General features: G+C 70.1%; 396 protein-coding genes, 16 tRNA genes and 17 pseudogenes (2 of these 429 cut by a window edge). 197 read left to right on the top strand and 232 right to left on the bottom strand.

Translation table 11 applies throughout. From position 1 onward, the window contains the following. A protein-coding gene (locus JHW41_RS09715) for a hypothetical protein (RefSeq protein WP_250449759.1) crosses the window boundary here: on the bottom strand, positions 1–112 show its 5' end (the start). 413 nt of this gene lie to the left of the window's left edge; 112 of the gene's 525 nt are visible here — the first part of the coding sequence; the start codon lies at positions 110–112; the stop codon falls past the left edge of the window. Between the two features lie 19 nt (positions 113–131). Further along, a complete protein-coding gene (gene dapA / locus JHW41_RS09710; protein ID WP_057948105.1) occupies positions 132–1037 on the bottom strand; it encodes a 4-hydroxy-tetrahydrodipicolinate synthase in 906 nt (301 codons plus the stop codon). Between the two features lie 212 nt (positions 1038–1249). On the opposite strand from dapA, the gene JHW41_RS09705 reads away from it, so the two are divergent. The 14 genes from JHW41_RS09705 to JHW41_RS09640 all read left to right on the top strand — a co-directional run bounded on the left by JHW41_RS09705 (position 1250) and on the right by JHW41_RS09640 (position 16144). Further along, the gene (locus JHW41_RS09705) at positions 1250–1891 is read left to right on the top strand and encodes a glycine cleavage system protein R (protein WP_138885121.1); all 642 of its coding nucleotides are present in this window, start codon (positions 1250–1252) and stop codon (positions 1889–1891) included. 16 nt (positions 1892–1907) lie between these two features. Continuing rightward, entirely contained in the window at positions 1908–2393 is a 486-nt protein-coding gene (locus tag JHW41_RS09700; protein WP_250449758.1) for a peroxiredoxin, read from the top strand. A gap of 153 nt (positions 2394–2546) precedes the next feature. Beyond that, positions 2547–3944, top strand: a complete 1398-nt coding sequence (locus JHW41_RS09695) for a PhoH family protein (RefSeq protein ID WP_057948108.1) — start codon at positions 2547–2549, stop codon at positions 3942–3944. 3 nt (positions 3945–3947) lie between these two features. Further along, positions 3948–4628 carry a DUF5625 family protein gene (locus JHW41_RS09690; RefSeq protein WP_250449757.1) on the top strand — a complete coding sequence of 227 codons (681 nt, stop codon included), beginning with the start codon at positions 3948–3950 and terminating at the stop codon, positions 4626–4628. A gap of 84 nt (positions 4629–4712) precedes the next feature. Beyond that, positions 4713–5537, top strand: coding sequence for a bifunctional hydroxymethylpyrimidine kinase/phosphomethylpyrimidine kinase (thiD, locus tag JHW41_RS09685; RefSeq protein ID WP_250449756.1), 825 nt, complete (start codon positions 4713–4715; stop codon positions 5535–5537). After that, positions 5530–6387 (top strand): alpha/beta hydrolase family protein, encoded by an 858-nt coding sequence (locus JHW41_RS09680; RefSeq protein ID WP_250449755.1) that lies wholly within the window; start codon positions 5530–5532, stop codon positions 6385–6387. The genes thiD and JHW41_RS09680 overlap by 8 nt, the downstream gene beginning before the upstream one ends. Before the next feature lie 238 nt (positions 6388–6625). Further along, positions 6626–7372, top strand: coding sequence for a TorF family putative porin (locus JHW41_RS09675; RefSeq protein ID WP_250449754.1), 747 nt, complete (start codon positions 6626–6628; stop codon positions 7370–7372). A 14-nt stretch (positions 7373–7386) separates the two neighbouring features. Further along, a complete protein-coding gene (locus tag JHW41_RS09670) occupies positions 7387–7479 on the top strand; it encodes a potassium-transporting ATPase subunit F (RefSeq protein WP_057948112.1) in 93 nt (30 codons plus the stop codon). A gap of 129 nt (positions 7480–7608) precedes the next feature. Next, positions 7609–9327, top strand: coding sequence for a potassium-transporting ATPase subunit KdpA (gene kdpA / locus JHW41_RS09665; RefSeq protein ID WP_250450928.1), 1719 nt, complete (start codon positions 7609–7611; stop codon positions 9325–9327). Between the two features lie 11 nt (positions 9328–9338). Continuing rightward, positions 9339–11402, top strand: coding sequence for a potassium-transporting ATPase subunit KdpB (gene kdpB, locus JHW41_RS09660; RefSeq protein ID WP_250449753.1), 2064 nt, complete (start codon positions 9339–9341; stop codon positions 11400–11402). Between the two features lie 77 nt (positions 11403–11479). Then, positions 11480–12079, top strand: a complete 600-nt coding sequence (kdpC, locus tag JHW41_RS09655; protein ID WP_250449752.1) for a potassium-transporting ATPase subunit KdpC — start codon at positions 11480–11482, stop codon at positions 12077–12079. 192 nt (positions 12080–12271) lie between these two features. Further along, positions 12272–12499 (top strand): hypothetical protein, encoded by a 228-nt coding sequence (locus JHW41_RS09650; RefSeq protein WP_250449751.1) that lies wholly within the window; start codon positions 12272–12274, stop codon positions 12497–12499. Positions 12500–12695: 196 nt separating this feature from the next. Further along, on the top strand, positions 12696–15416 hold the full coding sequence (locus JHW41_RS09645) for a sensor histidine kinase (RefSeq protein WP_250449750.1): 2721 nt from the start codon (positions 12696–12698) through the stop codon (positions 15414–15416). Further along, positions 15413–16144, top strand: a complete 732-nt coding sequence (locus JHW41_RS09640; RefSeq protein WP_057948117.1) for a response regulator — start codon at positions 15413–15415, stop codon at positions 16142–16144. The genes JHW41_RS09645 and JHW41_RS09640 overlap by 4 nt, the downstream gene beginning before the upstream one ends. Positions 16145–16408: 264 nt before the next feature. Here the strand turns inward: JHW41_RS09640 and JHW41_RS09635 are convergent. The 10 genes from JHW41_RS09635 to lexA all read right to left on the bottom strand — a co-directional run bounded on the left by JHW41_RS09635 (position 16409) and on the right by lexA (position 23452). Beyond that, a tRNA-Arg gene (locus JHW41_RS09635) sits at positions 16409–16485 on the bottom strand. Between the two features lie 10 nt (positions 16486–16495). Then, positions 16496–16735: a DUF6053 domain-containing protein gene (locus tag JHW41_RS26770; protein WP_428995528.1), complete on the bottom strand. Its 240-nt coding sequence runs from the start codon at positions 16733–16735 to the stop codon at positions 16496–16498. Between the two features lie 227 nt (positions 16736–16962). Further along, positions 16963–17039, bottom strand: a tRNA-Arg gene (locus JHW41_RS09630). Positions 17040–17168: 129 nt separating this feature from the next. Next, a tRNA-Ser gene (locus JHW41_RS09625) sits at positions 17169–17261 on the bottom strand. A 100-nt stretch (positions 17262–17361) separates the two neighbouring features. After that, entirely contained in the window at positions 17362–17565 is a 204-nt protein-coding gene (csrA, locus tag JHW41_RS09620; protein WP_057948118.1) for a carbon storage regulator CsrA, read from the bottom strand. Between the two features lie 144 nt (positions 17566–17709). Beyond that, a complete protein-coding gene (gene alaS / locus JHW41_RS09615; RefSeq protein WP_428995490.1) occupies positions 17710–20394 on the bottom strand; it encodes an alanine--tRNA ligase in 2685 nt (894 codons plus the stop codon). Positions 20395–20508: 114 nt separating this feature from the next. Beyond that, complete coding sequence (gene recX / locus JHW41_RS09610; protein WP_057950167.1) at positions 20509–21009, bottom strand: recombination regulator RecX; 501 nt, start codon at positions 21007–21009, stop codon at positions 20509–20511. Between the two features lie 485 nt (positions 21010–21494). After that, positions 21495–22520, bottom strand: a complete 1026-nt coding sequence (gene recA / locus JHW41_RS09605) for a recombinase RecA (protein ID WP_057948120.1) — start codon at positions 22518–22520, stop codon at positions 21495–21497. Between the two features lie 36 nt (positions 22521–22556). Then, the gene (locus JHW41_RS09600; RefSeq protein ID WP_057948121.1) at positions 22557–22793 is read right to left on the bottom strand and encodes a hypothetical protein; all 237 of its coding nucleotides are present in this window, start codon (positions 22791–22793) and stop codon (positions 22557–22559) included. After that, entirely contained in the window at positions 22790–23452 is a 663-nt protein-coding gene (lexA, locus tag JHW41_RS09595) for a transcriptional repressor LexA (RefSeq protein WP_057948122.1), read from the bottom strand. Before lexA ends, JHW41_RS09600 begins: the two co-directional genes overlap by 4 nt. Positions 23453–23572: 120 nt before the next feature. Here lexA and JHW41_RS09590 point away from each other — a divergent pair, with 120 nt between their 5' ends. Next, complete coding sequence (locus JHW41_RS09590; protein WP_250449748.1) at positions 23573–24514, top strand: bifunctional helix-turn-helix transcriptional regulator/GNAT family N-acetyltransferase; 942 nt, start codon at positions 23573–23575, stop codon at positions 24512–24514. A gap of 296 nt (positions 24515–24810) precedes the next feature. On the opposite strand, the gene JHW41_RS09585 is transcribed toward JHW41_RS09590, so the two are convergent. Next, positions 24811–25335 (bottom strand): CinA family protein, encoded by a 525-nt coding sequence (locus tag JHW41_RS09585; protein ID WP_057948124.1) that lies wholly within the window; start codon positions 25333–25335, stop codon positions 24811–24813. A gap of 312 nt (positions 25336–25647) precedes the next feature. Next, complete coding sequence (locus tag JHW41_RS09580) at positions 25648–28170, bottom strand: TonB-dependent receptor (protein ID WP_057948125.1); 2523 nt, start codon at positions 28168–28170, stop codon at positions 25648–25650. A 64-nt stretch (positions 28171–28234) separates the two neighbouring features. On the opposite strand from JHW41_RS09580, the pseudogene JHW41_RS26765 reads away from it, so the two are divergent. Beyond that, positions 28235–28537: pseudogene (locus JHW41_RS26765) on the top strand (hypothetical protein); the annotation flags it as partial. Between the two features lie 183 nt (positions 28538–28720). On the opposite strand, the pseudogene JHW41_RS26760 reads toward JHW41_RS26765, so the two are convergent. From JHW41_RS26760 to JHW41_RS09570, 3 genes and pseudogenes are all read right to left on the bottom strand, one after another. Beyond that, positions 28721–28777: pseudogene (locus JHW41_RS26760) on the bottom strand (DUF6053 domain-containing protein); the annotation flags it as partial. A 229-nt stretch (positions 28778–29006) separates the two neighbouring features. Then, the gene (gene rocF / locus JHW41_RS09575; protein WP_078996736.1) at positions 29007–29948 is read right to left on the bottom strand and encodes an arginase; all 942 of its coding nucleotides are present in this window, start codon (positions 29946–29948) and stop codon (positions 29007–29009) included. A 220-nt stretch (positions 29949–30168) separates the two neighbouring features. Further along, positions 30169–30942 (bottom strand): ferredoxin--NADP reductase, encoded by a 774-nt coding sequence (locus JHW41_RS09570; RefSeq protein WP_250449747.1) that lies wholly within the window; start codon positions 30940–30942, stop codon positions 30169–30171. A gap of 539 nt (positions 30943–31481) precedes the next feature. On the opposite strand from JHW41_RS09570, the gene JHW41_RS09565 reads away from it, so the two are divergent. From JHW41_RS09565 to JHW41_RS09525, 9 genes are all read left to right on the top strand, one after another. Then, complete coding sequence (locus JHW41_RS09565; RefSeq protein ID WP_250449746.1) at positions 31482–32543, top strand: sterol desaturase family protein; 1062 nt, start codon at positions 31482–31484, stop codon at positions 32541–32543. Positions 32544–32714: 171 nt separating this feature from the next. Next, positions 32715–42200: an HSAF biosynthetic non-ribosomal peptide synthetase/polyketide synthase gene (locus JHW41_RS09560; protein WP_250449745.1), complete on the top strand. Its 9486-nt coding sequence runs from the start codon at positions 32715–32717 to the stop codon at positions 42198–42200. Then, positions 42190–43944 carry a phytoene desaturase family protein gene (locus JHW41_RS09555; RefSeq protein ID WP_250449744.1) on the top strand — a complete coding sequence of 585 codons (1755 nt, stop codon included), beginning with the start codon at positions 42190–42192 and terminating at the stop codon, positions 43942–43944. The genes JHW41_RS09560 and JHW41_RS09555 overlap by 11 nt, the downstream gene beginning before the upstream one ends. Before the next feature lie 80 nt (positions 43945–44024). Next, a complete protein-coding gene (locus JHW41_RS09550; protein ID WP_250449743.1) occupies positions 44025–45761 on the top strand; it encodes a phytoene desaturase family protein in 1737 nt (578 codons plus the stop codon). A 13-nt stretch (positions 45762–45774) separates the two neighbouring features. After that, complete coding sequence (locus JHW41_RS09545) at positions 45775–47502, top strand: phytoene desaturase family protein (protein WP_057948131.1); 1728 nt, start codon at positions 45775–45777, stop codon at positions 47500–47502. Further along, the gene (locus tag JHW41_RS09540) at positions 47499–48554 is read left to right on the top strand and encodes an MDR family NADP-dependent oxidoreductase (RefSeq protein ID WP_250449742.1); all 1056 of its coding nucleotides are present in this window, start codon (positions 47499–47501) and stop codon (positions 48552–48554) included. The genes JHW41_RS09545 and JHW41_RS09540 overlap by 4 nt, the downstream gene beginning before the upstream one ends. Before the next feature lie 532 nt (positions 48555–49086). Continuing rightward, positions 49087–50577 carry an MFS transporter gene (locus tag JHW41_RS09535; RefSeq protein ID WP_250449741.1) on the top strand — a complete coding sequence of 497 codons (1491 nt, stop codon included), beginning with the start codon at positions 49087–49089 and terminating at the stop codon, positions 50575–50577. A gap of 237 nt (positions 50578–50814) precedes the next feature. Beyond that, the gene (locus JHW41_RS09530; protein ID WP_250449740.1) at positions 50815–51831 is read left to right on the top strand and encodes a M15 family metallopeptidase; all 1017 of its coding nucleotides are present in this window, start codon (positions 50815–50817) and stop codon (positions 51829–51831) included. Positions 51832–52151: 320 nt separating this feature from the next. After that, complete coding sequence (locus tag JHW41_RS09525; protein WP_250449739.1) at positions 52152–52433, top strand: hypothetical protein; 282 nt, start codon at positions 52152–52154, stop codon at positions 52431–52433. Between the two features lie 131 nt (positions 52434–52564). Here the strand turns inward: JHW41_RS09525 and JHW41_RS09520 are convergent, their stop codons facing one another. The 5 genes from JHW41_RS09520 to JHW41_RS09500 form a co-directional block, all read right to left on the bottom strand. Then, complete coding sequence (locus JHW41_RS09520) at positions 52565–53980, bottom strand: amino acid permease (protein WP_250449738.1); 1416 nt, start codon at positions 53978–53980, stop codon at positions 52565–52567. 258 nt (positions 53981–54238) lie between these two features. After that, on the bottom strand, positions 54239–56653 hold the full coding sequence (gene lnt, locus JHW41_RS09515) for an apolipoprotein N-acyltransferase (protein ID WP_250449737.1): 2415 nt from the start codon (positions 56651–56653) through the stop codon (positions 54239–54241). 71 nt (positions 56654–56724) lie between these two features. Beyond that, a complete protein-coding gene (locus JHW41_RS09510; RefSeq protein ID WP_250449736.1) occupies positions 56725–57390 on the bottom strand; it encodes a hypothetical protein in 666 nt (221 codons plus the stop codon). Positions 57391–57418: 28 nt separating this feature from the next. Next, the gene (locus JHW41_RS09505) at positions 57419–58507 is read right to left on the bottom strand and encodes a hypothetical protein (RefSeq protein WP_250449735.1); all 1089 of its coding nucleotides are present in this window, start codon (positions 58505–58507) and stop codon (positions 57419–57421) included. Positions 58508–58828: 321 nt separating this feature from the next. Then, a complete protein-coding gene (locus JHW41_RS09500) occupies positions 58829–59197 on the bottom strand; it encodes a hypothetical protein (protein WP_250449734.1) in 369 nt (122 codons plus the stop codon). On the opposite strand from JHW41_RS09500, the gene JHW41_RS09495 reads away from it, so the two are divergent. From JHW41_RS09495 to JHW41_RS09480, 4 genes are all read left to right on the top strand, one after another. Further along, entirely contained in the window at positions 59181–59948 is a 768-nt protein-coding gene (locus JHW41_RS09495) for a TSUP family transporter (RefSeq protein WP_197414733.1), read from the top strand. The two genes, JHW41_RS09500 and JHW41_RS09495, sit on opposite strands and share 17 nt — an antisense overlap. Positions 59949–60050: 102 nt before the next feature. Beyond that, positions 60051–60812: a DJ-1/PfpI family protein gene (locus tag JHW41_RS09490; RefSeq protein ID WP_250449733.1), complete on the top strand. Its 762-nt coding sequence runs from the start codon at positions 60051–60053 to the stop codon at positions 60810–60812. A gap of 199 nt (positions 60813–61011) precedes the next feature. Continuing rightward, positions 61012–61494, top strand: coding sequence for a hypothetical protein (locus JHW41_RS09485; protein WP_078996724.1), 483 nt, complete (start codon positions 61012–61014; stop codon positions 61492–61494). Between the two features lie 120 nt (positions 61495–61614). Continuing rightward, positions 61615–62034 (top strand): hypothetical protein, encoded by a 420-nt coding sequence (locus JHW41_RS09480; RefSeq protein ID WP_250449732.1) that lies wholly within the window; start codon positions 61615–61617, stop codon positions 62032–62034. Positions 62035–62058: 24 nt separating this feature from the next. On the opposite strand, the gene JHW41_RS09475 is transcribed toward JHW41_RS09480, so the two are convergent. Both JHW41_RS09475 and JHW41_RS09470 read right to left on the bottom strand, forming a co-directional pair. Beyond that, complete coding sequence (locus tag JHW41_RS09475) at positions 62059–65139, bottom strand: efflux RND transporter permease subunit (protein ID WP_250449731.1); 3081 nt, start codon at positions 65137–65139, stop codon at positions 62059–62061. Next, on the bottom strand, positions 65136–66233 hold the full coding sequence (locus JHW41_RS09470) for an efflux RND transporter periplasmic adaptor subunit (RefSeq protein WP_250449730.1): 1098 nt from the start codon (positions 66231–66233) through the stop codon (positions 65136–65138). The genes JHW41_RS09475 and JHW41_RS09470 overlap by 4 nt, the downstream gene beginning before the upstream one ends. Before the next feature lie 312 nt (positions 66234–66545). On the opposite strand from JHW41_RS09470, the gene mutS reads away from it, so the two are divergent. Then, the gene (gene mutS, locus JHW41_RS09465; RefSeq protein WP_250449729.1) at positions 66546–69164 is read left to right on the top strand and encodes a DNA mismatch repair protein MutS; all 2619 of its coding nucleotides are present in this window, start codon (positions 66546–66548) and stop codon (positions 69162–69164) included. Here mutS and JHW41_RS26755 read toward each other — a convergent pair. After that, complete coding sequence (locus tag JHW41_RS26755; RefSeq protein ID WP_428995489.1) at positions 69148–69285, bottom strand: DUF6053 domain-containing protein; 138 nt, start codon at positions 69283–69285, stop codon at positions 69148–69150. The genes mutS and JHW41_RS26755 overlap by 17 nt on opposite strands. Between JHW41_RS26755 and JHW41_RS26750 the strand changes: the two genes are divergently transcribed. From JHW41_RS26750 to JHW41_RS09455, 3 genes are all read left to right on the top strand, one after another. After that, positions 69245–69427, top strand: a complete 183-nt coding sequence (locus JHW41_RS26750) for a DUF6053 domain-containing protein (RefSeq protein ID WP_428995488.1) — start codon at positions 69245–69247, stop codon at positions 69425–69427. The genes JHW41_RS26755 and JHW41_RS26750 overlap by 41 nt on opposite strands. Positions 69428–69458: 31 nt before the next feature. Next, the gene (locus tag JHW41_RS09460; RefSeq protein WP_250449728.1) at positions 69459–72851 is read left to right on the top strand and encodes an AAA family ATPase; all 3393 of its coding nucleotides are present in this window, start codon (positions 69459–69461) and stop codon (positions 72849–72851) included. Positions 72852–73136: 285 nt separating this feature from the next. Beyond that, positions 73137–74600 carry a catalase gene (locus JHW41_RS09455; RefSeq protein ID WP_250449727.1) on the top strand — a complete coding sequence of 488 codons (1464 nt, stop codon included), beginning with the start codon at positions 73137–73139 and terminating at the stop codon, positions 74598–74600. A gap of 104 nt (positions 74601–74704) precedes the next feature. Here the strand turns inward: JHW41_RS09455 and JHW41_RS09450 are convergent, their stop codons facing one another. Continuing rightward, positions 74705–74914, bottom strand: coding sequence for a hypothetical protein (locus JHW41_RS09450; protein ID WP_078996718.1), 210 nt, complete (start codon positions 74912–74914; stop codon positions 74705–74707). Between the two features lie 528 nt (positions 74915–75442). Between JHW41_RS09450 and katG the strand changes: the two genes are divergently transcribed. Together katG and JHW41_RS09440 are read left to right on the top strand one after the other, a co-directional pair. Then, positions 75443–77623, top strand: coding sequence for a catalase/peroxidase HPI (gene katG, locus JHW41_RS09445; protein ID WP_250449726.1), 2181 nt, complete (start codon positions 75443–75445; stop codon positions 77621–77623). 785 nt (positions 77624–78408) lie between these two features. Continuing rightward, on the top strand, positions 78409–79044 hold the full coding sequence (locus JHW41_RS09440; RefSeq protein ID WP_250449725.1) for a DUF937 domain-containing protein: 636 nt from the start codon (positions 78409–78411) through the stop codon (positions 79042–79044). A gap of 351 nt (positions 79045–79395) precedes the next feature. Here the strand turns inward: JHW41_RS09440 and JHW41_RS09435 are convergent, their stop codons facing one another. Continuing rightward, positions 79396–79818, bottom strand: a complete 423-nt coding sequence (locus JHW41_RS09435) for an RNA-binding S4 domain-containing protein (protein WP_250449724.1) — start codon at positions 79816–79818, stop codon at positions 79396–79398. A gap of 242 nt (positions 79819–80060) precedes the next feature. Between JHW41_RS09435 and JHW41_RS09430 the strand changes: the two genes are divergently transcribed. Then, positions 80061–81584: an MATE family efflux transporter gene (locus tag JHW41_RS09430; protein WP_078999874.1), complete on the top strand. Its 1524-nt coding sequence runs from the start codon at positions 80061–80063 to the stop codon at positions 81582–81584. Positions 81585–81613: 29 nt separating this feature from the next. Here the strand turns inward: JHW41_RS09430 and JHW41_RS26745 are convergent. After that, positions 81614–81685, bottom strand: a pseudogene (locus JHW41_RS26745) (DUF6053 domain-containing protein); the annotation flags it as partial. Here JHW41_RS26745 and JHW41_RS26740 point away from each other — a divergent pair. Next, positions 81651–81797: a DUF6053 domain-containing protein gene (locus JHW41_RS26740; RefSeq protein WP_428995527.1), complete on the top strand. Its 147-nt coding sequence runs from the start codon at positions 81651–81653 to the stop codon at positions 81795–81797. The pseudogene JHW41_RS26745 and the gene JHW41_RS26740 overlap by 35 nt on opposite strands. Here the strand turns inward: JHW41_RS26740 and JHW41_RS09425 are convergent. The 7 genes from JHW41_RS09425 to ffh form a co-directional block, all read right to left on the bottom strand. Continuing rightward, positions 81725–82090, bottom strand: coding sequence for a hypothetical protein (locus JHW41_RS09425; RefSeq protein WP_057948152.1), 366 nt, complete (start codon positions 82088–82090; stop codon positions 81725–81727). The genes JHW41_RS26740 and JHW41_RS09425 overlap by 73 nt on opposite strands. 475 nt (positions 82091–82565) lie before the next feature. Continuing rightward, positions 82566–82964, bottom strand: coding sequence for a 50S ribosomal protein L19 (gene rplS, locus JHW41_RS09420; RefSeq protein WP_057948153.1), 399 nt, complete (start codon positions 82962–82964; stop codon positions 82566–82568). Between the two features lie 111 nt (positions 82965–83075). Continuing rightward, positions 83076–83915 carry a tRNA (guanosine(37)-N1)-methyltransferase TrmD gene (gene trmD, locus JHW41_RS09415; RefSeq protein WP_250449723.1) on the bottom strand — a complete coding sequence of 280 codons (840 nt, stop codon included), beginning with the start codon at positions 83913–83915 and terminating at the stop codon, positions 83076–83078. A 96-nt stretch (positions 83916–84011) separates the two neighbouring features. Further along, the gene (rimM, locus tag JHW41_RS09410) at positions 84012–84527 is read right to left on the bottom strand and encodes a ribosome maturation factor RimM (protein ID WP_057948154.1); all 516 of its coding nucleotides are present in this window, start codon (positions 84525–84527) and stop codon (positions 84012–84014) included. Positions 84528–84568: 41 nt separating this feature from the next. Next, positions 84569–84826, bottom strand: a complete 258-nt coding sequence (gene rpsP, locus JHW41_RS09405; RefSeq protein WP_057948155.1) for a 30S ribosomal protein S16 — start codon at positions 84824–84826, stop codon at positions 84569–84571. A 311-nt stretch (positions 84827–85137) separates the two neighbouring features. After that, positions 85138–86040 carry a hypothetical protein gene (locus JHW41_RS09400; protein WP_138885132.1) on the bottom strand — a complete coding sequence of 301 codons (903 nt, stop codon included), beginning with the start codon at positions 86038–86040 and terminating at the stop codon, positions 85138–85140. 548 nt (positions 86041–86588) lie between these two features. Further along, positions 86589–87962 (bottom strand): signal recognition particle protein, encoded by a 1374-nt coding sequence (gene ffh, locus JHW41_RS09395; RefSeq protein WP_057948157.1) that lies wholly within the window; start codon positions 87960–87962, stop codon positions 86589–86591. Between the two features lie 143 nt (positions 87963–88105). Here ffh and JHW41_RS09390 point away from each other — a divergent pair, with 143 nt between their 5' ends. The 6 genes from JHW41_RS09390 to JHW41_RS09365 all read left to right on the top strand — a co-directional run bounded on the left by JHW41_RS09390 (position 88106) and on the right by JHW41_RS09365 (position 95391). After that, entirely contained in the window at positions 88106–88897 is a 792-nt protein-coding gene (locus JHW41_RS09390) for a cytochrome C assembly family protein (RefSeq protein WP_250449722.1), read from the top strand. A gap of 53 nt (positions 88898–88950) precedes the next feature. Then, positions 88951–89613, top strand: a complete 663-nt coding sequence (locus tag JHW41_RS09385; RefSeq protein WP_250449721.1) for a CPBP family intramembrane glutamic endopeptidase — start codon at positions 88951–88953, stop codon at positions 89611–89613. Positions 89614–89941: 328 nt separating this feature from the next. Beyond that, positions 89942–90400 carry a MarR family winged helix-turn-helix transcriptional regulator gene (locus JHW41_RS09380; RefSeq protein WP_057948160.1) on the top strand — a complete coding sequence of 153 codons (459 nt, stop codon included), beginning with the start codon at positions 89942–89944 and terminating at the stop codon, positions 90398–90400. Between the two features lie 3 nt (positions 90401–90403). Further along, the gene (locus tag JHW41_RS09375; protein WP_250449720.1) at positions 90404–91924 is read left to right on the top strand and encodes an efflux transporter outer membrane subunit; all 1521 of its coding nucleotides are present in this window, start codon (positions 90404–90406) and stop codon (positions 91922–91924) included. Further along, the gene (locus JHW41_RS09370) at positions 91921–93117 is read left to right on the top strand and encodes an efflux RND transporter periplasmic adaptor subunit (protein WP_250449719.1); all 1197 of its coding nucleotides are present in this window, start codon (positions 91921–91923) and stop codon (positions 93115–93117) included. The genes JHW41_RS09375 and JHW41_RS09370 overlap by 4 nt, the downstream gene beginning before the upstream one ends. A gap of 684 nt (positions 93118–93801) precedes the next feature. Beyond that, complete coding sequence (locus JHW41_RS09365; RefSeq protein WP_057948163.1) at positions 93802–95391, top strand: DHA2 family efflux MFS transporter permease subunit; 1590 nt, start codon at positions 93802–93804, stop codon at positions 95389–95391. A 138-nt stretch (positions 95392–95529) separates the two neighbouring features. Here JHW41_RS09365 and JHW41_RS09360 read toward each other — a convergent pair whose 3' ends face one another. Then, a complete protein-coding gene (locus JHW41_RS09360; protein ID WP_250449718.1) occupies positions 95530–97254 on the bottom strand; it encodes a hydrogenase maturation protein in 1725 nt (574 codons plus the stop codon). A gap of 285 nt (positions 97255–97539) precedes the next feature. Here JHW41_RS09360 and JHW41_RS09355 point away from each other — a divergent pair, with 285 nt between their 5' ends. From JHW41_RS09355 to JHW41_RS09330, 6 genes are all read left to right on the top strand, one after another. After that, complete coding sequence (locus JHW41_RS09355) at positions 97540–97749, top strand: hypothetical protein (protein ID WP_057948164.1); 210 nt, start codon at positions 97540–97542, stop codon at positions 97747–97749. Positions 97750–97806: 57 nt separating this feature from the next. Continuing rightward, positions 97807–98007: a hypothetical protein gene (locus tag JHW41_RS09350; RefSeq protein ID WP_057948165.1), complete on the top strand. Its 201-nt coding sequence runs from the start codon at positions 97807–97809 to the stop codon at positions 98005–98007. 304 nt (positions 98008–98311) lie between these two features. Next, the gene (locus JHW41_RS09345) at positions 98312–98536 is read left to right on the top strand and encodes a hypothetical protein (RefSeq protein ID WP_057948166.1); all 225 of its coding nucleotides are present in this window, start codon (positions 98312–98314) and stop codon (positions 98534–98536) included. A gap of 104 nt (positions 98537–98640) precedes the next feature. Then, complete coding sequence (locus JHW41_RS09340; RefSeq protein ID WP_250449717.1) at positions 98641–98853, top strand: hypothetical protein; 213 nt, start codon at positions 98641–98643, stop codon at positions 98851–98853. Between the two features lie 247 nt (positions 98854–99100). Next, positions 99101–99337 carry a hypothetical protein gene (locus JHW41_RS09335; protein WP_250449716.1) on the top strand — a complete coding sequence of 79 codons (237 nt, stop codon included), beginning with the start codon at positions 99101–99103 and terminating at the stop codon, positions 99335–99337. A gap of 94 nt (positions 99338–99431) precedes the next feature. Further along, the gene (locus JHW41_RS09330; RefSeq protein WP_057948169.1) at positions 99432–99839 is read left to right on the top strand and encodes a glutaredoxin family protein; all 408 of its coding nucleotides are present in this window, start codon (positions 99432–99434) and stop codon (positions 99837–99839) included. A 163-nt stretch (positions 99840–100002) separates the two neighbouring features. Here JHW41_RS09330 and radA read toward each other — a convergent pair whose 3' ends face one another. Both radA and JHW41_RS09320 read right to left on the bottom strand, forming a co-directional pair. Further along, positions 100003–101415: a DNA repair protein RadA gene (gene radA, locus JHW41_RS09325; RefSeq protein ID WP_057948170.1), complete on the bottom strand. Its 1413-nt coding sequence runs from the start codon at positions 101413–101415 to the stop codon at positions 100003–100005. Positions 101416–101732: 317 nt separating this feature from the next. Further along, entirely contained in the window at positions 101733–102020 is a 288-nt protein-coding gene (locus tag JHW41_RS09320; protein WP_139382056.1) for a hypothetical protein, read from the bottom strand. 583 nt (positions 102021–102603) lie between these two features. Between JHW41_RS09320 and JHW41_RS09315 the strand changes: the two genes are divergently transcribed. Together JHW41_RS09315 and JHW41_RS09310 are read left to right on the top strand one after the other, a co-directional pair. Beyond that, on the top strand, positions 102604–107067 hold the full coding sequence (locus JHW41_RS09315) for an Ig-like domain-containing protein (RefSeq protein ID WP_250449715.1): 4464 nt from the start codon (positions 102604–102606) through the stop codon (positions 107065–107067). A gap of 142 nt (positions 107068–107209) precedes the next feature. Further along, positions 107210–107701 (top strand): hypothetical protein, encoded by a 492-nt coding sequence (locus tag JHW41_RS09310; protein WP_250449714.1) that lies wholly within the window; start codon positions 107210–107212, stop codon positions 107699–107701. Here JHW41_RS09310 and JHW41_RS26735 read toward each other — a convergent pair. After that, positions 107631–107807 (bottom strand): DUF6053 domain-containing protein, encoded by a 177-nt coding sequence (locus JHW41_RS26735; RefSeq protein ID WP_428995487.1) that lies wholly within the window; start codon positions 107805–107807, stop codon positions 107631–107633. The genes JHW41_RS09310 and JHW41_RS26735 overlap by 71 nt on opposite strands. On the opposite strand from JHW41_RS26735, the gene JHW41_RS26730 reads away from it, so the two are divergent. The 6 genes from JHW41_RS26730 to JHW41_RS09285 all read left to right on the top strand — a co-directional run bounded on the left by JHW41_RS26730 (position 107749) and on the right by JHW41_RS09285 (position 114171). Continuing rightward, positions 107749–107934: a DUF6053 domain-containing protein gene (locus JHW41_RS26730; protein WP_428995486.1), complete on the top strand. Its 186-nt coding sequence runs from the start codon at positions 107749–107751 to the stop codon at positions 107932–107934. The two genes, JHW41_RS26735 and JHW41_RS26730, sit on opposite strands and share 59 nt — an antisense overlap. Before the next feature lie 89 nt (positions 107935–108023). Then, positions 108024–109031 (top strand): glycoside hydrolase family 16 protein, encoded by a 1008-nt coding sequence (locus tag JHW41_RS09305; RefSeq protein WP_250449713.1) that lies wholly within the window; start codon positions 108024–108026, stop codon positions 109029–109031. A gap of 230 nt (positions 109032–109261) precedes the next feature. After that, a complete protein-coding gene (locus JHW41_RS09300) occupies positions 109262–109924 on the top strand; it encodes a hypothetical protein (protein WP_250449712.1) in 663 nt (220 codons plus the stop codon). 164 nt (positions 109925–110088) lie between these two features. After that, a tRNA-Thr gene (locus JHW41_RS09295) sits at positions 110089–110164 on the top strand. A 456-nt stretch (positions 110165–110620) separates the two neighbouring features. After that, positions 110621–112216 (top strand): hypothetical protein, encoded by a 1596-nt coding sequence (locus tag JHW41_RS09290; protein WP_250449711.1) that lies wholly within the window; start codon positions 110621–110623, stop codon positions 112214–112216. Positions 112217–112545: 329 nt separating this feature from the next. Beyond that, positions 112546–114171 (top strand): delta-60 repeat domain-containing protein, encoded by a 1626-nt coding sequence (locus tag JHW41_RS09285; protein WP_250449710.1) that lies wholly within the window; start codon positions 112546–112548, stop codon positions 114169–114171. A 92-nt stretch (positions 114172–114263) separates the two neighbouring features. On the opposite strand, the gene ispH is transcribed toward JHW41_RS09285, so the two are convergent. From ispH to murJ, 5 genes are all read right to left on the bottom strand, one after another. After that, positions 114264–115214: a 4-hydroxy-3-methylbut-2-enyl diphosphate reductase gene (gene ispH / locus JHW41_RS09280; RefSeq protein WP_057948178.1), complete on the bottom strand. Its 951-nt coding sequence runs from the start codon at positions 115212–115214 to the stop codon at positions 114264–114266. Positions 115215–115322: 108 nt separating this feature from the next. Then, complete coding sequence (gene lspA, locus JHW41_RS09275) at positions 115323–115817, bottom strand: signal peptidase II (protein WP_057948179.1); 495 nt, start codon at positions 115815–115817, stop codon at positions 115323–115325. 73 nt (positions 115818–115890) lie between these two features. Continuing rightward, the gene (ileS, locus tag JHW41_RS09270) at positions 115891–118749 is read right to left on the bottom strand and encodes an isoleucine--tRNA ligase (protein ID WP_250450919.1); all 2859 of its coding nucleotides are present in this window, start codon (positions 118747–118749) and stop codon (positions 115891–115893) included. Positions 118750–118886: 137 nt separating this feature from the next. Then, entirely contained in the window at positions 118887–119900 is a 1014-nt protein-coding gene (locus tag JHW41_RS09265; RefSeq protein WP_250449709.1) for a bifunctional riboflavin kinase/FAD synthetase, read from the bottom strand. A 250-nt stretch (positions 119901–120150) separates the two neighbouring features. Continuing rightward, positions 120151–121779 carry a murein biosynthesis integral membrane protein MurJ gene (gene murJ, locus JHW41_RS09260; protein ID WP_078998826.1) on the bottom strand — a complete coding sequence of 543 codons (1629 nt, stop codon included), beginning with the start codon at positions 121777–121779 and terminating at the stop codon, positions 120151–120153. A 191-nt stretch (positions 121780–121970) separates the two neighbouring features. Here murJ and rpsT point away from each other — a divergent pair, with 191 nt between their 5' ends. Next, positions 121971–122243: a 30S ribosomal protein S20 gene (gene rpsT, locus JHW41_RS09255; protein ID WP_057948182.1), complete on the top strand. Its 273-nt coding sequence runs from the start codon at positions 121971–121973 to the stop codon at positions 122241–122243. Positions 122244–122526: 283 nt separating this feature from the next. Here rpsT and cgtA read toward each other — a convergent pair whose 3' ends face one another. The 4 genes from cgtA to JHW41_RS09235 form a co-directional block, all read right to left on the bottom strand. Further along, positions 122527–123594 (bottom strand): Obg family GTPase CgtA, encoded by a 1068-nt coding sequence (gene cgtA / locus JHW41_RS09250; RefSeq protein WP_250449708.1) that lies wholly within the window; start codon positions 123592–123594, stop codon positions 122527–122529. A 220-nt stretch (positions 123595–123814) separates the two neighbouring features. Beyond that, positions 123815–124075, bottom strand: a complete 261-nt coding sequence (rpmA, locus tag JHW41_RS09245; RefSeq protein ID WP_078998824.1) for a 50S ribosomal protein L27 — start codon at positions 124073–124075, stop codon at positions 123815–123817. A 12-nt stretch (positions 124076–124087) separates the two neighbouring features. Continuing rightward, a complete protein-coding gene (gene rplU, locus JHW41_RS09240) occupies positions 124088–124408 on the bottom strand; it encodes a 50S ribosomal protein L21 (protein WP_057948185.1) in 321 nt (106 codons plus the stop codon). 528 nt (positions 124409–124936) lie between these two features. Next, entirely contained in the window at positions 124937–125074 is a 138-nt protein-coding gene (locus JHW41_RS09235; RefSeq protein WP_250449707.1) for a hypothetical protein, read from the bottom strand. Between the two features lie 516 nt (positions 125075–125590). Between JHW41_RS09235 and JHW41_RS09230 the strand changes: the two genes are divergently transcribed. From JHW41_RS09230 to JHW41_RS09215, 4 genes are all read left to right on the top strand, one after another. Next, a complete protein-coding gene (locus tag JHW41_RS09230) occupies positions 125591–127663 on the top strand; it encodes a S8 family peptidase (protein WP_250449706.1) in 2073 nt (690 codons plus the stop codon). 481 nt (positions 127664–128144) lie between these two features. Continuing rightward, positions 128145–129089 carry an OmpA family protein gene (locus JHW41_RS09225; protein WP_250449705.1) on the top strand — a complete coding sequence of 315 codons (945 nt, stop codon included), beginning with the start codon at positions 128145–128147 and terminating at the stop codon, positions 129087–129089. Between the two features lie 401 nt (positions 129090–129490). Continuing rightward, positions 129491–132469, top strand: a complete 2979-nt coding sequence (gene uvrA, locus JHW41_RS09220; protein ID WP_057948188.1) for an excinuclease ABC subunit UvrA — start codon at positions 129491–129493, stop codon at positions 132467–132469. A gap of 350 nt (positions 132470–132819) precedes the next feature. Further along, positions 132820–133212 carry an acyl-CoA thioesterase gene (locus JHW41_RS09215; RefSeq protein WP_241833795.1) on the top strand — a complete coding sequence of 131 codons (393 nt, stop codon included), beginning with the start codon at positions 132820–132822 and terminating at the stop codon, positions 133210–133212. 204 nt (positions 133213–133416) lie between these two features. Here JHW41_RS09215 and JHW41_RS09210 read toward each other — a convergent pair whose 3' ends face one another. Beyond that, positions 133417–133944 carry a copper chaperone PCu(A)C gene (locus tag JHW41_RS09210; protein ID WP_250449704.1) on the bottom strand — a complete coding sequence of 176 codons (528 nt, stop codon included), beginning with the start codon at positions 133942–133944 and terminating at the stop codon, positions 133417–133419. A 13-nt stretch (positions 133945–133957) separates the two neighbouring features. On the opposite strand from JHW41_RS09210, the gene JHW41_RS09205 reads away from it, so the two are divergent. Both JHW41_RS09205 and JHW41_RS09200 read left to right on the top strand, forming a co-directional pair. After that, a complete protein-coding gene (locus JHW41_RS09205) occupies positions 133958–135574 on the top strand; it encodes a DUF4139 domain-containing protein (RefSeq protein WP_250449703.1) in 1617 nt (538 codons plus the stop codon). Further along, positions 135571–136329 (top strand): enoyl-CoA hydratase/isomerase family protein, encoded by a 759-nt coding sequence (locus tag JHW41_RS09200; protein WP_078998655.1) that lies wholly within the window; start codon positions 135571–135573, stop codon positions 136327–136329. Before JHW41_RS09205 ends, JHW41_RS09200 begins: the two co-directional genes overlap by 4 nt. A gap of 79 nt (positions 136330–136408) precedes the next feature. Here the strand turns inward: JHW41_RS09200 and JHW41_RS09195 are convergent, their stop codons facing one another. From JHW41_RS09195 to JHW41_RS09175, 6 genes are all read right to left on the bottom strand, one after another. Further along, positions 136409–137749 (bottom strand): substrate-binding domain-containing protein, encoded by a 1341-nt coding sequence (locus tag JHW41_RS09195; protein WP_250449702.1) that lies wholly within the window; start codon positions 137747–137749, stop codon positions 136409–136411. 131 nt (positions 137750–137880) lie between these two features. After that, positions 137881–138018 (bottom strand): DUF6053 domain-containing protein, encoded by a 138-nt coding sequence (locus JHW41_RS26725; protein ID WP_428995485.1) that lies wholly within the window; start codon positions 138016–138018, stop codon positions 137881–137883. 112 nt (positions 138019–138130) lie between these two features. Next, positions 138131–138982 carry a sulfurtransferase gene (locus JHW41_RS09190; RefSeq protein WP_250449701.1) on the bottom strand — a complete coding sequence of 284 codons (852 nt, stop codon included), beginning with the start codon at positions 138980–138982 and terminating at the stop codon, positions 138131–138133. Next, positions 138979–139815: an NUDIX hydrolase gene (locus tag JHW41_RS09185; protein WP_250449700.1), complete on the bottom strand. Its 837-nt coding sequence runs from the start codon at positions 139813–139815 to the stop codon at positions 138979–138981. The genes JHW41_RS09190 and JHW41_RS09185 overlap by 4 nt, the downstream gene beginning before the upstream one ends. Then, complete coding sequence (locus JHW41_RS09180; protein ID WP_057950174.1) at positions 139812–139994, bottom strand: DUF1289 domain-containing protein; 183 nt, start codon at positions 139992–139994, stop codon at positions 139812–139814. The genes JHW41_RS09185 and JHW41_RS09180 overlap by 4 nt, the downstream gene beginning before the upstream one ends. 208 nt (positions 139995–140202) lie before the next feature. Continuing rightward, complete coding sequence (locus JHW41_RS09175; protein WP_057948195.1) at positions 140203–140889, bottom strand: FKBP-type peptidyl-prolyl cis-trans isomerase N-terminal domain-containing protein; 687 nt, start codon at positions 140887–140889, stop codon at positions 140203–140205. A gap of 233 nt (positions 140890–141122) precedes the next feature. On the opposite strand from JHW41_RS09175, the gene JHW41_RS09170 reads away from it, so the two are divergent. The 6 genes and pseudogenes from JHW41_RS09170 to JHW41_RS26720 all read left to right on the top strand — a co-directional run. Beyond that, positions 141123–141905 (top strand): enoyl-CoA hydratase/isomerase family protein, encoded by a 783-nt coding sequence (locus JHW41_RS09170; RefSeq protein WP_250449699.1) that lies wholly within the window; start codon positions 141123–141125, stop codon positions 141903–141905. Positions 141906–141981: 76 nt separating this feature from the next. After that, complete coding sequence (locus JHW41_RS09165) at positions 141982–142395, top strand: hypothetical protein (RefSeq protein ID WP_250450907.1); 414 nt, start codon at positions 141982–141984, stop codon at positions 142393–142395. A gap of 345 nt (positions 142396–142740) precedes the next feature. Continuing rightward, the gene (gene nth, locus JHW41_RS09160; protein WP_057950175.1) at positions 142741–143397 is read left to right on the top strand and encodes an endonuclease III; all 657 of its coding nucleotides are present in this window, start codon (positions 142741–142743) and stop codon (positions 143395–143397) included. A 146-nt stretch (positions 143398–143543) separates the two neighbouring features. After that, on the top strand, positions 143544–144836 hold the full coding sequence (locus JHW41_RS09155) for an OprO/OprP family phosphate-selective porin (RefSeq protein WP_057948198.1): 1293 nt from the start codon (positions 143544–143546) through the stop codon (positions 144834–144836). Positions 144837–145075: 239 nt separating this feature from the next. After that, on the top strand, positions 145076–146095 hold the full coding sequence (pstS, locus tag JHW41_RS09150) for a phosphate ABC transporter substrate-binding protein PstS (RefSeq protein ID WP_057948199.1): 1020 nt from the start codon (positions 145076–145078) through the stop codon (positions 146093–146095). Positions 146096–146251: 156 nt separating this feature from the next. Beyond that, positions 146252–146299, top strand: a pseudogene (locus JHW41_RS26720) (DUF6053 domain-containing protein); the annotation flags it as partial. On the opposite strand, the pseudogene JHW41_RS26715 reads toward JHW41_RS26720, so the two are convergent. After that, positions 146281–146334 (bottom strand): annotated as a pseudogene (locus JHW41_RS26715) (DUF6053 domain-containing protein); the annotation flags it as partial. The pseudogenes JHW41_RS26720 and JHW41_RS26715 sit on opposite strands and share 19 nt — an antisense overlap. 257 nt (positions 146335–146591) lie before the next feature. Between JHW41_RS26715 and pstS (JHW41_RS09145) the strand changes: the two are divergent. From pstS (JHW41_RS09145) to JHW41_RS09090, 12 genes are all read left to right on the top strand, one after another. Further along, positions 146592–147683, top strand: a complete 1092-nt coding sequence (gene pstS / locus JHW41_RS09145) for a phosphate ABC transporter substrate-binding protein PstS (protein ID WP_250449698.1) — start codon at positions 146592–146594, stop codon at positions 147681–147683. 320 nt (positions 147684–148003) lie between these two features. Further along, complete coding sequence (pstC, locus tag JHW41_RS09140) at positions 148004–148978, top strand: phosphate ABC transporter permease subunit PstC (protein WP_078998670.1); 975 nt, start codon at positions 148004–148006, stop codon at positions 148976–148978. Continuing rightward, positions 148978–149883: a phosphate ABC transporter permease PstA gene (pstA, locus tag JHW41_RS09135; protein ID WP_057948202.1), complete on the top strand. Its 906-nt coding sequence runs from the start codon at positions 148978–148980 to the stop codon at positions 149881–149883. Before pstC ends, pstA begins: the two co-directional genes overlap by 1 nt. After that, a complete protein-coding gene (gene pstB, locus JHW41_RS09130; RefSeq protein WP_428995484.1) occupies positions 149876–150742 on the top strand; it encodes a phosphate ABC transporter ATP-binding protein PstB in 867 nt (288 codons plus the stop codon). The genes pstA and pstB overlap by 8 nt, the downstream gene beginning before the upstream one ends. A gap of 154 nt (positions 150743–150896) precedes the next feature. Next, entirely contained in the window at positions 150897–151607 is a 711-nt protein-coding gene (gene phoU / locus JHW41_RS09125) for a phosphate signaling complex protein PhoU (RefSeq protein WP_057948204.1), read from the top strand. Positions 151608–151973: 366 nt separating this feature from the next. Continuing rightward, the gene (locus JHW41_RS09120) at positions 151974–152489 is read left to right on the top strand and encodes an RNA polymerase sigma factor (RefSeq protein ID WP_250449697.1); all 516 of its coding nucleotides are present in this window, start codon (positions 151974–151976) and stop codon (positions 152487–152489) included. A gap of 216 nt (positions 152490–152705) precedes the next feature. Beyond that, positions 152706–153080 carry a hypothetical protein gene (locus JHW41_RS09115; protein ID WP_250449696.1) on the top strand — a complete coding sequence of 125 codons (375 nt, stop codon included), beginning with the start codon at positions 152706–152708 and terminating at the stop codon, positions 153078–153080. A gap of 7 nt (positions 153081–153087) precedes the next feature. Beyond that, complete coding sequence (locus JHW41_RS09110; RefSeq protein WP_250449695.1) at positions 153088–153978, top strand: HvfB family MNIO-type RiPP peptide maturase; 891 nt, start codon at positions 153088–153090, stop codon at positions 153976–153978. Between the two features lie 4 nt (positions 153979–153982). Beyond that, complete coding sequence (locus JHW41_RS09105) at positions 153983–154750, top strand: HvfC family RiPP maturation protein (protein WP_250449694.1); 768 nt, start codon at positions 153983–153985, stop codon at positions 154748–154750. A gap of 185 nt (positions 154751–154935) precedes the next feature. Continuing rightward, positions 154936–155586 (top strand): ribonuclease T, encoded by a 651-nt coding sequence (gene rnt, locus JHW41_RS09100; RefSeq protein ID WP_250449693.1) that lies wholly within the window; start codon positions 154936–154938, stop codon positions 155584–155586. Positions 155587–155605: 19 nt separating this feature from the next. After that, complete coding sequence (locus JHW41_RS09095; RefSeq protein ID WP_250449692.1) at positions 155606–156586, top strand: hypothetical protein; 981 nt, start codon at positions 155606–155608, stop codon at positions 156584–156586. A gap of 151 nt (positions 156587–156737) precedes the next feature. Next, complete coding sequence (locus JHW41_RS09090; RefSeq protein WP_057948210.1) at positions 156738–157349, top strand: glycoside hydrolase family 19 protein; 612 nt, start codon at positions 156738–156740, stop codon at positions 157347–157349. A gap of 87 nt (positions 157350–157436) precedes the next feature. On the opposite strand, the gene JHW41_RS09085 is transcribed toward JHW41_RS09090, so the two are convergent. From JHW41_RS09085 to rnr, 5 genes are all read right to left on the bottom strand, one after another. Beyond that, positions 157437–157883, bottom strand: a complete 447-nt coding sequence (locus JHW41_RS09085) for an acetyltransferase (protein ID WP_250449691.1) — start codon at positions 157881–157883, stop codon at positions 157437–157439. A 153-nt stretch (positions 157884–158036) separates the two neighbouring features. Further along, complete coding sequence (gene sugE, locus JHW41_RS09080) at positions 158037–158348, bottom strand: quaternary ammonium compound efflux SMR transporter SugE (protein WP_057948212.1); 312 nt, start codon at positions 158346–158348, stop codon at positions 158037–158039. A gap of 150 nt (positions 158349–158498) precedes the next feature. After that, complete coding sequence (locus tag JHW41_RS26710) at positions 158499–158678, bottom strand: hypothetical protein (protein WP_428995526.1); 180 nt, start codon at positions 158676–158678, stop codon at positions 158499–158501. Positions 158679–158691: 13 nt separating this feature from the next. After that, positions 158692–159447, bottom strand: a complete 756-nt coding sequence (rlmB, locus tag JHW41_RS09075; protein WP_250449690.1) for a 23S rRNA (guanosine(2251)-2'-O)-methyltransferase RlmB — start codon at positions 159445–159447, stop codon at positions 158692–158694. Positions 159448–159649: 202 nt separating this feature from the next. After that, on the bottom strand, positions 159650–162157 hold the full coding sequence (gene rnr / locus JHW41_RS09070) for a ribonuclease R (protein ID WP_250449689.1): 2508 nt from the start codon (positions 162155–162157) through the stop codon (positions 159650–159652). A gap of 729 nt (positions 162158–162886) precedes the next feature. Here rnr and JHW41_RS09065 point away from each other — a divergent pair. From JHW41_RS09065 to JHW41_RS09055, 3 genes are all read left to right on the top strand, one after another. After that, on the top strand, positions 162887–164272 hold the full coding sequence (locus JHW41_RS09065) for a trypsin-like serine peptidase (RefSeq protein ID WP_250449688.1): 1386 nt from the start codon (positions 162887–162889) through the stop codon (positions 164270–164272). A gap of 254 nt (positions 164273–164526) precedes the next feature. Then, positions 164527–165144, top strand: a complete 618-nt coding sequence (locus tag JHW41_RS09060) for a CGNR zinc finger domain-containing protein (RefSeq protein WP_250449687.1) — start codon at positions 164527–164529, stop codon at positions 165142–165144. 57 nt (positions 165145–165201) lie between these two features. Then, positions 165202–166164 carry a TolB family protein gene (locus JHW41_RS09055; protein WP_250449686.1) on the top strand — a complete coding sequence of 321 codons (963 nt, stop codon included), beginning with the start codon at positions 165202–165204 and terminating at the stop codon, positions 166162–166164. 24 nt (positions 166165–166188) lie between these two features. Here the strand turns inward: JHW41_RS09055 and JHW41_RS09050 are convergent, their stop codons facing one another. Then, on the bottom strand, positions 166189–166707 hold the full coding sequence (locus JHW41_RS09050) for a hypothetical protein (RefSeq protein WP_250449685.1): 519 nt from the start codon (positions 166705–166707) through the stop codon (positions 166189–166191). 25 nt (positions 166708–166732) lie between these two features. After that, complete coding sequence (locus tag JHW41_RS09045; RefSeq protein WP_057948228.1) at positions 166733–168562, bottom strand: monovalent cation:proton antiporter-2 (CPA2) family protein; 1830 nt, start codon at positions 168560–168562, stop codon at positions 166733–166735. 295 nt (positions 168563–168857) lie between these two features. Here JHW41_RS09045 and JHW41_RS09040 point away from each other — a divergent pair, with 295 nt between their 5' ends. The 3 genes from JHW41_RS09040 to JHW41_RS09030 all read left to right on the top strand — a co-directional run bounded on the left by JHW41_RS09040 (position 168858) and on the right by JHW41_RS09030 (position 172169). Then, positions 168858–170183 carry a YfaP family protein gene (locus JHW41_RS09040; protein ID WP_250449684.1) on the top strand — a complete coding sequence of 442 codons (1326 nt, stop codon included), beginning with the start codon at positions 168858–168860 and terminating at the stop codon, positions 170181–170183. A 92-nt stretch (positions 170184–170275) separates the two neighbouring features. Then, a complete protein-coding gene (locus JHW41_RS09035; protein ID WP_250449683.1) occupies positions 170276–171466 on the top strand; it encodes a polysaccharide deacetylase family protein in 1191 nt (396 codons plus the stop codon). Between the two features lie 232 nt (positions 171467–171698). Next, positions 171699–172169 (top strand): hypothetical protein, encoded by a 471-nt coding sequence (locus JHW41_RS09030; protein ID WP_250449682.1) that lies wholly within the window; start codon positions 171699–171701, stop codon positions 172167–172169. 216 nt (positions 172170–172385) lie between these two features. Here JHW41_RS09030 and asnB read toward each other — a convergent pair whose 3' ends face one another. After that, entirely contained in the window at positions 172386–174071 is a 1686-nt protein-coding gene (asnB, locus tag JHW41_RS09025; RefSeq protein ID WP_250449681.1) for an asparagine synthase B, read from the bottom strand. Positions 174072–174568: 497 nt separating this feature from the next. On the opposite strand from asnB, the gene JHW41_RS09020 reads away from it, so the two are divergent. Beyond that, positions 174569–176986: a penicillin acylase family protein gene (locus tag JHW41_RS09020; protein ID WP_250449680.1), complete on the top strand. Its 2418-nt coding sequence runs from the start codon at positions 174569–174571 to the stop codon at positions 176984–176986. Between the two features lie 146 nt (positions 176987–177132). On the opposite strand, the gene dapE is transcribed toward JHW41_RS09020, so the two are convergent. The 7 genes from dapE to JHW41_RS26705 form a co-directional block, all read right to left on the bottom strand. Then, the gene (gene dapE, locus JHW41_RS09015) at positions 177133–178281 is read right to left on the bottom strand and encodes a succinyl-diaminopimelate desuccinylase (protein WP_250449679.1); all 1149 of its coding nucleotides are present in this window, start codon (positions 178279–178281) and stop codon (positions 177133–177135) included. Beyond that, entirely contained in the window at positions 178278–178637 is a 360-nt protein-coding gene (locus JHW41_RS09010; protein ID WP_250449678.1) for a Spx/MgsR family RNA polymerase-binding regulatory protein, read from the bottom strand. Before JHW41_RS09010 ends, dapE begins: the two co-directional genes overlap by 4 nt. Positions 178638–178691: 54 nt before the next feature. Further along, entirely contained in the window at positions 178692–179123 is a 432-nt protein-coding gene (locus JHW41_RS09005; protein WP_250449677.1) for a hypothetical protein, read from the bottom strand. Between the two features lie 41 nt (positions 179124–179164). Then, positions 179165–180100 carry a 2,3,4,5-tetrahydropyridine-2,6-dicarboxylate N-succinyltransferase gene (gene dapD / locus JHW41_RS09000; protein ID WP_231784048.1) on the bottom strand — a complete coding sequence of 312 codons (936 nt, stop codon included), beginning with the start codon at positions 180098–180100 and terminating at the stop codon, positions 179165–179167. After that, a complete protein-coding gene (gene glnD / locus JHW41_RS08995; protein WP_428995483.1) occupies positions 180076–182898 on the bottom strand; it encodes a [protein-PII] uridylyltransferase in 2823 nt (940 codons plus the stop codon). Before glnD ends, dapD begins: the two co-directional genes overlap by 25 nt. Beyond that, positions 182820–183596, bottom strand: a complete 777-nt coding sequence (gene map, locus JHW41_RS08990) for a type I methionyl aminopeptidase (RefSeq protein WP_091794707.1) — start codon at positions 183594–183596, stop codon at positions 182820–182822. The genes glnD and map overlap by 79 nt, the downstream gene beginning before the upstream one ends. 83 nt (positions 183597–183679) lie before the next feature. After that, positions 183680–183793, bottom strand: a complete 114-nt coding sequence (locus JHW41_RS26705; RefSeq protein WP_428995482.1) for a DUF6053 domain-containing protein — start codon at positions 183791–183793, stop codon at positions 183680–183682. A 346-nt stretch (positions 183794–184139) separates the two neighbouring features. On the opposite strand from JHW41_RS26705, the gene rpsB reads away from it, so the two are divergent. Both rpsB and tsf read left to right on the top strand, forming a co-directional pair. Continuing rightward, positions 184140–184982, top strand: coding sequence for a 30S ribosomal protein S2 (gene rpsB / locus JHW41_RS08985; protein WP_250449676.1), 843 nt, complete (start codon positions 184140–184142; stop codon positions 184980–184982). Positions 184983–185253: 271 nt separating this feature from the next. Beyond that, the gene (gene tsf / locus JHW41_RS08980) at positions 185254–186135 is read left to right on the top strand and encodes a translation elongation factor Ts (RefSeq protein ID WP_057948239.1); all 882 of its coding nucleotides are present in this window, start codon (positions 185254–185256) and stop codon (positions 186133–186135) included. Positions 186136–186232: 97 nt separating this feature from the next. On the opposite strand, the gene JHW41_RS08975 is transcribed toward tsf, so the two are convergent. The 5 genes from JHW41_RS08975 to JHW41_RS08955 form a co-directional block, all read right to left on the bottom strand. Then, the gene (locus JHW41_RS08975; RefSeq protein ID WP_057948240.1) at positions 186233–186466 is read right to left on the bottom strand and encodes a hypothetical protein; all 234 of its coding nucleotides are present in this window, start codon (positions 186464–186466) and stop codon (positions 186233–186235) included. A 133-nt stretch (positions 186467–186599) separates the two neighbouring features. After that, on the bottom strand, positions 186600–187010 hold the full coding sequence (locus JHW41_RS08970; RefSeq protein WP_250449675.1) for a hypothetical protein: 411 nt from the start codon (positions 187008–187010) through the stop codon (positions 186600–186602). 20 nt (positions 187011–187030) lie between these two features. Continuing rightward, on the bottom strand, positions 187031–187456 hold the full coding sequence (locus JHW41_RS08965) for a hypothetical protein (protein WP_250449674.1): 426 nt from the start codon (positions 187454–187456) through the stop codon (positions 187031–187033). Between the two features lie 55 nt (positions 187457–187511). Next, positions 187512–187904 (bottom strand): integron, encoded by a 393-nt coding sequence (locus tag JHW41_RS08960; RefSeq protein WP_139382010.1) that lies wholly within the window; start codon positions 187902–187904, stop codon positions 187512–187514. 100 nt (positions 187905–188004) lie between these two features. Continuing rightward, positions 188005–188697, bottom strand: a complete 693-nt coding sequence (locus JHW41_RS08955; RefSeq protein WP_057948244.1) for an AIM24 family protein — start codon at positions 188695–188697, stop codon at positions 188005–188007. Between the two features lie 219 nt (positions 188698–188916). Here JHW41_RS08955 and pyrH point away from each other — a divergent pair, with 219 nt between their 5' ends. Further along, a complete protein-coding gene (pyrH, locus tag JHW41_RS08950; RefSeq protein WP_057948245.1) occupies positions 188917–189639 on the top strand; it encodes a UMP kinase in 723 nt (240 codons plus the stop codon). 336 nt (positions 189640–189975) lie between these two features. Here pyrH and JHW41_RS08945 read toward each other — a convergent pair whose 3' ends face one another. Together JHW41_RS08945 and JHW41_RS08940 are read right to left on the bottom strand one after the other, a co-directional pair. Next, positions 189976–192339 (bottom strand): M56 family metallopeptidase, encoded by a 2364-nt coding sequence (locus tag JHW41_RS08945; RefSeq protein WP_250449673.1) that lies wholly within the window; start codon positions 192337–192339, stop codon positions 189976–189978. A gap of 1 nt (position 192340) precedes the next feature. Then, positions 192341–192727, bottom strand: a complete 387-nt coding sequence (locus JHW41_RS08940; RefSeq protein WP_078998049.1) for a BlaI/MecI/CopY family transcriptional regulator — start codon at positions 192725–192727, stop codon at positions 192341–192343. A 229-nt stretch (positions 192728–192956) separates the two neighbouring features. On the opposite strand from JHW41_RS08940, the gene JHW41_RS08935 reads away from it, so the two are divergent. From JHW41_RS08935 to JHW41_RS08850, 19 genes are all read left to right on the top strand, one after another. Beyond that, positions 192957–194150, top strand: a complete 1194-nt coding sequence (locus tag JHW41_RS08935; protein WP_250449672.1) for a cation diffusion facilitator family transporter — start codon at positions 192957–192959, stop codon at positions 194148–194150. A gap of 307 nt (positions 194151–194457) precedes the next feature. Continuing rightward, positions 194458–195015: a ribosome recycling factor gene (gene frr, locus JHW41_RS08930; RefSeq protein WP_057948248.1), complete on the top strand. Its 558-nt coding sequence runs from the start codon at positions 194458–194460 to the stop codon at positions 195013–195015. A 157-nt stretch (positions 195016–195172) separates the two neighbouring features. Continuing rightward, positions 195173–195940 (top strand): polyprenyl diphosphate synthase, encoded by a 768-nt coding sequence (uppS, locus tag JHW41_RS08925; RefSeq protein WP_057948249.1) that lies wholly within the window; start codon positions 195173–195175, stop codon positions 195938–195940. Then, entirely contained in the window at positions 195937–196791 is an 855-nt protein-coding gene (locus tag JHW41_RS08920; protein ID WP_078998050.1) for a phosphatidate cytidylyltransferase, read from the top strand. Before uppS ends, JHW41_RS08920 begins: the two co-directional genes overlap by 4 nt. 4 nt (positions 196792–196795) lie before the next feature. Then, positions 196796–197989 (top strand): 1-deoxy-D-xylulose-5-phosphate reductoisomerase, encoded by a 1194-nt coding sequence (locus tag JHW41_RS08915; protein WP_123647536.1) that lies wholly within the window; start codon positions 196796–196798, stop codon positions 197987–197989. A 7-nt stretch (positions 197990–197996) separates the two neighbouring features. Continuing rightward, complete coding sequence (gene rseP / locus JHW41_RS08910) at positions 197997–199358, top strand: RIP metalloprotease RseP (RefSeq protein WP_250449671.1); 1362 nt, start codon at positions 197997–197999, stop codon at positions 199356–199358. 106 nt (positions 199359–199464) lie between these two features. Further along, positions 199465–201930, top strand: coding sequence for an outer membrane protein assembly factor BamA (gene bamA, locus JHW41_RS08905; RefSeq protein WP_250449670.1), 2466 nt, complete (start codon positions 199465–199467; stop codon positions 201928–201930). A 26-nt stretch (positions 201931–201956) separates the two neighbouring features. Next, entirely contained in the window at positions 201957–202991 is a 1035-nt protein-coding gene (gene lpxD / locus JHW41_RS08900) for a UDP-3-O-(3-hydroxymyristoyl)glucosamine N-acyltransferase (protein ID WP_250449669.1), read from the top strand. A 160-nt stretch (positions 202992–203151) separates the two neighbouring features. Further along, positions 203152–203607, top strand: a complete 456-nt coding sequence (gene fabZ / locus JHW41_RS08895; RefSeq protein ID WP_057948254.1) for a 3-hydroxyacyl-ACP dehydratase FabZ — start codon at positions 203152–203154, stop codon at positions 203605–203607. A 4-nt stretch (positions 203608–203611) separates the two neighbouring features. Further along, positions 203612–204394: an acyl-ACP--UDP-N-acetylglucosamine O-acyltransferase gene (gene lpxA / locus JHW41_RS08890; RefSeq protein ID WP_057948255.1), complete on the top strand. Its 783-nt coding sequence runs from the start codon at positions 203612–203614 to the stop codon at positions 204392–204394. Positions 204395–204401: 7 nt separating this feature from the next. Beyond that, positions 204402–204908, top strand: a complete 507-nt coding sequence (locus JHW41_RS08885; protein ID WP_250449668.1) for a hypothetical protein — start codon at positions 204402–204404, stop codon at positions 204906–204908. Positions 204909–204940: 32 nt separating this feature from the next. Continuing rightward, on the top strand, positions 204941–206182 hold the full coding sequence (gene lpxB, locus JHW41_RS08880; protein WP_250449667.1) for a lipid-A-disaccharide synthase: 1242 nt from the start codon (positions 204941–204943) through the stop codon (positions 206180–206182). A gap of 146 nt (positions 206183–206328) precedes the next feature. Further along, complete coding sequence (gene rnhB / locus JHW41_RS08875) at positions 206329–206937, top strand: ribonuclease HII (RefSeq protein ID WP_250449666.1); 609 nt, start codon at positions 206329–206331, stop codon at positions 206935–206937. A 62-nt stretch (positions 206938–206999) separates the two neighbouring features. Continuing rightward, on the top strand, positions 207000–207074 hold the full coding sequence (locus JHW41_RS26700) for a DUF6053 domain-containing protein (RefSeq protein WP_428995525.1): 75 nt from the start codon (positions 207000–207002) through the stop codon (positions 207072–207074). Between the two features lie 160 nt (positions 207075–207234). After that, positions 207235–207864: a hypothetical protein gene (locus tag JHW41_RS08870; RefSeq protein ID WP_250449665.1), complete on the top strand. Its 630-nt coding sequence runs from the start codon at positions 207235–207237 to the stop codon at positions 207862–207864. Between the two features lie 454 nt (positions 207865–208318). Further along, positions 208319–211945, top strand: a complete 3627-nt coding sequence (gene dnaE, locus JHW41_RS08865) for a DNA polymerase III subunit alpha (RefSeq protein WP_250449664.1) — start codon at positions 208319–208321, stop codon at positions 211943–211945. 261 nt (positions 211946–212206) lie between these two features. Beyond that, positions 212207–213166, top strand: a complete 960-nt coding sequence (locus JHW41_RS08860; RefSeq protein WP_078998059.1) for an acetyl-CoA carboxylase carboxyltransferase subunit alpha — start codon at positions 212207–212209, stop codon at positions 213164–213166. Between the two features lie 63 nt (positions 213167–213229). After that, positions 213230–214015, top strand: a complete 786-nt coding sequence (locus JHW41_RS08855; RefSeq protein WP_250449663.1) for a hypothetical protein — start codon at positions 213230–213232, stop codon at positions 214013–214015. Then, a complete protein-coding gene (locus JHW41_RS08850; protein ID WP_250449662.1) occupies positions 214012–214755 on the top strand; it encodes a transglycosylase domain-containing protein in 744 nt (247 codons plus the stop codon). Before JHW41_RS08855 ends, JHW41_RS08850 begins: the two co-directional genes overlap by 4 nt. A 114-nt stretch (positions 214756–214869) precedes the next feature. Here the strand turns inward: JHW41_RS08850 and JHW41_RS08845 are convergent, their stop codons facing one another. Next, positions 214870–215937, bottom strand: coding sequence for an NADH:flavin oxidoreductase/NADH oxidase (locus JHW41_RS08845; protein WP_250449661.1), 1068 nt, complete (start codon positions 215935–215937; stop codon positions 214870–214872). A gap of 106 nt (positions 215938–216043) precedes the next feature. On the opposite strand from JHW41_RS08845, the gene tilS reads away from it, so the two are divergent. The 4 genes from tilS to JHW41_RS08825 all read left to right on the top strand — a co-directional run bounded on the left by tilS (position 216044) and on the right by JHW41_RS08825 (position 221541). After that, a complete protein-coding gene (gene tilS / locus JHW41_RS08840) occupies positions 216044–217345 on the top strand; it encodes a tRNA lysidine(34) synthetase TilS (protein WP_250449660.1) in 1302 nt (433 codons plus the stop codon). Positions 217346–217811: 466 nt separating this feature from the next. Next, the gene (locus tag JHW41_RS08835; RefSeq protein WP_057948264.1) at positions 217812–218087 is read left to right on the top strand and encodes an exodeoxyribonuclease VII small subunit; all 276 of its coding nucleotides are present in this window, start codon (positions 217812–217814) and stop codon (positions 218085–218087) included. Further along, positions 218080–219081, top strand: coding sequence for a (2E,6E)-farnesyl diphosphate synthase (gene ispA / locus JHW41_RS08830; RefSeq protein ID WP_250449659.1), 1002 nt, complete (start codon positions 218080–218082; stop codon positions 219079–219081). The genes JHW41_RS08835 and ispA overlap by 8 nt, the downstream gene beginning before the upstream one ends. Positions 219082–219330: 249 nt before the next feature. Next, a complete protein-coding gene (locus JHW41_RS08825) occupies positions 219331–221541 on the top strand; it encodes a tripartite tricarboxylate transporter substrate-binding protein (protein WP_250449658.1) in 2211 nt (736 codons plus the stop codon). A 146-nt stretch (positions 221542–221687) separates the two neighbouring features. Here JHW41_RS08825 and JHW41_RS08820 read toward each other — a convergent pair whose 3' ends face one another. The 3 genes from JHW41_RS08820 to JHW41_RS08810 form a co-directional block, all read right to left on the bottom strand. Then, positions 221688–222035, bottom strand: coding sequence for a DUF4870 domain-containing protein (locus JHW41_RS08820; protein ID WP_078998065.1), 348 nt, complete (start codon positions 222033–222035; stop codon positions 221688–221690). Between the two features lie 246 nt (positions 222036–222281). Then, positions 222282–223427 carry a DUF1501 domain-containing protein gene (locus tag JHW41_RS08815; RefSeq protein WP_250449657.1) on the bottom strand — a complete coding sequence of 382 codons (1146 nt, stop codon included), beginning with the start codon at positions 223425–223427 and terminating at the stop codon, positions 222282–222284. 19 nt (positions 223428–223446) lie between these two features. Then, positions 223447–225003 carry a DUF1800 domain-containing protein gene (locus JHW41_RS08810; protein WP_250449656.1) on the bottom strand — a complete coding sequence of 519 codons (1557 nt, stop codon included), beginning with the start codon at positions 225001–225003 and terminating at the stop codon, positions 223447–223449. On the opposite strand from JHW41_RS08810, the pseudogene JHW41_RS26695 reads away from it, so the two are divergent. Next, positions 224984–225166, top strand: a pseudogene (locus JHW41_RS26695) (hypothetical protein); the annotation flags it as partial. The gene JHW41_RS08810 and the pseudogene JHW41_RS26695 sit on opposite strands and share 20 nt — an antisense overlap. Positions 225167–225258: 92 nt before the next feature. On the opposite strand, the gene pmbA reads toward JHW41_RS26695, so the two are convergent. Beyond that, complete coding sequence (pmbA, locus tag JHW41_RS08805; RefSeq protein WP_250450875.1) at positions 225259–226572, bottom strand: metalloprotease PmbA; 1314 nt, start codon at positions 226570–226572, stop codon at positions 225259–225261. A 137-nt stretch (positions 226573–226709) separates the two neighbouring features. Between pmbA and yjgA the strand changes: the two genes are divergently transcribed. Then, positions 226710–227282 (top strand): ribosome biogenesis factor YjgA, encoded by a 573-nt coding sequence (gene yjgA / locus JHW41_RS08800; RefSeq protein WP_250449655.1) that lies wholly within the window; start codon positions 226710–226712, stop codon positions 227280–227282. Between the two features lie 21 nt (positions 227283–227303). Further along, entirely contained in the window at positions 227304–227537 is a 234-nt protein-coding gene (locus JHW41_RS08795) for a DUF615 domain-containing protein (RefSeq protein WP_250449654.1), read from the top strand. A gap of 12 nt (positions 227538–227549) precedes the next feature. Here the strand turns inward: JHW41_RS08795 and tldD are convergent, their stop codons facing one another. Both tldD and JHW41_RS26690 read right to left on the bottom strand, forming a co-directional pair. After that, positions 227550–228992: a metalloprotease TldD gene (tldD, locus tag JHW41_RS08790; protein WP_057948271.1), complete on the bottom strand. Its 1443-nt coding sequence runs from the start codon at positions 228990–228992 to the stop codon at positions 227550–227552. A 110-nt stretch (positions 228993–229102) separates the two neighbouring features. After that, positions 229103–229189: a DUF6053 domain-containing protein gene (locus JHW41_RS26690; RefSeq protein WP_425606384.1), complete on the bottom strand. Its 87-nt coding sequence runs from the start codon at positions 229187–229189 to the stop codon at positions 229103–229105. Here JHW41_RS26690 and JHW41_RS26685 point away from each other — a divergent pair. Then, entirely contained in the window at positions 229152–229241 is a 90-nt protein-coding gene (locus tag JHW41_RS26685) for a hypothetical protein (RefSeq protein ID WP_428995524.1), read from the top strand. The two genes, JHW41_RS26690 and JHW41_RS26685, sit on opposite strands and share 38 nt — an antisense overlap. A 118-nt stretch (positions 229242–229359) precedes the next feature. Further along, positions 229360–229449: pseudogene (locus tag JHW41_RS26680) on the top strand (DUF6053 domain-containing protein); the annotation flags it as partial. Positions 229450–229452: 3 nt separating this feature from the next. Here the strand turns inward: JHW41_RS26680 and JHW41_RS08785 are convergent. From JHW41_RS08785 to JHW41_RS08775, 3 genes are all read right to left on the bottom strand, one after another. Next, a complete protein-coding gene (locus JHW41_RS08785) occupies positions 229453–233637 on the bottom strand; it encodes a YhdP family protein (RefSeq protein ID WP_250449653.1) in 4185 nt (1394 codons plus the stop codon). Positions 233638–233790: 153 nt separating this feature from the next. Continuing rightward, a complete protein-coding gene (gene rng / locus JHW41_RS08780) occupies positions 233791–235278 on the bottom strand; it encodes a ribonuclease G (RefSeq protein ID WP_078998072.1) in 1488 nt (495 codons plus the stop codon). Positions 235279–235488: 210 nt separating this feature from the next. Beyond that, entirely contained in the window at positions 235489–236058 is a 570-nt protein-coding gene (locus JHW41_RS08775; protein ID WP_057948274.1) for a Maf family protein, read from the bottom strand. Positions 236059–236182: 124 nt separating this feature from the next. Here JHW41_RS08775 and JHW41_RS08770 point away from each other — a divergent pair, with 124 nt between their 5' ends. The 4 genes and pseudogenes from JHW41_RS08770 to JHW41_RS26675 all read left to right on the top strand — a co-directional run. Beyond that, positions 236183–236983, top strand: coding sequence for an SIMPL domain-containing protein (locus tag JHW41_RS08770; protein WP_078998074.1), 801 nt, complete (start codon positions 236183–236185; stop codon positions 236981–236983). Position 236984: 1 nt separating this feature from the next. Next, the gene (locus JHW41_RS08765; RefSeq protein ID WP_250449652.1) at positions 236985–237161 is read left to right on the top strand and encodes a hypothetical protein; all 177 of its coding nucleotides are present in this window, start codon (positions 236985–236987) and stop codon (positions 237159–237161) included. A 471-nt stretch (positions 237162–237632) separates the two neighbouring features. After that, a complete protein-coding gene (locus JHW41_RS08760) occupies positions 237633–238307 on the top strand; it encodes an energy transducer TonB (RefSeq protein WP_250449651.1) in 675 nt (224 codons plus the stop codon). Between the two features lie 108 nt (positions 238308–238415). Continuing rightward, positions 238416–238517 (top strand): annotated as a pseudogene (locus JHW41_RS26675) (DUF6053 domain-containing protein); the annotation flags it as partial. A gap of 78 nt (positions 238518–238595) precedes the next feature. On the opposite strand, the gene rlmH reads toward JHW41_RS26675, so the two are convergent. The 7 genes from rlmH to lon all read right to left on the bottom strand — a co-directional run bounded on the left by rlmH (position 238596) and on the right by lon (position 245125). Continuing rightward, positions 238596–239066, bottom strand: a complete 471-nt coding sequence (gene rlmH, locus JHW41_RS08755; protein WP_057948276.1) for a 23S rRNA (pseudouridine(1915)-N(3))-methyltransferase RlmH — start codon at positions 239064–239066, stop codon at positions 238596–238598. A 292-nt stretch (positions 239067–239358) separates the two neighbouring features. Beyond that, positions 239359–241350, bottom strand: coding sequence for a peptidyl-prolyl cis-trans isomerase (locus tag JHW41_RS08750; protein WP_078998077.1), 1992 nt, complete (start codon positions 241348–241350; stop codon positions 239359–239361). A 308-nt stretch (positions 241351–241658) separates the two neighbouring features. Further along, positions 241659–241735, bottom strand: a tRNA-Asp gene (locus JHW41_RS08745). Between the two features lie 105 nt (positions 241736–241840). Beyond that, positions 241841–241917, bottom strand: a tRNA-Asp gene (locus tag JHW41_RS08740). A 116-nt stretch (positions 241918–242033) separates the two neighbouring features. Further along, positions 242034–242108, bottom strand: a tRNA-Val gene (locus tag JHW41_RS08735). 62 nt (positions 242109–242170) lie between these two features. Further along, complete coding sequence (locus JHW41_RS08730) at positions 242171–242443, bottom strand: HU family DNA-binding protein (protein ID WP_057948278.1); 273 nt, start codon at positions 242441–242443, stop codon at positions 242171–242173. Positions 242444–242680: 237 nt separating this feature from the next. Further along, positions 242681–245125 (bottom strand): endopeptidase La, encoded by a 2445-nt coding sequence (gene lon / locus JHW41_RS08725; protein WP_057948279.1) that lies wholly within the window; start codon positions 245123–245125, stop codon positions 242681–242683. A 199-nt stretch (positions 245126–245324) separates the two neighbouring features. Here lon and JHW41_RS08720 point away from each other — a divergent pair, with 199 nt between their 5' ends. Next, positions 245325–245984 carry a hypothetical protein gene (locus JHW41_RS08720; RefSeq protein WP_250449650.1) on the top strand — a complete coding sequence of 220 codons (660 nt, stop codon included), beginning with the start codon at positions 245325–245327 and terminating at the stop codon, positions 245982–245984. 228 nt (positions 245985–246212) lie between these two features. Here the strand turns inward: JHW41_RS08720 and JHW41_RS26670 are convergent. Continuing rightward, a pseudogene (locus tag JHW41_RS26670) lies at positions 246213–246284 on the bottom strand (hypothetical protein); the annotation flags it as partial. Here JHW41_RS26670 and JHW41_RS26665 point away from each other — a divergent pair. Continuing rightward, entirely contained in the window at positions 246256–246450 is a 195-nt protein-coding gene (locus JHW41_RS26665; protein WP_428995481.1) for a DUF6053 domain-containing protein, read from the top strand. The pseudogene JHW41_RS26670 and the gene JHW41_RS26665 overlap by 29 nt on opposite strands. Here JHW41_RS26665 and clpX read toward each other — a convergent pair. The 4 genes from clpX to JHW41_RS08700 all read right to left on the bottom strand — a co-directional run bounded on the left by clpX (position 246399) and on the right by JHW41_RS08700 (position 250677). Further along, a complete protein-coding gene (gene clpX, locus JHW41_RS08715) occupies positions 246399–247694 on the bottom strand; it encodes an ATP-dependent Clp protease ATP-binding subunit ClpX (RefSeq protein WP_057948281.1) in 1296 nt (431 codons plus the stop codon). The genes JHW41_RS26665 and clpX overlap by 52 nt on opposite strands. Before the next feature lie 203 nt (positions 247695–247897). Continuing rightward, entirely contained in the window at positions 247898–248524 is a 627-nt protein-coding gene (clpP, locus tag JHW41_RS08710) for an ATP-dependent Clp endopeptidase proteolytic subunit ClpP (protein ID WP_057948282.1), read from the bottom strand. A gap of 314 nt (positions 248525–248838) precedes the next feature. Beyond that, positions 248839–250140 carry a trigger factor gene (gene tig / locus JHW41_RS08705; protein WP_057948283.1) on the bottom strand — a complete coding sequence of 434 codons (1302 nt, stop codon included), beginning with the start codon at positions 250138–250140 and terminating at the stop codon, positions 248839–248841. Between the two features lie 452 nt (positions 250141–250592). Continuing rightward, a tRNA-Leu gene (locus JHW41_RS08700) sits at positions 250593–250677 on the bottom strand. A 271-nt stretch (positions 250678–250948) separates the two neighbouring features. Between JHW41_RS08700 and pip the strand changes: the two genes are divergently transcribed. Next, positions 250949–251914, top strand: a complete 966-nt coding sequence (gene pip, locus JHW41_RS08695; protein ID WP_250449649.1) for a prolyl aminopeptidase — start codon at positions 250949–250951, stop codon at positions 251912–251914. Here the strand turns inward: pip and JHW41_RS08690 are convergent. From JHW41_RS08690 to JHW41_RS08660, 7 genes are all read right to left on the bottom strand, one after another. Next, on the bottom strand, positions 251911–252645 hold the full coding sequence (locus JHW41_RS08690) for a hypothetical protein (protein ID WP_250449648.1): 735 nt from the start codon (positions 252643–252645) through the stop codon (positions 251911–251913). The two genes, pip and JHW41_RS08690, sit on opposite strands and share 4 nt — an antisense overlap. Positions 252646–252905: 260 nt before the next feature. Beyond that, positions 252906–253127 carry a hypothetical protein gene (locus tag JHW41_RS08685; RefSeq protein ID WP_057948286.1) on the bottom strand — a complete coding sequence of 74 codons (222 nt, stop codon included), beginning with the start codon at positions 253125–253127 and terminating at the stop codon, positions 252906–252908. A 443-nt stretch (positions 253128–253570) separates the two neighbouring features. Then, on the bottom strand, positions 253571–253801 hold the full coding sequence (locus JHW41_RS08680) for a hypothetical protein (RefSeq protein WP_250449647.1): 231 nt from the start codon (positions 253799–253801) through the stop codon (positions 253571–253573). Between the two features lie 634 nt (positions 253802–254435). Then, positions 254436–254511: transfer RNA gene (locus JHW41_RS08675), tRNA-Lys, on the bottom strand. A gap of 87 nt (positions 254512–254598) precedes the next feature. After that, a tRNA-His gene (locus JHW41_RS08670) sits at positions 254599–254675 on the bottom strand. Positions 254676–254725: 50 nt separating this feature from the next. Beyond that, a tRNA-Arg gene (locus JHW41_RS08665) sits at positions 254726–254802 on the bottom strand. Between the two features lie 43 nt (positions 254803–254845). Then, positions 254846–254922: transfer RNA gene (locus JHW41_RS08660), tRNA-Pro, on the bottom strand. Between the two features lie 245 nt (positions 254923–255167). Between JHW41_RS08660 and JHW41_RS08655 the strand changes: the two genes are divergently transcribed. After that, the gene (locus tag JHW41_RS08655; RefSeq protein WP_091794726.1) at positions 255168–255929 is read left to right on the top strand and encodes a Bax inhibitor-1/YccA family protein; all 762 of its coding nucleotides are present in this window, start codon (positions 255168–255170) and stop codon (positions 255927–255929) included. Positions 255930–256016: 87 nt separating this feature from the next. On the opposite strand, the gene JHW41_RS08650 is transcribed toward JHW41_RS08655, so the two are convergent. Then, positions 256017–256475: an Lrp/AsnC family transcriptional regulator gene (locus JHW41_RS08650; RefSeq protein WP_250449646.1), complete on the bottom strand. Its 459-nt coding sequence runs from the start codon at positions 256473–256475 to the stop codon at positions 256017–256019. A gap of 112 nt (positions 256476–256587) precedes the next feature. Between JHW41_RS08650 and JHW41_RS08645 the strand changes: the two genes are divergently transcribed. Beyond that, positions 256588–257217 carry a LysE family translocator gene (locus JHW41_RS08645; RefSeq protein ID WP_250449645.1) on the top strand — a complete coding sequence of 210 codons (630 nt, stop codon included), beginning with the start codon at positions 256588–256590 and terminating at the stop codon, positions 257215–257217. Between the two features lie 190 nt (positions 257218–257407). Here the strand turns inward: JHW41_RS08645 and rsfS are convergent, their stop codons facing one another. The 5 genes from rsfS to leuS form a co-directional block, all read right to left on the bottom strand. Then, positions 257408–257845 (bottom strand): ribosome silencing factor, encoded by a 438-nt coding sequence (rsfS, locus tag JHW41_RS08640; protein ID WP_057948290.1) that lies wholly within the window; start codon positions 257843–257845, stop codon positions 257408–257410. A gap of 85 nt (positions 257846–257930) precedes the next feature. Then, a complete protein-coding gene (gene nadD / locus JHW41_RS08635; RefSeq protein WP_250449644.1) occupies positions 257931–258590 on the bottom strand; it encodes a nicotinate-nucleotide adenylyltransferase in 660 nt (219 codons plus the stop codon). A gap of 16 nt (positions 258591–258606) precedes the next feature. Beyond that, entirely contained in the window at positions 258607–259653 is a 1047-nt protein-coding gene (gene holA / locus JHW41_RS08630; RefSeq protein WP_250449643.1) for a DNA polymerase III subunit delta, read from the bottom strand. Positions 259654–259693: 40 nt separating this feature from the next. After that, positions 259694–260176, bottom strand: coding sequence for an LPS assembly lipoprotein LptE (gene lptE / locus JHW41_RS08625; RefSeq protein WP_231736133.1), 483 nt, complete (start codon positions 260174–260176; stop codon positions 259694–259696). A gap of 169 nt (positions 260177–260345) precedes the next feature. Continuing rightward, positions 260346–263144 (bottom strand): leucine--tRNA ligase, encoded by a 2799-nt coding sequence (gene leuS, locus JHW41_RS08620; RefSeq protein ID WP_250449642.1) that lies wholly within the window; start codon positions 263142–263144, stop codon positions 260346–260348. Positions 263145–263336: 192 nt separating this feature from the next. Here leuS and JHW41_RS08615 point away from each other — a divergent pair, with 192 nt between their 5' ends. After that, positions 263337–265106, top strand: a complete 1770-nt coding sequence (locus JHW41_RS08615; RefSeq protein WP_250449641.1) for a sensor domain-containing diguanylate cyclase — start codon at positions 263337–263339, stop codon at positions 265104–265106. A gap of 162 nt (positions 265107–265268) precedes the next feature. Here the strand turns inward: JHW41_RS08615 and JHW41_RS08610 are convergent, their stop codons facing one another. Both JHW41_RS08610 and JHW41_RS08605 read right to left on the bottom strand, forming a co-directional pair. Further along, entirely contained in the window at positions 265269–265439 is a 171-nt protein-coding gene (locus tag JHW41_RS08610) for a hypothetical protein (protein ID WP_157490406.1), read from the bottom strand. 241 nt (positions 265440–265680) lie between these two features. Beyond that, positions 265681–265908 (bottom strand): hypothetical protein, encoded by a 228-nt coding sequence (locus JHW41_RS08605; RefSeq protein WP_057948296.1) that lies wholly within the window; start codon positions 265906–265908, stop codon positions 265681–265683. A gap of 359 nt (positions 265909–266267) precedes the next feature. On the opposite strand from JHW41_RS08605, the gene JHW41_RS08600 reads away from it, so the two are divergent. Further along, positions 266268–267584, top strand: a complete 1317-nt coding sequence (locus tag JHW41_RS08600) for a metal-dependent hydrolase family protein (RefSeq protein ID WP_057948297.1) — start codon at positions 266268–266270, stop codon at positions 267582–267584. Positions 267585–267633: 49 nt separating this feature from the next. Here the strand turns inward: JHW41_RS08600 and JHW41_RS26660 are convergent. Together JHW41_RS26660 and JHW41_RS26655 are read right to left on the bottom strand one after the other, a co-directional pair. After that, a pseudogene (locus JHW41_RS26660) lies at positions 267634–267681 on the bottom strand (hypothetical protein); the annotation flags it as partial. Between the two features lie 30 nt (positions 267682–267711). Further along, positions 267712–267885 (bottom strand): annotated as a pseudogene (locus JHW41_RS26655) (hypothetical protein); the annotation flags it as partial. 470 nt (positions 267886–268355) lie between these two features. Between JHW41_RS26655 and JHW41_RS08595 the strand changes: the two are divergent. Further along, positions 268356–268583, top strand: a complete 228-nt coding sequence (locus JHW41_RS08595; RefSeq protein WP_250449640.1) for a hypothetical protein — start codon at positions 268356–268358, stop codon at positions 268581–268583. Between the two features lie 10 nt (positions 268584–268593). On the opposite strand, the gene JHW41_RS08590 is transcribed toward JHW41_RS08595, so the two are convergent. Then, complete coding sequence (locus JHW41_RS08590; RefSeq protein WP_250449639.1) at positions 268594–269349, bottom strand: DUF998 domain-containing protein; 756 nt, start codon at positions 269347–269349, stop codon at positions 268594–268596. 100 nt (positions 269350–269449) lie between these two features. On the opposite strand from JHW41_RS08590, the gene JHW41_RS08585 reads away from it, so the two are divergent. The 6 genes from JHW41_RS08585 (at position 269450) to JHW41_RS08560 (ending at position 276400) form a co-directional block, all read left to right on the top strand. Further along, complete coding sequence (locus JHW41_RS08585) at positions 269450–270316, top strand: tetratricopeptide repeat protein (protein WP_250449638.1); 867 nt, start codon at positions 269450–269452, stop codon at positions 270314–270316. Positions 270317–270792: 476 nt separating this feature from the next. Beyond that, the gene (locus JHW41_RS08580) at positions 270793–271242 is read left to right on the top strand and encodes a DUF4442 domain-containing protein (protein WP_057948301.1); all 450 of its coding nucleotides are present in this window, start codon (positions 270793–270795) and stop codon (positions 271240–271242) included. Between the two features lie 197 nt (positions 271243–271439). Continuing rightward, positions 271440–273461 (top strand): bifunctional serine/threonine-protein kinase/formylglycine-generating enzyme family protein, encoded by a 2022-nt coding sequence (locus JHW41_RS08575; protein ID WP_250449637.1) that lies wholly within the window; start codon positions 271440–271442, stop codon positions 273459–273461. Between the two features lie 265 nt (positions 273462–273726). After that, positions 273727–274416, top strand: a complete 690-nt coding sequence (locus tag JHW41_RS08570) for a DUF502 domain-containing protein (protein WP_057948303.1) — start codon at positions 273727–273729, stop codon at positions 274414–274416. After that, positions 274413–275591: a PQQ-dependent sugar dehydrogenase gene (locus tag JHW41_RS08565; protein ID WP_250449636.1), complete on the top strand. Its 1179-nt coding sequence runs from the start codon at positions 274413–274415 to the stop codon at positions 275589–275591. Before JHW41_RS08570 ends, JHW41_RS08565 begins: the two co-directional genes overlap by 4 nt. Next, positions 275588–276400, top strand: coding sequence for a queuosine precursor transporter (locus JHW41_RS08560; protein ID WP_250449635.1), 813 nt, complete (start codon positions 275588–275590; stop codon positions 276398–276400). Before JHW41_RS08565 ends, JHW41_RS08560 begins: the two co-directional genes overlap by 4 nt. Positions 276401–276525: 125 nt before the next feature. Here the strand turns inward: JHW41_RS08560 and JHW41_RS08555 are convergent, their stop codons facing one another. Further along, entirely contained in the window at positions 276526–277734 is a 1209-nt protein-coding gene (locus tag JHW41_RS08555; protein WP_250449634.1) for a hypothetical protein, read from the bottom strand. A 286-nt stretch (positions 277735–278020) separates the two neighbouring features. Here JHW41_RS08555 and JHW41_RS08550 point away from each other — a divergent pair, with 286 nt between their 5' ends. The 3 genes from JHW41_RS08550 (at position 278021) to JHW41_RS08540 (ending at position 283779) form a co-directional block, all read left to right on the top strand. Beyond that, a complete protein-coding gene (locus JHW41_RS08550) occupies positions 278021–279871 on the top strand; it encodes a DUF885 domain-containing protein (protein ID WP_250449633.1) in 1851 nt (616 codons plus the stop codon). Between the two features lie 506 nt (positions 279872–280377). Then, complete coding sequence (locus JHW41_RS08545) at positions 280378–282081, top strand: FecR family protein (protein ID WP_250449632.1); 1704 nt, start codon at positions 280378–280380, stop codon at positions 282079–282081. A 27-nt stretch (positions 282082–282108) separates the two neighbouring features. Then, a complete protein-coding gene (locus JHW41_RS08540; RefSeq protein ID WP_250449631.1) occupies positions 282109–283779 on the top strand; it encodes a CHASE2 domain-containing protein in 1671 nt (556 codons plus the stop codon). Between the two features lie 149 nt (positions 283780–283928). Here JHW41_RS08540 and JHW41_RS08535 read toward each other — a convergent pair whose 3' ends face one another. From JHW41_RS08535 to JHW41_RS08485, 12 genes are all read right to left on the bottom strand, one after another. Beyond that, entirely contained in the window at positions 283929–284222 is a 294-nt protein-coding gene (locus JHW41_RS08535) for a hypothetical protein (protein ID WP_250449630.1), read from the bottom strand. Between the two features lie 95 nt (positions 284223–284317). Then, complete coding sequence (locus JHW41_RS08530) at positions 284318–284647, bottom strand: hypothetical protein (RefSeq protein ID WP_250449629.1); 330 nt, start codon at positions 284645–284647, stop codon at positions 284318–284320. A 182-nt stretch (positions 284648–284829) separates the two neighbouring features. Beyond that, positions 284830–285147, bottom strand: a complete 318-nt coding sequence (locus JHW41_RS08525; RefSeq protein WP_250449628.1) for a hypothetical protein — start codon at positions 285145–285147, stop codon at positions 284830–284832. Positions 285148–285161: 14 nt separating this feature from the next. Further along, positions 285162–285560, bottom strand: coding sequence for a hypothetical protein (locus JHW41_RS08520; RefSeq protein WP_250449627.1), 399 nt, complete (start codon positions 285558–285560; stop codon positions 285162–285164). A 245-nt stretch (positions 285561–285805) separates the two neighbouring features. Then, on the bottom strand, positions 285806–286375 hold the full coding sequence (locus tag JHW41_RS08515; RefSeq protein WP_250449626.1) for a hypothetical protein: 570 nt from the start codon (positions 286373–286375) through the stop codon (positions 285806–285808). Between the two features lie 123 nt (positions 286376–286498). After that, positions 286499–286858 (bottom strand): DUF6678 family protein, encoded by a 360-nt coding sequence (locus tag JHW41_RS26650; protein ID WP_428995523.1) that lies wholly within the window; start codon positions 286856–286858, stop codon positions 286499–286501. Then, on the bottom strand, positions 286851–290231 hold the full coding sequence (locus tag JHW41_RS08510) for an RHS repeat domain-containing protein (protein WP_250449625.1): 3381 nt from the start codon (positions 290229–290231) through the stop codon (positions 286851–286853). Before JHW41_RS08510 ends, JHW41_RS26650 begins: the two co-directional genes overlap by 8 nt. Next, positions 290228–293164 (bottom strand): RHS repeat domain-containing protein, encoded by a 2937-nt coding sequence (locus JHW41_RS08505; protein WP_250449624.1) that lies wholly within the window; start codon positions 293162–293164, stop codon positions 290228–290230. The genes JHW41_RS08510 and JHW41_RS08505 overlap by 4 nt, the downstream gene beginning before the upstream one ends. 371 nt (positions 293165–293535) lie before the next feature. Next, on the bottom strand, positions 293536–294879 hold the full coding sequence (locus JHW41_RS08500) for a DEAD/DEAH box helicase (protein ID WP_078998103.1): 1344 nt from the start codon (positions 294877–294879) through the stop codon (positions 293536–293538). 436 nt (positions 294880–295315) lie between these two features. Beyond that, positions 295316–298891, bottom strand: a complete 3576-nt coding sequence (locus tag JHW41_RS08495) for an ABC transporter permease/M1 family aminopeptidase (RefSeq protein ID WP_250449623.1) — start codon at positions 298889–298891, stop codon at positions 295316–295318. Positions 298892–298901: 10 nt separating this feature from the next. Beyond that, on the bottom strand, positions 298902–299795 hold the full coding sequence (locus JHW41_RS08490; RefSeq protein ID WP_250449622.1) for an ABC transporter ATP-binding protein: 894 nt from the start codon (positions 299793–299795) through the stop codon (positions 298902–298904). Positions 299796–300397: 602 nt separating this feature from the next. Further along, the gene (locus JHW41_RS08485) at positions 300398–301348 is read right to left on the bottom strand and encodes an AraC family transcriptional regulator (RefSeq protein ID WP_250449621.1); all 951 of its coding nucleotides are present in this window, start codon (positions 301346–301348) and stop codon (positions 300398–300400) included. Positions 301349–301557: 209 nt separating this feature from the next. Here JHW41_RS08485 and JHW41_RS08480 point away from each other — a divergent pair, with 209 nt between their 5' ends. The 3 genes from JHW41_RS08480 (at position 301558) to JHW41_RS08470 (ending at position 303226) form a co-directional block, all read left to right on the top strand. Further along, the gene (locus tag JHW41_RS08480) at positions 301558–301887 is read left to right on the top strand and encodes a nuclear transport factor 2 family protein (protein ID WP_250449620.1); all 330 of its coding nucleotides are present in this window, start codon (positions 301558–301560) and stop codon (positions 301885–301887) included. 35 nt (positions 301888–301922) lie between these two features. Continuing rightward, positions 301923–302696 carry an SDR family oxidoreductase gene (locus tag JHW41_RS08475; protein WP_250449619.1) on the top strand — a complete coding sequence of 258 codons (774 nt, stop codon included), beginning with the start codon at positions 301923–301925 and terminating at the stop codon, positions 302694–302696. Positions 302697–302851: 155 nt separating this feature from the next. After that, a complete protein-coding gene (locus JHW41_RS08470; protein ID WP_428995480.1) occupies positions 302852–303226 on the top strand; it encodes a hypothetical protein in 375 nt (124 codons plus the stop codon). Here JHW41_RS08470 and JHW41_RS26645 read toward each other — a convergent pair. Further along, on the bottom strand, positions 303130–303336 hold the full coding sequence (locus tag JHW41_RS26645) for a DUF6053 domain-containing protein (protein ID WP_428995479.1): 207 nt from the start codon (positions 303334–303336) through the stop codon (positions 303130–303132). The genes JHW41_RS08470 and JHW41_RS26645 overlap by 97 nt on opposite strands. On the opposite strand from JHW41_RS26645, the gene JHW41_RS26640 reads away from it, so the two are divergent. From JHW41_RS26640 to JHW41_RS08460, 3 genes are all read left to right on the top strand, one after another. Continuing rightward, on the top strand, positions 303263–303442 hold the full coding sequence (locus tag JHW41_RS26640; protein ID WP_428995478.1) for a DUF6053 domain-containing protein: 180 nt from the start codon (positions 303263–303265) through the stop codon (positions 303440–303442). The genes JHW41_RS26645 and JHW41_RS26640 overlap by 74 nt on opposite strands. 33 nt (positions 303443–303475) lie before the next feature. After that, complete coding sequence (locus JHW41_RS08465; protein ID WP_250449617.1) at positions 303476–304666, top strand: low temperature requirement protein A; 1191 nt, start codon at positions 303476–303478, stop codon at positions 304664–304666. A 446-nt stretch (positions 304667–305112) separates the two neighbouring features. Further along, entirely contained in the window at positions 305113–306717 is a 1605-nt protein-coding gene (locus JHW41_RS08460; protein ID WP_250449616.1) for a BCCT family transporter, read from the top strand. Positions 306718–306802: 85 nt separating this feature from the next. On the opposite strand, the gene JHW41_RS08455 is transcribed toward JHW41_RS08460, so the two are convergent. From JHW41_RS08455 to JHW41_RS26635, 6 genes and pseudogenes are all read right to left on the bottom strand, one after another. Next, entirely contained in the window at positions 306803–309052 is a 2250-nt protein-coding gene (locus tag JHW41_RS08455) for a S8 family serine peptidase (RefSeq protein WP_250449615.1), read from the bottom strand. Between the two features lie 299 nt (positions 309053–309351). Further along, positions 309352–309771 (bottom strand): type II 3-dehydroquinate dehydratase, encoded by a 420-nt coding sequence (locus JHW41_RS08450; protein WP_250449614.1) that lies wholly within the window; start codon positions 309769–309771, stop codon positions 309352–309354. 123 nt (positions 309772–309894) lie between these two features. Beyond that, positions 309895–310461 carry a type II secretion system protein GspG gene (locus tag JHW41_RS08445; RefSeq protein WP_250449613.1) on the bottom strand — a complete coding sequence of 189 codons (567 nt, stop codon included), beginning with the start codon at positions 310459–310461 and terminating at the stop codon, positions 309895–309897. 53 nt (positions 310462–310514) lie between these two features. Beyond that, positions 310515–311207, bottom strand: a complete 693-nt coding sequence (locus JHW41_RS08440) for a M24 family metallopeptidase (RefSeq protein ID WP_250449612.1) — start codon at positions 311205–311207, stop codon at positions 310515–310517. Between the two features lie 20 nt (positions 311208–311227). Then, positions 311228–312607, bottom strand: coding sequence for an MBL fold metallo-hydrolase (locus JHW41_RS08435; RefSeq protein ID WP_250449611.1), 1380 nt, complete (start codon positions 312605–312607; stop codon positions 311228–311230). A gap of 87 nt (positions 312608–312694) precedes the next feature. Beyond that, positions 312695–312769: pseudogene (locus tag JHW41_RS26635) on the bottom strand (DUF6053 domain-containing protein); the annotation flags it as partial. On the opposite strand from JHW41_RS26635, the gene JHW41_RS26630 reads away from it, so the two are divergent. The 4 genes from JHW41_RS26630 to JHW41_RS08420 all read left to right on the top strand — a co-directional run bounded on the left by JHW41_RS26630 (position 312735) and on the right by JHW41_RS08420 (position 319694). Further along, positions 312735–312833 carry a hypothetical protein gene (locus JHW41_RS26630; protein WP_428995522.1) on the top strand — a complete coding sequence of 33 codons (99 nt, stop codon included), beginning with the start codon at positions 312735–312737 and terminating at the stop codon, positions 312831–312833. The pseudogene JHW41_RS26635 and the gene JHW41_RS26630 sit on opposite strands and share 35 nt — an antisense overlap. Positions 312834–312923: 90 nt before the next feature. Continuing rightward, a complete protein-coding gene (locus JHW41_RS08430) occupies positions 312924–315029 on the top strand; it encodes a M13 family metallopeptidase (RefSeq protein ID WP_428995477.1) in 2106 nt (701 codons plus the stop codon). 260 nt (positions 315030–315289) lie between these two features. Next, the gene (locus JHW41_RS08425; RefSeq protein WP_428995476.1) at positions 315290–317410 is read left to right on the top strand and encodes a M13 family metallopeptidase; all 2121 of its coding nucleotides are present in this window, start codon (positions 315290–315292) and stop codon (positions 317408–317410) included. A gap of 268 nt (positions 317411–317678) precedes the next feature. Then, the gene (locus JHW41_RS08420; protein WP_250449610.1) at positions 317679–319694 is read left to right on the top strand and encodes a M13 family metallopeptidase; all 2016 of its coding nucleotides are present in this window, start codon (positions 317679–317681) and stop codon (positions 319692–319694) included. 196 nt (positions 319695–319890) lie between these two features. Here the strand turns inward: JHW41_RS08420 and JHW41_RS08415 are convergent, their stop codons facing one another. Genes JHW41_RS08415 through JHW41_RS08400 form a run of 4 tightly spaced genes read right to left on the bottom strand, consistent with a single transcriptional unit; the run spans position 319891 to position 326143 of the window. Beyond that, complete coding sequence (locus JHW41_RS08415) at positions 319891–322713, bottom strand: bpX6 domain-containing protein (RefSeq protein ID WP_250449609.1); 2823 nt, start codon at positions 322711–322713, stop codon at positions 319891–319893. Continuing rightward, entirely contained in the window at positions 322706–324580 is a 1875-nt protein-coding gene (locus JHW41_RS08410) for a hypothetical protein (protein ID WP_250449608.1), read from the bottom strand. Before JHW41_RS08410 ends, JHW41_RS08415 begins: the two co-directional genes overlap by 8 nt. A 4-nt stretch (positions 324581–324584) precedes the next feature. After that, positions 324585–325004, bottom strand: a complete 420-nt coding sequence (locus tag JHW41_RS08405) for a hypothetical protein (protein WP_250449607.1) — start codon at positions 325002–325004, stop codon at positions 324585–324587. Further along, positions 325001–326143 (bottom strand): AAA family ATPase, encoded by a 1143-nt coding sequence (locus tag JHW41_RS08400; RefSeq protein WP_078998953.1) that lies wholly within the window; start codon positions 326141–326143, stop codon positions 325001–325003. Before JHW41_RS08400 ends, JHW41_RS08405 begins: the two co-directional genes overlap by 4 nt. 342 nt (positions 326144–326485) lie before the next feature. Between JHW41_RS08400 and JHW41_RS08395 the strand changes: the two genes are divergently transcribed. From JHW41_RS08395 to JHW41_RS08385, 3 genes are read left to right on the top strand one after another with little or no spacing between them, the layout of a single operon-like run. Continuing rightward, complete coding sequence (locus JHW41_RS08395; protein ID WP_250449606.1) at positions 326486–327856, top strand: ATP-binding protein; 1371 nt, start codon at positions 326486–326488, stop codon at positions 327854–327856. Beyond that, positions 327856–328335 (top strand): hypothetical protein, encoded by a 480-nt coding sequence (locus JHW41_RS08390; RefSeq protein ID WP_250449605.1) that lies wholly within the window; start codon positions 327856–327858, stop codon positions 328333–328335. The genes JHW41_RS08395 and JHW41_RS08390 overlap by 1 nt, the downstream gene beginning before the upstream one ends. After that, on the top strand, positions 328332–329264 hold the full coding sequence (locus JHW41_RS08385; protein ID WP_057948333.1) for a tetratricopeptide repeat protein: 933 nt from the start codon (positions 328332–328334) through the stop codon (positions 329262–329264). The genes JHW41_RS08390 and JHW41_RS08385 overlap by 4 nt, the downstream gene beginning before the upstream one ends. 127 nt (positions 329265–329391) lie before the next feature. Here JHW41_RS08385 and JHW41_RS08380 read toward each other — a convergent pair whose 3' ends face one another. From JHW41_RS08380 to JHW41_RS08360, 3 genes are all read right to left on the bottom strand, one after another. Continuing rightward, positions 329392–330120: a rhomboid family intramembrane serine protease gene (locus JHW41_RS08380; RefSeq protein WP_057948334.1), complete on the bottom strand. Its 729-nt coding sequence runs from the start codon at positions 330118–330120 to the stop codon at positions 329392–329394. A 219-nt stretch (positions 330121–330339) separates the two neighbouring features. Next, positions 330340–332148: a S8 family serine peptidase gene (locus JHW41_RS25950; RefSeq protein ID WP_284499537.1), complete on the bottom strand. Its 1809-nt coding sequence runs from the start codon at positions 332146–332148 to the stop codon at positions 330340–330342. Positions 332149–332694: 546 nt separating this feature from the next. Further along, on the bottom strand, positions 332695–333072 hold the full coding sequence (locus tag JHW41_RS08360; protein WP_428995475.1) for an MGMT family protein: 378 nt from the start codon (positions 333070–333072) through the stop codon (positions 332695–332697). On the opposite strand from JHW41_RS08360, the gene JHW41_RS08355 reads away from it, so the two are divergent. Then, positions 333071–333475 (top strand): hypothetical protein, encoded by a 405-nt coding sequence (locus tag JHW41_RS08355; RefSeq protein ID WP_078998955.1) that lies wholly within the window; start codon positions 333071–333073, stop codon positions 333473–333475. The two genes, JHW41_RS08360 and JHW41_RS08355, sit on opposite strands and share 2 nt — an antisense overlap. 67 nt (positions 333476–333542) lie before the next feature. On the opposite strand, the pseudogene JHW41_RS26625 reads toward JHW41_RS08355, so the two are convergent. The 3 genes and pseudogenes from JHW41_RS26625 to JHW41_RS08345 all read right to left on the bottom strand — a co-directional run. Next, positions 333543–333617, bottom strand: a pseudogene (locus tag JHW41_RS26625) (hypothetical protein); the annotation flags it as partial. 13 nt (positions 333618–333630) lie between these two features. Then, positions 333631–334758 (bottom strand): inorganic phosphate transporter, encoded by a 1128-nt coding sequence (locus JHW41_RS08350; RefSeq protein ID WP_057948337.1) that lies wholly within the window; start codon positions 334756–334758, stop codon positions 333631–333633. A gap of 10 nt (positions 334759–334768) precedes the next feature. Further along, positions 334769–335395, bottom strand: a complete 627-nt coding sequence (locus JHW41_RS08345; RefSeq protein WP_057948338.1) for a DUF47 domain-containing protein — start codon at positions 335393–335395, stop codon at positions 334769–334771. A 444-nt stretch (positions 335396–335839) separates the two neighbouring features. On the opposite strand from JHW41_RS08345, the gene JHW41_RS08340 reads away from it, so the two are divergent. Together JHW41_RS08340 and JHW41_RS08335 are read left to right on the top strand one after the other, a co-directional pair. After that, the gene (locus JHW41_RS08340) at positions 335840–337171 is read left to right on the top strand and encodes a hemolysin family protein (RefSeq protein WP_057948339.1); all 1332 of its coding nucleotides are present in this window, start codon (positions 335840–335842) and stop codon (positions 337169–337171) included. Beyond that, positions 337152–337850: an exopolysaccharide biosynthesis protein gene (locus JHW41_RS08335; RefSeq protein ID WP_250449603.1), complete on the top strand. Its 699-nt coding sequence runs from the start codon at positions 337152–337154 to the stop codon at positions 337848–337850. Before JHW41_RS08340 ends, JHW41_RS08335 begins: the two co-directional genes overlap by 20 nt. A gap of 91 nt (positions 337851–337941) precedes the next feature. On the opposite strand, the gene JHW41_RS08330 is transcribed toward JHW41_RS08335, so the two are convergent. From JHW41_RS08330 to JHW41_RS08320, 3 genes are all read right to left on the bottom strand, one after another. Beyond that, positions 337942–340086 (bottom strand): putative bifunctional diguanylate cyclase/phosphodiesterase, encoded by a 2145-nt coding sequence (locus JHW41_RS08330; RefSeq protein WP_250449602.1) that lies wholly within the window; start codon positions 340084–340086, stop codon positions 337942–337944. Then, positions 340083–341054 (bottom strand): phosphate/phosphite/phosphonate ABC transporter substrate-binding protein, encoded by a 972-nt coding sequence (locus JHW41_RS08325; protein WP_078998974.1) that lies wholly within the window; start codon positions 341052–341054, stop codon positions 340083–340085. The genes JHW41_RS08330 and JHW41_RS08325 overlap by 4 nt, the downstream gene beginning before the upstream one ends. A gap of 133 nt (positions 341055–341187) precedes the next feature. Next, the gene (locus JHW41_RS08320; protein ID WP_250450851.1) at positions 341188–341970 is read right to left on the bottom strand and encodes an RNA methyltransferase; all 783 of its coding nucleotides are present in this window, start codon (positions 341968–341970) and stop codon (positions 341188–341190) included. A 250-nt stretch (positions 341971–342220) separates the two neighbouring features. Here JHW41_RS08320 and JHW41_RS08315 point away from each other — a divergent pair, with 250 nt between their 5' ends. After that, positions 342221–343039, top strand: coding sequence for an inositol monophosphatase family protein (locus JHW41_RS08315; protein ID WP_057948341.1), 819 nt, complete (start codon positions 342221–342223; stop codon positions 343037–343039). 144 nt (positions 343040–343183) lie between these two features. On the opposite strand, the gene JHW41_RS08310 is transcribed toward JHW41_RS08315, so the two are convergent. The 11 genes from JHW41_RS08310 to JHW41_RS08260 all read right to left on the bottom strand — a co-directional run bounded on the left by JHW41_RS08310 (position 343184) and on the right by JHW41_RS08260 (position 354076). Further along, the gene (locus tag JHW41_RS08310; protein WP_250449600.1) at positions 343184–344059 is read right to left on the bottom strand and encodes a class I SAM-dependent methyltransferase; all 876 of its coding nucleotides are present in this window, start codon (positions 344057–344059) and stop codon (positions 343184–343186) included. Positions 344060–344077: 18 nt separating this feature from the next. Next, positions 344078–344539: a hypothetical protein gene (locus JHW41_RS08305; protein WP_250449599.1), complete on the bottom strand. Its 462-nt coding sequence runs from the start codon at positions 344537–344539 to the stop codon at positions 344078–344080. Positions 344540–344734: 195 nt separating this feature from the next. Further along, complete coding sequence (locus JHW41_RS08300) at positions 344735–345136, bottom strand: GFA family protein (protein ID WP_250449598.1); 402 nt, start codon at positions 345134–345136, stop codon at positions 344735–344737. Positions 345137–345336: 200 nt separating this feature from the next. Further along, entirely contained in the window at positions 345337–346302 is a 966-nt protein-coding gene (gene secF, locus JHW41_RS08295; protein ID WP_250449597.1) for a protein translocase subunit SecF, read from the bottom strand. A gap of 15 nt (positions 346303–346317) precedes the next feature. After that, positions 346318–348177: a protein translocase subunit SecD gene (gene secD / locus JHW41_RS08290; RefSeq protein ID WP_250449596.1), complete on the bottom strand. Its 1860-nt coding sequence runs from the start codon at positions 348175–348177 to the stop codon at positions 346318–346320. Positions 348178–348235: 58 nt separating this feature from the next. Beyond that, positions 348236–348586, bottom strand: a complete 351-nt coding sequence (yajC, locus tag JHW41_RS08285; protein ID WP_057948347.1) for a preprotein translocase subunit YajC — start codon at positions 348584–348586, stop codon at positions 348236–348238. 258 nt (positions 348587–348844) lie between these two features. After that, the gene (tgt, locus tag JHW41_RS08280) at positions 348845–349951 is read right to left on the bottom strand and encodes a tRNA guanosine(34) transglycosylase Tgt (protein WP_250449595.1); all 1107 of its coding nucleotides are present in this window, start codon (positions 349949–349951) and stop codon (positions 348845–348847) included. A 279-nt stretch (positions 349952–350230) separates the two neighbouring features. Further along, a complete protein-coding gene (queA, locus tag JHW41_RS08275) occupies positions 350231–351271 on the bottom strand; it encodes a tRNA preQ1(34) S-adenosylmethionine ribosyltransferase-isomerase QueA (protein ID WP_250449594.1) in 1041 nt (346 codons plus the stop codon). A 450-nt stretch (positions 351272–351721) separates the two neighbouring features. Next, positions 351722–352324, bottom strand: a complete 603-nt coding sequence (locus JHW41_RS08270; RefSeq protein ID WP_057948350.1) for a response regulator transcription factor — start codon at positions 352322–352324, stop codon at positions 351722–351724. Then, a complete protein-coding gene (locus JHW41_RS08265; protein WP_057948351.1) occupies positions 352321–353505 on the bottom strand; it encodes a sensor histidine kinase in 1185 nt (394 codons plus the stop codon). Before JHW41_RS08265 ends, JHW41_RS08270 begins: the two co-directional genes overlap by 4 nt. A gap of 286 nt (positions 353506–353791) precedes the next feature. Next, on the bottom strand, positions 353792–354076 hold the full coding sequence (locus tag JHW41_RS08260; RefSeq protein WP_250449593.1) for a hypothetical protein: 285 nt from the start codon (positions 354074–354076) through the stop codon (positions 353792–353794). Between the two features lie 376 nt (positions 354077–354452). Between JHW41_RS08260 and JHW41_RS08255 the strand changes: the two genes are divergently transcribed. The 4 genes from JHW41_RS08255 to upp all read left to right on the top strand — a co-directional run bounded on the left by JHW41_RS08255 (position 354453) and on the right by upp (position 357583). Further along, positions 354453–355952 carry an aminotransferase class III-fold pyridoxal phosphate-dependent enzyme gene (locus tag JHW41_RS08255; RefSeq protein ID WP_057948352.1) on the top strand — a complete coding sequence of 500 codons (1500 nt, stop codon included), beginning with the start codon at positions 354453–354455 and terminating at the stop codon, positions 355950–355952. A gap of 112 nt (positions 355953–356064) precedes the next feature. Then, entirely contained in the window at positions 356065–356307 is a 243-nt protein-coding gene (locus tag JHW41_RS08250; RefSeq protein WP_057948353.1) for a hypothetical protein, read from the top strand. A 75-nt stretch (positions 356308–356382) separates the two neighbouring features. Continuing rightward, positions 356383–356694, top strand: a complete 312-nt coding sequence (locus JHW41_RS08245) for a hypothetical protein (RefSeq protein WP_250449592.1) — start codon at positions 356383–356385, stop codon at positions 356692–356694. A gap of 253 nt (positions 356695–356947) precedes the next feature. Then, on the top strand, positions 356948–357583 hold the full coding sequence (upp, locus tag JHW41_RS08240) for a uracil phosphoribosyltransferase (protein WP_057948355.1): 636 nt from the start codon (positions 356948–356950) through the stop codon (positions 357581–357583). 298 nt (positions 357584–357881) lie between these two features. On the opposite strand, the gene JHW41_RS08235 is transcribed toward upp, so the two are convergent. The 8 genes from JHW41_RS08235 to rsmD all read right to left on the bottom strand — a co-directional run bounded on the left by JHW41_RS08235 (position 357882) and on the right by rsmD (position 364588). Continuing rightward, positions 357882–358655, bottom strand: a complete 774-nt coding sequence (locus JHW41_RS08235) for a TMEM43 family protein (protein ID WP_250449591.1) — start codon at positions 358653–358655, stop codon at positions 357882–357884. Continuing rightward, entirely contained in the window at positions 358652–359542 is an 891-nt protein-coding gene (locus tag JHW41_RS08230; protein WP_078996672.1) for an MBL fold metallo-hydrolase, read from the bottom strand. The genes JHW41_RS08235 and JHW41_RS08230 overlap by 4 nt, the downstream gene beginning before the upstream one ends. A gap of 143 nt (positions 359543–359685) precedes the next feature. Next, entirely contained in the window at positions 359686–360273 is a 588-nt protein-coding gene (locus JHW41_RS08225) for a hypothetical protein (protein ID WP_250449590.1), read from the bottom strand. Positions 360274–360419: 146 nt separating this feature from the next. After that, a complete protein-coding gene (ggt, locus tag JHW41_RS08220; RefSeq protein ID WP_343226598.1) occupies positions 360420–362141 on the bottom strand; it encodes a gamma-glutamyltransferase in 1722 nt (573 codons plus the stop codon). A 38-nt stretch (positions 362142–362179) separates the two neighbouring features. Continuing rightward, positions 362180–362428 carry a YfhL family 4Fe-4S dicluster ferredoxin gene (locus JHW41_RS08215; protein ID WP_057948359.1) on the bottom strand — a complete coding sequence of 83 codons (249 nt, stop codon included), beginning with the start codon at positions 362426–362428 and terminating at the stop codon, positions 362180–362182. A gap of 257 nt (positions 362429–362685) precedes the next feature. After that, complete coding sequence (locus JHW41_RS08210; protein WP_057948360.1) at positions 362686–363180, bottom strand: hypothetical protein; 495 nt, start codon at positions 363178–363180, stop codon at positions 362686–362688. 64 nt (positions 363181–363244) lie between these two features. Beyond that, positions 363245–363748 (bottom strand): pantetheine-phosphate adenylyltransferase, encoded by a 504-nt coding sequence (coaD, locus tag JHW41_RS08205; protein WP_057948361.1) that lies wholly within the window; start codon positions 363746–363748, stop codon positions 363245–363247. 174 nt (positions 363749–363922) lie between these two features. After that, positions 363923–364588, bottom strand: a complete 666-nt coding sequence (rsmD, locus tag JHW41_RS08200; RefSeq protein ID WP_250449589.1) for a 16S rRNA (guanine(966)-N(2))-methyltransferase RsmD — start codon at positions 364586–364588, stop codon at positions 363923–363925. Positions 364589–364676: 88 nt separating this feature from the next. Between rsmD and ftsY the strand changes: the two genes are divergently transcribed. The 5 genes from ftsY to JHW41_RS08175 all read left to right on the top strand — a co-directional run bounded on the left by ftsY (position 364677) and on the right by JHW41_RS08175 (position 369472). After that, positions 364677–366203, top strand: a complete 1527-nt coding sequence (ftsY, locus tag JHW41_RS08195) for a signal recognition particle-docking protein FtsY (protein ID WP_250449588.1) — start codon at positions 364677–364679, stop codon at positions 366201–366203. Positions 366204–366213: 10 nt separating this feature from the next. Further along, positions 366214–367518 carry a hypothetical protein gene (locus JHW41_RS08190; RefSeq protein ID WP_250449587.1) on the top strand — a complete coding sequence of 435 codons (1305 nt, stop codon included), beginning with the start codon at positions 366214–366216 and terminating at the stop codon, positions 367516–367518. A 13-nt stretch (positions 367519–367531) separates the two neighbouring features. Next, positions 367532–368656, top strand: a complete 1125-nt coding sequence (gene mutY / locus JHW41_RS08185) for an A/G-specific adenine glycosylase (RefSeq protein WP_250449586.1) — start codon at positions 367532–367534, stop codon at positions 368654–368656. 113 nt (positions 368657–368769) lie between these two features. After that, a complete protein-coding gene (locus JHW41_RS08180) occupies positions 368770–369039 on the top strand; it encodes an oxidative damage protection protein (protein WP_057948364.1) in 270 nt (89 codons plus the stop codon). Between the two features lie 187 nt (positions 369040–369226). After that, complete coding sequence (locus JHW41_RS08175; protein ID WP_250449585.1) at positions 369227–369472, top strand: DUF6289 family protein; 246 nt, start codon at positions 369227–369229, stop codon at positions 369470–369472. A 75-nt stretch (positions 369473–369547) separates the two neighbouring features. Here JHW41_RS08175 and JHW41_RS08170 read toward each other — a convergent pair whose 3' ends face one another. Both JHW41_RS08170 and JHW41_RS08165 read right to left on the bottom strand, forming a co-directional pair. Continuing rightward, a complete protein-coding gene (locus JHW41_RS08170; protein WP_250449584.1) occupies positions 369548–370054 on the bottom strand; it encodes a GNAT family N-acetyltransferase in 507 nt (168 codons plus the stop codon). Positions 370055–370125: 71 nt separating this feature from the next. Then, positions 370126–370386, bottom strand: a complete 261-nt coding sequence (locus JHW41_RS08165; RefSeq protein ID WP_078996679.1) for a YjhX family toxin — start codon at positions 370384–370386, stop codon at positions 370126–370128. A gap of 489 nt (positions 370387–370875) precedes the next feature. Between JHW41_RS08165 and JHW41_RS08160 the strand changes: the two genes are divergently transcribed. Beyond that, complete coding sequence (locus tag JHW41_RS08160; RefSeq protein ID WP_250449583.1) at positions 370876–371100, top strand: hypothetical protein; 225 nt, start codon at positions 370876–370878, stop codon at positions 371098–371100. Positions 371101–371152: 52 nt separating this feature from the next. Here JHW41_RS08160 and JHW41_RS08155 read toward each other — a convergent pair whose 3' ends face one another. Together JHW41_RS08155 and JHW41_RS26620 are read right to left on the bottom strand one after the other, a co-directional pair. Continuing rightward, positions 371153–372274 carry an acyltransferase family protein gene (locus JHW41_RS08155; RefSeq protein ID WP_250449582.1) on the bottom strand — a complete coding sequence of 374 codons (1122 nt, stop codon included), beginning with the start codon at positions 372272–372274 and terminating at the stop codon, positions 371153–371155. Between the two features lie 319 nt (positions 372275–372593). Continuing rightward, positions 372594–372920: a helix-turn-helix domain-containing protein gene (locus tag JHW41_RS26620; RefSeq protein WP_428995521.1), complete on the bottom strand. Its 327-nt coding sequence runs from the start codon at positions 372918–372920 to the stop codon at positions 372594–372596. A gap of 837 nt (positions 372921–373757) precedes the next feature. Here JHW41_RS26620 and JHW41_RS08150 point away from each other — a divergent pair. Beyond that, positions 373758–374123: a hypothetical protein gene (locus tag JHW41_RS08150; RefSeq protein ID WP_250449581.1), complete on the top strand. Its 366-nt coding sequence runs from the start codon at positions 373758–373760 to the stop codon at positions 374121–374123. Between the two features lie 76 nt (positions 374124–374199). Here the strand turns inward: JHW41_RS08150 and JHW41_RS08145 are convergent, their stop codons facing one another. The 3 genes from JHW41_RS08145 to JHW41_RS08135 all read right to left on the bottom strand — a co-directional run bounded on the left by JHW41_RS08145 (position 374200) and on the right by JHW41_RS08135 (position 376617). Beyond that, positions 374200–374541, bottom strand: a complete 342-nt coding sequence (locus JHW41_RS08145) for a DUF3024 domain-containing protein (RefSeq protein ID WP_250449580.1) — start codon at positions 374539–374541, stop codon at positions 374200–374202. Positions 374542–375530: 989 nt separating this feature from the next. Beyond that, a complete protein-coding gene (locus JHW41_RS08140) occupies positions 375531–375866 on the bottom strand; it encodes a hypothetical protein (protein ID WP_250449579.1) in 336 nt (111 codons plus the stop codon). Then, complete coding sequence (locus JHW41_RS08135) at positions 375859–376617, bottom strand: TIGR04255 family protein (protein WP_250449578.1); 759 nt, start codon at positions 376615–376617, stop codon at positions 375859–375861. Before JHW41_RS08135 ends, JHW41_RS08140 begins: the two co-directional genes overlap by 8 nt. A gap of 418 nt (positions 376618–377035) precedes the next feature. Between JHW41_RS08135 and JHW41_RS08130 the strand changes: the two genes are divergently transcribed. Further along, entirely contained in the window at positions 377036–377329 is a 294-nt protein-coding gene (locus JHW41_RS08130; RefSeq protein WP_250449577.1) for a hypothetical protein, read from the top strand. Between the two features lie 167 nt (positions 377330–377496). Here the strand turns inward: JHW41_RS08130 and JHW41_RS08125 are convergent, their stop codons facing one another. The 4 genes from JHW41_RS08125 to JHW41_RS08110 all read right to left on the bottom strand — a co-directional run bounded on the left by JHW41_RS08125 (position 377497) and on the right by JHW41_RS08110 (position 380121). Beyond that, positions 377497–378639, bottom strand: coding sequence for a hypothetical protein (locus JHW41_RS08125; protein ID WP_250449576.1), 1143 nt, complete (start codon positions 378637–378639; stop codon positions 377497–377499). 162 nt (positions 378640–378801) lie between these two features. Beyond that, positions 378802–379482, bottom strand: a complete 681-nt coding sequence (locus JHW41_RS08120) for a hypothetical protein (protein ID WP_250449575.1) — start codon at positions 379480–379482, stop codon at positions 378802–378804. A 129-nt stretch (positions 379483–379611) separates the two neighbouring features. Next, complete coding sequence (locus JHW41_RS08115; RefSeq protein WP_250449574.1) at positions 379612–379923, bottom strand: hypothetical protein; 312 nt, start codon at positions 379921–379923, stop codon at positions 379612–379614. 60 nt (positions 379924–379983) lie between these two features. Beyond that, positions 379984–380121 (bottom strand): hypothetical protein, encoded by a 138-nt coding sequence (locus JHW41_RS08110; protein ID WP_250449573.1) that lies wholly within the window; start codon positions 380119–380121, stop codon positions 379984–379986. Positions 380122–380647: 526 nt separating this feature from the next. Between JHW41_RS08110 and JHW41_RS08105 the strand changes: the two genes are divergently transcribed. Next, positions 380648–381526: a hypothetical protein gene (locus tag JHW41_RS08105; RefSeq protein WP_250449572.1), complete on the top strand. Its 879-nt coding sequence runs from the start codon at positions 380648–380650 to the stop codon at positions 381524–381526. 429 nt (positions 381527–381955) lie between these two features. Here the strand turns inward: JHW41_RS08105 and JHW41_RS08100 are convergent. Next, positions 381956–382031: transfer RNA gene (locus JHW41_RS08100), tRNA-Phe, on the bottom strand. Positions 382032–382199: 168 nt separating this feature from the next. Here JHW41_RS08100 and JHW41_RS08095 point away from each other — a divergent pair. Both JHW41_RS08095 and JHW41_RS08090 read left to right on the top strand, forming a co-directional pair. Further along, positions 382200–382682, top strand: a complete 483-nt coding sequence (locus JHW41_RS08095) for a DUF6491 family protein (protein WP_078996701.1) — start codon at positions 382200–382202, stop codon at positions 382680–382682. Positions 382683–383111: 429 nt separating this feature from the next. Continuing rightward, positions 383112–383462 (top strand): hypothetical protein, encoded by a 351-nt coding sequence (locus tag JHW41_RS08090; protein WP_250449571.1) that lies wholly within the window; start codon positions 383112–383114, stop codon positions 383460–383462. Positions 383463–384066: 604 nt separating this feature from the next. On the opposite strand, the gene JHW41_RS08085 is transcribed toward JHW41_RS08090, so the two are convergent. Then, positions 384067–385458 carry a S8 family serine peptidase gene (locus tag JHW41_RS08085; protein WP_250449570.1) on the bottom strand — a complete coding sequence of 464 codons (1392 nt, stop codon included), beginning with the start codon at positions 385456–385458 and terminating at the stop codon, positions 384067–384069. Positions 385459–385739: 281 nt separating this feature from the next. Here JHW41_RS08085 and JHW41_RS08080 point away from each other — a divergent pair, with 281 nt between their 5' ends. The 11 genes from JHW41_RS08080 to dxs all read left to right on the top strand — a co-directional run bounded on the left by JHW41_RS08080 (position 385740) and on the right by dxs (position 400235). Continuing rightward, positions 385740–386777, top strand: coding sequence for a DUF6689 family protein (locus JHW41_RS08080; protein ID WP_250449569.1), 1038 nt, complete (start codon positions 385740–385742; stop codon positions 386775–386777). A 67-nt stretch (positions 386778–386844) separates the two neighbouring features. After that, on the top strand, positions 386845–387777 hold the full coding sequence (locus JHW41_RS08075) for an FHA domain-containing protein (RefSeq protein WP_250449568.1): 933 nt from the start codon (positions 386845–386847) through the stop codon (positions 387775–387777). Then, entirely contained in the window at positions 387774–391202 is a 3429-nt protein-coding gene (locus tag JHW41_RS08070) for a serine/threonine-protein kinase (protein WP_250449567.1), read from the top strand. Before JHW41_RS08075 ends, JHW41_RS08070 begins: the two co-directional genes overlap by 4 nt. Beyond that, entirely contained in the window at positions 391199–391915 is a 717-nt protein-coding gene (locus tag JHW41_RS08065; RefSeq protein ID WP_250449566.1) for a sensor histidine kinase, read from the top strand. The genes JHW41_RS08070 and JHW41_RS08065 overlap by 4 nt, the downstream gene beginning before the upstream one ends. Before the next feature lie 160 nt (positions 391916–392075). Next, entirely contained in the window at positions 392076–392723 is a 648-nt protein-coding gene (locus JHW41_RS08060; RefSeq protein ID WP_250449565.1) for a response regulator, read from the top strand. Positions 392724–393003: 280 nt separating this feature from the next. Further along, positions 393004–393486: an LEA type 2 family protein gene (locus JHW41_RS08055; protein WP_057948375.1), complete on the top strand. Its 483-nt coding sequence runs from the start codon at positions 393004–393006 to the stop codon at positions 393484–393486. Between the two features lie 112 nt (positions 393487–393598). Beyond that, a complete protein-coding gene (locus JHW41_RS08050) occupies positions 393599–395389 on the top strand; it encodes an acyl-CoA dehydrogenase C-terminal domain-containing protein (protein WP_250449564.1) in 1791 nt (596 codons plus the stop codon). Beyond that, positions 395386–395826: a hypothetical protein gene (locus JHW41_RS08045; protein WP_250449563.1), complete on the top strand. Its 441-nt coding sequence runs from the start codon at positions 395386–395388 to the stop codon at positions 395824–395826. The genes JHW41_RS08050 and JHW41_RS08045 overlap by 4 nt, the downstream gene beginning before the upstream one ends. A 349-nt stretch (positions 395827–396175) precedes the next feature. Next, positions 396176–396688 carry an HNH endonuclease gene (locus JHW41_RS08040; RefSeq protein ID WP_394541352.1) on the top strand — a complete coding sequence of 171 codons (513 nt, stop codon included), beginning with the start codon at positions 396176–396178 and terminating at the stop codon, positions 396686–396688. Between the two features lie 142 nt (positions 396689–396830). Continuing rightward, complete coding sequence (locus JHW41_RS08035; RefSeq protein ID WP_250449562.1) at positions 396831–398093, top strand: hypothetical protein; 1263 nt, start codon at positions 396831–396833, stop codon at positions 398091–398093. Between the two features lie 228 nt (positions 398094–398321). Then, positions 398322–400235 (top strand): 1-deoxy-D-xylulose-5-phosphate synthase, encoded by a 1914-nt coding sequence (gene dxs / locus JHW41_RS08030; RefSeq protein WP_078996708.1) that lies wholly within the window; start codon positions 398322–398324, stop codon positions 400233–400235. On the opposite strand, the pseudogene JHW41_RS26615 reads toward dxs, so the two are convergent. The 4 genes and pseudogenes from JHW41_RS26615 to JHW41_RS08015 form a co-directional block, all read right to left on the bottom strand. After that, positions 400180–400317: pseudogene (locus JHW41_RS26615) on the bottom strand (hypothetical protein); the annotation flags it as partial. The gene dxs and the pseudogene JHW41_RS26615 sit on opposite strands and share 56 nt — an antisense overlap. Before the next feature lie 93 nt (positions 400318–400410). Then, positions 400411–400743 (bottom strand): DUF3325 domain-containing protein, encoded by a 333-nt coding sequence (locus JHW41_RS08025; RefSeq protein WP_250449561.1) that lies wholly within the window; start codon positions 400741–400743, stop codon positions 400411–400413. Positions 400744–400756: 13 nt separating this feature from the next. Continuing rightward, positions 400757–402340: a PepSY-associated TM helix domain-containing protein gene (locus JHW41_RS08020; RefSeq protein ID WP_250449560.1), complete on the bottom strand. Its 1584-nt coding sequence runs from the start codon at positions 402338–402340 to the stop codon at positions 400757–400759. A 12-nt stretch (positions 402341–402352) separates the two neighbouring features. Continuing rightward, positions 402353–402751 carry a hypothetical protein gene (locus tag JHW41_RS08015; protein WP_197414742.1) on the bottom strand — a complete coding sequence of 133 codons (399 nt, stop codon included), beginning with the start codon at positions 402749–402751 and terminating at the stop codon, positions 402353–402355. Between the two features lie 285 nt (positions 402752–403036). Between JHW41_RS08015 and JHW41_RS08010 the strand changes: the two genes are divergently transcribed. Together JHW41_RS08010 and JHW41_RS26610 are read left to right on the top strand one after the other, a co-directional pair. Then, entirely contained in the window at positions 403037–404035 is a 999-nt protein-coding gene (locus tag JHW41_RS08010; RefSeq protein WP_057948382.1) for a TraB/GumN family protein, read from the top strand. Then, positions 404007–404069: pseudogene (locus JHW41_RS26610) on the top strand (hypothetical protein); the annotation flags it as partial. The gene JHW41_RS08010 and the pseudogene JHW41_RS26610, both read left to right, overlap by 29 nt. Before the next feature lie 81 nt (positions 404070–404150). Here JHW41_RS26610 and JHW41_RS08005 read toward each other — a convergent pair. From JHW41_RS08005 to thrS, 11 genes are all read right to left on the bottom strand, one after another. Further along, complete coding sequence (locus tag JHW41_RS08005) at positions 404151–404336, bottom strand: hypothetical protein (protein ID WP_250449559.1); 186 nt, start codon at positions 404334–404336, stop codon at positions 404151–404153. A gap of 265 nt (positions 404337–404601) precedes the next feature. Beyond that, positions 404602–404678, bottom strand: a tRNA-Pro gene (locus tag JHW41_RS08000). A 118-nt stretch (positions 404679–404796) separates the two neighbouring features. Further along, a complete protein-coding gene (locus tag JHW41_RS07995; protein ID WP_057948383.1) occupies positions 404797–405153 on the bottom strand; it encodes a MerR family transcriptional regulator in 357 nt (118 codons plus the stop codon). Further along, positions 405134–405448 carry an integration host factor subunit alpha gene (locus JHW41_RS07990; protein ID WP_036101930.1) on the bottom strand — a complete coding sequence of 105 codons (315 nt, stop codon included), beginning with the start codon at positions 405446–405448 and terminating at the stop codon, positions 405134–405136. The genes JHW41_RS07995 and JHW41_RS07990 overlap by 20 nt, the downstream gene beginning before the upstream one ends. A 45-nt stretch (positions 405449–405493) precedes the next feature. After that, positions 405494–407887, bottom strand: a complete 2394-nt coding sequence (gene pheT, locus JHW41_RS07985; RefSeq protein WP_250449558.1) for a phenylalanine--tRNA ligase subunit beta — start codon at positions 407885–407887, stop codon at positions 405494–405496. 134 nt (positions 407888–408021) lie between these two features. Next, positions 408022–409047: a phenylalanine--tRNA ligase subunit alpha gene (gene pheS / locus JHW41_RS07980; RefSeq protein WP_250449557.1), complete on the bottom strand. Its 1026-nt coding sequence runs from the start codon at positions 409045–409047 to the stop codon at positions 408022–408024. Positions 409048–409063: 16 nt separating this feature from the next. Beyond that, a complete protein-coding gene (locus JHW41_RS07975; protein ID WP_250449556.1) occupies positions 409064–409492 on the bottom strand; it encodes a hypothetical protein in 429 nt (142 codons plus the stop codon). Positions 409493–409637: 145 nt separating this feature from the next. Then, positions 409638–409997: a 50S ribosomal protein L20 gene (gene rplT, locus JHW41_RS07970; RefSeq protein ID WP_057948387.1), complete on the bottom strand. Its 360-nt coding sequence runs from the start codon at positions 409995–409997 to the stop codon at positions 409638–409640. A gap of 12 nt (positions 409998–410009) precedes the next feature. Continuing rightward, a complete protein-coding gene (rpmI, locus tag JHW41_RS07965) occupies positions 410010–410207 on the bottom strand; it encodes a 50S ribosomal protein L35 (RefSeq protein WP_027083463.1) in 198 nt (65 codons plus the stop codon). A 292-nt stretch (positions 410208–410499) separates the two neighbouring features. Then, positions 410500–411033 carry a translation initiation factor IF-3 gene (gene infC, locus JHW41_RS07960; protein ID WP_394541351.1) on the bottom strand — a complete coding sequence of 178 codons (534 nt, stop codon included), beginning with the start codon at positions 411031–411033 and terminating at the stop codon, positions 410500–410502. Positions 411034–411126: 93 nt separating this feature from the next. Further along, positions 411127–413025 (bottom strand): threonine--tRNA ligase, encoded by a 1899-nt coding sequence (gene thrS, locus JHW41_RS07955; RefSeq protein ID WP_250449554.1) that lies wholly within the window; start codon positions 413023–413025, stop codon positions 411127–411129. A 661-nt stretch (positions 413026–413686) separates the two neighbouring features. Between thrS and JHW41_RS07950 the strand changes: the two genes are divergently transcribed. Continuing rightward, complete coding sequence (locus tag JHW41_RS07950) at positions 413687–415549, top strand: ABCB family ABC transporter ATP-binding protein/permease (RefSeq protein ID WP_250449553.1); 1863 nt, start codon at positions 413687–413689, stop codon at positions 415547–415549. Between the two features lie 11 nt (positions 415550–415560). Then, positions 415561–416688, top strand: coding sequence for an MvdC/MvdD family ATP grasp protein (locus JHW41_RS07945; RefSeq protein ID WP_250449552.1), 1128 nt, complete (start codon positions 415561–415563; stop codon positions 416686–416688). 120 nt (positions 416689–416808) lie between these two features. Here the strand turns inward: JHW41_RS07945 and JHW41_RS07940 are convergent, their stop codons facing one another. The 9 genes from JHW41_RS07940 to JHW41_RS07900 all read right to left on the bottom strand — a co-directional run bounded on the left by JHW41_RS07940 (position 416809) and on the right by JHW41_RS07900 (position 427706). Then, on the bottom strand, positions 416809–416970 hold the full coding sequence (locus tag JHW41_RS07940) for a hypothetical protein (protein WP_157490410.1): 162 nt from the start codon (positions 416968–416970) through the stop codon (positions 416809–416811). A gap of 454 nt (positions 416971–417424) precedes the next feature. Then, positions 417425–417499: transfer RNA gene (locus tag JHW41_RS07935), tRNA-Val, on the bottom strand. Between the two features lie 158 nt (positions 417500–417657). After that, positions 417658–419688 (bottom strand): excinuclease ABC subunit UvrB, encoded by a 2031-nt coding sequence (uvrB, locus tag JHW41_RS07930; RefSeq protein ID WP_078997903.1) that lies wholly within the window; start codon positions 419686–419688, stop codon positions 417658–417660. 166 nt (positions 419689–419854) lie between these two features. Beyond that, positions 419855–420319 carry a type IV pilin protein gene (locus tag JHW41_RS07925; RefSeq protein WP_078997904.1) on the bottom strand — a complete coding sequence of 155 codons (465 nt, stop codon included), beginning with the start codon at positions 420317–420319 and terminating at the stop codon, positions 419855–419857. Between the two features lie 20 nt (positions 420320–420339). Then, a complete protein-coding gene (locus JHW41_RS07920; RefSeq protein ID WP_250449551.1) occupies positions 420340–424929 on the bottom strand; it encodes a pilus assembly protein in 4590 nt (1529 codons plus the stop codon). Between the two features lie 33 nt (positions 424930–424962). Beyond that, on the bottom strand, positions 424963–425460 hold the full coding sequence (locus JHW41_RS07915) for a pilus assembly PilX family protein (protein WP_231736142.1): 498 nt from the start codon (positions 425458–425460) through the stop codon (positions 424963–424965). Between the two features lie 13 nt (positions 425461–425473). Beyond that, the gene (locus JHW41_RS07910; RefSeq protein ID WP_250449550.1) at positions 425474–426673 is read right to left on the bottom strand and encodes a PilW family protein; all 1200 of its coding nucleotides are present in this window, start codon (positions 426671–426673) and stop codon (positions 425474–425476) included. Continuing rightward, complete coding sequence (gene pilV / locus JHW41_RS07905) at positions 426670–427179, bottom strand: type IV pilus modification protein PilV (protein ID WP_078997905.1); 510 nt, start codon at positions 427177–427179, stop codon at positions 426670–426672. The genes JHW41_RS07910 and pilV overlap by 4 nt, the downstream gene beginning before the upstream one ends. After that, positions 427176–427706 (bottom strand): GspH/FimT family pseudopilin, encoded by a 531-nt coding sequence (locus JHW41_RS07900; protein ID WP_158229892.1) that lies wholly within the window; start codon positions 427704–427706, stop codon positions 427176–427178. The genes pilV and JHW41_RS07900 overlap by 4 nt, the downstream gene beginning before the upstream one ends. 242 nt (positions 427707–427948) lie before the next feature. Between JHW41_RS07900 and JHW41_RS07895 the strand changes: the two genes are divergently transcribed. Continuing rightward, the gene (locus tag JHW41_RS07895) at positions 427949–428485 is read left to right on the top strand and encodes a GspH/FimT family protein (protein WP_250449549.1); all 537 of its coding nucleotides are present in this window, start codon (positions 427949–427951) and stop codon (positions 428483–428485) included. A gap of 135 nt (positions 428486–428620) precedes the next feature. Here the strand turns inward: JHW41_RS07895 and JHW41_RS07890 are convergent. From JHW41_RS07890 to grxD, 7 genes are all read right to left on the bottom strand, one after another. Then, positions 428621–428697: transfer RNA gene (locus tag JHW41_RS07890), tRNA-Asn, on the bottom strand. A 91-nt stretch (positions 428698–428788) separates the two neighbouring features. Then, the gene (ppnN, locus tag JHW41_RS07885) at positions 428789–430171 is read right to left on the bottom strand and encodes a nucleotide 5'-monophosphate nucleosidase PpnN (RefSeq protein WP_250449548.1); all 1383 of its coding nucleotides are present in this window, start codon (positions 430169–430171) and stop codon (positions 428789–428791) included. A 209-nt stretch (positions 430172–430380) separates the two neighbouring features. Beyond that, positions 430381–431130 carry a sulfotransferase family protein gene (locus JHW41_RS07880; protein WP_206744972.1) on the bottom strand — a complete coding sequence of 250 codons (750 nt, stop codon included), beginning with the start codon at positions 431128–431130 and terminating at the stop codon, positions 430381–430383. 340 nt (positions 431131–431470) lie between these two features. Continuing rightward, complete coding sequence (locus tag JHW41_RS07875; protein WP_241833769.1) at positions 431471–434707, bottom strand: TonB-dependent receptor; 3237 nt, start codon at positions 434705–434707, stop codon at positions 431471–431473. A gap of 540 nt (positions 434708–435247) precedes the next feature. Continuing rightward, a complete protein-coding gene (locus JHW41_RS07870) occupies positions 435248–435841 on the bottom strand; it encodes a YhgN family NAAT transporter (protein WP_057948396.1) in 594 nt (197 codons plus the stop codon). Positions 435842–435851: 10 nt separating this feature from the next. After that, positions 435852–436610, bottom strand: coding sequence for an SDR family NAD(P)-dependent oxidoreductase (locus JHW41_RS07865; RefSeq protein ID WP_057948397.1), 759 nt, complete (start codon positions 436608–436610; stop codon positions 435852–435854). Next, complete coding sequence (gene grxD / locus JHW41_RS07860; RefSeq protein ID WP_057948398.1) at positions 436607–436930, bottom strand: Grx4 family monothiol glutaredoxin; 324 nt, start codon at positions 436928–436930, stop codon at positions 436607–436609. Before grxD ends, JHW41_RS07865 begins: the two co-directional genes overlap by 4 nt. A gap of 207 nt (positions 436931–437137) precedes the next feature. Here grxD and JHW41_RS07855 point away from each other — a divergent pair, with 207 nt between their 5' ends. Both JHW41_RS07855 and JHW41_RS07850 read left to right on the top strand, forming a co-directional pair. Continuing rightward, the gene (locus JHW41_RS07855; RefSeq protein ID WP_057948399.1) at positions 437138–437716 is read left to right on the top strand and encodes a superoxide dismutase; all 579 of its coding nucleotides are present in this window, start codon (positions 437138–437140) and stop codon (positions 437714–437716) included. Positions 437717–437954: 238 nt separating this feature from the next. Further along, complete coding sequence (locus JHW41_RS07850) at positions 437955–438467, top strand: hypothetical protein (RefSeq protein WP_250449547.1); 513 nt, start codon at positions 437955–437957, stop codon at positions 438465–438467. 103 nt (positions 438468–438570) lie between these two features. Here JHW41_RS07850 and JHW41_RS07845 read toward each other — a convergent pair whose 3' ends face one another. Genes JHW41_RS07845 through purE form a run of 3 tightly spaced genes read right to left on the bottom strand, consistent with a single transcriptional unit; the run spans position 438571 to position 440839 of the window. Next, positions 438571–439119, bottom strand: a complete 549-nt coding sequence (locus JHW41_RS07845; protein ID WP_250449546.1) for a hypothetical protein — start codon at positions 439117–439119, stop codon at positions 438571–438573. A 47-nt stretch (positions 439120–439166) separates the two neighbouring features. Then, the gene (locus JHW41_RS07840; protein ID WP_078997912.1) at positions 439167–440306 is read right to left on the bottom strand and encodes a 5-(carboxyamino)imidazole ribonucleotide synthase; all 1140 of its coding nucleotides are present in this window, start codon (positions 440304–440306) and stop codon (positions 439167–439169) included. Next, positions 440303–440839 carry a 5-(carboxyamino)imidazole ribonucleotide mutase gene (purE, locus tag JHW41_RS07835; RefSeq protein WP_250449545.1) on the bottom strand — a complete coding sequence of 179 codons (537 nt, stop codon included), beginning with the start codon at positions 440837–440839 and terminating at the stop codon, positions 440303–440305. The genes JHW41_RS07840 and purE overlap by 4 nt, the downstream gene beginning before the upstream one ends. 64 nt (positions 440840–440903) lie before the next feature. Here purE and JHW41_RS07830 point away from each other — a divergent pair, with 64 nt between their 5' ends. The 3 genes from JHW41_RS07830 (at position 440904) to JHW41_RS07820 (ending at position 442433) form a co-directional block, all read left to right on the top strand. Next, on the top strand, positions 440904–441173 hold the full coding sequence (locus JHW41_RS07830; protein ID WP_057948404.1) for a Trm112 family protein: 270 nt from the start codon (positions 440904–440906) through the stop codon (positions 441171–441173). Then, a complete protein-coding gene (gene nadC / locus JHW41_RS07825) occupies positions 441170–442048 on the top strand; it encodes a carboxylating nicotinate-nucleotide diphosphorylase (RefSeq protein WP_250449544.1) in 879 nt (292 codons plus the stop codon). Before JHW41_RS07830 ends, nadC begins: the two co-directional genes overlap by 4 nt. 61 nt (positions 442049–442109) lie before the next feature. Further along, positions 442110–442433 carry a DUF3301 domain-containing protein gene (locus tag JHW41_RS07820; protein ID WP_057948406.1) on the top strand — a complete coding sequence of 108 codons (324 nt, stop codon included), beginning with the start codon at positions 442110–442112 and terminating at the stop codon, positions 442431–442433. A 391-nt stretch (positions 442434–442824) separates the two neighbouring features. Here the strand turns inward: JHW41_RS07820 and JHW41_RS07815 are convergent, their stop codons facing one another. The 6 genes from JHW41_RS07815 to JHW41_RS07790 all read right to left on the bottom strand — a co-directional run bounded on the left by JHW41_RS07815 (position 442825) and on the right by JHW41_RS07790 (position 448404). Next, a complete protein-coding gene (locus JHW41_RS07815) occupies positions 442825–443319 on the bottom strand; it encodes a ClpXP protease specificity-enhancing factor (protein ID WP_078997916.1) in 495 nt (164 codons plus the stop codon). Between the two features lie 196 nt (positions 443320–443515). Next, the gene (locus tag JHW41_RS07810; protein ID WP_057950207.1) at positions 443516–444151 is read right to left on the bottom strand and encodes a glutathione S-transferase N-terminal domain-containing protein; all 636 of its coding nucleotides are present in this window, start codon (positions 444149–444151) and stop codon (positions 443516–443518) included. A gap of 177 nt (positions 444152–444328) precedes the next feature. Next, positions 444329–445102 (bottom strand): cytochrome c1, encoded by a 774-nt coding sequence (locus JHW41_RS07805; RefSeq protein WP_057948407.1) that lies wholly within the window; start codon positions 445100–445102, stop codon positions 444329–444331. Then, positions 445095–446354 carry a cytochrome b gene (locus tag JHW41_RS07800; protein WP_057948408.1) on the bottom strand — a complete coding sequence of 420 codons (1260 nt, stop codon included), beginning with the start codon at positions 446352–446354 and terminating at the stop codon, positions 445095–445097. The genes JHW41_RS07805 and JHW41_RS07800 overlap by 8 nt, the downstream gene beginning before the upstream one ends. Positions 446355–446357: 3 nt before the next feature. After that, positions 446358–446978, bottom strand: a complete 621-nt coding sequence (gene petA / locus JHW41_RS07795; RefSeq protein ID WP_057948409.1) for a ubiquinol-cytochrome c reductase iron-sulfur subunit — start codon at positions 446976–446978, stop codon at positions 446358–446360. 415 nt (positions 446979–447393) lie between these two features. Further along, positions 447394–448404, bottom strand: a complete 1011-nt coding sequence (locus tag JHW41_RS07790; RefSeq protein WP_250449543.1) for a lytic transglycosylase domain-containing protein — start codon at positions 448402–448404, stop codon at positions 447394–447396. A 225-nt stretch (positions 448405–448629) separates the two neighbouring features. Here JHW41_RS07790 and miaB point away from each other — a divergent pair, with 225 nt between their 5' ends. Further along, positions 448630–450054, top strand: a complete 1425-nt coding sequence (miaB, locus tag JHW41_RS07785; protein WP_284499536.1) for a tRNA (N6-isopentenyl adenosine(37)-C2)-methylthiotransferase MiaB — start codon at positions 448630–448632, stop codon at positions 450052–450054. Positions 450055–450072: 18 nt separating this feature from the next. After that, a complete protein-coding gene (locus JHW41_RS07780; RefSeq protein ID WP_250449542.1) occupies positions 450073–450567 on the top strand; it encodes a GNAT family N-acetyltransferase in 495 nt (164 codons plus the stop codon). A 409-nt stretch (positions 450568–450976) separates the two neighbouring features. Here the strand turns inward: JHW41_RS07780 and JHW41_RS07775 are convergent, their stop codons facing one another. From JHW41_RS07775 to JHW41_RS07745, 7 genes and pseudogenes are all read right to left on the bottom strand, one after another. Then, positions 450977–452671 carry an amidohydrolase gene (locus JHW41_RS07775; RefSeq protein ID WP_250449541.1) on the bottom strand — a complete coding sequence of 565 codons (1695 nt, stop codon included), beginning with the start codon at positions 452669–452671 and terminating at the stop codon, positions 450977–450979. 233 nt (positions 452672–452904) lie between these two features. Beyond that, positions 452905–454004 (bottom strand): annotated as a pseudogene (locus tag JHW41_RS07770) (ABC transporter permease). Next, the gene (locus JHW41_RS07765) at positions 454001–454942 is read right to left on the bottom strand and encodes an ABC transporter ATP-binding protein (protein ID WP_057950208.1); all 942 of its coding nucleotides are present in this window, start codon (positions 454940–454942) and stop codon (positions 454001–454003) included. Before JHW41_RS07765 ends, JHW41_RS07770 begins: the two are co-directional and overlap by 4 nt. A gap of 56 nt (positions 454943–454998) precedes the next feature. Further along, positions 454999–456144 (bottom strand): HlyD family secretion protein, encoded by a 1146-nt coding sequence (locus tag JHW41_RS07760; RefSeq protein WP_250449540.1) that lies wholly within the window; start codon positions 456142–456144, stop codon positions 454999–455001. Further along, complete coding sequence (locus tag JHW41_RS07755) at positions 456141–456824, bottom strand: TetR/AcrR family transcriptional regulator (RefSeq protein ID WP_250449539.1); 684 nt, start codon at positions 456822–456824, stop codon at positions 456141–456143. The genes JHW41_RS07760 and JHW41_RS07755 overlap by 4 nt, the downstream gene beginning before the upstream one ends. 373 nt (positions 456825–457197) lie before the next feature. Further along, positions 457198–458070, bottom strand: a complete 873-nt coding sequence (locus JHW41_RS07750) for an MBL fold metallo-hydrolase (protein ID WP_250449538.1) — start codon at positions 458068–458070, stop codon at positions 457198–457200. Beyond that, complete coding sequence (locus JHW41_RS07745) at positions 458067–459086, bottom strand: NAD-dependent epimerase/dehydratase family protein (RefSeq protein ID WP_250449537.1); 1020 nt, start codon at positions 459084–459086, stop codon at positions 458067–458069. The genes JHW41_RS07750 and JHW41_RS07745 overlap by 4 nt, the downstream gene beginning before the upstream one ends. Before the next feature lie 51 nt (positions 459087–459137). Here JHW41_RS07745 and JHW41_RS26605 point away from each other — a divergent pair, with 51 nt between their 5' ends. After that, positions 459138–459299 carry a DUF6053 domain-containing protein gene (locus tag JHW41_RS26605; RefSeq protein ID WP_428995474.1) on the top strand — a complete coding sequence of 54 codons (162 nt, stop codon included), beginning with the start codon at positions 459138–459140 and terminating at the stop codon, positions 459297–459299. Here the strand turns inward: JHW41_RS26605 and JHW41_RS26600 are convergent. Beyond that, positions 459242–459781 (bottom strand): annotated as a pseudogene (locus JHW41_RS26600) (DUF6053 domain-containing protein); the annotation flags it as partial. The gene JHW41_RS26605 and the pseudogene JHW41_RS26600 overlap by 58 nt on opposite strands. 44 nt (positions 459782–459825) lie before the next feature. After that, positions 459826–460079, bottom strand: the final stretch of a protein-coding gene (locus JHW41_RS07740; RefSeq protein WP_250449536.1) for a 3-oxoacyl-[acyl-carrier-protein] synthase III C-terminal domain-containing protein. The gene runs 832 nt beyond the window's last position; only the last 254 of its 1086 coding nucleotides appear in the window; its start codon lies beyond the right edge, outside the window; it ends in the stop codon at positions 459826–459828.

The raw sequence follows: 460079 nt of genomic DNA, 5'->3' as shown, positions 1-460079 counted from the left end.
CTTCGGCGTAGAGCTTGTTGCCCTTGCGGAACCAGCTGCAGCCCGAAGTGGCGACCACGGCCAGCAACAGACCGGCGACGACCGCGCGGGACAGGGAAACGTTGGAACGCATGGGTATCTCCTGCAAGGGTTCAGGCCGCGAGGTTGGCGCGGCTCAGGTGTTCGAGTTCGGCGGCCAGGGCGCTGGCCTGGCGGGCGGCATCGGCGTGCGCCGGCGACAGCGTCTGCAACGGCAGGCGCAGGCCGTGGCCGATGCCTTGCGCGGCCAGCAGCGCCTTGACCGGGATCGGGTTCGGCTCGACGCCGAGGAAATCGTAGGCCGGACGCAGGCGCGCGTCCCAGGCTTCGGCGTCGCCGCGCTTGCCGGCGCGGGCCAGGTCGGCGAGACGACGGAACGCGGCCGGCATGGCGTTGGAGCCGACCGAGACGATGCCGTCGGCGCCGGCCAGCATCGCCCGGCACGCGGTCGGATCGTCGCCGCTGAGCACGGCGAAGGCGTCGGACTTCAGCGCCAGCAATTCGTGCATGCGCTGCGGGTCGGACACCGCTTCCTTGATGCCGACGATGCGCGGATGCGCGGCCAGTTCGGCCACGGTCGCCGGCAGCAGGTCGCAGCCGGTGCGGCCGGGCACGTTGTAAAGCACCACCGGCAGCGCGCCGTCGTCGGCGATCGCGCGGTAATGGGCCAGCAGCCCGGCCTGGGTCGGGCGCACGTACGGCGGCGCGACCACCAGCGCCGCGTCGGCGCCTAGCGCGGCCACGCGCCGGTTCAGTTCGATGGTCTTGGCGGTGTTGGACAGGCCGGTGCCGGCCAGCACCGGGATGCGCCCGGCGACGAATTCCACCGCGCTGCGCAGCAGGGTGTCGTACTCCGCGTCGAACAGCGCCGCCGCCTCGCCGGTGGAGCCGGCCACGACCACCGCCTGGGTGCCGCCCTCCAGCTGTTTCGCCAGCAGCGTGCGCCAGGCGTCCAGGTCGAGTTCGGCGGACGCGGTGAACGGCGTCGCCAGCGCGGTGATGCTGCCGGTAAGTCGCAAGTTGGAACCTGTTTGAGCGTTGGGGAGCGGCCGCGGGGCGGTCGCCGGGGACGGGCGGGACGGTCCGGGCGCCACCGCCGCGGGCCGCGGCGGCGGTCGGCCGAGCGGGCGCGGCCGCAAGCGACCGGAACCGGGCCTGCGGACACGAAACCATGCCCACGGACGGCCATACACCGGGCGATGTTACTTGCGGCGCGAAAGCGCGGGCAAGTATGCTGACCTGCAGTCGCGGCCCGCGCCCGGGCCGCCGTTCATTCTCCGAGCCGACATCCGCTCCCCTTGCAGGCGCCGCCTTGACCGATTCCGCTTCCCGGCCGTCGCCGAACGATAACCACCTCCTGATCAACGCCTATACGACGCATCCGGAGTCGCCGCTGCTGTCGGTGACCCGCCGCATCGCCGACTCGGGCTGCAATCTCGTCGACGCGCGCCTGGCCACGGTCGGCCGCGACGTGTCGGTGACCGCGCTGGCCCAGGGCTCGTGGGATTCGGTCGCCAAGCTCGAAGCCATGATGGCCCGGCTGGAGCGCGAGGAAGGCCTCAAGCTGGTGTGGTACCGCACCGGCGCCAAGCAGGTGCAGTCCAACCTGCTGCCCTACATCGTCGAAGTCGTCGCCGCGGACAAGCCCGGCATCCTGTTCCAGCTGGCCGACTTCTTCGACCGCCAGGGCATCACCATCGAAAGCCTGCACTGCTCGCGGTACCGCGCGATGCAGACCGGGGCGGACATGTTCTCGGCCCAGATCACGATCGGCGTGCCTTCGAGCATGCACATCGCCGCGCTGCGCGACGATTTCCTCGAGTTCTGCGACCACTTGAACCTGGACGCCATCATGGATCCGATGAAGTTCTGACGGGTAGTCTCCAATCATGCTCGACACCGGCGATCGCGCCTACGGCGGCAAAGCCCCCCACTACGACCTGGCCCTGTCCAGCGGCGAAACGGTCAAGCTCAAGGACTACGCCGGCGGCTGGCTGGTGCTGTACTTCTACCCGAAGGACAGCACGCCCGGCTGCACCACCGAGGGGCTCGACTTCAACGCCCACCTGGCCAAGTTCAAGAAACTCGGCGCCACCGTGCTGGGCGTGTCGCGCGACTCGGTCAAGTCGCACCAGAACTTCTGCGCCAAGCAGGGCTTCAAGTTCGACCTGATCAGCGACAAGGACGAAACCTTGTGCAACGCTTTCGGCGTGATCAAGGAAAAATCGCTGTACGGCCGCAAGTACATGGGCGTGGAGCGCAGCACCTTCCTGATCGACCCGAAAGGCGTCATCGTGCAGTCATGGCGTCCGGTGAAAGTCGCCGGGCATGCCGAAGCCGTACTCGCCGCGCTCAAGGACCACGCCGCCCAGTGAGGCCGCCCCTTTCCCCGACGCGCCGCCGTCCCGCCCCGCGGGCCATGGCGGCGCTGCCGTGCCCGCGTGCCCGCGCGCCCGCGCGCCGGCCCGCAGTCTTCCGAGTTCCTGTCCCCCGGCGTGCCGCCACGCCACTCTCCCGCGGAGTTGTCGATGACACGAAGCAAGCGCATCTACGTGCTGGATACCAACGTGCTGATGCACGATCCCACCGCGCTGTTCAAATTCGAGGAGCACGACGTCTACCTGCCGATGCAGGTCATCGAAGAGCTCGACAACGGCAAGAAAGGCACCTCCGAAGCCAGCCGCAACGCGCGCCAGGTCAGCCGTTTCCTCAACGAGCTGATCGAGGCCGAGGGCACCGACAAGATTTCCAGCGGCATCTCGCTGGTGCGCCCGCAGGGCCTGCAGCTGCGCGGCGCGCAGAGCATCGGCAAGCTGCGTTTCCAGACCGATTCTTTCGATGCCGGCAAGCGCTTCGGCACGGTGATCCCGGACAACCACATCCTCGGCGCGGTGCTCGCGCTCAAGGAGAGCGACCCCGGCGCGCCGGTGGTGCTGGTGTCCAAGGACATCAACCTGCGGATCAAGGCGTCGATCGCCGGGATCGTGTCGGAAGACTACGAGAACGACCGCGCGCTCGACGATTTCAGCCTGCTCTACACCGGCGCCACCGCGCTGCCGGAGGATTTCTGGCAGCGCCACGGCAAGGACCTCAAGTCCTGGACCGAGAAAGGCCGCACCTTCTACGAGATCGGCCGCACCGACAACGACGACTGGTATCCCAACCAGTTCCTGTACCTGCCCGGCGACGACGAGTCCGAGCTCAAGGTGACCAAGGTCGGCGAAGAGCGCGTGACCCTGCAGATCGTCGACGACTTCCGCCATCACCAGCATTCGGTGTGGGGCATCGCCGCGCGCAACCGCGAGCAGAACTTCGCGCTCAACGCGCTGATGGACCCGGAGATCGACTTCGTCACCCTGCTCGGCACCGCCGGCACCGGCAAGACCCTGCTGGCGCTGGCCGCGGGCCTGGCGCAGACGATGGACCAGCAGCGCTACCGCGAGATCATCATGACCCGCGCCACGGTCAGCGTCGGCGAGGACATCGGCTTCCTGCCCGGCACCGAGGAAGAAAAGATGACCCCGTGGATGGGCGCGCTGACCGACAACCTGGAAGTGCTGACCCACAACCAGGACGGCGGCGCCTGGGGCCGCGCGGCGACCAACGACCTGCTCGCCTCAAGGATCAAGATCCGCTCGATGAACTTCATGCGCGGGCGCACCTTCCTCAGCCGCTGGCTGATCCTCGACGAGGCGCAGAACCTGACCCCGAAGCAGATGAAGACGCTGATCACCCGCGCCGGCCCGGGCACCAAGATCGTCTGCCTCGGCAACGTCGAGCAGATCGATACGCCGTATCTGACCGAGACCACCTCGGGCCTGACCTACGCGGTCGACCGCTTCAAGGGCTGGGCGCACAGCGCGCACGTGACCCTGCGCCGCGGCGAGCGCTCGCGCCTGGCCGATTACGCCTCGGAAGTGCTGTAGCCGATGGGGTCGACAAGGACGTTGTCGCGCGGGCTGCGCATCGCCCTGGCGGTATTCGCGCTCGCCCTGCTGGCGCGGATCGGCTTCGAGTTGTGGGCCGACGAGGTGCAGGGCGAGCCGCTGGACGACGCGCCGATCGCCGTCGCCAGCGGCGGCGCGCTGGATGCGCGCATCCGCCTGCGCGTGCGCGACTCCTACCGCATGCAGCTGGTGTTCCTGATCCCGCCCGACGGCCGCGAGCGACTGCGCGACCTGCTCGCCGAACCGGTGCCTCGCGGCGGCCCGCCGGTCTCCGAAGGCGTGGTGGTGCCGCTGCGCTGGTCGCTCAGCGAGGCCGACAGCGGCCGTGTCGTCGCTCAGGGCGAACCGCGGACCGAGGGCCTGGATGCCTGGAACAGCGACATGTTCTGGCGCGAAGCCGCCAGCTTCGCCGCCAAGCCGGGCTGGTACCGGCTGCGGGTCCAGGCGACCCGGCCGGTGCCGGAACTGGCCGGCGTGACGACCCTGATCAACGTCGGCCTGCGGCCCAAGGCCAGCAGCAGTTGGCAGACCGAGTGGGCCTGGTTCGGCCGCCTGCTGTGTCTGCTGCTGGACCCGCTGTTGCTGCTCGCGGGGTTGCTGTTGGCGTGGTTCGTCGGCCGCCGCCTGTGGTTCGCTCGACGCGCGATCGCCGCGCCGGCCTGACCCGGATTCGACACGGGGCCGCCGCGCCGCGATGACGCCCGGATCGGCGCTGCCGCGCCGGGCGCTTTTCGCTACGCTTGCGCCATGAGCGCTACTCCCCGCACCGCCGCCATCGTTTCCGCCCTGACCATCGCCGGCTCCGACTCCGGCGGCGGCGCCGGCATCCAGGCCGACCTCAAGACCTTCGCCGCGCACCGCGTGCACGGCCTCAGCGCGCTGGCGGCGCTGACCGCGCAGCACACCCGCGGGGTGACCGCGGTGCACGTGCCCGACGTCGGTTTCCTGCGCGCACAGATCGACGCCTGCTTCGACGACTTCGAGGTGCGCGCGGTCAAGCTCGGCATGCTCGCCACCGCCGACGTCATCCACGCCGTGGCCGACACGCTGGAACAGCACAAGCCGCGCTGGCTGGTGCTCGATCCGGTGATGGTCGCCACCTCCGGCGCGCGCCTGCTCGAACCCTCGGCGCTGGACGCGCTGCGCACGCGGCTGCTGCCGCTGGCCAGCGTGGTCACGCCGAACCTGCCCGAAGCCGAACTGCTGATCGGCGCGCCGATCGCCGACCGCGACGCCATGCGCGCCGCGCTCGACGGCCTGTTCGCGCTCGGCGCGCGCGCGGTCCTGCTCAAGGGCGGCCACCTGCCCGGCGACGGCGACGTGGTCGACCTGTTCGCCGTGCCCGGCGCCCCACCGCGCGAGATCGCCCATCCGCGCCTGCAAGTCGACGCGCACGGCACCGGCTGCACGCTGGCCTCGGCGGTCGCCGCGAATCTGTGCCTGGGCCGTTCGCTCGAAGACGCCAGCATCGCCGCGGCCGACTACGTCCACCTCGCGCTGCGCCAGGGCTACAAACCCGGCCGCGGCGAAGTGCTGGTGCTCGATCATTTCGGCGCCGCGCCGCGTGGCTGAGCCGGCGCGGATCGAGCCGCGCGCGCTGACCGGCGCCGACGGCCATCGCTGGTCGCTGCTGTGCGCGCTGCCGGCGCGGCCCAGCGCCAGCCTGCTGTGGCTGCCGGCGCTGGGCGTGGCCGCGCGCCACTACCAGCCCTTCGCGCACGCGCTGGCCGCGCGCGGCGTGGCGGTGTTCGTGCACGAGTGGCGCGGCAACGGCGGCAGCAGCCTGCGCGCCAGCCGCGCCTGCGATTGGGGCTACCGCGAACTGTTGCTCGACGACCTGCCGCTCAGCGACGCCGAAGCCGCCGCCGCGCTGCCGGGCGTGCCCCGCATCGTCGGCGGCCACAGCCTCGGCGGGCAGATGGCGTGCATGCGCCTGGGCCTGGCCGCGCTGGCCGGCGACCCTCTGATGCCCACATCGCTGTGGCTGGCCGCCAGCGGCGCGCCGTATTGGCCGACCTGGCCGCTGCCGAGCCGCCTGGCGATGCCGCTGATCTACCGCTTCCTGCCGTGGCTGGCGCAGGTCAACGGCACCCTGCCCGGCCGCCGCATCGGCTTCGGCGGCACCGAGGCGCGCAGCCTGATCCGCGACTGGGGCCGCACCGCGCTGAGCGGCACGTACGCGGCGCGCGGGATCGAAGCCGACATCGAAGCCGGCATGGCGCAGGTGCGCGTGGACGCGCGCGCGGTGCGCATGGTCGAGGATTGGCTGGTGCCGCGGGCGTCGCAGGATTTCCTGCTCGGCAAGTTGCCGCTGGCGCGGGTCGAAGCCGTCGAACTGGGTGCGCGCGAGCTCGGCGTTCGCGCCGATCATTTCGCCTGGATGAAGCAACCGGATGCGGTAGTCGCCGCATTGCTGCGCTAGCCCCCTGTAGGAGCGGCGCGCGCCGCGACCGCGAAACCGCACATACGACGCAACCGGCCGCCCCGCGGTCGCGGCTCGCGCCGCTCTTACGGGGGCGCCCGCATTTACGCCGCCAGCGCGATCTTTTACGCCGAATTTACGCGGCGACGCCGATCGCGAAATAGCGGCTTTACGCCCGCCCTTCCGAGAATGAACACGTGGCCGAACCGGCCTCGTTCGCTTCTTTCCGGATACTTCCATGTCGTCGTCGCATCACCTGTTCCGCCGCCGCGAAGCCGCCGCGCCGTTGCTGCTGGCCGCCTGCGCCGGCCTCGGCCTGCTCGCGCTGGGCGCGGATGCGCGGGCCGAGCAGGCGCCCGCCTTCACCCTCAGCGGCTCGGCCGCGCTCACCAGCGACTACGTCTGGCGCGGCAGCTCGCAGACCCAGGGCGACCCGACCGCGCAGGTCGGGGTCAAGGCCGCCCATCGCAGCGGCTTCTACGCCTCGGCCTGGGGCTCGGGCGTCGAGTTCGCGCCGGACACCCACGCCAGCAGCGAACTCGACTTCACCGTCGGCTGGGCCGGCAAGATCGCGCCGGACTGGGCGCTGGACCTCAACGTCCTGCATTACCGCTATCCGTCCACCACGGTCGATCTGAACTGGACCGAGCTCAACGGCACGGTCACTTACCGCGACAACTACTGGCTGTCGCTGGCGTATTCCAACGAAGCGCTCGGCAGCCAGGACCGCGGAATCTACTCGCAAGTCGGCGCGCGCTTCCCGGTCAGCGACGCGCTGCGCTTCGAAGCCGCGGTCGGCCATTACTTTCTCGACGACGTCTACGGCCGCAGCTACAGCCACGGCCAGCTCAGCGCGATCTGGGCGTTCCAGTCGCCGTTCGAGCTGCGCCTGACCGCGCACGGCACCGACCGCGACGCCGAGCGGATCTTCGGCGATTCCCTGGCCGGCTCGCGCATCGAAGCGGCCCTCCAGGCGTCCTTCTGACAGGAGATACGACCATGCCCGGCTGGCTCTCGATGCTGTGCGCGATCTCGGTCCTGGTGGCCGCCGCGTACCTGCTCTACGTCGTGCTGCGCCCCGAGGATTTCTGAGGCGCGCCCGCGGCACGGGACGCGCCGCGGTTCCACTTTCCTGCGCGCGGCGGCGACTGAGCCGTCGCGCGCGAGGCCGTCGCCGCGCCGGATGCGCGGATGCGGCCCCACCACCGTCCGGTGTTCGTCATGATCGAAATCTTCCTCGTCTTCGCGCTCGCCATCGGCCTGGGCTGGCCGCTGGGCCACTACCTGGCCCGGGTCATGCGCGGCGACCGCTCGCGCCTGGACCCGCTGTTTCTGCCGCTGGAACGCGCGATCTATCGCGCGCTCGGCACCGATCCGTCGCGCGGCATGAGCTGGCGCGGTTATGCGCTGGCGTTCGCGCTCAGCAACGCCGTACTCGCGGTCTTGGTCTGGGTGTTGTTCATGACCCAAGCCTGGTTGCCGCTGAACCCCGACGCCGCGCCCAACATGCGCTGGGACACCGCGCTGCACACCATGGTGTCGTTCCTCACCAACACCAACCAGCAGCACTACTCCGGGCAAGCGCAGCTGAGCTATCTCTCGCAGATGGTCGGCATCGTCGGCCTGCAGGTGGCGACGCCGATGATGGGCCTGGGCATCGTCGTGGCGACCCTGCGCGGCCTGTTCGGCGGCCGCCAGGCGATGGCCAACCCCGGCGCCGCGGCGCGCGAAGGCGAAACCCGCGACCTCGGCAACTACTGGGTCGACGTCACCCGCGCCACGCTGCGCTTCATGCTGCCGCTGTGCCTGCTGTGGGCGGCGTTGCTGACCTGGCAGGGCGTGCCGTCGACGCTGCAAAGCGGCGCGACCGTTGCGCCGCTCGACCAAAGCGCCGAGCTGAAACAGCAGAAGATTCCGGTCGGGCCTGTCGCCGCCATGGTCGCCGCCAAACAGCTCGGCACCAACGGCGGCGGCTGGTACGGCCCCAACAGCACGGTGGCGCTGGAGAACCCGACCCCGTTGTCGAACCTGCTGGAAACCCTGGCGCTGATCCTGATCCCGGTCGCGGTGACCTTCATGGTCGGCCCGTTCACCGGCCGGCGCAAACTCACCGCGCTGGTGTTCGGCAGCATGCTGCTGATGTCCACCGTCTCCACCGGCGTGTCGGTGTGGTCGGAAGCGCATTCGGCCACGACCGCCGACGCCGCGCTGATGGAAGGCAAGGAAACCCGCTTCGGCGCCAGCGACTCGGCGCTGTGGTCGGCGCTGACCACGCAGAGCAGCAACGGCTCGGTCAACGCCATGCACGACTCGCTGGCGCCGCTGACCGGCGGCATGGCGATGGTCAACATGCTGATCAACGCGATCTGGGGCGGCATCGGCTGCGGCCTGCAGCAGTTCCTGGTGTATCTGCTGCTGTCGGTGTTCCTCGCCGGGCTGATGACCGGACGCACGCCGGAACTGTTCGGCCGCAAGATCGAAGCGCCCGAGGTGCGCCTGCTGGCCCTGCTGATCCTGCTGCAACCGCTGGTGGTGCTGGGCTTCAGCGCGATCACCCTGGCCCTGCCCTCGATCACCGGCAACTCGAATCCGGGCTTCCACGGCATCGGCCAGGTGTTCTACGAGTACGCCTCGGCGTTCGCCAACAACGGTTCGGGCTTCGAAGGACTCGGCGACGCGACCTACTGGTGGAACCTGAGCTGCGCCGCGGTGCTGGCGCTGGGCCGCTATCCCGCGCTGATCGTGCCGCTGGCCGTCGCCGGCCTGCTCGCGCGCAAGCGGGTGGCGCCGGAAAGCGGCGGCACCCTGCACGCGGAAACCCCGACCTTCGCGCTCACGCTGATCGCGGTGATCGCGATCCTGACCGTCCTGCAATTCATGCCCGCGTTGGTGCTCGGCCCGATCGCCGACCACCTGACGCTCGCGACCAAGGCGCTGTGAGGTAAAGCCTTATGAACAACAACCAAGCACATCCGGGCGCCCAGCGCCGCAGCGGCGCCGTCGCCGGACTCGACGCCGCCGGCCTGCGCGCGGCGATCCGCGAATCCTTCGTCAAGCTCGCTCCGCACCACGCGATCCGCAGCCCGATCATGGCCGTGGTCCTGCTCGGCACCGCGCTGTCGGCGCTGATCACGATCTTCGTCCCCGGCAACGTGGCCTTCGGCGCCGCGGTCACCGCGATCTTGTTCGTGACCGTGCTGTTCGCCAACTTCGCCGAAGCCGTGGCGGAAGCGCGCGGCCGCGGCCAGGCGGCGTCGCTGCGCGCGGCGCGCCGCGATCTGGTGGCGCGCAAGCTCGACACGCTCGGCCGCAACGAAACCCGCGTCGCCGCGTCCACGCTCCAGCCCGGCGACCGGGTCGTCGTCTCCGCCGGCGAACTGGTGCCGGCCGACGGCGAAATCGTCAAGGGCCTGGCCACGATCAACGAATCGGCGGTCACCGGCGAATCCGCGCCGGTGCTGCGCGAGGCCGGCACCGACCGTTCCGGCGTGATCGGCGGCACCAAGGTGCTGTCCGACGAGATCGTGGTCGAAGTCAGCGCCGAGCCCGGCCAGAGCTTCCTCGACCGCATGATCGCGCTGGTGGAAGGCGCCAACCGGCAGAAGACCCCGAACGAGATCGCGCTGACCATGCTGCTGGCGGCGATGACGCTGACGTTCTTGATCGTGGTCGCGACCCTGCCGTTCTTCGCCGGTTTCGTCGGCGCCAAGCTCGACCCGCTGCTGCTGATCGCGCTGCTGGTCTGCCTGATCCCGACCACCATCGGCGGCCTGCTGCCGGCGATCGGCATCGCCGGCATGAACCGCGCGCTGTCGGCCAACGTGCTGGCGAAATCCGGCAAGGCGGTGGAAGTGGCCGGCGACGTCGACGTGTTGTTGCTCGACAAGACCGGCACCATCACCCACGGCGACCGCCAGGCCACCGCGTTCCATCCGCTCGCCGGCATCGACCGTTCGCAGCTGCGCGACGCCGCCCTGCTCGCCTCGCTCGCCGACCCGACCCCGGAAGGCAAGTCGATCGTGCGCCTGGCGCGCGAGCAGCACAGCGCCGTGGCCGAACCCGAGCGCGCCGACTACCTGCAGTTCACCGCGCAGACGCGCATGTCCGGCGTCGATCTGCCCGACGACCACGAAGGCGGCGCGCGTTCGATCCGCAAGGGCGCGGGCGACGCCATCGGCAACCACGTGCGCTCGCTCGGCGGCGACGTGCCCGCGGAATTGGCCGCGCGCATCGAGCAGGTCGCGCGCGGCGGCGCCACGCCGCTGGTGGTGGCCGAAGGCCGTTACGTGCTGGGCGTGGTCGAGCTGTCGGACGTGGTCAAGCACGGGGTCAAGGAACGCTTCGCGCGGCTGCGGGCGATGGGCGTGCGCACGGTCATGATCACCGGCGACAACCCGCTGACCGCCGCCGCCATCGCCGCCGAAGCCGGCGTGGACGACTACATCGCCGAAGCCCGGCCCGAGGACAAGCTCGCGCGCATCCGCGCCGAGCAGGCCGGCGGCCGGCTGGTGGCGATGGTCGGCGACGGCACCAACGACGCCCCGGCGCTGGCCCAGGCCGACGTCGGCCTGGCGATGAACTCCGGCACGCAAGCCGCCAAGGAAGCCGGCAACATGGTCGACCTGGATTCGGATCCGGCCAAGCTGCTGGCGGTGGTCGAAGTCGGCAAGCAACAGTTGATCACTCGCGGCGCGCTGACCACGTTCTCGCTGGCCAACGACGTGTCGAAGTACTTCGCGATCCTGCCGGCGCTGTTCGCCGCCGCGATCCCGCAGATGGCCGCGCTCAACGTCATGCACCTGTCGAGCCCGACCAACGCGGTGCTGGCGGCGCTGATCTTCAACGCGATCATCATCCCCGCGCTGATCCCGCTGGCCCTGGCCGGCGTGCGCTTCAAGCCGGCCACCGCGGTCGCGCTGCTGCGCCGGAACATGCTGGTCTACGGCCTCGGCGGCGTGCTGCTGCCGTTCGCCGCGATCAAGCTGATCGACCTGGCGCTGTCGGCGATCTTCTGACTCCGAAAGCCCCTCTTCCGCCTGCGGGAGAGGGGTTGCGGCGAGGGCCCGGCCCTCGCGAACAAAGGAACCTCCCAATGAACACCCAACCCACTTGCGCCGCCAGCATCGACGACCGCCAATCCCTGCGCGCGCCTTCGCTCTACGCCGCCGTCTGCCTGCTCGGCTTCGGCCTGGCCTACTCGCTGGCCGGCACCGCGATCGGCCGGGTCGCGTTTCCGGCGCAGGCGACCGGTTCTATCCTCGAACGCGACGGCCGCGCCGTCGGCTCGGAACTGGTCGCCCAGCCGTTCGCCGACGCCCGCTATTTCCAGCCGCGCCCGTCGGCGGCCAAGTACGATCCGATGGCCGCGTCCGGAAGCAACCAGGCGCGCAGCAATCCCGACCTGCGCAAGCGCCTGGCCGAGGAAACCGCGGCCATCGCCCAGCGCGAAGGCATCGCCGAAAGCGAGGTGCCGGCCGAACTGGCGACCCAGTCCGGCGGCGGCCTCGACCCGCACATCTCGCCGCGCTCGGCGCAGGTGCAGGCCGCGCGCGTGGCCCAGGCGCGCGGGCTCGACGCCGCCCGGGTCGAGGCGCTGATCGCGAGCAACACCGAAGCGCCGCAGTTCGGCGCGCTCGGCGAGCCGCGCGTCAACGTGCTCAAGCTCAATCTCGCCCTGGATGCGGCGCGCTGAGCGTGCGCGCGCAGCGCAGCGCCGATCCGCGCGCAGCGGCGATGCGGACGCGTGCCCCACGCCGCGCGCGAAAACAACTGTCAGAATCGCGAATGTTGCGATCCGTAGAACTGCGAACGCGATTCGCTCCCTGCGACCGCGACCTCCTAGGCTCGAATCGCCAGAACGATCTGGCGCCAAGGAGAGAAGCACATGAAGCGCTTGTTCGAAGGAAAGAAGAAGATGCTGCTGGCGTTGGCCGGCGTCGCCACCTTCGCCGCCGGTTTCGCCTATGCCGCCGCGCATCCGTGCGTGGAATGCGGGATCGAACGCGACCGCTGCCTGGCCTCCGGCACCAATCCCACCCTGTGCCAGGCGATGTACAAGACCTGCTGGCAGGAAAACGGCTGCAACCCGACCAATCCGGGCAACCCGCGGTAACGCCCGCGCCCGCGCGGCCGGATCCGGGCCTCGTCCCGATCCGCGCCGCGCCGGCTTGCGCGCCGCAGCGGCGAGCACCATGCTGCGCGCGAGCCCCGCGCCGATGCGATCTGCGCATCGGCGCGACCGCGGCGGCCGCCGGCCCTTACCCGCCCGGCCCCCACCCGCCCGGCGCCGCCGAGCAGGACCCCGACCGATGAGCGACCCGCGCAGCGCCCAAGCCGATGCCCTGATGGGCGAACTGCAACGCCAGGGCGCCGGCCGCCTCACCATCTTCCTCGGCGCCGCGCCCGGCGTCGGCAAGACCTACACCATGCTCGGCCGCGCGCGCGAACTGCAGCGCCGCGGGATCGACGTGGTGGTCGGCATCGTCGAGACCCACGGCCGCGCCGAGACCTCGGCCCTGGTCGACGGCCTCGACCTGCTGCCGCGCAAGCGCAGCGACTACCAGGGCCGCACGCTCGACGAGATGGACCTCGACGCCCTGCTGGCGCGCAAGCCCCAGGTCGCCCTGGTCGACGAACTCGCCCACCGCAACGCCCCCGGCAGCCGCCACGAGCGGCGCTGGCAGGACGTGCTGGAACTGCTCGACGCCGGCATCGACGTCTACACGACGGTCAACATCCAGCACCTGGAAAGCCTCAACGACGTCGTCCACCGCATCACCGGCGTGCGCGTCAGCGAGACCGTGCCCGACGCGCTGTTCGACCGCCTGCGCGACATCGTCCTGGTCGACCTGCCGCCGCGCGAGCTGATCGAGCGCCTGCAGCAGGGCAAGGTCTACGTGCCCGAACAGGCCGCGCACGCGCTGCAGGCGTTCTTCTCGCCGTCCAACCTGACCGCGCTGCGCGAACTGGCGATGCAGACCGCCGCCGACCGCGTCGACAGCGACCTGCGCGAGGCGCAGACCGCGCGCGGCCTGCCCGGGGTGCCGTTGCGGCGCGCGGTGATGGTCGCGATCGACGGGCTCGGCCAGTCCGAATACCTGGTGCGCGTGGCCCGGCGCCTGGCCGAACGCCGCGACGCGCCGTGGCTGGTGGTCACCGTGCAGACCGGCGGCGCGCCCGACGCGCAGCGCCAGGGCGAACTCGACCGCGCTTTCGCCCTGGCCCGCCGGCTCGGCGGCGAGGCGGTGGTGCTGCACGGCAACAGCATCGTCGACGCCCTGCTCGACCATGGCGAACGCGCCGGCGTGTCGACCATCGTGCTCGGCCGCACCCGCGAGCGGCCGCTCGCGCGCATGGTCAACCGCACCCTCACCCAGCAACTGATCCAGCGCGGCGCGCATTACGAACTGACCATCGTCAGCACCCCCGAGGCGCGCGCCCGCGCGCGCCGCAGCCTGCGCGAGAGCGGCGGCCGCCTGCGCGGCCTGCTCAGCCGCAGCGACGCGGCGCTGGCGGTGTTCGCGGTGGCGATGGCGGTGGTGCTGGCCGGGTTCGCCGAACGCTGGATCGGCCTGGACGACCTGTCGCTGGTGTTCATCGTCGCGGTGGTCGTGGTCGCCGCGCGCACCCGCATGACCGCGGCGGTGCTGGCCTCCGCGCTGTGCTTCCTGGCCTACAACTTCTTCTTCATCGAACCGCGCTACACCCTGTTGATCGGCGCGCGCCAGGGCGTGACCACGGTGACCTTGTTCCTGGTCGCGGCGCTGGTCGCCGGACGGCTGGCGTCGAAGCTGCGCATGCAGGTGGTGGCGTTGCGCGCGGCCAACGCCCACGCCACCGAGCTGCAGACGCTGGGCCGCGAGCTGGCCACCGCCGCCGACGCCGGCCAGGTGGTGCGCGCCGGCAAGCGCGCGCTCAAGCGCTCGCTCGGCGCGGAGGTGTTCGTCTACGTCGGCGGCGCGCCGCTGGCCGGGCCGAACCTGCCCGAACTCAGCGACAAGGACCGCGCCGCCGCCGACTGGGCGCTCAAGCACCGCCAGCCGGCCGGGCGCTACACCGACACGCTCGCCGGTTCGGATTGGTGGCTGCTGCCGCTGAGCGGCGACGCCGGCGACAAACCCGCGGCCGGGCTGGTCGGCCTGCGCCTGCCGCCGTCGCTGACCCGGCTCGGGCCGGAACAGCGCCGTCTGGCCGAGGCGATGACCGACGACATCGCCCAGGCGGTGCTGCGCACGCGCCTGGTCGCCGACCTGGAAGACTCGCGCGTCGGCGGCGAGACCGAGCGCCTGCGCTCGGCGCTGCTGTCCTCGGTCTCGCACGACCTGCGCTCGCCGCTGGCCTCGATCATCGGCGCGGCCAGCAGCCTGGACAACTACGCCGAGGCGATGCCGCGCGAGGACCGCCACGCCCTGCTCGAAACCATCCGCATCGAGGGCGAGCGGCTCGACCGCTACATCCAGAACCTGCTCGACATGACCCGGCTCGGCCACGGCGGCCTCGCCCTCAACCGCGACTGGATCGGCGTCGACGAGCTGATCGGCTCGGCGGTGACGCGGCTGCAGCGCTACGAGCCGGCGGCGCGCTTCGAGGTCCGCCTGCAACCGGGCCTGGGGCCGATCTGGGTGCATCCGGCGCTGATCGAGCAGGCGCTGTTCAACGTGCTCGAGAACGCGGTGAAGTTCTCCCCGCCCGACGCGGCGGTGACGATCGACGCGCGCCGCGTCGATGGCGAGCCCGGCGGCCCCGATCATCTGTTGCGCATCGACGTCAGCGACCGCGGCCCCGGCATTCCCGAGGACGAACGCGCGCGCATCTTCGACATGTTCTACAGCGTCGAGCGTGGCGACCGCGGCCGCCAGGGCACCGGCCTGGGCCTGGCGATCTGCCAGGGCATGATCGGCGCCCACGGCGGCAGCGTGGTCGCCCTGCCCGGCCAGCCCGACGACCAGGGTCGCCGCGGCACCACGATCCGCATTACCCTGCCGCCCATCGAACCCGAACCCAGGCCCGACGCCGCCCGCGCGCCATGACCCACGACCACGCCCCGCATGCCGCCTCGCCGCAGGCCGCGCCGCCCGCGCGCGTGCTGGTGGTCGACGACGAACCGCAGATCCGCAAGTTCCTCGACATCGCCCTGCGCGCGCAGGGCTACGCGGTCGAACTGGCCGACACCGGCAACGCCGGGCTGGAGAGCCTGGCCACGCGCGGCGCCGACCTGGTCGTGCTCGACCTCGGCCTGCCCGACCGCGACGGCTTCGACGTCCTGCGCGAACTGCGGCAATGGTCGGGCGTGCCGGTGATCCTGCTGACCGTGCGTTCCAGCGAGGCCGAGAAAGTCGCCGCGCTCGACGGCGGCGCCAACGACTACGTGACCAAGCCCTTCGGCGTGCAGGAACTGATGGCGCGCGTGCGCGCCCTGCTGCGCGCGCACGGCCCGCAGGGCGAGACCCTGCCGGTGTTCGACGACGGCCGCCTGCGCATCGACCTGGCCCGGCGCGAGGTCGCGCTCGACGGCGAACCCGTGACGCTCGCGCGCAAGGAGTACGCGCTGCTGGCCCTGCTGTTCCAGCACGCCGGCCGGGTGGTGACCCAACCGCAGTTGCTGCGCGAGCTGTGGGGCCCGACCCATCAGGAAGACACCCACTACCTGCGCATCCTGGTCGGCAAACTGCGCCACAAACTCGGCGACGACGCCGCCGCGCCGCGCTACATCGCCACCGAACCGGGCGTGGGCCTGCGCTTCATCGACAAGCGCTGAGATCGCATGCCGACCCGGATGCTGCGTATCCGTCTGCAGCAGCGACGCAAGTCGCGACCGCGCCGCCACGACAACCGCGCAGGCCGCGAAATCGCGCGGCCGGAGCGATGACGGCCCCACCACCGGACCGCCGCGCTACCGGACATTCGTCGCGACGTCGCGTTCGCGGTCGCGGCTTGCGCCGCTGCTACCGTCAGGCCATGCAAGGACGCGATCGTGCGCAAAGAAAAAGCCGGCAATCTCGCGATTGCCGGCTTTCCGATTTGGCGCGCCCGGAAGGATTCGAACCTCCGACCCCCAAGTTCGTAGCCTGGTGCTCTATCCAGCTGAGCTACGGGCGCCTGAGTGCAATTATGACGTGTTATTCGCGCGACGGGAAGCGTCATCGCGATGTCGCAGCGATATCGCGACACATCGGGAAAACACCGCGTCGGCGCAGGCATTGACTGACGACCAGGCTTGGTTGCGCATGCGCTTGCGGCGCTGCATTTCGGCGACGGCGATCTGATCGCAGAGCGTCGGGCCTGAAGGCCCTCCCACGTCGTCGCGCCGCTTCGGTCGCGAGCACGCAGCGAAGCTGCCGCAATGCATGGCGAGGCTCGAGCGCTTCGATGCCACGGGGCTTCGTCGCTTCGCAAATTCGTTGGTTCGTTACTCGATGCCTCAACGGCTCAACGGCTCAACGGCTCGCCACACGAAACCACGAACTCCGCCCGCGCGCGCCGACCTGCAAAACCGGATGCGATTCGCGGCGGTGCCGAGCAAAAACCCGGGCAAAAGAAAAAGCCGGCAATCTCGCGATTGCCGGCTTTCCAATATGGCGCGCCCGGAAGGATTCGAACCTCCGACCCCCAAGTTCGTAGCCTGGTGCTCTATCCAGCTGAGCTACGGGCGCTTAGTCGGAAAAGTATGACGGACAAACGACTTTCCGTCAACATTTCCGGTGAAACCCCTTCGTCGTACCGGCCGTGTCGCAGGGCCGGTGCGGCGAAAGAAAAGCCGCCGAAGGCGGCTTCGGTACAACTGGCGGAGAGTGAGGGATTCGAACCCTCGATAGAGTTTTTGACCCTATACTCCCTTAGCAGGGGAGCCCCTTCGGCCACTCGGGCAACTCTCCGCATCTATCAAGCGATGCGGGCGGCAATCATAACGGCTCGCCCGATTTACAGCAACATCCGCCGCAACATTCGCGGCGATGTTCTCAGGCGACCTGTTCCTCAGCCGCCCGTGTGTTTGCCCGAATCGTCCGACGCATCCTCGCCGCGCTGAATGCGCTGGTAAATCTCCTCGCGATGTACCGCGACATCTTTCGGTGCGGTAATACCGATACGCACCTGGTTGCCCTTGACGCCGAGCACGGTGACCGTCACCGAGTCGCCGATCATCAGGGTTTCGCCGACGCGACGCGTCAGGATCAGCATTGAAAACCTCCTCGAGCCGGCACCCGGGGCACCGGCGTTGGCATTCTTTCCATGTGGAAGAATGCTTCAATTTGTACACAAACGTGAACCATCTTAGCGACCGGTCAAACCCGGTCGCAAGCGATAGCAGTCACTGTTCGCCATTCAGACAAGCTTACTCTCAACCCATCGCGCGACGCCCGCAAGAGCCTGGGTCAGGGCCGGGCCGTCGTCGCCGCCGCCCTGAGCCATGTCCGGTCGGCCGCCGCCTTTACCGTTGATCTGACCGGCCACGTGCGAGAGAAGTTCTCCCGCCTTGACCTTGCCAGCCGCGCTTCCGTTCACTCCGGCGACCAAGGCCGCCTTACCGTCGCTGGCGCCCGCCAGCACGATCACCGCATCGCCAAGCTGTTGCTTGAGGCGGTCGACCGCCTCGCGCAGCGCCTTGGCGTCGAAACCTTCCAGCCGGGTGGCCACGACCTTGACCGGACCGATCTGCGCCGCCGAGGCGGCCAGGTCGGCCGCGGCGCCGGAGGCGGCCTTGGCCTTGATCGATTCGAGCTCGCGCTCGAGCTTCTTCTGCCGGTCCAGCAACGCGCGCAGTTTGTCGGCGACGTCGGCCGGGTTGCCGCCGAGCAGGCGCGCGGCCTGCTCCAGGCGCGCTTCCTCTTCGGCCACGTAGTCCAGCGCGCCCTGCCCGGTCACCGCCTCGATCCGGCGCACGCCGGCCTGGACGCCGCCTTCGGCGACGATCTTGAACAGGCCGATGTCGCCGGTGCGCGACACGTGGGTGCCGCCGCACAGCTCGGTCGAGGCCTCGCCCATGCGCAGCACGCGCACGCGGTCGCCGTACTTCTCGCCGAACAGCGCCATGGCGCCGAAGTCCAGGGCTTCCTGCATGCCCATCTGGCGGACTTCGGCCTCGTAGTTGCCGCGCACATCGCGGTTGACCTGGCGCTCGAGCTCGGCGAGTTCGGCGTCGGTCAGCGGGTTGAAGTGCGAGAAATCGAAACGCAGGCGATCCGGCGCGACCAGCGAGCCCTTCTGGGTGACGTGGTCGCCGAGCAGGCGGCGCAGGGCCGCGTGCAGCAGGTGGGTCGCCGAGTGGTTGAGCACGGTCGCGGCGCGGCGGCCGGCGTCGACGGCGCCGCTGACGCGGTCGCCGACCTTGAGGCTGCCGTCGGTCAGCACGCCGACGTGGCCGTGGAACTGGCCGGCGAACTTCAGGGTGTCGGCGACCTGGAACGATGCGCCGGACGCTTGCAGCGTGCCGGTATCGCCGACCTGGCCGCCGCTTTCGGCGTAGAACGGGGTGCGGTCGAGGATCACCGCGCCTTCGTCGCCGATGCGCAGCTCGTCGACCGCGACGCCGTCGCGCAGCAGCGCGACGACTTGCAGCTCGCCTTCGACCAGACGGTCGTAGCCGAGGAATTCGGTCGGCGCCAGGCGCGCGGCGACTTCGGCCGGCATCGCGGTCTTGTTGCCGAACTTGCCGGACTGGCGCGCGATCTCGCGCTGCTTTTCCATCTCGGCTTCGAACCCGGCCATGTCCACCGACAGCCCGCGCTCGCGCGCGATGTCGCCGGTGAGGTCGGCCGGGAAGCCGTAGGTGTCGTAGAGCTTGAACGCGTCGGCGCCGGCGATGACGCCGCTCGAGCGCGCCGCGATCTCGTCGAAGATGCGCATGCCCGAGTCGAGGGTCGCGGCGAAGCGCTCTTCCTCGGCGGCCAGCGCGGCGGCGACGAACCCGGCCTTGGCGGCCAGCTCGGGATAGGCGTCGCCCATCACCTCGACCAGCGCCGGCACCAGCTTATGGAAGAACGGGCCCTTCTGGCCGAGCATCCAGCCGTGACGCAGGGCGCGGCGGATGATCCGGCGCAGCACGTAACCGCGGCCGTCGTTGGACGGCAGCACGCCGTCGACGATCAGGAACGAACAGGCGCGGATGTGATCGGCGATCACCCGCAGCGACTTGTTCTCCAGATCGGCGGTGCCGGTGGCCTGCGCCGCGGCCGCGACCAGGTGGCGGAACAGGTCGATCTCGTAGTTGCCGTGCACGCCCTGCAGCACCGCCGCCAGACGCTCCAGGCCCATGCCGGTGTCCACGCACGGCGCCGGCAGCGGCAGCAGCGCGCCGTCGGGCTGGCGGTCGAACTGCATGAACACCAGGTTCCAGATCTCGATGAAACGGTCGCCGTCCTCGTCGGGCGAGCCCGGCGGGCCGCCGGCGATGTGCGCGCCGTGGTCGTAGAAGATCTCGGTGCACGGACCGCAGGGGCCGGTGTCGGCCATCTGCCAAAAATTGTCCGAAGCGAACGGCGCGCCCTTGTTGTCGCCGATGCGCACGATCCGCTCGGCGGGGATGCCGATCTTCTTGTGCCACAGGTCGTAGGCTTCGTCGTCGGTGTGGTAGACCGTGACCAGCAGGCGCTCGGCTGGCAGCTTCCACACGCCGGTCAGCAGCTCCCAGGCCCAGGCGATCGCGTCGGCCTTGAAGTAGTCGCCGAACGACCAGTTGCCGAGCATCTCGAAGAAGGTGTGGTGGCGCGCGGTGTAGCCGACCTGGTCGAGGTCGTTGTGCTTGCCGCCGGCGCGCAGGCAGCGCTGCACGTCGGCCGCGCGCACGTAGCCCGGCTTCTCGCTGCCGAGGAACACGTTCTTGAACTGCACCATGCCCGAGTTGGTGAACAGCAGGGTCGGGTCGTTGGCCGGCACCAGCGGCGCCGACGGCACGATGGTGTGGCCTTTGCCCCGAAAGAACTCGAGGAAATCGCTGCGGATTTCGGTGGTCGTTTTCATGCCTGGGGGAAGATTCGCCTGGTCGGGAGCGGAGCGCTCGACCGAACCCATGCCACCACGATGGGGGCATCGACTGGAACAGGCAACCCGGGACCCGAAAGCCGCGTAGCCTAGCAGGCCGGAGGCCCTTGTGCGCAAGGCCTCGCAGGAAAAGTGCCTGAACGTTCAGTCCGATACGTACGAACGGCTGGCGATGCGAATGGTTTCCATCTCGAACCCCCGCCGCATAAGCAAATCGGCGGCCTTGCGGCGGCGCGCCGGGTCCTGCGCATAGGCCTCGCCGAAGCGGCGCCGGAGCAGGTCGCGGGCGTTCTCCAGCCAGTCGCCTTCGAAGGTCGCCATGGCCGCGGCGATGGCTTCGCCGTCGAGGCCGTGGGTGCCCAGTTCGGCGCGGATGTGGACCGGGCCATAGCCGTTGTTGGCGCGGCTGCGGACCAGGGTCTCGGCGAAGCGAGTGTCGTCCTGCCAGCCGGCGTCGGCGAGGCGGTCCACCGCGTCCACGACCTGTTCGCGGTCGAGCCCGCGCGAGGTCAGTTTCCGGGTCAATTCCTTGCGCGAATGCTCGCGCCGGACCAGCAGGCCGAGCGCGCGTTGGGTCGGGCTTTGTTCGCGCGCAGCGCGGCGGCGCTCGCGGCGCGAGGGGCCGCTAGTACTTTGGTCGAACAGGTGGCCGTCGCCGTCGGCAAACGGGTGTTCGAACGTGGCGTCGGACGTGGAGTGCGCAAAGAGCGGGCCGGCGGCGAGGTCGGCCGCGGGGCCGTCGGCGGCGTTCTCGGCGGCTGCGGGTGCCGAGGGTCTGGCCGCTGCGGACAGGTCCGCATGGACGCGGGCGGCTGCATCGGTTGCAGATGAAACCTGTTGCCCCGGTCTTGTACGCGGTTCGGGCTGCGGCCCGGTGTCGGTGTCGGTGTCGGTGTCGGTGTCGGTGTCGGAAAACGACGATGCGCGGGACGGCCGGTCCGCATCCGCGGACCGGCTCCCGCTTTCGATCGCACGCATGCGCGCGCGCAGGTCGTTCAGACTCGTCGCTCCACGGCCGGGCGAGGGCTCGCCACCCTGCCCGGCCGTGCTGCCGGCGCCACCACCATGGCGCCGTCCGTCATCCCGATCGGAACTCATTGCAAAGACGATGGGCTAAGGACCGGCGAGGATCAGTCCTCGGCGGCCTCTTCGCGCGAAGCCTCGGCCGGCACGAACTTCTCGCGCAGGTTGGCTTCCAGGCGCTGGGCCATTTCGGGGTTTTCCTTGAGGTACTGGCGGGCGTTTTCCTTGCCCTGTCCGATGCGCTCGCCGTCGCAGCTGTACCAGGCGCCCGACTTCTCGACCAGCTTGGCTTCCACGCCCATGTCGATCAGTTCGCCTTCGCGCGAGATGCCTTCGCCGTAGAGGATCTCGGTGACGATCTGCTTGAACGGCGGCGCCATCTTGTTCTTGACGACCTTGATCTTGGTCTGGTTGCCGATGATCTCGTCGCCCTTCTTGATCGCGCCGATGCGGCGGATGTCCAGGCGCACCGAGGCGTAGAACTTCAACGCGTTGCCGCCGGTGGTGGTTTCCGGGCTCTGGCCCGGCATCATCACGCCGATCTTCATGCGCAGCTGATTGATGAAGATCACCAGCACGTTGGAGCGCTTGATGTTGCCGGTGAGCTTGCGCAGCGCCTGCGACATCAGGCGGGCCTGCAGGCCCGGCAGCTGGTCGCCCATTTCGCCTTCGATTTCGGCCTTCGGCGTCAGCGCGGCGACCGAGTCGACCACGACCATGTCGACCGCGGCCGAGCGCACCAGCATGTCGGCGATTTCCAGCGCCTGTTCGCCGGTATCGGGCTGCGAGACCAGCAGGTCGTCGATGTTGACGCCGAGCTTGGCGGCGTAGATCGGGTCGAGCGCGTGCTCGGCGTCGATGAAGGCGGCGGTGCCGCCGTTCTTCTGGCACTGGGCGATGGCCTGCAGGGTCAGGGTGGTCTTGCCCGAGGATTCCGGGCCGTAGATTTCGACCACGCGGCCCTTGGGCAGACCGCCGATGCCGAGCGCGATGTCGAGCATCAGCGAGCCGGTGCCGATGACCTCGGCGGCTTCGACCGCGCGGTCGCCCATGCGCATCACCGAGCCCTTGCCGAATTGCTTCTCGATCTGGCCCAGGGCGGCCGCAAGCGCGCGCTTCTTGTTCTCGTCCATCGCTGTGTTCCTTAAGTCTGTCGTGGTGGGGATACGTTAGAGGGCGCGTATCGCAGAGGCTGAGATCGTGGCGCCGAGAGCCAAATTATCCGTCGAAGCGGCCGTGCGCTGCCGGGCGGTTGCCGGCGCGGGGGTCGGATTTTCCCGCGCCAGCGCGGCGGAAATCGTCTCGCCGAGGCCGCGCAGCGCGGCTTCGGCGGCCGGCACCGCGGCGCATTCGCGGGCGAAGCCGCGACGGTCGTAGAGGCGGACGCAGGCCATCGCGGGATTCAACGGTTGGGCCGGACCAGGCCGCAATACAGGCCTTCGATGGCGAAGTCCTGGTCGGGCTGGACCTCGATCGGCGCGTAATCGGGATTGCGCGGCAGCAGGCGGATGCGGTCCTTGCCGATCTTCAGCAGCTTGACAGTGATCTCGTCGTCGATGCGCGCGACCACGATCTGGCCCGAACGCGCGTCGCGGGTGCGGTGCACGCCGATCAGGTCGCCGTCGAAGATGCCCTCGTCGCGCATCGAATCGCCCTTGACCTTGAGCAGGTAGTCGGGCGACGGGAAGAACATGTTGCGGTCGAGCAGGACGTAGTTGTCGGGCTCGATGCCGGCGGCCGAACCGATCGGCGCGCCGGCCGCGACCCGGCCGAGCACCGGCAGGCGCAGCGCGTCCTCGTCGAAAGACTGCGCCGGCGCGGCGACCAGGCCGAGCTCGCGCTGCGCCTGCGGCGGCGGCTGCAGCACGCGGATGCCGCGCGCGCGCCCCGGCAGGCGCTCGATCGCGCCGGCCGCCTCGAGCGCCTCGAGGTGGTACTGCGCGGCGCGCACGCCCTTGAAACCGAAGGCGCGCGCGATCTCCGTCTGCGACGGCGGGAAACCCTCGGCGTCGATCCGTTCCGCGATCAGCGCGAGGATGGCTTGCTGGGTGTCGGTCAGGCTCATGGTTAGTAGTATTACTACTAACAACCAGGGCGGGCAAGGCCGTTCGTCCGGCAATTGATTGACTCAGTCAAATAACTCTCGCAGGCTGCGGTTCCGCCCCCGCCCACCGAGCCGCCCGCCATGGCCACCGAAATCGAAGCCGCCCAGGTCGACGCCGTCCGCGCCTTCAACCGCTTCTACACCCGCCGCATCGATGTGCTGCGCGAAGACCTGCTCGACAGTCCGTTCACCCTGACCCAGGCGCGGGTGCTGTTCGAACTGGCCCAGCGCGAGCCGGTCGCGGCGCGCGAAATCGGCGAGACGCTGGGGCTGGACGCGGGCTACCTGAGCCGGATCGTGCAGGGTTTCGTCGACGCCGGCCTGGTCGCCAAGGCGCGCAGCGAACACGATGCGCGCAGCTTCGCGCTGAGCCTGACCGCGCGCGGCCGCGAGACCTTCGCCGGACTCGACCGCAGCTCGCACCGGACCACCGCGGCGATGCTGGAGACCCTGTCCGCGCTCGACCGCGACCGCCTGCTGCGCGCGATCGCCGAGGCCGAGCGCGCGCTGACCCCGCATGCGCTGCCGGCGCCGCAGCGCTTGCGCGTGCGCGAGCAGGCGATCGGCGACATCGGCTGGGCGATCGAGCGCCACGCCCGTCTGTATGCCGACGAGTACGGCTGGAACGCGGAGTTCGAGACGCTGGTGGCGACGCTGTTCGCGCAGTTCGCGAGCGGCCGCGATCCGGCGCGCGAGCGCTGCTGGATCGCCGAGATCGACGGCGAGCGGGTCGGCTGCGTGTTCGTGGCCGCCAACGCCGACGATGCGCGGATCGCGCAGCTGCGCTGCCTGTTGGTCGATCCGCGCGCGCGCGGGCTGGGCGTGGGCCGGCGGCTGGTGGAGACCTGCATCGACTTCGCCCGTGCGGCCGGTTATCCGCGCATACGCTTGTGGACCAACGACATCCTGGTGGCGGCGCGGCGCATCTACGAGGGCTTCGGGTTCGTGCTGGTCGAAGAGAACCGGCACCGCAGCTTCGGCCACGATCTGGTTGGGCAGGTCTGGGAGCTTTCGCTGGAGTGAGCGGGCGCGATTGCGGCGGAGGCGCGTTGCAGGAGCGACGCGGGCCGCGATGCGGCCGTTGCGGGAACTGGGGTGCCGCAGTTGTCTGCTCGGTGGTCGCTGCGTTACGGGTTCGCGGCGATCTGTCGGGGCGCGGTCGCGGCTTGCGCCGCTCCTACAGGGGGATCGCGGGGCGACGTCGGGTCGGGGCGGCTGAAGGGGTCGGCGCTGGTTTGCGTGTGCGCGGCGATCTGCCAGCGCGTGGTCGCAGCTTGCGCCGCTCCTACAGGAGGACGGCGGAGCCGGCACCGTTTGTCTCAGGACGCCAGCGTTTCCAGGCCTTGCAATGCCGCGGCGACGGTCTGGCGCCGCACCGCTTCGCGGTCGCCGTCGAAGTGGAAAGCTTCGGCGCGCGGGTAGCCGCCGCGCCGCTTCCAGGCGACCCAGACCGTGCCGACCGGCTTGTCCTCGGTGCCGCCGCCGGGGCCGGCGATGCCGGTGACCGCGACGGCGAGGGTCGCGCCGGTGTTGGCCAGGGCGCCGGAGACCATCTCGATCACGGTTTCGCGGCTGACCGCGCCGTGCTGTTCCAGCGTCTGCGGGCGCACGCTCAGCAGCGCCTGCTTGGCCTCGTAGCTGTAGGCGACTAGGCCGCACTCGAACCAGGCCGAGGAACCGGCGATGTCGGTCAGGGTCTTGGCGATCCAGCCGCCGGTGCAGCTCTCGGCGGTGACCAGCATGTGGTGGTTGCGGCGGGCGGTTTCGCCGATGCGGGCGGCCAGGGCATCCAGGGCGGCGTCGGTGCTGTCGGCGGGGGCGATGGCGGGGGTGTGGGCGCTCATGGGCGCCACTATAACGGGCGTGGGGACGCGGGCTTTGCCGGGTTGGACGGTTGGACGGTGCGGGCGCTGCCGGCAAGGGCGCGGTGACGACGCCGGCCGCGGTGGGCGCCTCGGCGATTGCGATGGCCGCGTCGCGGCTTGCGCCGTTCCTACAGTCGGATCGCGTGCCGCGGCTCGCCCTGTAGGAGCGGCGCGAGCCGCGACCGCGGGGTCGCCGTTCGCGGCGCAACGACGAGGCCCGTACGCCCCCCAATACAACGACGACGGCGGCCGCGCGCCTGTCGCGCACGGCCGCCGTCGCCTCGGTTCGGATCAGTAGCTGACCCGCAAGGTCACCCCGTAGGTGCGCGGCGCGCCGAGGAAGGCGTTCCACGAACCGGTCTGCAACGGGGCGTCGAAGCCGACCTGCTTGTATTCCTCGTCGAACAGGTTCATCGCCCAGGCCTCGACCATCCAGCGGCGGTTCTTGGCGCCGACGCCCAGGCGCGCGTTGACCACGGTGTAGGCCTCCTGGCCCTTTTCCGGGTCGAGGTCGGAGCCGGTGTTGTAGTCGGAGGAATACTTGGCGCCGATGTTGAAGCGGCCGACCAGGTCGGGGCCGAAGTCCCATTGGTAGGTCACCGCGGCCGAAGCCGACCACAGCGGGGCGAAGCTGGCGCGCGCGCCGGGCAGCTTGGCCAGGTCGGCATCGGGCAAGGGATCGTTGCCGTACTTGGTGTCGGCGTACATCACCCCGCCCTGCAGCATCAGGCCCTTGATCCCGGTCTGCCACAGCACTTCGGTGTCGATGCCCTGCGACACCACTTCCGGAATCGAGCGCACCACGAAGCTCGTGCCGAGGAAGCTGTTGAGCTGGAAGTCGCTGTAGGTCTGGTGGAACAAGGTCGCGTTGAGCAGCAGGTTGCCGCCGGCCCAGGTGGTCTTGGCGCCGAGCTCGTAGCTGTCGACGAACTCGCCCGGGAACGAGGTGTCGTTGACCGGGGTGATGCCGGCGGTGCCCGCCGACAGGCCGTTGGAGGACTGCACCCGGTCGAGGTTGAAGCCGCCGGCCTTGTAGCCGCGCGCGGCCGAGGCGTAGCCCATGACGTGCTCGTTCCAGCGGTACGCGGCCTTGAACGTGCCCGACCATTCCTTCTCGTCGCGCTCCTGGTGGGTCGCCCGGCCGTTGTGCAGGGTGTTGGCCCACGGCAGGCACATGAAGCCGAGCACCTGCGGCACCAGCGCGTTGATCGCCGCCAGCGGCACGCCGCGCGCGGCCAGCGCCTGCCCCACCCGCGCCGGATTGGCCAGGCCCGCGCCGCAGCCGACGCCGCCGTTGGGGTTGCTGTAGACCGAGTCGAGCTCCTTGTTCTCCTTGGTGTAGCGCAGGCCCAGGGTCAGGTCGAGCTGGTCGGTGACGTGCCAGGTGTTGTTGGTGAACAACGCCACGCTGGTGCTGTTCTGCTTGTAGCGGTCGAGCGCGCCGAGGCCGGTGAAGGCGGTGCCGAACGGACGCCCGGACGCCTGCGACAGGAAGGTCGCGGCGTTGGCGGTGTTGACCACGCCGGCCGGGAAGCGCGCGGCGATCTGGCTCAGCACCGCGGTCGACAGGTATGGCTCGTAGGCGGCGCCGAGGCTGTAGGAATCGTTGCGCTTGAGGTCTTCGTCGGCATAGAACAGGCCGACCATCCAGTCGAGCTTGTCGGTGGAACCGGTCAGGCGCAGTTCCTGGCTGAACTGCTTGAAGCCGGTGAAGGATTCGTCCGGATCGGCGTTGCGGTAGATCATGTCGGCGGTGGAGAAATCGAAGTCCAGGCCGTTGATCGCCTGCCAGTCGCGCGCGGCGGTGATCGAGGTCAGCGTGGCGCCGCCGAACCACGGGGTGATCCAGTTGATCTCGGCCGAAACGCCCTTGTCCTTGATGTCCTGGGTGGTCGGCCGGTTGCTCCAGGCGCGGCGCGCGAACGGATCGGCCACCGGCGCCACGCCGGTGCCGCCGGCGAGCGCGTTGACGATCGCCGCGGTCGGTCCGCGCACCGTGGTCAGGCCGACGCAGCAGTTTTCCTCGCGGCTGCTGAAGTCGGCGATCAGGTTGATGTCGAGGTTCTCGGTCGGCTCGAACAACAGTTGGCCGCGCAGGGTGTGGAAGTTCTGGTCGCCGTCCTCGCGCTCGGCGCGCGGGCCGCGGCCGACTTCGACGTCGGTGAAGCCGTCGCGCTTGCGCTTGGCGCCGTAGATGCGGAACGCGGCGTTTTCGCCGAGCGCGGTGTTGAACGAACCGGCCGCGCCGACCGCGCCGTAGTCGCCGATGGTCAGCTCGCCCTCGACCTTGGTGTTGTAGTCCGGGCGGCGGGTGATGACGTTGATGACGCCGGCCGAGGTGTTCTTGCCGAACACCGTGCCCTGCGGGCCCTTGAGCACTTCGATCCGCTCGATCTCGCCGAGGTCGCCGAAGCCCACGCCGTTGCGCGGGCGGTACACGCCGTCGACGACCACGCCGACCGAGGATTCCAGGCCGGCGTTGTCGCCGACCGTGCCGATGCCGCGGATGCGCGCCACCGTCTGCACTTCGCTCTGGGTGCTGCTGACGGTCAGGCCGGGCACCAGCAACTGCACGTCCTTGATGTCGCGCACGCCGGTGTCCTGCAGCAGTTGCTCGGGCAAGGCGGTGATCGAGATCGGCACGTCCTGCATCGCCTCCTCGCGTTTTTGCGCGGTGACGGTGAGGCCGGCCAAGGTCTTGGCCTCGTCCTCCTGCGCCGGCGCGGACTGCTGCGCGTGCGCGGCGGCGGACGCGGCCAGGCTCAGGGCGACGGCGAACGACAAGGTCTTGCGACCCGGCGAGCGAGCGATCATCAGGCATTCCCCTCTTGTGACGACGTTTCCTACGAAAAACGCTGGATTCCAACGTTGGACTTCGATGTCTGGCGGTATCGGCGCGCGCTGCCGCGCGCGACTCCGCGCGGTCCCCGGCGCGGTGCGTCCTCGACGTATACGCGATCGGCGGGGGAAGGCGGCCGGGCTACGCGGGAAGCAGGATGGGCGGAAAACTAGCACGCTGCGCGCAGGCGTCATGCGGCGTCGCAGCACCGTTGTGTCGGCAAGTAATTTTCGACGATGTTGCGAACGAACGTTCGCAAAGTGGGGATGGGTGTTGGTGGGTCGCGATTTGCGCCGAGGGCGCAGGAGCGCGGCGATCTGGCACAAGAGCGTCGGGCCTAAAGGCCCTCCCACAACAGCCCGGATGCCCTCGACCTGCGGCGCTTGTCCGGCAGGAGCTTCACCGCTTTCGTGGGAGGGACTTCAGTCCCGATGCTTTTCGCTCAGGTCATGGCGATCTGAAACAAGAGCGTCGGGCCTTAAGGCCCTCCCACAACAACCCGGATGTCCTCGGCCTGCGGCGCTTCTATCGGAGGGACTTCGCCGCTTTTGTGGGAGGGACTTCAGTCCCGACGCTTTCCGATCAGATCATGGCGATCTGAAACAAGAGCGCCGGGCCTTAAGGCCCTCCCACGACAGCTCGGATGCCTGAGGCCCGCGGCGCCTGACTGGCAGGAGCTTCACCGCTTTAGTGGGAGGGACTTCAGTCCCGATGCTTTTCGCTCAGGTCATGGCGATCTGGCACAAGAGCATCGGGCCTGAAGGCCCTCCCACGACAACTCAGTGGCTGATCGGGCCGCGGCGCCCCACGCTCAGTCGCGCACCAGCGTCGACTTGCCGAACAGGCTCTCGACCAAATCGATCGCGATCAGCGCGGTGGCGTTGTCGCGGTCGAGGATCGGGTTGAGTTCGACGATGTCCAGCGAGCCCATGCGCCCGCTCTCGGCGATCATCTCCATCGCCAGTTGCGCTTCGCGGTAGTTCGGGCCGCCGGCGACGCCGGTGCCGACGCCGGGGGCGATGGTCGGGTCGAGGAAGTCGACGTCGAAGCTCACGTGCAGGTGGGTGTCCTCGTCGAGGTCGGCCAGCGCGTCCTCCATCACCCGCTTGATGCCGAGATCGCCGATCCGGCGCATGTCGTACACCGGCAGGCCGTGGCGGCGGATCAGTTGCTTCTCGCCGGCGTCGACCGAGCGCGTGCCGATCTGGCGCATCTGCCCGGCCTGCATCGCCGGCGCTTCGCCGCCGAGGTGGGTCAGTTCGCGCGGGCCCAGGCCGATCAGGCAGGCCACCGGCATGCCGTGCAGGTTGCCGCTCGGGGTGATGTCGTTGGTGTTGAAGTCGGCGTGCGCGTCCAGCCACAGCACGCGCAGCTTCTTGCCGTGCGCGCGGCAGTGCTGGGCGACCGCGGTGATCGAGCCCAGGCCCAGGCAGTGGTCGCCGCCGAGCAGGATCGGCATGCGGCCCAGGCCGAGTTCGGCGGACACGGCGTTCATCACCTGGCGGTTCCAGGCGATGACTTCATCGAGATGGCGATAGCCGTCGACCGGTCCGGTCCAGGGGTTGGGCGGGCCGTCGAGGTTGCCGCGGTCGGCGACGTCCAGGCCGAGTCCGTGCAGCGCTTCGCGCAATCCGGCGATGCGCAGGGCCTCCGGGCCCAGGCGCGCGCCGCGGTCGCCGGCGCCGACGTCGGTCGGCGCGCCTATCAACGAAACCGGCAAGGCGGAAACCGGTGAGGCAGTGGGGGAGCTCATGTGCGGGTCCTGAGCGGCCGGCTCGGCGGCCGCGTGAATGGATGGAGCCGCCTTGGCGGCCGAAAAAGAGGTGGATGCGAACGCTTCTACGAGCGCAGGCCGCCAGCGAAGCCGCGCCGAGGCGAAGCGCGCATCGCATCGGCATCGGAACCGATGCAGCGGGCGCGCGTGCGACCCGGCCGCGATCGCGTATCGCCGCGCCCTGCCCCGCCGCGCCGGCTCACTTCTCGACGAAGGCCCGCTCGATCACGTAGTCGCCCGGCTCGCGCGTGCGCGGCGAAGCGGCGAAACCGCGCTGGTCGAGCAGCGCGGCGATGTCGGCGAGCATCTGCGGGCTGCCGCACAGCATCACCCGGTCTTCGGCCGGATCCAGCGGCGGCAGGCCGAGCGCCTGGGTCATGGTGTCGGCAGCGATGGCGTCGGTGAGCCGGCCCTGGTTGCGGAACGGCTCGCGCGTCACCGTCGGGTAGTAGCGCAGTTGCTGCCGCACCGGCGGGCCGAGGAACTCGTGCTTGGGCAGTTCGCTCTCGATGAACTGCTGGTAGGCCAGGTCGTCGATCCGGCGCACGCCGTGCGCGAGCACCACGGTGTCGAAGCGCTCGTAGGTCTCCGGGTCGCGCACGATGCTCAGGAACGGCGCCAGCCCGGTGCCGGTGCCGAGCAGGTACAGGCGCTTGCCCGGGTTGAGGTCGTTCAACACCAGCGTGCCGGTGGGCCGGCGGCTGACCAGGATCTCGTCGCCGAGCTCGATGTGGCGCAGGCGCGAGGTCAGCGGGCCGTCGGGCACCTTGATGCTGAAGAACTCCAGGTGTTCCTCGTAGTGCGCGCTGGCGATCGAGTAGGCGCGCATCAGCGGGCGGCCGTCGATCTCCAGCCCGACCATGACGAAGTGCCCGCTGTCGAAGCGGAAGCCGGGGTCGCGGGTGGTGCGGAAGCTGAAAAGGCTGTCGTTCCAATGCCTGACTTCGATGACGCGTTCGGTCGCCAACTGCATCTGGGTGACTCCTGCATGGAAGGGGCGCAATGGGGGTGAAGCGGCGGTCGGGGCGCGAATCCGCGCCGCAGCGGACCCGCCGCGCGGCAGCGGCTGCAATCGCTGCGTCATCGTGCGGACGCGCTCGGGTAATTAACGGCCGTCGCGGTCGCAGCGCCCGCGACGCGGGCGCGGCGCGACGGCCGGGCAATACCAGCACATTATTTTTTCCGGAGGGAAACGGATATTCCAAAGAATGATCCGCGTCGCAGGATAATCGGGCCTGCGCCTTTGACGGCGCCGCGGCCTAGCCGCGAATATTCGCCGGCATTATCTGCAGCACTCTGTCCGGCCGTCACGGAGCGCGCGAGCGCATAACCGGGCCGACCACCACCAGCCTGCCGGGAGGATCGCATGGGCGATTCGACGGGAACTCCTGCACCAATGGATTCAGAGACTTGCGAAAAACCGCCGAGCGCTCGCCGGTCGCGGCGCGGCGGCGGTCTCATTATCGAAACGGGGCGGCCCGCTCATTTTCTGAAAGATAATGGAAAAAGAAAATGAACGGATTATCAGAGCACACTTTGGAAACGCGTGCTGCGTCGCAACAGGAGAGTGACGCGACCGGGCAGGACGGCGCCGCCGCGGCCGGCGCCGCGATTATCGCGGGACCGAATGCCGACCCGGTCACGCCGGCAGCGACGACGCGGCTGGATTTTCTGCGGCACTGCGCCCACCCGCTGCTGATGCTGGCGGTGGCGGTTTATGCCTATGCCGCGATCGCGCGCGGCTGGGACCTGGGCGGCGCCAACTTCGCCTTCGTGTTGCTGACCATCGGCTACCTGGCGCTGCTGGAGCGGTTGATCCCGTACGAGCGCCGCTGGCTGCCGGACCGGCGCGAGTGGGGCCTGTACGGCGTCTACTTCTTCCTCACCGTGGTCGGCGGCGCGCTCGCGCAGATCCCGCTGATGGCGGCGGTGTCGGCGGTGGCGCCGCTGCATCCGGCGCTGCCGCTGTGGGCGGAGATCCCGCTGGCGCTGCTGCTGAGTTCGCTCGCCAGCTACGCGGTGCACCGCGCCGGCCACGACGTCCCGCTGCTGTGGCGGCTGCACGGCGTGCACCACGTGCCGGACAAGGTCAACGTCGGCAACAACGGGGTCAACCACGTGCTCGACGTGACCCTGGCCCAGTTCGTGGTGCAGTTTTCGCTGGCGCTGTCGGGCTTCTCCGCGCATGCGCTGTTCGCGGTCGGCCTGTTCGTCATCGCCCAGGGCTATTTCGTCCACGCCAACATCGACGTGCGCCTGGGCTGGCTCAACCACGTGCTCGCCAGCCCCGAGCTGCACCGCATGCACCACAGCGCCGACAAGCACGAGGCCGGCCACTTCGGCTCGGACCTGTCGGTCTGGGACCGCCTGTTCGGCAGCTACACCTGGCGGCCGGGCAAGCGCCCGCGCCAGATCGGCCTGTTCGCGCCGGGCACGTTCCCGCCGAACCGCGCGCTGCTGTCCACCTTGTTGCATCCGCTGCGGCCGCGGCGCTACCCGCCGGTGCCGCCACCTTCGCCCGCCCACGCACCGCTCGCATCCGCCGCGCGCGCCGCGGACCGCGCGCCGCCCTGACCGATTTGTTTCAGATCCAGTTTGTTCCAGAACCAGTTTGTTCCAGATCACGGCCGGAACGCGTTCCGGCGCTCCACCGAACCGCTCCGCAAGACGCCCTTAAGACGACCCGACGACCCGATCACACGGCCCGCCGCGCTCGCGCGTGGACGCATCTCCAAGGAATCGACCATGACGGACTCCAGCAAGAAGCCTTCCTCCAGCGAAGCCTCCGCTCACGACGCCCACGACGCCGCCGCGCGCGCGGCCGCCGACGGCGTCGCCCAGACCGGCGGCCCGGTGGCGATGGAGGACCGCATCGCCATCATCGGCATCGGCTGCCGCCTGCCCGGCGGCGCCAGCGACTACCGCGCGTTCTGGCAGAACCTGGTCCAGGGCAAGGACTGCCTCACCGACACCCCGCTCAACCGCTACGACGTGCGCACGCTCGGCAGCCGCGACAAGAGCAAGCCCGGGCGCCTGGTCGGCGGCCGCGGCGGCTACATCGACGGCTTCGACGAATTCGATCCGGCGTTCTTCGGCATCAGCCCGCGCGAGGCCGACTACATGGACCCGCAGCAGCGCAAGCTGCTGGAAGTGGCCTGGGAAGCGCTGGAAGACGGCGGCCAGAAGCCCGGCGAACTGGCCGGCCAGGAGATCGGCGTGTTCGTCGGCGCGTTCACCCTGGACTACAAGATCGTCCAGTTCGCCGACCTGAGCTTCGACACCCTGGCCGCGCACACCGCCACCGGCACGATGATGACGATGGCGTCGAACCGGATCTCGTACTGCTTCGACTTCCGCGGCCCGAGCCTGTCGATCGACACCGCCTGCAGTTCCTCGCTGGTCGCCGTGCACCTGGCCTGCCACAGCCTGCGCCGCGGCGAGACCAGCCTGGCCCTGGCCGGCGGCACCCTGCTGCACATGACCCCGCAATACACCATCGCCGAGACCAAGGGCGGGTTCCTGTCGCCGGAAGGCAAGTCGCGCACCTTCGACGCATCGGCGAACGGCTATGTGCGCGCCGAGGGCGTCGGCATCGTCGCGCTCAAGCGGCTGGAGGACGCGCTGCGCGACGGCGATCCGATCCACGCGGTGATCCTGGCCACCGGCGTCAACCAGGACGGCCACAGCAACGGCATCACCGTGCCGAATCCCGACGCCCAGGTCGCGCTGATCCAGCGCGTGTGCGGCGAAGCCGGGATCGCGCCGGGCAGCCTGCAGTACATGGAAGCGCACGGCACCTCGACCCCGGTCGGCGATCCGATCGAGGCCCGCGCGCTCGGCCGCGCGCTGGCGCAGGGCCGCGAGCCCGGCGCGGAATGCTTCGTCGGTTCGGTCAAGACCAACATCGGCCATACCGAGGCCGCCGCCGGCGTCGCCGGCCTGATCAAGACCGCGCTGGCGCTCAAGCACAAGCAGATTCCGCCGCACATCAATCTCAAGACGGTGAACCCGGACATCGACCTGGCCTCGATGCCGTACAAGATCCCGACCGAACTGACGCCGTGGCCGGCGCATGAAGGCCCGGCGCGCGCCGCGGTCAACTCGTTCGGCTTCGGCGGCACCAACGCGCACGTGGTGCTGGAGGAAGCGCCGGCGCGCGCCGTCGCGACCGCCGCCGCCGACCAGGCCGAAGCGCTCGACATCGGCGGCTACAACCTGCTGCCGCTGACCGCGCGCGATCCCGCCGCGCTGCCGGAACTGGCCGCCGGCATCCTGCGCGAACTCGACCGCGAAGGCGACGAGGCGGTGTCGATCGACGACCTCGCCCACACCCTCGCCCATCGCCGCCAGCACCTGGAATCGCGCCTGACCCTGGTCTACGACAGCCGCGAAACCCTGCGCGAGCGGCTGGCCGCCGCGGCCGCCGGCGAAGCGCACCCGCTGGTGCTCGCCGACGACCGCCGCGGCGCCGCCGCGCCGAAGCTGGCCTGGGTGTTCACCGGCATGGGCCCGCAGTGGTGGGCGATGGGTCGGCAGTTGTTCGAGCGCGAGCCGATCTACCGCGAGGTGATCGAGCGCTGCGACGCCGAGCTGCGCAAGCACGTCGACTGGTCGCTGATCGAACACTTGGGCGCCGCCGAAGCCGACTCGCTGATGAGCGACACCTGGCTGGCGCAGCCGGCCAACTTCGCCGTGCAGATCGCATTGGCGGCGATGTGGCGCGCGCGCGGGGTGACGCCGGACGCCATCGTCGGCCACAGCACCGGCGAGGTCGCCGCGTTCTACGAGGCCGGCGTCTACACCCTGGAGCAGGCGGTGCGCGTGGTCGTGCACCGCAGCCGCCTGCAGCAGACCCTGGTCGACACCGGCAGCATGCTCGCCGTGAGCCTGAGCGAGGCCGAAGCTTTGCGCCGGATCGCGCCGTACGGCGATCGTGTGTCGATCGCCGCGGTCAACAGCCCCGGCGCGATGACCCTGGCCGGCGACCAGGACGCGCTGGCCGAAGTCGCCGCGCAGCTGCAGGCCGAGCAGTTGTTCGCCAAGTTCCTGACCGTGCGCGTGCCCTACCACAGCGCCAAGATGGACCTGATCAAGGACGAACTGCTGGAATCGCTCGAAGGCCTGGCGCCGCACCCGGCGCAGCTGCCGCTGTACATGACCGCCAAGCCCGGCATCGCCGCCGGCCACGAGCTCGACGCGCAGTACTGGTGGGAGAACGTGCGCAACAGCGTCGGCTTCCGCGCCGCCATCGACACGATGGCCGACGACGGTTACGAACTGTTCCTGGAGATCGGCCCGCATCCGGTGCTCGGCCACTCGATCAACGAGTGCTTCGCCGCGCGCGGCGCCAGCGCGCGCAGCGTGCCCTCGATCCGGCGCCAGGAAGACGAGGCGGCGCGCTTCGCCGCCTCGCTGGCGACCCTGCACAACCTCGGCGTCGCCATCGACTGGCAGGCGCTGCACCCGCGCGGCCGCCAGGTCGCGCTGCCGCGCTATCCGTTCAAGCGCGACCGCTACTGGGTCGAACCGCGTCCGGTCGAGCAGATCCGCCTCGGCCAGCTCGACCACGCGCTGCTGGGCCGGCGCATGGCCAACGCCGAGCCGACCTGGGAAGCGCGCCTGGACGCCGAGCACCAGCCGTATCTGCAGGACCACCGCATCCAGGGCAACGTGCTGTTCCCCGCCGCCGGCTACATCGAGATGGCGGCGCAGGCGGTGCGGGCGATGACCGGCGGCGGCACCGCCGCGATCGCCGACATCGAACTGCGCAAGGCGCTGTTCCTGTCCGACACCGAGGCGGTGACCGCGCAGTTGTCGTTCTCCTCCGACGGCGCCGGCTTCAACGTCTCCACCCTGTCCGCCGACGGCGGCGAGCGCACCGTCCACGCCGCCGGCAACGTGCGCGCCAGCCAGGGCCGCCGCGCCGCGCCGGCGCTGGACGCGCGCGCGGTGCGCGAACGCAGCCCGCTGTACCTGGCGCGCGCGGCCTGCTACCAGCAGCTCGGCGAGATGGGCTACCACTACGGCCCGGCGTTCCAGGGCATCGAGGAAGTCTGGATCGGCCACGGCGAAGCGCTCGCCAAGATCGTGCCGACCGAACAGCTGCTCGGCGGCGCCGCCGACCATCACTTCCACCCGGCCATGCTCGACGCCTGCTTCCAGGCGCTGCTGACCCCGCAGATCCTGCAGCGCCAGATCGCGCTGGAAACCGGCCGCGGCGCCGACGCCGGCACCGGCATCCGCCTGCCGCTGTCTATCCAGGAAGTGCGCAGCGAGGCCATCGGCGAGCGCACGCTGTGGGTGCACGCGCAGATCACCCACGACGGCGGCGACGAGCTGATCGGCGACATCCTGGTCTACGGCGAGGACGGCCGCGCGCTGGGCAAGATCGCCGGCTTCCGCGCCGCCAACGTCGAGAACGCCAGCGCCAAGGTCGGCCTGCCGACCATCGACGGCTGGCTGGCCGAGACCCACTGGCACGAGATCGCCGAAGACGAGGCCAACCCGCCGCAGGCCGGCGAAAGCGAAGGCTGGCTGATCTTCGCCGACGAGCACGGCCTGGGCGACGAACTCGCCGCGCTGGCCGCCGACCGCGGCGAGCGCGTGCACCTGGTGCGCCCGGGCAAGCGCTACAAGCTGGAGAAGGACCTGCACGAGTCCAGCGTCGCGCCCGGCGTGGCCAAGGACCTGCTGCGCCTGTTCGCCGACCTCGACAAATCCGGCGCCGGCCGCTTCGGCCGCATCGTCCACCTGTGGAACCTCGACCAGCCCAGCGTCGACGCCGCCGACACCCCGGCGCTGCAGAACGGCAACAGCCGCGGCGCGTATTCGCTGATCGCGCTGGCCCAGGCGCTGACCGCGGCGCACCCGCACGGCCGGCTGCACATCGTCACCCGCGGCACCCAGGCGGTGAACCGCGGCGATGCGGTCGAACCGCTCGGCGCGCCGGCCTGGGGCATCGGCCGGGTGCTGTGGTACCAGGAACTGATCGCCCAGCGCGGCAAGCTGATCGACCTGCCGCTGCGCGACGCCCACGACCCGGCCGAGCGCGTCGCCGAAGCCGCGCTGCTGCGCAGCGAACTGCTGCGCGGCGACGAGGACGAAGTGGCCCTGCGCGAAGGCAAGCGCTACACCGGCCGGCTGCTGCCGGCGCAAGGCCTGACCAAGCCGCTGCCGCTGCGCCTGCGCAGCGACGGCGCCTACCTGGTCACCGGCGCGTTCGGCGCGCTGGGCCGGTTGCTGTGCCGCACCCTGGTCAAGCGCGGCGCGCGCAAGCTGATCCTGGTCGGCCGCAGCAAGCTGCCGGCGCGCGCGCAGTGGCGCGATACCGATCCGGACACCGCGGTCGGCCGCAACGTGCGCTTCCTCAAGGAACTCGAACGCCTCGGCGCCGAGCCCATCCTGGCCCAGCTCGACATCACCGACGAAGGCGCGCTGCGCGGCTGGCTGGCCGATTACCGCGAGCGCGAGCTGCCGCCGATCCGCGGCGCGTTCCACCTCGCCGGGCAGGTGCGCGACACCCTGCTCGCCGACATGCAGCGCGACAGCTTCGATCCGGTGTACGAGCCCAAGGTCATCGGCGGCTGGCTGCTGCACAAGCACCTGGCCGACCAGCCGCTCGACCACTTCGTGCTGTTCGCCTCGATCGCCTCGATCGTCACCACCGCCGGCCAGGCCAACTACGCCGCCGGCAACGCCTTCCTGGATGCGCTCGCGCACCACCGCCGCGCCCAGGGCCTGCCCGCGCTCGCCGTGGACTGGGGCCCGTGGGCGACCGGCATGATCGAGGAACTGGGCCTGATCGAGCATTATCGCAACAGCCGCGGCATGTCCTCGCTGCCGCCGGACGCCGGCATGGACGTGCTCGAACGGGTGATCGGCCAGGATCGCGCCCAGCTGTTGGTCGCGACCGTGGTCGACTGGCCGATCTTCATGGCCTGGTACTCCTCGCCGCCGCCGCTGATCGAGGAACTGGCCAAGCTCGGCGCCGGCAGCGGCGCGGCCGAGCACGGCAGCTTCGTCGAGGCCTTCCGCGACGCCGACGCGCTGGCGCGCTGGAGCCTGCTGGGCGAACGCTTCCACGGCCTGATCGCCCAGGTCATGCGGGTCAAGCCCGAGCAGATCGACGCCGACGCCAGCCTCAACGCGCTCGGCCTGGATTCGCTGCTGGCGATGGAACTGCGCGCGCGCATCCACACCGAACTGAAAGTCGCGTTGCCGGTGGTGACCCTGCTGAGCAGTTCCTCGATCGGCACCCTGACCGAACAGTTGCACGCCGGCCTGGTCGAGCTGGTCTCGGCCGAAGGCGACAGCGACGGCGCGGCCCAGTACGAGGCCCACGCCGACGAGACCCGCTACCCGCTGAGCCAGAACCAGAACGCGCTGTGGTTCCTCAAGCAGCTCAACCCCGACGGCTTCGCCTACAACATCGGCGGCGCGGTCGAGGTGCGCACCGAGCTGGAACCGCAGCTGATGTTCCAGGCGGTGCGCGAGCTGATCGCGCGCCACCCGAGCCTGCGCGCCAGCTTCGTGCTCGACCGCGGCCAGGCGGTGCAGGTGATCCGTCCGCACAGCGAGGCGGACCTCGCCCTGTTCGACGTGCAGGACAAGCCCTGGGACGAGATCTACCAGCAGATCATCCGCGAGTACCGCAAGCCCTACGACCTGGAACACGACCCGCTGGTGCGCTTCCGCCTGTTCAAGCGCGGCAAGGACCGCTGGGTGATCATGAAGGCGGTGCATCACATCATCTCCGATGCGATCTCCACCTTCACCTTCATCGAAGAGCTGCTGGCGATCTACGAGGGCCTGCGGCGCAAGGAGAAGGTCGAACTGGCGCCGGTGCGCGCGCGCTACCTGGACTTCTACAACTGGCAGAGCAAATTCCTGGCCTCGCGCGAGGCGGCGAAGATGCTCGAGTACTGGAAGTCGCACCTGCCGGCGCAGGTGCCGATCCTGGCGCTGCCGACCGACAAGCCGCGCCCGGTGGTGCAGACCCACAACGGCGCCTCGGAATTCTTCGTCCTCGACCGCGAGCTCAGCGCGCGCATCCACACCCTGGCGCGCGAGCGCGGCGCGACCGTGTTCATGGTGCTGATGGCGGCCTACTACGTGCTGCTGCAGCGCTACACCGGCCAGGACGACGTGATCGTCGGCAGCCCGGTGATGGGCCGCACCCAGGAGGAGTTCGCCCAGGTCTACGGCTACTTCGTCAACCCGCTGCCGCTGCACGTGGACCTGAGCGCGCAGCCCAGCGTGGCCGAGCTGATCGCGCAGGTTCAGCGCACCGTGCTCAACGGCCTGGACAACCAGGAATACCCGTTCGTGCTGCTGGTCGAGAAGCTCGGCCTGCAGCACGATCCGAGCCGCTCGGCGGTGTTCCAGGCGATGTTCATCCTGCTCGCGCACAAGGTCGCGACCGAGAAGTACGGCTACCGGCTGGAGTACATCGAGCTGCCGGAAGAGGAAGGCCAGTTCGACCTGACCCTGTCGGCCTACGAGGACGAAGCCGACGGCCGCTTCCACTGCGTGTTCAAGTACAACACCGACCTGTTCCATGCGCAGACCGTGCAGCGGCTGGCCGCGCACTACGTCAACCTGCTCGACGGCCTGACCCGGCTGCCGGCGCAGGCGTCGATCGCCGAGCTGCAATTGCTCGACGCGGACGAGCGCCGCGACGTGCTCGGCCGCTGGAGCGGCGCCGACGACCGCGTCGCCGCCGACGTGCCGGTGCCGACGCTGATCTCGCGCGCCGCCCGGGCCCACCCGGACGCGCTGGCGGTGGCGGTGCCGAGCGAACGCGGCGACACCCGCCGGCTCAACTACGGCGAACTGGAGCGCCGCTCCAACCGGCTCGCGCGCAAGCTGCGCGAACTCGGCGTCGGCAGCGGCTCGGTGGTCGCGCTGTGCCTGGACAAGTCGCCCGAGCTCATCGTCGCCCTGCTCGCCGTGCTCAAGGCCGGCGGCGCCTACCTGCCGCTGGACCCGGACTACCCGGCCGAGCGCCTGGCCTACATGGCCGGCCACGCCGGCGCGAAGTTGGCGGTGATCGACGAAGAACGGCGCGAACGCCTGGCCGGTTGGGACGGCGACGTGCTCACGCCGGACGAACTGCAGCTGATCGCCGACGCCGACACCGACGCATCGCCGCTGGAGTTCGCGCCGGCGCCGACCGATACCGCCTACGTGATCTACACCTCCGGCTCGACCGGCAAGCCCAAGGCGGTGCGCGTCACCCACGCCAACTGGGCCTCGGCCTACGCCGGCTGGGAGCGCGAGTACGCGCTGGACCAGACCCACGCCCACCTGCAGATGGCCAGCTTCTCCTTCGACGTGTTCGCCGGCGACTTCGCCCGCGCGCTGTGCGCGGGCAAGACCCTGGTGCCGGTGACGCGCGAGCTGCTGTTCAACACCCAGCGCCTGTACCGGGCGATGGTCGAGGAAAAGATCGACGCCGCCGAATTCGTGCCGGCGGTGGTGCGCGGGGTGATGGACTACTGCGAACGCGAAGGCGAGCGCCTGGACTTCATGCGCCTGCTGGTGGTCGGCTCGGACGTGTGGAAGGTCGAGGAATACCGGCGCCTGCGCGCGCTGGCCGGGCCGCACACGCGCACGATCAACTCCTACGGCCTCAGCGAAGCGACCATCGACAGCACCTACTTCGAGGGCGACGCCGCCGAGCTGGAAGGCAGCCGCATGGTGCCGATCGGGCGGCCGTTCCCGAACACCGCGCTGTACATCCTCGACGAGCGCCGCCAGCCGGTGCCGGCGGGCGTGGCCGGCGAGCTGTGGATCGGCGGCGGCGGCGTCTGCGCCGGCTACGTCGACGACGAGGAACAGACCGCGCAGCGCTTCGGCGAACTGCCGCTGGGCGCCGACGGCGCGATGGTGCGGGTCTACCGCACCGGCGACCTGGCGCGCTGGAGCGGCGACGGCCAGGTCCAGCTGATCGGCCGCGCCGACGGCCAGGTCAAGGTGCGCGGCCATCGCGTCGAGATCGGCGAGATCGAGTCGCAGCTGGCGGCGTGGCCGGAGATCGCCCAGGCGGTGCTGACCGTGCGCGAGGACGCGCGCGGCGAGGCCTCGCTGTGCGCTTACTGCGTCGCCGCCGAAGCCGGCGCGACCCTGAACTGGCGCGCGCTGCGCGAGCATCTGGCGCAGTACCTGCCGACCTTCATGATCCCCTCGCAGTACGTGCAGCTCGACGCGCTGCCGCTGTCGGGCAACGGCAAGGTCGACCTCGCCGCGCTGCCGGCGCCGGACGCCAACGCCGCCGAGGCCGCGTTCGAGCCGCCGCAGACCCTGTTCGAGACGCGCATGGCCGAACACTGGAAGCAGTTGCTGGGCCTGCAGCAGGTCGGCCTGCACGACGATTTCTTCGAGGTCGGCGGCAGTTCGATCAAGCTGATCGAACTGATCTACAACCTGCAAAGCGAGTTCAACATCGCCATCGCGGTGAGCCAGCTGTTCAAGCTCACCACCCTGCACGGCATGGCCAAGACGGTGGAGGCGATCAGCCTGGGCCGGGTCGCAGGCGCGCAGCCCTACCTGCGCTTCAACGCCGGGCGCGGGCACGAGCAGACCATCTTCTGCTTCCCGCCGGCCGGCGGCCACGGCCTGGTCTACCGCCAGCTCGCGGTGCATCTGCCGGAGTACGAGTTCGTTTCGTTCAACTACCTGCTCGGCGACGACAAGGTCGCGCGCTACGCCGACCTGATCGAAGGCATCCACGCCGAGGGCCATTGCACCCTGTTCGGCTACTCGCTCGGCGGCAACCTCGCTTTCGAAGTGGCCAAGGAACTGGAGCGCCGCGGCCGCGAAGTGCCGAACGTGGTCATCATGGATTCCTACCGCATCCCGGAATCCTTCGAGCTGGGCAACGAGCACTTCGAGGCTTTCGAGCACGAGCTGACCGAGCACCTGCGCAAGCACACCGGCTCGGACCTGCTCGCCCACGACACCCTGGAGCAGGCGCGCGACTACATCCGCTTTTGCAGCCAGACCCCGAACCTGGGCACCATCGCCGCCCCCGTCAGCGTGATCTCCGACGAGGACAAGCTGGTGTTCTACGGCACCGGCCAGCGCGGCACCTGGCATGGCAGTTCGCTGACCCGCAGCCAGGTGTTCCGCGGCTACGGCAAGCACGCCGACATGCTCGACGCCGACTACATCGAGAAGAACGCGGCGCTGGCGCGCGGCATCCTGGTCGGGGAGACGGCCCATGTCGCCTGATTCGGCCGGCGACGCCGCCGCCAGCAAGCGCGGGCCGGACTGGAGCGCGCGCACGCGCGCTCCGGGTTCGCGGCCCCGGGCCATCATCGTCGGCGCCGGCATGGCCGGCATGGCCACCGGCTGCTACGCGCAGATGAGCGGGATCGAAACCCGCATCTTCGAAAAGCACGTGCTGCCGGGCGGCTGCTGCACCGCCTGGTCGCGCGGCGGCTACATCTTCGATTACTGCATCGAGTGGCTCAACGGCACCGCGCCGGGCAACAACGCCAACCAGGTCTGGCGCGAGCTCGGCGCGCTCGACGGCAAGACCGTGCGCAACTTCGAGCTGTTCAACAAGGTCGTCGACGAGCGCGGCCGCGAAGTGAACTTCTACAACGATCCCGACCGGCTCGAACGCGAGCTGATCGCGGTCTCGCCGCAGGACGCGCCGCTGATCAAGGCCTTCTGCGCCGATTTCCGCCGCTTCACCAAGCTCGCCCTGCATCCGTTCCTGAAGCCGCCGCCGCTGGAGAGCTGGAAGGAGAAACTGGCCACGCTGCGCCAGGTGCTGCCGGCGTTCGCGCTGTTCTGGCGCACCGGCGCGGCGCAGATGGGGCCGTACGCGGACCGCTTCGCCGATCCGCTGCTGCGCCGCGGTTTCCGCAACATGTTCTTCCAGGACCCGGGCAACTTCGCGGTGCTGCCGTTCCTGTACAACCTGGCCGAGGCCTACAACGACAACGTCGGCTTCCCGCAGGGCGGCTCGCTGGGGCTGTCGCGCTCGGTCGAGGAGCGCTACCTCGGCCTGGGCGGCCACATCGCCTACCGCACCCGCGTCGACCGGGTGCTGGTCGAGGACGGCCGCGCGGTCGGCGTGCGGCTCAAGAACGGCGAATGCCACTACGCCGACCACGTGGTTTCGGCCTGCGACGGCCTGTTCACCCTCAACACCCTGCTCGACGGCCAGTACAGCAACCCGCGCCTGGACAAGCTGTTCAAGGAAGTGCTGCCGCGCCCGGGCGAGCGCTACCCCGGCGTGGTCTCCGCCTTCGTCGGCTTCGACGGCGACGTGCCGGCCGGCGAGTCGCACAGCACCACCTACCTGCTCGGCGCCGACGACGCGGCGCGGCTGCCCGGCGGCGACCAGGGCAGCCTGGTGGTGCAGTTGCGCTCGCGCTATTCCGACGGCTTCGCGCCGCCGGGCAAGTCGGTCATCCACGTCACCTACTTCAGCGACTACGACTACTGGAAGCAGCTGCGCACCAGCGACCGCCGCCAGTACTGGGCGAAGAAGCGCGAAGTCGCCGAATTCGTGCGCGAATTCCTGGAGCGCAAGTACCCGGGCATCGGCGCGCGCATCGAGCTGGTCGACGTCGGCACTCCGGCCACCACCGAGCGCTACACCGGCAACCACAAGGGCGCGATCCTGGCCTGGAAATCGCCCGACGCCGACGACCTGATCGCCGCGCTGATCGCCAAGGACCGCCTGCGCCTGCAAGGCCTGCGCGGGTTCTCGATGGCCGGGCACTGGGTCGCCGGCGGCAGCCTGATCAAGGCCGCCTCCAGCGGCCGCTTCTGCGCGCAATACCTGTGCGAGGAACTGGGCGTGCCGTTCAAGGCCTGGGAGAGCGGCAACCGCGAACCCTGGCACCGCGACAAGCTCGGCCACCTGCCGCAACTCGACGACGGCCCGGCGCTGGAGCGTCCGGCGCGGCCACGCGCCGTCGCCACCGTCCCCATCGCCGCCGCGCTTCCGGCCGCCTGACCACGAGGACCCGACCATGCCGCACCCCCACGGCAACACAGCGCGCGCGCGCCGCCGGCGTTTCCCCGCGGAGGCCCGCCATGGCGCGCGATAACGGCCCCGACTGGAGCGAACGCGGCGCATCCGCGGACGGCACGCCGCGGGTGATCGTCATCGGCGGCGGCGTCGGCGGCCTGTCCACCGGCGTCTACGGCCAGATGAGCGGATTGCAGACGCGGATCTTCGAAACCCACGTGCTGCCCGGCGGTTGCTGCACCGCCTGGTCGCGCCAGGGCTACATCTTCGACTACTGCATCGAATGGCTGATCGGCACCGGCGCCGGCAACGACGCCAACCGGGTCTGGCGCGAGCTCGGCGCGCTCGACGGCAAGACCGTGCGCGACTTCGACATGTTCAACAAGGTCGTCGACGAGGACGGCCGCTCGGTGACCTTCTACAACGATCCCGACCGGCTCGAAGCGCACCTGCTGGAGATTTCCCCGGCCGACGCCGAACCGATCCGGGCCTTCTGCGCCGACCTGCGCCGCTTCGTCAAGATCGAGCTGTACCCGTTCCTGACGCCCGACCCGCTCAAGAGCGTCGGCGAGAAGCTGCGCACGCTGCTGAAGGTGCTGCCGGCGTTCCGCCTGTTCTGGCGCAACGCCGCCACGCCGATGCACCGCTTCGCCGACCGCTTCAGCGACCCGCTGCTGCGGCGCGCGTTCCGCAACATCTTCTACCAGGACCCGGAAACCTTCCCGGTGCTGCCGTACCTGTACAACATGGCCTGCGCGCACAACCGCAACGCCGGCTTTCCGCAGGGCGGCTCGCTGGGCCTGTCGCGCTCGATCGAGGAGCGTTATCTCGCGCTCGGCGGCATCCTCAACTACCGCTGCCGGGTCGACAAGATCCTGGTCGAGGACGGCCGCGCCGTCGGCGTGCAGCTCAAGGGCGGCGCGCGCCACTACGCCGACATCGTGGTCTCCGCCGCGGACGGCTACACCACGCTGTACGGCATGCTCGAGGGCAAGTACACCAGCCCGGCGATCGAGACCCTGTACGGCGAGATGCTGGACAAGCCCGGCATCCTGTTCCCGGCCGTGGTGTCGGCTTTCGTCGGCCTGACCGGCGACTTCGATCCGGACGACTCGCACAGCACCACTTACCTGCTCAGCGAGGAAGAAGGCCGGCGCCTGCCCGGCGCGCTGCAGAACAGCATCGTGGTGCAGCTGCGCTCGCGCTATTCCGACGGCTTCGCCCCGCCCGGCCGCGCGGTGATCCACTGCACCTACTTCAGCGACTTCCACTACTGGCGCAAGCTGCGCAGCGAAGACCGCAAGCGCTACTGGGCGGAGAAGCGCGAGGTCGCGCAGTTCGTGCGCGAGTTCCTGGAGCGGCGCTATCCGGGCATGAACGAACGCATCGAACTGGTCGACGTGGCCTCGCCGGCCACGACCAAGCGCTACACCGGCAACAGCAACGGCTCGATCCTGGCCTGGAAGGCGTTCAGCGACGCCGAGGACCTGGCCAACGAGCTGGTCAACAAGGGCCGCATGCAATTGCCCGGGCTCAAGGGCTTCTACATGGCCGGGCAATGGGTGGGCCTGGGCGGGCTGATCCGCGCCGCGTCCACCGGCCGTTTCGCCATGCAGTACATCTGCAAGGAACTGGGCCGCGAGTTCCGCGCCTTCGAAAGCCAGGCCGGCGAACGCTGGCATACCGGCAAGCTCGGGCCGTTCCCCCAACTCGACAAAGCACTCGACAAGCAGGCGGCCGACCGTCCCGCGCGCGCCGCGCGCGGCGGCGACGCGCCTGCGCTGCACGCCACCATCGTCTGACAGGAGCACGGCCATGCCGAGCGGCAAGCGGGAAAGCATGATCATCATCGGCGCGGGATTGGGCGGCCTGTCCACCGGCTGCTACGCGCAAATGAACGGCTACAAGACCCAGATCTTCGAAATGCACGAAATCCCCGGCGGCTGCTGCACGGCCTGGGACCGCGGCGACTTCACCTTCGACTGCTGCATCAGCTGGCTGCTCGGCAACGGCCCGGGCAACGAGATGCACCAGATCTGGCTGGAGCTCGGCGCGTTGCAGGGCAAGCAGATGCGCCACTTCGACGTGTTCAACATCGTGCGCGGCCGCGACGGCCGCGCGGTGTACTTCTATTCCGATCCGGACCGGCTGGAAGCGCACCTGCTGGAGCACTCGCCGGCCGACGCCAAGCTGATCCGCGACTTCGTCAAAGGCCTGCGCAGCTTCCGCAAGGCGCTGGCGGTGTATCCCTTCCTCAAGCCGGTCGGACTGATGGGGCGCTGGGAACGCTGGAAGATGCTGGCGTCGTTCCTTCCCTACTTCAACGCCATCCGCAAGTCGATCAGCGTACTGATGACCGACTACTCGGCCAAGTTCAAGGACCCGCTGCTGCGCGAGGCGTTCAACTTCATCCTCTACGAAAAGCACCAGAACTTCCCGGTGCTGCCGTTCTACTTCCAGCTGGCCTCGCACGCGAACCTGTCCGCCGGCGTGCCCGAGCACGGTTCGCTCGGCCTGGCCAAGTCGATCGAGGAACGCTACCGGCGCCTCGGCGGCCAGGTGCACTACAACGCGAAAGTCGAGGAGATCCTGGTCGAGGACGACCGCGCGGTCGGCATCCGCCTCAGCGACGGGCGCGAGATCCGTTCCGACATCGTGGTCTCCGCCGCCGACGGCCAGACCACGCTGATGAAGTTCCTCAAGGGCCGCTACCTTAACGACACCTACCGCAAGCTCTACACCCAGACCATCGCCGAACCGCACATGGTCTTCCCGGGCTACTTCATCACCTTCCTGGGCCTGAACAAGCCCTTCCCCGAAGGCGAGCCCTGCGCGACCTACCTGCTCGACGACGAGGAAGCGCAGGAGATGCTCGGCATCCGCCACCCGAGCATCAACGTGCAGTTCCGCAGCCAGCACTATCCGGAACTGGCGCCGAAGGACCATTGCATCGTCTACGCCACCTACTTCTGCGACATCGCGCCGTGGCGCGCGCTCAACGAAGGGCCCGAGCAGGTCAGCCGCAAGCGCAAGGGCGAGGAACTGCACACCCTGCCGGTGCGCCGCGGCCACGAGTACCACGCGGCCAAGCGCCGGGTCAGCAACGCGATGATCCGGCTGTTGGAAAAGCGCTATCCCGGGCTCAAGGATTCGATCGTCGTGCGCGACGTCTCCAGCCCGCTGACCCAGGTGCGCTACACCGGCAACTTCGACGGCACCGTGCTGGGCTGGCAACCGTTCGTGGAGAGCGGCGAGACCATGGAAGAGGAGATCAAGAAGCACGGCCCGGTGATGCAAGGGCTGTCGAACTTCTACATCTCCGGCGTGTGGGCCACCACCGGCGGGCTGATCCGCGCCGCCGCCGCCGGCCGCCACGTCATGCACTTCATCTGCAAGGACGACGGCCGCGACTTCACCGCCAGCATCGACGACCACGCGCCGATGCCGACCCACCTGATCCACCCGGTCGGGCCGAGCAAGCCCGCCTACGCGCCGCCCAGCGGCTTTCCGCAACTCGCCACGACCAGGACCGCAAGCACATGAAGACCGAACGTTGGGTGGTACGCGAACACGTCGAGGGCGTGCCCGATGCCGCGCGCATCTACGAAAAAGTCGAGACCGAACTCGACACGCGCCTGGGCGAGGAGCAGATGCTGCTCAAGACCCTGTACGTGTCGGTCGATCCCTACCTGCAGGGCATCTGCCTGGACACGCCGATCGGCGACCACATGGGCGCCGACTCGATCATGCAGGTGCTCGACGCCGGGCCGAACGCGCCGTTCCGGCCGGGCGACCTGGTGCAGGGTTTCGGCGGCTGGCGCACGCATCTGGTCAGCGACGGCAAACCCAAGCTGTGGCAGACCGGCACCTTCCCGATGGTGTTCCCGGCATACCGCAAGCTCGACCTGCGCCACTACGACGACGCGCTGCCGCTGTCGACCGCGCTGGGCGTGATGGGCGGCCCCGGCATGACCGCCTGGGGCACGATGACCAAGTTCATGCAGGTGCGTCCCGGCGACACCGTCGTGGTCAGCGGCGCCTCGGGCATGATCGGCACCCTGGTCGGACAGATGGCCAAGCGCGCCGGCGCGCGCGTGGTCGGCACCGCCGGCTCGGCCGGCAAGGCCCGCTACCTGAGCCAGCTCGGCTTCGACGCGGTGATCGACTACAAGCTCGCCGACGACGCCGACAAGATGCGCGAAGCGCTGCGCGAGGCCGCGCCCGACGGCGTGGACAAGTACTTCGACAGCATCGGCGGCAGCGTCACCGACGCGGTGTTCTCGATGCTCAACGTCGGCAGCCAGGTCGCGGTGTGCTGGCAATGGGCGACCCAGGTCCAGCGCGACTACCACGGCCCGCGCCTGCTGCCGTACATCATGTTCCCGCGCGCGACCATCCGCGGCATCTTCTCGCTGGAGTGGTTCACCGAGCAGAACTGGAGCGCGCTGCACGAGGAACTCGGCGGGCTGGTGCGGCGGCAGGAGCTGGTCGCGCACGAAACCGTGCAGGACGGGTTCGAGCATATTCCCGCCGCATACCAGACGTTGTTCTCGGCTAGCGAAAGCAACCGCGGCAAGGTGCTAGTGCGGGTGTGAGCGCGAGCGGCGGACGCGCGCGACGGCGCGTCCGCCGAGAGGGTTGCGCCGTGGAGGCTAGCGCCGCGCGATTTCCGCCTCGGAGTTTCCGCCTCGGGGTTTCCGCTTCGAGGGTTACGGCTCAGGGTTTGCGCCGCTGGGATTTGGCCGCGACGTTTCGCGTTCGCTGTCGCTTGTACATCGCGCCCTCGCTCGCTTTCTTTCGCCCTCACGCACGCGTCAGCCTCCAGCCATCGTCATTCCGGCGAAAGCCGGAATCCATTTTGATTTTGCCTTCGCCGCGTCCGTTTCACCCGGACAGAGGCGAATCAGAAGCAACGACAAAATGGATTCCGGCTTTCGCCGGAATGACGGCGCACGTGGGCCGGTCACAGGCGATTCGTTCCCGCCTAGATTTTCCCGCATTCCGCATTCCGCCTCCCGCCTCGTTCCCGTTCCCGTTCCCGTTCCTCGCTTCTCACTTCTGACTTTTCGCTTCTCCGCTCCCCGCGCCTCAACTTCCGACTCCCACCCCAGCTCCCAAGGACCGGCCATGCCCGCCCCCTCGCCCGCCCTCGCCGGCCACTCGCGCCTGCTTACCGGCCTGTTGCTCGCGCTGTTCCTCGGCGCGCTGGAACAGACCATCGTCGCCACCGCGCTGCCGGCGATCGTGCGCGATCTGGCCGGATTCGACCTGCTCGGCTGGGCGCTGTCGGCCTACCTGCTCGCCACCGCCGCGGCCACGCCGGTGATCGGCAAGCTCAGCGACCTGCACGGCCGTCGCGCGCTGCTGCGCGCGTGCATGGCGCTGTTCGCGCTGGGCTCGGCGATCTGCGCGCTGGCGCCGGACATGCGCACGCTGATCGGCGGACGCGCCGTGCAGGGCATCGGCGGCGCCGGCCTGATCGTGGTCGCGCAGGCCGCGGTCGCGCAGCTCGCCGGCCCCGCCCAGCGCAGCCGCTACGCCGGCTACTTCGCCCTGGTATGGGCCGCGGCCGGGCTGATCGGTCCGCTGCTCGGCGGCGCGCTCAGCGACTGGCTGCACTGGCGCGCGATCTTCTGGATCAACCTGCCGCTGGGCGCGCTGGTGCTGTGGATCGGCGCGCCGGGACTGCGCGCGCTCGGCCCTGGGCACGGCGAGGGCCGCATCGATCTGGCCGCCACCGCGCTGTTCGCCGTCGCCACCGGCGCGTTCCTGCTGGCGCTGTCGTGGGGCGGCGCGCGCCATCCGTGGCTGTCGGCGCCGGTGCTCGCCGCGCTGGCGGTCGCGCTGGCGACCGGCGCGGTGTTCTTCGCTCGCCAGCGCCGCAGCGCCGATCCGCTGCTGGCGCCGGCGTGGCTGCGCGATCCGGCGATCGGCCCGGCGCTGGCCGCGAGCCTGCTGCTGTACGGCTTCTACATCGCGGTGGCGGTGCTGATGCCGGCGTACTGGCAGCTCGGCCACGGCCTGCGCCCGACCGTGTCCGGCGCGCTGTTGGTGCCGGCGTTGATCGCCGGCGCGGCCGGCGCGCTGATCGGCGGCCGCGCCGCCGCGCGCAGCGGCGATTACAAACGGCCGGTGCTGCCGGGACTGGCGATCGCGGCGCTGACCCTGGCGCTGATGGGCGCGCTGGCGTCGCAACTGAGCGCGTGGTCGGTCAGCGCCCTGCTCGCCTTGGTCGCCTTCGGCATCGGCCCGTGCACGGCCACGGTCAACGCGGTCGCGCAGAACGCCGCGCCGGCGCGGCAACTCGGCGCGCTGACCGGCGCGATGGCGCTCAGCCGCACCCTCGGCACCGCGGTCGTGGTCGCCGCCGGCTCGGCGATGATCGTCGCCCACGTCCGCCTCGGCGGCGGCGCGCTCGCCGGCGGCCTGCTCGCCGGCGGCGAAAGCGCGACGGCGCAGACACTGCCCGAGAACACCCGCGCGCTGCTGCGCGACGCCTACGCCGAACTGTTCTTCTTCGCCGCCGCCGGCATCGCCCTGGCGCTGCTGTGCTACGCCTGGATCCGGCCGCGCACCGCGCACGCGGCCGAACTGGCCGAGCCCGCGCCCGGCGCGTGAGCTGGCGCCGGCCGGCGCCGACCGGCGCGCTCCGCGTCGGCGCCAAGGTCGCGCCGGCCCGCGCCATCGGCCGAGATGCGTGATCCGCGACACACCCTCGGCCGCGACCGCCCGCAGCGCCTAGGGTCGCTCCTAGCTGGCCGCGCGCGCCCGCAGCGCCTGCAATGGACGCTACGCCCACCGCCGCCGCGCACGGCTGCATTCCGTCGCGACGGCGCACGACCAGGAGACCGGCCCATGGACAGCGTCAACGGCGCTTCAGGCAGCTCAGGCAGTTCCAGCACCCAGGACAGCCAGTCCGTTTCGCACACCGCGCAAACCGCGCCGACCGCGGCCGAAACCCGCGCGCAGGAACTCGACGACGAACTGGAGAACAATCCCCAGGCCACGGCCGCGCTGGCCGCGCTCACCGCCGATCCGAACTACGCCCAGCTCAGCGTCGAACAGCAGGTGCAGGCGCTGGACGCGTTCAACGCCGCGCCGAACCTGGCCACTGCGACCTATCTGCAAGGCGTGGCCGAGCAAACGCTGGACCCGCAGGCCACGCCGAGCGCGCTGACGCCCGACGCCGGGACCCTGACCCTGGACGGGCAGACCTACGACATCCGCAACGGCGAACTGATCGGCGCCGACGGCCAGGTCGCCGGCAGCATCCGCAACGACGGCCAGGTGCAGCTCGCCGGCGAGACCGCGCCGCGCAGCGTCTACGACGACATCAACACCCGCGTGCAACTGCGCGAAGCCGATGCGGCCGGGCAGACGCGCAACCTGGTCGACCTGCACGCCGCCGATCCCAACGCGCGCCTGGACAGCGCCGACCTCAACCGCGCGCTGACCCAGCGGGTCGAATCAGTGATCTCTCGCGCGCGCCGCGAAGGCATGGACATGCGCGTGACCGACACCTACCGCAGCGTCGCCGAGCAGAACGCGCTGTATGCGCAGGGCCGCACCGCGCCGGGCCGGATCGTCACCAACGCCACCGGCGGCAGTTCCTGGCACAACTACGGACTGGCGGCGGACATCGCCTTCAACGACGCGCGCGGCCAGCCGAGCTGGCCGGAGAACGGCAACTGGGACCGCTACGGCGAGATCGCGGTCGCCAACGGCCTGGAATGGGGCGGCAACTGGCGCGGCATCACCGACCGCCCGCACGTCGAGTACCACCCCGGCCTCGGCGCCGGCGAGGCGCGCGCGATGCTGCCGGCCTACCGCCAGGGCGGACTGCAGCAGGTCTGGAACAATCTCGGACTCTGACGTTGAGCCAGCGCACCGCCGACCTGCGTTAGCGGGCCGCCAGAGCGAACGCCGCCGCCCGACGCGGCCCTACGCCGACGCGCGTCTCCCGCGCGCCGTCTCCCGGCGCCACTAGGGTCGCTCCTAGCTGGCGCGCGCGGCCGCATTCGCGTGCAATGCCGCACTTCGCGCGCGATCCTCGCCGCGGCCTGAGGGGGACGTCTTGCACATGCAGTCGCCGCACCGCGCCATCAAGATCGGCGAAGCCACCAACAGATAAGCGCGTCCGAACGCGCACCGCGGCCGCAGCGGCCGCACCCGCCACACTTCCTCGGTATCGCATGAAAACCACCCTCGGCGTAGCCCTTACGCCTCCGAGCGCGGCCGCGCTGATCGCCGGCGCCTGCCTGCTGGCGGCCGCGTGCCTGCCTACCTGCCACGGCCGCGATTACGCCCGGGCCAGCGCCGCCGCGCCGGCCGCGTCGCCGTGCGCGGCGACGGCCAAGCCCGCGCGCGCGATCGCCGCCGACGCGCTGGACGAAGCCGCCGAAGCGGCGCAGGCCGCGCGTTACCCGCCCGGCGCGGCGCAAATGCAGGGCCACGCCGCCAGCGGCCAGCGCTGAGCGCGGCGCGTAAGGCCGCACTTCGCGCAGGTCAACTTCGGGCAAGCCGGCTTGGAGCAGGCCGGCTTGAAGCCGCCCAGCTTGCGCGGACGCGCGTCGAACGGCCGCGGTGCGCGCGCGCCGCGACGCGCTCAAGCGCCGGCGGACGCGTCCGCCAGCCGGCTGTGGCGGATGCCGTAACCGAAATACACCGCGCAGCCGAGCAGCAACCACAGTGCGAAACGCTCGTAGGTGACCCACGGCAGGCCCGAGATCAGCCACAGCGAAAAACCGATCCCGATCAGCGGCACCCACGGCGAGAACGGCGTGCGGAACGGCCGCTCCAGCTCCGGTCGGGTCCGGCGCAGCACCAGCACCGCGCTGCAGATCACCACGAACGCACTCAGCACGCCGATGTTGACCAGCTTGGCGAGTTCTTCCAGGGTGAACAATCCCGCCGCCAGCGCCGCCGCCGCGCCGATCAGCCAGGTCGTGCGCCACGGCGTGCGCCAGCGCGGATGGGCCTGGCCGAACCACGCCGGCAGCAGGCCGTCGCGGGCCAGCGCGAACCAGATCCGCGCGCCGGCCATCAGGTTGGCGAAGATCACGCTGGTGATGCCGCAGATCGAGGCCAGCGAAATCGCCACCATCACCCGCGGCATGCCGATCGCGGCGAACGCGTTGGCGACCGGCGCGTCGTTGTCGAGCGTGGCGTAGGAGACGATGCCGGTCAGCACCAGGCAGATGCCGACGTACAGCGTCATCGCGATCGCCAGCGACAGCACCACCGCGCGCGGCAGGTCGCGTTGCGGGTTCACCGCCTCCTCGGCCGCGGTGGTCATCATCTCGTAGCCGAACACGGCGAAGAACACGATCGAGGCGCCGGTGACCACGCCGCCGAAGCCGAACGGCATGAACGGCTGCCAGCGCGCCGGATCGACGAAGGCCGCGCCGGCGGCGATCACCAACACCGCCGCGCCGATCTTGATCGCCACCACCACGGTGTTGAAGCGCGCGCCGGCCTGGGTGCCGAACGCCAGCAGCGCGGTGATCGCCAACGCCACGAACACCGCCGGCAGGTTCACCCACTGCCCCGGCACGTCGCCGAAGTACGCGCCGCGCGCCCACAGCGGCAGTTCGACCCCGGCCGCGGCCAGCAAGGCCTGCACGTAGCCCGACCAGCCCACCGCCACCACCGCGGCGATCAACGCGAATTCCAGCAGCAGGTCCCAGCCGATCAGCCAGCCGGCGAACTCGCCGAGCACCGCGTAACCGTAGGTGTAGGCGCTGCCCGAGACCGGGATCAAACCGGCGAACTCGGCGTAGCACAGCGCCGCCGCGGCGCTGGCGATGCCGGCGATGACGAACGACAGCACCACCGCCGGCCCGGCGTGATCGGCGGCGACGGTGCCGGTCAGCACGAAGATGCCCACGCCGATGATCCCGCCCAGGCCGATCGCGGTCAGATGCCACAGCCCCAGCACCCGTTGCAGTTCGCCGCGCGTTTGCGCCTGGCGTTGCAGTTGTTCGACCGACTTGCGGCGCAACAGGCGGGCGGCGAGGCTCATCGAAGCTCCAGCGGCGGCGGACGACCCCGGCGATGCTCGCACCGGCGCGGCGCGCCGGACTAGTCGCGCTTGCCCGGTTGGGATGCGGAAGTCCGCATAATCGCAGCGCGGTTCGCGGATAGGTTCGCTGCGAGGCCGGACCGCGTCGACGACCTCAACCGTCGGTCGAGCGGCCGGCCCAATGGGTGCGGAAAGACCCCGGCGCGCGAAGTGCGGCGCATGCGCGCGAGCTTCGTCCTGCTCCGCCCGCCGCCCGGCTCATCCCGCCGACAGCAATCGCCACGCCAGCCATGCCGGCACGCCGAGATAGAACGCCGCCCGGCCCAGCCATTCCAGCGCGTCGCGCACCGCCGCGGCCCGCGTGGCGCGCAAGATAGAGGCCGCCGCCACCGCGGCTTCGATGCCGATCCGCAACACCGCCGCGAGCAGCATCAGGCCGATCGACCACGACGCCCACCAGATCAGCAGGCCGGTCAGGTACGCGCCGAGCCCGTAGCTGTAGTACTCGCCGAAGGTGCCGCCGAAGGCGATGACCTGATGCAGCCGGAACGCCACCAACGCCAGCAACAGCGGCAACAGCGCGAACTTCGCCAGCGGGTGATCGAGCCGGCGCCGGTGCGCGTCGGCGCGGGCCTGGGCCCACTCGGCCCAGGCGGCGGCGAAACGGCCTTCCCAGCGCACCGACGCGCCGCCGGCCGCCAACAGCCGCAGCAGCGATTGCGGCCGCGCCAGCGCCAGGCCGCGGGTCCAGCGCGGGCCCTCGGCCAGGCGCACGTCTACGCCGCTGCCCGGCAACGCGATGCGCCACGGCCGCAGCGCGGCGACCGACGCCAGCGGCAGTTCGATCCGCTGCCGCCGCTGTTCCAGCACCCACATCCCGTCTTCGACCCGCAGCTGCGCCGCGAACGCGCGCCCGATCGCCCACGCCGCCACCGCCGGCGCCACCACCGCCATCGCGAACAGGCGCAGTTGCGACAAGGATTGGATCTGCAAGCCGATGCGGGTCAGCATGTCGAACGCCAGCCACGCCAACCCCAGCCCGGCGCACAGCCGCAACGCGCCGGCCAGCGCGCGCCAGGGCGGCGTCAGCACCGCCGCATCGACCGTGGTTTCCTCGCGCGGCGCCGCGGCCGCGCGACGGCGCACCGACTGCCACACCGCCAGCATCGCCAATCCCAGCAGCACTCCCGCGCCCGCGCGCCCGACCCAATCGCCCCAGCGCACCATCAGCGTCGGCATCGGCGCGCGCGCGCCGATCGCCGCGGTCAGCACCGCCCGGTCGCCGGTCGCGGTGTGCGCCAGCACTTCGCCGCTCTCGTCGATGATCGCGCTGAGCCCGTTGCTGGTGACGCGCACCTGCGGCAGCCGGGTCTCGATGCTGCGGAACGCCGCGACCGCCAGATGCAGGCGCGCGCCCACCGGGTAATGGGTGAACCAGGAATCGTTGGACATGCCGACGATCGCCTGCGCGCCGAGCCGGGCGCCGTCGATGGCGAGGTCGGGATGCACGTCGTCCAGGCAGATCAGCGGCACCACGTTGACTTCGCGGCCGTCGGCGCTGCGCAGCGGCAGCACCCGCGCGCCGTCGCCCGGACGCCAGCCGCCGGTCCACGGCAGCGCGCGGCGCAACAGCGGGCCGTCGAGCCACGCCGGCACGTGCTCGGTCAACGGGAACGGATAGGTCTTGCGATAGACGCCGAGCAGTCCCTTGCCCGGCTCCAGCAACGCGGCCGCGTTGTACTCGCCGAGCGCGTCGCGGTCGTAGGTGCCGAACACCAGCGGCACGCCGGCGTGATCGACGAAGCCCTGCAGTTCGCGGTCGAACGCGGCGCCGTCTTCGCTGCGCGGATGGCCGAAGCTGGTGGGATAGACCGTCTCCGACCACAGCAATACGTCCGCGCCGTGATCGTTGATCGCCGAGGCCGACAGCGCGTAGTGCGCGTCGAGCACCTTGCGCACCACCGCATAGGCGCCGATCTGCCCGCGCAGGCGCTCGTAGTCGACGATGCTGGCCTGGACCATCGCCACCCGCAGCGCCGGCGCCGGCGCCGGCGGCGCCTGCAAGGCCGCGCGGCGCGCCATGCCGTAGCCGGCCATGCACGCCACGATCAGCGCCGCGGCCGCCAGCGGCCGCGCCAGCGCGCGCGCGCCCTGTCCGCGCCGTTCGATCGCCGTCGCCACGGCTTCGTTGACCAGCAGCAGCAACGCGGTCAGCCCGGCGGCGCCGCCGAGGTCGGCGACCTGGCGCAACGTCGCCGACGGATACAGGCCGTGCCCCAGGGTGTCGCCCAGCGCTTTCGGCGCCAGCCATTCGCAGGCCAGCCACGCCGAGGTCGCGGCCAGCGCGCGCAGTACTGCGCCGTAGCGGCGCCCGGCCCATTGCCTCGCCAGCGCGAACGCCAGCCATTGCGGCTGCATCAACGGCGCCAGCGCCAGCAGCGCCGCGGTCGCCGTCGTCGCGCCGACGCCGACATAGGCGCCGATCGCCGCGCCGAACCAATAGAACACCGCCGCGACGAAGGCGACGCTCATCAGCGCGCCGCTCGCCAGCGCGCCGCGCAGGGTCGTGCCGCGCCCGAGCGCCAGCAGCCACGGCACCAGCGCGACGAAGCCCAGGCCCCAGGCGAGGCCGCCACGGGCGTACAGGCCGAGCAAGAGCGCAGTGGCGAGCATGCCGGCCGGACCGCGCCAGCGGGACAGGGACGACCGCTCCTGGACCAAATCGAACGCTCCGTGTCGCGGTGTCAGTGGCGGGGAATCTCGATCTGGCGCTGCGGCATGCCCGGCGGCGCCAGTTCCGGCGGCACGATCCGGTTGTCCGGCATCGCGATCGGCCGCCCGCGCGCGTCGCGCAGGACGAAACCGGGCGCGAACATCAACACCGGTTCGATCGGCACGCCCTCGTCGGTGACCTGGTGATGGCGCACGTAACCGGTCGGCAATTCGTAATCGGCCGGCACCGCCAGACCGGCCAGCGGCGGGCTGGTGCCGGGCGGATTGAACGCGCCGATGCCGGTGCGCACGCCGGCCTGGTGCAAGGCCTCGATGACCTGCGCGCCGCTCGGCTCCGGATCGCCGGGGCGGAAATACGCGGCGAGGTCGTCGGGATCGTCGCTCGGCATCGTCGGCGGTTCCTGCCGCGACGCCGCGCGCGCCGCGGCGTCGGCCGCCGGCGAACCGCCCACGGACGTGGCGGCGGCATCGTGTTGGATGCGCGCCGGCGGCATGCCGCCGGCGTTGGCGCCGCGCACGGGCCACAACCACCAGCCGACCAGCGCCCCGACGACGGCGACGGCGACACAGGCCGCGCCCCATCGCCGGCCATCGCGCGCCGGCGGTTTCGCGATCACGCGCAGGCCCGCGCCGTCCGCGCGGGACGGCGAAGCCTGCGCGCGATTGCGTTCGGTCATGGCGCTAAGCCCTTAGCCTGCGCGCGGTTCACGGGCTCGCCGGCTGGTACACCGACAAGGCCCAACCCATGCGCTCGTGCCCGTACTGGTTCCAGATCGGGTTGCGGCCGCTGTTGATGGTCGGATAGCGCGACGCGCCGCTGCCGGTGGTGCCGCCCCACAGGCCGGCCGAGACCGTGCCGCCGGTGTAGGTCGGGTGGGTGTCGTCGGACTGGATGTAGTCGTAGGAACTCGACGAGGAAACGAACTTGGCGTTGGCGTCGCGCAAGGTCGCGCGCAAGGTCACCGCGATGCGGTTGACGTAGCTGGCCTCCGAGTCGCCGACCACGTAGCGCAGCGCGTCGGCGTCGATCTGGCCGTCGCCGTTGCTGTCGTAGTCCGCGCCCATGTACTGGGCGAAGCTGTCGGCGCACTTGAAGCCCTTCTGGCGCGCGTACTCGCACGTCCAGTAGTTCATCTTGGCGATCGCCGGCAGGAACTTGTCGCGCAGGCTCACGGTCTGGCCGGTGGCGGCGTCGCGGCACGAGCTCTGCACGTTGTCGGCGGCGTAGCCGGGGTAGTACAGGTTGGAGACGACCTTGAGCTTGACGTTGGCGTGGGCGTTGGCGTTGATGTAGTCCATCGCCGCGGCCACGTAGGTCTTGCACGAGTTCACCGCCGAATCCAGCACGGCGTAGTTGCAGGTGCCGGTCTGTTCCTTGAACGCGGTGCGCGCCTGCAGCCCGTCGTTGCCGCACATCTCGAAGCTCACCGCGCGGGTCGAGGCGGCCTGCATGTAGGAGCGCTCGGCGACGATCTTGTTCTCGTACACGTCGCGCGCCACCGCGCCGGACTTGGCCCGGCGGACGTTCTCGATGTCGGCGTTCCAGCGCGCCGACAGGTATTCGGCGTCCACCGTCGGCGCCGAGTACTTGGCCGCGTTGCTGATCGAGCCGTTGTAGCCGGCGAAGATCGAATCGCCGTAGGCGACGGTGCGGTAGACGGTGCTGGTGCCGGCCCGGTCGATGGTCCACGACACGTTCTGGTTCAAGGTGCTGGCCATGGCCGGCGCGCAGAGCGCGAACAGGGCCGCAGCCGGGAGCAACCGCCCCGCGTTGTTGCGGAACAGAGTCTTCATCCTTAATTCCCCTTCGAGATGATGTACGCGGCGGGCGCACGCGGGCGCCCGGTGAGAAAGTGCGGAAGGCAGAAGCTGGGCGATACGGGCGGTACGAGCGATACGGGCAATCCAGCGCGAGCCCGGTGCGCAGGCTCGCTTCGCGACAAGTCCGACTCATGACAACGCGGCCGGCGCCGTCGCCGCCGTGGCCGATCTGCGACGGACCTCAACGACGGCCGACTGCGATGCCGCTGCGCCGCCCCTGTCATCGCCCCCCGGACGCTAGCGTACGGTTTCGAGCGGGCGCAATGTGCGCTGCAACAGCCGCGCCGGGCTGCATCACGTTTTCGCGATCGCGATGGCGCGGACGCCGCGGCGCGCGCGCGAGTCGACGCACCGGGCGAACGTCGCGGCCGGCCGCGGCGATCCAGGCAACGGACCGCGCGCGGCTGCGCGAACCGCCGCGCCGGTCGGCGCATGCTCCCGCGCCGGGGCCGCCAGGGCGACAACGCGACGCCGGTCCGCCATCGTCGAATCCCGCATCGGATCGGCGCGGCCTGTTCGCGTCGCACCCGCGCCCGCGCCCGGCGCAGTGGGCGCTGCGGTTTGCTTCATAATCGGCGCATAAAGCCGCATCGACTCCGACGCCGCTCTACACGCTTTCAGGTCACGTATGGAATTCGGCATCGAAGTGATTGCGCTGCTCATGGCGGTGGCGTTCGTGGCGGGCGTGATCGACGCGCTCGCCGGCGGCGGCGGACTGCTGACGATCCCGGCGCTGATGGCCGCGGGCATTCCGCCGGTCGCCGCGATCGCCACCAACAAGCTGCAGAGCAGTTTCGGCACGGCCAGCGCCGTGTATGCGTTCGCGCGCAAGGGCAGGATCGATTTCCGCCGCTTCCGCAAGCCCGCGCTCGCCGCGTTCGCGGGCTCCGCGCTGGGCGCCCTGACCCTGCAACACGTTTCCCCGGCGTTCCTCAGCGGACTGATCCCGGTGCTGCTGATCGCGATGGTGGTCTACTTCGCGCTCGCGCCCAAAGCCTCCGAGGACGACCGGCACAGCCGCCTCGGTCCCGCGGCGCTGGTCGGCCTGGTCGCCGCGATCGGCTTTTACGACGGCTTCTTCGGCCCCGGCACCGGCGCGTTCCTGACCACCGCGCTGGTCGCCTTGTTCGGCATGGGGCTGGTCTCGGCCACCGCGCACACCAAGTTCCTCAACCTCTCCAGCAACGTCGCCGCGCTGCTCGCCCTGATCGTCGGCGGCCAGGTGCTGTGGACCCTGGGCCTGCTGATGGCGCTGTCGAGCGTGCTCGGCGGCCAGCTCGGCGCGCACCTGGCCTTGCGTGTCGGCGCGCGGGTGATCCGCCCGCTGCTGCTGGTCATGTCGCTGCTGCTGACCGCCAAACTGTTGTCGGACCCGGCCAACCCGCTGACCCGCTCGGTGCTGGGCCTGTTCTGAGACGCGCCGCCGCGGCGCGGGCACGCGCGGTCTGTGGCGTTCTGCCGCATCCGGCCTGCGCCGCCGCGTCTCTACAGTCGCAAGCCGGACTGGAGCGATGCGATGAACGACATGGGCGGCATGGACCTCAACGGGCGCTCGCGGCGGGCGGCCCTGCTCCACCTGGGCCTGGCCGCCTCGGCGCTTGCGCTGACGCCGGGCGCCGCGCGGGCAGCCGGCGGCGCAAACGGCGCGAACGATGCCGGCGACGATCTGATGCGGGTCGGCATGGTCGTCTTCGACGGCTTCCAGTTGCTCGACGTGTTCGGCCCGCTGGAAATGTTCGGCGCCCTGCGCGACCGGCTGCGGATCGCGATCCTCGCGCAGAACACGGGCCTGGTCGCGAGCAGCGCGGGACCGGCGATCGCGGTCGATCGCGCGTTCGCGGACGCGCCCGACCTGGACGTGCTGCTGGTTCCCGGCGGAATGGGCACCCGCCGCGAAGTCGGCAACGCCGCGCTGATCGAAGCGGTCAAGGCGCTGGCGCTGAAGACGCCGCATGTCGCCAGCATCTGCACCGGCGCGGCGATCCTGGCCCGTACCGGCGTGCTCGACGGCGCCAGGGCCACCACCAACAAGCGCGCCTTCGCCTGGGCCACCGCGCAGGGGCCCAAGGTCGATTGGGTCGAGCGGGCGCGTTGGGTCGAGGACGGAAAATATTTCACCTCCTCGGGCATCTCGGCGGGAATGGACATGTCGTTGGCGCTGATCGCCAAGCTGTTCGGCGGCGATACCGCGACGCGAGTGGCGAACGGCGCCGAGTACCGCTGGAACCGCGATCCGGGCGACGATCCGTTCGCCGCGCTTAACGGCCTGGCGCGATGACCCCGGCCGCGTGTCGCGCGCGCGGCGCGGCCGCCGCCGCGAACGCGCCGCGACCGCCAGGCGCGCGAACCGCCGGGTCGGGCAAGACGATCTAGGGCCATCCCTAGTGCCTCCGCGCGCCGGCCGGGGGTAGCTTCGGACTGCGGCGCCGTCCCCCTGCGCCGTCCCCCTGTCCGAACGGACCACAAGGAGCGTACCCATGGCCGAATCCTCTTCCGGCGCCTCCGGCGTCGGCGGCTCCGACGCCGCCAGCAACGCCAACGCCGCCAACCAGGCCCAGGCCGACGCGCAGCTCGGCGCGATGACCCAGGAAGCCACCGCCGCCGCGCAGAGAGCCGCCGACGCGGCCGCCGCCGCGGCCCGCGCCTGCAACGATCCCCAGGCCGCCAAAGAAGCCGCCGAAGCCGCGCAGCAAGCCGCCAAAGCCGCCGAGGAAGCCGCGCAGGCGGTCGACGACGCGATCGGCGGCATGATCACCACCGACGCCCAGCTGGAAGCGCACGAAGAAGCCGGCAACGCCGCCGCCGCGGCCGCCCGCTCGGCCGAAGCCGCGCAGGCCGCCGCCGACCGCGCCGCCGAGTCGCGCTGCGAAGGCGTGCCGATGTCGCAGGCGCAGCCGCCGGGGCCGACGCAAGGGCTGTCGCTGGCGACGATCAGCCAGCTCGATCCGCGCAACGCCTGATCCTGGCGCGCCGCGGCGCGGCGCCTGCGTCCGCCGCGGCTTCGCCGGCGCGCGCCGATTGCCGCGCGCGCCGCGCTGCGCCAAGCTGGCGGCCGCATTCGCACCGCGACAGGCCGCCCGATGACCGACGAGCAAGCGCCCGCACGCGCAGCGGCGGACCGCGAACGATCGCGCGGGGAACCGGCCGAATGCTTGGCCCGTTTCCTGTTGGCACGCTTCCTGGCCGAGCTCGACGCATGCGCGGACGCCATCGACGCCGCCTTGCACTTCGACGACCGCGCCGCGGTGAAGCCCGGCTACGACCGACTCATGCGCGTCGCCGCCGCGTATCGCGACCGCTGGCCGCGCCCGCCCTGCGCATGCGCGAGCGCGCGGACAGCCGATGCCGACGCCTGCCGCGAAGCGGTCGCCGCCGCCGAAGCGGTCGCGGCGGTGCTGGACCAGATGTCCGCCGGCGTGTCGAGCTATCAAGGCCTAGCCGGCGAACTCGCGCGAGCGCGGGCCCGGCTCGCCGCCGCGCTCGCGCACCCGGACCGCTGAGTCCGCGCCCCGCCCGCGGCGCGCTCAGCCCGACGCCGCCGGCGGCGCCGGGTGCGAGGAGCGATGGCGGAACTTGCGGGTCAACCATTCGCCGAGATCGTCGATGACGGTGAAGGCCGCCGGAATCACGATCAGGCTGAGCAGGGTCGAGGTGATCAGGCCGCCGATCACCGCGATCGCCATCGGCGCGCGGAAGCTGGAGTCGCCGGAGAAGCCCAGCGCGATCGGCATCATGCCCGCGCCCATCGCCAGCGTGGTCATGACGATCGGCTGGGCGCGCTTGCGGCAGGCGTCGATCAGCGCATCGTGCTGGGTCATGCCGTGCTCGTCCTCGGCGATCACCGCGTAGTCCACCAGCAGGATCGAGTTCTTGGTGGCGATGCCGATCAGCATCAGCAGGCCGATCAGGGCCGGCAGCGACAGCATGTTCTGGGTCAGCAGCAGCGCGCCGAACGCGCCGCCGGCGCACAGCGGCACCGCGGTCAGGATGGTCAGCGGCATCAGCGCGTGGTTGAACAACAACAGCAGCACCATGTAGATGCAGGCCAGCCCCGCCGCCATCGCCAGCAGGAAGCCGATGAACAGTTCGACGAAGACCTCGGCGTCGCCGGTGTTGAGGAAGCTCACGCCCGGCGGCAGTTGCTTGACGCTCGGCAGCCCCTGCACCGTCTCCATGACCTCGCCCAGCGGGCGGCCGTTGAGTTCGGCGGTCAGGGTCACGTTGCGCTGGCGCTGGTAGCGCGAAATCTGCGAAGGGCCGCTGCCCATGCGGATCTCGGCGACCGCCGCCAGCGGCACCGGGCCGTTGCGGCCGGGCACGCGCAGCTGGCCGATCAACGCCGGATTCGCCAGCGTCGCCTCGGCGAAGCCGACCCGGATCGGAATCTGCCGGTCCGGCAGGTTGAGCTTGGCCAGGCGCTGTTCGTAGTCGCCGGCGGTGGCGATGCGCGCGGCCTCGGCGATGTCGGCGGTCGCCACGCCCAGGTCGGCGGCGCGGGCCGGATTGGGCACGATCTGGATTTCCGGCCGCAGCAGCGACGCCGACGAGGTCACGCTGCCCAGCCCGGGGATCGCGCGCAGATCGCGCTCCAGCGCGATCGAGGCGTCCTGCAGCCGCTGCGGATCGTCGCCGGACAGCACCAGTTGCAGCAGGTTGCCGGGCTCGGAACTGACATAGCTCACCCGCACCCCGGCCAGGTCGGCCAGGCGCGCGCGCGCGTCGCGCTCGAGCGCGCGCTGGTCGCGTTCGCGGTCGTCGGCCAGGCCCCAGTCCAGCACCAAGGTGGCCTTGCGCACGTCAGGCACGCCGGTGGTCGAGGGGTCGCCCAGGTCCAGCACGCTGCCGATCGCGGTATAGACCTGCTTGAGCTCGGGCATGTCCTTGAGCAGCGCGCGCGCGCGCTCGGCGACCGCGCGGGTCTCCTCCAGGCGCGTGCCCGGCGGCAGTTCCAGGCTCAGGTTGCTGCGGCCCAGGTCCGACTGCGGGATGAAGGTGGCCGGGATCAGCGGCACCAGCGCCAGCGAAGCGACGAACAGCGCGGTGGCGATCCACAGCGTGCGCGCGCGATGGCGCAGCGCGGCGTCGACCCAGCCCAGGTACCAGCGCATCAGCCGGGTGTCGCCGGCCTCCTCGCCGTGCGGCTTGAGCAGGTAGGCCGCCATCATCGGGGTGAGCAGGCGCGCGACCAGCAGCGAGAACAGCACCGCGGTCGCCGCGGTCCAGCCGAACTCGCGGAAGAACTTGCCGGCGATGCCGGGCATGAACGCCACCGGCACGAACACCGCCGCCAGGGTCAGCGAGGTCGCGATCACCGCGTTGCCGATCTCGCCCGCGGCCTCGCGCGCGGCCTCCAGCGGCGGCTTGCCCATGCGCAGGTGGCGCACGATGTTCTCGATCTCGACGATGGCGTCGTCTACCAGGATGCCGACCACCACCGACAGCGCCAGCAGGGTGATCAGGTTCAAGGTGAAGCCGAACCAGTACATCACCGCGAAGGTCGGGATGATCGACAGCGGCAGCGCCAGCGCCGACACCCAGGTCGCGCGCCAGTTGCGCAGGAACGCGAACACCACCAGCAGCGCCAGCAGCGCGCCCTCCCACAGCATCGTCATCGACGAATCGTAGGAGCGGTGGGTCTCGTCTATGGCGGTGGTGACCAGGCGGAAATCGATGCCGGGGTGGCCGGCCTTGAGCCGGTCCAGCGCCGCGTGCACGCCGGCTTCGACCTTGACCTCGCTGGAGCCGCGCGTGCGCGACATCGAGAAGGCGACCACGTCGCGACCGTCCAGCAGCGCCGCTTCGCTGGGGTCGGCGGCGGCGTCGCTGACCCGCGCCAGCGTGGACAGCCGCACCGCTCGCCCGTCGGGCAGGCTGATCGAGTAATCGCGCAGCGCCTTGGCATCGGCGACGGTGCCCAGGGTGCGGATGGTCTGCTGCGCGCCGTCCAGCTCGGCCTTGCCGCCGGCGCGCTCGACCTGGATCGCCGCCAGCTGCCGCGACACGGCGCCGGCGGTGACGCCGTAAGCGAGCAAGGCGTTGGGGTCCATGTCCACCCGCACCTGCCGATCCACGCCGCCGACCCGGGTGACCCGGGCCACGCCGGGCACGCCGTACATGGCGCGGGAGACTTCGCGATCGACGAACCAGCTGGCCTCGTCCGCGCTCATCCGCGGCGCCACCAGCGCGTAGGTCATCAGCGAGCCGCCGATCTCGACCTTGGAGATCACCGGTTCCTGGATGTCCTGCGGCAGGTCGGTGCGGATGCGGGTGACCGCGTCGCGGGTGTCGTCCAGCGCGGTGGCCAGGTCGGCTTCGAGCTGGAACTCGATCTGGGTGGTGCTCACGCCCTCGCTGACCGTCGACATCACCCGCTTGACGTTGGTGACGGTGGCCACCGAGTCCTCGATCTTGCGGGTGACCTCGGCCTCCAGCTGGCTCGGCGAGGCGCCCGGCTGGGTCACCGTGACCGTGGTCATCGGGAACGCGATGTCGGGAAAGCGCGCCACCGGCAACTGGTGGAAGCCCCACAGTCCGGCGACGCAGAGCACGAAGAACACCATCATCGCCGGCAGCGGCCGGCGGATCGCCCAGGCGGAGAAATTCACGGCGCGCGCTCCGCGGCGGCGGGCACCACCCGCACGCGGTCGCCGTCGCCGAGGAAGCCGGCGCCGCCGCTGACCACGCGCTCGCCCGGCTTGAGCCCGTCGACGATCTCGATATGGCCGCGCGCGGCCTGGCCGGTGCCGACCCGGCGGCGCTGCACCGAGTGCGCGTCCTTCATCGTGAACACATAGCTGTGGCCGTCGCGCTGCACCACCGCGGCGGCGGGCACCATCAGCGCCTGGCCGTCGCCGGTGACGATGCGGCCCTCGACGAAGACCCCGGGCTTGAGCGGGCCGGGCTGCGGCAGGTCGGCGTAGACCGTGCCGGTCCGGGTCTGCGCATCGACGCCGGGACTGACCGCGCGGATGCGGCCGGCGACGGACCGGGCGCCGTACGCCAGTTCCACCGGGTCGCCGACGCCGACGTCGGCCAACTGCGCCTCGGACAGTTCGGCGCGCCATTCCAGCCGGCCGTCGCGGATCAGCCGCAGCAGCTCGGCGCCGGCCGAGACCACCTGGCCCGGCTGCACCAGGCGCTTGGACACCACGCCGTCGGCGGGCGCGCGCAGTTCGGCGAAATCGCGGCGCAAGCCGGCGGCATCGCGGCTGGCGCGGGCGGTGGCGACCTGCGCCTCGGCCTGCACCCGGGTCGCGCGCAATTCGTCCAGGCTGCTGGCGCTGATCAACTGGGTGGCGGCGAGCTTGGCGCCGCGGTCGTAGTTCACCTGCGCCAGCGTCAGCGAGGCCTGGGCCTGTTTCAAGCTGGCCTGCGCCTGGGCGAGCTCGCTGTCCAGGGTGCGGCGATCCAGTTCCAGCAGCACTTGCCCGCGGCGCACCGACTGGCCGACATCGACATGCAGCGCGGTCACGCGCTGGCCGCTGAGCTCCACGCCCAGCAGCATCTCCTCGTAGGCCGACACCGGGCCCGACACGCTGACCGAGCGCTGCACCGGCTGCAACCGCGCCTGGCTCAGCGAGACCGCGAGCGCCGACGCATCGGCGCCGGCATCGGCGGCCGCCGCGTCCGGTTTCTCCGCGCAGCCCAGCAAACCCGCACACACAGCGATCAGGGCGAACCAACGGATTGTTGAAGGCATCGGGGCTTCGTCAGGGGCGTGGAGTGGGCCGCGCGCAGCCCGGCGGCGCGGGCGCCGCCGGTTTCGCGGCGATCGCGGCAGCCTAGTGTGGCGGATTTAGAAGTTATTAAAGTCCGCGACGTTGCCGCAGCGCGAGGATCGCGCATACGCCGCGCCCCACTCCGCCCGGCGCGGGCCCTGGCGCAGCGGCGCGGACCGGGCGCCGCGGCCGCGATGCCGGCGTCGCCGCGGGCCGGACGTGTCTGGACGGCCCCGATTGTCCATACTGGTCGCCAATTCGCTGCACCGAAACTATCTAAATCGTTGAATCAAATGCAGAAAACCCAGAAAGCCGGCGCCAGCAAGGGCGCCGAAGAACACACCCCGCTGATGAAGCAGTTCTTCGCCGCCAAGAGCGAGCACCCCGACGTGCTGCTGTTCTTCCGCATGGGCGATTTCTACGAACTGTTCTACGACGACGCGCGCAAGGCCGCGCGCCTGCTCGACATCACCCTGACCCAGCGCGGCGCCTCGGCCGGCCAGCCGATTCCGATGGCGGGCGTGCCGCACCACTCCGCCGAAGGTTATCTGGCGCGGCTGGTGGCTCTGGGCGAATCGGTGGCGATCTGCGAGCAGATCGGCGATCCGGCCCTGGCCAAGGGCATCGTCGAGCGCAAGGTGGTGCGCATCATCACCCCGGGCACGGTCACCGACGAGGCGCTGCTCAACGAGCGCCGCGACACCTTGCTGCTGGCGGTCTCGCGCGGCAAGAGCGGTTGGGGCCTGGCCTGGGCCGACCTCGCCGCCGGCCGTTTCCTGGTCAACGAAGTGGCGAGCGAAGACGCGCTGGAAGCCGAACTGGCGCGGCTGGAACCGGCCGAAACGCTGATGCCCGACGAAGACGGCTGGGGCGCGTTCGTGTCCGAACGCAACGGCGTGCGCCGGCGCGCGCCGTGGCTGTTCGACGTCGACAGCGGCCGCCGCCAGTTGCTGCGCTTCTTCGGCCTGCACGACCTGTCCGGCTTCGGCCTGGAAGACAAGCCGCTGGCGGTCGCCGCCGCGGCCGCATTGCTGGGCTATGTCGAGGAAACCCAGAAGCAGCGCCTGCCGCACCTGACTTCGATCGCGGTGGAATCCGGCGACGGCGCGATCGCCATGAACGCCGCGACCCGCCGCCATCTGGAACTCGACAGCCGCATCGACGGCGACAGCCGCACCACCCTGCTCGGCGTGCTCGACAGCACGGTCACGCCGATGGGCGGGCGCCTGCTGCGGCGCTGGCTGCACCGGCCGCTGCGCGATCGCGTCGCGCTGCGCCACCGCCACCAGGCGGTCGCCACGCTGATCGAAAGCCGCGCCGGCGACGACGTGCGCGAACGTTTCCGCGCGCTCGGCGACCTCGAACGCATCCTCTCGCGCATCGCCCTGCGCAGCGCGCGCCCACGCGACCTGTCGACGCTGCGCGACGGCCTGGGCCTGCTGCCGGACGTGCGCGGCCTGCTGCGCCCGCTCGACGCGCCGCGCCTGACCGCGCTGGCCGACGAACTCGGCGAGCACGATGCGCACGCGCACCTGCTGGCCGAGGCGATCGTGCCGCAGCCACCGGTGCTGGCGCGCGACGGCGGCGTGTTCGCGCCCGGCTACGACGCCGAACTCGACGAGCTGCGCACGCTGTCGACCAACGCCGACCAGTTCCTGGTCGACCTGGAAGCGCGCGAGCGCATCGCCAGCGGCATCGCCACGCTCAAGGTCGGCTACAACCGCGTCCACGGCTATTACCTGGAAGTCAGCAAGGCCCAGGCCGAGAAGGCGCCGACCCACTACACCCGCCGCCAGACCCTCAGCAACGCCGAGCGCTACATCACCGAAGAGCTCAAGCAGTTCGAGGACAAGGTGCTGTCGGCGCGCGAACGCGCCCTGGCCCGCGAGCGGCTGCTGTACGAACAACTGCTCGACGCGCTCAACGAACGCCTGGAACCGCTCAAGCGCTGCGCCGCGGCGCTGTCGGAACTGGACGTGCTGTGCGCCTTCGCCGAACGCGCCGCGAGCCTGGACTGGTCGCAGCCGGAGCTGACCGAGGCGCCGGGCCTGTGCATCCTGCGCGGCCGCCACCCGGTGGTCGAGGCGGTGCGCAGCGAGCCGTTCGAGCCCAACGACCTGGTGCTCGACGACAGCAACGGCCGACGCATGCTGGTCATCACCGGTCCGAACATGGGCGGTAAGTCCACCTACATGCGCCAGAACGCGCTGATCGTGCTGCTCGCGCACATCGGCAGCTTCGTCCCGGCCGCGCGCGCGACGCTCGGCCCGGTCGACCGCATCCTGACCCGCATCGGCGCCGGCGACGACCTCGCCCGCGGCCAGTCGACCTTCATGGTCGAGATGAGCGAGACCAGCTACATCCTCCACCACGCCACCGACTGCTCGCTGGTGCTGATGGACGAGATCGGCCGCGGCACCTCGACCTACGACGGCTTGGCCCTGGCCGAGGCCTGCGCGCGCCACCTGGCGCACCACAATCGCGCCTACACCTTGTTCGCGACCCACTACTTCGAACTGACCGCGCTGGCCGAACCGGGCAACGGCATCGCCAACGTGCACCTGGACGCGGTCGAACACCGCGACCAGAGCGGCAACGAGCAACTGGTGTTCATGCACGCGGTCAAGGACGGCCCGGCCGACCGCAGCTTCGGCCTGCAGGTGGCGGCGCTGGCCGGCCTGCCCAAGTCGGTGGTCAAGCAGGCGCGCGGGCGCCTGATCGAGCTGGAGAACCAGGGCCGCGAGACGCCGAAGCCGTCGTTCGCCAAGGCCGCGCTGGATGCGCCGCAGCAGTTCGGTTTGTTCGCCGCGCCGTCCTCGGCCGCGCTGGACGCGCTGGCCGAAGTCGATCCGGACGAACTGACGCCGAAGCAGGCGCTGGAAGCGCTGTACCGGATCAAGGCGCTGGCCTGAACGCCGCAGAGACTTGAGCACTGCAGCGGCTTGAATGCTGCGGTGGCTTGAATGCTGCAGTGGGAGGGCCTTCAGGCCCGATGCCTTTCGCTCGGATCGCGATGATCGGACACAAAAGCATCGGACTTGAAGGCCCTCCCACAACGACAAGCGCAACGCTCTTGTGGGAGGGGCTTCAGCCCCGACGCTCTCGTCCCAGCCACCGCCAATCTGTGACCGCCGCAACCCGCCCCCGCCCGCGAGCCACGCACCCCAGCCGCTAAACTGTCGCCCGGAACGGACACCGGAGCGCCTGTGGAAGCCCTGCTATTCCTGGTCGGCATCGTCGCCGGCCTGATCCTCGCCCGCCTTTACCGCCCCGCCGCGACGAGCGCGCAGGCCCTCGTCGCGCAAACCGCCAGCCGCGACGACGACAGCGACGGCGCGGACGCGAGCGGGACCGAAGCGTCCGCCGCGCCCGCCGGGGACAGCGCCGCGCAGGCCGGGGAAACGCCGCAGGAGCGCCTGTTCGCCCTGGTCCGCCGCCTCGACGCGCTCGACGAACGCATCCAGCGCCCGCAGGATCTGCTCGCCTTGCCCGAGTTCCATCAGGGCGCGGAACTGCTCGCCGATCCGGCGCTGTTCGATGCCGAGGAACTGATCCGCCACCTCACCGGCTCCGGCTACGTCCTGCAATCGATGGTGACCAAGGCCTTGCCGCGTCGCCCCGATGTCGCGCTCGAACCGGTGCTCGACCAGGCCGGCGGTTTCGGCGGCTATCCGCTGCACTTCCTAATCGAACACCTGCGCACCCGCGCCGACGCCGGCGCGCTGCCGCGGCTGCTGCGCCACGCCCAACCGTGGTGGTGGGATTTCGCCCCGGTGCGCCAGCACCTGCGCGACTACCTGCAGTGGGCCGAACAGTTCGGCCCGGCGCCGGCCGCGCCGGCGCTGGACGACCTCGAGGAAAGCGCCGCCGGCCAGCTGCGCGACACGCTCAAGCGCTTCGATTCGCCGATGCTGCAGCCGTTGATCGAGCAGGCCGAGCGCGCCGTCGGCCGCCGCCGCGAAACCCGCGTGCTCGGCGCGTTCGGCCGGGTCGACGCCGCGCCCAAGCCGGGCGTGCGCGTGGCCCACGCCGCGCTGGAACAACAGCTCGAACGGCTGCACGAACTGCTGACCGGCGACGCCGCGGCCTCGGTGCTGGTGACCGGCGAGCACGGCGTCGGCAAGACCGTGCTGATCGACCTGCTGGCCCAGCGCCTGCAAGCCGAAGGCTGGCTGGTGTTCGAGGCCAGCGCGGCGGAAGTCCTGTCGGGCCAGAGCTACATCGGCGAGCTGGAAGAACGCGTGCGCGAGATGCTCGCCGTGCTCGACCGCCCGCGCGCGCTTTGGCGCGCGCCGGAGTTCTTCGACCTGCTCGCCAAGGGCTCGCACTCGCGCGACCCGCGCGGCCTGCTCGACCTGGTGCTGCCGGCGATCGAGCGCGGCCGCCTGCGCGTAATCGGCGAGATCACCCCGCGCCAGCTGGCCCAGTTGCTGATCGCGCGGCCGGTGATCAAGCACCACTTCGAACTGCTCAACCTGATGCCGCTGGAACCGGCCGCGCTGGCCCCGCTCGCCGCGCAATGGGCGCGGATCGAAAGCGAGCGCCTGGGCCGCGAGGTCGCCGGCGAACGCACCCTGGCCGAGGCCGCGCGCATGGCCGCGCAGTACTTCCCCGAACAGCACGAACCCGGGCGCCTGCTGCGCCTGCTCGGCGACGCGCTGCAGGCCGCATGCGCGCAGGAGCCGGCGGCGCTGCCGCTCGACGGCGAACGCCTGCTCGCGACCATCGCCCAGCGCAGCGGCCTGCCGCTGGAAGTCATCGACGACCGCCAGAGCCTGGACCTGGAGCGACTGCGCGAGTTCTTCCGCCGCCGCGTGCTCGGCCAGGACGAGGCGGTGGACGCGCTGCTCGACCGCATCGCCATGCTGAAGGCAGGCCTGACCGACAACGGCCGGCCGATCGGCGTGTTCCTGTTCGCCGGCCCCACCGGCACCGGCAAGACCGAACTGGCCAAGGCCCTCGGCGAGTTGCTGTTCGGCAGCGACGAACGCCTGCTGCGCCTGGACATGAGCGAGTTCCAGTCCGAGGACTCGGCCTGGCGCCTGACCGCCGACGAAGGCGGCGCCGGCGGCGTGCGCTCGCTGACCTCGCGCATCCGCGAGCAGCCGTTCTCGGTGGTGCTGCTGGACGAATTCGAGAAGGCGCATCCGAAGGTGTGGGACCTGTTCCTGCAGGTGTTCGACGACGCCCGCCTGAGCGACCGCAGCGGCCACACCGCCGACTTCCGCCACAGCATCATCATCCTCACCAGCAACGTCGGCTCGACCATTTCGCGCAGCGCGGGGCCGGGCTTCACCTCGGTGCGCGGCGGCTATTCGCGCAGCGCGGTGGAGAAGGCGCTGTTCGAGACCTTCCGCCGCGAATTCATCAACCGACTCGACCGGGTGGTGCTGTTCAATCCGCTCGACCGCGCGCTGATGCGCGAGATCCTGCACAAGGAACTCGCCCGCGTGCTGACCCGGCGCGGCCTGCGCAACCGCGACTGGGCGGTGGAATGGGAGCCGTCGGCGATCGAGTTCCTGCTCGACCGCGGCTTCACCCCGGACCTCGGCGCGCGCCCGCTGCGCCGCGCGATCGAGCACTACCTGCTGGCGCCGCTGGCGCGCAGCATCGTCGAGCACCGCGCGCCGCAGGGCGATCAGTTCCTGTTCGTGCGCAGCGCCGGCGACAAGCTCGAGGTCGAGTTCATCGATCCCAATCCCGCCGCCGGCGCGCTCGCGGCGCCGGCGCCGACGCCGCAACCGGCCGACGGCGCGGCCGCGCCCGCCACCGACGACCTGCGCGATCTGGTCTACGCGCCGGTCTCCGGCAGCGAGGCGGTCGCGCGCCTGGACGCGCGGCTGGCGGCGCTGGAAGACATCGTGCTCGGCGCGCACTGGCGCGGCGAGCGCGAAGCCGACTACGCGCGCATGGCCGCCGCCGGTTTTTGGGAATCGCCCGACCGCCACGCCGCGCTCGACCGGATCGAGCGCCGCGACCGCATCGAAAGCGCGCTCGACACCGCGCTGCGCCTGCAGCAGCGGCTCGGCCGCGACGGCGGCAACGCGCGCTTCGTGCAATCGCTGGCGCAGTTGCTGTTCCTGCTCGGCCTCGCGGTGGACGCGCTGCGCGGCGAGCGGCCGCAGGACGCGCTGGTGGAGATCGACCTCAGCGAATCGGCGCAGCCGCGCCAGGGCCAGGACCTGCGCGCGTGGTGGCGGCAGGTGCTGGACATGTACCTGGGCTGGGCCCAACGCCGCAACATGCGCGTGCAAGTGCTGCGCGAGGACCGCGAGCGCGGCAGCGCCTGGCTCGCGGTCAGCGGCTTCGGCGCGTTCGAGTTGCTGCAGCACGAGGCCGGCCTGCACGTGTACGAAGACAAGGCCGACGATCAAACCCAGCGCCTGTCGGTATTGGTCCAGGTCGCGCCCGACCTGCCCGGCCGCGCGCGCCAGGCGCAGGGCGCGCCGGCGTCCGCGGGCGGCGAGAGCGAGCGGCGCATCGCCCGGCGTTATCGCCAGTCGCCGGCGCCGCTGGTGCGCGACGGCGTGCGCGGCTGGCGCAGCGGGCGGCTCGATCGGGTGCTGGCGGGCGAGTTCGATGCGATAAGCGGAGAGTGATGCGTTCGCGGCTGCGGTGAAGCATGGTCGCGGCTGAGATGAAAGCGTCGGGCCTGAAGGCCCTCCCACAACAGCCGAGCGCGTCGGCCGCTGTTGTGGGAGGGCCTTCAGGCCCGACGTTCTTTTCCCAGACGCCACGCCACCTGCGACCGCGCTCACAACAACGCACTCCATCGCGGCCGCAATAGCTCATCCCTATCGAACAAGTCGAAACATTCAATTTCCTAATCCCACCCCACCGCACTTATCGTCGAGGCTCCTCCCCATCCCAGGCACGGAGCCAGCATGAGCCCGCCCGACGATTCCAAGCCCCGCAGCAAACTCACCACCGCCTTCGGCGCGCCGGTGGTCGACAACCAGAACAGCATGACCGCCGGCCCGCGCGGCCCGCTGCTGATGCAGGATCTGTGGCTGATCGAGAAGCTCGCCAACCTCAACCGCGAGATCATCCCCGAGCGGCGCATGCACGCCAAAGGCTCCGGCGCGTTCGGCACGTTCACCGTCACCGGCGACATCCGCCGCTACACCCGCGCCAAGATCTTCGACGGCGTCGGCAAGCAGACCCCGATGTTCGCCCGCTTCACCACCGTCGCCGGCGAGCGCGGCGCGGCCGACGCCGAGCGCGACATCCGCGGCTTCGCGCTGAAGTTCTACACCGAGGAAGGCAACTGGGATCTGGTCGGCAACAACACGCCGGTGTTCTTCGTGCGCGATCCGCGCAAGTTCCCCGACCTCAACAAGGCGGTCAAGCGCGACCCGCACAGCAACCTGCGCAGCGCGCGCAACAACTGGGACTTCTGGACCAGCCTGCCCGAGGCGCTGCACCAGGTCACCATCGTCATGAGCGACCGCGGCATCCCGGCCAGCTATCGCCACATGCACGGCTTCGGCTCGCACACCTACAGCTTCATCAACGCCGACAACGAGCGCTACTGGGTCAAGTTCCACCTCAAGACCCAGCAGGGCATCAAGAACCTCACCGACGCCGAGGCCGGCGAGCTGATCGGGCGCGACCGCGAAAGCCACCAGCGCGACCTGTTCGAGGCGATCGACCGCGGCGACTTCCCGAAGTGGAAGGTCTACATCCAGGTCATGCCCGAGCTCGACGCGGACAAGGTGCCCTACCATCCCTTCGACCTGACCAAGGTCTGGCCGAAGAAGGACTACCCGCTGATCGAAGTCGGCGAAATGGAGCTCAACCGCAATCCCGACAATTTCTACGCCGACGTCGAGCAGAGCGCGTTCGCGCCGAACAACCTGGTGCCGGGCATCAGCTACTCGCCGGACAAGATGCTGCAGGCGCGGCTGTTCGCCTATTCCGACGCGCAGCGCTACCGGCTCGGGGTCAACCACCACCAGATCCCGGTCAACGCCGCGCGCTGCCCGGTGCACAGCAACCACCGCGACGGCGCCATGCGCGTGGACGGCAACTACGGCGGCGAGCTGCATTACGAGCCCAACAGCTACGGCCAGTGGCAGGAGCAGCCCGAATACCGCGAGCCGCCGCTGCGCATCAACGGCGACGCGGATTTCTGGAACTTCCGCGAGGACGACGCCGATTACTACTCCCAGCCCGGCGACCTGTTCCGGCTGATGACCCCGGCCCAGCAACAAGCGCTGTTCGACAACACCGCGCGCGCGATGGGCGATGCGCCGGAGTTCATCAAGCGCCGCCACATCGGCAACTGCGCCAAGGCCGATCCGGCCTACGGCGCCGGCGTCGCCAAGGCGCTGGGCCTGGGCGATTGAAACGTCCGTCGCGCCGCTCCTACACGGCCTGCGTGTAGGAGCGGCGCAAGCCGCGACCGCGAAACCTCACGCCTGCGGCGCAAGCTCGAACGAACGCCCCGGGCTCACCCCTCCAGATTGCACGCCGCGATGCACTCGCGATAAATCCGCCCGCAATGCGCGGTGCTGCCGCCGCCGGCCTGGGCCCTGCAATCGTTCGCCAGTTCCTGACACGTGCTGTAGCAGCCCGGATCCGACGCCGACGCCGACGCGCCGAACCCCAACCCGAACACCAGCGCCGCCGCGGCCAACCATCCCATGTGCATCCGCTTCATCGTCTTGCCTCCTTGGACTTTGGATCGCCAACGCCGGCCCCGATGGCCGGCGCTGGCCGCAGTGTAGGCAGCGCGCGGCGCGCACAATGCGTGTTGCACGGCAACAAGCCGCGCGATGCGCGCCGTGCGTCGCGATTCCCGCGCGCGGTCACACCACCGCCATCGCCCGGCTCGCATGATCGGCGGGCGAAGCGGACGCCGGGCGGCCTGCCATAGTCGATCCCTATCGAATATGTCGTAAGGATCAATTTCACTTCGGCGTCGACCCCGCCTATCGTCGCTTGGCACTCCGCGATCACCCACGCCAGCGATGAGCCAGCCGGACGATCCCAACGCCGTACCCTTCGCGGCCGCCCACGGCGGCGCGCGCATCGCCGACGCACCGCGCCGGCGCCGATCCGTCTTACCCCATCCACCGCCCCCGCCCCGCCGACCGCGCACATCGCGCGCGTCGGCCCGGCGCTGCGTTGCGCACGCGCCACTCGCCCTCGCCCACCCGCCCGCACCCACCGTCAAAGGCACGCACCCATGTCGAAAGAAAGCAAATGCCCGTTCAACCACGCTGCCGGCGGCGGCACCTCCAACCGCGACTGGTGGCCCAACCAACTCAACCTCAAGATCCTGCACCAGCAGGCGCCAGCGACCGATCCGATGGGCGCAGGCTTCGATTACGCCGAAGCCTTCAAGAGCCTTGATCTCGACGCGGTCAAGAAAGACCTGCACGCGCTGATGACCGATTCGCAGGACTGGTGGCCGGCCGACTTCGGCCATTACGGCCCGTTGTTCATCCGCATGGCCTGGCATAGCGCCGGCACCTATCGCATCTTCGACGGCCGCGGCGGCGCCGGCGCCGGCCAACAACGCTTCGCCCCGCTCAACAGCTGGCCCGACAACGGCAACCTCGACAAGGCCCGGCGCCTGCTGTGGCCGATCAAGCAAAAGTACGGCAACAAGATTTCCTGGGCCGACCTGCTGATCCTCACCGGCAACGTCGCCCTGGAATCGATGGGCTTCAAGACCTTCGGCTTCGCCGGCGGCCGCGCCGACGTGTGGGAACCGGAAGAAGGCGTGTACTGGGGCGCGGAGACCGAATGGCTCGGCGACAAACGCTACAGCGGCGACCGGGTGCTGGAGAATCCGCTCGGCGCCGTGCAGATGGGTCTGATCTACGTCAATCCGCAGGGCCCCAACGGCAATCCCGACCCGATCGCCGCCGCGCGCGACATCCGCGAGACCTTCGCGCGCATGGCCATGAACGACGAAGAGACCGTCGCCCTGATCGCCGGCGGCCACAGCTTCGGCAAGACCCACGGCGCCGGCCCCGAGTCGCACGTCGGCCGCGAGCCCGAAGGCGCCGACCTCGCCGACCAGGGCCTGGGCTGGGCCAGCAGCTTCAACAGCGGCAAGGCCGGCGACGCCATCACCAGCGGCCTGGAAGTCACCTGGACCAGCACGCCGACGCAGTGGAGCAACGAGTTCTTCGCCAACCTGTTCGGCTACGAATGGGAACTGAGCAAGAGCCCGGCCGGCGCGCACCAGTGGATCGCCAAGGACCCCGCCGCGGCGAACAAGATCCCGCACGCGCACGATCCGGACAAGCGCCAGGCGCCGACCATGCTCACCACCGACCTGTCGCTGCGCTTCGATCCGGCCTACGAGAAGATCTCGCGCCGTTTCTTCGAAAATCCCGACCAGTTCGCCGACGCCTTCGCCCGCGCTTGGTTCAAGCTGACCCATCGCGACATGGGTCCGCGCGTGCGCTACCTCGGCAAGGAAGTGCCGGCCGAGGAACTGATCTGGCAGGACCCGATCCCGGCCGTCGATCATCCGCTCGTCGACGCCGGCGACATCGCCGCGCTCAAGGCCAAGATCCTCGCGTCAGGCCTGAGCGTGTCCGAGCTGGTGTCCACCGCCTGGGCCTCGGCCTCGACCTTCCGCGGCTCCGACAAGCGCGGCGGCGCCAACGGCGCGCGCATCCGCCTGGCGCCGCAGAAGGACTGGGAGGTCAACCAGCCCGCGCAACTGGCCAAGGTGCTGGCGACGCTGGAAGGCATCCAGAAGGACTTCAACGCCGCCGCCGGCGGCAAGAAGGTCTCGCTGGCCGACCTGATCGTGCTCGGCGGCGCCGCCGGCGTCGAACAGGCGGCGAAGAACGCCGGCGTGGCGATCGACGTACCGTTCGCGCCCGGCCGCATGGACGCCAGCGCGGAGCAGACCGACGTCGAATCCTTCGCCGCGCTCGAACCGCTCGCCGACGGCTTCCGCAACTATCTGGCCGGCGCGTACAAGCCGATCGCCGAAGCGCTGCTGATCGACCGCGCGCAACTGCTCGACCTCAGCGCGCCGGAGACCGCCGTGCTGGTCGGCGGCCTGCGCGTGCTCGGCGCCAACGCCGGCGGCAGCAAGCACGGCGTATTCACCGACAAGGTCGGCGCGTTGAGCAACGACTTCTTCGTCAACCTGCTCGACATGGGCACGGCGTGGAAGCCGACCAGCGAGGCCCAGGACGCGTTCGAAGGCCGCGACCGCAAGACCGGCGCGCCGAAGTGGACCGCCACCCGCGTCGACCTGGTATTCGGCTCGCACTCGCAACTGCGCGCGATCGCCGAGGTCTATGCCAGCGGCGACGCCAAGGAGAAATTCGTGCGCGACTTCGTCGCCGCCTGGAACAAGGTGATGAACGCCGACCGGTTCGATCTGAAGAAATAAGCGCCCCCGTCGCGGCGACCGCCTCGCGCGGCGCCGCGGCGGCGGCGCTCCGCGAAACCCTCTGCGATCTCATGCCCGGCGGCCTCCCGCCGGGCTTTTTTTGTTGCCCGCCGCGTCGGCGACAGCGCTCGCGCCAACACAGCCCCACCAACCGTCATTCCAACGCAAACCGAAATTCATTTTGCATTCGCTTTTGCATTTGCCGTTGGCTCTGACGCAACCCCAAGCAAAGCACACGCCCCGCAGCCCCGAAGGGCGTGCGCACGGATGCGCACGTGCGCCATGGGACAGGATGTCCCTTATGGCGCGGCCCCGCGCCCGGTGCTGGACTTAGTGGCTCTTGATCCGAAAAAACAAGGCCTTTTCTTTGGTTACTTTCTTTGTGGCTTAAGACAAAGAAAGTGACCCGGCCGCTTGCGGACGGAAGCTTTTGATCGTGGCTTGTCGTCACGCGTTGCGACAACAAAGGCAAGAGCAACCGCAGAGTCAAAATGGATTCCGGCTTTCGCCGGAATGACGGCTTGAGAGGTTCGTTGCTTCAAAGAACGACGGCGGAGCGACGTCGCTTCGGTTGGATTCCGGCTTTCGCCCGAATGACGGCTCGGAAGATTCGTAGCTTCGGCCACCACGACGTCCCCACTCGTGCCACCAGCAAACATCCCAACACACACCAAGCACCGCTACGCACCCAGTCTCCACACCCACTCCAGCCCCAGCCACCGGCATCACCCCGCACTAACGAGCCGGCGCTAGCATCTGCACTCCCCGTACACCGGAATTTAACGATGAGCGCCTCGCTGACCGACGACCTTCTCAACCAGCTCCAGGGCCAGCCGCTGGCGCAGATAGGCAGCCAGCTCGGCCTGTCCGAGTCGCAGACCCAGAGCGCGGTCGGCCAGGCGCTGCCGCTGCTGCTCGGCGCGCTGGGCCGCAACGCCAGCCAGCCCGAGGGCGCGCAGGCGCTGTTCGGCGCGCTGCAGCGCGATCATGCCGACGCGGGCGGCGGCGCCGCCGGGCTCGATCTCGGCGGCGTGCTCGGCGCGGTGCTCGGCGGTGGCGGCGGTCGCCAGACCGACGGCGCCGGCATCCTCGGCCACATCTTCGGCGGCCGCGAAGACACCGCCGCGCAGGGGCTGGGCCAGAGCACCGGCCTGGGCGGCGGCCAGGCCAATACCCTGCTGAAGATCCTCGCGCCGATCGTGCTGTCCTACCTCGCCCAGCGCATGTTCTCCGGCGGCAACCAGGCCGCGGCCAACCCGCAGCAGCTCGGCGACGCGCTCGGCCAGGAACACCAGCGCATCCAGCAACAGGGCGGCGCCGGCGGCCTGCTCGGCGCGGTGCTCGACCAGGACGGCGACGGCCAGCTCGGCATCGGCGACCTGCTCAAGATCGGCGGCAACCTGCTCGGCGGCAAGCGCTGAGTTCCCCTGCCCGGCGCCTAGTCGCCGGGATTCGCCGAACGGCCGCCTCGCGCGGCCGTTCGTGTGTCGGGGAGCGCGGTTTTCGCAGGAGACGGTCGCGGCCGCGCGATACCGCGCGCATCTGCGTTGCTCGCCCTGCACGCGGGCTTCCACGAAACAAGCCGAGCCGCGCCGGCTGCCGCAGCAACGCGGTCGCGGCTTGCGCCGCTCCTACAGGGAGATCGCAAGCGTCGTCCGCTCCCTGTAGGAGCGGCGCAAGCCGCGACCGCGCAACGGCAGATCGCGCCGAATCCACGACCACGACGATCGCAACGCCGACACCGCGCCCGCGCCGACTCGCCCGCGTCGCCGCTACAACGCGTCGATATCCCCCAACGCCTTGATCAGCCGCCGCGCGCGCTTGTCCGGCTTGGTCTCCGGCGCGCGGTAGCCGTTGCGCTCGGCCGCGCGCACGGCGCGCGCCTGGTCGCGCGCCAGGCGCGATGCCTCGGTCTCGGCGTACAAGGTCTGCGCGACGCTGGCCGGCCCGCGAGTGTCGCTCAAACCGGTCACCGCGATCTCGAAGTGTTCCTCGCCGCGCGCCACTTTCAGCGCGTCGCCCAGGCGCACCGCGCGCGAAGCCTTGGCGCGCTGGCCGCCGACTTCGACCTTGCCGGTCTCCACCGCCTGCCGCGCCAGGCTGCGGGTCTTGTAGAAGCGCGCCGCCCATAGCCACAGGTCCAATCGCACCGTCGCCTGCGCCGGCGCGCCCGTCGTTTCGTCTTGCTTGCTCATCGGCGCGAACGATACCACCGCGCGCGCGCCGCCGATGCGACGCCGCCGCGCCGCCCGTCGCCGCCGCACGGCCGCGGCGCGTGCGGATTTCGAGCGATCGCGCCACACCGCGCGCAATCGCCGGCGCCGCCCCGGCCCGGGCGCGCGGCATACTGCGCACTCGTTCGCCCCGCGCGGCCCGTCGCCGCTCCTGCGCGCCCCGCGCGGCATACTGCCGTCTCGCCCGTCCGCCCGGTACCGACATGGCCCCCAGCGCATCCCGCGGCAGCCACTTGCTGACCGAAGGCCCGATCGGCCGCACCATGATCTCGTTCGCCTTGCCGATCATGGCCGGCAACGCGGCGCAATCGCTCAACGGCTCGATCAACTCGATCTGGGTCGGCCGCTACCTCGGCGAGGCCGCGCTGACCGCGACGGCCAACGCCAACAACATCATGTTCTTCCTGATCGGCTCGATGTTCGGCGTCGGCATGGCCGCGACCATCCTGATCGGCCAGGCCACCGGCGCGCGCGACACCGCGCGGGCGCGGCGGATCATGGGCACCAGCGCCAGTTTCTTCCTCGGCCTGTCGGTGGCGATCGCGGCGGTCGGCTGGTTCTTCGCCGACGCGATCCTGCGCGGCATGGGCACGCCGCCGGCCGCGCAGCCGCTGGCCGAGCAATACCTGCGGGTGATCTTCCTCTCGATCCCCTTCATCTACGCCTTCGCCTTCCTGTCCTCGGCGCTGCGCGGCCTCGGCGACTCGCGCACGCCGTTCCGGTTCCTGCTGATGTCGGTGGCGCTGGACATCGTGCTCAACCCGCTGCTGATCTTCGGCTGGGGCCCGCTGCCGGGGCTGGGCATCGCCGGCTCGGCGCTGTCGACCTTCATCGGCCAGGGCGCCAGCCTGGCCGCGCTGCTGCTGCACCTGCGGCGCAAGCGCCACGTGCTGTGGCTCGGCCGCGGCGACGCGCACCTGCTGAAGATCGATCCGGCGGTGCTGCGCGCGCTGATCGTCAAGGGCGTGCCGATGGGCCTGCAGATGGTGCTGATCTCGCTGGCGATGATCGCGATGATCCGCCTGGTCAACGCCCACGGCACCGCCATCGCCGCCGGCTACGGCGCCGCGCTGCAGTTGTGGACCTACGTGCAGATGCCGGCGATGGCGATCGGCGCGGCGTGTTCGTCGATCGCCGCGCAGAGCGTCGGCGCCGGCCGCTGGGACCGGGTCGACGCCGCCGCGCGCACCGGCACCTTGTTCAATTTCCTGCTGACCGGCGCGCTGATCGCGCCGCTGATCCTGTTCGACCGCTACACCCTGGCGCTGTTCCTGCCCGACGGCAGCGCCTCGTTCGAGATCGCCCGCCACCTCAATCACATCGCGATCTTCTCGTTCCTGTTCTTCGGCGTGACCTTCGTGATCTCCGGCGTGGTCCGCGCCACCGGCGCGGTGATTCCGCCGCTGCTGATCCTGGGCTCGGCGCTGTGGGGCGTGCGCGTGCCGTTCGCGACCTTCCTGCAGCCGGTGCTGGGCCTGGACGCGCTGTGGTGGAGTTTTCCGGTCAGCGCGCTGTGCTCGATGCTGGTGTCGATGGCGTACTACCGCTGGGGCGGCTGGCGCCGCGCGAAGATGATGGCCGCGCCCGAGCGCGTGGCCGCGCCGCTGGCGACCCAGACCATCGCCACGCCGGCGGAAGTGCCCGCGCATACGCCGGCGCCGGTGGCCGATACGAGTCCCGACGACGATGCGGTGGCGGTCGACGAGGATCGGCTGGAGCGCGGCTGAGGAGCGCGGCGGCGGCCTGCGGCGGTTGTTGTGGGAGGGCCTTCAGGCCCGATACTTTTGTGTCCGATCGCCGCGATCCGAGCGAAGGGCATCGGGCCTGAAGGCCCTCCCACAAAAAACAAGCCCGGCGACCGCCGCGGTCAGATCTGCTCCAGTTCCAGCGTGAACACCCCGGCCTCGCCCTGGTCGAAGGCTTCGCGCCAGATCCGGTAGCCCTCCAGGTCCTCCTCGCGCACCGGCATGCGCCCGATCACCTGCGGCCGCGCCTCGGCCACGCGCGTGCCGACGATGGGGAAGTGGCCGAGCAGGCGGATCGTCTTGAGCTCGGCCACGTCGGCCTCGTCCTCGCGCCGGACCTCGTCGACGGTGTGGGTGTCGAACTTGCGCAACGACAGCGCTTCGCGCCCGTCCGGCAACGCATCGACGCGCTGCACCCAGAAAAAGCCCCAGGTGCCGTCGCTGCGCGGATAGGTGCAGATGTCGCCTTCGGACAGGCCAGGATTCATGGACGCTCCCGCCGCGGGGGCGGCGCGATGTTCGGGGACTGCGGCGGGCAGGACCGCGTGGCGAATCTAGCGCGATTCGCGACCCGCGCACAGCGGCGCGGCCGGCCGGGCGCGGGGGCGATCGCGGTCACGTCGGCGGCCGGCGATTGCGCTCACGCCCGGACGTAATGCGGGAACTGTGCGTCTTCGCCGATAGCGATTGCGCATGTGCGGGCTCCCCATGGACTGGCGGCTCGCTGGGCGCGGGTTTGCGCGCGGCGTCCAGCGAGCCTTACGTCAGTCCACAGGCGCGGGTGCCGAAGCTCACCGCCTTGTCGCGATGCAGCCACGGGTCGTGGCTCTCGCAAGAACGCGGCTTCGAGGCTTGCATCGGCACGCCGAACGCAGCCTGGTCCGCCGGTTGCACGCCGCATCGGCGCAAATGCAAACGGCCGCCTTTCGGCGGCCGTTCGCGACGCAGCAGCGGCGTACCGGGTTACTCGGCGGCCGGCGCGTTCTTGGCGCGCGCGTAGGCGGCCAGATCTTCCTTGATGCGGGCCTTCTTGCCTTCCAGGCCGCGCAGGTAGTACAGCTTGCCGGCGCGAACCTTGCCGCGGCGCTTGACCTGGACCGAGTCGATCACGGCGCTGTGGGTCTGGAACACGCGCTCGACGCCGTAGCCGTGCGAGATCTTGCGCACGGTGAACGACGAGTTGAGGCCGGCGTTCTTCTTGCCGATGACCACGCCTTCATAGGCCTGGACGCGCTCGCGGTTGCCTTCCTTGACCTTGACGTTGACGACGACGGTGTCGCCCGGGCTGAACTCGGGCAGCTTGCGCTGCACCTGCTCGGCTTCGAAATTCTGGACCAGCGTATGGATCGACGGCTTGTTCATGGCTATGGCCTGTTGGATTAGTTGTTGCGCGAGTGCACGTGGACCCGCGTCATGGCATGGATACAGCTAAGCGGCTAATTATAACGGGAATTTTTCGGCCGTGGCTAGGGCTCAATCGCCCCGCGCCGCGCCGCCGGTCGCAGAACCGTCCGCCGCTGGGGCGGAAACGGCCTCGGAAGCGGCCCTGGAACCGGTTTCCGCGCCCTCCCCGGCCGTCGCCAGCTCGGCCCGGTAGGCCGCCAGCAGCTTGCGGTCGGCCTTGGACAGGGCCGCCTCGTCGAACAGGTCGGGTCGGCGCTGCCAGGTCCGGCCCAGCGACTGCTGCCGGCGCCACTGGGCGATGCGGGCGTGGTTGCCCGACATCAGCACCTCGGGCACGGCGCCCAGCTCGTGCTCGACCGGGCGGGTGTAATGCGGGCAGTCCAGCAGCCCGTCCTCGAAACTGTCCTGCACCGCCGACTCGGCATCGCCGAGCGCGCCGTCCTGCAGGCGCGCGACCGCATCGACCACCACCGCCGCGGCCAGCTCGCCGCCGGACAGCACGTAGTCGCCGATCGACAGTTCCTCGTCGACCTCGGCCCGGATCAATCGCTCGTCGACGCCCTCGTAGCGCCCGCACAGCAGGATCAGCCGCGCGTGGCCGGCCAGCTCGCGCACCTTGGCCTGGTCCAGCCGCGCGCCTTGCGGGCTCAGGTAGACCACCCGCGCCGGCGCCGGATCGGCCGCGCGCGCCGCGCGGATCGCCGCGCGCAGCGGATCGATCAACATCACCATGCCCGGCCCGCCGCCGAACGGACGCTCGTCCACCCGGCGATAGTTGCCTTCGGCGTAATCGCGCGGATTCCAGCCGTGCATCGACAGCAGCCCGCGCTCGCCGGCGCGGCCGACCACGCCGAACGCCGCGCATTGCGCGACGAACTCGGGGAACAGGCTGATCACGTCGATGCGCATGGGACTAGGAGTGAGCGGAGAGGAACGAGAAGCGAGCAACAGCGAGAGCGGCAGGAGCGAGCTTTCGCTCACTTCTCGCTCCTCTGCGCTCACTGCTCAAAAATCGGGATCCCAGTCGACGGTCACGCGCCGCGCTTCGAAATCCACCGACAGCACGTACTGCGGGATCACGAACGGGATCATGCGCTCGCGTTCGTCGTCGCGCGCGACCAGCACGTCGTTGGCGCCGGTCGCGAACAAATGGCTGACCTTGCCCAGGGCGAGGCCCTGGGTGGTGACCACGTCCAGGCCTTCCAGGTCGACCCAGTAGAACTCGCCTTCGCGCGGCGGCGGCAGGGCCGAGCGCGGGACATAGATTTCGGTGCCGCGCAGCGCCTCGACCGCGTCGCGATCGGTCACGCCCGGCAGGTTGGCGATCAGGTACTTGCCGCTTTCGCGGCCGCGCACGCCCGACAGTTCGCGCTCGCCGCCGTGCGGATCGCGCACGATCCACGGCTGGTAGCGGAAGATCGCGGCGCGCGGCTCGGTCCAGGACTCGAGCTTGGCTTCGCCGCGAATGCCGAACGCGCCGAGCACCCTGCCCAACAGGATGCGGCGCGAGGATTCGCTCATATGCGTAAGAGGGCCGCGCGCGTGGCGCGCGGCCCGCCGGCTCAGGCGGCCGGAGCGGCCTTGACGGCCTGCTTGTACAGGTCGGCGACCTTGTCGGTCAGCTGGGCGCCGTTGGCGACCCAATGCTTGACGCGATCGAGGTTCAGCTCGACGCGCTTTTCGTTGCCGGCGGCGACCGGGTTGTAGAAACCGACGCGCTCGATGTTGCGGCCGTCGCGGGCGCTGCGGCTGTCGGTGACGATGATGTGGTAGAACGGACGCTTCTTGGCGCCGCCACGGGTCAGGCGAATCTTGACCATGAGGGTTGCTTTCCTGTGTTGCCCAGCCGTCGGAATGACGGGGTAAGCCGGCGATTGTAGCCCATCGGGCGCCTCAGGCAAACCCGTGGCCTGGCCCCGGCCGGCGCCCCCTCCTCGCGGCGAACCGACCCGGGCCGTCCCCGGGCGGCCTACCCGCCCGGTTCCGGCCCGCGATCGCCGGGCCTCCTGCCCGCCCTGCCTCGCCGCGGCCCGCGCCAGCGGGCCCGCGACGGGACGGCGCCGTCCTGGCGCCGCCCCCGCGGCCGGATCGCCCCCGACGCCGGCCGCATCTGCCTCCCCCGGCTACGGGTTCAGCGCTTGTAGCGGATGCTGCCGCGCAACGCGGTCGATCCGGCCTCGCAGCGCTGCTCGAAGTCGGCCGACAGGCCGGTGACCATGCGCGAGACCGGGTCCACCTCGACCGCCTTGATCGCGATCGAGCCGGCGACCCGGTTGCAGCCGCGGCCGTTGCCGGCGAAGTCGAAGCCGACGCTGTTGGCGTCGCCGAAGCGGCTGATCGGATAGGTGCCGACGCCCAGGGTCTGGCCGGTCGGCGGACGCAGGATCGCCGACCACGAATCGCGCTGGCCCGAGACGTTGTAGATCAGGTAGCCGGCGTTGCCGGACACGGCGAAGGTGCTGGTGTCGCCGGCGTAGTCCTTGCGCAGGCCGCGGCCGATGTAATCGCCGGCGTCGCTGTCCAGCGCCAGCGACAGCGGCTGCACGTTGTAGCGCAGCTTGGCGGTCAGCAGCGGCGCGTTTTCGAGTTCGCAGCGCTGCAGGCCGGTGGCTTCCAGCGCGGTCACCGCATCGTTGGCGCCGAATTCGATCTGCTGGATGTAGACCGAGCCCCAGGTACTGCCGCAACCGCGGCCGTTGCCGCCGATATCGATGCCCGGCGAGCGGCCGGTGCGGAACGCGGAGCGTTCGGCGAAGTAGTAGCGGCCCGGCTGCAGGCGCTGGCCGCGCGGCGCGCTGAGTTCGATCCGCCAGTTGTCGTTGCCGCGGTTCACGCTCATCTGCAGCGCTTGCGCGTTGCCGCTGACGGCGATGGTCGAGTCGGCGCCGGTGTACGTCTTGGACTGGCCCTGTCCGATGTAGTCGCCGGTTTCGCTGGCGAAGGAATACGAGGTCTCGGCCAGGGCCGAGGGTGCGGCGGCGAGGCCGGCGATGGCCAGCGCGAGCGCGCCGCACATCGTCGAAAGTCGGGTCATCGAGCGATCTCCATGATCGGTTTGCGGCCGTGCGGATGCATGGCCGGTCCTTGCGTCGTAGTGCGGGTGGACGGGTGCTGAAACGATCGCTCCGCGGCGTCGGCGGCGCGCGGGCGAGCCGCGCGGGCGGTGGCGCGCTCGCCGCGATGAAGCCTTGGGCGAGGCGCTTGCCGTGGAGCGGAGGCAAGTGTTGCGCGCGGGCATCTCGCGCGAAGAGAACGGCGCCGGCCGCCGGTCGGCGATGCGCGGGACGGCGGCGTCGCGGGATCGGCGACGCAGGTGTCTGCGCGAGGACGCGTCGCCGCGGCGGCGCGCGACCGCGGCGACGTCGCGAGGCGACGTCTTGGTCGCAGCGATGGCGAAGTCCGCTGCGCGCGCGGCGTTCGCGATGACGCAGGAATCGGCGGTCGCGTCGTTACCGCGGCGGCGCGGTCGCGGCTTGCGCCGCTCTTACAGGCGGCGGCCGGGGCTGCGCATGCGGTGGCGGAAACGACGACGGCGGCCCATGGGCCGCCGTCGTGGCGCGAATCGGTGCGCGGCGCGCGCGATCAGCGGAACGGCAGTCCGCCGCGGCCGCCGCCGCCCATCATGCCGCGCATGCCGCGCATCAGGCCCTTCATGCCGCCGCCGGAGAGCTTGCTCATCATCTTCTCCATCTGCTGGTACTGCTTCATCAGCTTGTTGACGTCGGCCGGGGTCAGGCCGGCGCCCTTGGCGATGCGCGCGCGGCGCGAGCCGTTGAGCAGGCCCGGGTTGCGCCGTTCCTTCTTGGTCATCGAGTTGATGATCGCGACCATCCGCGGCACTTCCTTGCCGGTGATCTGGCTCTTGACGTTGTCCGGGATCTGGCCCATGCCCGGCAGCTTGTCCATGAGCCCGCTCAGGCCGCCCATGTTCTGCATCTGCTCGAGCTGGTCCTTCATGTCGTTGAGGTCGAACTTCTTGCCCTTGGCGACCTTCTCGGCGAGCTTTTGCGCCTTGTCCTTGTCGACCTGCTGCTCGACCTGCTCGACCAGCGACAGCACGTCGCCCATGTCGAGGATGCGGCTGGCGACGCGGTCGGGGTGGAACACGTCCAGGCCGTCGGGCTTCTCGCCCACGCCGATGAACTTGATCGGCTTGCCGGTGATGTAGCGCACCGACAGCGCGGCGCCGCCGCGGGCGTCGCCGTCGGTCTTGGTCAGCACCACGCCGGTCAGCGGCAGCGCTTCGCTGAAGGCCTTGGCCGTGGTCGCGGCGTCCTGGCCGGTCATCGAGTCGACCACGAACAGGGTTTCCACCGGCGAGACCGCGGCGTGCAGCGCCTTGATCTCGCTCATCATCGCCTCGTCGATGGCGAGGCGGCCGGCGGTGTCGACCAGCAGCACGTCGACGAAGGACTTGCGCGCATCGGCGATGGCGGCGCGCACGATCTCCTCGGGCTTCTGCGAGGCGGCCGAGGGGAAGAACAGCACGTCGACTTGCTCGGCCAACTGCTTGAGCTGCTCGATCGCGGCCGGACGGTAGATGTCGGCGGAGACCACCATCACCTTCTTCTTGCGCCGTTCCTTGAGGTGCTTGGCGAGCTTGCCGACGGTGGTGGTCTTGCCCGCGCCCTGCAGGCCGGCCATCAGGATCACCGCCGGCGCCGGCACGTTGAGGTTGAGGTCGGCGGCCTGCGAGCCCATCACCGCGGTCAGCTCGTCGCGCACGACCTTGATCAGGGCCTGGCCCGGGGTCAGCGACTTGAGCACTTCCTGGCCGACCGCGCGCACCTTGATGCGCTCGATCAGCGCCTGCACCACCGGCAGGGCGACGTCGGCCTCCAACAGGGCGATGCGCACCTCGCGGGTGGCTTCGCGGATGTTCTCCTCGGTCAGGCGGCCGCGGCCGCGCAGGCGCTCGATGGTGCCGGAGAGGCGTTGGGTCAGGGACTCGAACATGGCTGGGGGCGGGGCTGCGGCGACGGGGCGGGCAGTATAGCGGGGCCGGAAGTGAGCGGAGAGGAGCGAGAAGTTAGCGAAAGCGCCCCTGCTCGCTCCTCGCTGCTCTCCGCTCGCTCCTGCCCTTATGCCAAACTCCCCCGATGACAATCGTTCTCATCGCCATCGCCCTGTACCTGAGCGCGGCCGGCCTGCTGGTCCGCGCGGTGCGCCGCGACGGCGGCCGCGGCGCGCGCGGCTGGCTGCTGCCGGCCAACCTGGCGGTGCTGCTGCACGGACTGGCCCATCTGATGGCCTGGCGCGGCGCCGGCGGCGCCGACCTGCACTTCTTCGCCGCGCTGTCGCTGGTCGGGCTGGGCATGTCGATCCTGACCGCCATCGTCGGCGCGGCCGGACGCATGGCCGCGCTGGGCGTGGTGGTGTTCCCGCTGTCGGCGCTGATGCTGCTGGCCTACCAGCTCTACGGCCACGTCCAGCATCCCGAGCCGCTGGACTGGCGCCTGCAGCTGCACGCATGGATGGCGCTGCTGGCCTACGCCACCCTGGCGGTCGCGGCGCTGTTCGCGGTGATGCTGTGGCTGCAGGAAAGCGCGCTGCGCCGGCGCGAGTTCCACGGCTGGCTGCGCGCGCTGCCGCCGCTGGTGGAGCTGGAAAGCCTGCTGTTCCGCACCATCGCGGTCGGCTTCGTCCTGCTCACCGCGACCTTGCTGACCGGCGTGCTGTTCGTGGAGAACCTGCTGGCCCAGCACCTGGTGCACAAGACCGTGCTCAGCGTGCTGTCGTGGCTGGCGTTCGGCGGCCTGCTGCTGGGACGTTGGCGCTACGGCTGGCGCGGCGTGGTCGCGGTGCGCTGGACCCTGGCGGCGATGGCGCTGCTGGTGTTGGCGTTCTTCGGCAGCAAGTTCGTGCTGGAACTGGTGCTGCGGCGGGTCTGACCGCCGCGGATCGAATCGGGGGCGGCCGACCCGGTCGGCGCAGGGAACGCACGATGGTCAACTGGATCAAGTCGCTGTCGGAGCGCAGCGAATTCGTCGGCGTGCTCACGCTAGCCTTCGGCTGGTCGATCTACCAGAGCCTGAGCATGGCGCTGTCGCCGCAGCCGCTGACGGCGGTGTTCGACAACGCCAGCCTGAGCGGACTGATGGGCACGCAACTGGCGACGCTGGCGATCATCGGCGCCTTCCTGCGCCTGCGCGGCTGGACCTGGGCGCGGCTCGGGCCGGCGCCGGGCTGGCGCGACCTGCCGCGCGGCGTCGCGCTCGCCGCCGCGACCCTGGTCGGGTTCTGGCTGTTCCATGCCGTGGCCGCGCTGATCGGGCTGCTGCCGATCGACGCCGACGATTCGGTACGGGTCGCGTCCGACCTGGACTGGCGACTGATGCTCGCCGCCTCGGCGGTGAACGGATTCTTCGAGGAAGCCCTGGTCTGCGGCTACCTGGTCTCGGCCCTGCGCGAACGGCCGTCGATGTGGACCGCGATCCACCTGAGCACCGCGATCCGCGCCAGCTACCACCTCTACCAGGGCGAGGCAGGCGCGGTGATGGTGCCGATGGGGCTGGCCTTCGCCTGGCTGTACTCGGTCACCGGCCGGCTGTGGCCGCTGGTGGTGGCGCACATCGCGCTGGACGCGCTGGCGCTGTTCGCGCGCTGAGCCCCCGGGGCGGCGCCGGCGCTGCGTGGATCGGCGCCGCCGGTCGCGCGCCCCCCGCCCGCCGGATCCCGGCCCCGTCCGTCGCCGGCTTGGCCGTGTTTGGCCTGTTGCGGCGCAACAAATCGTCCTCGCGGCGCGACGGTCAGTATTCGACCGCTTCGGTCACAGACTCGCGTCCGCGAGGAATACTCTTTTTAATCAGATAGTTGCCGAAAACGAACGGAGCGAATCGCTTTGCGAACGCCCGGTCGCTACTTGCTGAACGGGCCTTTTGCCAGCTCAATATTTGCATTGACAACTATTGCGCGGGCGAGCAACATGCCGCGCCATGACGACCCCGACCCCCACCCAGCCCTGCTCCACCTCCAACCTCGGCCTGCTGTTCCGCCAAGTGCGCGACGCGATGTGGGCGCAGATGGAGCGCGAGCTGGCCCAGGCAGGCCACGATCTGACCTTCAGCCAGTTCATCACCCTCAAGGAGTTGGCCATCGGCACCGCCGGGGTCACCGAACTGGCGCGAGCGGCCCAGCTCAATCCGGGCGCCATGACCCGCCTGCTCGACAAGCTCGAGAGCCGCGGCCTGGTCGCGCGCGTCGCCGATCCGGACGACCGCCGGGCGCTGAACATCCACCTGACCGAAGCCGGCACCGCGATCTGGGCCGACATCGACCAGTGCGGCCGCCGCGTGCGCGAGCGCGCCATGTCCGGCCTCAGCGACTCCGACCGCGAACAGCTCTACCGCTTGCTCGAACAGGTCCGCGACAACCTCTCCCTTTCCGGTTCCTGAGCCATGTCCGTCCACGACACTCGCCCGCGCCGCGGGCTGCTTTACGTGCTCGCGCCGCTGGCCGCGGCGTTGATACTCGCCGGTTGCGCCAGCACCCGCGGCCTGCAGCCGTCGGGCCGCGCGCTCGATGCCGACAGCCTCGAAGCCAAGCGCAGCCTCGCCGTCGCCGACCTGTCCGCCGCGCAGTTCCCGCAGCGCGACTGGTGGACCGCGTTCGGCGACGCCCAGCTCAACGGCCTGATCGACGAAGCCCTGGCCGGTTCGCCGAGCCTGGACGCGGCCGACGCGCGCGTGCGCCAGGCGGTGGCCCAGGCCGGCCTCGCCGACGCGGCGCGCAAGCCGACCCTCGGCGGCAGCGCGCAGTACTCCGGCGCGCACCTGCCCGAGACCCTGGCGCCGGATCCGATCGGCGGCAAGTACCTCGGCGCGGACGTGCTGATGCTGAGCTTCAAGTACTCGCCCGACCTGTGGGGCGGCAAGCGCGCGCGCTGGCAGGCCGCGCTGGGCCAGTCGCGCGCGGCCGAAGTCGAAGCCCAGGCCGCGCGCCTGACCCTGTCGTCGAACATCGCCCGCAGTTACGTCTCGTTGGCGCAGGCGTTCGAAGCGCAGGACGTGGCCAAGGCCGAGAAGCGGCGCTCCGACAACCTGCTCGGCCTCGGCCAGCAGCGGGTCAAGGCCGGCCTCGACAACCAATTGCAGATCCGCAACGCGCAGAGCGCCAGCGCCAGCGCCGACCAGCAGATCCAGGCCGCGCAGCAGCAGATCGACGCCGCCCGCAACGCGCTCGCCGCGCTGCTGGGCAAGGGCCCGGACCGCGGCCTGAGCATCGTCCGCCCGACCCTGCTGGCCGGCAACGCCGCCGGCGTGCCCGACGTGCTGCCGAGCGAACTGCTCGGCCACCGTCCCGACGTGGTCGCCGCGCGCTGGCGCGTGGAAGCGTCCTCGCACGGGATCAAGGCGGCCAAGGCCGACTTCTATCCGACCGTGAACCTCAGCGCGATCCTCGGCCTCGCCACCGCCCACCTGTCGGACCTGTTCACCAGCCAAGCGCGCCTGTACCAGGGCGGCCCGGCGATCAGCATGCCGATCTTCGACGGCGGCCGGCTGCGCAACGAACTGGCCGGCAGCGACGCCGACTACGACCTGGCCGTGGCCAACTACAACCAGAGCCTGATCGGCGCGCTGCGCGAAGTCGCCGACGCGGTGCAGTCCTCGCGTTCGCTCGACGGCCAGCTGGCCTCGGCGCAGCAGGCGCGCGACGCCGCGCAACAGGCCTGGCAGATCGCCACCAGCCGCTACCGCGCCGGCCTGGGCACCCAGATCGACGTGCTGACCGCGCAGCGCCCGTTGCTGCAGCTCGACCAGCAACTCGCCACGCTGCGCGCGCAGCGCCTGGTCGCGCGCATCGACCTGGATCGCGCGCTCGGCGGCGGCCTGCAACTGAGTCCGCCCGATCCGGTGGCCGCGACGGTCCCCGACGCTTCTTCCGACAACAACGCTATTGCCAAGGCCCCCACGCCATGACGACCGAAGTCAACCCCAATGCCGCCGCGGCCGCGCCCGCCGCGCCGCCGAAGAACGGCAAGCGCCGCAAGGCGCTGCTGATCCTGTTCGCCGTGGTCGCGATCGCCGCGGTGGCCTGGACGCTGTATTACATGCTGGTGCTGCGCTGGCACCAGGACACCGACGATGCCTACGTGCAGGGCAACGTGGTCAACATCACCCCGCAGGTGCAGGGCACCGTGGTCAGCATCGGCGCCGACGACGGCATGAAGGTGAGCGCCGGCCAGGTGCTGGTGCAGCTGGATCCGAACGACGCCCAGGTCGCCTACGACCAGTCGGTGGCCAACCTCGCCAACACCGTGCGCCAGGTGCGCGGCTTGTTCAGCGCGGTCGATGCCGGCCAGGCCGATCTGTCGGCGCGCGAAGTCGCGGTGCAGAAGGCCCGCGCCGACGTCAAGCGGCGCGAAGGTCTGGTCGCCAGCGGCGCGGTCTCGGCCGAGGAACTGGCCCACGCCCGCGACGAACTGGCTTCGGCCGAAGCCTCGCTGTCGTCCTCGCGCGGCAGCCTGGCGCGCAACCGCGCGCTGGTCGATGCGACCACCGTCGCCCGCCAGCCGCAGGTCGCCGCCGCCGCCGCGCAACTGCGCCAGGCCTATCTGAACCTGCAGCGCTCGGCCATCGTCGCGCCGGTCAACGGCTACGTCGGCAAGCGCAACGTGCAGCTCGGCCAGCGCGTGGCACCGGGCACCGCGCTGATGACGATCATCCCGCTCAACGAAGTGTGGGTGGACGCCAACTTCAAGGAGACCCAGCTGGCCAAGATGCGCATCGGCCAGCCGGTCGAGCTGCATTCGGATTTGTACGGCTCAGACGTGCGCTACGACGGCAAGGTCGTGAGCCTGGGCCTGGGCACCGGCAGCGCGTTCTCGCTGCTGCCGGCGCAGAACGCCAGCGGCAACTGGATCAAGATCATCCAGCGCGTGCCGGTGCGCATCGAGATCGAGCCCAAGCAACTGGCCGAACACCCGCTGCGCCTGGGCCTGAGCATGCACGTCGACGTCGCCATCCGCGATCAGAACGGCGCGGTGCTGGCCGCCGCCCCGCCGGCCAAGCCGGTGCTGAGCACGCAGGCCTACGCCAAGCAGCTGCACGACGCCGACGCGATGATCGACAAGATCGTGCGCGAGAACCTGCCGGGCGTGCAGCACGGTTGAGCATGGAAGCGGTCGGGCGCGCACGAGGCGCGTCCGACCGCATTGCGGCACGGGCCGCGTTCGCATCGGCCGATGTCCCCTCCCCCCGCATCGGGATCGAAACGAACGCGTTCCGCCGCCGCAAGGCGCAGGCGAGCACCTCCCCCACGTCGTTCTCGCCTGCGCTTCCTTTTTGTTGCGGCACGAGCGGTCTGGTTCCGACGAAATCGGGAGCCACGCGCCCTCAGTCCGTCATTCCGGCGAAAGCCGGAACCAACCGAAGCGACGCAACCCCGGCCCCATCCGAAGCCGCATCGCTCCAAGCCCGTCATTCCGGCGAAAGCCGGAACCCGCCGAAGCGACGCAGCCCCGGCCCCATCCGAAGCCGCATCGCTCCAGACCCGTCATTCCGGCGAAAGCCGGAACCAACCGAAGCGACGCAGCCCCGCCCCATCCGAAGCCGCATCACTCCAGACCCGTCATTCCGGCGAAAGCCGGAACCCATTTTGATCTTCCCGGCGCAAGTCAAAAGCAACAGCAAAATGGATTCCGGCTTTCGCCGGAACGACGGGTAGGAAGCCTCCGTCTTTTCCGGTGACCGCACGCCGCTGCCCCTAGCGCAGCGACAACACGATTCGCGGCCCCGCGCCCCTCCCACGCGGCCCGTCCTGAGCGATCAGGCCCCCGACTCAACAGGCACGCTCCATGTCCGCCACCACCGCCAACGCTGGACCCGCCGGCCCCGCCGCGCCCGCTCAGCCGCAAGCCGCCTTCAAGCCGCCGAACATGGCGCTGACCACGCTGGGCCTGGCCCTGGCGTCGTTCATGCAGGTCCTCGACACCACCATCGCCAACGTCTCGCTGCCGACCATCTCCGGCAACCTCGGCGGCAGCGCCAACCAGGCCACCTGGGTCATCACCTCCTTCGCCGTCAGCAACGCCATCGCGCTGCCGCTGACCGGCTTCTTCACCCGCAAGTTCGGCGAGCGCAAGCTGTTCATGTGGGCGACGCTGCTGTTCGTGATCGCCTCGTTCCTGTGCGGCCTGGCCAACAGCATGGGCCTGCTGGTCGCCGCGCGCGCGCTGCAGGGCTTCGTCGCCGGGCCGATGTATCCGGTCACCCAGGCGCTGCTGATCTCGATCTATCCACCGCACAAACGCGGGCAGGCGATCGCGCTGCTGGCGATGGTGACCGTGGTCGCGCCGATCGCCGGCCCGATCCTCGGCGGCTGGATCACCGACAACTACAGTTGGGAGTGGATCTTCTTCATCAACGTGCCGATCGGCATCTTCGCCAGCATCGTGGTCGGCAACCAGTTGCGCGGCCGCCCGGAGCGGCTGGACAACCCGAAGATGGACTACATGGGCCTGGCGATGCTGGTGATCGGCGTGGCCGCGCTGCAGATCATGCTCGACCTGGGCAACGACGAGGACTGGTTCAACTCGACCACCATCGTCGCGCTGACCATCGTCGCGGTGATCGCGCTGGCGGTGTTCGTGATCTGGGAACTGACCGAACGCGACCCCATCGTCAACCTGCGCCTGTTCCGCCACCGCAACTTCGCCAGCGGCACGGCCGCGATGGTGCTGGCCTACTCGGCGTTCTTCGCCATCGGCCTGTTGGTGCCGCTGTGGCTGCAACGCAACCTGGGCTACACCTCGATCTGGGCGGGCCTGGCGACCGCGCCGATCGGCATCCTGCCGGTGCTGCTGACGCCGTTCGTGGGCCTGTACGCGGCGCGCTTCGACCTGCGCTGGGTCGCCACCGGCGCGTTCATCGTCATGGCCGCGACCAGCTTCGTGCGTTCGGGCTTCAACCTTGACGTCGACTTCCAGCACGTCGCCCTGGTGCAGCTGTGGCAGGGCCTGGGCGTGGCGCTGTTCTTCATGCCGGTGCTGACGATCCTGCTGTCGGACCTGGAGCCGCACGAGATCGCCGCGGGCTCGGGCCTGGCGACCTTTGTCAGAACCCTGGGCGGCAGCTTCGCCGCCTCGCTGACCACCTGGGCCTGGAACCAGCGCAGCACCATCCACCACGCCCAGCTGACCGAGCACATCGGCGCCTACGATCCGCAGATCCAGCAGACCGTCGACCAGCTCGGCCGCGGCGACCCGACCCGCGGGGCGTTGGCGCTGAACCAGATGATCTCGCAGCAGGCCGCGCAGATCGGCTTCAACGAGATGCTGTACCTGATCGGCATCCTGTTCGTGGTGGTGACCGCGTTCGTGTGGATGGCCAAGCCGCCGTTCTCGGCCAAGGTCGGCGGCGGCGCCGCGGCGGCCGGCGGGCATTGAGGCCGGGACATCGTCGGATACGCAAACAGGCCGGGGCGACCCGGCCTGTTTTTTGTTGCGTCGCAGTAACGGCTTCGCGGTCGCGGCTCGTGACCGAAGGAAATCCCGTGGGACGCCGCTCCTACAGCGGCTCCGGGGTCAGGCGCCGACCCGGGCTTCGGCGCGCTCGGCGGCGAAGCTCTCGCCGGCTTCGCACGGGGCGGCGGCGTGCTTGCGCACGAAGCGGCGGCGGGCGTCGTGGTAGCTGCGGTCGCTGCCGAAGAAGTTGCGGTACATGTGCGCCAGTTCTTCCGCGCCGTAGCTCTCCAGCGGCTTGCGCCGCTCGTCTTCGTTGCGGCGCCGGCGCTTGAGCGTCAGCGCCTTGCGGCAGGCGCCGGGTTCGGCCAGGCGTTCGGCGCGCTGTTCGACGTGGGCGAGGAAGTCGGCGCCGCCGGCGCCGAAGGCGGCGTCGATCAGGCCGATGCGCTCGGCCGCGGGCGCGCCGATCGGGCGCAGGCCTTCGGTCAGTTCCTGGGCGACGGTCTCGCCGACCCGGCGCGGCAGCAGGTAGGTCCAGTACTCCGAACCGTACAGGCCGCCCATGCCCTTGTAGTGCGGGTTCATGACCGCGCCGCGCCGCGCCCAGACGTGGTCGGCGGCCAGCGCCAGGATCACCCCGCCGGCGCCGGCGTTGCCCTGCATCGCCGACACCACCAGGTGCGAGTCGGTGAGCACGATCTCGCGCACCAGCGCGTTCATCGCCAGGATGTTGCGCCACGATTCCAGCGCCGGGTCGTCGGCCGCCTCGATGGCGTTGAGGTGGATGCCGTTGGACCAGATATCGTCGCCGCCCGTCAGCACGATCGCCCGGGTCGGGCGCTGGCGCGCGTGCAGGAACGCGGTGCGCAGGCGGTCGCACTGCTGCGTCGACATCGCGCCGTTGTAGAAGTCGAAATGCAGGTAGCCGACCGCGCCGGCTTCGCGGTAGCGGATCTGGCGGTAGCCGTGGTCGCGCCGCCCCGCCACCGAAGTGACCGGCTTGAGCGCGCGCGCGGGCACGCCGCGCAGGCGCGCCTCGCCCAGCACCTGGGTCGCCGGCAGCTTGATCCCGTCCTTCCCGCGCAGATGGCTCAGCCACAGCGCGCCGTCGGCGCTGGCCACGCACACCGCGCCTTCGCGACGGCCGAGCAGTTCGCCGGGGCGGCCGCGCAGCGAGGGCTCGACGTGGGCGCCGAACACCTGGCAGCGCAGCCCGGCGATCTCGCCGCGCGCGCCCGGCGCGCTGTCGCCGCAGCGGATCCGCGCCAGCAGCGCGGCGTTGTCCATGTCCCAGTCCAGCGCGCGGTCGCCCGGGCGCATGCTCGGGCGCAGGCGCCCGCGCACCGCCGGGTCGGCGTAGTCCAGCGGCTGCGGCGCGAAGCCGCCGGCTTCGAAGCGCTCCACCGCCTGCAGCAGCGCGCGGATCGCCGCGTCGGTGACTTCGTGGCGATAGAGCTGGCTCTTGGACGCGCCGCGCACGGCGAAGCCGGCGCTGGCCCAGATGTCGCCGGCGTCCATCTCGGCCGCGGCCTGCAGCACGGTGACGCCCCAGTCGTGCTCGCCTTCCAGGATCGCCCAGTCCAGCGAGGACGGACCGCGGTCGCCGACGATGCCGGGGTGCACGATCAGGCAGGTGTGGCGGCTCCAGATATCGTCGGGAATCGCCGACTTCAGCATCGGCGCGACGATCAGTTGCGGCCGCTCGCGCGCCACCGCCGCGCGCATGGTGTCCGGGTCGGACGCCACCTGCACCGCGACCTCGTGCCCCAGTTCGGTCAGTTCGGCCCAGGCGCGTTGCGCCAGCCCATTGAACGCAGTGCATAGAAACACGATGCGCAGCGACATGGTCCATCCCCCTGTCACGACGAAGGCTCGAATGTGTGCCAATGCGTGTTCATAAACATGAGCAAAGATCACAAATTCCTGCTGCATCGCAGCGGCCTTGCGTTTCTTCGACGCGCATCGCCGTTCGACGAGAAAGTCGTCGCGAAAGCGTTGCGCGTTGGCCGACAGCCTCGCCGTATCGCGTTGGCCCCTGCCGTCGCGCCCGCATCGCGCGACCGGCCGGCGCGCGCGCCGGCCGCGCATCGCTCACGACGAGCGTCCGTCCCATCGCACAAGGAGAGATCGATGTTCCGACACACCCGCCGCACCCTCGCCGTCACCGCGTTCTGCTTCGGCCTGGCGTTCTCGCTCAGCGCGCTCGCCGCCGGTTGCCAGGAATGCTGGGACAACTGCTTCGCCAAGCGCCTGCAATGCCGCGCCGCCGGCAATCCGGTCGCGGTGTGCACCGCGGCGTACCAGGCCTGCGGCCGCGGCTGCGGCTGCCAGATTCCCTGATCCGCGCCAGCCGCACGGCCACCACCTCCAAGGTCCATCACCTCTAAGGACTCCGCCATGTTCAAACGCAACCGCATCTTCGCCGCCGCCGCGTTCTGCTTCGGCTTGGCGTTCTCGTTCGGCGCCTTCGCCCAGCAGGATTGCCAGGCCTGCACGGATGCGTGCTACGAGCAGTACGAGCAGTGCAACAGCGACGGCTATCCGTTCTGCAAGCAGAACCTGCGCGCCTGCACCAAGGCCTGCGGCTGCCAGGTCTGAGCGCAACCCCGGCGTGGACGGCCCGGGCGGATGCGAGCGTCCGCCCGGGCCGGTTGCGGCATCGGCCTTCGGCATCCGCGCAGACGACGGCGGCCACGCATCGCTTTCGCGCGAAACGCATGCCGCAACGCAGCGAAGCGCGTGCCTGCGACCGGCGCGCAGCCCGCTGCGCGCGCCCGACAGCGCCCCAGGCACAGGAATTCCGCAACGGACATCACATCCACGCTGCCGAGCCGATAGGGAACGCCTGCACGGCGGTGCTATAACTCCAGCGCGCCCATTGAGGGGCACAAGGAGGAACACGATGTTCGCCACCGCTCGCCGCCGCGCAACCGCGGCCTATCTCGCCGGCTTCGCGTTCTGCTTCGGCCTGGCGCTCTCGCTCAGCGCTTCCGCCTCCGGCTGCTCGGAATGCTGGGACCGCTGCTTCGCGGAACGCCGCGAATGCCGCCAGGCCGGCAACCCGGCCGCGCAATGCCAGGAAATCTTCCAGGACTGCGGCAACGGCTGCGGCTGCCCGATTCCCTGATCCCATTCGCAGCGCGATCCGACTGCCGTCGCGGCTCCCCCGCGACGGCGGCGCGGCCGTGCCTGCGCGTACCCCCGCAACCATCGACCGATCCAGGAGGGATCATGTTGCAACGCACCCGCAATCGTCTGGCCCTGCTCGCCGCCATCGCCGCTTTCGGCCTCGGCCTGACCTTCTCCGTTACCGCCGCGCCGGAAACCTGCGAGCAATGCCTGGCTCGCTGCGATCAGATGCGCGCCAACTGCACCACCGCCGCCTGCGTGCACGAAGCGAAGATGTGCGCGATCCGCGGCTGCCGCAGCGCCTGCTCCCCCTGATCGCGCGCGCCAGACGGCCTGCGCCCTCGGGCGCGCGCCGCGCAAAGCTTTGCCGCAGCGCAGCGTAACGCGCGCGATCGGCGCCGCCGCCCCCGCCGTGGGCGGCGGCGGCGCCTGTCGGAACCGACAGGGCTCGCGCGTTTTCGGCAACCCGCATCACATCCGCCGCGCCGTCGGGACATGGAACGCGCGCGGCGCGGTGATATAACGCCACAGCGCCCACAGACGGGCACAAGGAGAAACCGCGATGTCGATCGCCGAACTGCGCCACGCACCTGCGGCCCGTCGCCTCGCCGGCCTGGCGTTCTGCTTCGGCCTGGCCTTCTCGCTGAGCGCGTTCGCCGGGCTGACCCCGGAGCAATGCGCGTTGTGCTGGGACGATTGCAACGCGCGCGCGCAGTTGTGCCGCGAAGAAGGCGGCACCCCGGGCGAATGCGGTCGCGAGCGCCTGCGCTGCGTCAACGCCTGCGGTTGCCGCGCCTGAGGCCGCATTCCGACGCGCCCGGGTTTCCGCCTCCCGCTCCCGTTCACCACCGCGGCGTCCGCCGCACACCACCACGATCCACTGAGGACAAGGAATGAATTTCAAGTCGATCCTGACCACCATCCTGGTCGTTGCCCTGGCCTTGGGCCTGGGCGTTGGCGCCGGTTACCTGGTCCGCAACACCGGACTGCTCGGCGGCGGCGGCAAGGGCGTGGAGATCGTCCAGGGCGACTATTCGGCCGTCTACGCCAAGGCCGGCGGCGACATCGTGCTGTACTCCCTGTCGACCTGCCCGTTCTGCCACAAGGCCAAGGAACTGCTGGACAAGCACAACGTGCGCTATGTGGAGCGCGTGATCGACAAGGACGAAGCCGCGCGCAAGGAGGCCGACGGCCTCAAGATCAACAGCGTGCCGGTCATCTACATCGGCGACCAGAGCATGCGCGGTTACGACGAAGCCAAGCTGGTCGAACTGCTCGACAAGCACGGCAAGAAGGTCTGAGCAAAAGCGGCCGCAAGCCGCTTGCGGGAGCGACGCGAGTCGCGACCGCGCCACTACGCTTGCGTCGTCGGTGGCGCGGTCGCGACTCGCGTCGCTCCTACAGGCGGGCAGTCAAACAGGCGGGCAGTCAACCAGGCGGATGCGCCCGCCGGCGGCGCGGCGCTCAGATCGCGTCGATGGCCTCGGCCAGCCGCTCCACCGCGATCACCTCCATCTCCCCGACGCGGCCGCCGCGCGGCGCGTTGCCCTTGGGCACGATCGCGCGCTTGAAACCGTGGGTGGCGGCTTCCTTCAAGCGGTCCTCGCCGTTGGGCACGGGGCGGATCTCGCCGGACAGGCCGACCTCGCCGAAGGCGATGGTCTGCTCGGCCAGCGGCTGGTCGCGCAGCGAGGACAGCACCGCCAGCAGCACCGGCAGGTCGGCCGCGGTCTCCTGCACGCGGATGCCGCCGACCACGTTGACGAACACGTCCTGGTCGCCGACCGCTACGCCGCCGTGGCGGTGCAGCACCGCCAGCAGCATCGCCAGGCGGTTCTGCTCCATGCCGACCGCGACCCGGCGCGGATTCGACAGCGGCGAGGAGTCCACCAGCGCCTGCACTTCCACCAGTAGCGGACGGGTGCCTTCGCGGGTCACCATCACGCAACTGCCGGGCTGCGGCGCGCGGCTGCCGGAGAGGAAGATCGCCGACGGGTTCGGCACCTCGCGCAGGCCCTTGTCGCTCATCGCGAACACGCCCAGTTCGTTGACCGCGCCGAAGCGGTTCTTGAACGCACGCAGCACCCGGAAGCGGCTGCCGCTCTCGCCTTCGAAATACAGCACCGCGTCGACCATGTGCTCGAGCACGCGCGGGCCGGCGATGCCGCCTTCCTTGGTGACGTGGCCGACCAGGAACACCGAGGTGCCGGTTTCCTTGGCGTAGCGCACCAGCCGCGCCGCGCTCTCGCGCACCTGGCTGACCGAGCCGGGCGCGGCGCCGAGCTGTTCGGTCCACAGGGTCTGGACCGAGTCGGCGACGATCAGCGCCGGCTTCATCTTCGAGGCGTGCTCGAGGATGCGCTCGACGCAAGTTTCGGCCAGCGCGTGCACGCCGTCGAGCGGCAGGCCCAGGCGCGCGCCGCGGCCGGCGACCTGCGACAGCGACTCCTCGCCGGTCACGTACAGCCCCGGCAGGGCCTGGGCCATGCGGGTGATCGCCTGCAGCAACAAGGTGGACTTGCCGATGCCCGGATCGCCGCCGACCAGCACCACCGCGCCGTGCACCAGGCCGCCGCCGAGCACCCGGTCGAACTCGCCGATGCCGGTGGTCACGCGCGATTCTTCCTGGTGGGTGACGTCCTTGAGCGCGGTCACCACCGGCGCGTCGGCGCGCCCGGCCCAGCTGGCGCGGCGGCTGGCGGCGAGATTCGGCGCGCCGCCCTTGACCGCCGGCTCGACCACGAACTCGCTGAGCGTGTTCCAGGCCCCGCACTCGCCGCACTGGCCCTGCCATTTGTTGTAGTCGGCGCCGCATTCGGAACAGACATAGGCGGTGCGCGCCTTGGATGCGGCGGACTTGGCGGGGGCTTTGGACATGGCGGACGGCGACTGCGCGGGTAAAGCGGCACTTTAGCCGCTGCCAGTCGCAACGTGCGAGACGGGACGCGGCGGCGCGGCGGATTCCTACGCACGGGTGCGCGGGTAGGTAGCTGCGCGGGGATGCGTGGCGAGCGGATTGCGCGGCGGGCGGATGGTTCGTGGTCGCGGCTTGCGCCGCTCCTACAGGTCGCCCGGATCGATCCGCAGCCGCTGTAGGAGCGGCGCAAGCCGCGACCGCGACACCGCGCTTACGGCGCCACCGTCTTCAAGCGATGCACGGGTCCGCGCGACCGGACGTCCCGCGCCCGAATCGCTCAAGCCGCCATCGGCCGATGCTGCTCGGGATAGATCGCCGGCAGATTCTGCTGCGGGATCGCCAGCAGGCCGCTGACGTCGGTCGAGGCGACGATGCTGTAGCCGCGCGCGTCGATGTCGTTGCCGATCGCGCGCCAGTCGAGCTTGGGCATCGCCAGACCGGTGTCGATGGTCCAGCCGAAGCGCAACGCGCCAAGCGCGCGCATTTCGTCCAGCGGCAACCAGCTGTCGGACGGCGCGACCACATACCCCTCGTTGTCGCCTACCACGAATACGTCTACGCGCATTTTCGTCACTGCCTTGTCTGCCTGTGTCGCGGGCCGGCGCATGGTGTCCATCGGGGCGATAAAAAAGAGTGAAGAAGAAATGGTCGATTGGTAAAGACCGCGGCGACGAGCAGTTTGAGTTCACTTTCTATGCAAGCCGATGACAGGCGCCGGACCGGGCCGGCGATGGTCGCCCTGGCGCATTCAGGATGGCGCGCGGGCGTCGCAGGGGCCGCGACCGACGCCCGTCGCCGACCGGCGGCGCGGCATTGCCGGGTGAGACGCGACTGAGCTTCAATACTGCGCAACGGCGTCACGCCAATGGCATGGTTTTGCCGCCTACGGGCCGCGCAGGGGCGTTCCTGCGGCCCGCGGGCGAGCGCAGGCGCGACGCCGTCCGCGCCAGTTCCCGGTCCCACCCCGTCCGTGCGACAAGAACGCCGCCGGTGCGCGCCGCGCGCCGGCGGTCCGGTTGCCCCTGCTGTCCACAAGCACGCCGTCCACAAGCACGCGGTCCACAAGCGACTCGCTCTCACCCGGCACGCCGTGGACATCCCGCTTCGACACCCGCTCCCACACGTCATTTTCTAAGGAAGGAAACGACATGCCCTCTTCATCGCAATCCCCATCCGGTCGCTGGACCTGGTGCGGCGCCGTCGCGGCGCTGGGCCTGGCCGCCGGCGCGACCGCGCTGCACATCGGCACCGCCGACGCGGCGCTGCAAGCGCTGCCGCCCGAACTGGCGCGCAGCCTCGCGCTGCATCCGCGCGAAGCGCGCACCCAGTTGCCCGACGGCAGCTGGCTGGTGCTCGAACGCGACGGCAGCGCGCTCAAGCGGGTCGAAGACCGCGCCGACGGCCGCACCCTGCGGCGCTGGCCGCTGTCCTCGCCGCGCCGCTACGCCAGCCTGAGCCTGCTGCCGAGCGGCCGCGCGCTGCTGTGGGGCGGCGTGGACGCGCAGCAGCGCCTGCAAGCCGGCGGGCTGTGGTTCGATCCGGCCGCCTCGACCCTGGCGCCGGCCACCGACGTGCCGCTGTCGCCGCGCGCCGGGCATGCCGCCAGCGTGCTCAGCGACGGCCGCCTGCTGGTCACCGGCGGCTGGACCGCCGCGGCCGATGCCGGCGCGCGCGCCGAAACCTGGGACGAGCGCGATGCGCGCGCCGCGGTCGCGGCGGCGGCGCCGGCTCGGCTGGGCCATCGCGCCCGGGTCGAGGCCGACGGCCGCGTGCGCCTGTTCGACGGCCTCGATGCGCAAGGCCGCGCGCAGGCGCAGGACCAGTTCTACGATCCCGCGCGCGGCGCCGCCCGCGCCGCGGCGAACGCGCCGGTGGCCGCGGCCGCGCCGCGCCTGAGCGGGTCCTCGCCGCGCGACGGACAGACCGCCGTCGCCACCGACGCGCGCCTGTCGCTGCGCTTCAGCGAACCGCTGCGCGCCGGCGAACTCAACGCCGCCAGCGTCACCCTGCTCGGCCCCGGCGGCTACGCCGCGGTGCAGGTGACCCCGGCCGAAGCCGGCCGGCTGTTGTTCGTGACCCCGCGCCAGCGCCTGCAGGCGAATACCGACTACTCGCTGCTGATCGACGGCGCGCACGCGCGCAACGGCCAGCCGCTGGCGCCGACCGTGGTCGATTTCGCCACCGGCGCGGCGCGCGCCGACGCCGCGAGCGGCGACGCAGCCGCAGGCAAAAACCAGCCCCAGCGCGACAAGCAAACCGCGCAGGCCAAACCAGTCCGCGCAACGGCGGCCATACCCGCAGCGGCCGCGCCCGCAGCGCGACCGGCCGCGTCCAACGCCGCGCGCAGCGCCACGCCCGCCAAACCCCGACGTGACAGCGCGCGCACGGCAATAACCGCGGCAGACGTCGTCGTCGACGGCGCGTCCGTGTCGGTGCAGACCGACACCGCCGACGAAGCGGTCGACTTCGGCTTCGACATCGCCCAGGCCGGCGACTACGGCCTGGGCCTGTCCGCCTTCGCCACGCCCGGCGCCAGCGCGCCCGCGACGCTGACCGTGCAAGGCGGCGCCGGCACGGTCGCGACCCTGGCCTGCGCGGCCGCCGACGACGGCTGCGGCGCCAACCTGCCCGCGCTCGCGCCCGGACGCTACACCGCGCGGGTGCAACCGCCCGCCGGCGCGACGCTGCGCTTCGCCGCGACCCTCAGCCGCGACCTGTCCGCGGGCCTGTTCCCGGGCTACGGCCGTCCCATCGCCCTCAACCGCCGCGGCCGCGACGCCACGGTGGACCTCGCCGTCCCCGACGCCAGCCATCTGCAGATCAGCGCGCAGAGCACCCAGCCGGCCGCGCGCGAGGTGCGCTACACGCTGTACGCGGACGACGGCACGCTGCTGCAGAGCGTCGCCTTCGCCGGCGCGCACCAAGTGATCGACCTGGCCACGCCGGAACGCGGCACCTACCGCCTGCGCATCGATCCGGCCCATGGCGCCACCTACGCCGCCACGCTCTCCGTCGGCTACGGCGCCGCCAACGTACTCGTCGCCGACGGCCCGGTCCGCGACTTCGCGTCCGAACCCGGCGCGCCGGTGCGCATGCAGTTCGTGCTGGAAACCGGTCAGCCGCTCGGCCTGGGCATCGGCAACCTCAGCATCGCCGGCAGCGACCAGCCGGCCACGCTGCGGCTGTACAAGCCCGACGGCAATTCGGCGCTCACGCCCAAGTCGTGCCTGCCGGCCAACGGCGGCTGCGACCAGGCGCTCTCCGTCGTCGCCGGCTACCTGCCGCCGGGCGTCTACACCGCCACGCTCACGCCGCCAGCCAACGGCACCGCGCGCTTCAGCGCCGCGCTCAGCAGCGAACGCACGGTCGACATCGCCCTGGGCGGCAGCGCGAGCCTGAGCCTGGACCGCTACGGCCGCACCGGCCGCTTCGCCTTCGACCTCGCCGCCGGCGAGGTGTTGCAGTTGAACGTCTCGCCCGACACGGTGCCGGCGCAACGCCCGGTCGGCTACAGCCTGATCGGTCCCGACGGCGCGGCCTATTTCGTCAAGCCGCCGGCGGTCGGCCCGCAGGCGCTGGTGGCCGCCGCGCCCAAGGCCGGACGCTACGCCTGGGTGGTGGACCCGCAACAAGGCGAACTGGCCACCGTGAACGCCACGCTGACCCAGCCGGCCGGCTCCACCGCGATCGGCGCCGCGCCGGTGTCGCTGTCGACCCAGGCCTCCGGCGCGCGCGCGAGCTTCAGCTTCGCCAATCCGCGCCGCAGCGATCTGGGCATCGGCATCGCCGACCTGCAACTCGTCGGCAGCGCGTCGTACGCCGACGTGACCCTGCGCAATTCGCGCAACGCGCTCATGGCCAGCGAGCAATGCCACGCCGACGCCGCGCGCGGCGGCTGCGACCTCGACCTGCGCGATCTCGCCGCCGATGTGTACACGGTCGAGATCGTCCCGCACGACGGCCAGGGCCTGCTGAGCCTGCGCGCGGCGGTCAGCGAGGACCTGGTGCTGCCGCTGTCGCGCGCGCAGCCGGTCGATCTGCAACTGACCCGTATCGGCCAGAACGCCAGCCTGGAGTACGACGCCGGCGCCGGCGAAAACCTCAACGTCGCGATCGCCGGCCAGCTCACCGCGCCGGCCGGCCGCTTCGTGCGCTACGGCCTGCAGGCGCCGTCCGGCTACGAGATCGCCAACAACTCGGTCGGCGCCAACGGCAGCGGCGGCATGAGCCGCGAGAACGTCGCCGCCGGCCGCTACCGCGTGCGCATCGATCCCGAATACGGCGCGACGATGTCCGCGCGCGTGGCGATGATCGACGACTTCGCCGACGAACTCGTCGTCGACGGCGCGCCCCGGCAGATCGCCACCCAGCTGAGCGACCAGAGCGTGCGGCTGTCGTTCCAGGTCGAACCCGGCGCCCGCCTCGGCCTGGGCATGGATCAGTTGAGCGGCATGCAGCCGTTCCCGCTCGACCTGACCCTGTCGGCCGCCGACGGCCGCGTGGTGTGGACCGACCTGTGCCGCGAGATGGACAAGAGCTGCGCGTTCAATCTGGACGGACTGCCCGGCGGCCGCTACACGCTCAAGGTCGATCCGCCCAGCCAACAGGGGCCGTACGGCTTCCGCGCGACGCTGAGCTCGGACCTGGAACTGCCGCTGGCGCTGGGCCAGACGCTGGCGCTGCAGCAGGACCGCTGGGGCCGCAACGTGCGTGTGCGCTTCCATGCCGAGCCCGGCGACGATCTGTATCTCGCCGTCGCCGACGTCGTCCGGCTGTCGCCGCCGCCGCAATCGGACCGGCGCGACATCGAGTACACCCTGCGCGGCCCCGACGGCGCGACGATCCGCAGCGACGCCCATTCCGACGGCCTGTCGATGCGCATCTCCGACCTGACCCAGAGCGGCGACTACACCCTGACCATCGATCCGCCGCTGGGCGATGCGCTGGGCGCGAACGTCTGGCTCGGCCGCAACCAGCCGCTCGGCGAGCTCGCGATCGACGGCGATGCGGCGGTGTTCGCTTCGCCGCTGCCCGGTGCGCCGATGCGGGTGAGCGTGCAGGCCCCGGCCAACGCCAAGCTGCGCTTCGGCATCGCTCCGGACGGCCCGGTGCCGCCGCGCGGTTTCATCGTCAACGGCCTGCGCTGCAACTTCGGCGACGACGATGCGCCCGGCTGCGCCTACGGCCTGCAGACCACCGACGCCGGTCGTTACGAAATCAGCGTGTACCAGGACTACCTGGTCCCGCCGACGCAGTTCCGGGTGCGCGCGATCGTCAGCACCACCTACCAGGCCGCCTTGCAGTTGGGCGTGGCGCAACCGCTGAACCTGCGCAGCGGCCAGAACGCCTTGCTGAGTTTCCACGGCACCGCCGGGCAACGCCTGCGGCTGAAGGTGTCGGGACAAGCCACCCTGCCCGCCGGCTACAAGGCCTACTACGGCCTGCGCCGGCCCGGCGAGCGGCTGCCCGACTTCAGCGCCATCTCCGCCGCGGCGGACGGCAGCTGGGAGCTGCCGCCGCTGGCGGCGACCGGCGACTACGTGTTGGAAGCCACCGCGGTCGGCTGGCCCGGTCTGCAGACCACGGTGTTGTTGGAACCGAGCACGCCCTGAGCGCCCCGCCCGCGCGCCGCGATCCGGCGCGCGGGCGGTCACGGCGGCGCCCGCCGCCGTTTGCTGTGGCATGCACAGGATGCTGCGATACTGCGCGAATCGCCGCGTCCTTCCGCACGCGCCGCACCGGGATCCCATGCTCATGGAAGACACCGCCACGCCGACCGGCTGCGGATGCGCTCGCCGCCGGTTCGCACCGACGATCGCCCTGCCGCTCGCGCTGTGCGCCCTCGCCGTCGCGCCCGGCGCGTTCGCCAGCGGCCACATGCCCGGCTTCCCGATCCCGCCGCGCAGCTTCGCCGATTACGCCGCGTGCAAGGCCTTCCTCGAACAGACCGCGCGCGACGACCGCGCCCGCGCCGAGCCGCAGCCGCGCGAGACCGAACCCGGCGTCACCCGGCAGACGCTGGTGATCAGCGACGGTGTGACCGAGTCCGGCGAGGGCCAGGCCGCGTATCGCGTCCAGGTCGGCGCGCAGTTCCGCCGCCGCGACGAAGCGCGCGAGTCGATCGTGACCACGTTTTCCTACGACGAGAACAGCTACCGCTGCAACGGCGGCGAGCTCAGCGGCGAGTCCGGCGCGCGCGGTTACTACCTGCCCGGTTACGAGCCGATTCCCGCGCCGGCGCGTTGACGCCGGCGCTTCCGGCCGGCGATCCGCCGCGAGGGGCTTCGGGCTCGATGCCAGGGGTCTTCGTCGCGAACTGGAACAAGGGCGTCGGGCCTGAAGGCCCTCCCACAGCGGCTGCGGCCGGTGGCGGCCGGCGAGCCCACCCGCCCGCTCCCGGCCGGCACGCGAGGCCGGCGTCCAGGGCCGAGTTGTGTTTTTGGGTAGTTCTGTCCGGCGCCGCCGCCGGGCCCGTTTGACAACGTTGTCATCGGTGCGCGAAGTTTGCCCGCTGCGATCCATCGCCAGCGCGCGACCACCAGACACTCGACCACAAAGGGACCAACCCATGGGGCAGCATCGTTGCTTGGGCGCCGGCATTCTCGCCGCGTCGATCTTGATCGTCGGTTGCAGTCAGCAAGCCGACCCCGCCGCCGCGCAGGCGCCCAAGCCGGCCGAACCCGCGGCCGCCGCGCCGGTCGCGCCGGCCGCGACCGATGCCGCGGTGTTCTTCGACGACTTCAACTACCCCGACCTCGCCGCGTTCCAGGGCAACGGCTGGAAAGCGCGCACCGAGACCGGCCACCCCGGCATCAAGGGCGCGACCTGGTCGGCCGAAGGCCTGTCCTTCCACGCCGACATCGCCGACACCCACGGCGGCGCGGTGCGGATGAGCTCGGTCACCAACGGCAAGGCCGACAAGACCCGCCAGACCCAGTTCTGCCACGCGCGCAAATACCGCGAAGGCACCTACGCCGCGCGCATCTTCTTCCGCGACGCGCCCAGCTACGGCCCGGACGGCGACGAAGTCATCCAGACCTTCTACGCCATCAGCCCGCTCAAGGCGCCGATGGACAAGAACTACAGCGAGACCGACTTCGAATACCTGCCCAACGGCGGCTGGGGCGAGAACAGCAAGCCGGCGATGTGGACCACCAGCTGGGACACCTTCCAGCTCGAACCGTGGACCAAGGTCAACGAGTTCACCCGCCACGAAGGCAGCTACGCCGGCTGGCGCACCCTGGTGCTGACCGTCGCCGACAAGCAGCTCAAGTACTACGTCGACGGCAAGCTGTTCTCCGAACACAGCAGCGCGGTGTACCCGGAAGACTTCATGTCGATCAACTTCAACCTGTGGTTCATGCCCAAGGGCGCCGACGGCTCGTTGGGCCCGGTGGACTCGCCCGAGATGCGCGAATACCAGGAGGACATCGATTGGGTGTTCTTCCGCGAAGGCGCGGCGCTGTCGACCGCCGACGTGGAAAAGCAGGTCGCCGAACTGCGCGGCAAGCAGGTCGCCCACCTCGACAACGTCAAGGAACAGAACCCGCCGCTGCCTTCGCCCTGCGGGCTTTGACCGCGCCCGCCGCCGCGCGCGGCGCCGCACCTGCTACAAGGCCCGCGAATGCGGGCCTTTTTCTTGTACCCGCAGCCGCGGCCGGACGCCCGCGCCCGCCGCGCGCGGGTTCACGACCAGCCGCGCGCCGCGTTGGTAAGGGCGACCTCGGCCGACGCCGCGCGGGCGCTCCGTCCGCAGCGACGGCGCCGGCGCGAGAGCGCCCCCACCCGCGACACGAGGAAGCCGCCATGAGCAACTACTGGCCCGAGCAGAACTTCGACACCGGCAAGTTCCACCTGCAGCTGCACCCCTATCTCGCCGTGCCGGAAGATGTGATCGACCCGGAAGCGTTGCTTCAATACGGCGCCGACTTCAAGCTCCGCTTCGCCCGCGCCGCGCCGCAGACCCACCCGATCGGCCTGATGCAGCTGATCTTCCCGCAGACGTCCGCGAACGAGAACAATCTAGTGGGCCGATGGAACGTCGACAAGCGCGACCCCACGCCCGACCAGACGCCGATGCGAAACTGCATGTACGGCGAACCGGGCGAGACCATCGCGGAGCACTCGCAGTTCTACGCGGGCCAGCCGGCCCGTCACGTGTCGCCGACCGAATGCTGGCTGATCGACACCCCGCGCGAGTGCAGCAAGCGCTTCGATCACGGCCGCTTGACCAGCAACACCGATACCAAGTTCGCCAACTACGTGGTCGATACGGCCACCGGCAAAGTGTTCGATCACGGCATGGTGTGGGGCTATCACGTCGTGCAGAACAGCAAGAAGCTCACCGAGTTCGAACCGGTGATCGTGGCGCCGAAAGAGTCGCGGCTGAGCCAGAGCAACGAACATCTCGACGCGATCGCGCGCTTCCTCAAACTCACCCGCGACGAGGTCAAGAGCTACATCGCCTGAGGCGGGACGGCCGCCGCCGGGCCGCGCCCGCGCGCCCTCGCGCCGGCCCTCGCGGGCGCGCCCGGACCGCCCGGGCGCCGGGCGCCGCACCCGCCCGAGCCACCGCGGCGCGACCGCGTCCGAATTGACCGCCCCGCCCCCGGCGCCTAGAATTGCCGTCCTTCGCCGGAATAGCTCAGTTGGTAGAGCGGCGCATTCGTAATGCGTAGGTCGCAGGTTCGATTCCTGTTTCCGGCACCACGTAACCCCGAAAACAGTCCAACCGCCCGGCCCACGATCCAACGGCCGCGCCGCGTCCCGGACACGTCTGCAGACGGCCCCGCCTCCACGCGGGGCCGTTCGCGTTTGCGGCGCCGCCCGATCCGGCCGCGCGCGAATGGCGCCCCGCTCCCTTCCCACACCCTTCCCACACCCTTCCCACGCCCTGCCCTCGCCGCCCGCGCCCCGCTGCGTTCCTGCGCGCGCAGCGCCCTCGTCGCCACGCCGCCGCCCCTGCCCCCAGCGCACGCCCGGTGCGCTTCGCCGCGCACGCCCGATCCGCGACCTCGTTGCCGCTTTGCGCCATCGCGCACGTCGAATGTGCTGTTTTGTGCGCTCGCGCCAAGGCGGGGCGCTTGCCGATGGCCGAGTCTCGCCGCGCGGCGCGGATGCAGGGGGCTGCCGCCGCTGCCACCTTTCTTCGCAGCAGGAGCCCCCATGAACCGTTCTGTGTTGCAACGCGGCTTGCCGCTCGCGCTGGCGATCGGCGCCACGCTCGCCGCCGCCTCGGCCCAGGCCAAGCTGCCCGACGGCGCGCTCGACCCCGCCTTCGGCCGCCGCGGCCTGGTCGTCACCGACTTCCCGGTGAACGACGACTTCGTCCGCGCCGTCGCCATCCAGGCCGACGGCAAGATCCTCACCATCGGCGAAGGCGGCGGCGACGCGCCGCTGCATCGCGATTACCTGCACTGCCGGCTGCTGCGCTTCGGCGCCGACGGCAAGCTCGACGCCGGCTTCGGCGACGGCGGGCAGGTGCGGATCAAGCTGCGCTCCAACTCGCAGCCCGCCGCATGCCGCGCGCTGGCGGTGCAGGCCGACGGCCGCATCCTCGTCGCCGGCGGCAACAAGGGCGATGCGCTGCTGCTGCGCTTTCTCGCCGACGGCAAGCCCGACCGCGGCTTCTCGCGCGACGGCGTGCAGACCCTCGACGCCGGCGGCTTCGACGAGTTCTACGGCCTCGCGCTGCAGGCCGACGGCCGCATCGTCGCCGCCGGCAAGCGTTTCGACGCCGACAGCGGCCAGGATGCGGTGGTGCTGGCGCGCTACCGCGGCGACGGCAACGCCGACCGCGGCTTCGGCCGCAACGGCGTGGTGGTGACCGCGCATCCCGAACAGGCCCAGGGCGCCGGCGCCCAGCATGTGCTGCTGCAAGCCGACGGCAAGATCGTCGTCGCCGGCGGCGGCGGACGCTGGAACCTGATCGCGCGCTATCTGCGCGACGGCCGCCCCGACCCGGGCTTCGGCAAGAACGGCAGCACCGTCGACCGCATCACCGGCCTCAATGCCGGCGCGCAGGGGCTGGTGCTGCAGACCGACGGCAAGTTCCTCAGCAGCCATCCCATCGTCGCCGGCAGCGGCGTGCGCGGGACGTTGCTGCGCCACAACGCCGACGGCAGCCTCGACACTACCTACCACCGCCCGGACCTGGAGATCTCCGGCCGGCTGGCGCCGCAATCCGACGGCCGCGTGCTGGTGGTCGGCAACACCGCCGGCGCCGCGCCCAAGCCCGGCCGCCTGCAGCGGGTGAATCCGGACGGCTCGGTCGATGCCACGTTCGCGGTCGCGCCGATCGACTTCGGCGGCAACGACGATTACTTCATCGACCTCGCCGTGCCCGGCGGCGGCCGCATGGTGGTGGCGGCGTGGCTCAGCGACGAGAACCGCATCGGCCTGGCGCGGGTCGCGGCGACCACCTACTGCCTGGCCGACCCGGTCAACCCGGGCCGCTGGATCGGCTTCAGCGAGAGCGGCTGGTTCTCCACCATCGACAGCGGCGTCGGCGGCAGCGGCCAGGGCCTGCTCGCCCAGGGCCGGCTGCGCTCGGTGCAGCCGCCGGGACAACCGGCCGGGCGCGCGCTCAGCGCCGGCGGCCCGGCGCCCGCGGCGTACCGGGTCGACGCGTTCGCCGTCACCGGCGACGTGCGCGGCTTCGGCTTCGCCAACGTCAGCAAGCGCGGCAGCGCACCGGCGACGTACGGCCTGGTGGATACGCGCATGAACGATCCGGCCTGCAAGATCCTGCCGGGACGCTGAGCGCGGCGCTTGAAAGGCAGCGGCCGGGGCCCGCGGGTCCGGCCGTTGCGCCGTCGCGGCGGCTGCATCGCCGCGACGTCCGCGCGCCTGCGCAGCGAGCGTTTTCACGGCGGCAGCTGTCGAAGCCGCCGGGTCGAAGCCGCCGGGTCGAAGACCCTCGCGCTCAAGAACCATCGCTTTCGAAGCCGCCGCATTCGCAGCCACGCTTGTCGAAACGGCACGACCCCGCATCCGCCCGCTCTCGAATCCTTCCCCAGCGCCCACCGTCGAAAACGCGGGCCTGCGCGCGCCGGCGCATCGCCGCGCACACCGCATCCAAGGACGTCCACATGCCCCGACCCTCCCCTCCGCGCCGCGCCCGCGCTGGCTTGTGCCTCGCGGCTTCGCTGCTCGCCGCCGCCCTCGCCCTTCCGTTCGCCGCAACCGCCGCCACGCCGGCCGACGGCAGCGCCGACCGCAGCTTCGGCCGCGACGGCATCGCGCAGCCGCAGTTCCCGATCTACGACGACGCGCTCGCCTCCATCGCCGTACAAGGCGACGGCGGCGTGCTCGCGCTGAGCGCCGACTACACCGTGCCCAACGACTGGGGCACGCTGCGCTGCCGCCTGCTGCGCCTGGACCGCGACGGCCGCGTCGATCCGCGCTTCGGCGACGGCGGCCAGGTGGCGATCGTGCAGGCCACGCGCTTCGGCAATTCCAGTTGCGCGCAACTGCTGCTGCAACCCGACGGCAAGATCGTGGTCGTCGGCTCGCTCGACGCCGACCTGATGCTGCTGCGCTTCAACGCCGACGGCAGCGCCGACACCGGCTTCGGCGACGGCGGCAAGAGCGTCGTCGATACGTTCTACATCATCAGTCCGTACGCGGCGGCGTTGCAGGCCGACGGCAAGATCGTGGTCGCCGGCGAAGGCTTCGACGACTCGGCCAAGCGCTCGGTGGCGCTGGCCGTGCGCGTCGGCGCCGACGGCCGCGCCGACGCCGGCTTCGGCCGCGACGGCCTGAGCATCACCGATCTGCCTGAGCTGCGCTTCGGCGTTTACGCCGGCCATCTCGCGCTGCAGCCCGACGGACGCATCCTCATGGCCGGCGGCGCATCGCCGCTCGGCCTGCTGTTGCTGCGGCTGCGGCCCGACGGCAGCCCCGATCCCGAGTTCGGCCAGCGCGGCCGGGTGATCGCGCACATCGACGGCATGTACGACGACACCGCCGGCCTGTTGCTGCTCAACGACGGCAGCCTGCTCAGCAGCCACTTCGTCCGGCCGACCGGTCCCGGCGCGCCGACCCGCGGCGCGGTGCTGCGCTGGCGCGCGGACGGCAGCCGCGACCCGGGGTTCCGCTCGCCCGACCTGCTCGTCGGCGGCGAGCTGATCGCCCAGGCCGACGGCCGCATCCTGGCGGCGGCCAATCGCGGCGACATCAAGCCGCACGGGCTGATCCAGCGCTTCGCCCTGGACGGAACCGTCGATGCGTCGTTCGTCCCGCAACTGCCGGACGTGGGCGACGACGACGCCTACCTGGGCCCGATCGCGTTCGCCGACGACGGGCGCATCGTGATCGCCGCCCGCTACGACCGCAGCCGCCGCTATGCCGTCGCCCGGCTGCACAACGCCACCTACTGCCTCGCCGATCCGGCCGATCCCGGCCGCTTCCTCGGCTTCAGCCCGAGCGGCTGGTTCTCCACCGCCGACAGCGGCCTCGGCGGCAGCGGCGCCGGGCTGATCGCGCGCGGGCGCGTGCGCACCGCGCACCTGCCCGGCCAGCCGCTGGCCTACGCGCTCAGCGCCGGCGGACCGGCGCCGGCGGCGTACCGGGTGGACGCGTTCGCGGTCGCCGACGGCGCACACGGCTTCGGTTTCGCCAACATCGCGCTGCGCCGGGCGGCGACGCCGGGCCGCTACGCGCTGGTGGACGCACGCGCCAACGACTCGGCCTGCCGGCCGCGATCGGGGCGCTGAGCGGCCGGCGCGAGCGCGCGTAGCGACGGACAAAAAAAACCGGCCCGTCGGGGCCGGTTTTTTCGACGCGCGACGACGGCGCTCGGCCGGCGTCAGCTGACCAGCTGCAGCCGCAGTTCCTTCGGCAGCGCGAACACCATGCTCTCCTGCTCGCCGTCGAGTTCGGTCACGTGCTGGGCGCCGAGTTCGCTCAGTCGGTCGATCACCCCGCGCACCAGCACTTCCGGCGCCGAGGCGCCGGCGGTGATGCCGATGCGGCTGCGGCCCTCGACCCAGCGCGGATCGATCTCGTCCGCGCCGTCGATCAGGTAGGAGGTCACGCCCTCGCGCTCGGCCAGCTCGCGCAGGCGGTTGGAGTTGGAGCTGTTCGGCGAACCGACCACCAGCACCAGGTCGCAGCGCGCGGCCAGTTCGCGCACCGAATCCTGGCGGTTCTGGGTGGCGTAGCAGATGTCGTCGTTCTTCGGGCCCTGGATCGCCGGGTACTTGGCGCGCAGGGCCTCGATCACGCTGCGGGTGTCGTCGACCGACAGCGTGGTCTGAGTGGTGTAGGCCAGGTTGTCGGGCTGGTCGACCTGCATCGCGGCGACGTCGTCGGCGTCCTCGACCAGGTAGATGCGGCCGGAACCGGCCTCGCGCTTCCACTGCCCCATCGTGCCCTCGACCTCGGGATGGCCTTCGTGGCCGATCAGCACCACGTCGCGCCCGGCGCGGCAGTGGCGCGAGACTTCCAGGTGCACCTTGGTCACCAGCGGACAGGTCGCGTCGAACACCTTGAGCCCGCGCCGCTCGGCTTCCGCGCGCACCGCCTTGGACACGCCGTGGGCGCTGAAGATCACGGTGGCGCCGTCGGGCACTTCGTCGAGCTCCTCGACGAACACCGCGCCGCGGTGCTTGAGGTCGTCGACGACGAAACGGTTGTGCACGACTTCGTGGCGCACGTAGATCGGCGCGCCTAGGGTCTCGATCGCGCGCTTGACGATCTCGATGGCGCGGTCGACGCCGGCGCAGAAGCCGCGGGGATTGGCTAGCAGGACGTCCATGGGGGGATTGTACTCCGGTCCCGGGGGGCTGGCAGCGGAGGAGAAGTGAGCCTGGAGGAGCGAGGAGTGAGCGAAAGCCGCTCTTGCCCGCTTCTCACTCCTCTCCGCTCACTCCTGCTTTTCCTTGCTGAACAGCCCGAACGCCGCGATCCCGATCGCGCCGCCGACGATGGCGGCGTCGGCGATGTTGAACGAGGGCCAGTAGAAGCTGCGCCAGTACCACTGGATGAAGTCGACCACGTGGCCGTGCATGAGCCGGTCGATGACGTTGCCGATCGCCCCGCCGATCACCAGCGCGTACGGCAGCGCGGTCTTCCAGTCGCCGCGCGGGGTGCGCGCCAGCCAGCGCGCCAGCAGGCCGCTGATGCCGACCGCCAGGGCCAGGAAGAAGTACTTCTGCCAGCCGCCGGCATCGCTGAGGAAGCTGAAGGCCGCGCCGGTGTTGTAGCTGCGGTACCAGTTCCAGAACCCTTCGATCACCACCACCGGGGTGTACTCGGGCAGCGCGCTCAGCACCCAGTTCTTGCTCCACTGGTCGAGCGCGATCACCACGATCGAGACGATCAGCCAGGGCAACGCGTTCTTTGCGGGGGTGCTTGTCATTGTTCGGAATCGGGCCATGGGGAGTGGAGAATCGCAAGCCGGCGCGCGCATCGCTACGCGCGCCGCCAGCGCGTCAGAACCAGCGGCGCTCTTCGCCCGGGCCTTCGACGTTGCTCACGCAGCGTCCGCACAGCTCGGGATGCGCGGGGTCGGAACCGACATCGGCGCGGTAGTGCCAGCAGCGCACGCACTTGCTCTTGCCGGTCTTGGCCGCGAGCACGGCGATGTCCTTGATGCCGTCGTCGGCCACCACTTCGACGTCGCCGCTGATGAACAGGAAACGCAGTTCGTCGGCCAGCGGCGCCAGCCAGTTCTGGTCGGCCACGCCGCAGCGCAGCGAGATCTCCGCTTCCAGCGCCGCGCCGATCTCGCCGGCCGCGCGCATCGGTTCCAGCGCGCGGGTCACGCTCTCGCGCAGTTCCAGCAGGCGCTTGAAGTCCTCGTCCGACAGCGCCGCGTCGGCCGGCAACGGCGCCAGGCCGTCGTACCAGGTCGCGAACAGCACGTTGTCTTCGCGCGCGCCGTGGTCGGTGTTGGCCGGCAGGTATCGCCACATTTCGTCGGCGGTGAACGCCAGCACCGGCGCGATCCAGCGCACGAACGCTTCGGCGATGCGGTACATCGCGCTCTGCGCCGAACGGCGGCCGCGCGAATCCTCGCGCATGGTGTAGAGCCGGTCCTTGGTCACGTCCAGGTACAGCGAGCCCAGGTCGACGCTGCAGAAGTTCGACAGCAGCTGCACGATCTCGGCGAAGTCGTAACGCTCGTAGGCCGAGGCGATGCGCTCCTGCACTTCGCTGGCGCGATGCACGATCCAGCGGTCGAGCGCGACCATGTCCTCGAGCGCGACCAGATCGCGCGCCGGGTCGAAGCCGCTGAGGTTGCCGAGCAGGAAACGCGCGGTGTTGCGGATGCGGCGGTAGACGTCGGCGTTCTGCTTGAGGATCTTGTCCGACACCGACATCTCGGCGCTGAAGTCGGTCGAGGCGACCCACAGGCGCAGCACGTCGGCGCCCATCGCGTCGATGACCTTCTGCGGCACCACCACGTTGCCGAGCGACTTGGACTGCTTCTTGCCCTGCTCGTCGACCGTGAAGCCGTGGGTCAGCACCTGCCGGTACGGCGCCGCGCCGTCCATCGCCACGCCGGTCAGCAGCGCGCTGTGGAACCAGCCGCGGTGCTGGTCGGAGCCTTCCAGGTACAGGTCGGCCGGCTTGCGCAGGCCGTCCTGCGGCCGCTGCGCGAGCACGCATTCGTGGCTGGCGCCGGAGTCGAACCAGACGTCGAGGATGTCGGTGACCTTCTCGTAGTCGCCCGCCTCGTCGCCCAGCAGCTGCTCGGCGGTCATCGCGTACCACGCGTCCACGCCTTCGCGTTCCACCGCGTCGGCGACCTGGCGCATGATCTCGACCGTGCGCGGATGCGGCTGGCCGCTCTCGCGGTTGAAGAACAGCGCGATCGGCACGCCCCAGTAGCGCTGGCGCGAGATGGTCCAGTCCGGACGGCTCTCGATCATGTTGTAGATGCGCGACTCGCCCCAGCCCGGGATCCAGGTCACGCCCGGGATCGCGGCCAGCGCGTCGCGGCGCAGCCCGGCCTTCTCCATCGACAGGAACCACTGCGGGGTGGCGCGGAACACCACCGGCGTCTTGTGCCGCCAGCAGTGCGGATAGCTGTGCTTGATCCGGCCCTGCGCCAGCAGCGCGCCGTTCTCGCGCAGGATCTGCAGCAGCAGTTCGTCGCTCTTGAAGATGTGCTTGCCGGCGAGGACGTGCTCGCCCGCGGCCGGCGTCGACGGCAGGTACAGGCCGCGGCCGTCGACCGGATTGATCTGCCCGGCGCTGTAGCGCTCGATCAGGCCGTACTTGAGCGAGACCGCGTAGTCCTCCTGGCCGTGGCCGGGCGCGGTGTGGACCGCGCCGGTACCGGCGTCGGTGGTCACGTGCTCGCCCAGCAGCACCGGGATTTCGCGCTCGGCATAGAACGGATGGCGCAGGCGCAGGCCCTCGAAGGCCTCGCCCGGGTGCGCCGACCAGTCGCGGGTTTCGACGCTGTGGCCCTGCTTGAGCGCGTCCGCACGGGTGATCGCGGCCAGCACCGCGCCGACCAGTTCGCTGGCGATCAGCAGGTATTCCGGACGCGCGCCCGGCTCCTTGAACAAGGCCTCCTCGCCCGGCTCGACCCGCACCAGCGAGTATTCGACGCTCGGGCCCATCGACACCGCCAGGCTCGCCGGCAGCGTCCACGGCGTGGTCGTCCAGATCGGCACCGACAGCGGGCTGCCGTCGTCCTCGATCCCGAACACGTCGAACACGCGCTTGCGGTCGAGCACCGGGTAGCGGACGTAGATCTGGGTCGATTCCTTGTCGTGGTACTCGATCTCCGCCTCGGCCAGGGCCGAGCCGCAGTCGAAGCACCAGTGCACCGGCTTGGAGCCGCGCACCAGGTGGCCGCGTTCGACGATCTTGGCCAGCGACCGCATGATGTCCGCCTCGTAGCGGAAATCCATGGTCAGGTAGGGATTCTCCCAGTCGCCGATCACGCCCAGGCGCTTGAAGTCGCGGCGCTGCAGCTCGACCTGGGTGGCGGCGTACTCGCGGCACTTGGCGCGGAACTGGGCCGCGTCGAGCTTCTCGCCGACCTTGCCCCAGGTCTTCTCGACCTTGGTCTCGATCGGCAGGCCGTGGCAATCCCAGCCCGGCACATAGGGCGCATCGAAGCCGGCCAGCAGCCGCGACTTCACCACGATGTCCTTGAGCACCTTGTTGAGCGCATGGCCGATGTGGATCTCGCCGTTGGCGTACGGCGGGCCGTCGTGGAGCACGAAGCTGCGCTCGCGGTCCTTCACCTTCTCGCGAATTCGCTGATACAGGCCTTCGCTTTCCCAGCGCGCCAGGGTCTCCGGCTCGCGCTTGGGCAGGTCGCCGCGCATCGGGAATTCGGTCGCCGGCAGCAGCAAGGTGGCCTTGTACGGGTTGCCGGCGGCGGGTTGGCTCGGATCGTTGGTCACAGCGGGTCTCGGACGGGTCTTCGGCGGATTGGGTCGCGCTGAGGGTTCGCGCTAGAGGGTCAGGCGGTCGTTTCGGCCGCGTCGGCGCCGGACGCGCGCAGCGGGTCCGGCGGCAAGGCGGGATGCAACTGGCGGCGCTGCGCGTCCAGCGCCAGCGACTGGCGCGCTTGCGCGGCATCGCGGTGCATCTGCTGCGTCAGCGTGGCCAGGTCGGGGAACTTGAGTTCGGCGCGCAGGTGGGCGACGAATTCGACCTCGATCCTGCGACCGTACAGGTCGCCGTCGAAATCGAACAGATGCGCTTCCAGCAGCGGCTCCACCCCGGCCACGGTCGGGCGCGTGCCCAGGCTCGACACCGACGGCCACGGCCGCTCGCCGATGCCGTGCACCCAGGTCGCGTAGATGCCCGACAACGCCGGGGTCTTGCCGCCGAAACGCAGGTTGGCGGTGGGAAAGCCGAGGGTGCGGCCGAGCTGGCGGCCGCGTACCACGTGGCCGCCGATCGCGTAAGGCCGGCCGAGCAGGCGCGCGGCGGCGGCGAAATCGCCGGCCAGCAGGATCTCGCGGATGCGGGTGCTGGACACGCGCTCGCCGTCCAGGTGCACCGGCTCGATCTCGTGCGCGCCGAAGCCGGCCGCCTCGCCCATGCGCCGCAGCAGCGCGATGTCGCCGCCGCGGGCCTTGCCGAAACGGAACTGCGGGCCGACCCAGACCTCGCGCGCGGCCAGTTGTTCGACCAGCACGCGCTGGACGAATTCCTCGCCGCTCCAGCGGCTCAGCTCGCCGTTGAAGCGCAGCAGGCCGACCTGATCGGCGTCCAGCGCCAGCAGGCCCTCGGCCTTGGCCCGCGGCAGCAACAGCCGCGGCGGCGGCGCGGCCGGGGCGAAGAACTCGCGCGGCAGCGGCTCGAAGCTCAGCGCCACCGCCGGCACGCCCAGGGCGCGCGCGCGCGCCACCGTGTGGCGCACCAGCGCGCGATGGCCCAGGTGCAGGCCATCGAAGGCGCCGATGCAGACCACACTGCCGTGCGGGCATCGCGTCCCGCGGTCGACGTCTCGAAACAGCCTGCTCATTCGGATTCTGGCGTGGACGAACCCGGATCGCCCGGGATACGGCTTGAAGGATGAATAGAGAAGTATAGCCGGCGGCCGCCGCTCTCAATGGCACCCGGCGCCGCGGTTGGCGTGGCAGGGCCTTCAGGCCCGATGCCTTTGGTTCAGATCGCCGGGGCCGATGCCTCGCGCTCAAGCCACGGCGATCGGGCACGAGAGCATCGGGCCTGAAGGCCCTCCCACAACAGCCCGAAGGCCATCGGCCGAAGCCTCAATGCCCGCGCAGATCCCGCGGCCGGATGCCCTGCAGCCACAGCAGCGCGCCATACGCCGCGCCGCCCGCGCCGACCACCACCGCCAGCTTCCACGCCCGCTCCCACCACGGCCAGCCGGTCCAGCCCGGCCACAGCCACAGCAGGAACAGCACCACGGCGCTCAGGCCGACGCTGGCCACGCCGATCTGGCGCAGGAACCGGCCCCAACCCGGCTGGCGCCGGTACACCCGCGCCCGGCGCAGGTACCAGGCCAGCTGCAGCGCATTGGTCCAGCCGGCGATGGCGATCGCCAGGGCCAGGCAGGCGTGCGCGCCGGGCACCTCGCCCAGCGCCTGGGTCAGGCTCGCCCCGCGCGCCAGCGCGGCGCGGCCGGCGTCGCTGAAGTACACCGCCGCCAGCAGCAGGCCGACCGTCGACAGCAGGTTCACCGCCACCGACACCACCGCCGATTTGACTGGAGTCTTGGTGTCCTGGCGCGAATAGAACGCCGGCGCCAGCACCTTCACCAGCAAGAACGCCGGCACCGCGGTCGACTGCGCCATCAGGCTCAACTGGATCATGCGGGTGTCCTGCGGGGTCAGCCGGCCGTACTGGAACAGCGCCGCGATCAGCGCCTCGGCGCACAGCACCAGGCCCAGGCAGGCCGGCACGCCGATCAGCAGGCACAGGCGGAATCCCCAATCCAGCGCCTTGGAATAGCCCTCGCTGTCGGTCGCCGCATGGCGCTTGGACAGGTGCGGCAGGATCACCGTGCCGATGGCGACGCCGAACATGCCCAGCGGAAACTCGAGCAGGCGGTCGGTGAGATATAGCCAGCTCACACTGCCGACGATCAGGAACGAGGCCAGCGCGGTGTTCAGCAGCAGGTTGAGCTGGGCCACCGACGAGCCGAACAGGGTCGGCACCATCAGCTTGAGGATCTTGCGCACGCCCGAGTGCTTCCAGCCCCAGCGCGGCCGCGGCAGCAACCCCAGCTTGGCCAGCGCCGGCAGCTGGAACACCAACTGCAGCACACCGGCGAAGAACACGCCCCAGGCCAGCGCCAGCACCGGCTCGGCGCCGAACGGCCGCATCAGCGGCGCGGCCGCGGCGGCCGCGGCGATCATCGAAATGTTCAGCAGCACCGGCGACAGCGCCGGCACGGCGAACTTCTCGTAGCTGTTGAGCACCCCGCCGACCAGCGAGGCCAGCGAGATGAACAACGCGTACGGGAAGGTGATCTGCAGCATCTGGGTCGCCAGCCGGTACTGCTCGCTGCCCGGGGCGAAGCCCGGCGCGAACACGCCCATGACCCAGGGCGCGGCCAGCACCACCACCGCGGTCAGCACCACCAGCGCCGCCGTCAGGGTGCCGGTGACCCGGTCGATCAGTTCCTTGACCGCGGCGTGGTCGTGCTGTTCCTTGTACTCGGCCAGCACCGGCACGAAGGCCATCGAGAACGAACCCTCGGCCGAGAGCCGGCGCATGAAGTTCGGAATCCTGAACGCGACGAAGAACGCGTCCATGGCCGGGCTGGCGCCGAACTGCCAGGCGTAGACTTGGTCGCGGATGAGACCGGTGATGCGCGAGATGAAGGTCATCGCGCTGAACACCACCGAGGAACGCAGCAGGCCGCCCTTGCTCATGCCCGCCCTCCCCGGCTCTGCGCCGCCCGGCCTTGTCCGGATCCGGGCGGGTTGACGCAAGCCCCTGAATCGCCCATACTTTTGGGTCTGATTTTCCGCGACTGCGCAAGACCCGGTTCCGACCGTCGTCCGGCGTCTTGTCTCTCGTCTAGTTTCATCAACGTTTTCAACCTAATTTTCAGGAATTCACCGTGGCAAACATCAAGTCCGCCAAGAAGCGCGCCAAGCAGACTGTCGTGCGCAACGCCCGCAACGCCAGCCAGCGTTCGATGCTGCGTACCGCCGTCAAGAAGGTGCTCAAGGCCCTCGGCGAGAACGACGCCGCCGGTGCCAAGTCCGCGTTCGACGTCGCCCAGCCGATCCTCGACCGTTTCAGCGCCCGTGGCCTGATCCACAAGAACAAGGCCGCCCGCCACAAGAGCCGCCTGTCGGCGCGCATCAAGGCGCTCGCGACCGCCGCTTGATCCGCCGCCCGCCCGGGCTGCGACCAACACAAACCCGGCCTCGGCCGGGTTTTTGTTTGCCTGGCGCTTTTCGCCGTCCCGGCGCTGCGCAGGGACGCACTGCCCGGCCGCGCGCGGGCGCGGCGAGGCCAGGACGAGAGGACGCAACGCGGACATGCCGCGCATCTTCGGCGCGGCGGGTGAAGCGGGATTGAAGTCGGCCGCGCCGCTCGCGCGCACGGCCGGGCCGCGGCGCCAACTGCGCCGCGACGGGTTCACGTTTTGAGGATGCCGAGCCCGAGGCTCAGGGCGCATGGCCGCCGGCGGCGCTGGCGGCCTCCAGCGCGTCCTCGCGCTGGCGGTCGAAGAACGCCATCACGTCGCGCATGATCGGCGCGGTGCCTTCGCGCCCGATCGCCGAGACCACGTACCAGCGGTCGGCCCAGCCCAGCTCGGCCAGCGTCGCGCGCACGATCCCGTCGCGCTCCTCGTCCAGCAGCAGGTCGGACTTGTTGAACACCAGCCAGCGCGGCTTGTCGAGCAATTCGGGATCGTGCTTGCGCAGCTCGTTCTCGATCGCGCGCACCTGCTCGGCCGGGCTCAGGCCTTCTACCCCGCCCTCCATCGGCGCGATGTCCACCAGGTGCAGCAGCAGGCGGGTGCGCTGCAGATGGCGCAGGAACTGCGCGCCCAGGCCGGCGCCGTCGGCCGCGCCTTCGATCAGGCCCGGGATGTCGGCGATGACGAAGCTGCGGTGCGCCTCGACGCTGACCACGCCGAGGTTGGGATACAGCGTGGTGAACGGATAGTCCGCGACCTTCGGCGTCGCCGCCGAGACCGCGCGGATCAGCGTGCTCTTGCCGGCGTTGGGGAAGCCCAGCAGGCCGACGTCGGCCAGCAGCTTCAACTCCATCTTGAGCATGCGCTCCTCGCCCGGCAGGCCCGGCAGCGCCTTGCGCGGCGTGCGGTTGATCGAGCTCTTGAAATGCATGTTGCCCAGCCCGCCCTTGCCGCCGCGCGCGACCAGCAGGCGGTCGCCGTGGGCGGTCAGGTCGCCGATGACCTCGTCGGTCTCGACATTGGTCACCACCGTACCGACCGGCACGACGATGATCAGGTCTTCGCCGCCCTTGCCGTACATCTGCCGGCCCATGCCGTTCTCGCCGCGCTTGGCGCGGAACTGCTTCTGGTGGCGGAAATCGACCAGGGTATTGAGGTTTTCGTCGGCCAGCAGGTACACGCTGCCGCCGTCGCCGCCGTCGCCGCCGTCCGGCCCGCCGAGCGGGATGAACTTCTCGCGACGGAAGCCGACGCAGCCGTTGCCGCCGTTGCCGGCGATGACCTGGATTTCAGCTTCGTCTACGAGTTTCATCGGGGCCGGGAATAGAGAATGGAGTTGGAAAATCGTCGATGCGTCACGCGCGAGTCTAACGCCGCGCGGCGCCGATGCATGTCCGTCGGGGCGGAAGGCGAACCATCGGGACGGAGGGAGAAACGCCGCGGCGACTCCCGATGCCCGAGGCTCCGGGCGTCGAGCCCCAAACGAAAAACCCCGCCGAAGCGGGGCTCCTCGCGGCAACGTCGCGGCGCGATTACTCGGCGACGACGACGCTGACGGTGCGGCGGCTCTTCGGGCCCTTGGTCGAGAACTCGACCTTGCCGTCGACCAGCGCGAACAGGGTGTGGTCGCGGCCGAGGCCGACGTTGGCGCCCGGGTGGAACTGGGTGCCGCGCTGACGCACGATGATGTTGCCGGCCTCGATGGCCTGGCCGCCATAGATCTTCACGCCCAGGTACTTCGGGTTGGAGTCGCGGCCGTTGCGGGTGGAACCTACGCCCTTTTTGTGTGCCATGGCTGCTGCTCCTTACTTGTTGTCGCCACCGGCGATGCCGGTGATCTGGATTTCGGTGTAGTGCTGACGGTGGCCCATCTGCTTGCGATGGTGCTTGCGGCGGCGGAACTTGACGATGCGCACCTTGTCGGCGCGGCCGTGGCCGACGACCGTGGCGGTGACGCTGGCGCCCTTGAGCGCGTCGCCGATCTTGATGCCTTCGCCGTCGCCCAGCATCAGCACGGTGTCGAACTTGATTTCGCTGCCGGCTTCGACGTCCAGCAGCTCGACGCGGAGCGTCTCGCCTTGCATCACGCGGTATTGCTTACCGCCGGTGACCAGAACTGCGTACATGACCAGATTCCTCTGTAGTTATTTTGGTCCTGCGCCGCCCAGGGATGGACGGACAGAAGCGGAATTCTAGGCGCTTCAGCGAGTTACGGCAACTGTGAGGGTCCGGCTGACTCGGCCCGGGCCGGCCGCCCCAATCACATCCATTTAAAATCAATAGCTTAGATAATTTCGATCGGGATCGGCCGCCGCCTCGCTAAGAACAGGGCATCCGCAGCGGCGCCTGAATGCGACGCAGCGGCCGTCCCGGCCCCACGGGCGCCGAATCCGGCCGCGCCCCGGGCTCTCGCCCCGGCCTACGCGAGCCGGCCAGACCCGGGCCACCCGGCACCTCGAAACGTGACCGTATCGAACCGCAGTACCCCCTTGCCTTCGCGTCTTTGGCCGATGCGCCAAAGCCGATTCGGCAGCGGAAACAAAATTCGCGCGCGCACCTCCATCGCGGTCGCACGCAGTCGCATGCGCGGACAAGAAGCGTGCAAGCGCTCAAGAAAATGCACCGCCGCACATCAGAAAGCGCATCGACGAAGTTCACAGTTCCGGAAGAAATTTTTTCGCGCAAAAAATCCACGCGCGCAACACCGTCGACACGTCCACGCGCGAAAACGCCTGCAAATCCAGGCCCGTACGAATAGCGCCGAAATCGCGGCAAAAAAACTCACTGCGCATGGATGTGCGCTCAGTCGCATTCATCCGCCGTACACCGCTTCGATGACACTTGCATGCCACCGTCGCGCTCAATTAGCTTCGGACGCAAGCGACTTGCAGGGGGTCGCGCGACATGGAACGGCACCGTCCTTGCGCAGCGCGTGCGACGCACGCGCGCCAGCATGGTGCAGTCGCGTCATCGGGGACTTCCTGCATGGGCTTGCAGTCGTCTGTTCGCTGTCCCGCCAAAGTAACGGCACGTACATCGGCAATCCGCGCGGCGGTCCGTCGCCGCGCACCCGCACGCACGCATTCGCGCTGTCCACGCCGCCCGCGGCGCATGGAGACGCGCCGCTGCGCGCGCCGCACACCGCAGCACGCCGGCCCCGCGCCGCGCGCGCTCGCCCAGCAAGTCCCGCGACGGCGCCCGGCACGGCGCCTGCGCGGACCAAGGCCCGACGCTCGACAGGGGATGCGAAGGGGATCATGCGCAACGAAGGATCAAGGAAGTTTGTCATGACTCGCAAAGCACGTTCGATGAAATGGACCGCTCTGGCGCTGGCGACTGCCGTGGTGATCGCGCCGGTCGCCTATTCCGGCGGCAAATTGCAGGCCGTCAACAAGGTGCCCAACGCCAAGGCCGCCGCCTCGCAGAAGGCGACCAAGCTGGCGCAGGCCAAGCAGACGCCGGAGACCACCTCCAGCCGCTTCATCATCACCCGCGCGCAGGGCGCCGCCGCCAAGGTGAGCGCGGCCGCGATGAACCAGCAGTACGCCAAGGCCGCCAGCAAGCTCGGCCTCGGCATCAAGCCGCTGCGCACGCTGGCGACCGGCTCGCAGCTGATCAAGACCGACACCCCGCTCGACGCCGCCGCCGAGAAAGAGCTGGCGATCGAGCTGATGAAGAACGACTCGAGCATCATCGAAGTCACCCGCGACAAGCGCGTGCATTCGTTCATGGTGCCCAACGATCCGGGCTACGCCCAGCAGTGGCACTACAAGAACGGCCCGGGCGGCCTCAACCTCGAGCCGGCCTGGGACATCGCCACCGGCAGCGGCATCGTGGTCGCGGTGCTCGACACCGGCATCACCCCGCATGGCGATCTCAACGCCAACATCATCCCGGGCTACGACTTCATCGAAGATCCGGAAGTCAGCGTCGACGGCGACGGCCGCGACGCCGACCCGAACGATCCGGGCGACTGGCACGACGGCGAGTGCAACATCTTCGGCATCCCCGAGGACAGCAGCTGGCACGGCACCCACGTGGCCGGCACCATCGCCGCGGCGACCAACAACGGCACCGGCGTGGCCGGCGTCGCCCACGGCGCCAAGGTCCAGCCGGTGCGCGTGCTGGGCAAGTGCGGCGGCTACACCTCCGACGTCATCGACGCGGTGACTTGGGCCTCGGGCGGCACCGTCGCCGGCGTGCCCGCCAACGCCACTCCGGCCGAAGTCATCAACCTCAGCCTCGGCGGTTCCGGCGCGTGCTCGGCGGCCGAGCAGACCGCGTTCGACGCCGCGCGCGCGCGCGGCACCACCGTGGTCATCGCCTCGGGCAACGCCGGCAGCGACGTGTCCGGCTACTCGCCGGCGAACTGCGACGGCGTGATCGCGGTGTCGGCGGTGGGCCCGACCGGCGCGCTGGCCGACTACTCCAACTTCGGCAACAAGATCGACGTCGCCGCGCCCGGCGGCTCGGGCGTGGTGCCGGCGGCCGACAACATCCTGTCGACCCTGAACCTGGGCCTGCAGGGACAGGAAGGCGAAGGCTATGCGTGGATGGCCGGCACCTCGATGGCCTCGCCGCACGTGGCCGGCGTGGTCGCGCTGATGCAGTCGGCGGCGTCCACGCCGAAGACCCCGGCCGAGGTCGAGAAGATCCTGGTCAACACCGCCCACGTCGGCGGCCAGCCGGGCGGCTGCAGCTGGAGCAACTGGTGCGGCTCGGGCATCGTCGACGCGCGTCTCGCCGTCGCCGTGGCCAAGGGCACCGAGCCGCTGCCGCCGGATCCGCAGGCGCCGGAACCGGAGCCGGCGACCGAGCTGGAGAACGGCATCACCGTGACCAACATCGAGGTCGACGCCAACGGCATCCTGCGCTACCAGCTGCTGGTCCCGAACGGCGCCTCGAACCTGCTGTTCGCCATGTACGGCGGCACCGGCGACTCGGACATCTACGTCAAGTACGGCGCCGAGCCGAGCAGCACGTCCTACGACTGCCGCCCGTTCACCTCGTCCAACAACGAGACCTGCTTCTTCCCGACCCCGAAGGGCGGCGTGTGGTACGTCCAGATCAAGGGCTATCGCGCCTCCAGCGGCATCTCGCTGTACCCGAGCTTCGTCGACGCGAACTATCCGCGCCGCCTCGACGCCAAGGCCAGCGCGCTGCCGAACCACCGCACCTCGGTCAACCTGTCGTGGGAGAAGGGCAAGAAGAACATCGACATCTGGCGCAACGGCGCGATCCTCAAGACCGTCCGCAACACCGGCGCCAATACCGATACCTTCCGCATCATCGGCAGCGGCACCATGAGCTACAAGGTGTGCAACAACGGTACGCAGGAATGCGACGATCCGGTCGAGATCACCTACAACTCGAGCCGCTGATCGCCGCGCTGCGGCACAGGCACTAAGCGAAGGGCCCGGCGCGCCGGGCCCTTCGTGTTTGCGCCGCTCCCAGCCCGTCGTTCCCGCGAACGCGGGAATCCAGGGCGTTTCGAGCGAGAACGCCGCAGGTTCGTGCGACGACCGCGCGGGCGGATTTGCGACATCGTCGCGATGAAGCCCTGGACTCCCGCGTTCGCGGGAATGACGACGTGGCGAGCGGCGCCGCGCCGCACGTATCGCGATCGGTGCCGCACGATCGATGCCGCACAATCGGTGCAGCACGATCGGCGCACTTCGATCAGCGCCGCGCGATCGCGACCATCGCGGGAACTTGCGCGCCGCGACGGACTCCGTTAACTCGTAGCCGCCAGCCCGTAGCCACCGCGACGCATCGCCATCGAAGCCTCGCGGCACGCGATCCCCCACGCATCGAACCGCACGCGCCACCCCGTTCCTCGCAGCCCCTTCCAGCGGAGACTCCATGCGCACTGCCCGTTCCAACGACCGTCCCGATTCCCGCGCCGGCCGCGCCGACATCGTCGCCGGCGGCGCTTCCCGCAGCGGCGCGCTCGCCGCCGCCGCGTTGCTGGCCGTCCTCGCCGGCCTCAGCGCCTGCAACCGCAACGCGCCCGCCACCGACGCCCCGCCCGTCGCCGATGCGGCCGCGCCGGCCGCCGCCGCGCCGGTCGCGCCGGTCGAGGCCAAGCTCGGCCTGGCCAACAACAACGGCGCGATCCGCTACGACGGCCGGGTCGACAGCGAAGCCACCCGCAAGGCGCTCGCCATCGCCCTCGCCCAGGCGTACTCGGGCCAGATCGCCGGCGACCTAGAGGTCGGCAAGGCGGTCAAGCCGGCGCCGTGGCAGGACAAGCTGCCGCAGTTCGTCGCCGCGCTGACCATGTCCGGGGTCGCGGTGACCTTCGAAGGCGACAGCATCGAGCTCAGCGGCCAGGCCAGCGACGCCGACCGCGCGCTGCTGCTGGAGAAGGCCAAGACCCTGTTCCCGGGATTCCGCTACGGCGGTCTGTTCGAGGGCGTCGGCGGAGAAGCCGCGTCCAGCGACGCGGCGGCGCAGGCGCTGGCGGCCCTGGTGCCGGGCAAGTCCGGCGCCGGCGAGATCGCGCAGGCGCTGAACAAGATCGAGGTGCGCTTCGAGGAAGGCGGCGCGCGCATCGCGCCGGCCAGCCTGGACATCCTCAGCCGCGCGGCCAAGGCGCTCGCGGCCGGGCCGAAGGACGCGCGCTACGAGATCGTCGGCCCCGGCGGCGGCGCCGGCCAGCCCGCCGACAACGAGATCCTCTCGCGCCAGCGCGCCGAGGCGGTCAAGGTCCAGCTGATCGTCGCCGGCGCCAACCCCGGCGCGCTCGACACCCGCGGCGAACCGGGCACGGCGGCGACGCCGCTGAAGTTCAATCCGGTCAAGTAGCGCCCTGAATCGAACGCGCCTGCGGCCGCCATGGACGGCCGCGGCCGCTCGAAACTGAACGATTACAACAAGTGCGGCCAAGGCCGCCTTCCTGTGGGAGCGCCTTCAGGCCCGATGCTTTCGTCTCAGGTCGCGGCGATCTGAGACGAAAGCATCGAGCCTGAAGCCCCTCCCACAGCCTTATGCGCCGCGCATTTGCGCGTCGCCCGCGCCACCGTCGCGAAGCCGGCCGCTCGCCCGGCCCGACCCGCGACCCAAGCCCCACGGGCCTGCGACGGCATCGCCCGCGCGCCTCGCCGCCGCTTCCGTTGCGCGGATTTGCCCCCATCTCCCCCACTCGATACGCTCCCCTGTTCGCCGTCGCCTTCCGCGCCGGCGACCCTCCCCCTTGCAGGCACCCGATGGCGCTGGACTACATCCGCATCCGCGGCGCGCGGACGCACAACCTCAAGAACATCGATCTCGATCTGCCGCGCGACAAGCTGATCGTGATCACCGGACTGTCCGGTTCGGGCAAGTCCTCGCTGGCCTTCGACACCATCTACGCCGAAGGCCAGCGCCGCTACGTCGAATCGCTGTCGGCCTACGCCCGGCAGTTCCTGTCGGTGATGGAAAAGCCCGATGTCGACCACATCGAAGGCCTGTCGCCGGCGATTTCGATCGAGCAGAAATCCACCTCGCACAACCCGCGTTCGACCGTCGGCACGATCACCGAGGTCTACGACTACCTGCGCCTGCTGTACGCGCGCGTCGGCAGTCCGCGCTGCCCGGACCACCACTATCCGCTGGAAGCGCAGACCGTCAGCCAGATGGTCGACCAGGCGATCGCGCTCGATCCGGAACAACGCTACATGCTGCTGGCGCCGGTCATCCGCGAGCGCAAGGGCGAGCACGCCCAGGTGTTCGAACAACTGCGCGCGCAGGGCTTCGTGCGCGTGCGCGTGGACGGCGCGCTGTACGAGATCGACGCGGTGCCGCCGCTGGCGCTGCGGGTCAAGCACACCATCGAGGCGGTGGTCGACCGCTTCCGCCCGCGCGAAGACATCAAGCAGCGCCTGGCCGAATCCTTCGAGACCGCGCTCAAGCTCGGCGACGGCATGGCCCAGGTGATGTCGCTGGACAAGGACGACGCCGAGCCGCTGCTGTTCTCGTCCAAGTACAGCTGCCCGGTCTGCGACTACTCGCTGCCGGAACTGGAGCCGCGGCTGTTCTCGTTCAACTCGCCGGTCGGCGCCTGCCCGACCTGCGACGGCCTCGGCGTGGCCGAGTTCTTCGATCCCGCGCGCGTGGTCGTGCATCCCGAACTCTCGCTCGCCGCCGGCGCGGTGCGCGGCTGGGACCGCCGCAACGCCTATTACTTCCAGCTGATCCAGTCGCTGGCCAAGCACTACAAGTTCAGCGTCGACACGCCGTGGCAATCGCTCAGCGCCGCGCAGCAGAAAGCGGTGCTGTACGGCAGCGGCGACGAGCTGATCAGCTTCAACTACATCACCGAGAACGGCGGCCGCAGCCAGCGCAAGCACCGTTTCGAAGGCATCGTGCCGAACCTGGAGCGGCGCTACCGCGAGACCGAATCGGCCGCGGTGCGCGAGGAGCTGGCCAAGTTCATCAGCCAGCGTCCCTGCCCCGACTGCGGCGGCGCGCGCCTCAACCGCGCCGCGCGCAACGTGTTCGTGGCCGAGCGTCCGCTGCCGGAACTGGTGGTGCTGCCGGTCGACGATGCGCTGGAGTTCTTCAAGACCCTGCAGTTGCCGGGCTGGCGCGGCGAGATCGCGGTCAAGATCGTCAAGGAGATCGTCGACCGCCTGCGCTTCCTGGTCGACGTCGGCCTGGATTACCTCACGCTCGAGCGCAAGGCCGACTCGCTGTCCGGCGGCGAGGCCCAGCGCATCCGCCTGGCCAGCCAGATCGGCGCCGGCCTGGTCGGCGTGATGTACGTGCTCGACGAGCCGTCGATCGGCCTGCACCAGCGCGACAACGAACGCCTGCTCGGCACCCTGACCCGGCTGCGCGACCTCGGCAACACCGTGATCGTGGTCGAGCACGACGAGGACGCGATCCGCCTGGCCGACCACGTCGTCGACATCGGTCCCGGCGCCGGCGTGCACGGCGGCGAGGTGATCGCCCAAGGCACCCTGCAGGACCTGCTCAAGGCGCCGCGTTCGCTGACCGGCCAATACCTCAGCGGCAAGCGCAAGATCGACATCCCGAAGAACCGGCACAAGCCCAATCCGAAGGCGACGATGCACCTGCGCGGCGCCACCGGCAACAACCTCAAGGACGTCGACCTGTCGATTCCGGCGGGCCTGCTGACCTGCATCACCGGCGTGTCGGGCTCGGGCAAGTCCACCCTGATCAACGACACGCTCTACGTCATCGCCGCCAACGAACTCAACGGCGCGGCGCAGACCCCGGCGCCGCACAGGTCGGTGGAGAACATCGAGCTGTTCGACAAGGTCGTCGACATCGACCAGTCGCCGATCGGCCGCACCCCGCGTTCGAACCCGGCCACGTACACAGGCCTGTTCACCCCGCTGCGCGAGCTGTTCGCCCAGGTGCCGGAAGCGCGCGCGCGCGGCTACTCGCCGGGCCGTTTCAGCTTCAACGTGCGTGGCGGCCGCTGCGAGGCCTGCCAGGGCGACGGCCTGATCAAGGTCGAGATGCACTTCCTGCCGGACGTGTACGTGCCCTGCGACGTCTGCCACGGCAAGCGCTACAACCGCGAGACGCTGGAGGTCCTGTACAAGGGCTACAACATCAACGACGTGCTGGAGATGACGGTCGAGGCCGCGCTGGCGCTGTTCGAGGCCGTGCCGACCATCGCCCGCAAGCTCGAGACGCTGATGGACGTGGGCCTGAGCTACATCAAGCTGGGCCAGAGCGCGACCACGCTGTCCGGCGGCGAGGCGCAGCGGGTCAAGCTGTCCAAGGAACTCTCGCGCCGCGACACCGGCCGCACCCTGTACATCCTCGACGAGCCCACCACCGGCCTGCACTTCCACGACATCGAGCACCTGCTCGCGGTGCTGCACCGCCTGCGCGACGACGGCAACACCGTGGTCGTGATCGAGCACAACCTCGACGTCATCAAGACCGCCGACTGGGTCGTCGACCTGGGGCCGGAAGGCGGCCATCGCGGCGGCAGCATCCTCGCCACCGGCACGCCCGAACACATCGCCTCGCTGGCGCATTCCTACACCGGCCGCTTCCTCGCGCCGCTGCTGGGCATGCCGGTGCCGGGCGAACCGGGATCGGGCAAGGCCGGCGGCGACAAGAAGCCGGCCAAGGCCGCCAAGGCCATGGCCAAGACCGCGAACAAGACCACCCCATCCAAGACCGACGCGCCGCCCGCGCGCGCCAAGAAGAAATCCGCCGCATGAGCGACAGCAACAACGAAGCCGCACCCAAGGCCAAGACGGCCAAGCACCCGAGCAAGCAGACGCCCAAGCAGGCGGCCACGCCCGCTGCCGGGCAAACGGCCAAGCAGGCCGGCAAGAAGACGGCGCCGCGCAAGCGTGCGCCGCGCAAGCGCAACAGCGAGACCGCCGCGCCCGCGGCGGCGGTCGAGAGCGTCCCCGCTGCGGCGCCGCAAGCCGATGCGGGCATCGTCGCCGCTGCGGCGCCCGCCGCCGAGCCGCGTCCGGCCCGCGTCCAGCTCGAACCCGCCGCGCAGCCGCAAGCCGCGCCCCCGGCGCAACTGGTCGAATCCTTCGCCGTCGCGCCGGCCGCGTTGATCCGGGTGCCGCTGTCGGTGCGCTGGCGCGACCTGGACGCGTTCAACCACGTCAACAACTCCAAGTTCCTCAGCTACCTCGAGGAAGCGCGCCTGCGCTGGATGGTGACCCTGCCCGGCCACGGCATGGACGAGCACGTCGCGCCGGTGGTCGCAGCCGCGCACCTGAACTACCGCCGGCCGATCGAATGGCCGAACGAGATCGACATCGAACTGTTCGTCGAGCGCCTCGGCAACACCAGCCTCAGCGTCGGCCACCGCATCGTCGGCGCCAACGACCCCAGCGCGCTGTACTGCGACGGCAACGTGGTGCTGGTGTGGATCCATCGCGAGACCGGCCAGCCCGCGGCGCTGCCGGAGCCGGTGCGCGCGGCCTGCGCGCCGCGCTGAGCGGCGCCGGAAAATAAAGTCGGAAGGCCTTCAGGCCTGATGTTTTTGCTTGAGTGCTAGGGCCTTCAGGCCCGATGCTTTTGCTTGAGTGGGAGGGCCTTCAGGCCCGATGCTTTTCGCTCGGATCGCCGCGATCTGAAACAACAGCATCGGGCCTGAAGGCCCTCCCACAACAGCATCCGCGGCCCGATTGCGGGCCCGCGCTCAAGGCGCGGCCTTGCGCACCTCGAACTCGCCCAGCAGCGAGCCGCCGCCCTTCAATTCGAACTCGATCGCCACCCGGCTGCCTTCCTTGAGCGGCGCATGCGGCTGCATCAGCATCAGATGCATGCCGCCGGGCTTGAGCACCGCCGCGCCGTCGGGCGCGATCCGCAGTTCCGGCAGCGCGCGCATCTTGCTGACGCCGTCGACGATGCGGGTCTCGTGCAGCGACACGTCGGCGAAGGCCGCGCTCTTGGCGCCGACGATGGTCACCGGTGCCGCGCAGCGGTTCTCGATCCGGCCGAAGCCGGCCATCATCGGCATCTGCATCGGCGGCAGCCGCACCCAGCCTTCGCGCACCTGCGCCGCGCACGCCTTCGCGGCGGCCGCGGGCGCCGGCGATTTCGCCGCCGCGCCGTTCATCGAAGCGGCCAACAACGCCGCCAGCGCCAACCCCGTTCGGATGCGAGATACGTTCATCGGCCTATGATAACCGTCGGCCGACGATCGGCCGAACAGGTAGGGAACCATCAAGGAGTCGACGATGAACCAACCGTTGCGTCCCCGTCTCTCGCCGCCCGCGCTCTCGCCGCCCGCGCTCGCTGCGCCCGCGTTCGGCGCGCTCGCCGCGGGACTGCTGGCCGCCTGCGGCGGCGCCCCTTCCGGCGACCGTCCCGCCGCCCCGGCCGACCGCAGCGCCGAGGCCAAGCCGGCCAAGTCCGAAGCCGCGCGCGAAGGCGCGCTGCGCCTGACCGTCTACAGCGGCGACTACGAGGCCCTGGCCGGCGTCCGCGCCGCCAGCGCCGGCATGCCCGGCTACGCCCTGGTCGAACGGCCGCTGCGCGAATCGCTCAAGCGCGGCGCCAACGCGCTGGAAGAATCGCCGCTGCCGCCGTCGATGGACGTGGAGGCCGCGACCCTGGTACCGCGCACGCCCGGCGTCGGCGTGATCGCGCAGCGCTACATCGCCGCGGTGTCGGGCGCGCAGAACGTCATGAGCGGCGCGATCGGGCGCAAGGTCGCGGTCGAGCACACCTCCGGCGGCGCCAAGCAGACCGACAGCGGCGTGCTGCTCGCCACCGGCGACGGCCTGACCCTCGCCCTCGACGACGGCCGGGTCAAGGTGATCCGCAACTACGACAGCTTCAGCCTGATCGACAACGAAGGCGCGCTGCCGCGCCGCTCCTCGCTGCGGTGGACGGTCGAGGCGGCCCAGGCCGGCGACGCCGATTTCGTGCTGAGCTATCCGATGGGCGGCCTGGCCTGGCGCGCCGAATACCAGGCCACGCTGGCGCCGGGCGCGGGCTGCACGCTCGCGCTCGACGGCGCGGCGCTGGTCGCCAACCGCTCCGGCCGCGGCTTCGACCGCGCGCGGCTGAGCCTGGTCGCAGGCGAGCCCAACCGCCAGCGCGGGGTGCAATTGGAAACCATTCAAGTCACCGGCGCGCGCATGGCCTACGCCGACGCCGCGGCCCCCGCGCCGGCGCCGCCGATGCCGGTCGAACGCGCCGCCGGCGAATACCACGCCTACGACCTGCCGCAACCGGTCGACCTGCGCAACGGCGGCACCGAGCGCATCGCCCTGTTCCCGCGCAACGGCGCGGTCAAGTGCGAACGCATCTACGCGCTCGACGCCGCCGGCGTCGGCTGGGAACCGCCGACGCCGCTGCTGGACCGCAACTACTCCGGCCAGACCGGCGACCTGCCGGTGCTGAGCAAGGTCGAGTTCGTCAACGACAAGCCCGCCGGCCTCGGCCTGCCGCTGCCGGCCGGGCGCGTGCGCGCGTTCGACGGCGACGATTTCCTCGGCGAATCGCGCCTGGAGCACACGCCGGCCGGCGCCGAGATCAAGCTCGAGCTGGGCAAGGTCTTCGACCTCAGCGCCAAGCGCGAGGCCACCGCGTTCCAGCTCGACCGTACCGGACGCACGATGACCGAATCGTTCGCGATCGAGATCAAGAACGCCAAGAAGACGCCGGCCACGGTCCGCGTCACCGAACCCTTGCCGCGCTGGAGCGATTGGGAGATCGTGTCGTCCAGCCTGCCGGCGAAGAAGAAGGACGCGCACCGCGCGCAATTCGAAGTGGCCGTGCCGGCGCAGGGCGACACCAAGCTGACCTACACCGTGCGCTACCGCTGGCCCCAGGACGTCAAACCATGAATTGCGTAGAAACCCAGACCCACGGCGACATCGTCGAAATCAAGCTGGCGCGCGCGCCGGTCAACGCGCTCAATCCGGCGCTGTGCAACGCCGCGCGCGAAGCCGTCGAGCACGCCATCGGCCACGGCGCCCAGGGCATCGTGCTCAGCGGCGGGCCGAAGGTGTTCTCCGCCGGGCTGGACGTGCCCTACCTGCTCTCGCTCGGCGACCAGCGCGATCACCTGCTGCTGGCCTGGCAGTCGTTCTTTGGCCTGGCGCGCACCCTGGCCTCGGCCCAGGTGCCGGTGGTCGCGGCGATCGCCGGCCACGCCCCGGCCGGCGGCTGCGTGCTGACGCTGTGCTGCGATTACCGGGTGATGGCGGCGGGCGCTTACCGCATCGGCCTCAACGAGACCCAGGTCGGCCTGGTCGCGCCGGAAGGCATCCAGCGGCTGATGCGGCGCGTGGTCGGCACCTATCGCGCCGAACGCCTGCTGGTGGCCGGAGCGATGGTCGACGCCGAGACCGCACTGCGCATCGGCCTGGTCGATGAGCTGGTCGAGATCGAGCAGGTCGCCGCGCACGCGCGCGAGTGGCTGCAACAGCTGCTGAGCCTGCCGCGCAGCGCGATGCTGCAGACCCGCGCGCTGGCCCGCGCCGACCTGATCGAGGCGCTGCGGCCGGAGCATATCGAGCTCGACCGCTTCGTCGACTCCTGGTATTCGCCGGACACCCAGGCCGCGTTGCAGGCGTTGGTGGCGAAGCTGGGCAAGTGACGCAGGAGCGAGCGTGGAGGAGTAAGGAGCGAGCCAAAGCTTTCGCTCACTCCTCACTCCTCCACGCTCGCTCCTCGCTTCAAAGCAACCACACCTCGACCCGCTCGTTGCGATAGCGCGCCAGCGGATCGCGCGGTCCCGCCACCGCCAGCGCCGTGCCCATGCCGCGCGCCACCTGTACCTTGATTCCGCGCGAGACGAGCTCCTGCGCGACCAGATCGGCGCGGTCGTTGCTCATCATCATCGACGCCATCGGCGAGCCGGCGCTGGCGTCGGCGAAGCCGACCACCAGCACGCTGCGGCCGCGGTTCGGCGGCAGGCGCATGAAGCTGCGCAGGCGGTCCAGGTCGCGCACCGCGCGGCTGTCGTAGACGCTGGCCGCGACCGCGGCCTCGCCGGAGCCGGCGAAGTTGAAGCGCAGGCTCAGCGGCAGGCGCACCGCGCGTTCGACCATCTGCCGGTATTCCAGCGGCCCCAGCGTCAGCGCGCGCGCGCGGCCCGGCACCAGGGTCACCGCGACGTGGCCGGCCCGGGCGACCGCGCGCTGGCCGCCGCGGCCCATCGCATACAAGGCGAAGCTGCGGCTCAGCGCACCCATCATCTGGCCGCCGTAGAGGTACAGCCGGCGGCTGAGCGGATAGTCCTCGCTGAGCACGTCGGTGCGGGTCGGCGCGATCGCGCGGCCGCCGTCGGACACCGCCACCGGCCGCGCGCCCTGGCCGTAGCTCTCGCCGATCGGAACCAGCCCGACCGCGAACGGATCGGCGGCGACCGCCGCGATCAGCGCGCGCGCGTCGGAGTGCATCTGCGCCTCGCCGAACGCGGCGCCGCGCATGACCTTGTCGTTCATCAGGTCGCGCACCGCGCCGGCGTTCGCGTCCAGATGCAGATGCACTTCGCCGGCGGCGGCGCCGAGTTCGCGCCAGTCGCGCGAGCGGCCGGAGAACAGCGCGCGCAGTTGCTCCAGGTCCAGCCGCGCGATCGGATTGGCGCGGTTCACCACCACCGCCACGCCGTCGAGCGCGACCACGAACTCCTGATCCTGCGACGCCAGGTCGCCGAGCTGCCAACCGGCGTCGATCTCGGCCGCGTTCGGCCGCCGCGCCATCATCGCGATCTGCGCGCGGCCTTCGACCAGGTCGGCGAAGCCGAGCGCCGAATCGCTGGCGGCGATCTCCACCACCAGCGGCTGGCCGTCGCGCGTGGCGTGGATCTCGGTCAGCGCCGCGCGCGGCTTGCGCACCTGGATGTCGCGATAGCCGATATCGCGCAACCAAGCCTGCGCCACCGTCGGCACCAGCGCATGCGCGAGCGTGTTGGAACCGCTGATGCGCACCCGTTCGGCCTCCTGCGCGGGCGCGGCCGCGGCGAACAGCAGGACGAACCAGAACAACAGCGACGAAACCGCGGCACGCACCATGGCGCGCTCCCCCTGAAGAGCGAATTGCGCGCAAGGATGGGAACGGGATGTGACGCAGCGATTACGCGATGCGCGTCACTTGCATATCGTTATGGAATGCACCGATTGCGCATGAAAAGGCGACGTCTTTCTCATGGCTTCGATGCGACAGGCGGCCGCGCCGATGGGCTTGTGCAAGGGCCTTCAGGCCCGATGCTCTTCGCTCTTGTGGGAGGGCCTTCAGGCCCGATGCTCTTCGCTCGGATCGCGGCGACCTGAGCGAAGAGCATCGGGCCTGAAGGCCCTCCCACAAAAGCGATCGGTCGCTGCGGGACGCAGGAGTTCGCGGGGATGACGGCATGCAGGAGATAACGATATGCAGGAGATGCGGCGAACCCCGCCTCACTCGTCCCCGGTCGCCACCGGCCGCTGCGGGTCTTCGATCCAGCCGCTCCACGAGCCGGTGTATAGACCGGCCCCGTCGAAGCCTGCATGCGCCAGCGCCAGCAGGTGATGGCAGGCGGTGACGCCCGAGCCGCACATCGCCGCGACCTGCGCGGGTTCGCGCCCCTGCAGCAGCGGCGAGAACTCCTGCGCCAGCGCCTGCGGCGACTTGAAGCGGCCGTCGTCGAGGTTCAGCGCGTACGCGCGGTTGCGCGCGCCGGGCACGTGGCCGGCGCGCTGGTCCAGCGGCTCGACTTCGCCGCGGAAACGTTCGCCGGCGCGCGCGTCGATCAGCAGCCCGCCGGAATCGAGCAGCGAACGCACCTGTTGCGCGTCGAGCAGGCGGCGCGCGTCGTAGCCGGCCTCGTACGAGGTCGGCTGCGGCGCCGGCAGTTGCGCGTCGGTCGGCAATCCGAGCGCGTTCCAGCGCTGCCAGCCGCCGTCGAGCACGGCGACGCGACGATGGCCGAGCACGCGCAGCAGGAACCACAGGCGCGAGGCGGCGAGCGCGCCGTCGGCGGCGTCGTAGACCACGACCTGATGCTGCGCGGTCACGCCCCAACGGCCGAGCGTGGCGACGAAATCGGTCGCGTCCGGCCACGGGTGGCGGCCGCCGCCGGGCTTGCGGTGGTCGGACAGGTCGCGGTCGAGGTCGGCGTAGCGCGCGCCGGGGATATGCGCCTGGCGATAGGCCTGTTCGCTGGCGGCGCGATCGGTCAGCGAGGTGCGGGTGTCGATCACGATCAGATCGTCGCGGCCCAGCGCCGCGGCCAGGTCTTCGGCCGATACCAGGGTGGTCCAGTCGCTCATCGCACGGCCTCCAGGCGTTGTCGCAGGTTGAGCAGCATCGACGCGGTCGCGCCCCAGATGCGCTGGTCGGGCCAGCGGTACTCCAGCACGTGGCGCGCGCGCCCCTTGTATTCCAGGGTGCGGGTGGTGAGGTTGTCGGGGTCCAGCAGGAACGCCAGCGGCACTTCGAACACCGCCGCGACTTCCGCCGGATCGGGCGCGGCGACATAGGCCGGATCGACCGTCGCCACCAGCGGCAGCACGCGGAAGCCGGTGATGGTCACCAGCGGGTCGAGGAAGCCCAGCGGCGCGATCTGCGCGGGCGGCACGCCGATCTCCTCGAAGGTCTCGCGCAGCGCCGCGGCGACCGCGTCTTCGTCGTCGGGCTCGATCCGCCCGCCCGGGAAGCTGACCTGGCCGCCGTGCTGGCGCAGGCCGTCGGTGCGCCGGGTCAGCAGCACCTGCACGCCCTGCGGCCGCGGCACCAGCCCGACCAGCACCGCCGCCTGCGCGCGCAGCGCGTTGTCCGGCAGCAGGCCGTGCAGGTCGTCGAGGTTCCAGCCGTCGTCCTCGGGCGCGGCGTCGAGCGGGTGCAGCGCGGTCAGCAGGCGGGTGCGCGCGCGCGAGTCGCCGGCGAGGAAGTCGGCGTCGAAGTCGCGGTCGCCGGCGATGCGTTGATCGGAAGCGGATGCGTTCGACGCGGGTGCGCTCGAAGCGGGTGCGTTCGAAGCGGAATCGATCGCAGCGGTATCCCCGGGACCCGGCGCGTTGGCAGCGTCCGCGCCGGCGACGCGACCGTCCGCAGCGCGCGGCCCCGCGGCGCGACCCTCGCCGGGGCGGTCGCGCCCGCTCATGCGCGGTTCGATTCGCGCTGCGGCAGCACGTGTTCCATCAGGCGCAGGCGCTCGTCGTCGTTCATCTGCGACCAGCGCGCGATCTCGGCGGTGGTGCGGTGGCAGCCCAGGCACAGGCCGTCGTCGTCGAGTTGGCAGATGCCGATGCACGGGCTCAGCACCGCGCGGAATGTCGTCATGTCGTCCACCGGGGCCATGCCGCCATTGTGCCTGGCGGCGCGGCCGGGTAAAGCCTCGCCGCCAGGACCCGATCGCGTCCGGCGGCAAGCGCAGCGATAAACGGCGGACGCCGGCCGCGGCGTGCGGCCGCGGCGCCCGCCCCAGAAACGACTTGCGCCGGACGGGCCGGCGCAAGCGCGTTGGAGCCTAAGACCGCGAACGCGGGTCTTACTTGACGCTGATCAGCTTGATCTCGAACTGCACGGCCACGTTCGGCGGGAACGGGGTGCGCGGGTCGGCGCCGTAGGCCTTCTCGGACGGCAGGGTCACTTCCCACTTCGAGCCGGCCGGCATCTGCAGCAGCACGTCGCGCATGGCCTGCATCTCGATCTCGCTGACCTTGATCGACGGGATGTTGTTGGCCGGACGCGCCTGCGCCGGACGCTCGCCCCACGGGAACGGACCGGCCACTTCCAGGGCCACGGTGCTGGCCTGGGTCGGCTTGGCGCCGGTGCCGTTCTCGACCACGCGGTACTGGGCGCCGCCCGGCAGCACCTTCACGCCGGCCTTGGCCTTGTTGGCGTTGACGAAGGTGTCGCTCTTGGTCTTGTTCTCGGCCGCAGCCTTGTCCCACTCGGCCTTGGCCTTCTCGGCCTGGCGCTTCTGCATGTTCTGCACCGCGGTGCGCAGCTGATCGACCGGCACCGAGGGCTGCTTCTTGGCGTAGCCGTCCTGCAGGCCCTTGACGATGGTGTTCACATCGACCGCTTCGCCGCTTTCCACGGCATTGCGGCCGAGGTCGTAGCCGAGCGCGTAGCTCAGCTTGCCCTTCTCGGAAGAAGTGTCCTGCGCGACGGCGTTGCCGGCGGTCAGAGCCAGGGCCGCGACGGCGGCAGCAATCAAACGCAACTTCATTCGATGAAATCTCCGGTAATGGCACGGGGCGACCTGGGCCGCCCCGATCAGCTGGGGGCGGCTTCCAATGCCCCGTATGTAGTGTCCGTCGGTCGAAAGGCCCCGACAGGACGGGTTAGGATACCGGCGGCAGCGCTTAACCGCTACTGACGCCAGCCCGCTCTGACCGCGCCGCCGGCGCGGAGTTCAACGCCGGTCGCAATCCCCCTCGTCCCTGAATCTACGGCCATCACATGACCGAATCGCCCTTGCTGATCGCCGATCGCGGCGCCGTGCGCCAGATCACCGTCAATCGTCCCGACAAGCTGAATGCGCTCAACGCGGCCACCCTGGACGCCCTGCTGGCCGCCTTCGAGGCCGCCGCGGCCGATCCGGCGGTGCGCGCCGTGGTCCTGACCGGCGCCGGCCCCAAGGCCTTCGTCGCCGGCGCCGACATCGCCGAGATGAACGGACTCGCTCCGGTTCAGGGCCGCGACTTCTCCCTGCGCGGGCAGAAGCTGATGCGCCGGATCGAGAAGATGCCCAAGCCGGTGATCGCCATGATCAACGGCTTCGCCCTCGGCGGCGGCCTGGAACTGGCGATGGGCTGCCACCTGCGCATCGCCGCCGACAGCGCCAAGGTCGGCCAGCCGGAAATCAACCTCGGCCTGATCCCGGGCTTCGGCGGCACCCAGCGCCTGCTGCGCCTTGCCGGGCGCGCGGCGACCCTGGAACTGTGCCTGCTCGGCGCGCCGATCGATGCGGCGCGCGCGCAGCAACTGGGCATCGTCAACCGCGTGGTCGCGGCGGCCGAGCTGGAAGCGGAAACCTTCAAGCTCGCCGAGCAGTTGGCCGCGTCCGCGCCGCTGGCGCTGCGCGGCGTGCTCGACTGCGTCGCCGTCGGCGGCGAATGCGGGATCGAGGAAGGACTGGAGTACGAGACCGCGCAGTTCGGCCTGATGTTCTCCACCGACGACATGCGCGAAGGCACCGGCGCGTTCCTGGAACGGCGCAAGCCGGCGTTCCGCGGCAGTTGAGCGACCGGTGAGCGAGCGCGCGCCGAACGCCTGCGTGTGCGCCTGCGCCGATGCGTCCGGCGCGCGCGCGCATGCGATCGCGCGCGCGCTGGCCGACGACGATCTCGACCGCGCGATCGCGCTCGGCCTGCTCGATCCCGACTTCGATGCCGCCTGCGTCTGCGCCGCCTGCGCGCCGGCGTGCGCGCAGCGCAGCCGCGACGCGCGCCAGGCGCGCCTGCGCGCGCTGGCCGCGCGCGAACGCTACCGCGCCCGCGACCGCCGCCTGCAGCGCCGCGCCGAGGAACGCACGGCGCAGCGCGCCGCGGCGTCGGTCCGGACGGCTGCCGAGACGTCCGCCGACGACACCGCGGCCGACGCGGCGACGGCCTCGACTGAGCCCCCGAACCTCCCCGCCGCCGAAACCGCGCCGCGCCCCGCTCTGCCGAGCGCCGCAGCCGCCGCGCTCGCGCGCGCCAAAGCCAAGGCCGCCCAGCGCGGAACGCCGTAGCCGTTCGCGCCGGCCTTACCCTTCGAACCTCCTTCGCACCGCCCTCCCCGCATGCCCAAGACCGCGCCCGCCTCCCGGCCAGCCACGTCCGCCCGCTCCGCGTCCTCCGCCGCGAACAAGCCCGCGGCGAAACGGACTTCGGCAGCGGGCTCCGCCAAGAAGAATCCCGCAAGCAAGAGCGCCGGGAAGACCGCCGCGAGCAAGGCCGCGACCAAGAAACCGGCGGCGAAGAAGATCGCGACCGCGCGCGCGGCGGCGAAGAAAACCGCCGCCAAGCCCTCGCCCAAACCGGCGCGCCCGAGCGCACGCGTCGACGCGACCGTGCGCGAACGTCCCGGCGCGCAGATGAAGCCGGCGCAGATCGAGGAGATGTTCGCCCGCTTGCAGGCGCTCAACCCGCATCCGACCACCGAACTGGAATACACCACGCCGTTCGAATTGCTGGTCGCCGTCGCGCTCTCGGCGCAGGCCACCGACGTCGGCGTCAACAAGGCCACGCGCAAGCTGTTCCCGGTGGCGAACACGCCGCGCGCGTTGGTCGATCTCGGCGTGGACGGGCTCAAGCCCTACATCGCCACCATCGGTCTGTTCAACACCAAGGCGCAGAACGTGATCGCGCTGTCGCAGCAGTTGCTGGACCGGCACGGCGGCGAAGTGCCGCGCGAGCGCGCCGCGCTCGAAGCGCTGCCGGGCGTCGGCCGCAAGACCGCCAACGTGGTGCTCAACACCGCGTTCGGCGAGCCGACCATCGCGGTCGACACGCACATCTTCCGGGTCTCCAACCGCACCGGACTGGCGCCGGGCAAGGACGTGCTCGCGGTCGAGCACAAGCTGGTGAAAGTGGTGCCGGATCGCTACCTGCAAGACGCTCACCACTGGCTGATCCTTCACGGACGTTACGTTTGCAAGGCACGCAAACCCGACTGCCCGCATTGCGCGATCCGTGATCTTTGTCGCTTCCCGGACCAGACGCCGGGCGATCCGGAGCCCGTAGCTGTCTGATCGGAAAGGATATTTCAGCCGAAACCTGACAGTTGTAACGACGTCATCCGACGGTCATGCCCAAGAAATAAGTCAGTCCTGTCACATTTACGCAACTTTCACACCCTAGCCTGCGCGCCATCTCTCCACGCCTCAGGGCTAGACCAATGAAACTCTCGCGCACCACCCTCGCCGTTGCGTTGCTCGCCGCGCTCGCCGCGCCCGCCGCGCACGCCGAAATCGCCCTCGACGTCATCGGCGACTCGGAAGTCACCTTCGAAGGTCTGGTCCAGGCGGATTACAACGACTTCAACAGCGATGTCCTGAACCTCAACGGCGACCTGCCGGACGGCAAGGACACCGACCAGGAACTGCGCCGCGCCGAGTTGGTGCTCAAGGGCAAGGGCCCGGGCAACTTCGAGTGGGTCGCCGGCTACGACGCCAAGGCCGACAAGTTCCTCGACGTCAACCTGAAGTACAAGATCGGCGGCGACGGCAACCACTACGTGCAGTTCGGCCAGTTCAAGCAGCCCAACAGCATGGAAGAGCTGTCCTCGACCAAGAACAACGACTTCATCTCCAAGGCGATGGTGACCAACACCTTCGGCATCGCCCGCCGCCTCGGCGTCGCCTACAGCTACGGCACCAACGACTGGAGCCTGACCGCCAGCTACTTCGGCGACGAGCTGACCCGCAACCAGAAGCACGGCAAGGGCTACGGCCTGCGCGGCACCTTCGCCCCGATCAACGAGAAGGGCAACGTCCTGCACCTGGGCCTGTCGTACGTGAACCTGGACGCGGAGCTGGAAGGCAACACCGGCATCCTCGACAACAGCGCGCGCATCCGCACCCGTCCGCAGGTCGATCTGGCCTCCGGCCGCCTGGTCGATTCGGGCACCCTGACCAACGTCGACACCCAGGCCATCATCGGCGCCGAGGCGATGTACGTGCAGGGCCCGTTCAAGGTCCAGGCCGAGTACATGCGCAGCACGCTGGACCGCTACAAGACCGCGACCCTGACCGGCAAGGACTACACCACCGACAGCTGGTACGTCAGCGGCGTGTGGAACATCACCGGCGAGACCTGGGGCTACAAGTCGGGCACCCCGACCACCCCGCTGCCCAACGAGCCGGCCACCGGCATGTGGCAGGTCGGCCTGCGCTACGACAAGATCGACCTCAACGACGGCAGCCTGCGTCCGGGCGCCACCCCGACCGCCGCCCCGATCGTCGACGGCGTGCTCGGCGGCGAGATGAGCGCCTGGACCGTGGGCGTGAACTGGTACTGGCGCTCGAACTTCAAGTTCATGCTGGACTACTCGATCGTCGACAGCTCGCGCTACATCGGCAAGACCAGCGCGACCTACTCGCAGAACCCGCAGTACAACAACCGCACCTTCAACCGCGTGGTCGACGACAGCCCGAACGTGCTGTCGGCGCGCCTGCAGTTCTACTGGTAAGCGCTCGACGGATCTCTCTCCCCCTCGATCGGTTTCGATCGTTACAGGGCGCGGCAGGTGCCGCGCCCTTCTTTTCGCAGCCCGTCTTTCGCAGCCGCGCCGGCGACGCCGACGGCCGCGCATCGGCCGCCGGGGGACGTCATCGCTTCGTCATTCTTCCGACCTGCCGCTGTCACCGATCCGTTATGCAATGCGCGCCAACGGATTCGTGCCAGCCGTCTCTCTTCAGGAGCCCCATCGTGTTCAATTCCCGTAGCTTCCGCGTGACCGCGCTGGCCCTGGCCGCCGCGTTCGCCTTCAATGCGCAGGCCGCCGACGTGACCGGCGCCGGCGCCTCGTTCGTCTACCCGGTGATGTCCAAGTGGTCGGCCGACTACGCCAAGGCCACCAACAAGAAGGTCAACTACCAGTCGATCGGTTCGGGCGGCGGCATCGCCCAGATCAAGGCGGCGACGGTGGACTTCGGTTCCTCCGACGCCCCGCTCAAGCCCGAAGAGCTGGCCAAGTTCGGCCTGGCCCAGTTCCCGTCGGTGATCGGCGGCGTGGTGCCGGTGGTCAACGTCCCGGGCGTGGCGTCCGGCGCGATGAAGCTCGACGGCGCGACCCTGGCCAACATCTTCCTCGGCAAGATCACCATGTGGAACGATCCGGCCATCGTCGCCCTCAACGGCGGCCTGAAGCTGCCGGAGAAGAAGATCACCGTCGTGCACCGCTCCGACGGTTCGGGCACCACCTTCAACTTCGTCAACTACCTGTCGAAGATCAGCCCGGAGTGGAAGTCCTCGGTCGGCGAAGGCACCGCGGTCAAGTGGCCGACCGGCATCGGCGGCAAGGGCAACGAGGGCGTGGCCGCCTACGTCAAGCAGATCCAGGGCGGCATCGGCTACGTCGAGCTGTCCTACGCGCTGCAGAACAAGATGTCGTACTCGCGCCTGAAGAACGCCGACGGCAAGTTCGTGCTGCCGACCGACGAGACCTTCTCGGCCGCCGCCGCCAGCGCCGACTGGGCGAATTCGAAGGACTTCTACCTGGTCATGACCAACGCGCCGGGCGAGAACTCCTGGCCGATCACCGCGACCAACTTCATCCTGATGTACAAGCAGCCCAAGAACGCCGAAGGCGCCAAGAACGCCAAGGAATTCTTCAAGTGGGTCTACGCCAACGGCGATGCCCAGGCCAAGACCCTCGACTACGTGCCGCTGCCCGACGCGCTGGTCAAGCAGATCGAGACCTACTGGCAGAGCAACATGAGCTATTGATCGACCGGGAAGGCGATCGGACCGGGGGGTTGCGGTCGCTTGCCAGGGGAGATCGGACGCAACGGGCCTTCGGGCCCGTTTCGTTTTTTGCGGCCCGCGCGGGGATGGGCTCGCCAGGGTCGGGCTCGCCGGAACCGGGCCAGAGCGCCGGCTCTTGTGGGAGGGCCTTCAGGCCCGACGCTCTTGTCCCACGTCGCGGCGATCTGGAACAAGAGCGTCGGGCCTGAAGGCCCTCCCACAACACCTCCCACGACACCTCCCGGCCGCCACCCAGGCCACGCTCCGCATTCGAAACCGGGTCGCGCCCAGGCCGCCCGAGATCGCTTTGTTACCGCCAAATCGCGCGCAAACCCCGCAAAACCGCGACCCCGGACACCCCTGGCGGGCTTTCACTACAGATTCGTGACGAATCGATGTCATAGCGGTGTAACAAAAAGATCATCAAATGGCGCCACCCAGCCGGCGCCCAGCCGGCCTCCCCTCGATGGAGCTCCGAATGAAATCGTCGCCGGCCCGCCTCGCCGTCCTCTCCCTTGCCATCGCGCTGACCGTCGCCGCCTGCGGCGGCGGCAACCAGCCCAATCCGGCGGCCTCCGGCGACGCCAAGACCGACGCCGCCGCCCCGGCCGGCGACAAGGTCGCCGCCCAGATCACCGGCGCCGGCGCGACCTTCATCTTCCCGCTGCTGTCGAAGTGGTCGGACGACTACAACAAGGCCACCGGCGCCAAGGTCAACTACCAGTCGATCGGCTCCGGCGGCGGCATCGCCCAGATCAAGGCCGGCACGGTCGACTTCGGCTCCTCCGACAAGCCGCTGCCGAGCGACGAGCTCGCCGCCGCGGGCCTGGGCCAGTTCCCCTCGGCGATCGGCGGCGTGGTGCCGGTGGTCAACGTCGACGGCATCGACGCCGGCAAGCTGCGCCTGACCGGCCCGCTGCTGGCCGACGTGTTCATGGGCAAGGTCGCCAAGTGGAACGACCCGGCGATCGCCGCGGCCAACCCGGGCACGACCCTGCCGGACCTGAAGATCAACATCGTGCACCGCTCCGACGGCTCGGGCACCACCTTCAACTTCTCCAACTACCTGTCCAAGGTCAGCCCGGAGTGGAAGGCCAAGGTCGGCGAAGGCACCTCGGTGCAGTGGCCGGGCGGCGTCGGCGGCAAGGGCAACGAAGGCGTGGCCTCGTACGTGAAGCAGATCAAGGGCTCGATCGGCTACGTCGAACTGGCCTACGCGATGCAGAACAAGATGGCCCACACCCAGCTGCAGAACGCGGCCGGCCAGTTCGTCCAGCCCAGCGCCGAATCGTTCCAGGCCGCGGCCTCGACCGCCGACTGGGCCAACGCCAAGGACTTCAACCTGGTCATCACCAACGCCGGCGGCGAGAAGTCCTGGCCGATCACCGCGACCAATTTCATCCTGATGTACAAGACCCCGAAGGACGCCAAGCGCAGCGCCGATACCCGCGCGTTCTTCAAGTGGGCCTTCGAGAACGGCCAGTCGCAGGCGCAGGCCCTGGACTACGTGCCGCTGCCGCCGGAACTGGTGAAGCAGATCGAGGCGTATTGGGGTGCGGAGTTCAAGTGACGTTCTGATCCGCGCCCGCTTAGCGGGCGCGGCTTTGTCAGAACGTCATCCCCGCGAAAGCGGGGGTGAGCGGATGCGCTGGCGAGCCACTGGCTCGCGCATCCGCGAACGCCAGGGCGCGCCGCGCCCTGGCCGGGGCGCTCAAGCCTTAAGCGCCCTGCGTGTCGATGAAAAGTTCTGTAGGGATGAAGCCCTGGATCCCCGCCTGCGCGGGGATGACGAGCCCAAAACCCGCGCTATCCGGTCCAACGCAAGCCTCCCGCTTCCCGCTGAAACGGCCCGCCCCTGAAAGCTCCGGCAACGACGGACCCCTCTCGCAAATGAACGCGACCGCCCTACCCGCCCAGACCGGCACCTCCTCCGCCCGCGACGTCAAGGACGCGCGCCAGGACCGCCTGTTCCGCTACGTCCTCACCGCCACCGTCGTCTTCGTCCTCATCGCCCTCGCCAGCGCCGCGCTGTCGATGCTGTGGGGCGGCCGCCACGTGCTGGAAGAAGAAGGCCTCGACTTCTTCATCACCGCGCAGTGGAACCCGGTCGAGAACCATTACGGCGCGCTGGTTCCCATCTACGGCACCATCGTCACCGCGCTGATCGCGATGGTCATCGCCGTGCCGGTGAGCTTCGGCATCGCCTTCTTCCTGACCGAGGTCGCGCCGCGCTGGGCGCGCGGTCCGATCGGCACCGCGATCGAACTGCTCGCCGGCATCCCCTCGATCATCTACGGCATGTGGGGCCTGTTCGTGCTGGTGCCGGTGATGACCGAATACGTCACCCCCTGGCTCAACGACAACGTCGGCACCTGGCCGGTGATCGGCGCGCTGTTCCAGGGCCCGCCGCTGGGCATCGGCATGCTCACCGCCGGCATCGTGCTGGCGATCATGGTCATTCCCTTCATCTCCTCGGTGATGCGCGAAGTGTTCCTGACCGTGCCGACGCGCCTGAAGGAATCGGCCTACGCGCTGGGCTCGACCAAGTGGGAAGTCAGCTGGGACATCGTCCTGCCCTACACCCGCTCGGCGGTCATCGGCGGCATCTTCCTCGGCCTGGGTCGCGCGCTCGGCGAGACCATGGCGGTGGCCTTCGTGATCGGCAACTCGGTCAACTTCTCCGCTTCGCTGCTGGAGCCGGGCACCACCATCGCCGCGCTGATCGCCAACGACTTCGGCGAGGCCACCGAGACCTACCGTTCGGCCCTGCTGCTGCTCGGCTTCGTGCTGTTCATCGTGACCTTCGTGGTGTTGGCCGCGGCGCGGCTGATGCTGATGCAACTCGCGCGCAAGGAGGGCAACTGATGAGCGCCGTCGCCAACAAGCACGACGCGGCCGAAGCCGCGCGCCACCGCACCGCCGATTCGCTGTACCGCCGCCGTCGCGTGGTCAACGCGGTGTCGGTGGTGATGGCCTGCGCCGCCGCGCTGTTCGGCCTGTTCTTCCTCGGCTGGATCCTCTACACCCTGATCTCCAAGGGCATCGGCGGCATCAACCTGGCGCTGTTCACCCAGAACACGCCGCCGCCGATGCAGGAAGGCGGTTTGCTCAACGCCTTCTTCGGCAGCGCGGTGATGTGCCTGATCGCGATCGTCATCGGCACCCCGCTCGGCATCGCCGCCGGCACCTGGCTCGCCGAGTACGGCGCCGGGCGCAAGATGGGCACGGTGGTGCGCTTCGTCAACGACATCCTGCTGTCGGCGCCGTCGATCGTGCTCGGCCTGTTCGTCTACACCCTGGTGGTGATGCAGACCGGCGGCAACTTCTCCGCGCTGGCCGGCGCGATCGCCCTGGCCTTCATCGTGCTGCCGGTGGTCGTGCGCACCACCGACGAGATGCTGCGGCTGGTGCCGCCGCAGATGCGCGAAGCGGCGCTGTCGCTGGGCGTGCCGCAGTGGAAGGTGATCATGCAGGTGCTCTACCGCAGCGCCTCGGCCGGCATCGTCACCGGCGTGCTGCTGGCGCTGGCGCGCATCAGCGGCGAAACCGCGCCGCTGCTGTTCACCGCCTTCGGCAACCAGTACTGGAGCCACAACGTGCTGCAGCCGATGGCGAGCGTGCCGGTGGTGATGAACCAGTTCGCCGGCAGCCCGTACGAAACCTGGCAGACCCTGGCCTGGGCCGGCGCGCTGGTGCTGACCTTCTTCGTCCTCGTCGTAAGCCTGCTCGCGCGCGCGCTGGTGCTGCGCAATCGGATCTCCAATGACTGACCTCTCCACCACCCCCGCCGCCCGGAACCCGGTTATGAATGACGCTCGCTCGTCCGACGCACGCCTGTCCGTCGCCACGCCCAGCCGCGAAGCGGCCGGCGCCAACCCGGTCAAGCTGGCCGCGCGCGATCTGAACTTCTATTACGACAAGTTTCACGCGCTCAAGTCGATCAACCTGGAAATCCCGGAGAAGCAGGTCACCGCGCTGATCGGCCCGTCGGGCTGCGGCAAGTCGACCCTGCTGCGCATCTTCAACCGCATCTACGCGCTGTACCCGAAGCTGGAGGCGCGCGGCCAGGTGCTGCTGGACGGCGAGAACATCCTCGACCCGAAGTACCCGATGAACCGCCTGCGCAGCAAGGTCGGCATGGTGTTCCAGAAGCCGGTGCCGTTCCCGATGACCATCTTCGAGAACGTCGCCTACGGCATCCGCCACCACGAGAAGCTGTCGAAGTCGGAAATGAACGACCGCGTCGAGCAGGCCCTGCGCCAGGGCGCGCTGTGGGACGAGGTCAAGGACAAGCTCGGCCAGAGCGCGCTGGGCCTGTCCGGCGGCCAGCAGCAGCGCCTGTGCATCGCCCGCGCGGTCGCGCTGCGCCCGTCGGTGCTGCTGCTCGACGAACCGACCTCGGCGCTGGACCCGATCTCGACCAGCCGCATCGAGCAGCTGGTCGAGGAGCTGAAGAAGGACTACACCATCGCGATCGTGACCCACAACATGCAGCAGGCCGCGCGCGTGTCCGACTTCACCGCCTTCATGTACCTGGGCGACCTGATCGAACACGGCCCGACCGAACAGATCTTCTCGAAGCCGACCAAGCAGCAGACCGAGGATTACATCACCGGTCGGTTCGGGTGAGGGGCCGCGCTTAGCCGGTGCCCTATCGGCACCGGCTGCGGCACCGAACGACCGGCCATGGATGGCCGGGCCGGACTGTCCGAAGATGCGCCGTCCCGCCATGCACGGCGGCGTCGGCCCAGCAAGAACACGAGCGAGATTGGAACCTACATCCATGAGCAACCAGATGCACGACCACATCGTCAAGAGCTACGACGACGAGCAGCGCCGCCTGCTCGACGAAACCCTGCGCATGGGCGAGATCGCCGCGGCGCAATTGGAATCCGCGCTCGACGTGGTCCAGCGCCGCGACGACAAGGCGGCCGAGCGCATCATCGCCAACGACGAGGCGATCGACGCGCTGGAGCAGGAAATCAGCCACGACGTCATGAAGCTGGCGCTGCGCGGGCCGATGGCGCGCGACCTGCGCGAGATCCTCGCCGCGATCCGCATCGCCTCGGACATCGAGCGCGTCGGCGACTACGCCGCCAACGTCGCCAAGCGTTCGACCGCGCTGAACCTGTCGCCGCCGCTGCCGCACGTGGCCGGCCTGCACGCGCTGGGCACCCTGGCGGTCAAGCAATTGCGCGACGTGCTGGTGGCCTACCGCGACAACGACGTCGAACTGGCGCAGCGGGTGCGCGACCGCGACGCCGAGGTCGACACCGCCTACACCGGCCTGTTCCGCGAACTGCTGACCTACATGATGGAGGACGCGCGCAGCATCACCGCCTGCACCCATCTGCTGTTCATGGCCAAGAACATCGAGCGCGTCGGCGACCACGCCACCAACATCGCCGAGAACGTGTGGTTCCTGGTCAAGGGCGACGAACCGCTGCCGCCGCGCGACAAGCGCGACGCCACCAGCACCACCGGCGCGGTCTGACCCGCCGGCGCCGGCCGGCGGAAGCTTCCGCCACCGGCAAGCTTGCCGGCCCGCCGCGCACCGCGCGGCGGGCCGTCGCGTTTTCGCGGGCCCGATCCGCGCAACGCCGTCGCAGACGCCCGCTGCACCGCAGCATGCCGCGCGGGCCGGGCCGACGCGCCACCGCGGCCACCGGCTCGCGCGCAAACGCCGCCGCCGCGCGGATGCAACCGTTTTCAACGTCCGCGCGCTGAATGCTTTCTTAACCCGGGCGCGCCGCCGCGCCGCGGCCGCGAATCCTCCGGCCCCGCCCCCGACTCTTGATGGATGCCCGCAGCCCCCGGCTTTGGGTGTATTTTCCACAGGCTTAAGGAGGACACCGGGGACATGACGTCGTTACTGGCCAATGGCGATCTGGCCGCCGCCCGCGCGGGCGATACGGCCGCCTTGGAGCGGGTGCTGCGGCACTCGCGCCAGGACCTGCGCCGCTACGCCGAATTCCACTGCGTCATCAACGACGTCGAGGATGCGGTGCAGGAAAGCCTGATTACGGTGTCGCGCAAGCTGCGCGACCTGCGCGTGCTCGAGTGCTTCGTCTCCTGGACCTTCCGCATCGTCAAGCGCGAGTGCAACCGGCTCAAGCGCGGGCGCCGCATGTTCAGCGGCCAGCCGATCACCGAGGAGATCGCGCCGGTGGTCGTGCACGAACCGGCCGAGTGGCGCCACGACGTCGCCGCCGCGCTGGAATCGCTGCCGGCGCATTACCGCCAGATCGTCCTGCTGCGCGACCTGGAGGGCCTGACCGTGGCCGAGATCGGCGCCGAGCTGGGCCTGAGCCGCGAGGCGGTGAAGTCGCGCCTGCACCGGGCGCGGGTGCTGGCGCGCGAGTACCTGTCGCCGTGACTGCATCCGCGCCGCGCCGCCCGCCGTATCCCTGTTTCGAAACCGGTCCGCAGTCGCGGGCCGGCCCGGATTCCGTACCGGCCAGGCCGTTACGGTTGTCACCGCGCACCACCCCGCAATCGTTCTAAGCTCCGCACCAGCACCATCCACCGGGCCCCTCGCGGCCCAGCGCAACCCACGGCGGAGCAATCGCCCGTCGCCACAAGGAGAGAACGCATGTCCAAGAAAATCAACAAGCCCGTCGCCCTCGCTCTCGGCGCCACCCTGCTCGGCGGCCTGAGCCTGTCGGCTTCCGCGTTCGCGATGAGCGACCTGTCGCAGGGCTACATGCTCGGCGCGCAGCAGGCCCAGACCGCCGAGAAGGCCGCCGACGCCAAGGCCACCGACGCCAAGAAGGCCGAGGGCAGCTGCGGCGCGAAGAAGGCCGAAGGCAGCTGTGGCGGCGACAAGAAGAAGGCCGAGGGCAGCTGCGGCGGCGACAAGAAGAAGGCCGAAGGCAGCTGCGGCGGCGACAAGAAGAAGACCGACGCCAAGGGCAAGAAGGCCGGCGAAGGCAAGTGCGGCGAAGGCAAGTGCGGCGGTTCGATCTGATCGCGGCATGACGATGGACGGCACGCATCCGCTGAACCCGGATGCCGTCGGCCTCGGCCTGCGGCGGGCCCTGTTGGGCCCGCTGCAGTCCGCGCCGCATGCGCCCGGCGCCGCGCGCGACTTCGATTTCCTGGAGCTCGCTCCGGAGAACTGGATCGGCGTCGGCGGCCGCTACGGCGAGCAGCTGCGCGAGCTGTCCGCGCATTACCCGCTGGTGTGCCACGGCCTGTCGCTGTCGCTCGGCGGCACCGCGCCGCTCGACGAGACCTTCCTCGCCCGCGTGCGCCGCTTCCTCGACGAACACGGCGTGGCCTGCTACAGCGAACACCTGAGCTATTGCAGCGACGACGGCCATCTCTACGACCTGCTGCCGATTCCCTTCACCGAGGAAGCCGTGCGCCACGTCGCCGCGCGCATCCGCCGCACCCAGGACATCGTCGGCCGCCGCATCGCGGTGGAGAACGCCTCCTACTACGCCGCGCCGCACCAGGAAATGAGCGAGATCGAATTCACCCGCGCGGTCCTGGCCGAGGCCGATTGCGACCTGCTGCTGGACGTCAACAACGTCTACGTCAACTCGATCAACCACCGCTACGACGCGCGCGCGTTCATCGCCGCGATGCCGCACGAGCGCATCGCCTACATCCACGTCGCCGGCCATTACGACGAAGCCGACGACCTCAAGGTCGACACCCACGGCGCGCCGGTCAAGCACGAGGTCTGGGACCTGCTCGGCGACGCTTACCGCATGTTCGGGCCGCGCCCGACCCTGCTGGAACGCGACTTCAATTTCCCGCCCTACCAAGAGCTGGTCGACGAGTTGGGCATCGTGCGCCGGATCCTGCGCGAATCGGCCGTCCCGGCTGCGCGCGAACCGGCCCGCCGCGCCCGCGCCTGAGCCCATGAGCGACGCCCCTTCGCGCCTGCGCGCGCAGCAGTTCGAACTGACCCGGCACCTGCGCGATCCCGCCGCGAGCCCCGCGCCGTCCGGCATCGAGGACCGCCGCCTGGCGGTCTATCGCGAACTGTTGTTCAACAACATCGCGAGCCTGCTGTCGGGCAACTTCCCGGCGATCGAACGGATCCTGGGCGAACAGCGCTGGGAACGGCTGGTGCGCGACTTCTATCGCGACCACCGCTGCCACACGCCGCTGTTCGCCGAAATCGCGCGCGAGTTCCAGCGCTATCTGCAGGACCTCGACGAACACGAGCCGGACGGCCTGGACCCGCCGTTCCTGCTGGAATTGGCGCATTACGAATGGGTCGAACTGGCGCTGCAGCTGAGCGAGGCGCAGGCGCCGCGCGACGATGCCGGCCACGACGGAGCCGACCTGCTCGACCGCGCGCCGCGGCTGTCGCCGCTGGCCTGGCCGCTGGCCTACGCCTGGCCGGTGCACCGGCTCGGGCCCGACTACCAACCGGCGCAGCCGCCGCCGGCGCCGACTTTGTTGCTGCTGCGCCGCGAAGCCGACGGCGAGGTGCGCTTCTCCGAGCTCAGCCCGCTCGCGTTCCGCTTGTTGCAGCGGCTGGAAGAATCGCCGCAGTTGGACGCGCGCGCGCAACTGCGCGCGCTCGCGGCCGAAGCCGGCAGCGACGACGAAGCCGGTTTTGTCGAGATGGGCGCGGCGTTGTTGCGGCAGATGCGCGCCAACGGCGTGGTCTACTTCTGACCCGAGCCCCCTGTAGGAGCGGCGCGAGCCGCGACCAACCGAAGAAGTTCGCGCCAGCGCCCCATCCGAAGCCAGATCGACCGGCACACTCATAAACCGCGCCGATCAGCCGCAAACAGCGCCCATCGTCCAGGCTTCGGCCCGACGCGTGGTATTAAACCGCTGCGGTTGTTAGGCTTCCCGCCATGATCGACCCCGGCCCCGCCTCCAGCGCCGCTCCCGCCGCGCCCGTCCCCGCCACCCTCGCCACCCGCTTCCGCGGCTACCTGCCGGTGGTCGTGGACGTGGAAACCGGCGGATTCGACTGGAACAAGCACGCCCTGCTGGAAATCGCGGTGCAGCCGATCGAACTGGACGGCGACGGCCGGCTGGTGCCCGGCGAGGTCGCCAGTTCGCACGTGGTGCCGGCCGCCGGCACCCTGATCGACCCGAAGTCGCTGGAAGTCACCGGCATCGACATCGACCACCCCTTCCGCGACGCCAAGCCCGAGCGGCAGGCGCTGGAAGCGGTGTTCGCGCCGGTGCGCGAGGCGGTCAAGCGCCACGGCTGCCAGCGCGCGATCCTGGTCGGCCACAACGCCCACTTCGACCTCAACTTCCTCAACGCCGCGGTCGCGCGCAGCGGCCACAAGCGCAACCCGTTCCATCCCTTCAGCGTGTTCGACACCGTCACCCTGGCCGGCGTGGCCTACGGCCAGACCGTGCTCGCGCGCGCGGTGCAGGCGGCCGGGTTCGTGTGGAACGGCGAGGAAGCGCATTCGGCCGTGTACGACACCGAACGCACCGCCGAGCTGTTCTGCAAGATCGTCAACGCCTGGCCGGCGCGCGGCGGCTGAGGCCGCGCCGCCCGCGCTCATGGACGAGCCCGCTACGCCGCCCTATCTGTGGGTTCCGGGCCTCGGCCCCGATCCGGATGCGTTGCGGCGGCTGCGCGAACGCGCGCCGCGGCCGCGCAAGCCGATGGGCGAAGCCTGGTTCATGGGCGGCGACCGCCACTACTACACCGGGCTGATGGCCGGCGCCGCGACCGACTGGGCGCTGAGCGAACTCGAAAACGCGCTGACCGAACTGACCAGCGGCCCGACCTCGTTCGATCACCTCGACGAATGGAGCCTGTGGTTCGATTACCTGCTGCCGCGCGCGCAGGAACGCGCCGACGAGACTTGGCATCTGCACGAGCTGTTGGTCAGCGCGGTATGCGTGCATTGCCTGGACCCGGCCCTGCCCGGCCGCGACGCGGGGTTCCGCCGCGACCTGCTCGACACGCTGGGCCGCGCGCTGATGGCGCCATCGCGCTGGCGCGACGGCCGCATCGTCGCCGACCGCGTGCTCGATCCGCTGCGCGACTATGTCTACGGCTGGACCCTGGAAAGCGGCGCCGCGCTCTCGGCGATCTGCAGCCTGACGCTGCGCTACCTGGAAACGGATGCGGTCGACGCCTGGATCGGCTCGCTGCTGGCGATCGACGATCCGCTGTGGCGCGCGGTCTTCGTGGTCTGGCTCGATGGCGCCGAGCCCTTGCTGTTCGAGGGCAGCCAGCCCGAATCGGCCGCGCACGACCCGATGAAGAACATCGCCTGGGACTGGTGCTGGGTGCTGCGCGGCAGCGTGCCGTCGCCCCGGCTCGATCCGCAAGCGCGGGTGTACGCCTTCTTCCCGCCCGCCAACGTCGCCGCGCTGGCCGCGGCGCTGCGGCGGCGGCTCGGCCTGGACGCATTGTCGCAATGGAGCGACGCGCTGCGCGCGGCCTGCGGCGAATCGCGCGATCCGGGCACCGCGCTGTGGCAGTTCGAGACGTCCGCGCTGCGCGTGGCCGAACGCTTCGGCCTGGACTGAGCGCGCCGCCCGGCCGCGTATCGCCGACGCAACATGCGGCCCTGGCCGCCGCCGCAGTATCGCTGCGTTGATCCGTGTGTACGCGGCGCGATGCCGCGCCGCCGCCGGCCGCAGACGCACGCCCGCGCCGGCCCACGGACAGGAGAACAGGATGTTCGCTTTCGACGACGAGCAATTCCTCGACGGCTACCGCAAACGCTTCGGCCCGCTGCGCGACGACCTCGCCCAGGCCGTGCGTTTTCTGATCGGCCGGATCGAGCGCGACGCCAGTTTCAGCATCGATCCGGTGCATCGCCACCAGATCGCGTATTGCCTGGCGACGTTCAAATGGGAAACCGCGCATACGCTGCGGCCGATCGACGAGTTCGGCGACGATGCGCGCTTCGAGCGCCTATACGGGCCGGACACGCGCATCGGCAAGGCGCTGGGCAACAGCAAGCGCGGCGACGGCGCCCGCTATCACGGCCGCGGCTACGTGCAGCTGACCGGGCGCGCCAACTACGAACGCGCCGGCAAGTTCCTCGGCATCGACCTGGTCGGCAAGCCCGAGGACGCGAAGCGACCCGAGATCGCCTACGCCATCGCCATGCAGGGCATGAAGCAAGGCTGGTTCACCGGCAAGAAGCTCGATCACTACTTCAAGCCGGGGCAACTGCCGAACTACGAAGAGGCGCGGCGGATCATCAACGGCCAGGACAAGGCGCAGACCATCGCCGACATCGCGCGGCGCTTCGACGAGTTGCTGGCGAACGCGCTGGAGTGAGCGCCGCGGTGGCGCAAGGCGGTGCCGCAGACGTCAACCCAGCGCCGATCGCAGCGGCCTGCACGTAAGGCCCGCCTGCGCCAGCGTTCAGCCGGCCGCGTCGAGCGGCAAGGCCATGTGGATCAGCGGGAACGGGCGCCCCTGCCCGTCCAGCGGCGAGCGCCCGGTGTCGACGAAGCCGTAGCGGCGGTAGAAGCCGTGCGCCTGCGGGTTGTGTTCGTTGACGTCGACCGTCAGCGTGCCGCGCAGGCCGCGCGCGTGGTCGAGCAGGCGCGTGCCGATGCCCTGGCCGCGCCGTTGCGGCTCCAGGAACAGCATCTCGACCTGCGCATCGGCCAGGCCGACGAAACCGGCGAGGCCGTCGGCGTCTTCGAACACCCAGATCTCGACCGCGTCGAGATAGACGTCGCGCACCTGCGGACGCAGTTCGTCGATATCGGCCTCGGCGAGGAAGTCGTGGGTGGCGCGCACCGAGCGCTCCCACAGCGCCAGCAGTCGGGGATTGTCGTCGCGGCGGCGTTCGCGGATGGGCATGGCGCGGGTCCCGTCGTTGGGCTATCGGTGGAAACCAAAAGCGGCGCCGCTGCCGCGGCGCCGCTCGGGGCGATGATGGTCGGTCGCCGGCAGCCTCGCCAGCGCCGCAGCGCGAATCGCGAACGCCCGGGCCGCGGCCCGGGCGCCGGGACCTCAGGCCAGCTTGAGGCCGACCAGGCCGGCGACGATCAGCACGATGCTGGCGATGCGCAGCGCGGTGGCCGGCTCGTTGAACAGCACCATGCCGAGGATGACGGTGCCGACCGCGCCGATGCCGACCCAGATCGCGTAGGCGGTGCCGACCGGCAACGACTTCATCGCCAGGCCGAGCAGGCCGACGCTGATCGCCATCGAGGCGACGGTGCCGACCGACGGCCACAGGCGGGTGAAACCCTCGGTGTATTTGAGGCCGATGGCCCAGCCGATTTCGAACAGGCCGGCGAAGACGAGAAGAACCCAAGGCATGATGCAGCTCCCATATCGATGGGGCCGTCCCCGGATGTAACGCGCGTCGCTGCGGATGGATCGGACTGCGCGGACCCGGGCCGTCCCGGGTCGGTCGCGGCGCATTATATCGGCGCGGTCGCGGACGGGGCCGCGAGCGGAGCCTTGGGGTCAGCGGGGGGTTACATAGGTCTTTGCGGCGTCATGGCAGTGTGGGAATCGCTGCGCCGAAGCGGAAAGCGCCGGGACTGAAGTCCCTCCCACAAAAGCCGAGCGTCTCCCAAATGCCTCGAGCGGTCCGATGGCGGCGGTTGTGGGAGGGACTTCAGTCCCGACGCTTTCCGGCCAAATCGCCGCGCCCCGCTCACCCGCGCTGCCGCACCGCCTCGAACAAGGTCACGCCCGCCGCCACCGACACGTTCAGGCTCTCCACCCCGCTGGCCGCATCGCCGCCGGGCATCGGGATCTTGACCAACTGGTCGCAGGTCTCGCGGGTCAGCCGGCGCAGGCCGTCGGCTTCGCCGCCGAGCGCCAGGGCGACATTGCCGCGCAGGTCCAGCGAATACAGCGAGGCCTGCGCCTCGCCGGCCAGGCCGTAGATCCACACGCCCAGCTTCTGCAGGTCGCGCAGGGTCCGCGCCAGGTTGGTCACCGGGACCACCGGCACGCTGTCGGCGGCGCCGGCCGAGGTCTTGCGCACGGTGGCGTTGACCTGGACCGACTTGTCCTTGGGAATGATGACCGCGGTCGCCCCGGCCGCGGCCGCGCTGCGCAGGCAGGCGCCGAGGTTGTGCGGGTCCTGCACGCCGTCGAGGATCAGGATCAGGGCGCGGCCCTCGGCGGCCTCGACCAGGCCTTCCAGTTCGTTCTCGCTCCAGGTCTTGGCCGCGGCATAACGCGCGACCACGCCCTGGTGGCGCAGCCCGCCGACCACGCCGTCGAGCGCCTGGGTCGCGACCCGGCGCACGTCGATGTCGGCGCGGCGCGCGGCGGTCTCGATCTCGGCCAGGCGCGGGTTCTTGGCGCCGGCCTCGATCAGCACCTCGCGCACGTTGGCCGCGTCGTGCTCGATCGCGGCGGAGACGGCGTTGATGCCGGCGATCCATTGTTTCTGGCTCATGGGTGGTCCGTGTGGGCCTGGGGCCCGGTGAGGCGTGGGGGCGGCAATTCTACGGCATGGGGCCGCAGCCCCGGCCGCCCCCTGCAGGAGCGGCGCGAGCCGCGACCGCGGCAACGCGGGGCTACGGCGTGGGTTTCGGCGCGGCGGAGACCCCGCAGTCGCGGCTCGCGCCGCTCCTACAGGGGGGCTACCGCAACTACGCTCAATACTTCTGCTTGGTCCGCTTCGCCGGCTGCCCGCGCGGCGGCAGCGGCTTGGCGCCGCGCTCCTCGTCGACCAGCCGGAAGTCGATCTTGCGGTCCTCGACGCTGGCCTTGAGCACGACGATGCGCACGCGGTCGCCGAGCCGGTACTCGCGGCCGGTGCGTTCGCCCGAGAGCGTCTTGCGGATCGGGTCGAAGTGGTAATAGTCGTGCGGCAACTGGGTCACGTGGACCAGGCCGTTGACCTTGGAGTCGTCGAGCTCGATGAACAGGCCGAAGCTGGTCACGCCGCTGATCACGCCGTCGAACTCGCCGCCGACGTGCTGCTCCATCCACGCCGCGCGGTAGCGTTCGTCGACCTCGCGCTCGGCCTCGTCGGCGCGGCGCTCGCGCTCGGAGCACTGCAGCGCCAGCGCCGCCATCTGCCGCGGCGAGTACAGGTACGCGGTCGGCTTGGCGCCGCTGAGCGCGTGCTTGATCGCGCGGTGCACCAGCAGGTCCGGATAGCGCCGGATCGGCGAGGTGAAGTGGGCGTAGGCGTGCAGCGCCAGGCCGAAGTGGCCGGTGTTCTCCGGCGCGTACACCGCCAGGCTCTGGCTGCGCAGCAGCACCGATTCCAGCAGCGTGGCGTCGGGGCGGTCGCGGATTTTCTTCAGCAGGTGGGTGAAGTCGCGCGGTTCGACCTGGTTCCAGGCCGGCATGCGCAGCTTGAATTCCTTGAGGAACTCCTGCAGATCGGCGTACTTCTGTTCCGGCGGCCGCTCGTGCACGCGGTACGGCGCCGGGACTTCCATGCTCATCAGGTACTTCGCGGCCTCGACGTTGGCCGCGATCATGCATTCCTCGATCAGCTTGTGCGCGTCGTTGCGCTGGAGCATCCCGGCCTGCACCACCTCGCCGTCCTTGCCGATGACGAAGCGCACTTCGCTGGATTCGAACTCGATCGCGCCGCGCTGCTGGCGCGCCTTGACCAGCACGTGGAACAGTTGGTGCAGGCGCTGGATGTTAGGCAGCAGCGAACCGATCTGCGCCTGCGCTTCGGCCTTGGCCTCCTCGGGCACGTCGCCGACCGCGTTCCACACGGTGGTGTAGGTCAGGCGCGCATGCGAATTCATCACCGCTTCGTAGAACTTCGACGAGGTCACCTCGCCGCTGTGGTCGATCTGCATGTCGCAGACGAAGCACAGCCGGTCGACCTTCGGATTCAACGAACAAATGCCGTTGGACAGCGTCTCCGGCAGCATCGGCACGACGAAGCCGGGGAAGTAGACCGAGGTCGCGCGCTTCTGCGCTTCGTCGTCCAGCGGCGTGCCTGGGCGGACGTAATGCGAGACGTCGGCGATGGCGACGACCAGGCGGAAGCCTTTGCGGTTGCTCTCGCAATAGACCGCGTCGTCGAAGTCCTTGGCGTCCTCGCCGTCGATGGTGACCAGCGGCATCGCGCGCAGGTCGACGCGCTGCGCGGCGACGGCCTCGGGCACGGTCAGCGGCACCGCCGAGGCTTCGTCGAGCGCTTCCTGCGGGAACACGTCGGGAATCTCGTGGCCGTGGATCGCGGCCTGCACCGCCAGCGAGGCGGTGAGCTTTTCGCCGAGCACCGCCAGCACCCGGCCGATCGGCGGACGGTGGTGGTCGGGCGCCTGCACCAGCTCGCAGACCACCAACTGGCCGTTCTTGGCGTCCATGCGCGCGTCCGGCGGAATCTGCACGTTGCGCTGGATGCGGCGGTCGTCGGGCACCACGTAGCTGATGCCCTGCTCGAGGGTGAAGCGGCCGATCAGGCGGTTGAGCCGGCGTTCGAGCACTTCCACGATCGCGCCTTCGCGGCGGCCGCGGCGGTCGACGCCGGTGACGCTGGCGAGCACGCGGTCGCCGTGCATGGCCTTGCGCATTTCGAACGGCGGCAGGAACAGGTCGTCGCCGCCGCCGGATTCCGGGCGCAGGAAGCCGAAGCCGTCGGGGTTGGCGATCACCACGCCCGGGATCAGGTCCATTTGCGCGGCCGGGGCGAATTCGCCCTTGCGATTCAGCAACAACTGCCCGTCGCGGATCATCGCCGCCAGTCGCTTGCCGAGCGCGTCGGCGCGCTCGGGCTCGGTCAGTTCCAGGCGCTGGGCCAGTTCCTCGGCGCGCATCGGGCCGTCCGCGCCGCTGAGGGTCTGCAGGATCAGCTCGCGGCTGGCGATGGGCTGGGCGTAGCGCGCGGCCTCGCGCTCGGCGTGCGGATCCTGGTGCGCGCCGTAGTTCGCGCTGGGCAGCGGCGCGGCCGCCGGGCGCTTGCCCGGGGCGCCCGGGGTGCGGGCGGGCGCGGCGCCGGAACCCTCGCCCTTGACCGGGCGGGCCTTGCCGCGCGGGCCCTTGCCCGGGCCGTGCTGGAGGTTGTCCGGCAACCAGGCCGGGCGCGGCGCGGCGGGCTTGCGGGCGCTCTTCTTGGCACCCGGGGCCGCGCTGGAGGAGGTGGTGGTATTGCCGGTCTTTCCGGTCTTGTTCTTGGTCTTCTTGGTCATGGCCGGTATGGTCTCACATCGCCATGAAAGCGGCGTCGGGGCGGCGTGCAGGGCATGCGAACGGCGGCGGCGGGCGACGGACGGTAAGGCGGCGCAAGCCGATCGCCGCACTGCGCGAAGGAGCACGATCCGCGGACTTGGGCGCCGCGCCTGGATGACGCCCTGGATTCCCGCGTTCGCGGGAATGGCGGAATCGAAGGGGCGCGTTCGCTGGCCGATGCGCTCGTTCGCTCACGCACTCGCCTCATGCACTAGCGTCGCGAGCTCGCGCCGTGCGCTCGCGCGCATGCCGGCCGCGGTTGCGCCGCGTCGTTTTCGTCGCTTCATCGCGCCATCATTCGTCGCGCCGACAGGCGATAGCTCAATCGCGCGGACCGGCCTTGCATCAGCTCGCACGCGAATCGCAACGACGCGATTCGACCCGGCGCGACTTCGCATTTCACCCTCGACACTCCGCGTCGCTCGCGCAAATCCGGCGTGCATACCGGACCACGCTCACACCGAATCCCGGCACTCGCCGATCCACGCATTTGTGATCGCAACCACGCTTGCCCGCGATGGTTTCGCCAGTAACCGCTTGCACTTCCATGGCTTCCGAGAAGCCCGCCTGAGCGCACAAAAAACGCATGCGGATGCCGACAAGGTTGGACCGCGCCCGCGTCCTCAGCGAGCGCCGCGGCGCGAGTCCGCCGCCCTTCCCTATTCGCCATTCCGACAAGGAAACGCACGATGATCCGCAAGAACGCGCTTTGCCTGGCGCTCGTCGCCGGGCTGTCTGGTTTCTGCACCCTGGCTTCGGCCAAGTCCCCGGTCGCCGAGATGGATTCGGCGCCGGTCACCGGTACGCCCTCGGCCGGCGCCATGGGCGCTGCCGAATTCGCCGCCAGCGCCAAGGCCAGCGTACCGCGCGTGGTCAGCCTCGGCCAGCCCACCAGCCTGGACGTGTCGGCGCTCAAGAGCCGCCGCTTCGAGCAGGACAAGCACGGCCAGCCGCTGGAGATCGGCTTCGCCCGCGACATCGCGCGCAGCGCGGTCGATCTGAACACCCTGGCCTGGCAGCCGCTGGCCGACGGCGGCCGCGCCGCGCGCTTCGAAGTGTCCTCGGCCGGCGCGGTGGCGTTGCGCGCGGGCCTGTCGCTGCGCGGCGCCGGCGCGAAGTCGGCGACGCTGCACTTCGCCGGCAACGACGGCCGCGTGTTCGCCCAAAGCGGCGCCGATTTCGCCGGCAACGAACTGGGCTGGTCGCCGGTGGTGGCAGGCGACACGCTGACCGTCGAACTGGTGCTGCCCAAGGGCGTGAACGCCAAGGCGCTCAAGCTCAACCTGCCGCAGCTTTCGCACCTGGACATCAGCCCGGTCGCCAGCGACCGGCAGATCCAGGAGAAGGTCGCCAAGGTCGGCGAGAGCGACTACTGCGAGAAGGACATCGTCTGTCGCGTCAGCCCGCCGTCGGGCTTCGTCTCGACCGCCAAGTCGGTGGCGCGCATGACCTTCACCACCTCCGGCGGCACCTACCTGTGCACCGGCACCCTGCTCAACAACAACCACTCGCCGAAGAAGCGCCTGTTCTGGACCGCGGCGCACTGCATCAGCACCCAGACCGTCGCCAACACCCTGCAGACCTACTGGTTCTACGACGTCACCACCTGCGGCGGCAGCACGGTCAACCCGGCCTACACCACGCTCAGCGGCGGCGCCTACCTGCGCCACGCCAACACCACCCGCGACACCGCGCTGCTGGAACTCAAGACCGCGCCGCCGTCGGGCGCCGTCTACGCCGGCTGGTCGAGCGCGGCGATCGCCGCCACCGGCACCGCCATCGAAGGCATCCACCATCCGGCCGGCGACGTGAAGAAGTACTCGCTGGGCTCGGTGAACGGCCTGTCGACCTCGATCGACGGCAAGTCGCCGCTGTACCGCGTGGTCTGGAGCACCGGCGTGACCGAGGGCGGCTCCTCGGGCTCGGGCCTGTTCACCGTCACCAGCAGCGGCGGCTACCAGCTGCGCGGCGGCCTGTACGGCGGCACCTCGTACTGCAGCGCGCCGCGCGATCCGGATTACTACTCGCGCTTCGCCGACATCTATTCGAGCGTGTCGTCGTACTTCAATCCGTAAGCGTCGCATCGCAACGCAACGCCGGCCGTCGCCTCGCGCGACGGCCGGTTTTTTTATGGGGCGGATTTTTTTTATGGGGCGGATGCAAGCCGCGACCGCGGCACCGCGGCTGCGACGCGAACCCGGAACGGCGCGGCCGCGGCTTGTGCCGCGCCTGCAGGGGCGTCCGGACCGTTCGTCGCAAACCCTTTATCTCGCGATTGCAGGTTATGGCGGACTGCCATAACCTGCAAAACGTATTTAAGGGGTTTTCGATGCGGCTCGAACACCATCAATTCCGCGACATGGACCTGGTCGGCGGCGATCCCGCCCTGGACCTGGTCAATACCGTCACCGCACGCGACACTCTGCCGCGCGACTGGCTCGACGATTACCCCGCACTGCTGCGCTGGGCGCGCAAGGCCGCGCTGGTACCGGCCGCCGAACTGCAGGCGCTGGAGCGCCTGGCCGCCGCACCGGCGGCGAAGTCGGCGGCCGCGCTGGCCCGCTGCAAGCAACTGCGCGAGGCCTTGTGCGCCGCGCTGTATGCGCTGGCCGGCGGCGGCGAACCTGCCGCCGCCGAGCTCGAAATCCTCGACCAAGCGCGCTTGTCCGCCTCGCGCGCCGCGCGCCTGGTCTCGCGCGGCGGGCGCCTGCGGACGCAATGGTCGGCGCAGCGCTCCGGGCTCGACCTGATCGCCCACATCGCCACCGCCCATGCCATCGAACTGCTCAAGGACGCGCGCCTGGAACGACTGCGCGTATGCGACGGCCGCGACTGCGGTTGGGTGTTCGTGGACAGCTCCAAGAGCGGGCGCCGGCGCTGGTGCGACATGGCCACGTGCGGCAACGCGGCCAAGGCGCGGCGCTTCAATCAACGCCACAAGGAATGAACCCGCGCCGCGATGCGCGGCCCGTCCGATCCAACCGTCCACCGTGCCGGAGCGCCGATGCGCCGTTTCCGCCCGCCCCGCAGCCTGCGCCCCGCCGCTGCGTCCGACTCTCCCGCGCGCTGGCTGCCGATGGCGATCCTCGCCGCGGCCTGCGCCAGCGTCTGCGCACTGGCCTATCCGCGTTCGCCGGCAGCGATGCCGCAACGCTGGGCGCCAGCCGGCATCGCCAGCGACCAGTACGAATCCTCGCCGACCTTCTCGCCCGACGGCCGCGAGCTCTATTTCATGCGCAGCGACCGCGACTTCGCCCAATGGCGCATCCTGCATTCGCGCTGCACCGACGCCGGCTGGTCGCCGCCGGCGCCGCCCGCCTTCGCCGCGGCGCGGCCGGGGCTCGACGCCGATCCGTTCGTGAGCGCCGACGGCAAGCGCGTGTACTTCGTATCGGCGCGCCACGACCCCAAGGGCGAAGACCTCGACATCTACTACGTCGAGCGCGAAACCGGCGACTGCAAAACCGACGACTGCTGGAGCGCGCCGGTGCGGCTGCCGACGCCGGTGAACTCGCCGGCGTCCGAGCTGCTGCCGCGCGCGCTGGCCGACGGCCGGCTGCTGTTCGGCTCGGCGCGCGCCGGCGGACTCGGCCAGGGCGATCTCTACCTCGCCGCGCCGCGGCCCGGCGGCGGCTGGCGCGTGCGCAACATCGGTGCGCCGGTCAGCAGCGCGGCCAACGAGTACGAAGCCGAAATCTCGCGCGACGGACGCGAACTCATCGCCGTGACCGACCGCGGCGACCGTTCGCACCTGTACCGCTATCGCCTGGAAAACGGCCGCTGGCGCGCGCGCGGCAGGATCGCCGCACGCGCCGATGCGTTTCAGGTCGGCCCGCTGCTGTCGCCGCGCGGCGACCGCCTGCTGTTCGCCCAGGCCGACGGCGAGCGCTCCGGCGAGTTCTTCCTGATCGACCTCAAGCCCGATCCCGACCCGCGCTGGCCGCCGCATTGTGCCGGCGCGGACTGAGCCCGGAACGAGCCGGATCGCGCCTCAGGGCAGCAGCCAGGCGTGAACGCTGCCGACCAATCCGCCGATGGCGGCGAAGCCGGCCAGCACCAACAGCACGACCCGCAACGCGATGCCCGCGCCGACCGGCCGCTGGACCACGATCCACGCGCGCTGCTGCGCTTGCGGCGACATGCCGTCCACGCTCAGGCTCAGTTCGCTGTCGCGCGCGAGTTCGAACCAGCCGGTGCTGATCCGGGTCGAACTCAAGCCGCTGACCTTGGTGCGGCTGAGGTACTTGCGATGGACCGCGATCGGCTCGCCGCCGGCGGCCTCGTGCAATGCGTAGTGCACGCCGAGGAAATCGGGACTCAGGGTGCGCCCCTCGATGCACAGGTCGTAACGGCCGGCCGGCACGCTCAGGCGCTCGCCGCTGCGCGCCGGCACGCGCGCGACCAGCGCGCGGTCGAGCAACCGCAACAGCGAGCCGATCGTCCGCGCCAGCGCGACCAGGCCGGCGACGAACAGCAGCGGACACAGCAGCCCCCACACGGTGACGCTCATCGCCGCGTCCTCGCCGCCCGCCGCCTCAAGCCGAAATGCCGGGCACGTGCTCTTCCGCCTCGGCGGGATCGTGCTGGCGCGGCTTGGGCGCGATCAGCGGCGTCTGCTGCATGTTGCCGTACAGCAGCGACACGCCCGCGCGCACGCCGTCGACCAGCTCCAGCTCGAAGCGCTCGGCGTCGCGGCGGCGGATGTCGGCCACCACCTCGGCCGCGTCGTCGGCCGACACGCCCAGTTCGATCAGCGCCGCTTCGCCGAAGCGCATCGCCGATTCGAAGGTCTCGCGCACCTGCAGGTCGACCCCGGCATGCACCAGCTCCAGCGCGTGCTCGCGGTCGAAGCTGCGCGCCAGCACCCGCGCCTGCGGGAACTCGTGGCGGATCAGCTGCGCCGTGCTGGTCGCCGCGGCGCGGTCGTCGATGCAGATCGCGATCAGCTGCGCGGTCGCCGCACCGGAGGCGTGCAGCACGTCCAGGCGGGTGCCGTCGCCGTAGTAGACCTTGAAGCCGAAGCTGCGCGCGCTCTCGATCATCTCCACGTCGGTGTCGATGATCGCCACCTCGACCCCGCGCGCCAGCAGCGATTGCGACACCACCTGGCCGAAGCGGCCGAAGCCGATCAGCAGCACGCTGCCGCTGAGGCCGTTGGGCTCGTCCACGCCCTCCAGCGACAGCGCGGTCTTGGGCGAGAGCCGGCGCAGCACGATGATCGCCACCGGCGTGAGCACCATCGACAGCACCACGATCGCGGTGAGGTTGGCGCCGATCTCGGCCTGGATCAGGCGCGCGTTGACCGCCGCGGAGAACAGCACGAAGGCGAACTCGCCGCCTTGCGCCATCAACACCGCTCGGTCCAGCGCCTCGGTGTGGCAGGACTTGAGCAGGCGCGCGACGATGTAGATGCACAGCGCCTTGACCAGCATCAGCGCGAACACGCCGCCGACGATCAGCGGCCAGTTGGCGGCCACCACGGTCAGGTTCAGCGACATGCCCACGCTGAGGAAGAACAGGCCGAGCAGGATGCCGCGGAACGGTTCGACGTCGGCCTCCAGTTGGTGGCGGAAGCTGGATTCCGACAGCAGCACGCCGGCCAGGAACGCGCCCATCGCCATCGACAGGCCGCCGACCTGCATCAGCAGCGCCGCGCCCAGCACCACCAACAGCGCGGCCGCGGTCATCACCTCGCGCGCCTTGGCCGCGGCGAGCACGCGGAACATCGGATTGAGCAGCCAGATGCCGGCGGCGAGCAGCGCCGCCAGCGAGGCCATGGCGATGCCGACATCGGCCCAGCGCGAATGCGCGGCGGCCGCGGCGGCGCCAGGTTCCGGCGGCGCCATCAGCGCCACCAGCGCCAGCAGCGGCACGATCAGCAGGTCCTCGAACAGCAGGATCGAGACGATGCGCTGGCCGCGCGGCAGCGCCAGGTCGCCGCGCTCGCCGAGGATCTGCATGACGATGGCGGTGGAGGTCAGCACGAAGCCCATCGCGCCGATGAAGGCCACCACCGGCGGGAAGCCGAACAGCAGGCCGACGCCGGTCATCGCCGCCGAGCACAGCGCGATCTGCGCGGTGCCGAGGCCGAAGATCTCGCGACGCAGGCTCCACAGGTGCGAAGGCCGCATCTCCAGGCCGATGATGAACAAGAACATCACCACGCCGAGCTCGGCCACGTGCAGGATCGCCTGCGGGTCGGCGAAGAAGCCCAGCCCGAACGGGCCGATCGCCAGGCCCGCGGCCAGGTATCCGAGCACCGAGCCCAGGCCGATGCGCTTGAAGATCGGCACCGCGACCACGCCCGCCGCCAACAGCACCACCACCTTGACCAGTTCGCTCCCGCCCGCCGCTTCGGCCGCCATCGCACTCTCCTCTTGCCGCGCCGCCGGCGCGCCGTTCACGTTCACAGGACCAACCGCGCGGGTTGGGGCCACAGCCTAGCAGGCACGGGCACCCGCCGATGCGCACGCGCGCCGCACGCTGCATTGCCCGTGGCGACGCTTGCATCCGCGCCCGGCGTGCGTGGCGGGCGCTGATACCGCGTCCGTTGCCGGCGCGTGCGCCGCGAGCGCCGCGCTTATCGCCAGCGCCCTGCGTCTCGCCGGCGCCGAGCAGCTCACCAGCACCAGGCACTCACCAACACGTATCATCGCGGCGATGCCAGCATCTGCCGCTCTCTCCGCCTCTTACGGCTTGCCGCGCTCCGCGCCGCTGCGACGCGCGTGGCGGCTCGCGGCCGCAGTCGTCTGCCTGGCCTGGGCCGCCTGCGCCGGCGCCGCGGGCGTCGACGGCGCCGGTTCGAACGGCGCCACCTTCAACGGCGCCGGCTCCAATGGCGCCGACTCCAATGGCCCGATTCCCCACGCCACCGGCTCCGACCGCGCGCTCCCCGACAACGCGATCAGCGTGCTCGACGCCACCCGCGCCGACCGCCGCATCGAAGCGGCCAACGTCGAACTGCGCCGCGACGGCCAACCCACCCTGGCCGCCGCCAGCGACGCGCAAGGCCGCGCCGCGCTCGATCAGGCCGCGCTGCGCGATCCGGCCGCGCGCCTGAGCATCCGCAAGCCCGGCTATGCCGAACTGCTGGCGCAATGCCCCTGCGACGGCCGGCGCTATGCCTTGAGCCCGGCCCTGGCCAGCCTCGACGGCCTGCGCGTGGTGCTGGGCTGGGACGCGCCCGGCGTGGACCTCGACGCGCACCTGAGCTTCCCCGGCAACCACGTCTACTTCCAGCGCCCGCGCGGCCTGGAGGCGCGCCTGGACCTGGACGCGGCCGACCGTCGCCGTCCGGAGACCGTCACCATCGCCCGCCGTCGTCCCGGCGAGGCCTACACCTATGCCGTGCACGACTTCGGCCATCGGCAGCGACCCGAAGCCGACGCGCTGGCGCGCAGCGGCGCGCGGGTCTACGTCTACGTCGGCCAATCGCTGGTGCGCACCTACGCGGTGCCGGCGCAACCCGGCAACGTGTGGACGGTATTCCGCATCGACGGCGAGGGTCGGTTCGAAGAGATCGACCGCATCGCCGCCAGCCGCGCCAGCGCCGATGCGCTCGGCGCCGAACTGGCGCGCGCGCCGGGCCAGGCGGCCGCCGCCGCAGCGGTCGAAGGCGAGGACGCGGTCGCCGCCAACCAGCGCGGCGAAGCCGCCTATCGCGGCGGCGACCTCGCCGCCGCCATCGCCGCCTACCAGCAGGCGATCGAACTCGATCCCGGCTACGCCCTGGCCTTCAGCAACCTCGGCCTGGCCTATGTGCGCAAGGGCCGCGCCGCCGAGGCGATCTGGACCTCGCGCCGCGCCATCGCCCTGGCCAAGGGCCCCGGCGCGGCGACCATCCGCGCCGGCGCGTACTACAACATCGGCAAGCTCTACGAACTCGACGGCCAGTACGAGCGGGCGATGTCGAACTACCTCGCGGCCAAGCGCGAGAAACCCGACAAGAGCTACGACGAGGCGCTGCAGCGGGTCAGCGGCTACTGAGCCGGCCACTCGACGGCCGCGAACCCCGCACACCCCTCGCGATCGCTCATGTACACGCAGGCCAGCGACAGACCGGCCGAGGACCGACGAACATGGACACCATTCAAGACCACAGCCATTCCGCGTCGCCGGCCCGACGCCTGCGCGCCGCGGCGCTGCGCGCACCGGCGTTCGCCGCGCTGTGCGCGCTGCTGGCGCTGGCCCCGGCCCACGCCGCCGGTCCGGCCGAGGTCGCCGCCGCCGACCGCGCCGCCTGGCCGCGGCCGATCGATTCGCCGGCCGCGTTCGACCGCGCCTCGCGCGCCGAGATCCTCGCCTTCGCCCATGAGCTGGCGCTGTCGGAGCCGCTCGACGACGCCGCGCTGGCGCAGCGCCTGCGGCTCAAGCAGGTCGATCGCGCCAGCGTCGACAAGATCCGCGCCCGTTGGTGGCGGCGCCTGAGCGACAACTACCGCCTCGCCGCGCGCGCCTGCGCGCCGCGCGAGCCGTTCTGCGCGCCGGCCGGCGATGCCGCCGCGCTGCGCGCGCTGGCGGCGGACTTCGGCGCCGCGCCGCAACCCGAGTTCGCCGCCTGGCGCGCCGACGCCGCGCGCTTCCACCGCATCTACCTCGACGAACAGCTGCGCCTGGCGGCGCTGTTCCCGCGCACCAGCAGCGAGATCGACACCTACTCGGCGCAGGAGATCGACGGCAGCGAACTGCCCGACCGCCAGTTCCTGCTGACCTTCGACGACGGCCCGACCGCGCCCGGCGGCAACACCGACACGCTGCTGCGCACCTTGCGCGAGCACAAACTCAACGCGACCTTCTTCGTGCTCGGCGAGCGGCTGCAGCCGCGGCTCAAATCCGAAGCTGCGGCCAAGACCTATGCCGGCATGTGCGTGGCCTCGCACGGCTGGGAGCACCAGTCGCATTCGCGCTGGCCGCAGTGGCAGGACTCGGTGATCCGCAGCAGCGCGCTGGCGCGCGAGCACGCCGGCGCGCTGTACCGGCCGCTGTTCCGCCCGCCGTACGGCCAACGCCGCGCCGACAGCGGCGAGTTCTTCCGCACGCAAGGCCTGCGGGTGGCGCTGTGGACCATCGATTCGCAGGACTGGAACCCCAAGGTCGGCGCCGGCGAGGTGCAGGGCCGCTTGCTGAGCCTGATGCTGTTGTGGCGGCACGGCACGATCCTGTTCCACGACATCCACGACAAGGCCCGCGTCGCCCTGCCGTGGCTGCTGCGCCAGACCCGCGGCGCCGGCGTGCAGTGGGTCGATTGCAAGACCTACCCCGCTCCCTGAGTGAAGCCCCTGTAGGAGCGGCGCAAGCCGCTACCGCGACACTTCGACTACGGCGAAAGTTGCGACGTAGCCGGAGTGTCGCGGTCGCGGCTTGCGCCGCTCCTACAAAAGCCGACTGCGAACCGCCGGGCCTTGCGCCCGCGGCGCCGATGAGCCGTTTGCGCCGCCTTTGGCGAGTAACACGGCGGCGCCGCGCATCCGCGGCGCCGTCCACGCCAAGGAGGCAATACTCATGTCCCACCGGTTCCCGTTCTCGCTGCCGGCGCTCGCCGGCGCCCTGTACCTGGCGCTGCCGCTGGCGGCGTTCGCCAGCCCGCCGCCGAACGCCAACCAGACCGTTCCGGTCTGCGGCTACGTCATGGAAATGAATCTCGGCTTCGTCGCCACCGGCACCACCGCGCGCGTGCTGGCCCAGGCCAACCTGCGTCCGGACGGTTTCAGCCCGCCCGCGCCGCCGCCGGTCAGCTACACCGTGTACGCCGCCGGCTGGTGGCGCGACGACACCCATCCGAACTGGGAGATCGACGAGGACTCGCGCAGCGGCAGCCAGTCGTTCCCGGCCGAACCGGCGGTCGCCGGCCAGCACGTGTTCCTCAGCGGCGGCTGCCAGCTCAAGGGCGTGGCGACCGTCGTGGTCAACTGCCCGTCCGGTCCGCCGCAGGTGCGCACGCTCGAACGCACCTGGGTCGGCTGCGGTCTCTGACCGCGGCGGCGCGGGCGGCCTCGGCCGCCCGCTTTTTTCATTGTCGCGGCCTCGGCCGCCCGATCTTTTGCTGCTGCGGCCGCGGCGGCGTGCTGTTGCCGCTGCGGACTTGTCCAACCGCTTCTTGCCGCTACCGCCCAGGCCGCCCGCTGTTCGCTGCCGCGGCCTCGATCAACCGCGCTTCAGCGCAGCCCGATCGCGCTCACCGCAGCGAACTCAGGCCAGCGCCGCCTGATGCACGCCCGCGACCGCGCGCCCGGACGGATCGGCCGCGTTGGCGAACGCCGCGTCCCAGGCGATCGCCGCCGGCGACGAACAGGCGATCGACTTGCCGCCCGGCACGGTGTTGGCGCAGGCCTCGCCGGGGAAGTGGCGCTCGAAGATGCTGCGGTAGTAATACGCTTCCTTGGTCTGCGGCGTGTTGATCGGGAAACGCACCGCCGCCGCGGCGAGGTCGCGGTCGCTGACCTGGGCCTCGGCATGGGCCTTGAGCCCGTCGATCCAGCCGTAGCCGACGCCGTCGCTGAACTGCTCCTTCTGCCGCCACAGGATCGAGTCGGGCAGATAGCCTTCGAACGCTTCGCGCAGGATCGATTTCTCGATCTTGCCGGCGGCCTTGTCGACCATCTTGGCCTGCGCGTCCATGCGCATCGCCACCTCCATGAACTCCACGTCCAGGAACGGCACCCGCGGCTCCACGCCCCAGGCCATCATCGACTTGTTCGCGCGCAGGCAGTCGTAGCTGTGCAGCGCATCGAGCTTGCGCACCAGTTCCTCGTGGAACTCGCGTGCGTTCGGCGCCTTGTGGAAGTACAGATAGCCGCCGAAGATCTCGTCGCTGCCCTCACCCGACAGCACCATCTTCACCCCCATCGCCTTGATCCGCCGCGCCAGCAGGAACATCGGCGTGGACGCGCGGATGGTGGTGACGTCGTAGGTCTCGATGTGGGCGATCACGTCCGGCAGCGCGTCCAGGCCTTCCTCGAAGGTGTAGGTGAAGCCGTGGTGCACGGTGCCCAGCGCCTGCGCCGCCACTTCCGCCGCGGCCAGGTCGGGCGAGCCGTCCAAACCGATGGCGAAGGAATGCAGGCGCGGCCACCAGGCTTCGGACTGGTCGTCCTCCTCGATCCGGCGGCGGGCGAAGCGCGCCGCGCAGGCCGCGACCAGCGACGAATCCAGGCCGCCGGACAACAACACGCCGTAGGGCACGTCGCTCATCATTTGCCGGTGCACGGCGCGCTCGAACGCCTCGCGCAGTTCCTGCCGGCTCACCTCGACCCCGCGCACCGCGTCGTAGTCTCGCCACGGACGCTGGTAGTACTTCACCGGCGCGCCGACCTCGCTGTCGTAGTAATGGCCCGGCGGGAACGGGGCGACGTCGTCGCACAGCCGCGCCAGCGCTTTCATTTCGGAAGCCACCCACAGGCGGCCGTCGGCGTCGTGGCCCCAGTACAGCGGGCACACCCCGATCGGATCGCGCGCGATCAGGTAGCGGCCGCGCGCGCTGTCCCACAAGGCGAAGGCGAAGATGCCGTTGAGCCGGCCGAGCAGTTCGCCCGGTTCCAGACCCTCGCGGTACAGCGCGTTGACCACTTCGCAGTCGGACTTGGTCTGGAACTCATACGGCTGGGCGAGTCGCTGTTCCAGCTCGCGGTGGTTGTAGATCTCGCCGTTGACCGCGAGCGCCAGTTCGCCGTCGGCCGAGCGCAGCGGCTGCGAGCCGCCGCTGGGATCGACGATGGCCAGGCGCTCGTGCACCAGGATCGCGCGCGGTTCGGCGTGCACGCCGGACCAGTCGGGACCGCGGTGGCGTTGCCGCGCCGACAACGACAGCGCCAGGGGTCGCAGCGGACGCAGGTCGGCGCCGGCGCGCAGGTCGAACAGGCCGAGGATCGAGCACATCGGGGAATCTCCAGTGGGGTTCGAAGCGGTGGGAGGGGAGCGGGAAGGTTTTTCGCAGGGCAGAAACGACGAAGCCCGCGCTGGTCGGCGCGGGCTTCCGGTGCGATTAGCGTGTGTTGCGCGCGCTAGTCGCCGGCCCGCGGGAGGCTGGCGTTATTGCGGTTATTGTTGTTGCCGCGCGCGTTCGCACCGGCCGCGCGCGCGTCGCCGGCCGAAGCGGCGGCGTTGCGGAAGACGGCGGTGGCGAAGAAGGAAGTCACGGGCCGATCCTGCTTGAGGATCGGGCCGGATGCAAGCGCCGCCGGTCGATTCGCCGACCCGCGCCGCGCTTTTGTGGGAGGGCCTTCAGGCCCGATGCCTTCCGCTCAGATCGCCGCGACCTGAGACGAAAGCATCGGGCCTGAAGGCCCTCCCACAGAGGCCGCCTCCCACTAAGGAGTGCTCTCTCAGGCCAGCCCGAGTCCACATCGGCTAAGCTCGCCGGCACGGAGGACCCCATGGCCAAATGGATCAAGCGCGCCCTGCTCGCGCTGTTTTGCCTGTTCGCGATCGTCGCCGGCGGCGCCTGGTGGCTGCTCAGCGGCAGCCTGCCGCGACTCGACGGCCGCCCCGCCCTCGCCGGCCTGTCGGCACCGGCCACGGTCCAGCGCGACGCGCTCGGCGTGGTCACCGTCGATGCCGCCAGCGAAATCGATGCGATGCGCGCGCTCGGCTACGTCCACGGCCAGGAGCGCTATTTCGAAATGGACCTGCTGCGCCGCACCGCCGCCGGCGAGTTGTCGGCGCTGTTCGGCGAACGCGCGCTCGATTACGACCGTCGCCACCGCGTGCACCGCCTGCGCGCGCGGGTGCAGTCGCAACTGGCCGCCTTCAGCGGCGACAAGGCCGCGTTGCTGCAGGCCTACGCCGACGGCGTCAACGCCGGCCGCGAGGGGCTCTCGCGCAAGCCCTGGCCGTATCTGCTGCTGCGCAGCGAGCCCGAACCGTGGACCGTGGCCGACTCGGCCCTGGTCGGCTATGCGATGTATTTCGACCTGCAAGGCGGCGACAACGCGCGCGAACTGGCGCTCTCGCGCATCCAGCCGCACGTGCCGGCGGCGCTGTTCGCGCTGCTGACCAATCCCGGCAGCACCTGGGACGCGCCGCTGTTCGGCGCGCCGTTCGGCGATGCGGCCCTGCCCGGTCCGGACCAGCTCGACCTGCGCAAGCTGCCCGCGCCGCCGCCGGGCGCGCTGGTGCCGTTGCCGTTCCTCGACGAGATCGGCAGCAACAACTTCGCCGTCGCCGGCAGCCTGACCAAAGACCGCCGCGCGATCGTCGCCGACGACATGCACCTGGGCCTGCGCGCGCCGAACCTGTGGTTTCGCGCGCGCCTGCGCTACCCGGACCCGCGCTCGCCCGGCGGCAAGACCGACGCCAGCGGCTTCACCCTGCCCGGGCTGCCGGCGGTGGTGGTCGGCAGCAACGGCCACGTCGCCTGGGCCTTCACCAACAGCTACGGCGACTGGGCCGATTGGTCGCTGCAGCCCGGCTGCGCCGGCAACGCCAAGCCCGGCGAGTGCGCCGGCCTGAAGACCTTCGAGGAAACCATCGAAGTCGCCGGCCGCGCGGCGGAGACGATGACCGTACGCGAGACCGACTGGGGCCCGCTGCTGCACGACAATCCCGACGGCAGCGCGCTGGCGCTGCGCTGGAGCGCGCACTTGCCCGGCGCGCTCAACATGGGCCTGGCCGACCTGCTGCACGCGGCTTCGGTCGACGACGCGCTGCAAGTCGCGCGCGGCGTGGCGCTGCCGGTGCAGAACCTGGTCGTCGGCGACAGCCGGGGCAAGATCGCTTGGCGCCTGCTCGGCCCGATTCCCGAACGCGAAGGCGCGTGCTCGACCGCCGCGCTGGTGGAGAACGCCGACGCCGCCGGCCGCGCGCTGCCGGCGCCGACCTGCCCGCCGTGGACGATCCAGACCGCCGACGCGCCGAGCCTGATCGCGCCGCCCTCGGGCCGGCTGTGGACCGCGAACACGCGCACCCTCGACGGACTTGAACTCGAACGCATCGGCCAGGGCGACTACGTACTCGGCGCGCGCGCCGGCCAGATCCGCGACGGCCTGTTCGCCAAGCAGCGATTCGGCGAACGCGACCTGCTGGCGATCCAGCTCGACGACCGCGCGCTGTTCCTCAAGCACTGGTGGGACCTGCTGCAGCAACAAGGCGGCCAGGCCGCGCAGGCCAAGGACCGGCCCGCGCTGGCGGCGCTGGCGCAGGCCGCGCAGCGCTGGGAAGGCCGCGCGGAACCGGGATCGGTGAGCTACCGCATCGTCCGCGACTGGCGCCGCGCGGTGTTCACCCGCATCGCCAACGGCCTGACCGCGCCGGCGCAGGCGGCGCTGGGCGCGCGGTTCGAGATGCCCGACCTCAAGCAGATGGAGGGCGTGATCTGGCCGCTGCTGACCCAGCGCCCGGCGCACCTGCTGCCGCGCAACGAAGAGTCGTGGGATGGCTTGCTCGAACACGCCGCGCAGGACGTGTTGGCCGAACTCAAGGTCGAGCCCGGCGCGAACGCGGCCGCGCAACTGTCCAAGCGCACCTGGGGCGAGCACAACACCGCCTCGATCTGCCACCCGCTGGCCTCGGCCCTGCCCGGCTTCGCCCGTCGCGCGCTGTGCATGCCGCCGGACCAGCTGCCCGGCGACGCGGCGATGCCGCGCGTGCAGCGCCCGGACTTCGGCGCCTCCGAACGCATGGTGGTCTCGCCCGGCCACGAAGCCGACGGCATCGTGCACATGCCCGGCGGCCAGAGCGGCCACCCGCTGTCGCCGTTCTGGGGCGCGGGCCACGACGACTGGGTGCACGGCCGGCCGACGCCGTTCCTGCCGGGCGCGGCGAAGTACACGATGACGCTGGAGCCGGCGAAGTAACGATCGCCGGCGTGGTTTCGCCGGCTACCTGCAGGAGCGGCGCGAGCCGCGACCGCGACAACGCAACTGCGGCGCAACCATCGTCGTAGTTGCGTTGTCGCGGTCGCGGCTCGCGCCGCTCCTACAAGAGGCGGCCGAGGCCGCGCTCAGAGCATCAAACGCTCGATCAGCGCCAGATACAGATCCGGCAACGCTTCCAGATCGGCCACCGACACGTTCTCGTCGACCTTGTGGATGCTCGCGTTGACCGGCCCGATCTCGATGCACTGCGCGCCCAGCGGCGCGATGAAGCGCGCGTCCGAAGTCCCGCCACCGGTGCTCTCTTCCGGCGCCGCGCCGGCGAAGCGCGCCAGCACTTCGCGCGCGGCCGCGCGCAGCGGCCCTTCCGGGGTGTAGAACGGCTCGCCGCCGCGGAACCACGCCAGTTCGTACTGCAGCCCGTGCGCGTCCAGCACCGCCTCGCATTCCTGCTCCAGCCGCTGCGCGTTCCAGCTCGGGTTGTAGCGCAGGTTGAACAGCACCTGCAGTTCGCCCGGGATCACGTTGTTGGCGCCGGTGCCGGCGTGGAGGTTGCTGATCTGCAGCGACGTCGGCGGGAAGGTCTCGTAGCCCTCGTCCCAGCGCCGCGCCGCGAGTTCCGACAGCGCCGGCATCGCCTGGTGGATCGGATTGCGCGCCTTGTCCGGATAGGCCACATGGCCCTGCACGCCGATCACCTTGAGCGTCGCCGACAAGGTGCCGCGCCGGCCGACCCGCAGCAGGTCGCCGAGCGTGCGCGTGGACGAGGGCTCGCCGGTCACGCACCAGTCGATGCGTTCGCCGCGCGCGCGGAAGGTCTCGGCGACGCGGCGCACGCCGTCGATGGCGTCGCCTTCTTCGTCGGAGGTCAGCAACAGCGCGACGCGGCCGCGATGACGCGGATGCGCCGCGGCGAAGCGCTCCAGCGCGACCACGAACGCGGCCACACTGCCCTTCATGTCGGCCGCGCCGCGGCCGTACAGCACGCCGTCGCGGATCTGCGGCGCGAACGGATCGCTGGCCCAGCTCTCCACCGGCCCGGACGGCACCACGTCGGTATGGCCCAGCAGCACCAGCGTCGGCCCATCGCCATCGCCGTGGGTCGCCCACAGATTGTCGACCTCGCCGTAACGCAGGCGCTCGCAGGCGAATCCGGCGCGCTGCAGGCGCTGCGCGATCAGGTCCTGGCAGCCCAGGTCGGCCGGCGTCACCGACGCGCGGGAAATCAATTCGCAGGTCAGCGCCAGCACCTCGCTCGGCGCGGCGGCCGCGCTCACGCGCCGATCCCGAAACGCTGCTTGAAGCCGTTGTCGCTGAAACCCTGGGTCGCCTTGCCGTCGTCGGTGACCACCACCGGCCGCCGGATCAGCTGCGGGTATTCCTTGAGCAGCAACTTCCACTCCGCGTCCGAGGCCGGCTCCTTGCGGTTCGGCGGCAGCGTGCGCCAAGTGGTCGAAGACTTGTTGATCAGCGCGTCCCAACCGCCGAGTTGGGTCTTCCACTCGACCAGCGTTTCCGGCGATTGCCGGTTGTCGCGGTAGTCGACGAAGCGGTGGGCGACACCGAAGCGGTCGAGCCACTTGCGCGCTTTCTTGCAGGTGTCGCAGTTATTGAGTCCGTACAGGGTGGTCATGGCGGAACAACCTTTCGATCGAAAAATGGTGAGCGCCCGTGTACGCGCGCCGGCTCACGGCTGCAGGCGCAGCAGCCGCGCGCGCGTCATGAGCTCGTAGGCGAGCGGATGCTCGACGTAGGGAAACCAGCGGATTCCCTTCGGAATGAAGGCGATCGTGTCGCCCAGCCGGCCCGGCCGGCGCAGAGTCAGGATCAGTCGCTCGGGGTTGTGGCCGAAGCCGCGGCGGATCGACGCCACATCGCGCAGCATCACCTTCTCTTCGATCCCGCCCGAGCGCACCAGCAGATGGTCGCCGCCGTCGACGACGTCGTCGGCGAGATGCCGGGCCATGGTCCTCTGGATCGCCGCCGCCAACACGACCACGCCCACCGCCATCAGCAGGCTCGGCGGATGCCAGGGGCGGCTGAAGACGCCGCCCACCAGCATCGCCCCGAGCACCGCCAGCGCCATGCCCGGAAACGGCTGTTTCACCCAACGGGTCATGCGCGGACTGGAAAGGCTCGCGGCGGCGGTCGGCCCCACGCTCAGTCCGCCAACCCGCGCAACAGCTCGTTGATGCTGGTCTTGGCCATCGTCTTCGCATCCACCTGTTTGACGATCACCGCGCAGTACAGCGAATGCGAGCCGTCCTTCGCCGGCAGCTGGCCCGACACCACCACGCTGTACGGCGGCACGTAGCCGTAGCTGATCTCGCCGGTGGCGCGGTTGTAGACGCGGGTGCTCTGGCCCAGGAACACGCCCATGCCGATCACGCTGTGGTGGCCGACGACGAAGCCTTCGACCACTTCCGAACGCGCGCCGATGAAGCAGTGGTCCTCGATGATCGTCGGCGAGGCCTGCAGCGGTTCCAGCACGCCGCCGATGCCGGCGCCGCCGGACAAGTGGCAGTGCTTGCCGATCTGCGCGCACGAACCGACCGTGGCCCAGGTATCGACCATGGTGCCTTCGCCGACGTGCGCGCCGATGTTGACGAACGACGGCATCAGCACCACGTCCTTGCCGATGTAGGCGCCGCGGCGGGCGATCGCGCCGGGCACCACGCGCGCGCCGAGCTTGCGGAAATCGGCTTCGCCGTAGCCTTCGAAGCGCGCCGGGACCTTGTCCCAGAACGGCGCCGGATCGGCCTCGACCACCTGCATGTCGTTGACCCGGAAGTACAGCAGCACCGCCTTCTTGAGCCATTCGTTGACCTTCCAACCGCCCTTGCCGTCGGGCTCGGCGACGCGGAACTCGCCCTGCTCCAGGCCCGCGATCACCCGCTCCACGGTCGGCCGGGTCGAGCCTTCGACCTCGTCCGGAGTCAGCATGGTGCGGCGCTCGAAGGCGCTGTCGATCATGAACTTGAGTTCGTCGGCGCCCGGCGCCTGCGGCTTCTTCTTCACGGCCTTGACGGCCTTCTTGGTCGTCTTCTTGACCGTCTTCTTCGGGGCGGAACTCATCGGTGGTCTCCTTCGAGGCAGGCCAGCAGCGCGTCGCGCAGGGCCTGCTGTTGCGTTTCGTCGAGCGCGAGATCGCGCTCGTCGGTGATCTGGAACACGTCCTCGGCGCGCTCGCCGAAGGTGGCGATGCGCGCGTCGTACACGCGCAGCTTCTGCCGGCGCAGCGTCTGCGCGACGTCGGCCAGCAGGCCCGGGCGGTCGGTGCAGACCAGGCTCAGCATGGTCCGCGGCCGCGCCTGCTCGCCCTTGCGGTAATCGGAGAACCCGATCTGCGGGGCGATGCGGAAATGGCGCAGGTGGCGCGGCTGCGCGCGCCGCGCCGGACGGATCTTGTCCAGCGGCCCGGCCAGCGCCGCGGCCAAGCGGCGTTCGACGTCCTCGGCGCTGGGCGGCTGGCGCGGATCGGTCGGCACCACTTCGAAGGTGTCGAAGATCGCTCCGTGCGGGCCGTCGAGCACGCGCGCCTGCTGGATCGCCAGGCCGAGCCGGTCGAGGGTGGCGACGATCGCGGCGAACAGGCCGTCGCGGTCGGGCGAATGCACGAACACTTCCAGCGCGCCGGCGTGGGCGCCGCCGTGCGCGCTGACCGGCCGCGCGCGCACCCGGGTGTCGCCGAGCGCGACGCCGCGCAGCGACGCCGCCTGCCACGCGATCTGGTCCGGCCGGCCGCGCTGGAACGCGATTTGCGGCATGCGCGCGAACAGCGCAGCGATGTCCTCGTCGCGCGCGCCGAACGCGGCCAGCATCGCGTGTGCGGCCTCGCGCGTCTCGGCCGCGCGTTCCTCGCCCGCGACCGGATGCTCCAGGCCGCGGCGCAGAGCCAGGCGGGTGGCGGTGTACAGGTCGGCCAGCAGCCGGTCCTTCCACGCGTTCCACAGCTTCGGCGAAGTGCCGGCGATGTCGGCGCAGGTCAGCAGGTAGAGATGGTCGAGGTGCTCGCGGTCGGCGACCTTGCTGGCGAAGCGGTGGATCACCTCGGGATCGGCGATGTCCTGCTTCTGCGCGGTCACCGACATCAGCAGGTGCTGGCGCACCAGCCATTCGACCAATGCGGTATCGGATTCGCTCAGGCCCATGACGGTGCCGAACGCGCGCGCGTCGTCGCCGCCGAGTTCGGAATGGTCGCCGCCGCGGCCCTTGGCGATGTCGTGGAACAGCCCGGCCAGCAGCAGCAGTTCCGGCTTGCGCAAGCGCGGCCACACTTCGTGGGCGATGCTGAAACGCTCGTCGGCCACGCCGGAGGCGAACCGCGCCAGGTTGCGCAGCACCGCCAGGGTGTGCTGGTCGACGGTGTAGACGTGGAACAGGTCGAACTGCATGCGCCCGGAGACTTTCGAGAACGCCGGAATCCAGCGCCCCAGCACGCCCAGCCGGGCCATGCGCTCGAGCGCGTGCACCGGATGCGGGCCGCGCAACAGCTTGAGGAAACGCTCGCGCAGCGCCGGTTCGGCCTGCTCGTAGCCGGGCACCCGGGTCAGCGACTCGGCCAGCGCGCGCGCGGTCTGCGAATGCAGGCCGCGGATCTCGTCGTGCGCGGCCCAGGCGGCGAACAGCGCGAACACCTCGGCGGCGTCGCGCGGCCACTGCGGCTCGCGCGCGGCAATGTAGTCGCGGCGCAGTTCGAAGGCCTCGTACGGCGCGCCCAGCGCCACCGGCGCGGCTTCGCCCTCGATCTGTTCCTCGAACCGCTGCAGCAAGCGCTCGCCGATCCGCAGCACCAGCGCGGCGCTGCGGTAGAAGCCCTGCATCATCTGCTCGACGGCGAGGTTGTCGGCGCTGTCGACATGGCCCAGGCGTTCGGCCAGCACCTTCTGGTAATCGAAGCGCAGCCGCTCCTCGCGCTTGCGCGCGACCAGGTGCAGGCCGAAGCGCAGCCGCGACAGCGCGCGGCGCTCGCGCTCCAGCGTGGCCCACTCGTCGGCGCCGAGCTGGCCGATGGAGACCAGCGATTCGAGGTCGGACGTGCCGATGATGCGCAGCGCCATCCAGTGCAGGGTCTGCACGTCGCGCATGCCGCCCGGGCCTTCCTTGAGGTTGGGCTCCAGGTTGTCGGCGGTGTCGCCGTAGCGCGCGTGGCGCTGGCGCAGTTCGTCGCGTTTGGCGACGAAGAACTCGCGCGCCGGCCACACCTGCGACGGCGCGATCGCCGCCTGCAGGGCCATGCGCGCGACCGCGTCGGCGTCGATCGGGCGCGCTTCCAGCATCGCGGTGAGCACGGTCAGGTCGCTGCCGGCCTCGCTGCATTGCGCCGGCGAGCGCACCGCGTGGCCGACCGGCAGGCCGGCGTCCCACAGGCTGGCGAAGAAGCAGCCGAGCTGTTCGGCCTGCGCCGCCTGGGCCTGCGGTTCGGCCAGCACCAGCAGGTCGATGTCCGATTGCGGGAACAGTTCGCCGCGGCCGTAGCCGCCGACCGCGAACAGCGCCAGCGGCGCGTCCTCGGCGATGCAGATCCGCCACGCCGCGCGCACTTGCGCATCGACCGCGTCGGCGCGCGCGCGCAGCAACTTGTCGATGTCGGCGTCGCCGCCGTTGTCGAAGCGGTCGGCCAGCGCCGCGTCCACCGCCGCGAGCGCGGCGCGGATCGCCGCGGGCGTGCCGGGCGCGGGCGGCGCGCCGTCGTCGGGATCCGAACCGGGATTAGGGCCGGGATTTGCGCCGCCCGCGCAAGGGCGGCGGGCGTCGGCGGCGCTCTCGGCCGCCGCCGCGGGCGTCGCCGAGCGTTCGTCGGCGACGGGGCCGGTCATAGGTCGTTGTCGTCGCCGGGCACGCGGGTCAGGATCTCGACCCCGTCTTCGGTCACCGCGACGGTGTGCTCCCACTGCGCCGACAGCTTGCGGTCCTTGGTCACCACGGTCCAGCCGTCCGGCAGGGTCTTATGCCGGTAGGTGCCTTCGTTGATCATCGGCTCGATGGTGAAGGTCATGCCGGGAACCAGCTTGATGCCCTCGCCCGGCCGGCCCACGTGCAGCACCTGCGGCTCTTCGTGGTAGACCCGGCCGATGCCGTGGCCGCAGTAGTCGCGCACCACGCTGAAGCGCTCGGCTTCGGCGTAGGTCTGGATGATGTGGCCGATGTCGCCGAGGGTGGCGCCGGGCTTGACGAAGCGGATCGCGCGGAACATCGCCTCGCGGGTCACCTCGACCAGGCGCTTGGCCATGACCGACGGCGTGCCGGCGTAGTACATGCGGCTGGTGTCGCCGTGCCAGCCGTCCTTGATCACGGTGACGTCGATGTTGACGATGTCGCCGTCCTTGAGGATCTTCGAATCGCTGGGGATGCCGTGGCAGATGACGTTGTTGACCGAGGTGCACACGGTCTTGGGGAAGCCCTTGTAGCCGACGTTGGCCGGGATCGCCTTCTGCACGTTGACGATATGGTCGTAACAGATGCGGTCCAGCTCGCCGGTGCTGACGCCCGGCTTGACGTACGGGGCGACGACCTGAAGCACCTCGGCGGCCAGGCGGCCGGCGACGCGCATCTTCTCGATCTCTTCGGGGGTCTTGATGGAAATGGCCATGCCGGCATTATCGCTCATTCAGGCGACCGGGATCACCGCACCGTACGGTCCGCAGCGTGCCGGAAGCGGCAGTTGAAACGATCTCAGCCCATTAGGAGATCGGGCTTCGCTCTTGTGGGAGGGCCTTCAGGCCCGACGCTCTTGTTGCAGATCGCCGCGAGCTGAGCCAAGAGCGTCGGGCCTGAAGGCCCTCCCACAAGAGCCTTAGGGCCTTTTCTGCAGGATCTTGCGGCCCGGCCGAAACCGCCGATTTGCCCCGGCCCTCCTCCCCCGGCTACAATTCCGCGGCTCTGCGACCGGACCGCCAGTTCCCTGGCCCCGACCGCAGCCGTCCACGCCGGACGTCACCGGCGAATTCACACCTGCCGCCATTCCCCGTGCCGGGGTGCCGCCCAGGGCCAGGAGCCGCAAGCTCCGCCCGCCGCGGTTCGGACACGGAAGCGACAGGGAGGCCCAACCCCGGAACCACGCGCCCGCGGCTCGCCGCGGACGCAGCGCCCACACCTATCGCGGCGCCGGTTCCACTGCCTTCGGAGTTTTGCAATGCCCCAGATCACCATGCGCCAGATGCTGGAAGCCGGCGTCCACTTCGGCCACCAGACCCGTTACTGGAACCCGAAGATGGGTCCGTACATCTTCGGCGCGCGCGGCAAGATCCACATCATCAACCTCGAGAAGACCGTTCCGCTGTTCAACGACGCGATGAACTTCATCTCGGGCATCGCCCAGAAGCGCGGCACCATCCTGTTCATCGGCACCAAGCGCTCGGCGCGCGAGTCGATCAAGGAAGAGGCCGAGCGTTGCGGCATGCCGTTCATGACCCAGCGCTGGCTGGGCGGCACCCTGACCAACTTCCGCACCGTCAAGCAGTCGGTCTCGCGCCTGAAGGAACTGGAAGCCGGCGAAACCGACGGCACCTTCCAGAAGATGGTCAAGCACGAAGTGCTGGGCCTGCGCCGCGAGCGCGACAAGCTGGAAGCCTCGCTGGGCGGCATCAAGGACATGAACCGCCTGCCCGACGCGCTGTTCGTGATCGACATCGGCCATGAAGACATCGCGATCAAGGAAGCCAAGAAGCTCGGCATCCCGGTCATCGCCGTGGTCGACACCAACTACAACCCGGAACTGGTCGACTACGCCATCCCGGGCAACGACGACGCCATCCGCGCCGTGCAGCTGTACGCCCGCGCCGCGGCCGACGCCGTGCTGGAAGGCAAGGCCGCTTCGCCGACCGCCGGTGGCGTGCGCGAAGAAGACTTCGCCGCCGAAGCCGGCGGCGAAGAGGCCGGCAAGGACGGCAAGGCTCCGCGCGGCCGCGCTCCGGCCGCCAAGAAGCCGGCCGCCGCTCCGGCCGCCGCCAAGCCGGACGCCGCTGCGGCCGAGTAATCGGCCCGCAGTCGCCGCACCGTCATGCAGCCGCGCGACACTGCGCGGCTGCGACACCCGCATCCCGCTCCCGCAGGAGCGGCGTAAGCCGCGACACAACGAAGCTCCGCGCGCGAACCGTCAGGGCCCTATCCGCCCCTTGCGCGCGCATCGGAGCGAAAGGCTGGCCGGACACCATCGCTCCGGCCGATTTCGCGCATCGCGCCGCTTCGCTCTGTCGCGGCTTACGCCGCTCCTGCGACGAGCCACACGAATACCCGAGGCAATTCTCATGGCTGAAATCACCGCTTCCCTGGTCAAGGAACTCCGCGAGCGCACCGGCGCCGGCATGATGGAGTGCAAGAAGGCCCTGACCGAAACCAACGGCGACCTAGAAGCCGCCGTCGAGTGGCTGCGCAAGTCCGGCGCCGTCAAGGCCGAGAAGAAGGCCGACCGCGTCGCCGCCGAAGGCCGCATCGCGGTCGCCCAGGACGGCGGCAAGGCCGTGCTGGTCGAGATCAACTCGGAAACCGACTTCGTCGCCAAGGACAGCAACTTCCTGGCCTTCACCGACGCCGTCGCCCAGGTCGCCCTGACCTCCGGCGCCGCCGACGTGGAAGCCCTGAAGGCCGCCAAGCTGCCGACCGGCGAGAGCGTCGAGGAAACCCGCGCCGCGGTCATCGCCAAGGTCGGCGAGAACCTGCAGGTGCGCCGCCTGGTCCGCCTGGAAAGCGCCAACAACGTCGCCGCCTACGTGCACGGCGGCAAGATCGGCGTGCTGATCGAGCTCAAGGGCGGCGACGCCGAACTGGCGCGCGGCATCGCGATGCACGTCGCGGCGATGAACCCGCCGCACATCAAGGCGTCCGACGTCCCGGCCGAGTTCGTGGCCAAGGAAAAGGAAATCGAGCTGGCCAAGATGTCCGACAAGGACAAGGCCAAGCCGGCCGACATCCTGGAGAAGATCATCAGCGGCAAGATCGCCAAGATCGTCAACGAGGTCACCCTGTACGGCCAGCCGTACGTGCTGAACTCGGACCAGACCGTCGAGCAGGCCGTGAAGGCCGCCGGCGCCGACGTGGTCAGCATGACCCGTCTGGTCGTGGGCGAAGGCATCGAGAAGCAGACCGACGACTTCGCCGCCGAAGTCATGAAGCAGGCCGGCCTGGCGTAAGCCGCCCGACCCTGTCGCGCAGTACGAAAAAGGCCGCGGTTTCCGCGGCCTTTTTCTTTGGCTCGGCTTTCTTTGGCTCGACGCCCGCGCCCGCGGATCAGGGCTCCAGCGGCGGGCACGACTCGGCATAGGTGGTGGTGCGCGACACCACGGTCCATTGCCCGCCGGTGTAGCGGTACTTGGTCAGCACGATCTCGAACGCCCAGCCGGCGTATTCGCAGGTGGTCTCGGTGTAGAACGATCCTTCGACCGGATCGGCCCGGGCCGCCGGCATCGACAACAGCAGGCCGCACAGGCCCAGCGCGCACAGCGTCTTGCTCAGTACGTTCATGTCCGACCCCTCCTGGGTCCGCGGCGAGGCATTCGCCGTGGCCATCATAGGGCCGCCGGCGGCGCGGCGGTGGCCGGCCCCGCCGCCCGCGCGCGACGGCGCGGCCGCCTCGCCCGGGCGGGCCCGTCCCGCCTCAGCCCGCCATCAGCTCGATCCAGCGGCCGTGCACCCAGCCGGACTTGCACGGCCCGCGATACGGCTGCCGTTCGGCGATCGGCGAACCCACGCCGCAGCGGCCGAGCCGCCCATCCTCGCTGTAGACCACCGCGATCCAGTCGCCGCGCTGATCGCACATCATCACCCAGAGGTTTTCGCCGAGTTTGTCGGTCATCGCATACGCCGCGCCGGGACCGTCGCGTACCGCCAGGAAGCCGTCGCCGCCGGTCTTGAGGCCGTGCACGCGCCCCTGCGAGCCGCACGCGTCGAGCACTTCGTTGCCGCCGACCACCACCGGCACCGCGCGCGGCGGCGCGGCCACGGTCGCGTTCGCGGCCAACGTCAGCGTCAGCAGCAACGCGATCAGCGCAGATATGTTCGGTTTCATCGCAATCTCCCCGCCGCGCCTCAGCCGGCGACCACTTCGATCCAGGCCGTATTGACCCAACCGGATTTGCACGGGCCGCGGTAGACCTCGGCCTCGGCGATGGCCCAGCTGACGCCGCACGCGCTGGCGTCCGCGCCCGCCGGCGCGTACACCACGGCCGTCCAGCGGCCGCGGCTGCCGCACAGATAGACCAGGCGCCCGTTGCCGAGCTTGTCGAGCATCGCGTAGTCGGCGCCGGGTCCGGCGCGCACGGCGAGAAAGCCGTCGCCGTCGGCCTTGAGCCCGCGCACCCGCCCGGTCGAACCGCAGGCGTCCCATTCCTCGCTACCGCCGACTTCCACCGGCACCGCGCGCGGCGGCGCGGCCAAGGCCTGGGCCTGGGCCTGGACCAGAGCCGCGGGCAGCGCCAGCGCGATCGTCAGCAGCGCCGCTTTTCCCGGCGTCATCGCAATACTCCTTTATCGCTGCGTTTTTTCGATCCGATGCGGTGCGCGAGCGGCGTCAGCCGGCGACGATGCGGATCCAGTTCCAATGCACCCAGCCGAAATTGCACGGCCCCCGGTAGCGGCGGATATCGGCCGATTCGGGCTCGCAGAGCATGCGCGAACCCGGCGGCGGATACATCACCGACACCCAGCGGCCTTCGCTGCGGCACAGCCGGACCCGGCGCTCGCTGCTGAGCCGGTCGACCTCCGCATAGCCGGTGCCCGGCCCCTCGCGCACGGTCAAGAAGCCGTCGCGCCCGGCCTTGAGCCCGACCACTTCGCCGATCGACTCGCAGGGGCCGCCCGCGCCGATGTCGCCCACCGGCGTGGACGCGGGCGGCTCGGCTGCCGCCGCGACCGCGAGCAGCGCCAATGCGCCGCCCAGACACACCACCATCGTTCGATTCATCGCTGCGCTCCTTGCTGCTGCGTGCCGCTCCATCCCGTCTTCCCTGCCGCCCGCACCAGCGCGCCGCCGCGGCGGCGCGCCAGCGAGGACGCCGCCGGATTTACTCGCCGCTCTGGAAGTAGACCTCTTCGTACGGCTGCACCACCACCCAGCCGTTGCCGGAGAACTTGAGCTGGATGCTCTCGCCCGAGCCGCGGCCGAACAGCGTGCCCAGCGAGATGTCGGTGACGATGTCCGGGCTCAGCCCGCCCGACCAGGCGACGGTGGCGTTGGGGTCGGTGAACACCGGCTGGTCCGGGGTCACCGCCAGGGTCAGCGGCTCGTAATGCGAGGTGATCGCGACCACGCCGCTGCCGCTGAGCTTGATGTTGAACAGGCCGCCCGACATCATCCCGGCGACCTTGCGCATCATCTTGATGTCCGAGGCGATGCCGTCCTCGAAGGCCAGCACGTCGTTGCCGTTGACGAAGATCGACTCGCCGTTCAGGCGCAGCAGGGTGATCTTCTTGCCGGCGTCGGCGACGTAGACCCGGCCCTGGCCTTCCATCTTCATCAGCTGGGTGCCCTCGCCGCTGATCGCCTTCTTCAGCAGGTTGGTGAAGCCCTGCTCCATCAGGCCCTGGCGCACGAACTTGACCCCGCCGCGGTAGGCGACCATCGAGCCGGACTTGGCCCAGACCCGGCCGTTGAGCTTGACCTCCAGCAGGTGCGAGCTTTCCAGCTCGAACGCTTCGGGGCTGAGGTCCTTCTGCTTGGAGCTCTCGAGGAATTCGTTGAGGTTCTTGATCGTCACTTGGCCATCTCCTTGGGTGGTGCGCGGCGCGCCGGGGGCGGCGACGGCCGCGGCGGTTCCTGTAGCGGACCTGCGGCGGCGATCATACAGCCTGAACGTGGCCCGCCGCCGGTCGCGCGACCCGCCGAAAAGCGCTGCGGCCGGCCCATTCCCGCACGCCGCGGACGCCGGGCTTGGGCTACAATTCCGGCCGTTTTCCGCCTTCCCCCGAGACCGCCCATGTCCCAGCTCGCTTATCGCCGTGTCCTGTTGAAACTTTCCGGCGAGGCGTTGATGGGGGACGAGGACTACGGCATCGACCCCAAGGTCATCGGCCGGCTCGCGCGCGAAGTCATCGAAGTGCAGCAGGCCGGCGCCGAAGTGGCGCTGGTGATCGGCGGCGGCAACATCTTCCGCGGCGCGGGCCTCGCGGCCGGCGGCATGGACCGGGTCACCGGCGACCAGATGGGCATGCTGGCTACGGTCATCAACGCGCTGGCGATGCAGGATTCGCTGGAAAAGCTCGGCGCCAAGGTGCGGGTGATGAGCGCGATCAAGATCAACGACGTGTGCGAGGACTACATCCGCCGCCGCGCGATCCGCCACCTGGAAAAGGGCCGCATCGCGATCTTCGCCGCCGGCGTCGGCAGCCCGTTCTTCACCACCGATTCCGGCGCCGCGCTGCGTGCGATCGAGATCGGCGCCGACCTGCTGCTCAAGGCGACCAAGGTCGACGGCGTGTACGACAAGGACCCGAAGAAGCACGGCGACGCGGTGCGCTTCGACAAGCTCAGCTACGACGAGGTGATCACCCGCGACCTGCAGGTGATGGACACCGCCGCGTTCGCGCTGGCGCGCGACAGCGAACTGCCGCTGCGCATCTTCGACATGGGCCAGCCGGGCGTGCTGCTGCGCATCCTGCGCGGCGAGAACATCGGCACCCTGGTGCAGGGCCGCGGCTGAGGCCGGCGGGCCGCGCCGCGGCCGGCGCGGCGACGATCCAGACAAAGAGACGGCCTCGGACGCGTCGCGACCGGGGCCGTTGCCTTATGCGGGGAACGCGGCGGGCAAAAGTATCGGGCGGCGAATCGGCCGCCCAAGTGGATTCGATCCGGTCGTTCCGTATCGCGGAACTCGTATCGAAGGATTCGTATCGAAGGATTCGTATCGTGGGATTCGTATTGCGGGTTCGTATCGAGCGGTTCGGCACGTAACTTCGGCCTGGCCGCTTGCCTACGACCGGATCGTCCGGCCCGCGCGCGGCGCCGGCCGCGAGGACCGCGTCGCTGACAGCGGGTTTCAGGCGCCCGCGTCGGCCAATTCGCGGCGCACTTGCCGGATCGCCTGCTCGGCCGCGCGCAGCGACTCGCGCCGGAGCGTTTCGCTGTCGCGCAGCGCCGGCCCCGCGGCGTGGGCGGCGGCCGCAGCCTCGCGGCTGAGCGCCTGAACATCCATCGTCTCGACGGCGCGCCGCGCCATATCCGCATACGCCTGCAGGCGCGCCCGGTCGGCTGCGCCGATGCGGCCATCGCGTTGCGCCTGGGCGGCGTCGCGATGCGTCTGCTGCGCGTCGCGCAGCGCCTGCTCGATGTCGCGCTGCTGCTGCGCCGAATCCAGCGCCCGCTGGCGCGCGTCGCGCGCGCGCTGCGCGGCGTCGCGGCGCGCCTGCTCGGCGTTGCTGCGCGCCTGCGCCGCGTCGCGCCGGGCCTGTTCGCCGTCGCGCTGGCGCTGGCCGGCCTCGAGCCGGGCACGCTCGCCATCGCGCCGCGCCTGTTCCGCATCGCGCAGCGCCTGGGCGCGGTCGCGCTGGGCCTGCGCGCGCACCAGCCCGGCCTCGCGCTGGGCCTGGTCGGCGTCGCGACGGGCCTGTTCGGCATCGCGCAACGCCTGCGCATGGCTGAGCTCGGCCTCGCGGCGCGCGCGTTCGCCCTCGGCGCGGGCGCGACGGCCTTCTTCCTGCGCCTGGCGGCCGGCTTGCTCGGCTTCGGCGCGGGCGCGATCCGCCTGCGCCCGCGCACGCCGGCCCTCTTCCCGGGCCTCGCGCCCGGCGCGCTCGGCCTCGATCCGGGCGCGCTCGCCTTCGGCGCGGGCGCGGCGCCCTTCTTCCTGCGCCTCGCGCCCGGCGCGCTCGGCCTCGCGCTCGGCCTCGCGCGCGGCGACCGCCGCGTCGCGCATGGCGCGTTCGGCCTCGCGCGTGGCCTTGGCCGCCTCGACCCCGGCCTGGGCCGCATCGCGCTGCATGCCGTCCAGACGCGCGCGGGTGGCGGCGTCGCGCACCGGTTCGTAGCGGCCGTCGTCGCGGACGCGGAAGTATTGGCCGTCCTTGATCGCCCAGGTCCGCATGTCGCCGTTGTTGATCTCGGTGATGCGCTGCTCGTTCTGCAGGGTCTTGCCGTCGCGGATGACGACCTTGGACGATTGGCTGCGCGAGGTGGTGCGCGCAGGCGCGGGTGCCGGCGCTGGCGCCGCGCCGCTCGCGGCCGCGGCGACCGGGGCAGCGCTCGCCGCCACCGCGGCCGGAGCGACGCCCGCCGCCGCGACGGCCGGGGATGCGGCGCTCGCGGCGACGGCGCCGACCGTCGCGGCCGCCGCGGCTTCGGCGGCGGCGGTGACCTTGTACGGCACCAATCCGAACGCGGCCACCGCGGCGATCAGCGCGGCGCCGCCCAGGCGCGCGGCGAATTTGCGCTCGGCCGGCGCGCGCGCGGCCAGGGTCTTGTTTTGCAGCATGGTCAGTCTCCGCTTGAGCACGGTGTAGGTGGGCGACGCGCCGGCCACGCCGGTCGCCGGACGCGGCGCCACGCCCAGGCGCAGCAACAGCCGGCCGTAGTCGTGGGCGGCGTAGCGGCGGCTGTCGAGCACGGCCGCGTCGCAGGCCTGCTCGCGGGCGATCGCGTATTCGCGCGCGATCACGTGGGCGAGCGGGTGGAAGAAGAACAGGTGGCGCGCCAGCGCCGGCACCCAGCCCCACCACAGGTCGCGGCGGCGCAGGTGGGCGAGTTCGTGGTGCAGGGCCATCGCCAGTTCGTCGTCGCTGAGTTCGGCCAGTTGCCGCTGCGGCAGCAGCACGGTCGCCGGCGGGCCGACCAGTTGCGGCGAATCGATCTGCGCCGACACCCGCAGCGGCGGCAGCCGGCGCAGGCCGAGGCTGGCGCCGAGCGCGCGATAGGCGCGCAGCGCCGGGCCGTGTTCGCATTCGTCGGCGCCGGCGACGCGGCGGCGCACCGCCAGATAGGCGCGCGCGCTGGCCGCGACCAGCACGATCACCCCGGCCAGCCACAACGCCGCGAACAGCGCCGGCCACGACAGCCACTGCAGCGCGTCGGCCGGCGCGGCGATCTGCGCCGGCGCCGCGGCCAGGTCGGCGCGCGTCACCAGATAAGGCATCTGCGCCGCCGGCGACAGCTGCGCGGCGGCCGGCGCGGCGGCGGCTTCGGCGGTGCGCTGCCAGTCCGCCGGCAGCAGCGGCAGCTCCAGCGGCGCCGGCCACAACGCGCCGACCAGCAACTGCAGCGCCGCGCACCACCACAGCCAGCAGCGCACCGCCGCGCTCGGCCGCAGCCAGCGCACCAGCAGCCAGATCGCCGCGACCATCAGCAGCGATTGAACCCCGGCCGCGAACAGCCGCGGCAACAACACTTCGCCGATCCAGTACAGGGTCATGTCAGTCCTCCTTGCGCCGCGCCTGCAGGTCGGCGACCAGGCTTTCCAGTTCGGCCAGTTCGGCGTCGCTGACCTGGGCGCGCTGCGACATCCACGCCACGAACGGCGACAGCGAGCCTTGCAGGGTGTTGGCGACGAAGCTGCCGACCGCCGAGCGCATCACGTCGTCAGCCGGAGTCTGGGTGGCGTAGCGGTACACGCCGCCGACCTTGCGCCGGCGCAGGTAGGCCTTGGCGCGCAGCCGCTCCATCATCGTCAGCACGGTCGAGCGGGCCAGCCCGCGCGCCTCGCCGAAGTCGGCCGCGACTTCGCCGACCGAGGCGTCGCCGCGCTCGGAGAGATAGTTCAGCAGCGCCAGTTCCTGGTCGCCGATCGACTTGCGCGCCATCGGGGATCGCCTCGTAGCTACAGTTGTAGTCAATGTGCCGTTGACTACAGTTGTCGTCAACGTGACTGAAGTCATGGGGCCGGGCCCGGCGCCGGGCGCTGCCCGACCCCGCCGCGGCGCCGGATCCGGCCGCCGGAGTTGTGATTCGCCGAAGTCGGTCAAGGTTTAAGGCCGCGCGCCGCGAGCGCTGTAATAGTGTTCGCGGCGATCGCCGTGACAGCATTCGCGCATGCACTCGCACAGCCATTCCCACGGTGGCCACGGCCACCACCACGGCCTGGAAAGCGGCACCCGCGCGTTCGCCGTGGTGACCCTGATCAACCTGGCCTACACCGCGCTGGAAGCCGGCTACGGTTTCTGGACCAATTCGCTGGCGCTGCTGTCGGACGCGCTGCACAACCTCGGCGACGTGGTCGGCCTGGGCCTGGCCTGGGGCGCGGCGGTGCTGGCCAAGCGCCTGCCGACCGACCGCCACACCTACGGCTGGCGCCGCGCGACGCTGCTCTCGCCGCTGGCCAATGCGCTGCTGCTGGTCGGCTTCTCCGGCGCGCTGGGCTGGGAGGCGATCCGCCGCTTCGGCGCGCCGCCGCAGATCCCGGCGCTGCCGGTGATCGTGGTCGCCGCGCTCGGCATCGCGGTCAACCTCGGCGCGGCGTGGCTGGTGCGCGACGGCCACGAGCACGATCTCAACCGCCGCGGCGCGTTCCTGCACCTGATGGCCGACGCGGCGGTGTCGCTGGCGGCGGTGCTGGCCGGCGCCGGCATGTGGCTGACCGGCTGGGTCTGGCTGGACCCGGCGATCGCGCTGCTGATCGGCGTGGTGGTCGCGGTGGGCGCGTTCGGCCTGCTGCGCGAGGCCTTCAACGCGGCGATGGACGCGGTGCCGGCGAACATCGACCGCGGCCAGGTCGAAGCGCTGCTGCGCGCGCAGCCCGGCGTACGCGCGGTCCACCACCTGCACATCTGGTCGCTGGGCGCGGGCGAGATCGCGATGACCGCGCACATCGTGCGTCCCGACGACCGCGACCACGACGCCTTCATCGACACGCTCAACCGCGAGCTCGACCGCCGCTTCGGCATCAACCACCCGACCCTGCAGGTCGAGCACGGCGGCGCCTGCGAACACGACCGCCACGACCGCGCGCCGCACGGCGGGCATGGCGCGGCCGTGCGGCATGGGCATGGGCATGGGCATGACCACGACCACCACGATCACGATCACGACGATCACGGCCACCACGACCACGATCATCGCGATCACGCCGGGCACGCCCACGCCCACCGCGAAAGCGAGCCGGCCACCGCCCACGCATGCGATTCGCACACGCGCGAAACGCAGGCCCGCGCCGCCGCCGATGCGCACGAACGCGAGCGCGAGCGCCACGACCACCCGCGCCAGCACGACCACGCCCCGCACCGCTGAGCCCTCGATGCTGCACTGCAGCGCGACCGCCCCGAGCGCCGCGACCGCCCCCGCGGCCCGCGCCGGCGCGCGCAAAACCCCGCGCACGGGCGTTTGAAACCCGACGCCGGCAGCGCTTTCCCGCTCGCGCCGCTCGCCGTCCCGCGCCCCCGCGATGCAGCGCCCGGGCGCTGTTTTGGCCGCTTCCGGCGCCGTTCCGGGCCCCTGCCGCGGCCCGCCGCCGCCCCCGGCGCCGGCCGACGTGGTCCGCAAAACCGGCCCCAGCCCATATAATCCCGCGATTACCGCTACAGGATCGGAGCCGGCGATGCTCAACGACATCAAGAAAGACGCACAGAACCGCATGGCCAAGAGCGTGGAAGCCTTCCGCCACGATCTGACCAAGGTCCGCACCGGCCGCGCCTCGACCGCGCTGGTGGACCACCTGAAGGTCAACTACCACGGTTCGGAGATGCCGTTGAACCAGGTCGCCAGCGTCCAGGTCAGCGACGCGCGCACCCTGACCATCACCCCGTGGGAGAAGCAGATCGTCGGCGCGGTCGAAAAGGCCATCCTCGCCTCCGACCTGGGCCTGACCCCGAACACCGCCGGCACCGTGATCCGCATCAACCTGCCGGCGCTGACCGAGGAGCGCCGCAAGGAGCTGACCAAGGTCGTGCACAGCGAGAGCGAGAACGCCAAGGTCGCCGTCCGCAACATCCGCCGCGACGCCAACCACCAGGCCAAGGAACTGCTCAAGGACAAGAAGGTCACCGAGGACGAGCTGCGCGGCTTCGAAGGCGACATCCAGAAGATCACCGACAGCGCGATCAAGGACGTCGACGGCGTGGTCAAGGCCAAGGAACAGGAGCTGATGGCGGTCTGACCGCCGCGCGGCGGTCCGGCACTGAACTTCCGCGCCGCGCGCGGGTCCAGTTCCGGTTCGCCGCAGTTCACGCGCCGCGCGCGGCGCGCGCCCTCCCGTTCCGCCGCGCCGCCGCGCTTGTCCCGTCCTTCCGCCTGAGGTTCCCGTCATCGGCGCCATGCCTTCCGAGCCCGCCAACGCCGCGCCCGCACGCATCCCGCGCCATCTCGCCGTGATCATGGACGGCAACGGCCGCTGGGCCGAACGCCGCCGGCGGCCGCGCATCATCGGCCACCGCGCCGGCGCGCGCGCGGTCAACGTCTGCATCGATTTCTGCATCGAGCGCGGCGTCCAGGCGCTGACCCTGTTCGCCTTCTCCAGCGAGAACTGGGGCCGGCCCGAGGACGAGGTCGGCGGCCTGATGAAGCTGTTCCTCAACGCGCTGGAGCGCGAGGTCGAGGAGCTCGACCGGCGCGGCGTGCGCGTGCGCTTCATCGGCGAGCGCGAGCGCTTTTCCGACAAGATCCGCGAACGCATGGCCGCGGCCGAGCGCCAGACCGAGCGCAACGGCGCGCTGCACCTGACCATCGCCGCCAGCTACGGCGGCCGCTGGGACATCGCCCAGGCCGCGCGCTCGCTGGCCCAGGACGTGGCCGCCGGGCGGCTGGCGCCGCAGGACATCGACGAGCGCCTGCTCGGCGCGCGGGTGTGCCTGGCCGACCTGCCGCCGCCGGACCTGTTCATCCGCACCGGCGGCGACACCCGCATCAGCAACTTCCTGCTGTGGCAGCTGGCCTATACCGAATTGTGGTTCACCGAAGCCCTGTGGCCCGAGCTCGACGCGGCCATGCTGCAGCGCGCGCTGGACGAATACGCCGGGCGCGAGCGCCGTTTCGGCCTGACCGGGGCGCAGATCGCGGCCCAGACCAACGAGACCGTTGAATGACCAAAACCCGCCTGATTGCCGCGCTGGTCATGGCCCCTGTGGCGATCGCCGCGATCCTGCTGCTGCCGACCCCGTGGCTGATCGCGGCGGCCGCGGTGGTGTTCCTGGCCGGGCTGTGGGAGTGGTTCGACCTGGCCGAGATCGAGGACACCCTCTCGCGCACCGTGCTGCTGGTGGTGCACATGGCGCTGATGGTGGCGCTGGTGTGGGCCTCGCGCGGCGGCGGCGCCGGCGATCCGGCCCAGCCGCCGTCGATGGTGCTGTTCAAGATCGCCTCGCTGGTCGGGGTGATCTGGTGGCTGCTGGCCCTGCTGTGGCTGCAGCGCTTCAACTTCGCCAGCGACCACCGCACCTACGCGCGCATGTTCAAGCTGGCCGCGGCCGCGCTGAGCGTGATCCCGGCCTGGTGCGCGCTGACCTGGATCCACGCCGAAGGCGGCAACGGCCACTGGTGGCTGCTGACCGCGCTGGCGGTGGTGTGGGCGGCCGACTCGGGCGCGTATTTCGCCGGGCGCAAGTTCGGCATGCTCAAGCTGGCCCCGCGGGTCAGCCCGAACAAGACCGTCGAAGGCCTGATCGGCGGCGCCGTGGCCGGCGTCGCGGTCGGCGTCGGCCTGTCGCTGCTGGCCGGCGCGACCGCCGCGCAGCTGCCGTGGGTGGCGCTGGTGTCGCTGGTCGCGGTGCTGTTCTCGGTGGTCGGCGACCTGTTCGAGAGCCTGCTCAAGCGCCATGTCGGGGTCAAGGATTCCGGCCACCTGATTCCGGGCCACGGCGGCGTGCTCGACCGCATCGACGGCGTGCTCGCCGCGCTGCCGGCGTTCGCGCTGGGCAAGGCGATCTTCGGGTTCTGAGCCGATGACGCTGCCCCCGCGCAAGGTCGCCGTGCTTGGCGCCACCGGTTCCATCGGCGCCTCGGCGCTGGACGTGATCGCCCGCCATCCGCAGGCGCTGCGCGCCACCGTGCTCGCCGCCGGCGGCAAGGTCGAGGCGCTGCTGGCGCTGTGCGAGCGCCATCGCCCCGAACATGCGGTGATCGCCGATCCGGCCGGTTTCGAGCCGCTGCGCGACGGCCTGCGCGCGCGCGGCCTGGCCGTCCAGGCCCATTGCGGCGACCAGGCCCTGGTCGAGCTGGCCGGCTCGGACGCCTGCGACACCGTGGTCGCGGCCATCGTCGGCGCCGCCGGGCTGGATTCGACCCTGGCCGCGGCCCGCGCCGGCAAGCGCCTGCTGCTCGCCAACAAGGAATCGCTGGTGCTGGCCGGCGAACTGCTGATGCGCGCCGCGCACGAGGCCGGCGCGACCATCGTGCCGATCGACAGCGAGCACAACGCGATCTTCCAGTGCCTGCCCGACGCCCACGCCCACGCCGGGCTCAAGCGCATCCTGCTGACCGCCTCGGGCGGGCCGTTCCGCGGGCGTACACGTTCGGACCTGGGCGAAGTCACCCCCGAGCAGGCCGTCGCCCACCCGAAGTGGTCGATGGGGCCGAAGATCTCGGTCGACTCGGCCACGCTGATGAACAAGGGCCTGGAGGTGATCGAGGCCCACCACCTGTTCGGCCGCCCGGGCCTGCCCATCGAGGTGCTGGTGCACCCGCAGAGCCTGGTCCATTCGCTGGTCGAATTCGTCGACGGCTCGACCCTGGCCCAGCTCGGCCTGCCGGACATGCGCACCTCGCTGGCGGTCGGCTTCGGTTGGCCTCAGCGGATCGAATCGGGCGTGTCCGGGCTGGACCTGCTGGCCCACGGCAAGCTCGAATTCGAGCGCCCCGACCTGGACGCCTTCCCGTGCCTGCGCCTGGCCTTCCAGGCCCTGGCCGCCGGCGGCACCGCACCGGCCACGCTCAACGCCGCCAACGAAGTGGCGGTTTCAGCCTTTCTTCAGCGCCGTGTGGGTTTCCTAGCGATACCCGCGCTGGTCGAGGACACCCTCGCCGCGCTCCCGCCCACCCCGGCCAGCTCGCTGGCGGCGCTGCGCGAGGCCGATGCCCAGGCCCGCCGCCACGCCGAGCAGGCGATCGGCCACGCTGCCCGAACCTTGCGAGCCTGACGCGGCCATGAGCGAAATCCTGGGCTCCCTGTGGTGGCTGATCATCAGCATCGGCCTGCTGGTGACCTTCCACGAGTTCGGCCATTTCTGGGTCGCCCGCCGCTGCGGGGTCAAGGTGCTGCGCTTCTCCATCGGCTTCGGCAAGCCGCTGTGGATGCGGGTCGGCAAGGACGGCACCGAATACGCGATCGGCCGCATCCCGCTCGGCGGCTACGTCAAGATGCTCGACGAGCGCGAGTACGAGATCGGCGAGGCGCTCAAGCCGCATGCCTTCAACCGCAAGCCGGTGTGGCAGCGCATCGCGATCGTGTTCGCCGGCCCGGCCGCCAACCTGATCCTGTGCGTGGCCTTCCTGTGGGGCATGTTCGTGATCGGCCGGCCGGATTTCGCCCCGGTGGTCGGCTCCAGCGCCGGCATCGCCGCCGAGGCCGGGCTGCGCCGCGGCGACACCGTCGAGGCCATCGGCGAGCGCGCCACGCCGACCTGGAGCGAGGTGCAGATGGCGCTGATCCCGCACGCGCTCGACCGCGAGGACGTCGCGGTCAAGGTGCGCGCGCAGAACGGCAGCCAGCAGACCCGCACCCTGCGCCTGTCCCAGCTGCCGGCCGGCTTCGACGAGCGCCGCGTGGTCCAGGTGATCGGCCTGGGCGGGCGCCACGAGCTGATCCCGGCCCTGGTCGGCCGGGTCGAACCCGACAGCGCCGCCTGGCGCGTGCTGGCCGAGGGCGACCGCATCACCGCCCTGGACGGCGACCCCATCGCCAGCTGGAACGACCTGCCGGCGGCGGTCGCCAAGCTCGGCGAGCGCGGCGGCAAGGCGATGATCGAGGTGCTGCGCAACGGCGACCGCCTGGCACTGGAAATCCAGCCGCGGCAGATGAAGCGCGACGACGGCGAGACGTTCTGGGGCCTCGGCGTGGCCGTCGCCGCCCCGACGCCGCCGCAGCGCGACGCGGTGCTGCGCTACGACCCGGTCGCGGCCGTGCCGGCCGCCTTCCGCGAAGGCTGGCACCAGGCCGGCGAGCTGTTCGCGATGATCGGCCGCGCCTTCACCGGCCGGGTCTCGCTGCAGAACACCGTGGCCGGCCCGGTCACCATCGGCCGCGCCGCCAACGCCTACGCCAGCAACGGCCCGGCCTGGTACCTGCAACTGCTGGCGATGCTGTCGCTGAGCCTGGGCATCCTGAATCTGCTGCCGATCCCGATCTTGGACGGCGGACACCTGCTGTATTACCTTATCGAGCTTGTCAAAGGCAGCCCAGTCAGCGAACGCGTGATGGCGGCCGGGCATTTCGTCGGCCTGGCGCTGATCGCGAGCCTGATGGGCCTGGCCTTCTACAACGACATCTTGAACAACCTGGTGCGCTGAATGCCGGCCTGACGCTCGCTCCAACGCTATCGCCCCGACCCACCAGCCGCTTCAGCCCCCTGCCCGCGCCGCTGCGCTGCAGACCAGACCCCCAACGGACGTAATGATGACGCGAACCCCTAATCGCCGCCTGCTGGCCCTCGCCCTTGCCACGGCAATGACCTCGGCCCCGGCGATTCCCGCGATGGCGCAGTCCGCCGATCCGTTCGCGCTGGGAGGCGGCGCCAAGACCCCGGCGCCGGGCTCGTTCACCGTCAGCGACATCCGCATCGACGGCCTGCAGCGCATTTCCGCCGGTACGGTGTTCACCTACCTGCCGGTCGAGCGCGGCGACACCATGGACAGCGCCAAGGCCGGCGACGCGATCCGCGCGCTGTACAAGACCGGCTTCTTCGAGGACGTGCAGCTCGACCGCCAGGGCAGCATCCTGGTGGTCACCGTGACCGAGCGTCCGGCGATCAACAAGCTGACCCTGACCGGCAACAAGGACATCAAGTCCGACGACCTGCTCAAGGGCCTGAAGGAGATCGGCCTCGCCGAAGGCGAGACCTTCGACCGCCTGGCCCTGGACAAGGTCACCCAGGATCTCGCGCGCCAGTACAACAACCGCGGCAAGTACAACGTCGAGATCACCCCGACCGTGTCGCGCCTGGACCGCAACCGCGTCGACATCACGATCAACGTCAAGGAAGGCAAGGCGGCGAAGATCCGCCACATCAACCTGATCGGCAACGACAAGTTCGAGCAGAAGGACATCCTCAACGCCTGGGAATCGCGCGAGCACAACTGGCTGAGCTGGTACCGCCGCGACGACCAGTACTCGCGCGAGAAGCTGTCCGGCGACCTGGAAAAGCTCAACTCCTTCTACCTCGACCGCGGCTACGTCGACTTCAGCATCGACTCGACCCAGGTCGCGATCAGCCCGAACCGGCAGGACATGTTCCTCACCGCCGGCATCAGCGAGGGCGACCAGTACAAGATCGCCAGCGTGCAGGTCACCGGCGACACCGTGCTGCCGAAGGAAGACATCGAGAAGCTGGTCATCGTCAAGCCCGAGCAGATCTTCTCGCGGCGCCTGCTGGAGATCAGCTCCGACGCGATCACCGCGACCCTGGGCAACGTCGGCTACGCCTTCGCCCAGGTCAATCCGATCCCGGACATCAACCGCGAGAACAAGACCGTCGGCATCAACATGCAGGTGGTGCCGGGCCCGCGCGTCAACGTGCGCCGGATCGTGTTCAAGGGCAACACCCGCACCGGCGACGAGGTCCTGCGCCGCGAGATGCGCCAGTTCGAAGGCACCTGGTACTCGCAGGCGGCGATCGACCGCTCCAAGATCCGCCTGCAGGGCCTGGGCTACTTCGAGACCGTGGACGTGGAAAGCAAGCCCGTGCCGGGCAGCAGCGACCAGGTCGACGTGGTCTACAACCTCAAGGAAACCACTTCGGGCAGCTTCGTGTTCGGCCTGGGCTACTCGCAGCTCGGCAAGCTGACCACGCAGATCCAGCTTTCGCAGAACAACTTCCTCGGCAGCGGCAACCGCGTGTCGGTGCAGGCGCAGCGCAGCTACTACCAGGAGCGCTTCGACTTCTCCTACACCAACCCCTACTTCACCGACGACGGCGTCTCGCTGGGCTACAACCTGTCCTGGCGCAAGCTCGACTACTCCGACTTCAACACCGCGCAGTACTCGACCACCAACGGCACCGCGCAGGTCGTGCTCGGCATTCCGCTGACCGAGACCGACTCGATCACCGGCCTGGTCGGCATCGACAGCAACGAGATCATCGCCGGCGAGGGCTACACCCCGCGCAGCATCGTCGACTACCTCGACGCGCTCGGCCACCGCACCTTCCACGCCTGGCGCGCGCAGGTGGGCTGGGGCCGCAACAGCCTCAACCACGCGCTGACCCCGACCGCGGGCACCCAGCAGCGCCTGTGGCTGGAAGCGACCCTGCCTGGCTCGACCGCCGAGTACTACAAGCTCAACTACAGCTTCTCCAAGTTCTGGCCGCTGTCGCGCCACCTGGTGCTCAACACCCGCGCCGAGGTCGGCTACGGCGACAGCTACGGCAAGGACGTCAGCCGCGTCATCGACCGCGACGGCCCGACCGGCCCGCTGCCGCCGGAGACGATCACCGCCACCGGCCTGCCGTTCTTCGAGAACTTCTACGCCGGCGGCGTGCGCTCGGTGCGCGGCTTCACCGACAACACCCTCGGCCCGCGCGAGGCGGCGACCAACGGCAGCTACGCGCAGCCGCTGGGCGGCGCGTTCAAGACCACCGGCTCGCTGGAAATGTATTTCCCGACCCTGCTCGACACCCCGGCCGCGCGCGTCTCGGCGTTCGTGGACTTCGGCAACGTGTACAAGGACTACGACGCCTTCGACGCGGGCGAGCTGCGCGCCTCGGCCGGCATCGCGCTGATGTGGCGTTCGCCGATGGGCCCGATCTCGATCAGCTACGCGTTCCCGTTCAAGAAGCAGGACGACGTGCTCGACGTCAACGGCAAGCCCACCGGCCGCGGCGACGAACTCGAGCGCCTGCAGTTCACCTTCGGCGGCACGTTCTGAGCGCGGCCGCGCGGCCGCACGCATCCGTGGACAGCCCAGGCCACACCGCCCGCGAACTGGCCGAGCGTTTCGCGCTCGGCCTGCACGGCGACGGCGAGGCGCGCGTGAGCGGCGTCGGCACCCTGGCCAAGGCCGGGCCGGCGCAGTTGGCGTTCCTGGCCAACCCCAAATACCGCTCGCAACTCGACGCCAGCGCCGCCGGCGTGGTGGTGATGCGCGAGCAGGACGCCGCCGGCTACGCCGGCACCGCGCTGATCGCGCGCGATCCCTACTCGGCCTTCGCCAAGATTTCCGCCTTGTTCGAGCCCCGCCCCGAGCGGCCGCCGGGCATCCATGCGTCCGCCGCGATCGATCCCTCCGCCGAGGTCTCGCCGGCGGCGCACGTCGGCGCGTTCGTCAGCATCGGCGCGCGCAGCCGCGTCGAAGCCGGCGCCACGATCGGACCGGGCTGCGTGATCGGCGAGGACTGCACGGTCGGCGAAGGCTGCGAGTTGGTCGCGCGGGTGACCCTGGTGACCCGGGTGCGCCTGGGCCAACGCGTGCTGATCCATCCCGGCGCGGTGCTCGGCGCCGACGGCTTCGGCCTGGCGATGGAAGCCGGCCGCTGGCTCAAGGTGCCGCAGCTCGGCGGGGTCCGCATCGGCGACGACTGCGAGATCGGCGCCAACACCTGCATCGACCGCGGCGCCATCGAGGACACCGTGCTCGAGGAAGACGTGCGCCTCGACAACCAGATCCAGATCGGCCACAACGTCCACATCGGCGCGCACAGCGCCATGGCCGGCTGTTCGGCCGCGGCCGGCAGCGCCAAGATCGGCCGCTACTGCCTGATCGGCGGCGGCGCCGGCGTGCTCGGCCACCTGGAAGTCTGCGACAAGGTCACCGTCACCGCGATGAGCCTGGTCACCAGCTCGATCCGCGAGCCGGGCGAGTACTCCTCCGGCACCCCGCTGATGGACAACCGCAGCTGGCGCAAGAACGCCGCGCGCTTCAAGCAGCTCGACGCGATCGCCCGGCGCACCCGCGGCAGCGGCAGCGGCAGCGGCGACGACGGGGCCTGAGCCGCGCGCGGCGCGCGCCCGCATACGATGCCGCTTCCATACGGTGCCGCCACACCCGCCGCGGAAACTGCGGGACAATGACGGAACCGCGTCACACCACAAGGGCCGCCAGGCGCGGCGGCCGCGAGCACAGGACGTGCGTCAAAGGACGAAAGACAAGATGAGCCAGACCCTGCAACTCCCGCTCGACGTGCCGGCGATCCAGCAACTGCTGCCGCACCGCTACCCGTTCCTGCTGATCGACCGCGTGCTGGAACTGGAACCCAACAAGCGCGTGCTCGCCATCAAGGGCGTGAGCTGCAACGAGCCCTTCTTCAACGGCCACTTCCCCGGCAACCCGGTCATGCCCGGCGTGCTGGTGATCGAGGCGCTGGCCCAGGCCGGCGGCCTGCTGACCCAGGTCACCCACGGCGGCGTCGCCGCCGGCCGCTCGTTCTACCTGGTCAAGGTCGACAAGGCCAAGTTCTCGCGCATGGTCGTGCCCGGCGACCGCCTGGAACTGGAAGTCACGCTCAAGCGCATGATCCGCAACATGGCCCTGTTCGACGGCGTCGCCCGCGTCGACGGCAACGTGGTGGCCTGCGCCGAGATCATGTGCGCCGAGGCCAAGGAATAATCCGATGAGCGCCGCCATCCACCCCACCGCCTTCGTCGACCCCGCCGCGAAGCTCGGCGACGGCGTCGTGGTCGGCGCGTTCTGCTACATCGGCGCGGACGTCGAGGTCGGCGCCGGCACCGCGTTCGGTCCGCACTGCGTGGTCCAGGGGCCGACCCGGATCGGCCGCGACAACCGCTTCCACGCCCAGTGCGCGATCGGCGGCGACCCGCAGGACAAGAAGTTCGCCGGCGAGCGCACCGAGCTGGTCATCGGCGACGGCAACAGCTTCCGCGAGTTCGTCACCGTCAACCGCGGCACCGGCAGCGGCGGCGGCGTCACCCGCATCGGCGACCGCAACTGGCTGCTGGCCTACACCCACATCGCCCACGACTGCCAGGTCGGCAACGATTGCGTGTTCTCCAACAACTCCACGCTCGCCGGCCACGTGGTGGTGGAAGACCACGTGATCATGAGCGGCTTCGCCGGCATCCATCAGTTCTGCCGGGTCGGCGCGCACGCCTTCATCGGCATGGGCGCGCTGGTCAACGGCGACGTGGCGCCGTTCCTGATGGTCGCCCAGGACGGCTACGGCCGCCCGCGCGGGATCAACGCCGAAGGCCTCAAGCGCCGCGGCTTCGGGCCCGAGCGCATCGCCGCGATCAAGCGCGCCTACCGCGCGGTGTTCATGTCAGGCGCTTCGCTCGAAGACGCGCGCGCCAAGCTCGAAGCGCTCGCCGCCGACAGCGCCGACGTGCGCGCGTTGCTGGATTTCATCGGCAACGGCGAGCGGCCGCTGCTGCGCTGAGGCTACGGTGACCGCGACGGTCCAGCGCCTGCGCATCGGCCGGACCGTCTTCGCCTATGCCGCCGACGGCGCCGAACACCGCGCCGAAGCCGCCGAGATCTTCATCGACGAGCGCCCGCTCGCGCACTGGCTGGGCATCGCCCGCGACCTCGGCAACGCCGACACCGACCTGGACACCCGCGCTCCGCCGGCGCTGGCCGAACGCGGCCGCGCCGCGTTCCTGGGGCTGCAGCCGGCGCACAACCCGTTCGGCTCGGGCCGGCTGGTGCTGTACCGCTGCCACTGCGGCAGCGACTACTGCGGGACGATTTCCTGCCTCCTGGACCTTGACGACGATCACGTCGTTTGGCGGCAAGTGACCCGCGAGGACGATAATGGCCCCATGCCCGGGGCCGATCCGGGCGAGAATGCGGGCTCGTCCTGGCTCCCGCCCGGCGCGCCGCTGCGGTTCGTGTTCGACCGCCGCCAGTACCGACGGGAACTGGAACGCCACTTCCAACAGCGCCCCGACTGACGGCGCCACGTCCAAGAGCGCCCCATCCCCCGATGAACGCCCCTGCGCCCGCCCCCATCGCCGCCGCCATCGACCAGATCTTCCCCGCCGCGCCCCCGCCGCCGCCGCGTTTCGCCCTGATCGCCGGCGAGGCTTCCGGCGACCTGCTCGGCGCCGGGCTGATCGAGGAACTGCGCCGGCGCCATCCCGGCGCCGAGTTCGTCGGCATCGGCGGCGAGCAGATGCGCGCGGCCGGCATGGACACCTGGTTCGACGCCGGCGAACTGGCGGTGATGGGCCTGTCGGAAGTGCTCAAGCACCTGCCACGGCTGCTGCGCCTGCGCCGCGACGTGCGCCAGCGCATCCTCGATTGGAAGCCCGACGCCTTCATCGGCATCGACGCGCCCGACTTCAATCTCGGCGTGGAGCGCTGGCTCAAGCAGCGCGGCGTGCGCACCGTGCACTACGTCAGCCCGTCGGTGTGGGCGTGGCGGCGCAAGCGCGCGCAGAAGATCGGACGCAGCGCCGACCGGGTGCTGTGCCTGTTCCCGATGGAACCGCCGATCTACGCCGAATACGGCGTGGACGCGCGCTTCGTCGGCCATCCGCTGGCCGACGAGATGCCGATCCATCCCGACCGCGACGGCGCGCGCATGACCCTGGGCCTGGACGACGAGGCGCCGATCCTGGCGATGCTGCCGGGTTCGCGGGTCGGCGAGATCGAGACCCTGGCGGCGGACTTCATCGCCGCCGCGGCGGTGCTGCTGGCGGCCGAACCGCGCCTGGGCATCGTCGCGCCGATGGCCAGCGCGCGCGCGCGCGGCGCGTTCGAGCGCATCCTCGACGCCCATCCCGACGGCGCGCGGGTGCGCCGCGCGCTGCGCATCGTCGACCGCGGCGCGCGCACGGTGATGGTCGCCAGCGACGCGGTGCTGCTGGCCTCGGGCACCGCCACCCTGGAGGCGATGCTGGCCAAGCGGCCGATGGTGGTGGCCTACAAGGTCTCGCCGCTGACCTACGCCCTGGTCAAGCGCCTGGGCATGCTCAAGGTCGACCATTACGCCCTGCCCAACGTGCTCGCCGGCGAACCGGTCGTGCCCGAGCTGATGCAGCACGACTGCACCCCGGAGAATCTCGCCGGCGCGGTCCTGCGCTGGCTGCGCGACCCCGCCGCCGGCGCCGCGCTGCTGCCCAAGTTCCAGCGCATCCACCTGGAGCTCAAGCGCGACGCCTCCGCGCGCGCGGCCGACGCGATCGTCGAGCTGATCGGCGAGAGCGCCGGGGCGACGGCGTGAGCCCGCGTCTGCGTCTGGATTAGACTTTTGAGTAGTGAGCGTGGAGGAGTGAGGAGCGAGCGAAAGCGCGACGCTCTGCTTTTGCTCGCTCCTCACTCCTCCACGCTCACTCCTCGCTCTCCATTCCTCACTGAAACCCGCCGCCCGTGACCGCCCCCACCACCGCCCGCCGCTCCCGCCTCATCGCCGGCGTCGACGAAGCCGGCCGCGGCCCGCTGGCCGGGCCGGTCGCGGTGGCCGCGGTGATCCTCAACCCGCGCCGCCGCATCGACGGCCTGGACGATTCCAAGAAGCTCAGCGAACGCAAGCGCGACGCGCTGTTCCCGCTGATCCAGGAACGCGCGCTGGCGTGGCGGATCGAGTTCGTCGAGGTCGAGGAGATCGACCGCATCAACATCTTCCAGGCGACCATGGCCGGCATGCGCCGCGCGCTGCTGGCGCTTGCGCCGCAGGCCGAGCTGGCGCGGGTGGACGGCAACCACCTGCCGCGCGACCTGCCCTGCCGCGGCGAGGCGCTGGTCGGCGGCGACGCGCTCGAACCGGCGATCATGGCCGCCTCGATCCTGGCCAAGGTCGCGCGCGACCGGTGGATGGCGCAGCTGCACCAGGATTGGCCGCAGTACGGCTTCGACCGCCACAAGGGCTATTCCACCGCCGCGCACCTGGCGGCGCTGCGCGCGCACGGCCCGTGCCCGCAGCATCGGCGCAGCTTCGCGCCGGTGCGGATCGAGACCGAGCAGCGTTCGCTGTTCTGAGGCGGCGATGGCCGGGCTCCGGGCCCGAAGCCCGGGCGGTTGTGGGAGGGCCTTCAGGCCCGATGCTCTGGTTTCAGATCGCCGCGGCTTGGAACAAAGGCATCGGGCCTGAAGGCCCTCCCACTACAACCGCCTGAACGCCCAGGCGTGCCACAGGTCACAGCGACTTCAGACCCTCGCGCGCAGACTCGCGGCAGGCGCATCGTTGGCCATCCTCCCAACGCACCGGTCCGCGTCGTTCCCCGGCCCACGACGCGAACCTCCCCGCCCCCGAATCGGCCGGACGCGAGGTGTTCCATGCGCATGCCTCACCCCACCCCGACCGCCGAACCGCTGCCGTTCGAACGCGCGCCGCCGCACCACCTGCAGCCCTACGAGCCGGCCATGGCCCTGCGTCCGGCGGCGATCGCCGCCTTCGATGCGCTGCTGCACGAACTCCACCCCGATGCCGCCCGGGTCGACGCCGACCGCCTGCAGCGGCTGGCCGCATGGCTGGCCGCGCTGGCGCCGGAGCAGGCCCGGCATGTGGTCGACGAGCGCCTGCGCTGCCTGCAGGAGCTGCGCACGATGGCCGCCGACCCGGCCTGGAACTGCGAGCCGGCGCTGCGCCGGCGGCTGGAGCGCCTGTTCGCCTATGTCGACCAGGACGAGGACCTGATTCCCGACCGGGTGCCGCTGCTGGGCCTGCTCGACGACGTGCTGCTGGTGGAACTGGCGTGGCCGGCGTTCGCCGCCGAAGCCGAGGACTACCGCGACTTCTGCGCCTACCGGCGGCTGGAGCATCCCTCCGGCGACGCCGAAGCGCAGCGCGCGGCCTGGGCGCGCGACCGGCTCGCCGAACTGGCGCTGCTGCAGCACCACGCCCGGGTCAGCGACAGCCACTACGCCAACGGACGCACGCCCGAGCCGGTGTTCCGGATCGCGTGAACGCAAGGCGCGGCCCGCCACCGCGCTCCTGCACCGGCTCCCTGTAGGAGCGGCGCAAGCCGCGACCGCGGGGCGACCGATTGCGTCGCGACCGCGGCTCGAGCGTTCGCGGCTCGCGAGGTTGCCGCGCAACCAGCGATCGGGCGGTGCTCTGCGTAAGCGATGGCGTCGCCGCCGACGCGACCGGCCGCCCCGCGGTCGCGGCTTGCGCCGCTCCTACAGTCGCCGGGTCCGGCATCCGCGCGCCCAACCGCGCGCCGCACGATTCCCAATCCGGTGAGATCGGCCGCGCGCCGGCGATCGCGCCGTGTCAAGCCTTGCCCCACGGCGCCGGGCTGATACCCTGCAATCCGGCACTTTCCCCGCCGTGCCGACTGCCGTCCCGGGCTCCCGCCGCCAAGGCGCGCGATGCCCGGCACGAGCTGCCCCCGGCACGGCCGCAGAACCGGTACGCATGTCCGCTCCTTTCGTTCATCTCCACCTGCACAGCGAATACTCGCTGGCCGACTCGACCCTCCGCATCGGCGAGCTGGTCAAGCGTTGCGTCGCCCTCGGCCAGCCGGCCGTGGCCCTGACCGACCTCGACAACATCTTCGCCGCGGTCAAGTTCTACAAATCCTGCGAAGGCGCCGGCATCAAGCCGATCATCGGCGCCGACGTACAACTGGCCGACGGCAACGAAGCCGCCACCCGCCTGACCCTGCTGTGCCGCGACCGCGGCGGCTACCTGAGCCTGTCGCGCCTGCTCAGCCGCGCGTGGATGGAAGGCCACCGCACCGAAGGCGTGGTGCTGCGCCCGGAATGGCTGCGCGAGGACAACGACGGCCTGTTCGCGCTGGCCGGCCGCGCCAGCCTGGCCGGGCGCCTGGCCGCGAGCAACCGCGAAGAACTCGCCCACGCCTGGCTGGTCGATTGGCAGGGCGTGTTCGGCGACCGCCTGCACCTGGAACTGACCCGCACCCAGCGCGACGGCGAGGACGCGTTCAACGCCTTCGCACTGCATGCCGCGAGCAAGCGCGGCCTGCCGGTGGTGGCCAGCAACGACGCGCGCTTCCTCGACCGCGACGGCTTCGAAGCGCACGAGGCGCGCGTGTGCATCGCCTCCGGCCGCGTGCTCGACGACCCCAAGCGCCCGCGCGACTACAGCGAGGAGCAATACCTCAAGACCGGCGAGGAAATGGCCGCGCTGTTCGCCGACGCGCCCGACGCGATCGACAACGCCCTGGCCCTGGCCACGCGCTGCAACGTCGAGCTCAAGCTCGGCGAGTACGCGCTGCCGGCGTTTCCCACGCCCAGCGACCACACCATCGAATCGTGGCTGCGCAGCCAGTCGCGCGAAGGCCTGGCCAAGCGCCTGGAGAAGAATCCGCTCGCGCCCGGCAAGACCCGCGAGGACTACGACCAGCGCCTGGAAATCGAGCTGGACGTCATCATCAAGATGGGCTTCCCCGGCTACTTCCTGATCGTCGCGGACTTCATCAACTGGGCCAAGGACCACGAAATCCCGGTCGGCCCGGGCCGCGGCTCCGGCGCCGGCTCGCTGGTGGCCTGGGCGCTCGGCATCACCGACCTGGACCCGCTGCCGTACGACCTGCTGTTCGAGCGATTCCTCAATCCCGAACGCGTGTCGATGCCCGACTTCGACATCGACTTCTGCATGGACCGCCGCGACGAGGTCATCGACTACGTCGCGCGCAAGTACGGCCGCGACCGCGTCTCGCAGATCATCACCTACGGCACCATGGCGGCGAAGGCGGTGGTGCGCGACGCCGGCCGCGTGCTCGGCCATCCGTACGGCTTCGTCGACGGCATCGCCAAGCTGATCCCGATGACGTTGGGCATCTCGCTCGACGATGCGCTGGGCGAATCGGAAGCGGCGGCGAAGAATCCGGAGCTGGCCTCGGCCGACCTGATCCAGCGCTACCGCAACGAAGACGACGTGCGCGACCTGCTCGACCTGGCGCGCAGCCTGGAAGACCTGACCCGCAACGCCGGCAAGCACGCCGGCGGCGTGGTCATCGCGCCGAGCCCGTTGTCGGACTTCTGCCCGCTGTTCGCCGAACACGACGGCGAAGGCCGCGGCCGCAACCCGGTGACCCAGTTCGACAAGGACGACGTCGAAGCGGTCGGCCTGGTCAAGTTCGACTTCCTCGGCCTGCGCACGCTGACGATCATCGATTGGGCGGTGCGCGCGATCAACAAGCGGTTGGCGAAGGAGCATGCTGCCGCGGGACCGGGGACCGGGGACCGGGGACCCGGCAACAGCAACAGCAACGGCGCGGATGCCGCTTCCGGGTCTCCGGTCCCCGGTCCCCGGTCCCCCGCACCGACGCTGGACATCACCGCCCTTCCCCTCGACGACAAGGAAACCTACGAACTGTTCGCGCGCGGCGACACCGTCGCGGTGTTCCAGTTCGAATCGCGCGGCATGCGCGAGCTGCTCAAGCGCGCCAAGCCCGACACCTTCGAAGACATCATCGCGCTGGCCGCGTTGTTCCGTCCCGGTCCGCTGGGTTCGGGGATGGACAAGGACTGGGTCGACCGCAAGCACGGCAACGCCGAGGTCACCTATCCGCACGACTCGCTGGAACCGGTGCTGGCGCCGACCTACGGCGTCATCGTCTACCAGGAACAGGTGATGCAGATCGCCCAGGTCCTGGCCGGCTACACCCTCGGCGGCGCCGACATGCTGCGCCGCGCGATGGGCAAGAAGAAGCCGGAGGAAATGGCCAAGGAGCGCGCCAAGTTCGAAGCCGGCTGCGCCGAGCGCAACATCCCGGCCAAGCAGGCCAGCCCGATCTTCGACCTGATGGAGAAGTTCGCCGAGTACGGCTTCAACAAGTCGCACTCGGCCGCGTACGCGCTGGTCGCGTACCAGACCGGCTGGCTCAAGCGCCATTACGGCGCCGAATTCATGGCCGCGACCTGCTCGTCGGACATGGACAACACCGACAAGGTGGTCAACTTCCTCGACGAAGCGCGGGTGATGGGCATCACCGTGCTGCCGCCGCACGTCAACGAATCGGAGTACATGTTCGAGGCGATCGACGCCAACACCATCCGCTACGGCATCGGCGCGGTGAAGGGCGTCGGCCGCGGCGTGTGCGAGTCGATCGTGGAAGCGCGCCGCGCCGGTCCGTTCGTCGACCTGCTCGACTTCTGCAAGCGCGTGGACAGCGGCAAGCTCAACCGCCGCGCGCTGGAAGCGCTGACCCACGCCGGCGCGCTCGACGGCCTGGGCAAGAACCGCGCGAGCCTGATGCTGCAGCTGCCCGAGGTGCTCAAGGCCACCGACCAGATGGCCAAGGAGCGCGCGGCCGGCCAGGTCTCGCTGTTCGGCGGCTTCGAAGCCGCCGCGCCGGCGCTGCACCTGGACCTCAGCGAAACCAACGAATGGCCGCTGGCGCAGATCCTGCACGGCGAGCGCGAAACGCTCGGCCATTACCTCAGCGGCCATCCGTTCGATCCGTACCGCGAGGAAGTGCGCGCGCTGGTCGGCACCGACCTCGGCGAGCTCGAAGGCATCTGGGAAAAACGCCCGGAAAGCGCGCGCAGCGGCTGGCGCCCGGAGCTGGAAGTGATCGTCGCCGGGCAAGTGGTCGGCCTGCGCAAGAAGGGCGACAGCCAGATGTTCGTGCAGATCGAGGACGGCCGCGGCCGCCTGGAGTGCGCGTTCTTCTCCGAGACCTACAGCGAGTTCGCCGCGATGCTCGCGCGCGACCGTCTGCTGGTGATCCAGGGCGGCCTGCGCGAGGACGCCTTCAGCGGCGGCTTCGCCCTGCGCGCGGCGCGCTGCTGGGACTACAACGCGGTCTGCGGCAAGCACGCCCAGCGCTTGGCCCTGCGCCTGGACCTGCGCGTGCCCGGCACCTGGCAGCGGGTCGACGCGCTGCTGGCCAAGCAACGCCCCGGCCCGACCCCGATCCGCCTGGACCTGCTGCGCGACGGCGCCGCCGGCATGCTCGATCTCAACGGCCCGCAATCGGTGCGCATCGACGCCGAACTGGCCGGCCTGCTGCGCGCCCAGCCGGGCGTCAAGGCGGTCAAGGTGACGCTGTCCAAGCCGTGGGCGCGGGAGTGAGGGCAGGAGCGAGCGGAGAGGAGTGAGGAGTGAGCGAAAGCGGCGAGCTCGCTCCTTCTCCACCGCTTCCCAGCCCCGCACTCGCCTCGCCGGCCGCACCGCCGAAGCCACGGACGAGCGAACCGCCAGCACAAGCTGCGACCCCGCTCACTCCTCACTTCTCCCCGCTCACTTCTCACTTTTCCGTACCCGCCCCATGCCTATCGGTACGGTCCGGCCGGCTAGGCTAGACTGTGCCCTTCCCCGGCCCATGGCCTACGCATGAACCCCAATTACCTCGACTTCGAGCAGCCCATCGCCGACCTGGAAGCCAAGATCCAGGAGCTGCGCCATGCCAGCAGCGGCCCGGCGGTCGACATCGACACCGAAATCCACGCCCTGCAGGACAAGCTGCGCCTGCGCACCGCGCAGATCTTCCGCGATCTCTCGTCGTGGCAGATTTCCCAGCTCGCCCGCCACCCGGCGCGGCCGTACACGCTCGACTACGTGCGGGTGATGTGCGACGAGTTCCAGGAACTGGCCGGCGACCGCGCCTTCGCCGACGACAACGCCATCGTCGGCGGCCTGGCCCGCATCGGCGGCCGCAGCGTGGTGGTGATCGGCCACCAGAAGGGCCGCGACACCAAGAGCAAGATCAAGCGCAACTTCGGCATGCCGCGCCCGGAGGGCTACCGCAAGGCGCTGCGGCTGATGAAGCTGGCCGAGCGTTTCGGCCTGCCGCTGCTGACCTTCATCGACACCGCCGGCGCCTGGCCCGGCATCGACGCCGAAGAGCGCGGCCAGTCCGAGGCGATCGCGCGCAACCTGCTGGAGATGGCCGAGCTCAAGATCCCGGTGATCTGCACCGTGATCGGCGAAGGCGGCTCCGGCGGCGCGTTGGCCATCGGCGTCGGCGACCGCACCTTGATGCTGGAATACAGCACCTACTCGGTGATCACCCCGGAAGGCTGCGCCTCGATCCTGTGGAAGACCGCCGAGAAGGCCAAGGACGCGGCCGAGCAGCTCGGCCTGACCGCCAAGCGCCTGTCCGAGCTGGGCCTGATCGACAAGATCGTGCGCGAGCCGATCGGCGGCGCGCACCGCAATCCCAAGCAGATGGCCACGCGCCTGAAAGCGGTGCTGCTCAACGAACTCGACGCGCTCGAGAACGTGCCGGTGCCTGAGCTGCTGCAGCGGCGCTACGAGCGGCTGCGCGGCTACGGCGCGTACGAAGCCGCCTGAGGCCGCGTGAGGCCTGCGATCTCTGACGCCGCCTGAGCGCGGCACGACGACGGAGAGCCACGGATGGCGCTGGGAACCTTCTTCAAATGGGCCGGGGGCGGCGCGGTCGCCCTCCTCGCGGCGCTGTGCCTGTTGCTGCAGGGCGCGTATTGGTACGGCGCGTCGATGTTGCCGGAACAGCTGCCGCAGCCGCGGCGCGAGTATCCGGCGTTGGCGCGCGAGATTTTGTGGCGCAGTTTGGGCGGCGGCGATAGCGCGATCAGCGTGCGCCGGCTCAATATCTTCAGCTACGCTGGTCTGATCTTCGAGGCCGTGGCGACGTATCTGGCGCGGCCCGGCGAGCTCGCCAAGGAACCCGCCGATCTGCGGCTGGTGGATTGGACCTCCAGCGCGGTCCGATCGGCGATCGTCGAGGCGCGGTATGCCCATATCATCGCGCCTTCGCCCTCTCCTTCGGGAGGCTCCAACGCAGAAGCGTTGCAGCAGCTCAGTTACGACCATCAATTCGAGTCGCTGGCGCTGTTCATCCGCTCCAGCCGCGAATGGCCGGCCGAGCGCATGGCCGACCTGGTGCTGGACTCCGGCGATTACGGCCGCGACAGCGACACCCTGGAGCAAGCCGCGCTGGCCTACTTCGCGCAGCCGGTCGAACGGCTCACGCGCGAGGAATTGACGGTGCTGGTCCTGCTCGACCGCGGCCTCGGTGATCGCGACCCGCATTGCCATGCGCAGGCGTTCCGTGAAGCCTACGCCGACGCGTTGCAAACCATCGGCGATCCCAAACTGCCCGCGTTGTCGGCGCAGACGCTGGCGCGGTTGCAACCCATCGACTGCCCGCCCGGCGCATGAGCCGGGACACGACCGCAACACGCGACCGCGCGCCTCGCCGGCGACGCTGGCCGATCGTCGCCGGCGCGCTGCTGATCGCCTTCGCCGCGGCGCCCTTCGCATTGCCGTATGCGTTGTACTGGCACGCGCTGAAGGACCTGCGCGAGCCTTTGCCGCAAGCGCAACAGCGCTATCCGGACGCGCTGCGGCAGCTCTACTGGAACCTGCATGGCGGCCACGGACCGATCCGGGTGCGCCGGCTGAGTCCGCCCGGCTACGCCCGCGAACTGTTCGCCGATCCCGGCGATGGGCGCGCGGCCAGCGTGGCCGCCGACCAGCAACTGCTGAATCGCGTCGCCGGCCTCCGGCAAACCTGGCTGCCGGCGCGCACCGGCATGCTGCGTTGGCACCTGACCCAGGCCGCGCTGGCGATCCGCCTGAGCCGCGAGTACGACGGCGAGCGCTTGATCGACTACGTGTTGGAGCGCGACCGTTTCGCCGACCAGGGCCCGGTCGGCATCGACGCGGCCGCGCGCGCGTACTTCGACCTGCCGCTGCGGTCGCTGTCGGCACAGGAACAACTCGCGCTGCTGGTGCTGGCGCAGGGACCGTCGTACTTCGATCCGGCCTGCCATCCCGAGCGTTTCGCCCGGCGCTATGCGCGGGCGCTGGAAAAGACCGGTTTGGCGTCGACCCAGGCGATACCGGCGCGGATGCGCGCGAAAACCTGCGCGCAGGGCGGTGGCGACGGCGCGAACTGAGCGGAAAGCGTCGGGCCTGAAGGCCCTCCCACGACAGCGCCCAGCTCCGAGAGGGCTTGCTGTCGTGGCAGGGCCTTCAGGCCCGACGCTTTACGTTCAGCTCAGGCCGACGGCTCAAGCCCACGCGCGCTGATACTGCTCCGGCACATGCCCCGCCGCGCCCAACTCGCGCGCCGCGCGATGCGGGAAGTACGGGTCGCGCAACAACTCGCGCGCCAGCAACACCACGTCGGCCTCGTCCTGAGCGACGATGCTCTCGGCCTGCGCCGCGCGCGTGATCAGGCCGACCGCGCCGGTGGCGATGCAGGCCTCGCGGCGGATGCGCGCGGAGAACGGCACTTGGTAGCCCGGTTCGTCGCCGGGAATGCGCGCGTTCGGCACCAGGCCGCCGCTGGACACGTCGATCAGATCCACACCGAGGTCCTTGACCATGCGCGCCAACTCCATGCTCTGTTCGATGTCCCAACCGCCCTCGGCCCAGTCGGTGGCGGAAATGCGCAGCCACATCGGCAAGCGCTCCGGCCACACATCGCGCACCGCCGCCAGCACTTCGCGCAGCAAGCGGGTGCGGTTGTCGAAACTGCCGCCGTAGCGGTCCTCGCGCCGGTTCGACAGCGGCGACAGGAACTGGTGCAACAGGTAGCCGTGCGCGGCGTGGATCTCGACCAACTGGAAGCACGCGTCCAGCGCGCGTTGCGCGGCCGCGGCGAAGTCGTCGACCACGGTGCGGATCTCGATCGGCTGCAGTTCGCGCGGCCGCGTCGCGCCTTCGCGGTACGCCAGCGGCGAAGCCGCCACCGGCGTCCAGCCGCCGTCCTGCGGCGCCACCGGCCGCCCGCCCAGCCACGGCGCCTCGACGCTGGCCTTGCGCCCGGCGTGCGCCAGTTGCACGCCCACCGCCGCCTCGCGCGAACGCAGGAAGCAGGAGACGCGATGCCAGGCTTCGGCTTGCGACGCGTTCCACAGGCCGGTATCGGCGGCGGAGATGCGGCCTTCCGGCGACACCGCGCAGGCCTCGGTCAGCACCAGTCCCGCGCCGCCGACCGCGCGGCTGCCGAGGTGGACCAGATGCCAGTTGTTGGGCAGGCCGTCGCTGGCCGAGTACTGGCACATCGGCGAAACCGCCAGCCGGTTGCGCAGGGTCAGCGAGCGTTGCTGCAGCGGAGCGAAAAGCCGGGACACGACGGGACTCTCACGATGGGAACGCGAATCAAGGTATAGGCGCCCCGGCGCCGGGGCAGCATCACGCATGGGTTGCTGCGTCCCGTTGCCGTGGCACCATGCGCGCATGCCTGCCTCCGGCGCCGATGCGCTCCCCGCCGCCCTCGCCGCCCTGCCCGCCGCGCCGTTGTGCGTGGGCTACAGCGGCGGCCTGGATTCCAGCGCGCTGCTGCATGCGCTGGCGGCCTCGCCGCAGGCGCGCGCGCGCGGCCTGCGCGCCTGGCACGTGCACCACGGGCTGCATCCGCAGGCCGACGCCTGGGCCGCGCATTGCGCCGACGTCTGCGCCGGCTACGGCCTGGAACTGACCGTTTCGCGGGTATCGGTTGCGCGCGACGGCGGCGACGGCCCCGAGGCCGCCGCGCGCGCCGCGCGCCACGCCGCGTTCGCCGCCGGCCTCGGCGACGGCGAAGTGCTGGCGTTGGCGCACCACCGCGACGATCAGGCCGAGACCGTGCTGCTGCGCTTGCTGCGCGGCTCCGGTCCGGACGGCCTGGCGGCGATGCGCGAATGGCGCGAGTGCGGCCGCGGGCGTTTGTGGCGGCCGCTGCTGGCGCTATCGCGCGCGCAGTTGGAGGCCTACGCGCAGCACCACGGCCTGCGCTGGATCGACGACCCCAGCAACGCCGAGGACCGCTACGACCGCAACTTCCTGCGCCAGCGCGTGCTGCCGCTGCTGCGCGAACGCTGGCCGCAGGCGCCGGCGGCGCTGGCGCAATCGGCGCGCTTGCAGGAAGACGCGGCCGGCCTGCTCGAAGAGGGCGACGCGCTGGCCCTGGCCCAGGCGCGCAGCCTCGACCCGCACGCGCTCTCGCGCAGCGCCCTGCGCGCGCTGGCGCCGGCGCGTCGCGCGCGGGTGCTGCGGCGCTGGATCGCTGCGCTCGGCCTGCCGCCGCTACCGGCGCAGGGCGTGGCCCGGATCGACACCGAACTGCTGTCCGCGCGCGCCGACGCCGACGCCGAATTCGCCTGGAACGGCGCCCGCGTGCGCGCCTGGCGCGACCTGCTGCACGCCGCGCCGCAACGCCCGCCGCTGCCGCCGGACTGGCGCGCCGACTGGGACGGCGCCGCGCCGCTGGCGCTGCCGGGCGGCGGTCGCTGGCATCTGCTCGGAACCGACCGCTTCGACGCCGCCCTGCGCGCGCACCCGCGCGCCGGCGGCGAACGCATCGCCCTGCCCGGCCGCGACCACCGCCACAGCATCAAGCACGCGCTGCAGGCCTTGGGCGTACCGCCATGGGAACGCGAACGCTTGCCGCTGCTGAGCGCGGCCGACGGCGAACTGCTGGCCGCGGGCGACCTGCTCTACTCCGCGCGCCTGCAAGCGTGGCTGCGCGAACGCGCGGCGCGGCTGGAATGGGAACCGTAGCTTGCGCCGCCGTTGTCGATGCGCGGTCGCGGCTCGCGCCGCTCCCACAAGGCAAGCCCGAAGCCTCGCGATCCTCCTGTAGGAGCGGCGCGAGCCGCGACCGCGACACCGCAACACCCGACGAAACCCATCAATGCGACGTCATCGACAGCCCGAGGCCATCGCCGCGGCCGCCGATGCGCGGTCGCGGCTTGCGCCGCTCCTACATGGCAAGCCCGAAGCCTCGCGATCCTCCTGTAGGAGCGGCGCGAGCCGCGACCGCGACACCGCAACACCCAGCGAAACTCACCGATGCGACGTCACCGACAGCCCGAGGCTATCGCCGAAGCCGCCGATTCGCGCCCTCGCCACGCGACGCCAGCCCAAAACCGCGCGAAACCCGCCGCCACACGCCTGCGACCCGCGGACGCGGCCTCTTCACCCCGCGCGCATTGACCCCGTCCGCCCCCCGGCTCACACTTTCCCCATGCCCCGCAAAACCACTACCGAAGCCTCGCCGGTCGCCGATTTCGAGCAGTCGCTGGATGCGCTCGAGCAACTGGTCGAGAAGATGGAACACGGCGAAATGAGCCTGGAAGAGTCGCTGGCCGCCTACGAGCGCGGCGTCGGCCTCTATCGCCGCTGCCAGAGCGCGCTGGAGCAGGCCGAACTGCGCGTGCGCCTGCTGACCGATCCGCAGGAACCGGCGAGCGCCGAGCCGTTCGGCAACGCCGGCCCGCCGGGCAGCGATGTCGATGCCTGAGCCGCGCGCCGCCGCGTCCGCGCCCGGCGCGGACGCCACCGCCGATCCGCGCGCCGGCGCGGACGCCACCGCCGATCCGCGCACTGGCGCGGACGCCGCCACCGATCCACGCGCGCTCGATGCCGTCCTCGGCCGCTGGCGCGAGCGCGCCGACGCCGCGCTGGCGCGGGTCCTGCCCGACAGCGAGGCCGAGCCGCGCCGCCTGCACCAGGCCATGCGCCACGCGGTGCTGCTCGGCGGCAAGCGCATGCGGCCGCTGCTGGTCTACGCCAGCGGCGCCTTGTTCGAAGTCGCGCCGATCGCGCTCGACGCGCCGGCCGCCGCGGTCGAACTGATCCACGCCTATTCGCTGGTCCACGACGACCTGCCGGCGATGGACGACGACGCCCTGCGCCGCGGCCAGCCGACCGTGCACGTGGCCTTTGACGAAGCCACCGCGATCCTCGCCGGCGACGCGCTGCAATCGCTGGCTTTCGCAACCCTCGCCGACACCGAAACCGCCGACGCGATCCGCGTCGACCTGCTGCGCAGCCTGGCCCAGGCCGCGGGCGTGGCCGGCATGTGCGGCGGCCAGGCGCTGGACATCGACGCCACCGGCGCCGGCGTGCAGTTGCGCCTGGACGCGCTGGAGCGCCTGCACTCGCTCAAGACCGGCGCGCTGATCCGCGCCAGCGTGCGCATGGGCGCGCTGTGCGGCGGCGCCGACGCCGCCGCGCTGGCGGCCCTGGACCGCTACGCGCGCGCGCTCGGCCTGGCGTTCCAGGTGCGCGACGACATCCTCGACATCGAAGGCGACAGCCAGACCCTGGGCAAGACCGCCGGCAAGGACCTGGCCCAGGACAAGTCGACCTTCCCCGCGCTGATCGGCCTGGACGCCTCGCGCGCGCGCCTGGACGAACTGGCCGCGTCGATGCATCAGGCGCTGGAGCCGTTCGGCCCGCGCGCGGCCGCGCTGCACGCGCTGGGGCGGCTGGCGATCGAACGCGATCGCTGAGCCGCGCGGCGACGCTGCGACGACGACACGAGCGGGCTTCGGCCCGCTTTTTCGTTGCGGCGGCTGCGCCGGGGCGCGGCGACGATTCCCGCTCCCGCTCGGCCGGGTTGTCTTGGCTCGGCGGCAGCGCCTACGCTGGCGTCCGGGGCATGCGCGGCGTTTGGTCCGTTGCCCCCGAAAACGCCGGACCCGGGCGATCGTCTCGACCGTCGTCCGCGCGCGGCCGCGGCTCGGCAAGGATGCACACCTATGAAGCGCTTGTTTCTGCTCGGCATCGCGTTGTGGCTCGGCGCAGTCCCGCACCCGGCGCGGACCGCGACGCCTGACGGCACGAATCCGCGCATCGATCCCGACGCGCTGCCGATGCAATCGGAATGGCAACTGCGCTCAGTGATCGATCCGCAGGCGCCGCCCTGGCAGGACGTCTTCGCCTTCACCCTGGGCATGGCGCCGGAGTCGATCGAGCGCTCGCGCTGGTTGAGCCTGAACCCCGACGCGAACAGCGCCCGCTCGCCCGGGCTGTTCGACGCGCTGCAGGGCCGCGCGCTGTTCCTCTCGCCGGCCGCGCGCAGCGTGTGCGGCGGCCGCTGGCGCGTCGTGCGGCTGGAGAGCGTCGCTCTCGACGCCGCGCTGCGGCCCTCGATCGAGGTGCGGCTGGTCGAGCGCCAAGCCGACGGCAGCCAGCGCGTCGTGGCGGCCTCCGGGCGCATCGACGAGCAAGGCCGATGGACGGTGCCGCCCAAGACCTGCGCGGGCGAAGACGCGGCGCCCGCCGGTTCTCTCGCCGTCTCGTCCGAGCCGACGCCGGACGAACGCGCGCAAACCGCTCCGAGCCTGCGCGTAGACACTCAGTCCGGGCAGCCCGGCTTGCGCGACGCGCACGGCAAATGGCTGACCCCGGCTCCGGTACGCGACATCGCCACGGCGCAATGGATGCGCGACCGGCAAGAACCGATCCCCACGGACGCCACCGCCTGGGGCCTTATCGACGCCCGCGGGCGCACGGTCATCCCCTTCTTGTTTCGCGAATTGGCCGACGCGGCGAGCCCGCGCCGCATCCGCCTGTGCGCCGTCGCCGCCGGCACGCCGCGCGAATGCCGCTGGCAGCGGCTGCGCGGCGGCGACACCGCCGCCGCGCTGCGGCCGGCCCAGGACCCGGACAGCCAGCGCTGGGGTTACCGGGACGCCGCGGGACGCTGGGCGATCGCGCCGCAGTTCCGCCAGGCCCGCGCCTTCCGCCACGGCTATGCGGCGGTGTCGGGGCCGTATCCGCACGACTGGCGGCCGCCGGGCTGGCAGGACGGCCGCCCGGTGCTCCGCGGCTTCCGGCGCGCGGGCCGGCATTGGGTGGCCGAGGCCATGGTCCGCAACGCGGACACCGGCGGCGAATGGAGCCTGCGCTACGGCGTGCTGAACGACGCCGGGCAATGGCTCGCGCCGATGCCGGATTACGCGCTGCACATCGTCGTGCTGGTTCCGCCCGGCGGCCGCAGCGGCTACTACGCGCAGATGCTGGCCGAGCATCTGCCCAAGCTGCTCGGCCGCGAGGTGCAGGTCGACTACATGCCGCAGGCGAGCGAGGCCGACTATCGCCGGCTGATGACCCAGGGCGGCGACGCCAAGCTGCTGCTGGCCGCATTGCGGCTGCCGCGCGGAGGCATCGAGGGCGTGCACACCGGACTCCCCGTCGACCAGCTGATGCATGCGCTGCGCCCGGTCGCCTTGCTGGCCTCGGAGCCGCTGGTGCTGGCCATCGACAGCGCGAAAGCCGATGCGTTGGGCATCCGCGACACCCAAGGCCTGCTCGCCCATGCGCGCGCCCACCCCGGCGCGCTGCGCATCGCCACCGGCGACAACGGCTGGACCGGGCACCTCGCCTTCGGCCAGTTCCGCGCGCTCAGCGGCGTCGATGTGCGGCGCGTCGTGTTCAAGGGCATTTATCCCGATTCGGACACCGTCACCCGCGAGCACGCGGCGGAGCTGCTGTTCGCGCCGGTGAACGGCGTCGCGGTCGCGGTGCAGCGCGGCCAGTTGCGGGTGCTGGGCACCGCCGCCGAGCCCGCGCATGCGCAGACCTTCGACGGCGCGACGTGGCCGACGCTGGCGTCCACCGCGGCGCTGGCCGGCTTCGCCGCCTACGACCGCTTCAGCCTGTGGGCGCCCGCCGATTCGGACGCGGCGTCCAGGCGCAAGCTGCAGGAGGCCGTGGCCGCGATGCTGGCGTTGCCGTCGGTGCGAAAGCGGTTGCAGGACATCCAGGTCGTCGCCGGCAGCGGTTCGGCGGAGGATCTGTTGGCGCTGGAACACGAAGAACGCCGGCGTTGGGAGCTCGCTCTGTCGGGCTCCGTTGATTCGACGCCTGTCGATTCGGCGCCTGTTGATTCGATGCCTACTGATTCGGCGCCTGCGCCGAAGCGCGCCGTTTCGAGCCCGGCGCCGGCATCGCCGCCCACGCGCTGACCGGTCGCCGTCGGATCTCGGCCGAGCGATCGAGCGAGCTCCTCGCCTGCCCGATCGGCCGCGGCGCGGGGCGACTCGCGCCAAAACGAAAAAGGCGGGCCGAAGCCCGCCTTTTCGCTTCCGCGGCGGCTCGCGCCGCCCGCGGCTTACTTCACCAGACGCAGGGTGAAGGGGTAACGGTAGGCTTCGCCCTTGTTCGCGGCCAGCGCGGCCATGATGGTCAGCACCAGCCAGGCCAGGCCGACGGCGATCATCACCAGCACGCCGATCAGCACCAGGGTCAGGATGCCGCCGATGATCATCGCGATCAGCACGGTGATGTTGAAGTTCAGCGCTTCCTTGCCCTGGTCGGCGACGAAGGGCATGGTGTCCTTCTTGATCAGCCACACCACCAGCGGGCCGAGGATGGTGCCGAAGGGAACGATCAAACCGACCAGCGTGCTCAGATGAGCCAGCATGCCCCAAGTCTTCTCGTCCTGACTGATATCGTTCATTACGCTTCCCCTACGTGGTATTGGATGGAGTGGGTGATCGAAGTTCCCGCGCCGGCGGCCCGGTTCCCCTGCCCGGCATCATAAACCCCTTTCATCACAGATTAACCACGCCGCAACGCAAGTTTCGCAGGCCGCGGCGCAACGCAGTGCGGCGGCGTACGCGGCCACGGCCGATCCGCACGAACGCCGGGTTTCGGAATCGGAAAGACGCGCAGTCCGTCGCGGCCGACGCCGGCCGCGCCCCGCTCAGGCCCGCAGCCAGTCGCGCAGCGGCGGCAGGCCGCGGCTGTCGGGGAACACGCTGCGCTCCACCGCCGCGTCGGCCAGGCCGAGGTGCTCGACCAGCACGCTCTTGAACACCGCGCGCAGGTCGGTGGTGGCGCGCAGGTCGCGGCCTTCGTTGAGCTGGGACGGCCCCAGCCCCGGCCAATCGCCGCCGATGCGGCCGCCGCGCACCGCGCCGCCGCACAGCAAGGCCATGCCGCCGGTGCCGTGATCGGTGCCGTCGGTGCCGTTGAGCGCGGCGGTGCGGCCGAACTCGGTGACCACCGCCACCACCGTGCGCGGCCACGCCGCGCCGAAGCCTTCGCGCGCCGCCGCCAGGCCCTGGTCGAGCTCGGCCAGCTTGCGTTGCAGCTGCGGCGCCTGGTTGCGGTGGCTGTCCCAGCCGCTGTCCTCGACGAAACCGATGCGCGGGCCGTCGGCCGCGCTCATCCGCTGCGCCGCCACCCGCATCGCCTCGGGCAGGGCGAACGCGCCCTTGCCGTCGCGCGGCATCCCGCCGCTGCCGGCGGAGCGCTCGAAGGTTTCGCTCAGGCGCGGATCGGCCGCGTACAGCGGTTGCAGCTGTTGCAGCAGTTGCGGATCGACCGGTCGCGGCAACGGCGGCCACCAGTTGCTGACGCGGTCGCTGCCGCCGCGCAGCGCCAGCGGCATCACCGCCGCGACCGCCAGCGCCTGCCCGCCGGACATCGCGCGCACGCAGCGGCCGAGCCAGCCGTCGCGCGCGCCGTTCGGCGTGGCGGTGCCGTTCTCCAGGCAATCCTGGGCGTCGAAGTGCGAGCGCTGCCGGTACGGCGGCGCCACCGCCACCAGCGGCAGCAACTGCCCGGCGCGGTACATCGCCGCGGACTGCCGCATCGCCGGGTGCAGTCCGAACAAGCCGTCGATGCGGATCGGATCGGCGACCGCGCCGTCGCGGCGCAGTCCGGCGTAGGCGGGCTCCGCATACGGCGGCAGCAGGTGCAGGCCGTCGAGGCCGCCGCGCAGCAGCACCAGCAGCAAACGCGTGTCGCCCGCGCCGGCCGCGGCGACGCGCGGGAACAGGGTCAGCAGCGCGCTGGCGCCGAACGCGGCGAGCAGGCCGCGACGCTGCCGTTCGAGCGCGCTCATCGTCTCCTCGTGCGCCATCTCAGACTCTCCACTGGAACGCGGGGCTGGCGAACAGCAGCGAACAACCGTCGCTGGCCGAACCGGCGCGGCGCAGGCCGATGGCGAAATCGCCGCTCACCGCCTGGCTGCCGAGCACCGCCAGCGCGCGCTGGTACGGGCTGATGTCGCCCGAATCCACCCGCGCGGCGAACATCTGCGCGGCCTGGATGCGCTTGAACAAACCGTCGGGGCTGCTCCAATCGGCGGCGGTGTCGGGAAAACCGGCCGGCGAGCGCGGAGTGAACACCGGCTGGCCGAGGCTGGCGAGCAGGCCGACCAACGCGCGCGCCTGATCGTCCACCGGCAGTTCGCCGGCGCGCAGCGCGGAGATCACGAAATCGTTGGGCGTCTTGAACTTGCGCGCGTCCGCCGACCAGGCCTGCTCGCTTTCGACCAGCGCCCGGTACAGCGCGCGCAGGTCGCCGTCCTCGCGCAGATAGGCCTGGGCCATGCGCTCCACCAGCGCCGGCGGCGGCTGGTCGGCGACGAAGTGGCGGGCGAGCTTGAAGCTGAGATGGCGCGCGGTGGCCGGATGCCGGGCCAGATCGGCCAGCACCGCGCGGCCCTGCTCCTGCCCGCCTTCGGCGTAGCTGCGGCCGAGCACGCGGCGCGCGCCGGGCTCGTGGGCGTTGGCGCGGAACACGAACGACTGCGCGGCATCTTCGTCGCGCGGGCCGGGCGTGCTCCAGCCGGTGATCGCGCGCGCCAGTTCGATCACGTCCTCCTGGCGGTAGCCGCCGTCGACGCCGAGGGTGTGCAGTTCCAGGATCTCGCGCGCCAGGTTCTCGTTGAGGCCGCGCTTCTCGCGCCCGAGCTTCTGCGCGCGCATCGCGGCGCGCGAGTCGTCGCCGATGGAGGCGGCGTTGTCGAGATAGCGCAGCATCGCCGGGTGCCACTCCACCGCCAGCAGCATGTCCTCGAAGCGGCCGAGCACGTGCGGGCGGATCGCCTCGCGCTCCATCGAGCCGGCGTACAGGCGCGCATTGCCCTTGTCGATCGACACGGCGAAGTGGTTCGACCAGAACTGGCTCAGGCGTTCGACGAAGGGCGCATCGGTGTCGGCGGCGTGGCGGTAGCGCGCGGCGAATTCGGCCAGTTGCTGGCGGCGCAGTTCGCGGCGCAGGGTTTCGCCGGAGTCGGCCGCGCCGTCGGCGCCGGCGCCGGCGCGCGCCGCGGAACTGCGCTCGCGCGCGGCCTGCGCCGGATCGGCGTCGCGCGCGCGGCGGCGGGCGCGCGGCGGGGTTTCGTCTGCGGCAGCCACGGGCGCGGCGGGGTCGGCGGCAGCGGCCATCGCCGGCTCGCCATCGCCGGCGGCCGCCGCGCGGCGCACGCGCGCGGCGCGATTGAGCTGCTGCTGGCGGAACTCCAGGCGCATGGTCTCGACGCTGCCGGGCAGGCCGGCGAACGCGTCGAGCGCGGGCGGGCGGCGCAACTGCGCGAGCAGGATCTCGCGTCCGTCGCCGCCGCCGCGCTCCAGTTCGCCCGGGCGCGCGCCCAGTCCGAAACGATTGGCGGCCGTGGCCTTGCTGGCGCTCATCGGGGTTCCCGGCGGGTGGACTACCCGTTGGAAACGGCCGGACGCGGATCGGGTTGACAGCGCCGGCGCCCGTTCAGGGCGATGCGGCCGGTGGTGGAAGGCAGATGCCGTTGTGGGAGGGGCTTCAGCCCCGACGCCTTGCGCTCAGGTCGCGGCGAGCGGGCACAAAAGCGTCGGGGCTGAAGCCCCTCCCACAAAAGCCGTCGCACCGCCGAAGTTCGTCGTCGGCCGCGCGGCGCGCGCGCGGCGCAAACCTCACTCGCCCGCTACCGTCATCTTGCCGAGCAGGATCGAACCGGTGCGGATGTGCGAGCGCGGGTCGACGTCGCTGCCGACTGCCTCGATCCCGGCGAACATGCGCCGCAGGTTGCCGGCGATGGTGATGCCGTCGACCGGATACTGGATCTCGCCGCCCTCGACCCAAAAGCCGGCCGCGCCGCGCGAGTAGTCGCCGGTGACGCCGTTGACGCCCTGCCCCATCAGCTCGGTGACCAACAGGCCGCGGTCCATCTGCTTGACCAGGGCATCGAAATCGCCGGCATTGGCGGCGACATGCAGGTTGTGCACGCCGCCGGCGTTGCCGGTGGTGCTCAGGCCGAGCTTGCGCGCCGAGTAGCTGCCGAGCACGTAGCGCTGCAGCACGCCGCCTTCGACCAACGACGATTCGCGCGTCGCCACGCCCTCGGCGTCGTAGGCGGTCGAACGCAGGCCGCGCATCAGGAACGGGGTTTCCCGGATCGAGAACCACTCGGGAAACAGCGTCTGCCCGACGCTGTCGACCAGGAAGCTGGTGCGCCGGTACAGGTTGCCGCCGCTGACCGCGCTGATCAGGTGGCCGATCAGCGAGCGCGCGCTCTCGGCCGCGAACAGCACCGGATAGTCGCCGGTCGCGAGCTGGCGCGGCGCCAGCCGCGAGACGGTGCGCTCGGCGGCCTTGCGGCCCACCGCCGCGGCCGACTCCATGTCCTCCGGCGCCAGCCCCAGGGTGTACCAGCCGTCGCGCTGCATCTGATCGCCGCGCCCGGCGATCAGCGCGCAGCTCAGGCTGTGCTGGGTGCTGCGCTCGCGGCCGATGAAGCCGTGCGAGTTGGCGTACACGCCGATGCTGGCGCCGGTGCCGATCGAGGTGCCGTCGGAATTCTCGATCCGCGCATCGAACCCGCGCCCGGCCGATTCGCAGGCCAGGGCCAGTTCGATCGCCCGGTCGGCGTCGATCAACCAGGGGTGCCAGGTGTCGAAGTCGCGCTCCTCGCGCGCCATCAGCGCGGCGTCGGCGAGGCCGGCGGCGGGGTCGTCCTCGGTGTAGCGGGCGATCGCGCAGGCCTGCTCGACCGTGGATTCCAGGCTGTCCTCGCGCAGGTCGGCGGTGCTGGCACTGCCCTTGCGCTGGCCGAAGTAGACGGTCACGCCGATCCCGCGGTCGCGGGTGGACTCCACCGTCTCGACCTCGCCCATGCGCACGTTGACGCTGAGGCCGGCGTCTTCCGAGCACGACACCTCGGCCTGGGTCGCCCCGCGCGCGCGCGCGGCCGCCAGCAGGCGCTGGGACAGCTCGGCCAGCGCGTCCAGGCGCTGTTCCGGATCGGCGAAGGTGTGGGCGGCGGCGGCGGCGGCGGTGAGGGCTTGCGCGTTCAATGGCTTATCCTAGTCGGTGGCGGCGCCGCGGGCGGCGTCGCCGTAATGTTCAGTTTATCGAGGGAAGTGCGATGCGCGGCAGAGACGAAGACACCGGCGAATTTTTCAGCCCCAGCCGCAGCCAGAACCGGCGCGAGGCGCTGGAGGTGCTGGCGCTGGCGGAAAAACTGGTCGCCCTGACCGAGGCCCAGCTGGCCAAGCTGCCGGTGCCCGAGGCGCTGCTGCCGCACATCCGCGAGACCAAGCGCATCACCGCCCACGTCGCCCACAAGCGCCAGCTGGCGTTCCTGGCCAAGCAGATGCGGCGCGAAGACGAAGACGCGCTGGAAACGCTGCGCGACGCGATGGACGAGAACGGCGAGGCGGCGCGGCGCGAAGTCGCGGCGATGCACCGGGTCGAGCAATGGCGCGAGCGCCTGCTCGAGGACGGCGACGCCGCACTGGCCGGGCTGCTCGACGAATACCCGCAGGCCGACCGCCAGCGCCTGCGCCAGCTGGTGCGCAACACGCTCGAGGAGCGCAAGCGCAACAAGCCGCCGCATTCGTTCCGCGAGCTGTACCGCGAGCTGCGCGCGGCGATCCTCGGCCAGGGCGCCGGCGACGAAGCCGACAACGACGACGACACCTCGCCCGAACAGGAATAAGCCGCCAAGCGCGCGCCGCCGATGACCATCGACCCGCAACTGCTGCGCATCGAGACCTGGCGGACGCGCTTGATCGACGAAGGCTTCGACGGGATCGAAGCCTTCGCCGCGGCGTACCCGCACGCGGATCGCAAGCGGCTCAAGCGATTGATACAGGAAGCCGCGTCGATGCGGCACCGCCACCGGATGCCGCGCAAGCTGCTGCGCTACATCCGCGCGCTGGACGAGGCTGCGAACGCACACCCGCAGCGATAGCCCCGGCCGATCTCACGCGCTGGTGCCGCCGACGGTCAGCCCGTCGATCAGCAACGACGGCTGGCCGACGCCGACCGCCACGCTCTGCCCGTCCTTGCCGCACACGCCCACGCCTTCGTCGAGCGCCAGGTCGTGGCCGATCATGCTGACCTTCTGCATCGTCTCCGGGCCGTTGCCGATCAAGGTCGCGCCCTTCACCGGCGCGGTGATCCTGCCGTCCTCGATCAGGTAGGCCTCGGTCGCCGAGAACACGTACTTGCCGCTGGTGATGTCGACCTGGCCGCCGCCGAAATTGACCGCGTACAGGCCCTTCTTGACCGAGCGGATCATCTCTTCCGGGTCGTGCGCGCCGGCCAGCATGTAGGTGTTGGTCATGCGCGGCATCGGCAGATGGGCGAAGGATTCGCGACGGCCGTTGCCGGTCGGTTCCATGCCCATCAGCCGGGCGTTGAGGGTGTCCTGCATGTAGCCGACCAGCACGCCGTCTTCGATCAGCGTGGTGCAGTTGGTCGGAGTGCCTTCGTCGTCGACGTTGAGCGAGCCGCGGCGGCCTTCCAGGGTGCCGTCGTCGACGATGGTCACGCCCTTGGCGGCGACGCGCTGGCCCATGCGGCCGGCGTAGGTCGAGGTGCCCTTGCGGTTGAAGTCGCCTTCCAGGCCGTGGCCGACCGCTTCGTGCAGCAGCACGCCGGGCCAGCCCGAGCCGAGCACCACCGGCATCACCCCGGCCGGCGCGTCGACCGCGTCGAGGTTCACCAGCGCCTGGCGCAGCGCTTCGCGCGCCCACCGCTGCGGCCGGTCGCTGGCGAGCAGTTCGGCGTAGCTGTAGCGGCCGCCGCCGCCGGCGTAGCCGCTCTCGCGGCGGCCGTTCTGTTCGACCAGGACCTGCACGTTCAAGCGCACCAGCGGGCGCACGTCGGCGGCGAGCACGCCGTCGCTGCGCGCCACCAGCACGGTGTCGAGCACGCCATTGAGGCTGACCACGACCTGGCGCACGCGCGGATCGGCGGCGCGCAGCAGTTGGTCGAGCTGGCGCAGCGCCTCGACCTTGGCCTCGTTGGAGACCGAATCGATCGGATCCTCGCTGCGGTACAGCGAACGGCCGCCGCCGCGCACCAGCGCGCGCGGCGCCTGCGCGCCGCCGTCGCGGGCGATCGCGCGCGCCGACTTGGCCGCGCCGAGCAAGGCCTCGCCGTTGATCTCGTCGGAATAGGCGAAGCCGGTCTTCTCGCCGCTGATCGCGCGCACGCCGACGCCCTGCTCGATCGAATGCGCGCCGTCCTTGACGATGCCGTCCTCGACCGTCCAGCTCTCGCGGCGCGAATGCTGGAAATACAGATCGCCGAAATCGATGCCCGGCCCGAGCAAGGTGCCGAAGCTGCGCTCCAGGCCGCTGGCATCGAGCCCGGCGGGCAGGAGGAGGCGGGATTCGGCGAGCTGGATCGGCAGGGTCATGTGGGAACCGGGATGAGGAGAAAGGGCATCTTAGGCGCCCGCGGCGCCGCTGTGGCGGCGCGCGGGGCGGGACTGGGACAAGACACTAGATAGTGGCGCCGGGCGCCGGATCAACCGTGGGCGGGGCTTGGGGCTGGCGCCTTTCGGTGGGTCGCGGCAATCTGGCACGAGAGCGTCGGGCCTGAAGGCCCTCCCACAGGAACCCTGAAGGCCCCCACAGGAATAGCGCCTCGACTCTGGGCTCTGTGAAGGGACTTGAGCCCCGGGGCTTAAGGGAGAGGCTTCAGCCCCAGGGCTTGTGGGAGAGGCTTCAGCCTCAGGGCTTGTGGGAGGGGCTTCAGCCCCGACGCTTTCCGGTCGGGCCGCCTCGGTCTGGCACGAGAGCATCGGGCCTGAAGGCCCTCCCACGACGGCCGCGAGCCTTTTCGGCACTCGGGGTCCGAAGGCCCCGAGGTAAGCCCTAGCCCGCCGGCGGCGCCGGCCGGGCGGCGGCGCGGGTCTGCTCGCGGCTCAGCACTTCGACCTTGGGCTCCTTCCACGGGCCGGTCACACGGTAGGTGCGCGAGGTCAGGCTGCCCAGCGGTTTCTGCAGCACCGCGTTGGCGGCCGCACCGATCGCCGCGCCGACCGGACCGGCGGCGAGCGCGCCGACCGCGGTCAGCACATTGGCCGCCTTCGGCCGCACTTCGATGGTCTGGTCGTAGCTCTGCGCGCGCAGGTCGGCGGCGCCGCGGATGGCGATGCTCGCGGCCGGGCCGTCGATGCTGAGGTCGTCGCTGCGCGCGCTGCCGTTGCCGAAGCGCACCGTGCCGCCGACCCGGTCGAAGGCGAAGCCCTTGGAGAACAGGTCGCGGAAATCCAGGGTCAGCCGGCGCGGCAACTGGGCCACGCTGAGCAGGCCGAGCATGCGGCCGGCGCCGGGTTCGATCTCGATCAGGCGGCCGTCGCGCACGTCCAGGCTGAGGCTGCCTTCCAGCGAGCCCAGCGCCATCGCCGCTGGCGCGCCCGGCCAGCCGGCGTCGAGCCGGGCCTTGCCCTTGCCGCCGCCGATCTGGCCGCCGAAGCCGAAGCCGTTCATCAGCGCGCCGACGTCGCCGCTGTCCACGGTCGCGCTCAGGTGGGTGCGCGCGGCCGCGCCGCGGCCGGTCCAGTCGCCGCTGAGGTCGATCGACTGCTTGCCGCCGCGGGTGCTGATCTGGTCGATGCGCATGCCCGCCGGGGTCGGCCGGGTGCGCACGCTGGCGGTACCGAGCGCGGCGCTGCCGAAGCGCAGGTCGGCGATGTCGATGGTCAATGCGGGGATCTTGGCCGGGTCCATCGAGGCGTCGGCGGGCTTGGCCGCGGCGGCGGCGCTCGCCGGCGCGTGCGCGCTGTTGCCGGCGCCGTTGCCGGCACCAGTGCCCGCAGTCGCGCCGCCGCCCGCATCCGCCGCCGTCCAATGCACCCGCGCGAACTTGCCGGCGATGCCGCCGCCCCCGCCCGCCGGGATCATCACCGCGCCGTCCAGCGCCGCGCCCTCGGCGCGCACCGCGGTCGCGCCGCGCGCCGCCGGCGCCACCACCAGCCGGGTATTGGGGAACACCCCGCCGAGCAGTTGCAGGCGCTGCACGTTCACGTCGATGCGCTGCAGCGGCAGGCTGTCGTCGGAACCGTCGCCATGCGCCAGCGCGATCCAGTCGATCGCTTCCAGCGTGTCAGTGCGGCCGGTCACCAGCAGCCCGCTCGGCGGCGGCAGGTCGTCGACGCGGTTGGCGCCGAGCACCACCCGCACCCCGGTCTTGCCGTTGCTGTTGCGCGAACGCAGCGCCAGGGTGTTGCCGAGCGCGACCCGCACATCGCCGCTGCCGAGCGGCAACGGCGTCTCGATGGTGGCCTGCAGCGGCGTCGCCGCGGCCTTGTTCAACGGCGGCGGCATGCCGATCGAGGTGCCGACCAAGTTGGACTGCAAGTGCAGCAAGGTCGGCGCCTGCACCGATGCGCCGGCCGCCTTCACCGCCGGCGCCCTCGGAATCGCGATGCCCACCGTCCACAGCGAGCGCCCGTCCAGGTACTCCTTGAGCCAGGCCAGATCGTCGGGCCCGCGCGCGATCAGGTCGTCGGCCGCGGACATCGCGTCCAGCCCGGCCTCGAACGCATTGCCCTTGTCGCGCACGTAGTCCTCGCCGGCGCGCAGCGACAGCTTGCCGGGGGCGCCGTCGTGCAGCACCGCCAGGTTCTCCGCGGCGAATCCGGCGCGGCTGAAATCGGCATGGCCGCGCACTTGTTCGAAGGCGACCTTCCAGCGCGGATCGGCGAGCTTGGCGTCGGCCAGATCGACGCCGCCCTTGAGCGTGGTGCGCCCGCCCTCGCGCAGCGCCAGCTGCATGTCGAAGGCGACCGCGGCCGGGCCGCTCGCGCGCAGGTTGTCGAGGGTGTCGGCGTGTTCCTTGTGCAGCGGGCTCTGCCGCAGCAGCGACAGCAACTGGCCGGCCTCGGCGTCGGTTTCGGCGTTCACGTACAGCATGCCGTCGTGATAGCGCTCGATCCCCGACCGCACCTTGCGCACGCCGACCCCGGCGATCTTGCCGCCGCCCTCGACGCTGAACCCGTCGCCGACGAAGGCGATGTCGGCGTCCAGGCCCTCCATCGCCGGCCAGTCCGGCTGGAACTTCACGGTCGCGCCGCGCAGCTTGCCGCCGGCGTAAAACAAGCCGTTGTTGCGGTTGAACGGCCAGTCGTCGAGATCGCCCGAGACCACCGCATGCGCATCGGTCAACGTGCCCGCGACCAGCGCGGTGTCGAGCCAGTTCAACAGCCGCTGCGACATCTGGCTGCGCACCCAGAAGCCCTTCGCCACCGGCAGCCGGGTCGGGTCGAGGTCGGCGGCGATGTCGATCCACGGCCGCGAACCGTCGCCCTGCCACCACATCCCGCCGCGCGCGCGCAGGCCGAAATCGCCGCCGTCGATGCGCAGCGCGGTGGTGCCGACGCGCCAGCCGGCGCCCTCGCGCCAGCCGCCTACGCTGCCGACCAGCTTGACCGTGTGCGGCACGCCGAACCCCGACGGCCAGTCGAAACGCATCGGCGCGTTGGGATCGAGATCGAACGCGAATCCGTCGGCATCGGCCTGGAACGTGCCGGCCAGGCCTTGCAGGCCGGGCGAATGGCCGACCGGATCGAAGCCGAGCGCATCGACCCGGGCGCTGGCGAACATCGGCCCGTCGCGATGGCCGTTGACCGCGATCGCGCTCAGCGCCACCCGCGGCTTGGCGGTCTCGAACCAGCGGCGCAGGCGCTCGGGCAGCGCGTCGCTGAGCGCGGCGACCGCGATCAGCGGACCGGCGTCGATGCGGTCGGCGCGCAGCGCATAGCGTTCGCCGCCGGCCACCGCGAGGCCGTCGAGGGTCTGCACGTTGGCGCCGCTGCCGATCCGCAGCCGGGACGCGTCCAGGCGCCAGCCGTTGTCGGTGAGGCGGTAATGCGCGAGCGCCTCGACGTGTTCGAACTCGACCCGCGCCGGCGGCGGGGGTGTGCCGGACGCGCCATCGGTCGCCGAGCGCGGCGCATCGGCTCCGGCGCGGGCGGCTGCGCTCGCGGCGACCTGACCGGAAGGCGTCGGGCCTGAAGGCCCTCCCACGGGCGTTGCGGCCGGCTTTGTGGGAGGGGCTTCAGCCCCGACGCGGTTCGTTCCGCTCGCCGCGGACGGGCCAGGCGGTCCGTTCACCGCGGCGGCGACCGGCGCCGCGGCGGCGGCGATCGCCGCCGGCACCGAGGTCGATGCCGCGGTCGCCGGCGCATCGGCCGGCGCGGTGCGCTCGGCGCGCAGGCCGACCCGGTCCAGCGCCGCCGAGACCATCACCCCGGCGATCCGGTGCTCGCGCAGGTCGGCCCAGGCCTCGGCCCGGCCCTGCCCCGATTCGATCCGGATGCCGGCGACCTTCAACAACGGCGACCAGCCCGACAAGTCGGCGCGCACCGCGCCGGCATACGCGCGGCCGTCGCCGCGCTTGCGGTCGAAATCCAGCACCACGTCCAGCGGCGTCGACGGCGCGCCGGCCACGCCGACGCTGGGCCAGGCGCGCGCACCGGCGCGCACGCGGTCGCCGTTCACGCGCAGGCGCAGGTCGATCTTCGGCACCCGCGCATCCACGCCCAGGCTCGGCGCGACCACCGCCAGCTTGGCGCCGATCACCTGCAACTCGCCCAGGCCTTCCAGCGCCGACAGCGGATCGCCCTGCTCCTCGCGCTCCTGCCCGGGCAGGCCGCGCACCTTCCAGCGGCCGTCGTCGGCGCGCTCCAGGGTCAGGTCGAGCCCGCTCAGGCGCAGCTCGGAAAATGCTTGTCCCGGCAACACGCCGGCATACAGCGACACCAGCATCTCGGCATCGCCGATGTTGAACGCCTGCGCGCCTTCGCCGATGCGCAGCCGATCCAGGCGCAGCAGCGGCCCGCGCCGGGTCCACTGGGTCTCGACCCGGTCGAACGCGACCGGCCGCCCCGCGCGCTGGCTCAACCACGCCGCGACCTTGTCCGGATGGCGCTCGGCCAGCGGCAACAACTGGCTGGCCACCGCCAGCAAAGACGCCACCAGCACCAGCACCACCGTCGCGCCGTAGAACACGGCACGGCGCGCGATGCGCAGGCGGCGGCGCAGGGGCGTGGGCATCAGCGCAGCGCTCCGCGGGGCGCGGCGCTCAGGCAAGCGGCGCGACCGGCAACGCGCAGCGCAAACATCGCGCGCGCCGCGGCCCGCACGCGCGGCCGACGCGGCAACGCGGAACAGCGCCGGCCATTCCCCGTCGCCCGCGCCGCGTCCGCGTTAAAGCAACACCACATCGAACTGCTCCTGCGCATACTGGTCGTCGGCCTGGAACCGGATCGACTTGCCGAGGAATTCCTCCAGCTCGGCCACCGCCGCCGACTCTTCGTCGGTGATCCGCGCCACCACCTTGGGCGAGGCGATCACCAGCAGCCGCGCCGCGTCGAACTGGCGCACCTGGCGGACGATGTCGCGAAAAATCTCGTAGGTCACCGTCTCCGGCGTCTTCAGCGTGCCGCGGCCGCCGCACTCGTGGCAGGCCTCGCTGAGCTGGCGCTCCAGGCTCTCGGTGGTGCGCTTGCGGGTCATCTCCACCAGCCCCAGCGGCGAGAACTCGTACACCGTGGTCTTGGCGTGGTCGCGGGTCAGCGCCTTCTCCAGCTGGCGCAGCACCTGGCGCTTGTGCTCCTGGTCGGTCATGTCGATGAAGTCGATGATGATGATCCCGCCCAGGTTGCGCAGCCGCAGTTGCCGGGCGACCGACTGGGCCGCCTCCAGGTTGGTGCGGTAAACGGTTTCCTCGAGGTTGCGTTGACCCAGGAACGAACCGGTGTTGACGTCGATGGTGGTCATCGCCTCGGTCTGGTCGATGACCAGATAGCCGCCGGACTTCAGCGGCACTTCCTTGTCCAGCGCGCGCTGGATCTCGTCCTCGACCCCGTACAGGTCGAAGATCGGCCGCGCGCCGGTGTAGTGCTCGATCTTCTCCGCCAGCCCCGGCATGTACTGGGCGGCGAAGCTGCGCAGGCGCTCGCTGGTCTCGCGCGAGTCGACCTTGACCTTCTCCACGTCGCGCCGGATCAGGTCGCGCACCGCGCGCAGCGGCAGGCTCAGGTCCTCGTACACGCGCTCGCCGATCTTGCTGCTGCGCGACTTCTCCGCGATCAGCGCCCAGGCCCGGCTCAGGTAGGCGATGTCCTCGGCCAGCGCTTCCTCCGGCTGGCCTTCGGCGTTGGTGCGCACGATGTAGCCGTGCTGCTCGGTCGCCGGCGCCTGCGCGGTCACCAGCGACTTCAGCCGCGCCCGCTCGCCTTCGTCCTCGATCCGCGCCGACACCCCGACCACGCGCGTGCGCGGCAGCAGCACGAGGTAACGCGAGGGGATCGACAGTTGCGTGGTCAGGCGCGCGCCCTTGCTGCCGATCGGGTCCTTGACCACCTGCACGATGATTTCCTGGCCCTCGCGCAGCAACTCGGCGATCGGCCGGGTCGGCGCCGGCGGCAGCGGCGCCTCGTCGCCCTCGCCTTCGCCGCTCTGATTGGGCTTGACGATGTCGGCCGCGTGCAGGAACGCCGCGCGCTCCAGGCCGATCTCGACGAACGCCGCCTGCATCCCCGGCATGACCCGCTGCACCTTGCCCTTGTAGATGTTGCCGACCACCCCGCGGCGCCAGCCGCGCTCGATGTGCAGCTCTTGCAGCATGCCGTTCTCGACCACGGCGACGCGGGTCTCGCGCGGAGTGACGTTGACCAGGATTTCTTCAGTCATGAGGCGGCGCGGGTCCGGTGCGGGGCGTGGAAACGATGAGGGAAACGGCGGGTCGGGAACGTACGGGGAAAGCTTGGGGAACGCGACGGGGGACGATGCGCGAGGGCCCGGGACCAAGATAGCGCGCGGCGCCCGCAGGATCGGAGCCGGCGCGGCAGCCTAAGTTCCGCCGCGTCGGAAAAGCGCCCGCGGCGCAGGCTCGCGCCCGCGCTAGGCGCCCAGGCCGAACTCGCGCAGCAGCCGCGCGGTCTCGTGCAGCGGCAGCCCCATCACGCCCGAATAACTGCCGGCCAGGCGGCTGACGAACACCTCCGCGCCGCCCTGGATGGCGTAGCCGCCGGCCTTGCCCATCGGCTCGCCGCCGGCGACGTAGCGTTCGATCTGCCCTTCGTCGAGCGCGGCGAAACTGACCTCCGACACCGACACCGCCTGCGCCTCGCGCGCCGGCGTGACCAGCGACACCGCGCTGATCACCTGGTGGGTGCGGCCGGACAGCCGCCGCAGCATGGCGCGGGCGTCTTCCGGATCGCGCGGCTTGCCGAACACCTCGTCGTCGAGCACCACCTCGGTATCGGCGCCGAGCACCGCCGCGGACGGATTGGCGACCACCTTGAGCAGGCCGGCGCCGGCCTTCTCGCGCGCGACCCGGCGCACGTAGTCGGCGGCGGGCTCGCCGGGCTGGCGCTGTTCGGGGATATCGAGATCGATGAGGCCGAATTCCAGGCCGAGGCGGCCGAGCAGTTCGCGTCGCCGCGGCGACTGGGAGGCTAGATAGAGCATGCGCGAAAGCATAACCCGCGCTGACTGAGCGCCGCCTCAAGCCCGACGGCGCAAACCCCGCACCGAATCACGGTTCGTTAACCGGTTCAGCAAGACCCTTACCTCGTCCCTCAAGGAGTTCCACATGACCCGGTCGTCGTCCTCGCCGCTCGTCCGCCTGCCGTCGCTGTCGTCCCGCCTGTCCCGCCTGTCGCTGCGCCCGCTGGCGCTCGCCGCCGTCCTCGCCTTCGGAGCCGCAACCGCCATGACCGCGTCCGCCCAGACCGCGCCCTACGTCGCCACCGACGGCACCCTGCTGTCGGTCTCGGCCGAATCCACCGCCAAGCGCACCCCCAACATCGCCACCGTGTCCACCGGCGTGGTCACCCAGGCCGCCGACGCCAACGCGGCGATGCGCGCCAACGCCGAGCAGATGGCCAAGGTGGTCGCCGCGATCAAGGCCGCCGGCATCGCCGAGCGCGACATCCAGACCAGCGGCATCAACCTCAACCCGCAGTACCGCTACCAGGAAAACCAGCCGCCGCAGATCACCGGCTACCAGGCCAACAACAACGTCAACATCGTGATCCGCGACATTTCCAAGGTCGGCAAGATCCTCGACTCGCTGGTCGCCACCGGCGCCAACCAGATCAACGGCCCGACCTTCGACCTCGACGACAAGGACAAGGACGCCGCCTTCGACGAAGCCCGCCGCGGCGCCATCGAAAAGGCCCAGGCCCGCGCCGAGATGTACGCCAAGACCCTCGGCATGAAGGTGCGGCGCATCGTCAGCGTCAGCGAAGGCGGCCGTTTCGCCCCGCCGATGCCGATGCCGATGATGGCCATGCGCATGGAGAAGGCCGGCGCCGCCGCCGACACCTCGGTGTCGCCGGGCGAGAACAGCCTGTCGATGAACCTCGACGTCGTGTTCGAGCTGGGCAAGTGAGATGAGCGACAAGAAGACCGTGCCGGGCAGTTCCGACCCGCGCCCGGGCCGCAGCCCGGGCTACCCCGAGCCGCAGCCCAAGGACCGCGAGGATGCGCATCGGCCGAAGCGGCCCAAGCCCGATCCCGACGAGGGCGGACTGGACCGCGAGCCGGAGACCGGGCCGGACCCGGACTGAAGCCGGTTTTCAATCCCGCCGATGGCAAAGACGAGGCCCGCGCATGCGGGCCTCGTCGTTTTCGCGGATCGGGGGAACGGCCGCGGCGGCGCGGGGCCCCAGGCTGGGCACGCGCCTTTGTGCGGCGACGACAGACTCGTTCGCCCGCAGCAAGTGGCCAAGCGCATGACCGGCCGAACGCCGTTGCCGGTCGTTCAGGAAAACCGCTTCGCACCGAAGAACGCGCGGCCCGCACGAGGCCTCGAAAATGAGCGCCGATCCCTGCACGAATCCAGACGTTGCCCACGTACTCGGCGCGTCCGGTGGGCCCGCCCTCAGTCCGCTCATCCACCCAAAGTCGCAAACGAGAACCGCTTGCATCGCCACCCGGGCGCGGCGCATTTTTGTGATACGGCGCCGTCTTCAGCTTCAACCCCGTGGGCGGTTCCGGGCCGTTGTCAGTGCTGCACGACACACTCAAGGAGGATGCCCATGGTCCGCACGCTCCCGTCCCACCACGCCCACGAATCCCTGGACGGCACCCGCATCGCCGCCAACGCCGGGGCCATCGCCTTCAACGCCGCGATGCTGATGCTGATGCTGGCGCCGTTGAGCGCGCCGCAACTGATCCAGAAGTCGCTAGATCCGGTGACCGATGTGATCCTGCTGCCCCGGGAGAAGAAGCCGGTCGTGATCGAACACAAACCGCCGCCGGTGATCCGCCAAGTGGAGACCAAGCCGCAACCGCGCACCCCGCCCGTCGTCCAGCAGCAAGCGCCGCCCCAGGAGATCGTGGTCGACCAGCCCGCGCTGCCGATGGATTTCCAGGGCGTCGAGCAGGTCGCGATCGCGACCCCGCCGAGCACCAACGTCGGCCGCGGAATCATCGAAGGCGCGACCCTGCAGGTGCTGCGCAACCCGGCGCCGACCTATCCGGTCGACGCGATCCGCAATAACCTCACCGGCACGGTCGAGCTGGAGATCCTGGTCGGCATCGACGGCAAGCCGCTGGACGTCAGCATCGTGCGCAGCAGCGGCCACCGCTCGCTCGACCAGGCCGCGCGCAAGGTCGTGCTGCAGCGCTGGACGTTCCAGCCGGCGATGGAGAACGGCCAAGCCGTGCAGGCGCGCGGCCGGGTGCCGATCCAGTTCAAGCTCGACCAGTAAGTAAACCGCAGCCCGCCCGTCGCCACGGCGCAAGCCGCCGCCGAGTCCGCTGCACGTAAGGCCCTCGCCCGAGGGCCTTGCGCTTTTTGCAGGAGGCTTCCAGGCCCGATGCCTTCGGCTTGTGTGGGAGGGCCTTCAGGCCCGGTGCCTTCGGCTTTTGTGGGAGGGCCTTCAGGCCCGATGCCTTTCGCTCAGGTCGCGGCAACCCGGGACAAAAACATCGGGCCTGAAGGCCCTCCCACAAAAGCCGAAGGCCTTCCCGAAAAAACGCACAGCCGCGGCGACAACTCAGGCGCGGTGATAGGGGTGATTGGCCAGCAACGCCGCCGCCCGGTACAGCTGCTCGGCCGCGACCAACCGCACCAGCATGTGCGGCAAGGTCAGCGGCCCCAGCGACCACTGCTCGTCGGCGCGCGCCAGCACGTCCGGCGCATGCCCCTCGGGCCCGCCGATCAGGAACGCCAGATCGCGTCCCTGCCCGCGCCAATGCTCCAGGCGTTGCGCCAGTTGCTCGGACGTCCACAACCGCCCGCGCCCTTCCAGCGCCACCACGCAGGCGTTCTTCGGCAACGCCGCCAGCACCCGCGCACCCTCGTCGGCGGTCGCGCGCAGCGCGTCGCGGCCCTTGCCGCGCAGGCCCGGCTCGATCTCCACCAACTCCAGCGGCAGCCAATGCGACAAGCGCTTCTGGTATTCGCCGAAGCCCTCGGCGACCCAGCGCGGCGCGCGTTCGCCGACGGCGATCAGTTTGCTTTTCATGCGCGCATGGTAGCGCGGGGGCAGTAGAGACGATGCGCGAGCGCGCCCTTCGCGGTGGTTGAGTGATGCGATGCGCAGACGCAGCCTTCGCGGTGGCTGGGTTGTCGCGGTCGCGGCTTGCGCCGCTCCTACAGGGAGCGTGCCGCTGCAACGTCGCGATTGCAGAAGCAGCACCCGCGACCGCCAAACCACCGCGTCCATCGCTCGCAGCACCCGCCCCTCATCCCGCAGAAACGAAAAGGCCCGGCGATCGCCGGGCCTTTCGTTTACGCAGCGCGGGCGAATCCGCGCCTCAGCGCAGGTTGTCCTCGACCACCTTGATCTGCATGCGCTTGCGCAGCGACGAGGTCAGTTCGGTAACTTCGTCCTGCGCCGCCGCTTGCGCGGTCTGGCTGCGCAGCATGTCCAGCTCGGACGGCTTGAGCGTGGTCTTGTCGCCCGGCACGATCTTGCCGATGGCGAACACGACGTAGCGCCCGTCGGGCAGCTTGGCCTTGCCGGCCGCGATCTTGCCCTGCGCCGCCGGCTGCACGGCGAAGATCGCCTCGGTCATCTCCGGCGGCAGCATCGGCATGCCGCGGATCACGCCCGGCAGTTCCTGCGGCGGCGGCAGCTGCTTGGAACTGGCGATGGCGGCCAGCGCCTCGCCGCCGACGATGCGCGCGATCAGCGCGTCGGCGTCCTTTTCCGCGGCCTTGGTCACGCGGTCGGCGCGGACCGCGGCGATCACCTTGTCGCGTACCTGCGCCAGCGGCTGAGCGCGCTCGGGCGTGTGCGAGACGACGCGGATCAGCACGCTGTGGTCCTGGCCGATGTCGATCGGATCGCTGACGGTGTTGTCCTGCATGCGCTGATCGGAGAACGCGGCGCGCACCACCGCCGGGTTCTGCGCGATGCCGGTGTTGGCCGCGGCGTTGCGGGTCACCACGGCGAGCTTCTGCACCGGCAGGCCGACCGCCTTGGCCGGGCCTTCCAGCGTGGTCGGGTTCTTGTAGACCTGATCGACCAGCTTGGCCGAGAACTCGTTGAACGCGCGCTCGCGCGCGGCCTCGGTCTCCTCGCGCAGCAGGGTCTCGCGCACCGCCTCGAACGGCTGCTGCGAGCCGCTCTTGATCTCGCGCACCTGGATGATGTGCCAACCGCCCTCGGCCTTGACCGGGTCGCCGACCTGGCCGGCCTGGAGCTTGAACGCGGCGTCGTTGAACGCGCCCGGGATCGCGCCGTTGCCCATCCAGCCCAGGTCGCCGCCGGCGGCCTTGGAGCCGAGGTCGTCGCTGTTGGCGCGCGCCAGCGCGGCGAAGTCGGCGCCGGGCGCCTTGGCCTGCGCGGCGAGCTGCTTGGCCTTGTCCTCGGCGGCCTTCTGCGCGGCCGCGTCGGCGCCGGCCGGCACGTTGATCTGGATGTGCGAGACCAGGCGCTGCTCGGCGGCCTGGAACTTGTTCTTCTCGTTCTCGTAGCGCTTGAGCAGGTCGGCCTCGGACGGCGCCGGCGGCGGCGGCATGTTGGCGGCGTTGAGCTCGACGTACTCGATGCTCACGCTCTCGGGCAGGCGGAAATCCTTGCCGTGGCCGTCGTACCACTTCTGGATGTCGGCCGCGGCGACCTCGGCGGTATCGGCCGGCTGCGGCGGCAGCTCGATCAGGCTGATGTCGCGCTTCTCGCCGAGCAGCTTGATCAGGCGGTCGGTCTCGCTGGAGGTGGCGAAGCTGCTGCCGGCCAGGGCGGCGGGCAGCATCGAAGTCTGCAGGCTGTCGCGCACGTACTGCTCGAACTGGGTCGGCGTGCGCGGCGGGTTGCCCATCTGCAGGCCGAGGATGTAGCGCTCCTGGTTGAACTTGCCGCTGCCGTCCTGGAAGTCCGGGATGCCCTGGATCGACTTGACCACCAGCGCGTCGCTGACGATCACGCCGTCGACTTCGGCGGCGAGCTTGCGCACGCGCTCGTCGATCAGGCTGTCGAGCACTTCGCGCTTGTTCTCGAGCTTCTCGAACTCGCGCGCGTCGAAGTTGGCGCCCTGCTGCTGGCGGGTCTGGTCGCGGGCGCGGTTGAAGCGCTCGTCGAAATCGGCGCGCGTGATCGACTCCTTGCGCCACAGCATCGACGCCGGCCACCACGACGGCGCCGAACGCCACCACGTCGGCGCGATCTCGATGCGCGCGACCGCGTTGTCGGTACGCTGCACCATGTACTGCTCGATGCCGACGAAGGCGAAGGGAATGATCAGCAGGCCGAGGATCACGGTGGCGATCCAGCCCGAGGTCTTGTCGCGGAGTGTCTGCAGCATGTCCGGGTCGGGTTAAGTCGTAAGCCGGACAGTTTAGCGCGGTTCCGCGGCCTGGGCGGCGTGGGACGACGGTCGTCGCATTCGGCCGCATTTGGCCGCGGTCGGCCCGTCCCGGCCGGCCGGCGCACGCGGCCCGGGCCGGCGCCGAGGCCCGCGGGCGATCCCGCGGCCGGGCGCCGGTTGCGAACGCGCGTGCGCATCGCCCGTGCGCGGTAATGCGGATACGGGAATCCGCGCGCGCGATCGGCCACGGAAATCGGCCGCGGAAAAAAGAAAAGGCACCGTTTCCGGTGCCTTTTCGCTACAACTGGCGGAGTGGACGGGACTCGAACCCGCGACCTCCGGCGTGACAGGCCAGCATTCTAACCGACTGAACTACCACTCCGCGCTTTGAAACTCCGGCCTTCGATCCGTGCCGCAGCGCGACAAAATCGAGGACCCTCACTTATATAAAAAACGAAGGCGCCGTTTCCGGCGCCTTCGACAAAACTGGCGGAGTGGACGGGACTCGAACCCGCGACCTCCGGCGTGACAGGCCAGCATTCTAACCGACTGAACTACCACTCCGCACTTTGAAACGTTGCCGCTGAAACTTTACAACCAAAATCGGTTTCCGAAAACCCGTTTCGCTCGTCGATGCCGCTTTCGCGAAGCAACCGCCACGGCAGAAAGACCAGCGACTCTGGTGGGTGCTGAGGGTTTCGAACCCCCGACCCTCTCCGTGTAAAGGAGACGCTCTACCGCTGAGCTAAGCACCCGGATGACCTGGGCTGACTGCTTTGGGTTTCGTCGACAGTGCGCTGCACCGCCGCCGAGTTGATTAGTTTACGGCATCCTTCAGCGCTTTGCCAGCCTTGAAGGAGGGATTCTTCGAAGCCGGGATCTTGATGGTCTCGCCGGTCTTCGGGTTGCGGCCCTGGCGGGCGGCGCGCTTGCGCACCTGGAAGGTGCCGAAGCCTACGAGCGTGACAGTGTCGCCCTTCTTCAGCGCCTTGGTGACGACGTCGATCAGCGCATCGACGGCGGCGGTAGCGTCGGTCTTCGACAGCTCGGCGGTTTCGGCGACGGCGCCTACGAGTTCGGCCTTGTTCATTATTTTCTTGACTCCCTGTGCGGTTGCGACCGCGAGTTCTGAGAATCGGAGCGACGCCGCAGGAGGCGCGCTCCGATCAAGTGTGCCGCGCAGAAGTTGTGCTTGTGGATTGGGGCTGCGCGGTTGCGGTCGTTATACCAGCGGCCTATAGGGGGCGCAAGCTTGAAAGCCAGCAGTGGCGCGGCTTTCAGCGTTTTTTCGCGCCCGCTTCCGGGGCCCTCCGACCGACGGCCCGAGTCAGTGCTTGACGTCGGGCTGCGGGCCGCTCTTGCCGCTTTCGCGCACCGCGATGTCGCCTTCGCCCTCGCCCGACGCGGCGGCCGGAGCCGGCGCGATCGGGCGCTCGAGCGCGATGTCGAGCACCTCGTCGATCCAGCGCGCCGGGATGATCTTCAGGCCCTGGGTCACGCTCTTGGGCAGGTCGGCGAGATCCTTGCGGTTCTCCTCGGGAATGATCACGGTGCGGATGCCGCCGCGCAGCGCCGCCAGCAGCTTTTCCTTCAAGCCGCCGATCGGCAGCACGCGGCCGCGCAGGGTGATCTCGCCGGTCATCGCCACGTCGGCCTTGACCGGGTTCTTGGTCAGCATCGACACCAGCGCGGTGGCCATGCCGATGCCGGCGCTGGGGCCGTCCTTCGGCGTGGCGCCCTCGGGCACGTGCACGTGCACGTCGTGCTTCTGCAGGAACTCGACGTCGATGCCCAGGCGCTCGGCGCGCGCGCGCACCACCGACAAGGCCGCCGACACCGACTCCTTCATCACGTCGCCGAGCTGGCCGGTCAGGATCAACTGGCCCTTGCCCGGCACCAGCGTCGCCTCGACCTGCAGCAGGTCGCCGCCGACCTCGGTCCAGGCCAGGCCGGTGACCAGGCCGATCTCGTTCTGCTCCTCGGCGCGGCCGAAATCGAAGCGGCGCACGCCCAGGTACTTCTCCAGGTTCTTGGAGCCGACGTTGACCGCGCCGTCCTTGCCCTTCTTCGCCGGCTTCGGGCCGGCGAGCGCGATTTCCTTGACCACCTTGCGGCAGATCTTGGAGATCTCGCGCTCCAGGTTGCGCACGCCCGATTCGCGCGTGTAGTAGCGGATGATGTCGCGCACCGCGCTTTCGGCGATCTTGATCTCTTCGGGCTTGAGGCCGTTGTTCTTGATCTGCTTGGGCAGCAGGTAGCGCATCGCGATGTTGAGCTTCTCTTCCTCGGTGTAACCCGGGATGCGGATCACTTCCATGCGGTCCAGCAGCGGACCGGGAATGTTGAGCGAGTTGGAGGTCGCGACGAACATCACTTCGCTGAGGTCGAGATCGACTTCCAGGTAGTGGTCGTTGAACGCGTTGTTCTGCTCGGGATCGAGCACTTCCAGCAGCGCCGAGGACGGATCGCCGCGGAAGTCCATCGACATCTTGTCGATCTCGTCGAGCACGAACAGCGGATTCTTGCTGCCGACCTTGTTGAGGTTCTGCACGATCCGGCCCGGCATCGAACCGACATAGGTGCGGCGATGGCCGCGGATTTCGGCCTCGTCGCGCACGCCGCCGAGCGACATGCGCACGAACTTGCGGTTGGTGGCCTTGGCGATCGACTGGCCGAGCGAGGTCTTGCCGACGCCCGGCGGGCCGACCAGGCACAGGATCGCGCCCTTCATGTTCTTCACCCGCGACTGCACCGCGAGGTATTCCAGGATGCGTTCCTTGACCTTTTCCAGGCCGAAGTGGTCGGCGTCGAGCACGTCCTGCGCGGCCTTGAGGTCCTTGCGGATCTTGCTGCGCTTCTTCCACGGCACGCCCAGCAGCCAGTCGAGGTAGTTGCGCACCACCGCGGCTTCGGCCGACATCGGCGACATCTGCTTGAGCTTGTTGAGTTCGTTCTTGGCCTTGGTCTCGACCGGCTTGGGCATGCCGGCCTCGGCGATCTTGCGCGCGAGCTCGTCGATGTCGTTGGGCGCATCGTCGATCTCGCCGAGCTCCTTCTGGATCGCCTTCATCTGCTCGTTGAGGTAGTACTCGCGCTGGCTCTTCTCCATCTGCGACTTGACCCGGCCGCGGATGCGCTTTTCCAGCTGCTGCACGTCGATTTCGCCGTCGACCAGCCCGACCAGCTGCTCCAGGCGCGCGCCGACGGCGTGGGTCTCCAGCAGCTTCTGCTTGTCGCCGATGCGCACGCCCAGGTGCGCGGCGACGGTGTCGGCCAGGCGGCCGGGCTCGTCGATGCCGGCGAGCGTCTGCATCAGCTCCGGCGGCAGCTTGCGGTTGGTCTTGACGTACTGTTCGAAGAGGCCCATCAGCGAGCGCGCGATGGCCTCGATCTCGCGCTCTTCGCGATCGATCTGCGGCTCGACCACGACCGCATGGCCGGCCAGCGCGCCGTCGCGCTCGGCCACCTCGTCCACGCGCACGCGCGAGACGCCTTCGACCAGCACCTTGATGGTGCCGTCGGGCAGCTTGAGCAGTTGCAGGACCTGGGCCAGGGTGCCGATCTCGTAGAGATCCTCGGCGCCCGGGTCGTCGGTCTCGGCGGACTTCTGCGCGACCAGCAGGATGCGCTTGTCCGATTCCATCGCCAGGTCGAGGGCGCGGATCGACTTGTCGCGGCCGACGAACAGCGGAATCACCATGTGCGGGAACACGACCACATCGCGCAGCGGCAGCACCGGCAGGGTCATGGATTCGGCGGAAGACTGGGTCATTGGAGCTCTCGACAAGCGTGGGGTGAGGATGCCGCGGCATCCAGGCTCCCGTTATGGGGGTGGCGGCCCGGGAGCGCAAGCAAAGCCCGCCGGGCGGCCCGCAAAATCGACAAAAACCGCTTTGAAATCATCGCCTTGTGATACAAATCCGGGGACGGGACAAAGCGTCCCGCCCGCCCCCATCGTCAGGACGCCAGCGATGCAACGATTGCAGACCGCCATCGACCGATACAACGAGATCCGGACCCGGTTCTGGGACGACGACTACAACACCCTGCTGCCGGTCGGGCCCGCCGCCAGCGACGAGATCGCCCGCCTGCAGGCGCTGGAACCGCGTCCGCTGCCGCAGGACCTGGAGGCCTTCTACCGCCAGTTCGGCGGCCTGCAGAACTGGAACAACACCGAGTCGCATTGCGTGCAGCTGCCCGGCCCGGCGCAACTGGCCGACGGCCTGGAGCACGCCGACGCCTGGCAGCGGATCCGCTCGCTGGGCCTGGCCGACATGATCGTCTACAGCTGGGCCAACGACCGGCCCGAGTTCGAGCCGGGCCGGTCCTTCGAACAGGCCGAACTGGATGCGCTCAACGCGCGCTACCGCTGCTTCGGCTGGTACCGCACCGATACCGTCGCGGAAAGCGCGTGGTACCTGTACGCCGACGAGGACGGCCGCTTCGGCGCGTTGTACTACGACCAAGACGATTTCGGCGGCGTGCGCCGCGAACTGCGCGCGATGCTGGCGGCGAGCCCGGCCCGGCAGACGCTGGAAGAGGCCTTGTGCGAGAGCGTGGAGCGGGCGCGGCGGGCGATGGTCGAGTGGAACGGAGATGGCGACGAGGCCGAGGACGACAGCGCCGCCTGAGGCGCGGGCCTTGAGCGATTGCGGGAGGGGCTTCAGCCCCGACGCTTTTGTGCCGGATCGCCGCGATCGGAATGGAAAGCGTCGGGACTGAAGTCCCTCCCACTAAAGCAGATCGAAACTCACTCGAAGCAACCGCCGAAGCGATTGTGGGAGGGGCTTCAGCCCCGATACTTTTGTGCCACGTCATCGCGACCTTAGCGGAAAGCGTCGGGACTGAAGTCCCTCCCACTAAAGCAGATCGAAACCCACTCGAACAACCGCCGAAGCGATTGTGGGAGGGGCTTCAGCCCCGACGCTTTCGTGCCAGGTCGCTGCGACCTCAGCGGAAAGCGTCGGGACTCAAGCGCTCCTGAGGCAAACACAAAAACCCGCCCCCGAAAACGATCGCCCCCGCACTGGGCGGGGGCGAAGGTCTTACTCGGCCGAGGCCACCTTGGGCTGTTGCTGCGCCGGCGGCGTCTGGTAGATCAGGTACGGCTCGGACTTGTGTTCGATCACCGACTCGTCCACCACCACCTTGCTGACGTTCTCCAGCGACGGCAGTTCGTACATCGTGTCCAGCAGCACCGACTCGACGATGGTGCGCAAGCCGCGCGCGCCGGTCTTGCGCTTGAGCGCCTTCTTGGCGATGGCCGAGAGCGCGTCGGGGCGGAACTCCAGCTCGACGTTCTCCATCTCGAACAGCTTGCGGAACTGCTTGGTGATCGCGTTCTTCGGCTCGGTCAGGATCGAGATCAGCGCCGGCTCGTCGAGTTCCTCGAGCGTGGCGACCACCGGCAGGCGGCCGACGAACTCGGGGATCAGGCCGAACTTGATCAGGTCCTCGGGTTCGACGTCGGCGAGGATCTTGCCGATGTCGATCTTGCGCTCGGCGCTCTTGACCTTGGCGCCGAAGCCGATGCCGCCGGCCTCGGTGCTGCGCTGCTGGATGATCTTGTCCAGGCCGGCGAACGCACCGCCGACCACGAACAGGATGTTGCGCGTGTCGACCTGCAGGAATTCCTGCTGCGGATGCTTGCGCCCGCCCTGCGGCGGCACGCTGGCGATGGTGCCTTCGATCAGCTTGAGCAACGCCTGCTGCACGCCTTCGCCGGACACGTCGCGGGTGATCGACGGGTTGTCGCTCTTGCGCGAGATTTTGTCGATCTCGTCGATGTAGACGATGCCCTGCTGCGCCTTCTCGACGTCGTAGTCGCACTTCTGCAGCAGCTTCTGGATGATGTTCTCCACGTCTTCGCCCACGTAACCGGCTTCGGTCAGCGTGGTGGCGTCGGCGATGGTGAACGGCACGTTGAGCAGCCGCGCCAGCGTCTCGGCGAGCAGGGTCTTGCCCGAACCGGTCGGGCCGACCAGCAGGATGTTCGACTTCGACAGTTCGACGTCGTCGTTCTTCTGCCGGCTCTCGATGCGCTTGTAGTGGTTGTACACGGCGACCGCGAGCGTGCGCTTGGCGCGCTGCTGGCCGATCACGTACTGATCGAGCACCTCGAGGATCTCGCGCGGCTTGGGCAGGTGGCTGCGCGCCGACTGCGCCTTCTCCTCGAGTTCCTCGCGGATGATGTCGTTGCACAGCTCCACGCACTCATCGCAGATGAACACGCTCGGGCCCGCGATCAGCTTGCGGACTTCGTGCTGGCTTTTACCGCAGAACGAGCAATACAGGATCTTGTTGCTGTCGCCCGTGCTGCGTCCTTGTCGTTCGTCGGTCATGCTTGGTTTGGCCCGTTGGTGCTCAGTCTTGTGGTGCGCGTTGGCTTCTTAATATGCCCAAAACGCCTGGGCGGCAAGCGCCGCCGAGGCTTGTTCAGGCGGCTCGGCCCGAGGATAGCACAGCGCCCCGGACCGTCCCTTTCGCCGCATACCGCAGTGCGATCAAGGGTTTGCGCGCTGTGTCGGCCCGCCCGGCGGCGTCCTTACGAGGCCTGGATGGTCTCGTCGGGACGGCGCTCGAGCACCTGGTCGACCAGGCCGTAGTCGCGCGCGGCCTCGGCGCTCTTGAAGTTGTCGCGCTCGGTGTCGCGGGCGATGGTCTCCAGCGACTGGCCGGTGTGCTTGGACAGGATCTCGTTCAGGCGCTGGCGCAGGGTCAGGATTTCGCGCGCGTGGATGTCGATGTCGGTGGCCTGGCCCTGGAAGCCGCCGAGCGGCTGGTGGATCATGACCCGCGAATTCGGCAGCGCCAGGCGCTTGCCCTTGGCGCCGGCGGCGAGCAGCAGCGCGCCCATGCTGGCGGCCTGGCCGATGCAGATCGTGCTCACGTCGGGCTTGATGTACTGCATGGTGTCGTAGATCGCCATGCCGGCGGTGACCACGCCGCCCGGGGAGTTGATGTAGAAGTTGATGTCCTTCTCGGGGTTTTCGGCCTCGAGGAACAGCATCTGGGCCACGATCACGTTGGCGACGTGGTCGTCGACGCCGCCGACCAGGAAGATCACGCGCTCTTTGAGCAGGCGCGAATAGATGTCGTAGGCGCGCTCGCCGCGGCTGGTCTGCTCGACCACCATCGGCACCAGATTCAGGGCTTTGGTTAGGTTATCCATGGATTGAACGGCACCTGTGGCTGACGTAGGGGGGCGCTGGGTTGCTTGCGCGGTTGAGCCCAACTTGGGGCCGGTCGCGGCGCAGCGCAAGAGGCGCGATTGTCAAAAACGCGGCGTGGGCGCCGGCCAGCGGGGTTGCGTGCCGATGCGGCCCGCGCTCCGGGCCGATGCGACTGGCCGGTGCGGCGGAGGCCCGCGCGGGCCGGGTCCGAGGGCGGACCGCGAAACGCGGGCCACGGGCACTGCGGCCTCGTCGCGCAGGGACCTCGCAAAGCAAGCGGCCCGCGGCGAGAGCCGCGGGCCGGTGCGATCGCTCAGTTCGGACGGATCGCGTCGCTGAACGACAGCGGCTGCTCGGTGTGCTGGGCGCGCTCGGCGATCCAGTCGATCACCTGCTCTTCCATCACCCGGTTCTGCAGGCCGGCCATCAGCTGCTGGTCGTTGCGGTACAGGTCGATCACCTGCTGCGGCTCCTCGTAGGTCGAGGCGATCAGGCGCAGGGTCTCGTTGACGCGCTTGGGCTCCAGGCGCAGGTCGTTGCGGCGGGCGATCTCGCCGACCAGCAGGCCGACCAGCACGCGCTTGCGCGCGGCGTCCATGTAGTTCAGGTGGGCGTCGTCCGGCGCGGTGACCTGGCGGCCCTGGCGGCGGGCCTGCTCGACGGTCTGCCAGACCATGTTGCGGGCTTCCTGCTCGACCAGCTTCGGCGGCATTTCCACCGATTCGTAGGCCTTGACCAGCTGCTCGCCGACTTCCTGGCGCAGGCGGTTCATCAGCGCGCCCTTGAGCTCGCGCTCCAGGTTGGTGCGGATGTCGGCGCGGAACTGCTCGGCGTCGCCGCTGCGCACGCCGAAGCTCTTGATGAACTCGGCATCGACCACCGGCATCACCGGCTCGGACACGTGGTTGAGCTTGAGGTGCACGTTGGCGGTCTTGCCGGCGACCTCGGCGGCGCGCCAGTCGGCCGGGAACTCGACTTCGGCGACCTTCTCCTCGCCGGCCTTGACCCCGACCATGGCGTCTTCCAGCGGCTTGAACATCGCGCCCGAGCCGATCTGGGTGCTGCCGTACTCGGCGCCCTCGGCCGGCATGCGCAGGCCGTCGATCTCGGTCCAGGTCTCGACTTCGACCACGTCGCCTTCCTGGGCGCCGCGCTCGACCGACTGCAGGGTGCGGCGCTGCAGGCGCAGGTTCTCGATCATCGCGTCGATGTCGGCGTCGGTGACCTCGGCGGCGTGGCGCACCACTTCCAACTTGGCCACGTCGATGTCGCCGAAGTCCGGCACGACCTCGAAGACGGCCACGTAGGACAGGGTGCCGTCGGTCTCGCCGGCCGGCTCGATGCTCGGGTTGCCGGCGATCTGCAGCTGTTCCTTGCGGATCGCGTCGCCGAAGCTCTCGCGCAGCATGCCATCGAGGATCTCGGCGCGGACCTGGGCGCCGAAGCGCTGCTCGATGACCTTGGTCGGCACCTTGCCCGGACGGAAGCCCTTGATGTTGGCGCCGCGCGCGATCTCGCGCAGGCGGCCGCCGACCTGGCTTTCCAGGTTTTCGGCCGGCAGGCTGAAGGTCAGTCGGCGCTCCAGCGAGCCCAGCGATTCCAGCGAAACTTGCATATCCACTCCTGCGACCGCGGCACCCGCCGCGGCGACGATGTTGTTGATCCGGTCCGGCCGCCGGCCCGGGGGTGACGCTCGCCGGCCGGCGGAACTTGCTAGTTTGGCCGATTACGCGCTGGCCTGCCAGCGTTGCCGGGCGCAAAGGCCGGCGGGTGGCGGGTTTTGGGGTCGCGGGCTGGGTTTTGCGCACGCGTCGCAGAAGGCCATGGGACGGGCCGGGTGCCAGTCGCGGCCGAAAGGGCCGGCGAGCCCCGAACAGGGAGTGCGGTCCGGGCTTGCGACGGTGGGGTTCGGGCCCGAAGGCGGCCGTTGGCAAGCGCATCGAGGGCAGACAGAACGACCGACCGGGCGGTCGGCGCCACGGCCAGGACGCGGATGGCGACAGAAACGCCGGCCGGCTCGGCCGGCCATCGCGGCGGCAGCGGCGGCCGATCTTCCGCGCGCGGCCTTGGTGCGAAAGGCGGGACTCGAACCCGCACGGTGTGAACCGCTGGAACCTAAATCCAGTGCGTCTACCAATTCCGCCACTTTCGCAAGCGCCGGCGCGCGAGGCCGGGCCCGCATTCTAACGGCGCGCGGGCGCAAAAGCCGAGCCCTAGCCGCCCGGCCCAGGCGCGCCGCCGGGGACCGGAAAGCCCGAGTCCAACAGTCCCAGGCAACGACCCGGGCACAGCGCCCCAACCCGGTCGCGCCCGCGACCGCGAGACCGCCGCCCCACCCCACCGCCGCAAGCGCCAGCGCCGGCAAGCCGGCGACGAGCACGCGCGGCTATGCTGCCTGCCTCCCCTTTCGCCGGCGACCGCCCATGCGCGAGCTGTACCCCGAGATCGAGCCTTACCGCACCCACCGCCTGGCCGTGGACGCGATCCACGAGCTGCATGTCGAGGAATGCGGCAATCCCGACGGCCTGCCGGTGCTGTTCCTGCACGGCGGCCCCGGCGCCGGCGTGTCGCCGTATCACCGCCGCTTCTTCGATCCGGCCCGCTACCGCATCGTGCTGTTCGACCAGCGCGGCGCCGGCAAGTCGACGCCGCACGCGGAGTTGCGCGACAACACCACCTGGGACCTGGTCGCCGACATCGAACGCATCCGCGCGCTGCTCGGGATCGAGCGCTGGGTGGTGTTCGGCGGCTCCTGGGGCTCGACCCTGGCGCTGGCCTACGCCCAGGCCCACCCGCAACCGGTGCGCGCGCTGGTGCTGCGCGGCATCTTCCTCGGCCGGCCGCCGGAGCTCCGCTGGTTCAACGAACTCGACGGCGGCGCGCGCTGGATCTTCCCGGAACGCTGGCAGCGCTACCTCGACTACATCCCCGAGGGGGAACGCGGGCAGATGGTCGAGGCCTACTGGCGGCGCCTGGACAGCGACGACCTGCAGGTGCGGCGCGAGGCGGCGATGGCGTGGAGCGATTGCGAAGGCGGCAGCACCACCTTGCTGCACGATCCCTTCGAGCCGGGCATCCACGGCGATACCGATTCGGCGGTCAACGTCGCCCGCGCCGAAGCGCACTACTTCCGCCACGACGTGTTCCTGGAGCCCGACCAGTTGCTGCGCGACATCGGCCGCATCCGCGAGATCCCGGCGACCATCGTGCACGGACGCTACGACATCATCTGTCCGGTCAAAAGCGCGGTCGATCTGGCCGCGGCCTGGCCGGAGGCGGAGCTGCGCATCGTCCTGGCCGGACACAGCGCGGCCGATCCGGCGATCGTGGACGCGCTGGTGACGGCGACCGACACGCTGGCGGAGCGGTTCGGGCCGCCGCGAAGCTAGGCCGACACCGCGTCCAGGACCGGCCACTGCGCCGCGCACGCCGGACAGCGGCCGCGGCCGAACAGGTGCGCGATCCAGGCCTGCAATTCAGCGTCGTCGTGACGCCGCGCGCCGTGCCATAACCACTCGCCGACCGAAGGCAGGCCGGCCGGATCGTCTGGATTGGCCGGTTCGGCCGGCGCGATCGGCGCGGCGCGCTCGTTGTGACCGTGGATCCACTCCTGGTCGGTGACGAAAAACCCGTACTCCCCGATCACGATCATCAGATCCGTCGCGCACGCCGGGCACTGCCCGTCGAGTTCGCCGCTCAACAGGCGATCGTACTGCTCCGCCCACGGCTCGCCGTCGAGCAACAACACCGCCTGCTGCAGGCAGACGATGTCCGCGCGCGACAGCGCCGGCGCCCGCAGCGAATCCGCGGCGAGCGAACGCAGCTCCGCGGCCAGCGCGGCATAGCGCGCGCGTTCGTCCGCGCCGGTTTGCGGCGAGGCGAGAATCGTCGCCGCAAGCGAAACCGGCATGACCCGCGCCGGCGGCGCCCATCCGCGCGCGGCGTCCAACAGCGCCGGCAGCGCCGGATAGCTCGCCGAATAGACCGTGCCCTGGTGGCAGATGCGCGACCACAGCTCGGTCCAGACCTCCGCTGCGGGGTCCGGGTCCAGCGCGGCCAACAGCGCCGGCACCGCGTCGGCGGGGCCGTAGGCGTCCTGCAACTTGCTCCATTCGATCATTCGGTCTCCTGTGCGCGGCCGACGCAGGGCCGCGGCCGGAACCGCACGATACGGAAAAAACCCCTCCGCGCCGATGCCCGGCGGCATCGCTCGCGATTGCCGGACGCACCGCCCCGCCCGCGCAAAAAAGAAACGGACCTGCCGACTCGACGTCGACAGGTCCGCCTTTTACGGAAACCGCGTCCCGGCCATGCGCTCACGCGTGCGGCGCGAGACCGGCCGTCGCCCGGCGGCGCGGCCGCGGCTGCCGACGGATCCGATCAGAACACGCAGCGTCCGCCGCCGACCGGGCAGGCCTTGACGAAGACCCACTTGTGATTGCTGCAGGTGTAGTAGTTGCGCCAGCTGCCCTGCACGATATTGGTCGTGGCGCCGTTCGGATTGCAGTACGCCCCGCCGATCTGCGCATTCGCCACGCCGACGCCGCCCACCAGACCCACCGCGAAAACCGCAGCCGCCACCTTCATCATCGTCCGCTTCATGAACCTCTCCTTTTCGTAAACATGATGCCGCTGGAATCGTTCGCCGGCCCGCGCATGCGCAACGATGCGCGCGCGCTCGCCGGGGCGGACAGCCAGCGATTCTGTCCGCCGTTGGGGGATCGGTGCTTCACGTGGGGGCGCAACGACAAGAGCCGGCGTATCGAAGCCGCGCGGCCCGTGATTCATGGATAACGGATTTCGCGCCTGCTGTCCGCAGATTCCCCGTCGATTTCGCGCTTTAAATGTGATCTCCAATCACATTTTTGGCGCAGAAAGCGCATCGCCCCAGCTCTCGGCCACAGCCGCTTGCAGCACGCGCGCGCATTCGCGATCTGCACCGGTTCGCACATCGCGCGAACGCGGCGCTCATGCGCCGCCATCGACCGCGGACGCTTGCGCCGAACCCACCCCACCTGGGTCCGGCGCGCGCAGGCAGGCGCCGATCACTGGTTCATGCACACCCAGCGCGTGCCGACCCAGCCGCATTTGCTGACGAGCTGCCAGCCGCTGCCGTCGCATTCGTACTTGTAGGCGACATCGCCCACCCATTCGGTCCTGACCGCGCCGGCATGCGCGCTGTCGCAAGTCGCCGTCGGAATCGCGTTCGCGCTTCCACCGATCACCGCTCCCATCGCAAACAACCCCATCGCGATGCCCTTGATCATCATGTTCATGGATCCAGTCTCCCTTGTTCTGAATGGACTACGGCGGCGTTGCCGGCTGCGTTGCGTTCGGCCTAGGCCTCTGTGATTGCTGTTGGCCACGCAACGCTAGTCGTTGGAAGCGTTACGCGCACGCTGCGAGGCACAAAAAATGCGTCGCATGCGAACGCGCTCGAACTTCGCGTGCGGCCAGAGCTTGCGCACGGCGTTGCAGCGGCTTGCTCGAAGGCCGCAGCGGGATCGCTTCGATGGGTTCGAGCGAACGCCCTCATCGGACGACAACGGCGCACCGGCGGCGAAGTCCGATCCGCATTCGACATGAAGACCGCGCGAGCGCTGCGCCGGATCGACTCCCTGCGCAGGCAATAGCCCATGCGCGATTCGAAAGCGACGCGAAGTCCGCGGCGGCAAGCGCGGGCATGCAAAGTTCAACGGCAGCACCACCGCCGGGCCAGCGCTCGCCAGTTGCGGCGAACGAAAACCGATCGGCCCGCAGCGCCACGCCCGATCGCTGCATTCGCGCGAGCAAGAACACGCGATGCGGGAACGCCCGGGGAACTCCGCGAGCCGAAGAAAACGCGAACCGAAGAAAACGCGGGACAAAGAAAAAGGGACCTGGCATCGCTGCCAAGTCCCTTCTCTTTATTGGTGGGCCGTCAAGGATTCGAACCTTGGACCTATTGATTAAGAGTCAACTGCTCTACCAACTGAGCTAACGGCCCGGTAAAACCGAGGAGCGAAATCTTACACAACAACTTCGCCCCGCACAACACTTTCGTTACAACAAATTCCGTCGCAACGAATTTTAGTGGGGTGGCTGAGGGGACTCGAACCCCCGACATCTGGAATCACAATCCAGTACTCTAACCAGCTGAGCTACAGCCACCACAGAAACACTTACCAGCCGCGCATTGTACCGCACGGCGCTTGCGAATTTGGCGCGCCCGGCAGGAATCGAACCTGCAACCACCGGCTTAGAAGGCCGGTGCTCTATCCGGTTGAGCTACGGGCGCCAGGAAAGTCGAATCTTAACTGACGGCCGGCCTGGACGATGGATGGTCGGGGCAGAGGGATTCGAACCCACGACATCCAGCTCCCAAAGCTGGCGCTCTACCAGGCTGAGCTATACCCCGGAACCGGGACTTCCGAAGCGCGCCAACGCCGCGAAAGGCCGCATAGTTTCGTCGCGGTTACCTGAACTGTCAATCCTGTCGCGCAATCCGTCCAGACCGCCGGTCCGCGCCCGGCGGTCGCACACTTGGAAACATCCTGCCGCGGCCGGCCGCAAGCGCCGGCGTGTATGCTTTCGCCGGTCAGAAATCATTCTCATCCGTCGGCGCGGCCGGCGGTACGCGACGAAAAAGGAGCTACACCGATGATGCGCAGCGGCAACCCCGCCCTCAAGGAATCCACCTTCCTCGACCTCGGCAGCGGCGCGGTCGTGACCGGCAACGGCCAGGCGATGACCCTGAACGGCACGGTCAACAAGACCGGCTTCCTGTTGCTGCTGACCGTGCTCACCGCCGCGTTCGCCTGGAACCAGATCGAGATCGGCCCGCGCGGCCAGGTCTCCGGCGCCGGCCTGTACCTGTGGGGCGGCCTGATCGGCGGCCTGATCATGAGCCTGGTGACCACCTTCAAGAAGGAATGGTCGCCGATCACCGCGCCGATGTACGCGCTGCTGGAAGGCTTCTTCCTCGGCGCGATCTCCTCGATCTTCGAAGCGCGCTTCCCGGGCATCGTGATCCAGGCGGTGATGCTGACCTTCGGCACCCTGTTCGCGCTGCTGGCGGCCTACCGCACCGGCCTGATCAAGGCGACCGAGAACTTCAAGCTCGGCGTGGTCGCGGCGACCGGCGGCATCGCCCTGGTCTACCTGGCCTCGATCGTGCTGCGCATGTTCAACATCGAGATCCCCTACATCCACCAGTCCGGCATCATCGGTATCGGCTTCAGCCTGTTCGTGGTGGTGATCGCGGCGCTGAACCTGGTGCTGGACTTCGACTTCATCGAGAACGGCGTCGAGCAAGGCGCGCCGAAGTACATGGAGTGGTACGGCGCGTTCGGCCTGATGGTCACCCTGGTGTGGCTGTACATCGAGTTCCTGCGCCTGCTGTCGAAGCTGCAGTCGCGCAACTGACGCCGCCGCGCGGTACTCGCGAAAGGGCGCCTTCGGGCGCCCTTTTCGTTTGCGCGGCGCTTGTTCGCGCGGCCTTGGTTTGCGCGGCTACAGCGGCAGTTCGTAGCTGCGCTTGACCACCTGGCTCGGCAGGTCGGTCTTGACGTTGGCGATGCCGTTGGCGCGGGTCAGGTGGGTGGTCTGGAAGCGGCGGTAGTCGTCGAGGTCGGCGACCACCACGCGCAACATCGCGTCGCATTCGCCGAGCACGATGTAGCACTCCATGACCTGGTCCAGCCGCTGCATCGCGGCGACGAAGCGATCGATGGTCTCCGCGTCCTGAGTCATCAGCCAGACCCGGGTGAACAAGGTCATCGACAGGCCGAGCCGGGCCGGGGCGAGCACGGCGACGTAGCGCTCGATCACCCCGGCCTCTTCCAGCAACCGGACCCGGCGCAGGCACGGCGAGGGCGACAGGCCGACCCGTTCGGCCAGCTCGGCATTGGCGATGCGGCCCTCGCGCTGGAGCACGCGCAGGATGCGGCGGTCGGTCTCGTCGAGGCGCATTGGAAGCTCCTGCGGCTATCGGCGTGGGTTCATGGCAGTTCCTGCCAATAATTCCGACAAACGCGCCATCCGCGCAACCCCATGCCGCCGCACCGGGCCGATCATGGCGGGCATGGACCTGCACACCGCCCTGCTCTTCTGCGCCACCGTGTTCCCGCTGATCTGCACGCCGGGGCCGGACATGCTGTTCGTCGCCTCGCAAAGCCTCGGCGGCGGCGCCGCGGCCGGGCTGCGCGCCACCGCCGGGGTCTGCGCCGGTTATCTGCTGCATTCGCTGCTGGCGGCGCTCGGGCTGGCGGCGTTGGTGGCGGCGTCGCCGCCGCTGTTCCAGGCGCTGCGCTGGATCGGCGTGGCCTATCTGGCGTGGCTGGCGTTCAAGCTGCTGCGTTCGGCGCTGCGGCGCGGCGCGCTCGACGCGCAGGCGGTCGAACGCGGCGGTCGGCGCGATGCGTTGCGCCGCGGCTTCCTGACCGCGGCGCTGAACCCCAAGGGGATGATGATCTACCTGGCGATCCTGCCGCAGTTCATGCGCGCCGATGCGCCGGCGGCGGCGCAGGCGGTCGCGTTGTCGGCCCTGTTCGTCGCCGGCTGCGCGCTGGTGTATGCGGCCTTGAGTCTGCTGCTGGGGCGCGGTGCGCGCGGCGGCTGCGCGACGACGCTCGGCGGTCGGCGGCGGCGCTGGATCGACGGCGTCGCCGGCGGGTTGATCGCGGCGGCGGCGGGGAAGCTGGCGTTGAGTTGAGTCGCCGCGGATGCGAGCGCGGCGACTGCAGGAGCGACGCGAGTCGCGACTGCGGCACCGCGCATGCGACGCAACCTCGCAACCCAGCGGTCGCGACTCGCGTCGCTCCTACAGTCGGCAACCCAACCACGCATCCACCATGAAAAACGGCGCCCTGGGGCGCCGTTTTCGCTTTCGCACCGCAAAGCCGTCAGTAACGCTCGTCCTCGTCGGACGCGTCGCGGCGGCCTTCCACGCCTTCCGGCGGCGGCGGCTGGTCGCCGACGGTCCACAGGCGTTCGAGCGCGTAGAACTCGCGCACGCGCGGCAGCATGACGTGCACGACCACGTCGCCGAGGTCGACCAGCACCCATTCGGCCTCGCGCTCGCCTTCCACGCCCAGCGGCATGACATCGAGGTTCTTGGCGAACTTGACGACTTCGTCGGCGATCGACTTGACGTGCCGGGTCGAGGTGCCGGAGGCGATCACCATGTAGTCGGTGACGCTGCTCTTGCCGCGCACGTCGATTTCCACGACATCCTTGGCCTTGAGTTCTTCCACCGCGGCATGGACCGTCTTGAGCAGCAGCTCGGTCGGCGGCGGCGGGTTCGGAAGCTGGGTCTTGATGACTTGGGCTTGGCTGGTCAAGAGGGTACGGCTCGTCGTTCGGAAGATATGTGCCGATTATACCCAAGGCCCCCGCGGCGGCGCGGCGGACCGCGCGCCGGGGCGTTCAGGCGGGCGTCGCGCCGCGGCCGGCGACGACGCCGTAGAGGCCGCATTCGCGGATGTAGGCGGCCACCGCCGGCGGCACGAATTCGTCCCAGGGCCGGCCGGCGGCGATGAATTCGCGCACCTGGCTGGCCGATTCGGCATGCAGCGGCTGCTTGAGCCGGTAGATGCGGCCGGCCGGGGCCTGGCGCAGGCCGGCCGGGTCGGCGGTCTCGCGACCGGGTGCGATGGCTTCGATCCGGGCCGCGTCGAGCGGGCTGCCCGGGCGCTCGGCGACGACGAAATGGGCCAGCCCGAACAGCGCCTGCCATTCACGCCATTTCGGCAAGTCGAGGAAGCTGTCGGCGCCGACCAGCAGCGCCAGCGGGCGCTCGGGACCGAACTCGGCACGCGCCTCGCGCAGAGTTTCGACGGTATAGGAGCGGCCTTCGCGCTGCAGTTCGCGCCGGTCCACGACCAGCCCGGTCTCGCGGGCCACGGCCAGGTCGAGCATGTGCGCGCGCTGGCGCGCGTCGGCGCCGGGCGCGGCGCGGTGCGGCGGGTCGGCGGCCGGCATCAGCCGCACCTGCGCGGCCAGCGCGTCGCGCGCGGCGCGGGCGACGGCGAGGTGGCCGTCGTGGATCGGGTCGAAGGTGCCGCCGTAGAAGACCGCCAGGCTCATCGCCGCCGCGCGCCGCTCAGTGCGCGGCGACCGCGAGCAGGCGCAGCGCGCGCGGCTCGGCCACCGCCAGCAGCAAGCGTTCCAGCGCGACCCAGGCGTCGCCGGCCTCGCGGCCCTTGGCCATGCGGTCCACGCGCCCGGCCTGGACCAGCAGCGCTTCCCAGCGGCGCGCGTCGTGGCGCTGCAGGGCGCGGCGGTACATCGGCTGTTTGGAGTCCCAGATGCGCTGGGCCTTGAATTCGGACGACAGGTTGCCGCCGCGCGCCGACACTCGCGCCAGCGCGGCGGTGCGCTGCAGTTCCATCACCACCATGCCGAGCAGCGCCGGCACCGCTTCGCCCTCGGCGCGCAGGCCGGCGAGCATGCGCGAGACCTGCGCGCCCTGCCCGTTCATGGCCGCGTCGAGCACCCGGAACACGTCGAAGCGCGCCGCGTCGGCGACCAGCGCCTGCATGCGCTCGACGGTCAGCGTTTCGCCGTCGGACAGCAGCGCCAGCTTGTCGACTTCCTGCGCGGCCGCGAGCAGGTTGCCCTCGACCCGGTCGGCCAGGCTCTGCACCGCGTCGCGGTCGGCGCGCAGGCCGCGCTGGCGCAGGCGGCGCTCGATCCATTCGGGCAGTTCGTGCGGTTTGATCGCCCAGGCCACGGACAGGTGGCCGATGCGGCCGACCGCCTCGCTCCACTTGCCGCCGTGCTGCTTGCTCCATTCGCCGGCGGTGATCAGCAGGCTCGCGTCGTGCGGCGGATCGGCGCAGAAGTCGGCGATGACCTCGGCGCCCTCCTTGCCCGGCTTGCCGCTGGGCAGGCGCAGTTCCAGCAGGCGTCGGCTGGCGAACAGGCTCGGCGCGCGGAAGCTCGCCGACAGCACGTTCCAGTCGGGCTCGCGCTGGTTGCCTTCGGCTTCGAACACTTCGCGCTCGCCGATGCCCTGGGCGCGCGCGGCGGCGCGCACGGCGTCGGCGGCTTCGAGCACGCGCAGCGGCTCGGGGCCGGCGATCAGGTAGGCCGGGCGCAGCGGTTCCTGGTCGAGTTGGGCGACCAGGCGTTCGGGGGTGAGTTCCATGACGGCGGCCTCGCGCGTCGGGCGCAGCGCGGCGGGCGGCTCAGCGCCGCTCGACGACCGCGCCGCGCTCGGTGACCGCGCCGATCCGGCGCAGCACCGCCGAGCTCATCTCGCGGCGCATTTCGCGCATCAGGATCTCGCGCTCGCCCTCGGTGCCGATCGCGTTGGTCGGGTTCGAGACGTAGTCGCGCGACAGCTCGATGCTCTGGCGCGGCACCAGCGGCTTGCCGTCGGACTTGCGCAGTTCGAACACCACCGCGTAGCGCAGGCTGTATTCCTGCACGCGGCCGAGTTCGTCGAGCGCGGCCGGGGTGTCGCCCCAGCGTTCCGACATCAGGTCCAGCACCGCCACCTCGGTCGAGCCGTCCTGGGCCGGCACCGCGCCGGCGCGGGTCAGGGCCTGGGCCAGCGATTCGGCCAGCGGGCTGTAGCGGTCCACCGAGACCACCCGCACCGGGCCGAGGTCCGGCGGCAGGGTCAGGGCCTGGCGCAACTGGAAGCCGCAGGCCGACAGGGCCAGCACGAGAGCCGCAAGCGACGTGCGGGCGAAAAGGGAGCGAGGCGTCATGGGACGAAGTCTGGACGAGGCGGCCGTGGGCAGCAATAGCGAAGGCTGAACCGTGCGACGCGGTGCGCGCGGACGCGCCGCGGGCGGTCCGGCGCCGCCGCGGCGGCGGCGCCGGCGCGCGGGCTCAACCGGCGACGATGTTGACGATCTTGCCCGGCACCACGATGACCTTGCGCACGCTCAGGCCTTCCAGGTACTTGGCCGCGTTCGGTTCGGCCAGCGCCAGCGCTTCGATCTCTTCCTTCGGCGCGCCGACCGCGACCTCGATGGTGCCGCGCAGCTTGCCGTTGACCTGCACCGCCAGGGTCGCGCTGTCGCGGGTCAGCGCGGCCGGGTCGGCCTGCGGGAAGGCGATGTCCTCCAGCAGGGTCTCGGCGTGGCCCAGCGTCTGCCACAGCGCGTGGCTGGTGTGCGGGGTGATCGGGTTCAGCAGCAGCACGATCGCCTCCAGCGCCTCCTGGCGCAGGGCGCGGCCGTTGCCGCTGGCGTCGTCGAACTTGTACAGGTGGTTGAGCAGTTCCATCACCGCGGCGATCGCGGTGTTGAAGCTGTGGCGGCGGCCGTAGTCGCTGCCGACCTTCTGCACGGTCTCGTGGACCTGGCGGCGCAGGGTCTTGTGCGCCGGGGTCAGCGCGGCCGCGTCGAGCGCCGGCGCGGGGCCGGCGTCGGCGTGGCGCTGCACCGCGGTCCACAGCCGGCGCATGAACCGCGCCATGCCTTCCACGCCGGCCTCGTTCCACTCCAGCGACTGGTCCGGCGGCGCGGCGAACATCGAGAACAGGCGCACGGTGTCGGCGCCGAACTTGTCGACCATCAGCTTGGGATCGACGCCGTTGTTCTTCGACTTGGCCATCTTCTCGATGCCGCCGATCTCCACCGGCAGGCCGTCGGCCTTGAGCGTCGCGCCGACGATGCGGCCGCGCTCGTCGCGCTGGACTTCGACGTCGGCCGGATTGATCCAGTCGGGCCGGCCGTCCGGCCGCGGGCGATAGTAGGTTTCCGCGATCACCATGCCCTGGGTCAGCAGGTTCACCGCCGGCTCGTCGCTGTCGACCAGGCCCTGGTCGCGCATGAGCTTGTGATAGAAGCGGAAGTACATCAGGTGCAGGATCGCGTGCTCGATGCCGCCGATGTACTGGTCCACCGGGGTCCAGTACTTGGCGCGCGCGTCGACCTGCTCGGCCGCGCCGGGCGAGGTGTAGCGCGCGTAGTACCAGCTCGACTCCATGAAGGTGTCGAAGGTGTCGGTCTCGCGCTCGGCCGCGCCGCCGCAGTTCGGGCAGGCGGTCTTGCGCCAGTTCGGGTCGGCCTTGATCGGCGAGGTGACGGCGCCGGCTTTGGCGAACGCGTCCTCGACGTCCTCGGGCAGCACCACCGGCAGTTGGTCTTCCGGCACCGGCACGTCGCCGCAGCTCGGGCACAGGATCACCGGGATGGGGCAGCCCCAATAGCGCTGGCGGCTCACGCCCCAGTCGCGCAGGCGGTAGTTGACCCGGCGGTTGCCGCGGCCTTCGGCTTCGAAACGCGCGGCCAGCGCGTCGAGCGCCTGCTGGAAGTCCATGCCGTCGTACTCGCCGGAATTCACCAGCCAGCCGCGTTCGTTCCACGGGCCCTGCTCGGCGATGCCGCGCTGGAATTCCTCGACCACCTGCACCGCCGCGCCGGTGTCGTACACGTCCAGCGCCGGCGCGCCGCCCAGCGCGCTGGTCATCGGGTCGGCGTGCGCGGACAGGTCGCGGCCGATCTCGGCCAGCGCGTCGCGCACCGCGTCGGGCACGATCACGGTCTTGATCGGCAAGTGATAGCGCTGGGCGAATTCCCAGTCGCGCTGATCGTGGCCGGGCACGGCCATGACCGCGCCGGTGCCGTAGTTCATCAGCACGAAGTTGGCCACGTACACCGGCACCTGTTCGCCGGTGACCGGATGCACCGCGCGCAGGCCGGTGTCGCGGCCGCGCTTTTCCTGGGTTTCCAGCTCGGCCTCGGACACGCCGCCCTGGCGCAGTTCGGCGATGAAGGCGGCCAGGTCCGGATCGGTCTGCGCGGCGTGCGCGGCCAGCGGATGCTCGGCGGCGACCGACACGTAGGTCACGCCCATCAGGGTGTCCGGGCGGGTGGTGAACACCACCAGATTGTCGAGCGCGGCATCGACCGGGCGGCCGTCGGCTTCGACCACGTCGAAGCGGATCTCCAGGCCTTCGCTGCGGCCGATCCAGTTGCGCTGCATGGTCTTGACCGCATCCGGCCAGCCCGGCAGCGCGTCCAGGCCGTCGAGCAGTTGCTGGGCGTAGTCGGTGATCTTGAGGAACCACTGCGGGATTTCGCGCTTTTCCACCAGCGCGCCGGTGCGCCAGCCGCGGCCGTCGACGACCTGCTCGTTGGCCAGCACGGTCTGGTCGACCGGGTCCCAGTTCACCACCGAGTTCTTGCGGTAGGCCAGGCCCTGCTTCATCAGCCGCACGAACATGCGCTGCTCGTGCACGTAGTAGTCCGGCGTGCAGGTGGCGAATTCGCGCGACCAGTCGATGGCGTAGCCCATGGTCTTGAGCTGCGCCTTCATGTGGGCGATGTTGGCGTAGGTCCACTTGGCCGGCGCGGTCTTGTTCTTGATCGCGGCGTTCTCGGCCGGCAGGCCGAACGCGTCCCAGCCCATCGGCTGCAGCACGTTGAAGCCGGTCATGCGCTTGTAGCGGCTGATCACGTCGCCGATGGTGTAGTTGCGCACGTGGCCCATGTGCAGCGCGCCGGACGGGTACGGCAGCATCGACAGGCAGTAGTACTTGGGCTTGGCCGAGTTCTCGTCGACCTCGAACGCGCGGGTCTGGTCCCAGTAACGCTGGGCGGCGGCCTCGAGGGCGGCCGGCTCGAAGGGCCTGGAGTCGTTCTGGGGGTCGTGCGGGGCGGGGGCGGCGGCGTCGGACACAGGCGTGGCGGTGGCGATGGGGCAGGACCGGCAAGCCTACCGCAGCGCACAAAAGCCCGCCACGCATGGCGCCGTCCGCGGCCCGCCGCGGGATGGCCGGCAGCGGCGGCGCGACCGCCGGCGCGCGGTTTGCGCGGCGGCCCCGCCCGGGTATGGGAAGATGAGCCGGTCGGACCGCCCCCCGAGCCCGCCTTGGCCCAGCCCTCGCCGCCCGCGTCCCCCACCCCACCGCCGCCGTCGCGGCTGGCCTCGCGCTATCGCGCGTACCGGCTGCCGGCGTTCGTGCTGGCGGCGGCGCTGCTGGCCGCGGTCGGCGTGGCGACCGTGGCCGGCCTGCGCAGCTTCGCCAACAGCGCCGAGTGGGTCGAACACTCCTACCAGGTCATCGCCGAGATCGAATCGACCCTGGCCGCGACCCGCACGGTCGAATCCAGCGCGCGCGGCTACCGCCTGACCGATCGCCCGGCCCTGCACGCCGAGTACCTGGCCAGCATCCCCGCGGCGCTGAACCATTCCTCCGAACTGATCGCGCTGACCCGCGATAATCCGCGCCAACACCGCCTGGCCCGCGACGTCGAGCGGCGCGTGCGCATGCGTCTGGCCGAGATCGACCGGCTGCTGGAAATGCACATGCGCGACCCGCAGCAGGCCCGGCTCAGCAGCCAGACCAGCCACGGCGCCGAGCAGATGCGCGCGCTGACCGCGGTCGCCGACGCCATGCGCGAATACGAGCGCGCCCTGCTCAGCGCGCGCGACGCGCGCACCGAGCGCAATGCGACCCTGCTGACCGCGCTGGTGATCGGCGGCCTGCTGCTGGCGCTGGGCCTGCTGGCGCTGCTGATGCTGAACCTGTGGCAGGAGAACAAGCGCAGCCGCGCGCTGGAACGCGAAAGCCGGCAGGCGCTGGCCGAACTGGAAGCCTCCGCCGCCGAACGCCAGCGCCTGACCGAGCGCCATCGCAGCCTGAGCCACTACGCCGGCCTGCTGCAGAGCTGCCAGACCCTGCAGGAAGCGATGGACATGACCGCCCACGTCATCGCCGACCTGATCCCGGAATTCGGCGGGCGCTGCTACATCCTGCGCGCCTCGCAGAACCTGGCCGAGACCGCCGCGCGCTTCGGCCGCGAAGCCATCGCCAGCGCCGACCTGCTGCATCCCGACGATTGCTGGGCGCTGCGCCGCGGCCGCACCCACCGCAGCCAGGCCCACGACGGCGGCGTGCGCTGCGCCCACCTCGCCCGCGCCGAAGCCGGCGCCGACAGCGGCGGCGATCCGCGCTGGAGCCTGTGCGTGCCGCTGATGGCGCAGAACACCTCGCTCGGCCTGCTGTGCCTGAGCGGCGAGCGCCCGCCGCGCGAGGCCGACCTGGCGCTGATCCAGTCCATCGCCGAACAGCTCAGCCTGGCCGTGGTCAACCTGCAACTGCGCGAGACCCTGCGCGTGCAGTCGCTGCGCGATCCGCTGACCGGGCTGTTCAACCGCCGCTATCTGGAAGAGAACCTGCAGCGCGAACTGCTGCGCTGCCAGCGGCGCAAGCTGCCGCTGTCGGTGCTGATGCTCGACGTCGACCACTTCAAGCGCTTCAACGACACCCACGGCCATGCCGCCGGCGACGCGCTGCTGGCGCGGGTCGGGCAGCTGATGCAGGAACTGGTGCGCAACGAGGACATCGCCTGCCGCTACGGCGGCGAGGAATTCACCATCGTCCTGCCCGAGGCCGACGCCGCCGCGGCGATGCAGCGCGCCGAGCAGATCCGCGCGGCGATCGCGGCGACCACGATCGTCCACCTGCGCCAGACCTTCGGCCCGGCGACCTGCTCGATCGGCCTGGCCACCTCCGTCGGCGACCGCGACACGCCGCAGCAGTTGCTGCAGGCCGCCGATGCGGCGCTGTACCGGGCCAAGGCCGAAGGCCGCGACCGGGTCGTCGACGCCAACACGCCGGCCGCCGCCGACGCCTGAAACCGGCGGTGCGCGGGCGCGGGACGGGATACCACCGCGCCCCGTTCGGCCGCTGCCGCCGCGCTGCGCGACGAACGCGTCGCGACGCAAGCTTCTCTCTCCTGCGACGACCCGGGGCGGCGAACCGCCCCGGGCCGCGCTGGCGCGCCGTAGCGCGCCGGGTCAGACGCAGACGCGGGCGACCGGCTTGCCGTCCTTGTCGTACAGCAGCTTCTCGGTCTTGCCGATCGGGCACGGCACCGGCAGTGGCTTGAAGATCTGGGCGCTGGCGTGAGTGGCGAAGGCCAGCAGGCCGGCGACGGCCAGGGCCGCGAGGAAACGCGATTTGCTCATGGGTGGTTCGACTCGCTGGGCGAACCGGAAATCGACTGGCGATGACGTCGGAAGCCCCGGTCCGTATGGCTTCCCGCCGGCGCCCACCTTGCGCAAGCGCTGCCGCGCTGGCAAGTGCGGTCGCTCAGGGCCTGGCGGTTTTTTGGCCAAACCCGTTAAAGAATCGTAACCGCGCGGCCCCATCGCAACGACTCACGCGACGGATGCGCCGACCCTACGCCAGCGTGCGGCGGCGATGCGCTCAGCCGGCCTGCGGCGCTGGCGACGACACGCTCGTCGATGCGCAGGTCCACTGCAGCGAACCGTCGGCCTGCGGCACGGCGACGAGGTTTTCGCCGGTTCGGCAGATCACCGGCGTGTACTTGGCCTGCTTGCCGCGGTCGGTGCCGCTGTTGCCCTCGCCGGCCCAGGCCGCGCCGCAGGCCGCCAGCGCCAGCAGCGCGAGCGCCGCCATGGTCGTGTCGCGCATCGTCGTTCGCTCCTTCGATCGCCGCGCGAGCCGCGGCGCTGCGTCCAGCCTGCGCGTTCGCCGCGACCGCGGCAAGTGCGCGCGCGGCGTCGCCGCGCGGGCCGTCGCGTCGCCGGATCGGCGCCGGATCGACGCCGCTGCGAGCGATGGCCTAGCCCGTTCGTCACGTTGACCTTCGGCCCGCGCGGCTTGCATGCTGGCCCGGCCCGGCGGCCGCGCGGGGGGGAATCGCGACGCGGCGCCGCGCACTCGAAAGTTCTGCGTTTCCCATTCGCGCGACGCGGCACGGACGGCGCCTCGCGGCCGCGGGCCTGCGCCCGCCACACGCCTCGCCCGCCCAAGACGGAACCGACCCGACCATGATCCGACCGCACGCCGCCGCACCGCTCGCCCTCGCCGTCCTGTCCTGCCTGTTCGCCGCCGCCGCGCAGGCCGCGCCGACACCGGCCGAACCCACCGCGCTGCGCTGCGGCAAGCTGTTCGACGCGCGCAGCGGCAAGCTGCTCGGCGCCCACACCATCACCGTGCGCGACGGCAAGATCGCGCAGGTGCAGGCCGGCCTCAACGACGTCGCCGGCGCGCGCGCGGTCGATCTGTCGCAGCACACCTGCACCCCGGGCTGGACCGACCTGCACGTGCACCTGGGCGGCCAGTCCAGCGCGCAGAGCTATTCCGAAGGCTTCCGCCTCGACCCGGTCGACTTCGCCTTCCGCGCGGTCGGCTACGCCAACAAGACCCTGATGGCCGGCTTCACCAGCGTGCGCGACCTCGGCGGCGAAGTCAGCCCACACCTGCGCGACGCGATCAACCAGGGCCTGGTCAGCGGCCCGCGCATCTGGGCGGCGGGCAAGTCCATCGCCACCACCGGCGGCCACGCCGATCCCACCAACGGCATGAACGATGCGCTGTCGCACCTGATCGGCCCGCCCGGCCCGACCGAAGGCGTGATCAATTCCATCGACGACGCCCGCCAGGCGGTGCGCCAGCGCTACAAGGAAGGCAGCGACGTCATCAAGATCACCGCCACCGGCGGCGTGCTGTCGTACGCCAAGTCCGGCGACGCGCCGCAGTTCACCGTGGACGAAGTGAAAGCCATCGTCGACACCGCTAAGGACTACGGTTACCGCGTCGCCGCGCACGCGCACGGCGAGGAAGGCATGAAGCGCGCGGTGCTCGGCGGCGTCACCAGCATCGAGCACGGCACCTACATGAGCCCGGAAGTGATGTCGCTGATGAAGCAGCGCGGGACTTGGTACGTGCCGACCGTCTACGCCGGCCGCTTCGTCGCCGACAAGGCCAAGATCGACGGCTACTTTCCCGACGTGGTCCGGCCGAAGGCGGCGCGGATCGGCGCGATGATCCAGCAGACCGCGGCCAGCGCGTACAAGAACGGGGTCAAGATCGCGTTCGGCACCGACATGGGCGTGGGCCCGCACGGCGACAACGCGCGCGAGTTCGTCTACATGGTCGAAGCCGGCATTCCGGCGGCGGTGGCGCTGCAGGCGGCGACGATCCGCGCGGCCGAAGTGCTCGGCGTCGAGGATCAGGGCACGATCGAGACCGGCAAGCGCGCCGACATCGTCGCGGTCAAGGGCGATCCGATCGCCGACATCAACGCGGTGCTGGACGTGGCGTTCGTGATGAAGGACGGCACGGTGTACAAGCAGGCGCTGTAAGCGCGGCGGGGCGTGTCGAAAAACCCGGTCGCGCAGGCGGCCGGGTTTTTTATTGCGGCGGGGACGGCGCGGATGTCGCGACCTGGGCCGAAAGCGTCGGGCCTGAAGGCCCTCCCACAACCGCCGGTCAGAGCGCCGGCTGTTGTGGGCAAGCCGTGTCGCCGTTGCGAGAGGGCCTTGTCGCTTTTTTGGGAAGGCCTTGTCGCTGCTGTGAGAGCACTTTGCCGCTGTTGCAAGAGGGCTTTGTCGCTGTTGTGGGAGGCCTTGCGGCTTTCGTGGGAGGGCCTTCAGGCCCGACGCTCTCCGCTCCGCTCGCCGCGCCCTTTGCACACCGGCTTCACGCCCGCGATCCCAATTCCGGCCATCGCGCCGCCGCCCGGCCCGCGCGCGTGAGCCCGGTCACGGCGAACGGCGGCGCGGCCGTGCCATAACCCAAGCGGTCGCCCGCACCGTCTGGCGCGCGACGCCTCGATCCGCAGCCGGCAAGCAGCCGCCTCACCCAACGCCGCTCGCCCCATCCATTCCGCCGCCACCGCTGAAAAGGAATTCGCCGATGCCATCGCCGCTCCGCGCCATCGCGCCGCGCCGCGCGCACGGACGCCCGCGCTGATCGATCGCTTCCATGCCGATGCCGCAGCAAGGTCAGCCGCGGGTGCGCCCGCGGCAGGCGCCGATTACGACCGACCTTGCTGCGGCGCCGGCGCCCGACGTGGGCGCCGCCCGCGTCCGCGGCGCATCGCCCGCAACCACCGGCAACGAAAGGACTCGACCATGACCCTGCGCCCCGTCTTGCCGCTGCGACGCGCGTCGGTCGCGCTCGCCGTCGCCGCGTTCGCTTGCGGCTACGCCGCGGTGTCGGCCGCCGCTGCGCCCTGCCCCTGCTTCGCCGAGCAACGTCAGTGCCTGGCCGACGCGGCCTCGGCGCCGGAACGGCGCATGTGCAAGCTGGAGTTCGATCGCTGCATGCAACGCGCCTGCCCGACGCCGCCCGCGCGCTGAGCGCGGCGCGTCAGCGCGGCGCGCGCGCCGCGGCTAGGTACGCCGCCAGCCACGCCAGCAAGGCCACCCGCTGCGCCGGCGCCGCCGGCACCAGGCGCGCGTCGGCCGCGATCACCGCCAGGCCCACCACCGCGGCCGCGGCCAGCGCGATCGCGCCGAAGCGGCGCCACGCCGGCGCGGCCAGCGCGCTCCAGGCCAGCAACGCCGCGCCCGGCGCGAACGCCAGCCACCACAGCAGCCAGGCCAGCGCGTGCAGGCGGCTGGCCTGCGCGTCGAGGTCCCGCGGATCGAGCACGACGATGCCCTGCGCCGCCCACGCCAACGCCGACCACAGCCACAGCCATGCGCCGATCCGCGCCAGCGCGCGCTGCCCGCGCGCGGCCTCGGCCAGGCGCCAGGCCACCCACGCCAGGACCAGCCCCGGCCCGACATAGCCCAGCAAGTTGAACGCCAGCGCGCGCGGGATGCCGCGCGCGCCGAGCAGGCCGGGCGGGTGCTGCCAATGCGAATAGCCCTCCAGCGCCGCGCCGAAACCGAGCAGCGCGGCCACGCAACACAGCGCGGCGGCCAGCGCCAGCGCGAACGCGCGCGCGTCGCCGGCGGCGCGCGGCGCGGCGGCGGACTTCGCGCGCGCGGACTTGCCGCCGGACGATGTCGGATCGGCCGATGTCGTGCCGGCGGACGCCGCATCCGCGGACCTGGCGCCGGCCGACGTCGATGCCGGGCCCGCGGAACGCGCGCCGGCGGATTTGGGTGAGGCCTTCATCGCGACATGCTAGCGTGCGCGGCTCGCGGCGCGCTTGCCTCGCGCCGCCCGCGTCCCCACCTGTAGGGACGAATCCGCTATCGAGTCCACGAGCCCGCCGATGACCGCCCACGCCGCCACGCCCCACGTATTCGACGCCACCACCGAAGGTTTCCAGCAGGACGTGCTGCAAAAGTCGCTGCAGGTGCCGGTCCTGATCGACTTCTGGGCCGACTGGTGCCAGCCCTGCAAGACCCTGGGCCCGATCCTGGAAAAGCTGGCCGGCGAATACAACGGCGCGTTCGTGCTGGCCAAGGTCGACGTCGAGGCCGAGCAGCAGCTCGGCGCCGCGTTCCAGATCCGCTCGATCCCGACCGTGTACCTGATGAAGGACGGCCAGCTGGTCGACGGCTTCGCCGAAGCGCTGCCGGAAAGCGTGGTGCGCGAATTCCTCAAGTCGCACGGGATCGAGCCGGCCGCAGCCGCCGAGCCGGAGCCGGTCGAGGCCGCGCCGGTCGACCCGCACGCCGAAGTCGTGCGCCTGCGCCGCGAAAGCGCCGAGCAGCCCGACAAGCCCGAGCTCAAGCTCGACCTCGCCCTGGCCCTGCTCGCGACCGGCGCGCAGGCCGAGTCGGAACAGCTGCTCGACGCGCTGCCGGCCAACCTCGCCACCGACGACCGCACCGTACGCGCCCGCGCCAAGCTCGGCTTCCTCGCCGTGGTCCGCGACGCGCCGCCGGCGGCGACCCTGGAAGCGACCCTGGCCGCCACGCCGGAGGACTCCCAGGCCCGCTACCTGCTCGGCGCACGCCTGATCGCCGCCGGCCAGGACCAGGCCGGGCTGGAGCAACTGATCGAACTGCTGCGGCGCGACCGCACGTTCCAGGAAGGCCTGCCGCGCAAGGCGCTGATCGATGCGTTCCGGGTGGTCGCGGACGAGGACCTGGTCGGCGTGTACCGGCGCAAGATGTCGGCGTTGCTGTTCTAAGCGCCCAGGCTCGGGGCTCGGGGCTCGGGGCTCGGGGCTCGGGGCTCGAGATCGAGATCGGGATCGGGATCGGGAGACGCAATCACTGGCCTCCCGTCGCCCAACCCCTCATCTGCTCTCGCCATCCACCCCAGCCCGCTGCTTTCGCCATCCATCCCAACCCGTCATTCCGGCGAAAGCCGGAACCCATTTTGACTTTGCTCTTTGCGGTGGCGGAAAACGCAAAAGCCAAATCAAAATGGGTTCCGGCTTTCGCCGGAATGACGGACCGGGGAAGCTCTCCTCGGAGTGACGGACCGGGGGAAGCTCTCCTCGGAATGACGGTTGGGAAAGCTCTCCCCGGAACGACGCGGCGAAGAAGCTCTCCCCGGAACGCCGGGCAAGGAAACGCGGCCGACCACCCCACTCACCGCCACGGCTTCAACAATACGCATCCGTATGGCAGACTGCCCGCGCCTCCCTCCAGCCTTGCGCGCATGAAAGCCAGCACCCTGCGATTCGGCCTCAACCTGTGGCCGCCGTTCCTGTTCACCGGCGTGCACGTCGCCGCGATCTCGCCCGACTACCGCCACGCCGCGGTCGAACTGCGCATGCGCCCGTGGAACCGCAACTACGTCGGCACCCACTTCGGCGGCAGCCTGTTCGCGATGACCGACCCGTTCTGGATGCTGCTGGCGATGAACGCGCTGGGCCGCGACTACATCGTCTGGGACCGCGCCGGCGGCATCGAATTCCTCAAGCCCGGCCGCGGCACCGTGACCGCGCGCTTCGACCTGTCCGACGAAATCCTGGACGAACTGCGCGCGGCCACCGCCGGCGGCGACAAATACCTGCGCTGGTTCGACAACGACATCGTCGACGCCAGCGGCGAGACCGTCGCCAAAGTCCGCAAACAGCTCTACGTGCGGCGCAAGCGCGACCGCTGAGCGGCCGACGCGGCCGGCTTGGCGCATTCGCGACCCGCGTCGCCATTCCCCATCGCGCCCTGCGGTATGGAAGCCCTGTCAGAAACCACGCCTGGGCCCCACTCAGGCTTGTAAACGCGGGCACTTAAAAGCCACACTAATCGTCACGCGGGCACTGCCGCAGCGTTATGCTGCGCAGTCGCGACACGGGGCCGCGAATGTCCAACAGCACAATTCCATTTGATGCCCAACGCGCGCCGATGCCGGAGATCGCCGGCTATCGATTGCGCGAGATCATCAATCACGGCGGCTCGTCCACGGTCTACCTGGGCGAGCAAAGCGCATTGGGGCGCGAGGTCGCGATCAAGATCATGCTGCCGCACGCGTTGGCCGACGAGGTCAGCCGGCGCCGCTTCGAGAACGAAGTGCGCACCATCGCGCGGCTGGAACATCCGCACGTGGTCAGCATCCACGAAGTCGGCCGCACCCGCGACGGGCTGCCGTACTACGCCATGCCCTACCTGCCGCGCGGCCACCTGGGCAAGCGCATCGAGCAGGGCTTTGCGCGCGGCGAGGCCGACGTCATCGCCATCGCCGAACCGTTGCTGGCGGCGCTGGAATACGCCCACGCGCGCGGCGTGGTGCATCGCGACGTCAAGGCCGAGAACGTGCTGTTCGACAACTCCGAACGGCCGCTGCTGGCCGACTTCGGCATCGCCCTGCGCCGCGGCTTCGGCGCGCGCATGACCGCGACCGGCCTGGCCGTCGGCAGCACCGCCTACATGGCGCCGGAGCAGGCCCGCGGCGAGGAAGTCGACGGCCGCGCCGATCTCTACAGCCTCGGCGTGCTGATCTGGGAAATGCTGACCGGCCGGCTGCCGTTCGAGGCGCCCGACGCGCTGTCGATGGCGGTGATGCACGCGCAGAACCCGATCCCGAAACTGCCGCCGCCGCTCAAGCACTGGCAGCGCTTCATGAACCGCGCCCTGGCCAAGCCGCCCGAGCAGCGCTTCGAAAACGCCGCCGAGATGGCCCAGGCGATGACCGAGATCAAGCAGCGCGGCCAGCTCAGCGGCGTCGGCCGCGCGATGGTCGCGCTGCGCCCGCTCAAGCGCTGGGCCACCCCGGCCTGGGCCGGGCTGGCGGTGGCCGCGGTCGGCGTGGTCGTGGTCGGCTTCGGCCTCAACCGGGTCGAGAAGGACGGTTTCTTCCGCGCCGAGCCCAAGCCCGCCGCCAGCGCCGCGGCGCCGGCCGCGCCCGACCCGACCCAGGCGATGATGGCGCCGCTGCCGCAGGCGCCGCTGCAGGATTCGCTGCAGGCCGCGCGCGGCTACATCGCCGACGGCCGCCTGGCCGCGCCGGCCGACGCCAACGCCTACAACAGCTTGCTCACCGCCTGGCACCTGGACAGCACCAACCCGGAAGTGGCGGTGGTGGTCGAGGAACTCACCCAGGCCTTCGGCGAAGCGCTCGCACGCGACCTGCGCGAGGGCCGCGACCCGCAGGCGCGCCAGCACCTGGTCAACGCCACCGCGCTGGGCCAGCAGACCGGCACCGCCGACTCGCCGGCGCAGCGCGCGCTGCGCGAGAAGGCCGCGCAGGCGCTGCAGGCGCGGCTGGACCAGGCCGCGCGCCGCGGCGACGGCGGCGACGCCGGCAAGGTGATCGCGCTGGCCGACGAATTCGCCCTGCCGCGCACGGTTTCGACCAAGCTGATCGCGCAGGCGCGCGGCATCGCCGGCGACGGCACGGTCGCGCGCGGCGCGGTCGCCGCCACCGCGGCGGCGCCGGCGGCGAGCGTGGCGGTCAGCTTCAACCCGCGCCCGGTCAGCCGCGGCGAGTTCGCCCGCTTCGCCAGCGCCAACCAGCGCTCGCCGGCGCTGTGCCGCGAACGCGCCTCGCTGCTGCGGGTGCTGGCGCCGAAGGACTGGAAGGCGCCGGGCTTCGACCAGACCGAATCCGAGCCGGTGGTGTGCGTGTCGATCGCCGACGCGGAGGCCTACGCGCAGTGGTACAGCCAGCAGACCGGCCGCCGCTACCGCCTGCCGACCGCCGAGGAAGCCCAGCGCATGCCGGTCAACGGCGGGCGCTCGCTGTCGATGTGGTCGGCCGACTGCGGGCGCAACTGCCAGCAGCGCCAGGTCGGCGGCAACTCCTGGCGCAGCGCGCAGGCGCAGCGGCCGCTGAGCGCGGGCCGCGGCTACGACGACGTCGGCTTCCGCTTGGTGCGCGAGCGCTGAGGCCCGCCGGCCGCGGCGGATGTTTGTGAAGCCCTCCCTCGCGGAGGGCTTGTGCTTTTTGCGACAGGGCTGCGGCTTCGGGAAAGAGGACTTCTGCTTTCGCGGGAGGGTCTTCAGGCCCGATGCCTTTCGCTCAGGTCGCGAACGCCTGACCGCAAAGCATCGGGCCTGAAGGCCCTGCCACAGAAGCCCAATGCAATGGCCCGGGCACTGAAGGCCCGCCGCAGGCAACTCCCGGCGCGCGCGCTCCCCTACAATCCGCGCCATGCGCCCGCCGAATCTGCAACGCCTGTTCCTCTCCGGCCTGTTGACCCTGCTGCCGATCTGGCTGACCTGGGTCGTGGTCAAGTTCGTGTTCGTGCTGCTGTCGGACATCAGCAAGCCCTTGGTGGAGCCGCTGTTGCGGGACGTCGCCCTCGCCCATCCGCAGGCGCTGGGTTGGCTCGGCTCCGAGTGGGTGCAGACCGCGCTGGCGCTGATCGCCACGGTCGCGGTGATCCTGCTGACCGGCGCGCTGGCCCGGCGCGTGGTCGGCCAGACCCTGCTGCGCTGGTTCGAATCGCTGATCCGCCGCATCCCGCTGGCCAGCACCATCTACGGCAGCGCGCGGCAACTGCTGGACATCCTGCAGACCAAACCCGACGGCACCCAGCGCGTGGTGCTGGTCGACTTCCCGCATACCGAGATGAAGTCGATAGGTTTCGTCACCAAGGTCATGCGCGAGGAAGGCAGCGGCCGCGAGCTGGCCGCGGTGTACGTGCCGACCACGCCGAACCCGACGTCGGGTTATCTGGAAATCGTGCCGGTGGAGAAGATCACCCCGACCGACTGGAGCGTGGACCAGGCGATGAGCTTCATCATTTCCGGCGGCGCGGTGTCGCCGGCGACGATTCCCTTCTCCGTGCCCTCCGCGGCCGCCGCGACCGCGGCCGCGCCCGACAAGGACGCCCCATGAACCGACGTTCCGCGTTTTCCTTCTGCCTCGCCGCCGCGCTGGCGCTGCCGTTCGCCGCGGCCGCCGCCGCGCTGACCCCGCACCCGGTCGCGCTCGACGACGGCCGCAGCTTCAGCCTCGACCTGCCGGCGGACCTGGAGATCGTGCCGGTGGTGCAAGGGCTCAAGCGCGTGCGCTTCTTCGCCCGCAGCCCCGACGGCCGCCTGTTCGTCACCGACCTGCACGACCTCAGCGACAACAAGCTCGGCCGGGTCTACGCGCTCGACGGCTGGGACGAGAAGCGCGAGCGCTACGCCCAGGTGTCGGTGTACCTGGACAAGCAGCGCAATCCCAACAGCGTCGCCTTCCACACCGACGCCCGCGGCCAGCAATGGCTGTACGTGGCCAACACCGACAAGCTGCTGCGCTATCGCTACCGCAACGGCGACGTGAAGCCTTCCTCCGAACCCGAAACGCTGGCGACCTTCCCCGACTACGGCCTGAGCTACAAGTACGGCGGCTGGCACCTGACCCGCAGCCTGGCCTTCGGCGGCGGCAAGCTCTATGTCGCGGTCGGCAGCAGCTGCAACGCCTGCGTGGAAAAGGAAGAAGTGCGCGCGGCGATCCTGCAGATGAATCCCGACGGCAGCGGCCAGCGCACCTACGCGCGCGGCCTGCGCAACGCGGTCGGGCTGCTGTACCGCGACGGCCAGCTTTATGCCACCAACCAAGGCTCCGACCACCTCGGCGACGACAAGCCCGACGAGACCATGTTCGCGGTCAAGGACGGCGCCGACTACGGCTGGCCGTATTGCTACTTCAGCCGCGGCAAGGTGCTCGCCGATCCGAAGTTCCCGCGCAAGCAAGGCTGCGCGACGGTGCCCAAGACGTTCGCGTATTTCCCCTCGCACGCCTCGGCGCTGGGCCTGACCTGGTTCCCCGCCAGCGACGGCGGCCAGTTGCGCGACGAGTTCGCGGTGGCGCTGCACGGCTCCAGCAAGCTCAAGCTCGGCCACGGCTACCGCATCGTCCGCGTCGGCGCCGACGGGCGCGCGCGCGGCGATCTGGTCGCCGGCTTCCTGCAGGACGGCAAATCGGTCGGCCGGCCCTGCGACGTGCTCGCGCTGGGCCGCGACAGCTTCCTGTTCACCGACGACAAGTCGGGCGTGATCTACAAGGTGAGGCCGAAGCGGTGAGCGCCGGCGAGAACACCATCGCGTTCGCCAGCGGCCAGGGCACGCGCACGCTACAGGACCGCTCGCTGCGTCTGTTCATCGTGCTGTCCTCGTTCTTCTGCGTGAACGCGGCGCTGGCCGAGTTCATCGGGGTCAAGATCTTCGCCCTGGAAGACACGCTCGGGATCGCGCCGCTGCAGTGGAACCTGTTCGGCCAGACCGGCTCGCTGAACTTCACCGCCGGCACCCTGTTGTGGCCGGTGGTGTTCCTGATGACCGACGTCATCAACGAATTCTTCGGCCGCCGCGGCGTGCGGCTGATTTCGTGGCTGGCGGCGATGCTGATCGCCTACGGTTTCCTGTTCGCCTTCGCCGCGATCGCGCTGGCGCCGGCGGGCTGGTGGGTCAAGGCCGCGCAGGCGCAGGGCGTGCCGGACTACCAGGCCGCGTTCGCGGCGATCTTCGGCCAGGGCATGTGGAGCATCGGCGGTTCGCTGGTCGCGTTCATGCTCGGCCAGCTGATCGACGTGGCGGTGTTCCACCGCATCCGCAGCGTCACCGGCGACAAGCACATCTGGCTGCGCGCGACCGGCTCGACCGCGGTGTCGCAGCTGGTCGACAGCTTCGTGGTGCTGTACATCGCGTTCGTGCTCGGCCCGCAGCACTGGCCGATCCCGCAGTTCCTGGCGATCAGCACGGTCAACTACGGCTACAAGATGCTGGCCGCGTTCGCGATGATCCCGTTGATCTATCTGTTGCGGGTGTGGATCCACGGCTACCTAGGCCACGAGCGGGCCAAGCAACTGCGCGACGAAGCCGCGGCGGACTGAGCCGAGGGACTTCAGCGCTCGAGCAGGAAGGCCTTCGCAGCATGTGGGAGGGCCTTCAGGCCCGACGCTTTCCGCTCATATCGCCGCGATCCATCGCACTACACTCGCACCCGCGCAGCGAACCCTCAGTAATCGCGCGCCTCATCGAACCACCCCAGCGCCTGCTCCTCGCCGACGCCCAGCGCCGCCACATGGGCCAGCTGGCTGAACTGCCACACCGCCTCGCCGATGTCCTCGCGCTCGCCGGTTTCGATGCCCTTGAGGTCGTTGAAGTGCGCGGCGAACGCGACGACGGCCGCCTTCGCCGCTGCCGCGTCGCCGGCCTGTTCCAGCGCCTGCAATGCCGTGTCGTACGCGGCGTTCGCCGCCTTGGCGTTGCGGCCGCTCCAGCCGGCGAACGGCCGTCCATACTCGCGCTGCCACCACTCGGGCTTGCGCAACTGGCTCACCGCAGCGTAGTCGCTCCACTCGCGCATCTTGGCGCGCGCCTTGAGCTGGGTCTTGAGCGTTTTGCCGGCGGCGTCGTCGACGTTGTAGGCGATGAAGCGGTCGAGCTTCGGCCACGCGTCGAGCGGCGGCAGGCCGTCGAGCTGCGGCGCGAAACGGATCTCCAGGCTGTCGAGGTCCGTCAGTTTCGCCAGCGCGTCCCAATCGCTGAAGCCGCCCCACAGCGACAGGCTCCGCAGCGCGGCGAAGCGCTCGATGCCGGCGAGCGAGATCGGCTGGCCGAGCGGGCCGGCGTGCAGCGACAGCGACGTCGCCGCGTGCAGCAGGCCCAGGTCGGGCAAGGCGTACGGCGTGTCGCTGCGGCGGCGCGACAATGCCGGCAGCAGCGACAGCGAACGCGGCGCCGCGCCCATTGCGGTGAAGCGCGAGAGATCGCCGTACAGGCCGAGGCTGCTGCGTTCGGGCAAGGTCAGCCGCAGGTGGCCGGAGACCTCGTCGAGCCGGATCTGCAACGAGCGGATGTCCGCGCCGCCGCCATCGACGGCGCGCGCATCGGCGAACGCCGGCGCCCAGGTGAATTGCTCGATGCCGCGCCGCTGCGACCAGGCGAAAAACCCGCTGTCGTTGCCGCGATAGTCGATATAGCGCGGCCACGGCGAACCCGCGGGCGTGGCGAACGGCTCGAACGCGCGCCACTGGATCGCCTCGTCCGCGGCGACGTGCAGGTCGGCCTTCTTGCCCATGCGCGCCGGGCCGAGGATCAGATTGCCGCGGCCGGGCTCGATGGTCAGCACGTGGCTGCGCGTGGCGGTCAGGTCGAGCCGGTAGCGGCCCGGATCGCTGACCGAACCGGCGGGGCGATCGGACACATCGATGGGTGCGGACATGCGCTGCTCCTGGTTGCCTCTTCGCGATCCATTCGGCGGGCGCCGCGAAAGCCCGGGCGCCAAACGCGGCCGGATGCGGCCGGATGCGGCCGGACGAGGCCGGACCGAGCGGAATCGAGTCGTCTCGGGCCCCGCCCGGGCCGAATTGGCGCGCGCGTGGATTCTTCGACAATCCACCGCCGTTGTCACGGCGCCGGGCCGCGCGCCGCGGCCGCCATGACCTTCGGCCCATGCCCCGCCCTTCGGCGCGCGCGAGCCTGCGGGTCCATACGTCCGGATCGACCTCATGACCGCCTCCCCGACCCGCGCGTCCGCGCGCCCGGCCGCGCCGCTGCTCGGCGCGTCCCTGCTCGCCGCCGCCCTGGCCCTCGCCTTGCCCGTCGCGGCGTTCGCCGCGCCCGCCGCCGCCGCGCCCTCGCCCGGCGTCATCGTGGAGACCAAGGCCGCCAAGCTCACCCGCCTGTACGAGCAGTACTGGGAAGAGAACCTCAAGCTCAACCCGCTGATGGCCACCCAGCAGGGCGATCCGCGCTACAACGACCAACTGCCCAACATCGCCGGCGCGCAGTACCGCCAGCAGCGCCGCGAGTTCTTCCAGCGCTGGCTCAAGACGGTCGAGTCGGTCGGCGCGCAGGGCCTGTCCGCGCAGGACCTGCTGAGCTACGAGATCTTCGTGCGCAACGCGCGGCTGGAGCTGGAATCGGACCGTTTCCCGAGCTGGCAGCAGCCGGTCAACCAGTTCCACAACTTCGCCGCCAGCGTCGCCCAGTTGGGTTCCGGCGCCGGCGCGCAGCCGTTCAAGACCGTCGCCGACTACGACAACTGGCTCAAGCGCGCGGCCAAGGTGCCGGCGATCTTCGACCAGTTCGTCGCCAATAGCCGCGAAGGCGTCAAGCGCGGCGTGGTCCAGCCCAAGGCGCTGATGGTCAAGGTGGTGTCGCAGCTCGACGCGCTGATCAAGGACAAGCCCGAGGACAGCCTGTTCTGGACCCCGGTGGCGAAGTTCCCGGCGGACTTCTCCGACGCCGACAAGCAGCGCCTGAGCGCCGCCTACCGCAACGCCATCGCGACCGAGCTGATGCCGGCCTACGCGCGCCTGCGCGACTACGTGCGCGACGATTACCTGGCCCAGGCGCGCGCCAGCGCCGGCCTCGGCGCGCTGCCCAACGGCGGCGAGTGGTACGCGTTCAACGCGCGCCGCTCCACCAGCACCGCGCTGACGCCGGCGCAGATCCACCAGATCGGCCTGGACGAAGTCGCGCGCATCCACGGCGAGATGGACAAGACCATCGCCGCGCTCAAGTTCAAGGGCGACCGCCAGGCCTTCTTCAAGTTCCTGCAGACCGACCCGCGCTTCGTGTTCAAGGACGAGCCGGCGCTGCTGGCGCATTACCGCGGCCTGGAAGCGAAGATCAACAAGCGCATCCCCGAACAGTTCTCGCTGACGCCGAAGGCGCCGTTCGAGATCCGTCCGGTCGAGGCGTTCCGCGCGCAGTCGGCCGCCGGCGGCTCGTACATGCGTCCGAGCGAGGACGGCACGCGTCCGGGCATCTTCTACGTCAACACCTACGATCTGCCCACGCGCAAGACCTGGGACGCGGAAGACCTGTACCTGCACGAGGCGATCCCCGGCCATCACTTCCAGCTGGCGCTGCAGCAGGAACTCACCGACCTGCCCAAGTTCCGCCGCTTCGGCGGCGAGACCGCGTTCACCGAGGGCTGGGGCCTGTACGCCGAATCGCTGGGCAAGGACCTGGGCGTGTACGAGAGCCCGTACGACTACTTCGGCTACCTGCAGAACGAGTTGTGGCGCGCGATCCGGCTGGTGGTCGACACCGGCCTGCACAGCAAGGACTGGACCCGCGAGCAGGTGATCCAATACATGCTGGCCAACTCGGCCGAGAGCGAAACCCAGTCCACCGCCGAAGCCGAGCGCTACATGGCGATCCCGGGCCAGGCGCTGGCGTACAAGATCGGCGAGCTCAAGATCATGGAGCTGCGCAAGCGCGCGCAAACCGCGCTGGGGCCGCGCTTCGACGTGCGCGAGTTCCATGCCGAAATGCTCAAGGACGGCGCGGTGCCGCTGGAGATCCTGGAGCGCAAGATCGATCGCTGGATCGAGAGCAAGAAAGCCTGAGCGCAGACGGCGGGCGGGCCTGCGGGGCCGTCCGCCCGTCTTCGGCGGGGGCGTCCTGGGGCCTGATCGGCGCGAGCGGAGCGCAGAGCGTCGGGGCTGAAGCCCCTCCCACAAGAGCGAAAGCGTACGCTCCGATCCATCATTCGCCCCATCGACGCCCGCGCGCTCGCACATCGCGAGCGCGGCGCTTGCGGGGGGCTTCAGTCCCGACGCGCTTGGAGCCGCTCGCCGCGATCCGCATCGCCCGCCACCCGGTTCAAGCGCCCGCATACACGCGCTACGATCCGCCGACGGCATGTCCCGCGCGCAGAACGCGCACACTTTCTCACCGCAAAGCCGCCTCGGACCGGAGCCGTTCAGCCGCCGCCGCTCCCGCCAGATCCACCGCTCGACCGGCCCGCAAGCAGCAATAATGTGACTGAAAGCGCATAATTAGGGGTTGCTGTGTTCCTCGCCCGCCGGCCGCGCGGCCGGTTTGCGCCGTCTCTCTCAGCCACGGATTACGGATGTCTCCCATCGCAGCCCCCGCCGCCGCGTCCGCACCGTCCGCCGCATCGCCGGCCGCGCGCCCGCGCGCGCGCCGCTTCGTCGCCGCGCTGCTGGCGCTGTTCGCCCTGGCCGGCGCTTGCGGCGCCGTCCAGGCCCAGGACTGGAGCTACCGCGTGCGTCCCGGCGACACCCTGTGGGACCTCGGCGCCAAGCATCTGAAGACCGGCATCAACTGGCGCCGGCTGCAGGAACACAACGGCATCGCCGACCCCTATCACCTGCCGCCTGGCACGCGCATGCGCTTCCCGATCGGCTGGCTGCGGATCCAGCCGGCCAAGGCGCGGGTGATCGCGGTGCGCGGCGCGGTCAACTGGCTGGCCTCGGACAGGTCGCCGGCGCAACTGGTCGGCGAAGGCCTGCGCCTGGGCATCGGCAGCCGTCTGGAGACCGGGCCCGGCGCCAGCGCCACGCTCGAATTCGCCGACGGCTCGCGCATGACCGTGCAGGACAACAGCGCGGTGGTGTTCGACGAACTCAGCAGCTACGGCAGCACCGGCATGGTCGACACGCGCATGCGCCTGCAGCGCGGGCGCGCCAGCAACCGGGTGATCCCGGCCAGGGGCCCGGCCTCGCGCTACATCATCCAGACCCCGTCGGCGACCTCGAGCGTGCGCGGCACCCGTTTCCGCATCGCCGCCGGCGACGCCGGCGCGGCCGACGCGACCGAAGTATTGGAAGGCAAAGTCGAGGTCGGCGCGCAACGCGGCCAGGTGCTGGTGACGCCGGGCTACGGCACCCTCGCCGGCCGCGGCGACGCGCCGTCGGCGCCGATCGCTTTGCTGGCGGCGCCGCAGCTCGACCCGGCCGCGACCGTGCTCGATCAACTGCCCGCGCGCGCCGGCTGGAACGCGGTGCCCGGCGCCAGCGGCTACCGGATCGAAGTGGTGCGCGACGACGCGCCCGAAGTGCTGCTGTTCGAACAGTCCACCGCCGACACCCGGGTGCGCATCGACGACCTGCCGCCCGGCCGCCAGCGCCTGCTGGTGCGCGCGGTCGCCGGCAACGGCCTGGGCGGCCACGACCTCGTCCAGGCCATCACCGTCGACGCCGGCCCGGCGCCGCCGCTGACCCTGGCCCCGCTCGACGGCCAGAGCGTGCGCGTGCCCAAGCCGCGCTTCGAATGGGCGAAGGTCGAAGGCGCCGCCGCCAGCCGCGTGCAGATCGCCCGCGATGCCGACTTCGCCGAACCGCTGCTCGACGAAACCGTGCGCGGCCAGCGCTGGCGCCCCGAACGCGCGCTCGAACCCGGCAGCTACTTCTGGCGGGTCGCCTCGCGCGACGGCGACGGCCGCCTCGGCCGCTTCGGCAACGCCTTGCCGTTCCAGATCAGCGATGCGCCGCTGGATCCGGGACTGCAGCCGCCGCAGTCGGCGCAGGGCAAACTGACCCTGCGTTGGCAGCGCGGCGAGCCCGGCCAGCGCTATCGTGTGCAGATGTCCCGCAAGGCCGACTTCTCCCAGTTGCTGCTGGAGCGCGAGGCGGATGAGCCGCAGATCGAACTCGACCGCCCCGGCGGCGGCACCTGGCACGTGCGCGTGCAGACCATCGAAGACGACGGTTACGCCGCGCCGTACGGCCCGGCGCAGGAGATCCGCCTGCCCTGCCGCCTGTGCTACGCCGCCGGCGGCACCGGCGCGCTGTTGCTGCTGTTGGCGCTGTAAGCCCGCCGCGGCGATGAGCGCGAGCGCATGAAAACCGGCGCGCTGTCGATCGCGTTGCGCGCCGGTGCGGCGCTGGCCGCGGCCGCGCTGACCGCGCTGCTGACTGTCAGCGGCGCCAGCTGGCGGCTCGACGATTTCCTCTACGACCTGCACCTCTCGCACTGGGGCTACCCGCCCGACGGCGACGTGGTGGTGGTCGCCATCGACGACCGCAGCCTCAACGAACTCGGCCAATGGCCGTGGCCGCGCGACCTCCACGCGCAGATGTTCGACCGCCTGGGCTATGCCGGCGTGCGCGGCGTCGCCCTGGACCTAGTCCTGGCCGAACCCGACCGCAACGGCGACGAACACGACCGCGCGCTGGCCGCGGCGATGCGCCGGCTCGGCCGCGTCGCCCTGCCGGTGGTGACCGCGCCGCTGCGGCAGAACGCGCCGCCGGTGGAAGTGCTGCCGACGCCGGTGATCGCCACCGCCGCCAGCACGCTCGGCCACACCGACATCGAACTCGACGCGGAAGGCACCGCGCGCGGCCTCTACCTCAAGGCCGGCCTCGGCGACGCGCGCTGGCCGGCGCTGGGGCTGGCGCTGATCGGCCTGGACCGGCAGGCGCCGGCGCAAAGCGCCGCGCGCGGACCGCTGCCGGGCCTGCGCCGCCCCGCCTCCGAACGCGGCTCGCCGTATCTGTGGACGCGCGACCATTACGTGCGCATCCGCTACGCCGGCCCGCCCGACACCTTCAGCCAGGTCTCCTACGCCGACGTGCTCGGCGGCCAGGTGCCGGTGGAACTGCTGCGCGACCGCTGGGTCGTGATCGGCGTGACCGCGACCGGCCTGGCGCCGCGCTACCTCACGCCGATGTCCGAGGACGTGCGCATGCACGGCGCCGAGTACCAGGCCAACGTGATCGAGATGCTGCTGCACCACCGCGCGATCGTGCCGCTGGCGCCGCTGTGGCAGGCGCTGCTGGCCGCGACCATGCTGCTGGCGGTGGTGCTGGCGATGCTGCACCCGCGCCTGCAGCGTCCCGGCCTGGTCGCCGGCAGCGCCGCCTTGCTGGCCCTGGCCGGCAGCGTCGCCCTGCTGCGCGTGACCGACCTGTGGTTCCCGCCCGCCGCGACCTTGATGATGATCGGCGCGGCGTACCTGGCCTGGCTGATCGGCCACCTGCGCCACTGGCGGCGCGAAGCCAACCTCGACACCCTGACCCAGCTCGGCAACCGCCGCCGCTTCGACCACGTCCTGCAGCGCGAACTCGCCAGCGCCCGCCGCACCCGCGCCCCGCTGTCGCTGGCGCTGATCGACGTCGACCACTTCAAGGCCTACAACGACGCCCACGGCCACCGCGCCGGCGACAAACTGCTGCAGAAGATCGCCGCCGTGATCGCCTCCCACGCCCGCCGCCCGCGCGACCTGCCGGCCCGCTTCGGCGGCGACGAATTCGCGGTGATCCTGCCCGACACCCACGTCGAAGGCGCCGCCCGCGTCGCCGACGCCATCCTCGCCGACCTGCGCAAACTCGACGCCCGCTACGGCGCGCGCGAAGACCAGCGCGTGAGCTTGAGCGTGGGTTTGTACACCTGCGTGCCGGGGCCGCATACGCATGCGCGCACGGTGTTCGACGGGGCGGACGCCGCGTTGTACCGGGCCAAGGAGAATGGGCGGGATCGGCGGGAGGTTACGCGGTTGGGGGAGGTTTGAGCGATGGGGCGATTGCATCGCCGACGCAACTCGTCGTTTGTCGGGGCGGTCTGATCGCGGATCGCCTGAATGCGCGAATTGAGAACCGGGATGGCGCGCTGATGTCGTTGTCGAGGCGTTGATGCAGCAGGATGACCCGAGTCGATCCTTCAGCGAACGATATTGGCTGGAAGAAGGAAGGATTTCGCATCGACGATCAAAGCGTCTCCGGACTGCATCATGAGCGACATTCTGGAGAAACCGGCATCGACTTCCACGGGACCGATTGCCTCATATAGAGAACTGCTTTCGCCCCAAGCATGACCTCTCTCGAGGTGGAACGCACGCATTCCACTGGCTTTGATCTCGACCGGCGTGGATCCGGCATCCACGAGACCGATGACCAGCTCGCCCTTCGACCATTCAATTTCGATCTTGAGCAAAACCCGGTCGTGCATGTTCATGGCCTCTCAACACCCCAGCCCTGCAGCCGATGCTCGATCATTGCATGTAGCGAAAGATGATGGCATCGGGGGACCACATCTGGCCGGACTGAAAATCAAAAGCCGGAACGCTCGCCGGTGAACTCCTCACCTCCACGTGGCGCCTTCCCAACGGACTGAAGCGCCAATGCATTCAGATTCCGGATGTAGTCGTCCATCCCCCATCGCTGCGCTCGCTCCAACAACTCGTCCAACAGAACGTCGAAATCCTCGCGAGTGGGGCGACGGAACAATCCCATCGGCAAGTTATGAAAAATATCGGAAATCTTCTTCGCCGCATTCAAGGATTCCGCCGCCCGAATTTCAACCAACGCCACGTGCAGCATGTAAAGCAATACGTCGCGCTGGATCCGTGCCCCTGTCGCTTTGTCCATATAGAAGTCCATTGAAAATTAGGCAAATCTTCGGTTCGATTGCTCGTCGCCCTCCGACTTGGAGGGAAAATTGCAACGCATCAACTCCATCGTTGTCGCCAAACGAAGCAGCGCCCTCTTCACAACCCGCGGCCATCGATCCGAGAAGTGGGCCAAGCCCTGCGCGACCGCAGCGACCGCCTCGCAAGAACGCCTCATGCGGTGCCGATGCAGATCCTTTTCCTGCGGGATTCGTCGAACGCAACCTCGGTCAACGCCACCCTTTCGTACCCGGACCGGTCCACGCCGAGCGGAATGGCGACGCGGCCCTCGAACTGTCGCAAGGCTTCGTCCCTGTGCAACCCGACGCATTTCATTATGAAGTGATCCCGATACTCGTCCGCCTCATCGTCGAACGACCCTTCGAAGATCCAGTACAGACCCAGGCCGTCTCTGGCGAGGATGTATCTGGGGAAATCATATAAATCCCAATAAACCATTATATCCAGCCAACCTACGGGTTGCCGATTCATCACCATCTCCATCGCTACCGACCGGACTCGCGGCCGAACGCCAAAACGAATGGATACTTCAACTTCGCGAGTACAGCGCCAACCTGCTCCGGGATAGTCCCACTAGAGTAGGCTTCCACTCCGTAATTTCGCACTGAAAACCAATCGAAGAACGCGGACACCAAAATTTCCAGGCGAGCGCTGTTGACCGCGATTTCGGGATAGGGAAGCAAGGTATGAAAAGCCTCCCTTACGACCCACTCTCTGTCTGTGGACACAGCGTAAATTCCATCGCCGACAAGAACATCCACCCCACCGACACCGTCGACAATCGCGCTTTCGACGAGTTTCGCCACGACCTCGCCGCCAAGATTTTCCGACACGATGATGCCGCCTCGATTTTTCCTCACATAGGAAATCGCTGGGGAATCCACGCCAAAACCCTCCTTAATGGCGCCCCGCCTCGGCGCATGCCGGGTGAGCCGAACTGATGCGCGGTTCAGGCTAAAACCGACGAACGCAATCGTCCGTTACCTTCGCGTCGCAGACGAAGTGTGGCAGAAGATCGCCTCCGTGATCGATTCTCTCGTCTGCTGCCCGCGCCACCTGCCCGTCGCTTCGCTGGTTCGTGAGCGTATCCTCCATGGCGCGGGGACTCTCTGAATTGCTCAAAGGTTCCCTAGAACCCTGCGTGCCGACGCTCTCCAAGGACCAAGGCAAGCAAGGGCGTCGCAACCAGCCCGATCAAGGCCATCGCCACGCCAGAGAACGGCTGGTCCAACTCGTAAGCGACTTCGACATAGCCCCGGATACCCTGCGTTCGGCCCCGCAGGGCAGCACGCAAGAAATACGCCTTCGCTCTTCCGAGGTCGGGAGGTGAAGCGGTTCGATAATACTCCGCGAACCCAAGCAGAACTTCCGGCGTCGCCCCCCTGCGCTCAGCCTCCAACAGATTGACAAGTGCAAACTCGCGGTCGCCCAGTTTAAGCAGGACACGAGCCAGTCCCCGGTAAGAGACAGGAGCGGGTGCGATCTCGATCAGCCTCTGCCAATCGTTTGCTGCAGCGACGAGGCGATCGGACGGTCCATCGGCCCAATTCTCGAGCGCCATAGCTCGCCTAACCAGGCCATCGAGCAACCAAGGCTCTCCGGCCTCAACCAGTGCAGTAGCGGCAGTCACTGCCGTTTCATATTCGCCGCGAGCCAGCGATTCCTCAGCCAAATCTTTAGTAGACTCGATATTGCTCATTGCGGCTCGGACGGTCTGGATGGCTCGGAAGGGCAATAGCCCATATAAATTCGCAACATGCTGGGAGGAAGCCCTATATTTTCCCACCCCGGAACAGCCCCGCCACACATTATCAAATAAACATCACTCCTTGCACGCCCCACGAACACCCGAAAGCCCGCCAACTCGGAACAACCCATCTATTGACTTGATATAGCGAACCGACCTCTCCGCAAACATTCGAGCAATCTCCTCCCCATGATCGATCTTCTTCATGGGCAGTCGTTGCCCGAGCCTTCGCTCCTCGACTGCGTTTATATCGATCCACTCGATCTCAGATTTTTCTATCGGGCCGCACCCCTGAAACTCGATATAACTTTTTGATGGTTGACTAATCCAGTCGGCCCAGGGCAAAGGGCCATCGTCAGACCGGCACTTTCCCCTGACCTTTACGCGTAGCGCATCTACAACAGAGATTACCGCCAAAAAATCCGCCTCATTCATGCCCATAAGAAATATGGCTCCTGTCTCCGTGATAATGGGGAAGCTCATATTCCCTATCACTCTTAAAAACATGACCATTACTATGATGATCGATACGTACTTTCTGCCCCGTTCGGTTATCAGTCGTAACAAGAACCTCTGAAGGCTGCCCCTTGCCACCCTTGAGATTTTCATTCTTACCATACACGGTTTCACGCGTGTAGTTGTTCGGCAAAGATACCTGCGCACCATGCTGCCGCATCGCTTCGCGCCTAGCAGCCCGCTCGGTCGGCTGAGTTTGATCACGACTCCCTTGCTGCCGTCTATTCAATCCGTCCGGTGGTCTGTATACGCTGACGGCCGTCTTGATGTAAGACACAGCCCTTCCCGGGGGCAATGCCGATCCAATCTGCTCGGCAACGGGCATGCTAGCCGTAGGTTCACCTGGCGCCGGACTGTTGGCGGGACCAGATGTCAGGAACAACCCGATACCGAAGAAAATCGGGACCAGCACAGGCACACGGCCATCGGGGTCAACAAACGAGTATGGGTTACCGTTTGCATACCAATATCGATTGAAGTTAGAGCCGGGCTCTGAATGAGCCGATATAGGGTCGATGCTTAAAAAGAGGCCAATCGTTGCATCGTAATAGCGCTGCTGCATGTAAGTGAGCCCACTACGCCCATCCATCACATGCCCGGTATACCCCACCCCGTCATACGCCGGCTTCCCGATCGCCGCCCCATACGGCTCCCAATCGGTCCGCTCCACCACCTGCCCCGCCTCGTTCGTCACCGCCACCGGGCTGCCTAGCGCATCGGTGTGGTAGTACTTGGTTTGAGCCGTCTGCGTCGCCCGATTCCAGTCGACCGTCGCCAGCAGGCTGCCGCCCAAGTAGACATGCGGCCGGTTGATCTCGGGATAGTTGTCGTTCGTGGCCTCGTTGGTGTGCCCCTCGTAGCGGAACAGCAGTTGCCCGTCCAGGTTGTAGAACGAATTTACGAATGTCGTGTCCGCCCGGTCGTACTGGCTCAAGCGGCGTCCGTGGGCGTCGTAAGCATAGGCTTCCTTGCCCACCACTCGGCGCAGGCGGTTGCCGTAATCGAAGCGGAACTCCTGGCCGTTCTTGTTGGCCAGATTGCCTTGGTCGTCGTAACCCAGGCCGATCACGCTCGGGCCGGCGCTGCCGTCGCGGATGTTGGTCAGGCGGTTCTTCGCGTCGTAGACGTAATGGTGGTTCTTGACGCCGGCCAGCGACCAGCTGCGCAGGTTGTCGATCGCGTCGTAAGTGAAACGATGCCAGCAGTCGCCGCCGAAGATGCATGAGCCGGCCGCGGTGAGACGGTCGAGGCCGTCGTAGCTCATCCAGCGGTTGTACTGGTACTGGCCCTGGCTCTCGCGCTGGCGATCGAGCACCTGGGCGACATTGCCGTTGTGGTCGTAGCCCGTTTCCAGGTCGATCGCGCCTGCGTCGGTGCTGCGCGACGGCAGTTGCCGGGCGTTCTGCCGCAAGGTGTGGACGATGCCGTTGCCGTAGGTGAACTGCCGGATCGCGCCGTTGGGGTAATAGCCGACGTTGCTGGCGTAGGTCCTGCCGGTCGAACTCACGCCGGTCTGCTGGCCCAAAGCGTTGACCGCGTAGTTGACCTGCAAGCCGTCGGGAGCGACGTAGCTGATGCGGTTGCCGTTGGCGTCGTAACCGTTGGCGCTGTTCCACACCGCGCCGTCGCGCAGCGTGACCGATTCCGAACTCAGCAGGCGGCGCTTGTTGTACTGGTAGCGATTGACGACGATGCCCTGCCCGTTGCCGTCGTTGTCGGTCGCGATCTCGCGGGCGAGACCGTCGGGATGGTAGTTCCAGGTCTGATTGCCGCGCCCGTCCGGGAAGGCCATCGTCTTCAGACGGCCGAGCGCGTCGTAACTGCGAACGACCGCACGCCCGGACGCCGCTGCCTCGGCGCGATTGCAGGATGCCGGGTCGGGGAGGTTCAAGCCCGCCGCCGCCCACGCGACATTGCCGGCGGCATCGTAATCGACCACGGTCGCGCCGGTTTCCGGCTCGATGGTCTTGCACAGCCGCTGCTGAGCGTCGTAGACGTAACTGCGGACGACGCTGCCCGCGCCCCCGGCGCCGACCACGACGGAAACGGAAGCAGAGGTCGCGCTCGCCCCGTGATTGTCGGTGACCTTCGCGCTCAGCGCGTAGCTGCCCGCAGACAGCTGATCCAACATCGCCGAGTACGGCGCGCTGGTCGCCGTGGCGAACTTGGCGTCGTTGACGAAGAACTCGACCTGGCTCACCGAGCCGTCGCTGTCGGCCGCGTCGGCGGCCACCGCGAAACTGCCCGGCGCCGTCCGGAACGCGCCGGGCAACGGCGAGGTCAACGCCACCGTCGGCGGCCGGTTGACGACGATCTGCACCGGCGCGGAATCGGTGTACGCGCCGCGGGTGTCGAAAGCGCGCGCGACCACGCTGTGCGTACCCGCCGAGGCCGTCCAGTGGACCTGGTAAGGCGGCGCATCCATGTTCCAGACCTTGATCCCGCTGATCAGGAACTCGACCCGCTGCACCGCGTCGTCGCTGTCGCTGGCGCTCGCCTGCAACAAGGCGAGATCGCCGACCAGGAACACCTGCCCTTGTGTCGGCGAGGTCACTTGCACGGCCGGAGGAACATTGACCGTAGGATTCGCGCGCGCATCCAGGTTGGCCAGCACCTGCCCGCCGTTCTTGAGCTGGAAACGCGAACCGGCCGCGGTGATCGAAGCGGCCTGCGATCCACTGGCGCCCTGCGCGAACAGGGTCGGATTCTCCCCCGCCAGACCGCTGACCCACAACTGCGCATTAGGCGCGTTGCTGCTCCACTGCACCGTGGCGGTACAAGCGGAACCGCCCCAGGGAATCGCGCACGGGTTCGGGGATGCGCTCAGAGCGCCGGTCGGCGCGGCCACCGTTATGCGTACTGTTGAAGATTGAATCTGCCGCAAACGTTCGCTGCCGTTGACGTAACTGACCGCGACGCCTTTCACCACGTAGTCGTAAGTGCCCACGGCCAGACCCGATTCGTAGCGGTCCTGGGACACATCCGGCTGCAACTCGATGAATTCGCCGTTGCGAAGCAAGTAGATCGAACTGGCATCCACGTCCTCCTGGACGCCGTTAATGAAGTCTCCCAGCAACTGGATACGCAGTCGAAACGATGCCGGAGCGACTTGATCGACGGCATCCAGCGCCGTGAGCCGGATGCTCGCCTGCGCCCGGGAATTGCCGCTCGCCACCATCAGCGCCGCGAACAGGACAAATGCGCCTAGAGCATTCTTCCAGCAGGCCTCCGTCCAATCCCGCAAGCCGCGGCCCGCGGCGGCACAGCCAAGCCTATTCCGCAACGCACTCATTGGCCGGCTCCCGAGCGGACGATCTTCAAGGGCTTTCCGTACACGTCCCGATCGATGTCGGTATGCACGCCTTCAGGCTGGTCGATGCTCACCGGCCAATCGAAGACAGGCTCGCCGAACGCCATGTAGCGGGTCAGCGTGGCGTTGCCCTTGGGATCGGTCAGCTTGGTCTGGAAGCCGGGCAGATATTCGCGGACGGTATCGAGCGGACCCAGTTCGGAATCCTGGCGGGTGCGGGTGATGCGTCCAAGCACGTCATAACTGGTCCAGGTACCGCTTGCCGCCGGGATCGCGTCGGCGCTCGGATAGGATTGGAACACCACGCGTCCTTGGGCGTCGTACGCCATGCTCGTCGCACGCAGCGTCGCCGCCTTGTCGTTGCTGTCGTACTCGTGGGTCAGCACCGGCCGCCACATCGCGTCGAAATAGGTCTGCCGGGCGTAGTTGCCTTGCACCACCGACTCGCGCCACTGCCCGTTGAGCACGCCCGGCGGCTTGGAATCGGCACCGGTCAGCGCCCGGAATTCGGCGCCTTTGGGGGTCCACGTCACCGTGTCTCCACTCGGATAGGCGATGCTGGATACGCGCCCCATCGCGTCGTAGCCATAGCCGGTGCTGTAGCCGTTCTGGTCCGTGGTCGACGTCAGCCAGCCGCGACTGTCGACGCTCGCGGTCTTGGTGGTGCTGTCCGGATACTGGATCGTCTGCGGATAGCCGCGCTTCCAACCAGTCAGCAGTGCGGTAGTGTCCACAGCGGCCGAATCGCGGCCATCGGATACGCTGGCGATGGTTCCGTCGGCGTTGTACGTCAACGACTGCTGCAAGGCGCCGAACGAATAGAAACGCACGGGCAAGGCCTTCGCGCCGTCGAACTCCTTGTGCAACATAACCTGGCCGGCGCAAGCGGCGGGGGCCGCGCATGTGACCGTGCGCACCTGCCCCAAGGCCCATTTTGCCAGGTCGTCGTAATAGTCAATCGTCTCTGTCCGGCTGTAGCCCAGCGAACTGAACTTGGTGACGCTGAGCGGTCGGGCGAAGTAATCGAACGAATCGACGCGATCTGAAAAGCTGGCGCCTTGCAGATTGATCTCGGTCGAGACCAGGGGACGGTGGTACTCGGTCTGGAATCCGTCCTCGCTGAAACGGGTACTGCGTCCATACCGTGCCGGGTAAGCCTGCGGCACGAGGCTCAAGTCGTATCGCTTCACGATCGTTTGCAGGATATGCGCCGAGTCGCTTCCAACCTCTTCCTTGACCAGCTTGCCTTCGTTGTAGCGGAAGGTGTTGCCGTAGCTGTAGCGGCGCCATTCTCCGTTAGGCCCGGTCACGGTGGTCACGCTGGCGCGCGCGCAACTTTCCGAAGTGCATGGAGGCAACGCGCATTGGGTGATGCTGCCATACGGACAGACCGGATAGGCGTCGGTCGTCCCCGGATAGCGTACGAAGCTGATGTTCGGCTCATAGGAATAGTTCCAGGTCGCCGTTTCCAACCCCGGCCCGGAGATGGTTTTCTTCTTCAAGGTGAAGTCGAATGCGGCGATCGGATAACGCGGCGTGTCGTCGGTCGGATCGTTGCCATAACCCCAATACGGCGGATTGGCGCCTACCGAGGTAATGCCGTCGCAATCCAGCGGCACGCTGCTGCGGCCGTGACGCTGAAGGTCGACGGTGAACGTAGCCACCGCACCCGAGGGATGCTGGACCGTGCCGGTCAGCTCCTGTACCGGCTGAGCCGAGCCGTTTATGTACGGCCCAGCGTACTGCTCGGTGCAATCGCGGAAGATCTCCGTCGGCAGGATCACTTCACCAACCGGAAACCCTTCCGAGTTCATCGGCGGGCTTTCGTACTGAGGCTCGGGGTAATGGATTTCAGCGCTGGCCAAACGTCCAAGGCCCAGTTGCCAGCCGCTACCGTCCGGTAAGGCAACGGAGACCAGGGATCTCTTGAACCCGATGCCGCCGACCGCGTAAGTCCAACTACGGGTACCGTCGCTGACGCTGGAAACGAAATCGCCGGTATAGCTCAAAGTGAGTCGGCGTCCGTCGCTGGCCTGGATCGCGGTCAACTTGGCCGGCTGATTCCAGGCGTTGGCATAGGTGTATTCGACGTAGTTGCCGAAGCGATCCTCGACGCGAGTGGCGTACAACGCATTCCTGCGGCGATCCAGCTTGCTCGAAATCGGCCCTTCGACGGTGTAACCGATGGTCTTCTTGGTCACGCCTTCGCTGTTCTGCGCCATCCAGTCCAGCCAATACCGCGTTCCATCCGCGGCGATGGCCAGAAACCCCTCGCCGCTGCCATTCTTGATGCTGTCCAGACACGACAGATAGACCTGGTTGCCTGCCATCCAGACATAGTTGCGGCCGTCGGCGGGCAAGGTGTTGCCTGCGGCGATGCTGAGCAATTCGCCGCCGCCGGGCACGTCGACCTGGATGCCCTGCCAAAAATCCCGCACGCGATACTTGCTCGGCACAGAAGGGTCTTCGCCTACCGAGCAACGTTTGAATGCATTGGCGGGCGTGGCTGCGACCCAGTCGGGGGCGAACACCCCGTTGATGTTGGGCGCCTCGATCTGCCAATCGGCGAGCATGCCGTCGTTGCGCACGTCCTTGCGGTCGCGCACGACGAAGCTGCGGGTCAGCGCCACCGGCAGTTTGTCGTTGCCCGGCAGGCTCACGTCCGTCACCGAGAACGACAGCGCGCCGTTGGAGAGGCGGACTTCGTCGCCGGCGAGGTTCGGGCCGAGCGGCTCGACCTTCTGGCTGGCCTGGAGCCGTTTGCCCAGTTCGTCCCAGACGAACTGTCCCGTCTCCAAGGCGGCCGCCGTGTGGCTGAACAGCGCCATCGACGCGACCAACGCGATACCCGCGGCACGGCCGAGGCGAGTGCCGCCGTCGCCGAGCCGGATCCCGGCTTCGTTGCTGTACTTCACTGCTTTCCCCTGCTCGATCCTTGTGCGCGCTGCACGGCGCGCGAGCGCAGGTTTCGCGGCCGCTCCATCGGCGAGTAACAGTTCAGCCAGCCGCTTTCATATCTTTCGACCGCACGCGGCCGGAGAGAAGCGGCGTCGCAGTCCCCTGTCGCGACAGCCGGTATGAGTCGGATCCACAAACCTGTGGCTGTTTATAGCAGAGCGCAGCCGCAACGGACGAGACCGACCGAAGCGCCACACACAAATAAACAGCAGGTGCCGCGCATACGGCATCATTCGCATCCACACCAGTTGACACAGCAAGCGCGCCCAAAGAAAAAGGCCGGCAATGCCGGCCTTTTCCACTCCCGCGACGAGGATCGGGGAAAACCTCACCCCGCGCTGCGATCCCGGCGCTGCCCCTGCTGCTGGCCGCCGCCGTTGCCGCCGCGGTGCTGCTTCGGGCCGGCGTGCGCATGACGCGGCGCCGGCTTGCCGTGCGGACGGTGGGCGGGCTTGCGCGGGGCATTGTTGCCGCGGTTGTTGCCGCCCGGGCCCGGACGGCGCGCGCCGGGGGCGTCGGAGCCCATGCGCAGCGGGCGCGAGGGTTCGAAGCCGGCGACGCTGACCATCTCGATGTCGTCCTTGAGGATGCGCTGGATCTGCCGCAGCAGGCCGGCTTCGTCCGGCGAGACCAGCGACAGGGCTTCGCCGGTGGCGCCGTTGCGGCCGGTGCGGCCGATGCGGTGGACGTAGTCCTCGGCCACCATCGGCAGGTCGAAGTTGATCACCAGCGGCAGGCTCGGGATGTCCAGGCCGCGCGCGGCGACGTCGGTGGCGACCAGCACGCGGGCCTTGTTCGCCTTGAAGTCGCGCAAGGCTTTCTGTCGCTGGGCCTGGCTCTTGTTGCCGTGGATCGCGACGGCCTTCAGGCCGGCGTCTTCGAGCTGTTCGGCCAGGCGGTTGCAGCCGTGCTTGGTGCGGCCGAACACGATCACCTGATCGTTCGGGCGCGCGGCCAGGATCTGGATCAGCAGGTCGCGCTTGCGGCCGCCGTCGACCGGATGCACGCGGTGGCTGATCGCGTCGGCCACGACGTTCTTGGCGGCGATCTGCACCTGCTGCGGGGTGCGCATGAACTCCAGCGCCAGCTGCTTGATCTGGGCCTCGAACGTGGCCGAGAACAGCAGGGTCTGGCGGCTGGCCGGCAGGCGGCCGAGGATGCGCTTGATCGCCGGCAGGAAGCCCATGTCGAGCATGCGGTCGGCTTCGTCCATGACCAGCAGTTCGACCGCGTCGAGCTTGGCGCTGCCGCGCTCGAGGTGGTCGATCAGGCGGCCCGGGGTGGCCACCAGCACGTCGACGCCGCGACGCAGCGCGTCGAGCTGCGGGCCCATGCCGGCGCCGCCGTAGATGGCGTGAACGTTCAGGCGCAGGTACTTGGCGTAGCCGCGCAGGCTGTCGCTGACCTGCAGCGCCAGCTCGCGGGTCGGCGCCAGGATCAGCGCGCGCGGCTTGCGCGGGCCGCCCTGCGGCGCGGCGGTGGCCAGGCGGTGCAGCAGCGGCAGGCCGAACGCGGCGGTCTTGCCGGTGCCGGTCTGGGCGCCGCCGAGCAGGTCGTGGCCGGCCATCGCCAGCGGGATCGCTTCGGCCTGGATCGGGGTGGGGGTGGCGTAGTTCTGCTCGGACAGCGCGCGCAGCAGCGCGGGCGCCAGGCCCAGGGATTCGAACGTCATTGCTTTGGTACTCCGGATGTTCGCGCCGACGTGCCGGCCGCGCCATCGGCGCGCCGGACCTTCATTGGTCGCGTGATGACTCCAGCGTTCCCTTGAACCGCGCTGCGAGTCTCTATGTTTGACGACGCCGGAAGCTCCGGGCCGTGTCTGCGCGACGAAAGACGTGCGGGATAAGAAGTCGCGCCGCGGCCCTATCGGCATGTGCGGGGCGACGGGCAACCTGGGAAACGTACCCTTGCGGGGAGGCAGCCGTGCGCTGAACGGGGCGGACTCTACGCTAAAACAGTCGCTTACGCCAGCCACGCCGGGAGGCGGGCTCAGCCGGCGCTCATTGCGGTCGAGCCGGGACCGGGGACCCGGGACCGAAGGGCTCAAAGCCCTGGTCCCTGGTCCCTGGTCCCTGGCCCCTGGTCCCGGGTCCCGGGTCCCGGCCCCCTCACAGCTTCCTGCGATTGTCCGTCGGCACCCGGTCGATCAGCTTGTTGTACGGATCGAAGCCGACCTCGTACGGCGCCTGGTCGACCACCGCGGTCACGCTGAACTCGCCCTCGGTGACGCGACGGCGCTGCAGGTACAGGACCTTCTCGTCCTCCTCCTTGCCCGAGGCGCCGCGCCCGAACACCCCGACCTCGATCCAGTCGTCCATCCGCCCGGGCGTCTCGCGGCCCTTGCCGTCGGCGTAGCGCTTGCCCGCCTGCAGCTTCATCGTCACCTCGTACTTGCCGTCGGCCCGCTTCTTCGACGAGGCCGCCAGCATCCGGTTGTCGTAGAAGCCGATCTTCTCGAACAAGTCGGTGATCAGCGCCTGCTGGTCGGGCCGCGCCTCGCGGCGCAGGTACGCCAGCAATTCGGCCGAATTGGTGTACGGCGGCTGCTGGTAGCCCTTGTCGAGCAGGAAGCGCTTGAGCGCGCGGTTGACCGCGTCCTCGCCGAGCTCCTCGCGCAGCCGGTAGAACACCAGCGAGCCCTTGCGGTAATGGATGTAGGGCTGGTTCTCGACCCGGTACAGCGGCAGTTCCTCGACCCGCTCGCCGGCGCGGTCGGACAGGTAGCGGTCCAGTTCGTACTTGAGGAAGCGGCGCATCTTGGCGCGGCCGTATTCCTTCTCCATCACCATGAGCGCCGAGTACTGCGACAGCGATTCCGACAGCACGGTCGAGCCCTGCTGGTCGGCGCCGATCACCTGGTGCGCCCACCACTGGTGCGCGACTTCGTGCGCGGTCACGTAGAACACGTAGTCGATCGCCGAAGGATCGCGCAGGTCGGCGACGAAACCGATCGATTCGGAGAACGGAATGGTGTTCGCGAAGCTCTGGGCGAAGGTCTCGTAGCCGGGGAACTCGATGATCCGCACCTGGCGGTGCTGGTACGGGGTGAAGTGGGCCTGGAAGTACTCCAGCGAACGCTGGGTGCCGGCGATCATCCGATCGACGTTGAACTCGTGCTTGGGATCGTAGTAGATCTCGATCGCGATCCCGCCCGGATAAGTGGCGCGCTTGACCTTCCAGCGCGCCGACAGGTACGAGTAGAACGGCAGCATCGGCCGGTCCATCGCGTAGTCGAAGCACTTGCGTCCGCCTTTTTCGTATTCGCGCACCAGATAGCCCGGCGACAGCGCGATCTGGTCCGGCGCGGTGCAGATCGAAGTCTTGAATTCGATCCAGTCGGCGTCGCTGGCGATGTAGTGGTGGGCGCGCGCGGCCTGGTCTTCGAGCTTGGCCATGCGCGGCACGTCGCCGAGGCCGCGCTTGCGTCGCTCGTTGCGGTCCTGCAGCTGGCGGCCTGGGTCGTAGCCGAAATGCGGGAACGCGCCGGAGTTGAAGAAGCTGCCGTTGCCGACGATGGCGTGCTGGCCCGGCTCGTTGCTGAAGCCGCGTACCTGGCGGGACTGGACGAAGGTCAGCTCGCGCCGCTCGCCCGGCTGCATCGGCCGGTCGAGGCGATAGATGCGGTAACCCAGGCGCTCGTCGTCGCGCAGCAGCCTGGCGCCGCCGAAGTCGAGCTTCTCGATCTTCGACTCCGGATCGACCTGGAGATGGAACTCGGCGATCGGCGCGGCGTGCGGGTTGACGATGGTGTAGCGGCCGCTGGCGCTGACGCCGAGGGTTTCCGGGCGCAGGTCGACGGCGTTGTCGACCGCGACGATCTGAGGCTGCGGCAGGTCCTTGTACTTGCGGTAGTCCTTCTCGTAGCGCGCGCGCTCGTCCATCGCCAGGTCCGACGGCAGGTAGCGGTTGAGCACGTTGGTGTTCCAGAAGATCCACGCGCCGGTCGCCGCCCACGCCAGCAGCGCGGCGGCGAGGGCCAGCCGCGGCCCGCCGCGCAGGCGCTCGCGCGCCAGCCGCAACCGCTCGCGCCAGTGGCCGGGAATGCCGCGCAGCCAGAACGCCGCGGCCACCAGCAGCAACGCGCACAGGAACAGGCCCCAATAGCCCTGGAACCACAACCGCCCGGCGAGGAAATGGCCGTAGCCGTTCATGTCCGAATACGGCGCGTCGGGCGCGTTGGCGTAGTTGTAGAGGTTGTGCTCGAAGTGCAGCATCCCCAGCGTCGCCTGCGCCACCACCACCGCGATGGTCAGGCCGTAGCCGATGAAGCGGTTGTTGCACAGCACCTGCAGGACCAGCGCCAGCCCGCCCATCAGCACGTACGGGATCGACGCCAGCAACAGTCCCTTGAGGTACAGCAACGGTTCCAGCGCGGTGTAGCCCTTGAACAATTGCACGCCCATCGCGGCGACGCCGCCGATGGCCTGGAACGCCAGCACCACCGCGATCAGGGCGACGAACTTGCTCAGCATCGGCACCCAGTTCGGCACCGGCATCGCGTCGGTCACCTCGCCGAGCCGGGCGCTGCGTTCCTTGAACACCAGGTCGCCGGCGTAGAACATCGCGATCAGCACCAGCATGTAGCTGTAGCTGCCCTGCAAGGCCTGCAGCATCAGCGCGGTGGTCGGATAGACCTGGGTTCCGAACAGGCGCTGCATGCTGCTGGCGCCCATGATGAAGTTGAACGCGGCGAACGCCAGCATGATCAGGAACGGCACGCTCTTGAACACGCCGACCGCGTCGAGCCGCACGCTGGCCCAGAACTGCGCGCGCACGGTCGCCGCGTCGAACGCGGGCCGCGCCGGCGCGACCCGCGCGGACGCCGCGCGCGGCGCCGGCGCCGTCGCGGGCTTGGCCTTGCGCCGCAGCCAGCCGCGGCCGGTGCCGGTGCGCTGCGGTTTGAACAAGGCGAAGGCGGCGGCGATCATCGCCGCGCCCACGCTCAGCCACAGCGCGCGGTTGAGCAGCAGGTAGCCGGCCAGCTCCGGCAGGCGGCTGTTGAGTTCCGGCGCGGTCCAGTAGCGCGTGGTGCGCGCGAACGCGGTCAGGCCGAACGGGTCGATCATCGCCGAGACCAGTTCGTTGTCGAGGTCGCGCACCAGCGCGCCGGCCAGCGAGCGCAGCACGAAGAAGCCGATCACGCCCAGGTACACCACCAGCAGGTTGCGTCCGGTCACCGCCAGCAGCGCCAGCAGCGCGCCGATGAACACCAGGTTCGGCAGCACCAACACGCCCATGCTCCAGACATAGGGGTACAGCGAGAACGCGCCGAGCCGCTCGGGGTCGATCCACGGCATCGCCGGCGCGATCATCAGCCCCAGCGTGACCATCGCGTAGACCAGCAGGCACGCGGCCATCGCCCCGGCGAAACGGCCGACGAGGAAGTCGCGCTTGCGCATCGGGCTGGAGAAGAACAGGTCGGCCGTGCCCATCTCGAAATCGCGCAGCAGCGCGTTGGAGACGAAGGCGGCGATCGCGAACAGGCTCAGCAGGCTCATGAAGCCGTAGAACATCGCGATGGTGGTCGGCGCGTTGCGGTTGACGTTGCCGACGCCGCCGCCGATCTGCACCGCGTCGCTGCTGGCCGCGGCGAAGGTCATCAGCCCGAACATGATCGCCAGCACCCACAGCAGCGGCGAGCGCAGTTGCTGGCGCAACTCGAAGCGGAAGAATTCGTAGGTCATCGCTCGCGCCTCAAGCCGCGACGCGCGAATGCTTGCGCAGGCGCTGGAAGTACACGTCCTCCAGGTCCGGCGCGACCGGCTCGAAGCCCTCCTCCGGCGCGTCGGCGCTGAACACGTGGATCACCGGCTGGCCGCCGACCAGGCGGGTGGACAGCACGGTGAAGCGGGTCTCGTAGCTGTCGAGTTCGGACTTGGGCACCTGCCGCCGCCACACCTGTCCGGTCAGCGCGGCGATCGCCGCGTTCGGTTCGCCGCTCAGCAGGACCTTGCCCTTGTCGACGATGGCCATGGTCGGGCACAGGTCGGTGACGTCCTCGACGATGTGGGTGGACAGGATCACCGCGACGTTCTCGCCGATCTCGGCCAGCAGGTTGAGGAAACGGTTGCGCTCTTCCGGATCGAGGCCGGCGGTGGGCTCGTCGACGATCACCAGGCGCGGATCGCCGAGCAGCGCCTGGGCGATGCCGAAGCGCTGGCGCATGCCGCCGGAAAAGCCGCCGAGTTTCTGCTTGCGCACGTTCCACAGGTTGACCTGGTGCAGCAGTCCCTCGACCACCTCGCGCCGCTGCTTGCGTTCGCCCAGGCCCTTGAGCACGGCGAAATGATCGAGCAGGTCCAGCGCGCTGACCTTGGGATAGACCCCGAAGTCCTGCGGCAGGTAGCCCAGCAGCCGCCGCACCGCGTCCTTCTCGCTCAGCACGTCGATGCGGCGGCCGTCGGTCTCCAGCACCGCGCTGCCGCCGTCGGCCTCCTGCAGCGTCGCCAGGGTGCGCATCAGCGAGGACTTGCCGGCGCCGTTGGGACCGAGCAGGCCGAACATCCCGCGCGGGACGTCCAGGCAGATGCCGTCCAGGGCGCGCACCCCGTTGGCGTAGGTCTTGGTGAGGTCGCGGATGGTCAGCATCGGATGGGGTCTCGGGCGGGCGGCGGACGGGCCGGCGGGCGGGGAGGAACAGGGTGCGGGCCGGACGCGGAGCCGCGGCAGGCTGAGCACGATGCTAGCGGCGGGCCGGGACCGGCCCATGGCCGATTGGGGGGGATGACCGATGGCAGGGCGGGCGGCGGGTGCGTCCGGGGCGGTGCCGTGGGCGGCGATGCTGGGCGTTCGCGGGCGGCGGGATTGCGCGCCGGGAAGGATCGGCGCGAGCGGAGCGGAAGGCGTCGGGACTGAAGTCCCTCCCACAAAAGTCGCGGCTCCAGGACCTAAGTTCCTCCCACAAAAGTCGCGGCTCCAGAACCTAAGTCCCTCCCACAAAAGCCGCGGCTCCAGAACCTAAGTCCCGCCCCCAAGAGCCGAAGGCCCGGTGGGGCATCGCCCCCCTCAAGCCCGTCATCCCCGCGCAGGCGAGGATCCAGGGCCCGATCGCGGCAGCACTGTGGAGTCTCTGGATCCCCGCCTTCGCGGGGATGACGGCACAAGCAACCCGGAGTGCCCGGCTCCTGTGGGAGGGACTTCAGTCCCGACGCCTTCCGATCCGCCCGCGGCGATCCGCCCCGGACATTGCCTCACCCCTGCCGGCGAAACTCGTTCGGCGTCAGCCCATAGCGCTTCCTGAACACCGCCGACAGATGGCTGTGGCTGGAAAACCCGTTCTCCACCGCGATGGTGGCGATGTCGTCGGCGCTGCCGCGCAGGCGCAGGCACACCCGGCGCAGGCGCTGCGCCAGCACGTACTGGATCGGGGTCAGGCCGAAGGCGTGGCGGAACGCGATCAGCAGCTGGTGGGTGCTCAGGCCGCCGAGTCCGGCCAGTTCGTCCAGGGTGATGCGCCGGTCTAGGTGGGCCTGGATGTGGTCCTCGATCCGCCGCCGCGCCGGCTCGGCCAGGCGCACCGGCGCCGGCGCGGCGCGCGCGGCCGCGCCGGCGCCGTGTTCGCGCAACAGGTGCAGGCACAGCGCCTGGCCCAGCGATTCGCGCAGCATCGCGGCAAGGTCGTCGCCGGCTTCGCTGAGCTGGGCCAGGCGCGCGGCGATGCCGTGCACGAACGGATCGCGGTGCTTCATCCGCGCGGCCAGCCCGGCGTTCTCGCCCAGGCCGGGCGCGAGCGCGGCGAAGCCGGCCGGGTCGATGTTGAGCTCGGCGTAGGCGATCTCGCCGCCGAGCGCGCGGCCGAGATAGCGACGGCCGGCCGGGATCAGCCACCAGTCGCCCGCGGCCGGCGCCGCGCGCAGGCGGCCGGCGCCGTCGATGCGGGTCTCGAGCCGGCGCATCGGGCCGTCGAGGTGGACGATGAGGGTGTGGCGCGCGTGCTCCAGGCTCCACTGGGTGGGCTCGGCGATGTTCTCGGTGGCGAACGCGAACTGCAGGCCGGGGCCGAGTTCGAGCTCGTGCCGGCGCTCGACCCGGCGCTGCCGCGCCCAGCCGCGCGCGGCCGCTTCGCCCAGCGCCGCGGCGCCGTCCAGGCCGGTGCGCTCGGCTTCGCCGGCACGCGGAGAAATTGACAGTGCGTCGGACATGTTGAAAGCGCAGCGGACCTTGGCCGATGTAAACATGACTCCGCTCACAAATGCGTCAAGGCGGTGTGTTTCCGATGCACGGCTCCGTTGGCCCCGCCTGCCCCCGTCCACCCGTCCGGTGCGGCGCCCGCGTCTTCGCCGCGGCGCTGGCGCTCGCAGCCGCCCTGGCCGTCGTCCCGGCCAGCGCCTTCGCCCAGGAACCCGCCGCCATGTCCGCCCCCGCCCTGCCCTCGCCCGTCGCCGAGTTCGTCGCCGCGGTCAATCGCGGCGACGCCGCCGCCGCACTGGCCTTCTTCGGCCGCGACGGCGTGGTCGACGACTGGGGCACGCGCTATGTCGGCGCCGCGGCGATCGCGCAGTGGAGCGCGCGCGAATTCGTCGGCGCGCGCGGCCGGCTGACTCCGACCCGGGTCGGCCGCGACGGCGGGCGCATCGTCGTCGACGCCGGCTGGCGCAGCGATTTCTACAGCGGCGACAGCCGCTTCGTGTTCACCGTGGACGGCGCGCGCATCCGCGAGATGCGCATCGTCGGCCACTGATTGCCCGTCCGTCCCTCACCCCCAAGGAGATTTCCATGCCCGACCGTTCCCTCACCGGCAAGCACGTCGTCATCGGCGGAGGCGCCAAGAACCTCGGCGGCCTGATCTCGCGCGAGCTCGCCCAGGCCGGCGCCGCCGGCATCGCCGTGCACTACAACTCCGACGCCACCCGCGCCGCGGCCGAAGAGACCGTGGCCGCGGTCAAGGCCGCCGGCGCCGACGCCTTCGCCCACCAGGGCGATCTGACCCGTCCGGCCGAAGTGGCCAAGCTGTTCGACGCGGCCAAGGCGCAGTTCGGCAAGCTCGACATCGCCATCAACACCACCGGCATGGTGATCAAGAAGCCGCTGGTGGAAGTGACCGAGGCCGAGTACGACACCATGTTCGCGGTCAATTCCAAGGCCGCGTTCTTCTTCATCCAGGAAGCCGGCAAGAAGCTCGCCGACGACGGCAACATCTGCACCATCGTCAGCTCGCTGCTGGCCGCGTACACGCCGTTCTACGCGGTGTATCCGGGCAGCAAGGCGCCGATCGAGCACTTCACCCGCGCCGCGTCGAAGGAGTTCGGCGAGCGCGGCATCTCGGTCAACGCGGTCGGCCCGGGGCCGATGGATACGCCGTTCTTCTATCCGGCCGAGTCCAAGGAATCGGCCGCCTACCACGCCACCGCCGCGGCGCTGAGCAACCGCACCAAGAGCGGTCTGACCGAGATCCAGGACATCGCCCCGCTGGTGAAATTCCTGGTCACCGACGGCTGGTGGATCACCGGGCAGACGATCTTCGCCAACGGTGGGTACACCACGCGCTGAGGGTGCATGACGCGTCCGGCGCGTCTGTGCGGATGCGACGGCGGCGGGGCGAACGCCCCGCCGCCGTCGTGCGTGAAACGACCGCGGCGGGCAACGACGACGCACGCCGATCTGCATGATGATCTGCACGCGGCTTGCACGCGCGGGGCCGAAAGATGGCCGCACGTTCGCGCCGCCGCGGCCGCACCGCCACCGAACGCATCGCTGTCGAACACATCGTTGTCGAACGCATCGCCATCGAAACCAGGGGAACCCGCATGCACACCGTCCTCGTCATCCTCGGCGGCTTCGTCCTGCTCGCCGTGTGCCTGCTCGCCGGCCGCGGTTTCGGCGGCGTAGGCGCGGCGCCGCTGATCCTTGCGATCAAGGCGTTCTTGCCGCTGTGGCTGCTCGGCGCGGGGATCAACCTGTACATCGGCGTCGCCCGCGCCGGCTACACCGTGGCCGAGGAGTTCCCGATCTTCCTCGGCGTGTACGCCGTGCCGGCCGCGGTCGCCGCGTTGCTGTGGTGGCGGCTGGCCAAGAGCTGAAGGCGACTGGCTGCGGTGGGAGTGCCCTCAGGCCCGATGCATTTGTCCCGGATCGCCGCGACCGGAGCGAAAGGCATCGGGCCTGAAGGCCCTCCCACCACGACGCGCATCGGGCCTGGAGGCCCTCCCACTGCAGCGCGCGTCGGGCCTGAAGGCCCTCTCGTGGATACCCACCCTCTGCGGCCTGCACGCCGCCTGCGCGAGCCTTCGCGCTAGTCTGTTTCCGCTCCCGCCCCGGCCCCTCCGCTCATGACCCCATCCCGCCCCAGCCTGCTGCGCCTGCGCGAAGGTCACGCCAAGGTCGGCTTCGCCGAACTGTTCTTCGACCTGGTGTTCGTGTTCGCCGTCACCCAGCTCTCGCACACCCTGCTCGAACACCTCGACCTCGCCGGCGCGCTGCGCACCGGGCTGCTGTTCCTGGGCGTGTGGTGGCTGTGGATCTACACCTCCTGGGTCACCAACTGGCTCGACCCGGAAAAGGTTCCGGTGCGGCTGATGATCTTCGCGCTGATGCTCGGCGGCCTGTTGCTGTCCTCGTCGCTGCCGCACGCCTTCGCCGAGCGCGGACTGGCCTACGGCGCGACCTTCGCCGCGATGCAGGTCGGGCGCACGGCGTTCATGCTGTGGGCGCTGCGCGGCGGCCGCAGTCCCGGCAATTTCCGCAACTTCGTCCGCATCCTGGTGTGGCTGTGCGTGTCGGCGGTGTTCTGGCTGCTCGGCGGGCTGGCCGAACCCGAGGCGCGGCTGTGGTGGTGGCTGGCCGCGGTCGCGATCGAATACCTCGGCCCGATCTCGTTCTTCCGCGTGCCCGGCCTGGGCCGTTCGTCGCTGACCGACTGGGACATCGAAGGCGGCCACCTGTCCGAGCGCTGCGGCCTGTTCGTGATCATCGCGCTGGGCGAATCGATCCTGATCACCGGCGCCACCTACGCCAAGCTCGACTGGAACCCGACCACGCTGGCGGCGTTCGTGAGCGCGTTCCTCGGCAGCGTGGCGATGTGGTGGATCTACTTCGACAGCGGCGCGGCGCGCGGCGAACACCGCATGGTCCACGGCGGCGACGCGGCGCGTCAGGCGCGGCTGGCCTATACCTACCTGCATTTGCTGATCGTCGGCGGCATCATCGTCTGCGCGGTCGCCGACGAACTGGTGCTGGTGCATCCGGGCCACGCCGATGCCGCTGGCGTCGCCGCCATCGTCGGCGGTCCGGCGCTGTACCTGCTGGGCTGCGCGTTGTTCAAGTGGGTCACCAACACCCGCAAGTTCCCGCCGCTGTCGCACCTGGCCGGGCTGGCGATGCTGCTCGCGCTGTGGTTCGCCGCCGGCCCGCTGCATCTGTCGGCGCTGGCGCTCGGCGCGGCGACCACGACGGTGTTCGTCGTCGTCGCCGGCTGGGAGACCGCGGCGCTGCGGCGCGGCAATGCCGCGCCGGCGCACTGAACGCACGAGCCGAGACATCGACGAGAACGGGCGGCAAAGCCTTACGGCGCAGCGCCAAGCCTGCTGTGGGAGGGCCTTCAGGCCCGATGCCTTTGTGTCGGATCGAAGTGAGCTGAAACGAAAGCATTGGGCCTGAAGGCCCTCCCACCGAAGCTCAAAGGCCTTGCGGCACGATGTGGTCTTGGCCGCGTGAAGGCCGAAAACCCAGCGTTTGCTACAATCGCCGGGCTCCGCATCTCGCACCGGACCCTCGCGTCCGCTTGCGCCGCCACCGCCGCGGCCATGGCTCGCGACGCGGAGCGCCTCCGTCGGTCCCTCATCGCCGCTGCCTCAGTCGGCTGCGCCCGCGCTCGCGGGCGTCCGGGCCGTGTCCGTCCGCTCTCGCGCGTTCCGCGCAGCGGCGCCCTGCGCGCGAAAAATTCGCGCGCCCGCATGGAGAGAGCCCTTTGGTTTTCCGATTGTCCATCGTCCTGCTCGCCGCCCTGGTCGCCGCCGGCGCGCTGATCCCGCAGGAATTCAACGCCGCCGCGCAATTCGCGCTGGCCCTCACCGTGGCCAAGGCCGGCTGGCTGTACCTGATCGTGGTGTTCGCCGCGCTGCTGTTCCTGCTGTATCTCTCGCTCGGCCGCTTCGCCGACCTGCGCATCGGCGGCGACGACGCCGAACCCGAGTTTTCGCGCACCAGTTGGCTGTCGATGCTGTTCGCCGCCGGCATGGGCATCGGCCTGGTGTTTTGGGGCGCGGCCGAACCGATCTCGCACTTCCAGCACCCGCCCGAGGGGCTGACGCCGGACAGCATGCAGGCCGCGCGCGCGTCGATGCGCTACGTGTTCTTCCACTGGGGCCTGCACCCGTGGGCGATCTACGCCCTGGTCGGGCTGGCGATGGCCTGGTTCCAGTTCAACCGCAACGGCCGCGGCCAGATCAGCGATCTGCTGCAACCGCTGATCGGGCGCTGGCACCGGCGCTGGCCCGGCAAGCTGGTCGATGTCGCCGCGGTGGTCGCCACCGCGATCGGCGTGGCCACCACGCTGGGCTTCGGCACCATCCAGATCAGCGCCGGCCTCGCGCGCGTGTTCGGCCTGCAGGCGACGCCGGCGCTGCAGCTGTGCGTGGTCGCGGTGGCGTTCGTGCTGTACATGGCCTCGACCCTCACCGGCCTGCACCGCGGCATCAAATGGCTGAGCAACCTCAACCTCGCCCTGGCCGCGCTGCTGCTGGCCTTCGTGCTGGTGGCCGGGCCGACCGCGTTCGTGTTCGAGACCTTCACCACCACGCTCGGCAGCTACATCAACCAACTGCCGAACATGAGCCTGCGCATGGCGCCGTTCTCGCGCGACCCGTGGGTCGGCGAATGGACGATCTTCTACTGGGCCTGGTGGATCGCCTGGGCGCCGTTCGTGGGCAGCTTCATCGCCCGCATCTCGCGCGGCCGGCGCATCCGCGAATTCGTGTTCGGGGTGGTGCTGGTGCCGTCGCTGATGAGCTTCGTGTGGTTCGCCACCTTCGGCGGCACCGCGCTGTGGGCGCAGATGTTCGCCGGCGCCGACCTCGGCGGCGCGCTGGCGCAGGGCTACGAGCAGGTGCTGTTCTCGCTGCTCGACCAGCTGCCGGGTGCGCACCTGCTGGCGGTGGCGGCGATCGCGCTGCTGATGATCTTCTTCGTCACCTCGGCCGACTCGGCCACCCTGGTGCTGGCGAGCATGTCCAGCGACGAACGCGAAGACCCGCCGCTGTGGCGGCGCGCGGTGTGGGGCGCGATCCAGGCGCTGATCGCGGTGACCTTGCTGCTGGCCGGCGGGTTGGATGCGCTGCAAGGCGCGATCACCGTCGCCGCGCTGCCGTTCGCGCTGTTGCTGGCGCTGATCATGTGGTCGCTGTATCGCGCGCTGGATCAGGAATACGTGCGCCAGCAGCGGCAGGCGGCGCGCTTCCGCCATGCGATGCAGCGCTGGCTGCAGCGCGAGGACGCCGGCGCCGACGCCTCGGCGCAGCCCCCCCAGCCCCAGCAAGCGCCGCGCGGGCCCGCATCGGCCGACGCCGCCGCATGAAAAACGGCGGGAGCCTCACCAGGCTCCCGCCGCGTCCGACACTTGGGCGCGCGCCCGGCCGCAACGGCCGGGCGCGCGCGTCGGCTTACTGGCGCGACTCGCAGGTCGCCTGGTTCTGGTCGACGCGGATCTGCCGCTCCTGCGCGGTCAGTTGTTCCTGCAGGAAGTCGATCACGTTGTCGCGGTACGCCGCGGCGGTGAAGCAGGCGTCCGAGTTGGCGTGGAAGCGCACGCGCCCGTAGCCGTAGCTGCCGTCGTGGCCGACCGCGCCGAGGTCGTTGCCGCCGGTGCGGCCGACCTGCTGCAGGCTGTCGCGGGTGGCGTTGGCCAGCGCCAGGCGCTTGGCCGCGGTGTCCTGCACGTCCGGCGGATCTTGCCCGTCCTGCGCGTCGCCCTGCGCCAATTCGATCTGCCGTTGCAGCACCAGCGCGGCCAGGCCGGCCACGTGCGGCGTCGCCGAGGACGTGCCGTTGAACTCCCCCGGCCCGTAGGACACGGTATCGACGTTGGCGAAGCTGGCGGCGTTGGGCTTGGGGTTGTTGTCCGCGCCGTTGCCCGGCAGCGCGCCGCCGGCGGCCAGCGCCGGGCCGCGCGAGCTGTAGTTCTCCAGCGCCGAATCGCCGACGTTGAGCGCGGCGATGGTCAGTACGTCGGCGGTATCGGCCGGGAAACTCAGGCTGCGCTCGGGCACCGAGCGGCCGATGCCCCAGTTGGCGAACAGCTGCAGGTTGTTGTTGGCGCCGGCGGTGTTGCGGCTGACCCGCACCGCGTAGACCGCGCCGCGGTTGCCGCACTCGCGCGTGGCCTGGTTGGCCGGCGGGGTGTAGTTGAAGCGCTCCACCGGCTCCTGGCCGGCGCCGCCGTTCTGGCGCGCGTCGACCGAGCCGACCAGCACCCACGACGCCACGCCTTGCCCGTTCGGGTTGCCGCGGCGGTACAGGTGCAGGCCGTAGTCCTGGTCGGTGAGGTTGGCGGCGTTGGCGCCGCCGGCCCAGTCGTTCCAGAACAGCGAGGCCGACAGGCTGTAGTTGCCGGCCACCGGGAAGCACTGGCCGTTGTTGAGCAGGTTGTAGGTCTCTCCCGCCGCGTTCCAGCGCTGGAAGCCGTTGGCGTCGACGTTGCTGGCGCCGCCCCAGTGCTTGAGCGCTTCGTTGCCGGCGGCGTTGAGCACCACCACGCCGTTGGCGCGGGCGGCGCGGATCGCGTCGTAGAGGCCCTTGAGGAAGCCCAGGCGGCCGCTGCCGTCGCCGATGCTGCCGTTCTCGAAACCGAGCGAGGCGGTGATGACCTGCGCGCGCGGGCGGCCCTGGGCGACGTTGTTCGCGTCGAGGTTGGCGGCGTGGCGCACGGCCGCGGCCCAGTCGTTGTTGTCGCTGGTGTCGTAGGCGATGAAGCTGGCCTGCGGGGCGAGGTCGTAGGCGATCTCGAGCACGGCGTTGCCGTGGCTGGAATCGTCGGCGCCGAACCCGCCGGCGGCGTCGCGGCGCAGGGTCAGGCGATCGGCGTCGGGCCATTCGCCCGCGGCCTGCAGCGCGGCGACTTCGCCGTCGGTGTCGTCGAAGCCGTCGATGACCGCGACGGTGATGCCCTCGCCGTTCAGGCCCAGATCGTGCAGGCGCTGCACCTCGCTGGCGGCGGCGCCCTGGGTGGCGACCGGAGCGGGAGCCGCCTGGGCGAAGTTCGGCAGGGTCTTGAGATCCACGCGCGCGACCAGCGCCTGTGCGGCGACCCACTCCATGCGGTCCAGCGGCACGCTCGCGTCGAGCACGGCGGAGCCGGCGATCTGCTGCGCGCGGATGCCGGCGCGCTGCAGGCTGCCGGCCAGTTCGCCGCCCAGGCGCGCGAGCACGCCGGGACGTTCGATCTGTTCGGGCGTGGCGGCGAGGTCGATGTGGACCGATACGCGGTTGTCCTCGCGCAGCTTGGCCGGCACGCCGGCCTGGACCAGCGCGGCGATCTGCACGGCCACGCTCGGCGCGGCGGCGCCGGCGCTGCCGCCCGCGCGGACGGCGCCGGCGCCGGCGGCGACGGCCGACGCGCCCGGCGCGGCGGCGGCGGCTTCGGCCGCCTGCAGGGCCTGCAGCAACTGCCCGCCGAGCTTGGCCTGGGCGTCGTTGCGCGGCTGGGCGAAGGCGTTCAGCGCGACCGGCAGCATGCGCCCGGCCGGCGCCGGCGCGGCGCCCGTCGCGCCCGGATGCGCGGCCTGCGCGCCCGCCGCGGCGACGGACGCAGGCGACGACGAGGACGAGGACAGGCCCGACCACAGCGCGCCGAGACCGACCGCGATGCCGATGGCGAGCGCGGCGTGACGGCGTTTTCCAGAGGGGATCTTCATGCAGGAACGGCTCCGAATGGGGAAGGTCGAAAAACGCCGGGCGCGACCCGCAGGGGGTTGGCGCGGGCCGCGCCCGACATCATGAAAGGACACAAAAAATGCGCCTTTCACTCGATCTAACGCCGATGGCGAAGCCCCTCCCTACACCGATCGGAAAAAACTTCAGAACGCTTTCTTATGTAGAAAACACCCTACGTCGCCGCCGGCGACCGCGGCTGCCGGAATGCGATGGAGCGCCCAATTCGCGTCGCTGCCGCGGCCGCGCCTGCGACGCCGGACCATCGGCGGCGACCGCCGGCTCAGGCCCGTCCCAACCGCCGCAGCGCGATGCCCAAGGCGAGGCGGTAGCTCGCGGCCAGATCTCCGTTGATGACGATGGTGGCGATCGGCGCGGCGCGCGCGCGCAAGCGTTCGTCGAGCGTGGTGGCGCTGTCGGCGTGCACTTCGATGTAGTCGCTGGGCAGTTCGTCCAGCGCCTGCCGCAGCGGCTCGGGGCTGGCCAGCGCCTGCGGCGCCAGTTCGCCCGGGTCGAGCAGGACGAACTCGCAGCCGCGCCGGCGCGCCGCGCGCAGGCTGCCGATCAGTTCGCGCAGGTCCGCGCAGGGCCGCAGTTCGAGGTGGCGGCCGACCGCCTGCGCGAGCCGGCGCAGTTCGGTCAGCAGTTGCGATTGCAGCGGCAGCGCAGCCGAATGGCGGCCTTGCAGGATCAGGATGCTCATGCGTTGGTGACGATGGGGAGATGCGCGCAGCGTGCGCGCCGGCCGCATAAAGCCGCCATGCCGGCCGGCGACGGCGCGCGTAAATTCTTCGCAATCGCCGCATCGCAACGCAGCGATCGCGCGCTATCGATCGCGCCGGCATCCGCTGGCGTCATCGCCGCGCCGCGGCGCCGGCTTGGCCGCTTCGGCGGCTGCGGCCTGGCGCAGCATCAGCGACGGTTGCGGCGGCGACCGGTACGCGCTGCAATCGATGGCCTGCACCGGCGAGCCGCGGTTGCGCCAGATCTCGCGGTCCAGCGGCGCCAGGCTGCCCTCGAACACGATGTCCGCGTCCTCGTCGCGACCGCCGGGCAATCCGTCGCGCCCCAGCGAGAACAGGGCGAAGCGGCCCTGGCGGTCGTCGGAGGCGTAGTAGAGCGCGCGGCCCCAGCTGTCGGTCAGGTCGTACTCGTTCGCGTAACGGCCGTAAGGCAGGTCGCCGGCGGCCAGCGTCGACAGCGCCCCGGGCAGGAAGCCGACGTCGCAGCGGAAGGCGCGGACCTTTTCGCCGAGTATCGCCACCTGCGCCTGCACCCGCGCATGCGGAGTGCAATGCGGTCCCAGCACCAGGTGCAGCAGCCACACGATCGAGGCCAGAAACCCGACCGCGACGACCGCGCCCACCACGCGTTTGCGCAACCGCACGTTCATCCCTGCCTCCTGCGATCCGTCCGCTTCCCTGCCGGCGGGCGCGCCGCGCGCCGCTAGACCAGCAGATCCTCGTAGAACGCCCCGAACGGCCGCTCGGGGTGGGCGATCTGGATTTCCAGGATCCACAGCCCCGGCGCCGGCGTGCCTTCGAACTCGCCGAGGTCGCCGGCGCGGTACACCGCATGCGGGAAGTCGCTGACCCGGTGGCCCTGGATGTCGAGGTTCAGCCGCCAGCCCAGCGCCTGCGCGCGTTCCTGCGCGTAACCGTACAGCTGCGGCCCGCTGGCGCCGCGCTCGCGCCAGCGCTGCGCGACTTCGTCGAACAACTGCCGCGCGGCGGCGGCGCAGGCGTGCATGTCCGCATCGTCGCCGACCACGAACGTATCGCCCGAATCGCCTTCGTGGCCGTTCCAGACCACGCCCATGTCGATGAAGTAGATATCGTTCGCGCCGAGTTCCGGATCGCCCTCGGAGCGCTCGCGGAAGGTCTTGAGGGTGTTGGCGCCGAAGCGGATCAGTAGCGGGTGCCAGATCCGGCCCATGCCCATCTCGACCAGGGTGCGCTGGCCCATCTCGCGCGCCTGCGATTCGCGCATCCCCGGCGCGATCCGCGCGCGGATGCGCTCCACCGCCTGCCAGGTCAGCTCGCGCGCGCGTTGCATCGCGTCCGCGTCGAAGGCCGCGCCGACGCGCTGCTTGGGATCGACGCCGTCGCAACCGTTGGCGTTCGCGTTCGTATCGCTCATGGCATCGCTCATGGCCGGGTTCAAACCTGCAACGTCAGGCCCGGCCGCGCCAGCACCGCGCGGGTGCCGAAGCGTTGGCCGATCTCGCCCGCCAGCGCTTCGCGCGCCTTGTCCTCGCCGTGCACCAGCGCCAGCGGCGGATGCCCGGCGATCGCGCCGTACCACTCGATCAGGCCGTGCTGGTCGGTGTGCGCCGACAGCCCGCCGATGGTGTGGCGCTGCGCGCGCGCGCGGATGTCGCGGCCGTGGATGCGCACCCACTGCGCGCCTTCGACCAGGCGCCGGCCGACCGTGCCCTCGGCCTGGTAACCGACGAACACCACATGGGTCTGCGGCTTGTCGAGGTTCTGGCGGAAGTGGTGCAGGATGCGGCCGGCGTTGGCCATGCCGGAACCGGCGATGACGATCGCGCCGCGTTCGATCGCATTGATCGCCATCGACTCCTGGGCCGATACGGTCAGGTGCAGATTGGGCAGGTCGAACGGGTTGGGCTTTTCCTTCCACACCTTCGCCGCGTCCTCGTCGAACAGTTCGGCGTGGCGGTCGTAGACGGCGACCACCTTGGCCGCCATCGGGCTGTCGAGGAAGATCTTCCAGCGCGAGAGCTTCCACTCGTCCCAGTACTTGGCGAACCAGTACAGCAGTTCCTGGCTGCGGCCGACCGCGAACGCCGGGATCAGCACGTTGCCGCCGTCGTTCCAGGCCGCGTCGAGAATGCGGCCGAGTTCGAGGATGGTTTCGGCGCGGTCCTTGTGCAGGCGGTCGCCGTACGTGGATTCCATCAGCACCAGGTCGGCGGCGGCGATGGGTTCGGGATCGCGCAGGATCGGCGTGCCCTTCGGGCCGAGGTCGCCGGAGAACACCAGGGTGCGGCCGTCGGCGCGCAGTTCCACCACCGACGAGCCGAGGATGTGGCCGGCCTCGCGCAAGGTCAGCCGCACGCCGGGCAGGATCTCGCTGTCGCTGTCGCTGCCGTAGCGCAGCGGGCGCACCCGGCGCATCGTTTCCTCCACGTCCTCGCGGGTGTACAGCGGTTGCAGTTCCGGCTCGCCGGCGCGACGCCGGCGGTTGCCGCGCTCGGCTTCGCTTTCGGCGATGGACGCCGAATCCAGCAGCATGATCCGCATCAGCTCGGCGGTGGCCTGCTGGGCGTGGATCTCGCCGCGGAACCCGCGCTTGAGCAGCAGCGGCACCCGGCCGATGTGGTCGATGTGGGCGTGGCTGATCACCAGCGCGTCGAGCGCGGCGGCGTCGAAACCGAACGGATCGAGGTTGCGGCGCTCGGCTTCGGGGCTGCCCTGGATCATGCCGCAGTCGAGCAGCAGGCGATGGCCGGCGGCTTCGACTTCGTGCAGCGAACCGGTGACCTCGCCGGCCGCGCCGTGGAAATGCACTCGCATCGGATCGGACTCCTCGGCCGCGGCGGGGGCCGCGGCGTGCGCCGAAATTAGCATGCGGCCGGCGAGGAAGGTTTCGCGGCGGCGGGCGGTCGTGGGAGGGACTTCAGTCCCGATGCTCTTGGTTCGGATCGCCGCGAACGGATCGCAAGACATCGGAACCGAAGCGACCCCCACCTCGCCGCAAAGCCCGCATCGGGCAAAGCCGCCCGCCACCCCACGTGACTGAAGACACCCTCCCCCGGCGGCCGCCGGGTCCATCATCGCGGGGTTGCGCGCCCGCGCCGCGACCGTTCCATGCCTTCAGGGAGTTTCCGCGATGACCCTCCGCCCCCGCCGCCTGTTGCTGCCGCTGGCCCTCGCCGCCGCGGCGACCGCCTGCGCCAAGCCCGAACCGTCCGCGCCGGCGGCCGCGCCGCAAGCCCAGGCCCCGGCGCCCGCCGCCGCGCTCGCGCTCGACGAATCCAAGCTGCCGCAGCCGGTGCGCTTCGCCGCGACCGACCTGGACCCGTCCCACAACGCCTGCGACAGCCTCACCGGCTACGTCAACGCCAAGTGGTTCGCGGCCAACCCGATCCCCGGCGACCGCTCCTCGTGGGGCGTGTCCGACGTGCTGGCCGAACGCTCGCTGGCGATCCAGCGCCAGCTCGCCGAACAGGCCGCCGGCGACGCCAAGGCCGCCGGCGTGGAGAAACTGATCGGCGACCTGTGGGCCACCGGCATGGACGAGGCCAAGATCAACGCCCAGGGCCTGGCGCCGCTGAAGGACGAACTGGCGGCGATCGACGCGGTGGATTCGCCCGAGCGCCTGTCGGCCTACCTGCGCGACAGCGCCGCGCTCGGCCGCAACGTGCTGTTCGACTTCTCGCCGGAGGCCGACTTCAAGAATTCCGCGGTGAACATGGCCTACGCCGTGCAAGGCGGGCTCGGCCTGCCCGACCGCGGCTATTACTTCGACGCCGACAAGCGCGACAAGCTCGCCGCCTACGGCAAGCACATCGCCAAGGTGCTGGAGCTGGCCGGCGCCAGCGCCGCCGACGCGCAAGCGCAGGCCAAGGCCGTGCTCGAATTCGAGACCCGGCTGGCGCGGGTGTCGCTGTCGAGCGAGCAGTTCTCGCGCGACGTCGCCCTGTACTACAACCCGATCAGCCCGGCCAAGGCCGACGAGCTGACTCCGAATTTCTCCTGGACCCAATTCTTCGAATCGCAAGGCGTGGCCGCGCCGAAGACGTTCTCGCTGGCGGTGCCCGGCTTCCACCAGGAAGTCAGCAAGATGATCGCCGACGTACCGCCGGCGACCTGGCGCGCGTTCCTGCGCTACCACGCCGTCGACAACGCCTCGCCCTACCTCGGCGACGCTTTCGTCGCCGAGAACTTCGAATTCCACGCCAAGACCATGCTCGGCCAGAAGGAGCCCAAGGCGCGCTGGAAGCGCGTGCTCGGCGGCATCGACGACCAGGCCGGCGAGGCGATGGGCCAGCTCTACGTCAAGGTCGCGTTCCCGCCGGACGCCAAGGCCCAGACCGAGGCGCTGGTGCAGCAGCTGCGCACCGCGTTGAAGGCGCGCATCGAGAATCTGTCGTGGATGAGCGCCGACACCAAGAAGAAGGCGCTGGAGAAGTGGGCCAGCTTCACCCCGAAGATCGGCTACCCGGACAAATGGCGCGACTGGAGCGGCCTGGCGACCGGCCGCGACAGCTACTACGCCAACGTCATGGCCGCCAACGAATTCAACTACAAGTGGCGCCTGGGCAAGATCGGCCAGCCGGTCGACAAGACCGAATGGAACATGAGCCCGCAGACGGTCAACGCCTACTACAACCCGCTGCAGAACGAGATCGTGTTCCCGGCCGCGATCCTGCAGCCGCCGTTCTTCGATCCCAAGGCCGACGACGCGGCCAACTACGGCGGCATCGGCGCGGTGATCGGCCATGAGATGACCCACGGTTACGACGACCAGGGCGCGCGCTTCGACGCCCGCGGCAACCTCGCCGACTGGTGGACGCCGGCCGACGCCAAGGGCTTCGCCGCGCGCAGCCAGAAGCTGATCGAGCAGTTCGACGGTTACGAGGCGGCGCCGGGGCTGAAGGTCAACGGCAAGCTGACCCTGGGCGAGAACATCGCCGACCTCGGCGGCCTGGCCACCGCCTACGACGCCATGCATCGGGCCGTCGGCGACACGCCCGATCCCAAGACCGACGGCTTCAGCCGCGACCAGCGCTTCTTCATGAGCTATGCGATGAGCTGGCGCGACCGCTACACGCCGGACCTGCTCAAGGTGCTGGTCGCCTCCAACCCGCACGCCCCCAGCGACCTGCGCGCGATCGGCGCGCCGTCGAACCTGCCGGCCTACGCCGCCGCGTTCTCGTGCAAGCCCGGCCAGGCGATGGTGCGCACGGCGGACAAGCAGGTCGTCATTTGGTGACTCGGGACCGGGGACCCGGGACCCGCCAGAAGCCCGGCGATCTGCCGCTCTGCTCGGACCCCGGTCCCTGGTCCCCGGTCCCCGGTCCCGCCCTCCCTGAACATTACGAAGCCGTCACACATGACCTTCGACACCCTGCGGGCACGCCCCGCCGGACTATCGTCGGCCCGGTGCCGGGGGCTCGCGCCTGCCGCGACGCCCTGGAATCGGCCACAATTCCCGCCTCGTTTCACGCCTACGCCTTACGGCCGGAGCCCGCTGTGACCCTCAAGAAACCGCAAGTCCTGTTGTTGTCCGTCGCCATCGCCACCGCCGTGGCGGCCTGCGGCGGCAAAACCGAAGCCCCGGCCGCGAACGCGCCGGCCGCCGACCAGGCCGCCGCCAAGCCGGCCGAACCCGCCGCGCTGACGCTCGACGAGAGCAAGCTGCAGAAGGTCAACCGCTTCGAGATCGCCGACCTGGACAGCAGCAAGGACGCCTGCGTCGACTTCGCCGGCTACGCCAACGGCAAGTGGCTCGCGGCCAACCCGATCCCGGGCGACCGCACCTCCTGGGGCGCGTTCGAAATGCTCGACGAGCGTTCCAACGACGTCCAGCACCAGCTCGCCCAGCAGGCCGCGGCCGACACCAAGGCCACCGGCGTGGAGAAGATCGTCGGCGACCTGTGGGCCACCGGCATGGACGAAGCCAAGATCAACGCCCAGGGCCTGGAACCGCTGAAGGGCGACCTGGCCAAGATCGACGCGATCGACAGCCCCGAGAAGATCGCCGCCTACCTGCGCGAGACCGCCGCGACCGGCGACAACCCGCTGTTCGGCTTCGGCGCCGAGGCCGACTTCAAGGATTCGGCCAACAACATCGCCTACGCCTCGCAGGGCGGCCTGAGCCTGCCCGACGCGCCGTACTACACCGACGCCAAGTTCAAGGACAAGCTGGCCGCGTACGAACAGCACGTGGCGAAGGTGCTGGAACTCGGCGGCGCCAAGCCCGAGGACGCCGCCAAGCAGGCCAAGGACGTGATCGCGTTCGAGACCCGCCTGGCCAAGGCCTCCAAGACCCGCGAGCAGCTCTCGCGCGACGTCTCGCTGTACTACAACCCGCTGAGCCCGGCCAAGGCCGACGAGCTGACCCCGAACTTCTCCTGGACCAAGTTCTTCGAGTCGCAGGGCGTGGCCGCGCCGAAGATGTTCTCGCTGGCGGTGCCGGGCTTCCACCAGGAAGTCAGCAAGATGATCGCCGACACCCCGGCCGCCGCCTGGCAGGCCTACCTGCGCTTCCACGCGATCGACGGCGCCTCGCCGTTCCTGTCCGACGCGTTCGTGCAGGAGAACTTCAACTTCTATTCCAAGACCCTGCGCGGCCAGAAGGAAATGAAGGACCGCTGGAAGCGCGTGCTCGACACCGTCGAGGGCCAGGCCGGCGAAGCGATGGGCCAGTTGTACGTGAAGGTCGCGTTCCCGGCCGAATCCAAGCAGCGCATGCAGGCGCTGGTGGAGAACCTGCGCCAGGCGCTGAAGGTGCGCATCGAGAACCTGTCGTGGATGAGCGCCGACACCAAGAAGAAGGCGCTGGAGAAGTGGGCCGGCTTCACCCCCAAGATCGGCTACCCGGACAAGTGGCGCGACTGGAGCGGCCTGGCGACCAGCCGCGACAGCTACTACGCCAACGTCAAGGCGGCCAACGAGTTCAACTACAAGTGGAACCTGAGCAAGGTCGGCAAGCCGGTCGACAAGACCGAGTGGGGCATGAGCCCGCAGACGGTCAACGCCTACTACAACCCGCTGCAGAACGAGATCGTGTTCCCGGCCGCGATCCTGCAGCCGCCGTTCTTCGATCCCAAGGCCGACGACGCGGCCAACTACGGCGGCATCGGCGCGGTGATCGGCCATGAGATGACCCACGGCTACGACGACCAGGGTTCGCGCTTCGGCCCGACCGGCAACATGGAAGTGTGGTGGGCGCCGTCCGACGCCAAGGCGTTCTCGGGCCTGACCGGCAAGCTGATCAAGCAGTTCGACGGCTACACCGCGATCGGCGGCCAGAAGGTCAACGGCACCCACACCCTGGGCGAGAACATCGCCGACCTCGGCGGCCTGGCCACCGCGTACGACGCGATGAAGAAGGCCGCGGGCGAGACCCCGGACCCGAAGACCGACGGCCTGACCCGCGACCAGCGCTTCTTCCTCAACTGGGCCACGGTGTGGCGCCGCAACTTCACCCCGGACGAGGAGAAGATGCGCCTGCAGACCGACGAGCACGCGCTCGCCAACTTCCGCGCGATCGGCGCGCCGTCGAACCTGCCGTCGTTCGCGGCCGCGTTCTCGTGCAAGCCGGGCCAGCCGATGGTGCGCGAGGGCGACAAGCAGGTGATCATCTGGTGATCGTGGCGGCGCGGTAATTGCGCCGAAGCCGATGCATCGACGAAGGCCCGGGGATTCCCCGGGCCTTTGTTTTTGCTTAGCCCCTCTCCCGCTTGCGGGAGATGGGTTGGGATGAGGGCCGCCCGCCGCTGCCCTCATCCGGCCCTTCGGGCCGCCTTCTCCCGCCAACGGGAGGAGGAACAGCGTCACGACACCGAACTCCCAACCCCGTTCACCGCCATCCCACGCCGGATTGTTAAACTCCCGCATCCTCCGGATGGACTACGCGATGCTGACCCTACGCCCGCTTGCCTGCGCCCTCGCCCTGAGCCTCATCGCCGGCCTGGCCTCGCCCGCCGCCGACGCCGCCAAGAAGAAGGCCGCGCCCAAGTCCAAGGCCCCGGCCGTCGCCAACGCCTGCACCGACTTCTACGGCAACGCCAACGCCGATTGGCTGCGCGCCAACCCGCTGTCCGGCGCCGCCTCGGTCTCGGCGCTGGAAACCCTGGCCAACAACGCCCGCCGCCAGCAGCTGGAACTGCTCAACACCGCGATGACCTCGCCGCAGGGCAACGTGCAGAAGCTGCTCGGCGACTTCTGGGCCAGCGGCCTGGACGAGGCCGCGGTCGAGCGCGACGGCTCGCAGCCGATCGCCCCGCTGCTGGGCCGCATCAACGCGATCAAGAAGTCCAAGGACATCCCCGCCTCGATCGCCGCCCTGCACCAGGTCGGCATCCCGGTGCTGTTCAACTTCGGCGCCGACATCGACCTGCAGGACCTGGAACGCCACATCGGCTACTTCAGCCAGGGCGGCCTGGGCCTGCCGGACCCGGCCTACTACACCCGCACCGACAACGACACCCGCCAGCTGCTGGCGCAGTACAACGTCTACGTGCAGAAGATCCTGACCCTGACCGGCACGCCGAAGGAAAAGCTCGCCGCCGAGTCGCAGTTGGTGATCGACCTGGAAACCCGCCTGGCCCGCGCCTCCAAGCCGCTGGCGGACCTGCGCGATCCGCGCGCGAACTACGCGCCGGTCGCCACCAACACCCTGGGCAAGACCTACAAGCGCCTGCAGCTGGGCGACTTCCTCAAGGCCCAGGGCGTCAGCGACGACAGCGTGTCGATGGCCAATCCGGCGCTGTTCGCCGAGATGGACAAGCTGATCGACCAGCTCAAGCCCGAGCAGTGGAAGGTCTACCTGCGCTGGCGCGTCGGCGACTCGATGGCGCCGTACCTGGCCAAGTCGTTCCGCGACGCCGAATTCGACTTCCGCGGCAAGATCCTGCGCGGCCAGCGCGAGCAGCCCGCGCGCCAACAGGCGGTGCTCGACGCGATCACCCTCGCCGCCGGCCCGATGGTCGGCCACGAGTACGCCGCGCGCTACCTGCCGGCCGCGACCGACCAGCGCGCCGAGCAGATCGCCCAGCAGGTGCGCGAGGCGCTGGCCAAGGCCATCGACGCCGACACCCGCTTCAGCGACGGCGTCAAGAACGAAGCGCGCGCCAAGCTCGGCAAGCTCAAGATCGAAGTCGGCACGCCCAAGCGCGACCTCGACTACACCGTGCAGCCGATGGGCCGCGGCAGCTTCGGCAGCAACATGCTGATCGCCTCGACCTGGCGCCACCGCGAGGAAATGAAGCGGATCGGCCGCGGCAACGCCGACCGCCGCTGGGACGTGCTGCCGCAGGAGCCGTCGCTGGCCTACGACATCGCCCAGAACCGCCTGATCGTGACCGCGGCGATGCTGCAGGCGCCGGTGCTCGACATGAGCCGTCCGGAGTCCGCGCAGTACGGTTCCTTCGGCGCCCTGGTCGGCGCCGAGCTGACCCACGGTTTCGACAGCCGCGGCCGCTACGTCAACGCCAAGCAGGAAGTGCGCGACTGGTGGACCCCGGCCGAAGTCTCGGCCTGGGACGCGCTCGCCGCGCGCGTGGCCGCGCAGTACAGCGCCGAATCCTGGCCGGGCCTGGGCTCGGTCAAGGTCAACGGCAACCAGGTGCGCGACGTCGCCATCGCCGACCAGGCCGGCGTCGAGCTGGCCTGGAGCGCGTACCGCGCCGCCCAGCCGGCCGCGAACAAGGACGCCAACCAGACCTTCTTCAAGGCCTGGGCCGGCGTGTGGGCGCAGCAGCTGAGCCCGGAAGCCGCGGCGCAGCGCGCGGCCTCGGGCATCCACGCCCCGGGCCAGTGGCGCACCAACATCCCGCTGTCGAACCTGCCCGCGTTCGGCGAGGCCTACGGCTGCAAGGCCGGCACCGCGATGACCCGCAAGGCCGACCAGCAGATCAAGGTCTTTCCCTGATCGCCGGCGCGGTTGGCGGATAACGAAAAAGCCCGGCGCCTGCCGGGCTTTTTCTTTGCGGCCGCCTGAAGCCACCTGCAGGAGCGGCGCGAGCCGCGACCGCGCCAACGCAGCCTAGACGCGGTGTTCGACGCACTGTGTTGCCGCGGTCGCGGCTCGCGCCGCTGCTACCGGGGAACACCCGACTGCGGCGACCTCAACGCAACTGCACGCTGCGCACCTGCGAGCTCTCCGCCCCGATCGACATCGCCCGCCCTTCGTCGTCGAACAGCACCAGCCGGTCGGCCTGCTCGCGCGCGCGCAGCCGCGCCTGCGGCCAGTCGATCCGCGCCACGCAGCGCGCGGCCTCGTCGTTGCCGCGGCGGATCAGGTAGGCGCGCATCCGGTAGACGCCGTGCAGCACCACCAGGAAGCCGCGCGCCAGCGGGATCAGCGAGCTCTCGCATTCGCCGCCGACCGGTTCCGGCGGTTCCAGGTCGATCGCGCAGTTGCGGCCGCCGAAGCGGAACGAGAAGCGCATGCCGCCGTCTTCGTTGGCGGCGATGACGACGTCGTCGACGGTGTTGTGCGGGTCGAGCAGCATCCAGCCGTGCGCCGGCACCTCGACCGGTTCGCGCGAGACCAACCCGCGGCTGGGATGGGTGCGGTAATGCCAGACCGTGGTGACGCCGCGGCCGGCGACCAGGAACAGTTCGTCGTGGCGCAGGAACCGCGCCTGGACGATGTCGCCGCCGAGGTCGCCGACGCTCCACAGCACCTGCAGCGGCCGTCCGCCCTCGCCCACCGGGCCGGCGTCGAAGGCGACGATGCGCTGGCCGGACACCGCCGCCCAGGCGACGCCGTCGAAGCGGTCGGCGAAGAACTGCAGCGGCAACGCGCCGAGATCTTCGATGCGGTGTCCGGTCAGATCGAGCCGGGCGATGCGCCAGACCGATTCGCGCCGCGCCAGCGCCAGCGCGACCTCGCCGCTGTCGCCGATCACCAGCCGGTGCGCGGGCGCCGCGTAGCGCTTGAGGCAGCGGCCGGCGGCGTCGAACATCGCCGCGCCGGCTTCGCCGAACGCGGCCAGCCAGCGGCCGTCGCCGAGCGCGGCCAGATCCAGCGGCGCCTGCAGGCCGGGATCGGCCTGCAGGCTCGCCTCGAGCGCGGCGCGGCGTTCCCACAGCGGCAGCGCCGGCGGCGTCGGCGGCACGCCCCACGCGGGCAGGTCGGCGTCGAGCCAGGGATCCGCGGCGAGCGCGCGGATGCGGTCGAGCTGGGCGCGTTCGAGCGCGTTGGCGCCGCCGGCGCGGTCGGCCGCCAGCGCCGGCAGCGCGCGCGCGGCGATCCGCGCCAGCGCCTGGTTGCGCTGCGCGTGCGCGATCGTCGCCAGGGCCTGGCCGAGCGCTTCGCGCGGCGCCGCCGGCGCGTCCGGGTCGGTCAGTTCGGCGACGCGCCCGGCGTAGTGCTGCAGGGTGTCGGGCAGCAGCGCGGCGCGGCGCACCAGCGCGCGCGCCGACAGTTCGGCGCCGCCGGCCTCGGCGGTCTGCAGCCAGCGCGCGGCCTGTTCGCGCGAATCCGGGTCCGGCCACACCGCTTCCACCGCGTCCAGCCAGCGCCCTTGCGCGGCCAGCGCGCGGCCCCATTCGCGGCGCAGGCTCAGCGCGTGCGCGCGATGTCCGGACGCGCCTTCCAGCAGCGCCAGCGCCGTCGCGAAGGCGTTGTCGCGGCGCGCCACCAGCGTCGCGCGCTCGACGTCGCCGGCCAGCATCAGCAGGCGGATGATCGCGTCGGCCGGCATGTCCCAGCCCAGGGCCAGTTCCGCGGCCTGCGCCGCGCGCCCGTGCTTGACCAGATAGTCCAGCGCTTCCTGGCGCGCGTTGAGCAACTCGGCCAGCACGAACACCGCTTCGTCGATCTTGCCCGCGCCGTCGAGCCGCTCGAACGCGCGGCGGTAGCGCTGGCGCAGCAGTTCGCGGATGTCGTGGCCCGCGCCGATGCTGGCGCCGACGTTGCGCTGCGCGCTCAGGCTGAGGTCGTCGCGGCGGCCCGGCGTGCCGAAGGACTGGCCGAGCGAACCGGCGTCGTCGCCGTCGATCGGCAGCGCGTGGCGCAAGGCTTCCAGGGTATCGCCGTGGTCGAACTGTTCCAGCAGCCGGCGCAGGTAGGCGCCCTGGCGCAGGCCGATCAGCCGCGCCGCGCCGCTGGCCGCGGCCATGCGCGCGAGCGCGGCGCGCCAGCGCTGCGGCAGCACCGTGTTGCGGCGCTGGGCGATGCCGCCGGCGGCACCGGACGGCGTCGCGTCGGCCACGCCGGCGCCGGATCCGAATCCGAATCCGGATCCGAACCCACCCGCGCCGCCACCGCCGCCGAAGCCGACACCCAGCCCCGGAAAGCGGCGCAGCAACCACGCGGCGGCGCCGTCGCGCGCACCGGTCGCGCGTTCCAGCAGGCCCGGCTTGTCGTTGCCTGCATCGTCGCGGTTGCGGCCCAGCGCGCGCAGGAAGCGCTGGCGCTCCTCGCTCGGCGGCGCGATGCGGTCGCCGAGCAGTTCGCGCACCGCCTTGCCGGCGATCTTGTCCGGCTGCAGCTTGGGCAGCGCGCGGTCGCAGACGAAGGTGTCGTGCAGGGCGTAGTCGTCGAGTTCGATCGCCAGCGACGGGTCCAGCGCTTCGCCGTCGGCCAGATCCAGCGCCAGCGACTGCCCGCCCAGCACCAGATGCACGTCGGCCGGCGCCAGACCTTCGCGTTCGGCCGCGGTCAGCGGGCCGGCGTAGAGGCCGTGCGCGCCGATCCGGCACAGCGGCGTGCCGCCGGCGTCGTCGCAGTGCAGCGCGCGTTCGGCCTCGAAGCGCAGCAGGTCGCCGCGCGCGGGGCCGCGGTCGAAGCGCCAGGCGCGGCAGCCCGGCGCCCACCAATGCAGCAGGCGTTCGCCGCGCTGTTGCGCGTTGAGCAAGTCCGCCGGCAGCCACAGCCCGGCCACGGCCTGCTGGCCGCGCCATACCGGATACCGCACCTGCGCGCCGTGCGCGTCACTCATCTGCGCTCCCCCCGGCGTAGATCGTGGTGCTGGCGCCGCGTTCGTGCAACACCACCAGTCGGCCGTCGAGATCGATCAGGGCGATGGTCTCGCCGCCGCCGGCGACGCTGCCGACGCTGAGCCGGGTCGCCGACTGGTACAGGGTGCGGCGCTCTTTCTCGCCGATCGCCAGCACCGCGGTGCGGTCGGGGTTGATCGCGATCAACGCGGCCGCACCCTCGGGCCCGGCGTCGACCCCGATCACCTTCCACTCGCTCGGCAGGATGATCTCGAAATCGGCGGTCTTGTCCTGCTCCAGCCATTGCAACACCCGCCACAGGCCGGCGCGGTCGCCGCCGTGGCCGCCGATGCGCAGTTCCACCGCGGCGGTGCGCAGATAGCGGCGATCGACCCGCTCGGCGTGCAGCCACGCCGACAGCGGCGTGCCCGCGCACTCGGCCTTGGCCAGGATCTGCCCGCCGAAACCGGCGCGCGTGCAGCAGATCTGCAGTTCGCTGTCGCGCACGCGCAGGTAATCGACCCAGGCGCCGTGCATCGGCGCGAACGCCAGCACGTCTTCGGAATACGGGCCGTTGCCGAAACTGGCCGCGCGCGCGGAGTCGGCGTCCTGGCGCCAGCGCCACAGCTTGCCGCCGGCCAGCATCAGCAGTTCCGCCGCCGGCGCGGCGTCGTAGGCCTGGCGTTCGGGCTGCACCCGCGTCAGCGGCAGCCAGCGGCCCTGTCCGGGCGCGCTGTTGAGCGCGTCGGGACGGTCGCCGTGGCTGAAACCGCTCAGCGACCAGAACACCAGCCCGGCCGCGCTCGCCACCGCGCCGCCGAACTGGTGCTTGTGGATCGTCGCCGCCAGCAGCGAACGCGCCGGGCCCCAGCGCACCAGGGTCGGCATGCCGAGCCGGCGCTTGCCGCTGAGGCGCTGCACATAGGCCGCGGCGCCGTCGAGCAGCGGCACCGCCACGTCGTGGCCGTCGGCCGAGAACAGCGGCGGTTGCTTGAGCGAAATCCGCTTGCGCATGCGCACGATCCGCACCTCGCCGTCGTGCTCGACGAGCGGCGCCAGGCTCGAGCCGCGCGCCAGCACGAACTGCCCGCGCAGCAAGCGCGTCGCGCGCGCCGGATCGGGCAAGGCCAGGGTCGCCTCGCGCCGCGCCCGCGCCGCGCTGACCGTCACCGCCAGTTCGCCCGCCTGCGCCGCGCCGATGCCGACGCGGTGGCCGAGCCCGTGGCCCGGACCCGGCGCGCCGATCGACCAGCGTTCGCCGGGGCTCGGCTCCAGCGCGTCCAGGTGCTGCGCCCATTGCTGTTCCAGCGCCGCGCGCGCCGCGCTCGAGCCGGCATGGCCGGCGTCGGCGCGGAACCGCCACGCGCGCGCATCGAGCAGTTGCCGCAAGCGGTCGGCGCTGGCGGCCTCGTGCAGTTCGCCGGGAATGCCGAGCACGCCCCACGCGAACCGCGCCTTGGCCGCCTGCGCGCGCTGCGCCAGCAAAATCCACAAGGCCAGATGCAGCAGCCGCGGCGCGCCCAGCTGCGCCGGGCCGCTGTCGAACACCGCCACGGTCAGCGCATCGGCCTGACGCGCGACCAGCTTCGGGCTCAGGAACAGGTGCTCGCCGCCGGCGGCGCGACGGTCGAATTCCTCCGGCGCGGCGTCGGCCAGCGCCCATTCGCTCAGCAGCAGGCGCTCGTAGCTGCCGCGCCGGCGCAGGTCGTCGATGCCTTCGGGTTCCAGCTGCCCGCTCTGCGCGCGCAGGCGGAACGCGCCCAGCAGCGGATGCAGGCGCAGCAACAGTTCGCCGAGCGCGCCGGCCAGGTCCGGGTCGAACCAGTCCAGCCACGGCCGCCAGGGCGTCAGGGTCGCGGGCAGGCGCATGCGCTCAGTCCTGCCAGCGCGCGCGGATCTGCGCGATCAGTTCGTCGCTGGCCGGCAACGCGCGATGCAACGGCACCAGTCGCGCCGGCTCGCGCAGCATCAGCAGCGGCGATTGCGGATGCCGCCGCGCCAGCGCGCGCTGCAGCAGGTCCAGCGGCAACCGCGGGCGCTGGGTGGTCGGCAGCCAAAGCGCCGGCGCGGGCTCGCGCGGGGCGATGTAGAGCACGCCCTCGCACCAGGGCAGCGCGTCGCCGGGGCCGGTGGCGACCAGCACGTCGGCGTTGGCGGTCAGCGCGAGCGCGCCGCGCCGCGCCGGCTCCAGCGCCTGCAGCGCGGCCAGCAGCGCGCGCGACGCGGCGCGGCCGACTCCGGCCGCGCCTTGCGGCGGCGGCGGTTCCGGCTCCGGGCCCCACGACCACTTCATGCCGCCGCCGACACCCGCTCGGCCAGGCGCGCTCGTTCGGCGGCCAGTTCGGCCGGCAACGCGTCGGCGTCGAAGTTGGCGTCGATCTCGCGCAGCAAGGCCTCGGCGATCACGCCCGCGCCGGGCGCGTCGCCGGGGCCGGCCAGGCAGGCGCGCGCGGCTTCGAGCAAACGCGCGACCCGCGACACCGGCTGCAACGCGGCATGCTCGACCGCCGCGCGCAGAGTCGGGTTGGCGGCGGCGGCGAGCGAATCGCGCAGCACATCCTGCGCCGCCACCTGCGCCTCGCGCGTGGGCAGCACGTAGAACAGCGGCCACAGGTCGGCCTCGGTCGCGTGGTCGCGCCCGGCCAGCACCGCGGCCGCGGCGATCAGGCGCTGGGCCTTGACGATGCGCCGGTCCGACAGGCTCAGCCCGGCGCCGCGCAGCTTGCGGATCGCATCGGCCAGCGCGCCGCGCGCGCGTTCCATCGCCACCGCCGGCACCCGCCGGCTCAGTTCGTCGATGTCGCTCAGTTCGGCCTGGTGCGACAAGGCCAGGCGCTCGGCCTGCCAACCGCCGGCGAGCAAGGCTTCGAGCTGGTGGTCCGGCACCGGCTCGACGAACAGGTGCAGCAGGAAGCGGTCGGCGAAGGCGGCCAGCGATTCGTCGTCGGGCAGCGCGTTGGACGCGCCGACGCAGACCCGCAGCGGGCACGCGATCTGGGTGTGGCCGCGGCGGAAGCGGCGCTCGTTGAGCACGCCGAGCAAGGTGTTGAGGATCGCGGTCGAGCCCAGGAACACTTCGTCGAGGAAGGCGACCTCGGCCTGCGGCAGCATGCCGCTGACGTCGGTCTCGACCACGCCCTCGCGCAGCCGGCGCAGGTCGACCGGGCCGAACAGTTCCGACGGCTCGGTGAAGCGGCCCAGCAGGTATTCGAAATAACGCCCGCCCAACGCCGCGGCGACCCGCCGCACCACCGCGCTCTTGGCGGTGCCGGGCGGACCGAGGATCAACAGGTGCTCCTGCGCCACCGCCGCCAGCACGATCAGTTCGGCCAACTGCTCGCGTTCGATCAGGCCGGTGGTGGCCGCGTGCACGGCATCGCGGACGCGGGCCGCGGCGTGTTGCGCGGCGGAGTCTTGCGGGCTGGAAATCATGGCGGAGGCGGCCTGGGTCCTTAGGCCGCGCGCGCGGCGGCGTGGCCGGCGCGGCGGGCGGGCGTGGAATCGGTAGGAGGGTCGGCCGCGCGCGCATGCCGCGGCCACAGCGCGCACTGTAGGCGCGGGCCGCGCGAAACCGCAACTGCGGTCGCGTTAGGATCGTGAGCGGCGCAGCGCTCGCGCGCCGTCGCCGCCACGCGCGGCGGTTGGTTACCCTATCGCTCCCCTGCTCCATTGCTCCCCCGCTCCATTGCCCCCCACTCCATCGCTCCCCTGCTCCACCGATCCGCTCTTTCGATCCGCTCCATTCACCCGCTCCGCTCCGGCCCGGATGCCGCCATGCCCGATACGCCACCGAACGATCCCACCGCCGGCCTGCTCGCCGCGCTCGCCGCCGGCCCCGACAATCCGGCGCTGGCCCGGCTGGTGGTCGACGCCTGCCTGGGCGCGGCCGACGCCGCCGCGCTGGGCCGCGCGCTGGACCTGTCCGGTCCGGCCCTGCTCGCCGATCCGGCCCAGCGCGACGCCGCGCTGGCGCTGCTGCTGCGCGCCGGCGACGACGCGCGCGCGCTCGCCGTCGCCGCGCCCGATTCGGCCGCCGCGCTGTTCGCGCAGGCGCGGCTGAAGCTCGGCGAGGGCGCGCGCGACGAAGCTCGCGCGCTTTACCAACGCGCGATCGCGCTGAATCCGGCGCTGGAAGACGCCGCGCTGGCGTCGGAACTCAGCGGCAAGGTGATCTCGCTCGCCGCCGCGCGCCGGCCCGCGCCGGGCCCCGGCGCGCAGACCAGCATCGCCAACGACGACACCGACGCCGACGACGTGGTCCGCCTGCTGCAACCGGCGCAGGCGCGGATCGACTTCGCCCAGGTCGGCGGGCTGGACGAGGTCAAGCAGCAGATCCGCCGCCGCATCGTCACCCCGTTCCTCAAGCCCTCGCTGTTCGAGCGCTTCAAGCGCCGCTCCGGCGGCGGCATCCTGATGTACGGCCCGCCCGGCTGCGGCAAGACCCTGCTCGCCCGCGCCACCGCCGGCGAATGCGGCGCGCGCTTCTTCAACGTCGCCATCACCGACGTGCTGGACATGTACATCGGCGAATCCGAGCGCAAGCTGCACGCGATCTTCGAGACCGCGCGCCGCCAGGCGCCGGCGGTGGTGTTCTTCGACGAAGTCGAGGCCATCGGCGGCAAGCGCCAGCACTCGCGCGAGGCCGGCGCGGCCAAGCTGGTCAGCCAGTTCCTGACCGAACTCGACGGCTTCGCCCAGAACAACAGCGGCGTGCTGATCCTCGGCGCGACCAACGTGCCGTGGGCGGTCGACGCCGCGTTCCGCCGTCCCGGCCGCTTCGACCGGGTGCTGTTCGTGCCGCCGCCGGACGAACCGGCGCGGCGCACGATCCTGCAACTGCTGCTGCGCGAACGGCCGCTGGCCGACGGCATCGATGCCGGCGAACTGGCGCGGCTGACCTCGGGCTACTCCGGCGCCGACCTCGGCCATCTGGTCGAGACCGCGGTCGACGAGGCGATCGAGGAATCGATCGAACAAGGCCGCGAGGCGCCGCTGACCATGCAGCACCTGCGCACCGCGCTCAAGGACACCCGCGCGACCACCCTGGAATGGCTGACCACCGCGCGCAACCACGCGCGCTACGCCAACCAGGGCGGCCAGTACGACGAGGTGCTGGACTTCCTCAAACGCCACGGAGCCGGCTGATGGCCGAACGCGCCCTGTACCGCCTGCCCGACGAGCCGCTGCCGTCGGGCCTGAGCCGCTACGCCACCGATCCGCTGTGGCCGCTGCTGACCCTGATGCTGGCCGGCGGCGGCTTTGGCCTGGCCTGGTTCGCGTTCAATTCCGCCGCGCTCGGCAGCCCGACCCGCACGCGCGAATGGGGCTGCGTCGCGCTCAGCCTGCTCGGCGCGCCGGCGCTGGTGATCGCGGTGACGGTCGCGGTCGGCGCGGGCTGGCTGACGCCGGCGGCGGCGCAGTACGCGCTGCTGTCGGTGCTGCTGCTCAAGGTCGCGGTGGCCTACGCGCTGTACCTGATGCAGCAACGCACCTTCGACATCTGGGAGCACTACGGCGGCGAGCCGCGCAACGGCATGCCGCTGACGATCCTGCTGGCCGTGGTCGGACGCGGCGCGCTCGACCTGTCGGCGCTGCCGCCGCTGCTGCGGGCGGCGCTGCAATGAGCGCCTTCGGCCACGACGCGCTGTACCGCATGGCCGAGCGCTACTACGCGCACGGCCAGATCGACGCCGCCATCGACGCGCTGCTGCGCCTGCTCGGCGAGGACGCCGACCACAGCGACGCGCACGCGTTCCTGGCGCTGTGCCTGGTCAAGCGCAAGCGCCTGCACGCGGCCGCGCTGGAGGCGCGGCGCGCGCTGGAGCTGACGCCCGAGTCGGCGTTCGCGCACCTGGCCGCGGCCAGCGCGGCGACCGCGCAGCGCCGCTACGCCGAGGCCGAAGCGCACCTGCAGGCCGCGCGCGAACGCTCGCCGGAGGCGGCGCCGGTGGCCGACGCCTTCGCCCGCCTCTACCGCGCCTGGGGCCGCGACGCGCAGGCGCTGGAGCAGGCGCGCCGGGCCTGCGCGCTCGACCCCGACGATCCCGACTACCCCGCCCTGCTGGCCTGGCTGGAACTGCGCCGCGGCGACCGCGCGCAAGCCGAGCGGCTGGCGCGCGAGGTGCTCGCCGGCCATCCCGAACACCTCGACGCGCTGTGCGTGCTCGGCCACTGCGAACTCGCCCGCGGCCGCGCCGACAGCGCCCGCGAGCACGCCGCCTGGGCCTTGCAGATCGATCCCACCGACGCCGACGCGCTGACCCTGATGGCCGCGGTCAAGGCGCGCCAAAGCCCGCTGCTGGGCCTGTGGTGGCGCTTGCAGAGCTTCCTCAGCGCCGGCTCGCGCACGCGCATGGTGTTGCTGCTGCTGGGCATGTTCCTGATCTACCGCATCGCCCTGATCGCGCTGCCGCAGCAGGGACTGGCGCAATGGGTCGGCCCGATCTCGTACGGCTGGCTGCTGTTCTGCGCCTACACCTGGATCGCTCCGACGCTGTTCTGGCGCTCGGTCAAGAAGGAACTGGAACAGGTGCGGCTGCGCCCCGGTTTCTGAGCGGGGTGCTTTTTGTAGGAGCGGCGCAAGCCGCGACCGCGACGACGCAACCGCCGCGCAAGTTGCGGCGTAGGTGAGTTGTCGCGGTCGCGACTCGCGTCGCTCCTACAACGGCAGCCGTCGCGGCTTACTTGACCAGCCGCAGCTTCGACGCCTTGCGCCGCGCGCGCAGCGCCTCGGCGCGCGGGTCGCGGCGCGGGCCGCCGCTGCCGCCGCGCGGCGGGTGCGAGCGCCACCAGCGGATCAGCAGCCAGCCCACCAGCATGCCGCCGAGATGGGCGAAGTGGGCCACGCCGGTGCCGGTGGTGAACACGCCGTAGAACAGCGAGGCGACCACGTACACGATCACCAGCGTGCGCGCCTTGAGCACGATCGGGAACGGCAGCAGGGTCACCTTGCGGTTCGGGAACATCACCCCGTAGGCCAGCAGCAGGCCGTAGATCGCGCCCGACGCGCCCAGGGTCAGGATCAGCTGGCCCTGGTAGATGGCATAGGTGGCCGCCGCCAATTGCAGCAGCGCCGAGCCGAGCAAACAGACGACGTAATAGATCGCGTAGCGCCGCGCGCCCCATTCGTGCTCGATCGACGCGCCGAACATCACCAGCGCGAGCATGTTGAACACCAGGTGGCCGAGCCCGCCGTGCATGAAGCCGGAGGTCAGCAACTGCCACGGCATGAAGCCGGGCCCGTCGACCTCGTACGGCGCCGGCACCCACGGCCACAGCTCGAACCACAGCGGCCAGGCGCGCGTGGCTTCGCTCGCGCCGGCGATGGACTGCAACAGGAAAACGGCCACGTTGGCGATCAGCAGCTTGCGCGTGACCGACGGGATGCTGGAAAAAAGCCTGGAAACCATCGCGACTCCTCGAATCGGGCGCTATGGTAGCCGCGCCCGCGCCCCATCGAGGTGAGCGCGGCGTGCAGAGCGTGCAGGCGGTTCAGAAAATCGCCGCGCGGCGCCCTGCCGGCGCTGCGGCGACAAAAAAACCCCGGCCGAAGCCGGGGTTTTCGCAACGCTCCACATCGCGGCCTCGCGGCAGCCCGGACCCGCGGGTCCGGGCCCGGCGGGCCTCGATCAGAAGGTGATGCTCCAGGTGTCGATGCGGCCGGTGTCCAGGTAGGCGTTGTCGTTGACCCGCAGCTTCCACGCGCCGTTGAGCGGCTCGCTGGAGAGGTTGAAGGTGAAGGTGCCGGTGACGTTGTCGGCGCTGCCGCCCGAACGGTTGCTGATGTTGTACAGCGAGCCGTCCGGCGCGACCAGGTCGACCTTCAGGTCGCCGCGGTAGGTGTGGATGATGTTGACCGAGACCTGCGCGTTGGTCGGCGCGTTGCCGCTGCGGCCCGACACCGTGATCGCGCTCTCCACCGTGGCGTTGTCGCGGATCGCCACGTCGGTGCCGTTGGTGTAGGTCTGCGCGCCGCCGCTGCCGACGGTGACCGTGGCGGTCTTGGTGTTGGTGGCGCCGTCGTCGTCGGTGACGGTCAGGCTGACGGTGTAGGTGCCGGCCGCGGCGTAGGTCTTGCTCGGGTTGGTCGCGGTGGACGTGGTGCCGTCGCCGAAGTTCCAGCTGCGCGAAGCGATGCTGCCGTCGCTGTCGCTGGAGCTGTCGGTGAAGTTCACCGTCAGGCCGCTGGCCGAGGAGCTGAAGTTCGCCGTCGGCGGGTTGTTGCCCGGGCCGGGGCCGCCGGAGAACAACGAGTACAGCAGCCGGTTCGGCGAGCCGCGCAGGTCGGTGATCTTGCCCGGCGTGGCGTTGTCGACGATCGCGGTGGCGACTTCGGCCGGCGTCGCGCTCGGATGCGTGGCCAGGTACAGCGCGGCGGCGCCGGCGACGTGCGGCGACGCCATCGAGGTGCCGCTCATGGTCGCGGTCGAGGTGGCGCCGCTGATGCCGGCGGAGACGATCGAGGTGCCCGGCGCGAACAGGTCGAGGCAGGTGCCCCAGCTCGAGGCCTGGCTGCCGGTCCAGATCGAACGCGCGTCGTTGCGGTCGCTGGCGCCGACGGTGATCGCGCGCGGCACCCGCGACGGCGACTCGGTGCAGGCGTCGATGTTGCCGTTGCCGGCGGCGACCACCGCGACCACGCCGGCGTCGATGAGGTTGTTGACCGCGGTGTCGGTCGCGGCCGACGCCGGGCCGCCCAGGCTCATGTTCGCCACCGCGGGCTTGACGTGGTTGGCGGTGACCCAATCGATGCCGGCGATGATCTGCGAATTCGGCGCGGTCGAGCCGCAGCCGAACACCCGCACCGGATGCACGGTCGCCTTCTTGGCCAGGCCCCAGGTGGTGCCGGCGACGGTGCCGGCGACGTGGGTGCCGTGGCCGTGGCAGTCGGTCGTGCTCGGATCACCGGCGACCGAGGAGAAGCCGTTGCCGATGCGGCCGGTGAATTCGTTGTGGTCGGCGCGCAGGCCGGTGTCGACGATGTAGGCGTGCACGCCGGTGGCGTCGGTGTCGTAGGTGTAGGTGGTGCTCAGCGGCAGGTCGCGCTGGTCGACGCGGTCCAGGCCCCAGGTCGCGTTGTTCTGCGTCGCCGAGACCGACATGTAGCCGTCCTCTTCGACGAAGGCCACGCGCGGATCCTTCAGCAGCGCCGACAGCGCGGCGTCGTCGGCATCGACCACGAACCCGCGCAGCGCGTGCTCGTAGCTGCGCAGCAGCTTGGCGCGGTGCTGGCCGGCGATGCCGCGCGCGACCGCGGGCATGTTGCCCACGCCGCGGCTGCTTTGGCTGGAAAGGGTGGCGGCCTGTTCCTTCAGTACGACGATGTAGCGGCCTTCGATCGGGCGGTCCACGGTCAGCAGTTCCGCGGCCAGTCCGGGCAGCGCAACGCAAGCGATGGAGGCACCGATGGCCAGCGACAAGATCCGACGACGATTCATGCACGTCTCCTGAGTGTGAGGGGCCCGCCGAACGCCCGCCGCGCGGCCGTCCGCAGCCTGGGCTGCGAACGGCCTGAATCACACGAGCCCCCCCGGCCCGAAAACGCGATGCGCGAACGTCCCGCCGCGACGCCTGCGGCGCCGCTTGCAACCCCGATGTTGAACCCGCGTGATGCTGCATTTGCGCAGCAGGAACATCGCCGGCGGTCCGCGCTCCGGTACACCACGAACGCGCGGGCCGTGCGATGGCGGCGATGCGTTCGCAGGCCGCGGACAACAACCTAGGAGCGCGCGCAAGCGCTGTCCATGCGCTGGAAACGATTTATCGATGCACAAATTGCGATGCCGTCAGGCACTTTTAAAAATGCATCGCGTCACGGACCCCGCGGGCCGCGCGATACCTCGGCGTACAGCGTCGCGCGACGACGCCGGGCCGCGCCTGCGCGCGCGGCGACCGCGACGCGAACCGGCTGCGCTGCAATGTGCGCTCGGTGCAGAAGCGTTCGGCCGTTCGTTCGCGGCGCGTGGCCGGCGCCGGCGCGGCGCTTACTCGGGCGGCCCCCAGATCTGTTCGTCCACGCTCGGCGCCGCGCGCTGCCCGCGCACCCGCCCGTTCTCGACCTTCACGCCTTCCGCGCGCAGGCGTTGGGATTGTTCGCGCCAGCCCTTGGAACCCTCCGGGAAGGCGATGCGGCCGTCCGAGCGCAGCACGCGGTGCCAGGGCAGCCTGGCGTCCTCGTTCTGGCCGAGCAGCCGCGCGACCAGGCGCGCGCGTCCGGGCAGTCCGGCGCGGCGCGCGACCTCGCCGTAACCGGCGACTTCGCCGCGCGGAATCGCGCGGATCGCGGCGAAGATGCGTTCGGCGGCAGTTTCGCTGTCCATCGCGGTAGCATATGCCCTGTTGCGCGCAGGAGTCGCCCCCATGCAGTTCGACCGTATCCACAAGCATCTGACCCAGGCCGGATTCCGCCTGTCCGTCCACGACAGCGTGATCTGCGTCGAGCTCTCGCTCGAACAAGGCACCCGCCACCAGTCGATCTTCCTGTCCGAACAGGAGGACGACGACGGCCGCGCGTTCCTGCGGGTGAGCACCGCGATCGCCCCGACCACCGGCCTGGACGCGCGCCGCGCGCTCGCGTTCAACTGGGAAAGCCACGTCGGCTATCTCGCCATCGGCAACCTCGACGGCGTGCCCTACCTGCAATTGTGCGAGAACCGCCCGCTGGAGACCCTGGACGCGGCCGAGCTGCAGCGCCTGGTGATGGAAATCGGCGGCGTCGGCGACCGCATGGAACGGGTGCTGTCGGCGGACGGCGATCTGCTCTGAGCGATTCGTGGGAAGGCCTTCAGGCCCGATGCTCTTGTTTCATGCTCTTGTTTCGGTTCGCCGCGACCCGAGCCGGAAGCATCGGGCCTGAAGGCCCTCCCACAAAACGAAAAAGGCCCGCATCCGCGGGCCTTTTTCGCATCCGGCGCCGGGGCTCAGATCCAGCCCATGAACCGCATCAGCTCGAACAGCCCGTAAGCGATGCCGCCGGCCGCGGGGATCGTCAGGATCCACGCCCAGATCATCTTCTCGACCACGGTCCACTTGATCGAGTTGAAGCGCTTGGCCGTGCCCACGCCCATGATCGCGGCGGAGATGTTGTGGGTGGTCGAGACCGGAATGCCCAGCGAGGACGCGGCCATGATCACCGAGGCGGCGCTGGTCTCGGCGGCGAAGCCGTGGATCGGGTGCAGCTTGACCAGCTTGTGGCCGAGCGTCTTGATGATGCGCCAGCCGCCGGCGGCGGTGCCGGCCGCCATCACGATCGCGCAGGTCAGCTTGATCCAGGTGTCGATGTCGTTGTGGGCGATCGCGCCGGGCGAGGGATGCAGGAACGCCAGCCACGCCGGCAGGTTGTCGAGCGTGCCGGCCTGCTGCGCGCTGATCAGGGCCAGGGCGATGATGCCCATGGTCTTCTGCGCGTCGTTCATGCCGTGGGCGAAGCCCATGCCGGCGGCGCTGAGCAGCTGGGCCTTGCCGAAGAAGCCGTTGACCCAGCGCGGCCGCGCGATCCGCCGCAGCACGCCGCCGCTCGCGGCCATGGCGGAGATCAGCGCGAACAGCACGCCCATGACCAGGAAGCCGGCGGCGAAGCCGAGCACCGGCGAGGTGAACATCGGCACGATCACCTTCCACAGCACGCCGGCGCTCTTCCAGATCGGTTCGGCCGGGTGCGACCACACCACCGCGTGCCAGTTGTTGGAGGCCGCGGCGATCGCCGCGCCGCACAGGCCGCCGATCAGCGCGTGCGAGGACGAGGACGGCAGGCCCAGCCACCAGGTGATCAAGTTCCAGATGATGCCGCCGAGCAGCGCGCACAGCAGCAGCTGCGAACCGACTTCGACCACGCCGGCGTCGATCAGGCCCGAGGCGATGGTCTTGGCCACCGCCGTGCCCCACAACGCGCCGACCAGGTTGGTCGAGGCCGCCAGCATCACCGCCTGCATCGGCGAGAGCACCTTGGTCGCCACCACCGTGGCGATGGAATTGGCGGTGTCGTGGAAGCCGTTGACGTATTCGAAGATCAACGCGGCCAGGATCACCACCAGGACGAGCGTAAGCATCGCGCGCGCCTCAGGAGTTTTTCAGGACGATCTGGTAGGCGACCACGCCGGCCTCGCGGCAGCGGTCGATGGCCTTTTCCAGGATCTCGAAGAACTCCTTCAGCAGGAACATCTGCAGGTTGTCGAGCTGGCCGGAATAGATGTCGCGGTACAGCTCCAGCATCAGCCGGTCGGCCTCGTTCTCCAGCGCGCGCAGCTGGTCGTTGAGCGCCTTCATCGGCTCCAGCTTCAGGTGGCGCAGCTGGTGGACCATCTTCACCACCACGTCGGCGGCCTGTTCCAGCATCGCCGCGCGCGGGGCGAAGTCGATGTGCTCCAGGTGGCGGGTCGCCAGCGAGTAGCGGTCGGCGAACTTCTCCACCTGCTTGGGGATCTTGTACAGCGCCGAGGACAGCGCCTCGATGTCCTCGCGCTCGATCGGGGTGATGAAGCTGTCGACCAGCTCCTGGCTGATCTTGTCGGAGGTCTCGCGCTCGCGCTGGCGCGCCAGCTTGAACGCGTCCAGCGCCGGCTGGCGGTCGGCGGCCTTGAGCATCTCGTGCAGCGCCTTGGTCGCGTCGTGGGCGGCGACGGCCGCTTCCTCCAGCAGGGTGTAGAACTGGTTGCCTTGGCCGAAAATCGTCTGCAGGGAGAACATGCGGGGAGCCTCTGGGCCGGTCGCGGCGAGGCCGTCCGGCGGGTTCGAATGGGGGTCGGCGACCGGCCGGGCCGGCGCCGCGCGCCACCGCGCCGGAGGGCCGGAACGGGGCGTGCGGGCGCGATTATGACGGTTTGACGACGGCCCGCCCACCTTGACGGGCCATCCGGGCGTCCCCAGTACGGTACGGACCCGCACCGAGTTGGCGGTTCCGCGCGCCGGCCCGGCTTTCACGAAAGGGCGCCGCACGGGCCTGCTAAGATCGGCCCCGCCCCGTCCCCCGCTCCGCGCGGCGGCCGCGGCGACCCTTCCTTTCACGCACCACACAATGGACGACGACCCAAAACCGCCGCCCGGCCGCGCCCTGCCGGCCCTCGCGCACCGCACCGCCCCTTTCCGTGAATCGCCCTTGCGAGGGTCCACCGGCCACAGGAGGCGCTGCCGATGCTGGAACTTCTGATCGTCGTGGCCCTGATCGTCCTCAACGCTTTCTTCGCGATGTCGGAGATGGCGCTGATGACCTCGCGCAAGCTGCGGCTCAAGCAAATGGCCGAGACCAGCAAGGGCGCGCGCACCGCGCTGGCGCTGGCCGAACAGCCCGACAACCTGCTGTCCTCGGTGCAGATCGGCATCACCGGCATCGGCGTGCTGACCGGCTATTTCGGCGGCGAGTCGATCGGCCTGGTCATCGCCGGCTGGCTCAGCCACGTGCTGACCGGCGATTTCGCCCAGTACGCCCGTCCGATCGGCATCGGCACGGCGATGGCGCTGATCACCGCCTCGCAGGTGATCTTCGGCGAGCTGATCCCGAAGCGGCTGGCGCTGACCAATCCCGAACGCATCGCCAGCACGGTGGCGGTCGTGCTGTACACCATCACCCGCGTGGCCAGCCCGGTCGTGCGCGCGCTCGGCGCGATCAACCGCTTCGTGCTGCGCCTGCTCGGGATCAAGGACGACGCCCGCAGCGAGATCAGCGAAGAGGAGATCCGCCTGCTGGTCAGCGAAAGCCACGAGCAGGGCGTGATCGACGCCGACGAGCGCAAGATGGTCAACCGCGTGCTCAGCCTCGGCGACCGCACCGCCGACAGCCTGATGACGCCGCGCACGCGCATCGCCTGGCTCGACGCGTCCGCCTCGCGGGAGGAGAACCTGGCGATCATGCGCGAGTCGCCGTTCTCGCGCTTCCCGGTCTACCGCGGCAGCGACCAGGACGTGCTCGGCGTGCTCGAGGCCAAGGCGCTGCTGGCCGATCTGGTCCAGGGCCGGGTGCCCGACCTGTTCGGCCAGCTCAAGGAAGCGCTGTTCGTGTCCGAGTCCACCCACGCGCTGAAGCTGCTGGAGATCTTCCGCGAGGAACAGCAATCGGTGGCGCTGGTGGTGGACGAATACGGCGACGTCACCGGCCTGATCACGGTCAACGACCTGCTCGGCGCGGTCATCGGCCGGGTCCAGAACGCCGACTCCGACGACCAGCCCGGCCCGGTGGTGCAGCGCGAGGACGGCAGCTACCTGGTCGACGGCGCGCTGCCGGTGGAGGAGTTGCGCGAAGTCGTCGGCGGCCGCCTGCCGAACGAGGACGAGCACGACTTCAACACCGTCGCCGGCATGGTCATCGCCCACTTCGGCCGGATCCCGCACGTGGGCGAGCATTTCGCCTGGGCCGGCTGGCGGATCGAGGTGATCGACCTGGACGGCCCGCGCATCGACAAGCTGCTGCTGCAGCCGCAGCAGGCCAAGCCCGCGGAATCCGGCGACGATGACGCCACCAGCGGCTGATCGCGACCCGCCCGGGCGCGGCGACGGCGGCGCGCGCCGCCGCGCCGGCGCGGGCGCCGCGCACGAGGCCGGCACGCGCGCCTTGCTCGACGCCATCGCCGCCGGCGATCCCGACGAGGCGGTCAAGTTCGGCGACGTGTTCAACGGCCTCGGCAACCGCTCGTTCGGCATGCTGCTGTTCGTCTCCACCCTGCCCGCCTTCATCCCGATCCCGGGCGTCGGCGGCGCGGTCAGCGGCCCGCTGGTGATCCTGGTCGGCCTGCAGTTGCTGATCGGCCTGCGCAAGCCGTGGCTGCCGGGCTTCATCGCCCGGCGCGGCCCGCACCGCAGCGCGCTGGGCAAGTTCCGCAACCTGCTGGCGCCGTGGCTGACCCGGCTGGAACGCTTCGTCAGCCCGCGCCTGCCGGCCGTGCTCGACCATCGCGCCGCCAGCGCCTGCACCGGCCTGCTGCTGGTGCTGGTCGGCGTGCTGCTGTCGCTGCCGATTCCGTTCACCAACTTCCTGTTCGGCGCGCTGCTGCTGTTGTTCGCCTTCGCCCTGCTCGAACGCGACGGCAAGCTGATGCTGATCGCCTGGGCCGCGGGCGCGGCGGCGGTGGTGGTGTTCGGCATCCTCTCCGGCAGCCTGGTGCAGGCCGTGGCGGAGTGGGTCGCTTTGGCCCAAGACAAGCTGGGCTGAAAACGAGGAGTGAGCGGAGAGAAGTGAGAAGTGAGCGAAAGCAGGCCTTCGCTCTTGCTCACTCCTCACTTCTCTCCGCTCACTCCTCGCCTCAAGGCAACTGCGCCAGAAACTCCGCCGCCGGCACCGGGTGCCCGAGCCAATAGCCCTGCGCCAGATCGCAGCCGCGCTCGCGCAGCACCGCGTACTGGCCTTCCTTCTCCACGCCTTCGGCCACCACGATCACGCCCAGCGAATGGGCCATGGCGATGATCGCGGTGGTCAGGGCCAGGTCGTCGGGGTCGCGCAGCACGTCGGCGATGAAGCTGCGGTCGATCTTGACCCCGTCCACCGGCACCCGGCGCAGGTGGCTCAGGCCGGAGAAGCCGGTGCCGAAATCGTCCAGCCAGACCTTGACCCCGCTCGCGCGCAGCCGCGACAGCAACGCGCTGGCGTGGACTTCGTCGCCGATCACCGCGGTCTCGGTCAGCTCCAGGTGCAGCCGCCAGGCCGGCAACTGGGTTTCCTGCAGGCAGGCGGCGACCACGTTGGGCAGGTCGCCATTGCGCAGCTGGCGCGGCGAGACGTTGACCGAGACGAACAGCGGCTCGGCATCGGGGCGCGCGCGCTGCCACGACACCGCGTCCTCGCAGGCCGCGCGCAGCACCTGCGGGCCCAGGGTCTCGATCTGCCCGCTCTGCTCGGCCACGTCGATGAACACCGACGGCGCGATCAGGCCCTGCTCGGGATGCTTCCAGCGCAGCAAGGCCTCGGCGCCGACCATGGCGCCGTCGCCGAGCCGGTACACCGGCTGGTAGGCCAGGCTCAGTTCGCCGCGGTCCCAGGCGCCGCGCAGCGCGTGTTCGAGCTGCACCCGCCGCTCCACCGCCTGGTCCATCGCGCGGCTGTAGAAGCGGTAGCAGTTCTTGCCGGCGACCTTGGCCTGGTACATGGCGATGTCGCCGTTCTTCATCAGCGAGGTCGCGCCCGCGGCGTCTTCCGGATACAGGGTCACGCCGATGGACGTGCCCAGGAACACCTGGCGCTCGTGCACCGCGATCGGCTGGCCGAGTTCGGCCACCAACGCCTCGGCCAGGCGGGTGGCGACTTCGCGCGCGGCGTCGGGGCGGCCGGCCTCGCCGCGGCCCTGCACCAGCATGACGAATTCGTCGCCGCCGAAGCGCGCCAGCAACGCGCTGTCGCCGCCGACCCGCTCGACCGTGGCGGCGATGCGCTGCGCGCACTGCAACAGCACCTCGTCGCCGGCGTCGTGGCCGAGGGTGTCGTTGACCCGCTTGAAGTCGTCGATGTCGGCGAACAGCAGCGCCAGCTGGCCGTGGCCGCCGTCGAGCTGCTGCAGGCGCGCGTCCAGCGCCTCGCGGAACGCCAGCCGGTTGGCCAGCCCGGTCAGCGAATCGGTGTAGGCCATGCGCCGGATGTCGCGGTCGTGGCGCGCCAGCGACTGGCTCATGCGGCTGAAGGCGCGCATCAGGTCGCCGACTTCGTCGTTGTGGCGGGCCGCGTCGGAATCGTCGAACTGGCCGAAGCGGCCGTCCTCGATCGCGTGCGCGGCCTCGGCCAGATCGCGGATCGGCCGCACCAGCCAGCGCTGGATCAGCCACAGCATCGCCGCGCCCAGCGCCAGCAGGCCCAGGCTCAGCAGTCCCACCCACAGCAACTGCAGCCGGCCGAGCGCGTCCAGGCGCTGGCGCAGTTCGTCCAGCGCGCTGTCCTGGTAGGCGCGCATGGCCTTGAGGTCGTAGCCCACGCGCACCCCGCCCAGGCGCTGCTGGCCGATCTTGATCGGCGCGGACACGTCGAAGGTGTTCTCGTCCCACTGCCCGAGCAGGCGTTGCGAGGCCACGATCCGCGCCGCCATCGCATCGTCCATGCGCTTGCCGTAGCTCGGAATCGCCTCGCTGCCGTCGTGGACGATGTTGCCGTCGTTGTCGTAGACCACGACGTAGCGCACGCCGGGGTTGGCCATCGCCGCGCGGCCGAGTTCGCCGATCGCGTCCAGGTCGAAGTAGTACAGCGGGTTGGTCAGCGAGCCGGCGAGCTGGGCCACCTCGCCCTCGCCGTGGCGGCGCAGGCTGGCGACGAAACTGTCGCGCATCGCGTCGCGGCTGACCCCGACCACCGCGCTCTGGATCCGCTCCTGGCGCAGCAGCAACAGGGTGATCAGCACCGCCACCACCAGCAGGGCCAGGCCCATGATCGACAGGAACTTGGCCTGCAGGCCGCGCGGCGATTTCATTCCACCTCCGCGCGCACCTGCGCCACGCCGTGGCCGATGCGGTCGAGCGCGCGTTGCGAGGCCGGGTCGACCGGCATGAAGCGGGTGGTCTTGAAGAAGCGCAGCAGCGCCTCGCCGGCATCGGGATCGCCGGCCGCCTCCAGCAGCACCTCGCGCAGGCGCGCGCTGACTTTCGGATCCAGGCCCGGGCGCACCAGCTCCAGCGCGCGCGGGTAGTCGGCGCTGCGGCCGATCAGGACCAGATCGCCGCGGAACGCCTCCGGCACCCGGCGCGGATTGTCCCAGTCCAGGTTGCTCATCACCCCGGCATCGACCAGGCGCTTGTGCACCCAGGTGGCGATGTTGAGTTCCGAGCGCGCGAACAGGTAGCCGACCGCGCCGCGGTTGATGCGGTCGGTCGGCGACAGCAGGATTTCCAGGCGCAGCCCGCGCTCGAGCAAGGTCGCGGCGGGCACGAAGTAGGCGCTGGTCGAGGACGGGCGCTGGAACGCGACGTTGTGGCCGCTGAGGTCGTCGAGCGAGCGCAGGCCGCTGTCGCGGCGGGCGAAGAACACGCTGTGGTAATGGCTCACGCCGTCGCGCTCGGTCAGCAGCAGCGGCAGCGCGCCGGCGCGCTGGTTCAGCAGCATCGCGGTGCCGGCGGTCTCGCTGACCCAGTCGACCCGGCCGCGGCGCAGATAGCTGCCCATCTGCTGCGCGTCCTTGGCCATCAGGATCCGGCCCTCGCGGATGCCGACCTCGGCCATGCGCGGGACCACGTAGTCCAGCAGCGGCTTGAGCTGTTCGTAGTGGGCCTTGGGATCGTCGCTGATCCGGCCCAGCACCAGCACATGGGCGTCGGGATCGTCGCCGTGGCCATGGCCGGGGCGCTCGTGCGGCGCCGGCGACGCGGCGGCCGGACCCCAGGCCCCTGACAGGGCCAGTCCGAACAGCAACGCCAAACGCCAAGCTCTAGCGACCAATCGCATCATCCTCGCCGAGCGGATCGGCACACCGCAGCGGCAGCGTAATCGAAACCCCGGGGCGGCCGATAGTTCGGCCGCGCCGGCCCGCATGGCGCAGCGCGCCGCGGCGACCGGCGTCGCGACGGCCGCGGGCGCGTCAACGCTTCTGCGCGGCGGCCAGCAGCATCGCGGTGCGCTCCACGTCGGCCAGCACGCCGCGCAACAGGCGCACTTCGCGCTCGTCGAGCTGGGCGCGCAGGAACAGCCGGCGCAGCTTGTGCATCGCCGCCTCGGGCGTGCGGCCCTTGTGGAAGTCGATCGCGTCCAGGGCCTGGCCGAGCTGGCCGAAGAAGCCTTCCATCTGGGCGTGGCTGGCCGGCGGCTCGCGGCGGTCGCCGCCGTCGCCCACGATCGCCGCGGGCAGCGGCGCAGGCGCCGCCGCCGGCGCGGACGCCGCCAGCGAGGCCATGCGCAGCTCGTAGCTGAGCACCTGCACCGCCGCGGCCAGGTTCAGCGAGCTGTAGGCCGGATTGGCCGGAATGTGCACGGCGGCGTGGCACAACTGCAATTCGTGGTTTTCAAGGCCGGTGCGCTCGCGCCCGAACACCAGCGCGACCTCGCTGCCGGCGCGGGCGCGGGCCTCGCACAGCGCGGCGGCCTGGCGCGGGTCGAACTGCTCCAGGGCGATGCGCCGGCTGCGCGCGGTGCAGCCGAGCACGAAATGGCAGTCGGCCACGGCGGCGGCCAGGTCCGGCGCGACGGTCGCCGCGGCCAGGACGTCGTCGGCGCCGGCGGCCAGGGCGTAGCTGTCGCGGTCCGGGGCCTTCTCCGGCGCGGCCAGGACCAGCCGCGACAGGCCCATGGTCTTCATCGCCCGCGCCGCCGAGCCGATGTTGCCGGGGTGCTGGGTGCCGACCAGGACGACGCGGATGCGGGCCATGGCCGGGTCGATGGCGGCGGGTTCGTCGCCGGGCGCCGGGCCGGGCGCGGGCGCCGATGCAGCCTCGAGCGGGTTGGCCTTAGGGTTGGCGTTCGGGTTGGCGTTTTCGGTCGCCTGGGCGGTCGGGGCGGGTTCGCGGGGATCGTGATTCATGCGCAGATGGTAAACTCCCCGCCCCGGCCACAGGCGCCGGCCCGCTCTTTCCCCCCGTCAGCCGTCCCCACCTCATTCCGCCCGAGGCCGTAAAGCCATGCAGAAACCCGCCGTCACCCTCATGGTCAAGGCCGCCCGCGCCGCCGGCAACATCCTGTTGCGCCACATGCACCGCCTGGACGCGCTCAACGTGGTGGAGAAGGACCGCATGGACTACGCCAGCGAAGTCGATCGCCTGGCCGAAGCCGAGATCATCAAGGAATTCCGCCGCGCCACGCCCGACTACGCCATCCTCGGCGAAGAGCACGGCCCGCTCGGCCAGTCGCGCAACACCTGGGTCATCGACCCGCTCGACGGCACCAGCAACTACCTGCACGGCATCCCGCATTTCTGCGTGTCGATCGCGCTGTGCGAAAACGGCGAGCCGACCCACGGCGTGATCTTCGACCCGCTGCGCAACGACCTGTTCACCGCCAGCCGCGGCAGCGGCATGCAGCTCAACGAAAAGCGCGTGCGCATCGCCGACCGCAAGGACCTCGGCGGCGCGATGCTGATCACCGGCTTCCCGCCGCGCGAACGCGCCCGCGCCAGCGCCCACCTCAAGTGCCTGGACAACCTGCTGCTCGACGCCGAGGACGTACGCCGCACCGGCTCGGCCGCGCTCGACCTGGCCTACGTCGCCTGCGGCCGCGCCGACGCCTACTTCGAAGCCGGCCTGAAGCCCTGGGACGTGGCGGCCGGCGTGCTGATGGTGCGCGAGGCCGGCGGCAAGGTCTCCGACTTCAAGGGCCGCGCGACCGGGCCGATGGACAACCGCGGCCTGCCGCCGCGGCAGATCGTGGCCGGCAACCTGCGCATCGCCGAAGCGCTGCAGCAGCGCATCGTCAACACCGGCTACGCCGCCGCGTTCGACTGAGCCGGCGCGCCGCGACGGCGCCGCTGCCGAACGAAAAACGCCGCGCCCGTCGCGGCGTTTTTCGTTGGCGTTCCCGAATCTCACGCCGCGACGGGCGCGCGATCGGATGGTACCGGCTTGCCTCGCGCGCCGAGGCGGGCGCGCTCACCCCGCCCGCGCCGTCACCACCCAGATCGCCCCGCCGACTTCGAGCCCGTCGTCGTCGGCCAGTTGCAGCAGCGCCGCGCGGATCGCATCGCGCGCCGCTGCGTTGAGCTCTTCGCCGCGCCCCTCCAACAGCCGCGCGACCGGCCCGACCCGGAACACCTGCTCCATCGCGTCGTCGGCCATCGCCTCGCGGGTGGCACCGCGGCCTAGGTAGAACGGCGTGGCGAACGGCGCCAGCCCGATCTGCGCGAAACCGGCCGCGGTCAGCACTTCGCGGGTGTAGCCGGGATCGCTGAACGCGAACGGCCCCGGCTGGCGCGTGTCCACCGGCGCGCGCTCGACCAGGTGCGCGATCGCGGCCAGCGGCAACTCGTACCAATCGTTGAGCCGCGGCTCTTGCCAGCAGGCGAACGCGATGCGGCCGCCGGGCTTGAGGGTCTTGCGCAGTTCGGCGAAGGCCGCGACCGGGTCGTCGAAGAACATTACTCCGAATCGCGAGAACAACAGGTCGAAGCGCTGCGGCGCGAACGGCGGCCGGCTGGCGTCGGCTTCGAGGAACTCGACCGCCAGGCCGAGCGCGGCGGCGCGTTCGCGCGCGCGGCCGAGCAAGGGCGCGGAGATGTCGATGCCGGTCGCCGAACCGTCGCGGCCGACCGCGCGCGCGAGTTCGAACGTGGTCGCGCCGGCGCCGCAGCCGATGTCGAGCACGGCCTCGCCGGGTCGCGGCGCGGCCGCGGCGAACGCCGCGCGGCCGTAGGCGGCGGTGCGTTCGTCGAGCCAGTCGTTGTAGGTCAGCCAGCGCAGGCCGACCGCGCCGTTCCAGTATTCGATCTGTTCCGCGTTCGGCGGCGCGTCGGGAATGGGGGTTTCCAAGTCGGTCTCCGGTGGCGCTCAGCGCTTGAGGCCGCGGGCGTGGGCGAGCAGACCGGGCGTGGCCCGGATCCAGCCCACGCTGTCGTCGGTCGGGTACAGCCGGCCCTCGGGCGTGCGGCTGAGGTTGAGAATGTAGTCGCCGCCGTCGGGCGGCTGGCTCGGCTGCTCCTGGGTGACTTCGAAATCGAACTCGCCCGGCGGATCGCCCTTGAACGTTTCCAGCGCGCGGGCGCGGACGCGGAAGGTGCGATAGCCCAAGCGTCCGTCGCTGCCGTGGTGATCGGCGACGGCCTGCGCGCCGAGCAGGCGCGCATGCACGCTGATCGCGGAGCGCTCGTGAAAATAGGCGATGTCGCGCTTGAAGAACGCCTCATCGTGCGCTTGCGCGAACGCCAGGCCGCTCGCGGCGAGCGTCGCGGCGATCGCGGCCGCCGCCAGCGCGGGCGCGAACCGTCGCGGCACGTTCTTGTCCGACTTCATACCGATCCTTGCGCAGTCGTGGCCGCAGCAGTCTTCCGCGTAGCGCCGGCGCGGTCAATCGCCGCGGTGTCGCACGCCTCCCTGCAGGAGCGGCGCGAGCCGCGACCGCGCCAGCGCAGCCACGGCTCCCGTTTCGCCGCGAGCGCAGACCCCGCGGCCGCGGCTCGCGCCGCTCCTGCAGGGGCCCGCGCCGGATCACACGTCCGGCGCTTCGCCGCGGCCGGCGCCTTCGCGATCGCGCTCGTAGCGGCGGGTCCCCGCGAACGCCGGCAGCCAGGGTTCGCGCCGGATCGTCCACAGCTCGTAGGTCGGCGCGAACCGGCCAGGCGCATCCATCGCGCCGAGATTCACTTCGACTTCGTCGCCGCTGCGGCCGAACACCGAGGAGCCGCAGTCCGGGCAGAAGTGCCGGCCAGCGTAGGCGCGCGTCTCGCCTTCGATCGCGACCGCGGCTTCGGCGAAGATCGCCGAGGCCTGAAACAGCGCGCCGTGGTGCTTGCGGCAATCCAGGCAATGACACACGCCGACGCGATACGGGCGGCCGCTCGCGACCAGGCGCACCTTGCCGCACAGGCAACCCGCGGTGACTCGGTCCATGCTGCGCCCTCTCGTTCGTATGGCCCGCGGGCCGGTGCCGCCACGGTAGCGCCGCCGCGGCCGCCCGCGCGCGAACCTGCGCCGCAGAACGGCCGCGCGGGCGCGTCGGGCGGAACCGGAGGCGGCCCGTCTCCGCCAGCGCCCACGAAAAAGGCCGCGCTCGCGCGCGGCCTGTTCCGGGATACGGACGCGAAAACCGCTTACGGCCGGCGCGCCAGCGCCGCTTCGTCCTTGGCCTTCGGCATCAGGTCCTGCTTGGTGACCTTGAGCAGGCCCAGGGTCAGCAGCGGACAGGCGACGAAGATCGACGACAAGGTGCCGATGATGATGCCCAGCATCTGCGACTCGGCCATGCCGCGCAGCGAGCCGCCGCCGTACAGGTACAGCGCCAGCACGGTCAGGAACGCCACGAACGAGGTGATGATGGTGCGCGACAGGGTCTGGTTGATCGACTTGTTCAGCACCGTCTCGGGATCGGCGCGCATGGTGCGGAAGTTCTCGCGCACGCGGTCGAACACCACGATGGTGTCGTTGATCGAGTAGCCCATCACCGACAGGATGCCGGCCAGCACGGTCAGGTCGAACTCGTGGCCGCTGACGGCGAACCAGCCGGCGACCACGATCACGTCGTGCAGGGTGGTGATGATCGCCGCCACCGCGAACTTCCATTCGAAGCGGAAGGCGATGTAGATCAGGAAGCCCACCACCACGAACACCAGCGCGTACAGGCCCTTGAGCGCGAGTTCCTTGCCGACCTGCGGGCCGACGAACTCGTTGCGCACGATCTTGGCGGTGCCGCCGTTGCTGACGACCGCGCGGGTCACCGCCTCGGCCGCGTGCGCGGTGGCGGCGTCGCCGCTCTCGCCCTCGCGCGGCTGCAGGCGGATCAGCAGCTGGTTGCCGGAGCCGTAGGTCTGCACCTGGGCGCTGTCGTAGCCGTCGGCGGCGAGCTTGTCGCGCACCGCGTCCAGCGACAGCGCCTTGTCCAGCTGCGCCTCGATCAGGTTGCCGCCGGTGAAGTCCAGGGCGTAGTTGAAACCGCGCGTGCCCATCGCGCCGATGGCGACGAACATGATGATCGCCGCGACCGCGATGGAGACCCATCGCAGGCGCATGAAGTCGATGTTGGCGTCGTTGGGCAGCAGCGTCAGCGGGAAAATCTTCATGTCAGGGTTCTCCCGTCAGATCGCGATGGACTTGAGCTTGCGGCGGCCGCCGTAGATCAGCGTGGCGATGCCGCGCGACACGGTGACCGCGGTGAACACCGAGGTCAGGATGCCGATGATCATGGTCATCGCGAAGCCCTGCAGCGGACCGGTGCCGAACGCCCACAACGCGACGCCGGCCAGCAGCGCGGTCATGTTGGAGTCGAAGATGGTGCCGGAGGCCTTGTCGTAGCCGGTGGCGATCGCCGCCTGTGGCGGCACCCCGGCCCGCAATTCCTCGCGTATGCGTTCGTTGATCAGCACGTTGGCGTCGACCGACATGCCGACCGACAGGGCCAGGCCGGCGAAGCCGGGCAGGCTCATGGTCGCGCCCATCAGCGACATCAGCGCCACCACCATCAGCAGGTTCAGCACCAGCGCCAGGCAGGTGATCAGGCCGAACACGCGGTAGTAGATCAGGAAGAAGCTCAGCGCGAACACGAACGAGTACAGCACCGCGGTGGTGCCGCGCTTGACGTTCTCCGCGCCCAGGCTCGGGCCGACCACGCGCTCTTCGACGAACACCATCGGCGCGGCCAGGGCGCCGGACTTGAGCTGGTTGGCCAGCGACTTGGATTCTTCCGCGCTCAGGCCGGTGGTGCGGAAGCTCTTGCCGAACACGCCGCGGATGGTCGCGGAGTTGATCACCCGCTCCTCGGTGCGGACCGACTGCACTTCCTTGCCGTCGACGATGCTGGTGGTCGGGATCTGCTCGACGTAGACGATGCCCAGGCGCTTGCCGACGTTCTCCAGCGTGTGCTCGAGCATGCGCTGGCCGCCGACGCTGTTGAGGTTGATGTCCACGCCCTGCTCGCCGGTCTGCGAATCGGTCAGCGGCTGGGCGTTGACCAGCTGGTCGCCGGAGACCAGCAGGCGCTTGGACAGCAGCAGCGGGACCTTGTCCTGGGTGTAGTAGATGCGCGAATCCGGCGGGATGCTGCGGTCCTTCAGCGCGGCCTCGGCGGCGCGCTCGTCGCCGGTGACGGCGCGGAACTCCAGGGTCGCGGTGGCGCCGATCTGGCGCTTGGCCTCGACCGTGTCCTGCAGGCCCGGCAGCTGGATCACGATGCGGTCGGTGCCCTGGCGCTGGATCACCGGCTCGGCCACGCCGAAGGCGTTGATGCGGTTGCGCAGGGTGTTGAGGTTCTGCTCCACCGCTTCCAGCGCGATCCGGCTGAGCTCGGCCTGCGGCACTTCCAGGGCGACCGTCTGGCCGTCGAGGTTGATGATCAGGTTCGGGAACGCGGTGCGCAGGCGCTCCTGCGCCTTGGCCTTGTCGGCGTTCTGGCCGAGGGTGGCGACCAGGGCCTCGTTGCCGCGGCGCACCACCGAGGTGTAGGGCACGCCGGCGTCGCGCAGGGTCGAACGGATGTCCTCGACGTAGGCGTCCAGGCGCTTGTCGAGCGCGGCGTTCTGGTCCACCTGCATGACGAAGTGGACGCCGCCCTGCAGGTCGAGGCCGCGCGGCATCGGCTTGGCGGCCAGCGATTCGAGCCACTTCGGCGCGGTCGGCGCCAGGCTCAGCGCGACCACGTAGTCGCCGCCCAGGCGCGGGCGCAGGGTGTCGGCGGCGCGGGTCTGCTGTTCGGTGTCGGCCAGGCGCACCAGCAGGTTGCCCTGCTCTTCCACCAGCACCGACTTGGCCGGAATCTTGGCCTCGGCCAGGATCCCCTCGATGCGCTTGGCCAGCGAGGCGTCGATCGCGGTCGTACCGGCCTTGGCGGCGGAGACCTGGACCGAGGGGTCTTGCGGATAAGCGTTGGGCAGCGCGTAGATCACGCTGAGGATCAGGACCGCCAGGATGGCGAAGTATTTCCAGCGCGCGAAGGTCAGCATCGAAAACCCCTGCGACGGCCTCCCCGGCCGCCGCTTCTCAAGATGGCGTGGCGTCGGCTCAGGCCGACTTCAAGGTGCCCTTCGGCAGCACGTTGGCGATCGCGCCGCGCTGGACGCGGATGGCCACGTTCGGGGCGATCTCGACGGTGATGAAGTTCTCGCCGATGTTGGTGACGGTGCCGGCGATGCCGCCGTTGGTCAGCACTTCGTCGCCCTTGGACAGCTTCTCCAGCATCGCGCGGTGTTCCTTGGCGCGCTTCATCTGCGGGCGGAAGATCAGGAAGTACATCACCGCGATCAGCACCAGCGGCAGGACCAGGCCGCCGAAGCTGCCGAGCGGGCCCGCCGAGGGCGCGCCGGCGGCGGCCTGGGCGTAGGCGGGGGCGATCAGGAGGTCGAGCAGGTTCATCTGTGAAGTCCTGGAACTAAAAATAGCCGGGGATTATGCCACGGCCGGGCCGGGGCTACGGCCGGCCCCGATCCGGGCGGAGCCGGGTCGGATCTGGGCCGGGGCGCACGCTTTCGGGCCGGGCCGGGGGTCGCCGCAGGCCGCGCCGGCCCTGTACGGGGCGGCGGGCGACGGCGGCTGGGAGGCCCTCCCCCCTGCCCTCTCCCGCGGACGGGAGAAGGGGACAGAGAGTCCGCCCGCTGTGCGGGCGGACGGCGTTTACATGCGTGCGGCGTAGAAGGACTCGCGGAAGGCGGCAAAGGTTCCCTGCTCGATCGCCGCGCGCATCTGCGCCATCAGCCGCTGGTAGTAGCGCAGGTTGTGCAGGGTGCCGAGCATCGGCCCGAGCATCTCGTTGCAGCGGTCCAGGTGGCGCAGGTAGGCGCGGCTGAAGCCGTTGGCGCAGGCGTAGCAGTCGCAGCCCTCCTCGATCGGGCGCAGGTCGCGCTCGTACTTGGCGTTGCGCACCCGCACCGTGCCCTGGGCGGTGAAGTAGTGGCCGTTGCGGGCGTTGCGGGTCGGCATCACGCAATCGAACATGTCCACGCCGCGCGCGACCGACTCGACCAGGTCCTCGGGCCGGCCCACGCCCATGAGGTAGCGCGGGCGGTCCTGCGGCAGTTGCGGGCAGGTGTGCTCGAGCATCTCGTTGCGCTCGGCCTCCGGCTCGCCCACGGCCAGGCCGCCGATGGCGTAGCCGTCGAAGCCGAGCGCCTTCAGGCCCTCGGCCGAGCGCGTGCGCAGGCCGTGGTGGACGCCGCCCTGGACGATGCCGAACAGCGCCGCGTCGTTGCCCTCGTGGGCCTTCCTCGAGCGTTCGGCCCAGCGCAGGCTCAGCTCCATCGACTTGCGCGCGACGTCCTCGGTGGCCGGATACGGCGTGCATTCGTCGAAGATCATGACGATGTCCGAATCCAGCACGCGCTGGATGTTCATGCTCTCTTCCGGGCCGAGGAACACCTTGCTGCCGTCCACCGGCGAGGCGAAGGTCACGCCCTGCTCGGTGATCTTGCGCCGGTGCGCGAGCGAGAACACCTGGAAGCCGCCGGAGTCGGTCAGGATCGGCCCGTTCCAGCGGGCGAAGCCGTGCAGGCCGCCGTGGTCGCCGATCACGTCCAGGCCCGGGCGCAGGTACAGGTGGAAGGTGTTGCCGAGGATGATCTGCGCGCCGAGCTCGCGCACGTGCTCGGGCATGATCCCCTTGACCGAGCCGTAGGTGCCGACCGGCATGAACGCGGGGGTTTCGACCGTGCCGCGCGGGAACGTCAGGCGGCCGCGGCGCGCGGCGCCGTCTTGGCCGAGGAGTTGGAAGGACATGCGGCTCATGCGCGGGTTCCTTGGGTGGGTAGCGGGCGCATGGGGGCGACGCGCGGGGGGCTGAATCTGAAAATCGGGGGGCGGGGATCGGGTTCGGGAATCGGTAGAAGCCAGAGCCGAAACCCCGCGGTCCCGTCATTCCGGCGAAAGCCGGAACCCATTTTGCCGTTGCTCGTGATTCGTCGCAGCGGACAGCAAGATCAAAATGGGTTCCGGCTTTCGCCGGAATGACGGGCGTGGGGTTCGAGGCTGGCCGAAGAGTCCGGACGTCTTGAAGCTGCGGCGGCGCTACGTCTCTTCGGTCGCCGACAACAACATCGCGTCGCCGTACGAAAAGAACCGATAGCGTTGCGCGATCGCGTGCGCATAGGCGTCGAACACGCGCTGCTTGCCGGCGAAGGCCGAGATCATCATCAGCAGCGTGCTTTCCGGCAGGTGGAAGTTGGTGACCATCGCGTCGACCGAGCGGATGCGGTAGCCCGGCAGGATGAACAAGCGGGTCTCGCCGGCATAGGGCTGCAGTTCGCCGCCGCCCTGGCGGGTCGCGCTCTCCAGCGCGCGCACCACGGTCGTGCCGACCCCGATCACGCGGCCGCCGGCGGCGCGGGTGCGGCGGATCTGCTCGACCAGGCCGGCGCCGACGTTGAGCCATTCGCTGTGCATCACGTGCTGGCTCAGATCGTCCGCGCGCACCGGCTGGAAGGTGCCGGCGCCGACGTGCAGGGTGACGTGGCCGAACTGCACGCCGCGCTCGCGCAGCGCCTGCAGCAAGGACTCGTCGAAATGCAGCCCGGCGGTGGGCGCGGCCACCGCGCCGACTTCGCGCGCGAACACGGTCTGGTAGCGCTCGGCGTCGTCGCGGCCGGGCTCGCGCTGGATGTACGGCGGCAGCGGCAGGCGGCCGGCGTGCAGCAGCCACTGCTCCAGCGACTCGGACACGTGGAAGCGCAGCCGATAGAACTCGCCGTCGCGGCCGAGCACCTCGGCCTCGCCGCCGGCGTCCAGGGCGATGCGCGCGCCTTCCTTCGGCGACTTGCTCACGCCCAGCTGGGCGCGCGCCTCGTTGCCGCCGAGCAGCCGCTCGATCAGGATCTCGACCCGCCCGCCGGTGCTTTTCTGCCCGAACAGCCGCGCCGGGATCACCCGGGTGTCGTTGAACACAAGCAGGTCGCCGGGCTGCAGCAACTGCGGCAGGTCGCGGACGTTGCGGTCCTCGAGCGCGGCCGGCGCCGGCGGCACCCGCAGCAGCCGGCTGGCCGAACGCTCCGGCAGCGGCGCCTGGGCGATCAGCTCGGGCGGGAGGTCGTAATGGAAGTCGGACTTTTTCAAAGGGAACCGAAGTGATTGAGCGCCAGGCGCCGCCCCGTCCGACGCCCGGCCAATCGGCCGCGCTCCCGGCCGTATAGCCGGTTCGGATCGGGGAAGAGAACGGGCCATTATCCCGGCTAATGCCCGCGAGCGCCAAAACGGCGGTTCAGCCGCGCATGACCGCAGCCCGAACCGCCCTCGACGCCACGCGATCTGCCTGTAGGAGCGGCGCCCCAAGGGATTTCCTTCGGTCACAAGCCGCGACGCGGCCCTGTAAGCGCCGACGCACACCGCCGGGGCGAGATCCCGCCCCGGTCCGCCTTAAGCGCTGAATTCTCGTCAGAGCCGCTGACTGTTAATCAGGGGCTCCAAGGCCTCCTATCCACCATACCGGCGGCACCGAACATCCGCCGCGAACGGCCACCCCGCGGTCGCGGCTCGCGCCGCTCCTACAGGGGGCTACGGGCGGGATTACAGCCAGCCGTTCTGCCGCGCGCGCCGGTAGGCCTCGATCCGGTTGCTGCTGTCGAGCTTGCCGATCGCCTCGGACAGGTAGTTGCGCACCGTGCCCTGGCTCAGGTGCAGGCGTTCGCCGATCTCCGCCGTCGACAACCCCTCGCCGGCCAGCCGCAGCACCTGCCGCTCGCGCTCGGTCAGCGGGTCTTCGTCGCTCCACGCCGCCACCGCCAGTTGCGGGTCGATCGCGCGGCCGCCGCGGTGGACCTGGCGCAGGGCCTCGGCCAGTTGCCCGGCCGGGGCGTCCTTGAGCAGGTAGCCGCGCACGCCCGCGTCCATCGCCCGGCGCAGGTAGCCGGCGCGGCCGAAGGTGGTGACGATCACCACCCGCGTCGGCATGCCCGAGTCGCGCACCCGCATCGCCAGGTCGATGCCGGTCATGCCGGGCATCTCGATGTCGGTGACCACCACGTCCGGCTGCACCCGCTTGACCGCCTCCCAGGCCTGGGCGCCGTCGCCGGCCTCGGCGATCACCTCGATGTCGGGTTCCAGGTTCAGCAGCGCGGCCAGCGCGCCGCGCACCAGGGCTTGGTCTTCGGCCAGAAGCAAACGGATCATGCGGTACCTCGTTCGAGCAGCGCCGGTTGGCGCACGGACCCGGCGGGAGCGACGGCGGCCGGCAGCCGGCGCGCGGCGTTGAGCGCCTCGCGCGACACCAGCAGGCTCAGGCGCGTTCCCGCGCCGGGAGGGGATTCGATTTCCAGCACGCCGCCGACCGAGCGCAGGCGCTCGCGCATGCCGGTCAGGCCGTGGCCCTCGGCGGACACGCCGCCGCGGCCGTCGTCGACCACGCGCAGGACGATGCCGCCGCGCGGGTCCTCGGTCAGCTCGACCTCGACCCGGCGCGCGCGCGCATGCCGCAGCACGTTGGTGACCGATTCGCGCAGCGCCAGCGCCAGCGCGGTCTCCACCGCGACCGGCAGGTCGATCGGGTCGAGGCGCTGGTCCAGGCTGATCTCGCCGCCGAGCAGGGCCAGCCGCGCCGCCGCCAGTTCGGCCTGCAGGCCGTTGGCGCGGATTCCGGCGACCGCCTCGCGCACCTGGGTGAGCGCCTCGCGCGCGACCCGCTCGACCTCGCTGATCTGGTCCTGGGCCGCGCATTTGTCGTGTTCGATCAGGCGCGCGGCCAGCTGCGACTTCAGCACCACCACCGACAAGGTGTGGCCGAGCAGGTCGTGCAGGTCGCGGCCGATGCGCTCGCGCTCGGCCAGGCTGGCGAGCCGGCGCACTTCTTCCTGGGTCAGGCGCAGTTCGGCGTTGCGGCGCTCGCGCGAGCGCGCGGCCAGCACGCCGGTGAACACGATCGCCCCGACCAGGGCCTGGATCAGCACGCTGAACACCGGCGCGCCCTGCGCCGGCAGGGTCGCGATCGATTCGGCCGCGAACAGCGCGAACAGCGCCGCGGTCAGCGCCAGCCCGCGCCACAGCGGCAGGAAGCTGGCGATCATGCCGGCGGCGAAGATCAGATAAGTGCCGCCGCCGATGCCGAACGGCACGGTGGCGAAGCCCAGCGCCGCCACCGCCAGCACCAGCCACAGCCGCAGGGTGGCGCCGCCGCGGTAGAACGCCCAGTACAGCGGCAGGAACACCAGCACCGAGCCGATCGCCAGGGCCAGGATCCACCACGGCGCCGGGAAGTTGAACACCGGGATGAACACGAAGCTCAGGTAGAGCAACGAGGCCAGGTGCCAACCCAGCAGGTTGTCGTGGGCGTCGAGCGGTGGACCGGGCGTGCGCATGAGGGCGGTGATCCTGGAAGTCGGGCGCGACCGGCCGGAGCGTGGGTCCGGCGTTCCGCCATAACGGGCGGCGATCGCGGCGACCAGCGCGGTGAATGGGGCGCGCGCCGGCGATCCCTCCTCGGCGCGCGGCGCGGCAGCGGAAAATGAACGATTCGGTCGCACGCTGGCCACGAACGATGCGGACTTTAGCCGAGTTCGGCCGCGTCGGCCGCAACCGTGAGACGCGCGGCGGGCGTGATCGCCACGGACGCGATCGCGGCAGGCGCGCTCACGGCACGCCCACTCACGGCAGGCTCCGCGCATCGGCGGCGGCGGCGCGCGCCGCCGTCGGCGCGTGCGGCGGCGCATGCTCGGCCGCGCGCGCCGCGCGCACCAGGGCCGGCGCCGCGCGCCGCGGCGGCTCGGGCCGGGCCCGGCGCGCGATCGCGGCGAGGACGTGGTGGAACGGATGGATCGCGCTCATGGGCTGCCTCGCCGGGGTCGGCTCGCTGGGGCCGATGCTCGCCGCCACTGTCGGTTCCGCCGCCCCGGGCGGGCAGTGCAGCCCGCCACCGATCGCCGGTGACAAGCGTCATCCGCCGCGCCAGGGCCCGCCCGACGCGGCCAAGCCAGCGGCCTAGCGCAGGGGGTTATCGGCGTTGGGCGGACGTGCTAGACTTCGATAAATCATTGAAATGAAACGAAAAATCGTCAAAAGCCCTAGGGCTTGCGCAAAAATTTTGCGCGGTTTTCCGGCATTTCAACGAGTTAGCCCGAGTTAGCCGCAGCCTGGTCCGACGCGCCCGCCGACGACTCGGCCCGGCACCCATTCCCGTTGTGAGAGATGGCGCTTGGCGGCCGGGGAGGCCGTTGCAACTGCGAGGGTCCGGCCCAGGGGGCGGACCGGTCTGCTCACGCAACAACCCGGCAGGACGCCGACGAAACCGACACGCAGGAGATCCGCCATGACCCAGTTGCTCGCCACCCTCGCGCCGCTGCGCGCCCACGCCGGCAAGCGCCGCACCGTCGGCCTGGACGACGAGACCGTCGCCCGCTTCGCCGTCACCCACCCGGAACTGGGCGAGGCCATCGCCGCCGCCGCCGCCGAGTACGCCCTCATCCGCGAACTCCACGCCGACCTGCTCGACCTCGACGAGGACGCGCAGATCCAGGCGATCCAGGCCGGCTACGTCAACTTCTACCCCGACGACGGCGTCAATCCCTACGTCGCCCTGACCGCGCGCGGCCCGTGGGTGATCACCCTCAAGGGCGCGGTGCTGCACGACTCCGGCGGCTACGGCATGCTCGGCTTCGGCCACACCCCCTCGGCGGTGATCGCCGCGATGGCCAAGCCGCAGGTGATGGCCAACATCATGACCCCGTCGCTGTCGCAGCTGCGCTTCGAGCGCGCCCTGCGCGGGGCCATCGGCGCGCAGCGCGGCGGCTGCCCGTACGAGCGCTTCTTCTGCCTCAACTCGGGTTCCGAGTCGGTCTCGCTGGCCGCGCGCATCGCCGACGTCAACAGCAAGCTGATGACCGACCCGGGCGCGCGCCACGCCGGCCGCGCGATCAAGCGCCTGGTCATCAAGGGCAGCTTCCACGGCCGCACCGAGCGCCCGGCGCTGTACTCGGATTCCTCGCGCAAGGCCTACAACCAGCACCTGGCCAGCTTCCGCGGCGAAGACTCGGTGATCGCGATCGAGCCCTACGACGCGCAGGCGCTCAAGCAGGCCTTCGCCGACGCCGAAGCCAAGGGCTGGTTCATCGAGGCGATGTTCCTGGAGCCGGTGATGGGCGAAGGCGACCCGGGCCGCGGCGTGCCGGCGTCGTTCTACGCGCTGGCGCGCGAACTCACCCGCGACCACGGCTCGCTGCTGCTGGTCGACTCGATCCAGGCCGGCCTGCGCGCCCACGGCGTGCTGTCGATCGTCGACTACCCCGGCTTCGAAGGCCTCGACGCGCCGGACATGGAGACCTACTCCAAGGCGCTCAACGCCGGCCAGTACCCGCTGTCGGTGCTCGCCGTCGGCGAGCGCGCGGCCTCGCTGTACCGCAAGGGCCTGTACGGCAACACCATGACCAGCAACCCGCGCGCGCTCGACGTCGCCGTGGCCGTGCTCGAACAGGTCACTCCGCAGCTGCAGGCCAACATCCGCGCGCGCGGCGCCGAGGCGATCGAGAAGCTGGAGAAGCTCAAGGGCGAACTCGGCGGCCTGATCACCAAGGTCCAGGGCACCGGCCTGCTGTTCTCGTGCGAACTGGCCCCGCAGTTCAAGTGCTTCGGCGCCGGCTCCACCGAGGAATGGCTGCGCGAGCGCGGCATCGGCGTGATCCACGGCGGCGCCAACTCGCTGCGCTTCACCCCGAACTTCACCATCGCCAGCGACGAGCTGGAACTGCTGGTGTCGATGGTCGGCCGCGCGCTGCGCGAAGGGCCGCGGGCGCAGCAGGCGGCAGCGGCCTGACGGCCGCTGCCCAGGAGCGAGCGAAGAGAAGCGAGAAGTGAGCGGAAGCCGCTTCCTGCTTTATGCTCCTGCTCGCTCCTCACTCCTCTCCGCTCACTTCTAGAGAAACGAAATGATCCGTTTGTCCAACAAGGAAACCGGCGCCGACATCGGCGAGATCAGCGAGGAAGAGCTGCAGATCCTGGTGCTGGCGCTGGAAGAGGAAGACAGCAAGGACCAGGACTACTGGATCGACCACGCCACCGTCGACATGATCGAGATCGATCATCTCAACGCCGGCTCGCTGATCACCGTGCTGCGCGCGGCGATCGGCGACAGCGACGGCGTCGAGATCCGCTACGTGCGCACGGCCTGACGCCGACGGCGCGCACGGGCCGGGCGCGGCGATGCCGCGCGCCGGCCCTCGCGGGCCTCGCAACGGTCCCCGTCCATGGCGCTCGAACTGATCCAGGCCCGGCACCAAAGCGCGATCCACGACTCGCGCAAGCTGTTCGTCGTCGACGAGCGCTTCCACGCGCAGTTGTTCGCCCGCGCGCTTTCGCCGAACGAGTATCCGCTGCTGCACCAGCTGCGCGACTACTACGCCGACGCGACGCTGCTGCTCGGCGACTTGCCGCGGCTGCACGCGGAGCTGGAGCGGTTGACCGCGCAGTTCACCGAGCGGACCCAGGTGCGCGAGTTTTCCCGCTTCGTCGCGCAAGCCATCGCCGACGGCGACAACCTCTACGCCACCGCCGACTGAGCCTGCCGCCGGATCATCCCGCCGGATTTGCCCCGCCGGATTTGCCCCGCCGGATCGCCGCGCCGGATTTGCGCCGCCGACGCGCACCGCAAGCCCCTGCCGACGCGCGCCACCGGATGTTCCCGCGACGCTCCGCGTCGTCGTCCACCCGGCGCAAGCGGCCGCGAACGCGCGCGCCGAACTTGCGCCGCGCCCGACAACCATCAATCCTTTGCGGCAAGGATCGCCCGCTCCGCCCGACTGAGGCCACCGCATGAAGATCGTAGAAGTCCGCCATCCCTTGGTCCAACACAAGCTCGGCCTGATGCGCCGCGCCGACAACAGCACCAAGTCGTTCCGCGAACTGGCCTCGGAAGTGGCCACCCTGCTCACCTACGAGGCCACCGCCGACCTCGAGACTGAGGAAGCCGTGGTCGAAGGCTGGGCCGGCCCGGTGACCACGCGCCGGATCAAGGGCGCCAAGGTCACCCTGGTGCCGATCCTGCGCGCCGGCCTGGGCATGCTGCCGGGCGTGCTGGAACTGATCCCGGCGGCCAAGGTCGGCGTGGTCGGCCTGCAGCGCGACGAACAGACCCTGCAACCGGTGGGCTACTACGAGAAGCTGACCGGCCGCATGGACGAGCGCACCGCGCTGATCCTCGACCCGATGCTGGCCACCGGCGGCAGCCTGATCGCGACCATCGACCTGCTCAAGAACGCCGGTTGCAAGCGCATCAAGGGACTGTTCCTGGTCGCCGCGCCCGAGGGCCTGAAGGCGCTGGAAGCCAAGCACCCCGACGTGGAGGTGTTCACCGCCTCGGTCGACGAGCGCCTCAACGAAGTCGGCTACATCCTGCCGGGGCTCGGCGACGCCGGCGACAAGATCTTCGGCACCAAGCACTACACCTGAGCGCGGCGCTGGTTCCCGCGGGAAGCCCGATGGCGGCGCGATCCGCGCAAGACCGAGCGCCATCAGACGCAGGGACTTTTGCATTCCCACCTCCGCGAACCCGCGGTCGCCTTGTGTAGGAGCGGCGCGAGCCGCGACCGCGACATCGCGCATACGACGCAAGCCGCAATCCCGCGGTCGCGGCTCGCGCCGCTCCTACAGGGACGATCGGTCCAACGCGGAAACGTGAGGCAAAAATCAAAATGGGTTGCGGCTTTCGCCGCAACCCATTTTTGCTCTGCGCTCTACCCCGCCCGCTTCAGGCCGCGCGCCTGCGCCGCCGACCGCGCAACCACACCAACGCGGCCGCCGCGACCGCGACGCCCGCCACCAGCCACGCCCACGACCAGCGCCGGTCCTGCGGCAACTCGCCCAGCACCGTCGCGCTCGGCCGCGCCGGCGCCGCGTTGAGCGCGGCCGCGGCCGCTTCGGGCTTGAGCTGCCACGCGCCCTCGCGCAGTTCCAGCTTGCCTTCCAGCGCCGGCAGGCGCAGTTCGCGCCAGGTCACGCGCAGGTCGCCGATCTGCGGCGCCAGCGGGTTCTCCGAACTGCCCAGGCCATCGCCCTCGGGCTGGAACGTCGCCGCTAGGTTCGACGGCAGGCGGCTGAAGTTGGGCCGGAACACGCTCCATTCGCCCAGCGCGCGCAGCACTTCGCTGTCCAGCGGCTTGCCGTCGAGGGTCGCCGACTCCGACCACCAACGCTTGTTCTCCAGCGGCAGGCCGGCGGGATTGACGTGGCCGGGCGCGAACTGCGAGGAATCGATCGGCGCCGAATTCCAGATCCGCTCATAGCCGCCCTGCCCGGCGGCCGGATCGGCGGCGCGCCGCCATTGGTACATCTCCACCCGCCGGTCCAGGCCGAACTGGCGGGTCAGCACGCCGAAATCGCGATCGCGCAGGTTCTTGCCGGCGACCGGCTCGCCGATCGGTTCGCCGCTGTCCTCGTCCTGCGCCGCGGCCGGCAGCGCCGCGCACATCGACGCCGCGAGCGCGAATGCGAACAACGCGCGCGCCGCGGCGGAGCGATTCATGCCGCCAGCGCCCTGGCCTGCAGTTCGGCGACCTCGTGCGCGGTGCCGAACTTGCCCTTGTCGTCGCGCACCACCTGGGCCAGCGCGCAGCCGGGATCGTGGGTGAAGAACAGATGCACGTTGCGTTCGAGCTTGTCGCTGAGGAAGGCGCGCTTCTCGTCGATCAGCAGTTCGGCGTTGCGGTCGTAGCCCATGGTGATCGGCACGTGCACCCACGGCCGCCCGGGAATCAGGTCGGCGCAGAACACCACGCCGCCGTGCGCCTGGCCGTCGAGCGTTTCCGGGCCGACGATCTCGGCCAGCATCAGCCCCGGCGTGTGACCGTGGCTGTAGTGGAAGCGCACCGTCTCGCCGAGCAGGCGCGAATGCTCGCCCTCGACCAGCTCCAGCCGGCCGGTGGCTTCCAGCAGCGCGGGCAGTTCGGGAATGAAGCTGGCGCGATCGCGCGGATGCGGATGGCGCGCGCGCTCGTAGTGCTCGCGGCCGATCAGGTAATGCGCGTTGGGAAACAGCAGCCGCGCCGCCTCGCCTTCGGCCCACGGCGCCAGCAGGCCGCCGGCGTGATCGAAATGCAGGTGCGAGAGCACCACGACGTCGATGTCCGCGGGCGCGAAACCCGCCTGCGCCAGCGAATCGACCAACACATGGCGCTGCTCGACCACGCCGTAGCGCTCGCGCAGCTTGGGCTCGAAGAACGCGCCGATGCCGGTCTCGAACAACACCGTCTTGCCGGCCAGCGGCGAGGCCAGCAGCGCGCGGCAGGCCAGGTCGATGCGGTTGTGCTCGTCCGGCGGCGCCCACTTGGACCACATCGCGCGCGGCGCGTTGCCGAACATCGCCCCGCCGTCGAGTTTCTGCGAGTTGCCCAGGATCGACCAGAGTTTCATGGCGGCATCGCCCTCGCGGGCGTCGGCTGAGTGGGGTTCGATTTTAGGCGTTGGGGCGTGAAGCGGGAATGGGCGATCGGCGAGGCGGAAGCGCGAACGCGGCCGCGTTCGATTCCCGAACCTTTATTGCCGATCCCCTCGCTTCACTGCGGCGTCGCCGCCGTGGCGAAATGGAAAATGAACTCGCCGTCGCGCGGATCGGCCGCGACCACCTTGACCGGCGCCAGCGCGCGCTCGGCGACCAAGGTCGCGGTGCCGCTCGCCGACAGCTTGCTGATCAGTCCGCCGGAGCGGCCGCTGATCTTCACCAGCATTTCCTGGCCCGGCACCAAGGTGACCCGGCCCATCGACGGATCGCTGGTGCGCGGCGTGGCGATGCGGCTGTCCTCGGCGTCGTTGTAGTCGCGCGCGGGCAGCTCGAACAGGTCCTGGCCGCCGGCGCTGACGTCGAAGGTCCACGACGTGCTGCCGCTGGTGCCGTCGTTGACGACTTCGATCTTCTCCAGCGTCAGCACCACCGAATAGCGCGTCGGCGCCTTGGGCTCGGCCGGCTTGACCTCGGGCGCCGGGGTGGCCGGCGCGGCGACGGTGGCGGCCGGCTTTTTGTCCTTGAGCCCGCCGATCTCGCGCACGTTGTTGACCAGCGTGGTCAGGGTCACCAGGAAGGCCACCAGCGCGACCGAGATCGCAGGCACGCGGGTATACCAGCGCTTGTCGTTGTCGTCGCTCACTGCCGTGGTCCCCTGTACGGCCGCGTCCGGGTGCGGCTCATGCGGCGCAATCTACCTTGGGAAGGCGGAATCGGGAATGAGGGGAATCGATGCGGTGCGGGCAAGGCAAGCGGTGCGGGCGCGCGCCTCGCCTGCCTGGCCGCCGCTCAGGGCCGGCTCAACAACACGTCCGCCTGCCCGACCGGATTGCGCGGATCGGTGCCGCCGGACAGGGTGTTGCCGGCCTTGTCCCACATCACCGTCTGCAGGTTGCCCCAGGTCGATTCGCCGGCGTTGACCTTGTGGCCCATCGCTTGCAGCTTGGCCACGGTGTCGGCGTCGAGCGCGCCGGCCTCGGCCGAGATCGCGTCGGGCATCCACTGGTGGTGGATGCGCGGCTGCGCGGCCACCTGCTGCGGCGCCAGGCCGGCGTCGTACGCCAGCACCGCCAGCATCACCTGGGTGATGATGCGGCTGCCGCCGGGCGCGCCGACCGCGATCACCTTGTCCTTGGATTCCAGGAAGCTCGGCGTCATCGAGCTGAGCATGCGCTTGCCCGGCTCCGGCGCGTTGGCGGCGAAGCCCATCACGCCGAAGGCGTTGGGCGTGCCCGGGCGCAGGGCGAAGTCGTCCATCTCGTTGTTGAGCAGCACGCCGGTGCCGGGCGCGACCATGCCCGAGCCGTACAGCAGGTTCACCGTCTGGGTCGCCGAGACCCGGTTGCCCTGCGCGTCGATGATCGAGAAGTGGGTGGTCTCGTCGTCCTCCAGCGGCGCCGGCTGGCCCGACAGCAGGTCGCTGGGCGTGGCCTTCTCGGGATGAATGGTGGCGCGCAGGCCGGCGGCGTAGTCGCGGCTGGTCAGGCGCGCCAGCGGCATCTTCACGAAGTCCGGATCGCCGAGGTAGATGGTGCGGTCGCGATACGCGCGGCGCATCGCCTCGGCGATGATGTGGGTGCGGTGGGCGGGGTCGAGCTTGCTGAGGTCCCAGCCTTCCAGGATCTGCAGGATCTCGGCCATCGCCACGCCGCCCGAGGACGGCGGCGGCGCGGTGACGATGTCCCAGCCGCGGTACTTCAGCCGCAGCGGTTCGCGCTCGACCACCTTGTAGCCGGACAGCTCCTCCGGCTTCCACTGCCCGCCTTCCTCCTTGACCGCGGCCAGCAGCTTGGCGCCGACGTCGCCGCGATAGAAACCGTCGTAGCCCTTGGCCGCGAGCAGTTCCAGCGTGCGCGCCAGGTCGGGTTGCTTGAGGATCTCGCCGGCCTTCGGCGGCGAACCGTCGGCGAGGAACACCTCGCGGGTGCCGCGGTAGCGCTCCATCACTTCGCGCCGGCTGCCGTAGCCCTTCTCCAGGCGCGGATACACCTCGAACCCTTCGCGGGCGATGCGGATCGCCGGCGCCAGCGAGGTCTTCAGCGGCAACTTGCCGTACTTCTGCGCCAGGTGCACCAGCGCCGCCGGCAGGCCGGGAATGCCGGCCGACCACGGGCCGTTGGTGGCGCGGTCGCGGTTGAGTTCGCCCTTGGCGTCCAGATAGGCCGAAGGTGTGGCTGCGGCCGGCGCGGTCTCGCGCGCGTCGAGGAACACGTCGCGGCCGGTCTTGGCGTCGTGCAGCAGGAAGAAGCCGCCGCCGCCGATGCCGGAGCTGATCGGCTCGACTACCGACAAGGTCGACGACACCGCGATCGCGGCATCGAAGGCGTTGCCGCCCTGGCGCACGATCTCCAGCCCCGCCTGGGTGGACAGCGAATGCGCGCTGGCGATGGCGGTGCCCGGCGGATGCGCGGCGGCCGGTTGGGCCGCCGGTGCGTGCGCCGGCGCGGCCGGCGTCTTGCAGTACGCGGGCGCGGCGATCAGCAGCAACGAGGCCAGCAACCACGGGGACATCAGACCGGCTCGCGGCCGCAGCGCCTTGCGCATCGGGTTCACTCCTGTTGTAGGCGGCGCAGCTTGTCGAGCAACTGCGTTTGCGATTCGACGAATTCGGGATCCGGGTCGATGCATTCGACCGGGCACACCATCACGCACTGCGGTTCGTCGTAATGGCCGACGCACTCGGTGCAGCGCGCCGGATCGATGACATAGATGCTCTCGCCCTGGGCGATGGCCTGATTGGGGCAGGCCGGCTCGCAGACGTCGCAGTTGACGCAGAGTTCGTTGATCTTCAGCGACATGGGCGGTTCGAAGGCGCCGGCGCGGCGGCGCGGAGGGAGGGCCGGCTCGGACGGCCAGTTTAGGCCGGCGCCGGCCCGGGGCATAGCGCCGGGCCGGGATGCTGCGTGTCGCGGCGGGCCCGACCGGCCTGTCGAAGCGGCTCGGGCCGCTTGCGCGGCTAGCGGCGGGCCCAAAAAGATTCGGGCCGCATACGCGGCCCGAATCGGCAAAGCCGGAGCTTCAACCAGCGGCGCGCCGGAACCGGCGCGGCGCGGGCTTACTTCGCTTCGACGAAGGTGTAGTTCACGCCGGCCGGGGTCACCGCGGCCTTGACCCGCTCGCTGTCGGCGGCGTCGCCGACGAAGATGAACTTCACGCCCTTCATGGTGTTCGGGTCGACCTTCTCGAACGAGGCCACGGCCAGGTCGGCCGACTTGGCCGAGTTCGGCGAACCGAACGCCACCAGGTTGCCTTCCAGCACGCCGCGGCTCATGTCGGCCTGGGCCTTTTCCAGCATGCGGTCGTAGTCGCCCTGGAAGGTCGGCGCTTCCGGCGCCGGCAGGGTGTAGACGTAGGTGCTGCCGGTCACGCCGTCGAGATTGCGCTTGATCACGTCGGTCAGGTACGCGCTCCAGGCGTTCTCGTCGCTGGTCTTGGGCGCCGACAGCGGCGCGGTCTCGGCGGCGGCTTCCTTCTTCTCCTCCTTCTGGCAGGCGGCGACGAACGGCAGCGCCAGGCAGGCGATCAGCAGCAGACGGGAGGAAGTTTTCATCGGTAGGCCCCTTGGGTATCGGTTCGTTGTGGCTTGGGTTGGAATCGGTGTCGCGCCGGCGGGCTCAGGGCTGCCGGCGCTGCCATTCGTCCTGCAGCGCTTGCGCGACCTGCGGCGGCACGAAGCCGGAGACGTCGCCGCCCAGGCGCGCGATCTCGCGCACCAGCGAGGAGGAGATGAAGCCGTATTGCTCGGCCGGCGTCAGGAACAGGGTTTCGACGTCGGGAATCAGGTGGCGGTTCATGCTCGCCAGCTGGAATTCGTACTCGAAGTCCGAGACCGCGCGCAGCCCGCGCAGCAGCACCCCGCCGCCGACTTCGGCGACGAAATGCGCGAGCAGGCAGTTGAAGCCGCGCACCTCGACATGGGCGTGGTGGGCGACGGCCTTGCGCGCCAGATCGACCCGGATGTCCAGCGGCAGCGCCGGGCCTTTGCCCGGGCTTTCGGCCACGCCGATGATCATGCGCTCGAACAGCGGAGCGGCGCGGTCGACCAGGTCGATGTGGCCGTTGGTGATCGGGTCGAACGTGCCGGGATAGACGGCGGTGCGCAGGCGGGCCGAGCTCATTCGTGGGGTCGTTCTTCGCGGGAAAGAGCGGGAGGCGGGCAGGCCGCCGCGCCGGATGCGGCGCAGTGTAGCAGCCGTCCGCGCGGCGGGAACCTGCACGGGCGGTCGGATCGGCGCGGCGGATCGGCCTCGGCCGGGCACGGCGGCCGAGGCCGGCCGGCGCCCGGCGCGCGCTCAGCCGGCGCGGCGGTACAACGCGTAGCGCACCTCGCGGGTGGCGCCCTCGCGGTGCGGCAGCCACGGCGCGGGCAGCGCCAGCGAAGCGGCCAGCGGCGCTTCCACGTACAGCCAGGCCGCCGGGGCCAGCCGCGGCGACAGCGCCGGCCACACCGCGTCCCACAATCCGGCCGCGAACGGCGGATCGACGAAGGCCAGGTCGAAGCCGGCGCCGCCCTCGCCGCCCGCGCCCGCGGCGACGGGTTGCTGCGCCAGCCATGCCAGCGCATCGGCCTGGACCACCTGCGCGGCCTCGCCGCCGGGCAGGCGCGCGGCCAGCGCGCGCAACTGCGCGGCCAGGGCCGGATCGCGTTCCACCAGCACCGCGCCGGCGGCGCCGCGCGACAGCGCCTCCAGCCCGAGCGCGCCGCTGCCGGCGAACAGGTCGAGCACGCGCGCGCCGGACAGCATCGGCTGCAGCCAGTTGAACAAGGTCTCGCGGACCCGGTCGGAGGTCGGGCGCAGACCCGGCGCGTCAGCCACGTCCAGACGGGTGCCGCGCCAGCGGCCGCCGATGATGCGGACCTTGCCGGGCTGGCCGCGCGCGGGCGCGCCGCCGGCCTTGCTCTGGGCGGCGTCGGACCGGCCCGGGGATCGTGCGCCGGAGCGGCCGCGCTTGGACATGTTCATCTCGGACCGTGGTTCATCGGGGGCGGAGGGAGGCCGGTGCTAGCATGTACGGATTCTCGCGCATGCCCCCATCTTCCGTCTCATGCTCAGTTTTTTCCGCCGCAAGAAGCCCGACGCCGGCAAGCCGTCCGAGCGCGAATACAGCATCGAGGAACTGGCCGCCGCCATTCCCGGCGCGCAGCCGCAGGCGCCGGCCGATGCGCCGGCCCAGGGCGGCGCAGCCGAGGCGGCGGCCGACGCCGCGCCCGCTGCGCAGAACGAGGCCCGGTCCGCCGCGGCGGCCGTTGTCGACATCCCGCCGGTCGAGGCCGCGCTGGTCGACGCTACGCCGGACGCTACGCCGGTCGAAGCCGCGCCGGTCGAAGCGCCGCCCGCCGAAGTCCGCCCCGTCGAAGCCCGATCCGCAACCGCCGTGTCCACGCCGGTCGCATCGCCCGCTGCGCCGCCGCCCGCCGCGAACCCGCCTGCGCCCGCGCCGACTCACGCGCCGGCCGCTGGCGCACCGGCTCCAACCGCACCCGCGCCCGCCGCGCCGGCCCAGGTCGAACCGCCCAAGCCGACGCCGCCCACGGTCGTGGCGCCGGCCGCGCTCGCGCCACGGGAAACCGCGCCGGCCACGACCGACCCGGTCGCGCTCACGCCGGTCGAAACCGCTCCCATCGAATACGTCGACAAGCCCGCCGCCCCCGCCGGCAAGAGCGGCTGGCGCGAGCGCCTGCGCAACAGCGCGTTCGCCCGCAGCTTCGGCGGCCTGTTCTCGCGCAACCCGCGCCTGGACGACGACCTGCTCGACGAAATCGAAACCGCGCTGATCACCGCCGACGTCGGCGTCACCGCCACCACCGCGCTGGTCGAGAACCTGCGCAAGCGGATGAAGTCGCGCGAGTTCGCCGACGCCAACGCGCTGCTGTCCGCGCTGCGCGCCGACCTCATCGGCATGCTCCAGCCGGTGGCCAAGCCGCTGGCGATCGACACCGACGCAAAACCCTTCGTGGTGCTGACCGTCGGCGTCAACGGCGTCGGCAAGACCACCACCATCGGCAAGTTGGCCAAGCGCTTCCGCGACGAGAACCGGCCGCTGATGCTGGCCGCCGGCGACACCTTCCGCGCCGCCGCGGTCGCGCAGTTGCAGGCTTGGGGCGAACGCAACGGCGTGCCGGTGGTGGCGCAGGGCCAGAACGCCGACGCCGCCTCGGTCGCCTTCGACGCGCTGACCGCGGCCAAGGCGCGCGGCACCCAGGTGCTGATCGCCGACACCGCCGGGCGCCTGCACACCCAGCAGGGGCTGATGGCCGAGCTGGGCAAGATCCGCCGGGTGCTGGCCAAGGTCGATGCGACCGCGCCGCACGAGGTGCTGATGGTCATCGACGGCACCACCGGCCAGAACGCGCTGTCGCAGTTGCGCCAGTTCCACGCCGCGGTCGGCGTCACCGGCCTGGTGGTGACCAAGCTCGACGGCACCGCCAAGGGCGGCGTGGTGTTCGCGCTGGCGCGCGAGTTCGGCATTCCGATCCGCTTCGCCGGCATCGGCGAGCGTCCGGAAGACCTGCGCGTGTTCGACGCCGAAGCCTTCGTCGACGCCCTGCTGCCCGAAGCGCTGGGCGGCTGAGGCGCCGCGCATGGCCGCCGCCGAAACGACGGCGCCGCCCGCACGCCGCTCGCGCAAACGGCTCTGGATCGCCCTGGCGCTGCTGCTGGCCGCGCTGATCGGCCTGCGCTGGGTCTCGCGGCCGAGCCAGGTCGGCTGGATCGTCCTGAGCCAGGCCGGACGCGCGCTCGGCTTGGAGATCAGCGCCAGCGGCGCCAGCGAGTACCGCCTGCGCGGCACGCCGATGCTGGAAGTGCGCGACCTGGTCGCGCGCGTTCCCGGCAGCGACAAGCCGCTGCTGCGCGCCGGCCGCGTCTATCTGGCGGTGCCGTGGACGACGATCCGCGCCGCCGGCGCGTCGCTCGACGTCGAGCGGATCGAACTCGACGCGCCGCAACTCGACATCGGCGAACTCCAGCGCTGGCTGGCGTCGCGTCCGGCTTCGACCGAACCGTTCGACATCCCGCGCCTGAGCCGCGGCGCGCGGGTGCGCGACGGCCGCGTCGCCGCCGCGGGCTGGTCGGTGCAAGGCATCGGCGTGGAGTTCGCCGAACTCGATCCGGACAAACCTGTGCGCGGGCGTCTGCGCGGCCGCGCGCTGGCCGACGGCGTCGAAGTGCCGTTCGATCTGCATGCGACCCTGCAACGCCCCGCCGCCGCGCGCGGCCTCGGCTTAGCCGGCGCGATCGCGGTGCAGGCCAAGGACTGGCGGTTGCCGATGCGCATGCGCGCCGGCGCGCGTCTGCACGCCGGCGACGACGGCCTCGGCCTGGACGCACTGCGGCTGGGCGCTGACGCACGCTATCGCGTTGGTGCAGGTGCAGACGCCACCGACCTGCCGTTCGCGTTCGGCGTGGCCGGCCCGCTGCGCTACCGCGATGGCGAGCTGAGCCTGGCGCCGATGGGCGCCGCGCTGCGCGCTGCCGCCGACAGCGCCGTGCCCAACCTCGACGCCGGCGGCCGCTTCGGCTTTGGCCAGGCCTTGGCGCTGCGCTGGCGCGGCCGCATCCATGCCTGGCCGCGGGCCTGGCCGGCGCTGCCGCCGCCGCTGGGGCAATCGGCCGCGCCGCTGGCGTTCGAACTCGACTACGACGGCAAGGCCGATTTCTCCGACACCGCCGCGCTGCGCGTCCAACGCGAGCAGACCCTGTTCGACGGCCGCTTCCGCCTGCCGCAGATGCTGGCCTGGATCGAAGCCAAGGACGGCCCGCCGTTGCCGCCGCTGGCCGGACACCTGAGTACGCCGAAGATCGAGATCTCCGGCGCCACGCTGCAAGGCGTGGAGGTGAGCATCGAAGACGATCCGCCCGCCGCCGCGCCCGCGCCGGCCTCCTGATACCGCAGCCGCAATGACCGCCCGTAGCCAAAGCGCCAACGCCCCCGCCCGCTCCCGCCGCAAGCCCGCGACCGCGGCCGCGCCGGCCGCCGCCGGCGACGACACCTTCGCCGCGCGCCTGCTGGCCTGGTTCGACGTCAGCGGCCGCCATGACCTGCCCTGGCAGCATCCGCGCTCGCCGTACCGGGTGTGGCTGTCGGAGATCATGCTGCAGCAGACCCAGGTCAAGACCGCCGCGCCCTACTTCGAACGCTTCGTCGCCCGCCTGCCCGACCTGCCGGCGCTGGCCGCGGCCGAGCAGGACACCGTGCTCGGCCTGTGGTCGGGCCTGGGCTACTACGCCCGCGCCCGCAACCTGCACGCCGCGGCGAAACTCTGCGTCGAGCGCCACGGCGGCGAACTGCCGCGCGACCTCGACGCGCTGACCGCATTGCCCGGCATCGGCCGCAGCACCGCCGCGGCGATCCTGTCGCAGGCCTGGGGCGACCGCCACGCCATCCTCGACGGCAACGTCAAGCGGGTGCTCGCGCGCTATCACGGCATCGACGGTTTTCCCGGCCTGCCGGCGGTGGAAAAGCGATTGTGGGCGCTGGCCGAATCGCACCTGCCGCCGGCGCGCATGACCGACTACACCCAGGCGCAGATGGACCTGGGCGCGACCGTGTGCACCCGCGCCGATCCGGCCTGCATCCTGTGCCCGCTGCAGAACGACTGCGTCGCGCGCGTCCACGGCCGCACCGCCGAACTGCCGGTGCCCAAGCCGGGCAAGGCGGTGCCGCAGCGGCATGCGCAGGTGCTGTGGCTGCTCGACCGCGGTGGCCGCGTGCTGCTGCAGCGGCGCCCGCCGACCGGCATCTGGGCGGCGCTGTGGACGCTGCCGCAGCACGAGGACGAAGAGCAGGCCGAGCGCTGGTTCGAAACCCACCTCGACGGCGAATACGCCGACGGCGAAGCGCTGGCGCCGATCGCCCACGCCTTCAGCCACTACAAGCTGGAACTGCAGCCGCGACGCTGGCGCGCGGTCGCCTTGCGCGCGCGGGTCGGCGACAATGACGGCCTGCGCTGGTTCGCGCGCGAGGATCTGGCCGAACTCGGCATTCCCGCGCCGATCCGCAAGCTGATCGAAGCGGCGGGCTGAGCGCGGCGGCCGGGATCGTCCCCTCGCCCGCTCTCGTTTCGCCCGCTCCCGCCTAGCACGCTCTCGCCGAGCCGATCCGCACCGCCACTTTCGCCGCCACACCAGGACTTCCGATGAGCCGCAGCGTTTTCTGCCAGTACCAACAGCGCGAGGCCGAAGGCCTGGATTTCGTCCCCTGGCCCGGCGAGATGGGCAAGCGCATTTTCGCCAACATCGGCAAGGCCGCCTGGGCGGCGTGGCTGGCCCACCAGACCATGCTGATCAACGAGAACCGGCTGTCGCCGATGAATCCCAAGGACCGCGCCTTCCTCGAAACCGAGATGGAAAAGTTCCTGTTCGGCGGCGGCGCCGACAAGCCGGCCGGCTACGTGCCGCAGGCCTGAGCGCGCGAACCGTGACGGCGCGCTCGCCGCGAAACTGCGACAACGCTCACATCGCATGCACGCTCGCGTTGCGACGGCTTTCGTGTTGAATCCAGATTCCGGCTCCCGCCGGATGCGCAGGGAAGCGCCGTATCGCCGCAGCCGCGGCCGCGTCGCGCCAGGCGCACCAACACAAGGAAGAGTCCCAATGCACAAGTCGTCCAAGAGCAAGCTCGCCCTGATCGCGTTCGCTGCCGGCATGACCCTGTCGCTGGCCGCCGGCGCGCTGCCGCATCCGAATCCCGGCGAAAGCTACATCCAGACCTACTACAGCGACGCCACCTACACCGAGGTCGTCGGCGAACGCGGCTACGGCGATTGCCTCAACCCGCGCTGGGGCGTGAGCACCCGCTACGTCAGGCTGGTCCGGGTCGTCTGCCCGGTCATGGACTGAGTCCATCGCGACGGCGGACCCGGTCCGTGCCGGGTCCGCCGCGCGCATCGCGGCGCGCTCGCGCCGCACCGTTCGCTACGCCGCGTCGATGCCGAACGCGGCCGGATAACGCACTTCGCCGGCCTCGCCGCGCAGGCCGCCCGCGGCCAGTTCCAGCGCCATGAACGCCTCGCCGGCGAACGGCGACGCCAGCTTGGCGGCGAGCGCCGCGCTGAAACCGAAGCGCGGGTAGTAGCCCGGATGGCCGAGCACGATCGCCGCTTCGCAGCCCTCGCGCGCCAGCCGCGCCAGGCCTTCGCGCACCAGCGCCGAACCCACGCCGGCGCCCTGCCAGTGCGGATGCACCGCCATCGGCGCCAGCGCGACCGCGTCGACTTCGCGCCCGTCGACGCGGGTCGACAACCGGGTGAACAGGATGTGGCCGACGACTTCGTCGTCCTCCACCGCCACCAACGACAATCGCACCAGGCCATCCGCACGCAAGCGGTCGACCAGATCGGCTTCGTCGGCGCGGCCGAAGGCGGCGCGGTTGAGCGCGTGCGTCTGCGCGCGCTGGGCGTGGGTTTCTTCCTCGATACGCATGGGTTCCTCCTGCGCGGACGGCAGCGGGCCGCAACGGCCGGCATCGAACATGAGCAAGCTCAACATAGTCGTCACCGATTGTCGGGTTGCGGACGCACGCTGCGGCGTCCGAGATGGCTGATGCGGTACGGCTGCCCGTCGTGCGAGCAGATCAGGCCGCGTCGTTTGAGTTTCTTGAACACCGCCACGGTGCAATCCACGAGGCGGAAGCCGTCGCGGTTGTAGCAGTCGACGGCAAGGACGGCCGCGCTGTCGTCGGCGCGGCGATGGTGGATGCAGCCACCCTGAGCCAACGCGTGCAGGACGCGTTGCTCCGATTTGGAAAGGTTCATGTCGCAGGTCGGTTGTAGCCGGAACGAACGCGACGGCGCGCACCCGCGTTGCGCGGATGGCGAACAGACTCGACGCGTTACCCACCTTCACTCGAAAGCGAAGGTCAGCGGGTGGCCACAATCTCCGACATGCTTCCCTCTTGGACCGCCGGTCGGCGGGAATACGGGGAAGCGAACCCTAGTTCGGCGCAATGCGCGTGTCAACCGCGCCGGGCGGCTCGGTATCCGCAGGTTCCGGGTCGGTTCCGGGGCGATTCCAGGCCAATTCCAGGCCGATTCGAAGCCGAATCCGGATAGCGCCCGAGCCCGATCCGCGCCGACCCCGTGCCGGCGCGCTCGCCCGCGCGCGCCGCCGGTCGCAGCGACCGCGCCGGCGATGCCGCACAATCCTCGCCCGGCGCCCCGCCCAGGGCCGGGCGCCGCCGCGGCGGCACCGTTCCGCCGCGACGCAAGCGCAGTCCAATCGTCCGTTTACCAAGGAGAGAACGAATGAAAGGCTTGTCCGCCCGACCCACCCTGCTGTTCGTCGCCGTCGCCGCGTTCGGCTTCTCGGCATCGGTCTACGCCGCGTGCCAGGACCGCTGGTGCACCAAGAACTACAACCAATGCCGGCTGGAGGCGCGCGCCGACGGCGTCATGACCGACGCCGAGTTCCAGAAGTGCTTCCAGGAATGGAGCGACTGCCTGCTGGCCAACGGTTGCCAGGCGCCGTAAGCGCACCGCCCGGGCTTGCGCGCAGGCGCGGGCCCGGGCCCGCGGAGCGAGTTCAGCGCGGTGCGGCGGATGCGTCCACGCCAGCCGCGCCGGTGCGGCGGCCGGCCAGCCAACGCCGGCCGGGCTCCTCGATCCAGCGATGGCTGCAGTACGAGACCGCCAGCACCGCGGCGATGAAGGCCGGGAAGAACCAGCGTTCGGCGTAGGCGAGCGGCTGGCCGCTGTGCAGCGTCCACAGGTGCAGCGCCAGCATCAGCGGGAAATGGACCAGGTAGATCGAATACGACATCTCGCCCAGCCGCACCATCGGCCGCAGCCGCAACGCCGCGCGGACCGCGCCGCTGCGCACCACGCACAGGATCAGCACCGGGAACGCGAGATAGCAGGTCAGCAGATCGCCCGCGTTCGACCACGCATCGCTCGACAGATACCAATAGACGCCGGCCATCGCGGCCAGTGCCAGCAGATCCCACGGCCAGCGCGCGCGGACCCCGGCCTGCGGCGCGGGCTCGCCCAACGCGCGATGCAGCCGGTGCAGGACCACGCCGAGGAAGAAGCCCGCGGCCGTGCGCACCACGTCGTTGTCGATCCAGCCCAGCGCCTTGCTGGCGTTGATCACCCCGCGCACCGCCATCGTCGCCAACGCCGCCGCCAACACCGCCCAGACCAAACCGCGCGCGATCTTCGCCGGCGCGGCGATGATCGCCAGGAACGCCAGATTGACCAGGAACTCGGTCGAAATCGACCACGACGGCGCGTTGAACGAGAACCCTTGCTGCAGGCCCGAACTGTTCAACAGCAGCAGGTTGAGCGCGAAGTGATAACCGTCGTTGGCGGCATAGACGAACGGCGGCTGGCCGAGCGCGGCCAATCGCCACTGCATCGCCGCGACCGCGCACAGCGTCAGCAAATGCAGCGGATAGATGCGGGCCAGGCGCGCGCGCAGATTGGCGCCGAACCGCTCAGCGCGACCGTCGACCCAGAACGCGCGCGCCAGCACGAAGCCCGACAGCACGAAGAAGAAATCCACCATCAGCAGGCCGCGCCCATAGAACGGAGCCAACACCGCGGCCAACGGCGCGACGTGATAGGTGTGGACGTAATGCCAGCAGATCACGCCCACAGCCGCGATCGCGCGCAACGCGTCCAATTCGTGATAACGCGTGTCCTTCACCTGCCAGCCTCGCCTTCTGCGCGCCCGCCGATCGCGGCCTGACGCGCGGTGCCTGCGAAAACGCCGGCGCCGGGCCTGCGCCCGACGCGTGGCCGTCGCGCGCCGTACCCCGCGCGCGCCCAAAAACAAAGGGCCTGGCATCGCTGCCAAGCCCTTCTCGTAAATGGTGGCCGGGGAGGGAATCGCATGATAAATACAACCTCTTGATTTTTAGATATTTTTCAAGATTCGATTGTTCTAGATGCCCCGAGAAATGCCCCTGAGAGATACCCCTACAGTGCTGGCCGCGGGGGCGGCCGCTAACACCCCAAACACCTCTCTAAACTGGCTTTTTGGAACTGTTCTTAGTTGGCAGCTTAGCGGCGCCTCTCTTTGCCACCTTTCTGCCAGCGTTGAGCAGCTTCTCTATCCTAGCCGCCACATCATCTGAGGCTGGCGGCGGCAAAGGCCCCAGCTTGAAGGGCGGCGGCACTTGCACAGGCTGATAGCGAGGCTTGCGCCAGAATGCCTCAAGGTCGTCAGGATGGATGCGGTCTGACTTCGGACCTACGCCTAGGCGGATTGCGACCAACTGCCCGGTGTCGATTGCCCGGCGCAAAGTCCTAGGGCAGCACTCACATTGCTCGGCAGCCTGGGCAACGGTCATCAGCTTGGCAGCCATACCTATCCTCTGCCGGCTAGCTTGCGGGGCTTATATGGGCGCACCCGGACAGGCTCAAGATTTGCCCTGCCCTGTAACGACACAGAAGTGGGGCCGCGCTGCACTGGCGCTCGATCCCAAACCGGTGAGTTTCGAATCGCGTCGTTGAGTTCGAGTCGGGAGTAGAGCTTCTTTCCGAGAAAGCGCCGCGGCTTGATTCCCAGCGCCCTGTAGCCCTCGCGAAGCGTCGAGACACACACGCCGCAATAGGCAGCGGCCTCGGACTCGGTGAACCAGTCCTTTCCCTCAAGATGAAGCTCGCGCATCTCAGGTTCCAGGTTTGAATGTCGTTACCTTACCTGCTCTGACGCCCAAGCTAAGCCGCCAATCCGCGGCCCCAGCTCAAGCTGCCAACGCGATCCTTTAGATCGGTGACGATCAACCCAAGATGGGCCACTAGGCCCTTCGATGCAGAGCAGACGCCGCCGGATCAGCCGGCCCGGGTCTCCCCACTCATCCGGCTCCCGCTCTTCCTCGACGACAGCCACGGCCTGCCCTGGTTCGTACACGTTGGGGTCAGAGGTTGAGCGTAGACGGCAGGGGTAGCGGGAGTGGCAGATCGGCATGGCCCGCATGGTAGCGATAGCCATCTCGCAGGTTGCGACCGACAGCGATAGGATTGGCCGAAGCCATCAAGAGGTTGCCGGTCCCGCCATTGATCCCACAGATGAAGGCTACGCTGCAGTCGCACGTGACGCTTTAAGGGGTCGAAGAGACTTAAAAAGCGCGTGCTTCGAGCTCACCTTCAATCAAGTGCTGCCGGCCTAACAGGGTTCATTCGCTATGGAAGATGCTGCAAAGAACTCGGTACTGCGGCGAATAGATGCGCTAATCCGTGTGGGATACAAGATCGAACCGTGCACCGATGAGGCCTTGAAGCTTGAGCATCCGGCCCACCCTGAGTTCAAGCACGCGCGCCTCATGATGTTCGATGACGGAATGGTCGTTGGCGGCAGTATCGACGAGAAGCACGAACTACGCATTCTGGCCGCAGATGAAGCGAATTTTTCAGCATTTCTTCGATCCATCCCCAAACCAACAAGCTGGCAGATGCACCGAGACAAGTTCTACTTTGTCGTTGCATGGACCATCGGCATTGCATTCTGGAGCGTGATAGTGCTCATGTGGAAAGCGGCTATCGACAAATAGCTTTCACCCAGGCACGCACTGCCCTGATCGACCAGGCGCTTGGTGGGGGCAGCTAGATCGGCTGGCTGGGCCAAGCTTATCCCCAGAAGCAGCAGAAGGGATCGCGCCAGACCTCCTCCACGAGCCCTGGTAGACCTTCGGCCTCCAGCATTGGGGCGTACCCCTGCCACTTACCGCTGGCCCGGAGCCAGAACAGTTGCCATACCCGGCGCGTCCGAACGTAGCGGAACTTGGCGACGGGGATCTCGATGATCTCGTCGGGATCGTCATAAGCCGGTCGCGCGGAATAGACCTCAATGGCTTGGCCTGATACGCGGCACATGGCCGTACCGCCTGACTTCACGTGAGGGCTATGCCGCGGCTTCAGCAGCCTCTCGATGACGTTCAAGGCGTGCCGGCGTTCAATGTCGTTGAGCATGACGACAGTCTAGCGGCAGTCGTTGATCTGCCCGCATCGCAAGGCAGGCGTCGTACGGGTTGCACTGACAGGAGTAGCATCGGCCCAGCCCACCAAGGTTCCCGCCCACGCCACTTTCGATCCGACGCGCGAAGGTCCGAGCCGCGCAGCTACGTGACGCCCTGGAGGTTGGTGAGACCTGGGACGCGTCTGACTTCGAGCGGGCGTTCAACTTCAAGAAGCGCTGGGACGACCTAGTCGCTAAGGCGCCGCGCGGCACACGGGAGCACTACGAGAAGCTCGGCGCGCTGATCCCCGAGGAGTCGCCGACGTTCAAGCGGCTGGTGTACCCTTAAACTAAACGCCACCGATTAGCCGTTAATCTATGGCAACGGGCTTTAAAGGATCAGCGCGCCTACGAACCTTTTCCTGAAGGCGGCTGAAATGTATCGAGATCTTCACAAGCAATATCCAGTGAGCCGCTTGGGACAATGTGGCCACTCTACGAGGACTGTAGTGCGCGAACAAAGAAAGCGGCAACGACTGAATTTGATCGAAGAGAACGACCGAGTCTTCTTTAATACCAGCACCACGCTCCATCAAAAACATCGAATTGACGGAATGTTGCCTCACCGCACGAATTCTGCTCTCAACTCGATCGTTGGATGCACCGCCTCGATTTAGAATAGCGGCCAAGCGATCCAATGAAACTACCGGAGCTACCGTAACCCTAATTGGCTGGTCCCGTTTGTTTTCTTCCGACACGTCACAGGTATTAGACAGGAGGAGTACCCTGCCCGTCTTCAGGCTTACTCCTTCCGCATTAAATATGGGGAAGGGCGCACCTTCAAATGCGTCCCCCTGAAACATATGCTCACTATCCGGAGTCCAGTAATAATTCTTTAGCCCACTCCCCATCCTTCGGAGCTCAGAATAAAGCTCCTCTAGATCGTCGTGCGCTAGGCCAGGGGGCATGTAAACCCTGGCATGCTCCAGCGATAGCTCGTCGCTCAATCAAATAGCTCTTCAAAGTTAGCTTCGATCAACGCATCCAGGTCAACACCAAAGTCTTCCTGTGCTTGGGCTAACGACATCGCGATATCGCGGAATCTGTCTTCCGACGGCGCACGCAACACCGTATGAAAAGAATCCGTGATCCCATAGTTGGTGTTTGCAGCAGACTGGGGAAGCCCACCTATCGAGTATGACGGCCGAGGCAAAGGCAAGCCATATCCCACCTCATATGCCGGGCGCCCTACACACCCTGCGGCGATACCCACTGAGGCCGCGAGGACAACTACTTGGAGACTAGCGGTTCTGCCAACCGATTCGATTTGGTTATTCATAATGAGGCTCGCACGCTCTCAAAGTTGTCTCTGATATCAGCGAATAGAAAATCCGTTTTTCTTCATCATGAACGCGATCCAGATAATTGCCAACCTCTTCCAGAGTCAGGCCTTCGCGCTCGATAATCGAATCAATATCTAAGACGAGACCAGTCAACGGCGCATCTAAGCCCGACTCTGTAATCATTGCCGGAGTAGCCACCTGAATAACACTAATTATGTCATTGTTTCGCTCATAGGTCCGCAAAGTGATATGCTCGTCGGTTACATCCCCTCCATCTAAACTCACGGCCAACGTGGTTATGTCGGCCAATGTTCGATAACCGCTTGAGAACGGAAACAGATTAATGAATTTCACCGAAACGCGCTCAACGAGGTCCGTCACACCGAAGACTATTTCCCATGCTTCCATGAGCCCCTTCTTCAACTGGGGCCAACCGGGATACTCCGCCACTGACGCATATGAGATATGACGATCGCCGATTTGCAGCACGCCATCTTTACCAGTCATTTTGATCAATGTCTGATATGCCAAGTCGGGACTATTCTCTCGAAGTGATCGCGGAATATGAGATATTTGTGAATTCTCAACTTTTGGATATTTGTCTCGCAGTTTTTGATACAGCAAGCCAGGGAGCAAGGTGGAAACACCAGGGTCTGCTGTTTTGAATCGGATTTCACATAATGCTTCTTTGATAGGCTGCCGCCCTAGCCTGATTGGCTGTGCACTCTTCTGTGGCCGCAAGATCACTATTGATAGTCCTATCAGGTTTAATTCATGGCGGGCGTCCGCGACTACTCAATTCGCCTAACGAATGCTGGTAATAGAAACGGCCACGGTACGCATTCGTGAAGATCGCAGTTGACTGCCCAGGGCGACCAGTCTCACAGGATGGCGAGATTTCAAGTTCCGCTGGACGCCAGTTGACCAAATTGCGGCCATCGCAGCAACTAGCAACTGCTTCAACTTCATACTTTCCTTTGTACTTTGCGCCATTGAGGCAGACCGAATGTGCTACTCAGCCAAGGTCTGCGCGGAGTACCGCGACTTCAGCGCTAGGGCGCGCGTTAGTGGCCGGCGCCAGCCCCCGTAGTGGTAGCACCGATGCACTTGACCACCTCAGCGTTGGGGGCCAAAAATTTACGTAGTTCGACACCTCTCTGCCGCCATGACTGAAGAGTCCCGCGGCCAGGCCGGGGCAGGCCTGGACTACTGGATCCTCAACTACAGCTCTGCACCGTTCCACCGCGAAGGCCTTTCCTTCCGGGACTATGCCCCTGCCCTGTACCTGGGGATCACCGGCCGCGTCGCCTACCCCAGCCGTCCGTTTGAGCAAATCCTGTCCAAGCTTGAGGCCCGCTACCCGCACGTCCGCGGGATGTCGCCCTTGGAATGGCTCGATGCCATTCCTGTCGCTCGCGCTGCCTGGGAGCGCGCCAGAGATGATGGCGGCCGGCTTTGACTCCTCCTCTGTGCACCGGCGACGCTAAGGTTCACCGTACTCGTGCCAAGGGCCTCGGGTATTTGCCCTACCCGATCATGCTGTTCTGCTCTCTCCGAGTCGAACGGCCCTACGCATCGCAGTTCCAGAGCAACCATCTACTAGCGCAGCTTCTGGCGGAGTTGCAGCTACGCCGGCTTCGCTTCGGGCTCCCCCCGCCTCTCACCGTTACCCAGCAAGTAGCCTGCGATAACACCTAACAGCCCCATCGCAGATGACATTTGCGTCTCACTATATCCAGCGACCACGAGCATGATCGCTAAAGGGATGATGAGCCCTAATCCAAATAGCCGCATCACAGACTGTGGCGACCACTGCACCGTAGCCTTGCGGGCGAGATAAATGACTGCCGATATCATGAATATCGCCAAGACAACTAGTGTCAAACTAAGCACAATCTCAATTGAGGTCCAATATCTCAGCTGAGTCGCCGGATCCCTCTTCGCATCATTTTGTTCGGACTGCGAACCCTTGATCTCCATTTTTGAATTTTTCAGACTTTCTCTTGCCGCCCTCGGAAGCAACACCGGCTCGTGCCCTTCCTCACCCAAAGTGTCCGGCGGATCCCCCTGAGAAGAACTTGGCTGTTTGGGCTGCTGTACGTTCGATGCGTCTTGCCCCTGCGTATTTCCGACGGATGTAAGTCTGGTCAACTTTGCTTTTGAAGTGCTCGCCGAGCGAACGCTTGTCGCGGATCTTGATGTAAAGGCAGCCGACCCTCGGTCAATGGGTTTGCTGCCTACCATGTTCTCAGCTTTGGCATCATGCCCTGTATCACTCACTAGCTTAGTTAAGGATGGATCACCCAAGGCTGTTCCCGGGACAATCCCAAGCGCTGCACTAGCACCTGAATTTCCAATGACGATTGGTGCGCTAGCGTAGCTTGGCGCGGCCCCAGTCATAACCATCGTGCCCGCTACCGCATGGGCCGAAATCGCGGTGCCACCAGCATTCAGAGCACTGTCATGCGCACCCATTGCTATCGAGCGGCTCGCATTGGCACCAAGTAGATGCGTTGACTTCGAATTGAGCCGAGCCAATTGACTTTCGAGATCAGAAATTCGTTCTTCCGCGGCTCGCAACTTCTGATCAGTCTCTTCTAACTCTGCAAGAGCTACCGACTCCTGCTCCCGCTGCTGATCAAGCAGGTTCAACAACTCACGCTTGTTGTAATCCGGAGCACTCTGTTGCGCCCTACCAGTCGGCACACAGAGAACTGCACCCAATATGAGCAAAACAAGCGTAGCCACGGTCCCGGTACGCATCCCCATCCCTCGCATTCCATGCTTGCCCACCTACACAAACGGAGGGACTACCTCTATGCGGACAGCTACGCCCCAATCCGAATGAATTGGCGCCAGCTCACGTTTGCCTAGCTCAGAATGCGAACAATAGAAGAAGCGCTATCGCTGCCACCCCGCAAGCCCCCTAAATTATTCAAAGCAGCACATCAGCATCATTGTTGATTCAAATTTCATCTTAGCCGGATCAATCTCAGCCGCGGCACGACTGCACTTCTCTCCAATCTTTTTTCCAACGATGACGGGCACATCGCAGCCAAATCGCATATAAGCCCTCAGCTGTAATTGCCCATCCAACTCACAAGCTGCCCCTATGGCATTTCCGTCAGGACAATCCAACGACTCAGGGAGCGGCTGATCTCTTGCCCTTACCCACAGACGCCCACCACTGACCACGTCCTGGCTAGCCACACCAATCTCAATAAATTTGATTGGTATCCCTGGCCCAACGCGCCCTCCTATTTCATCAGGCGTAGCAAGCCGAGACTCATAAATGACGCCCTTAACACGTCGTATCTCGGGCTTCTTTTGCGGCGCCGAGATTTCTGGGACTGTCACCACCTGTGTTCTGCCAGCTAGAAATAACTTGTACACATAGCCAGCAAACCCAAGCACCGCACCAAGCATGACGAGAGCAACCAACGCAATGATCAACAGCCGTAGCAGTTGATCGCTAGCACGCTGCACTAAAGGCTTAAATAACCCAAGCCGAAATGCGGCGTAAACAGTCCCTGACAAGATCAAGGCGAGAACTACGGCAAGACCAATTGGCTCCTGAACCTCAAATGCTTCCTTAGGGAACATCCAGTTCACACTAGCACTCCTGAGTTTGAGCCTTATCTATAATAGAACGTTGTGCGACGCCAGAGACGGACGCCCGTGCCGCCAAACAAGTCCAAGAATCAGCGCAATCCGGCCAACCAATTATTGCCAGTTATTTAATTAGTGCACCCGCCGGTTAAGAACTGGAAGCCCCTCCTGCGCCTCCACACTGCGCACCCGCTCTTCCAGCGAAAGAACCTTCGCGCCGGCAGCTTCCATTAGCTTGAGGATGCCGTCAGCGTCCGCATCGCGGAACTGGCGCAGCTCGACCAGTTGCTGGCTGACCGTCAGCGCTAGATCCCGCACACGGCCATGGGCCTCCACTAGGCACTCATGACGCCGCGCCAAGTCGTTGTGAGCGGCAGCGTACGCGTTGTGAGCCTCTACCAAGGACGCATCGAAAGTGCCCTGCCCCTGGAACGCCAGCTGCACGCCCTCGTCATACCCGGCGAACCACGGCGGCGGCGTCTCCTGCCATAGCTCAAGCAGAGCCTACGAGGCGGGACACAGATTGACCAGCTCATCGGCCCGGCCGTGCTTGTGGCCGTCCGCCTGGCACTGCAGCGCCTTGTCGTTGTACGCCCACCGCAACGCGCCAGTGAGCGCCTTTCTAACCATCTTGCGAAGCATCGTGTTTCCTTTGTCTGTGGGACGCCTGTGCATCCCGTCGTGATGAAGGTAAGTGGCAGCCTTCGCGGTAGGCTCAATCCGAACCCTTGCCGAGAACGCTCACCATTTCGTCGCGCACCGTAATCGGATCTGCAGCGGAGCCAGAGCCAACAACCGTCATCGGCAGCACCTTCCCCAGCAACATGAGGAATGCGGTTGGTTTCTCCTGCGCTTACCTGACCAAGTACGCCTAGCCGCCGGCTGCATTCAACGCTGCCACGATCATCGCCTTAACATCGGCGGTGATCTTGTTTGGCGTGCCTGGCTTGCGGCCACCGCGGCGCTCGCCTGGTCTCGATCCTCGGGCCATCTTGATTACTCGATTTAATTCAAGTTGGAACGACTGTTAGCCATTGTTCTCAATGCGACTAGACAACGGACCCACGCTTATCGACTCGCCCAGCGGCGATGAATGTCGATGATGTTCGAGTTGGCCATCCGCCCGCCCATGATGCCGGGCATGTTGTTCGACTGCCGCGGCTGACCATTGGCCCTCTACGCGGACCGCCTGGCGGCGCTGCGGGCCCAGCGAAACGACGACGCCGCGCAGCTGCAGCGCGATGCGATGTTCGAGATCGAGCTGTTGGGCAAGACGCGCGAGGAGCAGGAGTTGCTCAACGCCGCCCGCCGTCTGGGCGCCGATGTGGACACGGACAGGGCGCGCGCGGCCATCGATGCCCTGGAGGCATACCAGCGCCAGCGGTCCCAGGTAGACGACCAGATCGAAGCCATGGATGCCTTGCGCGATTCGGCCCGTGGGTTCGTGCACGACCTGAGAGGCGGCAAGGACCCGATCGACGCGATCGAGGACGCCGTTGACCGGATCGCAGACAAGCTCTTCGACCTGTCGGCCGAGAACATCGTCGAGAAGCTGTTCGGTCAGAACGGCAGCACGTCGGGCGGCGCGGCCGGTGGCTGGCTGAGCAACCTCTTCGGCGGCTTCTTCGGCGCCGACAAGGGCGGCGGAAGCTCCGGCGGGTGGTTGGAGTCTCTGCTTGGAAAGACCTCCGGTAGCGGCGGCTGGCTGTCGTCGCTCTTCGGCGGCGGCAAGTCGTCTGGCCCGTCTTCGGCGTTCGGGTCGATGTTCGGCAACAACACGAGTTGGCTGTTCGCCGGCGGCGGCCAGACGATGCCGGATCGCGCCTACCTGGTCGGCGAGAACGGCCCGGAAATGTTCGTGCCGCGCACCGCGGGCGCGGTGCTGCCGGCCGACATGACGCGCACCGCGCTCCGCGGCGGTCGCGGCCAGACCATCAACCTCACGACGAACCAGCACTTCAACGGGCTCCCCGGCCGGCAAACGATGGATCAGGCGGACACGGAGAGGGGCCTGGCTATGCGGCGACAGATGGCGCGGAACCGGTGATCAATCCGAGCCTACGTTGCCTCCCCTGCCACGCGCCAAATACTCAACCAAGAACGGACGCAGTGGCTTGACAGTTACCATTGGGTCCACGGTTGGGTCGACAGGAGAGTTTGGAGCAGATTCGCAAGGGCCTTCGTGGAGCACAAACTCTTCAGTGAAGTTAGGTGTTAGCTCTCGGTGTGCGACAAGTGCCCTATCGACGTCGTCGATTGCCTCGCGGCAAACCGAGCATCTCAATGCAAATGCAGTATCAAAGCGCCCCACTTGCTTGACGAAAACTACGGAAACAGTCTTAACCTTTTCCATGTGGACCTCCCTGTGTAATTCCGGTGTACTCGTGTCGGAAATTCGAGCCTAAAGACGGCAAAAAGGCGCCTATCAAAACTTCCGAAGGAAGCTAGATAAGCGCCTGATTCTTACCACCTTTAATGGTGGCCGGGGAGGGAATCGAACCCCCGACACGGGGATTTTCAATCCCCTGCTCTACCAACTGAGCTACCCGGCCATTTCACGGGCAACCCGTGAGAGAGGCGGCATGATACGGACGGATGCCGCCGATGGCAAGCCTCCCTTGCGCTGAACGATGCCGGCCGGCGATGCGCCCGCCGCGCGCGCCAAGCGCATGATGCGGGCGTACTCCCATCGGCGCCGATGCCGCCATAAGGAAACGCCCATGAAACGCCCGACTGTAGCGATCCCGCGCGGCCGCGCCGCACGGTTGTTGGCCGCCTGCCTGGCGGTCGCCGCGTTGGCCGGCTGCGCCAGCGCCGGCCCCAAGCTCGACGACGCCCAACGCCTGGCGCTGTACCGGCAGCATGCCGGCGCGCCGGTCGACAGCTTCCAGTACTTCGGCCGCATCGACGGCTGGACGCCGCTCGGCGACAGCGCGCTCGGCCTGTGGACCAAGCCCAGCCAGGCCTACCTGCTGGAACTGCGCGGCAGCTGCCCGGGCCTCGACTTCGCCCAGGCGATCACGGTGACCAACCAGATGGGCCGCGTGCACCAGCGCTTCGACAAGGTCGTGGTGCTCGACCGGCAGTCGATCAAGATGCCCTGCTTCATCGACCGCATCCTGCCGCTCGACGTCAAGGCGCTGAAACAGGCGCAGCACGACCTGCGTTCGGCCGGGACCATGCCGGAAGAATCCAAGCCTTGATCTCGGCGATGCGCAGTCCCTGGACCGCGCATCGCGAACCCTGCCCGCGCGCCGGGCCGGCGGCGTTGCCTGCGCGGCGCTTGCGCCGGGCGCGACGCCGGATCGCCGCGGCCTCCCCGGGCCGGCCCGTTGCGCATTCGCCGCGTGACGCTTGTCAGAAAATTCCTACACGGCGCCGCGCCGTCGGCCTACTGCGCCGGACCGACCGGCAGGCGCAATCTGTGCGGGCCCCGGCAGCACGGCCATGCGACGACACGGACGCCGCTCAGCAATGGAACGAGGCCGCCGCCTTGAGCAAGCGCACCTGCGGAGCCTGGGGCTACTGATTACAGAAGTTGGGGAAGCGGTAATGCACTGCGAACAGGATGTTGCACCGGCGGCCCGGACGGCCGGCCGGTTGCCCCCGCAGGGAATGCGCGGGGCGAGTGCATGAAGGCGGCGAATTGGGTCCAGGACACGTTCCGCGCGCTGCCACGCTATCTCTTCGTACTGACCGCCGTCTCGGCGCTGGCGTTGTTGGCCCGAGCGGCGGTTCCTTCTTTTTCGCGAGCGTCCGCCGCGGACTCCGAATCCCTCGTCTCCGAACTGCGCGGACCACCCCGCGAGCTCGTCGCGCCCGCCGCCGCCCCGGCCGCGGCGCTGACGATCGCGGCCGCCTCCGGCTCCAGACTCGTCGCCCAGGCGCGCCTGCCCGAACCAGTGCGCTCCCGGTCGCCGACGCCCGCGCACCGCTACTCCCCCGTCGAATCGCAGCTCAAGCGCACTCGCGGCTCCGACTGAGGCAACGCTCGCCTTGCGCGTGCTTCAGCGCGACGCATTCCCTCATTGCGTCCAGTGCGCGATGCAGTCGCGCCAATGCATTCCAGTGGTTTCGCGTCGCCACCGCATCGCCGCCCTGATCGCCCGTTTCGTCGCCTGCCGCACGCGGCTCGCGGCTCGCGGCTCGCGGCTCGCGGCTCGCGGCTCGCGGCTCGCGGCTCACACACTATGTGCCCGCCTGGCCGCTATGCAAGCCTCACCGATCCGATCCGATCCGATCCGATCCGATCCGATCCGATCCGATCCGATCCGATCCGATCCGATCCGATCCGATCCGATCCGCATCGACCTTATGTCGCCGCGCCGCAAGGCCGATGCCCTCACCTTCGCCACCTCGCGTCCTGCGCGTCCTGCGCGTCCTGGACGCGGCGGATAAAAAAACGGATGCCCGAAACTTCCCGGGCATCCGCTCATGACAATCGTGCAACGACTCGCTGGAGAGAGCGCCCGCAACGCCGGGGACGCGGCGCTGCGGGCGAAGTACGGACGGGGTTCGCCACCCGTCCGAACCCGGTGACGGCGCGGCCGCGTCGGCGTGGCGCCGCGCGAGACCGGGCCGGATCGATCAATAGGCGTTGGCGACCCCCACCGCTTCATAGGCGTCGACATGGCCGCTGCCGACTTCGAAACGCTGCCGGCCCGGCATCGGGTTGGCGGTCTGGCTGAGGATCTGCTTGACCTCCAGCGGCTGCAGCGACGGCTTGGCTTCCAGCAGCAGGGCGACGATGCCGGCGACGTGCGGCGTGGCCATCGAGGTGCCGCTCATGTGGGTGTAGAACAGTGCGCGCGCGCCGAGCGCGGCGTCCTGCTGCGCGGCGAGCAGCGGCAGCGCGCCGGTCAGCGCGCGGGTGGACACGATGTCCACGCCGGTGGCGACCAGGGTCGGCTCGTTGACGTAGGTCCAGGCCTGCCCGTCGGGCATGGTGAAGCCGCCGCTCTCGCCCGGATTGCCGCGCGAGGAGAAGTCGGCGAGCGTGCCGTCCTTGTTGCCGGCGCCGACCGAGATCACCCACGGCGCCTGCGCGTAGGGATTGTGGGTGTTGGCGTTGGGGCCGTCGTTGCCGGCGGCGAACACGCTGACGATGCCGTTCTTGTAGGCCTCGTAGCTGGCTAGGTTGACCGGGTCGGTCGGGTCGAACGCGCCGGAGGTGCCCCAGGAGTTGGAGATCACCCGGATCGGCGAGGCGAAGCTGTTCTTGTGCGAGATCGCGTAGTCGTAACCGCCGACCGCGTCGAGGATCGAGATCACCGCGCCGGAGCCGTAGCCGACCAGCGCCGCGCCGGTGGCCACGCCGCGGTACAGGCCGGCGGACTGCGCGCCGCTGCCGCCGACGGTGCCGGCGCAGTGGGTGCCGTGGCCGGAGCTGATGTCGGTGTTGAGCTGGTTCTCCAGCACCGTCACCGGCAGGAAATCCAGCAGCGAATGCAGGTTGGTCAGCGCCTGCACGTTCTGCACCACGCGCTGGCCGTACTTGAGATCGGCGTGGGTGGCGTCGATGCCCGAGTCGTTGATCATCACCGCAACGCCGCGGCCGGTGAACGGCACGGGGCGGCCGAAGTCGCCGGGGTTGGCCTGGACCCGGTTGACCCCGGACAGTTCGCGCGCTTCCTGGTTGTAGTAGCGCAGCGGCTTGTTGAGGTGGATCGACAGCACGTCGCCGCGTTGCGACAGCGCGCGGATCTGCGCCGGCGTCGCCAGCGCGCCGGCGATCGGCAGCGCGCGCATGCTCACGCCCTTGTCGATGCCGAGCAGCTTCAGCGCCTGCACCTGGGCCGCGCGCAGCGGGCCGGGCTGGTTGTAGGCGACCACCACCTCGAGCGGCGCGGTGTCCGCGGCGCCGGCCAGGGCGCGCTCGAGCGCGGCGTCGAGGCGGGCGGCGGCGAGGCTGACGCCGCTGGCGGCCATGCCCAGGGCCAGTGCGGTCAGTTTTACCAAGGTGCGGCGATTGCGTTGCATGTCGTGCGGACTCCCTGCGTTCCCCGACGACCGGGTGGCCCACCTTGGCCCGGCGCGCGGGCGCGGCGACATCCGGGAGACCGCCCAGTCCGCATGAGGGAAAACCCCTACAGACCGGCGACCGGACGCACAGTAGGCTCGGATCGGCGTCGCCTCGCGCCGGCTACGACGGGCCGGCGGCCGGTTCATGCGGACCCGACGGGTTCCGGGTTACCGTCGCGACGGCCAGGCCGCCGCGGCCCGGCGAGGCCAATCCGCGACGTACAGGGGACGACACCGACATGCGCCATACCGATTCGATCCCGACCGGCTCGCTCCTTGCCGGCTCGCTCGCTGCTTGCTCGATCACTGCCGGCTCGATCACTGCCGGCTCGATCCCCGCCCGCTCAATCCCTACCGCGTCCAACCCGACCGGCCCGGCCGCGGCCGCGACCGAATCGCCGCGCGCCGCGCGCCGCATCCTGCCGCGACTGGCCGCCTGGGTCGCCGCCGCCGGATTGCTGTTCGGCAGCGGCGCCGCCGCGGCCCAGATTCCGTTGCCGGTGACCGTGGCCGCCACCGGCAACCACGCCGAGGCGACCGTGCGCCTGCCGTTCCTGCCCGGCTGGCCCGGCCCGGTGGTGGGCGAACTGCTGCTCGACTTCGAAGACGCCAGCGGGCTCAGCCCGGCCGCGCTCGGCGTCTCGGCCAAGACCGTGAGCCTGTACGACCCGAACCTGATCGCGCGCCTGCCCGACACCGACCTCACCACCCTGCCGGGCAGCCTGCCGATGTTGGTGACGGTGCAGCCGCCGCTGTCGGGCGGCCTCAAGTTCAAGGGCAGCGGCCGGGTCGAGATCCACACCCACTGGCTGCCCTACGCCGCCGGCACCCGCCTGCGCCTGTTCAAGGCGCCGCTGGGCGGCGCGTTCTACGACGTCACCGACGAGATCGCCGCCGGCAGCGTGCGCGCGCGCGGCACCTACGGCGGCTTCTCGCAGTTCCTGATCCTCGCCGACGCGCGCCCGACCCCGCTGGTGATCGCCTCCAAACTGCAGCGCCTGCGCGACCGCGTCGACCTGCTGCCGGCGGCCGAGCAGCCCGGCTTCGACGCCCTGCTCGACGACGTCGAGACCGCGCTGGCGCTGGCGACGCCCGACTACGCCGCCGCGCTCGCCGCCGCCGACGCCGTGCGCACGCGCGCGCAAACCCGCGCCGGCACCTACATCGACAACGAATGGCGGGCCACGCGCACGCACCGCAACGACGCCGGCGAACTCGCCGCCGGCGCGGCGACCCTGCGCTTCAGCGTCGCCTACCTGCGCGACTACGGTCCCTGAGCGCGCCGCGGCGCCCGCCCCGCGCCGGCATCGACGCGGGCGCGGGCGTTCCAAGTAAGATGCGGCCATGCCGGCGCGCCTGATCGTTTACCCGCCCGAAGCCGCAGCCATCAGCCGATGGATCCCCGCCGGTTCGCGCTTGCGCATCGGCCGCGATCCCGCGTGCGAGTTGCGCATCGACCACCCCTCCGTCTCGCGCCAGCACGCCGAGCTGACCCACGGCGCGGACGGCTGGCGGCTGCTCGATAGCGGCAGCAAGAACGGTTCGCACGTCGACGGCATCCAGGTCGCCCAGGCGGTGCTCGAGCGCAGCGAAGCGTGGCTGCGCTTCGGCGATGTGCTGTGCGAGTTCTCGCTGCACGACGAGGCCGAGGCCCAGGCCTGGCAGGAGCGCGAGCGCGAGCGCCGCGCGCTGTCGCAGGCGTGGACCCGGCGGCTGGAGGTCGGCGCGGCGCCGCCGGCCGAGGCCGCGATGGCGGGCGACTTCGACGCCGCCGCCGCGGCCGCCGACCTGCCCGGCGACATCCTGCGCGGCGTGGTCGAACTGGCCGGCTGCAGCCGCGGCTTCCTGCTGCTGGCCCAGGGCGAGGACTTCCTGGTCCAGGCCAGCTTGTCGCTGGAGCACGAGGACCTCAACGCGCGCGCCTTTTCCGGCAGCGTCGGCGCGGTCCAGCGCAGCCTGCGCGAACGCCAGCCGGTGGTGGTGAACTGGATCGACGACGACCCGTGGCTGGCGCAGCGCTCCTCGGTGGTCACCGGCGGCCTGCAAAGCCTGGTGTGCCTGCCGCTGCTGCACGCCGGCCGGGTCCTGGGCGCGGTCTACGCCGACCGCCGCGGCGCCGGCGAGGCGATCAGCCAGTTCGACATGGAACTGCTCGCCGCCTTCGCCGACAGCGCCGCGCTGTGGCTGCTGGCGCAGCGCGCCTTCGAGGCGCTGCAGCCGCCGGCCGCGCCGCTGCGCTGGACCCGGGTGCTGGGCGCGCAGGCCACATCCTCGTGAGCGACACCACCGCGACCGGCCTGCACGCGGGCCGCGGCCTCGCGCCCGGCAGCCTGCTGGCCGGACGCTTCCGGATCGAGGCCATGCTCGGCCTGGGCGGCATGGGCGAGGTCTATCGCGCGCTCGACACCACGTTGGGCATCCAGGTCGCGCTCAAGCTGCTGCGCCCGGAACTGGCCGCGCGTAGCGACGCGTTCGAACGCTTCCGCCAGGAGTTGCTGACCGCGCGCCAGGTGTCGAGCCCGCGCGTGGTGCGCATCCACGATCTGTTCCGCCACGAAGGCCAGTGGCTGATCGGCATGGACTGGATCGACGGCGAGGCGCTGGACCGGCGCCTGGATCGCGACGGCGCGCTGCCGGTCGACGATGCCGCGCGCATCGCCCGGCAGATCGCCGAGGGCCTGGCCGCGGCGCATGCGCGCGGCGTGATCCATCGCGATCTCAAGCCGGCCAACGTGCTGCTCGACCGCAACGGCGACGCGCTGATCGCCGACTTCGGCGTGGCCCGCTCGCTGGCCGGCAGCGGCCTGACCCAGACCGGCGCGATCGTCGGCACGCCCGATTACCTTTCGCCCGAACAAGCGCGCGGCGAAGGCGCCGACGCGCGCAGCGACCTGTACGCGCTGGGCCTGATCCTGCACGAAATGCTCAGCGCGCAGATGCCGTTCGCCGGCGGCACCGCCAGCGAAGTGCTGGCGCAGCGCATGCTGCGCACGCCGCCGCCGGTGAGCCGGCTGCGCGCGGACGCGCCGGCCTGGCTGGTGCGGCTGACCGACCGCCTGCTGCGCCCGCAGCCGGCGCATCGTTTGCCCGACGCCGCAGCGGTGATCGCGGCGATCGACCGCCGCCACGTGCCGCGCGACTGGCGCCCGCGGCGACGCGCCTGGATCGGCCTGGGCGTCGCCGCGACGCTCGCCGCGGCCGCCGCCGGCGCGTGGTGGCTGCGGCCCGCGCCGGTCGCGGTTTCGGCCCAGGCGACGACGCCGGCCGCCGCACCGCTGCAGCGGCTGCTGGTCGCGCCGCTGCAAGCCGCCGGCGACGACACCGAACGCCGCTACCAACGCGCGCTCGCCGCCGCCCTGCGCCAGGCGCTGGCGGCGCGCGGCGTGACGGTGGTCGACGACGAGCGCAGCCAGCAGGCGCTGCGCCAGCTCGATCCCAGCGGCGCCGCGCCGCCGGCCGCGCAGCAAGCGGCGCGGCTGGCCCGCGCCGAGCGCACGCTCGGTTTCGCGCTGGCGCGCGAAGGCGCGCAGTGGCGCCTGCGCGCACGGCTGCAGGCCGGCGCCGGTCCCGCGCAAGAGTTCGCCGCGCAAGGCGCGACGCCGACGCAGGCGCTGGACGCGCTGCTGGACGCCGCGCCGCTGCGCGACGCGCTCGCTGTCGCGCCCGCTTCCGCCGCGACGTCGCCCGCGCCCTCGCACCGAACGTCGGCCGCCAGCGCACCCGAACCGCCCGCCGCGCTGGAAAGCTACGGCGCCGGCCTCATCGCCCGCGACGACGGCGACCTCGCCGCCGCTGTCGCCGCGCTGGAACGCGCCACCGCGACCGCGCCCGGCTTCGCCGCCGGCTGGCTGGCGCTGGGCGAAGCGCGCAACGCCGCCGGCGACGCCGACGGCGCCTATGCCGCGTTCGAAAGCGGCGAACGCGCGGCGAGCGCGACAGCGGCCGAAAACGCCGTGACGGACGGCACCGCCAAGGACGCCGCCGCGAACGACGCCACAGCGGACGGCGCCGCATTTCGCCGCCGCTTCGCCGCCGAACGCGCGATCCTCGACGGCGACGCCGCGGCCGCCGCGGCCTACTGGCGCGAGCGCGCCCAAACCGCCGGCGACGACACCTACGCGCAACTGGCGCTGGCGCGCGCGCTCGGCGCCGGCGGCGACGCGCCCGCGGCGATCGCGCAACTGCGCGCGCTGGCCGCGCGCGACCCCGACGACCCGCGCGCCTGGTTCGAATTGGGCAAGTTCTCGATCCTGCACGGCCAGGCGCAGCCGGCCGTCGACGATTACCTGGTGCGCGCGCTGGTCCAGTACAAGCGCGGCGGCAACCGCTACGGCGAGGCCGAGACCCAGAACGCGCTCGGCATCGGCTACGCCCGCCTGGGCCAGAACGACCACGCCCTGGCCCAGTACCGCAGCGCAGTCGAACTGCGCCGCGCGGTCGGCAACCGGCGCGGGCTGGCGACCAGCCTGCGCAACCTCGGCAACGTGCTGGCGCTGACCGGCCGCTTCGACGAAGCCGCGCGCAGCCTCGGCGACGCGCGCGGACTCTACGCCGCGCTCGACGACCGCCACGGCCTGGCCGCGGTCGAGAACGAACTCGGCCTGCTCGCCGAGGAACGCGGCGACTACCCCGCCGCGCTGGCCGCGTTCCGGCGCGCGCTGGCGGCCTGGCAGCAGGCCGGCGACGCCGCCGGCACCGCCCAGGCGCTCAACGACATCGGCTTCGCCCATTACCAGCTCGGCGCCTACGACGACGCCCAGGCTTACCTGGTGCAGTCGCGCGAGGCCTACGCCAAGCTCGGCGACGAGACCGGCCGGGTGCGCACCGCGCAGAACCTCGGCCTGCTCGCCGCCGCGCGCGGGCAGTGGCCGCAGGCGCGCGAACTGCTGCAGTCCTCGCTCGACGCGGCGCTGGCCGCGCAGATGATGGAAGAAGCCGCGGTGGCGCGGCGCAACCTCGGCGAACTGGAACTGATGCAGGGCCGGATCGGCCCGGCGCTGGCGCAACTCGATGCCGCGCAGGCCCTGTTCGCCCAGCGCGAAGACGCGCGCGGACAGGCCGATGTCGGGCTGCTGCGCGCGCAGGCGCTGGCCGCCGCGCACGCCGGCGCGCAGGCGCGCGCGACCCTCGATGCGCTGGCGCCGCAACTGGCCCAGGCGTCGTCCGAACAACGCGGCATCGCCGGCCTGCTGCGCGCGCAGCTCGACCGCGCCGGCGGCGACCGCAACGGCGAGCGCGCCGCGCTGGCCCAGGCCCGCCACGAGGCCGGGCGCTCCGGCGTGCGCCTGCTGCGGTTGCAGGTCGCGCTGCAGGCCGCCGAGGCCGACGGCCGCTTCGAACCGGCGCTGCAACGCGACATCGACGCGCTCGGCCACGCCGGCCTGCGCCTGCAGGCCGCCGGCGCGCGCATGCGCCTGGCGCTGGCCGCCGGCGACGCCGACGCGGCGCTGCGCGCGTATCGCGACGCGCAGCCGCTGCTGCGCCGCGGCGATCGTCTCGACGCGGCGGCGCTGCACGCGCTGGCCGCGCAGGCGCAGCGCGCGCGCAGCCTCGATCCGGCCGCCAGCGACGCGCGCGCGCTGGCCGAGCGGCAGCGCTTGCGCGAGCAACTGCCGCCGTCCCTGCGCGCCGGCTACGACCCCGCCCGCGCCCAGGCCGGCAACGCCACCGAAGCCGGCGCGCGCCGCGAGCCCGCGCGATGAGCGATCCCTCCGAGCTGCGCACGCTCTACCAGGAACTGCTGCAACAGCTGCAGCGCAACGAACGCGAGTTCCGCCGCCTCGGCCGCGCGGTGTGGCGGGTGCAGGAAGACGAACGCCGCCGCATCGCCCGCGACCTGCACGACGGCGTCGGCCAGAACCTCACCGCGCTCAAGCTGCGCCTGCACGACATCCAGTCCGCGCTGGAACCGCAACAGACCGTGCTGCGCGAAGGGCTGGCCCAGGCCCTGGCGCTGTGCGCCGACACTCTGGAAGACACCCGCGAACTCTCGCGCCTGCTGCGCCCGCCCATCCTCGACGACCTCGGCCTGGAAGCGGCGCTGCGCTGGCTCGCGCGCAGCCACGACGGCCGCGACGGCGCGCGGGTCGAACTGGAACTGGGCGCGCTGCCCGAACTCGACGGCGAACTGCAGACCGTGCTGTTCCGCACCGCCCAGGAAGCGCTGGCCAACGCCGCGCGCCACGCCCAGGCGCGGCGGGTGCGGATCGGCCTGCACTGCCGCGGCGACGAGCTGCACCTGGACGTGCGCGACGACGGCCGCGGCTGCGATCCGGTCGCGGCCCTGGCCAGCGGCGGCAACGGCCTGGGCGGCATGCGCGAGCGCCTGCGCCTGTACGGCGGCCGCCTGGAAATCGCCAGCGCGCCCGGCGCGGGCCTGCGCCTGAGCGCGCGCCTGCCGCTCGACTACGCCTGATACCGCTGCGCGCACCGTCGTCGCCCGCTCGCTGCGGCGGGCCGTCCGCACCGCCCCGTAACGCAGTACGCCTGCAGCCGACTACACCCACAGGCACGCTCTGCGCGTCCGCGCCGACACCCGGCTTGACGCCCCGCGCCGCCCTGCGCACGCTGCGGCCATGTCCGAGCCCAGCGTGCGCGTGCTCATCGCCGACGACCACACCATGGTTCGCGAGAGCCTGGCCGGCCTGTTGCGCGGCGCCGGCATCGACGTGGTGGCGCAGGCCGCCGACGGCGTGCAGACGCTGCAGCGCGCGCAGGAACTGCAACCGGACGTGGTCGTCACCGACCTGTCGATGCCGGGCCTCAACGGCCTGGAAGTGGTCCGCCGCCTGCGCGAGCTGGCGCGCGCGCCGCGCGTGCTGGTGCTGACCATGCACCAGGAGGACGAATACATCCTGCAGGCGGTGCGCGCCGGCGCCTCCGGCTACGTGGTCAAGGACAGCCCGGCGGCGGAACTGCTGGCGGCGGTGCGCGAAGTCCACGCCGGCCGCGGTTACTTCGGCCCGCAGGCCGCGCGCGCCCTGGCCGAGCAACTGCGCCACCCCGGCCGCGACCTCGGCGATCCCTACGGCCGCCTGACCGCGCGCGAACGCGAAGTCTTCCACCTGATCGCCGACGCCCTGACCACCAAGGAGATCGCCCGGCGCCTGGCGATCAGCGTCAAGACCGCCGAGAACCACCGCGCCCGCGTGCTCGACAAGCTCGGCGTGCGCAACAGCGCGGAGTTGGTGCGCTACGCCTCGCGCAAGGGGTTGGTGGATTGAGACGACGGGTGTCCGGCCTGCGGCGCGGTTGAATTGTCGCGGTCGCGGCTCGCGCCGCTCCTACAGGGGCTGCGGCCGGTTCGTTTGCGACTGTAGGAGCGGCGCGAGCCGCGACCGCGCCAATCCACCTACGACGCTCGCCTCGCGCGCCGATACCACGTCCCGCCGCGCCGACCGCCCTCCCCGCCGCCACCGGGCCGCCCGCCCCGGGGTCGCGACCGCCCCACCATTCGCCGTAGTATCCTCGGCATCCCAACGAGCGTTTTAACGGAGCGGCGGCATGAAGGCAGCGGTCTGGGTGCGGGTAATCGGTCTGGCGCTGCTGCTGGCGCTGCTGGCGGGCTGCAAGACCGGGCCGGTGCGGCGCGTGTCCGAGCCGGCCGCGCGCATCCAGCAGCTCACGGTCAAGGCCGACGGCAGCTGGTCGGTGGACCTGCGGATCGAGAACTTCAGCAGCATCCCGATGCAGTTCGACCGCCTCGACCTGCAGCTCAAGCTCGGCGAGGAAAACGCCGGCCAGCTGCAGGCCCAGCCGGCGCTGTCGATCGGCCCGGAATCGGCCGACGTGGTCACCCTCGCGCTGAAGCCCGCCGGCGGCGCCCGCATCGCCATCGCCGACGCGCTGGCCGGCGGCCGCAGCGTCAACTACAGCCTCGCGGGCGACATCGCCGCCACCCCCAGCGAAGCCAAGCAACGCACCTTCCAGATCGAGCGCAGCAGCGCGCTGAGCCCGGCGCCGGGCTTGCCCGGCGTGATGCGGTAACGCCGGAGCGGGGACTCGGCGCCACGGCATCGGTCGATGCCGTCCGCGCCGCGCTCCCCGCCCGCCTGCGCGCCGTCGCCCCCACTCCCTTTCCCCTCTGCGAACCGAGCCCATGAGCACCTACAAAGCCCCCCTGACCGACATGCGTTTCGTCCTGTTCGACGTGCTCGGCGCCGAAGCGCAGTTCCAGCGCCTGGGTTACGCCGACGCCACCCGCGACGTGCTCGACGCGGTGCTGGAAGAAGGCGCGCGCTTCAACGAAACCGTGCTCGCCCCGCTCAACGCCGTGGGCGATCAGATCGGCTGCAAGCACGACAAGGCCACCGGCGCGGTGACCACGCCGCCGGGCTTCAAGCAGGCCTACGACCAGTTCGTCGACGGCGGTTGGTCCGGCCTCACCGCCGAAACCCGGTTCGGCGGCCAGGGCATGCCGCACGCGGCCGGCGTGCCGCTGAAGGAAATGATCGACGCGGCCAACCTGGCCTGGGGCAACTTCCCGCTGCTCTCGCACGGCGCCACCGAAGCGCTGCTGCACCACGGCGAGGAATGGCAGCAGGAAGTGTTCCTCAAGCCGCTGGTGGAAGGCCGCTGGACCGGCACCATGTGCCTCACCGAACCGCATTGCGGCACCGACCTGGGCCTGCTCAAGACCAAGGCCGAACCGCAGGCCGACGGCTCGTACTCGATCAGCGGCACCAAGATCTTCATCACCGCCGGCGAGCACGACCTCACCGACAACATCATCCACCTGGTGCTCGCGCGCCTGCCGGACGCGCCGGCCGGCAGCAAGGGCATTTCGCTGTTCATCGTGCCGAAGGTGAAAGTCGCGCGCGACGGCAGCGTCGGCGAAGCCAACGCGGTGCGCTGCGGCAGCCTCGAACACAAGATGGGCATCCACGGCTCGGCCACGTGCGTGATGAACTTCGACGGCGCCCAGGGCTACCTGATCGGCCAGCCGAACAAGGGCCTGATGGCGATGTTTACGATGATGAACACCGCTCGCCTCGCCGTGGGTCTGCAAGGCCTCGGCCTGTCCGACCGCGCCTTGCAGAACGCGCTGCGCTATTCGCGCGACCGTTTGCAGATGCGCTCGCTGTCGGGCCCGAAGTTCCCCGAGCTGCCGGCCGACCCGATCATCGTCCACCCCGACGTGCGGCGCATGCTGCTGACCTGCAAGGCGCTGGTCGAGGGCGGCCGCGCGATGGGCTACGACGCCGCGCTGCTGGTCGACATCGCCCACGCCTCGCCGGACGAGGCCGAACGCGCGCAAGCCGACGCGCTGATCGGCTTCATGACCCCGATCGTCAAGGCCTGCCTCACCGAGTGGGGCGTGGAGTGCACCTATCACGCGCTGCAGTGCTTCGGCGGCCACGGCTACATCGCCGAACACGGCATGGAGCAGCTCGCCCGCGACGCGCGCATCACCACCTTGTACGAAGGCACCACCGGCATCCAGGCGCTCGACCTGCTCGGCCGCAAGGTCATGCAGCTGCAGGGCGCGGGCCTGCAGGCGATGCTGGCCAAGATCGAGGCCTTCTGCGCGCAGAACGAGAACAACGCGGCGGTCGCCGAATTCGTCGCGCCGTTGCGCAAGGCCGCCGGCGAATGGCTGCAGCTGACCATGAGCGTGGGCAAGCGCGCCGCCGCGGACGCCGACGAGGTCGGCGCGGCTTCGTACGATTACCTGTTCTATTCCGGCTACGTCTGCCTGGCCTATTGGTGGGCGCGCAGCGTCGCCGCGGCCGAGGCTTCGGGCCAGAGCCAGGCGTTCAAGGACGGCAAGCGCGAGACCGCGCGTTTCTACTTCGCCCGCCTGCTGCCGCGCACCCAGGCGCACAAGGCCGCGATCGACAGCGGCACCGCGCCGCTGATGGCGCTGGCGGCGGAAGGCTTCGACGCGTGATCGCGCGCGGCGGGCGCGCGAGGCCGGCGGTCCTGCGGCTTCGCGGCCTCGCCGCGGCGGCGATCGCGGCGCTGATCCTCGCCGCCTGTTCGCAAGCGCCGCCGCCGACCGAGTTCCCCGGCGGCATCGCGATTCCCGCCGCCGCCACCGACGTGCGCGAACACATCGACGACCAACTGCGCACGATGACCGCGTACTACCGCTTCGACCTGCCGCCGGCGCAACTGCCGGCGCTGGTGGTGGCGCTGCACTGCCGGCTCGGCGACGTCGGCCACGGCGCGCGCGCGGCCGAGCGAGGCGATCCGGCCTGGTACGCGCCGCGCCCGGACCGCGCCCATCGCCGCTGCGAAAGCCGGATCGCGCACTGGATGTACGAACTCGACGTCGATGTCTCGCGGCCCGACCGCTACACCGTCTATCTCAGCGCGTCGAGCTGATCGGGCCGTTCGCGGCCGGGCCCGCATCCGGGCTCGCATCCGGGCTCGGCGCGAGCCGCCGCCAGGCTCGCCGGACCGTTCGAACACCGACCGCCGGCGCACCGCGTCTACACAAAATGTAACCGACAGGGTATAAGCTCACTCTCCGATGGAGACCGATAGAGCGAAGATCCGCCTGGTCCGCACCGGAACCCACGCTGAAATGCTTCAGCGTGAGCCGGAAGTCTCCGGTGTCGGCGAGCCCTACTCGCCCTGGACCGGTCCGCGCGCAGTGCCGCGCAATCCCCTGGAACGCCTGAACTCGGTGCGGCTGCTGTCGCTCGATGCGCACGGGCGCGTGCTCGACTGGATGAACTGGCAGGACGCCGCCTGCCTGTACGCGCGCGGCGCGGTCGCCTGGACCCTCGGCGATCCCTGCCTGCAGGTGCACGGCGGCATCAACCGCTTCACCGGCGAGCGCAGCGTGCTCGAACTGCACCCGATCGTCGCCGCGCGCGGCCATGCGCGTCCCGGCGCGCTCGACCCGACCCCGGCGCTGACCAACGCCGCGCTGTTCGCGCGCGATGGCCACCTGTGCATGTACTGCGGCCACGATTTCCACCGCCCGCACCTGACCCGCGACCACGTCGTGCCGGTGTCCAAGGGCGGCCGGGACATCTGGGAGAACGTGGTCGCGGCCTGCTTCGGCTGCAATTCGCGCAAGGGCAACCGCACCCCGCAGCAGGCCGGCATGCCGCTGCTGGCGGTGCCGTACCGGCCGAGCTGGGTCGAGCACCTGATCCTGTCGAACAGGAACATCCTGGCCGACCAGATGGCGTTCTTGAAGAACCAGTTGCCGAAGAACTCGCGCCGGCTCGGATAGAAGCCGTGAACGCGGTCGCACTATCGCGGCCGACACGCCCGCCGATGTGCCGGTGTGCGCGCATAAGCGACGCAAAGCGCTCGTTGACGACATTACGGTCGTCCCGGACACTCGTCGCCATCGACTTACGGACACATTCGCGATGCCTTTGACCCTCGGTCTGACCGGCATGGACCCGGCGACGGAGTCTGCGCTGCAGACGGCTTTCAAGTTGGCCAACACCCGTCTCGGCAGCCGCTGGAGCCTGGTGCCGGAACAACAGGCCGACTTCGTCGTGGTCGACATGGACAGCATGTACGGACCGATGAGCTGGCTGCGCCTGCATGCCGCGGGCAAGTCGGTGATCGCGCTGACCGCGGCCCAGCGCACCCAGGCCGACTTCCTGCTCGGCCATCCCTTCAGCGCCGACAGCATCGCCGAGCTGCTCGGCGAGATCGCCGGGCAGAACGGCGAACCGGCGGCCGCCGCAGCGGCGCCCAAGCCGGTCGAGATTCCGCAGCAACCGCGCACCGACCCGACCGCGGCGCTGCCCGACGTGGTGGTGGAACTGCTGCAGACCGACCTGGCCCAGGCCAAGGCGGCGACGCCAGTCGTCGCGGCCGCACCGGCACCGGCCGCGCCGGCGGGCATCGCCGCAGCGCCTGCCGAACCGGTCGCTGCCGTCGCGCCGACCGCAGCGGTTGCGCCGCCCGCGCCAGCCGCACCGATCGCGGCGCCCGCCGCGGTCGTCGCGCCCACGACGCCCGTCACGCCCGCGCCCGCTCCGGCCGCGCCCACGCCAGGCTTGGTCGCTCCCGCCGCGCCGGCACCCGCATCGGTTCCCGCAACCGCCGCCAGCGTCACCGCGCGCGGCGACGGCCTGCTCGATTGGCTGGTCCCCGGCCGCCTGCGCGGCCTGCTGCGCGTGGGCAGCGGCGAGGAGCGCCTGCTGATCGACGCCGACCAGCGCCGCTACCACGGCCCGGCCGCGCTCAAGCCGCTGTCGGCGCTGTTCGAGCGCGGGTTCGCCGCTTCCGAATTCGAACTGCTGCCGGCCGCGCAGTGGGACGCCGCCGCCGCGCAACTGGGCGCGCCGATGCCGCTGGCGCGGCTGGTGTGGTTCGGCAATCTGCTCGCCGGCCGCGGCCGCCTCGCCCCGGGCTACGACCCGGCGCGCCGCTACCGCATGACCAAGTGGCCGCAGACCGAACGCGAATACCCCAAGCACTTCCGCATCGCCACGGTGATGATGAAAGGCCTTTCGCACCTGACAGAGATCGCCGAAGCCAGCGGCGTCAGCGAGGCCGAGGTCGCCGATTTCATCAATGCCAACCTCGCCACCGGCTTCGCCGAGGCCGAGGGCGATCCGCCGCCGGCCGAGCAAGCCAAGTCCGGCGGCCTGTTCGGGCGCCTGCGCGGCCGCTGAGCGGCTGCGTCCGGGCGTCGCGGGGCTGGCCGCTGGCGCCCCTGCGAAACGCCGGCCAACGCGCGCCAACGGCGCGCTACGGCGCTCAACGCACGTGTGACCGGACCGGCGCCCGGGCCTGACGGAATCTGTCCGCAGGCACCAGCCTGAACCTGGAATCGTCACACTTCTTGCCCGCCTCACGCGGCGGCGGGACAATGCCCGACCAGCTGAACGCCCGTGGTCGTAATGATCGATTCGCAGCGCTACCCGCGTCTTTCCCGCATTCAGGTCCCCGCCGACCTGCGCCGCTTTCCTGAAGAGGAACTGCCGGCGATCGCCGAGGAACTGCGCGCCTATTTGATCGAGCAGGTCGCCCTCGTCGGCGGCCACTTCGGCGCCGGGCTCGGCGTGATCGAGCTTACCGTCGCCCTGCACTGGTTGTATGACACCCCGCTCGACCGCCTGGTCTGGGACGTCGGCCACCAGAGCTACCCGCACAAGATCCTCACCGGCCGCCGCGACAGCATCCACACGGTCAAGCAGAAGGACGGCGTCGCGCCGTTCCCCAAGCGCGACGAATCCGAGTACGACACCCTCGGCGTCGGCCACAGCTCGACCTCGATCTCTGCCGCGCTGGGCATGGCGGTGGCGCTGCAGCGCCGCGGCGACGAACGCAAGGTGGTGGCGGTGATCGGCGACGGCGCGATGACCGCCGGCATGGCGTTCGAAGCGCTGGCCCACGCCGGCGGCATGAGCGATCCCGAGCCGAACCTGCTGGTGATCCTCAACGACAACCAGATGTCGATCTCCGAGAACGTCGGCGGCGTCACCAAGATGCTCGGCCAGCTCACCAGCAGCCGCACCCTCAACGCGATCCGCGAGGGCGGCAAGAAACTGCTCGGCGACAAGCGCAAGAAGCCCGCGGCCAAGTTCGTGCGCCGCTGGGAAGAGCACTGGAAGGGCATGTTCGTGCCCTCGACCTTCTTCGAGGAAGTCGGCTTCCACTACACCGGCCCGATCGACGGCCACGACCTGCCGGCGCTGCTGAGCGCGATGAAGACGCTCAAGGGCCTCAAGGGTCCGCAGCTGCTGCACATCATCACCACCAAGGGCAAGGGCTACGAGCTCGCCGAGGGCGACCAGATCGGCTACCACGCGGTCGGCCCGTTCGATCCCGAGAAGGGCCTGGTCAGCAAGCCCGGCGCGAAGAAGCCGACCTACACCGACGTCTTCAGCGACTGGCTGTGCGACATGGCCGCGGCCGACGAACGCCTGATGGGCATCACCCCGGCGATGCGCGAAGGCTCGGGCCTGGTGCGCTACAGCAAGGAATACCCGCAGCGCTACTTCGACGTCGCCATCGCCGAGCAGCACGCGGTGACCCTGGCCGCGGGCATGGCGATCGAAGGCGCCAAACCCGTGGTGGCGATCTACTCGACCTTCCTGCAGCGCGGCTACGACCAGCTCGTGCACGACGTGGCGATCCAGGACCTCGACGTGCTGTTCGCGATCGACCGCGGCGGCGTGGTCGGCCCCGACGGCGCCACCCACGCCGGCAACCTCGACCTGTCCTACCTGCGTTGCGTGCCGAACATGGTGGTGATGGCGCCGGCCGACGAGGACGAGTGCCGCAAGATGCTGTCCACCGGCTTCCAGTACCGCGGCCCGGCCGCGGTGCGCTATCCGCGCGGCACCGGCCCCGGCGCGGCGATCCAGCCGGGCCTGGACACCCTGCCGATCGGCAAGGCCGAACTGCGCCGCAGCGGCAAGCGCATCGCCCTGCTCGCGTTCGGCGCGATCGTGCCGGCGGCCGAACAGGTCGCCGCCGAACTGGGCCTGACCCTGGTCAACATGCGCTTCGTCAAGCCGCTGGACCGCGCGCTGATCCTGGAGCTGGCGCAGAGCCACGAAGGTTTCGCGACGATGGAAGACAACGTCGTCGCCGGCGGCGCCGGCAGCGGCGTGGCCGAGTTGCTGGCGGCCGAGGGCATCGTGCTGCCGATGCTGCACCTGGGCCTGCCGGACGAGTTCCAGCACCACGCCAGCCGCGAGCAGCTGCTGGCCGAGGCCGGGCTGGACGCGGCCTCGATCCGCGCCAGCCTGATCAAGCGCTGGCCGCAGCTGGCGGCGCAGCCGGCGCCGCAGTCGGCGGCGGGCTGAGCGCAGTGCGCAACGCAAAACGCCCGGCTCCGCGCCGGGCGTTTCGGTTTCGGCGGAACGCTTTTGTGGGAGGGGCTTCAGCCCCGACGCTTTCCGACCGGGTGGCCGAACGGCCGCGCTATCGGAGCGAAAAGCATCGGGACTGAAGTCCCTCCCACAGGAGCCGTCGCCGCGCTCAGCCGATCCAGAACGGCATCGCCACGAACGCGCTCAGCACCGCCGCGGCGGCGATCTTGGTACTCGCCTTCGGCGCCATCGTCATCGCCAAGGTCCACGCCAGCGCCGACACGATCAGCGCCGCGGTCCAGAAGATCGGCCCCTGCGCCCAGCCCCAGCCGTAGACGAACAGGGCGAAATCCAGCGCCAGCAGCGCCCAGCCGGCGCCGCGCAGGAGCCGCGCGCGCGCCGGGCGGAACGCGCCGGCGAACACCTGCTGATGATGCTTTTCCAACCCCAGGCTCAGCAGGCACCACGCCGCCACGCCCAGACACAGTCCCAACCAAAGCATCGATGCACGCTCCTCAGCGATCGGCCAATGCAGGATTGCCGCCGGCGGGCTCGCCGCCCGCGCGTTCGCGCCGCGGCTTGCGTTCGGGCGCCGGCTGCCGCGCCTTGACGAAGCTGCGCCGCGCCAGCAGCGCGAAGCCCAGCGCCAATGCCAGCGCGGTCAAGTCCACCGCCGCCAGCGTCCAGTCGCCGCGCGCGATGGTCGCCAGCAGGTGGCTGTTCGGCGCGGTCGCGAGATTGACCAGCGGCACCAGCGCGAACGCGGCGGCGTTGAGGGCGAAGAACTGGCCCCAGCCGCGCTTGTGCACCGCCGGGATCGCCGCGTACAGGGTCGCCGCGATCCACACCGCGCAGAACACGGTGATTTCCGCGTTCGCCCGTGCGGCCGCGTCGGCCGGGATCAGGCGGTTGCCGATCACCATCGCCGCGCTCGCCAGCGGCAGGCCGCCGACCACGCCGAGGTTCAACGCCTGCACCAGGCCGTAGCCCGACAGGCTGCCGGCCTCGGCGATCTTCTTGGCGCGCTTGTTGACCCACACCTGCATGCCGCTGGCGATCATCACGCAGCCGGCGATGCCCATGACGAAGTACAGCCAGCGCAGCGCGCTGCCGCCCCACTGCGCCATGTGCATGCCGCCGATGAAGGTATAGGTCTTGTAGCCGGCCGCCATCGGCCCGCTGACGTGCAGGAAGCGGCCGTCGTTGGCGTCGTAGAACACCTGCTTGAAATTCCAGGCGACGTCGCGGCTGTGGTCGCCGCCGAAGGAGATCGTGGCGCTGGTGTCGTCGGGATGGTGCACGCTGACCCAGGTCACCGGCTGGCCAAGGCGCGCGCGCGCGTCGGCGATCAGCGCGTCGATCGAGTGGATCGTCTTCAGCGGCTTGCCGGTCTCGGGCCGCTCGTAGCTGTCGGAGGCCTCGACGAAGAACTTCTCGACGTCGCCGTTGAACGCCGAGTACAGCCCGGCCGGCATGTAGTTGGCGACGAAGATCGCCACGCCGGTGTAGGCGATCATCAGGTGGAACGGCAGGCCGAGCACGCCGGTCAGGTTGTGCCCGTCCAGCCACGCGCGCTGGCCGCCGTTCTTCGGGCGGAAGGTGAAGAAGTCCTTGAAGATGCGCTTGTGGATCACGATGCCGGTGAGGATCGCGATCAGCATGAACATCCCGGCCAGGCCGACGATGTACATGCCCCAGGTCTGCGAATGCAGGTTGAAGTGCAGGGTGAAGAAGAATTCGCCGCCTGCGGTCTCGGGCACCGGCTTGCCGGTCGCCGGGTCGAGGTTGAATTCGTCCGGATCGCCGACGTCGTAGTAGACGCCGCCCTGCAGCGACTTGCTGCGCTCGCCCGGCAGGGTGATGTAGTAGGCGTGCGGATGTTCCTTGGACACTTTCTGCAGTTGCGTCAGCGCCGCGTCCAGGTCGACGCTGTCGGCGCCGCGTTCGTGGCCGTGCAGCGCCGGCTGCATCCAGTGGGTGAGTTCCTTGTCGAAGCAGGCGATGGTGCCGCCGACGAAGATCACGAACAGCAGCCAGCCGATCATCAGCCCGGCCCAGGTGTGCAGCCACGCCATCGCTTGCGAGAAAGTGTTTTTCATCGTGTCGGCGCCTCAGGCCGCCGGCGTCGCGGCGGAAAACAACGCGGCCGCGCCGCACAGCCGCGCGACGCCCAGCAGCAGCGTCGCGCCCAGCGCCGGCGCCCAGCACGCGCGCCAGGCGCTGCGCGTAGCGAAGGCGTACATCGCCACCGCGCACCAGACGAAAAAGCTCAGCAGGCTCGCCGCGATCACGTTGTCGACCCGCGAGAACGGCAGCGTCAGGCTCAGCACCGCGGTCAGCGCGTAGGCGAACAGGTAGCCGAGCACGATCGCCGCGAACGCGCGCGCCGCGACTTCGCCGCGGTAGCGCCACGACAACGGCGCGCGCGGCTTGCGCGCCGGCGCGGCGGGGCGCGGGTCGTGGCCGGCGCGCGTGGCGGCGAGGGCCGGAGTGGCGGAGCTTTGCGTCATTGCGGCGTCGGGTCGTGGGGCGGCCGGTGGCGTAGCGCCGGGCCGGGTCGTGCGGGGAGCCGGAAACGGCGCCGGAGCGCCCACCTTGGGGCGCGCCGGCCTGCGCAGTCTAGTTGGCAATGGTTCTCATTTGCAAACCATGGCGACGCGGGCCGAATCGCCGCGCCGGCACCGCGAAAGCGCCAGGGCGTGTTACAGATGGCGCATACCGCCGGCGCGGCGAACCGGCTACGATCCGCTCGCCCGACACCGTCGCCCTCCCTCACCTTCCAGAGAACGCCAAGGATGCGCCGCGCCCTCACCGCCCTCGCCCTGCTGGCGCTGCTGCCGGCCGCAGCGGCGCAGACGCCGACGCCGCCCCCGGCCGGCGACATCCGCGACCTCGACACCCTGGTCGTCACCGGCGAACAACCCGGCCCCGGCCTGTGGAAGGTGACCCGCGGCGGCCACGTGCTGTGGATCCTCGGCACGGTCAGCCCGCTGCCCAAGGACATGACCTGGCTGTCGCGCCAGGTCGAGGCGACCATCGCCGATTCGCAGGAAGTCATCGCCCCGCCCTCGGTCAGCCTCGGCACCGAGCTGGGCATGTTCCGCACCATGATGCTGATTCCCACCGCGCTGAAGGCGCGCAAGAACCCGGACGGAAAGACCCTGCAGGACGTGGTGCCGGCCGACCTGTACGCGCGCTGGAGCGCGCTCAAGGCGCGCTACATCGGCCGCGACGGCGGGGTCGAGAAATGGCGGCCGATCTTCGCCGCGCAGGAGCTCTACGAGGCGGCGATCAAGCAATCCGGGCTGTCGCTCAAGGGCGTGGTCCAGCCGGTGGTGGAAAAGGCGGCCAAGCAGCACGGCGTGCCGGTAACCGAGGCGCGGGTGACGCTGAAGATCGACGACCCCAAGGCCACGCTCAAGGAATTCGCCGACAGCGCGATGGACGACCGCGAGTGCTTCGCCAAGACGCTCTCGCGCATCGAGACCGACCTGGAAGCGATGCGCGCGCGCGGCAACGCCTGGGCGGTCGGCGACATCGCCACCCTGCGCACGCTGCCGCAGGGCGACCAGTACCGCACCTGCCTGGAAGCGCTGGCCGCGACCGGCGTGGCCCGGCGCCTGAACCTCGGCGACCTGCGCCAGCGCGTGACCGCGAACTGGCTCGAACGCGCACAGGAGGCGATCGCCAAGAACAACAGCACCTTCGCCTCGCTGCCTGTGGCGGATCTGCTGGAGAGCGGCGGATTGCTCGACAAGCTGCGCGATGCGGGATACACGGTCGAAGATCCCTGAGTTTTCGGCGACCGGATCGAAAGGCGTCGGGCCTGAAGGCCCTCCCACCAGAGCCTGTCGTGGGAGGGCCTTCAGGCCCGATGCTTTCCGCTCAGCCGCCGCAAGCCCTCCCGGCTCAGCCGGCCGCCCCCGGCGCGCCCCGCCCGAACACCTCGTAGATCCGCCGCAGCAACGCCGGCGTGTCGTCGAACACCTCATGGCGCAGACGCAGGCCGGCGTCTTCGCGGGTCCAGAACTTGAGCACCCAGCCGTTGTCGGTGCGCTCGAATTCGCCGGTGCGTTCCAAAGGCGTCGGGGTCATCGCGGCTTCCTCGCAGCGCCGGCATCGGGCCCCGCCGGTTCGGGGACGCGGCCTTCGGGCCGGTTCGGCCATGATCGCGCGCGGGCTTCGCAGGGGCTGCGATGCGGGCTCGGCAGCCGGAACCCTGCAGAACTGCTGAGCGGCTGAGCGGCTGAGCGGCTGAGCGGAAAGCATCGAGCCTGAAAGCCCCGCCACCCAAAAACCCAGGCGCCGGAAACGAAAAACCCCGGCGTTCGCCAGGGTCTCGGTACTGCGTTTCGCAAGATGGTCGGGACAGCCGGATTTGAACCGACGACCCTCTGCCCCCCAGGCAGATGCGCTACCAGGCTGCGCTATGCCCCGACGTCGCTTGCAAAGATCCGCTCATGCGAGCGGGCGGCAAGTATAGCCGCTTGTGGCTGCAATGGGGAACCGGACGCCCGCGGCGAACCGCGGCTTTTCCTTCCCCGTTCCCGCCCTTTCAGCGCCGCAGCAGCTGCAGCACTTCTTCCAGTTCCATTCGCACCTGCTTGACGATCTGCGAGGACAGCGCCGATTCGTCCTTCGCCGCCTCGCCTTCCAGGCGCAGGCGCGCGCCGCCGATGGTGTAGCCCTGTTCGTACAGCAGGCCGCGGATCTGCCGCACCATCAGCACTTCGTGGCGCTGGTAATAACGGCGGTTGCCGCGGCGCTTGACCGGGTTGAGGGTGGGAAACTCGGTCTCCCAATACCGCAGCACGTGCGGCTTGACGTCGCACAGCTCGCTGACCTCACCGATGGTGAAGTAGCGCTTGGCCGGAATCGGCGGAAGTTCGCGGTTACTGCCCGGATCCAGCATGTTCGCCTCCGCTGTACGCCTCGACCCGCTCCTTGAGCTTCTGGCCCGGGCGGAAGGTCACCACCGTGCGCGCGGAAATCGGAATCTCCTCGCCGGTCTTCGGATTGCGGCCCGGGCGCTGGTTCTTGCGGCGCAGATCGAAGTTGCCGAAACCCGACAGCTTGACCTGGCGCCCCTGCTCCAACGCTTCGCGCAACGCATCGAAGAACGCGTCGACGAACTCCTTGGCTTCGCGCTTGTTCAGTCCGACTTCGTCGAACAGACGCTCCGCCATTTCCGCTTTGGTAAGTGCCATGGTGACCTCTGAATAACGTCCGGACCGTGACGGCCGCGCGAGGCGTCAGGCGCGCAGCCTGGCACCGTGTTCGCGCTCCACCGCGGCGGTCACTTCGGCCACCACGGCATCCACGTCCCGGTCGGTCAGGGTGCGCGATTCATCCTGCAGAATCAAGCCCATAGCGAGACTCTTGAATCCGGTTTCCACGCCCTTGCCCTGGTAGCGGTCGAACAGCACCAACTCGCGCAGGCTGGGCCCGGCGGCGGCCTGGACGGTGGCCTGAATGGCCGCCCACGGCACCGTATCGGCGACGATGAACGCGCGATCGCGGCGCACCGACGGGTACTTGGACTGCGCCCCGGCCTTGGCGATGGCGCGTTCGACCAATCCGCCCAGATCCAGTTCGAAGGCGACGACCTCCACGTCCAGATCCAGCGCGCGCTGCAGGCGCGGATGCAGCTGGCCGATCCAGCCCAGCCGCAGCACGCGGCCGCCGTCCACGCGCCAGACGTCGGCGCTGCGGCCCGGATGCGCCCACGCCGGCGCGCTCGGGCGGTACTCCAGGCGCGCGCCGGCCGCGGCGGCAAGGCTGTCGAGATCGCCGCGCAGGTCGTGGAAGCCGACCGGCTGCGCCGCCCGCCCCCACTGCTCGGCGCGGGCGTCGCCGCAGACCGCGGCGGCGATGCGCTGGGTCTCCAGCGGCGCCCCGGCCGCGGCGTGGAACACGTTGCCCAGCTCGAACAGGCGCACCCGATCCTGCTGGCGCGCGGCGTTGCGCGCGAGCGCGGCGACCAGCCCCGGCAGCAGCATCGTGCGCATCACCCCGAGCTCGGCGCTGAGCGGGTTGGCCAGCGCCACCGCGCCCTCGCCCGCCTGCCACAGCTGCAGCCAGGCGGCGTCGACGAAGGCGTAGTTGACCGCTTCCAGGTAGTCGCGCGCGGCCATCTGCCGGCGCACCGTCGGCGCGTCGACGCGGGTCTCGCTCGGCGCGATCAGGCGCGAGGCGCCGCCCGGCAGCGTGGTCGGGATGCGGTCGTAGCCGTGGATGCGGGCGATCTCTTCGATCAGGTCCTCTTCGATGGCGATGTCGAAGCGGCGGCTCGGCGCGGTCACGCTCCAGCCGTCGTCGCTGCGCTCCACCGCCAGGCCCAGGGCCTGCAGGATGCGTTCGACTTCGGCGTCGGCCACGCTCAGGCCGAGCACGCGCGCCAGCCGCGCGCGGCGCAGCGCCACCGGCCGCGGCTGCGGCAGGTGCTCGGGCAGCGCCGATTCGGTCAGCGGACCGGCGGCGCCGCCGGCGATGTCGAGGATCAACCGGGTCGCGTACTCGATCGCGGTGCGCGGCAGCTCCGGATCGACGCCGCGCTCGAAGCGGTGGCCGGCGTCGGTGTGCAGGCCGAGCTTGCGGCCGCGGCCGATGATCGCGGCCGGGGCGAAGTGCGCGGCCTCCAGGAACACGTTGCGGGTGGCGTCGGTGACGCGGCTGTCGTAGCCGCCCATGACGCCGCCGAGCGCGACCACGCGCTGGGCCGCGCCGGCGCCGTCGGTGATGACGATGAACTGCTCGTCCAGCGCCACTTCCTGCGCGTTGAGCAGTTGCGTCGCCTCGCCCTTGCGCGCGCGGCGCGCGCCGACCGGGCCGGCCAGGGTGTCGCGGTCGAAGGCGTGCATCGGCTGGCCGATTTCCAGCATCACGTACTGGGTCACGTCGACCAGGAACGACACCGGGCGCACGCCGCTGCGGCGCAGGCGCTCGGCCATCCACACCGGCGTCGGCGCGGTCGCGTCGACGCCCTCGATCACCCGGCCGCAGTAGCGCGGCACGTCGGCGCCGGCGTCGAGCTCGACCGCCAGGGCCGAGTCGATCGTCGCCGCCACCGGCTCGATCGCCAGCGGCGCGACCGCGCTGCCGGTCGCGGCGGCGACGTCGTAGGCGATGCCGCGCACGCTGAAGCAGTCGGCGCGGTTCGGGGTCAGCTTGATCTCGATGCTGGCGTCGGGCAGGCCCAGGTACTGCGCCAGCGGCTGGCCGACCGGCGCGTCGGCCGGCAGTTCCAGCAGGCCGGACGCGTCGGCGTCGATGCCCAGTTCCTTGGCCGAACACAGCATGCCGAAGGATTCCACGCCGCGCAGCTTGGCGGCCTTGATCGCCATGCCGCCGGGCAGACTCGCGCCGACCGTGGCCAACGGCGCGATCAAGCCGGCGCGCGCGTTCGGCGCGCCGCACACGATCTGCACCGTGCCGCTGCCGGTATCGACCGAGCACACCTGCAGGCGGTCGGCTTCCGGATGCTTTTCGGCGCTGACGATGCGCGCGACGACGACGCCGTCGAGCGCCGCGCCGAGCGCGGTCACTTCTTCCACTTCCAGCCCGATCGCGGTCAGGGTCGCGGCGAGCTCATCGCGCGTGGCGGCGGTCGGGACGTGCTGGCGGAGCCAGTTTTCGCTGAATTTCATGGGGATGGACCGGGAATCGGGAATGGGGGAATCGAGCGGCGGACGGATGGCGCGCAAACGGGGCGCGCAAACGGGGCGGGCCGGCGGAACCGGGGCGCTCGCGCTTGCGATCGCCCGCTCCCCGGCCCCCTGCCTCAGGCGAACTGCCTGAGGAAGCGCACGTCGTTCTCGAAGAAGCTGCGCAGGTCGTCGACGCCGTAACGCAGCATGGTCAGCCGCTCCACGCCCATGCCGAAGGCGTAGCCGGTGTAGCGCTCCGGGTCGATGCCGACGTTGCGCAGCACGTTCGGGTGGACCATGCCGCAGCCCAGCACTTCCAGCCAGCGGGTGCTGCCGTCGGCCTGCTGCCAGGCGATGTCGACCTCCGCCGAGGGCTCGGTGAAGGGGAAATAGCTCGGGCGGAAGCGCATCTCGAAATCGCGCTCGAAGAACGCGCGCACGAATTCGGCCAGGGTGCCCTTGAGGTCGGCGAAGCTGGAATGCTCGTCGATCAGCAGGCCTTCGCACTGGTGGAACATCGGCGTGTGGGTCTGGTCGCTGTCGCTGCGGTAGACCTTGCCCAGCGCGATCATGCGCAGCGGCGGCCCGCTCTTATCGGCAACGGCCTGCAGCATGTAGCGCACCTGCATGCCCGAGGTGTGGGTGCGCAGCAGGCGGGCGACGCCGGCGCTGTCCGCCGGGAAATAGAAGGTGTCGTGCATCGCCCGCGCCGGATGGTGCGGCGGGAAGTTGAGCGCTTCGAAGTTGTGCCAGTCGTCCTCGATCTCCGGGCCGTCGGCCAGTTCGAAGCCGAGCCGGCCGAAGATGTCGGCCATGCGCTCCATCGTGCGGCTGACCGGATGCAGGCCGCCGCGCGCGGCGTCGATGCCCGGCAGGGTCACGTCGATGGTTTCCGCGGCCAGGCGCGCGTCGAGCGCGGCATCGTCGAGCGCGCTCTTGCGCCGGGCCAGCGCATCGGTCAGCGCGTCGCGCGCCTTGTTGATCGCCTCGCCGGCGGCCTTGCGTTCGTCCGCCGGCAGCGCGCCGAGCTGCTTGAGCTGGGCGGTGACGCTGCCGGACTTGCCGAGCAGCGACACGCGCAGCGCCTCGATGGCCTCGGGGGAATCCGCCGCCGCGATCTCGGCCAGCGCGTGCTGGGTCAGTTGCTCGATCTGCGCCATGTGCTCAAGGTTCCTTTCACTTGCCTTGCGTTGAATTGCCTCGCGATCGCCGGCCGCGGAGCTCGTCCGCCCAGGTCCGCGCCTGTTCGCTGCCCGCCTCGACCGACTGCCGGGCCGCCTCGTCGCAGTTCGCCGCCGATGCCGGCTCGCCGGTCGCGACCGTCGCGTTGAGCGCCACCCCGAGCAGCTTCTGCGGCGAAACCCGCTTCTCCAGCTTCTTGAGGATCGCGGCGACGTCGTCGTCGAGCTGCCGGGTGCGCGCTTCGTCGAGCACCGTGCACTGCTCGTTGCGGCCCTTGGCCAGCATCACCTCGGCGAAGCGCTGCAGGTTCTCGGTTTCCTCGGCCGCCTTGTCGCGCGCCGCGGCGACCGTCGCCCCCGCCATGCCGCCCAACAACGCCAGCGCGCACACGCCGGACCGGCCGTAACTGGAAATTCCTTTCATCGCATCCTCCTGGGTGGGTCCGACGGCCCGATGTCGCGGGCCCAGAAACGACAATGGGGAAGGACTCGCGCCCTTCCCCATGCCTTGTGGTTCCTCTTTCAAAAGTCCGCACATGGATGTGCGGGCTCTTGCGGAGGGACCCGCATCAAGCCGCGAGCGCGCTCTTCGCCTTCTCTGCCAGAGCCGCAAAACCCTTCGCGTCGTGCACGGCGATGTCCGCCAGCACCTTGCGGTCGAGGGTGATGCCGGCCTTCAGCAGGCCGTTGATAAATCGGCTGTAGCTCATGCCGTTGATGCGGGCCGCCGCATTGATGCGGGTGATCCACAGCGAACGGAAATTGCGCTTCTTCTGCTTGCGACCGATGTAGGCGTACTGCAGGGCCTTCGTCACCGCCTGCTTGGCGACGCGGAAGACCTTGCGGCGGGCGTTGTAGTAGCCCTTGGCCTGCTTCAGGATTTTCTTGTGACGGCGACGCGCCGTAACACCACGCTTAACTCGTGCCATTTTTCAGTCTCCTCACAAATACGGAAGCATGCGGTCCAGACGGCCCGCGTCCTCGGCACGAACATGGTTCGTCTGCCGCAGGTTGCGCTTCCGCTTGGTCGCCTTCTTGGTGAGGATGTGGCTCTTGTTGGCGTGGCCGCACTTGTACTTGCCGGAAGCGGTCTTCCGGAAGCGCTTGGCCGCCGCCCGATTGGTCTTGATCTTGGGCATTGCGATGTCCTTTCGGATGGTTTTATGTCACTGGCCTGGGCGGTGGCTGGGCACGGCATGCGTGCGGCCACTCTTTCCGTCCTGCCCTTGCCGGCTTGTAAGTCGCTGATTTACAAAGAATCTACGACAGGTCCGTGCATCTGCATACAACAAACCCGGCGAACCGGGCCGCATAGTATGCGGGCTGGAGGCCGGGCTTGCAAATATCTTCAGGCAAATCAGGGGATTGGGAGCCGCGCTCCCACCCCGACCGCGTCCGCGACCCTTCCCCGGCGACGGGGAAGGACCCGGCTCAGGTCTTCTTCTTGGGCGCGATCATCATGACCATCTGCCGCCCTTCCAGGCGCGGACGCGACTCGACCACGATGTCCTCGCCCAGGTCGGCCTCGATCCGCGCCGCCATCTCGCGACCGAGCTCCTGGTGGCTCATCTCGCGGCCGCGGAAGCGGATGTTGACCTTGACCTTGTCGCCCTCTTCCAGGAAACGGCGCATGTTGCGCAGCTTGATCTGGTAGTCGCCCTCGTCGGTGACCGGACGGAACTTGAGTTCCTTGATCTCGACCTGCTTCTGCTTCTTCTTGGCCTCGTTGGCCTTTTTCTGCTGCTCGAAGCGGAACTTGCCGAAATCCATGATCTTGCAGACCGGCGGATCGGCGTTGGGCTGGATTTCGACCAGATCCAGGGCTTCCTCTTCGGCCATGCGCAGCGCTTCGTCGCGCGTGAGCACGCCGATCATCTCGCCGTCGCTGCCGATCACGCGCACGCGCGGGACGCGGATTTCCTGGTTCTTTCGATTCGGCTTCTCAGGGGTACTGATTGTTGCAATCTCCAATAAAAACGCGATGTTACGCGCCTGGGGCCGTCCCGGCCTGACCGGGACGGAGGTTGTGACGCTGCGCGCGGGCGGCGGCCGGCCGGGTCAGGCTCGCTCGCTCATAAGACGCGAAGCGAACTCGGCGACGGTCATCGTCCCCAGGTCCTCCCCACCCCGCGTACGCACTGCGATCGTGCCGGTCTCCTTCTCGCGGTCGCCGGCCACGAGCAGGTACGGCACGCGCTGCAGCGTGTGCTCGCGAATCTTACGGCCGATTTTTTCGTTTCGCAAATCGGCCTCGACCCGGAACCCTTGATTTGCAAGGAGTTTCCTGACCTCTTCCACATAATCGCCCTGGGCATCGGTGATATTGAGCACCGCCGCCTGGACCGGCGCCAGCCAGGCCGGGAACTGGCCGGCGTGGTGTTCGATCAGGATGCCGATGAAACGCTCCATCGAGCCGACGATGGCCCGGTGCAGCATCACCGGCGTGCGCCGCTGGCTGTTTTCGTCGACGTATTCCGCGCCCAGGCGGCCCGGCATCATGAAGTCGACCTGCATCGTGCCGAGCTGCCAGGTGCGGCCGATCGCGTCCTTCAAGTGGTATTCGATCTTCGGGCCGTAGAACGCGCCCTCGCCCGGCAGTTCCTGCCATTCCACGTTGCACGCGGCCAACGCGCTGCGCAGCGCGCCTTCGGCCTTGTCCCAGGTGGCGTCGTCGCCGAGGCGCGAATCCGGGCGCAGCGCGATCTTGATCTGGATGTCCTCGAAACCGAAATCGGCGTACACCGCCAGCGCCTGCTGGTGGAACGCGGTCACTTCGGCTTCGATCTGGTCTTCCAGGCAGAAGATGTGGCCGTCGTCCTGGGTGAAGCCGCGCACGCGCAGGATGCCGTGCAGCGCGCCGGACGGCTCGTTGCGATGGCAGGCGCCGAATTCGCCGTAACGGATCGGCAAGTCGCGATAGCTGTGCAGGCCCTGGTTGAACACCTGCACGTGGCCCGGGCAGTTCATCGGCTTGATCGCGTAGGTGCGCTTCTCCGACTCGGTGAAGAACATGTTTTCCTGGTAGTTGTCCCAGTGGCCGGACTTCTGCCACAGCGACACGTCGAGGATCTGCGGGCAGCGCACTTCGCCGTAGCCGCTGTCGCGGTAGACCTTGCGCATGTACTGCTCGACCACCTGCCAGATCGACCAGCCCTTCGGGTGCCAGAACACCAGGCCCGGCGCTTCTTCCTGCAGGTGGAACAGGTCCTGCTGCTTGCCGATCTTGCGGTGGTCGCGCTTCTCGGCCTCTTCCATGCGCTGGATGTAGGCGGCGAGCTGCTTCTTGTCGGCCCAGGCGGTGCCGTAGATGCGCTGCAGCTGTTCGTTCTTGGAATCGCCGCGCCAGTACGCGCCGGAGATGCGGGTCAGCTTGAACGCCTTGAGGAAGCGCGTGTTGGGCACGTGCGGGCCGCGGCACATGTCCACGTATTCCTCGTGGTAGTACAGGCCCATCGCCTTCTCGTCGGGCATGTCCTCGACCAGGCGCAGCTTGTAGTCCTCGCCGCGCGACTGGAACACCGCGACCACTTCGTCGCGCGGCGTGACCTTCTTGATCACGTCGTAGTCCTTGTCGATCAGCTCGATCATGCGCGCTTCGATCGCGGCCATGTCGTCCGGGGTGAACGGGCGCTCGTACCAGATGTCGTAGTAGAAGCCTTCCTCGATGACCGGGCCGATCACCATCTTCGCGGTCGGGTACAGCTGCTTGACCGCGTGGCCGACCAGGTGGGCGCAGGAGTGGCGGATGATCTCGACGCCTTCGGGGTCCTTCGGCGTGATGATGCGCAGCTTGGCGTCGTGGTCGATGCGGTCGCTGGCGTCGACCAGCTTGCCGTCGACTTCGCCGGCGACGGTGGCCTTGGCCAGGCCGGCGCCGATCGAGGCGGCGACGTCCATGACGGAAACGGGGTGGTCGAATTCGCGGCGGCTGCCGTCGGGGAGGGTAATGGCGATCATGGCTTCGTGGTTCGCAGGGCGTGGGTCGGAGGCGCCGGCGCGCGCGGCCGGGTTGCGGCGCGACGGGCGCGGACGGAGTCGCGGCGGGCGCCGCGCCTACAAGGGGGGGTGGTCGAAGAATCCGGCGACCGGACAAGAAAAAAGCGCCGCGAGGGCGCCTGCGTGAGCGGGGCCTGCGCGGGGATCAGCGGTGGGCGCGGGTAGTGTCCATGTCGCACGCTCGGCCGGCGCGTTGGCGCGGGCCACCTGGGGCTCTCGGGAGGGCGCGGCCGGATGCCGCGTCGCAGGCGCTAATAGTTGGGGACGCGGCGGGGGCAAGTCAACCGTTCGCCGCCGTCGGATTTGGCAGGTCCGGTGCGTCAGGGACCGCGACGGGCCGCACACGGAAAGCGCGCGGCATTGCGTTAATGTGGATGCATCAAGGACGCCATCTGCGTGGGGACGTGATGGGAATCAGGGAAGCCGGACGCGCCTGGCGCAACCGCGCGGCGGCGATGCCGGCATCGATATCCGGCCGCGGCGCGGCCGTTTACGGCGAGGTCGGGCACGACCGGGCGGGCCGGGATCGGGCCAGCTTCAATCAGAGCGCCTTCGATCGGGCCGCCGTCGATCAGACCACCTTCGATCGGGCCGCTTTCGGCCGAACCGCTCCCGGCCCACGATGAGCGACGACACGCCCGCCCCCTCCCCCGCCGCGCCGACCGCCAGCGCCTCCGCCTTCGCGGTGCTGCGGCGCCTGGCGCCGACCGTATGGCATTACCGCGGCCGGCTCGTCGCCGGCCTGCTGCTGGTGCTGGGCACCAAGGCGACCCTGGTCGGGCTGCCGCTGGTGCTCAAGGAGCTGATCGACGCGCTCGACCTCAAGCCGACCCCGCTGACCGTGCCGGCCGCGCTGCTGATGGCCTACGGCGCGCTGCGGCTGGCCTCCTCGGTGCTGCAGGAGTTGCGCAACGTGGTGTTCGCGCGGGTGATGGCGCGCAGTTCGCGCGAGGTCGCGCTGCGGGTGTTCGAGCACCTGCACGCGCTGAGCCTGCGCTTCCACCTGGACCGCCGCACCGGCGCGGTCGGCCGCGACCTGGAGCGCGGCATGGGTTCGATCTCCGAGCTGCTCGACACCGTGCTGTACATGGTCGTGCCGACCCTGGTCGAACTGGCGCTGATCGTCGCGATCCTGGTCGCCGGCTACGACCTGTCGTTCGCCGCGATCACCCTGGTCACGCTGGCGCTGTACATGGCGTTCACCTACCGCATGACCGAGTGGCGGCTGCGCTGGTACCGGGAGATGAACGAGGCCAACACCGAGGCCAGCGCCGGCTCGGTCGATTCGCTGCTGAACTACGAGACGGTCAAGTACTTCAACAACGAGGCCTTCGAGACCGAGCGCTTCGACCGCCGCCTGCGCACGCTGGAGGACAGCGCGGTACGCAGCCTGAAGGCGGCCTCGCTGATGGGCATCGGCCAGTCGGCGCTGATCGCCCTGGGCCTGACGGCGCTGCTGTGGCGCGCCACCGACGGCGTGGTCGAAGGGCGCATGAGCCTGGGCGACCTGGTCCTGGTCAACGCCTACCTGCTGCAACTGGCCGCGCCGATGAGCTACCTCGGCGTGGTCTACCGCGAAGGCAAGCAGATGCTGGCCAACCTGGAGCGCATGTTCGCCCTGCTCGACGAGCCGGTGGAGGTGGTCGACCGTCCCGGCGCGCCGGCGCTGCGGGTCGGCGGCGGCGAGGTCCGGTTCGAGAACGTGTCGTTCCGCTACGGCGAGCGCGAGATCCTCGCCGGCATCGACCTGGTCATTCCCAGCGGCCATACCGTGGCGGTGGTCGGCAGCACCGGCGCGGGCAAGTCGACCCTGGCGCGGCTGCTGTACCGCCACTACGACCCCGACGGCGGGCGGGTCACCGTCGACGGCCAGGACCTGCGCGAGGTGACCGCCGACTCGCTGCGCCGGCGCATCGGCGTGGTTCCGCAGGACACCGTGTTGTTCAACGAATCGCTGTACTACAACATCGCCTACGGCCGCCCCGACGCCAGCCGCGAGGAAGTGCTGGAGGCCGCGCGCGCCGCGCGCATCCACGACTTCATCCAGACCCTGCCGCAGGGCTACGACACCGGCGTCGGCGAGCGCGGGCTCAAGCTCTCCGGCGGCGAGAAGCAGCGCATCGCCATCGCCCGCACCCTGCTCAAGCGGCCGGCGATCCTGATCTTCGACGAGGCCACCTCGGCGCTGGACGCGCAGACCGAAGGCGAGATCCAGCGCGAGCTGCGCCAGGCCGCGCAGGGCCGCACCGCGCTGGTGATCGCCCATCGCCTGTCGACCGTGGTCGACGCCGACCAGATCGTGGTGCTGGAAGCCGGCCGCATCGCCGAACGCGGCGACCACGCCGAACTGCTCGCCGCCGGCGGCCGCTACGCCGCGCTGTGGGCGATGCAGCAACGCCGCCCGCCCGGCCTCGCGCCCGCGGCCGGCGACGACGGCGCGCCGCGGGCCCGGCACGCCGACGAACACCCCGCCCTTACCGACTGAAGGAAACCCGCATGACGACATTGATTGTCTCCGACCCCTGGGACATCCACGCCAGATCGGTGGCCTGGGCGCTGGAGAACGAAGGCGAGCGCGTGCACGTGTGGTACACCCACGACTATCCGCAAAAACACGGCGTCAGCCTGCGCACCGGCGGCGGCCCCGCGGCGGTGTCGCTGTATTGCCTGCGCCACGAGCGCGCCTTCGACACCGCCGACGTCGATACGGTGTGGCTGCGCCGCTGGTACCAGCCCGAGCCCTCGGCCCAGCTGCATCCGGCCGACATCCGCTTCTCGCAGCTGGAATCCACCGAGTTCGTGCGCGCCACGATCAACCTGCTCGAAGCCCAGCGCGAGCGTTTCTGGATCAACCCGATCCAGGCCAAGGCGCTGGCCGACCGCAAGGCGGTGCAACTGCACCACGCCGCCGCGGTCGGCCTGGACACGCCGCCGACGCTGATCTCGAACGATCCCGAGGCGATCCGCGCGTTCTACCGCGAGCACGGAGGCCGCGCGATCTACAAGCCGATCACCGCGGCGGCCTGGATCAGCGAAGGAGAAGAAAAGGTGCGCGGCACCTTCACCACGCCGCTGACCGAGCAACTGCTGCGCGAGGACGCCGCGCTGTCGAACGCGCCCGGCATCTACCAACCGTTGCTGGACAAGGCCTACGAGCTGCGGGTGACGGTGATGGGACGCACCGCGATCGCCGCGCGCCTGCATTCCCAGCGCGACGGCGACTACCTCACCGACTGGCGCGCGAACGAATTCGACGAACGCATGGGCTGCGAGCGCTACGCCCTGCCCGAGGCGGTGCAGGCGCGCTGCCTGCAGGTCATGGCGCGGCTGGGACTGGTGTTCGGCTGCATCGACATCGTGGTCACCCGCGACGGCCGCTACGTGTTCCTGGAAGTCAACGAGATGGGCCAGTTCATGTGGCTGGAGGCGATCAATCCCGGCCTGCAGCTGATGGACTGCGCGGTCGAATTCATCCGCAGCCGCGACCCGGCCTTCGTCTACGACTGGCGCGAACCGGTCTACCGCTACCGCGACTACTGGGAATCGCGCGGCGAACGCGGCGAGGCCGAGCCGGACGCGCGGCGCCACGTGCCGCTGCCGCAGGTGTTCCAGATGCGCGAGTGAGCGCCCGGCCGCGCCCGCGCGGCCGCGCACGAACGAACGGGCCGGGAGGCGACGCCTCCCGGCCCGTTTTGTTTCGCGTAGTCCGGCGTACCGGGTCGCGCCCGGCAGGCGCGTACCGGATTACGGGATCTGGTCGCCGTTGTCGGCGAAATCGATCTCGTTGAACGGGCTGGTGCGGCGATAGGTCGTCGCGGCCACGAACGCGGCATTCTGCTCGGCGCCTTCCATCTGCTCGGATTCGATCGCGACCATGCGGCCGATCAGGCGGGTCTGTTCGCTCATAACCTACTACTCCGTTAGCAAGGCGGCGGATCGCCGCCATCCGAAGATAGGAAGCCGCGTTCGCAGGCGGCAAGACGCCCGCACCTGTCAATTGTTCCAGCACGAACCGGTACGTCCTAAAAAAGCGCGACGGGGCAAGCAGTTAGCCACAACGAAAGCACCCAATCCGCAAGCCAAACTCGGCAAAGAAAGCCACCTCAATGCTTGCCGACCGTGAAGAAAAAGTGACGGTCGTTGAGGGCTGCGCGAACGGTGGCCGCGGCCGCGAAAATCCCTGGTTTGCGGGAAAAAACGCGAGCCCCGGGCGGGACCTCGGGCGGCACGCGGCGGCGGCCCGGTGGACGACGCGGCGACGGCACACCGCTTCGGGACCGCCGCGGACCGCAGCGACCGGACCCGGCCGCGCACAGAAAAACGGCGAAGCCCGAGGGGCTCCGCCGTTCGCGTTCCGAATTGGTGGGCGATACAGGGTTCGAACCTGTGACCCCTACCATGTCAAGGTAGTGCTCTACCGCTGAGCTAATCGCCCGTCGCCGAATTTTGCGTGAAGCTCCCCGGCGAAGGGAGCGCAGTCTAGCCCAGAGCCCGGCGCGGGACAAGCGTTTTTTGCGCCGCCGCATCCGTTGCGGCCGTCCTCTCGCCCCGCCGCCGCACGCCGGCGGCGAACCAGCGGCGAACCCCGGCGGATCAGGCGCCGAAGCCGGCATCCTTGAGCTGGCGCAGTTGGTCGCGCACCGCCGCGGCCTGCTCGAACTCCAGGTCGCGCGCGTGCTGGTACATCTGCTGCTCGAGCTGCTTGATCCGGGCCGCGAACTGGGCCGGCGACAGCGCCGCGTACTCGGCCTGCTCCTCCGCCACCCGCCGCGCCTTGCCGCGCGCCTTGAGCGCCTCGGGATCGACCCGCGCGCCTTCCATGATGTCGACCACCGCCTTGGCCACCGACTTGGGCACGATGCCGTGCTGCTCGTTGTACTCGACCTGCTTCTGCCGGCGCCGGTCGGTCTCGTCGATCGCCTTCTGCATCGAGTTGGTGATGCGGTCGGCGTAGAGGATCGCCTTGCCGCGCAGGTTGCGCGCGGCGCGGCCGATGGTCTGGATCAGCGAGCCGGCCGAGCGCAGGAAGCCTTCCTTGTCGGCGTCGAGGATCGCCACCAGCGACACCTCGGGCATGTCCAGGCCCTCGCGCAGCAGGTTGATGCCGACCAGCACGTCGAACTTGCCCAGGCGCAGGTCGCGGATGATCTCCACGCGCTCGACCGTGTCCACGTCCGAGTGCAGGTAGCGCACCTTGACCCCGTGCTCGCCGAGGTACTCGGTGAGGTTCTCGGCCATGCGCTTGGTCAAGGTGGTGATCAGCACGCGGTCGCCGATGGCGACGCGCTCGCGGATCTCGCCGAGGACGTCGTCGACCTGGGTCGCGACCGGACGGATCTCGACTTGCGGGTCGACCAGGCCGGTCGGGCGCACCACCAGCTCGGTGATCTGGTCCTCGGACTTGCGCAGCTCGTACGGGCCCGGCGTGGCCGAGACGAAGATCGATCGCGGCGAGCGCCCTTCCCACTCCTCGAAGCGCAGCGGCCGGTTGTCCAGCGCCGAGGGCATGCGGAAGCCGAACTCGACCAACGTCTCCTTGCGCGAGCGGTCGCCCTTGTACATCGCGCCGATCTGCGGAACGGTCACGTGCGACTCGTCGACCACCAGCAGCGCGTCGGGCGGCAGGTAGTCGAACAGGCACGGCGGCGGCTCGCCGGGCATGTGCCCGCTGAGGTGGCGCGAGTAGTTCTCGATGCCGTTGCAGTAGCCGACCTCGGCCAGCATCTCCAGGTCGAACTGGGTGCGCTGGGCCAGTCGCTGGGCCTCGACCAGCTTGTTGTTGGCGTACAGGTACTCCAGGCGCTCGCGCAGTTCGGCCTTGATCGTCTCGATCGCGTCGAGCACGGTGCGGCGCGTGGTGACGTAATGCGAGCCGGGATAGATCGTGTAGCGCGGGACTTTCTCCAAGCTTTCGCCGGTCAGGGGATCGAAGATCGTGAGGTTCTCGATCTCGCCGTCGAACAGTTCGATCCGCAGCGCCTGGGCGTCGCTTTCGGCCGGGTGCACGTCGATGACCTCGCCGCGCACGCGGTAGGTGGCGCGGCGCAGTTCGGTGTCGTTGCGGGTGTACTGCATCTCGGTCAGGCGGCGGATCAGCTCGCGCTGGTCGATGCGCTCGCCGCGGACCATGTGCAGGACCATGCGGAAGTATTCGTTCGGGTCGCCCAGGCCGTAGATCGCCGAGACCGTGCACACGATCAGCGCGTCGCGACGCTCGAGCAGGGCCTTGGTCGCCGACAGCCGCATCTGCTCGATGTGCTCGTTGACCGAGCTGTCCTTCTCGATGAAGGTGTCGCTCGACGGGACGTAGGCCTCGGGCTGGTAGTAGTCGTAGTAGCTGACGAAGTATTCGACCGCGTTGTGCGGGAAGAACGCCTTGAACTCGCCGTACAGCTGCGCCGCCAGGGTCTTGTTCGGCGCCATCACCAGGGTCGGCTTCTGCACCCGCTCGACCACGTTGGCGATGGTGTAGGTCTTGCCCGAGCCGGTGACGCCGAGCAAGGTCTGGTGGGCCAGGCCGTTGTCGAAGCCGGCCGTCAGCCGTTCGATCGCCTGCGGCTGGTCGCCGGCGGGCTGGTACGGAGCCACCAGTCGGAAACCGCTGGGAGCGCTGGAATCGTTCATCGGGGCCGGTCGCGAAGTCGGGGGGAGGCCCGAACCAGATGGGGACGGTGCGGGCGACTTTCCAGCTTACCTCACCGCGCCGGCACGCTCTGGCGGCCGCCAAAACGCCGATGCCCGCCCCGCGGCGGCGGGACGGGCATCGGCGGCACAGGCGATGGCGCGGGATTTACCAGCAGTCGGTACGGCTGGAGCTGGTGCCCCTTTTCCCGGTCGCATCGATGGTCAGGTTCTTGCACGCGTCGCTGGCCTGGTCGCCTTGGGCGGTCGCGGTCAGGGTGAAGGTACTGGCGGCGGTGTCGGCGCCGGCATCGCGGGTGATCACATAGAACGCCTGGGCGCGCGGCTTGGTGCGCGGCGAGTAGTCCATGTTGTCGGTCTTGACCCTGGCGAAGAAGCCGGCATAGCTGTTGTTGGCCGTATACCAGCGTTCGGCGAGCTGGGTCAGTTCGGCCAGATCGGCCTTGGCCTGGGCCCGGCGCGACTTGCGCACCGAGTCGGTATAGGCCGGATACGCGATGGCGACCAGGATGCCGACGATCGTCACGGCGATCATCAACTCGATCAGGGTGAAGCCCCGGACCCTGCGAGGCAGGGTCCGGTGGCGCGGCGCGGAAGCGGCAGTGCGGGTCATGACGTATGTCCTGGCAAGAATCAGCGGACCTGGCGCCACGACTGGCGGCCGCAGGGACGGGGCAGGTACAGCGGATCGGCGCCGGCCGCGGTCAGCACCAAGGTGCACTGCTGGGCCTGCAGTTGCCCGCGCAGCTTGTCGGCGGTGCATTCGACGCCGGTGCAGTTGATGATGTCGCGCTGCTTCGGCTGCGGCAGCAGCAGGTTGGTGTTGCGCGTGGGCGGAGAGCGGTCTTCGCCGTTGTTGAGCGACAGGCCGCCGGTCTGCGAGGTGCCGACCGAAGCGCCGCCCGGCGAGGTCGCCACGCCTTCCATCGCCGCGCCGCCGGTCAACACGTTCATGCCGTACAGCCAGTTGACGCCGAGCGGATTGCAGATCTCGCCGGTGGGCTCGTAACTGGTGAAGAACACCCGGCCGTTCTGCAGGCGCGGCGTGCCGATGAAACGTTCGCCCTTGCCGTTGCCGTCGACGACCAGGTCGACGAACCAGCCGCGCTTCTCCGGATAGTTGACCGCGTTGCGGGTGATGTTGCGGGTGCTGTAGACGCCCGACATGCCGCCGGAGGTGATGGTCTGCTGCACCATCGGCCAGGACGCGCGGCTGCTGCTGGGAATCGCGCTGCCCAGGTTGTCCCAGATGCCGTACAGCGACTGCACCTTGGTCGAGGTGATGTTGTCGCCCTTGGCGAAGTACTGGCCCGTGCCGAAGAACAGGGTCACGCCGCCGCCCGGGCCGCGCGAGGCTTCGATCGCGCCGGTGATCGGCTGGCCGTTGCCGTTCGGGTCGCGCGCGGTGAACAGCGGCGCGCCCGAGTAGGCGATGCTCCACGCGGACGCGGTGGCGTTGGACAGGTCGTACTTCCAGACATTGCCCTGCATGTCGCCGCCGTAGACCGTGTCGGCCAGGCCGTCGGTGTTGTTCAGGCCGACCGCGACGATGTTCATCAGGCCGTTGCGGGTGGCGTAGCCGGCGCCGGTCGGCTTGATCTGGCGCAGCACGTCGCCGGTCTTGATGTCGACGACGAACAGCACCGGCGCGCCGGAGTTCGAATTGACGCCGTTGCCGAAGATCGCCACCCACTTCGGGCCGGTCGCGGTCGAGATCGGCGCGATGGTCGCCTTGCCGAGCACGTGGCCCAGGTCGGGCAGCTGGTCGCCGCTGATCTCCCACAGTACGTTCGCGGGCTTGAAGCCGTTGGTCTGGTCGGCGCTGGTCACGTCCAGCGCCGAGATCGAACGCCCGCCCGCGCCCATCGCCGCGATCAGCACGGTGCGCCAGTCGCCCGCGGCGTTGAACGCCACGTCGCCGCTGGTCAGCGCGCCGTCCAGGTAGTACTGGTGCGTGTAGTCGGGATTGGCCAGCTGGCCCATCTTGCGCAGCGACTGCGACGGGATGTACGCGAACATCTCGGTGCCGCCGGTCGCGTCCGGCGTGGCGTCGATGCCGTGGACCATGCCGTCGTTGGCGCCGACGTAGACCATCGGCTTGCGCCCGGTCTGCCGCTTGGCCGCGAGATAGGTCTTGTACGAATCGCCCAGGTCCTTGCGCCAACCCGAGGTGGCCTTGTACGACCAGGTGCCGTAACCGTAGTCGGCGCGCAAGGTCACCGCTTCGGCGGCGGAATTGATGATGTCGCCGAAGTTGGTCGAGCGGGTGCGGAACGGCCCCTTGCTGGACTGCTCCTTCGACTTGGTGCCGCGCAGGTAGTTGACCACGTCGTCGCCGGTCACCGGGGCGGTGTCCCAGAAACGCCGGCCGCTGGTCAGGCCGAGCGCGTTGAAGCGCGCGTCGTCGTTGGCGCCGAGGTTGGTCGCGACGAAGTTCTTGGCCGCCACCGCGGTGGCGATGCCGGCCGTGTTGTAGGTGGTCGGCGCGGTCATCGCCGCGATGTTGCGCGCGGCCGGCAGCTTGGCCGCCGCGTCCCACAGCGGATTGGCGGTGTCGGTGACGCCGTTGGCGTCGATCTTCAACCCGCGCACGGTACCGGTCCAATCGTTGTTGCTGCCGATGTTGTAGCGCGCTTCGATCGTGAACGAGCCGTCGCTCAGGCGCGCGCCCGAGGTCGAGCTGTCGGTCGGGCGGTTGCCGTCGTTGGCGACGCTGTCGAAGATCTTGCGCAGCTCTTCCTTCAGGCGCGACGGATCGCGGGCGAGGAAGAAGTTGTCCGGGGTGCCGGCCACGCGCGAATCCCACTCGCCCGCGTCGGGCACGCCGTTGCCGTTGGCGTCCCTGAAGCTGCCGTACTTGGCGGCGTAGAACAGCGGGTTTTCCAGCAGCTTGGCGCCCGAGTTACCGAGCTTGTACTTGATCACCTGCGGCCGGCTCCAGCCGCCGGGCGCGTTGTCGGATTTGGTCAGCATGCTGCCGTCCTGGCCGCCCGGGCGCAGCGCCACGCGCTGCTGGCCGTCGTTGTTGGAACCGGTCACGCCGAAACCGGTGAGCATGGCGTTGCCGGCGTAGGCCGACAGGTTCTCGATGCGGACCAGCGCCTCGTCGGCGCCGACGGTCGGATTGCCGCCGGAGCACGCGGCCGACGGGGAGTTCCAGCAAATGTGCTGGCGCGTGTTGCTGAAATCGCCGCAGGAAGCGCCGACGCAGTACGTCATCAGCGAGACCACGTCGTTGTCGTGGTCGTTGCCCCACAGCGAGTCTTCCCACACCAGCGAGAAGCTGCCGGCCTTGCCGTCGTCGGCGAGCGGACGGCCGTAAGTGAACCTGCTGTTGGTCACCGACTTCTTGGTGCCGATGCCGACCGCACCGAGGAAGCAGCTGCGCCAATTGACGCTGCTCGCGGTCGCCCCGCCGCTGTCGTGAGCCTGGCAAAGCGGGGTCAGGGTGATCTTGCCGTTGCCGATCGGGATGTCGAACTTCGGCAGGTTCTCGGCCAGCGCCACGGCGAAGGTACGCGCCTTGACCGATTCGCTCGCCGGCTTGCCCGGCAGCCCCGGACGCTGATCGGTGGTCCAGGCCTTATGGGCCATGCCGGAGATCAGGTAACTGCCTTCCATCGACGGAATGTCGGGACACATGCCGCGCACCCGGCCGAGGCTGGGCACGGTCTTGGCGGTACACATGTCCTCGTAAGTGTTGACGCTCTTGCCGACGTTCAACTCGGCGGCGTTGGCCACCACGCGGCCGACCACGTAGCTGCCGTCGTTTATTTTTTCGTTTGCGCCGAGCGCATCGGTCGCCGTCACCGCGGCGTCGCGCATATTGCCCAGCTCATCGCTGTCGAACGAGCTCAGGCCGGTCGACAGCACCAGGATGTTGCACTTGGCGCAATAGCTGTTGCCGCCCGAATCCGGCGTACGGTAAGGATCGAGCCAGTTCGGCGCGGGCAACCCGGACAGGTCGGTGCCGGTGCCGAAATCGGCGCTCTTGGATTCGTTGCGGATGTAGCGCAGGGCCTCCGCGTACATCTCGCCGAGCGGGTTGCCCCACGCGCTGCAGTTCTGGCCGCTGCCGACCGTGCCGGGATTGTTGAGGAAGCCGTTGCCGACCGGCATGCCGTTTCGGTTCAGGATGCCCCAGGTGGTGCAATCCGACCAATAGCCGTTGTTCCACTTCTCCAGCTTGAAACGCTCGATGGTCTTCACCACGCTGCCGGCGGCGGCATCGGCCGTCGGGCAGAAAATCCCGGTGGTGGTGTCGACTTCGTCGCCGGGCTGGCAGACCTTGTCGGCGACGTTGCCGGCGAAGCGGCCGATGTTGCGGCGGAGCAAGCCGCCGGAGCGCGGCGCGGAGAAGCTGCCCGAGATCAGGCCGAAACGCACGCTGCCGTTCTCGCCGTAGGTCTGCAGCAGGCCGGTCGGCTTGTAGGTGGTCGCGGTGCCGCTGCCGTACTTCTGGCAGAAGCTTTCGCGCACCGCGTTGTTGGCCGGATTGCAGACCTCCACGCTCACGACGTAGTCGGTGGTCGAACTGGGGCTGTCCTGCTTGGCATCGTCGTTGGGCGCCTCGCTGTCGGTCGCGCACTGCAGCACCGAGGTCGAGGCCCATTCGCTCCAGTTGCCGCTGGCCACGCGCATCAGCGGCGAACCGCCGTTGCCCTTGGACATGTTGCAGAACGACTGCGTTCCGCTCAGCGGGGTGTACTTGTTGATGTCGCTTGCGCTATAGACCTTGACCCAGGCGTGCAGATCGTTCGGGATGTGCGCGCGGGTCAGCACCGTGGTCGTCGCGTTGTCGACCGAGCGCGAACCTCCGTACAGCACGTAACGGACGATATCCAAACGGCTCATCGTCACCCAGTTGAGGAAGTTGCCGCTCCACTGGCCGCTGCATTGGTGGTTGGTCGCCGCGCCGCTGGCCTTGAACTGGGTGCCGCTGCCGCTATAGCAAAGATCCGGGTCGAAGTAACCGGAATAAGAGAACTTGTTCTGATAGGTCGTATCCAGCAGACCGTCGCCGTCGAGGTCGGTGTAGTCGGCGTACGCCTTCATGAACAGCTGCTCGTCGCGCGACATCACCATCATCATCAGCGGCGGCTGCACGCCCTTGATGAACAGCGGCGCCTGCTCGATTTCGTAATCGGTGACGCCGGCGACGATGTCGTCGCCGCGGGACATCAGCACGCCGATGCCGAGCAACAGGCCAGCGATCTTGATCAAATGAGGAATTCGCATGGGAGTCTCTCGCCGCCGTCAGGGGATGAACACGGTGTCGATCACCGCGATCGAGGAGGCATTGGCATCGCGGTCGCCGCCGAGGGCGCTGACCTGGTAGATGTTGCTGGTCTCTTCGCTCTTGTTGTTGCCGACCTTGATGCTGGAGCCGGCGAAGCACTTGTCGATGCGCCGGGTGAAAACGTCCTTGCTGTTGGTGTTCTCGGCCGGGTCCGACCAGGTCATCGGGTCGAACGTCGGCGAGCACATTTCCTGGTTCGCCTCGTACACGCCGCTGCCGGCGAACAAGGTCTTCTGGATGTCCGACTCCTTGGCCCGGGCGACCTGTTCGGCGGCCTGGAACGCGGCGTTGACGTTGCTGTAGTTGGTCGACATGCGTTCCTGCAGGCCGCTGACCTTCATCCCGACCAAGCCGAGCAAGGCCAGCAGGATCAGCATGATCAGGGCGATGTAGAGCACCGCGCCGCGTTGGCGGCGGGGGGAACGGAGCGATCCGTGGCGCAGGCGGTTGTTCACGACGGAGTTCTCCTCAGTTCCCGTACAGGCGGTTGCGCATGGCGATCGTGGTTTCGTACACGGCGCGGTAGCGCGTATCGGTGGGCGGCGTGACCTGCACGCCGAGCAGGCGCGGCAACTCGGCCGGCGCGAGCGCGGCGGACGGGGTGTTGGCGCGGCTCAACAGCGCCACCTGGACCAGGCCGACGCGGCGCCACGGCACGGTCGACGCGCCGGTCTGGACCTTGTCGGCGACCATCTGGCTGGCGATGAAGCCGGTCGGCGGCAGCGCGCTGTTGGCCTGGCTGTCCATGCCGTAGATCAGCTGCATGTTCTCGATGCCGCGCACCAGTTCCTCGATCACCGGCGTCACCGCCGTGCCGTTCTTGGTCGCGCTGAAACGGGCGCGGAACAGCGCCGGGTTGCCGTCGGCGCGATAGGCGACGTAGAACACCTCCGACTCGGCGCGGTACAGCATCGCCTGGCCGGTGGTGAAGTTGTCGGTGATCATCGACGACTTGTTCAGGCCGGTCGCCGCGACCGACACCGTGACCTTGTTCGCCGAGGCCACGATGGCGCTGGCCTGGAACGCGGTCGCGCCGATGCAATCGGCCACGCCGAGGATCGCCGGCTCGGCGAGGCCGCTCGAGGCGATCACCTTGTCCCAACGGTCCTTCTCCACCGTCATCGTGGTCGTGGTGCCGGACGCGAAGGTTTCCAGCGGCACGCCTTCGGGCGAGAAGTAGCGCAGCACGACGACGTCGCTGCCGGCCGCCGGCGCGGGGCTGAGATTCTCGATGTAGGTCGGCAGCGCCGGCGAACCGGCCCAGGCGCCGCTGGTCGGCAGGGTCACCGAGCCGCCCGGCGCGGTCCCCTGGGCCTCGTAGCCCTGCACCGACACCTGGAACTGCAGCTGCGCCGCGGCCGCGGCGAACTGCGCTTCGGTCGGCTGGGTCTCGGCGACGAACGTGCTGCGAAAGCCGGCCGGATTGGTCAGGAACCGCGCCTGGTCGTTGACGCAGCCCTGGTGGCCGACCATGCGCAGGTCGCGCTGCATGTAATCGACCGCGAAGCGCGCGTTCTCCTGCACCCGGGCCAGTCCTTCGGACAGCTGGTACGCCGTGCGCGAAGCCGAAAACACCTGCAAAAGACCGAGCACCAGCATGGCGCCGATCGCCAGCGCGACCATCAACTCGATCAGCGACAGGCCGTGTTGAGCATGGGAAGTCTTCACAGTTCGGTCTTCACGTTGATCTTGCCGTTGTAGTAGCCGTCTTGCTTGCCGGCGGCGCCCTGCAGGTCGCTCCACGCGATTTCGATGCTGTATTCGTTGTTGCTGCGGCGGACGATCGCGTAGGCCTCGGGCCCCAGCGCGGCGCGCACCTGGCAGCGCCAACGGATCGCGTTCTCCTCGGTGGTGATCAGTCCGTCCTGGGTGGTGATCGGGCGCGTGCACTGCTTGCCGGTCACGCTGGCGAAGCTGTCCTTGGTCACGGTGTTCTCGAACTGCAGGGCCAGCGCGCGGTTGGCGCGGATCTGGTCGAGCAGGTCGTAGGCCAGGTTGGTGGCGCGGGTGCGGTAGTTGGCGCTCTGCGCGTAGCGCACGTTCAAGGTCTGCAGCATCGCCAGGCCGAGCAGGCCCAGGCCGAGCACCAGGACCGCGATCAGCACCTCGATCATCGAGAAGCCGCGCTGGTTGCGCGCGCGCGGAGCGCCGGCGCGACGGACGGTGACGATCATGGGCACTTGTCCTTTTCCATGGTGACCTGTCCGGTGGTCGACAGTTCGAACTTGCGCAGTTGGTTGGCGCCGCTGCGGCACGACACGGCCTTGAGCACGAAATCGCGCTTGCCGCCTTCGCTGAGCCGGCCGCGGTTGTCGAACTTCAATGCGGTGGTGCTGCCGCCGGCTGACGCGGTCGCGGTGAGGTCGACGTCGCGCACGCTCTCGGTGCGGCGCGGCCGCTCGTCGGCGTCGGCGACGGCGTTGTTGTTGAGATCGGTCCACACCAGCCAGCCGTCGTTCCACTGGCCGCCGCAGCTGGTGCCGTTGACGCTCGCGCACATGTAGCCGGTGCGGCCGCTGCGGATCGCCTCGCTGCGCGCCAGCGCCACCGAGGCGGAGAACTCGTTCGCCGCCGAGGTCACCCGGCTGGAACGCAGCGCGTCGGTGAAACTGGGCAGGGCCAGGCCGATCAGAACCGCGCCGATGGCGATCGTCACCAGCAGTTCGATAAGGGTGAAACCGGCAGTTCGCCGCCTGCTCATGGACGCGCGCTTCCCCATTCCAAGACGGCTCGGATGCTAACAGTCGGAATTACCTACAAAAGGTGCCATACCGACGAGCGGTCAGGCGGAGTCAGTCAGTGGTTTTTGAGCCTAGGAATAGTCCGACAGGCGTCACGGCTTAGCCCTACCGGCGGTCGCGCGCTGCGCCGCTGGCCGCGGACGCGCGCGGGCAGCCAAGCTTCCCAGACACGCAAGGATGCGCGCCCGCCAAGGAAAGGCTTATGCGAATCAAGACGTTGGACGCGTACGAATTCGTCGCCGCGTTCCTGCTCGCCAACCTGCTGAGCCTGTTGGTCAGCCCGGGGCCCAACGCCAGCTTCCACCACCTGTCGGCGCGATCCTTCGCCCAGGGGCTGGCCGGCCTGTACCGGCAGGCCGGCGAGCACGCGGCGCGCACCGGCTCGCCGGTGCTGCTGTGCCCGGTGCGCTGGATCTACTTCCACTGCCGCCAGCAGCTCGACTGGAGCCGCGGCCTGATGGCGTTCGCCGACCACAACCGCAATCGGATCTTCGATCCGGCCGACGAACTGCTGCGGCGCGAACTGCCCCTGCCCTCGCACCTGCGCCTGCGCGCGCTGCGCGGCCCGGTGCAGGTCCGTTTCGAAGCCGGCAGCGGCCGCGTTCTCGCCGACACGCCCTGGCTGCTGTGCGACCTGCGCAGCGTCCCCCGCGCCTGGGTGCTGCGACGCGATAGCGCAGGCGGATTCCAGGTCAGCGATGCCAATGCGGCGGACACTGCGCGCTGCCGCGACGAGTGAGCGCACGATGCGGCCGGCATGGAACCCGCGCGGGCGGCGCAGGATCGCCCTCGCTGCGAAAAGAACCCCGCAGGGCGGCGGCGCTTTCGCGCGCGCAAAAAAGAAGGCCGCGATCGCTCGCGGCCTTCTCGAATCTGGCGCCCGAAGTTGGACTCGAACCAACGACCCCCTGATTAACAGTCAAGTGCTCTAACCGGCTGAGCTATTCGGGCGGGGCTGCATATGATGCTGATTCAGCACCCCGGCGTCAACACTTCATGGGGATGAAGCTGCGTCGCCGCCGGAGCCCGCCATCATACCCGTTCAGGTCACCACGCGGTAGCAGGGACGGTACTCGCCGGCGATCTTCATGCGGCGCTGCTCGACGAACGCGCGCAGCAGCGCGTCCAGCGACTGCATCATGTCCGGGTCGCCGTGGATCTCGAACGGGCCGAACTCCTCGATCCGGCGCATGCCGTCTTCCTTGACGTTGCCGGCGACGATGCCGGAGAACGCGCGGCGCAGGTCCGCGGCCAGCTCGTGCGGCTTGCGGCCGTGGTGCAGGTCCAACGAGGCCATCGCCTCGTGGGTCGGCACGAACGGCTTCTGGAAGGTCAGCGGGATGTCGATCGACCAGTTGAAGAAGAACGAATCCTTGTGCTCGATCCGGTACTCGCGCACCTTGCGGATGCCCTGCGACATCGCCCGGGCCACGCGCTCGGGGTCGCCGACGATGATCTCGTAGCGCTGGGTCGCGACCTCGCCCAGGGTCAGGCGCAGGAACTTGTCGATCTGCTCGAAGTACGGCGCCGACGCGGTCGGGCCGGTCAGGATCAGCGGGAACGGCAGGCCGGCGTTCTCCTCGCGCAGCAGGATGCCGAGCAGGTACAGGATCTCCTCGGCGGTGCCGACGCCGCCGGGGAACACGATGATGCCGTGGCCCATGCGGACGAAGGCCTCCAGGCGCTTCTCGATGTCCGGCATGATCACCAGGTGGTTGACGATCGGGTTCGGCGATTCGGCGGCGATGATGCCCGGCTCGGTGATGCCGATGTAGCGCATCGCGCGGCGGCGCTGCTTGGCGTGGGCGATGGTCGCGCCCTTCATCGGGCCCTTCATCGCGCCCGGTCCGCAGCCGGTGCAGATGTCGAGGCCGCGCAGGCCCAGCTCGTAGCCGACCTGCTTGGTGTAGATGTACTCGTCGCGCGAGATCGAGTGGCCGCCCCAGCACACCACCAGGTTCGGATCGGCCGGGTGCAGGATGCGGGCGTTGCGCAGCAGGCCGAATACCGAGTCGGTGAGGCCGTCGCTGGACTCCAGGTCGCGGCCGCCGCCCTTGCCGAGCTCGATCGCGGTGTAGGCCAGGTCGCGGACCACCGCGAACAGCAGCTCGGCCACGCCGCGGATGATCTCGCCGTCGACGAAGGCCATCGCCGGCGCACGGGTCAGGTCGATGCGCATGCCGCGGTCCTGCTGGTGCACCTCGATGTCGAAATCGGGATACAGCTCGCGCGCGGCGCGCGGATCGTCGGAGGCGCTGCCGCTGGTCAGCACCGCCAGGGCGCAGCGGCGCAGCAGGTCGTGGATGCCGGTGGAGGCGTCGCGCAGGCGCGCGACCTCGTCGCGGGACAAGACGTCGAGCCCGCCCTTGGGGTAGATGCGGGCGTTGACCGTCGGCAGGACGGTCGCGTTGGGGGTTGCGGTCATTGCGTTTTTCTCGGCTTTTTCATCGATTCGTGGGGTGGGACTCTAGCAGTTCGGCCGCCGCCTCCGGTATCCGCGCGCGGTCGTCCCGGCGCGGCCGCGCGGCCGGCGCGGCGACGGGTTCTCCCATGAAAAACGGCCGGGACAGGCCCGGCCGTTTCGCCCTCCTCGGAACCGGCGCCCGCCCCTGCCGGGCGGGCGCGCGGCCGCGCTCAGTGCGGCAGGTAGCCCAGGCTCTGGCAGACCTCGCGCAGCCGCGGCGGCACGCTGTCGCCGGCCGGCAGCTCGCGCGAGGCCTGGATCCGGCCCGAGTGGATGCGCTCGCTGTTGTCGCCGAGGAACACCTTGAACGGACCGTGGTCGACCCGACCGTACTCCATCATCTCCGGCTCCCACTCCAGCCCCAGGAACCGGCAGATGTCCTGGGTCACCCGCGCGGGGTCGGCGGTGAGCTCCTCGTAGCGCACGGTCAGGCCGGGCAGCGCCGCGCGCGCCTGGATCACGCCCGACAACTGCGGCAGCAGCATGGTCTGCGCCGAATCCGGATTGCCCCAGCGTTCGTTCTGCTCGCCGAAGCGTTCCTTGAGTTCCTGGCCGAGCGCGCCCTTGGCCGCGGCCAGCATCGAATCGAGCACATGGCTGGGATGGCGGACCAGGAAGATGAAGCGCGCCTGCGGCCAGCACTGCGCCAGGCGCTGCCAGCGCAGCGCGTTGGCCGGGGTCTTGTCGACGATGGTGTGCTTGCCGCTGGCGGCCAGCAGGCGGTGCAGCATGCGGTCCCACAACAGGTGCTCGACCTCCGCCAAGTCCAGGCCCATCGCTTCCATCGAGACGTTGGCCTGGAGGGTGTCGAGCTGGACCTGGAAATCCGGCAGGTGCAGCTCGTGCGGCGCGCAGATGCGCGAGTGGGTGTCGAGCACGCAGCGCAGCAGGGTCGAGCCGCTGCGGACGGCGGAAATCACGAAAACGGGCGAAGCGACCAGGCGCGAAGGCGCCGGCGTAGCGGTGGTTCTGTCCATAGCGATTGTTTCTCCAGTGCGCGGACATTCATTGGTGGCGTCAATCAATGCGTTGCGGCGTTGCGGCGTTGGCGGACGGCATCCCTCCCCTGGCATGGAAGCCCTGCGCGCGCAGGGCGGAACGGCCGAGCGGCGGCCGCAGCCTTGCAATCATCGCCCGAGATTGCTGCGAACGTGCGACCGAACAGCGGCCGATCGGCCCGCGCCGCGAGCCGGCCCGACCCATAAAAAAAGACAGCCGGGCGAACCCGGCTGTCTTCGGTGGAGCGTTCGATCGCGCGGATCAGAACTTGTAGCGGAAGCCCAGCTGGACCGACCACTGCGACACGCCGACGTTGAAGCCGTCGGCGTCGGCGTTGGCCACGGTCGGCGCGTCCGGGGTGTTGAAGTTGTACACGTACTTGCCGTTGTACATGCCCTGGATCGCGGCGACGCGCTGGCTGGCGAAGAAGCCGTAGTCGTAGATGTGGCCCCAATCCTTGTTGATCAGGTTGCCCACGTTCTGGATGTCCAGCCAGATCTCGGACTTGTGGTCCTTGAAGAAGCCGGGCAGTTCCTGGCTGATGCGCACGTCGAAGGTGTTGACCCAACGCGCGCGGCCGGCGTTCTGCGGCGCGGAGCGGCCGGCGTAGCGGCCCAGTTCCGGGTTCGAGGCCAGCCAGTCGAAGAAGCGCTTCTCCATGGCCGGGTCGGCGGTGAACTGGCCGGCCGGGCTGAGCGAACCGAACAGCACGTCGCCCGGGCCGCTGGGCACGTAGAACAGGTCGTTGCCCGAGCGGTTGTCGCCGTTGACGTCGTTGGAATAGACGTAGCTGAAGGGACGGCCGCTGCGGCCTTCGTACACCAGGCCGATGCGGGTCTCGTAGTCGCCGAAGAACTTATGCTTCCAGTCCAGGGTGCCGATGATGCGGTCCTTGATCTGGTAGCGCGAGGTCGAGGCGGTCTCTTCGTTGGCGTCGAACAGGTAGTTGTAGTTCCAGCCGGAGGTCGCGGTCGAGCTGGTCAGGCCGCTGACTTCGGTGGCGTGGGTGTAGGTGTAGGCCAGGCTCCAGGACCAGTCGCTCTCGACGCCGAAGGGCTTGCTCAGGCCGACGGTGAACTGCTGGGTTTCGCCCTTGTCGGTGTTGTCGAGCAGCAGGACCTGGTCGAAGCGGCGGTCGCGCGCGAAACGGTTGTTGCCCGACGACCACGGACGGTTGCGCAGGTTCGCGGCCTGGCTCCAGAACAGGTCGCGGCCGTCCGGACCCTCCGCCTGCGGCGTGCCGAGGTTGAGGTTGCGGTAGAACAGCGCATTCTTGACCTTGGTCACCAGCAGCTCGGCCGAACCGACCACGCCGTACCACGGCAGCTCATGCTCGAACGCCAGGTTGGCCTTCCACACCGACGGCTGCTCGAAGTCGGGGTTGATGACGTTGACGTTCTGCAGCTGGCTGCCGGCGCGCGACGGGATCGGCGGGTTGAGGCCGTCGCCGTTGAACTTCAGGTTCTGCCAGTTCTCGGTCGACGCCAGGTTCTGCGAGTACTGGATGTAGTTCAGGCCGGTGGTGTTGTAGGCGTTGGTCAGCCACACCTGCGGCGACTCGCCCTGGAACAGGCCGAAACCGCCGCGCAGCTGGGTCGGGCGCTCGCTGTCGAAGGTGTAGTTGAAGCCCACGCGCGGCTGGATCAGCCACTTGGAGTTCAGCACCTTGCGGGTGTCGTAGCCGAACACCTGCTGGACCAGCGGGTTGTAGTCCGGGTTCTTGTTGACTTCCGGCTTGTCGGCGCGCAGGCCGAAGTTCACCGTCAGGTTGTTGTTGACGAACCACTCGTCCTGGATGAACAGGCCGTACTGCTTGTACTTGAACGCGCCGGCGACGCTGTCGATGCCCGCGCCCGGCTGCGGGGTGCGCACGTCGTACTTCAGCCAGCGGCCGGCCTGGTAGTTGTCCAGGCCCCAGAACTCGTACACGCCGTAGACCTGCGGTCCGAACAGGTTGTAGACGTCGTTGTTGCTGTAGTCGAAGCCGAACTTGACGTTGTGGTCGCCCAGCGCCAGGGTGCCCGAACCGAACGCGTTCCAGGTCTTGGTGTAGAGCTTGTTGGCCTGCGAGTTGGTCTCGGTGCCCAGGAACAGCGAATCGCCGCCCGGGTTGCCTTCGGTGCCGCCGAACCAGATGCGCACGCTAGGCGCGGTGCCCGGGGTTTCGCGCACGGCCGAGTAGTCCCGGTAGGAGACCTTGAACTCGGTGGAGAAGTTGTCGGTCCAGTCGCTGAACAGCTGGCCGACCCAGCTCTCGACCGACTTGGTGTGCTGGTACCAGTACGAGTTCAGCGAGATCTGGCTGCTGTTGATGCCGTTGATGCGCAGCTTGCTCTGGTCGAGCTTGCTGTAGCGCAGGCTGGCGCGGTGCGCGTCGGAAATGTTCCAGTCGATCTTGAGCGCGTACTCTTCCAGGTCGGTGTTGCCCGAGCTGCCCAGGCCGCCGGCGTCGAAGCCGTAGCCGCTGGAGATGGTCTGCGCGCGCGACAGGTCGTTCTGGGTGATGACCGCGCCGCGGCGGCCCAGCGCGCTGCCCGGGATGTCGGCGCCCGGAGCGGCCTGCTTGAACTTCTCGTAGTTGGCGAAGAAGAACAGCTTGTCCTTGACCAGCGGGCCGCCGAAGGTGGCGCCGTAGGTCTCTTCCTTGTCGAAGCCGTTGAACTTGGTGTCGGTCGGATCCTTGCCGAACCAGCCGCCGTCGCGGTAGCTGCCGTAGATCGAGCCGTGGAATTCGTTGGTGCCCGACTTGGTCACCGCGTCGACCACCGCGCCGGTCGCGCCGGTGATGGTGACGTCGTAGCTGGCCAGGTCGACGTTGATGCCTTCGATGGCTTCCATCGACACCGGCTGGCGGCGGGTCGGCATGTTGTTGCCTTCCAGGCCGAAGGTGTCGCTGGCCGACACGCCGTCGATGCGGATGGCGTTGTAGCGCGGGTTCTGGCCGCCGGCGGTGATGCCGCCCTCGGCGCGGTTGACGTAGGCCACGCGCGGGTCGAGGCGGACGTAGTCCTGGATGTTGCCGCCGATCGAGGGCAGCGCCTCGATGGTCTGGCGGGTCACGTTGGTGCCCGAGCCCATCTTGGTCGCGCTGAACAGCTCCGAGCCGCCGGTGGCGACCGCGGTGACCGCGCCCAGGGTGGTCACGTCGGCCGGCGACAGCGCGGCGTTGATGGTGTTGCTCTTGGCCAGATCGAGGTAGACGCCGTCCTCGGTCTTGGTGCCCTCGCCTTCCTTGGTGATGTTGATCGTGTACGGACCGCCGACGCGCAGGCCGCGCGCGTTGTAGCGGCCGCTGGCGTCGGTGGTGGCGCGGCTGACCGTGCCCGACTCGACGTGGGTGATGGTCACTTCGGCGCCGGCGACCGGCTGGCCGCTGGCGCTGGTCACCGTGCCGTTGACGCCGGCGGAGGTGGACTGGGCGAACGCCGGTGCGGTGGCGAGTACGGCGAGCAGGCCAAGCGTGAGCTTGGACATGCGGACGCGGTTCTGATAGGTCATTACGATGGCCTCGGTACAGTGGAATGCGTGGCGGAGTCGGCCGGCCGGCGCGGCTTCGCGCCGCGCTCGTACCAGGTCCGTTTTATGGCTAGCCCCTAGACCCGCGCGGCGCCGTGGCCGCCGGGGTTAACAGCAGTTTAACAGGCTAGGGAGGGTGTGTGACAGAGACGTGACCGGCATCAAGCCTTGTCACACGGTGACTGCGTCCACACCTGAACTGCCATGCAGCGCAAAGTTGTATAAACCACCGCCGCGCCGCGTCCCCATGCGCTTGCGAATGGGCGCCGGCCTACATACGCCAGGCACCGGATCGCCACTCGAAATCGCGGACCGACGCCGCATCGCGGCACGCGCATGGCGCGCGCATCCCACCGTTCGTCGGCAACCCGGGCGGATGGGGCCGGTCGCCGCGGTTTCATCGCGGCCCGGCGGCGGGGATCGGTTCCAGCGAGCGGTGGCCGATGGCCCGGCCTCGGACGACGTTGATCCATCCCTGGACCACCGGGTTCGGACGACCCGGCTCCCCCTCCGGGGCTTCGCTTACGGCGGCCCCGGCAGGTAAGAACCCAGGCCATCGAGGATCATCTGCACCGAAATCGCGACCAGCAGCATGCCCATCAGGCGTTCGATCGCGATCAGCGCGCGCCGGCCGAGCAGCTTGTAAAGAATGGTCGCCGAGAACAGGATCGCCGCGGTCGCGCCCCAGGCGATCAGCAGGGCCAGGCTCCAGTCGCCGAGCCGGGCCGGATCGTTGCTGCCCATCAGCATCACCGCGGCCATGCCCGAGGGGCCGGCCACCAGCGGGATCGCCATCGGCACGATGAAGGGCTCGCCGTCGGGGATCTCGCCCATCAGCCCTTCCGGCGGCGGGAAGATCATGCGGATGCCGATCAGGAACAGCACGATGCCGCCGGCGATCGACACCGATTCCTGGCGCAGGTGCATCAGTTCCAGCGCGTACTTGCCGCCCCACAGGAACAGCATCAGCACGCCGAGCGCGATCAGCAGCTCGCGCGCGAGCACGATGCGCTGGCGCTTGGGCGGCAGCCCGCGCAGCAGGCTCAGGAACACCGGGATGTTGCCGAGCGGGTCGAGGATGATGAAGAGCAGCAGCGCGGCCGAGGCGATGGTCATGGCGGCGGGCTCAGGCGTGCGGCGCCCAGACCGTGCCGCGATGGCCCGCGCCGGCGGCCGACAGCAAGGTCACGCAGGCCTGGGCGTAGGCCGAGGGCTCGCGCGCGGAGCGGTCGCTTTCCTCGACATAGGCGCGCGCGCGCAGCGGCGTGCGCATCGGCCCGGGACGCAGCCCGGCCACGCGCACGCTGGAATTGCCCAGCTCGGCGTGCAGGATCCCGACCAGCGCCGCGAGCCCGTGCTGGGCCGCGCCGTAACCGCCCCAATAGGCCTGGCCGACCCGCGCGGGATCGTCGAGCGCGAACACCAGGGCGGCGTCGCCGGCCTTGGCCAGCAACGGCAGGCAGGCCTGCGACAGCCACCACGGCGCGGTCAGGTTGACGTGCACGGCGCGCGCGAACGCGGCCGGATCGGTCTGCAGCAACGGGGTCAGGCCGGGGAAGTCGGCGGCGCAATGCAGCACGCCGTCGAGGCGGCCGAGTTCGGATTCGATCCGCTGCGCCATCTCGGCGTAGTCGTCGGGCTGGGCGCCTTCCAGGTCGAGCGGGTACAGCAGCGGCTCGGGCCCGGCCTGGGCCGCGGCGTCGTAGACCCGGTTCAACTTCGGCAGCTTGCGCCCGAGCAGGACCACGGTGGCGCCGGCGGCGGCGGCGGCCACCGAAGCGGCCGAACCGAGCCCGCCGGCGGCGCCGGTGACCAGCACCACGCGTCCGGCCAGCGCCTGCGCGCCGGCCTGCGGATCGTTCGAGCGGGCGGCGGCTTCGGTCACTGCGACTGGGTCTCGCTGATCATGCGCGCCAACTCGCCGGACTCGTACAGTTCCAGGGTGATGTCGCAGCCGCCGATCAGCTCGCCATGGATGAAGAGCTGCGGGAAGGTCGGCCAGTTCGAATAGCGCGGCAGGTTGGCGCGGATCTCCGGATCTTCGAGCACGTTGACCGTATGCAGCGCGGTCGCGCCGGCGGCCTTGAGCGCCTGCACCGCGCGGCTGGAGAAACCGCACATCGGGAACTGCGCGGTGCCCTTCATGAACAACACGACCGGATGGGACTCGACCTCGGTCTGGATCCGTTCGATAACCGACGACATGGGCACTGCTCCTGACGAGGTTTGTTGCCGAGTTTGACGGTTCGGCAACCTTGGGTGGGGATAGAATATGAATTGTAAGCCTTCGCGGCGTCGCCGACGCGCCCGTTCCCGGAACCCAACGGTCCACGACCGCGCGGTCCCGGGCCTGGAGCGCCGGCCGCGGCGCCCTCCGCTAGCCAGCCCCCTCGCATCTCCAGGAGCCCGCCAATGGCCATCGAATTGCCTGCCCTGCCGTACGACCGCACCGCGCTGGAGCCGACCATCTCGGCCGAGACCATCGACTACCACTACGGCAAGCATCACAAGGCCTACGTCGACAACCTCAACAAGATGATCGAAGGCACCGAGTTCGCCTCGCTGTCGCTGGAAGAGATCATCAAGAAGTCGCAGGGCGGCATGTTCAACAACGCCGCCCAGATCTGGAACCACACCTTCTATTGGAACTGCCTGTCGCCGAAGGGCGGCGGCGAGCCGACCGGCAAGCTGGCCGAACTCATCAACAAGGCCTTCGGCGACTTCGCCAAGTTCAAGGAAGAGTTCACCAAGACCGCCGTCGGCACCTTCGGCTCGGGCTGGGGCTGGCTGGTGCAGCGTCCGGACGGTTCGCTGGCCCTGGTCAGCACCCCCAACGCCGCCACCCCGCTGACCGGCGAAGACACCGCGCTGCTGACCTGCGACGTGTGGGAACACGCCTACTACATCGACTACCGCAACGCCCGCCCGAAGTACGTCGAGGCGTTCTGGAACCTGGTCAACTGGGACTTCGTGGCGTCCAACCTCAAGTAAGCCGCCGCGTCTACGCGATACGAAGAACGGCCGGGGAAACCCGGCCGTTTTTCGTTGCCCGAGAATCCGTCCCGCTTTTGTAGGAGCGGCGCAAGCCGCGACCGCGCCACCACGCCAACGACGCCCCTCCCCTCGCTCGCACCATCCGCCAGACCTCGACGCGACCACGCTTGCGCAACCGCAGCCCCCACGCGCAAGCTCGTCCCGCCGCACTCCGCGGCCACCCGGACCTGTTTTCATGGCCTCGCCGATCGCCGCCACCGCCCCGTACTGGGTCCCCGCGCTGTCGATGCTGATGATCTACCGCCGCGTCCGCCGCAACTTCGGCGTGCAGCCGTGGCGGCCGGTGCGCAGCGGCATCCGCCTGGGCGTCCTGGTCCTGGTCGCGGCGATGCTGTGCGCGCTCGGCGCGTTCCAGCCGTCGCTGGCGCTGGGCCTGGGCATCGGCGCGACGCTCGGCGCCCTGCTCGGCTTGCTCGCGCTCAAGCACACCCACGTCGCCTGGCGCGACGACCAGCGCACCTACACGCCGAACCCGTGGATCGGCGGCGCGCTGACCGCCCTGCTGGTCGGCCGCATCGCCTGGCGCTACACCCACGAAGGCTTCGCCGCGACGCAGGCGCCGAGCGCGCTGACCATGGGCATGGCGACGGTGCTGATCGGCTATTCCCTGGCCTATGTCATCGGACTGATGGTGCAGATGCGGCGGCTGGCGGCGGAACGCGCCGCGACCGATCCGCCGGCGCCCTGATCCGTGCCCTGATCCGTGCCCTGGTCCGTTTCCTGATCCGTGCCCTGATTCGTGCCCCGATCTGCACCCAGTCGGCGCCGTTGTTGGCGCAGCGCGGCGCGCCTCAGGCGCGCTCGAACCGGCAGCCCTGCGGCGCGAACCAACGCCAGCGGAAGTAGAAGCCCAGCCGCCCGCGGCGGTAGTCGCACACGGCGCGGTCGCCGGCGCGCAGCGCGTCGTATTCGGATCGGTCGATGCGCAGCGACACCACCGCGCCGCTGCGGGCATCGCGCACGCGCATGCCATGGATGCTCGCGCGGCCGGCGCTTTGCCAGCGGCCGACCACCTCGCCGCCGAAACTCGCCGGCCGGCTGCCGGCGACGGCGTTGACGGCCTGCAGGTAAGGCCAGGTCAGCGCGGCCAGCAAGGCCGCGAGCACGAACGGCGCCAGCGCCGCCGCCCACCGCGCCGAACCGCGGCGCCACCAGCGCCAATGCAGCGCCAGCGACAACGCGGCCAGCGACAGCCACGGCGCGAGCAGCCACCACAGCACCCGCCGGCTGTCGGGACTGCCGGGTTCGAACCGGCAGCAGGCCGGTTCGACGAACAACAGGCACAGCAGCGCGCCGATGAAGTAGACGAACACCAGCAACGCGGACGGCCCGGCCCGCACCAGCGACGCGGCAGCGCGCGGGGAGCGCGACCGCGTCGGAATGATGATCAGGTCAGCCTCGCGATCACCGGCGCGACCTGCTCCTGGCGGCCGAGCGCGACGCCGACCCGGGCCAGCGCCTGCGCCAGCGCCTGCGCCGAATCCGCGCGCACCGTCGCATGCCCGACCTTGCGCCCCTCGCGCGGCGACTTGCCGTAGTCGTGCCAGTGCCCGCCGGCCTCGGCCAGCACCGGCGCGGCGTCCGGCATCGCGCCGATCCAGTTGAGCATGCAGGCGTGGCCGAGCATGCGGGTGTCGCCCAGCGGCAGGCCGAGCACCGCGCGCAGGTGGTTCTGGAACTGCGAGGTTTCGGCGCCTTCGATGGTCCAGTGGCCGGAGTTGTGCACGCGCGGGGCCAGTTCGTTGGCCAGCAGCACGCCGTCGCGGCAGAACAGCTCCAGCGCGAACACGCCGACGTAGTCGAGCGCGTCGGCGAGCTTGCGCGCATGCGCGACCGCGGTCGCGGCCAGCGCCTCGTCGGCGACGGCCGGCGCGAGGCTGGCCGAGAGCACGCCGTCGACGTGCCAGTTCTCGGTCAGCGGCCAGGCGCGGAACTCGCCGTCGCGGCCGCGCACGGCGACCACCGACAGTTCGCGCTCGAAGCGCACGAAGCCTTCCAGGATCAGGCCGACGGTGTCGGCCTGGGCGCCGAGCGCGGCCCAGGCGGCGTCGGCGTCGGCCGCGGTCTTGATCCGGAACTGGCCCTTGCCGTCGTAGCCCAGGCGCCGGGTCTTGAGGATGCACGGCGTGCCGATCGCCGCCAGCGCGGCGTCGAGGCCGGCGCGCGAGTCGATCGCGGCGAAGTCGGGCACCGGGATGTCGAGTTCGCGGAACAGGGTCTTCTCGGCGAGACGATCCTGCGCAACGGCGAGCGCACGCGGGCTCGGGAACACCGGCCGGCGCTCGGCCAGCCAGCGCGCCGACTCGGCCGGCACGTTCTCGAAATCGAAGGTCGCCACGTCGATCTTGGACGCGAATTCGTCGAGCGCGGCCTGGTCGGTGTAGTCGCCGACCACCATCGGCGCGAACTGGCCGGCGCAGGCGTCGGCGGTGTTGTCCAGGACCAGGAAGCGCAGGCCCAGCGGCGCGCCCGACAGCGCCAGCATGCGGGCCAGCTGCCCGCCTCCGAGGATGCCGACGGTGGTCATTGGCGCGGATCGTCGTGGGCCAGCACCTCGTCGGTCTGGCGCGCGCGGAACGCGGCCAGCGCCGCGCCGATGGCCGGATACTCCGGCGCCAGCAGGGCGGCGGCGAACAGCGCGGCGTTGGCGGCGCCGGCGTTGCCGATGGCGAAGGTCGCCACCGGGATGCCGGCCGGCATCTGCACGATCGACAGCAGCGAGTCCATGCCGTTGAGCGCCTTGGACTGCACCGGCACGCCGAGCACCGGCACCGCGGTCTTCGCGGCCAGCATGCCCGGCAGGTGCGCGGCGCCGCCGGCGCCGGCGACGATCGCGCGCAGGCCGCGCGCGGCCGCCGATTCGGCGTACTGGAACAGCACGTCCGGGGTGCGGTGCGCGGACACCACCCGCACCTCGTGCGGCACGCCCAGGGCTTCGAGCTTGGCGGCGGCGTGCTGCATGGTCTCCCAGTCCGAGCGCGAGCCCATGACGATGCCCACGAGCGGGGCGGGACCGGCGGCGGCGGACGAGGGGCTTGGATCGGACGAGGCTGGGGACATGGGACGTGCCTTGGCGCAAAGACGTATTCTAACGCCCTGTCCCGTCGTACCGGCATCAAACCGTATGGATCGCAAACTGCTCGACCTGCTCGTCTGCCCGACCACCCGCCAACCGCTGCTGCCGCTGGACGGCCGCGGCCTGCAGGCGCTCAACGCCGCCATCGCCGCCGGCGGCGTGGTCCGCGGCGGCGGCGACGCCCAGACCCAGGCGCTGCGCGAGGCGCTGGTGACCCGCGACCGCAAGACCGTCTACATCGTCGACGACGGCATCGCCCTGCTGGACGCCGACAACGCCCTGGCCACCGCCCAGGTCGAGGGTTTCCCCGCCGCATGAACGCCGCCGCCCGCGACCTGACCCCGCCGCCGGCGACCGAGATCGAAGCCGACGTCGCCGATGCCCTGGCCGAAGACCTCGGCGGCGGCGACGTCACTGCCGAACTGCTGCCCGACAGCGCCGACATCGCTTACTTGTTGTGCAAGGAAGACGCGGTGATCTGCGGCCGGCCGTGGTTCGACGCCTGCCACCGCGCGCTCGACCCGCAGGTCGAGATCGACTGGAAAGTCGCCGAGGGCGACCGCGTCGCCAAGGGCACGGTGCTGGCGACCCTGCGCGGCCGTTCGCGCGCCCTGGTCAGCGCCGAGCGCGCCTCGCTGAACTTCCTGCAGACCCTGTCCGGCACCGCCACCGTCACCGCCCAGTACGTGGCCGCGGTGGCCGGCACCGGCACCCGCATCCTCGACACCCGCAAGACCCTGCCCGGCCTGCGCCTGGCGCAGAAGTACGCGGTGCGCTGCGGCGGCGGGGTCAACCACCGCATCGGCCTGTTCGATGCGGTGATGCTCAAGGAAAACCATATCCGCGCCGCCGGCTCGCTGGTCGCGGCGATCCGCCACGCGCGCGAACGCCATCCCGGGCTGCCGCTGATCGTCGAGGTCGAGACGCTGGACCAGTTGCGCGAGGCGCTGACCGAGGGCTGCGACCGCATCCTGATCGACGACTTCGACGCCGCCACCCGCCGCGAGGCGGTGCGGATCGCGCGCGCGGCGCCGTTCGACGGACGCATTCCGCTGGAGGTCTCCGGCGGCGTCGATCTCGACGGCCTGCGCGCGATCGCCGAAGACGGCGTGGACTGCATCTCTATCGGCGCGCTGACCAAGCATGTGCGCGCCATCGATCTTTCGCTGAAACTGGGACCGCCGCCGGGCTGACCGCATCGACCGGGGCGCCCGCCCCCTTGCGTTGCGCCGATCCCGCCGCCAAGAACACGCCATGCCTACCCTGATCCTGTTGATGATCTTCGGCGCCGCCGCGTTCTCGTTCTGGAGCGCCGGCCGCGCCGCCGCCGAACGCGCCGAAGTCGTCGGCCGCGACGCCTGCCGCGCGGCCGGGGTGCAATGGCTCGACCAGAGCGTGCACGCGATCGGCCTGAGGGTGATCCGCCGCGAGAGCGGCTGGCTCGGCTTCGAACGCACCTTCCGCTTCGACTACTCCATCGACGGCGAAGACCGCCACATCGGCCGGCTGGTGCTGCGCGGCGACCGGCTGGTGGCGTTCAGCGGTCCGGTCACGCGCGAGCCCTCGCAGTTGCACTGACGGGTCGGGCCAACCGAAGCGACGCAGCTCCGCCACCACGACCCGAAGCCGCACCTCCCCATGCCGTCATTCCGGCGAAAGCCGGAATCCATTTTGATCTCGCTTGTCTGTTTGCGGCGCAGCGCGAGCAGGAGCAGAAGCAAAATGGATTCCGGCTTTCGCCGGAACGACGGGCCGGTGGTGGGCGCGCCGTAATTGAACTGGCGCGGTCGCGGCTTGCGCCGCTCCTACAGGGGGCGGGTGCGACGACGCGGCGAGTGGAACGAGCGCGGCTATGAGGCCACGGCTGCGCCGCGGTACGCCCGCGAGGTCGCGGCTCGAGACGCTGCGACGGGAAGCGGGCGCGAGCGCGGGCGGCTCGCGGCGCCTGCGGCTCAGCTGGCGACCGCGGCTATTTGACGATGCGCAGGTGCCCGCCGCGGCGCGGCGTCGGGGTGTGCGGGCCGTCGTCGTCGCCGTCCGGCGGGTCGCTCGGCACGGCGCTGAGCTGCGGCGACGGCGCGGCCGACTCGGGCTGCTCGGAGGACGCCTCGTCGAGCGCGGCGTCTTCCAGGCTGGCGTCCTCCGGCAGCGCCATGCCCTGCCCGGTCTCGCGCGCATAGATCGCCAGCACCGCGCCGACCGGCACGTTGACCGGATGGCTGACGCCGCCGAAGCGCGCGCTGAAGCGGATGAAGTCGTTGCCCATTTCCAGGTGCGAGACCGCGCGCGCGGCCACGTTGAGCACGATCTTGCCTTCCTTGACCGCGTGCGCGGGCACCTGCACGGCCGGACGCGTGGCGTCGACCAGCAGGTGCGGGGTCATGCCGTTGTCGGCGATCCATTCGTACAGCGCCCGCAACAGATAGGGGCGGTGGCTGGTCATCGAGGTGCTGCTTTCGCTCATGCGCGCAGTTTAACGCCTGGCGCGCCCGGACAGAGGATTTCGCCGCGCATCGGCGCCGCGATCGCGCGTCCGCCCGGCCCGGTCCGCGTCGCGCGGTGCGGCCGCGCCCGGCCGCGCGCGGCGCCGTCTCCAAGCCGCCCCATGCGGCCCGCGCCGAAGCCGTCGCCGTCGCGGGCGACGCCCGCGCGGCCCGCGCTCACATCGGCATGTCGCGCAGCTTGCGTTCCTGGTCGGTCAGGCTGCGCGAGAAGCCCGGGTTGCGGAAGATGCGGTTGCCGTAATCCTCGATCGCCTTGGCGTCCTTCGGCAGCGGCACGTCGAGCGAGGGCAGGCGCCAGATGATCGGCGCCATGGCGCAATCGGCCAGGCTCATTTCCGGGTTCAGGAAGAACTTGCTGGCCTTGAACAGCGGCACCGAGGCGGTCAGCAGTTCCTTCAGGCGCTTGCGCGCGGCCTCGGCCTGGACCTTGTTGCCCATCTGGATCGCCTGCACCTGCGGCACCCAGTCGTGCTCCAGGCGCAGCATCGCCAGGCGCAGGCGCGCGCGCGAAAGCGGGTCGACCGGCATCAGCGGCGGATGCGGATAGCGCTCGTCGAGGTACTCGCTGACCACGCTGGCCGCGTACAGGACCAGGTCGCGCTCGACCAGGGTCGGCACCGAGTGATAGGGGTTGAGGTCGACGAGGTCTTCCGGCGGGTTCTGCGGATCGACCGGAATCAGGTCGTAGGTGACGCCCTTGGCCGCCAGCACCAGCCGGACGCGGTGGCACAGCACGCAGTCGGTAGACGAAAACAGAGTCAGGGCATTACGCATACGGGGGCTCGCCGCCATCATCGACCTCTCCAACGACCGGAATCCGCCAGTCGCAAGACGCCCTCCACCCTGTGTGGAAGGTCGTCACGGCCTCGAGCCCGCACACCCCGGCTTTGCGCAGATTGCCGGCTCGCCAGACCGTCAACCCTAACGGAAAACCCGCGCTTGTGGCGCGGGTTTTCCAGGCGAACTACGTCAATGTTCCACGTCGCGCCAGTACTCGGTCTTCAGCAGGTAGGCGAGGAAGGTGAACAGAGCGAGGAACAGGATCACCCAGACGCCGAGGCTCTGGCGCTTGAGCGCCGCGGGTTCGCCGGCGTACTCGAGGAAAGCGGTGATGTCGCGGGTCGCGGTGCGGAAGCCGGCTTCGTCGAGCTTGCCGGCCTGCTCGATCTTGAGGCCGTGCACCGGACGCTCGCCCGTCGCCTTGTCCTTCTCGCCGTACTCGGCGTGCTGCAAGCCCTGCAGCTCCCACAGCGGGTTGGGCATGGAAGCGTTCGGGAACAGCTTGTTGTTCCAGCCCAGCGGCCGCGACTCGTCCAGGTAGAACTGGTTGAGGTAGGTGTAGACCCAGTCGCTGCCGCGCACGCGGGTGATCAGGCTCAGATCCGGCGGCATCTTGCCGAACCACTGGTTGGCGTGTTCCGCGGTCAGGTTGACCTGGATCTGCTCGCCGAACTTGGCGCCGGTGAAGTTGAGGTTGTTCATCACCTCGTCTTCGGTCAGGCCCAGGTCTTCGGCCATGCGCGAGTAGCGCAGGTACTTCAGCGAGTGGCAGCCCGAGCAGTAGTTCATGTACAGCTGGGCGCCGCGCTGCAGCGACGCGCGGTCGCTCAGGTCGGTGCCCGACTGCAGCAAGTCGCCGCCGCCGGAGGCGTAAGCGGTGACCGACACGAGCAGGCCGGCGACGAAAGTGGCGAGCTTCTTCACGATGCGGGTCTTCCGGAGAGGCTGGCTGTGGTTAGTCATGCATCGTCACCCGTTCCGGGACCGGCTTTGTTTTGTCCAGCTTCGTCCACACCGGCATGGTGATGAAGAAAGCGAAGTACAGGAAGGTCAGCACGCGGCCGATGACGGTCTCGACCGGGTCGGTGCCGGGGCCGGCGCCGATCTTGCCCAGCCACACGAAGCACACCGCCAGCAGCATCAGCATGAACTTGCTGATCAGGCCGCGGTAGCGCACCGACTTGACCTTGCAGCGGTCCAGCCACGGCACCAGGAACAGGATCGCGATCGCCAGGAACATCACGATCACGCCGCCGAGCTTGTCGGGGATCACCCGCAGCATCGCGTAGTACGGGGTGTAGTACCACACCGGCTTGATGTGCTCCGGCGTCACCAGGCGGTTGGCCTCGGTGAAGTTGTCGTGCTCGAGGAACCAGCCGCCCATCGCCGGGGCGAAGAAGATGATGAAGGCCGCCAGCATCAGGAAGAAGCCGACGCCGAACAGGTCCTTGACCGTGTAGTACGGATGGAACGGGATGGTGTCGATCGGCTTGTTGGCGTCCCAACGGTTGCCCTTCGGACCGTGCTTGGTGTCGACGCCCTCGGGGTTGTTGGAACCCACTTCGTGCAGCGCGCCCAGGTGCAGCACGACCAGCAGCAGCAGCACCAGCGGCAGCGCGATCACGTGCAGGGCGAAGAAGCGGTTGAGGGTGGCGTCGCCGGGCAGGTAGTCGCCCATGATCCACTCGGTCAGGCCGTTGCCGATCACCGGGATCGCGCCGAACAGCGAGATGATGACCTTGGCGCCCCAGAACGACATCTGGCCCCACGGCAGCACGTAGCCCATGAAGGCTTCGGCCATCAGCACCAGGTAGATCAGCATGCCCAGGATCCACACCAGCTCGCGCGGCTTCTGGTAGGAGCCGTACAGCAGGCCGCGGAACATGTGCAGGTACACGACGATGAAGAACAGCGAGGCGCCGGTGCTGTGCATGTAGCGGATCAGCCAGCCCCACTCCACGTCGCGCATGATGTATTCGACCGACGAGAACGCCTCGGCCGCGGACGGCTTGAAGTGCATCGTCAGGAAGATGCCGGTGACGATCTGGTTGACCAGCACCAGCAGCGCGAGCGAACCGAAGTAGTACCAGATGTTGAAGTTCTTCGGCGCGTAGTACTCGCTCATGTGCTTGCGGTACATCGGCATCATGCCGGGCGCGCGGTCGGTGACCCAGCCGAAGACGTTGTTGGCGGTACGCGTGAGGATGTTGGCCATGGCTTATGCCCCCTTCGCCGGATCGACGCCGATCACGATCGTGTTGTCGTTCTCGTAGTGGTGCGGAGGCACCAGCAGGTTGATCGGCGCGGGCACGCCCTGGAACACGCGGCCGGCCATGTCGAAGCGCGACTTGTGGCAGGGGCAGAAGTAGCCGCCCTTCCATTCCGGGTCGAACGGCTCGGGCCGGATCTCGGCCTTCATTTCCGGCGAACAGCCCAGGTGCGTGCACAGGCCGACCAGGACCGAGATGTCGGGCTTGAGCGAGCGCAGTTCCGGGCTCGCCTTGAACACGTACTCGGGCTGCTGGTCCTTGTTCTCGGACTTGGGATCGCGCAGGTGGCCGTCCAGGGTCGGCAGCGCGTCGAGGATCGCCTTGGAGCGCTTGACGATCCAGATCGGCTGGCCGCGCCACTCCAGGATCAGGCGTTGGCCTTCGGCCAGCCCGGTGATGTCCGCGGTCACCGGCGCGCCGGCGAGCTTCGCGCGGGCGCTGGGATTCCAGGACTTGATGAAAGGCACTGCCACAAAACCGGCTCCGACCGCCCCGACCACCGCGGTGGTGGCGGTGAGGAACCGACGTCGGCCCGTGTTGATAGGATCGTTGACCCCTTGGTTGGCCATCCGGCACTCCGCGAAATCTGCAATGCGAGGGTAACGCCGCACAACCCGGAACCGATGGCTATAAACCAAACACAACCACTGGCGAAAGGCTGGCGGCTCAAAAGACGGGGAAGTGTAGCGGAACCGTTAAGGGCGCGACAATCCGCGCTCTTGCAAAACCGCGACCGGCCCCGCCCGGACGCGACCGCGCGCACAAGCCCCGGATTCGCAAGGCGTTTGCGCGCGGCGCCCGGCCGCGCCGCGCGCGCGGCCGGGGCTCCGGCGCGGCCGCGGCGCGCGAACGGCTTTGCCGAGGCGGCGCGCCGGCTTGGCCGGATCGGCGCGGGCGGCGTGCGCCGCAGGGGGATTCGCACCAGGACGTTCGGGCCGCCGGGCGCGCCCGGCACGGATGCGCGGCGCCGATGCGGCGCCCGGCTCAGCGCTGCACCACGCCGGCGGAACGGTAGCGCTGGGCCAGCACCGCGACGCGCTGGACGTAGCGCTGGGTCTCGGAATACGGCGGCACGCCCTTGTACTTGTCGACCGCGCCCTCGCCGGCGTTGTAGCCCGCCGAGGCCAGGGTCAGGTCGCCGTTGAAGCGCTTGAGCAGCCAGGCCAGGTACTGCACCCCGCCCTGGATGTTCTGGCTGGCGTCGAAGGCGTTGCCGACGCCGAAGCGGCGCGCGGTGGCCGGCATCAACTGCATCAGCCCCTGCGCCCCGGCGCGCGACAGCGCATTGGGGTTGTAGGCCGATTCGGCGTGGATGATCGCGCGCACGATCGCCTCCTCGACCCCGTGCTGGCGCGCGGCCGCGGCGATCTCGGCCGAGTAGGCCGCGGTGTTGAGCCGCAGCGTGCCGAAGTTGACCCCGGGCCGGGCGGCGCAGGCGAAGCAGGTCTCGATGAAGCTGTAGCGGATGGTCCGCATCTGGGTGGCGTTGGCCAGCCCCTTGGGCCGCTTGCTGACGTAGTGGCGGACCCCGTCCTGGACGTAGGAATAAATCTGGCCCTGGACCAGCCGGGTCGGCGCCTGCCCCGGCGCCGCCGGGACCGGCGCCGCGGCGGGCGCGGACGCGACGGCCGGAGCCGGCGCGCTGGCCGTGGCGGCGCCGCTGATGCCGCCGGCGACCATGGCCGCGGCCGCGCCGGCATAGGTCGCCGGCGGGTTGCTGTGGGCCGAGGCCGGAATCGCCGCGTCGCCGCCGGCGCCGACCGAGCCCATCGCCGGTGCCGGCTTGGGCGGGGCGTAGGCCACCGGAGTGGGATCGCGCGGGCGGCTGGCCTTGCTGGTGTACTGGCTGACGACGGTGCAGGTCGCGCCCTTGACCTTCTTGCTGACGTAGCTGCGCTCGCCGCTGGGGCTGTCGCAGCGCCAAAGCGTACCGGCCGCCGCCGGCGCGAACGCCAGCAACCCCAGTACCCCCAGCAGCAGCGAGCTCCCCCTCATCCGGCCCAGTGTCCCCTGCCCGGGCCGACACTGCCAAGGGGGCCGGCGCAGAATGTGACGGGGGCCGCGGCTTGGCTGGGATCGCGGCGGCTGGCGGTATACTTCTAGGAGCGAGCGTGGAGGAGCGAGGAGTGAGCGGAGCCCGCTTTCGCTCACTCCTCGCTCCTCCACGCTCGCTTCTCGCTCGCCCGGCGCGGAATAACCGCCGCCCCTCCCGGACCCGCCATGACCGACCTGCATCCCCTGCCCGCCCTGCCGGGCGTCGCCCCGCCGTCCCGGCCGGGCGCGAAGAAGCTCTTCATCGAAACCCACGGTTGCCAGATGAACGAGTACGACTCGGCCAAGATGGCCGACGTGCTCGCCGCCAGCGACGGCCTGGAACTCACCAACGACGCGTCCGAAGCCGACGTCATCCTGATCAACACCTGCTCGATCCGCGAGAAGGCGCAGGAGAAGGTGTTCAGCCAGCTCGGCCGCTGGAAGCAACACAAGCAGGGCGAGCGCCAGGTCATCATCGGCGTCGGCGGCTGCGTCGCCTCGCAGGAAGGCGCGGCGATCGTCAAGCGCGCCCCGCACGTCGACCTGGTGTTCGGCCCGCAGACCCTGCACCGCCTGCCCGAGCTGATCCGCGCCAAGCGCGAGACCGGGCTGCCGCAGGTCGACATCAGCTTCCCCGAGATCGAGAAGTTCGACCGCCTGCCCGAGCCGCGCGCCGAAGGCCCGAGCGCGTTCGTCTCGATCATGGAAGGCTGCTCGAAGTACTGCTCGTTCTGCGTGGTGCCGTACACCCGCGGCGAGGAAGTCAGCCGGCCGTTCGAAGACGTGCTGGTGGAAGTCGCCCAACTCGCCGCGCAGGGCGTACGCGAGATCAATCTGCTCGGCCAGAACGTCAACGCGTATCGCGGACCGATCGCAGGCGAAGACGGTGCCAGCAGCGCCGGGGTCGCCGACCTCGGCTTGCTGATCCGCACCATCGCCGAAATCGACGGCGTCGACCGCATCCGCTTCACCACCTCGCACCCGCTGGAGTTCTCCGACTCGCTGGTCGAGGCCTACCGCGACGTGCCGCAGCTGGCCGACTACCTGCACCTGCCGGTGCAGGCCGGCAGCGACCGCATCCTCTCGGCGATGAAGCGCGGCTACACCGCGCTGGAGTTCAAGCAGAAGATCCGCAAGCTGCGCGCGGTGCGGCCGAACATTTCGATCTCCTCGGACTTCATCGTCGGCTTCCCCGGCGAGACCGAGGCCGACTTCGAGAAGACCATGAGGCTGATCGAGGACGTCGGCTTCGACCAGTCGTTCTCCTTCATCTACTCGCGCCGCCCGGGCACCCCGGCCGCCGACCTGGAGGACACCGTCACCAGCGAGGAGAAGCACGCGCGCCTGTCGCGCCTGCAGGCGGCGATCAACGCCAACGCGGCGAAGATCTCCCAGGCCATGGTCGGCAGCGTGCAGCGGGTGCTGGTGGAAGGCCCCTCGCGCAAGAACCCCGACGAACTCACCGGCAAGACCGAGAACATGCGCTCGGTGAACTTCCCGGCGCCGAAGCGGCTGATCGGCCGATTCGTCGACGTGACGATCACCGAAGCCCTGTCCAACTCGCTGCGCGGCCGCGTGCGGCTCGGCGACGACGCCCACACCGCGGCCTGAGCCGCGACGGAGACAGCGATGGACCGCGACTTCGACATCCGCGAGATCGGCCCGGAACACTTCCACCTGGCCTGGCCGATCTTCCGCGAAGTGCTGGCGCGCGGCGAGAGCTACAACTACGCCGCCGACCTCAACCTGGACGGCGCGCGGGCGATGTGGACCAGCCCGCCCTACCGCATGTTCCTGGCCCAATCCGGCGACGAGGTCCTGGGCTGCTACAAGCTCGGCCCGAACCAGCGCGGCCGCGGCGACCACGTCGCCAACGCCAGCTACATGGTCGCCGAGAGCGCCTGGGGCCAGGGCGTGGGCACGGCGCTGTGCGAGCACTCGCTGATGCAGGCGCGCAAGGCCGGCTACCTGGCGATGCAGTTCAACTACGTGGTCAGCACCAACGCGGCGGCGGTGCACCTGTGGCTCAAGCACGGCTTCGCCGTGGTCGGGCAGGTGCCGGAGGCGTTCCGGCATCCGACGTTGGGGCTGGTCGACGTCTACGTCATGCACCGGATGCTGTGAGCGCGCGATCGCCGCGTCGCGCGGCGAACCGTCGCGTCCATGCCCCGTCCGCAGCCGCTTCCGCACTCCCCCGTCGCCCCGGCGCTTCGCCCCTCCCGATCCGTCGTTCCGGCGAAAGCCGGAATCCATTTTGACTTTGCATGAGCTTCGCTCTTGCGCGGTCGCGGCAACAGCGACGGAAAATCAAAATGGATTCCGGCTTTCGCCGGAATGACGGTGGGGCTTCGGTGGAGATTTCGCCCGACCGCCGGTGGGGCTTCTGCCATGATGACGGCGTAGGTTCCGCCTGAATGCCGATGAGGCTCGCGTCGGCGTTACGGCGCGGACCCGCAGCGGAGCGACAGCAACCCGGGATACGCCGCCCCTCGCCTTTCGCGCCCTGCCCAGGCGTCCCGCCTGAGCCCTCGCCTCAACGCTGCGCTGGCTCGCGCCGCCACACCGGCGCGCCGTCCACATAAGTTCCCAGTAACGTCAGCTCGCGCAACCGCTGCGGCTCCACCGCCAGCGGGTCCTGTTCGAACACGACGAAATCCGCGCGCTTGCCGACCGCCAGGCTGCCGACCTCGTTCTCGGCGAAACCCGCGTAGGCCGCGTCCAGGGTGAAGCCGCGCAAGGCTTCGTACGCGGTCAGCTTCTCTTGCGGGTGCCAGCCGCCGAGCGGCTTGCCGGCGGCGTCGGTGCGGGTGGCGGCGGCGAACAGCCCCAGCCGCGGATCGACCGATTCGACCGGGAAATCCGAGCCCAGCGCCAGCCGCGCGCCGCTGTCGCGCAGTTGCCGCCAGGCATAGGCGCCGTCGATGCGCACCGGCCCGAGCCGGTCTTCGGCCCAGGGCATGTCGCTGGTGGCGTGGGTCGGCTGCACCGAGGCGATCGCGTGCAGCGCCGCCAGCCGCGGCAGGTCCTGCGGCGCGAGGATCTGCGCGTGTTCGATGCGCCAGCGGTGGTCGCGCGTGGTCGCGTTCTCGCCGAGCGCCTGGGCGTACAGATCGAGCACTTCGCGATTGCCGCGGTCGCCGATGGCGTGGGTGGCGACCTGCACGCCGCAGCGTTCGGCCTTGGCGATCGCTTTCGCCATCGCCTCGGGCGACATCCGCAGCAGCCCGCGGTTGCCGCGCTCGTCGCTGTAGTCCTGCAGCAGCGCGGCGCCGCGGCTGCCGAGCGCGCCGTCGGCGTAGAGCTTGACCGTGCGCATCTTCAGGCGTCCCGACGGATGCTGGTACAGGCCGTCGCGGCACAGCGATTCCAGCGCGTCTCCGTCGCCGGCAGCGAAGGCGGTGATGCGCAGCGGCAACTGCTTGCGCCCGACCAGGCGCTGGTAAGCGCGCAAGGTCGGCAGGTCGACGCCGGCGTCGTGCACCCCGGTCAGGCCGTGGCGGACCGCGGCCTGCATGCCCAGGCTCAGCGCCTGTTCGACCGCGGCCGGCGGCAGCGGCGGACGCGCGCGCTCGAGCAGCGCCATCGCATCGTCGATGAACACGCCGGTGGCACGGCCCTGGTCGTCGCGCACGATGCGCCCGCCGTCGGGTTGCCAATCGCCGCCCAACTCGCGTCCGGCCGCGCGCATCGCCGCGCTGTTGGCCCAGCCGGCGTGACCGTCGATGCGCTGCAGCCAGACCGGACGCTCGGGGAACTCGGCATCGAGATCGGCCGCCTCGGGGAAACGCGCATCGGGCCAGTCGTTCTGGTCCCAGCCGTGGCCGATCAGCCACTGCCCGGGCGGCAGCGCGCGCGCGAACTCGCGCAGCCGCTGCAACGCTTCGGCCTTGCTGCGGGTGCCGGTGAGATCGGCCTGGAGCTGGTTGATGCCCAGTTCGAACACATGCGCGTGCGCGTCGATCAGCCCCGGCACCAGCGTGGCCTCGCCGAAGTCGATGTGGCGGGCGTTGGGATACAGATGCAACAGGTCGCCACGGGTGCCGACGGCGACGATCTTGCCGGCGGCGTCGAACACCAGTCCTTGCGCGCGCGGTCGGGCCGGATCGAGCGTGTGCACGCGCGCCGCGGTCACGACGGTGAGCGGCTGCGCCGATGCGGCGCTGCCGCATGTCAGGGCCAGCGCCAGGGCAAGGATGGCCGCCGGGCCGATTCCGCGTAACCGCCGCATCGTTCGCATGCTTCGCTTCCCTGGCCGCGGACTGCGGCGTCCGAAAGTGGCGAATGTGCGAGATCGGCGGTTGCGGCGCAAGTGCGGCAGATGCGGACGGTCGGGCGATTCTCGATCGGGGTCGGAAAGCGACGAAAAAAAGAATCCGGCTTTCGCGGTAATACAAGGCAGCGCCGGGGTCGGCGCGAACCGCGCAGCCGCGGCGTTTGCGCCAGGCCGCAAGAACGTCGCGCTCAATCCAGCCGCTTGCGGAACCGCGCCACCGCCAGGCTCATCATCACCGCGATGAAGCCGAGCAGGTAGGCCACGTCGCGCCACAGCTCCAGCAGCCCCGCGCCGCGCAGCATCACCCCGCGGATCAGGCGCAAGAAGTGGGTCATCGGCAGGATCTCGGCCAGCCATTGCGCCGGCGCCGGCATGCCGGCGTACGGGAACATGAAGCCCGACAGCAAGATCGACGGCAGCAGGATGAAGACGGTCATCTGCATGGCCTGGAACTGCGAGGCGGCCTTGGTCGAGATCAACAGGCCGAGCGCGAGGTTGGCCAGGATCAGCAGCACCGCGGCGACGTAGACGTCGAGCACGCTGCCCTTGACCGGCACCTCGAACAGCCACAACCCGAGCAACAGCACCACGCTGGTCTGCAGCAAGCCGATCAGCGCGTACGGCAGCACTTTGCCGACCATCAGTTCGGTGCGGCTGACCGGCGTGGTGATCAACAGCTCCATGTTGCCGCGCTCGCGTTCGCGCACGATCGCCACCGCGGTGAACATCACCATGGTCATGGTCAGGATCACCCCGATCAGCCCCGGCACGATGTTGACCGGCGAGCGCCGCTGCGGGTTGTAGAACGCGACCACGCCGATCGCGCCGGTGTTCGGCCCGACCCGGCGCGGCGCCGCCGCCGAGCTATCGACCGGCGTCTGCGCGAGTTGCGCGGCCGCGCTCTGGACCACGGTGTCGCTGCCGTCGACCATCACCTGCAGCACTTCGCGGCCGTCGGCGCGGCGGCGCTCGAAGTTCGGCGGCACCGCGATGCCGACGCTGATCTCGCCGCGCCGGAGCATGCCGACCAACTGCTGCGGCGTGTCGGCGCGGGCGACGGTGCGGATCACCCCGGTGGCGATCATGTCCATGACCAGCGCGCGCGAAGCGGCGGTGCCGGCTGATCGGCGACCGCGGCGGTGAGGCCGCGCGGGTTGAGGTTGATGGCATAGCCGAACAGCACCAGCTGGCCGACCGGGATCATCACGATCATCGCCAGGGTGATGCGGTCGCGGCGCAGTTGCCGCACTTCCTTGAGCACGATGGCCCACAGCCGGCGCAGTTTCATGCGTCCTCCTCGCGCGCCGCGGCGGCGCGCGGCGCGTCGCCGCGGGTGGCGGCGACGAACACGTCTTCCAGGTTCGGCTTGGCCTTGGCGACTTCGGCCTGCAGCCCGGCCGCGCGCAGCGCGTCGGTCAGGCCTTGTTCGGCGGTGTCGGCGTCGGCCAGCAGCACCCGCAGGTCGTTGCCGATCTGGGCCACGCTGAGCACGCCGGGCAGATCGACCAGCGCGCGCTGGGCCTTGCGCGGCTGCGCGGCGCGCACTTCCACCGCGCGCCCGCGCAGTTCGCCGGTGAGTTCGGCCGGGGTGCCGTCGGCGACCAGGACGCCGCGGTCGAGGATGGCGAGGCGGTGGCAGCGCTCGGCCTCGTCCATGTAGTGGGTGGACACCAGCAAGGTGGTGCCGGCGTCGGCCAGCTCGAACAGTTTTTCCCAGAAATCGCGGCGCGATTCGGGATCGACCGCGCTGGTCGGCTCGTCGAGGAACAGCAGCTCGGGTTCGTGGATCACCGCGCCGGCCAGGGCCAGGCGCTGCTTCTGGCCGCCGCTCATGGTGCCGGCGAGCTGGTCCTGGCGGTCGCCGAAGCGGTACTGCCCGATCAACGCGTCGATGCGCTTGCGCGCGGCGGCCTTGGGGATGTCCTGCACGGCAGCGAGGAACTCCAGGTTCTCGCGCACGCTCAGGTCCTCGAACAGCGAGAATTTCTGGGTCATGTAGCCGATGCGACGGCGCAGCGCTTCGGCCTGCTCGGGAATCTTCAGCCCCAGCACTTCGATCTCGCCCGCGCTCGGGGTCAGCAGGCCGCACAGCATGCGGATGGTGGTCGACTTGCCTGAGCCATTCGGGCCGAGGAAGCCGTAGACGCAGGCGCGCGGCACGGTCAGGTCGACCCGGTCCACCGCCTGCAGTTCGCCGAAACGCTTGCTCATGCCGCGCGCTCGGATCGCCGGCGCCTCGGCCGTCGCCGAAGCCGCCGTTTCGCGCGCGCCCGCGACCGCGCTCACGGCGCGAACTCGGCCCGCACCGGCAGGCCGGCCGGCAGTTCGACCGCGTCGGCGTCGGTCAATTCGACCTCGCACAAATAGCTCAGGCGCGCGGCGTCCTCGCCGGTCAGCGCGTAGTACGGGGTGAAGCTGGACTCGCTGCGGATCATGCGCACGCGGCCGTTCCAGGCGCGCACGCGGCCTTCGACATAGACCTTGGCGGCGCGACCGACGCGCACGTCCTGGCGGATCGGCTCGGGCACGTACACGCGCGCGAACGGGCGCGGCCCGACCAGCATCACCGCCAGCGGCGATCCCACCGGCGCCTGGTCGCCGAGCTTGTACGGCAGGCTGTCGATCACGCCGTCGCGCGGCGCGACCACGTCGAGCTTGGCGAACGTGGTCTGCTGCACCGCGGCCTGGGCCTGCGCGGCGGCGAGCGCGGCCCTGCCCTGGGCGATGTCTTCGCGCCGGTTGCCGCGTTCGAGTTCCAGCAACCCGGCTTCGGCCGCGCGCACCTGCGCGAGCGCGTTGCCGGCGGCGGCGCGGGCGCGGTCGACGTCGGCCGCGGCGATCAAGCGGCGCTGGCCGAGCGGGCGCACGCGCTCGAAATAGGCGCTGGCGTCGCGCTGCTGCGCCTGCGCGGCGGCGAGGTTGGCGCGGGCCTGCTCGATGGCTTCGCGGCGCGGGCCGGCTTCCAGTTCCGCCAGCGCCTGCGCCGATTGCTGCGCCTGCGCCTGCGCGGCCTGCAGTTGCGAACGGGTGCGGTCGGGTTCGAGTTGCAGCACGCGCGCGCCGGCCTTGACCCGCTGGCCCTCGCGCACGTCGATGCGCACGACTTTCTCGGCCGCGGGCGCGGGCAAGGTAATGCGGTCCCATTCCAGCGTGCCCAGCGCCTGCGGCGGCGGGCGCGCGCAGCCGGCGAGCGCGAGCGCGGCCAGCGCGCACAGGCCGGCGCTGCGCAACGCGGCGCGGCTGCCCGGCGACGCCAAGGTTTCGGCGCGACGCGGCGCGCGTGCCGCCGCCGGCGGCGCAACCGCGTCCTGCAGTGCGGCCGCGGCCAGGGCGCGGCTGCGCAGCGGGATCAACGCGGCCAGCGCCGTCGCGGCGGCGGACGGCGCGGTGCGGATCTGGGCATTGCGGGCGTCGCGCTGCGCGCTCATGGCGTCAATCCCTTATCGAGCAGGGCCAATGCGTGGCGGCGCTGCGCCGCCAGGTCGAGGTCTTCGGCGCCGAACAGATGGCGCCAGATCGGCGCGCTCGCCGCCGGGAACAGGGTCAGGCCGATCAGGCTGACCATCAGCAGGCGCGGGTCGAGGTCGGCGTTGATCCGGCCCTGCGCCTGCGCGTCGGCGAAGCGCGCCGCGAGCATGCGCGGCAGCAGCGGACCGATCTTGTCGTACAGCAGGGTCTGCCGCAGCGCCCCGCCCTCGCACAGCACCTCGCGCACCCACAGCGACGGCAGCCACGGATGGGTTTCGATGATGCGCCCCATGTTGGCGACGAAACGTCCGACCAGATCGAAGACGTCGTCGCCGTCGTCGGCCAGCCCCTCGCGCAGACCGACGATCAGCGGGAACAGCCGCTCGCTGCTGACCGCCTCCTGCAGTTGCTCCTTGTCGCCGAAGTAGTAATGCAGCAAGGCCGGATTGACGCCGGCCTCGGCGGCGATCGCGCGCAGCGAGGTCGCGGCGATGCCCTGGCGGGCGTAGCAGGCGATGGCGGCGTCGAGCAGGCGTTCGCGCAGGTCGGGGTTGTCGGCGGCGGCGGGCCGGCCGGGCGCGCGCTTGGGCGCCTCGGTCTTGCGCGGGCGGCCGCGCCGGGCGGGCTTTGGGGTGTCCATACTTATATTTAATTCAATGATTAATTAGTTGGCAAGATCGCTCCGACGAGCGGTCGTTTTGGGGCTGTGCGTCCTGTCGGGCCGGGCCGCATGGCCGCCGTCGCTCGCGCCGAAAGTTCCGTCGCAACTGCGTCGTCGCGGTCGCGGCTTGCGCCGCTCCTACAGGGGCTCCGGCCGCCACGCGATCTACCTGTAGGAGCGGCGCGAGCCGCGACCGCGGGGCTGCCCGTTCGCGTCGGAAGCAACGCCATAGCCGCGCTGTCGCGGGCGCGACTTGCACCTCGCCAGCAAAGGAAACGCGATCGGACTCGATCATCGAGTTGGCGAAACGCCGCTTGCGAAACGAAACGAATCCACCCGCCACCGCAGCCGTTCAATCGGCCGCGTCGAGCACCGATTGCGGATGCCGCTCGCGCCACTGCGCCAGCGTGTCGGCGCAATGCGAGGGAATCACCCAGGCGCCGTGGTGGGTGTCGCGGAACCGCGCCAGCCGGCGCAGGGTGTCGAGGTAGGCGCCGGCGTCGTCCATCGCCAGCAACTGAGTCAGCCACGGCAGGGCCTGCGGCCGGTCGAGCTGTTCGCGCCGCCAGAACGCATCGGCGGCGAGCACCACGCGTTCGCCGTCGCGGGTGCGCAAGGCCAGGCCGATCTGGCCGCGGGCGTGGCCCGGCAGCGACAGCGCGTGCAGGCTGCCGTCGCCGAACAGGTCCCAGCCTTCGCCGAGGCCGGCCAAGTCGGCCGCGAGCGGGCGCCGGCCTTCCTCGTCGAGCAATTGCAGACGCTCGGCGAAATCGGCCGGCAGCAATTCCTTCCAGATCTGCGCGTGCAGCAGCTCCAGCCAGCCGGCCTGCCCGATCCGGCGCCAGCCTTGGGCATGGGCGACGAAACGCGCGTTGCGGAATTCGCCGAGCCCGCCGATGTGGTCGGGGTGGAAATGGCTGATCACCAGCAGGCGCACGTCGTCGGCATCGAGGCCGCGCTGACGCAGCAGGTGCGCGGCGTCGGCGTGCGGCGGGCAGCAGGCGTGGATGGCGCGGCGGTAAACCCAGCGCAGCCCCGCGCGCATCGCCTCGCGCGCGTCCGGGCCGTAGCCGCAGTCGAACAGGATCGCGCCCTGCACCGGATGCTCGATCAGCGCCCAGCCCGCGGGAAAGCGCATGCGCGCGCCGGCGGCGAGACCGAGATGGCGCGGATCGGCGCAGCTGTGGCCGGACGCGGCCAGGGTCAGCGCGACCTCTCCGCTCATGTCCGCCGCTCCGCGCGCGCCAATTCGCGCAAGGTCTTGTCCAGCGCTTCGTCCATGTTCACCCGCGGACGATACCCCAGTTCCTCGCGCGCGCTGGCGATGTCGAGGGTCATGTCGACGCTGAGCAGTTCGACGCCGTAACGCAGCAGCGGCGGCTCGATGTCGGGCCGGAAGCGGCGATGGAACGCTTCCACCGCGCTCGCCAGCGCCAGCGCCAACGGCTTGGGCACGCGCTTGCGCGGGCGCGGCAGCGACAGCGCGTCGGCGAGGCGGTCGATCACGCTCCAGATCGCCACCGGCTCGCCGTTGCTGATGTTGTAGACGCGGCCGCCCAGCCGCCACGAGGCGTCGATCGCCAGCACGGTGGCGTCGACCACGTTGTCGATGTAGCTCAGGTCGACCATGCAGGCTTCATCGCCGATGCGGCGCAGCCGGCCGGCGCGCAGCGCCTGCGCCAAACGCGGCAGGATCGCGCTGTCGCCGGGACCGAAGATCGCGCGCGGCCGCAGCGCCAGCGCCGATACGCCGCCGCCGGCGCAACGTTCGAACACCAGGCGCTCGGCGACGAGCTTGGTCGCGGCGTAGTCGTTGACCGGCTTGGCCGGCAGGCGATGGTCTTCGCGGATGCCCAGGTGCGGCGCGCCGTCGTGATAGATGCCCGGCGTGGAGATGTGCACCAACCGCCGCACCTGACGCGCGATGCAGGCGGCGACGACGTGTTCGGTGGCGGTGATGTTGGCGGCGACGAAAGCCTCGCGCCGGCCCCAGGGGCTGGACAGCGCGGCGCAGTGGACGACGGTGTCGGCGCCGCGCAGGACTCGGTGCACGGCGGCTTCGTCGGTCAGGTCGAGCGCGTGGAATTCCACCCCTTGCGCCTGCAGCGCGCGGCCGCGGCCGGCGTCGCGCCCCAAGCCGACCACCTGCTGCCACGGCCGCGTCGCCGCCAGATGGCGCGCGAGCGCGCCGCCGAGGAAACCGGTGGCGCCGGTGACGACGATGCGGCGTTCGGCGGTCATGGATGGCGGCCTGCGCGCGGAGCGTTGCGATGAAGGAAGCGGGCAGTATCCGTGGATGAGGTTGCGGCGCGGGGACGGTTCGCGTCGTTCGCGGCGAGCGGATCGAAAGGCGTCGGGCCTGAAGGCCCTCCCACCAAAGCGCTCGCGGCCTGGGCTGCTGTTGTGGGAGGGGCTTCAGCCCCGATGCCTTTCGATCCATTCGCCGCGATCTGAGCGCAAAGCATCGGGTCTGAAGGCCCTCTCACCAAAGCACTCGCGGCTCGGGCCGCCGTTGTGGGAGGGGCTTCAGCCCCGACGCCTTTCGATCCATTCGCCGCGATCTGAGCGCAAAGCATCGGGCCTGAAGGCCCTCTCACCAAAGCACTCGCGGCTCGGGCCGCCGTTGTGGGAGGGGCTTCAGCCCCGACGCCTTTCGATCCATTCGCCGCGATCTGAGCGCAAAGCATCGGGCCTGAAGGCCCTCTCACCAAAGCACTCGCGGCTCGGGCCGCCGTTGTGGGAGGGGCTTCAGCCCCGACGCCTTTCGATCCATTCGCCGCGATCTGAGCGCAAAGCATCGGGCCTGAAGGCCCTCCCACCGAAGCGCTCGCGGCCCGGGCCGTTGTTGTGGGAGAGGCTTCAGCCCCGACGCCTTTCGATCCGCTCGCCGCGAACTGAGCGCGAAGCATCGGGCCTGAAGGCCCTACCACAAGCATCGGAACCTTCGCGATGTCCAGCGCGGTCCGCATCCTCGTCCGGGTCAGTAGGTCAGGGTCAGGCCGACGCCGGACAAACCCGCGCCGGTGCCGAGCAGGATGCCGGTGTCGCCGCGGCGGATCTGGCCTTCGCGCACGCCCTGCTCCAGCGCCAGCGGGATCGAGGCGGCGATGCAGTTGCCGGTGTGTTCCAGGGTGCGCACCATCGCCGCGCCGGCGAAGCCGATCTGTTCGATCACGTCCAGCGCGGCGCGGCTGGCCTGGTGCGGCGCCACCCAGCGCAATGCGGCGCGCGCGG

This window comes from Lysobacter enzymogenes (assembly GCF_023617245.1).
GTDB lineage: Bacteria > Pseudomonadota > Gammaproteobacteria > Xanthomonadales > Xanthomonadaceae > Lysobacter > Lysobacter yananisis.
This window is presented reverse-complemented; position numbering and strand designations above follow the sequence as displayed.

Coding starts and splice junctions, on each gene's coding strand:
- JHW41_RS08035 (WP_250449562.1), top strand. CDS start 396,831: ATGCCTTTGACCCTCGGTCTGACCGGCATGGACCCGGCGACGGAGTCT.
- rplU (WP_057948185.1), bottom strand. CDS start 124,408: ATGTACGCAGTTCTGGTCACCGGCGGTAAGCAATACCGCGTGATGCAA.
- JHW41_RS08720 (WP_250449650.1), top strand. CDS start 245,325: ATGCAACGATTGCAGACCGCCATCGACCGATACAACGAGATCCGGACC.
- JHW41_RS09560 (WP_250449745.1), top strand. CDS start 32,715: ATGACGGACTCCAGCAAGAAGCCTTCCTCCAGCGAAGCCTCCGCTCAC.
- pstS (WP_250449698.1), top strand. CDS start 146,592: ATGAAATCGTCGCCGGCCCGCCTCGCCGTCCTCTCCCTTGCCATCGCG.
- uvrB (WP_078997903.1), bottom strand. CDS start 419,688: ATGAACGATTCCAGCGCTCCCAGCGGTTTCCGACTGGTGGCTCCGTAC.
- JHW41_RS08540 (WP_250449631.1), top strand. CDS start 282,109: ATGAAAACCGGCGCGCTGTCGATCGCGTTGCGCGCCGGTGCGGCGCTG.
- JHW41_RS08300 (WP_250449598.1), bottom strand. CDS start 345,136: ATGGACCGAGTCACCGCGGGTTGCCTGTGCGGCAAGGTGCGCCTGGTC.
- JHW41_RS07750 (WP_250449538.1), bottom strand. CDS start 458,070: ATGAGCGGAGAGGTCGCGCTGACCCTGGCCGCGTCCGGCCACAGCTGC.
- JHW41_RS09120 (WP_250449697.1), top strand. CDS start 151,974: ATGACGTCGTTACTGGCCAATGGCGATCTGGCCGCCGCCCGCGCGGGC.
- lpxB (WP_250449667.1), top strand. CDS start 204,941: ATGAACGCCCCTGCGCCCGCCCCCATCGCCGCCGCCATCGACCAGATC.
- fabZ (WP_057948254.1), top strand. CDS start 203,152: ATGAGCCAGACCCTGCAACTCCCGCTCGACGTGCCGGCGATCCAGCAA.
- pheT (WP_250449558.1), bottom strand. CDS start 407,887: ATGAAATTCAGCGAAAACTGGCTCCGCCAGCACGTCCCGACCGCCGCC.
- JHW41_RS08650 (WP_250449646.1), bottom strand. CDS start 256,475: ATGCGCCTCGACGAGACCGACCGCCGCATCCTGCGCGTGCTCCAGCGC.
- rpmI (WP_027083463.1), bottom strand. CDS start 410,207: ATGCCCAAGATCAAGACCAATCGGGCGGCGGCCAAGCGCTTCCGGAAG.
- JHW41_RS07870 (WP_057948396.1), bottom strand. CDS start 435,841: ATGACCATCGCCTCGGCCGCGCTGCTGCTCTTCATCATCCTCGACCCG.
- JHW41_RS08095 (WP_078996701.1), top strand. CDS start 382,200: ATGAAACGCCCGACTGTAGCGATCCCGCGCGGCCGCGCCGCACGGTTG.
- JHW41_RS09695 (WP_057948108.1), top strand. CDS start 2,547: ATGACACGAAGCAAGCGCATCTACGTGCTGGATACCAACGTGCTGATG.
- JHW41_RS08970 (WP_250449675.1), bottom strand. CDS start 187,010: ATGAAACCGAACATATCTGCGCTGATCGCGTTGCTGCTGACGCTGACG.
- JHW41_RS09580 (WP_057948125.1), bottom strand. CDS start 28,170: ATGATCGCTCGCTCGCCGGGTCGCAAGACCTTGTCGTTCGCCGTCGCC.
- JHW41_RS08065 (WP_250449566.1), top strand. CDS start 391,199: ATGAGCGATCCCTCCGAGCTGCGCACGCTCTACCAGGAACTGCTGCAA.
- rpsB (WP_250449676.1), top strand. CDS start 184,140: ATGCCCCAGATCACCATGCGCCAGATGCTGGAAGCCGGCGTCCACTTC.
- lexA (WP_057948122.1), bottom strand. CDS start 23,452: ATGAGCCTGACCGACACCCAGCAAGCCATCCTCGCGCTGATCGCGGAA.
- JHW41_RS09350 (WP_057948165.1), top strand. CDS start 97,807: ATGTTCAAACGCAACCGCATCTTCGCCGCCGCCGCGTTCTGCTTCGGC.
- JHW41_RS08145 (WP_250449580.1), bottom strand. CDS start 374,541: ATGCTCAACGACATTGAACGCCGGCACGCCTTGAACGTCATCGAGAGG.
- pip (WP_250449649.1), top strand. CDS start 250,949: ATGCGCGAGCTGTACCCCGAGATCGAGCCTTACCGCACCCACCGCCTG.
- JHW41_RS26645 (WP_428995479.1), bottom strand. CDS start 303,336: ATGCGCGTCGTGGTGGGAGGGCCTTCAGGCCCGATGCCTTTCGCTCCG.
- uppS (WP_057948249.1), top strand. CDS start 195,173: ATGCCTTCCGAGCCCGCCAACGCCGCGCCCGCACGCATCCCGCGCCAT.
- JHW41_RS09470 (WP_250449730.1), bottom strand. CDS start 66,233: ATGCCTTCAACAATCCGTTGGTTCGCCCTGATCGCTGTGTGTGCGGGT.
- JHW41_RS07950 (WP_250449553.1), top strand. CDS start 413,687: ATGAGCGACGACACGCCCGCCCCCTCCCCCGCCGCGCCGACCGCCAGC.
- JHW41_RS07990 (WP_036101930.1), bottom strand. CDS start 405,448: ATGGCACTTACCAAAGCGGAAATGGCGGAGCGTCTGTTCGACGAAGTC.
- JHW41_RS08395 (WP_250449606.1), top strand. CDS start 326,486: ATGCCCGATACGCCACCGAACGATCCCACCGCCGGCCTGCTCGCCGCG.
- JHW41_RS09310 (WP_250449714.1), top strand. CDS start 107,210: ATGGAAGACACCGCCACGCCGACCGGCTGCGGATGCGCTCGCCGCCGG.
- JHW41_RS07790 (WP_250449543.1), bottom strand. CDS start 448,404: ATGAGGGGGAGCTCGCTGCTGCTGGGGGTACTGGGGTTGCTGGCGTTC.
- JHW41_RS09045 (WP_057948228.1), bottom strand. CDS start 168,562: ATGGCGGCCGAAGCGGCGGGCGGGAGCGAACTGGTCAAGGTGGTGGTG.
- JHW41_RS08340 (WP_057948339.1), top strand. CDS start 335,840: ATGCTGGAACTTCTGATCGTCGTGGCCCTGATCGTCCTCAACGCTTTC.
- rnt (WP_250449693.1), top strand. CDS start 154,936: ATGATCGACCCCGGCCCCGCCTCCAGCGCCGCTCCCGCCGCGCCCGTC.
- JHW41_RS09050 (WP_250449685.1), bottom strand. CDS start 166,707: ATGAGCGTCACCGTGTGGGGGCTGCTGTGTCCGCTGCTGTTCGTCGCC.
- JHW41_RS08160 (WP_250449583.1), top strand. CDS start 370,876: ATGAAAGGCTTGTCCGCCCGACCCACCCTGCTGTTCGTCGCCGTCGCC.
- JHW41_RS09305 (WP_250449713.1), top strand. CDS start 108,024: ATGGGGCAGCATCGTTGCTTGGGCGCCGGCATTCTCGCCGCGTCGATC.
- JHW41_RS08485 (WP_250449621.1), bottom strand. CDS start 301,348: ATGTCCGACGCACTGTCAATTTCTCCGCGTGCCGGCGAAGCCGAGCGC.
- JHW41_RS08765 (WP_250449652.1), top strand. CDS start 236,985: ATGAGCGACAAGAAGACCGTGCCGGGCAGTTCCGACCCGCGCCCGGGC.
- JHW41_RS08345 (WP_057948338.1), bottom strand. CDS start 335,395: ATGTTCTCCCTGCAGACGATTTTCGGCCAAGGCAACCAGTTCTACACC.
- pstC (WP_078998670.1), top strand. CDS start 148,004: ATGAACGCGACCGCCCTACCCGCCCAGACCGGCACCTCCTCCGCCCGC.
- rimM (WP_057948154.1), bottom strand. CDS start 84,527: ATGAGCGAATCCTCGCGCCGCATCCTGTTGGGCAGGGTGCTCGGCGCG.
- JHW41_RS08515 (WP_250449626.1), bottom strand. CDS start 286,375: ATGAGCAATATCGAGTCTACTAAAGATTTGGCTGAGGAATCGCTGGCT.
- JHW41_RS09330 (WP_057948169.1), top strand. CDS start 99,432: ATGAATTTCAAGTCGATCCTGACCACCATCCTGGTCGTTGCCCTGGCC.
- JHW41_RS09315 (WP_250449715.1), top strand. CDS start 102,604: ATGCCCTCTTCATCGCAATCCCCATCCGGTCGCTGGACCTGGTGCGGC.
- JHW41_RS09390 (WP_250449722.1), top strand. CDS start 88,106: ATGACAATCGTTCTCATCGCCATCGCCCTGTACCTGAGCGCGGCCGGC.
- JHW41_RS08475 (WP_250449619.1), top strand. CDS start 301,923: ATGCCCGACCGTTCCCTCACCGGCAAGCACGTCGTCATCGGCGGAGGC.
- JHW41_RS09340 (WP_250449717.1), top strand. CDS start 98,641: ATGTTGCAACGCACCCGCAATCGTCTGGCCCTGCTCGCCGCCATCGCC.
- JHW41_RS08055 (WP_057948375.1), top strand. CDS start 393,004: ATGAAGGCAGCGGTCTGGGTGCGGGTAATCGGTCTGGCGCTGCTGCTG.
- JHW41_RS08795 (WP_250449654.1), top strand. CDS start 227,304: ATGACCATCGACCCGCAACTGCTGCGCATCGAGACCTGGCGGACGCGC.
- JHW41_RS09155 (WP_057948198.1), top strand. CDS start 143,544: ATGAAACTCTCGCGCACCACCCTCGCCGTTGCGTTGCTCGCCGCGCTC.
- JHW41_RS08470 (WP_428995480.1), top strand. CDS start 302,852: ATGGCCGCACGTTCGCGCCGCCGCGGCCGCACCGCCACCGAACGCATC.
- JHW41_RS09040 (WP_250449684.1), top strand. CDS start 168,858: ATGCCAGCATCTGCCGCTCTCTCCGCCTCTTACGGCTTGCCGCGCTCC.
- frr (WP_057948248.1), top strand. CDS start 194,458: ATGCTCAACGACATCAAGAAAGACGCACAGAACCGCATGGCCAAGAGC.
- pstA (WP_057948202.1), top strand. CDS start 148,978: ATGAGCGCCGTCGCCAACAAGCACGACGCGGCCGAAGCCGCGCGCCAC.
- JHW41_RS09440 (WP_250449725.1), top strand. CDS start 78,409: ATGAGCGCCTCGCTGACCGACGACCTTCTCAACCAGCTCCAGGGCCAG.
- JHW41_RS08050 (WP_250449564.1), top strand. CDS start 393,599: ATGAGCACCTACAAAGCCCCCCTGACCGACATGCGTTTCGTCCTGTTC.
- JHW41_RS08820 (WP_078998065.1), bottom strand. CDS start 222,035: ATGAACGATATCAGTCAGGACGAGAAGACTTGGGGCATGCTGGCTCAT.
- katG (WP_250449726.1), top strand. CDS start 75,443: ATGTCGAAAGAAAGCAAATGCCCGTTCAACCACGCTGCCGGCGGCGGC.
- JHW41_RS08535 (WP_250449630.1), bottom strand. CDS start 284,222: ATGAACATGCACGACCGGGTTTTGCTCAAGATCGAAATTGAATGGTCG.
- JHW41_RS07895 (WP_250449549.1), top strand. CDS start 427,949: ATGCGAATCAAGACGTTGGACGCGTACGAATTCGTCGCCGCGTTCCTG.
- JHW41_RS08170 (WP_250449584.1), bottom strand. CDS start 370,054: ATGCGTATCGAGGAAGAAACCCACGCCCAGCGCGCGCAGACGCACGCG.
- JHW41_RS09650 (WP_250449751.1), top strand. CDS start 12,272: ATGAAGCGCTTGTTCGAAGGAAAGAAGAAGATGCTGCTGGCGTTGGCC.
- JHW41_RS09095 (WP_250449692.1), top strand. CDS start 155,606: ATGGACGAGCCCGCTACGCCGCCCTATCTGTGGGTTCCGGGCCTCGGC.
- JHW41_RS09670 (WP_057948112.1), top strand. CDS start 7,387: ATGCCCGGCTGGCTCTCGATGCTGTGCGCGATCTCGGTCCTGGTGGCC.
- rplT (WP_057948387.1), bottom strand. CDS start 409,997: ATGGCACGAGTTAAGCGTGGTGTTACGGCGCGTCGCCGTCACAAGAAA.
- JHW41_RS09180 (WP_057950174.1), bottom strand. CDS start 139,994: ATGACGACATTCCGCGCGGTGCTGAGCCCGTGCATCGGCATCTGCCAA.
- JHW41_RS08430 (WP_428995477.1), top strand. CDS start 312,924: ATGACCCTCCGCCCCCGCCGCCTGTTGCTGCCGCTGGCCCTCGCCGCC.
- JHW41_RS09425 (WP_057948152.1), bottom strand. CDS start 82,090: ATGAATCCTGGCCTGTCCGAAGGCGACATCTGCACCTATCCGCGCAGC.
- JHW41_RS09200 (WP_078998655.1), top strand. CDS start 135,571: ATGAATTGCGTAGAAACCCAGACCCACGGCGACATCGTCGAAATCAAG.
- JHW41_RS26730 (WP_428995486.1), top strand. CDS start 107,749: ATGCCAGGGGTCTTCGTCGCGAACTGGAACAAGGGCGTCGGGCCTGAA.
- JHW41_RS07755 (WP_250449539.1), bottom strand. CDS start 456,824: ATGGACACCCCAAAGCCCGCCCGGCGCGGCCGCCCGCGCAAGACCGAG.
- JHW41_RS26620 (WP_428995521.1), bottom strand. CDS start 372,920: ATGACCGTTGCCCAGGCTGCCGAGCAATGTGAGTGCTGCCCTAGGACT.
- JHW41_RS09115 (WP_250449696.1), top strand. CDS start 152,706: ATGTCCAAGAAAATCAACAAGCCCGTCGCCCTCGCTCTCGGCGCCACC.
- rsmD (WP_250449589.1), bottom strand. CDS start 364,588: ATGTCCAAGCGCGGCCGCTCCGGCGCACGATCCCCGGGCCGGTCCGAC.
- ppnN (WP_250449548.1), bottom strand. CDS start 430,171: ATGACCGCAACCCCCAACGCGACCGTCCTGCCGACGGTCAACGCCCGC.
- JHW41_RS09645 (WP_250449750.1), top strand. CDS start 12,696: ATGAGCGACCCGCGCAGCGCCCAAGCCGATGCCCTGATGGGCGAACTG.
- rlmH (WP_057948276.1), bottom strand. CDS start 239,066: ATGAAAAGCAAACTGATCGCCGTCGGCGAACGCGCGCCGCGCTGGGTC.
- JHW41_RS09235 (WP_250449707.1), bottom strand. CDS start 125,074: ATGCGCAGTGAGTTTTTTTGCCGCGATTTCGGCGCTATTCGTACGGGC.
- JHW41_RS09590 (WP_250449748.1), top strand. CDS start 23,573: ATGGCCACCGAAATCGAAGCCGCCCAGGTCGACGCCGTCCGCGCCTTC.
- JHW41_RS08815 (WP_250449657.1), bottom strand. CDS start 223,427: ATGAGCGCGCTCGAACGGCAGCGTCGCGGCCTGCTCGCCGCGTTCGGC.
- JHW41_RS09675 (WP_250449754.1), top strand. CDS start 6,626: ATGTCGTCGTCGCATCACCTGTTCCGCCGCCGCGAAGCCGCCGCGCCG.
- JHW41_RS09490 (WP_250449733.1), top strand. CDS start 60,051: ATGAACGACATGGGCGGCATGGACCTCAACGGGCGCTCGCGGCGGGCG.
- JHW41_RS08690 (WP_250449648.1), bottom strand. CDS start 252,645: ATGATCGAATGGAGCAAGTTGCAGGACGCCTACGGCCCCGCCGACGCG.
- JHW41_RS09540 (WP_250449742.1), top strand. CDS start 47,499: ATGAAGACCGAACGTTGGGTGGTACGCGAACACGTCGAGGGCGTGCCC.
- JHW41_RS09055 (WP_250449686.1), top strand. CDS start 165,202: ATGCGCCGTTTCCGCCCGCCCCGCAGCCTGCGCCCCGCCGCTGCGTCC.
- radA (WP_057948170.1), bottom strand. CDS start 101,415: ATGTCCAAAGCCCCCGCCAAGTCCGCCGCATCCAAGGCGCGCACCGCC.
- JHW41_RS09640 (WP_057948117.1), top strand. CDS start 15,413: ATGACCCACGACCACGCCCCGCATGCCGCCTCGCCGCAGGCCGCGCCG.
- JHW41_RS09105 (WP_250449694.1), top strand. CDS start 153,983: ATGAGCGACGCCCCTTCGCGCCTGCGCGCGCAGCAGTTCGAACTGACC.
- rlmB (WP_250449690.1), bottom strand. CDS start 159,447: ATGAGCCAGAAACAATGGATCGCCGGCATCAACGCCGTCTCCGCCGCG.
- ffh (WP_057948157.1), bottom strand. CDS start 87,962: ATGTTCGAGTCCCTGACCCAACGCCTCTCCGGCACCATCGAGCGCCTG.
- JHW41_RS08075 (WP_250449568.1), top strand. CDS start 386,845: ATGCCGGCGCGCCTGATCGTTTACCCGCCCGAAGCCGCAGCCATCAGC.
- JHW41_RS09265 (WP_250449709.1), bottom strand. CDS start 119,900: ATGAGCAGGCTGTTTCGAGACGTCGACCGCGGGACGCGATGCCCGCAC.
- tsf (WP_057948239.1), top strand. CDS start 185,254: ATGGCTGAAATCACCGCTTCCCTGGTCAAGGAACTCCGCGAGCGCACC.
- JHW41_RS09065 (WP_250449688.1), top strand. CDS start 162,887: ATGATCCGCAAGAACGCGCTTTGCCTGGCGCTCGTCGCCGGGCTGTCT.
- JHW41_RS08385 (WP_057948333.1), top strand. CDS start 328,332: ATGAGCGCCTTCGGCCACGACGCGCTGTACCGCATGGCCGAGCGCTAC.
- JHW41_RS08580 (WP_057948301.1), top strand. CDS start 270,793: ATGAAAGCCAGCACCCTGCGATTCGGCCTCAACCTGTGGCCGCCGTTC.
- JHW41_RS09375 (WP_250449720.1), top strand. CDS start 90,404: ATGTCCGTCCACGACACTCGCCCGCGCCGCGGGCTGCTTTACGTGCTC.
- JHW41_RS08645 (WP_250449645.1), top strand. CDS start 256,588: ATGGACCTGCACACCGCCCTGCTCTTCTGCGCCACCGTGTTCCCGCTG.
- secF (WP_250449597.1), bottom strand. CDS start 346,302: ATGAAGATTTTCCCGCTGACGCTGCTGCCCAACGACGCCAACATCGAC.
- JHW41_RS08190 (WP_250449587.1), top strand. CDS start 366,214: ATGGCCGCCGCCGAAACGACGGCGCCGCCCGCACGCCGCTCGCGCAAA.
- JHW41_RS09525 (WP_250449739.1), top strand. CDS start 52,152: ATGAAAACCACCCTCGGCGTAGCCCTTACGCCTCCGAGCGCGGCCGCG.
- JHW41_RS08545 (WP_250449632.1), top strand. CDS start 280,378: ATGTCTCCCATCGCAGCCCCCGCCGCCGCGTCCGCACCGTCCGCCGCA.
- recA (WP_057948120.1), bottom strand. CDS start 22,520: ATGGACGAGAACAAGAAGCGCGCGCTTGCGGCCGCCCTGGGCCAGATC.
- JHW41_RS08250 (WP_057948353.1), top strand. CDS start 356,065: ATGATCCGTTTGTCCAACAAGGAAACCGGCGCCGACATCGGCGAGATC.
- JHW41_RS08125 (WP_250449576.1), bottom strand. CDS start 378,639: ATGGGGATGCGTACCGGGACCGTGGCTACGCTTGTTTTGCTCATATTG.
- JHW41_RS09020 (WP_250449680.1), top strand. CDS start 174,569: ATGGCCAAATGGATCAAGCGCGCCCTGCTCGCGCTGTTTTGCCTGTTC.
- JHW41_RS07745 (WP_250449537.1), bottom strand. CDS start 459,086: ATGACCGCCGAACGCCGCATCGTCGTCACCGGCGCCACCGGTTTCCTC.
- nadC (WP_250449544.1), top strand. CDS start 441,170: ATGAACGCCGCCGCCCGCGACCTGACCCCGCCGCCGGCGACCGAGATC.
- JHW41_RS08025 (WP_250449561.1), bottom strand. CDS start 400,743: ATGCTTTGGTTGGGACTGTGTCTGGGCGTGGCGGCGTGGTGCCTGCTG.
- JHW41_RS08945 (WP_250449673.1), bottom strand. CDS start 192,339: ATGACCCTGTACTGGATCGGCGAAGTGTTGTTGCCGCGGCTGTTCGCG.
- JHW41_RS08775 (WP_057948274.1), bottom strand. CDS start 236,058: ATGCTCTATCTAGCCTCCCAGTCGCCGCGGCGACGCGAACTGCTCGGC.
- JHW41_RS09320 (WP_139382056.1), bottom strand. CDS start 102,020: ATGCGCGTAGACGTATTCGTGGTAGGCGACAACGAGGGGTATGTGGTC.
- JHW41_RS08090 (WP_250449571.1), top strand. CDS start 383,112: ATGAAGGCGGCGAATTGGGTCCAGGACACGTTCCGCGCGCTGCCACGC.
- JHW41_RS08005 (WP_250449559.1), bottom strand. CDS start 404,336: ATGACCCCGACGCCTTTGGAACGCACCGGCGAATTCGAGCGCACCGAC.
- JHW41_RS08915 (WP_123647536.1), top strand. CDS start 196,796: ATGACGCTGCCCCCGCGCAAGGTCGCCGTGCTTGGCGCCACCGGTTCC.
- sugE (WP_057948212.1), bottom strand. CDS start 158,348: ATGCCTTGGGTTCTTCTCGTCTTCGCCGGCCTGTTCGAAATCGGCTGG.
- ispA (WP_250449659.1), top strand. CDS start 218,080: ATGCCTGAGCCGCGCGCCGCCGCGTCCGCGCCCGGCGCGGACGCCACC.
- JHW41_RS08455 (WP_250449615.1), bottom strand. CDS start 309,052: ATGAAGATCCCCTCTGGAAAACGCCGTCACGCCGCGCTCGCCATCGGC.
- pilV (WP_078997905.1), bottom strand. CDS start 427,179: ATGATCGTCACCGTCCGTCGCGCCGGCGCTCCGCGCGCGCGCAACCAG.
- JHW41_RS09230 (WP_250449706.1), top strand. CDS start 125,591: ATGAAATGGACCGCTCTGGCGCTGGCGACTGCCGTGGTGATCGCGCCG.
- JHW41_RS09510 (WP_250449736.1), bottom strand. CDS start 57,390: ATGACCGAACGCAATCGCGCGCAGGCTTCGCCGTCCCGCGCGGACGGC.
- JHW41_RS08080 (WP_250449569.1), top strand. CDS start 385,740: ATGCGCCATACCGATTCGATCCCGACCGGCTCGCTCCTTGCCGGCTCG.
- JHW41_RS08040 (WP_394541352.1), top strand. CDS start 396,176: ATGAACTGGCAGGACGCCGCCTGCCTGTACGCGCGCGGCGCGGTCGCC.
- JHW41_RS08015 (WP_197414742.1), bottom strand. CDS start 402,751: ATGACGCAAAGCTCCGCCACTCCGGCCCTCGCCGCCACGCGCGCCGGC.
- JHW41_RS08390 (WP_250449605.1), top strand. CDS start 327,856: ATGGCCGAACGCGCCCTGTACCGCCTGCCCGACGAGCCGCTGCCGTCG.
- JHW41_RS09550 (WP_250449743.1), top strand. CDS start 44,025: ATGGCGCGCGATAACGGCCCCGACTGGAGCGAACGCGGCGCATCCGCG.
- tgt (WP_250449595.1), bottom strand. CDS start 349,951: ATGAGCCGCATGTCCTTCCAACTCCTCGGCCAAGACGGCGCCGCGCGC.
- rng (WP_078998072.1), bottom strand. CDS start 235,278: ATGACTGAAGAAATCCTGGTCAACGTCACTCCGCGCGAGACCCGCGTC.
- JHW41_RS08360 (WP_428995475.1), bottom strand. CDS start 333,072: ATGGGGGCGACTCCTGCGCGCAACAGGGCATATGCTACCGCGATGGAC.
- yjgA (WP_250449655.1), top strand. CDS start 226,710: ATGCGCGGCAGAGACGAAGACACCGGCGAATTTTTCAGCCCCAGCCGC.
- JHW41_RS08410 (WP_250449608.1), bottom strand. CDS start 324,580: ATGCGCCTGCCCGCGACCCTGACGCCCTGGCGGCCGTGGCTGGACTGG.
- JHW41_RS26750 (WP_428995488.1), top strand. CDS start 69,245: ATGCCTTTCGCTCGGATCGCGATGATCGGACACAAAAGCATCGGACTT.
- JHW41_RS09535 (WP_250449741.1), top strand. CDS start 49,087: ATGCCCGCCCCCTCGCCCGCCCTCGCCGGCCACTCGCGCCTGCTTACC.
- JHW41_RS09035 (WP_250449683.1), top strand. CDS start 170,276: ATGGACACCATTCAAGACCACAGCCATTCCGCGTCGCCGGCCCGACGC.
- JHW41_RS09520 (WP_250449738.1), bottom strand. CDS start 53,980: ATGAGCCTCGCCGCCCGCCTGTTGCGCCGCAAGTCGGTCGAACAACTG.
- JHW41_RS08595 (WP_250449640.1), top strand. CDS start 268,356: ATGACCCTGCGCCCCGTCTTGCCGCTGCGACGCGCGTCGGTCGCGCTC.
- alaS (WP_428995490.1), bottom strand. CDS start 20,394: ATGGGTTCGGTCGAGCGCTCCGCTCCCGACCAGGCGAATCTTCCCCCA.
- JHW41_RS08350 (WP_057948337.1), bottom strand. CDS start 334,758: ATGCTTACGCTCGTCCTGGTGGTGATCCTGGCCGCGTTGATCTTCGAA.
- JHW41_RS09365 (WP_057948163.1), top strand. CDS start 93,802: ATGTCCGCCACCACCGCCAACGCTGGACCCGCCGGCCCCGCCGCGCCC.
- map (WP_091794707.1), bottom strand. CDS start 183,596: ATGGCCATTTCCATCAAGACCCCCGAAGAGATCGAGAAGATGCGCGTC.
- JHW41_RS08810 (WP_250449656.1), bottom strand. CDS start 225,003: ATGAGCGCCAGCAAGGCCACGGCCGCCAATCGTTTCGGACTGGGCGCG.
- secD (WP_250449596.1), bottom strand. CDS start 348,177: ATGCTGACCTTCGCGCGCTGGAAATACTTCGCCATCCTGGCGGTCCTG.
- pstB (WP_428995484.1), top strand. CDS start 149,876: ATGACTGACCTCTCCACCACCCCCGCCGCCCGGAACCCGGTTATGAAT.
- JHW41_RS09335 (WP_250449716.1), top strand. CDS start 99,101: ATGTCGATCGCCGAACTGCGCCACGCACCTGCGGCCCGTCGCCTCGCC.
- JHW41_RS09185 (WP_250449700.1), bottom strand. CDS start 139,815: ATGAGCGGGCGCGACCGCCCCGGCGAGGGTCGCGCCGCGGGGCCGCGC.
- JHW41_RS08010 (WP_057948382.1), top strand. CDS start 403,037: ATGCGCCGCGCCCTCACCGCCCTCGCCCTGCTGGCGCTGCTGCCGGCC.
- JHW41_RS09505 (WP_250449735.1), bottom strand. CDS start 58,507: ATGAAGACTCTGTTCCGCAACAACGCGGGGCGGTTGCTCCCGGCTGCG.
- JHW41_RS08210 (WP_057948360.1), bottom strand. CDS start 363,180: ATGAAAACTTCCTCCCGTCTGCTGCTGATCGCCTGCCTGGCGCTGCCG.
- JHW41_RS08935 (WP_250449672.1), top strand. CDS start 192,957: ATGCACTCGCACAGCCATTCCCACGGTGGCCACGGCCACCACCACGGC.
- thrS (WP_250449554.1), bottom strand. CDS start 413,025: ATGATCGCCATTACCCTCCCCGACGGCAGCCGCCGCGAATTCGACCAC.
- JHW41_RS08440 (WP_250449612.1), bottom strand. CDS start 311,207: ATGAGCGATACGAACGCGAACGCCAACGGTTGCGACGGCGTCGATCCC.
- JHW41_RS08335 (WP_250449603.1), top strand. CDS start 337,152: ATGACGCCACCAGCGGCTGATCGCGACCCGCCCGGGCGCGGCGACGGC.
- JHW41_RS08575 (WP_250449637.1), top strand. CDS start 271,440: ATGTCCAACAGCACAATTCCATTTGATGCCCAACGCGCGCCGATGCCG.
- lspA (WP_057948179.1), bottom strand. CDS start 115,817: ATGACAAGCACCCCCGCAAAGAACGCGTTGCCCTGGCTGATCGTCTCG.
- JHW41_RS08920 (WP_078998050.1), top strand. CDS start 195,937: ATGACCAAAACCCGCCTGATTGCCGCGCTGGTCATGGCCCCTGTGGCG.
- JHW41_RS07805 (WP_057948407.1), bottom strand. CDS start 445,102: ATGACTAACCACAGCCAGCCTCTCCGGAAGACCCGCATCGTGAAGAAG.
- JHW41_RS08490 (WP_250449622.1), bottom strand. CDS start 299,795: ATGCTGACCATCCGCGACCTCACCAAGACCTACGCCAACGGGGTGCGC.
- rpsP (WP_057948155.1), bottom strand. CDS start 84,826: ATGGTCAAGATTCGCCTGACCCGTGGCGGCGCCAAGAAGCGTCCGTTC.
- nadD (WP_250449644.1), bottom strand. CDS start 258,590: ATGAGCCTGGCGGTCTTCTACGGCGGCACCTTCGACCCGATCCACGAC.
- kdpC (WP_250449752.1), top strand. CDS start 11,480: ATGAACACCCAACCCACTTGCGCCGCCAGCATCGACGACCGCCAATCC.
- JHW41_RS07875 (WP_241833769.1), bottom strand. CDS start 434,707: ATGACCTATCAGAACCGCGTCCGCATGTCCAAGCTCACGCTTGGCCTG.
- JHW41_RS08130 (WP_250449577.1), top strand. CDS start 377,036: ATGACTGAAGAGTCCCGCGGCCAGGCCGGGGCAGGCCTGGACTACTGG.
- JHW41_RS26640 (WP_428995478.1), top strand. CDS start 303,263: ATGCATTTGTCCCGGATCGCCGCGACCGGAGCGAAAGGCATCGGGCCT.
- tig (WP_057948283.1), bottom strand. CDS start 250,140: ATGCAAGTTTCGCTGGAATCGCTGGGCTCGCTGGAGCGCCGACTGACC.
- JHW41_RS08655 (WP_091794726.1), top strand. CDS start 255,168: ATGCGCAGCGGCAACCCCGCCCTCAAGGAATCCACCTTCCTCGACCTC.
- JHW41_RS08770 (WP_078998074.1), top strand. CDS start 236,183: ATGACCCGGTCGTCGTCCTCGCCGCTCGTCCGCCTGCCGTCGCTGTCG.
- ftsY (WP_250449588.1), top strand. CDS start 364,677: ATGCTCAGTTTTTTCCGCCGCAAGAAGCCCGACGCCGGCAAGCCGTCC.
- JHW41_RS08550 (WP_250449633.1), top strand. CDS start 278,021: ATGACCGCCTCCCCGACCCGCGCGTCCGCGCGCCCGGCCGCGCCGCTG.
- rocF (WP_078996736.1), bottom strand. CDS start 29,948: ATGAGCTCCCCCACTGCCTCACCGGTTTCCGCCTTGCCGGTTTCGTTG.
- grxD (WP_057948398.1), bottom strand. CDS start 436,930: ATGTCGTCGGTTATCGAACGGATCCAGACCGAGGTCGAGTCCCATCCG.
- lnt (WP_250449737.1), bottom strand. CDS start 56,653: ATGCTCGCCACTGCGCTCTTGCTCGGCCTGTACGCCCGTGGCGGCCTC.
- coaD (WP_057948361.1), bottom strand. CDS start 363,748: ATGAGCTCGGCCCGCCTGCGCACCGCCGTCTATCCCGGCACGTTCGAC.
- JHW41_RS09195 (WP_250449702.1), bottom strand. CDS start 137,749: ATGGTGCGTGCCGCGGTTTCGTCGCTGTTGTTCTGGTTCGTCCTGCTG.
- JHW41_RS08320 (WP_250450851.1), bottom strand. CDS start 341,970: ATGGCCCGCATCCGCGTCGTCCTGGTCGGCACCCAGCACCCCGGCAAC.
- JHW41_RS09705 (WP_138885121.1), top strand. CDS start 1,250: ATGCTGACCTGCAGTCGCGGCCCGCGCCCGGGCCGCCGTTCATTCTCC.
- petA (WP_057948409.1), bottom strand. CDS start 446,978: ATGGCCAACCAAGGGGTCAACGATCCTATCAACACGGGCCGACGTCGG.
- JHW41_RS09225 (WP_250449705.1), top strand. CDS start 128,145: ATGCGCACTGCCCGTTCCAACGACCGTCCCGATTCCCGCGCCGGCCGC.
- JHW41_RS08230 (WP_078996672.1), bottom strand. CDS start 359,542: ATGAAACTCTGGTCGATCCTGGGCAACTCGCAGAAACTCGACGGCGGG.
- JHW41_RS07760 (WP_250449540.1), bottom strand. CDS start 456,144: ATGAGCGCGCAGCGCGACGCCCGCAATGCCCAGATCCGCACCGCGCCG.
- JHW41_RS08860 (WP_078998059.1), top strand. CDS start 212,207: ATGAACCCCAATTACCTCGACTTCGAGCAGCCCATCGCCGACCTGGAA.
- JHW41_RS09005 (WP_250449677.1), bottom strand. CDS start 179,123: ATGACCCGTTGGGTGAAACAGCCGTTTCCGGGCATGGCGCTGGCGGTG.
- JHW41_RS09400 (WP_138885132.1), bottom strand. CDS start 86,040: ATGACCCGACTTTCGACGATGTGCGGCGCGCTCGCGCTGGCCATCGCC.
- JHW41_RS07775 (WP_250449541.1), bottom strand. CDS start 452,671: ATGCGGCGGTTACGCGGAATCGGCCCGGCGGCCATCCTTGCCCTGGCG.
- JHW41_RS08525 (WP_250449628.1), bottom strand. CDS start 285,147: ATGAATCGGCAACCCGTAGGTTGGCTGGATATAATGGTTTATTGGGAT.
- JHW41_RS08330 (WP_250449602.1), bottom strand. CDS start 340,086: ATGAAATCGCCGCGCGGCCTGCAGGCCAAGTTCCTGTCGATCATGGGC.
- JHW41_RS07900 (WP_158229892.1), bottom strand. CDS start 427,706: ATGAGCAGGCGGCGAACTGCCGGTTTCACCCTTATCGAACTGCTGGTG.
- yajC (WP_057948347.1), bottom strand. CDS start 348,586: ATGAACCTGCTCGACCTCCTGATCGCCCCCGCCTACGCCCAGGCCGCC.
- JHW41_RS07925 (WP_078997904.1), bottom strand. CDS start 420,319: ATGACCCGCACTGCCGCTTCCGCGCCGCGCCACCGGACCCTGCCTCGC.
- JHW41_RS08270 (WP_057948350.1), bottom strand. CDS start 352,324: ATGATCCGTTTGCTTCTGGCCGAAGACCAAGCCCTGGTGCGCGGCGCG.
- JHW41_RS08400 (WP_078998953.1), bottom strand. CDS start 326,143: ATGATTTCCAGCCCGCAAGACTCCGCCGCGCAACACGCCGCGGCCCGC.
- ileS (WP_250450919.1), bottom strand. CDS start 118,749: ATGCGCGGCGACCTGCCCAAGCGCGAGCCGGAGACCCTGGCGCGCTGG.
- JHW41_RS07815 (WP_078997916.1), bottom strand. CDS start 443,319: ATGAGCGAAAGCAGCACCTCGATGACCAGCCACCGCCCCTATCTGTTG.
- JHW41_RS08450 (WP_250449614.1), bottom strand. CDS start 309,771: ATGAGCATCCTGATCCTGCAAGGCCGCCATTCGGCTGCGCTGCCGCTG.
- mutS (WP_250449729.1), top strand. CDS start 66,546: ATGCAGAAAACCCAGAAAGCCGGCGCCAGCAAGGGCGCCGAAGAACAC.
- upp (WP_057948355.1), top strand. CDS start 356,948: ATGAAGATCGTAGAAGTCCGCCATCCCTTGGTCCAACACAAGCTCGGC.
- JHW41_RS09110 (WP_250449695.1), top strand. CDS start 153,088: ATGACGATGGACGGCACGCATCCGCTGAACCCGGATGCCGTCGGCCTC.
- JHW41_RS08165 (WP_078996679.1), bottom strand. CDS start 370,386: ATGAACCTTTCCAAATCGGAGCAACGCGTCCTGCACGCGTTGGCTCAG.
- JHW41_RS08680 (WP_250449647.1), bottom strand. CDS start 253,801: ATGAACATGATGATCAAGGGCATCGCGATGGGGTTGTTTGCGATGGGA.
- lpxA (WP_057948255.1), top strand. CDS start 203,612: ATGAGCGCCGCCATCCACCCCACCGCCTTCGTCGACCCCGCCGCGAAG.
- JHW41_RS08965 (WP_250449674.1), bottom strand. CDS start 187,456: ATGACGCCGGGAAAAGCGGCGCTGCTGACGATCGCGCTGGCGCTGCCC.
- JHW41_RS08555 (WP_250449634.1), bottom strand. CDS start 277,734: ATGTCCGCACCCATCGATGTGTCCGATCGCCCCGCCGGTTCGGTCAGC.
- JHW41_RS08960 (WP_139382010.1), bottom strand. CDS start 187,904: ATGAATCGAACGATGGTGGTGTGTCTGGGCGGCGCATTGGCGCTGCTC.
- JHW41_RS08585 (WP_250449638.1), top strand. CDS start 269,450: ATGACCGCCCACGCCGCCACGCCCCACGTATTCGACGCCACCACCGAA.
- rseP (WP_250449671.1), top strand. CDS start 197,997: ATGAGCGAAATCCTGGGCTCCCTGTGGTGGCTGATCATCAGCATCGGC.
- JHW41_RS08355 (WP_078998955.1), top strand. CDS start 333,071: ATGCAGTTCGACCGTATCCACAAGCATCTGACCCAGGCCGGATTCCGC.
- JHW41_RS08060 (WP_250449565.1), top strand. CDS start 392,076: ATGTCCGAGCCCAGCGTGCGCGTGCTCATCGCCGACGACCACACCATG.
- JHW41_RS07995 (WP_057948383.1), bottom strand. CDS start 405,153: ATGCTGGATCCGGGCAGTAACCGCGAACTTCCGCCGATTCCGGCCAAG.
- JHW41_RS08465 (WP_250449617.1), top strand. CDS start 303,476: ATGACCCCATCCCGCCCCAGCCTGCTGCGCCTGCGCGAAGGTCACGCC.
- JHW41_RS09085 (WP_250449691.1), bottom strand. CDS start 157,883: ATGCCCATCCGCGAACGCCGCCGCGACGACAATCCCCGACTGCTGGCG.
- JHW41_RS08480 (WP_250449620.1), top strand. CDS start 301,558: ATGTCCGCCCCCGCCCTGCCCTCGCCCGTCGCCGAGTTCGTCGCCGCG.
- bamA (WP_250449670.1), top strand. CDS start 199,465: ATGACGCGAACCCCTAATCGCCGCCTGCTGGCCCTCGCCCTTGCCACG.
- JHW41_RS09565 (WP_250449746.1), top strand. CDS start 31,482: ATGAACGGATTATCAGAGCACACTTTGGAAACGCGTGCTGCGTCGCAA.
- JHW41_RS08730 (WP_057948278.1), bottom strand. CDS start 242,443: ATGAACAAGGCCGAACTCGTAGGCGCCGTCGCCGAAACCGCCGAGCTG.
- pyrH (WP_057948245.1), top strand. CDS start 188,917: ATGTCCCAGCTCGCTTATCGCCGTGTCCTGTTGAAACTTTCCGGCGAG.
- JHW41_RS08435 (WP_250449611.1), bottom strand. CDS start 312,607: ATGCGAGTGCATTTCCACGGCGCGGCCGGCGAGGTCACCGGTTCGCTG.
- JHW41_RS08530 (WP_250449629.1), bottom strand. CDS start 284,647: ATGGACTTCTATATGGACAAAGCGACAGGGGCACGGATCCAGCGCGAC.
- JHW41_RS09555 (WP_250449744.1), top strand. CDS start 42,190: ATGTCGCCTGATTCGGCCGGCGACGCCGCCGCCAGCAAGCGCGGGCCG.
- JHW41_RS25950 (WP_284499537.1), bottom strand. CDS start 332,148: ATGAATCGTCGTCGGATCTTGTCGCTGGCCATCGGTGCCTCCATCGCT.
- JHW41_RS09090 (WP_057948210.1), top strand. CDS start 156,738: ATGTTCGCTTTCGACGACGAGCAATTCCTCGACGGCTACCGCAAACGC.
- JHW41_RS09435 (WP_250449724.1), bottom strand. CDS start 79,818: ATGAGCAAGCAAGACGAAACGACGGGCGCGCCGGCGCAGGCGACGGTG.
- clpP (WP_057948282.1), bottom strand. CDS start 248,524: ATGGATAACCTAACCAAAGCCCTGAATCTGGTGCCGATGGTGGTCGAG.
- JHW41_RS08020 (WP_250449560.1), bottom strand. CDS start 402,340: ATGAAAAACACTTTCTCGCAAGCGATGGCGTGGCTGCACACCTGGGCC.
- clpX (WP_057948281.1), bottom strand. CDS start 247,694: ATGACCGACGAACGACAAGGACGCAGCACGGGCGACAGCAACAAGATC.
- JHW41_RS08405 (WP_250449607.1), bottom strand. CDS start 325,004: ATGAAGTGGTCGTGGGGCCCGGAGCCGGAACCGCCGCCGCCGCAAGGC.
- JHW41_RS07840 (WP_078997912.1), bottom strand. CDS start 440,306: ATGACCACCGTCGGCATCCTCGGAGGCGGGCAGCTGGCCCGCATGCTG.
- JHW41_RS08940 (WP_078998049.1), bottom strand. CDS start 192,727: ATGGCGCGCAAGTCGATCGGCGACCAGGAACTGGCGCTGCTGAACTAT.
- JHW41_RS09380 (WP_057948160.1), top strand. CDS start 89,942: ATGACGACCCCGACCCCCACCCAGCCCTGCTCCACCTCCAACCTCGGC.
- murJ (WP_078998826.1), bottom strand. CDS start 121,779: ATGAGCAAGGGCGGCCTGCTGCGTTCCTCGGTGGTGTTCAGCGCGATG.
- JHW41_RS07830 (WP_057948404.1), top strand. CDS start 440,904: ATGGATCGCAAACTGCTCGACCTGCTCGTCTGCCCGACCACCCGCCAA.
- dxs (WP_078996708.1), top strand. CDS start 398,322: ATGATCGATTCGCAGCGCTACCCGCGTCTTTCCCGCATTCAGGTCCCC.
- JHW41_RS26650 (WP_428995523.1), bottom strand. CDS start 286,858: ATGAATGAGGCGGATTTTTTGGCGGTAATCTCTGTTGTAGATGCGCTA.
- JHW41_RS09290 (WP_250449711.1), top strand. CDS start 110,621: ATGAACCGTTCTGTGTTGCAACGCGGCTTGCCGCTCGCGCTGGCGATC.
- purE (WP_250449545.1), bottom strand. CDS start 440,839: ATGTCCCCAGCCTCGTCCGATCCAAGCCCCTCGTCCGCCGCCGCCGGT.
- JHW41_RS08495 (WP_250449623.1), bottom strand. CDS start 298,891: ATGACCTACGAATTCTTCCGCTTCGAGTTGCGCCAGCAACTGCGCTCG.
- lon (WP_057948279.1), bottom strand. CDS start 245,125: ATGACCCAGTCTTCCGCCGAATCCATGACCCTGCCGGTGCTGCCGCTG.
- dnaE (WP_250449664.1), top strand. CDS start 208,319: ATGTCCGCTCCTTTCGTTCATCTCCACCTGCACAGCGAATACTCGCTG.
- JHW41_RS09690 (WP_250449757.1), top strand. CDS start 3,948: ATGGGGTCGACAAGGACGTTGTCGCGCGGGCTGCGCATCGCCCTGGCG.
- JHW41_RS09570 (WP_250449747.1), bottom strand. CDS start 30,942: ATGCAGTTGGCGACCGAACGCGTCATCGAAGTCAGGCATTGGAACGAC.
- JHW41_RS26725 (WP_428995485.1), bottom strand. CDS start 138,018: ATGCTCTTCGCTCAGGTCGCCGCGATCCGAGCGAAGAGCATCGGGCCT.
- JHW41_RS09700 (WP_250449758.1), top strand. CDS start 1,908: ATGCTCGACACCGGCGATCGCGCCTACGGCGGCAAAGCCCCCCACTAC.
- JHW41_RS09060 (WP_250449687.1), top strand. CDS start 164,527: ATGCGGCTCGAACACCATCAATTCCGCGACATGGACCTGGTCGGCGGC.
- JHW41_RS09190 (WP_250449701.1), bottom strand. CDS start 138,982: ATGAGCGACTGGACCACCCTGGTATCGGCCGAAGACCTGGCCGCGGCG.
- JHW41_RS08175 (WP_250449585.1), top strand. CDS start 369,227: ATGCACAAGTCGTCCAAGAGCAAGCTCGCCCTGATCGCGTTCGCTGCC.
- JHW41_RS09170 (WP_250449699.1), top strand. CDS start 141,123: ATGACCGAATCGCCCTTGCTGATCGCCGATCGCGGCGCCGTGCGCCAG.
- JHW41_RS08315 (WP_057948341.1), top strand. CDS start 342,221: ATGCAGAAACCCGCCGTCACCCTCATGGTCAAGGCCGCCCGCGCCGCC.
- ggt (WP_343226598.1), bottom strand. CDS start 362,141: ATGTCCCCGTGGTTGCTGGCCTCGTTGCTGCTGATCGCCGCGCCCGCG.
- JHW41_RS09175 (WP_057948195.1), bottom strand. CDS start 140,889: ATGAAGTTGCGTTTGATTGCTGCCGCCGTCGCGGCCCTGGCTCTGACC.
- JHW41_RS08785 (WP_250449653.1), bottom strand. CDS start 233,637: ATGCCCACGCCCCTGCGCCGCCGCCTGCGCATCGCGCGCCGTGCCGTG.
- miaB (WP_284499536.1), top strand. CDS start 448,630: ATGACCGACCTGCATCCCCTGCCCGCCCTGCCGGGCGTCGCCCCGCCG.
- JHW41_RS09450 (WP_078996718.1), bottom strand. CDS start 74,914: ATGAAGCGGATGCACATGGGATGGTTGGCCGCGGCGGCGCTGGTGTTC.
- JHW41_RS08610 (WP_157490406.1), bottom strand. CDS start 265,439: ATGAGCAAATCGCGTTTCCTCGCGGCCCTGGCCGTCGCCGGCCTGCTG.
- JHW41_RS09545 (WP_057948131.1), top strand. CDS start 45,775: ATGCCGAGCGGCAAGCGGGAAAGCATGATCATCATCGGCGCGGGATTG.
- JHW41_RS08245 (WP_250449592.1), top strand. CDS start 356,383: ATGGCGCTCGAACTGATCCAGGCCCGGCACCAAAGCGCGATCCACGAC.
- kdpA (WP_250450928.1), top strand. CDS start 7,609: ATGATCGAAATCTTCCTCGTCTTCGCGCTCGCCATCGGCCTGGGCTGG.
- JHW41_RS08870 (WP_250449665.1), top strand. CDS start 207,235: ATGCGCATGCCTCACCCCACCCCGACCGCCGAACCGCTGCCGTTCGAA.
- JHW41_RS08975 (WP_057948240.1), bottom strand. CDS start 186,466: ATGAACGTACTGAGCAAGACGCTGTGCGCGCTGGGCCTGTGCGGCCTG.
- kdpB (WP_250449753.1), top strand. CDS start 9,339: ATGAACAACAACCAAGCACATCCGGGCGCCCAGCGCCGCAGCGGCGCC.
- JHW41_RS08600 (WP_057948297.1), top strand. CDS start 266,268: ATGATCCGACCGCACGCCGCCGCACCGCTCGCCCTCGCCGTCCTGTCC.
- tldD (WP_057948271.1), bottom strand. CDS start 228,992: ATGACCCTGCCGATCCAGCTCGCCGAATCCCGCCTCCTCCTGCCCGCC.
- JHW41_RS09480 (WP_250449732.1), top strand. CDS start 61,615: ATGACCGACGAGCAAGCGCCCGCACGCGCAGCGGCGGACCGCGAACGA.
- JHW41_RS09500 (WP_250449734.1), bottom strand. CDS start 59,197: ATGAGCAGCGCAATCACTTCGATGCCGAATTCCATACGTGACCTGAAA.
- JHW41_RS08855 (WP_250449663.1), top strand. CDS start 213,230: ATGGCGCTGGGAACCTTCTTCAAATGGGCCGGGGGCGGCGCGGTCGCC.
- JHW41_RS09010 (WP_250449678.1), bottom strand. CDS start 178,637: ATGACCACCCTGTACGGACTCAATAACTGCGACACCTGCAAGAAAGCG.
- JHW41_RS08305 (WP_250449599.1), bottom strand. CDS start 344,539: ATGAAGTCGGACAAGAACGTGCCGCGACGGTTCGCGCCCGCGCTGGCG.
- JHW41_RS07850 (WP_250449547.1), top strand. CDS start 437,955: ATGGCCTCGCCGATCGCCGCCACCGCCCCGTACTGGGTCCCCGCGCTG.
- JHW41_RS08215 (WP_057948359.1), bottom strand. CDS start 362,428: ATGTCGCTGAAGATCAACGAACTCTGCGTCAACTGCGACGTCTGCGAG.
- JHW41_RS08235 (WP_250449591.1), bottom strand. CDS start 358,655: ATGAATCGCTCCGCCGCGGCGCGCGCGTTGTTCGCATTCGCGCTCGCG.
- JHW41_RS08180 (WP_057948364.1), top strand. CDS start 368,770: ATGAGCCGCAGCGTTTTCTGCCAGTACCAACAGCGCGAGGCCGAAGGC.
- JHW41_RS09210 (WP_250449704.1), bottom strand. CDS start 133,944: ATGGTTCCCTACCTGTTCGGCCGATCGTCGGCCGACGGTTATCATAGG.
- JHW41_RS09285 (WP_250449710.1), top strand. CDS start 112,546: ATGCCCCGACCCTCCCCTCCGCGCCGCGCCCGCGCTGGCTTGTGCCTC.
- JHW41_RS08150 (WP_250449581.1), top strand. CDS start 373,758: ATGGAAGATGCTGCAAAGAACTCGGTACTGCGGCGAATAGATGCGCTA.
- JHW41_RS07855 (WP_057948399.1), top strand. CDS start 437,138: ATGGCCATCGAATTGCCTGCCCTGCCGTACGACCGCACCGCGCTGGAG.
- JHW41_RS08500 (WP_078998103.1), bottom strand. CDS start 294,879: ATGACGTTCGAATCCCTGGGCCTGGCGCCCGCGCTGCTGCGCGCGCTG.
- JHW41_RS07780 (WP_250449542.1), top strand. CDS start 450,073: ATGGACCGCGACTTCGACATCCGCGAGATCGGCCCGGAACACTTCCAC.
- holA (WP_250449643.1), bottom strand. CDS start 259,653: ATGGAACTCACCCCCGAACGCCTGGTCGCCCAACTCGACCAGGAACCG.
- JHW41_RS08415 (WP_250449609.1), bottom strand. CDS start 322,713: ATGAGTGACGCGCACGGCGCGCAGGTGCGGTATCCGGTATGGCGCGGC.
- csrA (WP_057948118.1), bottom strand. CDS start 17,565: ATGCTGATCCTGACGCGTCGCGTCGGCGAAACCCTGATGATCGGCGAC.
- mutY (WP_250449586.1), top strand. CDS start 367,532: ATGACCGCCCGTAGCCAAAGCGCCAACGCCCCCGCCCGCTCCCGCCGC.
- JHW41_RS07810 (WP_057950207.1), bottom strand. CDS start 444,151: ATGGCGGCGAGCCCCCGTATGCGTAATGCCCTGACTCTGTTTTCGTCT.
- JHW41_RS08420 (WP_250449610.1), top strand. CDS start 317,679: ATGCTGACCCTACGCCCGCTTGCCTGCGCCCTCGCCCTGAGCCTCATC.
- JHW41_RS08760 (WP_250449651.1), top strand. CDS start 237,633: ATGGTCCGCACGCTCCCGTCCCACCACGCCCACGAATCCCTGGACGGC.
- JHW41_RS08825 (WP_250449658.1), top strand. CDS start 219,331: ATGAAGCGCTTGTTTCTGCTCGGCATCGCGTTGTGGCTCGGCGCAGTC.
- JHW41_RS08835 (WP_057948264.1), top strand. CDS start 217,812: ATGCCCCGCAAAACCACTACCGAAGCCTCGCCGGTCGCCGATTTCGAG.
- JHW41_RS09300 (WP_250449712.1), top strand. CDS start 109,262: ATGAGCAACTACTGGCCCGAGCAGAACTTCGACACCGGCAAGTTCCAC.
- phoU (WP_057948204.1), top strand. CDS start 150,897: ATGAGCAACCAGATGCACGACCACATCGTCAAGAGCTACGACGACGAG.
- JHW41_RS07940 (WP_157490410.1), bottom strand. CDS start 416,970: ATGAGCGAACAGACCCGCCTGATCGGCCGCATGGTCGCGATCGAATCC.
- JHW41_RS08325 (WP_078998974.1), bottom strand. CDS start 341,054: ATGCGATTGGTCGCTAGAGCTTGGCGTTTGGCGTTGCTGTTCGGACTG.
- pheS (WP_250449557.1), bottom strand. CDS start 409,047: ATGGCGCAGATCGAGCAACTGACCCAGCACGCGCTGGCCGAGATCGCG.
- JHW41_RS09430 (WP_078999874.1), top strand. CDS start 80,061: ATGGCCCCCAGCGCATCCCGCGGCAGCCACTTGCTGACCGAAGGCCCG.
- JHW41_RS08255 (WP_057948352.1), top strand. CDS start 354,453: ATGACCCAGTTGCTCGCCACCCTCGCGCCGCTGCGCGCCCACGCCGGC.
- JHW41_RS09455 (WP_250449727.1), top strand. CDS start 73,137: ATGAGCCCGCCCGACGATTCCAAGCCCCGCAGCAAACTCACCACCGCC.
- JHW41_RS08110 (WP_250449573.1), bottom strand. CDS start 380,121: ATGCTTCGCAAGATGGTTAGAAAGGCGCTCACTGGCGCGTTGCGGTGG.
- JHW41_RS09485 (WP_078996724.1), top strand. CDS start 61,012: ATGGCCGAATCCTCTTCCGGCGCCTCCGGCGTCGGCGGCTCCGACGCC.
- JHW41_RS08605 (WP_057948296.1), bottom strand. CDS start 265,908: ATGCGCGACACGACCATGGCGGCGCTCGCGCTGCTGGCGCTGGCGGCC.
- JHW41_RS09205 (WP_250449703.1), top strand. CDS start 133,958: ATGAACCAACCGTTGCGTCCCCGTCTCTCGCCGCCCGCGCTCTCGCCG.
- rplS (WP_057948153.1), bottom strand. CDS start 82,964: ATGAACAAGCCGTCGATCCATACGCTGGTCCAGAATTTCGAAGCCGAG.
- JHW41_RS08850 (WP_250449662.1), top strand. CDS start 214,012: ATGAGCCGGGACACGACCGCAACACGCGACCGCGCGCCTCGCCGGCGA.
- JHW41_RS08085 (WP_250449570.1), bottom strand. CDS start 385,458: ATGCAACGCAATCGCCGCACCTTGGTAAAACTGACCGCACTGGCCCTG.
- JHW41_RS09345 (WP_057948166.1), top strand. CDS start 98,312: ATGTTCGCCACCGCTCGCCGCCGCGCAACCGCGGCCTATCTCGCCGGC.
- cgtA (WP_250449708.1), bottom strand. CDS start 123,594: ATGAAACTCGTAGACGAAGCTGAAATCCAGGTCATCGCCGGCAACGGC.
- JHW41_RS08685 (WP_057948286.1), bottom strand. CDS start 253,127: ATGAAGCGGACGATGATGAAGGTGGCGGCTGCGGTTTTCGCGGTGGGT.
- tilS (WP_250449660.1), top strand. CDS start 216,044: ATGCCTGCCTCCGGCGCCGATGCGCTCCCCGCCGCCCTCGCCGCCCTG.
- JHW41_RS07975 (WP_250449556.1), bottom strand. CDS start 409,492: ATGAAAGGAATTTCCAGTTACGGCCGGTCCGGCGTGTGCGCGCTGGCG.
- JHW41_RS08140 (WP_250449579.1), bottom strand. CDS start 375,866: ATGAATAACCAAATCGAATCGGTTGGCAGAACCGCTAGTCTCCAAGTA.
- JHW41_RS07820 (WP_057948406.1), top strand. CDS start 442,110: ATGCCTACCCTGATCCTGTTGATGATCTTCGGCGCCGCCGCGTTCTCG.
- rpmA (WP_078998824.1), bottom strand. CDS start 124,075: ATGGCACACAAAAAGGGCGTAGGTTCCACCCGCAACGGCCGCGACTCC.
- ispH (WP_057948178.1), bottom strand. CDS start 115,214: ATGGACGTCCTGCTAGCCAATCCCCGCGGCTTCTGCGCCGGCGTCGAC.
- nth (WP_057950175.1), top strand. CDS start 142,741: ATGAAGCCGGCGCAGATCGAGGAGATGTTCGCCCGCTTGCAGGCGCTC.
- JHW41_RS08565 (WP_250449636.1), top strand. CDS start 274,413: ATGAACCGACGTTCCGCGTTTTCCTTCTGCCTCGCCGCCGCGCTGGCG.
- JHW41_RS08265 (WP_057948351.1), bottom strand. CDS start 353,505: ATGCGCACGCCCGGTCCACCGCTCGACGCCCACGACAACCTGCTGGGT.
- JHW41_RS09370 (WP_250449719.1), top strand. CDS start 91,921: ATGACGACCGAAGTCAACCCCAATGCCGCCGCGGCCGCGCCCGCCGCG.
- JHW41_RS09385 (WP_250449721.1), top strand. CDS start 88,951: ATGGTCAACTGGATCAAGTCGCTGTCGGAGCGCAGCGAATTCGTCGGC.
- uvrA (WP_057948188.1), top strand. CDS start 129,491: ATGGCGCTGGACTACATCCGCATCCGCGGCGCGCGGACGCACAACCTC.
- JHW41_RS09585 (WP_057948124.1), bottom strand. CDS start 25,335: ATGAGCGCCCACACCCCCGCCATCGCCCCCGCCGACAGCACCGACGCC.
- JHW41_RS08445 (WP_250449613.1), bottom strand. CDS start 310,461: ATGAACGTGCGGTTGCGCAAACGCGTGGTGGGCGCGGTCGTCGCGGTC.
- JHW41_RS08750 (WP_078998077.1), bottom strand. CDS start 241,350: ATGCTGCAGACACTCCGCGACAAGACCTCGGGCTGGATCGCCACCGTG.
- trmD (WP_250449723.1), bottom strand. CDS start 83,915: ATGCGCATCGACGTGATCAGCCTGTTCCCCGAGTTCGTCGCGCAATGC.
- JHW41_RS08510 (WP_250449625.1), bottom strand. CDS start 290,231: ATGAGTGCGTTGCGGAATAGGCTTGGCTGTGCCGCCGCGGGCCGCGGC.
- thiD (WP_250449756.1), top strand. CDS start 4,713: ATGAGCGCTACTCCCCGCACCGCCGCCATCGTTTCCGCCCTGACCATC.
- asnB (WP_250449681.1), bottom strand. CDS start 174,071: ATGTGCTCGATCCTCGGCCTGTTCGACCTGCGCGCCGGCGCCGACCTG.
- rnr (WP_250449689.1), bottom strand. CDS start 162,157: ATGACCAAGAAGACCAAGAACAAGACCGGAAAGACCGGCAATACCACC.
- JHW41_RS09030 (WP_250449682.1), top strand. CDS start 171,699: ATGTCCCACCGGTTCCCGTTCTCGCTGCCGGCGCTCGCCGGCGCCCTG.
- JHW41_RS09360 (WP_250449718.1), bottom strand. CDS start 97,254: ATGTCGCTGCGCATCGTGTTTCTATGCACTGCGTTCAATGGGCTGGCG.
- JHW41_RS08590 (WP_250449639.1), bottom strand. CDS start 269,349: ATGAAGGCCTCACCCAAATCCGCCGGCGCGCGTTCCGCGGGCCCGGCA.
- JHW41_RS08380 (WP_057948334.1), bottom strand. CDS start 330,120: ATGGTTTCCAGGCTTTTTTCCAGCATCCCGTCGGTCACGCGCAAGCTG.
- JHW41_RS26770 (WP_428995528.1), bottom strand. CDS start 16,735: ATGCATTGCGGCAGCTTCGCTGCGTGCTCGCGACCGAAGCGGCGCGAC.
- JHW41_RS09355 (WP_057948164.1), top strand. CDS start 97,540: ATGTTCCGACACACCCGCCGCACCCTCGCCGTCACCGCGTTCTGCTTC.
- JHW41_RS08570 (WP_057948303.1), top strand. CDS start 273,727: ATGCGCCCGCCGAATCTGCAACGCCTGTTCCTCTCCGGCCTGTTGACC.
- JHW41_RS09530 (WP_250449740.1), top strand. CDS start 50,815: ATGGACAGCGTCAACGGCGCTTCAGGCAGCTCAGGCAGTTCCAGCACC.
- JHW41_RS26755 (WP_428995489.1), bottom strand. CDS start 69,285: ATGCTTTTGTGTCCGATCATCGCGATCCGAGCGAAAGGCATCGGGCCT.
- JHW41_RS07800 (WP_057948408.1), bottom strand. CDS start 446,354: ATGGCCAACATCCTCACGCGTACCGCCAACAACGTCTTCGGCTGGGTC.
- JHW41_RS07945 (WP_250449552.1), top strand. CDS start 415,561: ATGACGACATTGATTGTCTCCGACCCCTGGGACATCCACGCCAGATCG.